Origin of the sequence: Mitsuaria sp. PDC51, assembly GCF_900113225.1 — a bacterium.
Taxonomy (GTDB): Bacteria; Pseudomonadota; Gammaproteobacteria; order Burkholderiales; family Burkholderiaceae_C; genus Roseateles.
In genome coordinates this window covers 1-456,520 of the sequence record NZ_FOZE01000003.1, presented here as the reverse complement: position 1 = coordinate 456,520, position 456,520 = coordinate 1, and the positions used below count along the sequence as shown (strand labels likewise).

The window sequence follows — 456,520 nt, the reverse complement described above, 5'->3', positions numbered from 1 at the left end:
AACGTTGTGCTGTCGCGTCGCGCGGTGGTCGAGGCTTCGATGGGTGAAGAGCGCGCCAAGCTGCTGGAGACGCTGACCGAAGGCGCCATCGTCAACGGCGTGGTCAAGAACATCACCGAATACGGTGCGTTCGTCGACCTGGGCGGCATCGACGGCCTGCTGCACATCACCGACATGGCCTGGCGCCGTGTCCGTCACCCGAGCGAAGTGGTGACGGTCGGCCAGGAACTGACGGCCAAGGTCCTGAAGTTCGACGCCGAGAAGAACCGCGTCTCGCTGGGCCTGAAGCAGCTGGGCGACGACCCGTGGTTCGGCGTGTCGCGCCGCTACCCGGCCAACACCCGCCTGTTCGGCAAGGTCACCAACATCGCCGACTACGGCGCGTTCGTCGAGATCGAGCCGGGCATCGAAGGCCTGGTGCACGTCTCCGAAATGGACTGGACCAACAAGAACGTGGCTCCCTCCAAGGTCGTCTCGCTGGGCGACGAAGTGGAAGTCATGGTCCTGGAGATCGACGAAGACAAGCGTCGCATCTCGCTGGGCATGAAGCAGTGCCGCGCCAACCCGTGGGAAGAGTTCGCCGAGAACGTCAAGCGCGGCGACCGCGTCAAGGGCCCGATCAAGTCGATCACCGACTTCGGCGTGTTCGTGGGCCTGGCCCAGGGCATCGACGGCCTGGTGCACCTGTCCGACCTGTCGTGGAACGAGCCGGGTGAAACCGCCGTCCGCAACTACAAGAAGGGCCAGGAAGTCGAAGCCATCGTGCTGGCCGTGGACGTCGAGCGCGAGCGCATCTCGCTGGGCATCAAGCAGCTGGACGGCGACCCGTTCTCGACCTTCGTGTCGGTGAACGACCGCGGCATGACCGTGACCGGCAAGGTCAAGACCGTCGACGCGCGTGGCGCCGAGATCGATCTGGGCGAGGACGTCACCGGCTACCTGCGCGCTTCGGAAATCGCCCGCGACCGCGTGGAAGATGCCCGCAACGTGCTGAAGGAAGGCGACGAAGTCTCGGCCGTGATCATCAACGTCGACCGCAAGTCGCGCAGCATCCAGCTGTCGATCAAGGCCAAGGACAACGCCGACGAACAGCAAGCCATGCAGCGCCTGTCGCAGTCGAACGAGCGTGAGAACGCCGGCACGACGAGCCTGGGTGCCCTGCTGCGCGCCAAGCTGGACAATCAGAACAACGGCTGATCCCTCGCGGGACCTGGGCGCCACGCGCAGCGTGGTGTCCGGGGCTCAAGAGAATCCCTTGTTCTGGTCGGCGGCGGGCTGAGTTAGCCTGACCGCCGCAGACACGCCCAACCGACGCTCAAGCGCTTCGACAGGCTCGCTCCGCAGCGAGCCTGTTTTTTCTTCAGATGCTGACGACCATGACCCGATCCGACCTGGTGGCCCACTTGTCCGAGCGCTTCGGCCAGCTCACGCAGCGAGACACCGAGTTCGCGGTCAAGACCATCCTGGACGCGATGTCCGACGCGCTGGCCCGCGGCCACCGCATCGAGATCCGCGGTTTCGGCAGCTTCTCGATCAACCGCCGCCCGCCGCGCATGGGCCGCAACCCGCGCAGCGGCGAGCAGGTGCTGATCCCCGAGAAGCTGGTGCCGCACTTCAAGCCGGGCAAGGCCCTGCGCGAAGCCGTCGACGCGCAGCTGCCCGTCACGGACGAGGACCAGCAGGCCGCCTGAGCCCCTCTCCCCAAGGCAGGAGCGCCGCGCATCGCGGCGCTTTTTTTTCGCCCGTTGGAAGGTCCGTTGGAGGGTGTCCCGCCCCTGACGGGGAACTCGCCCTGCCGAACGTCATGCACTGGGCTTGGCGGTCCTCTCACGCGCCTAGAATCGCCCCCCATGCGAATCCTGGTCTGGCTCTTCCGCGCCTTCCTGTTCTTCTGCCTGTTCGCCTTCGCGCTGAACAACAGCCAGGAGATCGTCGTGCACTGGTTCTTCGGCCAGGCATGGCGTGCTCCGCTGGTGATCGTGGTGCTGCTGACCTTCGGGCTGGGCTGCGCCTTCGGTGTGCTGGCGATGATCCCGGCCTGGTGGCGCCACAAGCGCGCCGCCGCGCGCTCGCTCCCTCCGGCGGACGACCTGCCGCCTTCGGCGGCGACCGCCTCCGCCAACGACCCCAAGATCCCCGATGGAATTTGATCTGAGCTGGCTGCTGATCGGCGTCCCCCTGGTCTTCGGCCTGGGCTGGCTCGCCTCCAAGCTGGACTCGCGCCAGTGGAAGCGTGAACAGCGCGACGCCCCGCGCGCCTACTTCAAGGGACTGAACCTCCTGCTCAACGAGCAGCAGGACAAGGCCATCGACGCCTTCATCGAGGCGGTGCAGGCCGATCCCGACACCTCCGAGCTGCACTTCGCGCTGGGCAACCTGTTCCGGCGCCGCGGCGAATACGAACGCGCCGTGCGGGTGCACCAGCACCTGCTCTCGCGCGGCGACCTGCCCAAGTCCGAACGTGACCGCGCGCAGTACGCGCTGGCCCAGGACTTCTTCAAGGCCGGCCTGTTCGACCGCGCCGAGACCGCCTACGAGGCGCTCAAGGGCACCGCCTTCGACCACGAGGCGGCGCTGGCGCTGCTGTCGCTGTACGAGCGCTCGCGCGAATGGGCCAAGGCGGCGGAGGTCTCCGAGCAGCTCGAGGCCGCGGGCACCGGCAGCTTCGCCAGCCGCATCGCCAACTACTGGTGCGAGCTGGCCCTGGAGGCGCAGGCCCGCCAGGACGTGACGGAGGCCCGCCGCTGGCTGGACCAGGCCCGCGCCCGCGCGCCGCAGTCGGCCCGCGCCTACGTGCTGCTGGGCCAGATGCTCGCGCGCCAGGGCGACCAGACCGGCGCGATGGCCCTGTACGCCGAGCTGCTGAGAGCCAATCCCGACGCCTTCAACCTGGTCGCGCGCGACTACGCCCAGGCGGCGCAATCCACCGGCACCGCCGCGCAGGCGCTGGCGCTGATCGAGGCCCAGTACCGCCGCCATCCGAGCATGGCGCTGCTGCAGGCGATCGCGCTGCTCGAACCGGCGCCCGAGGCGCAGCGCCGTCGCCTGGCCGAGCACCTGCGGGTCGAGCCGGCGCTGTCCGCCGCGACGCAATTGCTGCAGCAGAGCCAAGCGCGCCAGCAGCCGCTGGACGACGACGAGGCCCAGCTCGTCGGCACCGCGCTGCAGCGCGCGGTGCGGCCGCTGCAGCGCTACCGCTGCGCCGCGTGCGGCTTCGAGTCGCAGCACTATTTCTGGCAATGCCCCGGCTGCCTCAGCTGGGACAGCTACCCGCCCCGTCACGTCGAAGAGCTCTGAGCCCGATGACCACACCGATGAGCTCCCCCGCGACCACCCCGCCGCCTGCCGCGGCCCCGGGCGGCGACCGCGTCATCCTCTGCATGAAGTGGGGCACCAAGTACGGTCCCGAGTACGTCAACCGCCTGTACGCGATGGTGCGCCGGCACCTGCGCGGCGACTTCCGCTTCGTCTGCCTGACCGATCGCACCGACGGCATCCGGCCCGAGGTCGAATGCCGGCCCATCCCGCCGCTGGACCTGCCGCCCGGCAGCCCGGAACGCGGGTGGACCAAGCTGACCACCTTCAGCGACGACCTGGTCGCCCAGTACGGCCTGAGCGGCACTGCCCTCTTCCTCGACCTGGACGTGGTGATCGTCGACGACATCACACCCTTCTTCGAGGTGCCGGGCGAGTTCCTCATCATTCACGACTGGAAGCGCCCCTGGCGCATCACCGGCAACTCGTCGGTCTACCGCTTCACCCTGGGCGCCCATCCGGATGTGCTGGCGACCTTCCGTCGCGACTTCGATGCGATCCGCGCGAAGTTCCGCAACGAACAGGCCTACCTCTCGGACGAGATGCACAAGAAGGGCCTGCTGAGCTACTGGGACGCGCGATGGTGCGCGAGCTTCAAGTACCACAGCATCCCGCGCTGGCCGATGAACTACTTCCGGGCACCGTTCATCCCGGACGGCGCGCGGATCCTGATCTTCCACGGTGTCATGAATCCGCCCGACGCGCTGGCCGGCCGCAGCAACGGCAACTGGCGTCGCCCGAAACCCGCGGCGTGGATCGCCGATCACTGGCATGAGTGAGGCGCCGATGAGCAGCCCATCCGACCTGTCGTCCCCGGGCGTCGACGAGGACGCCGGCACCAACGCGCCGTGGCTGTCGGTGCTGATTCCCGTCCACAACGTCAAGGACTACCTGCGCGAGTGCCTGGACTCGGTGCTGGCCCAGGCCGACGACGGCGTCGAGGTGCTGATGGTGGACGACTGCTCCACCGACGGCTCTGACGCCCTGGTGCGCGAACTGGTGGCGACGCACGCGTCCGGACCGGTGCGCGTGCGGGGGCTGTTCCACGCGCAGAACCAGGGGCTCTCCGGCGCGCGCAACACGACGCTGCAGGCGGCGCGCGGGGACTACGTCTGGTTCCTGGACTCCGACGACTACCTGATGCCCGGCGCCATCCCGCGCCTGCGCGCGGTGGTCCGGGAGCACGCGCCGGCGCTGGTGCTGTGCGACTTCTTCATGCTGCGCGAGCGCGTCAAGCTCAAGCACAAGCTGCGGGGCGAGATGCACCGGCGCACCTTCTTCGGCCCGGAGCGCCAGCTGCTGCGCGACCCGTCGCGGCTGCTGCGGGGGCTCTTCGAGGCCGGCCAGATGCACAGCTGGTCCAAGATCGCGCGGCGCAGCCTCTGGGGCGAGCAGCTGCGCTTCCCGGTCGGCCGCTACTTCGAGGACATGGCCACCACGCCCTTCCTGGCGCTGCTGGCCGACACCGCGTGGTACGAGCCCGCGGTCTGGGTGGCCTACCGCCAGCGCCAGGGCTCGATCCTGGCCACCCCCAACCTCACCAAGGCCGAGCATCTGGCCCACGCGCTCGCCAACCTGCGCGACGCGGCGGTCGGCAAGGGGCTCGACGACGACGCCCTGTTCGCCTGGGCCCACTTTGCCGCGCGCAACTTCATCGGTGCCTCGCGCATGGCGGACAAGGCGCTGCCCGAGGGCTGCACCGGCGCGGTCGCCATGTTCCGGCAGGCCTTCGAGGAAGCGTCGCCGATCGCGCTGCGCGAGCTCGACCGGGCCTACAAGCGGCGCGGCTGGTTCGTCCGCGCGCTGCGCCTGCGCTACTGGCTGCGCCGCGCCGAAGGGCCGCGCACCGCCGCGGCGACCTGAACCGCCGCAACGGGCGCCGCGTCGCCGGCAGGCCTCGCGGCACGCCTCACAGCGACAGCAGCAGCGCCTCGTAGCGACGCATCATCAGGTCGACCTCGTGTTCCTCGATGGCGCGCGCCCGCGCGGCGGCGCCCAGACGGCCGGCCAGTTCCGGGTCCCGCAGCAGGCGTTCCAGCGCGTCGGCAAGCGCGACCGGGTCCGCCTCGGGCACCAGCAGCCCGGTGCGTCCGTCCTCCAGCACCCCTTCCACGCCGGGCACCAGGGAGGCCACGCACGCGCACCCCGCCGCCATCGCTTCCAGCAGCGCCAGCGGCATGCCCTCCCAGTGGGTCGACAGCACGAAGATCCGCTGGCTCATCAGCAGGCCCGGGACATCGCCGTGATGGCCGAGGAAGCGCACCTGTCCGTCCAGGCCCAGTCGGCGGGTCAGCCGCTCGGTGGCGCGTCGATAGGAGGCCTTGCCGCCGCCGGCGAGCTGCAGCACCGGCTGCAGGCCGCGCTCGCGCAGCACGGCGAGCGCGCGGATCAGCGTCTGCGGATCCTTCTGACGGGCGAAGCGGGCCGACATCACGATGCCGGGTTCGCGACCGCTGGCCGGATGGGCGTCCGCGGCGGCGAAGCGCTCGAGGCGGATGCCGTTCGGGATGGCGACGGTCTTCTCTTCCGGCATGCCCAGTTCAACCAGGCGTCGACGCACGCCTTCCGACACCCCGACCAGGCGCGCGCTCACGGCGCTGAGACGGCGCGCCTGCGCGCGTCGGCAGGGGGTGTAGCGCTCGCGCGAGTTGTGCTCGACCTGCACCAGGGCCGGCACGCCGGCCAGGCGCCCGGCACGGCGGCCGAGCAGGTGTTCGGGGAAACCGTGCGCCACCACGACGTCGGGTCGCAGGCGTTCGCACAGGCGACGCAGGGCCCAGACGGTGACCAGATGGGCCCAGCCCGGCACGAGGTAGACGGGCAGCCCCTGGTCGCGCAGGGCCTGGATGCGGTCGAGCTTGGTGGGGTTCTCGGTGCGCTGCTTGCGACGCAGCACGAGGATGGGTTCGATGCGCTCGCTGTGCAGCTGCGCCAGGCACAGGTCGACGGCCACCTGCGTGGCGCCCGAGAAGCCGCCGGTGACGAAGTGCAGCACGCGGCGGCGAGGAGGTGTTGCCGTCGTGCTCGGGGAGGAAGGGAGCATCGCGGCAGTGTATCGGCGCACGTTCGGTTACCGACCCGCAAGTCCCACAGCCACTCCACCACCGACAACGTGAAGAGCCCCGTGGCAGGTGGTGGTGTGGCGGGAACGGCTTGTGCTGGAGCCCGGCGGCGGAGCCGGTGCCCCTTGGAGCGAATTCCGAGCGTGCGGAGGAGATTGAGCGGAGAGGGGCACCGGCTCCGCTGCCGGGCGGGGCAGTCCTCGGTCCAGCGTTGCCCCGCCACGCCGCCGGGCGGGGCAGTCCTCGGTCCAGAGTGAATTCCGAGCGCTGCGGAGGAGAGCGAGAATCCCGCCCCAAAACTGGGTTGTTCCGAGTTCCCGCACCGTCCGACGCGGCCACAATCCGCGCATATCCAGAAGCAGGAGACGGCCGCCAGGCCGAACCATGAAGACTGATTACCTCATCGTCGGCGCCGGCTTCGCCGGTTCGGTTTGCGCGCGCGTGCTGGCCGATGCCGGCAAGACCGTCCACCTGATCGACAAGCGGCCGCACATTGGCGGCAATGCCTACGACGAGCGCGATGCCCACGGCGTGCTGATCCACCCGTACGGTCCGCACATTTTTCACACGAACGCGAAGAAGGTCTTCGAGTTCCTGTCCCGTTTCACCACCTGGCGCTTCTACGAGCACCGGGTGCTGGCGAAGGTCGGCGAGCAGCTGCTGCCGATCCCGATCAACCGCACGACGATCAACCAGCTCTACGGCCTGTCGCTGACCGAGGACGAGGTGCAGGGCTACCTGGAGACGGTGCGCGAGCCGCGCGATCCGATCCAGACCAGCGAGGACGTGGTGCTGAACAGTGTTGGCCGCGACCTGTGCGACAAGTTCTTCCGTGGCTACACGAAGAAGCAGTGGGGGCTGGACCTCTCGCAGCTCTCGGCCGGCGTGGCGGCGCGCATCCCGACGCGCAGCAACGACGACGACCGCTACTTCGGCGACACCTTCCAGTTCATGCCGGCGGATGGTTACACCGCGATGTTCGAGCGCCTGCTGGATCATCCGGCCATCACGGTCCGCACCGGCGTGGACTTCCAGGATGTTCGCGGCGACTTCCCCGGCGCGCACATCATCTACACCGGCCCGATCGATGCATTTTTCGATCACTGCCACGGCCCGCTGCCCTACCGCAGCCTGCGCTTCGACCATGAGCACCTGCCCACCACCGCGCAGGTGCAGCCGGTGGGCACGGTCAACTATCCCAACGACCACGATTACACCCGGATCACGGAGTTCAAGCATCTGACCGGCGAGACGCATGCCGGCACGTCGATCGTGCGCGAGTACCCGCAGGCCGAGGGCGACCCGTACTACCCGGTGCCGCGGCCCGAGAACGAGGCGCTCTACAAGCGCTACGCCGAGATGGCGGACAAGGCCGAGGGCGTCACCTTCGTTGGCCGCCTGGCGCAGTATCGCTACTACAACATGGACCAGATCGTCGCCGCCTCGCTGAAGACGGCGCAGGACCTGCTGGAACCGCCGCAGGCCTGAAGACGGATGAGCTTGTATTCCGAAGACCGGCCGCGCGACGCGGTCCGGCGTCCCCTCGTGCTGGTGTCCTGGGATGGCGTCAGCCTGCCGCTGGGCCTGATGCACCTGGACGCCACACCCGAGTTCGACTGGGTCCTGTTCGACTACACCGGCCGCCAGGCGCCGGGCCCGCGTGAGTTGCGCGGGCAGGCGGTCACCGTGCTCGCCGCGGCGACCGAGTGCAAGGGGGAGATCTTCAAGCACCTCGCCGACCATCTGGCCGCCACCATCGCCGACGTCGAACCCAATGTCGGGAATGGCCCCTGGCCCGAGTACGTGGGCATCATCGACGATGACATCCTGCTCTCGGTCGCGCAGATCAACACCGCGCTGCACCTGGGCCGGTGCGAGCGGCTGGACGTGTTCTCGCCCTCGCTGAGCCACGACAGCCCCTACTCCCATCACTGGATGCGGCATCAGCCGCACCGCATCTACCGCGAGGTGGATTGGGTCGAGGTGATGATGCCGTTCTACCGCGGCGATCTGTTCATGGCCGCGCGCGCGCATTACCAGGACAACATCTCGTCCTGGGGGCTGGACCGCTTCATGATCCCGACGCTCCAGCAGCTGCGCGGCCAGACGCGCACCGCGTTGCTGGACGCGGTGATGGCCAGCCATCGCCGCCCAGTGACCAGCGGGGGGAAGGTGTACCGCAACGGCCGCACCGCCTGGGAGGAGCGGCAGATCCTGCGCCAGGCCAGCCTGGACCTGATCGCCCGCGAAGCCCCCCAGTTGGTGGACACCGCCTGGTACCACCGCAGCTTCGTGCGCCGGGAGACCCCCAACAGGTGGGTGCGGTGGAAACGCCGCATCGCCCGGGTGGTGGCGGACTGGCTCGACGACTGCCGCTGAGCCCCCTCGCGGGCGCGCCGGCCCCATCGGGGCGGCCCGGGACGACCCGGGACTCCGGCACAATCGCCGCTTCCTCCTTCGATCCCCTTGGCCTGAGCCGGTGCCTCGCACCCGGCGCCGGCCTGCGCCATGACCGATCAAGCCTCCGCCAAAGACACCGAACCGCTCGGCCCCACCGCGAGCCGCCTCTGGCGCTTCATGAAGCCGCACCGCTGGGGCCTGCTGCTGTCGGTCATCGCCTTCGTCCTGGTGGCGTCGACCGAGCCGCTGATCCCCAAGCTGCTGGGTTATGCGCTCGGCGAGGGCTTCAACGCCAAGTCCACGAACGTCGCCGGTTTCTCGATCCCGGGCGGCGCGCCGGCCGCGTCCGCGCCGGCGGTGGCGCCTGCCGCTTCAACCACCGCCGCCGCATCGATCGCATCGTCGGCCGGCGTGGTCGCGCCGTCCGCGTCCGCGGCGTCGTCGCCGTCGCGGCCCTCGCTGGCCGAGGTCAACCGGAACTACAGCTTCCCGATCTGGATGGTGCCCATCGTGCTGATCGGCCTGTTCGCCGTCCGCGGGCTGTTCACCTTCTGCGGCCAGTACATGCTGAACTGGACGATCTCGCGCACGGTGATGGACATCCGCACCGCGCTGCTGCAGGTGCTGCTGCGCGCGGATGCGCGCGTCTACACCAGCCTTCAACCCGCCACCGCGGTCACCAAGGTCGTCAACGATCCGCAGCATGTCGTCACCCTGATCGCCGGCGCGCTGATCACCATCCTGCGCGACGGCCTGCCGGCGCTGGCGCTGATGGGATTCCTGTTCTTCATCAACTGGAAGCTGACGCTGCTCTCGCTTATCACCGTGCCAGGTCTGGCCTTCGTGGTGCGCAAGGTCAACCGGCGCGTGCGGCGCATGGGCAGCTGGGCCTATGACGCGCAGCTGCGGCTGGTCTCGGTGATCGAGGACGTCACCCGCGCCTGGCGCGTGGTGCGCAGCTTCGACGCGGCCGACTACGAGCGCCGCCGCTTCGCCGAGCGCGCCCGCGAGGTGCAGCGCAGCACGCTGAAGACGGCGGCCTCCAACGCCATGGCGCAGCCGCTGTCGCAGCTGATGGCCAGCGTGGGCATCTCGATCATCGTCAGCCTGGCGCTGTACCAGTCGCGGGTGAACGGCACCGGCGTGGGCGAGTTTGCGTCCTTCGTCGCCGCGCTGCTCTTCATGAGCTCGCGGCTGCGCCACCTCAGCGACGTGATGCAGCCCATCACCAACGCGCTGGTCGTGGCACGCGGCTGCATGGGCCTGCTGGACACGCCGCCCGAGCCCGACACCGGCACCCGCGAGCTGCGCGACGTGCGCGGCGACATCGCGCTGCAGCAGGTCACGCTGCGTTATCCCGGCGCCAACCGCGACGCGCTCGCGGCCATGGACCTGCACATCCCGGCCGGCCGCACGACGGCGCTGGTCGGCAGCTCGGGCGCGGGCAAGAGCTCGGTGGTGAACCTGCTGCTGGGCTTCGAGCGTCCGGACAGCGGCCGCATCCTGCTGGACGACGTGCCGATCGACGAGCTGACCAAAGCCAACCTGCGGCGCCAGTTCGCGGTGGTGTCGCAGGACATCGTGCTGTTCGACCTCTCCATCGCGGACAACATCGCCTACGCGCAGGAGCGCGACGACGCCAAGCTCGAGCAGGTGCTGCGCGCGGCGGCGCTGTGGGACTTCGTGCAGTCGCTGCCCGAGGGACTGGACACGACGGTAGGCGCCAACGGCAGCAAGCTGTCGGGCGGCCAGAGACAGCGCCTGGCGATCGCGCGGGCGCTCTACAAGGACGCGCCGGTGTGGATCTTCGACGAGGCGACCTCCGCGCTCGACACCGAGAGCGAGCGCGCCGTGCAGCAGGCGCTGGAGCAGTGGCAGGGTCGCAAGACGCTGATCGTGATCGCGCATCGGCTGTCGACGATCCGCCGCGCCGATTGCATCCAGGTGCTGGCCGACGGCCAGGTGGTCGAGTCCGGCGACCACGACGCGCTGATGGCCCGGGACGGCGTCTACGCCGGCATGGTGAAGGTGCAGCACTGAAGGCTGCGGGGCCCTGCCTGTTTCACTGCTTGTCGGCCTTGACACAAAGACGATAAGCGCCGGACAAGACGCCTCGATCCAATGCGGGTCATCCACTTCCGGAGCCCCGCATGCAGCCTCATCGCCACACTCCCGCCCACGACCACTCGCACTCGCACTCGCACGAATACGAGGGCGGCCACGACCATGACCAGGGCCTGGCGCACGACCTCGCCGTGCTGCAGCAGCGCCGCCGCGCCCTGGGCCTGCTCGCCGGCCTCGCCGGGATCGGCGGCCTGTCGCTGATCGGATGCGGCGGGGGCGGCTCCGACGCCGGCACCAGCACCGTGAGCACCGGCAGCACCGGCAGCACCGGATCCACGGGATCGACGGGTTCCACCGGATCCACGGGCAGCACCGGCACCACCGGCAGCTGCTCGGTCATCCCGGAGGAGACCGCCGGCCCCTACCCCGGCGACGGCTCCAACAGCAACGGCAGCGGCGTGACCAACGCGCTGGCGCTCAGCGGCATCGTGCGCAGCGACATCCGCAGCAGCATCGGCACCGCCAGCGGCACGGCCGGCGGCGTGCCGCTGACGCTGACGATCGACCTGGTCAACACCAACAGCAGCTGCGCCGACCTCTCGGGCTACGCGATCTACCTGTGGCACTGCGACCGCGAGGGCCGCTACTCGCTGTACAGCGCGAGCATCGTCAACGAGAACTACCTGCGCGGCGTGCAAAGCACCGGCAGCGACGGCACGGTCACCTTCACGACCATCTTCCCTGGCTGCTACGACGGCCGCATGCCCCACATGCATTTCGAGGTCTATCCGAGCGCCAGCGCGGCCACCTCCTACGCCAACAAGATCAAGACCTCGCAGATCGCGTTCCCCACCGACGTCTGCACGACGGTCTACAGCACCGCGTCCGGCTACAGCAGCAGCCTGACCAACTTCAACCGGATCAGCTTCTCGACGGACAACGTCTTCAGCGACGGCTACACGACGCAACTGGCCACGCTGAGCGGCGACGTCACCAACGGCTACACCGCGACGCTGACGGTGGGCATCTCGGTCTGACGGCGCGGCCCATGCAGCTCCCCGCCGACGACGGGACGCGCGGTGTATCGTCCATGGCTCAGGCCGGCATGCCGCCGGCCGCGGTCGTGGAGGCGCGCATGACGCGGTGTCTGGTGGTCGACGACGACGCGGAGATCCGCCGGTCGCTCGACGCGTACTTGCAGAAGTTCAGCGTGACGGTGAGCGCCGCGGCCGACGGCCGCGAGATGCGCCGGCTGATGGCGACGCAGGTCTTCGACGTCGTCGTGCTGGACCTGATGCTGCCGGACGAGAACGGCCTGACGCTGTGCCAGTGGATCCAGCAGCACCACCCGTCGGTGCCGGTGATCATGCTGACGGCGCATGGCGACCCGATCAGCCGCGTGCTCGGGCTGGAGATGGGCGCGGACGACTATCTCGCCAAACCCTTCGAGCCCCGCGAGCTGGTGGCCCGCATCCATGCGATCCGGCGCCGCGCGCGTCGCGGCGACCACGAGGCGCAGACGCGCCGCGAGTTCCGCTTCGAGGGCTGGGCCTTCGACCGGCTGCTGCGCCAGCTGGTGTCGCCGCAGCAGGTCGTGGTGCCGCTGTCCAGCGCGGAGTTCCGCATGCTGAGCGCGCTGGTCGAGCGTCCCGGCCGGGTGCTCAGCCGCGAGCAGCTGATCGAGCTGACGCGCGCGCCCGGCGTGGAGGTCAACGACCGCAGCGTGGACCTGACGATCTCCCGGCTGCGCCAGAAGCTGGGCGACTCGCCCAAGGAGCCGCGCCTGATCCGCACGATGCGGGGCGAGGGTTATCTCTTCGACGCCCAGGTGCAGGCTTGAGCGGGCCGACGCGCGGGCAGCGATGGTTCGCCGCATGGCGAGAGCAGCTGGGGCGCGCTTTCGGCGACACCCTGGCGAGGCGGATCTTCCTGCTGCTGTGGGTCACGCTGGTGGCGGCGCAGGCGCTGGCCATCGGCGTGGTGACTTGGTCGCGCGGCGAGTTCGCCGCCGCGCGCGTGCCCGGGGCGCCGTCGCTGCCGCCGCTGCCCGGTCTGATGCGCGAGCCGCCGCACCCGTCCGGACCGCAGGGTCCGCAGGGTCCGCAGGGTCCGCAGGGTCCGCAGGGTCCGCAGGGTCCGCAGGGACTACAGGATCCGCGATCCGAGCCACCGCCGGAGGACCCGGGACACGACGTGCCGCTGCCCGGCGACCTCCCAATGCCGTCACGCGACGAATTCCATGGCTTCCCGCCGCCGCCATCGGCGCAGCCCCAGGCGCAGGCGCCGCCGTGGCGCGGTGCGTTCCGCGCGCTGACCGGCTGGGAGCTGACGCTGGATTACGGCATCCGCCTGCTGGTCACGGGCCTGGCGGCCTGGATCGCGTCGCGCTGGCTGGCGCGGCCGATGCGGGACCTGGTCCGAGCCTCGCAGGCGCTGGGCCAGTCACTGCACAAGCAGGAGCCGCTGCCGCTGCTCGATGAGCGACGCGGCACGCTCGAGGTCCGCGAAAGCGCGCAGGTCTTCAACGCGATGGCGCGGCAGCTGCGGCGCCAGTTCAACGAGCGCGGCCTGATGGTGGCGGCGATCTCGCACGACCTGCGCACGCCGCTGACGCGGCTGCGGATGCGGCTGGAGACGCTGGACATCGAGGAGCTGCAGCGCCAGCGCTCGGTGGAGGACATCCGCGAGATGAATGCGCTGGTGGACGCGGTGATGGAGCTGTTCCGCGGCGACGGTCCCGGCGCGGCCGAGCCGCTGCAGGACGTGGACCTGGGCGCGCTGGCGCAGGCGCTGACGGACGACCTGGTCGAGCAGGCGATGCCGGTGAGTTTCGAGGGCGGTGACGCGCAGGTGCTGGCCAAGGGCCAGCCGATGGCGCTGCGGCGGGTGCTGGGCAACCTGATCGGCAACGCGGTGCGCTACGGCGGCCGCGCCGAGGTCCAGGTGGGTCGCGACGCGCAAGGGCCGTGGCTGCGCGTGACGGATGCGGGGCCGGGCATCCCGGCCGACCAGCTGGAAGCGGTGTTCGAGCCTTTCTACCGGCTGGAGGACTCGCGCAACCGCCACACGGGCGGCGCGGGGCTGGGGCTCTACATCGCGCGTGAATTGACGCTGCGGCAGCGCGGCTCGCTGGTGCTGAGCAACCGGCCCGAGGGTGGGTTGATGGCGGAGTTGCGGTTGACCGCCTGACGCGAACGAGGGACAGCCGCAGTCCCTGGCTCATCCCCAAGGTTGCGGACGGCTCGGAATCAACCCGGATGCCGGCGGGCAAGCGGCGCGGGACATTGGCGGTACGAGCCAATGGGAGGCCGCCATGACCGCAGCAGCACCGCCCCCGCCCGAAGCACCGCCCCCGGTGCCGGACGGGTCCGAACGCCAGACGCCGGCACAGCCATGGCCGCGGCGCGACGACGAGGTCCTGATCGCCGAGGCCATGGCGCTGCTGCCCCCGCTGCGACCGCGTCTGCAGGCCCTGATCCGCCGGATCGAGGTCCCGCCCCCCTGGGACGACGAAGCGCAGCGGCAACGATGGAAGCAGGACCATCCCCGAGTCCCTGTCAGCTCGGACTGGGCGACTTACGAGCGGTGGCGCAAGGCGCTGATCGATGCCCGCCTGAAGTGGCTCCGCGCCTGGATCCATCGCCTGGGCGAGGATGAGGCTCCGGCGGCGCTCTGCCTGTCGGGCGGCGGCATCCGCAGCGCGACCTTCAGCCTGGGCGTGATCCAGGGGCTCGCCGCCAAAGGCGTCATGCGGGACTTCCACTACCTGTCCTCCGTTTCCGGCGGCGGGTACATCACCAGCCTGCTGTCGGCCTGGATCCGCAACGAGGCCCTGCTGCGCCAGGCCGACGCCGCCGGCATGAGCCTGGCCGACTACATGAATGCCGGCATGGGCTCCCGGGCGCCGATCCAGACCGAGGGACCGGCGCTCAGCGATGCGCGGGCGGCGGTGCTCGACACCCTGGGCCGGGTCGGCGACGCCCAGTCGGAAGAGCCCCAGCCGGTGCGGCGCCTGCGCGCCTTCAGCAGCTACCTGAGTCCGATGCGGGGCGTGTCCGCCGACTTCCTCACGCTGCTGGCGATCTACGCGCGCAACCTGACGCTCAACTGGATGGTGTGGATCCCCGCGCTGTTGGGCGTGCTCCTGTTGCCGCGCCTCTACCTCGCCTGGCTTCAGGCGGAGCTGCCGGGCGACGGCTGGCGTCAGGCCATGATGGGGGCCGCCTGGCTGCTGATCGTCTGGACCATCGCGTACATGGCGTCGGACCTGCCGGCGCCACCGCCCAAGCGCAAGCCGCGATCGCCGGTCCAGCACCTGCAGGCCGGCGCGCCGCCGGCCTCCTCCGGCGCAGCAGCCGCGCGCACGGAGGAGCGGCTCAAGGGGCCGCCCCCGGACAGGCCGGACGACACCTGGCAGATGGTGCTGCCGCTGTTCGCCGCCGCGTTGCTGCTGACCTGCCTGATCGGCTGGGAGGTCCGCGACCCCACGGGCCGGCCGGTCTGGTCGATCTGGCTGCCGGGGTGGGCGCGCCAGGCGCTCGCCGCCGTCACGCCCGACCCCGAATGGCAGGTCACGCTGCTCGGCTTCGTGCTGGGCGCCTTCACGCAAGGCGCCGCGTCGCTGCTGGGCGGACTCGTGCTGCGCAAGGCGCGGGCGCGAGAGCCGGGAACGCGTCCGGCGGACGGCTGGGCCTTCATCGCCGTCACCGTCGCGGGCGGCGGCACCGGCGCGGCGCTGTATTGGGTCATCCGCTGGCTGATCACCTTCTCCCCGCCGCCCGAAGCGCTGCCGTGGCAACCCGTCGAGATCGGCCTGCCCCCGCACGACCTGCGTCTGCTGGCGCTCTGGGGCGTGCCGCTGTTGATGACCCTGTTCTGGGTGGGCGTCACCGTCTATGCCGGATGGCGGCGCCCCGTCGGCCTGGAGGATGAACGCGAGTGGTGGGCGCGTGCCGCGGCGCGCTGGATGTTGCCGTCCGCCTGCTGGATCCTCGGCGTCGGACTCGTGTTCTACCTGCCCAGCCAGATGCTCGCGCTGTTCAAGCTGCAGGGCGGACAGGCGGCGGCCTTCGGCGCCGGGACGGGGGTGCTCGGGCTGTTGCTCGCGACCATCGGGTTCATCAGCAAACAAGGGCCCGCCTGGCGCCAGAAGGCCGAGTCGTTCGCCGACAAGACCGGCATGCGCATCGCCGACCTGCTCTCCATCGTCTTCATCGTGCTGTTCCTGACCGGCCTGTCGTACGCGATCACGGCCATGATGCGACTGCATGAGCCCTACCTGAAGGCGCAAGAGGCGCGGCTCGGCGTCGATGTGCAGGCGCCCGCCTTCTCGCGCATGGTCTGCGCGAAGCTCAAGGCGCAGGATCCCGAGACACGTTTCAGCCTGGGCTCAAGCTGCCGGCCGCTCGACTGCGGCCACGCCGGCAAGCGCTGCGCCCCCTGGACGGACGAAGCCGCCCACTTCTACACCGCCTCCCTCCTGACGACGGTCGACCCGCTGCCGCTTGTCGGGGCGCTGCTCGTGGCCGCCCTCCTGGCGCTCGGCACGTCCTACCGCATCGGCGTCAACGCGTTCTCGCTTCACAGCCTCTACGGCAACCGGCTCGTGCGGGCCTACCTGGCGGCCAGCCGTCGCGACGAGGATCGCCGGCCTCACTGGTTCACCGGTTTCGATCCGCAGGACAACCTGCCCATCCACGAAACCTGGCCCGAGAAGCATGCCGAGCGGGACGCCCGCCCGCGGCTGATGCACATCGTCAACGTGGCCCTGAACCTCGTGAAGCCGACGGGCAGTCGCCTGGAGTGGCAGGACCGCAAAGCCGTCGCCTTCACCATCTCCCCGCTCTACTCGGGCAGCAGGACCACCGGCTACATCCCGTCCAAGCACTACCTCCAGACGCCTCACATCGACGGCATCAGCCTGGGATGCGCGATGACCGTCTCGGGCGCGGCGGCGTCGCCGAACATGGGCTATCACAGCTCGGTGCCGCTCGCGCTCGTGATGACGCTGTTCAATGTCCGGCTGGGCATCTGGTCCCCCAACCCGATGCGCGCGAGTTCCCCGAAGTGGCCCCAGGAACGTTCGGAGCCGGCGCTGGGCCTGTCGACGATGATCGATGAGGCCTGGGGCAACACTTCCGCGGAGACGGCCTTCGTCAACCTGTCGGACGGCGGGCATTTCGACAACACCGGCCTGTACGAGATGGTGCGGCGCCGGGTCCGTCACATCGTCGTCGTGGATGCCGGCGCGGACCCCGACTACCAATACGACGACCTGCTCTCGACGGTCCGCCGCATCCGCATCGACCTGGGCATCGGCATCGAGTTCACCACCAACATGCCGGGGCCGCTGGAGCGGCAACGGTCCGGCGCGGCGGTGGCGCGGGCGCGGATCCGATATGGCCAGGCCGATGCGGCCGCGCCGGACGGCACGCTGCTGCTGATCAAGCCCGCGCTGGTGCACGACGATCCGCGCGGTCCATGGTTGCCGCTCGATGTCCGTCGCTATGCCGAGGAGAGCCGGCGCGGCAACCAGCGCTTTCCGCAGCAACCGACCTCGGACCAGTTCTTCGACGAGTCCCAGTTCGAGAGCTATCGCATGCTGGGCTTGCACACCGTGCTGGCGGCGTACGGTCCACCCCCCGGATCGGCCGCACCCGCCACCGCTGGGTCGCCGCTTCCGGGCTTCGGGGGATTGTCGCGGGCCATCGAATCGGTCGCCGTGGCGCCGCCCGCGCCACCGCGCCCGGAAGGAGAAGGCGGAAAACCGGCCCAGGCGGGGGAGTCGGCGCTGAGCAAGTTGCTCGGCAGTCTCAGCGACAACGCGCAGATGGTGGCCGCCGGCACGCTGGTGAGCGTCGTCACGGTCACTGGCGTCTCGTCGGTCGGGTCGTCCGCGCCGCCCGCCGCCCCGCCTCCGGCGCCGCCGCCGGCAACAACGGTCGCGCCTCCGACGCCGCCGGTGGGGAACGGCGACGTCAACCTCTCCCTGGCGGAATTCGCCTCGCAGATCAGGAACGCCTCCAGTTCGGCCCAGACCTTCACGCTCGAGGTGGTCGCTGCCGCTTCCGCGGCCAGCGGCGTCGGTCGACGAGACGGCACGCTGACCGTCAAGCTCGACGCCGCCGACGTCGAGCGGCTGAAGCAGGCCGCCAACGCCAGTGCCGCCGCCGCGACCAGCGCGAACTCGGCCGCCGGTCGCGCCGACAGCGCCGCGACGCAAGCCGCTTCGGCGGCGGACAGCGCGGCCACGGCCAGCAAGACGATGAGCGGCATGGCCGCTGACATCGCCGCCATCAAGCGCAGCGTCACCCAGGTACCACCGCGATCCAACGTGCGCGGCGGCGAAGGAGCCCGGCCATGACGCGGCCGTCCGCGGCGATGAGAGCGCTCGGAGTCTGGATGACGGCGTGCCTGGTCGGCTGCGCGCCGATGCCCAAGCTCAGCGCCAACTGGTACACGGTCGTCGACCCCGAACCGGATCCGGCACGCCAGGCGGAAACCCGGCAGGACGGCTCGACCGAGATCCCGACGCGGGAGGTGACAAGCCTCCTCCTGGCGATCCTGAACCAGGAGCGCACCATCGTGACCTTGAAGAACATCGTGATCAATCCGATCGTCGACGACCAGGGGAACACCGTGGACGGCCTGCGCCTGACGGGCCCGGATCCCATTGCCATCGAACCCGGGCAGATGCTGCTGCTGGAGATTCATCGGAACCCGCCCCGCGAGACCTCGACAGCCCTCAAGCCGGTGGCGCCGCCCTCGTCCGATCTCCGCACCTGGAAATGCGCCATTCCGACCCGCGTGCAGATGACCGCCGCGTTCGTGAAACGTTGGGACTGGGCGCATTACCGGGTGGATGAGCACCGCTCGACCCTGGAGCTGTCCAATCCGATGCCGTCGGCGTTGCCCTACGACTGGCAGCATTGCTGGAATCCGGAACGCGCGAGGCGGAGCTTTCCGCCCGCGAGGCCCTGATCCCGTTCACGCCACCAGGCGCGGCGGCCCCGGCGGATTCGGCGGCATCTGCAGCGCGAAGCCGCCGGCGCGCTTGCGCATCGTCGCCGGATCGACCTGCGGCGCCTGCGCCGGCCAGTCGAAGAACTTCTGGATCTCGCTGCGCCGCGCCAGCGTGTCGGCCATGCCCAGCGTGATCAGCTCGCTGGTGTATTCCGGCTCGAAGAGCAGGTAGCTGACCAGCGCCGAGCCGCTCGCCGAAGCGCCCTCCCCCGACACGCCGATGCCTCTCAGCAACCCGCGGATCGGCGGCGGCAGCGCGCCCTGGTGCTCGGCCGCCAGGCTGTCCAGCGGCCGGCTCGGCGCGATCACCAGGGCCTCGATCGGCTTGAGCGGCGTGTTGCGCAGCGCTTCCTCCGGCAGCAGCGCCAGCGTGCTGTTGATGCGCTTGAGCCGTTCGATGTCCACGGCCAGCGCGTCCAGGAAGATGTTGGACAGCGCATGCCCGGCGATCTGCGCCAGGCTCGGATGCCCGGTCGGCGTCGGGCCGTGCTGGCCCTCGCCACCGGCCTCGTGCATGCGGCCAGCGCCGATCACCAGCACCTTCTCCGCGCCCAGGTGCACGGCCGGCGAGATCGGCGCCGTCTGCCGCATCGAGCCGTCGCCGAACCATTCGACCGCGCCGGCCAGGTCCAGCGGCTCCGCCGGGAAGATGAACGGGATCGCCGACGACGCGACCAGGTGCTCGATCGACAGCCGCGGGATGCGCGTGGCGATGCGCTGCGTGCGCACCCAGGGCTCGCGCTGCTGGTGGGTCTGGTAGAAGGTGACGTGGTGGCCCGAGGTGTAGCTGGATCCGGTCACGGCCAGCGCGTCGATGTAGCCCTTGGCCAGCATGTCGTCCAGCCGGTCCATCTTGATCCACTGGCCGAGCAGGCCACGCAGCGGCGTGTTGTCGAGCAGGCTGCGCGGGCGCGTGCGGCGCCAGCGGTTCAGCGCCCAGCCCAGCGACACCATCGTCAGCCACTTCGCGCCGGAGCGGATGACGCCCAGCGAGTCGGCGGCATAGACCTGGTCGACGTGGATGTTCTGCCAGATGTACATCAGGCCGTCGACGGCGGAGCAGAAGTCGTCCGCCTGGCAGGCGAGCGTGGCGGCGTTGATCGCGCCGGCGGAGGTGCCGGCGATCACCTGGAAGGGGTTGTCGCCGGTGGTGCAGGCGTCGCGCCGGAGCTGCGCGATGGCCGCGAGCACGCCGACCTGATAGGCCGCGCGAGCCCCCCCTCCCGTAAGGATGAGGCCGGTCTTGGGCTTGGCATCCTGCATGAGGCGCAGCTTACGCCGGGCAGGACGGCGGGGTGTCGCCGGTTTACCCGGCAAATGGGGGATGGCGAACGGCCGGGATCGCGAGCGATCCCGGGATCAACGACGCCGGCCGACACGGCGCGGCTTCAGGTCCGGCTTGGACGCAGCGCTCATCGAGGTTTCCTCTTTGCGTGCACCGTCCGCGGAACGGTGTCCGCCATCAGCTCGGCCAATTCCTTGTCGGAGCCCAGGTTGGACAGCGTGTCGAAGGTGCCCTCCAGGCCCAAGGCCCACAGGACCATCAGGACGGAGCCGATCTGCACCGTGGGCGCGCCCCGTTCCACCGCCGACAGGGTGCTGAGGCCGATGCCCGCCTTCGCGGCCAGATCGGGTTGCGTGATCCGACGCGCCCGCCGGGCCAGTGAAATCCGTTCACCGAGATCGACCAGCGAGTCCTCGACGATGAACGGCAGGGTCTTGATACTCTTCATACAGCAAGATTTTTAGCTTAAAAATCTTGCTGTAGCAACTTTTTAACTTTCGACGGCCTCGACGCTGGCAGGGGCGATCAACCGCCTTCCGAGTACACGATCTCCGCCGGCTTGAGCTGCTCCAGCGCCTCGTCGCTGGGCCAGAACTTGCCCGCGCCGCCCAGGCCCAGCTCCGCCGTCGCGCCCGCGCGCTTGATCGGGATGCGCAGCTCCAGGCCCTGGCTCAGCACGCCCTGCTCCGTCTCCACCCGTTTGGCGGGCCAGCTCTTGACCAGCTCCAGCACCGTCGCCGCCGGCAGGTTGGGCGCCGTGCGCAGGTAGCGCCCGAAGCGCGCCCGCGCCGCCGCCAGGCTGAACACCTGTTGCACGTTCATCCGCAGCCCGCCCGAGAAGCGGTCGTTCTGCACCTTGCCCACCGCGATGATCAGTTCATCCTCGGCCAGCAGCTCCTTGTTGGCGTTGAGCAGCTCCTCGTTGGCCACCGCCTCGATCGCATCGGTCTTGTCGTCGATCTTGAAGATCGCCACCCGGCCGCGCGACCCGTTGATCACGCGCATGTCGGACACGATGCCCGCCACCGTCGTCGGCTCGCGGCTGTCCTGCAGGTCTACGATCCGGCGCTTGACCATCTTGCGCAGTTCCGTCTCCGCCTGGTCGAACAGGTGGCCCGACAGGTAGAAGCCGATCGCCGTCTTCTCCAGGCTCAGTCGCTCCTTGATGCCCCACGGCGGCACGTCGACGAACTCGGGCTCCGCCGTCGAGGAACCATGCGTGCCGTCGAAGTCGAACAGCCCGCCCTGGTTGGCGTTCTGCGCCAGGTTGTCCGCGTAGGTGTAGCCCAGCGCCACGCTGGCCAGCAGCCGCGCCCGGTCGGGATGCAGCGCATCGAAGGCGCCGGCCTTGATCAGCGCCTCCACCACCCGCTTGTTGACCGCCTTGCGGTCGACCCGCGCGCAGAAATCGAAGAAGCTGGTGAAGGGCCCGCCCTCGGTGCGGGCGCGCACGATCGCCTCGATCGCGCCGGCGCCGGTGCCCTTGATCGCCCCCAGGCTGTAGTTGATCTTGCGCGCTCGCGGCGTGACGCCCGGCTTCGCGCCCTCCTTCGGCGGAGTTCGCACCGTGCCCTCGTCCGCGCCCATGGGCTCGAAGCGGCCCACGCCCAGGTTGATATTGGGCGGCTCGAACTCGATGCCGAACAGCTTGGCGTCGTTCATGAGCACCTTGAGCTTGTCCGTGTCGTCCGATTCGATCGTCATGTTCGCGGCGAAGAACTCCGCCGTGAAATGGACCTTCAGCCAGCCGGTGTGATACGCCAGCAGCGAGTACGCAGCCGCGTGCGACTTGTTGAAGCCGTAACCCGCGAACTTCTCCATCAGGTCGAAGACCTCGTCGGCCTTGTCCTGATCGATGCCCTTCTCGGCCGCGCCCTTGCGGAACAGCTCGCGGTGCATGGCCATCTCTTCGGCCTTCTTCTTGCCCATCGCGCGGCGCAGCATGTCCGCGCCGCCGAGCGAGTAGCCGCCCAGCACCTGGGCGGTCTGCATCACCTGCTCCTGGTAGACCATGATCCCGTAGGTCTCGGACAGCACCGGCTCCACCAGCGGATGCGGGTACTCGACCACCTCCTTGCCGTGCTTGCGCGCGACGAAGCTGGGGATCAGGTCCATCGGGCCCGGGCGGTACAGCGCGTTCAGCGCGATCAGGTCCTCCAGGCGCGAGGGCTTGGCGTCCTTGAGCATGCGCTGCATGCCGCTCGATTCAAACTGGAACACCGACTCCGTCAGGCCGTCGGAGAACAGCTTGTAGGTCCGCTTGTCGTCCAGCGGGATGGTCTCGAAGGCGAAGTCCTTGTGCTCGGGATAGCGCGCGACGATGAAGTCCTTGGCCAGCTCGAGGATGGTCAGCGTCGCCAGGCCCAGGAAGTCGAACTTCACCAGGCCGATGGCCTCGACGTCATCCTTGTCGTACTGGCTCACCGCCGAGGTCGAGCCCGGCTGCTGGTACTGCGGGCAGAAGTCCGTGATCTTGCCCGGCGCGATCAGCACGCCACCGGCGTGCATGCCGATCGAGCGCACCGTGCCCTCCACGCGCGCCGCCATCTCCAGCAGGCCGGCGACTTCCTCGTCCTGCGCCTCGCGCTCCTCGATCTCGGGCGACTCGTGGCGCGCGTAGACCATCTTGGCCTTGTCCGGGTCGAAGTCCGGCGGCAGCTTGGCCAGCGTCACCGTCTTGCCCGGGGGCGCCGGCACCAGCTTGGCGATCGAGTCCACATGGCCGAAGCCCATGCCCAGCACGCGCCCGATGTCGCGCAGCGCGCCCTTGGCCGCCATCGTGCCGAAGGTCGCGATCTGGCTCACCGCCGGCCGGCCGTACTTGTCCTTGACGTACTCGATGACGCGGTCGCGGTTGCCCTGGCAGAAGTCGATGTCGAAGTCGGGCATCGAGACCCGCTCCGGGTTCAGGAAGCGCTCGAACAGCAGGTTGTACTGCAGCGGGTCCAGGTCGGTGATCAGCAGCACGTAGGCGACCAGCGAGCCGGCGCCGGAACCCCGGCCCGGCCCCACCGGGCAGCCGTTGTTCTTCGCCCAGCGGATGAAGTCGCCCACGATGAGGAAGTAGCCGGGGAAGCCCATCTTGATGATGGTCTCGAGCTCGAACTCCAGCCGGTCGACGTAGCGCTGGCGCACCGCCTCGCGCTTGGCGGGGTCGGGGTAGAGCAGGTTCAGCCGGTCCTCCAGGCCCTCGTAGGAGAGCATGCGGAAGTACTGCTCCATCGGCATCGGCGTGCCGTCGGCCTGGATCGGCGTCGGGAAGTTGGGCAGTTGCGGCTTGCCCAGCACCAGCGTCAGGCTGCAGCGCCGGGCGATCTCCACCGTGTTGGCGATCGCGCTGGGCAGGTCGGCGAAGAGCTTCTCCATCTCCGCCTGCGACTTGAAGTGCTGGCTCGGCAGGAAGCGCTTGACCCGCTTGGGATTGGCCAGCGTCTCGCCGTCGGCGATGCAGATGCGGGCCTCGTGCGCCTCGAAGTCGTCCTCGTTCAGGAACTGGATGGGATGCGTCGCCACCACCGGCAGCTTCGCCTTGGCGGCCAGCGGCACCAGCTGGCGCAGCAGGGCCTCCTGGCCGGGCAGCCCGGCGCGCTGCAGCTCGATGTAGAAGCGGCCCGGATAGATCGCGGCCAGGCGCCGCGCCCAGTCCAGGGCCTTGGCCTCGTCGCCGGCGATGAGCGCCTGGCCGACCGGTCCGAACTGCATGCCGCCCAGGCAGATCAGGCCGTCGTGGAGTTCCTGCATCCATTCCAGCTTCAACAGCGCCTGGTTGCGCTGCACGTTCTGGATCCAGGCGCGCGACAGCAGCTCGCTCAGGTTGAGGTAGCCCTGGAAGTTCTGCACCAGCAGCAGCACGCGGCTGGGCGGCTTGTCGGTGGCGTCCGGCTCCAGCCAGACCTCGGCCCCCAGCACCGGCTTGACGCCCTTCTTGCGGCAGGCGTTGTAGAACTTCACCCCGCCGAACATGTTCGCGAGGTCGGTCAGTCCCAGGGCGACCTGGCCGTCCTTGGCCGCCGCGCTGGCGGCGTCGTCGATGCGCAGGGTGCCGTCGACGACGGAGTACTCGGTATGGGTGCGGAGGTGAACGAAAGCCATCGGCGGATTGTAAGAAGGCTATGCTCGCCCCCCATCGAACACACGCGCCGAGCGCCCGCGGGACCATGAGCATGACGACCAGCATGACGATGAGCCTCTCGACCACGCCCCGTTCCCGGTCCTGCGCGACCGCGCTGGCGTCGCTGGCGCTGTGCGCGCCGCTGATGGCGCTGGCCGCCCCGGCCCAGCCGCCCAAGCCGGCGAAGCCGTCCCGCAGCAGCGCGGACATCCTCGCCACCGCGCCGGCGTCCGTCTGGCGCGACGTCGACCCGGACAACCTGTTGGTGATGACCTTGCCGCAGGGCCAGGTGTTCATCGAACTGGCGCCGCGCTTCGCCCCCGCGCATGTGGACAACATCCGGGCGCTGGCCCGCGGCGGCTACTACGACGGGCTGGCGATCGTGCGCGTCCAGGACAACTTCGTCACCCAATGGGGCGACCCCAACGCCGATGACGAGGACACCGGCATGAAGGGCAAGGGCAAGCCCTTCCCCGCGGGGGCGAAGGCCCACCTGCCGGCCGAGTTCTCGATCCCGCTCAAGGGGGTGCCGATGACGGTGCTGCCGGACGTCGACGGCTGGGCGCCGCGAGTCGGCCAGGTGGACGGCTTCGCCGCGGCGGCGGATCCCAAGGCCGGCAAGGCCTGGCTGGCGCACTGCTACGGCAGCGTCGGCGCCGGCCGCGGCAACGCGGCCGACTCCAGCACCGGCGCGGAGCTCTATGCCGTCATCGGCCAGGCGCCGCGCGGGCTGGATCTGAACATCACGGTCGTGGGCCGCGTGCTCAAGGGCATGGAGTTCCTGTCCTCGCTGCCGCGCGGCGGCGCTGCGATGGGCTTCTACGACAAGCCCGAGCAGCGGCTGGGCATCGAGCGCGTGGCGCTGGCCGCGGCGCTGCCGGCCGAGCAGCGGCCCGCGCTGCAGGTGCTGCGCACCGACACGCCGACCTGGCAGGAGCTGCTCGACGCCCGCCGCCACCGGGGCGGCTGGTTCGTGCACAGCCCGGGCTACACGGACCTTTGCAGCGCCGCCGTCCCGGTGCGGGTCAAGCCGGCCGACGGGCCGGAGGTCAAACTCAACGAGCCCAAGTCGCCCGAGACCCGTCGCTGAGCGCATCCGCGCCCCCTGGGCGCGGTCGCCGGCCGCCCTACAATCGCGCGTTTTGCTGATCCTGCGCGGCCCCGCGCCGCCGCACCGGCATGAACGCTGCTGTCCCGCCTGAACCCCTGCCCGTCCTGAACATCTCCTGCTACCTGTTCGTCGCCATCGAGGCGCCGGATGCGTTGCGGGACACGCTGCACGAGCGCGCACGCACGCTCGACCTGAAGGGCACGGTGCTGATCGCCGAGGAGGGCATCAACCTGTTCCTGGCCGGCCCCGCCGAGGCGGTGCGGACCTGGGTCGGCGCGCTGCGCGCGGACCCGCGCTTCGCCGCGCTGGCGCCCAAGGAAAGCTGGAGCGACACCGTGCCGTTCCGCAAGCTGCTGGTGAAGGTCAAGCCGGAAATCATCCGGATGAACCATCCGACGATCCGCCCGGACCAGGCGCCGCGCGCGCCCGCGCTGCCGGCCGCCACGCTGCGCCGCTGGCTGGACCAGGGCCATGACGACGAGGGCCGCCCGGTGGTGACGCTGGACACGCGCAATGCCTTCGAGGTCGACGTCGGCGCCTTCGACGGCGCGATCGACTGGCGCATCGCCAAATTCAGCGAGTTCCCCGAGGCGGTCCAGGCCCACCGCGCCGAACTGGCCGGCAAGACCGTCGTCAGCTACTGCACCGGCGGCATCCGCTGCGAGAAGGCGGCCCTCTACCTCGAGCAGGACGCGCGCGCGCATGGCGTCGATGCGCGGATCTACCAGCTCGAGGGCGGCATCCTGAAGTACTTCGAGGAAGTGGGCGGCGCGCATTACCACGGCGACTGCTTCGTCTTCGACGAGCGCCGCGCCGTCGATCCCGAGCTGGCGGCCTCGCCCGAATCCGTCATCGAATGAGCGATCGCCCGACCTTCGGCGCCCGGCTGATGAAGCTGCTGGGATTCGCCGTGCTGGCGACGGCGCTGCTCGCGATGGCCTTCCGTGCGCCGGACCGGCCGCTGGAAAGCCTGATCGCGCGCTGGGCGCCGCCGCCGTCGGATTTCCTCGAGCTGAAGCTGCCGGGCGGCCAGGTCCAGCTGGTCCATTTCCGCGACGAGGGTCCCCGCTCCGACACCACCCCCATCGTGCTGCTGCACGGCACCGCCGCGAGCCTGCACACCTGGGAGGGATGGGTGAAGTCGCTGAGCGCGACGCGCCGCGTCATCACGCTCGACCTGCCGGGCTTCGGCCTGACCGGTCCCTCTCCTCTAGGCGACTACAGCGACGACGCCTATGGCTCGTTCCTGTGGTCCTTCCTCCAGCAGTTGCAGATCAGCCGCATGGTGCTCGGAGGCAACTCGATGGGCGGCGGCCTCGCCTGGCAGTACGCGGCGCGGCACCCGGAACAGGTGGCGGCGCTGGTGCTGGTCGACGCCGGCGGGCTCGACCTGCCCAGTGCCGCGGTGCCGGCGGGCTTCAGGCTGCCGGACTCGCGGCTGCTGCACTGGCTGGCCGGCGTGTTCCTGCCCCGGCCGCTGGTGGACCGCAGCGTGCGCGAGGTCTACGGCGATCCTTCCAAGGTGGATGCGGCGCTGGTGGACCGCTACTTCGAGCTGACGCTGCGGGAAGGCAACCGCGAGGCGCTGACGCAACGCCTGGCACAGCGCACGCCCGGCCGCCACGTCGAACTGCTGGCGCGCATCCAGGCGCCGACGCTGATCCTGTGGGGCGGCCGCGACCGCCTGATCCCGCCGGTGGCGGCCACGCGCCTGCATGAGGCCATCGCGCACAGCACCGTGCAGGTCTTCCCCGGACTGGGGCATGTCCCCCAGGAGGAGGACCCGGCGTCCACCGTCCAGGCCGTTCACACGTTTTTGCACTCTCCTTAACCCTGATGGCCGCCACGCCTGCGGCATTGCAACAATCCCCCCCATTCCGGACCCGCCTCCCCCGAAGCGGGAGCGAGCCGCCCGAGAGGCGGAACCGGAAGTCCATTCCACGATTCCTGCTCAATCACAAGGAGCCTTCATGCAACGACGACAACTGATCGCCCGCGCCGCCCTGACCGCCTGCGCCCTGCTGGCCACCGCCGGTGCCGTGCACGCCCAGGCCCCTGACTGGAAGAAGATCCGGATCGGCGTCGAGGGCGCCTACCCCCCGTTCTCCGAAGTCGGCGCCGACGGCAAGCTCAAGGGCTTCGAGATCGACCTGGCCTACGCGCTGTGCGCCGAGATGAAGGCCGAGTGCACGCTGGTGCAGCAGGACTTCGACGGCCTGATCCCGGCGCTGCAGGCCCGCAAGGTCGACGCGATCATCGCCTCGGTGTCCATCACCGACGAACGCAAGAAGGTCATCGCCTTCTCCAACCCCTACTACAACACCCCAGCCCGCTTCACCGCCAAGGCCGACGCCAAGTTCGACTTCTCGCCCGCCGGCCTGAAGGGCAAGAAGATCGGCGTGCAGCGCGCGACCATCCATGAGAAGTTCGCGACCGACACCTTCAAGCAGAGCGAGATCGTCCGCTACGCCACGCAGGACCAGGCCTTCCTGGACCTGAAGTCGGGCCGCGTGGACCTGACGCTGGCCGACCTGGTCGCCGCCGACGTCGGCTTCCTGAAGACGCCCGCCGGCAAGGGCTACGCCTTTGTGGGCCCGAGCTACGACGACGTGAAGTACTTCGGCGTCGGCTCCGGCGTGGGCCTGCGCAAGGCGGACGAGAAGGTGCTGGGCAAGAAGTTCAACGACGCCATCGCCGCGGTGAAGGCCAACGGCACCTTCAAGAAGCTCAACGACAAGTACTTCGAGTACGACATCTCCGGCAAGACGGCCAAGTAAGCGGCCGGTCCGCCCCGGGAGGGCCCGCGCACGCGGCCCCTCCCCCGGGCACCGGGACCCGGCCGCGCCGGGTTCCCGCCCCACGCCTGCCCCCCACTCCCCGCGAACGATAGCGATCCCCACCGATGAACCTGCACGGTTACCTGCCCAGCCTGCTCGAGGGCGCCTTGCTGACCCTGGGCGTGGCCCTGAGCTCGATGGCGCTGGCCATGGTGCTGGGGCTGCTCGGCGCGATGGCCAAGCTGTCGAAGTACCGCGTCGCCAAGGGCGTCGCGACCGTCTACACGACGCTGATCCGCGGCGTGCCCGACCTGGTGCTGATGCTGCTGATCTTCTTCGGAGGCCAGGTCGCGGTGAACGCGATCGCGCTGCAGCTCGGCCACGAGGAGTACATCGACATCAATCCGTTCGTGGCCGGCGTGGCGACGATCGCGTTCATCTTCGGCGCCTACCTGACCGAGGCCTTCCGCGGCGCCTTCCTGGCCGTGCCGCCGGGACAGCGCGAGGCGGGCCTGGCCTTCGGCATGAGCCCGGCCCAGGTCGCCTGGCGCATCACCTTCCCGCAGATGTTCCGGCACGCGCTGCCGGGCCTGTCCAACAACTGGCTGGTGCTGATCAAGAGCACCGCCATCGTGTCGGTCATCGGGCTGCACGACCTCATGATGCGGGGCTCGCAGGCCGCCGCCGGCACGCGCGAACCCTTCGTGTTCTACCTCGCGGTGGCGCTGATCTACCTGCTCTTCACCTCGGTGTCCGAACTGGTCTTCGACCAGCTGCAGAAGCGCCTGTCCACCGGCGTGCGCCGCCACTCGCTGTGAGCGCGACCCGCCTTCCGCGCCGTCCCGCCCCCGCCCGACCCGACCGAACGATTTCCCCATGAACCTGGACGCCATCGTCGAGAACCTCCCGCGCTACCTCGAGGGCGCGGTCGTCACCTTCGAGCTGCTCATCGTCTCGCTGCTGATCGGCCTGGCCCTGGCCATCCCGCTGGCGGTGCTGCGCACCCTGCCGATCAAGTGGCTGTCGCGCACGGTCTGGGCCTACACCTACGTGTTCCGCGGCACGCCGATGCTGGTGCAGCTGTTCCTGATCTATTACGGCCTGGGCCAGTTCGAGTGGATGCAGCGCAGCGCGCTGTGGCCGCTGTTCAGCTCGGCCTGGTTCTGCGCCTGCCTGACCTTCGTGCTGAACACCGGCGCGTACACGACGGAGATCATCGCCGGCTCGATCCGCTCGCTGCCGCACGGCGAGATCGAGGCCGCCAAGTCGCTGGGCATGAGCCGCTGGGTGATGCTGCGCCGCATCGTGCTGCCGCACGCGCTGCGCCGCGCGCTGCCGGCCTACAGCAACGAGGTGATCTTCATGCTGCACGGCACCGCGCTCGCGAGCGTGGTGACCATCATGGACGTCACGGGCATCGCCCGCGACATCAATGCCACCTACTACATTCCGTTCGAGGCCTTCATCACCGCCGCGCTCTTCTACTTCACGATGACGCTGGTGCTGGTGGGGCTGTTCCACCAGGCGGAGAAGCGCTGGCTCAAGCCCCTCATGCCGCGCTGACCCGCGCTGACCCCGCGCTGACGCTTCTCGCCCCGCCCCCGCCCCGCTTCCCCATTTCCAGCGCGCCGCCTCCCCGCGGCCCGCGCCGCCACCCCACTCCGATGCAACTCCGACAACATCCGCTTCCGAGCCCCACCCCGGGCACGCAGCGCGAGCTGGTCTCGCTGCACTACGGCCGCCCCGGCGAGGGCCAGAAGGTCTACATCCAGGCCTCGCTGCACGCCGACGAACTGCCCGGCATGCTGACCGCCTGGCACCTGCGCCGCCACTTCGACGCGCTCGAGGCGGCCGGGCGGCTGCGCGGCGAGATCGTGCTGGTGCCCATGGCCAACCCGATCGGGCTGTCCCAGTGGTGGCTGCAATCGCACCTGGGCCGCTTCGAGGGCCTGTCGGGCGAGAACTTCAACCGCCACTACCCCGAGCACATCGAGGCCGCCGCGCGCCATGCCGAGCCTCGCCTGGGCACCGACGCGGCGCATAACGTGGCGGTGCTGCGCGCCGCGCTGCGGACCGAGATCCAGGCCGGCAGCGCCGACACCGAGCTCAAGGCGCTGCGCAAGACGCTGATGCTGCTGGCCTGCGACGCCGACGTGGTGCTGGACCTGCACTGCGACGCGCAGGCGATGATGCACCTCTACACCGAGACGCCGTGCTGGCCGCAGTGCGAGCCGCTGGCGGCCTACCTGGGCGCGGCGGTGACGCTGCTGGCGACGGACTCCGGGGACAACCCCTTCGACGAAGCCTGCTCGCAGGTCTGGTGGAAGTGGGCCCGGCATTTCGGGGATCGCTTCCCGATTCCGCAGGCGACGCTGTCGGTGACGGTGGAGCTGCGCGGCCAGCAGGACGTCAGCCACGAACTGGCCGCCAAGGACGCGCAGGCGATCGTCGACTTCCTGATCCACCGCGGCGTGATCGCCACGGACGGCGCGGTGCCGCCGGTGCCGGCGCCGGTCGGCGACGCACGGCCGCTGGCCGGCTCGATGCCGATCCCCTCGCCGGTGGGCGGGGTGCTGACCTTCCTGCGGGAGGTCGGCGCGGAGGTCAAGGCCGGCGACGTGATCGCGCAGGTCATCGACCCCATCACCGCCCAGGTCACCGACCTGAAGAGCCCGGTGGACGGGCTGCTGTTTGCACGCGACACGCTGCGCCTGGTCACGGCCGGGGCGCGTGTGGCGAAAGTCGCGGGCCGCGAGGCGACCCGCACCGGAAAACTGTTGGGAGCCCGTTGATGTCCGCGGCCAGTCTTGTTGTCGACAACCTCCATAAGCGCTACGGCGATCGCGAAGTCCTCAAGGGCGTGAGCCTCGCCGCGAAACCGGGCGACGTGATCACGCTGATCGGGTCCAGCGGCTCGGGCAAGAGCACCTTCCTGCGCTGCCTCAACCTGCTGGAGCAACCCTACGAGGGCACGCTCCGCCTGGGCGACGAGCAATTGAAGCTGGTGCGCGACCGCGACGGCAGCTTCAAGGCCGGCGACGCCGCGCAGCTGCAGCGCTGGCGCGCGCGGCTGGCGATGGTGTTCCAGAACTTCAACCTGTGGGGCCACCGCACGGTGCTGGAGAACGTCATCGAGGCGCCGGTGCATGTGCTGAAGCAGTCCCGGGCCGAGGCGATCGAGAAGGCGGAAGCGCTGCTGGCGCGGGTGGGCGTGTCGCACCGCAAGGACGTCTACCCGGCGCAGCTCTCCGGTGGCGAGCAGCAGCGCGTGGCGATCGCCCGCGCGCTGGCGGTGGAGCCGGAGGTGATGCTCTTCGACGAGCCGACCTCGGCCCTGGACCCGGAGCTGGTGGGCGAGGTGCTGAAGGTGATGCGCGACCTCGCGGCGGAGGGCCGCACGATGATCGTCGTCACGCACGAGATGGGCTTCGCGCGCGAGGTGTCCTCGCACACGATGTTCCTGCACCAGGGCCGCGTGGAGGAGCAAGGCGACCCCCGCGAGGTCCTGATCAAGCCGCAGAGCGAGCGCCTGAAGGCGTTCCTGAGCGGTGGTCTGAAGTAAGTCCGCCTGCCGGCGCCCGGCTGCGCCGAGCCACAAACAAGCGAACGGCCCGGGCATGCCCGGGCCGTCGTTCATGGAAACACGGCGGCGAGCCCGCGATCACGCACCATGCGAAGCAGCCGGAGTTCCGCTCCTTGCGGTCCTTTGCCGAGTCCCTGTTCCCACCGCCGGAACTGCCGTGCCGTCGTATTGAGGATGCGGGCCAGCGTGTACACGCTGTAGGTCGACTGCTCGCGGATGGCGCGGAAGTCCTCGGCGCGCAGCGGTTGCGGCGCTGACATGCCGACGCGCTCGATCGTGCGCAGATCCTCGTCGTTGAAGGTCCCGCAATCGTGGAGGTCGCGGCTCAACCGAAGCAGGCGTTCCATCGTTTCAGACTTGCGTTTGCGCATCACAGTTCACTTCCTTCAGCTTGTTGCTCTCGATCGAATCGGACAGCTCGCGGATCGATTTGGACGTCAGCGCCTGCCCGACCGCACGGCATGCATCCCAGGTGGCTGTATCGATCTGATCCTGCTTGCTCTTCGCATAACCCTCGAGGAAGAACCAGGGGCCATCCCCTCGCGTCGCGACGATCACGCGATACCCACCGCGCTTGCCAGCCCCGGATCGTGCGATCCGCTTCTTGAAGAGTCCACTACCGAGATCTGCATCGATCAACCCGCGTTCCATTTCAGCGACGGCGCGGCACAGGTCCTCTTCTGCGCAGCGCCTGCTTCCTCATCCAGCGCTGAAATCCATCGACCAAGAACACGACACTCCTCATTCGACCTCCGGGCAGGATTGCGACACGCGCGCTCAGTGACAGGCCGCGCCAGCAAAGGTCTCACGCTGAAGACGGCCTTCCGATGGGGGACACCTTCGGGCGCGCCGTTCGTCGGTCTCAGCCTGTCGTTCACCGCCCTCTCATCCGCCAAACCGCCGCGCCGAGAACGGCGCCGCATCGATGAACGGCGGCTCTCCGGTCATCAGGTCCGCGAGCAGCCGCGCGCTGGCGGGGCCGAGCGTGAAGCCCTGGTGGCCGTGCGCGAAGTTGAACCACAGTCCCGGATGCCTCGGCGCCGGGCCGATGACGGGCTTCATGTCGGCGCTGCACGGCCGGCTGCCGACCCAGGGCTCGGACTCCACCGCCTCCCCCAGCTCGAGCAGCCCGCGTGCCTGCGCTTCGGCGCCCGTCAGCTGGCGCGGCGTGAGCGGTGCGTCGATGCCGGCGATCTCGGCGCCGGTGGTCAGTCGCAGCCCGCGCCGTTGCGGCGCCAGCACATATCCGCGCTCCGCGTCCAGCGTCGGCATCGTCACGCGTCCGCCGCCGCGGTAGTGGCGGTGGTAGCCGCGCTTGACGAAGAGCGGCAGGCGGTAACCCAGCGCGCGCACGAAGCGGTCGGACCAAGGCCCCAGCGCGACCACGGCCTGCGCGCCTTCCAGACGGCCCTGATCGGTCTCCAGCGTCCAGCCATGGGCGGTCGGCCGCGCCGCCGTCGCATCGGCCTGCATGAAGCGTCCGCCACGTTGCAGGAAGGCCTGCGCGTAGCGCTCGACCAGCCCGCCGGGATCGTCGACGCTCCACGACGGCAGCCAGTGCACGGCGCCAGCCAGGCGCGTCCGGAAATCGGGCTCCGCCGCTGCCAACGCGTCCGCATCCATCGCGACGAAACGGACGCCGTGCTCGCGCTGCACCCGCTCGGCGTCGCGCACCGCCTCGTCGAGCGCGCGCGGCGTGCGGAAGACCAGGCGCAGTCCGTCGCGCCGCACCAGGCCGTCGGCACCGGCCAGCGCGATGTAGCGGGCGTGCTCGGTGGTAGCGTGAGCGATCAAGGCAGCGTAGTCGCGCGCGATGGCTTGGTGTCGCGCAGGGGCGGAGTGGCGCCAGTAGCGCCACAGCTGCGGCAGCGCGGCCAGCAGCGCGCGCGGGTGGTAATGCACCTCCAGGCCCCGCCCCAGGGCCGCGGACAGCAACGATCTCGCGTCTCGCGGGAAGGCATACGGCTCGACCGCCTCGCGCTGGATCACGCCGGCATTGCCGAAGGAGGTCTCCTGCCCGGGCGGACGGCGGTCCACCAGCGTGACCGCGTGGCCGCGCAAGCTCAGCTCCAGCGCGGTGCAGGTGCCGACCATGCCGGCGCCCAGGACCAGGATCTCCCGTGTCATCGCCCGTGCTCCTTCCTTCTTCCTTCTTGCTTCTGCCTCGATGCGCCTCAGGCGTACTTGTCACCGACCAGCGCGCGCACCGGGTGGGTGTCGTACACGATGGTCATGCGCTGGATCCGGCCCTGCTCGTTGAAGTCGAAGACATCCACGCAATCGAAGCGGACCTCGGTGCCGTCCCGCAACTGCCAGTGATACACGAAGTAGGCCATCGCGCGCGATGCGCCCTGGGCGCTGAGCAGGATGTCCAGCACCTCGATTCGGCTCTGCCCCGAGGCGTCACGTACCTTGTCGAAGAAGGGCCGCGGGCTCATGCAGCCGAGGAACGGCGACACGACCTGCGCGTCCTCGGTGAACAAGGCCACGATGCCCTCGACGTCCGAGGCCTCGAGGCGATCGAGGTAGCGCTTGACGACGGCGACGTGCCCGGCGTCCGGCAACGTCGATTCGGAGATGTGCTGATTCATGAGTGACACGCATGCCTGCAGTAGGAAGTTGGCTGGATCGTACGAAGCAGCCGCCTCGTCGACCAGCGAAAGCTTCTCATGCGAGCCATGCACTAGGATCATGGCGATGACGCCCCGATCCACCCTCCCGCCGCTGCAGAACCTGCAGGCTTTCGTCGCTGCCGCGGAGGCAGGGAGCTTCACCCAGGCCGCGAGCGCGATGCACCTCACCCAAGGCGCGGTGAGCCGGCAGGTGTTGGCGCTGGAGGCGCATTTCGGCTGCGCGCTCTTCACGCGGCAGGCCCGAGGCCTCGCACTGACCTCCGAAGGCGCCGTGCTGCTGGCGGCGGTGCGCGAGGCCCTCGCCGGCATCGGCGCGGCGAGCGCGGCGATCCGCCGTCAGGCGGCGGTGATCAACCTCCAGGTGCCGCCCACGCTCGCGGCCCGCTGGTTGCTGCCGCGCCTGCCTCGCCTGCGCCAGGCCCTGCCCGACCTCGAACTGCGCATCTCCACCAACTGGACCGACGCGCCGGACTTCGCGCGCTCCAGCGTCGACGCGATCATTGCGCACGGGCACGGTCGCTGGCCCGACGTCGACCAGGTGCTGCTGATGCGCGAGCGGCTCACGCCGATGTGCTCGCAGGCCATGGCGACGCGGTTGAAGACGCCCGCCGACCTGGCCAAGGTCGAGCTGCTGCATCCCGGCCCCGAGCGGCGCGAATGGCGACGCTGGTTGGACGGCGCCGGTGTCGAGGGCGTCGACGGCGCCAGCGGCCATGTCTTCGACACCCTGGACCTGGCCCTGTCGGCGGCCATGCGCGGACAGGGGGTGGCCATCGCCGACCCGCGGATGCTGCAGGAGCTGGTAGAGGACGGCATGCTGGTGACGCCGTTCGGCACCCAGGTCGCCTCGGGGAACGGCTACTTCCTCACCTGGCCGCCGGCCCACGGATCGAAGCGCGGCCTGAACGAGCTCCGCGCCTGGCTGTCGAAGGAGTTCTCGAGCCGGCGCTGATCCGGCGCCCTCGCGGAGAAGGCGCGAGCCCACGCCAGCGGCGCCCCGCGCCCGGCACGCGGCGAGGCGGCGGGCGGACGCCCTTGCTCAAGCCTCGACGATGACCTCGAAGCCGCCGAAGATCATGCGCTGGCCGTCGAACGGCATGCTCGCCGGATCGTGGTTCATGCGCGGGTCCTCCATCGACTTCTTCATGCCCTCGTCGCGCACCTGGCGCGACGGCCAGACGATCCATGAAAAGACCACCGTCTCGTCGGGCTTGCGCTGCACCGCCATCGGGAACGAGGTCACCTTGCCCTCGGGCACGTCGTCGCCCCAGCACTCCACGACCTGCAGCGCGCCGTGGTCCTTGAACACCGCCGAGGCCTCCTGCGCCAGCTGGCGATAGGCCTCGCGCTTGGCGGTGGGCACGGCGATCACATATCCATCCACGTAGTTCATTGCGGTCACTCCGGTTGATCACGCGGCTCACGGCCACGTCCTGCACGACGAACGGCGGCGCGCGAGATCGACATCCTCGTCGCGCATGGCCGGATCGGGTGCCTCCGCCCCGCCACGGAAGGGGAAATGCCGCCATGCGCCGCGCGGGCGCGCGTCGACACGCCGCAGCGCGGGCAATCGGGACGCCCGGCCCCGTCGTGGTCGACAGGCCGGTCCGTGACGTCGCCGCGCCCGCGCGCGCTCAGCCGTAGACCGACTTCTCCGGCCGCCGCGCCAGCACCGCGATCGGCGGCGCCCAGCGCTCGCCGCGCGGCTTCTTGCTCGTCACCAGCGTGATCTCCGAGGGCTCGAAGACCTCGACGTTGTGCGTGATCGGCGTCGTCAGCAGGTACTGCGCGCGCGTGCTCTTCAGGAAGTGGCCCACCAGCTGGATGTTGCGCACGTCCAGGTGGGCGAAGGGCTCGTCGATGAAGACGAAGCCACCCGGCGCGTCGTCGTCCTTCATCAGCCCCACCAGCAGGATCAGGCTCTTGAGCACCTGCTGCCCGCCCGAGGCCTCGCCGTCGTTCAGGCCCACCTCGCCCTTGCCGTCGAAGTTGAACTTCACGTGCAGCCCGGCCTGCGCCAGCACCGTGTCGTCGTTGTCCAGGTGCGGCAGCTCGGCCTGCGCATGCACGCCGGCGAGCTCGCCCAGCTCCTGCACATTCTTCTTGTAGCGCCGCACCGTCGCGCGCAGCACGTCGATGTAGCGCTCGCGCGCGTTGAACGCGGCGATGCGCGCCATCTCGTTGCTCGCGCGGCGGTCGTCGAGTTGCGTGGTCTGCTCCAGCACCGCGACCTGCATCCGCGCATGGCGCTCCTGCACGCCGGCATCGGTCTCCCACACGCCGGTGTCCAGTTCCTGCTGCACGTGGCGCGAGGCGATCTCCGCCTGCTTGGCGTTCTCGAACTCGTCGCGCAGCGCCTGCAGCCGCATCGGATGCACCCAGGCGGCGGGGAACTTCGTCCGCGCCTCGCGCGAGGCACGGGCGGTGGCGATCAGGTCGTCGCGCTTGCCGGCCCAGTCGCGCTCGGCGCGCAGCACGTTGTCCTCGCTGGCCTTGAGGCTGGCCTGGGCGGACTCGTAGTCGCGCTCGGTGCGGGTGGCCGCGGCCACGGTCCGGTCGTGCTCCTGGTCCAGCGCGGCCATGCGGGTCGCCGCCTCGATGCGCGACTGGCGCAGGCCCGGCAGGCGCGCGCGCGCCTCGGCGAACTCCTCGGCCCGCTCCACCAGCTCCTGCGCCGCCTTGTGGCCCTGCGCCGCGCGCTGCGCGTCCTTGAGCTGGCGCTCGATCTCGAGCTGCTCCTTGGCGAGCTTGGACAGCTCCAGGTCGTAGCGCGTCAGCTCCTTGTCCAGCGAGGCGCGCCGCGCATCGAGCGCGGAGTCGCCGAACTGGTACTCGCGCGGCTCGACCCACAGGCTGCGGCCGCCGCGGCCATCGCGGTAGTAGGCCTCGGTGGTGATCCACTCGCCGCCGGTCTGGGCGCCCTTCTCGGTGTCCGCGACGCAGCGGATCGAGGCCAGTTGCCGCAGCAGCCAGCCCGGCGCCTTGGCGTTGAACTTCAGCACCGACAGCAGGCTGTCCTTCGGGCTCACCGCCGGCGCATGCTCGCCGTCGGCGACCACGTAATGCCGGTAGCGCTCGCGCGAGGCGATGCGGTAGGCCTGGCTTTCGTCGCTGGCGCGGGCCAGCACCACCACCCAGCGCGACGGCCGCAGGAAGCCCTCGGCCGCGGCGCGCCACGCGTCGTCGGCGATGTCGATCGCGTCGGCCAGCACGTGGTGCGCGATGCCGGCCTCGTCCAGCGCCTTGCGAAAACGCGTGACCTCCGCCGGCGGCGGCGGCACGCGATGCCCGGTCAGCTCGTCCATCGCCTGCTGCGCCTTGCGCTGCTGGTCGTTCTGGCGCGTGAAGCTCTCGCGCAGCTGATGCTGGCGCGTGCCGAGTTCCTCGAGCTTGGCCGTCAACGCCGCGCCATCGGTCTCGACCGCGGCCAGCGTCTTCAGGTCGTCCTCGCGCTTGGCGAGCTGCTCCATCGGGCGCTCGCCGTCGCGCGCCGCCTCGAAGGCCTGGCGCGCTTCCTTGCGCTGCTGCTCCAGGTCGGCCAGCTTGTCCTTGGCCGCCTCCTGCGCCTTGAACAGCGCCAGCAGCTGCGCGCGCTTGTCGCTGATGCCGCGCTCGTCGGAGCGCGCGAACAGCCGCTGCCGGTGCAGCTCGCGCAGCTGCTGCGCGGTGCGCTGGCGCTGCTCGCTCCACTGCAGCACCGGCACGACCTCGGTGGCCAGGCGCTCGCGCTCCTTGAGTCGCAGCTGGTACTGCTGGTAGCTGTTGACGCGGTTGGACAGGTCGGACAGCTGCGCCTGCGCATGCGACAGCTCGTGCTGCGCCTGCTCGACTTCCTTGACCAGCTGCTGCTGGTGGTTGCGCGCCAGCTCGTAGCGGTCCAGCACTTCCTGGTCGCCAAAGACCTCGAACACCAGGCGCAGCAGTTCCTTGGGGGAGAGCTCGCACAGGCGGTCCGTCTGGCCCTGCTCCAGCGCCAGCACGCGGCCGATCGCGCGCGTCAGGCCGGCGGCCTCCAGGCGCTTCTTCCAGGCTTCGATGCCCAGCCAGTCCTTGTCGGCCTTGGTGTCGAGCTCCTCGATCTCATGCACGCCGTCGACCAGGATGTAGCGGCGCACCCAGTCGCCGCCCTGGCGCGAGATGCGGCAGGCCAGCGTCACCTGGTCCGCGTACAGCAGCGAGCTCGCGAACGGCCGGCTGCTGTTCTGGCGGCCGCGCGGGCGGTTGTCCACCAGCGCGCGCAGCCAGGCGTGCTCGGCGTTGGCATGGCGGGCGTAGGTCTTGTAGGTGCGGCCGCCAGAGCACTCCAGCCCCAGCAGCGTCCGCATCGCATCCAGCAGCGTGGTCTTGCCCGAGCCGTTGGGCCCGGCGATGGTGATGATGTTGCCGTCCAGCGGCATCGAGACGCGGCGGCAGTAGTCCCAGTGCAGCAGTTCCAGGGATTGCAGGTGAAACATCAGGCGTCGCTCAGGTCGGATTCTTCGTTGTGGCGGGCGGCCAGGATGGCATTCAGCATCGGGCCGGATTCCGCATCGGTGCTGCGCGCCAGCACGTCGGCCAGCGCGCCGTCCAGGATGCGCGGCGCCAGCGTGTCGTAGTCCAGCAGCAGGTCCAGCAGCGGGCCCTCGCAGATGTCCTCGCCCTTGCGGGTGATGAAGCCCTGGCGCTCCAGCAGCTTGAGGTTGGCGTCCAGCCGCATCTTCTTGCCCAGCTGGTTGCCGAAGTCGGCCAGCAGGCTGCGGTAGGACAGCGTCGGCGCGCTGCTCGCGGCGCTGGGCAGCGGCTTGTCCTTGGCGAACATCTCGCCCTGCCCCTCGGCGGCCTCCTCGGCGCGCGCGAGCTGGCGCTGGCGCTTGGGCAGCACGATCAGCGCCCACACCACCACCAGCAGCGCGACGCCGTCGCGCGGCAGGTCCAGGTTGTTGTTGGAGGCCAGGCCGGTCTCGCCGAACACGGCGACCTCGGCCGGGCGCAGCATCGCCAGCGTGATGTGGTCGGCGTAGACGTTGTCCACCACGCGCAGGCCGACGGCGGCCACGCGCTCGTTGACGGCGCGCCAGAGCTCCTGGTCGATCAGCGCGCGGCGCACCAGCGGCTGGTTGCGCGGCAGCCAGCGGCGCGCCAGCAGTTGAGCCGCCAGTTGGGCGGCGTCGTCGAGTTGATTGCTCATGACTGGGAAGGCGGTTCAGCCGCGACGCTGGCGTCGACGGCAGGTTCGGGTACGGTGCCGGCGGCGGTGTCGGCCGCCTCGGCGGCAGCAACGGCCGCAGCGCTCTCGGTGCCGGCGACCGCCGCCTTGCGGCGGCCGCGCTTGGGCGTTTCCTCGGGCGGGCGCCACTTGGGTTCGGGCTCGGGCTCGGCCGGCGGCTCGACCTCCGTCGAGTGCAGCACGCCCTGGCTCATCCAGCGGACGTGCTCGTCATCGATCTCGCCCTGTTCGGCGGACCAGCGCACGCGCCACGGCTGGCGCGCCATGTCGCCGGTCGCGCCGGCCAGATGCTGCGCCTGCGGATCACCCAGCAGCGGCAGCAGCTGCGCGCGGTACGCCGCGCGCGCGTAGCTGCCGCCCAGCACCGCGGGACGCAGGTCGTTCATCGGCACGCCGTCGCCGCTCCAGCGGCCCAGCAGCGCCTGCAACTGGGCCATCTCCGGCGGCAGGCTCATCACGGCCAGCTCGCCCGGCGGCGCGGCCAGGCCGCTGGGCAGCGGCTCGGGCGTGGGCGGCACCGGGCGGTCGCGCTCGAACTCGGCCTCGCAGCCGTCCAGCAGTTCATGCTGCGCGACGAAGACCGGATGCACCGGCCGAGACAGCGCGCCCAGCGCCAGGTTTTCCAGGAACGGGACCTCCTGCAGCCAGCGCCGCACGTCGGTCGTCGTGATGCCGGTGGAGCCCAGCGTCACCCGCTGGCGGTCGGCCTGCTGCAGCGCGCGGTTGAACTGGCTGGCCATCGCCAGCAGCCGCGCCTGCGCCAGGCCGAGCTCGCGCGCCAGGCGCTCCAGGCGCGCATTGCCGTCGTTCTCGGCCTGCCGGATGATCGCGGACAGCGCCTCGCTGGCGCGCTCGACCAGCTTGAGCGCCCGCTCGAAGCGCATGCGCGCGCGGCGCAGGTGGAACTCGGAGCCTGAGGCGATCGCGTCGGCGAATTCGTTGTAGAGCCGCGAGAGCTGCGCCAGCAGATGCTGCAGCTGGGCCGGCTCCAGCGTGCCGAGCTGCTGCGCGCCGGCCACGTTGGCGAGCAGGCCGGCCAGGTCGCCGTCCTCGTCGGCGGCCTGGCCCTGCGTCAGCGGCGAGACCATCGCCATCAGCTGCTGCGCCAGCGGCGTCACGCCGTACTGCTGGTTGGACGCGTCCCAGAGCAGCAGCTGCGCGTCGCGCAGGCGCTTGAGCACCAGCTCCAGCGCCTCGTCGCGCAGCAGGTGGAAATGGCGGTTCAGGTCGTCGCGCGAGAGCCGCGAGTGCGGCAGGCTCATCAGCTCGATGAACACCCAGACGCGCAGCCGCACCAGCGTGGACGGGCCGTGGAACAGCGCGCGCTGCGCGGCCAGCAGGGCCTCGTTGCGTTCCAGCTGCCACCACAGGAGGGAGTCCTGCGGGAGCTGGCCTTCGCGGAAATGGTCTTCGAAAGAGGGTTCGGGGAGATCGTCGCGCAGAGCGTCGTCCGCGCCTCCCGGGGTCAGGGTCATGGGGCGGGATTATCGCGCCCCCTCAGACGGGTCCGAGCGCCCTTCGCATCAGGGTCGCCCCGGGGCCGAAGCTGGCCAGTTTCCGCGCCAGCGCGGAGCCCGAAGGCGCGTCCGCGGCGGCGAAACCCTGGCGCTGCCAGTACTCGCGCGAGCCCTGCACCGCCACCAGCGCGATCTGCGCCAGGCCCATGTCCTGCGCGCGGTTCACCACCTGCCGCAACAGCTTGCGGCCCAATTGCCGCGAGCGCCCCGCCGGCGACACCGCCAGGTCGTGCAGGTACAGCGTGCGCGGCGCACGCGCCGGCGCGACCTCCGGCGCATCCAGGGCCGGCAGTTGCCCATCGTCGACCGGCAGGCTGACGACATACGCCAGCGGCTCGCCGGCCTCGACGGCCAGGTAAGAGCAGTGCAGATGGCGCGCCGCGCGCAGCTTGGCCTCGAAGGCCTCGGCGCTTTCCAGGAACTCGGGCCCATAACACTGGGCCTGCAAGGCGAGCACGGCGGGAAGGTCCGCCGTGCCGATCACTTTCAACTGCAGCATCAAACGAAGTCGCCGGCCGATCGCATGTTCCAGTGGTCGGAGATCCCCGAGAAGAAAGGCGACAGCAGCGGCGTGAAGAGACAAACGAAGGCCAGGATGTTGAGCGCGACGCTCAACCAGAACACCCGCCGGAAGCCCGGCTTGGCGCTCTTGTGGCGTAGCAAGTGCTGGGCCAGCAGCGCGCCGGGCCAGCCGCACAGCAACGCGAGCCCATGCAGCGTGGACTCCTTGACGCGCCACTGGCCCAGCCGGGCGGCGCGCTTGTCCAGCGCGTAGACGATGAAGGTCGCGAAGCTCATCGCGACATAGGTGCCCCACAGCCCGCGCGGCAGCGGCCAGGCCAGGTGCGTGAGCAGCACCAGCGTGGCGAATCCCGGCACCAGCCAGAGCGAGGCACCGGTGTCGGCGGATTGCTTGGGGGATGGGGCCGCGCCGCGCAGCGGCTGCGACCGGTCGCGCGGCCAGGCCGCGCCGCCCGGGCGTGGCGCCGGGCCGGCGGGGGCCGGCTTGGGCTCGAGGCTCTTGACCTCGAGCGCGCGGGGCTTGCCCTGCGCGTCGGCGCCGGGCTGGTAGCTCACGCGCTCGCCGACGAAAGGCCGGCGCGCGCGCAGCGAAAAGGCGCTGATGTGCACGAAGCGCTTCGGGCCGCCGTCGGACGGCGCGATGAAGCCGTAGCCCTTCGCGTCATCCCACTGGACGATCCGACCCTCGACGCGCATCCCTCAGCGTTCCCCTTCAGTCCGAGCCGCGAGGGCTCAGTAGCCCTTGCGCGGGCCTTTCTTGACGAAGCCGCCGCGGTCGTCGCCGCCTTGGCGCGGGCCCTTGAAGGCCGGCTTGGCCGGGCGGCCTTCGAAGCCGTCGTTGCCCTTGAAGGCCGGGCGCTCGGCGCGCGGGCCGTAGCGGTCGTTGTTCTCGGCCGAACGATCGAAGCGCGGATCGAAGCCGCCACGGCGCTGCTCGAAGCCGCCGCCGTTGCCGCCCTGGCCGCCACGCGGGCCGCCGAAGTCACGCTGCGGACGGTCCTGGACCTGGCCGTCGCGACGCTCGAAGCGGTTGCCGCCGCCGAAGCCCTGGCCGTCGCGCTGCGGACGATCGCCGAAACGCGGGCGGTCGCCGAAGGGACGGTCGCCCTGCGGGCGGTCACCGAAACGCGGACGGTCGCCGCCTTGCGGACGCTCGAAACGGTTGCCACCGCCGAAGCCGCCCTGGCCGCCTTCACGACGCTCGCCGAAGGCCGGGCGGCCTTCCGGACGCTCGAAGCGGGCGCTGTTGTCGAAGCGGTTGTCGCCGCCGAAACCACCGCGGTCGTTGCCACGGAAGCCGCCGCCTTGCGGACGGCCGTAGCCGCCGCGACCGCCGCCGAAGCCACCACGGTCGTTGCCGCGGAAGCCGCCACGGTCACCGCGGTCGAAACCGGGACGCGACGGGAAGATGCGCGGCTCTTCGTTGCGCGGCTCCAGACCTTCGATGCGCGAGACCGGGATCTGCTGCGTCGTGAACTGCTGGATGCGCTTGATCATCGAGATGTCGCCGCGCTCGGCCAGCGTCACCGCGATGCCGGAGCGGCCGGCGCGGCCGGTGCGGCCGATGCGGTGGACGTAGTCCTCGGCCTTCATCGGCAGGCCGAAATTGATGACGTGCGAGATGGTCGGGACGTCGATGCCGCGGGCGGCCACGTCGGTGGCGACCAGCACGCGCAGGTCGCGGCGGCGCAGCGCCATCAGCGTGCGGTTGCGCTTGCCCTGCGGCATGCCGCCGTGCAGCGCGGCGACGCGGTGGCCGATGGCCTCCAGCTGCTCGGCCAGCCACTCGGTGTCCTGCTGGGTGCTGGTGAAGACCACGGCCTGGTCCACGTCGCGCTCGCCCAGGATGTGCTCCAGCAGCTTGCGCTTGTGCTGGCCGTTGTCGGCCCAGTGCAGGCGCTGCTCGATGTTCTCGTGGGTCTCGGTGTGGCCCGAGACGTCGATGCGCTGCGGGTCCTTCATCAGCTGGGCGGCCAGGCGGCCGGTGTTGCCGGCGAAGGTCGCGCTGTACATCAGCGTCTGGCGGGTGGCCGGGATCTGCTCGGCGACGAAGTTGATGTCGTCGATGAAGCCCATGTCCAGCATGCGGTCGGCCTCGTCGAGCACGAACATCGTCACGTTCTCGAGCTTGCAGCGGCCGCTGTTGATGTGGTCCAGCAGGCGGCCCGGGGTGGCGATCAGGATGTCCAGGTGGCCGCTGAGCGCGCGCAGCTGGTGGGCGTAGGGCATGCCGCCCAGCACGGTGGCCACGCGCAGGCCCTGGATGTGGCGGCCGTAGGTCATCGCGGACTTGGCGACCTGCATCGCCAGTTCGCGCGTCGGGGCCAGCACCAGCACGCGCGGGCCGATGGTCTTGGTCTTGCTGCCGGCGGCGCGCTCGGCGCGGGCGGTCAGCACCTGCTGCAGCGCGGGCAGGATGAACGAGGCGGTCTTGCCCGAGCCGGTGCGCGAGGACACCATCAGGTCCGCGCCGGTCAGCGCGGGGGGAATCGCCTGGGCCTGCACCTCGGTGGCGTTTTCGTAGCCGGAGTCCTTGACGGCGCGCAGCAGCGCGTCGTGCAGGCCCAGGGCGGAGAACGGCGTGCCGCTCGTTTCCGCGTCGTTGCCGAGTTCGCCGGCTTCGATCTGGGAGTCGAGCTCGTCGTTCTGGTTCTGGGCGTCGGCGTTCATGTCGTGGTCGAAACTCATCTGTCTTGCAATCCAAAGGCACGCGCCGCCACCGACGCCGAAGGACGGCGTCCGCGCTGGCGCGCTGTGGCCTGTCATGCGATCTCGATCGGATCGCGGCAGGACCGTGATGTCGCTGGGAGAAAGCTCGCGTCGATCACCAGGCAAGAGAGACACGCGCAGCGCGGCCGCCGAAGCAGCCCACGAGCGGGTGGAAGGGCCTGGTGAGGCGCCGGGGAACAGTCAAAGCGACGGCATCGCCGCCGACCGAACCCGAGGGCATGCAGGGCGCGCTTCCCGTGGCGGGAAACCGCTCCGGAGGAGATCCGGAGCCTGCGTGGGCATCCGTCGGGATGGCCGGCGCAGCGGTCTGCAAGAGGTCAGAGGAGACGTACGAAGCACCGTCTGAAACGGTGAAGCCCGAGAGTATAGCGACTTTTCGGGTTTTCACCTAGCACCATTTGATCAGCGCCCCACGGCGCTGGTTCCTGCCGCTGTTTCAGAGGCCTTCGAGCAGTGTCGGCAGCACCGCCATCAGCGCGTCGAGCTGGTCGCCCTCCAGCCAGGCCGGCGCGGCGTCCAGCCAGTCGGGGAAGCTCACGCCGTCGCGCTGCGCGCGCAGCACGGCGGCGTCGAGCGAGTCCTCGATCAGCAGCAGCGCCGCCGGCACGCCGCAGGCCTCGTCGCCGCAGACGACCTCCACCCGATGCGCCAGCACGGCCGGCTGCCACGGCAGGTCGGCATGCACGAGGGCGACGCGATCCTCGGCCAGCGCCCCGCCCGGCAGGCTGCCGAGCGCGTCGTCGCTGGCCAGCAGCACGCCGGCCTCGGCGGAGCGCCAGGCCGACAGCGCGGCCGCGCGCGCCGCCGGGGCGTCGCCGGCACGCAGGCGCTGCGGTGGCAGGCGGCGCAGTTGCGGCGACATCGACAAGCTGTCCAGCAGCGTCTCCGAGCGCGCGCAGACCACCAGCCGCGCGGCCGCCGGCACGGCGCCCTGGATCCATTCGCGACGCAGCGCGAGCACCGCCTCGGCCTTCGCGGCCAGCGCCTGGCGGGACGCCGGCGGCAGCAGCGACAGGGCCTCCAGCAACTGCTGCTGCTCGGCACTGGACAGGAAACGCAGCGCGGTCCAGCGCTCGATCAGCTGGCGCAGCTGCTTCAGCGGCGCGGCCGGCAGGCTGGCGCCGTTCGCGCCGGCGCCGTCGAGCCACATCGGCGAGAGCAGCGCGGCGGGCAACTGGTCCGCCAGTTCGCGCTTGCGGCGCGAGAGCAGCACCGACTCGAGCGCCTCGCGCTTGAGCTTCTTGCCGGCGTCCTCGGGCAGTGCGCGCAGGCGCGCCAGCGGGCCGCGGCGCATGTCGTCGAGCCAGTCGATCCAATCGACCAGCCGCGCGTCGGCCAGCGGCTCCTGGTGCGCGATCAGCAGCAGCTGCGCGGCCGGCACGGCGCGCAGCGCCGCCAGGCGTTCCGAGTCGACCGATTCAATGCCGTCGACGATCAGCAGCGCCGCCTGCGGCTTCGCGGGCGGCGTCGTGGCGACGGTCACCGACTTCGCCTCCTCGCCCAGCCAGCGTGTCAGGTCGCGCCGCCAGGCGGCGTGGGCCGCCTCCGGGGCGATGACGACAGCGGGCTTCACGCCGAAGCACTCGCCCCACAGCCGGATCGCGGCGATGGCCGCGCCGCGCTGCCCCAGTCCGAGGTCGTCGGCCACGAGCGCACGGCCGGCGCAGACGGCGAACAGCGCCGCCTCCCAGGCATGGACCGGCAAGTCGTCACGCAGCAGCGCGCGCATCGCCGCGCCGTCGGCCATCGCGGCCTCGATCCGCTGCACCCGCGCCTGGGCGTCGCGACCGCAGGCCAGCTGCGGCCACACCGGCGCGTCCACGCGCAGCACGACGCCCAGCGACCGGGCTTCGCTCAGCAGTTCCTGCAGCCAGGCATGAGCGCCCTCAGCGGAGCGGCGCAGTTGCTCGTCCAGGCCGTCCTGCTCGCGCAAGCGGTCGGGGACCTCGCGACCGCAGACCCACTGCAGCCGCCGCTGCGGCCCGGGCACCAGCCAGACCTCGGCCTCGCGCGCGGGCCAGCCGGCGTCGAGCGCCTCCTGCTGGGCGGCATCGAACAGCGCCAGCAGATGCTCGCCGTGCTCGCAGGTGCCCTGGTCGCGATAGCCGGCGCAATCGCAGCGCCAGGTCTGGCGGCCCAGCAGGCGCAGCCGGCAGGTCGCGCCGGTCAGGCCATCGCGCAGCTCGTAGTCGCCGAACACGCCGTCGTCCTCGCGCGGGCCGAGCGTGAAGCGCGGCGGCTCGGGCGGGACCGCGGGGATCGCCTCGACCGCAGGCTCGGTCTTCGGCTTGCGACGGCCCTTGCGGGGAGCGGCGCTCTCGCCGCTCTCCGTGGCCACGACTTCGATTTCAGTCGAAGCGTCGGCCTCAGTCGAGGCTTCGGATTCAGTCGAGGCTTCGGTTTCGGCCGGGGCTGCGGCCTCGGTCGGGGCTGCGGCCTCGGTCGGGGCTGCGGCCTCGGTCGGGGCTGCGGCTTCGGTCGAAGCTTCGGTGTCGATATGGGCCTCGGCGGCGGTCGCGCGCTTGCGGGCCGGTCGCTTCTTCGGCGCGGGCACAGGGGCGGCCGGCTCGGCCGCCGCTTCCGGTGCGGCCTCGGCAGCTGCCACCGGCTCAGGCGCAGCCTCGGTCGTCACCGGCGCCGCCGGCCCCGCCTTCGCGCGGGAGACGCGCTTGCGCGCCGGCTTCGGCGTCGCCGGCTCGGCGGACGCCGCGGGCGTCACGGGCTCGGCGGCCTCGGTCCGCGGGACCGCTTCGGTCGCCGCTTCGTTGCCCGCATCGGTCACCGCTTCGGCCACCGGCAGGCTCGCTGCCTCGTCACCCACCCGGGTCTTGCGCGCCGCCGGGCGGCGGCGTTGGGTTGTCGTCGTCATGAAGGTCCTCGTGCCGCAGCCGCGCCTCGCGCCAGCCACGGACACCGTTGAAGATGGCGAGCGCATGCGCCCGCCGCAGATCCTGCAAGGTCAGCCGCGCCTCGCGCAGCCGGCCTTGCTCCAGCAGTTCCTCGCGCAGCGTGCCGGGCAGCAGGCCGGCCTCGGCGCGCGGCGTCAGCCACGGCCCGTCCGGCGCCCGTTGCAGCGCGAGGTTGGTCAGGCAGCCCTCGGTGAGCTCGCCCTCCCGGTTGAACAGCAGCACGTCGAAGCAGTCCGCCGGCTTGGCGTCCAGGAAGCCCTGGTACACCTCGCGGCGCGTCGTCTTGTGCTGGATGAATTCGGCGTCGGGCCCGCGCGTGTCGATCGGGCCCCGCGCGAGCGCCACCACGAGCGGCTCCCTCGACGTCGACCCGTCGTCCCCCTCGCCGGGCCCGTCCGGCCCATCCGGCCCATCCGGCCCGCGGGCCACGCGCGCCTCCGGCAAGGCCTGGACCGTCTCGGTGAACACGCCATCGCGCGCCAGCGTGAGCCGCACGCGCCAGGCGCCTTGCGGATGCCGCCGCGCGATCTCGACCAGCCGCGCCTTCGCCGCGTCCGCCGACCAGGCCAGCCCGAAGTGGCGCGCCGTGCGCTGCATGCGCGCCAGATGCCGCGCCGCGCGCGCGAATTCGCCCGCCTCGAGCCGCATCGTCTCCAGCGCCTCGATGGGTGCGCGGGCGCGGGCCAGGAAGCGCGCCTTGGCGCGCCACTCGTCGATCTCGTCACGCGGCCGCGAATCGAGCGTGATGCCGCTGCCCACGCCGCAGCGCAGCGCGCGGCCCGCCTGCTCGACGGTGCGGATCGGCACGTTGAAGGTCACCGCCCCGCCGGGCTGCAGCAGCCCGAGCGCGCCGCAGTACCAGCCGCGCGGGCCGGGCTCGAGCTCGTCGATGACCTCCATCGCGCGCTTCTTGGGCGCGCCGGTGATCGAGCCGCAAGGGAACAGCGCCGTCATCACCTCGTCCAGCGCGAGGCCGGCGCGGGTGACCGCGCTGATCGTCGAGGTCATCTGCCAGACCGTGGGCAGCGCGTGCAGCTCGAACAGCCGCGGCACCCGCACCGAGCCCGGCACCGCCACGCGCGACAGGTCATTGCGCAGCAGGTCCACGATCATGAGGTTCTCGGCGCGCTCCTTGGCGCTGGTGCGCAGGTAGGCCTGCGCGGCCTCGTCGCCGGCGCGGTCGCGGCCGCGCGGCGCCGTGCCCTTCATCGGCTGGGCAGACAGCAGCCAGGTGTGGCTGGCCTGCGGCGCCTCGGGCAGCGGACGCCAGTCGAAGAACAACTCGGGCGAGACGCTCGCGACGCTGTGCCGATCGCCGCCCTCGCCGGTGCGCAGGAACAGCGCGAAGCCGCCCGGCTGCGCGGCGTGCAGCGCGAAGAAGTGCAGGACCGGGTCGAAGTCGCTTTCGTCGGCTTTGTCGGCTCCGTCGGCGCCGACCGTCTCCGCCGCCAACCGCGTCGTCAGGTTGACCTGATAGCAGTCGCCGGCGCGGATGTACTCGCGGATCCGCTCGACCTGCGCCTGCTCGTCGACATCCGCCTGCGCGTCGCGCCACGCCGTCATCGGATGCGCGCGTCTGGCACCCGCCGCGGCGAGCGCCTCCGGCCACGGCGCGGGCGGCTCCTGCCAGACGTGGAATTCCGCCAGCGGCGCGTCCCCGGCCGGCCGCGTGCGCAGCACCGGATCGAGCGCCCCCGCCGCCTCGTAGCGCAGCCCGCCCAGCACCCACGCGCCGGTGCGCGCCGCGGCATGCGCCAGGCGCAGCACGGCGCGTAGCCGCTCGGCGTCGTGCGCGATCAGCCGCTGCGCCGGCGGCACGAGGAAGGCGCCGCGCAGGCGCTCGCCGTCCTCGCGTGCCAGCGGATGGCGCGGAAAGTCGAAAGCCGCCCACAGGTCCTGGGGGCGGAGCGGGATGTCCATCGGAGCCTCAGCCGCGCGCGGGCGCGTTCCTCATCGGGGCGTCGAAGTGCCGGTCGCGGCGCTCAGTCCAGCTTCAGGAACTGCTCACGGTAATGGATCAGTTCGTCGATGGATTCGTGGATGTCGGCCAGCGCGGTGTGCTTCTGGGCCTTCTTGAAGCCTTCCATCGCGGACGGCTTCCAGCGGCGCGCCAGCTCCTTGAGCGTGGACACGTCCAGGTTGCGGTAGTGGAAGAAGTCTTCCAGCTTGGGCATGTAGTTGGCCAGGAAGCGGCGGTCCTGGCAGATCGAGTTGCCGCACATCGGCGACTTGCCGGCCGGCACGTAGGCCTTCAGGAAATCGATGACCTGCTGCTCGGCATCGGCCTCGGCGATCGTCGACGCCTTGACGCGGTCGATCAGGCCGCTCTTGCCGTGCGTGCCCTTGTTCCAGGCATCCATGCCGTCCAGCGTGGCGTCGGACTGGTGGATGGCGAAGACCGGGCCCTCGACGCGCACCGTCAGCTGCGCGTCGGTGACCACCACGGCGATCTCGATGATGCGGTCCTTGTCCGGAAACAGGCCGGTCATCTCCAGGTCGATCCAGATGAGGTTCTGGTCGTTCAGCGGCAGCACGGGGTTCTCGCTCATGGCGATGTCCTTGTCTTGTCGGGTCGGGTCTTGCGGCGACGGGGACCGGCGCCAGGCGCCGGCCGTCGGCCATCGGGAATGGCGCGGATTGTCGCAGCCTTGGCGGCCGGCGCGGCGACTCGCTCGCACCGGCATCGCGATCGGCCGCAACGCCCGTCGCCACGCAGAAAAACGTCGCATCCTTGACGGATCGCGCCCGCCGGGCCCCTGTTCCCGGGGGGTACGGCGTACGCGAGCGATGTCAGACTTGCCTCCAGGCACGCCGCCCACCACGGCAGTGCCCGAGGATCACAACAATGATGCGCGAGTCGTTGGACCCGGCCGGAACGGCCGGGATCGCCGGGCCCTCCGGCGCCCGCGGCATGGGAGGCACCGACACGCCGCCTTCCGCCGCCGCGGCGCCGGCCATTGCCCCGGGTGCGTCCCGGCCGGTCGCGGGACCGTCGGCGGAAATGCGCCGCTTCTCCGCGGGCCTGCGGGTGGTCACGGCGCTGATGTGCAGCATGCTGCTGATCTCCAGCAAGCCGGCGATCGACCTGGACGCGGGCTTCACGATGCTGGTCTACATCGCCTGGGCCGGCGTGCTGATGTGGTCGGACGCCCGCGAGCGTCCACTCGTGCCGGGCCTGGCCGCCTACTGGCTGGACGTGGCCTGGGCCTGCGCCATGATGTGGCACTTCAGCGTGGGCAACATGATGCTGATGCTGGCGCTGGTCCATCCGGTGGTGCTGGCCAGCATCGGCTACGGCGTCGGCCACGGCCTGCTGCTGGCCGCGGTGGCCACGCTGGCGATCGCGATCGATCCCGACGTCGGACGCGCGCCGCTGCCGACCGCCGAGCGCCTGGGCGGCGCCGCGCAATACCTGCTGCTGGTGCTGATCCCGGCCGCCGCGCTGCTGGCCCGCCCGATGCGCGCGCTGCACCGCCGCATCGCGCTGATCGACGAGATCGAAGCGGGCCTCGATCCCCGACGCGGCCTGGAGCCGCTGTGCGCCGAGCTGGTCGAGCGCCTGCGCCACGGCACGCAGGCGGACGTGCTCGCGCTGGTGCTGCCCAGCCGCATCGGCGCGCCGGCGGCGATCGCCAGCCGCGAGGACGGCGGCTTCCGCGCCCGGCCCGAGGTCCACCAGGCGCTGGAGCGCCTGCTCGCGCAGACCGGCACGCAGGCGCTGAGCTTCACCTCCCGGCGCTGGTGGGATCCGCGCGCCCGCGTCCGCGTCCATGCCGGCGCGCGCGCGCCGCGCACCCTGGTCGCGCCGCTGGAGGAACTGGCCCGCCTGCTCGATGTCGCCGGCCTGCACATCGCGCCGCTGACGCGCTACGACCGCCAGCATGGCCACATCGTGATCGGCTACCAGGGCCTGCGCGCCCACCGCCAGGACCTGCGCGCGCTGATCGACGCGATGCCCGAGCTGCTGCGCGTCATCGAGCAGGCCGCGCTGGTGGACCAGCTGCAGGACGAGAGCGCCTCGCACGAGCGCGTGCGCATCGGGCGCGACCTGCACGACAGCGCCATCCAGCCCTACCTGGGCCTCAAGTACGCGGTCGAGTGCGTCGCGATGCGCATCCCGGCCGAGAACCCGGCGCGGGCCGAGGTCGACGCGCTGGCCGAGCTGGTCAATGCCGAAGTGGCCTCGCTGCGCGAGCTGATCTCGGGCCTGCGCACCGGCGCGCGCGGCGGCGACAACGCGCTGGTGCCGGCCGTGCGGCGCCAGGCGCGACGCTTCGCGCTGCTGTTCGGCATCGAGGTCGAGGTCGAGTGCCCCGAGTCGCTGCCCAGCTCGCGCGCCCTGGCCGGCGCGCTGTTCCACCTGCTCAACGAGACCCTGAACAACGTGCGCAAGCACACGCAGGCCCGGCATGTGCGCATCGCGCTGCACGGCGAGGACGGCGCGGTGACGCTGCGCGTCGTCGACGACAGCGGCTCGGTCACCGGCCGCGCCGCGCCGGCCTTCCATCCGCATTCGCTGCATGAGCGCGTTGCCGAACTCGGCGGCTCGCTGACGATCTCGCGCCGGGACGGGCTCGACACCGAGCTGCTGTTCCGGATCCCGACCTGACCCCGCTTTCCGGACGCCGGGGAGGACGGCGTCCGACAGCCTCACAAGGAGAACGCCGATGACCGTGACCGTCCCACTCCCCGGCCTGGCGACCCGCCCCATCCGGGTCTTCGTCGCCGAGGACCACCAGATCACCCTCTGGGGGCTGAACCAGCTCATCGAGGCCTCGCGGCCCCGCATGGAGATGGTCGGCTGCGCCTCGACGCTGGACGAGCTGCTGTGCCACGACGGCCTGCCTGGCGCCGACCTGCTGCTGCTCGACCTGGACCTGGGCGGGCAGGACGCGGCCGCGGCCATGGACGCGCTGCGCCAGCGCGGCAACGCGCAGGTGCTGGTGCTGACCGGCGCCGACGACGCGGCCCTGCACCGCGGCGCGGTGATGCGCGGCGCGCGCGGCGTGGTGCACAAGTCCGCGCCGGCGGCGACCATCCTGCGCGCGATCGAGTGCGTCAGCGAGGGTCAGGTCTGGCTGCATCGCGCGCTGATGGGCGAGGTGCTGGGACTGCTCACCGACGGCGCGCCGCGGGCGGCGGCGCCGCGCGACCCCGAGGCCGAGCGCATCGCCAGCCTGACGCCGCGCGAGCGCGACATCATCGGCGTGCTGCTGCGCCAGGCCGGCGCGAAGCTGCTGTCGGTGGCCGACACGCTGCGCATGAGCGAGCACACCCTGCGCAACCACCTCACCACGATCTACGCCAAGCTGGGCGTGCGCGGGCGGCTGGAGCTGCACGTCTACGGGACCGCGCACGGCCTGGACCGCGAACCCGCCCGGGCGGCGGGGGGAGCATTGTCCTAGGCGGCCGGCTCGGCGCCTCCCTGGCGCGCGCGGGCACGGGAACGGACCATGGTCTCCCCACTCCCGCGCAGCGTCCCGAGGCCGCCATGCCGCACCTTCCCCGCCCGTCTCCGGGCCCCCTCGCCCGCGGCCCGTCCGGCCGGGTCGTGCCCCGCGCCACGCTGCGCCGCCAGGCGGCCAACGATCCGTTCGCCGCCGCGCCCCTGGCCGAGCCGCTGCGCCTGGCCGCGCTGCTCACGGCGCTGACCCTCGCCGCCGACGCGATCGGCATCGTCCTCGGCGACTGGCACCTGGCCGGCCGCGACCTCGCGGTGCTGGCCCTGGCCTTGGCCTCGCTGGGCACGCCGCTGCTGCTGCCGCGCTACCGGCATGACGCGCGCATTGCCGTCACGCTGCGCTGCGCGCTGCTGCTGCTCGTGTTCCAGGCCGCCGCGGCCTGCCTCAGCTACCTGCTGATCGCCCTGGCACCACCGCTCACCGATGCCCGGCTGGTGGCCTGGGACGCGGCGATCGGGCTGGACTGGCGCGTGCTGCGCGCGCGCCAGGCCGCGTTGCCCGCCTGGATGGGCGGCGCGCTGCAGGCGGCCTACGACAGCGGGCTGCCGCAGATCCTGGCGGTCGTGCTGATCCTCGGCCTGGGCGGTCACGGCGACCGGCTGCGCGGCTTCATGGGCCGCTACGTCGCGGTGACGCTGGCGGTGATCCTGCTGTCGGCACCGATCCCGGCGGCGGGCGCGTTCAAGCATTTCGGGCCCGAGCTCGGCCTGGCCGCGTCGGCCGACCAATGGCACTTCGAGGCGCTGCGCGACGGCCGCCTGCGCACGCTGGCGCTGGCGTCGATGCAGGGCCTGATCTCGATGCCCTCGCTGCACGCGGCCATGGCGGTGCTGCTGGCGCATGCGCTGTGGCGCACGCGCTGGGCCGCGCCGGCGATCGCGCTGAACGCGCTGATGCTGGCCGCGACGCCGGTGCTGGGCGGCCATTACCTCGTCGACGTCCTGGCCGGCGTGGCCATCGCGCTGCTGGCCATCGCCGCGATGCCGCATCCGGCCCCGCCGCCGCACCGGGCCCTGCCTCCTCGCCCCGGCCGTCGCGGGGACACGCCGATCCATGACCAGACAGGGAGTCCGCCATGACCCAGCCGTTGAACATCGAGGGCCGCCTCACCGAATGGCTGCTGCGCAGCTTCGCGCTGCTGGCGCTGGCCTTCGTGCTGGCCCGCTGGGGCTACGCCTGGTGGCAGGACCCGTCGCGCGGCACGCTGCTGCTGCTCATCGTCTCCGAGAGCTACACGCTGGCGCTGGTGCTGCTGGCGCGACGCGCCGAGCGCCGCGACCTGTCGCTGCCCGCGATCGCCGCCACGCTCTACGCGACCGGCTTCGTCGCGCTGCTCACGCCCAGCGGCACGCAGGCCCACGCGCCCGAATGGGTGGGCGCCTCGCTCCAGCTCGCCGGCCTGCTGTGGCAGTTCTCGGCCAAGGTCGCGCTGGGGCGCTCCTTCGGCCTGCTGCCGGCGCAGCGCGGCCTGGTCGTGCGCGGCCCCTACCGGGTGGTGCGTCATCCCATCTACCTGGGTTACCTGATCGGCCACGCCGGCTTCCTGCTCGTCAATGCCTCGCCCCGCAACGCCGCGGTGCTGGCCCTGCTGTACGTGGCGCAGGTCGTGCGCATGCGGCGCGAGGAAGCGGTGCTCGACGACGCGCAAACCGGCTACCGCGCCTACCGCCGCCGCGTGCCGTGGCGCCTGATCCCCTTCGTCTACTGAGCCGCGCCGCGCCGCGCGCCAAGGAGGAATCTCCCCCCTCGCCCGCCCGCAAGCTCCCGCGCGCCCGACGCGCCCGCTGCCTAGCATTCTTCCCATGAGCCCCCTGCCCACCGTCCCCGTCGTCCCGGCCCCGCCCAGCCCGTTCGGCGTCCTGCTGGTCGACGACCAACAGGCGGTGCGCGACGGCCTCTCGCGGCTCATCGCCTGCTCGCCGCGCACGCTGCGCTGCCTGGGCGCGGTGGCCACCGGGGAGCAGGCGCTGCTCGCCGCGCGGCAGCTGCATCCCGACGTCGTCGTCGTCGATGTCGACCTCAATGGCGAGGACGGCCTGGCGCTGCTACCGCAGCTGCTGACGCGGTCCCGCGTGCTGGTGCTGACCTGTCACGACGACAACGCCACGCGCGACCGCGCACTGCGCCTGGGCGCGCAGGCCTTCCTCGCCAAGCACCTGCCGGCCGCCGAGCTGCTCGGCACGCTGGTGCGGCTGGGCGGGCTCGGCCGCCCCGGCGCGGCGCCGCTCAGCGCCTTCGGTTCGCCCGCCGACGGTGCGTCCGCCGGTGCCGCGGACCAGGACAAAACTCCCCCCCGCCAAGGGTCAAGCTCCCCCCGCGCGATGGCGCCTTCCTCCGCTGCGCGCCGCGACCGCGATGCCTAGAGTGAACGCCATGGACACGCACCGCCACCCGATCCCCGCCACCGCGATCGCCACCGCGCTGATGCGCGACCAGCGCGCCGCCACGGCGATCGAGTACGGCCTGATCGCCGCGCTGATCGCGGTGGCGATCCTGGGCGCGCTGACGCTGACGGGCTCGTCGCTGGCGGCGCTGTACCAGTACTGGTCGTCGGCCGTGGTGGCCGCGCTCTGACATGAACACGCACAGGAACGAAGACGCGCCTCGCCGGCCGGCGTCCTCCCCCAACAGGCCGGCAGGGTATGGATCCGACCCCGATGGATCTCCTTTCCTCCCCACTTGAAGGAACTTCATCATGCAACTCCTCCCCATCGCCAAGGCCACCCGCGCCCTGAAGCAGTTCGGCCAGGACGACGAGGCCGTCACCGCGATCGAGTACGGCCTGATCGCGGCCTTGATCGCGGTCTTCATCATCGCGTCGGTCACGATCGTCGGCTCCAAGCTCGCGGCCGTGTTCACCGCCATCTCGACCGCGCTGACCACCGCGCTGTGACCGCGACGGCGCGGCCGCGCCGGCCCATGCCGGCCGCGCCCCTCGCGATCGACGCCCACCGCCCCCCGACCTTCCCCTGACCACCACCCCGAGGAGAGCCACCATGAACCTGCTGCACCGCCTGGATGCCCTGGCCCGCGACGACGAGGCCGTCACCGCGATCGAGTACGGCCTGATCGCCGCGCTGATCGCCGTCTTCATCATCGCGTCCGTGACCATCGTCGGGTCCAAGCTCGAGGCCGTGTTCACGGCCATCTCCGCGGCCATCACCGCCGCGCTCTGACCGGACCGCCGCCATGTCGTCCCCGGTGCCCACCCCGCTGCTGTTTGCATCGCTGGCCGCGCTCGCCCTCGTGCTGGGCGGGGCGGCGCGCAGCGACCTGCGCACGCGCCGGGTGGGCAACCGCTGGCTGGCCATGGGCGCCGCGCTGGCGCTGGGCCTGCATGCCGCGGCCACGGCGACCGGTCTCCCTGCATTGGCCGGCGCGCGCTGGTGGTCGCCGCTGGCCGGCGCCCTCACCGGCTTGGCGCTGATGCTGCCGATGTACCTGCTGCGCGCCACCGGCGGCGCGGACGTCAAGCTGGTCGCCGTCGTCGGCGCCTTCCTCGGCGCGAGCGCGGTGACCACCGCGTTCGTCTACACGCTGCTGGCCGGCGGCCTGCTCTCGCTCTTCATGCTGCGCGACGCGAGCGTGCTCACCCGGGTGATGGCCAACCTGCGCGCCCACCTCGCTGAACACCCGCGCGGCACGCCACCCCCCACCCCGCTGGCGCGCACCGCCGCGCGACTGCCCTACGCCGTCGCGATCGCGATGGGCACCGCCGCCGCGCTGGTCGCGCCACCGCTGATCTAGGACGGACGGCCCCCATGCACCTCCTCCAGTTCCCCCACGCGCCGGCGCCCCGTGGCGCGGCCAGCGCCGGCAGCCTGCCCGCCGCGCCGCAGACCCTCGAGGACACCGGCCTGTCCACCGGCTTTCTCACGGACCTGCTGGCCAAGACCCTGCTGCAGGGCGGCACCGGGCGCCTGGTCGAGCTCGGCACGCGCCTGTGCCTGGGCGGCGCGCTCGTGGACACGCTCTGCCAGGCGATGCGCCGCGACGGCCTGCTCGAGGTCACGCGCCGCGGCCAGAACGAAGCGGACGTCGAGTTCGAGCTGACGCTCGCCGGGCGGGCGCGCGCGCTGGATGCGTTCTCGCGCAGCGCCTACCTCGGCCCGGCGCCGGTGCCGGCCGAGGCCTACGCGGCACGCGTGCGGGCCCAGGCCGCCGACCGGCATCCGGTGACGCTGCGCGGCGCGCGCGCGGCCTTCGCCGGCGTGGTGCTGGCCGACGAGCTCGTCGACCGGCTGGGCACCGCGATGAACGCAGCCCGGCCGATGCTGCTGCACGGCCCGGCCGGCTCGGGAAAGACCTACATCGCGCGCGGTCTGGCCCGGCTGCTGCCCGGCCCGGTCGCGGTGCCGCACGCGATCAGCGTGCAGGACGAGGTGATCCGCGTCTTCGACCCGCTGTGCCACCGGCCGGTGAGCGCCGACCCGGGCACGAGCGGGACGCGCGGCGGCCTGGACAGCCGCCAGCGCGCCGACGCCCGCTGGATGCTGTGCGAGCGCCCCGTGGTCGCCTGCGGCGGCGAACTTACGCTGGAGATGCTGGACCTGGGCTTCGACCCGCGCGCCGGCTACTACGAGGCGCCGCCGCACCTGAAGGCCAACAACGGCCTGTTCATCGTCGACGACCTCGGCCGCCAGCGCGTCACGCCGCGCGAGCTGATGAACCGCTGGATCGTGCCGATGGAGCGCCGCCACGACCACCTCACGCTGCGCCAGGGCGCCCGCTTCACCGTGCCCTTCGAGCTGATGCTGGTGTTCTCCTCCAACCTGTCGCCGCGCGACCTGGACGACGCCTTCCTGCGTCGCATCGGCCACAAGATCGAGGTCGGTCCCGTCGACGCCCCGGCCTACGCCCGCATCTTCGAGGACGCCTGCGCCGACGAGGGCGTGCCCTTCGACGCCGCCGGCCTCGCGCACCTGCTCGAGCGGCTGCATCCGCGCCACGGCCGGCCGCTGCTGGCCTGCCATCCGCGCGACCTGCTGCGGCTCGTCGCCAGCCGCGCGCGTTATCTCGAGGTCGAGCCCTCGCTCGACGCCGGCCAGCTCGACTGGGCCTGGCACACCCACTTCGGCGACGCCGCCCCGGCGGCCGGCGCCGCCGCTTCCGCCACCGCCGATCCGTCCAGGAGGCAGCCATGAGATCCCGAGGCCTGTTGATGCTCTTCATCGCCGCGATCGCCGGTCTGGCCGCGGTCGTCATGGCCGCGCGCTGGATGCAGGGCCAGAACGGCAACCAGGGGCGCATCGCGATCGCCAATGCCGACATCGAGCTGGGCGGCCGCATCTCCCGCGAGATGGTGCGCATGGCCGACTGGCCGCAGGGCAGCGTGCCGGCCGGAGCCTTCGAGGATCCGGCCGCGCTCGAGGGCCGGGTCGTGCTGGTGGCGATGCAGCGCGGCGAACCGCTGACCGAGGCGCGGCTGGCGCCGGTCGGCACCAAGGGCGGCCTGTCCGCGGTCGTGCCCACCGGCAAGCGCGCGATGACGGTGCGGGTCAACGACGTCGTCGGCGTCGCCGGCTTCGCGCTGCCCGGCACCTACGTGGACGTGATGGTGAACACGCAGGACGAGGGCGGCGCGCGCAACGACCGCGACCACTCGATCTCCAAGATCGTGCTGGAGCGCATCCTGGTGCTGGCCGTCGCGCAGGAGGCCGACCGCGACACCACCCGGCCCAAGGTCGTCAACGCGGTCACGCTGGAGGTCTCGCCCGACGAGGCCGAGCTGCTGGACCTGGCGCGCAGCGTCGGCAACCTGTCGCTGGTGCTGCGCAACCAGACCGATCCGAAGTCCGCCGGCAACGGCAACGGCGCCACCAAGGCGGCGCTGCTGGGCCTGCAGGCGCGCCTGGAAGCGCCGCCGCCCGCGCCCGTCCCCGCCCCGGCGAAGCCCGCGCCGCGCCGCGTGGCGCCCGCCGCGCCGGCCGCGGCCCCGGTGCTCGCCTCGCACCGCGCCGGCTGCGTCGAATTGATCCGCGGCCTGGACAAGGTCACCGAGTGCTTCTGACCGGCCCGAGCGCACCCCGAGATCTCACAGAGACCGCCCAGAGACCGCCCCGAGGAGGAGACCGACCATGCCCACGCACCCGCACCCCCTCGCCACGATGGCGCCACGCGCCGCCGGCGCGCTGACCCTGGCGGCGCTGGCCGCGCTGCTGCCGGCGGCCCCGGTCCGTGGCGCGCCCGCGCCCGCCGCGGCGCCGGCCACGTCCACGGGCTCCACGCCGGCCCGGGCCGCGGCCGCCGGCGGTGCCGCGCCGTCCGGCGCCCCGATGTGCACCCGCGTGGAGACCGCGCCGATGGTGACGGTGCCGGTGGGCAAGTCCACGGTGCTGCGCCCGGCGCAGCCGGTCGCGCGCATCCTGCTCGGCAACCCGGAGAACGCCCGCGCCGCCCGGCCCGTCGAGACCAACGCGAAGAAGGACGAGGCCGGCGCCAAGGCCGGCGCGGCCGTGCAGGACACGCGCCCCGGCGTCGGCGAGGTCGACGTGCTGCTGCTCGCCCCCACCGAGATCTACCTGCTGGGCAAGGCGATCGGCTCGACCAACGTGGTCATGCTGGACCGCGCCGGCACCTGCACCGCCTTCGACGTGGTCGTGGGCATGGACACCGCCGCGCTGCAGGGCGTGCTGCAGCAGCTGCTGCCGGCGGAGCGCAACCTGCGCGTCAGCGCCGCCTTCGACTCCATCGTGCTGTCGGGCGAGGTGTCGGACAGCGAGGCGGTGACCCGCGCGGTGGACCTGGCCACCGCCTTCGTTCGCGGCGACGGCAAGGGCGGCGGCGCGCGCGTGGTCAACATGCTGCAGGTCGGCGCGCCGCAGCAGGTGATGCTGGAGGTCAAGGTCGCGGAGATCTCCAAGTCGCTGCTGGACGCCTTCGGCATCGACTTCGCGCGCGCCTACGCGCCGGGCGACGGCTCGATGGTGCGCTTCCTGGGCGGCATCTTCGGCGGCTCGGCCGGCCTGCTGGGGCAGATCACCGGCACCGGCCCCAGCGGCGTGCCCTACAGCTCGGTGGACGCGGTGGTCGGCGGACGGGTGCCGCTGCCCTCGATCAGCGGCGGCAACGTCACCGTCACCTACGACGCCTTCGGCCGTCCGACCTACACCACCACCTACGGCACCGTGCCCGGCCGCAGCGCCACCAGCGCGACGCTGAACATGCAGAAGACCGACGGCCTGGTGAAGGTGCTGGCCGAGCCGACGGTGATGGCCATCAGCGGCCAGACTGGCAGCTTCCTGGCCGGCGGCAAGATCCTGATCCCCGTGGTGCAGAACAACGGCGTGGGCGGCAGCACCGTCACGCTGGAGGAAAAGGAATTCGGCGTCTCGGTGAAGTTCACGCCGACGGTGCTGGGCGGCGGCCGCATCCACCTGCGCGTGCGGCCGGAGGTGTCCGAGCTCAACGCCTCCGGCGTGCAGATCAGCGCCGGCGCGCTGAACTCGGTGCTGCCCTCCTTCACCTCGCGTAAAGCCGAGACCACGGTCCAGCTGCTCGACGGCCAGAGCTTCGCCATCGGCGGCCTGATCAAGAACAACACGACGACCAACATCAAGGCCTTCCCCTTCCTGGGCGAGCTGCCGGTGGTGGGCGCGCTGTTCCGCAGCACGCAGTTCCAGACCGACCGCTCGGAGCTGGTCTTCGTCATCACGCCGCGGCTGGTGCAGCCGCTGCCGCCGGACTACAAGCTGCCCACCGACGGCTACACGCCGCCCACGCGCGGCGAGCTGATCCTGCAGGGGCGCCTGGAAGGACAGGCCCCGGCCGACGGCCGGGCCGACAGCCCTGCCGCCACTCCGCCGATGACCCCGGCCTCCCCCGCCAGGCCCGCGCCGGCGCGCGGCGGCTTCGACAAGGAGCAACAGCCATGACCCGCCCCGTCCTCCCCCGTCCGCATCGCGCCATCGCCGCCACCGCCGCGGCCTCGACCGCCGCCGCCCGCCGGCGGGTCCGGCGCGCCCGCGCGCTGGACCGCGCCGCCACCGGCGCCGGGCCTCTCGCGGCGCTGACGCTGTCGGTCGCCTCCGTCGCCTCGCTGGTCTTCCTGGTCGCGGCCGCGCTGCTGAGCGGCTGCGCCGCGACGACGACGCCGGCCTACGACCGGCAATTCGGCGACGCCACCCGCGCGCTGATGGCGCAGCAGGTCCTCGACCCCGGCGCGCCGTCGCGGCACGCCGCCAAGGGCACCCGGGTCGACGGCCGGCTCACCCGCGAAGCGGGCGTGCGCCTGGTCGACAGCTACAAGGCGCCGCCGCCGAGCAACGTCATCAACATCGGCGTCGGCGCGGGCGCGACGGATCGCTGAGGGCCTCCGTCCGCGCCCATCACCGAGCCGCACCGAGCCGCACCGAGCCGCATCGACACCCATCGAGCGCCGCCGAGAGCCACGCGATCCACCGCCCCCGGAGCATCACCATGACCGCGCCCGCCTCCTTCGCCCCACGCCTCCTGCCGGCTCCGGCGGCGCGCCGTGCCGGCGCCGCCGCGCGGCACCGCGGACAGCGCCAGCACGGCCGTCGCGCCCAGCGCGGCGCGGTGGCCATCGTGGTGGCGCTGCTGCTGGCGGTGATGGTGGGTTTCCTGGGCCTGGCGATCGACGGCGGGCGCCTGTACCTGGCCAAGACGGAGCTGCAGAACACCGCCGACGCCTGCGCGCTCGCGGCGAGCTACGAGCTGATCGGCGCGCCCGCCATCCCCGCCGACGCCTTCCCGCGCGCCGAGGCGGCGGGCCGCACGATCGCGCGGCAGAACCGCGTCGGCTTCCAGGGCTCGGGCGTGGTCGACGGCGACGTGGTCGTGGCCTTCGGCAGCTCGCTGGCCGCCGGCAGCCTGTGGAGCGCCGCCGGCGCGGCGGCGCCCGCGTCCAAGTACGTGCGCTGCACGCTCAACCGCGGCGGCTTCGCGCCCTACTTCATGCAGGTGATGGGCTTCGGCGCGCAGTCGGTCGCCGCGATCGCGACCGCGACGCTGACGCCGGCGCAGAGCAACTGCGCCGTGCCGCTGGGCGTGTGCCGCGCGGGCTCGGCCGGCGCCGGCGCGTCGCCGCCCTTCGGCCTGGTGCCCGGCACCTGGGTCAGCGGCCGCTTCAAGGACGGCGGCGGCAACTGGAACTGGATCGACTTCAGCCCGCCCAGCGGCGGCGAGAGCGAACTGGCGGCGCTGCTGACCGGCAACGGCATGTGCTCGCTCAACGTCACCGCGCCGGTGGGCGCGCCGGGCAACATGGGCAACGCCGCGGCCAAGGCCTGGAACACCCGCTTCGGGCTGTACCAGGGGTCCAGCAACGTGACCAACGCGCCGCCGGACTTCACCGGCTACGCCTACACGACGATCAACTGGCCCGCCGGCGCCAACGCGCGCCTGGACTTCCTGAGCCGGCGCGGCGCGCACGCGCCCTACGGCAGCAGCGTCGCCGCGGGCAACGCGGAAACCGGGCTGGCGATCAGCAACGCCTACAACCCGACCACCACCGTGGCACAGCACACGCAGTACGGCGCCGACCGCCGGCTGGTGGTGGCGCCCATCATCGACTGCGCCTCGCTGACCGGCGGCACGCACACGACCACCGTGCTGGGCTGGGGCTGCATGCTGATGCTGCAGCCGATCGACAACCCGAACGACACGCTGAAGATGGAGTACGTCGGCCTGTCGAGCGCCACCGGCAGCCCCTGCGCCTCCTCCGGCGTGGCCGGCGATTCCGCCAGCATCGGACCGATGGTCCCGGCGCTGGTGCAGTGAGGCCGCCATGTCCGCCGCCCGCCCTGCCCGCCTGCTTCCCTCGACGGCCGTGCCGGCGCGGCGCACCGTGTGCAGTGCGCGCGGCGCATGCGGCGTCGCCGCGGTCGAGCTCGCGCTGCTGATGTCGCCCCTGCTGCTGCTGGTCTTCGGCGCCAGCGAGCTGGGCCGCGCGGTGTTCAGCTACAACATGCTGGACAAGTCGGTGCGCGACGCCGCGCGCCACCTGTCGCAGCACGGCCCCGGCGACGCGACCATCGCCACCGAGGCACGCTGCCTGGCCGTCTACGGCACCACCGACTGCAGCGGCAGCGCGCTCGCGCCCGGCCTGACGACCGGCATGGTGACGATCTGCGACGCCACGCTGTGCCCGTCCACGCACGCCAACCAGCTGACCGGCAGCGGCACCGTCAACCTGGTCACGGCCAGCATCCAGAACTATCCCTACCGGTCGGTGGTGCGCTTCGTCGTCCCCGACATGAACTTCAACACCATCGCGGTGACGATGAGGGCCCAGCTATGAACCCCGCTTCCCGCACCCCGTCGACCGCCATGCCGCGCGCCATGGCGGTGGCCTTCGCGCGCCGGCGCCAGCGCGGCGCGGCGGCGGTCGAGTTCGCGCTGGTCTGCGGCCTGCTGAGCACGCTGGTGCTGGGCGTGATCGAGATGGGCCGGCTGCTGTGGACCTGGAACGCCGCCGTCGAGGCCACGCGCTACGGCGCGCGCCTGGCCGTGGTCTGCGACATGAACGACAGCCACATCAAGACCCGCATGATCTCGCGGCTGCCGACGCTGACCACCGCCAACATCCGCGTGACCTACCTGAACCCGCCGGCCGCGGCCAACACCTGCACGCCGGCGGACTGCAAGGCGGTGCAGGTCGCGCTGACCGGCTACTCGCACCGCGCCATGATCCCCTTCGTGCCGATGACCCTGACCTTGCCGGCGTTCGCGACCACGCTGCGCAAGGAGTACATGAACAGCGCCGCCAACGAGGTGTGCCAGTGAAAGTCAAGATCGTCACGCCCGACACGGCCCACGCCTTCGCCTGGACCGAGGCGCTGCGCGCGGAACCGGCCTTCGCAGTGGCCGCGCTGGAGCGGCCGCTGCGCGAGGTCAACGCCATCGTCAACGGCAGCCGGCCCGACCTGCTGCTGGCCGAGAGCGGCAGCGCCGAGGACTTCCTCGCGCTAGAGCGGCTGGCCATGGCGCATCCGGAAGTGGACGTGGTGCTGGTGGCGCCCGAGCTCTCGCCCGACTTCCTGATGCGCGCGATGCGCGCCGGCGTGCGCGAGGTGCTGCCCGCCCCGGCCTCCGGCGACGCGGTGCTGGCCGCGCTGCGGCGGCTGCAGCGCAAGCGTGGCGCCGGCGCCGCCGCGGCCGCCGCGCCGCCCCGCCATGGCGAGCTGCTCGCGCTGGTGTCGTGCAAGGGCGGCAGCGGCGCGACCTTCGTCGCGGCCAACCTGGCGCACCTGCTGGCCGCCGGCGGCCGGCGGCGCGTGGCGCTGATCGACATGAACCTGCAGTTCGGCGACGCCGCGCTGTTCCTGGGCAACCAGACCCCGCCCAGCCACGTCGCCGACGTGGCGCGCAACATCGGCCGCCTGGACGCGGACCTGCTGCAGTCCGCGATGACCGAGGCCGGCCCCGGCCTGTGGGTGCTGGCGGCGCCGGAGGATCCGGCGCACGCCGCCGACGTCACGCCCGCGCAGGTGCAGGCCATCCTGCGCCAGGCGCGCGAAGGCTTCGACTTCGTCGTCGTGGACGTGGGCCGCTCGCTCAGCGCGGCGACGCTGGCGGTGCTGGACGAGGCCGACCGGCTCTTCGCGGTGCTGCAGCTGACGCTGCCCTTCATCCGCGACGGCAAGCGGCTGCGCGAGGTGTTCCGCTCGCTGGACTATCCGGCCGACAAGGTCCGCTGGATCGTCAACCGCTACCAGAAGGACAGCCAGTTCAGCCTCGACGACCTGTGCCGCACGCTGGCGGTCGACGCGCCGATCACGCTGCCCAACCATTACGAGGCCGTCGCCGCGGCGGTCAACCAGGGCGTGCCGGTCGACACCATCGCGCCGGCCAGCAGCATCGCGCGGGCCCTGCGCGAGCTGGCCGCCGGCGTCGCGCCCGAGGCGCCGGTGCCGCAGCGGCGCTGGCTGTCGGGCCTGTTCCGGGGAGCATCCGCATGAAGGACATGACCATGACGCTGCGCGAGCGGCTGGGGGCCGCGGTGCCGGGTTTCGTGCCCGCCGACGGCGCGCCCGAGGACCTCGCCGGCGCGCCCACGCAGGCCTACCAGGCGACCAAGTTCCGCATCCACCAGCTGCTGCTGGGCCGGCTGGACCTGGAGGCGATGGACGGGCTGGGCGCGGACGCGCTGCGCGACGAACTGCGGCAGATGGTGGAGCGGCTGCTGTTCGAGGAGAACCTGGTCCTCAACGCCGCCGAGCGCCGTGCGCTGGTGCGCGACATCCAGTACGAGATGCTGGGCTTCGGCCCGATCGAGCCGCTGCTGGCCGATCCGACGGTGTCGGACATCCTCGTCAACACGCATGCGCAGGTCTACGTCGAGCGACGCGGCCGGCTGGAGCTCACCGACGTGCGCTTCGCCGACGACGACCACCTGCTCAAGATCATCGACAAGATCGTGTCGCGCATCGGCCGGCGCGTGGACGAGGCCAGCCCGATGGTGGACGCTCGGCTGCCCGACGGCTCGCGCGTCAACGCGATCATTCCGCCGCTGGCCATCGACGGGCCCATCCTCTCGATCCGGCGCTTCGCCGCGGTGCCGCTGAAGGCGGAGAACCTGATCGAGTTCAAGTCCATGTCGGCCGAGATGGCGCGTTTCCTGGCGGCGCTGTCGCAGGCGCGGGCCAACATCCTGATCTCGGGCGGCACGGGCTCGGGCAAGACGACGCTGCTCAACATCCTCAGCGGCGCGATCCCGCACAGCGAGCGCATCGTGACCATCGAGGACGCCGCCGAGCTGCAGCTGCAGCAACCGCACGTGGTGCGGCTGGAGACGCGCCCGCCCAACATCGAGGGCCGCGGCGAGGTGGCGCAGCGCGCGCTGGTGCGCAACGCGCTGCGCATGCGCCCGGACCGGATCATCCTGGGCGAGACGCGCGGCGCCGAGGCGCTGGACATGCTGCAGGCGATGAACACCGGCCACGAGGGCTCAATGACGACGGTGCATGCCAACACGCCGCGCGACGCGCTGGCGCGGCTCGAAAGCATGATCGCGATGGCCGGCGTGGACCTGCCGGCCAAGGCGGCGCGGGCGCAGATCGCCTCGGCCATCGGCGTGATCGTGCAGGCCAACCGCCTGTCCGACGGCACCCGCAAGCTGACCAGCATCCAGGAGGTCACCGGCATGGAGGGCGACACCGTCACCCTGCAGGAGATCTTCTCGTTCAAGCAGACCGGCGTGGCATCCAACGGCGCGGTGCAGGGCTACTTCAGCGCCACCGGCGTGCGCCCGCGCTGCTGGGACCGGCTCTGCGCGCGCGGGGTCGACCTGCCGCAGACGCTGTTCACGCCGATGCGGGTCGAGGTCTGAGGACCGAGGGAGCGCCACCATGGACGTCAGCCTGATCCTGTTCGCCGGTGTCGCCTTCCTGGCGGTGCTGCTCGCCCTGGAGGGGATCTACATCCTCTGGGCCTCGCGCCACAGCGCCGAGGCGCGGCGCATCGCCGCGCGGCTGGCGGCGCTCGGCGGCGAGGCTGCAGCGGGCACGACCAGCATCGAGCGCGCGCAGACGCCGGAGCGGCTGCCGCGGCTCAACGCGCTGATCGCCCGCACGCTGCCGGGTCGCCGGCTGCGCCGCCTGGCCGGCGCGGCGGCGGTGACGGCCTCGGTGGCGGAGTTGATGCTGCTGTCCGCGGCGCTGGCGGCCTGCGGGCTGATGGTGCCGCCGCTGCTGGGCAAGCCGATGGCGCTGGGCCTGGGGCTGGCGATCGCGCTGGGCGCCCTGCCCTGGTGGCGCGTGGCCTCGCGCGCGTCCGACCGCGTCGCGCGCATCGAGCGCCAGTTCCCCGAGGCCCTGGACCTGATGGGCCGCGCGATGCGCGCCGGCCATGCGTTCCCGTCGGCGATCCGCATGGTGGCCGACGAGATGCCCGCGCCGCTGGGCCGCGACTTCCGGCTGCTGTTCGACGAGATCAACTACGGCGTGCCGGTCAACGACGCGCTCGCGCGCCTGGCCGAGCGCGTGCCCATCGCCGACGTCAGCTACTTCGTCGTGGCGGTGATGATCCAGCGCGAGTCGGGCGGCAACCTGGCCGAGCTGCTCGACAAGATCGCCGCGCTGGTGCGCGACCGGCTGCGGCTGCTCGGCGAGATCCGCACGCTGTCGGCCGAGGGGCGGCTGTCGGCGCTGATCCTGACGGCGCTGCCCTTCGGCGTCGGGCTGGTCGTCAACCTGGTGAATCCGGAGTTCATGGCCGTGCTGTGGAACGACCCGCTGGGGCTGCGCATGGTGGCGGTGGCGCTGGCGATGATGGCGCTGGGCATCTTCTGGATGCGCCGGATCATCAGGATCCGCGTCTGACGCGGCCACGCACGAGCGAAGCAGGGAGACCGACGATGTCCGCGATGCAATGGATGATGCTGGGGCTGGTCTTCATCGTCGTCGTGACGGCGGTGCTGGGCGTGGGCGCGCTGCTCAGGCCCGATCCGGCGCGGCAGCGGCTGCGCGCGCTGGAGGGCGGGCCGGCCGCGAAAGGGCCTTCGGGCGAGCGCTTCCTGCAGGTGGTCGCCGACCTGACCCGACCGATCGGCAAGCTGTCGATGCCCGAGGAAGGCTTCGAGAAATCCAGCATCCGGCTGCGCTTCGTGCACGCCGGCATCCGCAGCCCGATCGCCGCCTCGGCCTTCTTCGGCCTGAAGACGCTGCTGACGCTGGGCCTGCCGCTGGCGGGCTTCGCGGCCCTGTCCACCGGCGGCGACATGCCGCGCGGCGCGGCGCTGATGCTGGTGCTGCTGGTGCTGGCCTGCGTCGGTTACTACGGCCCGAACCTGGTGCTGGGGCACCTGGTGACGGCCCGCCAGCGCGAGATCTTCGAGGCCTTCCCCGACGCGCTGGACCTGATGACCGTCTGCATGGAGGCGGGCCTGGGCACCGAGGCCGCGATGATGCGCGTGGCCGATGACCTGCAGCTCAAGAGCCCGGCGCTGGCCGACGAGCTGCGGCTGGTCAACCTCGAGTTGCGCGCGGGCGCGGACCGCGAACGGGCGCTGCGCAACCTGGCCATCCGCACCGGCGTCGAGGAGGTGGACGGCTTCGTCACGATGATCAGCCAGGCCGAGCGCTTCGGCACCAGCATCGCCGCCTCGCTGCGCATCCACGCCGAGATGCTGCGCACGCGCCGCCGCCAGCGCGCCGAGGAGGCGGCCGCCAAGATCGCGCTGAAACTGCTGTTCCCGCTGATCTTCTGCATCTTCCCGTCGCTGATGGTCGTGCTGATGGGGCCGGCCATGATCCAGATCTACCGTGTGCTGCTGCCGACGATGGCCGGCGGCTGAGGAGGCGTCATGCGTGTGCAAAGCCGATTTCCGTCGCCCGCGTCCGCCCTGCCCGCCCCGGCGTCCGAGCGCCCTCGCGCCGCGCCCTCCCGCGGCGGCGCCCCAGTCGTCGATGTCGAACTCGACCTGGATCCCTCGCCCAGCCGCGGCGCGGCGCCGACGGCGCTGCCGCCTCGCACGCGGCCAGGGCGCGGGCGCGCTGCCGGCCTGCGCCGGGCGGTCGCGCTCGGCCAGGCGGCGTCGGCACTGACGCTGGCGGGCTGCGCGCTGTGGCCGCCCGCGGCGCCGCCGCGCGCCTACCAGGTCGCGCCGGTCTACCGCGTCGACGACACGCCGCAGGCGGTCCAGGCCTACCTCGCGGCCGGCCGCTACTTCGAAGGCTCGCGCGACTGGCCGCGCGCGGCGCAGTCCTATCGCAAGGCGACGGAACGCGACGCGTCGTCGGAGGCGGCGTGGGACGGGCTGGGCCGCACGCTGGCGTCGGCGGGCCGGCTCGACGAGGCCGAGGCCGCGTTGCGCCAGGCGGTCGCGCTCGCGCCGCAGCGGGCCCGGGCGCACAACAACCTCGCCTACGTGCTGCTCCTGAAGGACCAGCCGGCACCGGCGCTCGCGGCGCTCGACGAGGCGCTCGCCCTCGATCCCACGCACGCGATGGCGCGCGCGAACCGCGACGAGGCGATGACGCGGCTCGCCGCCACGCGGCCGGAGACGGCAACGACGACGGCATCGGCGACGGCATCGGCGACGACGGCAACGGCGGCGGCGACGACGACGGCGACGGCGACGACGATCGTCATGTCGCCGCCCGCGCTCGATACCGCGCCGATTCCCGCGCTCGACACGGCGCCGATACCCGCGACCCGCCTTCCGGCAACCGAGCTCGCCACGATCGCGGCGGCGGCTTCGCTCGGCCAAGCGCTCTCGCCGCCCGGCGGGTGCGCGCCCCCGAAGCGGCTGGAAGTCAGCAACGGCATGGGCGCGACCGGCATGGCGGCCCGGGTGGAAGGCTGGCTGTCGCAGCGCGGGCTGCCGCGCGCGCGCCTGACCAACCAGCCCGCCTACGACGTGGTCCGCACCCGCGTGGATTACGCCGCCGGCCAGGCCGCGGCCGCGCGCTGCCTGGCGCTGGCCCTGCCGGCGGGTGTGACGACGGCGTTGAGCGAACGCGCCGGCCTGCGCGGCGATGTCCGCCTCGTGGTCGGCCGGGACTGGCCGGCGCGGCTGGTGGAAGGCGCGGAGACCCACGCCGGCCTCTGACCTCCGGGGCCCACGCCGGCGGCGGGGGCCCGCTGCCGCACGCCGAATGCGCGCCGGATGTGTCGCCGCAGGGACCTACACTTCGAGCCCATGCAGATCCCTCCCGCGGCCATCGCCGCCGCGCCGGCGCCCTCCGCGCTGGCCACCTCCCCGCTCGCGCTGACCGCGGCCTTCGTCGCCGCGGTGATCGTCTCCTTCCTGGTCAAGCTCTGGCTGTCCTCGCGCCAGATGCGCCACGTCGCGCGCCACCGCGGCGCGGTACCGGCCGCCTTCGTCGGCACCGTGCCGCTGTCCGCGCACCAGAAGGCCGCCGACTACACCGTCGCGCGCGGCCGCTTCGGCACGCTGCACCTGGCCTGGGACACCGCGCTGCTGATCGGCTGGACGCTGCTGGGCGGCCTGGACCTGCTCAACCAGTGGGCCCTGTCCTGGCGCGAGGAACTCGGCCCGATGGGCTACCAGCTCGCGCTGCTGGCGGTCTTCGGGCTGCTGTCCGGGCTGCTCGACCTGCCCTGGTCGCTCTACAACACCTTCCGGCTGGAGGAACGCTTCGGCTTCAACCGCACGACGCTGCGGCTGTTCATCGTCGACGGGCTCAAGGGCCTGGCGGTGGGTGCGCTGCTCGGGCTGCCGATCGCGGCGCTGATCCTGTGGCTGATGGCGCAGGCGGGCAGCCTGTGGTGGCTGTGGGCCTGGGGCGCCTGGATGGGCTTCAACCTGCTGATGCTGGTGATCTATCCCACCGTCATCGCGCCGCTGTTCAACAAGTTCCAGCCGCTGGAGGACGCCGCGCTGCGCGAGCGCGTCCAGACGCTGATGCAGCGCTGCGGCTTCGCGGCCAAGGGACTGTTCGTGATGGACGGCAGCCGGCGCTCGGCGCACGGCAACGCCTACTTCACCGGCCTGGGCGCCGCCAAGCGGGTGGTGTTCTTCGACACCCTGCTCGAGCGGCTCGATCCGCCCGAGGTCGAGGCGGTGCTCGCGCACGAGCTGGGCCACTTCAAGCGCCGCCACGTGCCGCAGCGCATGGCGCTGATGTTCGCGCTCAGCCTGGCCGGCTTCGCGCTGCTGGGCTGGCTCAGCACGCAGGCGGGCTTCTACCTCGGGCTGGGCGTGCGTCCCAGCCTGGACGCGCCCAACGACGCGCTCGCGCTGCTCCTGATCATGCTCGCGCTGCCGCCCTTCACCTTCTTCCTGACGCCACTGATGTCGCTGTGGTCGCGGCGGCACGAGTTCGAGGCCGACGCCTATGCCTGCGCCCAGGCCAGCGGCGCCGACCTGTCGCAGGCGCTGCTCAAGCTGCACGAGGACAACGCCGGCACGCTGACGCCGGACCCGCTGTTCGCGCGCTTCTACTACTCGCATCCGCCGGCCAGCGAGCGGCTGGCGGCGATCGCGTCGCTGTCGGGCGCACCGGCCGCGCCGGCGGGACAGGTCGCATGAGCAAGGCGCCGCAGACCGGGCTGGTGGTGCGCGGGCACGGCCGCCATTACGTCGTCGAGGACCAGGACGGGCAGCGTATCCACTGCCTGACCCGCGGCAAGAAGAGCGATTGCGTGGTGGGCGACCGCGTGCGCTGGATGCGCAGCAGCGAGCACGAGGGCGTGATCGAGAAGGTCGAGCCGCGGCGCAACCTGCTGTTCCGCCAGGACGAGTGGAAGACCAAGAGCTTCGCCGCCAACCTGGACCGGCTGCTGATCCTGGTGGCGGTCGAGCCGCAGTTCTCCGAATCGCAGCTCACCCGCGCGCTGATCGCGGCGCAGAGCGCCGGCATCGCGGCCGACATCGTGCTCAACAAGACCGACCTGCCCGGCGCCCCGGCCGCGCGCGAGCGGCTCGCGCCGTACAAGGCCATGGGCCAGCGGGTGCTGGAGCTCAGCCTGAAGGGCCGCCCGGACGAGTCGCGCGAGGTGCTGCTGCCGTTGCTGCACGGCCAGGCGACGCTGGTGCTGGGGCCCAGCGGCACCGGCAAGAGCACGCTGATCAACCTGCTGGTGCCCGATGCGCAGGCGCAGGTGGGCGAGATCTCGCAGGCGTTGAATTCGGGGCGCCACACGACGACCACGACGCAGTGGTACTGGATGGACGCGGGGCGCGAGGACGCGCTGATCGATTCACCGGGCTTCCAGGAATTCGGCCTGCGCCAGATCGCCGCGCCGGACCTGGCGAGCTACATGCCCGATTTCAAGCCCTATCTGGGCGAGTGCCGCTTCCACAACTGCAGCCATCGGCATGAGCCCGGCTGCGCGGTGCTGACGGCGGTCGAGGCGGGGGCGATCAGCCCCTCGCGTTACCGCATCTACGACGAGCTCTGGGACGAGCTCAGCGCGCCGCCCAAGTATTGAGCGCTGCGGCGATGGTCAGCGCTCCAGGCGCGGATCGCTGTGGGGCACTTCGCGGACCTCGGCGTCGATGACCTCGCCCTGCGGCGCGCGGCCGGTGCCCGCCATGCCCCCGGGCATCCCGCCGGGGAACGGTCCGCGTCCACCGCGGAACGCCTGCGCACGGAACTGCGCCGCGCGCTGGAACGCCGCCGTGCGCAGCGTCGGCCGGCGGCCGCGGATCAGGCTCCACAGCAGCACCCCGCCGAAAATCACCAGCCCGGCAGCCAGCACCACCAGGAAGAGCACCAGGGAGGCCACCGCCAGCACGAGGCGGGCGGCGATCGAGAAGAGCGTGGAGAGAGCGTTCATCGGTCGTTCAGTTCGGGGCGGTCGGGCCCGGATTCAAGCCCGGATTCAAGGCCCGGACGCGGGCGGTCAGCCGCGGCCAATGTAGGGCATCTTGGTGGCCATCACCGTCAGGAAAGGCACGTTGGCCGACAGCGGCAATCCCGCCATGTACAGCACGGCGCTGGCGGCATGGCCGACATCCATCACCGGCTCCACCATCGTGCCGCCATGCGCCTGCGGCACGCCCTGCTTGAAGCGCTCGGTCAGATCGGTCTCGGCATTGCCGATGTCGATCTGGCCGGCCGCGATGTCATGCCGGCGGCCATCCAGCGCCAGCGTCTTGGTCAGGCCGGTGATCGCGTGCTTGGTCGAGGTGTAGGCGATCGACCCCGGCCGCGGCGCATGCGCCGAGATCGACCCGTTGTTGACGATGCGCCCGCCGCGGGGCGACTGCCGCTTCATCAGGCCGAAGGCCGCGCGGGCGCAGAGGAAGCTGCCGGTCAGGTTGACGTCGACGACGGCCCGCCAGGTCTCGAGGCTCAGTTCGTCGATGTCCGACGCCGGCGCGCCGCGCCCGGCGTTGTTGAACAGGAAGTCGAGCCGGCCCCAGCGGCGTTCGATCGCGTCGAAGGCGGCGTTCACCTGGGCCTCGTCGGCGACATCGGCGGGCAGCACCAGCGCGCGTTCCGGCGCGAGCGCCGCGGTCTCGCGCAGCATCGCCTCGCGACGCCCCAGCAGCGCGACCTGCCAGCCGGCCTGCATCAAGGCCTGCGCCGCGGCGCGGCCGATGCCGGAGCCGGCGCCGGTCACCGCGGCGAAGCGGGTCTGGAGGGGCGAGGCCGCCGCGAGCGGAACGACCTCGGGCGAGGGCGTCACGTGGGCAGCGACGGGATCGAGGGCGGCGTGGGCAGAGTCCATCCCCGCATCATAGGGAGCGAGGGGGACACCGGCAGCCGCGCAGGGGATGGGCCCGCGCGATCCACGCCCGACGCGTTCATCGGCGCCGGCCAGGACAGGCGGATGCCGGAGGCCGGATCCAGCTCGACGGCCGCGTCGGCCGCGTCGGCGACACGCCGCGCCAGGAAGCTCGCCAGCCCGCTCATCGCGACGCCACCTGTTCGCCGTCCACGCCGGTGTCGGCGCGGCGGCCGGTCACCACCACCGTGGGCAGCGTCTGGACTTCGCCTGCGGCGCGCAGCGCGGCGAGCGTCGGCGCGGACTTGCCGTTGATGACCACCGTCGGCAGGCGCTCCGGCTGGCCGGCGCGGCTGGGCAGCGCCATCAGCAGGCCGGCGGCGATGCCGGCCCCGATCCCGATCAGCGCGGCAAGGCGCTTGAGCGTCGCGAAACGGTCGTGGCAGCGAATGGTGTTCATCTCTTCCTCCAGGGGCCGCGGGGTTGTTCTTGCGGCATGGGGCGAACTGTCGCAGGGGTTTACCCCTAGCAAAAGTCTGCTGCGACCAACACGTTGTTGCTAGCGACGAACTGCGGCGGAGCGCGATGAACGGCGCCCACGATCCGGGTTTACCCGAAACGACGAGGGCCCCTTCCGGGGCCCTCGACAGGGGGAGTCCAGGCCCGCCTTCAGGCGGGTCCGGCAGGTCAGGCGGGCACCAGTCCCCGCCCCTTGAGCATCGGCTCAACCCGCGCGTCGCGGCCGCGGAAGGCCCGGTAGGTCGCGCCCGGCTCGCGGCTGTTGCCCACCGACAGGATGTTGTCCAGCAGCGACCGGGCGACCGACCGGTCGAACGGATCGCCGGCCTCGACGAAGGCCTCGAAGGCATCGCAGTCCAGTACTTCCGCCCACAGGTAGACGTAATAGCCGGAGGCGTAATAGCTGCCCGAGAACAGGTGCTGGAAATGCGTCAGCCGGTGATTCATCCCGACCGCCGGCGGCAGGCCCAGGCGCTCCAGTGTCTCGCGCTCGAAGGCGACCGGGTCCGGCGCCTCGGCCTCTTCCCGCGCGTGGATGGCCAGGTCCACCAGCGCCGACGCGCAATAGCGCACCGTCTCGTAGCCCTGGTTGAAGGTCGCGGCGGCCTTGAGCCGCGCCAGCAGCGGATCGGGCAGCGGCTCGCCGGTGCGGTGATGGCGCGCATGCTGCTTCAGCACCGCCGGCTCGGCCATCCAGTGCTCCATCAGCTGCGAGGGCAGCTCGACGAAGTCGCGCAGCACCTGCGTGCCGGACAGGCGCTCGAACTCGACGTCCGACAGCAGCCCGTGCAGACCATGGCCGAACTCGTGGAACAGCGTGCGCACGTCGTCGAAGGACAGCAGCGTCGGCTCGCCCGGCGCGCCCTTGGCGAAGTTGTTGTTGTTCAGGATGATCGGCAGCGCGTCGATGCCGTTGCGCGCCTGCCAGCGCAGCGCGTTCATCCAGGCCCCGCTGCGCTTGGTCGGACGCGCGAAGTTGTCCTGGATGAAGACGCCGCGCAGGCGGCCATCCTCGCCCCGGACCTCGTGGACCTTCACGTCCGGGTGATAACCGGCGACCTGCGGCTGCTCGACGAAACGCAGGCCGTAAAGGCGCTCGGCGCAGTCGAACATCGCGCGCACCATCGCGTCCAGCGGGAAGTAGGGCTTGACCTCCGCCTCGTCGAGCTGGAAGCGCTGCTGCCGCACCTTCTCGGCGTACCAGCGCCAGTCCCAGGCCTCGATGCTCAGGTCGTGGCCGAGCTGCTCGCGCACCTCGTCGAGCATCGCCCGCTCGCGCGCGGCGGCCGCCTTGGCCGGCTCCCAGACCTGGTCCAGCAGCGCCTGCACCGCCGACTGGCGGCCGGCCATGGTGTCGGCCAGCGCGTAGTCGGCGAAGCTGCGATGGCCGTGCAGCGTGGCCTGCTCATGTCGCAGCGCGAGCAGCTCCCGCACCAGCGCGCGGTTGTCGGTCTCGCCGGTCGCGTCGCCGCGGCCGACCCAGGCGCGCCAGGCCTGCTCGCGCAGGTCGCGCCGCTCGCTGAAGGTCAGGAAGGGCACGATCAGCGAGCGCGACAGCGTCACCACGTGCACGCCCTCCTCCGCCTGCCCGCGGTCCAGCGCCGCCTGGCGCGCGGCGGCGCGGACGAAGTCCGGCAGGCCGGCCAGGTCGCGTTCGCCGCGCAGCACCAGCTGGTAGCCGCTCTCGTCGGCCAGCACGTTCTGCGCGAAGCGGGTGTTGAGTTCCGCCTGCCGCTCCATGTTGGCGGCGTAGCGCTCGCGGTCCGCGCCCTGCAGCCGGGCGCCGGCGCGGACGAAGTCCAGGTGCACGCGCTCCAGCAGCCGCCGCTGCTCCGGCGTGAGCCCGAGCGCGGCGCGCTGTTCATGCAGCGCCTCGACGCGGGCGAACAGCGCGGCGTTCAGGTAGATCGCGTTGGTGTGCGCGGCCAGCGGCGCGGCCATGCGCCGCTGCACCGCCTGCAGCTCGGGCGAACTCGCCGACGCGCTCAGCGTCGAGAACAGGTGCTCCAGCGCGGTCAACGCGCGCCCGGCACGATCGAGCGCGGCGAGCGTGTTCTCGAAGGTCGGGGCCGCCGGCTGCGACGCGATCGCGTCGAGCTCGGCGCGGTGCGCGGCCAGCGCCGCGTCGAAGGCCGGTTCGAAATGCCCGGCCTCGATCGCCTCGAACGGCGGCAGCCCGTAGGGGCCGGTCCAGGCGGACAGCAGCGGATTGGCAGCGGGGGCGGCGCTCATCGTGTCTCCAGGGGCCATCAACAGGGCGCCGATTGTAGGAACGGCGCCGGACCGCGATCGGTGCCGGCGCCGTTCCCGAGGCGTCGAAAGGGGAACGCCTTACTTCTTGTTCATTTCCTTCTTGATGGCGATCTCGTCGGCCTCGTCGTAGGACCGGTTGCCGCACTTGAGCTTCCACTCGTTGCGCTTGTCGTTCAGGTCCTCGACCGCCTCGTTGAAGTCGTCGGCGATCTTCTGGTGGGCATCGACGCGGGTGTTGAAGGCCTTGTTGACCTCGACGCGGTCATTGCGCGCCTTGTTGAAGGCATCGATCTTGGGCTGCAGGGCGTTGGCGCGGGCCTGGTACTCCTCCTGCTTGGCCTTGAGCTGGTCCTTCTCCATCTTGGAGGCGCCGGCCTCGATCTCGGCGCCGAAGGCCTTGACCGACTCGATCTCGGCCTTCAGCGCGGAGCCCTGGGCCTGCATGTCCGACTCGAACTTGTCGGACTCGGCCTTGGCCGCCTTGAGCTCGTCGCGCTCCTTCAGGACGACGGCCTTCTTCTTGTCCAGCTCGGCCGCGGCGGCCTCGTTCTGCTGGTTGCTGGCCATGCAGGCGCGCAGCTCGTCGCGGGTCATCAGCTTGCCCTTGCCGCCCTTGGCGGCGGCCGGCGCGGCCGGCGTGGCGGGCTTGGTGCCGCTGGTCTGGGCGACGGCCAGACCGCAGGCCAGCAGCGCGGCGACGGCGAGGGAGGTGCGAAGAGTGTTCATGTCGTCTCTCAGGTCATTGCGCCGGGTGGGCGCTGTCTCGTCGGCACGGGCTCGCCGGTGGCACCGGCCGGCCCGCAGTCTCATGGGGCGGCCGGAGCAGGCCGCCATGCGGGTCGGCATGATGCCACGACCGGGATAATGCGCCGCTTCAGATCGTTTCCGCCCCGCGTGCAGCCCGCACGCCGGGGCATCCACCCCGCACCCCGGCCGCTTCGGGCGGCCCTTCGACCATGGCGCTCAAGGCCACCATCCACAAAGCCCAGCTGCAGCTCTCCGACATGGACCGCCATGTCTACGGCGAGCACTCCCTGACCGTCGCCCGCCACCCCTCGGAGACCGACGAGCGCATGATGCTGCGCATCCTGGCCTACGCGCTGCACGTGCCCGCCGACGACCTGCGCGGCCGGCTCGAATTCAGCAAGGGCCTCTCCGATGTCGACGAGCCGCCGCTGTGGCAGCTGGACCTGACCGGCGAGGTGGTCCACTGGATCGAGCTGGGCCAGCCCGACGAGCGCCGGTTGCGCCAGGCCCACGGCCGCGCCGAGCGCGTCACCGTCATCAGCTACGCGTCCAGCACGCCGGTATGGTGGAGCGGCATCCAGAACAAGCTGCAGCGCACTCCCCGGCTGGCCGTGTGGCAGATCCCGGCGGACCAGGCGCAGGCGCTGGCCGCCCTGGCCGAACGCGGCATGCAGTGGCAGGTCAGCATCCAGGACGGAACGGCGTACGTCAGCACCGAGAAGGGCGCTGTGGAGATCACGCCGCAATTGCTGAAGGAAGCCGAGCAGTGACTTGTGGGGTAAGGTGACGAGCCGCCCGCGCCCTTGACCAGGAGACCGTTGTGCCGCATTCCGAGCCGTCCGCATCCGTCGACCCCACCACCGCCGCGGACGATCCGTTCCTGTGGCTCGAGGCGCTGGAAGGCGCCGAGGGCGAGCGTGCGCTGGCCTGGGTGCGCGAGCGCAACGACGCGACGCTGGCCGCGCTGAAGGCCGAGCCCGAGTTCGAGCCGGTCCGGGACGAGCTGCTGCAGATCCTGAACGCGCGCGACCGCATCCCGCATGTGGCCCGGCGCGGCGACTGGTTCTACAACCTCTGGCAGGACGAGGCCCATCCGCGCGGCCTGTGGCGGCGCTGCACGCTGGAGGACTACCAGCTTGCCGAGCCGCCGTGGCGGCTGGTGCTGGACCTGGACGCGCTGGGCCGCGACGAAGGCCGCAGCTGGGTCTTCCACGGCGCGACGGCGCTCGCACCCGATTACCGGCGCTGCCTGGTGTCGCTGTCCGACGGCGGCGCCGACGCCCACGAGCTGCGCGAGTTCGACCTCGAAGCGCTGCGCTTCATCCCGCCGACCGAGGGCGGTTTCTTCGTGCCCGAGGCCAAGAGCGACGTCGAATGGCTGGACGCCGACACCTTGCTGGTCGGCAGCGACTTCGGACCGGACTCTCTGACCGAGTCGGGGTATCCGCGCCAGATCCGGCGCTGGGAGCGCGGCACGCCGCTGGACGCCGCGCCGGTGATCTTCGAGGGCGAGAAGGACGACGTCTCGGTGTCGGTGTCGGTCGACCGCACGCCGGGCTTCGAGCGGGTCGTGTTCAGCCGCGCGCTGGATTTCTACAACGAGTCGCGCTTCCTCTGGAAGCAAGGCGAGTTCGTGCCCATCGACCTGCCCAGCGACATGAGCGTGCACCTGGAAGGCCCGTGGATGCTGCTGCGTCCGCGCACCGACTGGGCCATCCCGCACGGCCCGACCTACCCGGCCGGCTCGCTGCTGCTGATGGAGGAAGCCGCGTTCTGGAAGAACGAGCGCCACGACAGGCACCTTCGCGTGATGTTCTCGCCGACCGCGGGCCGCTCGCTGGAGGATTACACGCTGACGCGCCACCACCTGCTGCTCAACGTCAGCGAGCATGTGGCCAGCCGGCTCGAGGAATGGGACCTGTCGCACCGGCCGCCGGTCCTGCGCCAGGTCAAGGCACCCTTCCCCGGCACGCTCAGCGTGCAGAGCCTGCACGACCCGGAGCTGGCCGAGGACCGGCTCGGCGACCGCTACCTGCTGCACTACTGCGACTTCCTGACGCCCGACATCGTCTGCCTGGCGCAGGCCGGCACCGACGCGCGCGAGACGCTCAAGCAGCGCGGCGCGCAGTTCGACGCGCACGGCATGACGGTGGAGCAGCGCTTCGCCACCAGCGCCGACGGCGAGAGCGTGCCCTACTTCGTCATCGGCAAGGCCGTCCGCGGCGCCGACACGCCGACGCTGCTCTACGGCTACGGCGGCTTCGAGGTCTCGCTGCAGCCGTGGTACTCCGGCGGCAATGGCCGGGCGTGGCTCGCGCGCGGCGGGCGGCTGGTGGTGGCCAACATCCGCGGCGGCGGCGAGTACGGCCCGCGCTGGCACCAGGCCGCGACGCTCACCCACAAGCAGCGCAGCTTCGACGACTTCATCGCCGTGGCCGAGGACCTGGTCGCGCACGGGCTGACGCGGCCGGCGCGGCTCGGGATCATGGGCGGCAGCAATGGCGGACTGCTGGTGGGCGCCTGCATGGTGCAGCGGCCGGAGCTCTTCGGCGCGGTGGTGTGCCAGGTGCCGCTGCTGGACATGAAGCGCTATCACCTGCTGCTGGCCGGCGCGTCGTGGATGGCCGAGTACGGCGATCCCGACGAGCCCGCGGAGTGGGCGCACATCGCCGCCTACAGCCCGTACCAGCAGCTCAAGGCGGGCGTGCAATATCCGCGGGCGCTCTTCGCCACGTCGACGCGCGACGATCGCGTGCATCCGGGCCATGCGAGGAAAATGGCGGCCCGCATGCTTGCGTTGGGGCAAGCCTGCTTCTATTACGAAAACATCGAGGGCGGCCATGGCGGCGCGGCGGACAACCAGCAGCGCGCGCTGTTGCAAGCCCTCGAGTTCGCCTACTTGTGGCGGCAACTCGGCAGGGAGCCCAGCAGTGGAGACGCAGCGTGAATTTCGTCATCCAGCATCATCCCGACGCGAGATGCTTTCTTGCCCAGCCGCAACCCGGACTGCAATGCCGGCTCGACTATGAGCGCCACGGCGAACAGCTGATCATCACCCACACCGGCGTGCCGGCGCAGCTGCGCGGGCAAGGCCTGGCCTCGCAGCTGGTGGAGACCGCGGCACGCTGGCTGGCGGAGTTCCCGTTGCAGCTGGTCCCCGGCTGCAGCTATGTGCGCCACTGGCTGCTGCGCCATCCGCGCTGGCAGCGGCTGCTGACGCCGGCATCGGCCCAGCGGGTGCTCAACGAATGGTTCGGCCCGCCCGGCTCGGCGCAGGACGGGCAGATCCAGATGAAGTGGTTCAAGAAGGACCCCGCCTTCGACGACGCGCTGCGCGAGCGCTTCGGCGCGGTCGTCGCCCAGGCCCTCGACGGCGGCCTGCGCGAGTGGGACTCCACCGCCTGGGGCGCGCTCGCGCGCATCGTCGTGCTGGACCAGTTCACCCGCAACATTCATCGCGATACGCCAGCAGCCTTCGCCGGCGACGCCCTCGCCCTGGACGCCGCAATCGCGCTGCGGGCCCGGGCGCAGGAACTCGGCACGCTCGAACGCTGGTTCGCCACCATGCCGATGGAACACGCCGAAGACCTCGCGATGCAGGAACTCAGCGTCGCCACCTTCGAAGCCCTCACCCTCGAGGACCCGCGCCTCGCCGACGCGCTCGACTACGCGCGCAAACACCGCGATGTCATCGCGCGTTTCGGGCGCTTCCCGCATCGCAATGACATCCTCGGGCGGGACAGCACGCCGGAGGAACTGGACTTCCTGAAGCAGCCAGGGTCACGGTTCTGACCTGCGCTCGGGCAGGACCGGGGCAGGCGACTCCCGTCGTGCCTCAGGCGCTCAACTCCCGCCGCTCGCCTGCGGCTCGCTTTGGTCAGACAGAACGCGCCCAGTCAGTCCTGGACGGCACGACTTCGTCGCCTGCCCCGGCCCTGCCCTCGAAGAGAAGCACTGCAGCGCGTGCACCGCGAGGCGCCAGCAGCTCAACTCGATTCCTGCTCCTGCAGGAGACGCCACATGACCTTGCCGGAACCCGACTTCGGCAAGACGTCCACGAACTGCACGATGCGCGGCGCCTTGTAGGCCGCCATGTGCTCGTGCGCCCAGTCGATGATGTCCCTGTCCGTGGTCTTGCCCTTGGCCTCCGCACGCAGCACCACCACCGCCTTGACCGTCTCGCCACGGTACGCATCCTTGGCCGCGATGATGCAGGCCTCCTGCACCGCCGGGTGCCGGTACAGCAACATCTCGACCTCCGAAGGCCACACCTTGTAGCCGCTCGCGTTGATCATCCGCTTGAGCCGGTCCGTGATGAAGAAGTAGCCCTCCTCGTCCATGCGGCCAAGATCCCCCGTGCGGAAGAAGCGCTTGCCGTCGAGCTCGACAAAGGCCGCCTCCGTCGCCTCCGGCTGGCGCCAGTAGCCCTGGAACACCATCGGGCCATGCGTGATGATCTCGCCCACCTCGCCGACCGGCAGTTCCTCCAGCGTGGTCGGATCGACGATGCGCGCGTCCACACCGAAGATCGGGATGCCCAGGCACTGCAGCTTGGCGCGCTCGGGCGGGTTGCCGTGACTGGGCGCCGCGGTCTCCGTCAGGCCATAGCCCTCGGCGAAGGTCAGGCCGAACTCCTCCTGCAATCGCTCGGCCACCGCCTTGGGCATCGCCGCGCCGCCGCCGCTGAGATAACGCAGGCTGCGCAGGTCGAAGGACTTGTAGTTCGGGCTCGCGAAGAGGTCGATGATCATCGTCGGGATGCAGGTCCAGTGCGTGACCTGGTGGCGCGAGATCAGGCGCCCGCAGAGCTCGCGGTCCCAGCGCGGCATGATGACCAGCGTCATCCCGGTGAAGACCGGACCGAGCACGCCATACAAGGTGCCGGTGATGTGGAACATCGGCACCACCGCCAGGCCGACCGATTCGGCACTCGCGTAACCCCATTGGCAGCCACCGCAGCTGTTGGCCATCAAGGTCGCGTTGGTGTGCATGCAGCCCTTGGGCAGGCCGGTGGTGCCCGAGGTGTAGGGCAGCATCGCCAGGTCGTCGGGTCCGGCGGTATGCGGCCCCGGCACCAGGCCGGCGCCCAGCGCGTCGCGCCAGTCGGTCGCGCCGGGCGGCAGCTCGTGGACGGCGGTGAGCCAGGTCCGCATCGTCTCGGGCGCGTCGCAGGCCGGATCGGGCCCGGCGGGCGGGAGCATCTGCCAGTACTGGGTCACCAGCACGGCGCGCGGGCGCTGCGCCGGCGGCAGCTTCTCGGCGGCCTTGGCGACGATGCCCGACAGCTCGCCGCTGCAGATGACGACGCGTGTCTCCGGATCGGTCAGGTAATGGCCGAACTCGTCCTCGCGGTTCATCGGGTTGACCGGCACCACCACCGCATCGGCGCGGTTGATCGCGTAGAAGGCGACCAGGTACTGCGGGCAGTTCTGCATGAAGAGCGCGACGCGGTCGCCCTTGCCCACGCCCTGCGCCCGCAGCCAGCCGGCGAGCGCCTCGGCCTGCCGTCGCAGCTCGCGGTAGCTCAGCGTCGCGCCGAGGAACTGCGTGGCCGCCTTGTCCGGATACCGCGTCGCGGCGACCTCCAGGTTGAACCACAGCGAGGTCCGTGGAATCGCCAACCGCCGGGGCAGTCGCGCCGGCCAGTGGCTGTGCTGCACGCCGGCGTTCTCGGGACGGGGGGTGACCACGCGCGTCATCGGGGCTGTCTCCTGTCTGTGTTGTGGCGTCGATCTTCAATCCACCGCCTCGCCGACCTTGTCTCGACAGCGACATCGGGCCCGGCGGTCCACTGTGGCGGAAACCCGACTGGCCCCTGTTATCGGGGTGGTCCCGGACATGCTCCTCCCCGTGCCCCCGCGTAGCATGCGGGCTTTCACCAATGCCCGCGCGGCATCCGCCCCTCGGGGCGTCGATGCGCGGCCGGGTCGTGCCTGCTCCCGTTCATGCTGATCGCGCGACGTACCGCCCTTCAGGGCCTGCTGACCTGTGCCCTGGCCGTGGGCGCCGCGGCCGCGCCGTCCGTGCGGGCGGCGCCGGCCGAGCCGCCGCTGGCCGCGCCCACCGGACCGGTGGTGCTCACCGTCGGCGGGGCGCTGCGCAACGCCAATCGCGACGGCCGCGCCGCCTTCGACATGGCGATGCTCGAGAAGCTGCCCCAGGTCAGCTTCAGCACGCAGACGCCCTGGTACCCGCAGCCGCGCCGGTTCACCGGGCCGCTGCTGCGCGACGTGCTCGCCGCCGCCGGCGCGCAGGGACGCACGATCGAGGCCCGCGCGCTCAACGACTACCGCGTCCAGATCCCGCTGACCGACAGCCATCGCTACGATGTGATCGTCGCCCGGCTGCTCGACGACCGGCCGATGGCGGTGCGCGACAAGGGCCCGCTGTTCCTGATCTATCCCTTCGACCAGGCGCCGGAGCTGCGCAACAGCGTCTTCTACGGGCGCTCGGCCTGGCAGCTGACCCACCTGGAGCTGCGCTGACCATGCCGCGCGACGCCTCCCGCACCGTCGCGGCCCGGCAGCGCCGCTGGCGCATCGGCATCGCCGCGATGGGCCTGCTGCTGGTGCTGACGCTCGCCGGCGTGGGCTGGCTGCAGGCGCGGCAGTACGAGGCGCTCAACGGCACGCGGCGCTACCAGGACGATTACCTCGTCTGGAGCCTGTTCCAGTTCGAGACCGAATACCTGAAGCTGCGCCTGGCCCTGGAGCAGGCGGCCGGACCGAGCGTGGGCGTCGACCCCGACCAGGTGGCGCAGCGCTACGAGATCTTCGTCAGCCGGCTCAACCTCGTGGAGAGCGAGCATGCCGCGCTGGTACTGGCGCACCACCCCGACTACCAGCGCACGGTCGCGCGCGCGCAGGACTTCGTGCGCTGGGCCGATGCGCTGCCGCTCAACGGCGCCCTGATCCGCGAGCATCCGCAGCGCATCGCCGAGATCGTCGCCCGCCTGGAACCGCTGGCCGACCCGATCCGGGACCTGTCGCTGACCTCGACCCACCACGTCGCCCAGGACGTGACGCGCCGCAACGAGATCATCCGCAACCAGAGTCGCGTCAGCCTGGGGCTGACGGCGGCGCTGTCGGCGATGACGCTGCTGTTCGCGGCCGTGATCTACCGGCAGTTCCGCGGCCTGGAGCGTTATGGCGACAAGCAGAAGGCGCTGGCCGCGCGGCTCAACGAAGCGCAGCGCGAGGCCGACGCCGCCAACCGCGCCAAGACGGTCTTCCTCGCCAACATGAGCCACGAGCTGCGCACGCCGCTGCAGGGGCTGCTGGGCATGCTGGGCCTGATCAAGGAAGCGCCGCTGACGCCCGCGCAGCAGGACCAGCTCAAGGCCGCCAACGACTGCGCGCGCCACCTGCTGGCGGTGCTGGGCGACATCCTGGACGTGACGCGCATGGAGGCCGGCGGGCTGTCGATCGCGCCGGAGCCGCTGCAGCTCGGTGCGCTGGTCAGGGAACTGGAGGCGCTGAGCCGGCCGCAGGCGGCGGCCAAGCGGCTGGCGCTGCACTTCGGCATCGACGACGACGTGCCCGGCTGGGTGCTGGCCGATCCGACGCGGCTGCGCCAGATCCTGCTGAACCTGCTGAGCAACGCGCTCAAGTTCTGCGACCGCGGCCAGGTGGGCTGCCAGCTGAGACGCGGCGTCGGGCCGCTGGGCGAGGACCTGCTGATGTTCGAGGTCAGCGACACCGGCCCGGGCATCGACGCGCAGACGCAGGCCAGACTCTTCCAGCGCTTCAGCCAGGGCGACGCGAGCACCTCGCGGCGCCACGGCGGCGCGGGCCTGGGGCTGGAGATCTCGCGCCGGCTGGCCCGTGCGATGGGCGGCGACATCCATGTGCAGAGCGCGCCCGGCCAGGGCGCGCGCTTCACGCTGGCGCTGCCGCTGCGCGCCGGCGCCGACCTGCCGCCCGGCCGCATGGTGCCGGCCGAGGCGGCGACCGCCCCCTCGACGCCGCTCAAGGGGCCTTCGGCGACCTCGGCGGCCTTGACGACTTCGGCGGCCTCGGCGGCCTCGGCGGAGGATGCACCGGTCACCGGCCTGCGCGTCCTGGTCAGCGAGGACAACCCGACCAACCGCATCGTCATCGAGGCGATGCTCGAACGGCTGGGCCATCGGCCGACGCTGTGCGAGAACGGCCTGCAGGCGCTGCACGCGCTGCGGCAGCAGGCCTTCGACGTCGTGCTGATGGACTTGCACACGCCGCAGATGGACGGCTTCGAGGCCACGCGGCGGATGCGGGAGCTGCCGCCGCCGCGCGGGCGGCTGCCGATCATCGCGTTCTCGGCCGACGCGTTCGAGGAGTCTCGCCAGAAGGCCGATGACGCCGGCATCAGCGCCTTCCTGGCCAAGCCGGTGGAGCTCGAGACGCTGCGCGCCTGCCTGCAGTCGCTGGCGCCCTCGCCCGCCCGGCCGGAAGCGGCTTGAACCGGGCGGGCCGGCTGAGCCGGTTCGATCCCGCTCACCTCAAAGGCCATTAAAGTCCCTCTCCGCAACGGAGAGCCCCGTCCCATGTACCTGTCCCGCATCGCGCTGACCAATGTGCGCTCGATGGAGTCGCTGGCGATCGACTTCGGCATCAGCCCGGAGGCAGCCCCCGGCACGAACCGGCGCTGGACGCTGTTGCTCGGCGAGAACGGCTGCGGCAAGAGCACGGTGCTGCGCGCGATCGGCCTGCTGCTGGCGGGCAGCGACGCCCTGCCGGAGCTGCTCGGCGACGCCGATGCCTGGATCCGCAACGGCACGCGGCAATGCCGCATCGCCGGCACGCTGGTGACCGCCAAGGGCGAGCCGCGCGAGATCGCGCTGGAACTGCACCGCGGCGACGGCCTGCGCGACATCTTCGAGCGCAACGCGCGGACGCTGGATGCGCTGGATGCGGCGATCCGGCATGCCGACCGCAACTATTTCGTGCTGGGTTATGGCGTGTCGCGCCGGCCGCCCGAAGGCGGCAAGCGCCTGAGCGCGCCGCTGGACGACAGCGCACGCTCGCCGCGCGCGCGGGCGCTGGCCTCGATGTTCTCGCCCGACGCCTCGCTGGTCTCGCTGCAGCGCTGGGCGATGGACCTCGACTACCGGCGCGGCGCCGGCGCGCTGGCGCCGATCCGCGCGGCGCTCAACCAGCTGATGCGGGGCATGAACTTCTCGCGCATCGACAAGGCCTCCGGCCAGCTGATGTTCCACACCGTCGACGGCGAGGTGCCCCTGAGCCAGCTGTCCGACGGCTACCAGAACATGGCCGCCTGGTGCGGCGACCTGCTCTACCGCATCACCGAGGCCTTCCCCGATCGCAAGGACCCGCTCGCCACGCGCGGCGTGCTGCTGATCGACGAACTCGACCTGCATCTGCACCCGGTCTGGCGCCGGCAGCTGGTCGACTTCCTGTCGGCGCTGCTGCCGCATTTCCAGTTCATCGCGACGACGCATTCGGCGCTGACCGCGCAGCAGAGTGGCGAGGGCGAGCTCTTCGTCATCCGCCGCGAAGGGACCAAGCAGCGGCCGACGCTGGTGCCCTTCGTCGGCGAGCCGCGCCTGATGGGCGTGCACCAGCTGCTGATGAGCCCGATGTTCGGCCTGGCGTCGATGGATTCGGTGGTGGTCGAGCAGGCGCGCGACACGGCCCGCAAGCTGCAGGCGAAGTCGACGGCCAAGGGCAAGGCCCTGACCGCGCGCGAACGCACGCAATTGCAGCGCAGCACGGAGGTCCTGCGGGCCGCGCCGGAGTGGGACGCGGTGCCCGGTTACGCGCGCCAGCAGGCGGCGTTGCTGAAGGAACTCAAGGCAACCATCGCGAAGCAGGCGGCCCAGTCCGCGAAGCCCGCGGCGCCGGAGCCGGCCGCGAAGTCGCGGCCATCGACGGCGAAGGCGACAAAGGTCGCCAGGGCGACGCAGACGGCGAAAGCCTCGAAGGCCGCGGCGCCGGCGTCGAAGCCGTCGACCGCAGCGGCAAAGCCCGCGTCCACGCCGACGCTGTCGCCGGGCAAGCTCAAGGCCGCGGTGAAGCGCGTGGAGCGGTCCAAGTGATCCGCCTGCGGCGGCGACGCGATGCCGCGAGCCTGGGCGCCTTCACCGGCGCGAAGCTGCAGCAGCGGCTGCTCCGGCTCGAGGGCTATTTCTACGACGACGGCCGCAGGGTCGACTTCAAGCCCAAGTCACGCCAGATCTGGTCGGCCGCGAAGGCGACGCTGCGGCGCGAGACCGCTGGCAAATGCGCCTACTGCGAGGCCGACACGGCGGTCGTCGCGCACGGCGACGTCGAGCACTTCCGTCCCAAGGACCCGTACTGGTGGCTGGCGTATTGCGTCGACAACTACACCTTCAGCTGCCAGGTCTGCAACCAGGTCCACAAGGGCAACCGCTTCCCGGTCACCGGCGCGCGGCTGAAGCCGCCACGCATGCCGGCCACGCGCCCGGCCGATGCGGCGAAGGCAGCGGCGCTTGCCGAGCGCTTCTGCCCCGATCCCGCGTCCACGACAGACGCCGCGCTGAAGCGCTTCTTCGCCGGCGAGCATGCGCATCTGCCCGATCCTTACCTCGACGATCCGGAGCGGCTGTTCTCCTGGAACGCGATCGAGGCGACGCAAGAGGTATGGCTCATCGCCCGTGGCCGCTCCGCGAGGGCGAAGGCCGCGGTGAAGGCGGCCGAGGAAGTGCTGGGCCTCAATCGCAGCGAGCTGCTGCGCCTGCGCTACCAGCGCTACGAGTTCCTCTACACCGCAGCGCTGGCGTTCCAGGAAATGGATCACGACTCGCCAAGCGCGCCGAAGGTGCTCGCGCAGCTGCGCCGCCAGGCCGACGACAACCAGCCGTTCGCTGCGATGTCGCGGCACTTCCTTCGTAGCTGGGGGCTGCTGGAGACTTGACCGGCGCCCCCTGAAAGGGCGTTGCGCCGTCCCCCTTCGGGAGGCCGGCTTCCGACTCGCGGCTGCTGATCTTGCGGCGCAAACTTTGCAGGTCCCAGCAGATCCGTCGCGAGCCCTCTCATGCGCAGTTCATCATCGAGCAGGAAAAAGGGGCCAGGCCTTGCCCAGCTGCCGCCCATGGCCACCCCGCACAAGCACGCCCCTCATGTCGAGGTCATTGACCGCCATGGCGCCTCGGCCCAGCATTCGAACCTTCCAATCAAGGTGGCTGTACTGGAGACCAACGTGGACCGACTGCAGATCGAGATGAATGAACTCAAGACCGAGTTCAGGGAATTCCGGAAGGAGATGCGCGCCGAGATCATGGCCATCCGCACGCATGACTTTCGCCTTCTGTTCGGCGCCATCATCACGGTGGCCATCGGCGTGGCGGCGTTGATGGCGAAAGGATTCCACTGGATCTGAGCAAGCCCTCGAGACCCTGGGGCGGGCCGGCTCAGACCACCACCGGCTCCGGCTCCAGCCGGATGCCGAAGCGGCCGTAGACACTCTCCTGGATCGCCCGCGCCAGCGTGACGACCTCGGCGCCGCGGGCCTCGCCGCGATTCACCAGCACCAGCGCCTGCTTCTCGTAAACCGCCGCGCCGCCGACGCTCTTGCCCTTCCACCCACAGGCGTCGATCAGCCAGCCGGCGGCCAGCTTGAAGCTGCCGTCGGGCATCGGGTAATGCACGATGTGCGGGTCGCGCGTGATGATGTCGCGGCACTGCTCCGCGCTCACCACCGGGTTCTTGAAAAAACTGCCCGCATTGCCGATGCGCGCCGGATCCGGCAGCTTGGCGCGACGGATCTCGCAGATCCAGTCGAACACCTGCCGGGCATCGGGCGCGGCGATGCCGGTCTCGGCCATCTTGCGCTCGATGTCCAGGTAGCCCAGCTGCGGTTGCCACGGCTTGGGACAGCGCAGCCGCACCTTGGTGATCACGCTCTTGCCGGCCAGGCCACCGTAACCGGTCTGCTTGAACACGCTGTCCCGGTAGCCGAAGCGGCACACCTCGGCCGGCAGCGTGACCCGCCGGCCGGTGGTCAGGTCCACGACGTCCACGTTCTCGAGCCGATCCTTCAGCTCGACGCCATAGGCGCCGATGTTCTGGACCGGCGCGGCGCCGACGGTGCCGGGAATCAGCGCGAGGTTCTCCAGGCCCGGCACGCCCAGCGCCAGCGAGCCCGCGACCGCCTCATGCCAGGCCACGCCGGCGCCGGCCTCGACGATCCAGCAGTCGTCGCGTTCCTCGACGCGCAGGCCCGGGATCTCCATCTTCAGCACCACCGCGTCGACATCCCGCGTCAGCACCAGGTTCGAGCCACCGCCGAGCACGAACTTCGGCGCGCGGCCCAGTTCGGGGTGGTCGACGACGCGGCGCACATCCAGTTCCTCGCGGATGCGCACCAGCCGGCGCGCCGTCGCCGGCAGGCCGAAGGTGTTGTAGGGCTTGAGGTTGACGTCGGTCTCGATGACGACGCCCTCGCGTCGCTCGGTCGAGGGGGGGATGGCGGGAGACTGCATGGCTAGAATTCTCGCCCATATCCCCCGAAGGCCCGATCCGGGCCTTCGCTCCTTTGAAAGAGATGTACGCACATGCCCAGCTTTGACACCGTCCTCGAACCCGACATGGTGAAGGTCCGCAACAGCGTGGACGCCAGCGCCAAGGAGATCGCCACCCGCTTCGACTTCAAGGGCACCAGCGCCGCCATCGAGTGGAAGGACAAGGAGAAAGAAGTCCACGCCACCGGCGACGCCGAGTTCCAGCTCGAGCAGATCGAGGCGGTGCTGTATTCGAAGCTGACCAAGCAGGGCGTGGTGCTCGGTTTCGTCGACAAGCAGGACAAGATCGAGAAGCTCGGCGGCGACCGCGTCAAGCAGGTCTACAAGATCAAGAACGGTCTGGAAGCCGCCGAGGCCAAGAAGGTCGTGGCCGCGATCAAGGAGAGCAAGCTCAAGGTGCAGGCGCAGATCGAAGGCGACATCGTGCGCATCACCGGCAAGTCGCTCGACGACCTGCAGGCCGCGCAGGGCGCGCTGCGCAAGGCGCTGCCCGACCTGCCGCTGAGCTTCGACAACTACCGCAAATGAGCCGGGCCGGGTTCGACCCGGCCTGAGCCTCGCGCCGGAGCGCGACCAGGCACCCTGCCCGCTCCCGCGCACCGACGGCCCCAGGCCGCGGCCGCATGACCACACATCGGGGGGGACGAGATGAGCACTGTTGGCAGGTCTGGCAGGTCCGGCGGGTCCCGCTGGCGCGGCCCCGCGGCGGCGGCCTTGCTGGCGCTGTGCGCGGCATCGGCGCAGGCGGACAGCGTCAAGGCCGCGCGCTTCTACGAGGACGCGCTCAAGCGCTTCGAACGCCAGGACATCGACGGCGCCGTCATCCAGCTGAAGAACGCGCTGCAGCAGGACGCGCGCATGCTCAGCGTCCACGTGCTGCTGGGCAAGGCGCTGCTGATGCGCAGCGAGGCCGCGGCCGCCGAGGTCGAGTTCAGCGAGGCCCTCTCGCTGGGCATCAACCGCGCCGAGGTCGCCGTGCCGCTGGCCCAGGCGCTGGTCGCCCAGGGCAAGCAGCCCGAGGTCTTCAAGCTGCCGGCGCTGGTGCCCGAGGGCCTGCCCGATCCGGTCCGCAAGGCGCTGCTGCTGGTGCGCGCCGCGGCGGCCTCGGACCTCGGCGAGCCCTCGCGCGCGCAGGCGCAGATCGACCTGGCCCGCGCCATCCCACCCGACAACGCCGACACCTGGCTGGCCGAGGTGCCCCTGCGCCTGCGCGCGCGGCAGTTCGACCTGGCCAACGCCGCGGCGGAGCAGGCGCTGCGCCTGGCGCCGGCCAACGGCGAGGCGCTGTACCAGAAGGCCACCGTGCCCCACGTGCAGGGCCGGCTGGACGAGGCGCTCAAGGGGTACGAGCGCGCGATCGCCGCCGACCCCCGCCACCTGGAGGCGCAGCTGGCCCGCGCCGGCCTGCTGATCGACCTGGGCCGCGACGCGGACGCGCTGGCGCAGGCGCAGTCCGCGCTGAAGCTGGCGCCGAGCGAGCCGCGCGCGCTCTACCTGACCGCGGTGCTCGCGGAGCGCCGCGGCGACGCCGCCAGCGCCCGCAGCGCGCTCAAGGCCGTCACCGCGGAACTGGACCCGGTGCCCATCGAATTCATCCGCTACCGCCCGCAGGCGCTGATGCTCAACGGGCTCGCGCATTTCGGCCTGGGCGAGATGGAGAAGGCCAAGCCCTACCTGGAATACGCCCAGCGCCAGACGCCCAACAGCCCGCTGTCCAAGCTGCTGGCGCAGGTCTACGTGGCGGAGCCCAACCTGGACCGCGCCGCGGAGGTGCTGGACGCCTACCTGCGCGCCTATCCCGGCGACGGCCAGGCGCTGGTGATGATGGCCACGCTGCAGATGGCGCAGGGCCGGCATGCCCGTGCCACCGCGCTGATGCAGGAGGCGCTCAAGGCCAAGGACGCGCCGGAGTTCCGCACCGCGCTGGGCCTGTCGCTGCTGCGCGGCGGCCAGTCCGGCGACGCGATCGGGGAGCTCGAGAAAGCCTTCCAGCGCGATCCGCGCCAGACCTACGCCGGCATGGCGCTGGTGTCGCTGTACCTGCGCGCCGGGCAGACGGCCAAGGCCGTCGCGATCGCGGACCGGCTGGTCAAGCAGGAGGCCGCCAACCCGACCACCTGGGTGCAGCTCGGCGTGGCGCGCCGCTCGGCCGGCAACCTGCCGGGCGCGCGCGAGGCCTACCAGAAGGCCCTCCAGCTCGATCCGCAGCTGGCCGAGGCGCAACTGGGCCTGACGCGCATCGACATCGCCGAGCGCAAGTTCGACGCGGCCCAGGTGCGCCTGGCCGCGATGCTGAAGGCCGACGAGAAGAACGCCGACGCGCTCTACGAGATGGCGCTGCTCAGCGAGGCCCGGGGCCAGGCCGCCGAGGTGCAGCGCTGGCTGACCAAGGCGACCGACGTCAGCAGCTCGCGCAACACGCGGGCTGACCAGGCGCTGATCGCCTGGCTGCTCAAGCAGGACCAGGCCGGCGCCGCGCTCGAGGCCGCCAAGCGCCTGCTCGGCAAGGCGCCGGACGATCCGCAGACGCTGATCGCCTACGCGCAGGCGCAGCTCGCCAACCGCGACGCCAACGGCGCCCGCGCGACGCTGACCAGCGCGGCGCGGCGTTCCGGCTTCGGTGCCGATCCGCTGGCGCAGATCGCCGCGCTGCAACTGGATGCGCGCGATCCGGCGGGCGCCGCCTACAGCCTGGACAAGGCGCTGCAGACCGCGCCCCAGCATGTGGGCGCGCTGGCGCTGTCCTCGACGGTGGCCCTGCAGCAGGGCAACCCGACCCTGGCGGAGAAGCAGGCCCGGCAGGTGATCCAGCTGCGTCCGCAACTGGCGCTGGGCTACACGCTGCTGGCCGACGTCGCGCTGGCGCGGCGCCAGCCGGCCCAGGCGCTGGACGCGCTGCGCAAGGCCCACGAGCTGCAGCCCACCAGCGGCAGCCTGCTCGCCCTGATGCGGGCGCTGGGACGGCAGGACGGCAGCGGCAAGGCGGCGCAGGACCTGGCCGAGCGCTGGCTGAAGACCCACCCGTCCGACCTGGCGGCCTGGAAGGCGCTCGGCGACGCGCAGGCGCGCGCCGGGAGCTTCCCCGCCGCGCGCCGCAGCTACGAGACGGCGCTGAAGCTCCGGCCGAACGAGGTCGAGACGCTCAACAACCTGGCCAACGTGATGATCCGGCAAGGCGAGGCGGCCGCGGCCGCGGCGACGGCCGAGAAGGCGCTGGGGCTCGATCCCCGCAACGTGGCGGTCATCGACACCGCCGGCTGGGCCTACCACCTGGCCGGCAACGGCGACCGCGCGCTGCAACTGCTGCGCGACGCGCGCCTGCGCGAACCCGACAGTCCGGAGATCCGCTACCACCTGGCCGCCGCCCTGGCCAAGGCCGGCCGGAAGGCGGAGGCGAAGGAGGAACTCGATGTCGCGCTGCGCAGCACCGCGTTCGAAAGTCACAAGGAAGCGCTGGCCTTGAGCCAGACGCTGCGCTGAGCCGCCGGAGCCCCGCTGGTGAGGGGTGCCGGCGCTTGTCAGAAAAACTTACAGTCCCGCTTCAAGGACCGACATCTTCACGCTCAAGTGCTTGTGTCGTAAGGGAAACATCACCTTGGCCCGGAGCTTGCTCATAGCAGCTCGAACGAATCAGACGCTCCGACCGGGTCGGGGAGACCGAGGGGAAACCATGCGAAAAGTTCAACAACGCCTGATGGGGCTGGCCGCGGCGGCGCTGGCGTCACTGCTGCCGCTCAGCGCGCATGCGCTCTCCACCTGGACGGCCGGCAACTGCACGACCAACTGCAGCGAGACCGGCGATGCGGCGCCCAACGTCAGCTATTCGGCCTACTCGGCGTCGATCAACACCTCCGGCGGTGCGTACTCCAGCACCAACGGCTTCGCGCAGAGCACGCTGGCCTACTACAGCGGTAGCGGCTTCGGCGTCGTGGCCCCGAGCGGCGACAGCCAGTCGCCCAATCACTCGCTGGACAACTACGGCTACCAGGACCTGATCCTGCTGAAGTTCGATGCCGCGGTGAACCTGACCCAGGTGAAGCTGGGCTGGTGGCAGTACGACAGCGACATCACCGTGCTGGCCTACACCGGCCTGACGTCGGGCGTGAACGTCGGCAACACGATTACGGGCAAGACGGCGGCGACGCTGAAGTCGGCCAACGGCTGGTCGCTGGTCAACAGCTACGCGGACGTCGGCAAGGCCGCCAACACGACGGTCAACCTCAACACCAACGTCAGCTCGAGCTGGTGGATCATCACCGCCTACAACTCGCAGTTGGGCGGTGCCCCCACGGGCGCCGACGGCTCCACCAGCGGCCTGACGCGCGGCACCGGCACGAGCTACACCGGCTATGACTTCGTCAAGCTGTTCTCGGTCTCCGGCAACAAGTCCGGCGGCGGTGGCGGCACCGGCGGCAACGTGCCGGAGCCGGCCTCGCTGGCACTGGCCTCGGTCGCCCTGCTCGGCCTGGTCGGCCTGCGCCGCCGCAAGCAATCCCAACGCTGAGCCTCCCTGCTCCGCGAAAGGCGACCCGATGGGTCGCCTTTCTTTTTCCCGCAGAGAAACGAAAAACGCCCGATGCAAGCATCAGGCGTTTCATCTCCCCAGCACACCTCGGTCGCAAAACCGTGGCAGTACGACGGTGGTTGGGGACGGTGATGCGTGGGGTTCCGGCGCTTGCCGCCGGGGCCCCATGCATCGGCGGCCAACGCCCGGACCTCCGCAGCCCAGGCGCCTGCGCCCCGCGCAATCAGCCGCGCGACGCCCGCTTGCGATCGTTCTCCGACAGATGGCGCTTGCGCAGCCGCACCGACTTCGGCGTGATCTCGACCAGCTCGTCGTCCTCGATGAACTCAACGCCGTACTCGAGCGTCAGCTCGATCGGCGGCGTGATCTTGATCGCGTCTTCCTTGCCGCTGACGCGGAAGTTGGTCAGCTGCTTGGTGCGGGTCGCATTGACGACCAGGTCGTTGTCGCGGCTGTGGATGCCGACGATCATGCCTTCGTAGACCGGGTCGTTCGGCTTGACGAACATGCGGCCGCGATCGTCCAGCTTGCCCAGGGCGTAGGTGAAGATCTCGCCCGCGTCCATCGAGATCAGCACGCCGTTCTTGCGACCGGCGATCTCGCCCTTGTGCGGCTCGTAGCCGTCGAAGATGTTGGAGATCAGGCCCGAACCGCGGGTCAGGTTCAGGAACTCGTTCGAGAAACCGATCAGGCCGCGGGCCGGGATGCGGTACTCGAGGCGGACGCGGCCGCGGCCGTCCGGCTCCATGTTGACCAGCTCGCCCTTGCGCTCGCCCAGGGCCTGCATCACGCCGCCCTGGTGGGTTTCCTCGACGTCGGCGGTGACCAGCTCGATCGGCTCGCACTTCTCGCCGTTGATCTCCTGGAAGACCACGCGCGGCTTGGACACGGCCAGCTCGTAGCCTTCGCGACGCATGTTCTCCAGCAGGATGGTCAGGTGCAGTTCACCGCGGCCCGACACCTCGAAGATGCCGTCCTCGTCGGTTTCCTTCACGCGCAGCGCGACGTTGTGCTGCAGTTCCTTCTGCAGGCGGTCCCAGATCTGGCGGCTGGTGACGAACTTGCCTTCACGACCGGCCAGCGGCGAGGTGTTGACGCAGAAGTTCATCGTCAGCGTCGGCTCGTCGACCTTGAGCATCGGCAGCGGCGCCGGATTGGTCGGGCTGGTGACGGTCACGCCGATGCCGATTTCCTCGATGCCGTTGATCAGCACGATGTCGCCGGGGCCGGCTTCGGTGGCCTGCACGCGGTCCAGGCCCTGGAAGGTCAGCACCTGGTTGATGCGGCCCTTGGTGACCTTGCCGTCCGGGCCTTCCATCACGACCACGTCCATCGCCGGCCGGATCGTGCCCTGGCTGATGCGGCCCACGCCGATGCGGCCGACGAAGGTCGAGAAGTCCAGCGCCGAGATCTGCAGCTGCAGCGGCGCGGCCGGGTCGCCGCTCTGCGGCGGCACATGCTTGAGGATGGTGTCGAACAGCGCGGACATGTCCTCGCCCCACTTGCCGCCGGGCTCGCCCTCTTCCAGCGAGGACCAGCCGTTGATGCCCGAGGCGTACACGACTGGGAAGTCCAGCTGCTCGTCGGTGGCGCCGAGCTTGTCGAACAGGTCGAAGGCGGCGTTGATGACGGCGTCCGGCTTGGCGCCCGGCTTGTCGACCTTGTTGACGACGACGATGGGCTTGAGGCCCAGCGCCAGCGCCTTCTTGGTCACGAAGCGGGTCTGCGGCATCGGGCCTTCCTGGGCGTCGATCAGCAGCACCACGCCGTCGACCATCGACAGCGCGCGTTCCACTTCACCGCCGAAGTCCGCGTGCCCCGGGGTGTCCACGATGTTGATGTGAGTGCCCTTCCAGCTCACCGCGCAGTTCTTGGCCAGGATGGTGATGCCGCGCTCGCGTTCGATGGCGTTGTTGTCCATCACCGTGTCGACGACCTTCTCGTGCTCGGCGAAGGTGCCGCTCTGGCGAAGGAGCTGGTCCACCATGGTGGTCTTGCCATGGTCGACGTGGGCGATGATGGCGATGTTGCGGATTTGCTTGCTCATGGGGCGGCTTTCGCTTGGAGGGCTTTCTCGGATTTGGAGGAAGTCGGGAACTCGGGGATGTCTCGGGTCTTGTCGGGCAATGCCGGCTCAGGCGGCCTGCATCAGCATGGAAGCGATCTCGGTGGGGCTCAGCAGCCGGTCGGCGATCAGCTCGCCGCCAGCCACGTGGGCGCTGCCCAGGAAGGCGCGCGGCATCTGGCCGTACACCCGCACCTGCGGCAGGTCGCCGAGCGCCACCCGCCGGCGCATGCCGGACAGGAAGCGGCCGGCTTCGTCGTTGCTGAGCTCGACCTCGGGCCATTCGCCCAGCAGGCTGTCCGGGGCTGTCAACTGCGCGAGACGGCCGGCGTCGTCCATCGCCTCGAGCTGCTCCAGCGTCACCGCCTGGCTGATCGACACCGGACCGCTGGCGGTGCGGCGCAGGCCGGCCAGGTGGGCGCCACAGCCCAGCTTCGCGCCGATGTCCTCGCCCAGCGTGCGGATGTAGGTGCCCTTGGTGCAGCGCACGTCGATCACGAGCAGCAGCTCCTCAGGCTGCCAGTCGACGATGTCCAGCGCGTGAATCGTCACGTTGCGCGGCTGGCGCTCGACGGTCACGCCCTCGCGGGCCAGCTCGTACAGCGCGCGGCCCTGGTGCTTGAGCGCGGAATACATCGGCGGCAGCTGCGAGATCGCGCCCTTGAAGGCCTCGCAGGCGGCGCGGATCGCGTCCAGGTCCAGCGCCTTCGCGACGGCGTCGCGCTGCTCGAGGATCCCGCCCTCGCCATCGCCGGTGGTCGTGGTGATGCCCAGCCGCAGCGTCGCGCGGTAACCCTTGTCGGCCTCCAGCGAGACCTGGCTGAACTTGGTCGCCGCGCCGAAGGTCAGCGGCAGCAGCCCGGTCGCCAGCGGATCCAGCGTGCCGGTGTGGCCGGCCTTCTCGGCGCGCAGCAGGCGCTTGACCTTCTGCAATGCGTCATTGCTGGTCAGGCCGAGGGGCTTGTCCAGCATCAGCACGCCATGCACGGCGCGCTTCACGATCTTGGGGCGGGGGGCTACTGCGCTCATCACGGTGCGGCGCCCCTCGCGGGGCGTCGTCTGTCAGTCTCGGAGGACGCTCAGTCCTCGGTGGTCTCGTCGTCCTTGGCTCGGTCGGAATTCGCCTTGGCGATCAGGGCGCTCATCTCGGCGGCGCGTTCGGTCGTGCGGTCGAAGTGGAAATGCAGGCTCGGCACGGTATGGATCTGCAGGCGCTTGAACAGGCCGTTGCGGAGGAACCCCGCCGCCTCGTTCAAGGCCTCGCCGGTGGCCTTCTGGTCGCCGACCAGCAGCGAATAGAACACCTTGGCATGCGCGTAGTCGGGCGTGACCTCGACCGCGCTGATCGTCACCATGCCGATGCGCGGGTCCTTCAACTCGCGGATCAGCTCGGCCAGGTCGCGCTGGATCTGGTCCGCCACGCGCAGACCGCGGTTGGGGATCGATCGCTTGTGACGCATGGCTCTTTCCTCACTCTCTCAAACAACAAAGCCCGGCGGGGGTGACCCGCCGGGCGTGGAGCGGCGGCAGGCTGGGTTACAGCGTGCGCGCCACTTCCTTGATTTCGAAGACTTCCAGCTGGTCGCCTTCCTTGATGTCGCTGTAGTTCTTCAGCTTGATACCGCACTCGAAGCCCTCGCGGACTTCCTTGACGTCGTCCTTCAGGCGCTTGAGCGACTCGATCTCGCCGGTGTAGACCACCACGTTGTCGCGCAGCAGGCGGAAGCGCGCGTTGCGCGTCACATGGCCGCTGGTGATCATCGAACCGGCAATGGTGCCGATCTTGGTCGCCACGAACACGGTGCGGATCTCGGCGGTGCCGATGATCTCCTCGCGCTGCTCCGGAGCCAGCATGCCGGCCATCGCCGCCTTCACCTCATCCACGGCATCGTAGATGATGTTGTAGTAGCGCAGGTCGACGTCGTTGTGCTCGGCCACCTTGCGCGCGCCGGCATCGGCACGCACGTTGAAGCCGATCACGACGGCCTTGGAGGCGATCGCCAGGTTGATGTCGGACTCGCTGATCGCGCCGACCGCCGCATGGACGATCTGCACCTTGACCTCGTCGGTCGACAGCTTGAGCAGCGAGGACGCCAGCGCTTCCTGCGAACCCTGCACGTCGGCCTTGATGATCAGCGGCAGCGTCTGCACGTCGCCGGCGGTCATGTCGGCGAACATGTTCTCCAGCTTCGCGGCCTGCTGGCGAGCCAGCTTGACGTCGCGGTACTTGCCGGCGCGGAAGGTCGCGATTTCACGGGCGCGGCGTTCGTCGCTCAGCACCATGAACTCGTCGCCCGCCTGCGGGACTTCCGTCAGGCCCTGGATCTCGACCGGGATCGACGGACCGGCTTCGGTCGCCGGCTTGCCGTCCTCGTCCAGCATGGCGCGCACGCGGCCGTAGGTCGAGCCGGCCAGCACCACGTCGCCGCGCTTGAGCGTGCCGGACTGCACCAGCACCGTCGCGACCGGGCCGCGGCCCTTGTCCAGCTTGGCTTCGATGACCAGGCCCTTGGCCAGCGAGTCCTTCGCGGCCTTGAGTTCCAGCACTTCGGCCTGCAGCAGCACCTGCTCCAGCAGGTCGTCGATGCCCTGGCCGGTCTTGGCCGACACCGGGACGAACGGCGACTCGCCGCCGAATTCCTCGGGCACGACCTCTTCCGCCACCAGCTCGCTCTTGACGCGTTCCGGGTTGGCATCGGGCTTGTCGATCTTGTTCATCGCGACCACGATCGGCACGCCAGCGGCCTTCGCGTGGTGGATGGCTTCCTTGGTCTGGGGCATCACGCCGTCATCGGCGGCCACCACCAGGATGACGATGTCCGTCGCCTTGGCGCCGCGGGCACGCATGGCCGTGAAGGCCTCGTGGCCCGGGGTGTCCAGGAAGGTGACCATGCCGCGCGGCGTGTCGACGTGATAGGCGCCGATGTGCTGCGTGATGCCGCCGGCTTCGCCAGCCGCCACGCGGGCGCGGCGGATGCTGTCCAGCAGCGAGGTCTTGCCGTGGTCGACGTGACCCATGACGGTGACCACCGGCGCGCGGGGCAGCAGCTCGTGCTGGCCCTCGGCGGCGGCGCCCTCTTCCTCGAGGAAGGCATCCGGATCGTCCAGCTTGGCGGCGAACGCCTTGTGGCCCATTTCCTCGACCACGATCATGGCCGTTTCCTGGTCCAGCTGCTGGTTGATGGTGACCATCTGGCCCAGCTTCATCAGCTGCTTGATGACCTCGGACGCCTTCACCGACATCTTGTGCGCCAGGTCGGCGACCGAGATGGTCTCGGGGATGTGGACTTCCTGGATGACCGGCTCGTTCGGCGCCTGGAAGTTGGACATCGACGCGCCGCGATCGTCGCGACCGCCACGGCGACCCGCAGGACCGCGGCCCGGCGCGCGCCAGCCGGCGCCGCCCGGACGCGCACCGGCGCCCGCATCGCGGCCGCCCGGCTTGCCCGGCGTGCCGCGCTTCTTGTCATCGGCCCAGCTGGAGGACAGCTTCTCGGACTTGACGGACTTCTTGTCGCCCGGCTTCGCACCGGCGCCCGCGGCAGCGGTCGTGCCGGTGGCGCCCGGGGCACCGCCCGGCTTCTTGTGGATCGTGCCCTTGATGCCGGCCGGCGCGGCCTCGGGCTTGGGCTCTTCCTTCTTCGCGACCAGCACCTTCTTGGGCGCGTTCATCATCGCGCGGATGGCGGCGGCCTCGGCCTCGGCAGCCTTGCGGCGGCGCTCGAGTTCGGCCTGGCGGGCCTTCTCGTCGGCGGCGACATCGGCGGCCTTCACCACGCGCAGCACGGGCTTGGCGGGTTCGACCGGGGCGGGCGCGGCGGCGGCCACCGGGGCCGGCGCGGGAGCGACGGGGGCCGGAGCCGGCGCGGCGGTCTTCGCCGCGGCCTTGTCGGCGGCCTTCTCGGCCTTGGACTTGGCGGCCTCGGCGGCCTTGCGCGCTTCTTCCTCGGCGGCGGCCTTGGCGGCGGCTTCCGCGGCAGCGGCCTCGGCGGCTTCGCGGGCGGCGCGCTCTTCATCGCGGCGCTTTTCCTCGGCTTCACGCGCGGCGCGTTCGGCTTCCTCGCGCTCGCGCATCTTGCGCGCCAGCTCTTCTTCCTGCTGGCGCAGCGCCTCGGCCTGCGCCTGCGCTTCTTCCTCGCGGCGCTTCAGCTCGGCTTCCTCGGCGGCAGCGGCGGCGGCGTCATCGACGCCGTCCTCGCGCTTGACGAAGACGCGCTTCTTGCGCACCTCGACCTGGATGGTGCGCGCCTTGCCCGAGGCATCGGCCTGCTTGATCTCGCTGGTCGACTTGCGGGTCAGGGTGATCTTCTTGCGCTCGGCGCCGCCGGTGCCATGCGCGGTGCGCAGGTGGTCCAGCAGGCGTTCCTTGTCGCTTTCGTTCAGGGTGTCCTCGGCGGACGCCTTCTTGACGCCCGCAGCTTGGAGCTGCTCCAGCAGGGTGCTCGCAGGCCTGTTCAGCTCTGCGGCCAGCTGGGCGACGGTGGTCACGGCCATTGTTGAAATCCTTAAATCTTGTGTGGTGCGGAGCGGTCTGGTTTCGCTTGAAGTCGCTTCAGAGCGTGGCTGCTCGGGCGTTATGCGTTGAACCAGTGCTCGCGCGCCTTCATGATCAAAGCGCGTGCCGCTGCCTCGTCCAGGGACGAAATCTCGACCAACTCGTCGACGGCCAGGTCGGCCAGGTCGTCACGGGTGTGGATGTCGCCGGCCGCCAGCTTGGCGATCAGCTCCGGGGTCATGCCTTCCAGGTCGCGCAGGTCCTGGGAGACCTCCTCGACCTTCTCCTCGCGGGCGATCTCCATCGTCAGCAGCGCATCCTTGGCGCGGGTGCGCAGCTCGTTGACGGTTTCCTCGTCGAAGGCCTCGATCTCGAGCATTTCCTGCATCGGGACGTAGGCGACTTCTTCCAGCGAGGCGAAGCCTTCGGCGATCAGGATGTCGGCGACTTCCTCGTCCACGTCCAGCTTCTCGACGAACAGCTTGCGCACCACGTCGGATTCCTCGGCCTGCTTGGCGGCGGATTCCTCGGCGGTCATGATGTTGATCTTCCAGCCGGTCAGCTCCGAGGCCAGGCGCACGTTCTGGCCGCCACGGCCGATCGCGATCGCCAGGTTCTCCTCGTCGACGACCACGTCCATCGCGTGGCGCTCTTCATCGACGACGATGGACTGCACGTTGGCCGGCGCCAGCGCGCCGATCACGAACTGCGCCGGATCTTCGGACCAGAGCACGATGTCCACGCGCTCGCCGGCCAGTTCGTTGGTCACGCCGTTGACGCGCGAGCCGCGCACGCCGACGCAGGTGCCGATCGGGTCGACGCGCTTGTCGTGCGAGACCACGGCGATCTTGGCGCGGCTGCCGGCGTCGCGGGCGCAGCTCTTGATCTCCAGCAGGCCCTGCTCGATCTCGGGCACTTCCTGCGCGAAGAGTTCCTTCATGAACTCGCCGGAGGAGCGCGACAGCATGATCTGCGGACCACGCTGCGTCGGATCGACGCCCAGGATCACCGCGCGGACGCGGTCGCCGGTGCGCAGGTTCTCCTTGGGGATCATTTCATTGCGCTTGAGGCGGCCTTCGACGCGGCCCGACTCGGCGATGATGTCGCCCTTGTCCAGGCGCTTGACGGTGCCGACGAAGATGCGCTCGCCACGCGACATGAAGTCGTTGAGCAGCTGCTCGCGCTCGGCATCGCGGATCTTCTGCAGGATGACCTGCTTGGCGGCCTGGGCGCCGATGCGACCGATGGGCACCGACTCCACGCCTTCCTCGATGTGGTCGTCGACCTCGATGTCGGCGATCTGCTCCTGCGCCTCGAACAGCAGGATCTCGGAATCCGGGTTCTGCAGGCCGGCCTCGTTGGGCACCACGTGCCAGCGGCGGAAGGTCTCGTATTCGCCGGTGTCGCGGTCGATGGCCACACGGATGTCGACCTCGCCGCCATACAACTTCTTGGTGGCCGAAGCCAGCGCCGCCTCAACGGCGCCGAACACCACATCGCGCTCCACGCTCTTCTCGCGCGAGATGGCGTCCACCAGCATCAACAGTTCGCGGTTCATTGATCGAGACCTCCGTCAACCTTGTCATCCGTCTGCCGGGACTTGGCATTGCTCTTCTTCTTCGACGCCTTGGGCTTCGCAGCCACGCCGTCAGCAGATTCGGATCCCTGGGGCGCCAAGCCCGTGTTTTTCTTCGCCGCGGACTTGCCCGCGGCCGCGCCGCCCGCCTTGCCCGGCGTGCGACCCTTGAAATTGATCTCCGGCACCAGCTTGGCCGAGCGCACTTCATCCAGCGCGAAGTCCAGCGCCTGCTCGGTCTTGCCGTCGGAGAAGATCACCCGCCAGTCGGTGCGCTGCGCCAGCGTGGCCGGGTCTTCCTCCGCGGCGACGCCTTCTGCCGCGACCAGCACGCCGCGGTACTTCTTGCGGCCCTGGAAAGCCTCGCGCAGGGTGATTTCCACTTCGTGACCGAGGAACCGGGCGTAGTCGCCGGCATTGTTCAGCGGTCGATCGAGGCCGGGGGTCGACACTTCCAGGCGCGTGTAGTCGATTTCCTCGACTTCCATCACGTAGCGCAACTGGCGCGTGACGCGCTCGCAGTCCTCGACGTTCACCGGCTGTTCCGGCTCCTGGCCGCCGACGAGCGGCTTGTCGATGAACACGCGTAGCAAGCCCCCGGCGCTGCGTTCGCAGCCCACCACCTCGTAACCCAGACCGGTCACGGTTTTTTCAACAACGGCTTGCCAGCTCAAATTCATCGACGACGGTATCTATCCTGTAGGGACACGTAGGGACAGCCAAAAAAAATGGGCTGGATGAATCCGCCCACCGTTCACTTTTTCAGCGAAGCTCGAAGTGTACTATGCAAACAGCATGCCGACAAGGCGGTGACTTCGTTCACGGCATGGCGTGCGAGAATCCCGGCCTCCCTCGAATCTATGAATACCAGGAGCAGACATGGGATTTCTCGCCGGCAAGCGACTGCTGATCACGGGCGTGCTGTCCAACCGTTCGATTGCCTACGGCATCGCCAAGGCCTGCCACCGCGAAGGGGCTGAACTGGCCTTCAGCTATGTGGGCGAGCGCTTCAAGGACCGCATCACCGAGTTCGCTGCCGAATTCGGCTCCAGCCTGGTGTTCGACTGCGACGTGGGCGATGACGCCCAGATCGAGCGCCTCTTCGAGGACCTGGGCCAGCACTGGCCGGAATTCGACGGTTTTGTCCACTCGATCGGTTTCGCCCCGCGCGAGGCGATCGCCGGTGAATTCCTGGATGGCATGACCCGCGAGAACTTCCGTATCGCGCACGATATTTCCGCCTACAGCTTCCCGGCCATGGCCAAGGCGGCGCAAAGCCGGCTGCGTCCTGGCGCTGCGCTGCTGACACTGTCCTACCTGGGCGCCGAGCGTTTCGTGCCGAACTACAACACGATGGGCCTGGCCAAGGCCTCGCTGGAAGCCAGCGTGCGTTACCTGGCCTACGGTCTGGGCGCCAAGGGGGTCCGGGTGAACGGCATCTCGGCGGGCCCGATCAAGACGCTGGCCGCTTCCGGCATCAAGGATTTCGGCAAGTTGCTGAAGCAATTCGCCGACAGCGCCGCCATCAAGCGCAACGTCACGATCGAGGACGTCGGCAACACGGCCGCCTTCCTTCTGTCGGACCTGGCCGCCGGCGTCAGTTCCGAGATCATCTACGTCGATGGCGGCTTCAGCCACGGCGCGATGGCCGGCACGGAGTAACGCCTCTCACGCACCCTCACGCGCCCTCACGCACACCCCGGTCCCCGCCCGCCGATCACCTCGGTGGATCAGGGACGGTGGTGCTTGGGGTTCTGGCGCTTGCCGCCAGGGCCCCATGCTCCAGCGGCCAAGCGCGCCAAACGTGAAAGTAGAAACGGGACCCGAGGGTCCCGTTCTTCATTTCTCGTCAACCACGCAATCCACGTAATACCGAGTCACGCCGTCGTTGCCCTTCTCCGCGACCAGCCCGTGGACATCGGTCGCGAAGCCCGGGAACTTCGCGTTGAAGTCTCTCGTGAACTTCAAATAGTCCACGATCCGCTTGTTGAAGCGCTCACCCGGGATCAGCAGCGGGATGCCGGGGGGATACGGCGTCAGCAGCGCGGTGGTGACGCGGCCTTCCAGCTTGTCGATCTCGACGCGTTCCGTCTTGCGATGCGCGATGTGCGCATAGGCGTCGGACGGCTTCATCGCCGGCTCCAGGTCGGACAGATAGACCTCGGTGGTCAGGCGCGCGATGTCGCCGGACGCGTAGGCCTCGTGCACGCTCTGGCACAGGTCGCGCAGTCCCATGCGTTCATAGCGCGGGAAGGCGGCCACGAAGTCCGGCAGGATGCGCCAGATCGGCGCGTTCCGGTCGTAGTCGTCCTTGAACTGCTGCAGCGCGGTCAGCAGCGTGTTCCAGCGGCCCTTGGTGATGCCGATGGTGAACATGATGAAGAACGAATAGAGCCCCGTCTTCTCCACCACCACGCCATGCTCGGCCAGGAACTTGGTGACGATGCTGGCCGGGATGCCAGTCTTGGCGAACTTGCCGCTCATGTCCAGTCCCGGCGTGATCACCGTGGACTTGATCGGATCCAGCATGTTGAAGCCGGCCTCGATCGGACCGAAGCCATGCCACTTCTCGTTGGCCTTGAGCATCCAGTCCGCGGCCTTGCCGATGCCGTCGGCGGCGAGCTTGTCCGGCCCCCAGACCTTGAACCACCAGTCCTTGCCGTAGTCCTTCTCGACCTTGCGCATCGCGCGGCGGAAGTCCAGCGCCTCGAGGATGGATTCTTCCACCAGCGCCGTGCCGCCCGGGGGCTCCATCATCGCGGCCGCGACGTCGCAGCTGGCGATGATCGAGTACTGCGGGCTGGTCGAGGTGTGCATCAGATACGCCTCGTTGAACAGATGCTTGTCCAGCTTCACGTTCTGCGAATCTTGCACCAGCACCTGCGACGCCTGCGAGATGCCGGCCAGCAGCTTGTGGGTCGACTGCGTGGCGTAGACCATCGCGGTCTTCGGGCGCGGGCGATGCTTGCCCATCGCGTGATACGAGCCGTAGAAGTTGTGGAAGGCCGCGTGCGGCAGCCAAGCTTCGTCGAAGTGCAGCGTGTCGATCCAGCCGTCCAGTTTGGACTTGATGGTCTCGGTGTTGTAGAGCACACCGTCATAGGTGCTCTGCGTCAGCGTCATGATCCGCGGCTTGACCTTCTTCGGATCCACGCCCTTGAGCAGCGGATTCTTCGCGATCTTCTTGCGGATGGTCTCGGGCGAGAACTCGCTCTCCGGGATGGGGCCGATGATGCCGTAGTGGTTGCGCGTGGGCGTCATGAAGACCGGCACCGCGCCGGTCATGATGATGCTGTGCAGGATGGACTTGTGGCAGTTGCGGTCCACCACGACCACGTCGCCCGGCGCCACGGTGTGGTGCCACACCATCTTGTTGGAGGTCGAGGTGCCGTTGGTGACGAAGAAGCAGTGGTCCGCATTGAAGATGCGGGCGGCGTTCTTCTCGCTCTCGGCGACCGGGCCGGTGTGGTCCAGCAGTTGGCCGAGTTCCTCGACCGCGTTGCAGACGTCAGCACGCAGCATGTTCTCGCCGAAGAACTGGTGGAACATCTGGCCGACCGGGCTCTTCAGGAAAGCCACGCCGCCGGAGTGTCCCGGGCAGTGCCACGAGTAGGAGCCGTCCTGCGCGTAGTCCATCAGCGCCTTGAAGAACGGCGGCGCCAGGCCGTCGAGGTAGCTCTTGGCCTCGCGGATGATGTGACGCGCCACGAACTCGGGCGTGTCCTCGAACATGTGGATGAAGCCGTGCAGCTCGCGCAGCACGTCGTTGGGCAGGTGCTGCGAAGTGCGCGTCTCGCCATACACGTAGATGGGGATGTCCGCATTCTTGAAGCGGATCTCCTGGATGAACTTGCGCAGGTTCAGGACCGCTGGATCGAGCTCGCCGCCGTCGCCATTGCCGGAGAACTCCTCGTCGTCGATCGACAGGATGAAGGCGCTGGCGCGGCTCTGCTGCTGCGCGAACTGGCTGAGGTCACCGTAGCTGGTGGCGCCCAGCACCTCGAAGCCTTCCTTCTGAATGGCTTCCGCCAGGGCGCGGATGCCCAAACCCGAGGTGTTCTCGGAGCGATAGTCCTCGTCGATGATGACGATGGGAAAGCGGAAACGCGGCGTCATGAGGCCTCCGGATCGGGGCAGGTCAAACAAGAAAGGCGCGAAGTGTAGGGCGTCAGCCGTGTCACGCAAGTGTTGATCCCGGGTTGTCGCAGAAACAGAACGGCCAGGTTGTCAATGGCCGCCAACTGCCGGCTTCAGGCCCCCGAAAGGACGTGAAGCGCCAGGAGGACCGAGGCGTACACTGCCCCGGCACACAAGGACCGGGCGAACCATGGATCGCCCGGACAACGAGGAGGATGGGATGGATTGGAGTGTCGCCACCTGGTGGTGGGTGATCTGCGGCGGACTGGTGGCGGCGGAGCTCGCCAGCGGAACGACCTTCTACTTATTGATGCTGGCCTTGGGCGCGGCGGCCGCGGCGCTGATGGCCCACGTCGGCGGGCCGTTCTGGCTGCAGCTGGTGGTGGCCGCCGGTGTGGGCGGCGGCGCGGTGACCTGGTGGCACCTGCGCCTGAGACGCCATCCCCGCGCGCCTGCCGGCGAGAACCCCAATGTGAACCTCGACATCGGCCAGAGCCTGGACGTCGCGCTCTGGCGGGCGGACGGCACCGCCGAGGTCCGCTACCGCGGCGCGGCCTGGCAGGCGCGCTTCGTCGGCGCCGGCGCCCCGCACAGCGGGCGCCATGTGATCCGCGCGGTCGAGGGCAGCTGCCTGCTCGTCGACGCCGCCTGATCGCCCCTTTTCTCTTTCTGTTTCCCGTTCCACATCTCCGGAGGAGGAGTCCCGCTCATGGAAATCGTCGCATTGGTCGTGCTGGTCGTCGCCATCGTCTTCGTCGTGCAGTCGGTGAAGGTCGTCCCGCAACAGAACGCCTGGGTGGTCGAGCGCCTGGGCAAGTACCACGGCACGCTGACGCCCGGCCTGAACATCCTGGTGCCCTTCATCGATCGCCTGGCCTACAAGCATTCGCTCAAGGAGATCCCGCTGGACGTCCCCAGCCAGGTCTGCATCACCAAGGACAACACCCAGCTGACGGTGGACGGCATCCTGTACTTCCAGGTCACCGACCCGATGCGCGCGAGCTACGGCTCCAGCAACTACATCATCGCGATCACGCAGCTGGCGCAGACGACGCTGCGCTCGGTGATCGGCCGCATGGAGCTGGACCGGACCTTCGAGGAGCGCGACGCGATCAACGCCGCCGTCGTGCAGGCGCTGGATGAGGCGGCGCTGAACTGGGGCGTGAAGGTGCTGCGCTACGAGATCAAGGACCTGACGCCGCCGGCGGAGATCCTGCGCTCGATGCAGGCCCAGATCACCGCGGAGCGTGAGAAGCGCGCGCTGATCGCCGCGTCGGAAGGTCGCCGCCAGGAGCAGATCAACATCGCCACCGGCGAGCGCGAGGCGGCGATCGCGCGGTCCGAAGGCGAGAAGCAGGCCGAGATCAACAAGGCGCAGGGCGAGGCCGCGGCCATCACGGCGGTGGCGGAAGCCAGCGCCGACGCGATCCGCAAGATCGCGGCGGCGATCCAGCAGCCGGGCGGCGGCGACGCGGTGCAGCTGAAGGTGGCCGAGAAAGCGGTCGAGGCCTTTTCGCAGCTCGCGCAGAAGAACAACACGATGATCGTGCCGGCCAACATGAGCGAGGTGTCCGGCCTGATCGGCACCGCGATGGCGCTGATCAAGAGCGACAAGGTGATCCAACCGGGCCGCTGAGCGCCCTGCCCGCCTCGCTGTCATCGCGGGGACCGACAACTTTGCTTCGGACCCCAAAATCTGCGCTATGATCGCGGGCTTCGGAGAGATGGATGAGTGGTTTAAGTCGCACGCCTGGAAAGCGTGTGTAGGTTAATCGCCTACCGAGGGTTCGAATCCCTCTCTCTCCGCCAAGAACCACGCAAATACGGGCCCTCGCGGCCCGTTTTTCGTATCCACCCATCAAAGAACCCATCAACCGGTTTGCAACTGGGTGAGGTTCCGTGAGACAGGGATTCCGACCCGCCGTTGTCTCATGCCTCGAACGCCGAGACGGGGAAGATGCTCGCCGACTTCGATCAGCTCGCCGTTGGATTCTTCGTCTCGCCCGCCAACGGCAACCTGGAGCACCGCAACGGTGGTCCGACTGGGATGGACGTGCTGAATGTCCGCTTCGCCACCGCGGAGACGTTCCGGGTATGGGGCGAGGTCCCTGTCGCCGAAGTCTGGCAATGGGTCGCCCTCGCCACATTCCGTGACCCCTCACCGTTCCACCCGAGGCCGCCCTGTCGAGACACGTCCGCAAGCGCTCCGCCGCGCGCCTGTTCCAGGACCGGGTGACAACGCTCGGCAGGTTGGTGAAGCACCTGGGCGCGCTCCAGTGCGTGAGCGTGGCCGCCGACGGGAAGCGCAGCCTGGTCAGGCTCGGCGACTTCCGCGAGTGGTCAAAGGGCGTCGGCCTTTCGCTTCCCCTCGAGTTTCCGAGGCCCTCAGGTGGCAGCAAGGTCAGCGCTCGGCGCGGTGCCGCTGCGGCCGACGGTGCGTTCCTCAGGGTGAACGACATGATTCCGGCACTGCTGCCGTTCTCGCCGGCTACCCTCTGGCGCAAGGTCAAATCGGGCGAGTTCCCTCCCCCAGAGAAGCTGTCGGACGCCGCCAACGCCTGGCGCCGAGAAGAGATCGAGGCCTGGCTGGTCGCGCCCAGCCAACCCGCGCAGCGGCGACACAAGGCGTCCAAGCCTCGCCCGTTGCAATTGGTCACGGATCAAACCACCATCTGCTGCGCGTCCTGGAGACGCGCCCAACTGCAAGCCAGAGGAGCCGCCGCTCATGACCGTGGAAGCACCCCAATTGGTACTGGTTCGCCAACTCGCCAGTGAGGCCGACCGGCAACTCGGGCGCGGCGATGACTTCGGACATGGTCTTGCCGTCTCACTCATGCAGGACGCTGTGGAGCTGCTCATCCGCATCGCCGTCCGGACTCGCGGTATCGAGGTGCCTGCTCGTGCCACCTGGGAACAGATGGCCGATGCAATCAGCAAGGCCGCTGCTGACGAGAACGGCAAGGTTCCCCATCGTGCGCGGCTCGAGGACCTGAACAAGGCGCGCGTCGCCTTCAAGCATTCCGGAACCTCACCGAGCAGGGCAGATGCTCAGCGCCTCGTCCGTTTCGGTCTTGAGTTCTTGGAAGCAGCAGCACCTCGCCTCGTCGGCATCGAGTACGAGCAGATATCTCTTATCGCAGCCGTGCAAAACGACGAGGTGCGTGAGCTGTTGATGGAGGCAGAAGGCCACCTTAAAGCGGCGCGCTGGCAGGACGCGATGGTTGAAGCGGCCGACGCATTTGGCCGCTCGGAGGCTACCCTTCACACGCTTCTGCCAGCCGCCTCGTCGATCTCCGGAATGCGCGATGAATACCGAGGCCTCGCGCCATACCTCGACCGACTCCGACTGCTGGCGGTCGGGGCGCTGGTGAATATCGACCCTGTCGAGTTGCTTGTGTTCCAGGCAATCGTCCCGTCAGTGAGCCGCAGTACGTCCGGGAAACGCTACGTGAGGATTACCCGCATGCATGCATCGGAGGAAGAAGCGAAGGGAGCCGTCGACTTCGCTGTTCAGTTCGCTTTGGCCGTTAATCGACGATTTGGAGACAGGGCGGCAGAGCCGAGCATCTTCGGGGCCCGACTCCGTCGTTAAGACGGCGGAGAGGCTGAGCGCGTCGTCAGCCGCGGCACATTTCAGCGAAGGCATCCATCGCAGCGCACTCAGCGTGCAGCGGGCTGCCGCACTCGCCGCCGGGCACGACCCATCTCACCGTAGGGCCGATCTCTGGCGGCGGCGTCAGCACCAGCACGGCGACAAAGGCTCCGCCTGGCGTGCCTTCGATCTCGACGTCTGCATCCCAACGCTCGTCCATCGGCGCCTCGTCACAGCCGGAAGTGCGAAGGCACGCTGGAGATCACCTCGACCACCAGTTCCTGTACAAGCCCGTAGTCAGCGAGCACCTGGGGGTGCAGGAACACCGGCTTCTCGGCGTCGGGCCCGTTCAAGGTCAGAGCCATCAGCAGGCTGTTCGACCCGAGGTTGTCCCTTTCGGACTGCAGCGCGTGGTGTCGCTCCAGCCGAGCATCTATCTCTTCAGCGGTGCCAGGCTCGCCCATATGACGCACCGCGTTCATCAGCGCGGTGTCGAGTTCAGTCCAGCGAGCACCCTCCTCCTGCGTGTACGCGCGGGACGGGAGGTAGATCGGCAGCCGGTGCGCCGTCGCATCGCGGTAAGCCTTGCCATAGACCTGGTGCCACGTTCTCACGCGGTTTTCGGACAGGAAGGCCGCCAGCGATGGCGGTAAATGAGGCGTGGTCTCAGCCTTGAACGGCCCGATCTTCATCGGATTGAGTTGCACTTTGCTCAACAGCACGCACACCCAGGCGACGTTGTCGAACAGCGCGTAGACGTTGATGGCGAAGGCCTGCAACTGGATCGCGACGTCGTCGCACTCCTCCATGCTCAGATGGCCGGTTCGATCGGGCGGATAGAGCTGGAAGATGTTGGTGACGCTCCTGTCGATGGTCCGCAACCTGCGGCCCACGCCCTCATTCGCATACTGGCGAGCTCGGTCGTCCGGGAACCGGCTGGCCAGCTGCACGAGCTTCATCGCCAGCAGGTCGCGCTCGTGTGAAAGGCGCACCCGTGTCATCTCCATGCGGGCGAGGTCTTCCGCGTCATATCCGTGCTTCGGCATGGCCTCATCGTAGCGTCCGATCCCGGCGCTCTCTGGCGACGGGCTAGCATCTCGGAAAGCACACACCCTGGGGAGGGCAACGATGATTGGGCGAGACGAGCAACTGCGGTTCGTGAGCGACGACGTGTTCGCGGAGGCACGTCCTCCGGCGGATCGGTCCACACCTTTGGAGTGGCGACGCGCCTTCAACACCGTGTACCTCGAGGTCGAGCACCTGACCGCCGAGACGCTGTTCGAGGTGAACGAAATCGATCTGCTCGCAGGCCCACGGCCGTCCGATGCGGATCAGCAGGCGCGCGGGCCGGCAGTGCGGCCAGCTCAGCGCTCGCGGCGGCGGGTGCGCGGCGTGGCCAGCCAGGAGAAGGTCCGCGACCGCATCCTGCGCACGGTCGCTGCCGGCGGAGAGTCCGGCGTTTTCCATCTCCGCAGCTTGCCGTCCGCTATCGAGGTCACCATCGATGGATCTCCACCTTTGACCGAGGCGTCGCGGGGGAGGGCTTCGGACTACAGCGCTGGCAGCTTTCACGGAATCCTCGTGCACGCAGAGGTGCCGGGCGAAGAGGAGCGGTGGGCGCTTCAGGTCTGCATTCCAACGGAGCAGATGGACCAACTCTTCCGCGGCGTGAACGCTCATGAGGTGGGCCTCGTCACCCTCGGCGTGGCCCTCCACAGCTTCTCGGATGAGGTGGACGACGCTCTACGAGAGTGGCACTACCCCCGTGACCTCTTCGTGCATGGCGGCACGGCTCAGGCGCCCTGCGTTCAGCTGATCGCCAAGAAGGCGGCCGCCCCCGTGCCCGCAGTTGAAGTCTCTGAGCTGACCGAAGCCGACGACGTTGCACCTCCTCAACCGCAGCTCCCGGAGCCCCGCCTTGACTACTCGCCGCTGCTCCGATCGATCAGGACGGCGATGTGGTGCCTGTTCGCGGTTGAGTTCCTGCGACTGCTGAAGTAGCGACGCAGGCGCATCCCATCATGGGCGCGACGGGGCCGACTCTCTCCGCCAGACACGGACACGGGCCCTGAGCAATCAGGGCCCGTTTTCATTGGGCCGTCGAAGTTGGGGAGTCGAAGGCTGCGCCTATCATCCGCCCCCATGCTGACCTTCGAACAACTCTTCGGTTTCCTGCTGGCCGCGATGCTGATCACGGCGTCCCCCGGCCCGGACAACCTGATGGTGCTGGGCATGGGCATCTCGAAGGGACGCCGGCACGGCATGGCCTTCGGCCTGGGCTGCGCGCTGGGCTGCCTGAGTCACACCGTGCTCGCGGCGATCGGCGTCAGCGCGCTGATCGCCGCCTCGCCGATGGCGTTCACCGCGCTGAAGGTCTGCGGCGGCCTCTACCTGATCTGGCTGGGCATCAAGGCGCTGCGCAGCCGCGGCGGCGCCAGCGTCGGCGACGCCTCCCAGGTCGAGGACTCGCTCGCCCGCCTGTTCTTCAAGGGCGTCTTCGCCAACGCGATCAACCCCAAGGTCGTGCTCTTCTTCCTCTCCTTCCTGCCGCAGTTCGTCGTGCCGTCGCAGGGCCATGTGGCCGCCCAGACGGCCTTGCTCGGCGTCACCTTCACCCTGCAGGCCGCCCTCCTGTTCGGGCTGCTGGGCTACTTCGCCGGCGCGATCGGCCAATGGCTGCAGCGCAAGCCGCGCGCGGGGCTGTGGCTGGACCGCATCGCCGGCGCGGTCTTCGTCGCGCTGGGCCTGCGCCTGATCGTGTCGCGCTGAGGGTCGTACCTCCCGCCGCCGGCACGTCGCTTGCCCGCGCGCCGGCCGGCTGCGTCGAACGCCGCTGTTGCCGCCCTGGCCGGCCGCGCGGCCGGCCTCATTGAGGCGCCCGCGTCTTCCTGCTCATTGCTTGCCTGCGCAGGCATGGGGCTTGCCAAGCGTGGAAACGTCCGGTTGCAGTCCGGATCAACTACTTGCAGGGAGACCCCGTCATGAACAGCCCCGCTGGCCCGCTCAGCCCGATCGCCCCGCTTCTCCAGGACCCGGCGCTCCAGCGCCACCTCGTCCAGTGCGCGAAGGCGCGCGGCCGATGGTTCGGGCTGGCGCTGCTGGCCGAGCGCGTCCAGGGCGTGGTCCTGCCCCGCTTGGCCACCACCGCGGCCCTGAGCGCCGTCACCCTGGGTCTGTTCGCCCATTGGCTATGAACGCCGGCCGCAGCGCGGACGCCGCCGCCCGATCGACGGACGCCGCGCCGGAGCCCTCCCCCGATGACGACCGGCGCACCTCCCCCGATCCCACGCCGGATCCCCCGGAAATTGCGGAAGAACTTGCGCTGCTGAATCCGGCGCTGGGCCCCATCGAGCCCCCGGTGCGGGCGGTGCTGTTCGGGCAGGCGCGCTTCGAGCAGCACGGCCGCAGCCTCGCGCAGGCGCAGGCGATCCAGGGCACCGCGGGCGCCGGGCAGTTCTTTCCGCGGCTCGACGACAACGTCGCGATGCTGCAGCAGACACGGCGGCTGCTCGAGAAGCGCCATCGCGACTTCCGCCACCTCGGCGCCGCCGGGAAGTGGCTGCTGGACAACGCCGCGCTGATCGACGAGCAGACGCACCAGGTCCGCCGCGGCCTGCCGCGCAACTTCTTCCGCCTGCTGCCGCGGCTGCGCGACGAACCGCTCGCCGGCCTGCCCCGCATCTACGGCGTGGCCTGGGCCTGGGTCGCGCACACCGACGGCGGCTTCGACACCGGGCTGCTGGCCGCCTACCTGCGCGCCTACCAGGAGGAGCGCCCGCTGTCCCTGGCCGAGCTGTGGGCGCTGCCGACGACGCTGCGGGTGGTGCTGGTCGAGAACCTGCGCCGGCTGGCCGAGCGCTTCGCGACGCTGCAGGCGGCCCGTGACGTGGTGCACCACTGGTACGACGGCCACCCGGCGGCGTCCGGCATCGAGGCGATCACGGCCCTGGAGCCGCGCATGGCCGAGCGCGGCGTTGCCGAGGCCTTCTGGCTGCAACTCGACCATCGCCTGGAGGAATTGCCCCAGCCGCTGATGGGCGAGCTGGCCGCCTGGCTGAGCACCCGGCTGCCCGCGCCGGCGCAGGCGCTGGCGCGGCAGCAGGACGAATCGATCAAGGACCTGCAGAGCATCCGCAACGCGATCACCGCGCTGCGGCGCATCGACCAGACCCACTGGCGCCAGCTGATCCAATCGGTCAGCCCGGTGATGCGGACGCTGGGCGAGTCGCCGGTCTTCGCGGCCGAGGCGCCGGACACCCAGGACCTGACCCTGCACGAGATCGAGCGCCTGGCCCGCAAGTCCGGTCGCCCGGAACTCGAGGTCGCGCGCCAGTTGCTGGCGCTGACGCAGGGCGCCGGTCCGCCGCAGGACGGCGAACCCGACCGGCGCAGCGCGCCGATCTACTGGTGGCGCGGGGCCGGACGTCCGACGCTGCTCGCGGCGCTGGGCCTGCACGAGCACGCCTGGCCGCCGCACGACACCGCCCCGGGCCAGCGCTGGGCGGCGGTGGCCTACCTGGCCGGCCTGGCGCTGCTGGGCCTGCTGGGCCTCTCCTGGCTGATGAACCAGGCGCGGCCCGATGCCGCGCCCTGGCTGCTGGTGCTGACCGCGCTGCTGGCCGCCGGGCCGATCGGCGAGGCCGTGGTCGCGCTCACCAACCGCTGGATCAGCGAGCTGGCCCGGCCGGCGCGCCTGCCCCGCCTGGATTTCTCCCAAGGCCTGCCTGATGCGGAACGCACGCTGGTCGTCATGCCGGTGCTGTTGACGCGCGAGGAGGCCGTCGCCCCGCTGGTCGCCCAGCTGGAGCAGCACCACCTGGCCAATCCCGAGCGACTGGTGCAATTCGCGCTGCTCAGCGACCTGGCCGATGCCTACGAGGAACACCATCCCGGCGACACGATGATCGTGGTCACCGCGGCCGACGCCATCGCGGCGCTCAACGAGCGTCACGGCCCGCTGGCCGACGGCCGTCCGCGCTTCCTGTTGCTGCACCGGGCGCGCGAATGGTCCTCGACCGAGCGCCGCTGGATCGGCTGGGAGCGCAAGCGCGGCAAGCTCGAACGCCTGCTGCGGCTGCTGGCCGCGCCGGCGGGCGCGTCGCCGTTCGCCGACTTCGGCGCGATGTCGCAGCCCGCGCCCGGCGTGCGCCACCTGATCACGCTGGACGCCGACACCGACATGCCGCCGGGCCGGCTGCGCGCGCTGGTGGGCACCGCCGCGCATCCGATGAACCGGCCGCGGGTGGACGCGGTCACCCGCCGCGTCGTCGAGGGCTACGCGATCCTCCAGCCGCGGGTGCTCGCGCCCATGCCCGACGACGCCGCCAGCACGCCCTATCACCGGCTCTTCGTCGGCCAGTTCGGCATCGACCCCTACAGCGCGGTCAGCTCGGAGATCTTCCAGGACCTGTTCGGCGAGGGCAGCTTCACCGGCAAGGGCCTGCTGGACGTGCGCGCCTGCCATGCGGTGCTGGACGCGCGCCTGCCCGAGGGCCAGGTGCTGAGCCACGACCTGCTGGAGGGCAGCATCGCGCGCTGCGCCGGCGTGTCCGACATCACGCTGGTCGAGGACTCGCCGATGCATGCCGACGTGGCCCACGCCCGGCTGCATCGCTGGACGCGCGGCGACTGGCAGCTGCTGCCCTTCATCGCCGGGGCGGGGCGCTACGGCATCGCGCCGATCAACCGCTGGAAGCTGATCGACAACCTGCGGCGCTCGCTGGTCGCGCCGATGGCGCTGGGCCTGATGCTGCTGGTGCTAGGCACCGCGGTCCTGCCGCTGGGACTGACGCTGGTGGTCGTGGCCGGCGCCTTCGCCATCGGGCCGCTGGTGGGCGCGCTGGCCGGGCTGGTGCCCAGCCGGGACGGCGTGGCGCGCCGCCACTTCTACCGCGAGACCGGCCACGACCTGCGGCGCGCGCTGGGCCTGGCCGCGTGGCAGGTCGCGCTGCTGCTGCACCTGTCGCTGCTCTACCTGGACGCGATCGGGCGGGCGCTGTGGCGGCAGGCGGTGTCGCGACGCCGACTGCTCGAATGGACGACCGCCGCCGCCGCCCAGGCCGCCGCGCGGCGGGAACTGCCGGCGCTGGTCACGCAGCATCTGCGCGTGCCGGTCGCGGCGGCGGTCCTGGGCGGGCTGCTGGCGGTCGCGGCCTTGTCCGGCGCGCCGGTGAACGGCGCGGCGGCCGTCGTGCTGCTGGCGCTCTGGGCGCTGTCGCCGCTGTGGATCTGGTGGGCAAGCGCACCGCGCGCGCCGCTGCTGCGCCGCGAGGCCGCGCTCGATCCGCAGGGGCGCGATTACCTCTGGGGCCTGGCGCGCGACACCTGGCGCTTCTACGACACCCATGTCGGCGCCGACGACAACCACCTGCCGCCCGACAACGTGCAGCTGACGCCGCACCTGCTGGTGGCGCATCGCACCTCGCCGACCAACATCGGCCTGTACCTGCTGGCCGTGGCCTGCGCGCGCGAACTGGGCTTCATCGGGCTGGTCACGATGACCCAGCGCCTGTCCGCGACGCTGGACACGCTCGAGCGCCTGCCGCGCTGGCAGGGCCATTTCTACAACTGGTACGACACCCAATCGCTGGTCGTGCTGGCGCCGGGCTATGTGTCGGCGGTGGACAGCGGCAACTGCTCGGCCCACCTGCTGACCGTGGCGCGCGCCTGCGAACTGGCCGCGGAGATGACGCCAGACCAGTTGGCCGCCGCGCCGCGGCAGGCGCTGGACCGGACGCTGCATCGCCTGCGGGTCCTGCAGCCGCCGCTGGCCAGCGACCCGGCGCTGCCGGCCGGCGCCGCGCTGGTCGCGGCGCTGCTGGCGGCGGAGAACCTCGCCTCCTCGGCCGAGGAGCAGCAAGCCGTGCTGCAGGGCCAGGTGGCCGCGGCGCAGGCGGAGCTCGATGCCCTGGCCGCCCTGGCCCCGGCCGACGCGTCCGTCGACGACACGCCGCCGGCCCAGCAGCTGCTGCGCGACCTGATCGCCCAGTTGAGGTCCTGGTGGCAGGACCAGGGCGCGCCGCTGGCCGAAGCCCGCCTGGCGCTGCGCGCGCTCGCGGGCCGGGCGCGCCGCCTCGGGCTGGAAGCGGACTACCGCCCGCTCTTCGATCCCGAGCGTCGCCTGCTGCGCATCGGCTGGCGCGGCGACGCGCAGCAGCTCGACGACAACCATTACGACCTGCTCGCCAGCGAGGCCCGCCTCACCAGCCTGGTGGCGATCGCCAAGGGCGACCTGCCGCCGGAACACTGGCAGGCGCTCGGGCGCCCCTTCTTCGCGCGCGATGGCGCCGGCGATTCGCTCGGACTGAAGTCGTGGTCGGGCTCGATGTTCGAGTACCTGATGCCGTCGCTGGTGCTGCGCGAGCCCGCGGCCAGCGCACTCGGCCGGGCCGTGCGCACGGCGGTGAAGGAGCAGCGCCTGGAGGCCCGCGGCAAGGGCACGCCGTGGGGCATCTCGGAATCGGCGATCGCCGGCCAGGACCACACGCTGGCCTACCAGTACGGCCCGCAGGGCGTGCAGACCCTGGCCCTGGCGCGGCTGGCCGTCGACGAACGGGTGCTCGCGCCCTATGCGGCGGTGATGGCGGCGGTGGTGGCGCCGGTGCGGGTGGTGTCCAACCTGCAGGCCTTCGAGCGCCTGGGCGCGCGCGGCGCTTTCGGCTTCATCGAGGCGGTGGACTACACGCCACAGCGGCAGACCGCCGGCGCCGGCTTCACGCTGGTGCGGACCTACATGGCGCATCACCAGGCGATGGGCTTCGTCGCGCTGACCGCCGTTCTGGCCGACGACGCGCCGCGGCGCTGGCTGATGAGCGACCCGCACGTCAAGGCGGTGGCGACGCTGCTGCATGAGCGCGCGCCGCGCGAGGTGGCGCCGCTGCAGGCGCCGCCGGCCGACCTGCTGCCGCGCAAGCGCGCGGTCCGCAAGGCGCGCATGGTGCGCGAGAGCGAGCCGCTGGCCGAGACCCTGCCGCTGACGCACATGCTGACCAACGGTCGCTACTCGGTGGTACTGCGTAGCCACGGCGGCGGCTACAGCAACTGGGACGGCGTGGCGATCACCCGCTGGCGCGACGACCTGCTGCGCGATCAGCACGGCAGCTTCACCATGCTGCGCCGCGCCGGCGAGGCCGACTGGTTCAGCAACACCGCCCGCCCCGCGCCCGATCCCCGCGCGCGCTACGCGGCGCGCATGCAGGCCGAGCGCGCGCTGTTCGAGGCGACCTGGCCGGACCTGCACAGCTGCACCACGGTGTGGGTCAGCCCGGAGGACGATTGCGAATTGCGTCAGGTCGAGCTGACCAACCGCGGCGATCAGCCGCTGGCGCTGGACCTGGTGTCCTGCTTCGAGGCCACGCTGGCGCCGCAGCGCGGCGACGAGGCGCACCCGGCCTTCTCCAACCTCTTCATCCAGGCCCGCTGGGACGAGGCGCAGCATGCGCTGCATTTGCGTCGACGTCCGCGGCTCTTCGACGAAGCCGCGATGCGCGCGGTCTTCTTCCTGGCTGGCGTGGATGCCGGCGCGGGCTGCGCCAAGCCGGCCCGTCCCGCCGGCGGCGCCCCGGGCGCCGAGGACTGCCGGCCGGAGGGCCATGCGGTCCGCGAGGTCCTGCCCATCGCCGATCGCGCGCGCTGGCTGGGCCGCTACGGCAGTTCGACGCGGCCGGTCGGCGACGCGCGCCCGCGCTTCGTCGACGACGAGGCCGACATGAGCGCCGACGGCGAGCCCGGGCGGCTGCTGGACACCGGCCTGGATCCGGTCGCCGGGCTGCGGGTCGGCCTGGACCTGGCCCCCGGCGCGACGGTGCGGCTGACCTTCTGCACCGCGGCCGCGCGCGACGCCGACCTGCTGGCGGCGCTGGTCGACAAGTACCGGCAGCCGGCGCACGTCGAGCGCTCCGCGTCGATGTCGCACACGATGGGCGGCATCCGCCTGCGCGAACTCCAGTTCGACACCACGACCTGGGGCGCCCTGCTGCAGCTCAACACGCTGGTCACCGGCCAGGCGGTGCGCGAGCCCGCCCATGTCCGCGAGCCGCGCGGCCGCTGCGACCGGCGCGCGCTGTGGCGCTTCGGCATCTCGGGCGACCGGCCCATCCTGATGGTCACCGTCAGCGGCGAGGAAGGCATCGACCTGATCCGCGCGCTGAAGAAGGCGCTGCGGATGTGGACCACCCACGCGATCGGCGTGGACCTGGTGGTGCTCAACGAGGAGCCGCCGTCCTACCTCGCCCCGGTGCAGCAGGCGCTGCAGGCGCTGCAATCGCGGCTGCAGGGCCAGGCGCAGGGACGGCCGGCGCACCTGTGCTCGGCGCTGCATGTGCTGCGCGACAGCGACCTGCAACCCGACGAGCGCTTCACGCTGCAGACGCTGACCCGCATCCGGCTGCAGGCCGACGGCCGCGGCCTGGCGCAGCAGGTCGAGCGCTGGATCGAGGACACCGCGCCCAGCAACGAGGCCGCGCGGCTGCCGGTGGCCCATGCGCTGGTCGAGCGCCCGCTGCCGGAAGCCGTGCCGCGGCCACCCGAAGGCCGCTTCGATCCCGACCATGGTGGCTTCGCCTTCGAGGTCTCGCCGGACCGGCATCCGTCGCGACCCTGGGTCAATGTGCTGGCGAACCGCGACTTCGGCTGCCAAGTCACCGAACTGGGCGCCGGCTACACCTGGGCCGGCAACAGCCGCATGCACCAGGTCACGCCCTGGTCCAACGACCCGCTGCTGGATCCGCCCGGCGAGTGGCTGCTGCTGCACGACCTGGACAACGACCGCGTCTGGCCGCTGGGCCGCCAGCTGCGCCACGACGCGCCGCTGGCGATCGAGCATGGCATCGGCTATTCACGCAGCCGCCAGCAGTTGGGCGACCTGAGCGTCGAGCTGTGCTGGTGCGTCGATCCCGAGGCGGCGGTGAAGCAAGTGCAGGTGCGCCTGGGTGTCGTGGGGCGCAGCGGGGGCGGACCGCGGCGACTGCGGCTGGTGGCCCTGGCCGAATGGCAACTGGGCAGCGCGCGCGGCGAACGCCTGTCCGTGGCGACGCGCAGCGACTGGCTGACCGTGGGCGAGCTCGGCGCCGGGCTGCCGCAACCCGAGCGCGCGTTGACGCTGCAGGCAACGCAGCTGGACCACCTGGGCGGCTTCGGCGACGCGACGGCCGCGCTGTGCATCCGGCCCCGCCAGCGGGGCGACGGACGAGGTGAGGATCCACGTGGCGACGAGCTCGACGCGGCGCGCAGGACCGGCGCCTCCGCCGGACCGGCGCGCGTGCGTCTCGACGCGCAGGACTGGACCTGCGACCGACGCGAGTTCTTCGACAGCGCGGGCCGCATGGTCCTGCCCAAGGCGCTGTCCCGGCGCTGCGGCGGCGGGCTCGACGCCTGCGCGGCATTGGCGGCGCGGATCGAGCTCGAGGTCTCGCAGCCGGCCGAGCTCACCGTGCTGCTGGGCCACGGCCCCTCCCCCGAGGCGACGCAGGCGCTGATGGCGGCCGCGTGGGCGCTCGATCCCGCGGAGCGGCTGGCGCGGCAGCGGCGGCAGTGGCCGGCACTGCTGGGCGGCCTGCAGGTGTCGACGCCGGACCCGCGCTTCGACGCGCTGACGAACCACTGGCTCCCGTACCAGACGCTGGTGTGCCGGATGTGGGCCCGCGCCGGCTTCTACCAGGCCGGTGGCGCGTTCGGTTACCGCGACCAGCTGCAGGACGCGATGGCGCTGACCGACGTCGCGCCGCAGCTGCTGGCCGACCAGATCCGGCGCAGCGCCGCGCGGCAGTTCCCGGAGGGCGACGTGCAGCACTGGTGGCACGAGCCCGGCGGCGCCGGCGTGCGCACGCATTTCTCCGACGACCGGCTCTGGCTGCCCTATGCGCTGGCGCATTACCTGGCGCGCACCGGCGACCTGACGCTGCTCGACGACACGGTGCCCTTCCTCGTCGGCCAGCCGGTGCCCGAGGGCGCCGAGGACATCTACGAGAGCCCACGCACCGACGGGCCGATGGCCTCGGTCTACGAGCATGCGGCGCGTGCGATCGACCGCAGCCTGGACAGCGGGCCCCACGGGCTGCCGCTGTTCGGCACCGGCGACTGGAACGACGGGATGAACCGCGTCGGCCATGAGGGCCGCGGCGAATCGGTCTGGATGGCCTGGTTCCTGGCGCAGGTGATCGAGGACTTCGCACCGATCGCGACCGCGCGCGGCGAGCAGGAGCGCGCCGCGCGATGGAAGGCGGCGCGCGACGGCTGGGTGGCGGCGCTCGACGGGCCCGGTTGGGACGGCCGCTGGTACCGGCGCGGCTTCTTCGACGATGGCTCGCCGCTGGGCTCGGCCGAGAACGCCGAGTGCAGGATCGACCTGATCGCGCAGAGCTGGGCGGTGCTGACCGCGGCGGCCGATCCGGCGCATGCGCGGCAGGCGATGGCCAGCGCCTGCGCGCAGCTGCTCGACCCGGTGGCGAAGCTGGCGCGGCTGCTGCATCCGCCGCTGGCGCAGGCGCAGCCGAGCGCCGGCTACATCCAGTCCTACGCGCCGGGCGTGCGCGAGAACGGCGGCCAGTACAACCACGCGGCGGTCTGGGCGCTGATGGCACTGGCGCGGCTGGGACAGCGCGACACGATGTGGCAGGTCTACACCGGGCTCAGCCCCGCGCACCGCTGGGCCGATCCGCGGCTGGGACCGACCTACGCGATCGAGCCCTACGTGATGGCCGGCGACATCTACTCGCAGCCGCCCTGGGTCGGGCGCGGCGGGTGGAGCTGGTACAGCGGCTCGGCGGGCTGGCTGCTGCGGGCCTCGCTGGAGTCGATCTGCGGCGTCGTCATCGAGCAGGGCCGGCTGCGGGTGCGGGCCTGCCTGCCGGTGCACTGGGACCAGGCCGAGGTGCGCATCCGTCACCAGGACCGCTGGCTGCGGGTGATCGTCTGCGCCAACGAGACCGCCTGCCGCGCCGCGCTCACCCGCGAGGCCGGCGCGCGCCGGGAACACGCGGGCGAGTCGATCGACCTGGCGACCCTGTCGCCGGAGCAGGCGCTGGTGGTGGTCAGCGTGCCGGAGACGGTCCCGCTGCCCGAGGCGGCCGGGCAGGACGCGACCGCGCGATGAGGGCGCGATGAGGGCGCGATGTCGGCGCGACGACGGCTCGACAAGCGCCCGATAAGCGCTCGATGAGCACTCGGCCGCGGTCGATGCCGACCGGCACCGGCGGCAATTCCATGTCCGGAAACGGCGCGACCGTTGGAGCGCCCCTGCCTATCGTGGGCGCCTCAACCACTCCGACGGCCCACGCGCCGCGCTCACATGGATTTCCGCATCCTGGGTCTCGACCCTGCCCCTTTCCGCCCGATGTTCACGATGACCGACGAGCGCCTGCGTGAGCTAGGCGCGCTGCGCGTGCGCATCGACAGCCCGCGCTCCGCGCCGGACCGCATCACGCTCGACGATGCCGCACCGGGCGAGACGGTGCTGCTGCTCAACCACGTCCACCTGGAGGTCGAGTCGCCCTATCGCGGCACGCATGCGATCTACGTGCGCGAGAACGGCGGCGAGCGCTTCGACCGCGTCAACGAGGTGCCGAGCGCCTTGCGCGGCCGCATGCTCTCGGTCCGCGCCTTCGACGCCGCCGGGATGATGGTCGACGCCGACCTCGTCGAGGGCGACCGGATCGAGGCGCTCATCGAACGGCTCTTCGCGCCTCCGTCGGTGACCTACCTGCAGGTGCACTTCGCCAGGCGCGGCTGCTACGCGGCGCGCGTGGAGCGCGCCGCCGAGTCGTCGATGACGAGGTCCTGAGCCGGCGCGTCACTCCGGGCGCTTGAGCGCGACGGCCAGCGCTTCGAACCCGGCCTTGCGCACGCGCTCGTCGATCGCCGGCGCGATCCGGCGCGCGGCCTCGAAGTCCTGGCGGGCCTTGTCCGGCTCGTTGAGCCGGGTCAGCGCCACGCCGCGCCCGTAGTGCGCCCAGGCCAGCGGCTTGAGCGCGATCGCACGATCGAAGGCCTTGCGCGCGGCCGCGGCCTCGCCCTGGCGCAGCCGCGCCCAGCCGAGGAAGGAGTGATAGGTCGCCTCCTGGTCATCCAGGTCCACCGCCTCCTTGCAGTCGTCGACCGCCTGCTCGATCTCCAGGTTCATCCGCGTGCGCATCCAGCAGCGCTCGCCATGCATCGAGGCCAGCTGCAGGTCGCGCGGGTGGGTCCGGATCCACAGATCGAACTGCTTGAGCGCCTGCGGCGCCTCGTCGCGCCGGGCATGCATCTGCGCCATCGCCGCCCGCAGGTTCGCGCCCGGCGGCAGCGCCGCGTCCAGCGCCGCCAGGTCCTCGGCGGCGCCGGCGCGGTCGCCAGCGGCCGCGCGCAACTGGGCGCGGTGCAGTCGCGCCTCCGTCATCGCCGGGTCCAGCCGCAGCGCCTCGTCCAGGTCGGCCAGTGCCTCCTTGGGCTGCCGGAGCGCCTGTCTCACCCGCGAGCGCGACTCGTGATGCAGCGCCACCGTCGGCGCCAGGGCGATCGCGCGGTCCAGGTCCTCCAGCGCCCGCGCGGGATCGCCAGCCACGAGCGCAGCGTTGCCGCGGCGCGCAAAACCGTCCGCATCGTCCGCCGCGATCGCCTCCGCCTTAGCCGCGTAACGCTGGTCGTAGTCGCCGGCCTTCGCCGCGTCCTTGGCGAAGACCGGCCCGCCGTTCCAGGTCGCGTAGACCTTGCCCTGCAGCCGCGACACGTAGACGCGGTGGGACAGGAAATAGTCGAGTCCGAGCAGCATGCCGTACTCGTTGTCGCTGACGTCGGTCACCCGCATCAGGTTGTTGCTCACCTTCTCGCCGCCGAGCTCGAAGCGGTCGACGCGCGCCGTCCATTCGCGCGCGAACTCGGCGCCCGCGCCGCCGGTGCGGCCCGCCGGTTTCAAGTCGGCCTCGGCGATGCCGGCCTTGCGCGCCGCGCCGATCATCAGCGCGGTCGTCGGCGCGCCGGTGTCCATCAGCGCCCGCACCTTCTCGCCGTTGATCAGCACCGGCACGCGCACCGCGCGGTCGTTGCGCGCATACGAGATCAAGGGCGCCTCGATCACCGGCGCGTCGCCGGCCCAGTAGGCCAGCGAGGTCTTCTCGCAGTCGCCCTTGGGGAACACCAGCCGCACCACGCCATGGGCCAGGTCGTACTCGGTGTCCGCCACCGACAGGAAGTTGCGGCCCAGCACGCCCATGATCCCGGCGTTGATCTCGTTGCCGCCGACCAGGAACTCCACGCCCTTGAGCTCCGCCTGCTCCAGCACGACGCTCTGGACCGTCGTGATCTTCAGCGCCTGCACCGCGCCGGTGATGCCGTAGACGCGCAGGCCGTCGGGCGCCGGCTTCAGCCTCAGGTTGAGCTGCCGGGCGCTGGCTTCGCTGAGGAAACTGAAGAACGCGCCGCTGTCCACCAGCAACGGCACCGGCACCCCATTGAGCTTGACCGTGGCCACCGGTCGCGATTCAACCAGCCGCACCGGGATGGTCATCATCTCGATCTGGCATTTTTCCGGCGCGGCGGCGGCGGTGCCCAGGACCAGCGCCAGCAACGGCGCCAGCAGCGGCGCGACATGACGAGCGTTCAATCGTTCCTCCCCAGGGAAGTTCCCGCGGGCGGTCGGCCGCCCGTCGAAGGCGCGACGATACGCGCAATCCGGGCACCGCCACGCCCCTCCGAGGGGGGATCGTCGTCGAGGAGAACCGCCGTCGTGAAGCGGGCTTCAGGCCGCCGTCATCGACCCGTCAAGGCGCGGCCCGGGCGGCCGGCGCCAGCACCTCGGCCCACATCGCGGCCGCGCGCGCCGCGCCGTCGGTCGTGAAGTGACAGCCGTTGCGCAGCGACGGGCCCAGCGTGTCCGTGTCCGGGCCTGCGCGGAAACCGCTGCCGGGGATCGCGAGCAGTTCCCGCACCGCCTCGCGCACCTGGCCGCCGTCCTGCGGCGGGCAGTAGGTCGAGCGCGCGATCCACCACGGCGCGTCCACGCCGCGCGCGGCCACGCTGGCGCGCAGCGCCGCGAGCGCGTCACGGTAGTCGGCCATCGCTGTGCGCGCGCGCGCATCGGCCTCGCCCTGCTGCCACAGCACCGCGGCCACCGGCCAGCGCGTGCCCTTGATCCGGTCCATCTGCGTCTGCCAGTAGGCGCGCAGCGCGCTGTCCGGGGCGGTCCACTCGGCGATCGAGCTGCCCTCCACCGCCACCACCGCCCACACGATGGGCCGACCCTGCCAGCGCCCGCCCAGCGCCTGGTGCACCGCCGGCCAAAGGCTGCCGCCGGTGCCGGTGCCGCCGGGAACCGGCGCGGTGGACATGCCACAGCCGCCCAGGTGCAGCACCGGCATCGGCGGCACCGGGGCGGCCGCGGGCGGGATCGGGTCGGCGTGGTTGGCCGCGTTCGACTGGCCCATCACCACGATCACCACCGGCTGCTCGCCCTTGAACACCGCGCCGCAGTCGGGCGCCGTCACCGGCATGTCGTGGATCGCGGCCAGCCGCCGCGCCAGGTCGTCGGCGGGCGTCGCGCCCTTGGACTGCCGCAGCATCGCCACCCCCGCGGCGATCATGCCGGCGCAGGACAGCAGCGCCACCGCGCCGATGGCCAGCGGGATCAGGGAGTTCTTCCGTTCTTCGGTCATCGGGATCCGGCGCGCGCCGCGCTTCGCGTCTTGAGGAAACATCGGCGCGTCCACGCGCCGGCGAGCGCGCATTGTCCTCGTACCGGCGCGGACCCGGCACGCGCGCCGCTCAGCCTTGGGCGGGGGCCGCGCCCGGCCGCGGCGAGCGGGCGCGGTAGCGGTCGCGGATCCAGCGCATCGCGGGCAGCTCGACCAGCCGCGTCAAGCCATGCGCCAGGCCGGCCGAGACCGCCATCGCCAGCGCGATGGCGAGCTGCGTCGGCACGCCCCAGCCCTCCAGCCGGTGCAGCAGCGCCCAGCCGATGTTCTCGTGCAGCAGGTAGAGCGTGTAGGAGATCGTGCCCAGCCACAGCAGCAGCGGATGCTCCAGCCAGGTCCAGCGCCCGCGCGCGGCGCCCTGCAGCACGACCAGGAACACCGCGGCCAGCGCCGCCAGCGCCCAGCCGTCGGCCAGGCCGATCGCCAGCAGCGCCGCCGCCACGAGCGCGCGATCGGCGGACCCGCCGGCGCGGCTCAGCCGGTAGACCGCCACGCCCAGCGCGAACCAGGCGATGTAGGGCAGCAGCAGCCAGCGCTGCCCGATCCACGGCAGGTCCACGCCCCACGCGAGCAGCGCCGCGGCATAGACCAGCCGCAGCGCCAGGCAGGCGAAGAGGAAGTTCCGCAGCCCGACGCCACCACCAAGCCGGAAGCTGGCCAGCGCCCAGCAGTAGAAGAGCAGCTCCACCTCCAGCGTCCAGTACACGTTGTCCACGTGCGGGACGCCGAAGAAGCCCTGCACCATCGTCACGTTGGCCAGCAGCACCTCCCAGCCCACGGTCATGCCGGGCAGGCCCAGCAGGTGCGTCAGCGCGAAGCTCAGCAGCAGCGCGCCCCAGTAGGCGGGATAGAGCCGGCTGAAGCGCGACACGACGAAGTCCATCGGCCGCGCGGTGCGCTCCAGCGTCATGAAGATGACGAAGCCGCTGATCATGAAGAACAGGTTCACGCCCAGGTGCCCGAAAGGGACGGCGATGCGCAGCGGCTGCGCATGGCCGAAGAGCTGGTCGTAGCGGGTCGTGTAGTGGAAAAGCACCACCGCCAGCGCCGCGATGCCACGCAGGGCATCGACTTGCGCCAGGCGGGGCACGGCGTTCACACCAGGACCTCGGCCGCGCCCGGGTGGCTCAGGAAGCCTTGCGGGCTGGCGGTGATGCCGTAGGCGCCGGACTGGAACACGACCACCAGGTCGCCGGGCTCCGCCCGCGCCAGGCTCATGCGCTCGCCCAGCAGGTCCAGCGGCGTGCACAGCGGGCCGACCACGGACACGCCGGCCTCGGGCTCGGCGCCGATCCGGTTACCGATCGCCACCGGATAGTTCTTGCGGATGACCTGGCCGAAGTTGCCCGAGGCCGCCAGGTGGTGGTGCAGGCCGCCGTCGGTGACCAGGAAGACCTGGCCGCGCGACACCTTGCGGTCCACGACCCGGCACACATAGACGCCGGCCTCGCCGACCAGGTAGCGGCCCAGTTCGACCACCAGCTTCGCCTGCGGCAGCTCGACGGCGGCGCGCTCGATCAGGGCCGCGAGGTTGGCGGCGATCGGGCCCAGGTCCAGCCGCTGCTCGCCGGGGAAGTAGGGGATGCCGAAGCCGCCGCCCAGGTTCAGCACCTTCACCGGCGCGGGCGCGTGCCGCGCCAGTCGCAGCGCGAGTTCGAAGCTCTTGAGCTGGGCCTCGACGATGGCCTCGGGCTTCAGGTTCTGGGAGCCGGCGAACAGGTGGAAGCCCTCGAAGCCCAGGCCCGCCTCGCCGATGCGGGCCAGCAGCTCGGGCACCTGCTCGGCGTCGACGCCGAACTGCTTGGGGCCGCCGCCCATCTTCATGCCGGAGGACTTGAGCTCGAAGTCCGGATTGACGCGCACCGCCACCCGCGCGGCGTAGCCGGTCTCCGCGCACAGCGCGCGCAGCAGCTCGACCTCGCGGAAGGATTCGAGGTTGATCAGGATGCCGGCGGCCAGCGCCTGGCGCAGCTCCAGCGCGCTCTTGCCGGGGCCGGCGAAGCTGATCTCGCGCGGGTCGGCGCCGGCGTCCAGCGCGACCTGCAGCTCGCCGGCGGAGGCGACGTCGATGCCGTCGACCAGGCCCGCCAGATGCGCCACCAGCGCCGGCATCGGGTTGGCCTTCATCGCGAAGTGCAGCTCCAGCTTCGGCGGCATCGCGGCGCGCAGGGCCTCGACACGGCGCGTCAGCAGCGCGCGGTCGTAGGCATAGAACGGCGTGCGGCCGATGCGGTCCGCGAGCCGCGTCAGCGGCTGGCCGCCGACCAGCAGCACGCCGTCGCGGGACTCGAACTGGTCCATCGGCGCGTGCCGCGGCGCGGCCTTGGCGGATGCCGCGGGGGCGAGGGATTGGGGCTGGTCGTCGATGCTCACGGTGCGGGGGGCCGGCGCGGGTCGCGCGCCGGTGTCATTGGGCTTCCTGCCGGGCCACCCAGTCGGTGCTCAGCAGCTTGCGGTCGATCTTCCCGTTCGGGTTGCGGGGCAGCGGCCCGGCCTGCGACTCGATGCCGGACGGGATCATGTAGGCCGGCATGCGCGCCTTGCAGGCCGCCAGCAGCGCGGTCGCGTCGAGCGTCTCGCCGCCGGCCGGCGGCGTCGCGATCACCTGGATCGCCTGCCCCAGCGTCGGATGGTCGACGCCGAAGGCGACGCACTCCCCCACCAGCTGGGTCGCGTACAGGATCTCCTCGACCTCGGTCGGGCTGACCCGGTAGCCGGAGGTCTTGATCATCTCGTCGCGCCGGCCGATGAAGTACAGGAAACCCTCGGCGTCCTGGCGCACGTTGTCGCCGGAGAAGACCGCGAACTCGGGCAGCTGCAGGCCGGCCTCGCGGCCGCCGACGCCCGGCGGCAGCAGCTTGTAGCGCTCGGCCGTCTTCTCGGCATCGTTCCAGTAGCCCAGGCCGACCAGCGCGCCGCGATGCACCAGCTCGCCGGGCTCGTCGGGCGCGCAGGGCGTGCCGTCCTCGCGCAGCACCAGGATCTCGGCATTGGGGATGGCCTTGCCGATCGAGTCGGGCCGGCGGTCCACCTCCTCCGGCGGCAGGTAGGTCGAGCGGAAGGCCTCGGTCAGGCCGTACATCAGGAAGGGGCGCGCCGACGGCACCCGCTGGCGCAGCAGGCCCAGCGTCTCGCGCGGCATGCGGCCGCCGGTGTTGGCGAAGTAGCGCAGCTGCTGGTCGATGACCGCCGGCCACTCGAGCTGCGCCAGCTGGATGTACAGCGGCGGCACGGCCGTCAGGCCGGTGATCCGGTCGCGTTCGAGCGCCTTGAGCACGTCGCGCGGCATCAGGTAGTTCAGCAGCGACACCGACGCGCCGGCGTGGAAGGCCGTCGTCAGCTGGCTGAAGCCGGCGTCGAAGGACAGCGGCAGCGCGGCCAGCAGGCGGTCCGACGGGCGGTTCTCCAGGTAGCTGGCGACGCTCTTCGCGCCGGCGACCATGTTGCGATGCGACAGCACCACGCCCTTGGGCCGGCCGGTGGAGCCGGAGGTGTAGAGGATGGCCACCATGTCGGTGTCGATGACGCGGTGTGCGGCGCGGGCCGGGGCGTCCAGCAGCTCGCTGTAGCGGACCCAGCCCTGCGGCTCGGTGCCGGGCGCCGGGTCGACCAGCACGACATGGCGCACCGAGGGGCATTGCGCCAGCACTGGCTGCAGCGCCGCGTAACGGTCGCGCGAAGTGATCAGCACGCGGACCTCGCAGTCGCGCACGATGAAGCCGACCTGCTCGGGCTTGAGGATGGGATTGACCGGGACGAACACGCCGCCGGCCGCCGGCGCCGCGAAGCTGGCGACCACGGTCTCCAGCCGCTTGTCCAGGTAGATGCCGACGCGCTCGGCCCGTTCCAGGCCCAGCGACAGCAGGCCGCTGGCCAGCGCCCGGACCTGCGCCGCGAGCTCGCCGTAGTTCAGCGCGCGGCCGCCGTCGCGCAGCGCCGGCGCCGCCGGATCGCGCTCGGCGCTGTGCCAGATCAGGTGCGGGAGCAGGTGGCTGTCGTTGGCGGAAGCGGTCACGGCGAGGTCACGTGGCGGTGAATGGGCGGTGAATGGGCGGTGGACGGAGCGGTCACCGGACGGAGGGCGGAGGGCGGAGGGCGGAACGGGGATTCCGGGGCCGATCCTCGCCGATCGAGGCCAAACAAGGGACCCATGATCGCGGCGAAAAAAGTATCTCACGCGGTCCCGCGGCAGGACCTCACGAACGGGGGGAGATCCCCTTGGGATGGGGGGGCGCCCCGGGGGTTCCCAGAGGGGGCCACAGTTAAGATCCGCCCCGATCATGAACACCCAACACCACCTGCTCGCCATCCTCGACGACGTCCTGAGCCTGGAAGGCCGCGCCAAGGACTTCACCGTCGACACCGCGCTGCTGGGCGCGATCCCGGAGCTGGACTCCATGGCGGTCGTCAGCCTGATCACCGCGCTCGAGGAACAGTTCGGCATCGTCGTCGACGACGACGAGATCGACGGCGCCACCTTCGCCACGGTGGGCGCCCTGCTGGACTTCGTGAACGGCAAGCTCGCCGCCTGAGCGGCCGTCCGCCGCCGCCCGGATCCCATGGCCGCCGCCGACACGCCGTTCTTCCTGGATGCCGGCGCGCGCGGCCAGCGGCTGTGCGTGCACCATGCCGCCGCTGCGCCCTTCGCCGCCGCGCCGCGTGGCCAGATCCTGCTCCTGCCGCCGTTCGCGGAGGAGATGAACAAGTCCCGCCGCATGACCGCGCTGGCGGCGCGCGCCTTCGCCGCCGCCGGCTTCGAGGTCCTGACGCTGGACCTGCTGGGCTGCGGTGACAGCAGCGGCGACTTCGGCGATGCGAGCTGGGCGCACTGGCAGGACGATGTCCGCCTGGCCGCCGGCTGGCTCGATGCCCGCGCCCTGCCCCGCCCCGATGGTGGCCGTCCGCCGCTGTGGCTGTGGGGCCTGCGCGCCGGCGCGCTGCTGGCGCCGGCCGTGTTCGACGCGGTGACCGACCGGCCGCTGCACCTGCTGCTGTGGCAACCGGTGACCGCGGGCAAGCTCCAGCTCCAGCAGTTCATGCGGCTGCGCGTGGCGGCCGACCTGATCGGCGGCCAGGCCAAGGGCGCCGTGCAGGCGATGCGCGACCAGCTCGCGCGCGGCGAGCCGGTGGAGATCGCCGGCTACCTGCTGGCGCCGGCCCTGGCGGAGGGGCTGGACGCCGCGCAGCTCAAGCCCTCGCCGCGCGTGGCGCGGGTCGCGTGGCTGGAGCTCTCGCCGCGCGAGAACGCCACGCTCACCCCGGCCGCGTCGATGGCCGTGCAAGCCTGGCAGGCCCAGGGCGCCGAAGTGCGCGCGGCGGTCTGCCAGGGACCGTCCTTCTGGGCCGCGACCGAGATCGAGGAAGCCCCCCGCCTGATCGAGGCCAGCCTCGCCGCGCTGCGGGCCGAGGCTGACTTCGCCGCGGCGCCCGCCGAGGCCATCGCCGCATGAGCGCGCTCGCCGCCACCACGCACCGCGACAGCCTGCTGCGCATCGACTGCGAGGGCGCGTCGCTGGTCGGCCTGCTGAGCGAGCCGGCCGAGGCCACCGCGGCGACAGCGCCCTCGGACACCGGCGTGCTGCTGATCGTCGGCGGGCCACAATACCGCGTCGGCAGCCACCGCCAATTCACGCTGCTGGGCCGCGCGCTGGCCGCCGCCGGCGTGCCCTGCCTGCGCCTGGACCACCGCGGCATGGGCGATGCCCAGGGCGACCAGCGCGGCTTCGACCAGCTCGACGCCGACATCGCCGCCGCCCTCGACGCCTGGCAGCGCGAGCGCCCGGCGCTGCGGCGCGTGGTGCTCTGGGGCCTGTGCGACGCCGCCTCGGCCGCGCTGCTCTACGTGCACCGCCGCCGCGACGCGCGCATCGCCGGCCTGTGCCTGGCCAACCCCTGGGTCCGCACCGAGGCCAGCCTGGCCCGCACGCAGGTCAGGCACTACTACCTGGACCGGCTGCGCCAGCCGTCGTTCTGGCGCAAGCTGCTGAGCGGCCGGGTCGGCCTGGGCGCCGTCCGCGAGTTGCTGGGCAAGCTGGCGCAGGGCCGTGCCGCGTCGGCCAAGACGTCGGCGGGAACGTCGACCGGAAGGTCGGCCGGACCGGCGGCCGCGGACCCGCGCCACTACACCGAGCAGATGGCCGACGGCCTGCGCGCCTTCGGCGGTCCGGTGCTGCTGATCCTGTCCGGCGACGACTATGTCGCCAAGGAATTCCTGGACCGCTGCCGCGACGGCGGCCCGGCCTGGCGCGGCCTGCTCGGCCGCCCCGGGCTGCGCCGCGAGGACCTGCCCGACGCGGACCACACCTTCTCCACCGCCGCCTGGCGCGCGCAGGTCGAGCGGCTCACCGCCGCCTTCGTCCGCGACGTGCCGGCCGCCTCCTGACCGGAACCCCGGCCCACCCGGAGCACCGCCATGTCCGCCCTTCCGTTCCCCCGCGCCGGCTGGCGCACCCTCGCGCTGGCGCTGGCCGGCGCCGTCGTCACCCAGGCCGCCGTCGCGCAGGGCGTGGGCTGCGGCGGGCTGGCCAACAACTACGGGCCCTACGACTACCGCCAGTACAAGGACGCGCCGGAGATCGACCCGGTGACCAAGCAGATGTCGCCGCTGCTGATGGTCGAAGGCGCCCACTTCATCGACACCTGCGAGGCGCTGGTCAAGTGCAAGCGCGGCACGATCGGCAGCGACATCGACTACACGCTGCGCGCCTTCCCCAACCACCATCGCGCGCTGGTGGCGATGATGCTCTACGGCGAGCGCACCAAGCGCGACCAGCCGCCCGACGCGCTGTTCACCGTCGACTGCTACTTCAAGCGCGCGCTGGCCTGGAAGGCGGACGACGTCATCGTGCGCCTGATCTACGCCGGCTACCTGAACGGCAAGGGCAAGCCGGGGCCGGCCAAGGAACAGCTGGAGGCCGCGTCCAAGCTGACCGGCGACAACGCGTTCTCGGTCTACAACGTGGGCATGGTCGCGCTGGACCTCAATCAGGTCGACATGGCGGTGGACGCGGCCCGCCGCGCCTACGGCGCCGGCATGACGCACCCGGTGCTGCGTCAGCGCCTGATCGCGATCAACCGCTGGCCGTCGGACATCCAGCTGCCGGGCGAGGCCGCCTCGGCGCCCGCGCCCTCGGCCTCCGAGCCCGCACCGGCCGCTTCCGCGCCGGCGTCATCGCCGGCATCGGCATCGGCATCGGCATCGGCATCGGCATCAGGCCCGGCCCCGGCGTCCGGCGCCGCCACGCCGCCCGCCTCCCGCTGACCGGCAGGCCCTCCGACTTGAGCCCGCCGCCTCCCATGCTCGCGCCCCGGCTGCCCGTCATCGGCTGGCGCACCTTCGCCGGTGCCGCCCGGGTCGACCAGCACAGCCTGCTCGACCACCCGCGCCACCTGCTCACCACCAGCGGGCGCGCGGCCATCCTGCTCGCGCTCGAGTGCCTGGACGTCGGTCCGGGCGACCTGGTGCTGCTGCCGTCCTACCACTGCCCGACCATGGTCTCGCCGGTGAAGACGCTGGGCGCCGACGCGGCCTTCTATCCCATCGACGAGCACGGCGTGCCGCGCCTGGACTGGCTCTCGGCCCACGGGCCGGCGCATCCGAAGGCGCTGCTGGTGCCGCACTACTTCGGCCTGCCGCAGCCGATGGACGCGGTGCGCGCCTGGTGCGACGCGCGCGGCATCGCGCTGATCGAGGACTGCGCGCATGCGATGTTCGGCCGCGCCGGCGCGCGGCCGATCGGCTCCTGGGGCGACGTCGCGATCGCCAGCCTGACCAAGTTCTTCCCGACGCCCGAGGGCGGCATCCTGGCGCTCAACCGCGCCGACCTGGCCCTGCCGCCGCTGACGCCGGCCGGTCGCATCGAGCAGGTCAAGGCGGCGTCCGACATCCTGCACATGGGCGCCACGCACGACCGCCTGACGGGGCTGAACCGGCTGATCCGCGGCGCCTTCGCGCTCAAGAGCGCGCTGCGCCGCGTGGTGAGCGGCGGCGGCGCGCCGGCCGCGCCCAGCCATTACGGCGAGCTCGACGAGAGCGGCGAGATCGACGCCAACATGGCGCTGATCGACCTGCCGCTGTCGCACCGCGCGCTCACGCGGGCCAGCGGCTGGATCTCGCGGCGCGTGCCGCGCCATCGCATCGTCGAGGCCCGCCGCCGCAACTACGCGCTGTTCACCGAGGCCTTCAGCGACCGCGACGGCGTGCACCCGCTGCTGCCGGCCCTGCCGCCGGACTGCGCGCCCTACGTCTTCCCGCTGTGGGTGCGCACGCCCGACCCGGGCTACCTGGAGATGCGCCGCCTGGGCGTGCCGGTGTCGCGCTGGGACCGGCTCTGGCCCGGCGTGCCGGCGCTGCCGGGCGATGCCGGCAAGGCCTGGTCGCACCACGTGCTGCAGCTGGCCTGCCACCAGGACCTCACCGACGCCGACCTGCGCCGCATCGTCGAGCAGGTCGAGCGCCTTTTCATCGCGCCCGCGCGCTGAGGCTCCAGTCATGCGGCGCGTGCTCATGGTGTCCTTCCAGTTCCCGCCGATGGCGGGCAGCAGCGGCGTGCAGCGCGCCTTGCGCTTCGCGCAGCAGCTGCCGGCGCTGGGCTGGTCGCCGAGCGTGCTGACCGCGCATCCGCGCGCGCATGCGCACACCGGCGACGACCTGCTCGAAGAGATCCCGCCGGAGCTGCCGGTGCGCCGGGCCTTCGCGCTGGACGCCGCGCGGCACCTGTCGATCGGCGGCCGCTACCCGGGCTTCCTGGCGCTTCCGGACCGCTGGCACAGCTGGCTGCTGGGCGCCGTGCCGGCCGGCCTGCGGCTGATCCGCCAGACGCGGCCCGACGCGATCTGGAGCACCTATCCGATCCCGACGGCGCACCTGGTCGGCTACTGGCTGTCGCGCCTGAGCGGCCTGCCCTGGGTCGCCGACTTCCGCGACCCGATGGCCCACGACGGCTACCCGGCCGATCCGGTGCTGTGGCGCAGCTTCGCCGCGGTCGAGCGCAAGGTCTTCGCGCGCGCGGCGCGCTGCACCTTCACCACGCCCGGCGCGGCGCGGCTGTATGCGCAGCGCTTCCCGGCCGCCGCCGACCGCCTGCGCGTGATCGAGAACGGCTACAGCGAGGCCGCCTTCCAGCAGGCCGAGCGCGCCGTGCGGATGGAAGGCGCGAACGCCCCGCCCTCGACGGCTGCAGCGCCCGCCGCCGGCCCGCGCGTGTTGCTGCACAGCGGCGTCGTCTATCCCGACTGGCGCAGCCCGGCGCGCCTGTTCGAGGCGCTGGCCGCCGCCAAGGTCGCGGGCCGGGTCGACGCGGCGCGACTGCGGCTGCGGCTGCGCGCGACCGCGCATGACGACTTCGTGCTGGCGCTGGCGCGCCGGCTGGACGTGGCCGACCTGGTCGAGGTCGCGCCGCCGCTGCCCTATGCCGACGCGCTGGCCGAGATGCTGCGCGCCGACGCGCTGCTGCTGCTGCAGTCGAACGACTGCAATGACCAGATTCCCGCCAAGGCCTACGAGTACCTGCGCGCGCGCCGCCCGGTGCTGACGCTGGCTGACCTGGCCGGCGACACCGCGCAACTGATGCGCCGCGCCGGCCTGCCGCGGATCGCGGCGCTGGAGGACGGCCCCGGCGTCGCGGCGGTGCTCGATCGCTTCCTCGATGACCTGTTCCATGGCCGTGCCGCGCTGCCCGCGGCTTCGGCCATCGCCGCCGCCTCGCGCGAGTCGCGCACCGGCGAGCTCGCCCGCGTGCTCGACGAAGCCTGCGCCCCCCAGATGCCCACCGCCGAGGCCCGCCCATGACCCCGACGACACCCCACACGCCGACCACGTCGCCCCTATCCACCAACGCCCGCTGGACGCTCATCCCATTGCCGGACGCGGCCGCCTTCGCGCCGCACGCCGCCGCCTGGGATGCGCTGCAGGCGCGCGTGGCCGGCCTGCCCTTCCTGGAGAGCGCCTTCCTCACGCCGCTGCTGCGCTCCTTCGGCACCGGCCGCGAGCGGCTCGCGCTGTTCGGTGACCCGAAGGCGCCGCGCGCCGCGGCCATCGTGGCGCCGCGAGGCGCCGGGCAGTGGTCGACCTTCCAGCCCTCGCAGCTGCCGCTGGGCGCGTGGCTGAGCGACGCCGGCGCGCCGCTGGAGGCCCTGGCCGACGGGCTGCTGCGCGCGCTGCCGCTGTCGGCGCTGGCGCTGGGCCTGACGCAGCTGGACAGCCTCTTCCATCCGCGCGCCGACGATGGCGCGCGCTGGCGCGGCCAGGACTACATCGACACCGCCTGGGTGGACCTCGCCGGCGACTTCGAGACCTACTGGGAAGCCCGCGGCAAGAACCTGCGCCAGAACCTGCGCAAGCAGCAGAAGAAGCTGGACACGGCCGGCACGGTCACGCGGCTCGAATGCCTGACGCGGCCCGAGGACGTCGCGCCGGCGCTGGTGCGCTACGGCCAGCTCGAGGCCAGCGGCTGGAAGGGCTCCGAGGGCACGGCGATCGCGCCGGGCCATCCGCAGTACGAGTTCTACCGCGCGATGCTGGAGTCCTTCGCGCGGGACGGCCGCGCGCGCCTGTACCAGTACTGGTTCGACGACGCCGTCGTCGCGATGGACCTGTGCATCGAATCGGGCTCGAAGATCGTGATCCTCAAGACCGCCTACGACGAGGCGCACAAGGCGGTGTCGCCGTCGACGCTGATGCGGCAGCTGCAGTTCCAGCAGCTCTTCGAGGCCGCCGCCGCGGGCGGGCCGATCCGCCGCATCGAGTTCTACGGCAAGGTCATGGAGTGGCACACGCGCTGGACCGCCGACGCGCGTCCCATCCACCACGCCACGCTGTACCGCTGGGGCTGGGTGCCGCGGCTCAAGCAGTGGCTGCGCCGCGGCCCGGCCACCGCGACCGCGCAGCCGGCCGAAGCCGGCCCGGCCGCCGCCGAAGCGCTGGCACCGACGGCCTCAGCCACGACGGCGCCCGCCCCGACCGGTGCGCCGGTCAACACGCCCCACGCGGGCGCCGCGACGGGCGCGCCGGGCGCTTCGTCCGCACGGGCGGAGTCCGCGCCATGAAGGGCGACGCATGAGCAAGTCGCCGACCGTGCGCGGCGCGCTGGCCTGGTCCTTCGCCGAGCGCTACCTGAGCCTGCTGATCACCGTCCCGACGACGATGATCCTGGCGCGGCTGCTGACGCCGACCCAGGTCGGCGTCTATTCGCTGTGCGCGGTGGTCACCAACCTGGCGTCCATCCTGCGCGACTTCGGCGTCAGCGAATACCTGATCCAGGAGCGCGAGCTCGACCGCGAAAAGCTGCGCAGCGCCTTCACCATCACGCTGCTGATGGCCTGGGGCATCGCGCTGGCCATCCTGGGCGGCCGCTTCCTGCTGGCCGACTGGTACCACGAGCCGCTGCTGGCCGACCTGCTGCTGGTGCTGAGCCTGAATTTCGTGATGCTGCCGCTGGCCTCGCCGACCTTCGCGCTGCTCAACCGCGAGATGGCCTTCCACCAGGTCTTCATCGTCCAGGTCAGCGCCAATGCCGCCAACGCCGTCACCAGCATCGCCCTGGCCTGGCGCGGCCATGGCGCGATGAGCCTGGCCTGGGGACCGGTGGCCGGGATCGCGGTCCAGGTCGCCGTGCTGGTCTGGCTGCGGCCGCGTGACGCGCTGCTGCTGCCGCGGCTGCGCGGCGTCGGCCGCCAACTGCGCTTCGGCGCGATGTTCACCGGCTCGCGGCTGGTCGAGTCGGGCTCGCGCAACGGCCATGAACTGATCATCGGCAAGGTCTTCGGCTTCACCGCGCTGGGCCTGTTCAGCCGCGCCACCGGCTTGATCGACCTGCTGGCGCAGACCGTCAGTTCCGCGATCCTGCGCGTGGCCACGCCCGCGCTGGCCGCGGACCACCGCGCCGGCCACAGCCTGGTGGCGCCCTACGCCAAGGGCACCGCCATCTTCACCGGCATCGCCTGGCCCTTCATGGGCGGCGTGGCGCTGCTCTCGGGCGACATCATCGCGCTGCTCTTCGGCCCGCAGTGGCACGAGGCCGCGCCGCTGGCGACGCTGCTCGCGCTGGCCGGCCTGCCCTACGCGCTGACGATGCTGGCGCCCAACGCGCTCGCGGCCACCGGCCAGATCCGCCGCCGGCTGTCGGTGGCGCTCTGGTACGGGCCGACGCACCTGGCCTGCGTGGGCCTGGCCGCGCTGTGGAACCTGCATGCGGTGGCCGCCGTCTTCGTGATCGGCAACCTGGTGCAGGTCGCGATGTACACCCGCCACCTGACCGAGGTGCTGCAGGCCCGCCCGCGCGAGCTCTTCGGCCCGAGCACCGTCAGCGCGCAGCTCGCGCTGGGCTGCTGCGCCGGCCTGGGCCTGGCGCAACTGGCCAGCCACGAGCTCGGCCTGCCGCTGGTGCCGCGCCTGGCCCTGTGCGTCGTGGCGGGCGCGCTGGCCTGGCTGGGCTGCGCCACGCTGCTGCGGCATCCGGCGATGACCGAGGTGCGACGCGCCCTGACCCATTTGCGGAGCCGCCATGCCTGAGCTGACCCCGTCCCTGCCCGCGCCGGTGGCGCCGGCCCCGAGCCGGCGCGGCGAAGCGCTGCGCTGGGCGCTGTTCCGCGCGCTGGAGCGCCTGAGCGACCTGCGCGGCAACAACACGCTGGGCGCGTTCGCGCTGACGCCGGCCGACGCGCGCGGCCCGGCGCTGTGGTTCTACGTCACCACCATCGGCGAGCTCAACGCGGTGGCGCCGATGATCGAATGGCTGACCGCGCAGCGCCCCGACCTGCGCCCGGTGCTGATCACCGAGCACGCGCATTACCGCGAGGCCTACCTGGCGCGCCTGCCGCAGGCGGTGGTCTGCATCAGCCGCGGCCACAGCAGCGACGCGCGCCGGCTCGCGCGCGTGCTGCCGCCGGCGATGCTGGCGCTGGCCGAGATCCCCTGCCTGCCCTCGGAGGCGCCCTGCCGCTTCTCCTACGCCTTCCTGCGCGAGGCGCGCCGCCGCGGCGCCGCCACGCTGATGCTCAACGGCTGGCTCTATCACTACGACCCGCCGGCGCGGCTGGACCAGCTCGAGCGCCGCCTGCTGGAGCGCGACTTCCTCGGCGCCTTCGACCTGCTGTGCGTGCAGGACGCCGAGACCGCGCGCGCGCTTGAGGCCCGCGGCGCGCCGCGCGAGCGGCTGCAGGTCACCGGCAACATGAAGTTCGATGCGATGCGGCGGGCCGACTGGCGCGTCGAGCAGGCCACGCACAGCCCGCGCCTGCTGGGCGAGCTGCTGGCCACCGACCGTCCGGTGATCGTGGGCGGCTGCGTCACCGAGCTGGCGGAGCAGCGCCAGGTGCTGGGCGCCTTCGAGCGGCTGCGCCGCACGCATCCGCGCGCGCTGCTGATCCTCGCGCCCCGTCATCCGGAGAACCTCGAGCGCATGAGCGCCCTGCTGGCGCAGCTCGGCGAGGCCGGCTTGGTGGTGGCGCGGCGCTCGCAGCTGGAGGACGGGCCGCTGGCGCCGCAGGTGCAGTGCCTGGTGCTGGACACCGTCGGCGAGCTGCGGGACTTCTATGCCGCGGCGAGCGTCGCGCATGTCGGCGTCGACCACAACGTGCTGGAGCCGCTGGGGCTCAACAAGCCGCTGACGATCCGCGGCGGCTGGGACACGACCTATCCGTCCTACCCCGTCTACCGGCTGCTGCGCGACCGCGGCGTGCTGCACGAGTGCGATGACGAGGCCAGCATGTGCGACTACTGGCTGGCCGCCATCGACCGCGCCCCGCGCATCGCCGAGGACCTGCGGCGCACCGAGGAGGCGCTCGCGTCGATGCGGGGTTCGGTGGCGCGGCATCAGGCCGCCTGCGCGGCCTGGATCGGGCGGCGCTGAGCCGGCAGCGCCAGAACCCGGGCCGCTCGACGAATCGACGAATCGACGAATCGACGATTCGGTGACTCGGTGACTCGTGACTCGATGGCCCGGTGCCCCGACCTCAGGGGCGCCGTCGACGACTCCAGCCCGTGATGCCGCTCAGCGGCCCGGGCGCAGCGCGTCCCGGGTCGCTTCCAGGTAGGCGTGGCCGTTCATCGTGTCGGGCTCGAGGTGGTTGCCCTCGGCCCATTCGTTCCAGGCATTGATGAACACCACCTGGCGCTTGGGCGGCTGGTGCTGGCGGGTCCAGGCGAGCGCCGCCTCGAGCCAGCGCCGGTAACGCGCCGGCGTGTTGTTCATCAGGATGGTCGCGCCGGCCGAGCGCCGCGCGCTGTTGTCGAAGCCGGGGCTGACGCAGCGCAGGAAGGGATAACGCGGCGCGGGCTTGGCCAGCACGCCGTCGACCATGCGCTGGTAGTCGAAGAAGTTGTGCTCGCCGTAGGCCTTGGGCAGCAGGCCCAGCGCCATCAGCAGCCGCGATTTCCAGCCGGTGAAGTGCCGTCCGCCCAGGCGCCGCCAGTCGGGCGCGAACTCGATCGACAGGTCCAGCCCGACCTCGCGCGGATCGGCGCCGGAGCCGCTGCCGCTCCATTCGAACTGGGCCAGCGTCAGCTCGCCGACGCCCTCCTCGCGCGCGATGCGGCGCCAGGTCTCGAGCGTGCGCCGCGGATCGGGCAGGTGGTCGACCTTGTAGACGATGAACAGCGGCTTGCCGTCGATGCGGATGTAGCGCGGATCGCGGAAGTGCGGCAGCAGCGTGCGGATGTGGGCCTCGTCGTCCTCGTCGGAGTAGCGCTGCTGCATCAGCATCTCGCGCTCGCTGCCGTTCCAGGCGCGGCTCCAGTTCTCGTTGGCCCAGGCCAGGCAGTAGGGGAAGTCCGGCTCGCCGCTGGCGCGGATCTCCTCGACCGGGCGCTCCAGCAGGCGGTGGCCGTTGAACCAGTAGTGGTAGTAGCAGAAGCCGCCGATGCCGTACTGCCGCGCCAGCGCCGCCTGCGCGGCGCGCGCCTCGGGCAGGCGCAGGTCGTAGAAGCCGAGCTCGCCCGGCAGGTGCGGCTGGTGATGGCCCTTGTAGAGGGGCCGCGCCTTGGCGACGTTGCGCCACTCGGTGAAGCCCTTGCCCCACCAGGCGTCGTTCTCCGGGATCGGGTGGAACTGCGGCAGCACGATGGCGATCGCCAGCGGCTCGTCGGGCGAGGACGCGGGCAACGATCCGGCCTCCACCGGGGCGCTGGAACCAGCGGTGTCAGCGGCGCCGACGGCATCAGCGGCGGCTGGCACGGCAGCGGCGACGGGCGGCTGCGGCGTGGCGAGGGCATCAGGGGTCATGCGGCTCATCGGACAGCGGGAGCTTGCAGCGCCTCGCGCCATTGGGCGGCGATGGCGCGCGTGGAGTAGTCGCGCTCGATGGCGGGCATCGCGGCGCGGGCTCGGGCGGCCAGCGGGGCCGGGTCGACGAGGTGCTCGGCGAGGCGGTCCCACTCGTCCAGCGCGCAGAACGCGCGCCAGGGCTGGTAGTCGGGCAAGGGATCGGCCATCACCGGCACGCCCTGGGCCAGCGCCAGCAGCATGCGGTTGTTGCTCTTGGCCATCGTGAAGGCGGTCATGCGGGCCGGCAGCAGCACCAGGTCCTGCTCGCCCAGCAGCGACAGGAAGTGCAGCCGGTCCCAGGGCCGGTAGCGGTGCGGGAAGGCGGCGCGGCCCAGCAGCTCGCGGTAGCGCTGCTCGGAGTTGCTGACCACCGTCAGCCGCAGCGGCTGCCGCCGCGACGCGGCTTCCAGCAGCGGCAGCAGGCGCTCGAGCTCAGTCATGCCGCCGGTCGCGTAGGCGCTGCCGTGATTGCCGAACCACATCAGCTGCCGGGCCTGGCGGCGCTGCGCGCGGTGCTCGCGCAGTTCGCGCCAGGCGCGCCAGTGGCCGCTCCAGCGGCCCGGATGCAGGCGATGCGGCAGCGATTCGAAGTCGCGCGCCGCCGCCGGCGTCTCGACCGGATCGCCGACGACCCGCACCGGCGCGGCGGTCCGCAGGTCCGGCGGCAGCTCGGCCTCCAGCAGCGGCTTCAGGCCCGGCGAGGAGACGGTGAACAAGCTGAACAGCGGTAGAGCCTCACGATAGGCGGCCAGCAGTTCGGCGCGGGCCGGGTCGCCGGATTCGTTCAGGAAATAGTTGTCGAAGCTGTCCAGCACCAGCCGGGCGCCGCGCTCGCGGGCCTGGGCCAGTTGCGCGGTCCGCGCGCGCAGCGCGCCGGGCGATCCCGCGTCCAGCAGCCACTTCGCCTGCACCACCAGCACGCCGCCTGACGGCAGCGCCGGCGATGGAGCCGCCGGATCCAGCACGCGCGACGCCAGGCCCGAGCGCCGCAATTCGCGGCTCGGCATCAGGCAGCGCAAGCGCACGCCGGCATAGGCCGGGTTCAGCGCGTGAGGCATCCAGTGAATCTGCAAACCGGCTCCAGCACCCGCCACCGGCGGCGGGCAGGCCGCGATTGTGCGGCATGGCCGGGACGCGGACCCCGCCCGCGCTCCCCGCGAACCCAGGGGTCCGCGCGGGTGGAAGCGCCACGTTTCCACGACAGAATCCCCCAGCCCGCGCGCGCACCCTTTCCGCACCGCGGTCGGACCCCGGACCGCCCAGAACGATGACGAGCACCGCCCTTTTCCTCTCCACCGGACAACCGGCCCTGCCGGGCCTTCCCGCCGACGCCCCGGCCGCGCAACGCGACGCCGCCTGGCAGACGCTGCTGTCGGCGACCGATCCGGTACCGGCGCTGGCGCAGGTCGGCGGCCGCTTCTCGGTGGCCTGGCGCCAGCCCGGCGGCCGCACCGTGCTGGCGACCGACCGCTTCGGCATCGAGCCGCTGTGCTATCGCATCGTCGGCCATGAACTGCAGGTCGCCACCCGCGCGGACGACCTGGCCGGCGACGAGGCCGACCTCGATCCGCAGGCGCTGTTCGACTACCTCTATTTCCATGTCATCCCGTCGCCGCGGACGGTCTTCCGCAACATCTTCCGCCTGCCGCCGGGGCATGTGGGCATCTTCGAGCGCGGCGAGCTGCGCGTGCTGCCCTACTGGACACCGACCTTCCGCGCCGAGCCCGCACCGCGGCTCGAGGACCTGAAGGACGAGTTCCGGCAGATCCTGGAGCGCTCGGTGCAACGGGCGATGCAGGCGCCGGACGCGGCCTGCTTCCTGAGCGGCGGCACCGACAGCTCGACGGTCGCCGGCATGCTGAGCCGCGTCGCGGGCCGGCCGGCGGACACCTACTCGATCGGCTTCGAGGCCGAGGGCTACGACGAGATGGCCTTCGCGCGCATCGCGGCCAAGCACTTCGGCTGCCGGCACCACGAGTACTACGTGACGCCCCGGGACCTGGTCGACGGCATCGCCAAGGTCGCGACCCACTACGACCAGCCCTTCGGCAACAGCTCGGCGCTGCCGGCCTACTACTGCGCCCGGCGCGCGCACGACAACGGCGTGCGGCACCTGCTGGCCGGCGACGGTGGCGACGAGCTCTTCGGCGGCAACACCCGCTACGCCAAGCAGACGGTGTTCTCGTGGTACGGGCGCGTGCCGGGACCGCTGCGCGACTTCGTGCTGCAGCCGGTGTTCGGCTCGCCGGTGGGCAAGCTGCCGCTGCTGAAGAAGGGCGCGAGCTACATCGACCAGGCCCGGGTGCCGATGCCCGACCGCCTGCAGAGCTACAACCTGCTGACGCGGCTGGGCCTGGGCGAGGTGCTGGAAACCGACTTCCTGCGACGCGTCGACCCGCTCGGGCCGCAGAAGCAGCAGCGCCAGGTGTGGAACGCGATCAAGACCGGACGGCTGGTCGACCGCATGCTGGCCTTCGACTGGCGCTACACGCTGGCGGACACCGACCTGCCCAAGGTGGTGGGCACGACCTCGCTGGCGGGCACCTCGGTCGGTTTCCCGATGCTGGACGACGAGCTGCTGGCCTTCTCGGAGCGCCTGCCGGCGGACTACAAGCTCAAGGGGCTGAAGCTGCGCTGGTTCTTCAAGGAGGCGCTGCGCGGCTTCCTGCCCGACGAGATCATCGTCAAGAAGAAGCAGGGGTTCGGCCTGCCCTTCGGCGTCTGGGCGACGCGCGACGCGCAGCTGCGCGCGCTGGCGGAGGATTCGCTGAGCAGCCTGGCCACGCGCGGCATCGTCCGGCCGGCCTTCATCGAGAGCCTGCTCAAGCAGCGACTGCCGGAGCACCCCGGGTACTACGGCGAGATGGTGTGGATCCTGATGATGCTGGAGCAATGGCTGCGAGGGCGGCGGCCGAACTATCGGCTGTGAGTCTCGGCAACTCCAGCTCCCTCAGCCACACCGCGGCTTGTGCGTCCTCCAACACGTAGGGGCCGTCGCCGCTCCACACCAGGTTGGCCTCGCAGAGCCGGGTGAGCGCAGCGCGGATGTCGCCCGGCGAGGTGGGCCGCGCCGGCGTGCCCGGCATCGCTGCCAGCAGCGCCGAGATCCGCTCCCCCGCCGCCGGAAAGAACGGCGCGAAGGACGGCCCTGCCTCCGCCATCGATCGCAGCACCGCCTGGTCCAGCGGATCCAGCTTCATCAGCCGATGCAGGAACTCCTGCCGCTCGGCATCGATGTGCCGGCGTGCCATCCGCAACAGCAACTGCTCCTGGCTCTCCGCGGTGGTCGCCACCCGGGCGCTGGCAGCCTGGCAGGCGATGTGGAACACCTCCGGCCGGCGCAGGCAGATCTCGAAGGCCTGGCCCATGGCGTCGAGCGCGGGGAGAAAGGCCGGCGCGTGGGCGGCCCGCTCCCATTCGAAGTAGTCCTCGCCCCCCAAGGTCGGCATCGCCTTCAATGGGGCGCAGTAGAACGCCTCATGCTTGTAGCGGACCAGCCGCTCGATCTTCGCGTGGTGCGAGCCGGTCATCAGCAGCCGGAACATCAGCAGCTCCCGATTGCTCAACTGGTCGCGTGCCGACTTGAGCATGAACATCACTTCGCGCCCGTAGGCGGTGGTCTGCGTGTGCTGGGCTTCGTCGACGATCAGCACGACGGTGCGCCGCGTCAGGTTCGAAAGGCGCTCCAGCGATTGGCGCAGGGAGGGTTGCAGCGCCGGCGCCGGGGCGGCCTTGTCCATGTCGAGTTCGAGGCCCGGCACCTTCAGTCGGGACAGGCGGAACCGCTCCAGCACCGCTTGCGCCGCGGATTTGCGCGCCTTCAGCGCGCGGGCCACCAGTCCGACGATCACGGCGCCCGGGTCCTCGGCGCGGTGCTCCCAGAGGTCGGCGTAGAGGACGAGCGCGCGATGCTGACGCTCGAGTGCGGGAATCAGGTCATGGCGGATGAAGGTGCTTTTCCCCGTGCGGCGGGGCGCCGTGAGGAACATCCCGGAGGCGTAGGAGCGCGACAACAGGCTCGCGGCCAGATCCTCGGCCAGCGCCGGACGGTGGAAGACCCGCTCATCGATCGCGGGGCCAGCTCGGTGCTCCGGCTCGCGCGCCGCGCGGATGCGATCAAGGATGCGATGAAGGACTTGCAGCATGGATTCACCTCCAGGCCGTCCATTCTTGGGCCGCCAGCGCGCGGTGGATTTCACCCAGGCCGTGTCGGCCGGTCGCTCGTTGCGCGGCGCCGACGATCGCGTGATCCACTACTTTGCGTGATTGCGCCCATCCACTGGCGCCCCCTCGAGGGCGCGCGCTCAGACGACCGCCGCCGGCCCGCCCATCCGCGCGTTGCGCATCATGCGGGCCGCGAACATCGCGGTCGAGCGCCCCCAGGGCGTGTAGCGCGGCAGCTGGAAGCAGTCCGCGCCCGGCAGCGCCACGCCGGCCGCGGTGCTCACCGCGGCCTCGAAACCCAGCTCGCGCAGCATGGCCGCATGGCCGGCGTCGTAGTCGCGCACCGGCCGGCCGTTCGGATACGCGAAGCTGCGCACCGGCCGGCCCAGCAGCGCGGCCAGGTGGTCGCGCCCGGCGCGCACCTGCTCGCGCGCGCCGTCCGGCGTCAGCGTCGTCAGCACCGTGTGGTCCACCGTGTGGCCGCCGATCTCATGGCCCGCGTCGGCCAGTTGCCGCAGCTGCGCGTCGGTGAGCATCAGGTCGTCCGGCATCGGGCCCACCGGCAGCGCCGCCAGCATCCGCCGCAGCTGCGCCTCGCGCTCGTCCGGCGCCAGGTACTTCAGCTGCACCTGCAGCGCCGACACCGCCTTCAGCCGCTCCTCCACCGTCGCCACCGGATGCACGCCCATGCCCACCGCCGACAGGTCCAGCACCGGCCCCGGCACGCGCCGCACGAATTCGATCACCGTGTCGCTGAACATGCGGCCGCCGTTGAGGTAGCCGGTGGCGACGAACACGGTCGCGCGCGCGCCATGGCGCGCCAGGATCGGATGCGCCACGGTCCAGTTGTCGGCGTAGCCGTCGTCGAAGGTGATGCAGGCCGCGCGCCGCGGCAGGCGACGCTCGCGCAGCGCGGCCGCGGCGTCGCTGACCGTCATCAGCGTGAAATGCCGCGCCAGGAAGGCCACCTGCGCCTCGAAGCGCGCCGCGTCGATCTCGCCCGGGCGCAGCGCGTCGGGCGACGGCAGCACGCGGTGGTAGATCAGGATGCTCAGCGCGGACTCGCCGCGCGGCCAGCCCAGCAGGCTCAGCCCCGCCAGCATCAGACGCTCCCCCAGTACGGCGAATGGACGTCGCGCGGCAGCTGGCCCGCGGCGATCGCGGCCTGCTTGCGCTGCGCCATCTCGGCCGCGACGATCCGGTTCACCACCACGACGATCAGCACGAGGTAATACGGCAGGTCGAAATACACCAGGCTCAGGAAAGCCCCGCCGGTGGCGTAGCCGATCAAGCCCACCTGGCACATCGCCGCGAGGTCGCGCGCCCACTGCAGGTCCGGCTCGGCCTTGCTGGCGCGGATCGTCGCGCCGGCCAGTCGCCAGGTCGTCGCGAAGATGCCCACGAACAGCGCCAGCCCCATGAAGCCGTGCTCGCCCATCGCCTGGAAGTAGATGCTGTGGGCCGTCAGCGGGATCGACGGATCGGGCGCGTACTTCGCGAACACCGCCGCCCCCGCCACGGTGAAGCCGCCGCCGAACGGGAACAGGTCGGTCGCCAGCCGCCAGGCCATCTGCCAGGCGTTGATGCGGCCCATCGCCGATGCGTCCTGGTCGTAGGTCCTGATGGTCTCCATCCGGTCGGTCCAGCTGTCCGGCATGAAGACGAAGATCAGCGGCAGCGCCACCAGCACCACCAGTGCCAGCGGCAGCTTGTTGCGGCTCTTGAGCCACATGAAGAAGGACATCATCACGATCGCCAGGAAGGCCCCGCGCGATTGCGAGCCCACCGCCGAGGCCATGCACAGCAGCATCGCCACCGTCGCCAGGTGGCGCTGCCAGCGCTGGGTCGACTGCAACTGCAGGTAGCGGATCAGCGGCACCGTCATGATGGTCGCCAGCGCCAGCGAGTTGTTGTCCTCGATGAAGGAGCCCTCCGGCCCCCACACCCGCGCCGAGCCGCCCGACAGCACGGTGAACACGCCGCCCTTGATGCCGTAGTAGCCGATCGAGACCACCAGCACCAGCACCAGCCAGTCCAGGTCGCGGCGCCGCTGCACCACCAGCAGCGACACCAGCACCATCAGCAGCACCTTGAAGGCGCGCGACCAGAAGTGCATCTCCTTGTCGGGATAGAACGAGAACAGCAGGGGCGACACGCCGATCCACACGATCCAGATCCCCAGCAGGATCGTGACCGCGTTGACCGGGAACTTCACCAGCTTGTCGCGGTGGATCAGCAGGCTCAGGAACAGCGTCAGCGCGATCAGCATCGACCACGGCGCGTCGTGCGCGAAGCCGTAGGCCAGCCGGTGCGGGTTCATCACGCCCATCCACACCCAGCCCAGCACGCCCCAGAGCGGGTCCTTCAAGGTCTTGTAGATCAGGGCCGTGAACAGGCCCAGCATCAGCAGGTCACGCATGGCGCAGCTCCGGCGACCGCCGCGCGGCCAGGATGCGGTGGAAGAGATCAAGCTGCCCCTGCGTCGTCGCCTCCCAGCTGAAGCGCTCGGCATAACGGCGGGTCGCGGACCGGTCGCGCGGCGCGGCGCGCAGCCGGCGCACCGCCTCGGCCACGCCGGCGGCGCTGCGTTCGGGCATCAGTTCGCCGGCCTCGGGCGCGGCCACGACTTCGGGCGTGCCCCAGACCTTCGACGCCGCCACCGGCGTGCCGCAGGCCATCGCCTCCAGCAGCACGTTGGCCCAGCCTTCGCGGCTGGAGGCCAGCACCAGCGCGTCCACGCCGGCATAGACCTCGCGCAGGCGCGCCTGCGGCAGCGCACCCAGGAAGCGCACGCGCGAGTTCACGCCCAGCTGCACCGCGAGGCGGCGCAGCGCGCCCTCCTCGGGGCCGGCGCCGGCGATCAGCAGGTCGACGTCGGGCAGCTCGGCCAGCGCGCCGATCACCAGCTCATGGCCCTTGCGCTCGATGAGGTGGCCCACCGAGGCCAGCGTGAAGCGACCCGGCGCGAGCTGCAACGCGGCGCGCGCGTTCTCGCGTCCACCGGGATGGAAGAGCGCCAGATCCACGCCGTTGCGCAGCGCGGTCACCTTCGCCGCATCGGCGCCCAGCGCGACCAGCTCGTCCTTGAGCGCCTCGCAGACGGTGATCATCGCGTCGGCCTGCTGGGCCGCGCGCAGGATCAGCTTGCGCGGGAACGGGTACTCGGGGATGAGGTTGATGTCGGTGCCGCGGGCGGTGATCACCAGCGGCTTGTTCAGCGCCTTGGCGACGAAGGCCGCGGCCACGCCGTCGGGATAGAAGTAGTGCGCGTCGATCAGGTCGAAGTCATGGCCCCGCGCCTGCAGGCGCCTGGCTGCGCGCAGGAAGGTCCAGGCCAGCGTGTAGGGCGCGCTGCTCATGCCGACCTTGGGCAGGCGGATGAAACGCGGATGCTCGACCTCCAGGCCGTGGCGCGACTCGCGCGCCGGCGTGGCGGCGAACTTGCCGTACTCGCCGAAGCGCTCGCCCTTGAGCGGGAACCAGGGCACCGGCGCGATCACGCGCGACTCGGCCTGGCCCGAGGCCACCAGGTGGCGCAGGCGCGTCTCCACGAAGATGCCGTGGCTGGGCATCACCGCGCTCGGATACAGCGTCGAGAAGGTCAACAGCTTGAGCACGCTCAGACCCTCGCATCCGTGGGCCGGGCCGCGCCGGCCACGCCGCGGCCGGCCCGCAGCGACTGGCCCAGCGCGACCACGCGCTCGGCATTGCCGTGCCAGGTCAGGTGCAGGCGGCCGATGGTGGCGCGGGCGCCCTGCCCCAACTGCTCGCGCAGCGCGGCTTCCGACGCCAGACGCGCCAGGCGCGCTTCCAGCGCACCGGCCTCGGCGGGATCGAAGAGCAGCGCGTTCACGCCGTCGTCCAGCACTTCCTCGATGTTGGGCGTGCTCGGCGCGACGATGGCCTTGCCCAGCGCCAGGTACTCGAAGAGCTTGAGCGGCGAGGCATAGGCCACCACCGCCGGCTGCAGCGCGATGTCGAAGGCGGCCACGTGCGCCGGCACCTCGTCGCGCGAGACCACGCCGGTGAAACGCACGCGCTCGCCCAGCGCGAGCTCGGCGGCCAGCCGCTCCAGGTTGGCGCGCTCCGGGCCGTCGCCGACGATCAGCAGCCGCGCGTTGGCGGGCGCCGCGCCGGTGGCCATCCAGCGGATCACCTTGTCCATGCCGTGCCAGTCCCGCACGAAGCCGGTGAAGCCCAGCACCAGCGCGTCGTCCCAGCCCAGCGCGCGCTTGGCCTCGGCGGGCGAAGGCGCGGCGTCGAAGTGGGCCTCGTTGATGCCGTTGGGGATCACGACCATGCGTTCGACCGGCACGCCGCGCGCGGCGATCATCGATCCCAGCACCCGCGTCACCGGCAGCACCGCGTCGGCACCGCGCCAGACCGTGTCCTCGGCCCAGCGCGCGACGCGCGGCAGCGCCAGCCCGCCGAACTTGGCGCGCTCGTCCACCAGCGGCGCGTTCACCTCCAGCAGCAGCGGCAGGCCGAGCCGCTTCTTCAGCATCAGCCCGCTGAGCAGGTAGAGGTTGTAGCGTTCGTAGATCAGGTCGGGCTGGAACTCGCGCGCCGCGGCGGCCAGACGGCGATAAGCCACCAGCGAGTAGGCCAGCTCCAGCAGCTCGTAGACGAACTTGGGCAGCTTGGCGCGCAGGCGATGCACCCAGCCGGCGTCGTCGCCCATCTTCGATTTCTCTTCCGGCGCGGACTCGCCGCCCGGCGCGACGACGCGCACCTCGTGGCCGAGCGCGCGCAGCGAGCCGATCATTTCCTCGATGTGGACCGCCTGGCCATCCTTGGACGCGGTGCGATGGTGATACAGGATCTTCATGCCGTCTGCTTCGCCGGGCCGATCAAGCGGCCTCGCGCATCGAGGACGCGCCCATGACGTTGCGCAGGAACGCGTCGTACATCAGCAGCGTCCACAGCGGCGTGCTGTGATCGCGCGAGCCGTTCTCGTGCTGCTCGACCATCGCGCCCACGGCCTTGAGGTCGAACATGCCGGAGTCCGCCAGCGGCCCGCCCAGCAGCGCGCCACGCACGCGCTGGCGCAGCGGCCCGCGGAACCAGCGCGCCAGCGGCACGGCGAAGCCCATCTTGGGCCGGTAGAGCACGTCGTTCGGGAGATGCGGCTCGAGCGTCTTCTTGAACAGGTACTTGCCCTCGCCGCCGCGCAGCTTCAGGTGGGACGGCAGCGTGGCCAGCCACTCGACCAGCGGGTGGTCCATCAGCGGCTCGCGCACCTCCAGCGAGTGCGCCATCGACGCGCGGTCCACCTTGGTGTTGATGTCGCCGACCAGGTAGGTCTGCAGGTCGATGTACTGGATCAGCGCCAGCGGGTCGTCGGTACCGGCGCGCTCGGCATGCTGCAGGAACAGCTCGCGCGCGTTGTAGCCGCCCAGCTCCGACTTGAAGCGCGCGCTGTACAGCGGCATGCGCTCGTTGTCGCGGATCACGGACATCGTGTGGAAGTAAGCCTCCACCGAGTTGCGCGCCAGCGCCTGGAAGGTGGTCTTCGCGCGGAACACGCGCGGCGCCCAGTCCGCCTTCGGATAGAGCCGGCCCAGCGTGCCGAACAGCGGCTTGCGCAGCCCCAGCGGCAGGCTGGCGCGCATGCGCTCCTCCATCATGTGCAGCTTGTAGCGGCGGTAGCCGCCGAAGCTCTCGTCGCCGCCATCGCCCGACAGCGCCACCGTCACATGCTTGCGCGCGAGCTGGCAGACGCGGTAGGTCGGGATCGCGGAGCTGTCGGCATAGGGCTCGTCGTAGAGCCGCGCCAGCGTGTCGATCAGGTCGAAGTCGTCGCTCTGGACCATCTCCACGTGGTGGTCGGTCTGGTAGCGGTCCGCGACCATCTGCGCGAACTCGGACTCGTTGTACTGCGGATCGTCGAAGGACATCGAGCAGGTCTTGACCGGGCCGTTGGTCTCGCCGGCCATCATCGCGACCACCGCGCTGGAGTCCACGCCGCCCGACAGGAAGGCGCCCAGCGGCACCTCCGAGATCAACCGCAGCTTGACCGCCTCGCGCAGGCGGCGCGTCAGTTCCTCCTGCGCCTGGACCTCGTCGATCTTGTTGTCCGTGGTGAAGCTGACGTCCCAGTAGCGGCGCGGCTGGCCCAGGCGCTGGTCGCCGCGCTTGATGACCAGCGTGTGCGCCGGCGGCAGCTTCAGGGCCTGGCGGAAGATGGTGCGCGGCTCGGCGACGTAGCCCAGCGCGAAGTACTCCTCGACCGCCTGCGGCACGATGTCGCGCTTCATCGCCGGGTGCGCGAGCAGCGCTTTCAACTCGGAGCCGAAGACCAGCGTGCCGTCGTCCAGCAGCGCGTAGAACATCGGCTTCACGCCGAGCCGGTCGCGCGCCATGAAGAGCTGGTCGCGCGCCTGGTCCCACAGCACGAAGGCGAACATGCCGCGCAGCTTGTGCACGCAGTCCTCGCCCCAGGCCGACCAGGCGTGGACGATGGCCTCGGTGTCGCTCTTGGTCTGGAACACATAGCCCAGCGCGGTCAGCTCCTCGGTGAGCTGTTGGTAGTTGTAGATCTCGCCGTTGAAGACGATGCCCACCGAATGGTCCGCGTTGAACAGCGGCTGCTGGCCGGTGGCGATGTCGATGATCGACAGCCGGCGGTGGCCGAAGGCCAGGCCCGGCTGCAGGTGGATGGAGCCCTCGTCCGGGCCGCGGTGGTGCAGCGAGTCGTTGATGCGATGCATCAGCGCGCCATCGAAGTCGCGCCGCCCCCGGGTGTCGAAGAGTCCGCTGATTCCGCACATGCTCGTTCCCCTGCCTATCCCTCAGTTGTTCTTGTCGGCGCCGGCACGGTGGCCGCGCAGCGAGTCATACAGCCCCTGGTAGCGGGCCACCATGGCGCGCATGCTGAAGTCGCGCTCGACGCGCGCGCGGCCGGCCTCGCCCATCGCCGCCGCCCGCGCCGGATCGCGCGCCAGCGCCAGCAGCGCCGCGGCCATCGCCTCGGGCGCGGCGGCGGGGACCAGCAGGCCGCTCTCGTCGCGCGTGACCAGGTCCGCATTGCCACCGACCTCGGTCGCCACCACCGGCAGCCCGCTGGCCATCGCCTCCAGGATGGTGTTGGAGATGCCCTCGGCCAGCGACGGCAGCGCGAACACATGCAGGCCGCGCATCACGGCCGGCACGTCGGTGCGCTCGCCCGGCAGCCAGGCCAGCGCGCTCAGGCCCGCCTCGTCGAGCAGCGCCTGGCACTGCGCCCGCAGCGGACCGTCGCCGACCAGCACCAGACGCGCGCGCTCGCGCAGCTCCGGGGCCGCGCCGATCATCGCGATGAACGCCCGCGTCAGCATCACCTGATCCTTGACCGGCGCCATGCGGCCCACCGTGCCGATCAGCCAGTGCACGGCCGGATCGAAGGGGCAGCCGGGAATGGGCTCGGCGCGCTGACGCTGGAAGCGCTGCGTGTCGACGCCATTGACGAACTGGCTCACGCGCGCCGGCGGCACGCCGACCGGGCCGGTGAGGTACTCGCCCAGGTCGCGCGACAGCGCGATGTAGTGCGAGACGAAGGGCTTGTAGAAGCGGCGCACGCGCTGGTAGGCGCGGTTGCGGCCGTCCAGGTCGCCGACGTCGCGGCCATGCTCGCCGTGGATGCGCACCGGCACGCGCGCGGCCCAGGCCGGCAGCTGCACCTCCAGCGCGGCCAGGTTGCGGCTGTGCACGATCGCGGGCCGGAGCGTCCGGAACAGCCGGTACAGCTTCGGATAGAGCCAGAAGCCCTGCCCCGGCGGCTTGTTCAGCGCGAAGCACTCGACGTCGTCGCGCTGCAGGCGCTTGCGGAAGTCGGTCACCTCGGTCAGCGCGACGATCGCGTGCCGGTAGTCCTTCGCCGGCATGTGGTTGATCAGGTTCACCACGCCGTTCTCGAGACCGCCGGTGTCGAAGCGGTACATCACGTGCAGCACCAGCGGCCGCTCGTCGGCCACGGCCATCGCGCGCTCGACGCTCATGCCGGCGCTCATCGCGCAGCTCCCGTTGCCGCGCCGCGCTGGCCGGCATCGCGCACCTGGCGCAGCTCGGCGTCGATCGCGGCCCAGTGCTGGCGCAGGAAGGCCTCGAGCCGGCGCGGCGCCTGCTCGTCGGCCTCGGTGTAGACCAGCACCAGCGCGGCGTCGTCGCCTTGCCCGCGCAGCCGCTCCAGCGCGCCCCAGACCCGCGCGCGCCAGGCGCTGGTCATCGGCCGGCCATTGATCCAGTAGACATGCCACATCAGCATCCGCGGCGCGGTCACCGCGTCCAGCGAGGACGCGCGCACCTGCGTGCTCAGCAGCGGGACCGCGGCGGCGGCGCGGCCGTCCGCGCCGGCCGGAACGACGTCCACCGTGCCGCGGCCGGTCACGGCCCACTGCTTGTTCTCCGGCGACACGACCGCGTTGCTGGAGCTCACCAGCTTGCGTTCGTAGTCCTGGTCGCGGAAATACTGCAGGTGCAGGCCCACGCGCGGCGGGTTCGCCGGTCCGGTGAACTGCTGGTGGCGCGCGGCGTTGGCGCCTTCGAAGTCGGGCGTCCACGCGTCCGAGGGCACGACCTGGGCCTGCCAGCCCGGCGCCGCGGCCACCGCGGGCAACGTGTCGACCGGGGCCGAGTGGCCCTGGCGCAGCCAGGCGCCGGCGGCCACGGGCAGCGCGACGGCCAGCAGCACGGCGACGCTCGCGCCCCAGCCCATGGCCAGGGTCGCGGGCGCGGCGGCCTCGCGGGCCGGCGGGACCAGCGGCAACTCCGGCTGCGACCAGCGCGCGCCGATCAGGAACATCGCCAGCATCACGACGCCGAAGAACAGCCAGCCGTAGATCAGGTGGTCCACGCCCACCGCCAGGGTGTTGCCCGACAGGTGGCCGATCATGACGATCAGGTAGGCGCGGGCCCAGTTCGCCACCAGCGGCAGCGCCAGCGCGAAGGCGATGAAGCCCAGGCGACGCCGCGTCGAGTGGTAGCTGAGGTAGGCGTAGAGCGTGCCCACCATCGCCGAGGCGATCAGGTATCGCACGCCGGAGCAGGCCTCGACGACGGACCACTGGCCGCTCGGGATGATGAACTGCAGGCCTTCCTGGTAGACCGGCAGGCCGCTGAGCCGCAGCGCGAGGACGGTGAACTTCGCCGTCCAGTCCATCAGCTGCGGCAGCAGGAACTCGCCCACCGGGACGCAGAAGAAGAGGAAGCCCAGCGGGAAGGCCATCTCGCGCGCGACGCGCCAGCCCAGCACCGCCGGCACCAGCAGCACCAGCATGGCCACCAGCGCGAACTGGGTGGCGGCGTTGATCGCGGCGAAGTCGGCGAACAGCCAGATCGCGCCCAGCAGCGCGATCGGCAGCGCCAGCCCGGGCACCGGCCGCGGCGTCAGCGGCGCGACCATCTCGCGCCGGCGCCAGGCCAGCCACAGCGCGATCGGCGGCACCAGGAAGGCATGGGTGAAGGTGCCGGAGCGCCACCAGATGGTGACCATGCCCAGCGCGGTCTGGCGGTACAGCAGCAGCAGCGCGATGGTCAGCAGGACCAGCACCGCGAGTGGGCGACGCCACGCCGAGGGAATGCCCCGCTCACGCAGCGCCGACGGGGTAGTAGCGCTCATGCCGGCCCCTCGCCCGCGGCCAGCCGCGGTCGGTCCCCCAGGGGGACGCAAGCTTGCTTGGGACGGCCCTGCGCTGCGCTCATGCCGCCTGTCCCTGCGCCGTCTCGCGCGGCAGGTAGCCGTCGAGCTTGGCCAGATGGGCCTGCCAGCTGAACTGGCGCAGCACCCGCTCGCGGGCCTGCTGGCCGATGGCCTGGGCGCGCGCGGGTGCGCTCAGCAGCGCGTGGACCAGCTCGAGGTAATCGGCGGCGCTGTCGGCCGAGAGCAGGTCCTGGCCGGCCAGCACGCCGTCGGCGCCCAGCGCCTCGACGCAGCTGCGCGCCGCCACCACCGGCCGGCCCACCGCCATCGCCTCCAGGATCTTGTTCTGCACGCCCCGCGCCAGCCGCAGCGGCGCCACGACCGCAGCCGCGTGCTGCAGGTAGGGCCGCACGTCCGGCACCGTGCCGGTGACGCGCACCGCGTCGCCGGCCAGCGCCAGCACCGCCGGCGTCGGCGCGCGGCCGACGATGGTGAAGCGCAGCGTCGGCCAGCGCTGGCGCAGCTGCGGCAGCACCTCGGCGGTGAACCACTGCACCGCGTCGACGTTGGGCCAGTAGTCCATCGCGCCGGTGAAGACCAGCGGCAGCTCGTCCGCCTCGAAGGGGTTGGCCTGCTGCGGCAGCGGCGCGAAGTAGCCGCTGTCGACGCCGTTGCTCAGCGCCTCGATCGGCGCGCCGGTGGCGGACAGACGCTGGAACAGCGCCTTCTCGCCCTCGGTGACGAAGAAGGAGCAGCGCGCCTGCTCGGCGACGCGGCGCTCGTAGGCGAGCAGCTCGCGGCCCTCGCGGCGATACAGCCACGACATCGGCCAGCGGTGCGCCTTGGCGTAGTCGGTCCACTTGGCCGAGTCCACGTCGACGAAGTCGATCAGCATCGGCACCGGGCCCGCGATCTCGCGCAGCTGCTCGGCGTACTGCGCCATCGTCGACGAGAACACCACGACCGCGTCGAAGCGCTGGCGCCGCGCGAGCTGCGCGATCCAGTCGCGCATCGCGCGGTGGCGGTAGTAGGGCAGGCTCAGCGCCTCGCCGGTGGCCAGGCCGCGCAGGCTGGCCACGCGCGCCAGCAGCGGGTTCAGGTCGGCGGCGAAGACCTCCTCGCACTGCGCTTGCAGCGCCGGCACATGGGCCCAGTCCTCGGCATCGTCGACGAAGGTGCCCAGCCACACCCGGTGCTGCGCGGTCAGGTGCTTGAGCAGGTGGTACGAGCGCAGCTTGTCGCCCTTGTTGGGCGGATACGGCAGGCGGTGGACCAGGTAGAGGATGTCGGCCACGGCGCCCTCCTCAGCCGAGGCTGCGCACGATGTGCGGCCCGAGCCAGTTGGCCACGCCGATCGGCAGCCGGCGCCAGGCCTTGATCATCAGCTGGTACTTGGCATTGCTGGGGTTGTTCTGCGGCACCGCGTCGCGCTTGTAGAGGCGGTACTCGTAGTTCAGCGGCGTCGGCTCGAAGCCCCAGTTCTTCTTGAACGCGTAGCTGCCGGTGCCCTGCTTGCTGCGGCCGTAGTCGAAGACCTTGAGCCCGCGCGCGCAGGCGCGGCGCATCAGTTCCCAGTACTTGAAGTCGTTGGCGGCCAGGTCGCGCGCCGCGACCGCGTCGCCGGCGTAGTACGGCAGCACCTCGTCACGGAAGTAGAAGCTCAGCACGCCGGACAGCGGCTCGCCCTGCGGGCTGGTGACGATCAGCACCTCGGCCGCGTCGCCGAACTCGTCCAGCAGCGCCTGGAAGTAGCGCCGCGGCATCGCCGGCGTGCCGTGGCGATGGACGTTGTCCGCGTACAGCGCGAAGAAGCGCTTCACGTCGCGGTCGATCTCCGCCTTCAGCGCGTTCTTGATGCCCTTGCGCACCATCGCGCGCTGCTTGCGCGGGATGGCCAGCATGTTGGCCTCCTCGTCCTCGAGGATCTCCTTGCGGAAGGTGACGTACAGGTCCTGGTGCGGCCAGTCCTGGTGACGGCGCTGGATGTTGCGCAGCTCCAGGTGATCGGGCGAGAGCGTCTGGCACAGGCGCTGCGCCATCTGCTCCAGGTGGTCGGCCGCCTCGGGCGTCTCGGCGGCCACGCCGCCATAGACGGCGAAGGGCAGGCTCACCAGCGCATGGCCGAACAGCCGGCTCTTGACCTCGGCCAGCGGCAGCACGCCTTCGATGCGCCCGTCGCGCTCGACGTAGAAGAAGAAGCAGCGGTGCTTGAACTGGCGCTGGATGACGCGCTGCCAGCCCGAGAGATGGAAGAAGGTCGCGGACGGACAGCCGCGCACGAACTCGTCCCAGCGCCGCGCCGTGGCGGCGTCGTCGACGTGCAGCTGCTTGACCTCCAGTGGGGCCGCCGCGCCCGCTCCGGAGGATGCGTGGGCGGAGGCCGGGGCGCCGCGCTGCGTGTCGACGTCCGGGAGGGCCGGTGCTGCCGCGCTCATGCCGCCTGCCGCTCGGCGCCGGCCGGCGCCAGGAAGAGCTCGTCCATCCGCGCCCAGGCGAAGTCGCCGAGCAGCTGCGCGATGCGCGACTCGGTGCGGTCGATGTTGACGTAATGGCGGAAGCGCGTCTTCGCGTCGATGCCGGGGATGCGCGGCTGCGCCGGATCGATCTCCCACGGATGGAAATAGAAGACCGCGCTGCGGCCCTCGATGCGGTTGAAGCGCTCGATCATCCAGCGGGTGACGCCGTAGGGCAGCAGCCGGAACCAGCCGCCGCCGCTGCTCGGATAGTTCTTGCCCCGGAAGCGCAGCGTGGTCACCGGCACCTCGATCAGGCCGGGGCGCACCTCGTGGGCGAAGCGCGGCGCATCGGGCATGCCGTAGTGGTCGTGCTGGATCGGATAGACGCTGGAGCTGTAGCGGTAGCCGCAGTCGCGCAGCACGTCGAAGGCCCAGAGGTTGTCCTTGCCGATCGAGAAGCTCGGCGCGCGGTAGCCCTTGACCTCGACACCGCCCAGGTCCTCGAGCAGCGCCTTCGCGTCGCCGACGTCCTTCTGGAAGGAGACGCGATCCAGGTCGCTGGCGCGCTCATGGCCGAAGCCGTGGCTGGCGAGTTCATGGCCGCGCGCGACGATCTCGCGCACCAGCTGCGGATAACGCTGCGCGATCCAGCCCAGCGTGAAGAAGGTCGCTTTCACGCCCTTCGCGTCGAGCAGGTCCAGGATGCGATGGACGTTGCGCTCGACGCGGCATTCGCGCGCGTCCCAGTCGCCGCGCGCGATGTAGGGCGCGAAGGCCGAGACCTGGAAGTAGTCCTCGACGTCGATGCTCATCGCATTGCGGATCACCGTGCGGTTCGGGCTCATCGCATCGCTCCCACCAGTTTCTGCAGCAGCGCCAGCGTCTGCTGGTTGATCCGTTCCAGTCGCATCAGGCTGTCCTCGATGCGCTGCAGCCGCGCGTCCTGGCCGTCCAGGCCCAGGCCGGCTAGTTCGTCGGCCAGCGCGCCGAGCTCGCCGTTCATGCCGCCCTGCCCCACCCGCGCGCGCAGCCGCGACAGGTCCAGGTCGACCGCCAACTCCGCGCCGGACGCATGGCCGTTGAGCTCCGAGGCATGCAGCGCCGGCGCGGGCGCCGAGGCCGATTCCTTGGACAGGTCCTCGACCACCTCGTCGACATCGGCCGCGGTGAGGTGCGGGTTCTCGTGCATGAAGCCCAGCAGCAGCAGGCGGTCGCACAGCGTGTTGATGCGGCGCGGGATGCCATGGCTGGCGCGGTGCAGCGCGGTGAAGGCGTCGGCGTCGAAGCTGGGCTTGCCGGCCGCGCCGGCGCACTTGAGGCGGTGTTCGATGTAGCGCTGGGTGTCCTCCTCGTCCAGCGGGCCGATGTGGCAGCTGGCCGCGATGCGCTGGCGGAACTGCTCCATCTCGGGCCGCTGCAGGATGGCGCGGAATTCCGGCTGCCCGACCAGGAAGGTCTGCACCAGCGACTGGTTGCCGAACTGGAAGTTGGACAGCATGCGCAGCTCCTCGACCGCGCGGGCGGTGAGGTTCTGCGCCTCGTCGACGATCAGCAGGCAGCGCTTGCCGCGGCTGGCCTCGCTGACGAAGAAGGCCTCCAGCGCCATCAGCAGCTCGCTCTTGGGCAGGTCCTTGACCCGCACGCCGAAGGCCGCGCCCACCAGGCGCAGCGTGTCCTCGGCGTCCAGCTGCGTGGTGACGACATTGCCGATGACGACGTTGCTGCGGTTCAGGCTGTCCAGCAGCCCGCGCACCAGCGTCGTCTTGCCGGCGCCGATCTCGCCAGTGATGACGATGAAGCCGTCGCTGCGCAGCACGCCGTAGTCCAGGTAGGCCTTGGCGCGGCGATGCTGCTTGCTGCCGAAGTAGAAGCTGGGGTCGGGACTGAGCTGGAACGGCTTGCTGGCCAGCCCGTAGAAGGCCTCGTACATGGCGGTGACTGCTTTAGAAGCGCTGGGTCAGCGATGCGTAGATCGCGTGTTCCTGATAGCTGTTGGCGAACAGGCTGGTGTCGTCGAACTTCGTCTGGCGCAGGCCGAAGGCGGCATCGCTGCGCGGCCCCAGCCGGAGCGTGACATTGGCGGTCAGCGACCGCATGTCGTTGCCGCCGACGCCGTCGCCGCGGGAGTTCTGCCGCGAGTAGCTCAGGTTGGCATTGGCCAGCGGGGTGAGGCGGTAGCCGACCGAGACCGTCGCGCCGCGCTGGCGCACCCGGTCGGTCAGGGCCAGGTCGCCGCTGCCCGTCGGGGCGGTGTTGATGCGCCGGCTATTGTTGTCGTTGGCGCTGAAGGTCGTGGTGAGCCGCGGGCCGCTCCAGATCAGCGACACGTCGGTGCGGCGCTGCAGCGTCGCGGTGTTGCTCAGGAAACCGGCGCCGCTGAACGAGTTCGGGCTCAGGCCCAGCGCCGCCAGCAGCGCGCGCACCAGCGCGTCGCGCTTGACCGGGTCCGGCTCGGTGCCGCTGAACTGCAGGTCCAGCAGCTGGTAGTTGGTGGCCTGCGTCGGCGTCTCGCCGGTGTTGACGCTCTGGCTGCTGTTGACCCGCAGCGCGAGCTGCGACATGCGGTGCTCGAAGCTCAGGTTGTGGCTGTTGCCGTAGCTGTGGTGCTGCCAGTCGGCGGCCAGCTTGGTGCGCGGCCCCGGCGACCAGCGCAGGTTGGCGCCGTAGACCGAGGTGGTCTCCGGGCCGAAGTAGTCGCTGCGCTCGCGCCCGCCGGTCACGCCCAGCATCCAGTCGATGTCCGGCACCCAGTTCAGCGAGCCCACCACGCTGGTGGTGCGGTAGTCGATGCCGGTCTGCTCGAAATGCATGCGGCTGGTGGAGGCGTTGAGCCCCCAGTTGAGCTGGCGCCCGGCCGGGCCGGCCAGGTTCAGCATCAGCGAGCCTTCCTTGCTGTTGCCGCTGCCGCTGGCCGCGCCGGCGCCGCCCTCGCTGGAATCGCGCATCTGGCCGGTGGCCCGCAGCTCGAAGGTCGCGGCGCTGCCCAGCCGCCCGCGCCAGTACGGCGAGACCTGCAGCATGCGGGTCTCGGTGCGGTTGGGGCTGTCCAGCGTGCCGTCGGGCGACTGCTGGCCGAAGGCCGAGATCGCCTGCTGGCTGATGTTGCCGGTGACGTCGACGTACAGCGCCGTCTGCACCAGCTCCGCGGTGAAGCGGGTGCTGAGCTGGTTCTGGAGCCGGCTGTCGCGCTCGCTCTTGGCGTAGACGATGCCGTCGAGCGTGTAGTCGAAGCTGCCGCGGATCGCGCCGCTGCTGCTGGCGATCGTCACCCCCGGCGAGACGGTGGTGATGAAGGCGCGGTCGCGCGAGTTGTCGGGCGACAGCGCGAGGTTGTCGGTCCAGGTCTCCGAGACGCTGATCCGCGGGATCACCGCGATGCCCTTGCGCGATCCGCCGGCGGACGCGGCCTCCTCCTGCGCGACGGCGGGCGCCTGCGCCACGGCGGCGACCAGGCCCAGCGCGGCCAGGGCGACCCGGGACAGCGGCCGGCGGCGAAGGTCGAAGGCCCGCGTCATCGTGTCAGGCCCGGTCCGCGCCGGGTTGCGCGTCGCCCTGGCCGTCGGCCTGGCCATAGCCGTAACCGTAGCCATACCCGTAGCCGTAGCCATAGCCGTAGCCGCTGCTGCGCTTGTTGCTGGCCTGGTTGAGCAGCAGCATCTTGAGCGGGCAGTGCTCGATGGCCGCGACGGCCTGCTGCACCGCGCTCTGCGGCGTGCGCTCGGCCTGCACGACGATGACGACCTGGCCCATGTGCGTGGCCAGCACCCGCGACTCGGTGGTCAGCAGCAGCGGCGGGCTGTCGAAGATGATGATCCGGTCCGGATAACGCTTGGCCATGTCGTCCAGCAACGCGCTCATCGCGTCGCTGGCCAGCAGCTCGGTGGCGCGCGAGTGCGGGCGACCGCTGGGCAGCAGCGTCAGCTTGTCGACGTTGGTCTTGAGCAGGACGCTGGCCATGTCGGCCTCCTTCTCCAGCACGTCCAGCAGGCCGGGGCCGGGCGGCAGGCCCAGCATGCGCAGCATCGACGGGCGGGCGACGTCGGCGTCGACCAGCATCACGGTGTTGTCGAACTCGGCCGCGATCGACATGGCCAGGTTCAGGGAGGTGAAGCTCTTGCCCTCGCCGGGCAGCGCGCTGGTCACCATGATCAGGTTGGCGTGATTGAGGGTCGAGGCACCCTTGTTCATCGCGTTGCGGATCAGCGGGCGCTTGATGTTGCGGTACTGGTCCGCCATCACCGTGCGCGGCGCGTTCGGCGTCAGGAAGCCCTGCGCCGCGAGCGCGTCCAGGTCGAGCTCGACCCGCTTGGAACTCACGTCGCCGGGCGATCGGATCACCGCCGGGGCCGGGATCGGCACCACGGTCGCGGGCGCGGCCGATGTCGAGGTTGGTGTCGGCGTCACCGCCGGCGCGGCCGCGGTGGCCAGGCCGACGTCGACGCCGGCCTGCTTGAGTTGCTCGAGCCGCTGCGCGGCTTGTTCGATCAGGCTCGTCATGCGAAAACTCCCCTCACCCGGCCTGGCGGCTGATCCAGATGGCCATGCCGATCAGGCCCATGGCGTACAGGCTGACCAGGCTGCCCGACGCGACGCCGAAGCGCAGCAGGTCCACCTTGACGCGGCGCCGGTCCTCCGGCGTTTCCTGGCGCGAGACGGCGCCCAGGATCGGCAGTTCCAGACGGTGGCGCAGTTCGTTGAGGTCGTGGAACACCGGGCGGATCTGGCTGGCCGCGAAGGCGGTGACCAGGCCGGCGCCGAGCGCCACCACCATGCCGGCGGCCAGCAGCATCAGCCGGTTCGGCGCCACCGGCTTGGGCGAGGCGCGCGGCGGGTCGATGATGCGGAAGTCGGCCACGCCCGAGGTGTTGTCCAGGTCGGTCGACAGCGAGGCCGATTCGCGGCGCTCCACCATCTCCTGGTAGTTCTTCTTGATGATGTCGTAGTCGCGGTTGAGCTGGGCGAACTCGGCCTCGAGCTGCGGCGCCAGCTTGATCGCGCCCTGCGCGGAGGCGTAGCGCGCGCCGAATTCGTCGACGCGGGCGCGGATCTGCGCCACCTCGACCTCCTTGGCGGCCAGGATGCGGGCCAGCTCCTGGTTGGCCAGGCTGTCGTTCGGGCCGCCGGTGGGCACCGGGTTGGCCAGCGCGGCCTTCTGCAGGTCGGCCACTTCCCGCTTGCGCTGCTCTTCCAGGTCGCGGATCTGGCGCTTGATGTTGACGATGTCCGGATGCTGGTCGGTGTAGCGCTGCTGCAGCTGGTCCAGGCTGCGCTTGAGCTCGGCGATGCGGTTGTCCAGCTCGGGCGTCGCGAACTTCTGCGAACTCTCCTGCATCAGGCTCTGCAGGCTGGTGCCGGGCTGGCTGCGCTTGCGCTCCATCTCGATCTGCAGCCGGGCGGCGTCGCGGGCGTTCATCGCCTCGCGCAGCTGCAGCCGGGCGGCCTCGAGCTGGTTGCTGGCCTCGGCCAGGCGCGACGCGGCGTCCTTGCCGTCGGCCTGCGTCAGCTGCAGGTTGCGCAGCCGGAATTCCTTGCGCCGCGCTTCCGCCTCCTCGAGCTTGGTCTCGTAGGTCTTGATCTGCTCGTTCAGGAAGGCCGCGGCGGTGGTGCTGTCCTTGCGGCTGGCGCCCAGGCTGGACTCCATGAAGATCGACAGCAGCGAGGCGACAACCTTCTTGGAGATCTCCGGCGAGGAGTCGCGGTAGGACAGCAGGTACAGGTTGTTGGCCGAGTTGCCGGCGGTCTGGATCGAGAGGTTGCGCGTGACCCGGTCGATCAGCGCCTCCTGGTCGGACTTGCTGGTGGCCTTGAGGTCCAGGTCGGCCATGCGCACCAGTTTCTCGACGTTGGGGCGGCTGATCAGCGTGCGGCTGAGCATGTTGACCTGCTGCTCGGTGTTGGTCAGCACGGCCATGCCGGACATCAGCGGCTTGAGGATGGACTGGGTGTCCACGTAGACGCGGGCGCTGGCCTCGTAGCGGTCGGGCACGACGAACACCACGATGGCGGCGGCGATGCCCACCAGCCAGGCGGCGATCAGCCCCGGCCAGCGGTAGCGCCACATCCGCTTGAAGACGGCCATCAATTGCGCGATGAGGGAATCCATGCGGCGATCTCGGTTGCGCCGGCGTCGGCGCCGGTCGAGGCCCGGTCGGGAACGGGCCGGTACTTCGGGAAACGGGCGGGACTGGCCGGAACCGGACCGGGCCGTCGCGCCGCGGGCGCGCGGACCGGCCGGGCGGCGGTCAGAAGAAGCTCTGCGGAATGATCAGGATGTCGCCCGGGCGCATCTCGACGTTGGCGGAGACATCGCCGCGACGGATCAGATCCTTCAGACGCACCGAGTACTGCTTGTTGCCCTCGGCGGTGCGCAGGATGGTGGCGGAGTTGCCGGCCGCGAAATCGGTCAGGCCGCCGACGGCGATCATCACGTCCAGCAGGGTCATCTTCTGCTTGTAGGGCAGGAACTGCGGCTTGGCGGCCTCGCCCACGACGCGGATCTGCTCGCTGTACGGGCCGATGAAGCTGGTGACGATCACGGTGACGACCGGATCGCGCACGTACTTGCCGAGCTGCTTCTCGATGTCGCGGGCGATCTCGACCGAGTTCTTGCCCTGCACCGGCAACTCGTCGATCAGCGGGGCGGCGATCTTGCCGTCGGGACGCACGGGCACGGTCAGCGACAGTTCCGGATTGCGCCACACGATGATGTTGAGGTTGTCGCCGGCGCCGACCACGTAGCTGTAGTCGGCCTGCGAGGCGGACACCGGCGCGGGCGGCAGGCTGCCGGTGGTCGAGCAGCCGGCCAGCACCGTGGCGACGGCCAGCAGCGCGGTCTGTGCCGCCTTGATGGAAGCGATCTTCAGTCCAGTGTTCTTCAACATGTCCACCCCTGCAGGAAGCTGCCCGGATTGCACCTCAGCGCGCCCGGGTGTGGAACCCCCTGGACTGAGGGCGATCCCTTCCTGACGTGATGGAATTCCGTGCTAGCGGAGCCCCCCGAATCCCCCTGCGGGGGGCCCTCGAATTCCTCCTGGATCGGCCGGGAAAACCCCCGGTTCAGCGCCCGCGGAGCACCGGCTTGATCAGCGCGATCAGCAGGCGCTGCAGCGGATGGGAATTTCCGCCGGGCCGCCAGGTGTGCTTGAGCGTGCCGCGATAGGCATCGAAATGCATGCCCCAGGGCGCCGCGCGCAAGGGACCGCGATTCAGCAGCAGCTTCAGCACATTCGTGCCCATGACGCCGGCGCACAACTCGCAGGCCATGCCGGTCGACGGGCCGCGCCGTTCCTTGAAATTCACCGCCTCGGGGTCCACCAGATACTGCCGGCTGAGCATGGCCGGCGATACCCCGGCGATGAAGCGCGCATATTGCTCCTCGTGCGCCGCGCCCTCGACCTGGAAATAGTCCTCGAAACTCATCCCGGTGGGGCTGAAGTAGAGGAAGGCGGTGCCCATGCCCAGAGGAGCGGCGGTCATCGCGGGAATGCCCAGTTCGCGGCAGCGGCGAAACACCTTGCGGCGCACCTCCAGCACGAAAAAGTCGAGGCTGTCGACATACACATCGACATCCTTCAGGAATTCATCGAGGTTGGCATCGGTGACGCCGTCGCGGAACAGGCGGATATCGCTTTCCGGATTGATGTCGCGGGCCATTTCGGCGACGACCTCGATCTTGGGCCGCCCCATCGACGACATGAAGGCCGCGGCCTGCCGATTCATGTTGTGGACATCGAATTCATCGAAGTCGGCGATATTGAAATTGGCGATCCCCAGACGCGACAAGGTCAGTACATGGGCGCCGCCGACGCCACCCAATCCGGCCACCGCGACGCGGGCGCGCCGCAGCCGCTGCTGTTCATCCCGGGTGACCCAGCCGATATTGCGCGAGAAGGCGCGGTCGTAATCGAAAGTAAAACCGGAGGGGGTGTCGCGGCTCATGGGGTCTCCCTGTATCCGAATCGCGTCCGCCGGCTCGCGGGACCGGTCTGCGGGACGCAGCCGCCGAGTATGCGCCTGCCGCCCTGACGGCCATCGGCCGAAAAACGGGACGGGGCGCGCGCCGATCGCCCTCGACCCACCCTGCCCCGCGCATCGCGACACCCCCTCGACACCCCCCCGAAATGTGGGCCAGGCCGCTGTCGAAAAACTTGACAGCAAGCGCCGAGGATTCCCGCATCCGATTGCCAAGTCCTTGATTCACAAGGATGAAAGATGGCTGGCACGGTCCTCGCTTTGATCCCGGGCAAGAAGCCGGCACGTGCCGCTTCCTAACGTGCATCTGGCAAGACGCATCCTCAAGGAGAGACACATGTTCAAGCAAGCAAAGCTCGCACTGGCCGCCACCGCGCTGGCCGCTGCGACGTTGCCGGCGATGGCGGCCCCGCTGTACATCAACACCGGCCAGGACTTCCGTCCGGAGCCGAACGGCTCGACGAACACCACCGTGTTCGACCAACTGGGTTACAGCGGCACGCTGGCGACCTCGATCTACCTGGGTTCGCCGGCCACGCCTGGCACCACGGTGATCGACACCAACATCCCGTCCGTGATGAACGGCTACGGCTTCAGCGCCGGCACCAAGCCCACGCTGAGCGGCGGCACCGCCTCGTTCAACTATCCGAACGCGCCGGCGCAGACCAACATCGACTCGCTGAACAACCCGCAGAACCCGACCGACCTGAACGGCTTCGTCGGTGGCGTGGGCTTCCCGGCCTACGGCTTCGGCAACGTCGGCGGCCTGGGCGGCGCCTGGGGCCTGACCTACCAGTACGAGATCCAGGGCGTGACCGTGGACGGCAACGGCGACGGCGTCTCCGACTTCGTCCGCTACAACACCGGCGTGTTCAAGGTGTTCTACCAGAGCGCGGCGACCGACCCGAACAACGGCAAGGAAGTCCTGCGTCTGATCGTCACCGGTTCGGACATCCAGCTGACCAACCTGAATGTCAGCGGCTACGTTGACTACAGCTACGCTGGCGGCGACACCTTCATCCAGAACTTCTTCAACTCTGGTGACGGTCTGGGCACGCTGTACAGCAACTGGCTGAACAACAACATCTCGGTGAGCTGGGTGCTGGACACCAACGTCGATCCCCCGATCCCGACCCCGGACCAGCTGTGGAACGCTGGCGGCGGCCTGATCCGTCAGTCGACGCTGGACGGCTCCCTGGTGATCAACGTGCCGGAACCGGGCTCCCTGGCCCTGGTCGGCCTGGCCCTGGCGGGCCTGGGCTTCGCCCAGCGCCGCCGCGCCCTGCGCAAGTAATCGGCTTCGGCTGAATGCGAAAACCGCCCTTCGGGGCGGTTTTTTTCTTTGGGGCGACGCGAGGGGCCGGACGGGCATGCGCTCCACATCGCGGCGAGCCCGCGCTTTGCCGCTCCGCGATCAACGCAACGGCGTCACGACCCCCCGGCCCTGGGACCAGATGATCGCCACCACTTGCTGGGCGTCGTACAGGGCGTTCACGTGGGCGACCCGCATCGAGTAGTAATCGCCTTCCGCGGCCATCACGTCGAACAGGGAGCGCTTGCCGAGCTGCTGCCACTGCTGGAGCGTGAAGCCGCGGACGCGTTCGCTGTTGCGCAGGATGTCGACCAGCCGCCGCGAGCGGTCCAGCGACGAGGACGCCGCCTCGTACATCTCCTGCACGCGATAGCGCTTGGCCTCGATGGTCTCGTCGCGCTGCAGCGAGGCCGCCTGGGCGCGCCGGCGCGCCGAGGTCAGCGCCGAGTCGGCGCCCGGCTGCACGATCGGGATGTTGACCGTCACGCCGCCGATCCAGTCGGTCTGGCGGGCCTGGCCCACCGTCGAGTTGCCCGACACCAGCAGGCTCACGCTGGGCTGCTGCCCGGCGCGCACCGATTCCGCGTAGCTGCGCTGGGCCTGGGCCTGGGCCGAGGCGGCCGCCACGTCGGGCGACACCATCACGTCGGCCAGCATCTCGTTGAGGTCGGGCAGGCGCGCCAGCACCGCGCTCATCGCCGCGCCGCGCGGCAGTTCGTCGCCGACGAAGCGCTTCAGGCGCACCTCGGTCTGGCGCAGCGCGGACGTGGTCTGTTCATAGGACAGGTCGGCCTGCTGCAGGCTCTTCTGCGCCTGCACCAGCTCGCTGGCGCGGCCGTGGTCGGCCTTGGTGATGATGTCCAGCGCCTCGACCAGGCAGGCCATCTTGCGCACGTACTGGCTGTAGACCTGCGCCTGCAGCTGATAGCGGCCACGGTCCAGCGCCAGCGACACCGTCTGCAGCGCGACCTGTTCCTCCGCGCTCGACTGCCCGAAGCGCGCGGCCTCGAGGAGCTGCGACTTCCATTCGGTCAGCTTGGTGATGCGGCCCGAGTCGTAGATCGGCGCGGTCACGCTCAGCGAGCCCCGTCCCTGCAGGCCGCTCGAGTGGTTGCCCGGGCCATCGCCCGGCAGCACGGTGCCGGTGTGGGCAGCCGACAAGCCCAGCGTCACCGTGGGCAGGCGCTGCGCCTTGGCTTCCTGGTAATCGGCCTCCGCGGCCAAGGTCAGCAGCCGTGTCGCGCCCAGCGCCTTGCTGCGATTGAGCGCGCGGTTGACGAGCTCCTGCAGCTGCGAGCGCGGGTCGGCATCGCCGACGTCCAGCAGCGCGGTGTCCTTGGCTGAGAGCTGCGCGGGCGGCAGCGTCCGCTCGTCCGAGCAGCGGCTCGGCGGCGGATCCTGCGCCCAGACGGGTGCGCTGAAGCTGGCGAGCGCCGTCAGCACGACGGCTGCGCCGGCGCTCAGGCGAAAGATGGAGGTACGCCGCGGGCTCCGGCGTGGAGTCGAGATGGTCATGGTCACGCGTACTGCAAGCAATTTCCCATGCCTCTACTGGACCATCCCGGCGCCGATTCGAAGCGGAGATAAGCGGGGCGCAATCGGCCTAATCGGCCTGTTTTCCCCGATCCGAGGCCCGGTGTCTCGGGGCGTAGCGAGCGGGTGCTGGGCTAGGCGCGGGTGCCGACCCACCGGAGCGTAGCGGCGCTACGTGAGGATGGGGAGGCGGGCCCCGCAACGAAGCCCAGCGCCCGCGCAGTAGCCCTTGCTCAGCGCTCTCGCAGCGCTTCCTTCGACTTCAGCATGGGTCTCAGGAGGTAGCTCAGCACCGAGCGCTCGCCGGTGCGGATATCCACCATCGCCGTCATGCCGGGGATGACCGGCAGCGGCTCGCCCTTGGCGCGCAGCGTGTTGTGCTCGGCGGTGATCAGCACCCGGTAGTAGGTGCCTTCGTTGTTCTTCTCGGTCTCGCCCAGGGCGTCGGGGCTGACGTACTCGATCTTGCCGTGCAGGCCGCCGTTGACGTTGAAGTCGTAGCCGTTGAGCTTGACGATCGCCGTCTGCCCGACCTGCACGTAACCGATGTCCTTGGGCTTGATGCGCGCCTCGACCAGGATGCGGGGGCCGATCGGCACGATCTCCATGATCGGCGAGCCGGACGTGATCACCCCGCCGACCGTGTTCATCTTGATGTTCTTGACCAGCCCCTTGACCGGCGACTTCAGCACCGAGCGCGTGACCGCGTCGCGGCGCACGACCAGTTGCTCGTCGAGCTGCGCCAGGTCGGTCTGCGCCTTGGACAGCTCGGTGCTGGCGTCCTGGCGGAAACGACTGATGCGCTCGTTGCGCTGCTGCTGGAGCTCGTTGACCTGGCGCGTGACGCGCATCACCTCGACGTTGGACATCAGGCCCTTGGACGCCATGTCCTGCGCCATCTTCTGCTCGGTGGCGAGCAGGCCGATGCTGCGGTTGATGCTGGACGTCGCCTCGTCGAGCACGCGGCGGCGGGTGTCGAAGACCTCGCTCTCGCTGTCGACCAGGCGCTGCACGCCCTTGACCTCGTCGGGGAACTTCAGCGGCACGCCCAGCGCCTCGGCGCGCAGCCGCGCCACCTGCGCCATCAGGCCCAGGCGCTTGGCCTGGCTCTCGTTCTCGGCGGCCTCGGCGCGGGTGGGATCGAGCTCGGCCAGCGCCTGGCCGGCCTCGACTTCCTCGCCTTCATGCACCAGCAGCTTGCCCAGCGTGCCGGACTCCAGGCTGGCGATCACCTGCTCCTTGCCGTCGGGCACGATGCGGGCGTCGCTGCGGGTGACCTCGTCGACGGTGGCGATCGAGGACCAGACCAGCCCCACCAGCAGCACCGCCGCCATCAGGTACAGGGCCCAGACGGCGCGCGGCAGCGGCTCATCGATCAGCGCCGACTGGACGCTGCTGACGAACAGGCCTTCTTCGCGGCTGAGGGTGGTGGACTTGGACATGGCGCGAAGCTCAGACGGACGCGGCGCGGTTCATGGCCTGCGCGGCCGGATGCACGTGGACGGGAGCGCCCTGCGGCGCCTGGCCCGGCTGCGGTTGCGGCTGGGCGGGCTGCTGGCCCGGCGGGCGGGCGCCGGACAGCGCGGCCAGGACCTGGTCGCGCGGCCCGTCCATGACCAGCCGGCCGCTGTCGACGACGACGATGCGCGAGACCAGCTCCAGCACCGCCGGGCGGTGCGTGACCATGATCAGCGTGCAGCTGCCGGCGGCGTCGCGCAGCTGGCGCAGGAAGGCGATCTCGGACTGCGCGTCCATCGAGCTGGTGGGCTCGTCCATCAGCAGGATCTGCGGCTTGGTGACCAGGCTGCGCGCGAGCGCGACCAGCTGGCGCTGGCCGCCCGAAAGCAGCGAGCCCATCTCGCCGACCGGCAGGTCCCAGCCCATCGGATGGCCGGCGACGACGCGGTCCAGGCCCGTCAGCTTGGCGACCTCGACCAGGCGCTGCGCATCGACGTGGCGGCCCATCAGCACGTTGTCGCGCAGCGTGCCGTGGAAGAGCCGCGGCTCCTGCGACACGAAACCGACCTTGCCGCGGAACTCCGCCGGGTCGACCTGGCGCAGGTCGATGCCGTCGATCTCGACGTTGCCCTCGGTCGGCTGGTACAGGCCCGCCAGCATGCGCAGCACGGTGGACTTGCCGCTGCCGATGCGGCCCAGGATCGCGATGCGCTCGCCCGGCTGCACCCGCATCGTCACGTTGCGCAGCACCTTGGGCGACTGGGCATCGCCCTGCGCCGGATAGGAGAAGCCGATGTCGTTCAGGCCGATGCGGCCGGTGATCTGGTTCAGCGGGACGTAGTTGCGGGTGGAGTCGCGCTCCACCGGCGCGCTCATCACCGAGTTCAGCGACAGCATCGCCGCGCGCGCGCCCTGGTAGCGGGTGGCCAGGCTCACCAGGCTGTTCAGCGGCACCGTGGCGCGGCCGGCGAACATGACGGCGCCGATCAGCGCGCCGGCGCTGATGACGCTCTCGTTGATCAGGTAGACGCCCCAGACCAGCATCACCAGGTTGATCGCCTGCTGCATGGTCATCGAGATGTTCATGCTCCAGCTGGCCATCGTGCGGGCGCGCAGCGCGGACTCGGCGACGATGGCGGTGCTGTGCTCGTAGCGGCGCAGGAAACGGCCCTCCGCGCCGGTGGTCTTGAGGTCCTCCAGGCCTTCGAGCGCCTCGACCAGCGTGCCGTGCAGGTCGGCCGACTCGGTCATGTTGGTGCGCATCGCGCGGCGCAGGTAGCCCTGGATGCCGAAGCTCATCAGCAGCATCAGCGGGATCGCGATCATCAGCACCCAGCCCAGCGGGCCGCCGATGATGAAGGTCATCGCGACGAACAGGATCACGAACGGCAGGTCGGTCAGGACCGACATCGTGGCCGAGGTGAAGAAGTCGCGCACCACCTCGACCTGGGCCAGGTAATGCGCATAGGAGCCGGCCGACGCGGGGCGATGCTCCATCCGCACGCCCAGCGTCTGGCGGAACAGCTTGGCGCCGACGATCAGGTCGGTCTTGCGCCCGGCCAGGTCGATCAGGTGGGCGCGCAGCTGGCGGGCGAACAGGTCGAAGACCAGCGCCAGCCCGGCGCCGACGGCCAGCGTCCACAGCGTGACGAAGGCCTGGTGCGGGATGACCTTGTCGTAGATGACCGAGGTCACCAGGCCCGACACCATCATGAGCACGTTGCTCAGCAGCGCGGCCAGCATGGCCGAGCGGTAGTAGGGAATGAAGCGCTTGAGGGTGCCGAACAGCCAGTGCGAATCGGCCTGCAGCAGCGGGGTCTCGTCCTGGGCGCCGGCGATCGGCTTGGCCTGCGACACCTCCTGCGGCGTCACCGCCAGGATGAAGCCGCTGTATTCCTGGTCCAGTTCCGCGGCCGGGGCCACGCAGCTGGCGGCCTCCGGGCCGGGGAAGACGACCTCGTAGCGCACGCCGCCGGCGGCATCGTCGTCCAGGCGCCGCACCAGCACGCAGGCATCGCCGCCGTTGAGCAGCAGCACCGCGGGCAGCAGCAGCTGGTGGATCTCCTCGATGCCCTTGCGCAGCAGCCCGGCGTTGTAGCCGGCCTCGCGCATCAGGCGGATGGCCTGGTCGGGGCTGATCGCGCCCTCGACCGGCGCGCCGGCGCGCAGCGAATCGGCCGAGCGCGCGCGCCCGTGATGCTGCGTCAGCCAGGCCAGGCACTGCAGCAGCGGATCAATCGCCGGCTGCTGCGCCAGGTCCGCGAGCGGGTCCTGCGGCTCGTCCGGCATGCCGGGCGCGCGCTGGCCGTCCTCGGCCGCCAGGCGCAGGCCGGGGCGGCGGGCGCGCTGGTCACCGTCGAAGAAGGGGTCGTGCGGCCGGTTCATTTATCGAATCTTCGTCACTTCAAGCGCGATGGGCGAGGGCCAATTGCTCGAATTCGCGCTCGATGTCACGCACGATCGCCGGCATGTCGAAAAGTGCGCTCTGGCGGCCTTCCTCGCGCAGGTAGCGCTTGTAGGAGCGGGCGCGGCCGGGATTGAGGCCGATCTGGATGGCGCGCTCGACGTAGTCGTCCAGCGAGAAGGTGATCAGGTCCGGCAGGCCGACGGCCGTCAGCAGGCTGCCGCACATGCGCGAGATGTAGCTGCGGCCCGAGCGCGTCAGGATGGGCGTGCCCATCCAGAGGCAGTCGCTGGCGGTGGTGCCGGCGTTGTACGGGAAGGTGTCCAGCACCAGGTCCGGCAGCTGGAAACGGGCCAGGTAGTCCGGCGGCGCGACGCGCGGCGCGAAGATCAGCCGCGACGCGTCGATGCCGGCGGCCTCGGCCTCGCGGCGCAGGTTGGCCTTGGCCCATTCGTTGTCCGCCAGCAGCCACAGCACCGAGTTCGGCACCCCGTGCAGGATGCGCATCCAGGCGCCGAACATCTCGGCGTTCATCTTGTGGTTGTTGTTGAACGAGCAGAAGACGAAGGCGTCCTCGGGCAGCTCGTACTGGGCCCGGGTCGGATCGGCGCCGACCTCGCGCTGGCGGTCGCTGACCTGGTAGCAGTGCGGCAGGTAGATGGGCTTTTCGGAGCAGTACGGCAGGTATTCGGGCGGCATCACGAAGCGATCCGCGATGATCCAGTCCACACCGGGCAGCAGCGAGGTCGCCGGCAGGCCCAGGTAGCTGACCTGCACCGGCGCCGGCCGGTGGGCCAGGATGTTGGGCCGGGCGCCGCTGGTCAGGCCCTGCAGGTCGACCAGCACGTCGATGCCGGCCTGGGCGATCAGCTTGGCGGCGGTGGCATCGTCCATCGCGTTCAGGCGCCAGACCTTGTCCATCGACATCAGCAGCCGCTTGCGCAGTGCGGTGCCGTCCTCGCGGCTCCAGTCGAAGGCGTGGATCTCGAATTTCTCGCGGTCGTGCAGCGCGTAGAGCTCGGCGGTGAGCAGGCCCACCGCGTGCATGCACAGGTCGCCGGAGAGGTAGCCGATCTTGATCTTCCCCTGCTGGCGGGCGGCGACCGAGACCGGATGCTTCCAGAGCGCTTCCTTCTGCTTCGTCACCTTCTCGTGCACGAAGCGCTGGGCGGCGCCCATCTGCAGCGCGGGATCGTCGGTGGCGCTCAGCGTGGCCAGCAGCGAGGTCGCGATCAGCAGCCTGTTGTGGGTCACCTCGCCGAAGGGCTGGTAGACCGGCCACTTGCACTGCTTCTGGCGGATGTGGACGTAATGCTGCATCACGTCCGTTTGTTCGGGATTGAGGGTGAGGCTGCGGACCATCAGCGCCTCGGACTCCTCGTAGCGTCGCTGCAGCTCGAGCAGCCGGGCGGCGTTGTTGAAGGCGTGAGTGCGCAGGCCGTCGGTGTCCGCGCCCAGGGCCTCCATCGGGCCGGTGGCGTCGTAGACCGCCTGCCAGGCGGCCAGCGCCTCGTCGACGCGGCCCAGGTGCTCCAGCTGATGGCCCAGATTCAGGCGCGCCTGGGCGAAGCCCGGGCTGATCGCCAGCGCCTGGCGGTAGACCTGCTCGGCGCGCTCATGCTGCTGGATGTTGCCCAGCACGGTGCCCCAGTTGTAGAGCGCCACCAGGCGCGCCGCCGGCGGCTGGCCCTCGTGCGCCAGCCAGGTCTCGTACAGGTGGGCGGCGGCGTCGCCGAGCTGCTGGGTCTGGAGGAAGTTGCCGCGATCCATCAGCTCCGGCAGCGGGAGCGAACCCTCGCGGGCGCGGATCAGCAGCTGCTCCCATTCCTGGGCCAGGTGGGCGGGAACGCTCAAGTTCGGCATGCTGGGGCGGGCGATGTCCATGGGATCGGGCTTTCGGGGCACGGTGGGACGGCCTGGCGGACACGGCCGGACGAGCCGGCGCGGGCCCTGAGGCCGCCTGTACGGATTGTGTCCGCGCGTTCCCGGGGGAATCCCGGCAAATGGACGGTGCCGACCGTCCATTTCCCTGCCTGGAAGCTCCCGCCCTGGGCGCGCCGCGGACACCGGCGACCCGCCCATCTGGCCCGTTATCGGCCGCCGGCGCGAGAACTTGAGCACGATTTGCAGGCCCCGTCACCGCCTTATCCAGGCTTCGAGGGACAAGGCGGACTTCCACAATCGCCCCGCGATCCTGGCCTCGAAGCCGGGACGCCGCGCGATGAGCAGGCCCGGAAAGGGACGTCGAGGGACGCGCGTTCGATCCACCACGCCAAGAAGAACGCAGCATGAAGGCGATACGGAGCCAGTCGGGTTGGGATGAAATCGTCGAGGAGGCGCAAGCCGTCGAGCTCGACGACCTGGAGACACGGGCCGCCGACGACCCGAGCGGGCTGGCACCGGCCAGCCGCCTGGGCGGCACCGGCGGCGCGGCGATGAACGACGCGCCGGTCCGGCGGCGCCATGGGGATTCGATCTTCCAGAGCCTGATGCGGCTGTGGCCCGGCGAAGGTCGCCGGCCCCAGGCGAGCGCCCGGGCGATGGCCAAGCTGCGGACGGCGTTCCGGGCCAGCGTCGCGGATCTGGCCGAGGAGGCCGATGCCCCGGCGCTGGAGCGGGTGAACGCCCTGCGCCGCCATATCGTCCATGCGCGCCATCCGCAGGACCTGTGGCACCTGCGGACGGCGATCTATACGGAAGTGGCGCGGGCCTTCGACCAGGCGGAAGCCGAGGCCCGGCTGCTGATGCTCAACCGGCAGCTCGAGCAGGGAAAGAGCCTGCTGCGGAGACTGCTCGGCTGACCCTTACTTCGGCTGTCCCAGGAAATCCATCTTCCCCAGCGGCACGCCGGCATGACGCAGCAGCGCGTACAGCGTCGTCGCGTGGAAGTAGAAGTTGGGCAGGTTGAAGAAGCGCGCGAAGTCCTGGCCCTGGAACTGCAGCGGCTCCTTGTCGCGGCGCGGCACGCTGACCGAGCGCGTCTCCGAGCCGTTGATCTGCTCGGCGCTGACGGTCTTGAGGAAGTCGCGCGTCTTCTGGATGCGCTGCAGCAGTTCCTCCAGCGAGGCCTCGGTGTCGGGCCAGCTCGGCACCTCGATGCCGGCCAGGCGGGCGGCGCCGCTCTTGGCCGCGTCACTGGCGATCTGGACCTGGCGCGGCAGCGGCAGCATGTCCGGCGCCAGCCGCAGGGTCAGGTAGACGGACTCGTCGAAGCCCTTGGCGATGGCGTGATCACGCGCGGTGCGGATCCAAGTCTGCATGTTGGCCAGCATGCGATCGAACACCGGCACGGTCGCGGCGTACATGTCCATGGAGATCTCCTCGTCTTGGAAGGGGTTGGGATGCGAAGCGGGCGCGATGCTAGTGCCTGTTCCGATCTGTTGCACGACGCTCGCCCAATGGCCTTGGGCCGGCCGTTTCAGGCGAGTAGGATCGGTGCCCGCACGCCTATGAACATCATCATCCTCGACGACTACCAGGACGCCGTGCGCAAGCTGCCTTGCGCCGCCAAGCTGGACGCGCTGAACGCCAAGGTCTTCACCAACACCGTCAAGGGGATCGGCCAGCTGTCGATCCGGCTGCGGGATGCGGAAGTGCTGGTAACGATCCGCGAACGCACCCACTTCTCGCGCCAACTGCTGGAAAAGCTGCCCAAGCTGAAGCTGATCTCGCAGACCGGCCGGGTCGGCAAGCACATCGACCTGGACGCCTGCACGCGGCTGGGCATCGCGGTGGCCGAGGGCGGCGGCTCGCCGATCGCCCCCGCGGAACTGACCTGGGCGCTGATCATGGCCGCCATGCGCCGCCTGCCGCAGTACATCGCCACGCTCAAGCACGGCGTGTGGCAGCAGTCGGGGCTGAAGTCGGGCTCGATGCCGCCCAACTTCGGCCTGGGCATGGTGCTGCGCGGCAAGACGCTGGGCATCTGGGGCTACGGCAAGATCGGCCAGTTGGTCGCCGGCTACGGCAAGGCCTTCGGCATGCAGGTGCTGGTCTGGGGCAGCGAGGCCTCCCGGCTGCGCGCCCAGGCCGACGGCCACCAGGCGGCCGACAGCCGCGAGGCCTTCTTCGAGCAGGCCGACGTGCTGTCGATGCACCTGCGGCTGTCGGACGAGACCCACGGCATCGTCACCGGCGAGGACCTGGCGCGGATGAAGCCGACCGCGCTGTTCGTCAACACCTCGCGCGCGGAACTGGTCGCCGATGGCGCGCTGGTGTCCGGCCTGAACCGCGGCCGCCCCGGCATGGCCGCCGTCGACGTGTTCGAGTCCGAACCCATCCTGCAGGGCCACCCGCTGCTGCGGCTGGAGAACGCGGTATGTACGCCGCACATCGGCTACGTCGAGCAGGACAGCTACCAGATGTACTTCGACGCCGCCTTCGACAACGTCCTGAATTACATGGCGGGCAAGCCGACCAACATCGTCAATCCGGATGCGCTGAAGGTGCACCGGTGAGCGGGCCCGACGGCCGCGCCGTCGCGGACCGCGATGGCGGCGACGCACCGCCAGTCGCGCTGGCGCGGCCCCGCTCCCTCTCCCATCTGTTCTGGGCCTTCAGCTGGCTGGCGCTGCAGGGCTTCGGCGGCGTGCTGGCGGTGGCGCAGCGGGAGCTGGTCGAGCGGCTGAACTGGATGTCGCGCGAGGAATTCGTCGAGACGCTGGCGGTGGCGCAGGTGCTGCCCGGGCCGAACATCGTGAACATCTCGCTGATGATCGGCGACCGCTTCTTCGGCCTGCGCGGCGCGCTGGTGGCGCTGGCCGGGATGATGACCTTCCCCGCGGTGATCGTGCTGGTGCTGGCGGCGCTGTCGACGACCTGGCTGGCATCGCCGCGCATGACCGGCGCGCTGCGCGGCATGGGCGCGGTGTCGGCCGGGCTGATCCTGGCCACCGGCTTCAAGCTGCTGCCGTCGCTGAAGAAGAATCCGGTCGGCCTGATGCCGGGACTGGCCCTGGCGGCGCTGGTGTTCGGCGCGACGGTCTGGCTCAAGCTGCCGCTGTTCTGGATCGTGCTGAGCGTCGGCGGCTTGGGCATGACGCTGGCGCTGATCGCGCTCAAGCGCAGCCGCACCGGAGCCCGCGCATGAGTCCGACGCTCTGCCAGATGCTGGTGGGGACGCTGAGCTGGCCCGAGCTGGGCGCGCTGATGCTGCATTTCCTGATGCTGTCGCTGCTGTCGATCGGCGGCGCGATCACGACGGCGCCCGACATGCACCGCTACCTGGTGGACGAGCGCCACTGGCTGACGGACCAGAGCTTCACCAGCTCCATCGCGCTGGCGCAGGCCGCGCCGGGGCCGAACATCCTGTTCGTCGCGGTGCTGGGCTTCAACGTGTCGGGGCTGCTCGGCGCGACGGCGGCGATGGCCGGCATCCTGCTGCCGTCGACGACCCTGGTCGTCGCGGCCACCCGCTGGGCGCGCAACAACCGCGAGCACCTGGGCGTGCGCGCCTTCACCGTCGGCATGGCGCCGCTGACGCTGGGCCTGATGATCGCGACCGGCTGGCTGCTCGCGGCGCCCTACCTGGTCGAGCCCGGCCATCGCTGGGCGACGCTGGCGATGATCGTCGCCACCGTGGTCCTGACGATGCGGACGAAGATCGGCATCGTGTGGCTGGTGCTCGGCGGCGGGGTGCTGGGCGCGCTGGGCGTCGTCTAGGCCGCGGCCATCGATCGCGCGCTCGCGCCCCTCCTCTTCCCCAATTGCTCCTCATGCGCCTCTCTCCCGTTCAAGTCGTCGCCGGCGTCGCCGCCGTGGTCCTCGCCGTCGCCGGGCTGGTCCTCGCGACCCGCTTGCGCGAAGCCGCCGTGGACATGCTGTCGGCCCCGCGCCACCGTGTGCCCGCGATGAGCGTCCAGGCGCCGCCGCAGCCCGATGCCAAGGCCTCGCCCGCCGGCGTGCGGGTGATCCCCATCGGCGTCGCCCCGGCGAATCCGACGAATGCGGCGAATCCGGCCAGTTCGCCGCAGGCGGCCCGACCGGGCGGTCGCTGAGGCAGCCGCCCCGACACCGCCTCGCGTCCTACGCGCACACGCGCCCCAGGCCGACCTCGTCGCCGCACGCGCTGGCCTAGGCTCGCCGCATGGGATTGCACCGACTCCTCGGCCGCCTGGCGATGGCGCCCTTCGCCAAGGCCCTGCCCGCGATGGGCGACACCGAACGCGCCGCGCTCGAGGCCGGCACCGTCGGCTTCGAGGGCCAGCTCTTCGCCGGACAGCCTGATTTCGACGCGCTGATCGCGCGCGGCCCCAACCGCCTCACCGAGGAGGAACGCCGCTTCCTGGACGAGGAGGTCGGCACGCTGGTCGGCATGCTCGACGACCACGCCATCGACGAGGCCGGCGACCTGCCACCGCAGGTGTGGCAGTACCTGCGCGAGCACCGCTTCTTCGGAATGATCATTCCGAAGGAATTCGGCGGGCTGGGCTTCGGCCACTACGCCCACGCGGAAGTCGTGACCCGCATCGCCACCGTCAACACCGCCTGCGCGGTGACGGTGATGGTGCCGAACTCGCTGGGACCGGCCGAGCTGCTGCTGCGCTACGGCACGCCGGCCCAGCAGCAGCACTACCTGCCGCGCCTGGCCGACGGGCGCGAGCTGCCCTGCTTCGGGCTGACCTCGCCGTATGCCGGCTCGGACGCCGCGTCCATCCCCGACCGCGGCGTGCTCACCGAGCGCCTGGTCGACGGCCGGCCGGTGCGCGGCTTCAGCGTGCGATTCGACAAGCGCTACATCACTCTGGCGCCTGTGGCCAGCGTCGTGGGGCTGGCCTTCCAGGCGGTGGATCCGTCGCGTCCCGAGGGGCAGCAGGAACTGGGCATCACCTGCGCGCTGCTGCCGGTGCCCACGCCGGGCATGGAGATCGGCCGCCGCCACCGGCCGATGGATTCGGCCTTCATGAACGGTCCGATCCGCGGCGAGGACGTGTTCGTGCCGATGGACTGGGTGATCGGCGGCGAAGCGCGGGTCGGCCAGGGCTGGCGCATGTTGATGGAATGCCTGGCCGCCGGTCGGGCCATCTCGCTGCCGGCGTTGGGCGCGGCGATGCAGCAGACGGCGCTGTTCGTGGTCAACGGCTACGGCCAGGTGCGCGAGCAGTTCGGCCTGCCCATCGGACGATTCCACGCGATCGCCGGCATCACCGCGCAGATGGCCGCGCGGCTCTACGCCACCGATGCCGCGCGCCGCTACACCGCGGCGGCGCTGGATGACGGCGAGCGGCCCAGCGTCGCCAGCGCCATCCTCAAGGTGCAGCTCACCGAGGCGGGCCGCCGCGCGGTCAACGACGGGATGGACGTGCTCGGCGGCAAGGGCATCATCGCCGGGCCGCGCAACCTGCTGGGCGTGGCCTACCGGCATGCGCCGATCGCCATCACGGTGGAAGGCGCCAACCTGCTGTCGCGGGCGCTGATCATCTTCGGCCAGGGTGCGACGCGCTGCCACCCGTTCGTGCTGGAGGAGATGGCGGCCGTGCAGGCGCAGGAGCCGGAGCGGCTGGGCCGAGCGCTGGTCGGTCATGTCGGCCATGTGATGCGCAATCTCTGGCGCAGCCTGGCACATGCGCCGCTGCGCGGCGAGCCGCCCGCCGACCTGCGCGCCGAGGCGCGCCTCATCACCTCGCTGTCCGCCCGCTACGCGCTCACGGCCGATCTGGCCATGGGGCTGCTGGGCGGCAAGCTCAAGCGCATGGAGCTGCTGTCGGCCCGGCTGGGGGACGTGCTCGCCGGCCTCTACCTCGCGGCCGCCTGCGTGTGGCGCTACGAAGTCGAGAACGACCCGGCGATGCTGCCGGTCGCGCGGGCGGCGATCCGCCTGCAGCTGCACGAGGCCGCGACGCTGCTGCGCGAGCTCTACGCCAACCTGCCCTCCGCGGCGCTGCGTGCGGTGGCGCCGCTGATCCTGCACGGCACCGGCCGCCTGGCGCCGCTGCGCGACCGCGAGGCCATCGCGCTGGCCGATGCGCTACGCACGCAACCCGCGCTGATGCGCCGCCTGTGCCCCGACGTCTCGCGCCCGATGCGCGGCGGCCTGCTCGACCTGATGCGGGCGCTCGAGGCGGCGGGCCAGCTCGGCGACGAAGTGCCCGAACTCAACAAGGCGCTGCGCCGCGCGGGATCGCTGGAAGCGGTGGCGAAGGGGGCGCGCAACCCGGAGGCGGCGCTGGCCTACCTGGAGGCGGCGGAGCAGGTGATTCGCGTGGACGAGGACTAGACGACCCTCCGCCCTCCTGCACCATTCGACGAACGGTCATCCTTGCGCCCCACAGTCTTCGATGACGCATGACGGCACGCGCCCCGCTGACCTGCGACAGATTCCGCATCCTGCCTGCTCGCGCACCCGCGACCTCCGCGGCGTCCTCGGACAATCGCCAACAGGATGTCGGGGAGTGGCTCATGAGGGAATGGATTCGATGGCAGTTCGGACGGCCCACGGCGGCCGATGTCTTGAAGCGCCTCGTCAGGCGTCTCGAGGAGATCGGGGCAACCGGGACCACGGTCAACGAAGACCCGCCGGAGATCCACTTCACGCTCAACGGCGTGCAGATGCACTCGCATCTCACCCACCTCGTGAGGGACCTGCGCCGCGCCAAGGGCGGACGCGCGCGTGACATCGAATTCGATCGCTATCTGGAAGGCACCATGCTGCGCCCGGTCGGCGCCGACGTGCCCGAACTCTCCGAGGACTACGCCAGCGTGAGGGCGCGCCTGGTTCCCTTGCTGCGCACGCGCGCCGACATGGCCAAGAGCACCCTGGACCTGGCCAACGCGCTGACCCAGGACGAGGCGGCCCTGACTCGCGCATCGAACCAGACGCCCTTCCGTCCCCTCGTGGGCGACTACGTGGCGATGCTCGGGCTGGATACGCCGGAGAGCACCGCCCGCGTCGCCCAGGGGATGCTGGACAAGTGGGGCGTGAGCTTCGACACCGCCTTTGACGATGCCCTCGACAACCTGCGCGGCCTGCCCGAAGACCTGGGCTGGCAGCAGATCGCGCCGGGACTGTGGCAAGGAGCCTGGAACGATTCATACGAGCCGTCGCGGCTGCTCCTGCCGGATGTGATCTACCGCTCCGGCGTCGCCCATCCGGTGGCGATGGTGCCGCTGCGTCACGTGCTGCTGGTCGCGGACGCGAACGACATCGCCGGACTCGCGCTGATGGCCGCGATGTGCAAGCAGTTGCGCCAGGAGCATTCGCGCTGGCTGTCCTGCCGCCCGCTGCAGCTCGTCGAGCGCACGTGGCAGCCCTTCGAGGCGCCCGAGTCGCTGCGGCCGATGTTCCAGGAGCTGATCTCGGTCGAGGACTCCGAGGACTACAGCGCGCAGAAGCGGCTGCTGGAGCAGCGGCGTCCGCAGGAGGCTTCGGGGCCGTTCGTGGGCTCGGTGAAGCTGGTGCAGTTCAAGGACAGCGAGCGGGTGATGAGCTATTCGGTGTGGCCGGATGGCGTGGACACGCTGCTGCCGCTCACGGACCTCGTGGCCTTCGCCTCCCACGACAAGCCGGACCAAGCGGTGATCGTGGCCTGGGCGGATGCGGTGCGCATCGCCGGGCATTACATGCAGCCCGTCGACGGGCTGCACCCGCCGCGCATGCGCGTCAACGTCTTCCCGAACGGGGACGAGCAGGCTCAGTTGAGAGCCGTGAAGGCCGTCTGAACGACTTCGTCGCTCCCCCTTTTTCGCGATAGGCAAAGGGTCACGTCGCCGAAGAACATCGCCCGTATGAAATTCGCTCACACCACCCCGATCCTGCGCATCTTCGACGAGGCCAAGGCGCTGGAGTTCTACGTGCAGTTCCTCGGCTTCCAGGTCGATTGGGACCACCGCTTCGAGCCGGGGCTGCCGCTCTACCTGCAGGTGTCCCGGGACGGCTGCGTGCTGCACCTCTCGGAACATCACGGCGACGCCTGCCCCGGTGCGGCACTGCGCATCCAGACGGACGACATCGAGGGCTTCCACGCGGAACTGATCGGCCGGCGTTATGGGTACGCCCGTCCCGGGCTGGAAGAGACGCCCTGGGGATCCAAGGACGTCTCGGTGACCGATCCCTTCGGGAATCGGCTGACCTTCACCAACGCCATCAGCACCTAGGGCGCGCTGCGATCAGATCAGGCGGCTGCCACCGCCTGGGCCGCGGCCGCCCATCGCGCCGGGAAGTCCGCATGCCGCAGCGCTGGCGAGACCGCCAGCACCGTGACATCGACCAGCCCGTACACGACGAACGGGTCGCTGGCCATCAGCGCATCCAGCGCGGCGCGGTCCTCGCCGTGGGCGAGGATCAGGCCGCCCGTTGGGGGATCGAGCGGCCCGGCGAAAAGCACATGACCGGCGCGGGTCTGGTCCGCCAGCCACGCGCGATGCGGCCCCAGGTGCTCGTCGATCTGGGCGGGGGGCGTCCGATAGGTCAAGGTGACGGCAAACAGCATGGCGATGGTTCCTCTCAGGCGGAAATAGGAGTGATCAAGGGGGTGGCCAGGGTGTCTGTCACGGCGCGCGACACCTGCGCGAGGGCGTCCGCCATCGAGGCGTCCCGCGCCCCGGCGCCCTGGGTCAACCGCTCGGCGCGGACGACCTGCACCTCCGCGATGCCGAGGAAACCGAAGAACGCGCGCAGGTAGGACTCCTGGAAGTCCATGCCCGCCCCGGCGCCGACCGAGTACAGGCCGCCACGGGTCGAGGCCACGATGACCCGACGGCCACCGGCCAGGCCGACCGGCCCCTCGGCGGTGTAGCGGAAGGTGCGGCCGGGCTGCGCGATGCGGTCGATCCAGGCCTTGAGCGGGCTCGCCACCGAAAAGTTGTACATCGGCGCCCCGACCACGATGACCTCGCTGGCGAGGAACTCGGCGACCAGTTGCTCCGAGCGCGCGCGCTCCGCGGCGACGCCCGTCGGCGCGGGACCGGCGGCACCGCGGAAGCCGGCGGCGATGTCGCCTGTGAGGTGGGGCACCGCGTCGGCGGCCAGGTCGCGGTGGCGCACCTGGGCGGCGGGCGACGCCCGCAGGAGCGCGTCGACGATCGCGCGGCTGAGCTGGCGCGAAGCCGAAGCCTCGCCCTGGAGGCTGGAATCAAGGTGAAGGATCTGCATGGCAATCAAAAGCGCAGTGGGAATGTCCGTCACGATAGGGAGCCCGGCGTTGTTGCACTAGCCGCTGCCGACAGGACAGATCGTTCTGGAATCAGGACAATCGCCCGTCCCTCTCCTCTCCCCTCCTCTCCTTCGACACCGATGATCGGAAGCGCCCGTGGATGACCTGAATGACCTTGTCCTGTTCGCCGCGGTCGTCTCGCATGGCGGCTTCTCCGGCGCGGCGCGGGCGCTGGGAATCTCCAAGTCGCGCGTGAGCCGGCGCGTGGCGGAACTGGAAGAGCGGCTCGCCGTGCGGCTGCTGCATCGCTCGACCCGGTCGGTCAGCGTGACCGAGGTCGGCGCCGCCTTCTTCGCCCATTGCGAGTCGATGTCGGCCTCGGCGAAGGCGGCCTACGAGGTGGCCGCCCGGGCCAACGCCAAGCCCTCGGGCCGGCTCAGGGTAAGCTGCCCGATCGGCGTCGCCCACCTGTTCCTCGCACCGATCCTGCCCCGCTTCCTGAAGGCCAATCCCGAGGTGCGGCTGGACCTGGACCTGACCAATCGCCGGGTGGACGTGATCGGGGAAGGGTATGACGTGGCGATCCGCATCCGATCAGCGCTCGAGGACTCGGACCTGGTGGTGCGCCATTTCGGCACCAGCGACCAGGTGCTCGTGGCGAGCCCGTCCTTCATCGCGGCGCAGGCTGCCGTCGATTCGGCCCAGGCGCTGCAGGGCGTCCTCGGCGTGGGACCGGCCGGCGTGCGGGGCGAGAGGCCCCGCTGGCGGATGACGGATCCGCATGGCGCGGCGGTGGAGATCGACTACCAGCCGACCTTCGCGACCGACGACGTGTACCTGATGTCGCGCATGGCGGTCGCCGGCATCGGCGCCGCGCAACTGCCCTTCCACCTCTGCGCCGACGACCTGCGCGCGGGCCGCCTGGTGCCGCTGCTGCCCGATCACGGGATGCCGGCGCACCAGCTGCACGCGGTCTATCCCACCCGGCGCGGCATGGTGCCCGCGGTCAAGGCGTTCATCGAGATGCTGGTGACGGCGCTGCCCGACTCGCTGGAGCGCGCGAACGACGAGTTCCGGCAGGCGATGCAGGGCGCCGGCGGATAACGGGCTCCTCAGGGCCGGTCCGGCGCCTTCTGGAATCGCTCGCCCAGGACCTCGACGAACTGCCGCACCTTGGCGGGACGGAAACGCGCCGTCGGGTAGACCACATGGATGCCGCCGCTGGGCAAGGTCCAATGCGGCAGCAGGTGGACCAGCGTGCCCTGCTCCAGTTCCGCGGCCACCGCATAGTCCGGCAGCACCGACAAACCGGCGCCCAGGCACACCGCCGCGCGGACCGCCAGCGTCGCGTCGAGGCGGATCGCGGACGCCACCGTCACCGCCTGGCGCTCGCCCTGGCGGTTGGTGAACTCCCAGTGCTCCGGAGCCTTCAAGGCCGTGTTGGCGACGAAGGGCAAGGCGGCCAGTTGCTCCGGCCCCTGCTTGCGGTTCAGCCGCCGCGCCCACGCCGGCGTCCCCACCAGCAGTTGCCGGAAGCTGCCGATCTGCCGCGCCTGCAGCTGCAGGTCGGTCAGCCAGCCGACGCGGATCGCCAGTTCGGCTTCCCCCGCCAGCAGGTCCAGCGGCAGGTCGCTCAGCGTCACGTCGACCTTGCATTTCGGATGGCGCCGCGAGAACTCGACGATGGCGGGCACCACCGCCGTGAGGCCGTAGTCGAACGGCGCGGTGAGGCGCAGCGTGCCGGTCGGCTCGGTGGACACATCGAGCAGCTCGTCGAAGGCATCGCCCGCCTCGCGCAGGATCACGGCGCAGCGCTGATAGAAGGCGAGCCCGGCATCGGTGGCGATCACCCGCCGCGTACTGCGGGTCAGCAGCTGCGTCCGGTACTCCCGTTCCAGCCGCGCGACCTGCTGGCTCACCACCGCCTTCGTGACCCCCAGCCGCTCCGCCGCGGCGGTGAAGGTGCCGGCCTCCACCACCGCGGCGAAATAGGCCAGGCGCTTCAGGTTGTCGAACGCGACCGGGCCGGCCTCGGGCTGATTGTTTGCTTTTGACATACGGAAAGTCTACTGAAGAGCAGTTTTTCTTTACTCCGGGGCTTCCTACGATGCGCTCATCCGATTCGAGCCATGAAAGGACTCCCATGATGACCCGTCGCGATTTCGTCCAGACCGCCGCCGCCGGTGCGGCCTTCTCCCTGGGCGGTGCCCATGCCCAGGGCGCCGCCCCCCTGCAGTGGCAGGCCCTGCCGGCCGGCGAACGCGGCTTCTTCCGCGCGCCGGTGCTGCTGTCCGGCGCCAAGGAGGCGATCCTGATCGACGGCGGCTTTTCGCTGCCGGACGGCCGCGCGGTCGTGGAGGCGATCAAGGCCTCGGGCAAGACGCTGACCACCATCTACGTGAGCCAGAGCGATCCCGACTACTACTTCAGCCTCGGCCCGGTCAAGGCGGCCTTCCCGTCGGCCAAGGTCATCGCCGCCTCGGCCACGATCGCCGCGATCAAGGGGAACGTCGAGAAGAAGCTGGCGGTCTGGGGCCCGCAGCTGAAGGAGAACGGTCCGCAGACCCTGGCCGACGTCGTCATGCCCGAGGCCTTCGACGGCCCCGCGCTGCAGCTGGAAGGCCACGCGATCGAGATCGTGGCGGCCAGCGAGCTCGAGAACCGCCGCTACCTGTGGGTGCCGTCGCTGAAGGCGGTCTTCGGCGGCGTGCTGGTCTTCTCCGGACTGCACGTCTGGACGGCCGACACGCCGACGCCGCAGGCGCGCACCGCGTGGATCCGCAACCTCGAGGCCATCGCCGCCCGCAAGCCCGCCATCGTGGTGCCGGGCCACCTGGCGACCGGCGCCGCGCTGGACGTCTCGGCCGTGACCTACACCCGCGACTATCTGCTGGCCTTCGAGGAAGAAGCGGCGAAGGCGGCGGACAGCGCCGCCCTGATCGCCGCGATGAAGCGGCGCTACCCGTCCGCCGGCCTGGCTCCCGCGCTGGAGATCGGCGCGAAGGTGGTCAAGGGCGAGATGAAGTGGGGCTGAGCGGAGGCCGGAAAAGAAAAGACCCGGTCGCTTGCGCGGCCGGGTCCCAAAGTCGACCCCAGGTGGTCTGCCTGCGGTCTCCCTGCTCGTGAGAGGAGAACAAGGGCCAGCGCGAGCTAGGACTCGGCGCTGACAGTCGTCATTCTGCGGATCGGCGACGGCGCAGGGAAGCGGCGGATGCCGCAAGTTCGCGTACTTCTTCGCCGGACCCCGTTGCCGGTTACCCGACAAGGGCGGTGCGATTCCCTGACAGATGGGGCCGATGCGACACTACCGCCGCCCCGGCCTCCGGCGCGTCGCGAGAGGCGCTGGAGAGCCGCCTGAGGGGCGCCCGCCTGTCCGTCCGCCTTCCATTCATGCGCACCCGCCGCTTCAACGCCATCCGCCGTGTCGACGAGGTTTACGAGCCCATCGATGCCGCCCTGCTGCCGCTGGGCTTCACCCGGACCGGCAATGTCTACCACCGCCAGTCCGAGCACGATGTGTTTCCCGGCATCGAAGCGGTGACCTTCGGGTTCGACTACGGCTTTCGCACCTGCTGGATGCACACCACCGTCAAGATCCCGGCGCTCATCGAGCTGCTGGCGGAGGTCCGGCCGTTTGCCTATGCCAAGGCGCTCGCCTGGCGGGTGCCCGATCACGCCAGCCATGTGGCCTGCATGCTCAGGCTGTCGGAGATGGCGGGGACAGCGCACGCGCCGTTGCCGCAGGGGCTTCGCTGGCGCGACGACGGCCGCCTGCAACGGGTGCGTCCCCTGCCCGCGGCGACGCTCGGCGACACCCTGGCCGCGCTGGTCCGGCAGTTCGCGTTGCCCGCCTTGCGGGAACGCCTGACGCTGCGCCGCCTGGCCGCCGCGGCCGACGCGCCCGGGTACGGGCAAAGCGGCATCGCGGGCGCCTGGCCGCTCGCGGCGAGGCTGGCGCTCGGCGACCTGGACGGCGCGGCCCGGGCGTTTCGCGCGCATCCGTATGCCCTGGGATCGGACCGCCTGCGCTTCTCGGCAGCCAAGGCCTGGCTGCGGGGCTGCGGCCTGGTCCTGGACGATGTCGAGTGGGACGCCGCCGCGGCCGAGGCTGCGGACCCTTGGGACGCCCGCCCGTGGCTGACCGGCGAGTTGGTGAGCTGACCCGCCGCCTTCAGAAAGGCAGGCTCAAACGTCCTTCGTGCCGAAGATCTTGTCGCCCGCGTCGCCCAGGCCCGGGATGATGTAGCCGTTCTCGTTGAGGTGGGAATCGATCGCCGCCGTCCAGCAGCGCACGTCCGGATGCGCCTTCGTCAGCGCGGCCACGCCCTCCGGCGCCGCCACCAGCACCAGCGCGCGGATGTCCTTGCAGCCGCGCTTCTTCAGCAGGTCGATCGTCGCGATCATCGAGCCCGCCGTCGCCAGCATCGGATCCACGATCAGCGCGGTGCGCTGGTCCAACTGGCCGACGAACTTCTCGAAGTAGTTCACCGGCTGCAGCGTCTCGTGGTCGCGGGCCAGGCCCACCACGCTCACCTTGGCGTTGGGCATCATGTCCAGCACGCCGTCCAGCATGCCCAGCCCCGCGCGCAGGATGGGCACCACCGTCACCTTGCGGCCGGCGATCTGGTCGATCTCCACCTCGCCGCACCAGCCCGCGATCGTCGTCTTCTCCAGCGGGAAATCGGCCGTCGCCTCGTAGGCCAGCAGCCGCGCGACCTCGCCGGTCAGCTCGCGGAACTTCTTGGTGGACATGTCGCCCTCCCGCATCAGGCCGATCTTGTGCTTGACGAGGGGGTGCTTGACTTCGATGACGGCCATGGCGGTAGGAGGTCCGGTAAGGGTGTCGGGCCCCGGTCAGGACCCCTGGAATGTCGGCGCGGCCCCGTGGGGCCGCAAGGGCGCGATTATCTCGCGCCGCGGGTTCAGTCCCGCTTCTGGCGCTGGCGCAGCGCCTCGTACAGGCACACGCCGGCCGCGACGGAGACGTTCAGGCTCTCCACCGCGCCTTGCATCGGGATGCGCACCAGCTCGTCGCAGGTCTTGCCGGTCAGCTGCCGCATGCCGGCGCCCTCGGCGCCCAGCACCAGCGCCACCGGGCCGCTCAGGTCCAGGTCGTACAGGGTCTTCTCCGCCTGGTCCGAGGTGCCGATCACCCAGATGTCGCGCTCCTTGAGCTCACCCAGCGTGCGCGCCAGGTTGGTGACCATCAGGTAGGGCACCGTCTCGGCCGCGCCGCTGGCCACCTTGGCCACCGTGGCATTGAGGCCAACCGCATGGTCCTTGGGCGCGACCACCGCATGCGCGCCCGCCCCATCGGCCACCCGCAGGCAGGCGCCCAGGTTGTGGGGATCGGTCACGCCGTCGAGCACCAGCACCAGCGGCGGGCCCTCGACCTCGTCCAGCAGATCGTCCAGCGAGTGCTGCTGCGCCACCGCCTTCACCCGCGCCACCACGCCCTGGTGACGGGTCGTGCCGCAGAGCTTCTGCAGCCGGTCGTCGTCGCTCTCGACCAGCCGCGCGCCGGCGGCCTCGGCCTTCTCAAGGAAGCCGCGCATGCGCTGGTCCTTGCGGGTGGCGTCGAACAGGATCTCCTGCACCGACGCGGGCGCCGTCTTCAGGCGCACGGTCACGGCATGGAAGCCGAACAGGATCTGGGTCTTGGTGGGAGAGGAGCTCATGGGGCGCGATTGTCGCAGGCCGCGTTCCCCGCCCCGCCTCAGAGCCAGCCGAAGTGCCGCGCCGCCATCAGCGCGCCGATCATCACCGGCTGGTGGACCATGTAGTACGACAGCGACCACTGCCCCATCACTGACAGCGGCCGCCACGCGGGCCGCAGCGGGCGCTGCATCCAGCGGCGCACCGACGCGGTCCGCATCAGCGCGCAGCCCCAGAGCATCGGGCCGAGCCAGGGCAGCAGCGGCACGTAGTCCTCGGTCAGCGGCTTGCGCGTGACCAGGCCGACCCAGTTGGTGGTGCGCGCGTCGAAGAACGGATGCGCCACCAGGAAGGGCAGCGCGATCGCCAGCGCGCCCAGCCCCCACAGCGCCAGCGTGGGCAGCCGCGCGAAGCCGAAGCGCACCAGGATCAGCATCAGCGCCATGCCGTGCAGCACGCCGAAGCTGATGTACGAGCGCGGGAACATCCACCACGAGCCGATCGACACCAGCAGCGCGCAGGCCATCACCTGGCCCCAGCGGCGCCAGAAGCGGTAGGCGGTCTGCCCCTGCGACAGCGCCACCGCCTGGCCCATGCCGGCGCACAGCAGGAAGAGGCTGACGATGCCACTGCGCTGCCAGGTCCAGAACGGATCGCGGTAGAAGTCCTCGACGATGACCTTGAAGTAGCTCAGGTCGAAGCAGAAATGGAAGACCGTCATCCACACCATCGCCAGGCCGCGCAGCGCGTCGAGGCGGTCGAAACGGGGCGTGGGGGTCTCGGGGCCCGGGGGCGGGAAGTCGGCGGAGGCGCCGTGTCCGGGGTCAGGCGTTGCGGTCGGGAGGCGGGCCGGCGGATTCATCGAGGAACGAGTCTACATAAGCCGATCCGCCCCACGATGACGCTGAACCGGCAATCGGTCACGGGCAAGCGGCATACCCCGCGCCGCGCGGCGTCGCTACGCCGGTGGGCCCGACCGCGCCACCGCGGTCGTGCGCCGCAGGCGCATCAAGGCCTGGCGCGCCGACGGCCCGTCGCCGCTGCCGTGCTCGAGCGTGCCCGCCAGCGCCTCGCGCAGCTGCGCGAGGTCTCCCGCGGCCGCGCGACGGAACCAGACGTTGAAGCACAGCGAGGTCAAGGCTGCCTGGCGGCTCGCGTCGAGTTGCTCGAAGGCCTGTTGCCAGCGCGGCGTCGGCGCACGTGGCGGCAAGCGCGCGAGCCAGCCGGTGTCTCCAACCGGCGCCGCGTCGCGCCGCGGTGGCGAGGCCAGCGAGGCGGATGACATGAACGGTGCCGGCATCCCCCGCGACGAGGGCGGCACGAGCGAAGCGCGCGACGCGATCGCTGCGGGCGGCGCCGCGCCCGGCCGCAGCGCCGCCGCGCACAGCATGCCCATCACGAGCGTCGCGTGGTACGAGGTGCGCAGCACCACCTCGTCGCGCGCAAGGCCCGGCACCGGCTCGGCGGCCCATCGCGCATGCTCCGGGCCCGGGAGGAAGCCGAATTCATCCTGCACCGTCGACAGCAGGTCGAAGGCGAACGCGGCGGCCGCGCTCCACGGCCGGTCCAGCATCGGCCAGGTCCACAGCAATTCCGCCGCGAGGTCGAAGTTGTCCGCATCGAGCGCCGCGGCCAGGCCCGCCTCGGCCTCGGCCAGCACCTCGTCCACCGGGCGCGGCAGGCGCACCGGCCGGCGCCCCATGTCGGACGCATACAGGACGACGTGGGTGAACATGTAGAGGTCGAGCGTCGAGCACGCCAGCACGTCCAGCGGCCAACCGATGCAGGTGGCGGCCAGCAGTTCCGCGTCGATGGGCTCGACGCCGACCCGGCCGCGCCGCAGCTGGTCCAGCCACTCGCATTCCAGCTGGTGATTCGGCAGCCGCTCGGCGCCGCCGGCGACCTCGCCCACGAGCAGTTCGTCGAGCAGGCGGTCGAAGGCCTCGTCCGGATACCCCGCGTCACCGAGGAACAGGTGGGCGGACGCATGCTCCAGCGCGCGGCCGGTGTCGTGGCACAGCCGCGCCTTCACCCGCGCACCGCGTGCCGGCGCGACCAGCTGCACCGCGAGCAGCCGCGCCTCCACGTCCAGCGTCTCGTCCTCGCCGCGCAGGTTCGCCGCCATGCGCAGCAGCATCGCCGCCTCGCCGACGACCTTCGCCAGCACCAGCGGCGCCGGGGCACCGCCTCCTCCCGCCGCGCCAGTCGCTGCGCCCTCCTCCTCGGCCAGCGCGCGCTTCAGGCTCCGCCGGGCCATGCGCACCGCCAGGTGCACGCGGCCCAGCAGGTCTTCCCGGCGCCGGGCGGCGGCCGACCGCCTGCCCACCATCGGCCGGACCACCGGCATCGGGACGACCGCGCTCATCGCGTCACTCGCGCAGCTGGCGGACGTCGCGCACGATGTCCAGCTCCGGCCCCGGCCAGCCGCAGTTCCAGATCGCGTTGCGGTTGATGATGGTGACCAGCACCTCGCCTTGCAGCAGGGCCCGTTCGCCGAACTTGGCGAAGGTCGCGCCGACCGCGTCGGCGTTAATGGCCTTGCTCTCCACGAGCGCCTCGATGACTTGCTGCTGGAACGCAGTTCTCGCTTCAGATCTCATGACAGCCTCCTTGAAGGGTTTCGCGTCGGAGCTGAAGCGGACTGCCTCCCCCTCGATCGCCTACCGGTTGTAGGTGGCCCCCTCGGCCCCCACTACCCCTAGCTCGCCCCCCTCCGAAGAGGCCCCTCCAAAGAGGCAACCGCAAACAGGCTCCCCGAAGGGGGGAGCCCCCGCCGGGGCGACCGGCGCGCTGCGCGATTCCAGGTTAGGTGATTACCCGCAGTTGTCAGACATCCTCTTGATGACCGTCGATGGCATCGCTACCATCTGCCCATGCTGGTACCGGTACCAAGTCATTCAGGACGGGGTGCGACGACGGATCCAGCGCTGTTGTAGCCACGGAGACAAGCCGCTCATGACCTCGCCCCAAGACCTCAAGGCCACCATTTCCCACGGCCTGCTGTCCTTCCCGCTGACCGATTTCGACGCCCAGCTGAACTTCGCGCCCAAGCCTTATGCCGAGCGCCTGGAGTGGCTGATGCCCTACGGCGCGACCGCGCTGTTCGCGGCCGGCGGCACTGGCGAGTTCTTCTCGCTCGAGCCCAAGGAGTACAGCGACGTCATCCGCGTCGCGGTCGAGACCTGCAAGGGGAAGATGCCCATCATCGCGGGCGCCGGCGGCCCGACCCGGGTCGCGATCCAGTACGCGCAGGAAGCCGAGCGCCTGGGCGCGCAGGGCATCCTGCTGCTGCCGCACTACCTGACCGAGGCCTCGCAGGAGGGTCTGGTGGCGCATGTGCAGGCCGTCTGCCGCAGCGTCAGGTTCGGCGTGATCGTCTACAACCGCGGCGCCTGCCGCCTGACGCCCGAGTCGCTGCTCAAGCTCGCCGACACCTGCCCCAACCTGATCGGCTTCAAGGACGGCATCGGCGACATCGAGTCCTTCGTCTCGATCCGCCAGCAGCTCGGCGACCGCTTCAGCTACCTGGGCGGCCTGCCCACCGCGGAAGTCTTCGCCGGCGCCTACCGCGCCATGGGCTGCCCGGTGTATTCGTCGGCCGTCTTCAACTTCATCCCGAAGACCGCGATCGACTTCTACAACGCCCATGCGTCGGGTGACACCGCCACCACCGACCGCCTGATCCGCGAGTTCTTCCTGCCCTACATCGCGCTGCGCAACAAGGGCCATGGCTACGCGGTGTCCATCGTGAAGGCCGGCGCCACGCTGGCCGGCCACACGGCCGGCCCGGTGCGTCCGCCGCTGTCGGACCTCAAGCCCGCCGAGGTCGACGAGCTGGGCGCGCTGATCTCCAGACTCGGCCCGCAGTAAGCGCGCCGCGGGACGCGTCGTCCGGCTCGGACCGGCGCGCGTCCCTCGTCCCTCGTCCCTCGTCCCTTCTTCCCCTTCCGCGCCTGCGGCCTTCCCGTCCATCCGCCACGCGCCCTTCGCGACCGGCAACGAGCAGTCCCTCATGTTCAAGAACCTCATCAACGGCGAGTGGGTCGACGGTCCCCGCGCCTCCCGCAACATCAACCCGAGCGACACCCGCGACTTGATCGGCGAGTACGCGCAGGCCGACGTCGCCCAGGCGCGCGCTGCCATCGCCGCCGCGCGCGCGGCCTTCGGCCGATGGAGCCTGTCCACGCCGCAGCAGCGCTTCGACGTGCTGGACGCCGCCGGCACCGAGATCCTGGCGCGCCGGGCCGAGCTCGGCGACCTGCTGGCCCGCGAGGAAGGCAAGACGCTCCCCGAGGCGATCGGCGAGGTCGTGCGCGCCGGCAACATCTTCAAGTTCTTCGCCGGCGAGGCGCTGCGCGTCGGCGGCGAGGTGATCCCCTCGGTGCGTCCGGGCGTCGGCGTCGAGGTGACGCGCGAGCCGATCGGCGTGGTGGGCCTGATCACGCCGTGGAACTTCCCGATCGCGATCCCCGCCTGGAAGATCGCGCCCGCGCTGGCCTTCGGCAACAGCGTCGTGCTCAAGCCGGCGGACCTGGTGCCGGGCTCGGCCTGGCAGCTCGCGGACATCCTGAAGCGCGCCGGCCTGCCCGATGGCGTCTTCAACCTCGTGATGGGCCGTGGCGCCGAGGTCGGCGCCGAGCTGCTCGAGAACCGCCAGGTCGACGCGATCAGCTTCACCGGCAGCGTCGCCACCGGCCAGCGGGTCGCCGCCGCCTGCGTCGCGCGCGGCGCGAAGTTCCAGCTGGAGATGGGCGGCAAGAACCCGTTCGTCGTGCTGGACGACGCCGACCTCGACGTGGCCGTCGCCGCCGCGGTCAACAGCGGCTTCTTCTCGACCGGCCAGCGCTGCACCGCGTCCTCGCGGCTGATCGTCACCGCGGGCATCCATGACCGCTTCGTCGCGGCCGTGGTCGAGCGCATGAAGACGCTCAAGGTCGACGACGCGCGCACGGCCGGCACCGACATCGGTCCGGTCGTCGACGAACGCCAGCTCGCGCAGGACCTCGAGTACATCGCCATCGCCAAGGCCGAGGGCGCGACGCTGGCCGCGGGCGGCGAGGCACTGCCCACCAGCAGCGCGGGCGCGCCCGGTTTCTACCTGACGCCCGCGCTCTTCACCGGCACCGCGCCCGCGATGCGCATCAACCAGGAAGAAGTCTTCGGCCCGGTGGTGAGCGTCATCCAGGCCAAGGACTACGACGAGGCACTGGCCCTGGCCAACGACACGCCCTTCGGCCTGGCCACCGGCATCGCCACCACCTCGCTCAAGCACGCCACCCACTTCAAGCGCCACGCGCAGGCCGGCATGGTGATGGTCAACCTGCCCACCGCGGGCGTCGATTACCACGTGCCCTTCGGCGGCCGCAAGGCCTCCAGCCACGGCCCGCGCGAGCAGGGCAAGTACGCCGCCGAGTTCTACACGACGGTGAAGACCGCATACACGCAAGCGTGATCCACCTGTGATGCAGGCATGAGGGCGGCGCGGGGTCCAGGCCCGCGCGCCCGATGGCATGACGCAAGCCGGCGCAGACCGGCCCTCGATACGATCCGGAGACAACATGCAGTTATCCCTCTCCTCCGCCGCCGCGAGCGGCATCGGCCGCGCGCGCTTCGGCGTGCTGGCGATGATCTTCGTCGTGACGGTCCTGAACTACGCGGACCGCGCCACCGTCGGCGTCGCCGGCCCGGTCCTGTCCAAGGAGCTCGGCATCGACGCGGTGCAGATGGGCTTCATCTTCTCGGCCTTCAGCTGGTCCTACGTGCTGGGCCAGCTGCCCGGCGGCTGGCTGCTGGACAAGTTCGGCGCCAAGCAGGTCTACGCCTGGAGCATCCTGCTCTGGTCGCTGTTCACGATGCTGCAGGGCAGCGTGCACCACATGGGCATGGACCAGATGCTGTTCGGGCTGCCGCTGGCGGTCTCGGCGCTGTTCCTGATGCGGCTCATGGTCGGCCTGTCGGAGTCGCCCTCCTTCCCGGCCAACGGCCGCATGGTCGCGGCCTGGTTCCCGGTGAAGGAACGCGGCACGGCGTCGGCGATCTTCAACTCCGCGCAGTACTTCGCCACCGTGCTGTTCGCGCCGATCATGGCGTGGATCGTGCATGCGATCGGCTGGTCCGAGGTCTTCTACTTCATGGGCGGCCTGGGCATCCTGATGAGCGTCCTGTGGATGCGCACGATGCACAACAGCCCGGCCGAGCATCCGTCCATCAGCGCCGCGGAGCGCGAGTACATCGAGGCCGGCGGCGCGCTGCTGTCGGGCTCGGACAAGACCTCGCGGGCCGCGCGGGTCGCGGGTCCCCGGCTCGGCTACCTGAAGCAGCTGCTGGCCAACCGCATGCTGATGGGCGTCTACCTCGCGCAGTACTGCGTCAACGTGCTGACCTACTTCTTCCTCACCTGGTTCCCGATCTACCTGGTCAAGGAGCGGGGCATGTCGCTGCTCAATGCCGGTTTCGTGGCGGCGCTGCCGGCGATCTGCGGCTTCGCGGGCGGCGTGCTGGGCGGCGTGATCTCGGACTGGCTGCTGCGCCGCGGCCACTCGCTGACCTTCGCCCGCAAGCTGCCGATCGTGGTGGGCATGCTGCTGTCGACCTCGATGATCGCGTGCAACTACGTGGGCATCGAGGCGGTCGTCGTCGGCATCATGGCGCTGGCCTTCTTCGGCAAGGGGCTGGGCGCGCTGGGATGGGCGGTGGTGTCGGACACCTCGCCCAAGGAGATCGCCGGCCTGTCGGGCGCGCTGTTCAACACCTTCGGCAACGTCGCCGGCATCGTCACGCCGATCGTGATCGGCTACATCGTGCAGACGACGCATTCGTTCAACGGCGCGCTGGTCTTCGTCGGCGCGCATGCGCTGGTCGCGGTGCTGAGCTACCTGCTCATCGTCGGCGAGATCAAGCGTGTCGAGCTCAAGCCCGTCTGACCTTCCGACCCACCGGGCGTGCGGCCGCGTGGCCGCCGCGCCCTCGCCCCAGGTTGACCTGACCCAGGAAATCCCATGATCACCTCCCCGCTGACCCTGCAGATGCACGAGGCCGACAACGTCGCCATCGTCGCCAACGACGGCGGACTGCCCGAGGGCACGGTGCTGCCCTCCGGCCTGGTGCTGCGTCACCACGTGCCGCAGGGCCACAAGGTCGCGCTGGTGGACCTGCCGGCCGACACCGCCGTGCTGCGCTACAACGTGCCGATCGGCTACGCGCTGCAGGACATCCCGGCCGGCAGCTGGGTGCACGAGCGGGTGCTGCGCATGCCGCCGGCGCGCGAGCTCGAAGGCCTGCCGATGGCCACGGTGCCGGCGCCGGCGCGGGAGCCGCTGACGGGCTACACCTTCCAGGGCTACCGCAACGCCGACGGCTCGGTGGGCACGCGCAACATCCTGGCGATCACGCAGACGGTGCAATGCGTCGCGGGCGTTGTCGAGTTCGCGGTCGAGCGCATCAAGCGCGAGCTGCTGCCGAAGTACCCCCATGTCGACGACGTCGTCGGGCTAGCGCACACCTACGGCTGCGGCGTCGCGATCGACGCGCCCGACGCGGTCATCCCGATCCGCACCGTGCGCAACATCAGCCTCAATCCCAACTTCGGCGGCGAGGTGATGGTCGTGAGCCTGGGCTGCGAGAAGCTGCAGCCCGAGCGGCTGATGCCGCCCGGCGTGATCCCGATCGCCGACCAGCGCGGCGCTGGCGCGGCCGATGCCCAGGGCGATGCGCTCGACGTGGTCTGCCTGCAGGATGCGAAGCATGTGGGCTTCATGTCGATGATCGACTCGGTCATGGCGCAGGCGAAGGTGCATCTGGAGCGCCTGAACGCGCGCCGCCGCGAGACGGTGCCCGCGTCGGAGCTGGTGGTCGGCGTCCAGTGCGGCGGCAGCGACGCGTTCTCCGGCGTGACGGCCAATCCGGCAGTGGGCTTCTGCGCCGACCTCCTGGTGCGTGCGGGCGCGACGGTGATGTTCAGCGAGAACACCGAGGTGCGGGACGGCATCGCGCAGCTGACCTCGCGCGCGAGCACGCCGGAGGTGGCGGAGGCGATGGTGCGCGAGATGGCGTGGTACGACGCCTACCTGCGGCGCGGCAGCGTGGACCGCAGCGCCAACACGACGCCGGGCAACAAGAAGGGCGGGCTGTCCAACATCGTCGAGAAGGCGATGGGATCGATCGTGAAGAGCGGCAGCTCGGCGATCTCGGGCGTGCTGTCGCCGGGCGACAAGCTGGCGCGCGACCAGCGCGGGCTGATCTACGCGGCGACGCCGGCCAGCGACTTCATCTGCGGCACGCTGCAGCTGGCCGCGGGCATGAACCTGCATGTGTTCACCACCGGCCGCGGCACGCCCTACGGCCTGGCGGAGTGCCCGGTGATCAAGGTCGCCACGCGCAGCGACCTGGCGCGGCGCTGGCATGACCTGATGGACCTCAATGCCGGGCAGATCGCCGATGGCGAGAAGTCCATCGAGGAGATGGGCTGGGAGATGTTCCGGATGATGCTGGACGTCGCCTCGGGCAGGAAGACGTGGGCGGAACAGCACCGGCTGGCCAATGCGCTGGTGCTGTTCAATCCGGCGCCGGTGACTTGAGGTCGACGCGAGCGGCTCACCGACGTCGGACACTCCGCCGCCGCATCCCCCACGCCACCGCGAGCGCCAGCCCGATCACCACGAAGGAAACCACGGTCGTCACCGTGCCGAGCGCATAGATGACCGGCGTGGTCACCGTCGTCGTCAGGCCTTGCAGCTCCATCGGCAGCGTGTTCAGGTCGCCCATCGTCTGCGAGGAGCGCGCGATCTCGTCCCAGCTCAGCGTGAAGCCGAACATGCCGACCCCCACCAGGCTCGGGCCGATCAGCGGCAGCACGACATGGCGAAAGGCCTGCCACCGCGTCGCGCCGAGGTCGCGCGCCGCTTCCTCGTAGGCCCGGTCGAAGCGGTTGAACACCGCGAACATGATCAGCAGCCCGAACGGCAGCGTCCAGGTCAGCTGCGCCCCCAGGCCCGAGGTGAACAGGCCCAGCGCCGTCCCGTAGTCGTCGGCCCAGCTCGAGCCCAGTCCCTCCAGCACCGTCCTGATGCCGCCATCCAGCAGCCGGAAGGCCAGCCCGATGCCCAGCGACACGATGATCGACGGCATGATCAGGCTGGCCACCACCCCATAGAACAGCAGCGTCCCGCCCGGCAGCCGCTTGCGGTAGGCGAGCCCGGCCAGCAGCGACAGCAGCACCGTCAGCGCCATCACGACGCCGCCCAGCGCCAGCGACCGGCGGAACGCGCCGCCGATGTCGACCACGCCGATCCCTTCCCAGAGCTTCGCGAACCAATGCAGCGACCAGCCGCGCAGCGGGAAGGTCAGGCCGCCCTCCGGGCCCTGGAAGCTGAGCGCGACGATCGCGATCATCGGCCCGTAGAGGAACAGCACGAAGAGCCCGAAGAAGGCGGCGAGCGCGAAGAAGGCGCCGGGGCGCCGCGTGGCATCGCTCATCTCAGAGCTCCCGTCTCAGGTCGACCAGCCGCATCAGCGCGGCGATCATCAGTAGGACCACGGCCAGCAGCACCACGGCATTGGCCGCGGCGGCCGGGAACTGCAGGTAGCCCGCCTGCACCTGGATGGTCTTGCCGACCGAGGCGATCTGCTGGCCACCCATCACGCCCACCGTCACGAAGTCGCCCATGACCAGCGCCAGGATGAAGATCGAGCCGATCAGGACGCCGGTCCTGGACAGCGGCATCACGACATGCCGGATCGTCTGCCAGGCGCTCGCGCCCGAGTCGCGCGCGGCCTCGATCAGCGCGCGGTCGATGCGCATCATCGAGTTGAAGATCGGCACGATCATGAACATCGTGTAGAGGTGCACGAACGCCAGCACGACGGAGAAGTCCGAGAACAGCAGCCACTCCACGGGCCGGTCCACCGCACCGGTGGCGAGCAGCGTCTGGTTGACCAGGCCGTTGCGCCCCAGCAGCGGAATCCACGAGATCATCCGGATCACGTTGCTGGTCCAGAACGGCACGGTGCAGACGAGGAACAGCACCGTCTGCATCAGCGTCGTGCGGACATGGAAAGCCAGGAAGTAGGCGATCGTGAAGCCGATCGCCAGCGTCAGGGCCCAGGTCAGGACCGCGAACTTCAGCGTCGAGCCATAGGTCTTCAGCGTGACGCACAGCTCGGAAGTGTCCCCGCAGCCGCGGAACACGTCGGCATAGGCCTGCGTCGTGAAGGCCGGGATCAGTTCGTAGTCGGTCGCCTGCCAGAAGCTCACGACCACCACCAGCACCAGCGGCACGACGAAGAACAGCGCGAACACGGCCGCCAGCGGGCCGGCCTGCAGCCACGCGGAGATCTGCGGTTTCATCGCGCCGTCACGCCGCAACGAACTCGTTCCACTTCTGCACCATGTACGCGTTCTCGTCCATGATCGCGTTCCAGCAGGCGATGCCGCCCATGCGCTGCTCGTAGCTGCCGCCGTCCCGCTTCTCGCCGGCCTTGGCCAGCAGCTCGCCACCGGGGCTCTTGATGTCCTTCTCGGCCGCCTTGCCTTCCATCCAGTACGCCCACTCGTAGGGCGCCATCTGGGCCTTGGCGGTGTCCAGCACCGCGCTGTAGTAACCCTGGCGATTCAGGTAGGCCCCGGCCCAACCGTCGAGGAACCAGTTGATGAACTCGTAGGCGGCATCCAGTTGCCGGCCCTTGAGCGTCCTGGGCACGCCGAAGCCGGCGGCCCAGGCGCGATAACCCTCCTTCAGCGGCTGGAAGTTGCAGGCGATGCCCTTGGTGCGCACGGCGGTGACCGCCGGGCTCCACATCGACTGGATCACCACCTCGCCGGAGGCCATCAGGTTGACGCTCTCGTTGAAGTCCTTCCACAGCGCGCGGAACTGGCCGGCGCGCTTGGCCTCGATCAGCGTCCTGATCGTGAGGTCGATCTCCTTGCGGGTCATGTTGCCCTTGTCCGGATACTTGTAGAGGCCCGCCGCCTCGACCACCATCGCCGCGTCCATGATGCCGATCGACGGGATGTTCAGGATCGCCGCCTTGCCCTTGAACTCGGGGTTCAGCAGCTCCTTCCAGCTCTCGATCGGACGCTTGATCAGGTCGGGCCGGATGCCCAGCGTGTCGGCGTTGTAGACGGTGGGGATCAGCGTCATGTACTGCGTCGGCGCGGCGGCGAAGGTCTTCGCGTCGGGCTTCTCCAGGTACATGACCTTCTTCGGCGCCGTGCCCTGGTCGCCGACCTTCCTGCCTCCGACCTCGCCGCGCGTGAACAGCGGCGTGATCCGGTCGGCGTTCCTGATCCGCCGGGCGTCGATGCCCTGCAGGTTGCCGGTCGGCAGGATCTTCTTGAGGCTGAAGTACTCGGTGTCGATCAGGTCGAAGCTGTTGGGCGCGGTCACCGCGCGCTTGGACACGTCATCGGTCGTCACGGCGATGTACTGGATCTTGATGCCGGTGTCGGCCTCGAACTTCTCGGCGATCGCCTTGTCCTGGTTCACCGCCGTGCCGAGGTAGCGCAGGACGGGCTTGGCCTGGGCATGCACGAACGGGAAGCCCATCGTGCCGGCACCAGCGACGGTGGCGGCGCCGGCGGTCTTCAGCAATTGGCGGCGGGTGGTCATCAGGCGGCTCCTCAAGAAGGTTGCTGGGATCGGTGATCGGGGATCGGGCGGCTCAGGCCTCGAGCACATGGACGTCGGTCTCGAGCCAACGCATCGTGGCGCGGTCGCCGGGGTTCAGCGGACTCGCATGGAACTGGCTGTCGCTCATCGCGGCGGTCCAGTCGGGGCCCGCCGCCGCATCGAGCTCGCGACGGTTGTCGGCGCCCAGGTGGACCAGCACCTGGCTGCCCTGGTATTCGACGTCGAGCACGGTGGCCGGCATGGCCGCTTCTCCGGTCGCGCCGCCGCGGCCGACGAGCACCCGGTCGCAGCGCACCGCGACCTTGCCCGCCGGGGTCTCCATCACGTTGTGGGCGCCGATGAAGCGCGCGACGAATTCGGTGCGGGGCCGCTCGAACACCGCTCGCGGCGGGCCGGCCTGCTCGATGCGACCCTGGTTCATGACGACGACGAGGTCCGCCAGCGCCAGGGCTTCCTCCTGCGAGTGGGTGACGTGCACGAAGCTCATGCCGAGCTCGCGATGCCAGCGCTTGAGCTCGGCGCGCATGCGCACACGCAGGAAGGGATCGAGCGCCGACAGCGGCTCGTCCAGCAGCAGCACGCGCGGCTGCATCATCAGCGCGCGGGCCAGCGCGACGCGCTGCTGCTGACCACCCGAGAGCGCGGCAGGCAGGCGCGCCGCATAGGGCGTCATGTGGACCAGCTCGAGCAACTCGCGCGCACGCGCCTCGCGCTGGGTCTTCGGCTGGCCCTTCATGCGCGCGCTGAAGGCGACGTTGTCCAGCACGCTCAGGTGGGGAAACAGCGCGTAGCTCTGGAACATCATCGCGGTGCCGCGCTCCGCCGGCGACAGCGGGGTGATCTCGCGACCCGACAGCAGGACGTGGCCCTCAGTCGGCACCTCATGGCCCGCGATCATGCGCAAGGTGCTGGTCTTGCCGCAGCCCGACGGCCCGAGCAGGCAGCAGTAGCTGCCCCCTGCAATGCGCAGATCGATGCCGGCCACCGCGGTGGCATCGCCATATCGCTTGGTCAGCGCAATCAGTTCCAGATCGTTGCGTGCAGTCGTCATGGGATTTTTGTATGCATAAGCTGTGCCATATCATCGACTCTGTTGTCGACTTGAAGTCGCACCAACTGCATGCACAAAGCACCTTGCCGGTGCGGGGAGCCCCAATGAAGCTACTGCTGATCAACCCCAACACCTCGCTGCCGATGACCCGCGGCATCGAGGAAGCGGCCCGGGCGGTGGCCGCAGCGGGCACCGAGATCGTGGCCCGTTGCCCCAGCTTCGGGCCGGTGTCGATCGAGGGGCATCTCGACGACGCCTTCGGCGCGGCGGGCGTGGCGGAGCAGGCGCTGCTGGCGGCGCGGGAGGGCTTCGACGCCACCGTGATCGCCTGCTTCGGCGACCCCGGACTGGACGCGGCGCGCGAGGCGCTGCCCGGGCCGGTGCTGGGCATCGCGGAGGCGGCCTTCCAGGCCGCGTCCATCGTGGCGACGGGGTTCTCGGTCGTGACGACGATGACGCGCACCTGCGTGATCGCCGAGCGGCTGGTGCGCCGTTATGGCTGCGAGTCGACCTGCCGCGGCATCCACGGCACCGACATCGAGGTGCTGTCGCTGGAATCGTGCGACGAGGCCACGCTGGCGCGGATCGAGGCGGCCTCGCGCGTGGCCCTGGCGCGCGATCGCAGCGAGGCCATCGTGCTGGGCTGCGCCGGGATGGCCTTGCTGTGCGAGGAACTGCAGAGGCGTCTGGAGGTGCCGGTGATCGACGGACTCGCGGTGGCGGTGAAGCTGGCCGAGGCCCTGTCGGCCTTGCGGCTGCGAACCGCCAAGGGCGGCGACTACGCGCCGCCGCTCGCCAAGCGCTGGACCGGATGGGCGGCCGGTTTCGGCCAGGACCGCACGGCCTAGGCCCGGAGGGCGGCGATCACGCCTTGGCCGCGGACTTGCGGCGGGGCTTGGCGCCGCGGGCCGGCGCCTCGGGCTCGAGCTGGAAGATCTGGCGGAAGTCCATCTCGCCCGCCGTTTCAGCCGGGGGACGGATGCCTTGCTCGACGTGCGCCAGGTGTTCCAGCATCAGGCGCTCGGCACGGCGCGCGTCGCCGCTCTCGATGGCGGCCACGATGTCGTCGTGTTCGTGATCGGGGCAGGCGCTGGACGCCAGCGCGTCGTACTGCGCGATCGCCAGGCCGGTCAGCGCCACCAGGCGGCGCACGGTGTCGATGAACAACCGGTTCTCGGTACATTCCGCCAAGCGGAGGTGGAAGGCGCCGGTCAGTTGCGCCAGCGCCGCGCGATCGCCGGCGGCGCGGGCATCGGCCTCCTGCGCGAGGTGCTGGCGCATCGCCGCCAGCTGCGACTGGCCGGCGGTCCCCGCCAGTTCGGCGCTCAGCTGCGCGGCCACGGCGCGCTCCACGGCGCGGCGCATGGCGAAGACATCGCTCAGGTCGCGCGGCGTCGGGCTGGCGACGAACGCGCCCCGGTTCAGGTGCAGGTCGATCACCAGTTCCTGGCTGAGCCGGTTCAGGACTTCGCGGATGCGCGTGCGGCTGGCCTGGAAGGCGCTGGCCAGGCGTTCCTCATTCAGCTTGGTCCCGGGCAGCAGCCGCCGTTCGCTGATGGCGGTGTAGATGCGCTCGTAGATTTCCTGATTGGTCAGCGGCATGGCGGCGGCAAGGGCGGGAAGACAAGGCTGCGATTATGTGCGCGCGATTGTCGACAAAACGCAGATGCCGCTCATGCGCCGCAGGTCGCCTGCCTGAACGATGCCGCGAGGATCTCCGCCACCTGGTCCAGCAACTGGGCCGCGTCATCGTCGCGCCGCGGGTCATACGGGGCCGCGTCGGTCGCGGGCACGCCCAGCAGTGCGTGGAACGGCGTGCAGCCCAGCGCCGCGGGCGACAGGTGCTCGCCCAGGAAGCGGTCGTCGTAGGGCGTCACCGGACGCTCGGTCAGGTCGACCATCGTGCCCAGCATCCGGAGCACGTTGCCCCGGTGATCCCGCTGGACCACCCTCCCCCGCGACAGCACCGCCCGGTAGCCCGAGCCATTGCTGCGCAGCCGGAAGCGTTGCTCGTAGGTGTCGGTGAAGCCGTCGAAATGCGCGCGCAGCGCCAGCATCATCGGCTCGAGGTCCTCGGGATGGACGCGGCAGCGCCAGAACGCGGTGCTGTCCGGTTGCTCCGGATGCGGAAAGCCCAAGTGTTCCTTCCAGCGCGGCGAGTAATGCACCAGCTCCAGCGGCGGATTCAAGTCCCAGACGCCGAAGGCGCCCCGCTCGATCGCCGTCCGCCAGCGCCTGACTTCATCATGACGGATCCCCATGGCGGGGCATCTTGCGCGCCATGCCGGGCGGGGTCAACGCCGGCTCTCCCTCGGAACGGGGAGCCGTGCCGTCGCGCCACAGCTGCGCCGCCGGCGAGCCGCCTGGGGCTTGACAGCCGGCCGGGTCGACCGCCGGTCGCCGATTGGCGATCCCTTACCGCGGCTCGTACATGTAGCGCCGGGTCAGCGGAACCGGCGCGGGCCCGCCGTCGCGCTTGCTGGCCAGGATCTGGTACAGGCCCAGCTCGCCAGTCTCGAATTCGAGCGCCGACGCGGCCATGTACAGCCGCCAGATCCGGTAGTGCGCCTCGTCGACGTACTGCAGCGCCTGCTCATGCCCCTCCTCGAGCTTGGCCACCCAGGCGCGCAGCGTGCGCGCGTAGTGCATCCGCAGTCCCTCGACGTCATGGAGCTCGAACTGCTGCTGTTCCATCACCCGCATCACATTGCTGGCCCGGTCCAACTCGCCGTCCGGGAAGACATAACGGTTGATGAACTTGGACGACAGCGCCTGCCCCCACCCGTCCTCCTCATGGGTGATGCCATGGTTCAGGAACAGCCCCCCCGGCTTGAGCAGCCGATGCACGCTGCCGAAGTAGGTCGGCAGGTTCTTGAGCCCCACGTGTTCGAACATGCCGACGCTGGACACCTTGTCGAACTGCCCGCTCATGTCCCGGTAGTCGCACAGGCGCACCTCCACCTGTCCCTGCAGGCCGGCGGCTTCGATGCGCTGGCGGGCCAGCGCGAGTTGCCGCTCGGACAAGGTGATGCCGGTGGCCTTCACGCCGTAATGACGCGCCGCATGCATCACCAGCGCGCCCCAGCCGCAGCCGATGTCCAGCAGCTCCTCGCCGGGCTGCAGCCGCAGCTTGCGGCAGATGTGGTCCAGCTTGGCCCACTGGGCCTGGGCCAGGCTGGTGTCCTCGGTCTCGTAATAGGCGCAGGAATAGACCATCGCCGGGTCCAGCCAGAGCGCGTAGAAGTCGTTGGACAGGTCGTAATGGAAGGCGATGGCGGCCTTGTTCTCGGCCCGGGTGTGGCGACGCACGCCATCGGCGCGCAGCGCCTCGTCGGCCGCGCCGGGCGGCGGCGCCAGCAGGCGGACCGCCAGGCGCAGGCGGTCGCTCCAGGACAGGGTCAGCTCCGGCAGGTGGTCCTTGAGCTGCAGCGCGGCGAAGAAGTCGCCCTCCACGTCGATCTGCTGGGTGAAGTAGGCCTCGGCGAAGCGCAGCGGATCGCGGCCCAGCAGCAGCCGGCGCAGCGCCGTCGGCTCGTTCAGGACCAGGGTGAACTCGGGCGGCTGATGGGCCTGCCGGCCCAGCCGCGTGGTCCAGTGGCCCTGCCGCAGCCCCATGCTGCCGGGGTAGGCGCAGAACAGGCGCTGCAGCAGCGTCAGTCCGGCGGGCGGCAGCGGCGGCGTGCCCGACACGCCGGCGATGACCTCGGCCGCGCGGGCGGCGGCGGCCGACGTGGGGGACAACAGTTCCTGATCCATGCGAGTCCTCGTCCGAAGCCACGAAAGCATGCTGGTCGGAAGCGCCGCGGGGTCAGTTCTTGCGCGCCCTCGCGAGCTGGCGGCCTGGAGTCGTCGGGGGATATTAGCCAAACCGACACCCCCCGCCCGGATTGGGGGCATTGCTGCAATCCGCATGCCCGGCACCCCCCTCGCGCGCTCGTTGCGCCCTCGCACACCCTCGCCCAAAGGAGTCATCACAAGCCCGCCGGCCAGGGCCACAATCAGCCCCCATCGCCCGAGAGAAACCCGTCTGGCCCCGGGTCCCGGGACCGCGCCAGGACCACCAGCCAAGAATCGCCAAGGAGTGAGCCATGCCCCATGCATTCGCCAACACCGTCGCCAGCTTCAAGACCGCGTCAGGCAAGAGCGGCAAGTACTACTCGCTGCCCCGGTTGGCCGAGCGCTTTCCCAACGTGAACCAGCTGCCGGTGTCGATCCGGCTGGTGCTCGAGTCGGTGCTGCGCAACTGCGACGGCAAGCGCGTCACCGCCGAGCATGTCGAGCAGCTCGCCAACTGGCAGCCCAATGCGCCGCGCAACGAGGAGATCCCTTTCGTCGTGGCCCGCGTGGTGCTGCAGGACTTCACCGGCGTGCCGCTGCTGGCCGACCTGGCCGCGATGCGCAACGTCGCCCAGGCGCAGGGCAAGAACCCCAAGACGATCGAGCCGCTGGTGCCGGTCGACCTGGTGGTGGACCACTCGGTCATGATCGACCACTTCGGCGACAAGCAGGCGCTGGACCTGAACATGAAGCTGGAGTTCGAGCGCAACCGCGAGCGCTATGAATTCATGAAGTGGGGCATGCAGGCCTTCGACACCTTCGGCGTCGTGCCCCCGGGCTTCGGCATCGTCCACCAGGTCAACCTGGAATACCTCGCCCGCGGCGTCCACAAGACCGACAACAAGACCGGCGGCGGCGCCGGCACCGTCTACTACCCCGACACGCTGGTCGGCACCGACAGCCACACGACGATGATCAACGGCATCGGCGTCGTCGGCTGGGGCGTCGGCGGCATCGAGGCCGAGGCCGGCATGCTCGGCCAGCCGGTCTACTTCCTGACGCCGGACGTGGTCGGTTTCGAGCTCACCGGCCGCCTGCGCGAGGGCGTCACCGCCACGGACCTGGTGCTGACCGTCACCGAGATCCTGCGCAAGGCCAAGGTGGTGGGCAAGTTCGTCGAGTTCTTCGGCGAGGGCACCGCCTCGCTGTCCGTGCCCGACCGCGCCACCATCGGCAACATGGCGCCGGAATACGGCGCGACGATGGGCTTCTTCCCGGTCGACGAGCGCACCATCGACTACTTCAAGGGCACCGGCCGCACGACCGAGGAGATCGAGGCCTTCGAGAGCTACTTCCGCGCGCAGGGCCTGTTCGGCATCCCCAAGGCGGGCGACATCCGCTTCAGCCAGGTCGTCTCGCTGGACCTGGGCAGCGTCGTGCCCTCGCTGGCCGGCCCCAAGCGCCCGCAGGACCGCATCGTCATCACCGACCTGGCCAAGACCTTCACCTCGCTGTACAGCAAGCCGGTGGCCGACAACGGCTTCAACCAGCCGGCCGCCAAGCTGCACCAGCGCTTCCCGCTGGGCGGCGCCCAGAAGGGCCTGTCGATCGCCAACGGCGACGTGCTGATCGCGGCGATCACCTCCTGCACCAACACCTCCAACCCGAGCGTGCTGCTGGCCGCCGGCCTGCTGGCCAAGAAGGCGGTCGAGGCTGGCCTGAAGGTGCAGCCGCACATCAAGACCTCGCTGGCGCCGGGCTCGCGCATCGTCACCGAGTACCTGGAGAAGGCCGGCCTGCTGCCCTACCTGGAACAGTTGGGCTTCACCGTCGCCGCCTACGGCTGCACGACCTGCATCGGCAACGCCGGCGACCTGACGCCCGAGATCAACGAGGCCATCACCGGCAACGACCTGGTCTGCGCCGCGGTGCTGTCGGGCAACCGCAACTTCGAGGCGCGCATCCATCCCAACATCAAGGCCAACTTCCTGGCCAGCCCGCCGCTGGTGGTGGCCTACGCGATCGCCGGCAACGTGACCCGCGACCTGATGACCGAGCCGGTCGGCCATGGAACCGGCGGCCGGGCGGTCTACCTGGGCGACATCTGGCCCACCAGCGACGAGATCTACGCGCTGCTCAAGCTCGCGCTCAATCCCGACGCGTACCGGGCCAACTACGGCAAGGTCAAGGCCGAGCCGGGCGAGCTCTGGAAGAAGATCACCGGCGGCACCGGCCAGGTCTACGGCTGGCCGCGCAGCACCTACATCGCGCAGCCGCCCTTCTTCAGCGGCTTCACGCAGATCCCGCAGGCGCAGGAGATCGGCGTGCGGGACGCGCGCATCATGGCGCTGTTCGGCGACTCGATCACCACCGACCACATCTCGCCCGCCGGCTCGATCAAGGAAGCGTCGCCCGCGGGCAGCTACCTGAAGGAGCAAGGCGTGCTCAAGGCCGACTTCAACAGCTACGGCTCGCGCCGCGGCAACCATGAGGTCATGATGCGCGGCACCTTCGCCAACGTCCGGATCAAGAACCTGATGATCCCGGCCAAGCCGGACGGTGCGCGCGAGGAAGGCGGGCTGACGCTGTTCCAGCCCGGCGGCGAGAAGCTGTTCATCTACGACGCCGCGATGCGCTACATCGCCGCCGGCACCCCGACGGTGATCTTCGCCGGCGAGGAATACGGCACCGGCTCCAGCCGGGACTGGGCGGCCAAGGGCACGCAGCTGCTGGGCATCAAGGCGGTGGTGGCCAAGAGCTTCGAACGCATCCACCGCTCCAACCTGGTCGGCATGGGCGTGCTGCCACTGCAGTTCCGTCCGGGCGATTCCTGGGAATCGCTGGGGCTGAAGGGCGACGAGCTCATCGACATCGAACTGGGCAACGAGATCCGGCCGCAATCGGAAGCGACGCTGATCATCCGTGCCGCCGGCGCCGCCGAGCGCCGCGTGCCGCTGATCCTGCGCATCGACACGCCGATCGAGGTCGAGTACTACCGCCACGGCGGCATCCTGCCCTACGTGCTGCGGCAGCTGCTGGCGGCCTGAAGGGCACGGGGAAATTTCGCGGCGCCTGTCGAAATCCGGCGGCGCCAGACGTCATGAGGGTGAGACGGCCATGGTCGTCCACCCTCATCCACTTTCAGCGTCCCACCGGGGCGCATTCAGGAGCACGTCATGCGATTCATGGTCATCGTCAAGGCCGACAGCCACAGCGAAGCGGGCGAGATGCCCAGCACCGAACTGCTCGCCGCGATGGGCGCGTACAACGAGCAACTCGTGAAGGCCGGCATCATGAAGTCGGGCGAAGGGCTGCATCCGAGCCGCAAGGGCGTGCGGGTGCGCTTCTCCGGGGAGTCCCGCACCGTCACCGACGGTCCGTTCGCCGAGACCAAGGAGCTGATCGCCGGCTTCTGGATCTGGGAATGCGCCTCGCTGCAGGAGGCGATCGAGTGGGTCAAGAAGTGCCCGAATCCGCAGACGGGCGACTCGGACATCGAGATCCGCCAGATCTTCGAGGCCGAGGACTTCGGCGAAGCCTTCACCCCGGAGTTGCGCGAGCAGGAAGAGCGCCTGCGCGCCGAGATCGAGCAGCGCTGAGGCAGGCCGCGTCTCCCGCGCGGTGGCGGGAGTCCCCGGCATGGCCCCCTCTCCCGCGAAGTGGGAGAGGGTTGGGGTGAGGGCGAGTTACTTCCCGGTCGTCCCGGTCGTGCCCGAGGTCGCCGGCTTCTTCGCCGTGGGCTTGGCCGCCGGCTTCGGCGCCGCCTTCGGTGCGGCGGGCTGGTCCAGTTCCTTCGACGCCGCGGTCGAGCCGCCCTGCACGCCGAGTCGGCCGCCGGTGCCCAGGCCACCCTTGACCTGCTGCGCCTTGTAGTTGCGCAGCGCCTTGACCATCTGGTTGTACGAGTCCGCGAAGGCGGTCACGATGACCTTGCCCGCCGGCGTCTTGCCGTAGGCGCCGCCAGCGATGGCGGTGTTGCTGAAGAAGCTGGCGCCGCCGAAGCCGAAGTCGAAGTTCTTGGCCGTGCCCTCCGCCGCCGAGATCTGCACGCCGGAGCGGTTGTCCACCAGCAGCAGCGTCGTGGAGGCCTCGTTCTGGCTGACGTTGGCCGCGACCGCGGTCAGCAGCCCGATCGCGCCGGTGCCGATGCCACCGCCACCACCGCCGGTCTTGCCGGCGAACTGGATCTCGGGGCTCATCGTGTAGTCGGCGGCGACCATCTGGCCCTGGCCGAAGTTGCTGCCGGCACGGACCTCGCCCGACTGCATCAGCGCCCGCTCGCGCTCCATGTTGGCGAAGGCCTTGCCGCGCTCCACGATCACGAAGCAGTTGGACTGCTGGACCATCAGGCGCAGCACCGGCACCGTGGAGCCCAACTGGCGGTCACGCAGCTGCGACCACCAGGGGGCGTTGGTGTCCTCGAAGATCGCCAGCGTGCCCAGCGTCTCGTCGCAATGCTCGAGCTTGCTGTTCTGGTTCTCGGCGGTCGCGCCGCCGGCGGCGCCGGAGACGGTGCCCTTGTTCTCGCCCATCGTCGGCGCGGTGGCCAGGCAGCCCGCGAGCAGCAGCGGGGACAGCAGCAGGGCCGACTTCAGCGCGAAGCCGGACACGGAAGTGGAGCGGGGAGTGGCGAGCATGGGATCCTCCAGTTTTTCTAAGGACGTCTCAGGACGAGCGGAAACAACAACGACGGACACGACCCGGTCGGCCCGACCGGCCGAGTCTGGGGAACGGGGTGATCAGTCGAGCGGGGTGGCGGGCGCGACGCCGTAATGGCCGCCGACCGGCTGGCCATGCGGGTTGCCGATCCAGATGCTGGTGCCGAAGACATCGCTGCAGCCGCCCCAGGCGATCTCGAAGGCGCGCGGCTCCTCGTTGCGGGTCTGCGCGTAGACGGACACGGTGCTGTCGGACGGACCGATCGTGTAGCAGACCCGCGCCCACACCGGACGCGGCGACGACGCCACCACCGAGGCCGAACCCTCGGCATTGCCATCGGAGGCCTTGGCCATCCATTTCGTGCCGCGGGTGGGTCCCGGGTTGTAGCTGAACACGTAAGGCACCTGCGCCACCGCCGCGATCGACGCGGCGAGCAGCCCGGCTGCCATCAGCCCTTTGGCCATCATTCGTCATCCCCTTGCCTGTGGTCCGCATCGCAACGGATGCGACGGAATGTGGCGGATTGTTGAGCCTCGTTTTTGAAAAAGCGAGGCCCCCATCGTGGTGGGGACCACCCGATCCGCAGGGGCGAAGCGGCGACGACACGGATCAGGGACAGCCTCGCTCCACAGGGCGCACGAAAGCGGCGCGGCGGACGGTGCACGGCAAGGCCTGGCCCCGCGATCGCCAGCATCGGCGCGGGTTGGCGAGGATCGGCGCGAAGGCCGATGGCATCGGGGAATGGCTCGCCGGCGCGTCGGCCGGAGCGGTGCGCGGCGCCCGCGTCACGCGAGGCGGCGCGCCGCGGGACGCGTCCGCGTCGCGCGGCGGCGATGACTTAGGTCATCTGGTGTTGTAGGGATGGCGAAACAGCGGCGATGGACTATGCGGGGGAACCCGCACGCCTCATTCCGCGCCGAGGTCCAGGCCCCGTTCCCTGGCGAATGCCTGGAGCGCCGGCATCAGCGCGCCGATCTTTTCCGCCACCGCATCGCGGATCGTGTCCACCATCACCTGGGTCTGGCGCTCGATCTCGATGTGGACCGGCGCGCCCTCGCCCTTGTCGGCGAAGGTCGTCATGCGCAGCGTCTCGGGAATGAGCCAGACCTCGAACCAGCCCGAGCCGTCGGCGTTGCGGCCGGCCTCGGCGACGGTCAGGCTGGCGCCGTTCACCGCGATGTAGCCCTTCGGGAAGATGTAGCGCATCCATGGCGCGGGCACCGCGATGCGGATGACGTGGTTGTTGGCCGGGCGGCGGATCGACGCGACGGTGGCCATGAAGTCGACATGGCCCGACAGCGGATGGCCGCCGATCTCGGCGCCTTCCTTGGCGGCCCGCTCGACGTTGAGCCGGCCGCCGACGCCGAGCCGCCCCAGCGTCGTGAGGTTCAGGCTCTGCAGCATCACGTCGAAGTCGGCGCGGTGGTCGCCGTCCAGCGCGGTGACGGTCAGGCAGACGCCGTCGCAGGCGACGGACGCGCCGATCTCCAGGTCGCGGCAGAAGCCGTCGGGGAAGTCCAGGGTGAAGCTGCGCAGCCCCTCCTTGTCGGTGATGCGGGCGACCTGCGCGATGCCTTGAACGATGCCGGTGAACATGACGGACCTCCGATCAGCGCGGGGCGTGCGACGCGAACAGCTCGGGCGAGAAACCCAGGCTCAGGCGGCCATCGTCCCATTCGACGACCGGGCGCTTGATCACGCTCGGCTGCTCGCTCATCAGCGCAGCCGCCGAGGCCGCGTCGGTGACGCCGGCCTTGGTCGCGTCGTCCAGCTTGCGCCAGGTGGTACCGGCGCGGTTCAGCACCTTGTCCCAGCCCAGTTCCGCCATCCAGCGCGGCAGCCGCTGCGCGGGCACGCCCTGCTTCTTGTAGTCGTGGAACTGGTAGGCCAGGCCCTGCTCGTCGAGCCAGGCGCGGGCGCGCTTCACGGTGTCGCAGTTGGGGATGCCGTAGAGGGTGATCATGGGAACGAGGGGGATGCGGGACGTCGTCGAAAGAAGCCGGCACGCTACCATGAAGCGGATGATCCCCTGGCTCGACGATGACTCCCTGGACTTCCCGCCGACCCGCCGCGCGCTGGGTCCGCGCAGCGACGCGCCGGGGCTGCTCGCGGCCGGCGGCGACCTGCGGCCCGCCCGCCTGAGGGCGGCCTACGCCCGGGGGATCTTCCCCTGGTATGGGGAGGGTCAGCCCATCCTCTGGTGGACCACCGATCCGCGCATGGTGCTCAAGACGGCGGACTTCAAGCTGTCGCGCTCGCTGCGCAAGACGCTGGCCCGCTTCATCCGCACGCCCGGCTGCGAGATCCGCGTCGACAGCGCCGCCGCCACCGTGCTCAAGGCCTGCGCCAGCACGCCGCGCGACGGGCAGGACGGCACCTGGATCGTTCCCGAGATGCAGCAGGCCTACCTGCAGCTCGCCCGCGACGGCACGGTCCACACGGTCGAGACCTGGATGGACGGCGAGCTCGCCGGCGGGCTCTATGGCGTCAACCTCGGCCGCATGTTCTACGGCGAGTCGATGTTCATGCGCAGGACCGACGCCTCGAAGATCGCGCTGGCCGCGCTGGTCTGCCTGTGCCGGGAATTCGGCATCCCCTGGATCGACTGCCAGCAGCAGACGACGCACCTGGCGTCGCTGGGCGCGGCACCCGTCACGCGCGAGGCCTTCGAGGCCCACCTGGACGCCCATGCCCACCTGCCGGCGCCGGGGGATTGGACCTATCATCCGCGCCTGTGGGCCCACCTGGGCCTCGGCGACGCCGACCGCGCGGCCGCCGGCTCCCCGCCGATCCCCTCCTCGACCGACTCGCGCGCAACGTCCGACAGGCCCTGACCGTGACGCATCCCAAGGAACTCCCGCTGGCCGAGCTGCAGTTCTATGCGACCGCGCCCTACCCCTGCAGCTACCTGAGCGACCGCCAGGCCCGCTCGCAAGTCGCCACGCCCAGCCACCTGATCCATGCCGACGCCTACTCCAGTCTGGTGGCGGCCGGCTTCCGGCGCAGCGGCATGTTCACTTACCGGCCCTACTGCGATGGCTGCAAGGCCTGCGTGCCGATGCGCATCCCGGTGGCGGATTTCCATCCCAACCGCAGCCAGCGCCGTGCCTGGGCGCAGCACCAGCACCTGCAGGCGCGGGTGATGCGGCTGGGCTACAGCGACGAGCATTACCAGCTCTACCTGCGCTACCAGGCCGGCCGTCACAGCGGCGGCGGCATGGATCACGACAGCGTCGACCAGTACACCCAGTTCCTGCTGCAGAGCCGCGTCAACTCGCGGCTGGTGGAATTCCGCGAGCCCGGCGGCGCGCTGAAGATGGTGTCCATCCTCGACATCCTGGGCGACGGGCTGTCGGCGGTCTACACCTTCTACGAGCCCGAGCCCGGCGTCAGCTACGGCACCTACAACGTGCTGTGGCAGCTGCGCCAGACCCGCGACCTGAGCCTGCCCCACCTCTACCTGGGCTACTGGATCGCGCAGAGCGACAAGATGGCCTACAAGGCCCGCTTCCTCCCGCACGAGCTGCTGCGCGAGGGGCACTGGCAGCGCGTCGACCGCTGACGCAGGGCCTCCCCGGCGCCTCGCCGGCACCTCCCCGACGCCTTCCCGGCGCCCCCCCCCGGCCGCCCCCCTCCTTCGACCCAAGGGACGCCTCCCGGCGCCTCTCAACAGACACTCCCTCTCCCCGCTTGCGGGGAGAGGGTGGGGGTGAGGGGTCTCCGCACGGCACCAATCTTCTCGCGGGCAAAAATTGGTCCCACACTGGTTTTCCCTCCAATGGCGCCGGTGGCTTCTTGTTTTCCCTTGCCGCCATCACAAATGACGCCTGTACGCGCCTTTGACGACATCATTACGACAAGTTACCCAACCCCCAAGGGTTAACCTCAATGATGTGAACGCGAGTGGTATCTACATTGCATACCACTATGAGATCAGCAGCGGTATCGATCTCCTGGACGCCGCGGACGCCAGTCGCCCGCGGACTGCACGTCGAACGCGAGGAGTGACTTCCATGCCTGCACGCGCCCTCCCAAGTCCCGCTGACCGCGTCGCCCCTGTGGCGGCGCCGATCCCACGCCCCTCTGCCCCCGAGTGGCCGGCATGACGCCCGTCTGAGGCCGGCCGCCGGCGCTCGCGCCCGAGCGACCGCCGCCTTCGCCGGTTGAACGACCGGCGCTTTTTCTCCGAGTCCGACCGATTCCGCCGCGCTGCATCCGCAGTCGCCCGGCGCGGCGGCGCTCATCCCTGCAGTTTCCGAAGACAACGACAACACCCTTCAGGAGCCCCCCGATGAGACTTCATCCCTGTGCCCGCCCCCACCCGCTGCTGCCCTGGCTGATGCCGGTGGCGCTGGCCTTCGCCGGCAGTTCCGCGATGGCCTACGACTGCACCGGCGTCGCCGACTGGAACGCGACCACCGCCTACGGCGGCAACGCGATCGTCAAGCAGAACAACACCGCCTACCAGGCCAAGTGGTGGACGCAGAACAACCCGCCGGCCAGCAACTCCGGCCAGTGGGACGTGTGGAAGGTGCTCGGCGCCTGCGACGGCGGCGGCAATGGCACCAACAAGCCGCCAACGGTGGCACTGACCGCGCCGACCGCCGGCACGTCGCCGACCGCGGGCAACACGGTGACCCTCGCCGCGACCGCCGCCGACAGCGACGGCACCGTGGCCAAGGTCGGCTTCTACGTCAACGGCGCGCTGGTCGCCGAGGACAGCACCGCGCCCTTCAGCATCGGCTGGACCGCGCGCGCCGGCGTGGCCGACATCACCGCCCGCGCCACCGACGACAAGGGCGCCAGCACCGACAGCGCCGCCGTGCGCATCAGCGTGCAGGGCCAGGTCACCGGCGACGAGCGCTGCCGGCCCGAGGGCCTGGTCACCACCGCCGGCACCGCGCCCGCCTACTGCAAGGTCTATGACGACCAGGGCCGCGAGAAGATGGGCGCCGACAAGCCGCGCCGCATCATCGGCTACTTCACCAGCTGGCGCACCGGCAAGACCGGCCAGCCCGCCTTCCTCGCGCACCAGATCCCGTGGGCGCAGGTCACGCACATCAACTACGCGTTCGCGCATGTGGACGCGGCCAACAAGCTGTCCATCGGCAACACCGCCGACGCCGCCAATCCCGCCACCGGCCTGACCTGGCCGGGCATCGCCGGCGCGGAGATGGACCCGGCCTATCCCTACCAGGGCCACTTCAACCTGCTGAACAAATTCAAGAAGCAGTACCCGAACGTCAAGACGCTGATCTCGGTCGGCGGCTGGGCGGAGACGACCGGCTTCTACACGATGACGACCAACGCGGACGGCTCGGCCAACACGGCCGGCATCAACGCGTTCGCGGACTCGGCGGTGGCCTTCCTGCGCCAGTACGGCTTCGACGGCGTCGACATCGACTACGAGTACCCGACCAGCATGAACAACGCCGGCAACCCGGTGGACTTCGCCATCAGCAACGCCCGCCGCGGCGCGCTGATGAAGAACTACGTGGTGCTGATGCGCACGCTGCGCGCGAAGCTGGACGCCGCCAGCCAGGCCGACGCGCGGCACTACCTGCTCACGATCGCGGCGCCCTCCTCCGGCTACCTGCTGCGCGGGATGGAGGCCTTCCAGGTCACCCAGTACCTGGACTACGTGAACATCATGAGCTACGACCTGCACGGCGCCTGGAACCAGTTCGTCGGCCCCAACGCGGCGCTGTACGACGACGGCAAGGACGCTGAGCTGACGGCCTGGAACTACTACTCGAGCAGCCAGTACGCGCGCATCGGCTACCTCAACACCGACTGGGCCTACCACTACTTCCGCGGCGCGATGCCGGCGGGCCGCATCAACATCGGCGTGCCCTACTACACCCGCGGCTGGCAGGGCGTGACCGGCGGCACCAACGGCCTGTGGGGCCAGGCGGCGCTGCCCGACCAGAGCAAGTGCCCGGCCGGCACCGGCGGCGGCACGGTGCAGAAGTGCGGCAACGGCGCCATCGGCATCGACAACCTCTGGCACGACCTGGACGTCTCCAGCAAGGAAGTGCCGGCGGGCTCCAACCCGATGTGGCATGCGATGAACCTCGCCTCCGGCCGCCCGGGCAGCTACCTCGCCGCCTACGGCCTGAACCCGGCGACCAATCCGGCCGACCGGCTCACCGGGAGCTATGTCCGGCACTACGACGCGACGCTGGTGGCGCCCTGGCTGTGGAACGCGCAGAAGCAGGTCTTCATCAGCACCGAGGACGAGCAGTCGCTCGGCACCAAGGCGCAGTACATCGCCGATCGCGGCATCGGCGGCGTGATGTTCTGGGAGTTCGCCGGCGACTACACCTTCGACACCGCCCGCGGCGAATACTTCATCGGCAACACGCTGACCAGCACGCTCTACAACAAGCTCAAGACCGCCGGCGCCTACGGCAACCGGATGAGCGCGGCCAGCCTGCCCACCGACACGCTGGACATCGGCTTCGCGCTGAACGGCTTCGCGCTGGGCGATAGCAACTACCCGATCACGCCTAAGCTGACGCTGACCAACCACAGCGGCACCACCCTGCCCGGCGGCACGGAGTTCCAGTTCGACGTCCCGACCGCGATCCCGTCGACGGTGACCGACCAGAGCGGCTTCGGCCTGACGGTGATCGCCAATGGCTCGAACGCGGCCGGCCACAACGTCGGCGGGCTGAAGAACGACTTCCACCGCGCCAGCTTCAAGCTGCCCGCCTGGCAGAGCCTGGCGCCCGGCGCCAGCGTCACGCTGACCATCAACTACTACCTGCCCATGCCCATGCCCAGCAACTGGACGGTCACGTTCGGCGGCCGCAGCTACGCGCTGGCGCAGGAAGCGCGGCGCGGCGCGGTGCCCGCCGCCACCGCGGCCAGGACCTCCACCGCCGCCCGCAAGTGATTCAAGAACCTCCCCACCCACCCAACCTCGACATCAGGAGCTCGACATGAAGAACCGCATGGTCCGCCTCGGCGGCATCGCGCTGGCCGCGGCGATGGCCGCCGGCACCGCCCAGGCCTATGACTGCACCAACGTGCCCGAATGGTCCGCCTCGGCGATCTACACCGGCACGTCCAACAGCTATGCCAAGCAGAACAACATCGCCTACCAGGCCAAGTGGTGGACGCAGAACAACCCGCCAGCCAGCAACTCGGGCCAGTGGGACGTGTGGAAATCGCTGGGCACCTGCGACACCGGCGGCGCCGACACCACGCCCCCGAGCGTGCCGGGCGGGCTGAGCTCCAGCAACATCACCACCAGCAGCATCACGCTGAGCTGGGCCGCGTCGACCGACGCCGGCAGCGGCGTCAACAACTACGAGCTGCTGCGCGGCGGCTCGCTGGTCGCCTCGCCCACCGGCACCAGCCACACCGACACCGGCCTGAGCGCCGGCACCGCCTACAGCTACCAGGTCCGCGCCAAGGACAAGGCCGGCAATGTCTCGGCGCTGAGCGCGGCGCTGCTCACCAGCACCGCCAGCGGCAACTGCGCCGCGGCGCCGGCCACGCCGGCCGGGCTGAGCTCGCCGTCCAAGAGCGCCACCAGCGTGAACCTGGCCTGGAACGCCGTCGCCGCCGGTCCGAACTGCACGGTGCAGTACCGCGTCAACCAGGGCGCGACCCAGGTCGCGCAGGGCGCGGCCACCAGCGCCAGCGTCGCCAACCTGACACCCGACACCAGCTACACCTTCACCGTCAGCGCCTTCAACCAGGCCGGCAGCTCGCAGCCGTCGGCGCCGATCACGGTCAAGACCGACACCCAGACCGCCGGCGGCAAGGTGCTGCTGGGCTACTTCGCGCAGTGGGGCATCTACGGCCGCAACTACCACGTGAAGAACATCGACACCAGCGGCTCGGCGGCCAACCTCACGCACATCAACTACGCCTTCGGCAACGTGCGCAACAACCGCTGCGAGGTCGGCAAGGTCATCCCGAGCAACGAGAGCACCGGGGAAGGCGGCGACGCCTTCGCCGACTACAGCAAGGCCTACGGCGCCGACCTGAGCGTGGACGGCAAGGCCGACACCTGGGACCAGCCGCTGCGCGGCAGCTGGAACCAGCTCAAGAAGCTCAAGGCCAAGTACCCCAAGCTGAAGGTGCTGATCTCGCTGGGCGGCTGGACCTGGTCGCGCGGCTTCTCGAGCGCGGCGCGTCCGGAGAACCGGGTGGCCTTCGTGCAGAGCTGCGTGGACGCCTACATCAAGGGCAACCTGCCGGTGAGCGACGGCGCGGGCGGCCCGGGCGCGGCGCTGGGCGTGTTCGACGGCATCGACCTCGACTGGGAGTACCCCAACGCCTGCGGCCTGGCCTGCGGCGCGGCCGAGGACCGGGAGAACTTCACCGCGCTGCTGGCGGAGTTCCGCAAGCAGCTCGACGCGGTCAAGCCGGGCCTGCTGCTGACGATCGCCTCCGGCGCCGGCGTGGACAAGGTGCGGGCCTACGACCCGGACAAGGTGCACCCCTACCTGGACTTCATCAACGTGATGACCTACGACTTCCACGGCGGCTGGGACACCATCACCGGCTTCCATTCGCCGCTGTACGCGCCGGCGAACGATCCGTCCACCGGTGACGTGCGCAAGTACAACACCAACGACGCGATGCAGGCCTTCCTGGACAAGGGCGTGCCGGCGAAGAAGCTCAACGTGGGCATCGGCTTCTATGGCCGCGGCTGGACCAACGTCCCGAACGTCAACAACGGCCTGTTCCAGAGCGGCACGCCGGCGCCGGGCACCTACGAGGCCGGCAACGAGGACTACAAGGTCCTGAAGAACCTGCAGGGCTACACCAGCCGGATCGACGAGGTCAGCAAGGCGCAGTGGATCTACAACGGCACGACCTTCTGGAGCTTCGACACCCCGGCGACCATCGCCACCAAGATGGCCTACGTGAAGTCCAAGGGCTTCGGCGGCGCCTTCTTCTGGGAGTTCTCCGGCGACGATCCGACCGCCTCGCTGTCCAAGGCGATGGGCGCCGGCCTGAAGTGATCCGCGGCGGCTGAGGCCGCTCCGTCCCCCCATGACGCCCCCGCGCGGTCCGCCGCCCGGGGCGTTCTTCATCCTGCCAACGGGTGGCAGCACCCCCCAAGACCCTGCCTTGAACACTGTATGTACATCCAGTATTCTCCTTCCTCCCCAATGCACCAGCGCCCGAGTGGAAGGAACCCGTCATGCGACGCTACGAAGTCATCCTGGAGAGAGTCATGGTCCCGTACCACGAGCGTGAGCTCGCGCGGGTGATCGCGTCGCAGGTGCTGGACGCCCGGCTCGGCGGGCCGGCGGGCGTCGTGGACGCCTTCCAGGCCGCGCAGGCGGTGACCGGCGGCGATCCACGCTGGCCGGTGCCGGAGAGCGCGAGCCGGTCCGACGTGGCCGCCGTCAAGCGCTGGCGCCGCGCGACCGAGGCGGCGCTGGACGCGGTCGAGCGCGGCTTCGCCCACGTGTTCCTGGGCATGTCGGAGGAGGAGATCGAGCTGGCCCGCGCCGACGAGTTCCTGAGCATCGTCCCCACGAGCAACGACCTGCCGCTGCCGGCGCGGCTGCTGTCGGAGGCGCGCGTCGGACTGCCCTGGTCGGCCACCGCGGCGGTCGTCGTCAGCGCTGCGGCGCAGGCCGCGCTCGTGGCGCCGGTGGCCCTGGTCGCGCAGGCGCCGGTGATGGCGCATGCGGCCGCCTTCGCGCGCTGAATATGCGGGATCCGTCGGATCTGCGGAATGCCTCGAGACGGGACGACTCGTCGCCTGTTCTCCCCCCGGCTCTGGATCGCCGGGCGTCCACCTGAGCCCGCCGGGCCCGGTGGATGACGATGAGCGCCAGGTTCAGCCCGCGAGCTCCGAAATCTCGATCAAGTTGAGGTCAGGGTCGCGCACGTAGACCGAGCGGATCCGGCCGGTTGCGCCAGTGCGTATCACCGGCCCCTCGACGATCGACACCTGCAGCGCCGCCAGGCGCTCGATGACGCGGTCCAGCGGCACCGCGGCGATGAAGCAGAGATCGAGCGCGCCCGGCACCGGCGTGTGCGCCTTGGGCTCGAACTCGCGCCCCTTCACATGCAGGTTGATCTTCTGCTGGCCGAAAAGGAAGGCCTGCCGAGACACCGGCGGCGTGCCGCCGACGAAGGTCTCCAGCCGCATGCCCAGCACCTCGGTGTAGAACCGGATGCACGCGGCTTCGTCGGCGGTCGTCAGGACCAGGTGGTCGAGGTGATCGATCAAGGCGGCCTCCATCGCGGTCAGTGCGGACCGCGCATTCTGCGCCGACGCTCAGCTGGCGCGGAACACCAGTTCCTTGATCCGTGCGAGCCGCGGCGCCACGATCGGCACCGTCAGCATCGTCGAGCCCACCGCCATCAGCAGCAGCGCGGTGAAGGTGGACGGCGTGATCAGCTGCTTGTCCAGCAGCACGTTGGAAAACACGATCATGATCAGCGCCTTGGTCTGCAGCAGCCAGCCGATGATGCCGGCCTCGCCCGGCTGCCAGCGCAGGATGCGGCCGGCCGCATGCACGCCGATCAGCTTGCCGCTGATCGATGCCGCCAGCAGGATCGCCGCCGCCAGCACGATGACCGCGCCGCCGTCGGTGCCCCACTGGGTGCGCAGCCCGGTGCTGAGGAAGTAGACCGGCATCATGACCAGCAGCACGTTGTGCCGGAGCTGGTCCATCTGCGCCTGGTCGAACCAGTCCGCGTCCATCACGACGCCGGCCAGGAAGGCGCCCACCATGTAATGCAGGCCGCACCAGTCCGCGCCCAGCGCGCACAGCGCCAGCCAGACGATGCCGACGTACCAGCGGTCGTTGCGGGGAATGCGGACCATCAGCCGGCGGAACAGCACCGTCAGCAGCGCGAACGCGCCCAGGAAGACCGCCTGCTTTCCGATCCGGGACCAGTCCATCAGGATGATGGCCAGCACCGACCAGATGGCGATGTCGTCCAGGCTGGCGTAGCGCAGGATGCGCTGCCCGATGGGCTGGCGCAGCACCTCGAGCTTCTCCATCAGCAGGATCAGGATGGGCAGCGCGGTCACCGCGCACGACATGCCCACGCCGACGATGAACTGCCAGGTCTGGGCGCGCTCGCCGATCCACTGCGGCCCCAGCTGCATCAGCGCCACCGCCGCCACCGCGCCGAACGCCATCGGCACGCCCAGGGCCAGGCCGGCGGTGATGCCGCTCTCGACGCGATGGGCCCAGGCCTTCTTGAGGTCGAGCTCGATGCCCGCGATCCACACGAACAGCATGACCGCCCACCAGGCGATGCCGTTCAGCGAGCCCACCACCTGCGGGTTGAACACGAACTGGTAGTACTCGGGAAAGGCCCGGCCCAGGATGCCCGGCCCCAGCACGATGCCCGACAGGATCTGCACGATCACCAGCGGCGCGAAGTAGTCGGTGCCGCCCAGTCGCCACACCAGGTAAGGCAGGGCGAAGGTGATCGCCATCGCGATCAGGAAGATCTCGGTCGTGCTCATGGGCGGCTCCTGGCGTCCTCGCGCGTTGTCCGCCGTCCGGTGCGCTTGCCCGGCCGGTCGATGACAACGTTGTCTCACGCGAATCCGATCCTAGGGCGCGAGCCCCGGGACCGCCGCTCTCGTTTCCCCTATGAAAGCGGTTTCAGAGCATTTCACTCCGGCAGCCGGGCGCCGGCAATCGGGGATCTCCCGCTGGTGGCCGAGATCTGCGCCAGCAGCCGGCCCGGCTCGGCGCCGACCATGTCCCAGGTGAAGCGCCACTCCCAGTTGCCGCCGAGGGTGCCGGGAATGTTCATGCGGTGTTCGCTGCCCAGGCCCAGCACGTCCTGCAGCGGATAGACCGCCACGCTCGCCACCGAGTTCGCGCAGGCGCGGATCATGGCCCAGTGGATGTCCTGGTCGCCGGCCGGCAGGTAGGCGGCGGCGAAGGCGCGCTCATGGGCGCTGGCCTGGTTCCACCAGCCGCGCACCGTGTCGTTGTCGTGGGTCCCGGTGTAGCAGACGGCCGCGCGCGGCCAGTTGTGCGGCAGGAACTCGTGACCGCCGTCGCCGCCGAAGCCGAACTGCAGGATCTTCATGCCCGGGTAGTTCAGCGCGTCGCGCAGCTCGTGCACGTCGGGCGTGATGAAGCCCAGGTCCTCCGCGACGATGGGCAGCTCGCCCAGCGACTTGGCGATCGCATCGAACAGCGCCTTGCCGGGACCGGTCTTCCAGACGCCGCGGGTGGCGTCGGGGCTGTCGCCGGGGATCTCGTAATAGGCGGCGAAGCCGCGGAAGTGGTCGATGCGGAAGACGTCGGCCGAGCTGAGCATGCGCTTGACCCGCGCGGTCCACCAGGCGAAGTGCTCATGGGCCATCTTGTCCCAGCGGTACATCGGATTGCCCCAGCGCTGTCCGGTGACCGACATCGCATCGGGCGGCACACCGGCCACGACGGTGGTCTGGAACTGCTCGTCCAGCTCGTACAGGTCGGGGCGCGCCCAGCAGTCGGCGCTGTCGTGGGCGACGAAGATCGGCAGGTCGCCCATGATGTGGACGCCGCGTTCATTGGCATAGGCCTTGAGCGCGCCGACCTGGGTGTCGAAGCACCATTGCACGAACTGCCAGAAGCCAACCTCGTCCGCGTACTGCTCGCGCGCCGCGGCCAACGCGCGCGGCTCGCGGGCCGCCAGGTCGCGCGGCCACGCCCACCAGGGCTGGCCGCCTCGCGACGAGCGGGTCGCCATGAAGAGCGCGTAGTCGTCCAGCCAGTCGCGCTGGGAGGCGCACCACAACTCGTAGGAGGCGCGGTCGTCGGCCGACGCCCGCGCGAAGAAACCCGCCGCCGCCGCGCGCAGCTGCTGCTCGCGCCAGGGCAGCACGCGGCCGTAGTCGACGCGCCGGTCGTCGAAGCCGCCCTCGGGCGCCGCCGGCTGCGCCAGCCAGCCGCGCGCGACCAGCGGCTCCAGCGCCACCATCCACGGGCTGCCGGCGAAGGCCGAGACGCCCTGGTACGGGCTCTCGCCGGGGCCGATCGGCGTGCTCGGCAGCCACTGCCAGATCGACTGGCCGGCGGACTGCAGCCAGTCGACGAAGCGATAGGCCTCGGGGCCGAAGTCGCCGATGCCGTTGGGGCCGGGCAGCGAGGTGATGTGCAGCAGGACGCCGGACTGGCGCTGGTGAAGGTCGATCGTCATGGTGTCGTGTCGCTCGAGAGGGTGTTCGTGGAATTGGATCGGGTGTCGGTGTCGATGTGCGCCTGGGAGGTCGATGCGGCATTCGTGCGCGGCCGTCCCCACAGCATCAACGCGCGAGCCGGGACCGTCACGGCATCTTCGCCGCGATGGCCCGTCGGCGTCTCGCCGCTGCTGTCCAGCAGCAGGGTCCAGCCGCCAGCGCCGTCACTGTCACCGTCACTGGGACCGTCGATGTCGATGTCGCCCGCCGCCGGCAGCGTGAACGGCGTCGGGCTGGCGTCCGGGTTGACCATCAGCAGCAGGCGATCTTCGCCATCGCCCAGCGCCGCCGCCAGCGCCGTGCGGCCGTCGACTCGCCAATCCTGCTCGCGCATCTCATGGCCCGTGGCGTCGAACCAGCGCAGCGTCGGCTGCCCCGGCGCTTCGACCTCGCCATCATCGCCGCCGCCGCGCGCCTCGCCCTGCGGCGACGGGAACCACCGCGCGTGGCGCAGCAGCGCATGATCGCGGCGCAGCCGCGTCAGCGCGGCGGTGTAGGCGATCAGCGACTCGTCGGCCGCGGGCCAGTCCAGCCAGCCGATCGGGTTGTCCTGGCAGTAGGCGTTGTTGTTGCCGCCCTGCCCGTTGCCGAACTCGTCGCCCGAATACAGCATCGGCGTCCCCTGCGACAGCAGCAGCGTCGCGAGCATCGCGCGGCGCACGCGCTCGCGGGTGTCGCGGATCGCGGGATCGTCAGTCGGGCCTTCGACGCCGAAGTTGCCGCACAGCTCGCCGTCGCGGCCGTCGCGGTTGTCCTCGCCATTGGCCTCGTTGTGCTTGCGCGAGTGGCTGACCAGGTCGGCCAGCGTGTAGCCGTCGTGTACCGCCAGGAAGTTGATCGATGCCAGCGGCGAGCGCGCGCCGCCGCCATTCGTTGGCGGCGTCGGGTCGAAGACATCACGCGAAGCGCTGAAGCGGCGCGCGAATTCGGCGCGGTCGATGCGCCGGCCCTCCGGCCCGTGGCCGAGCCAGAAGCCGCGGGCCGCGTCGCGGAACTTGTCATTCCACTCCATGAAGCGGCCCGGGAAGCGCCCGAGCTGGTAGCCCTGCGGTCCCGCGTCCCAGGGCTCGGCGATCAGGTGCACCTGCGCCAGCAGCGGGTCCTGGCGCAGCGCGGCGTAGAAGGCCGACCGCGGATCGTGGCCCTCGGCGGTGCGGCCCAGCACCGGCGCGAGGTCGAAACGGAAGCCGTCGACGCCCATCTCGCCGACCCAGTGGCGCAGCGAGTCCAGCACCAGCTGCGTCACGCGCGGATGTTCGACCCGGACGGTGTTGCCGCAGGCGGTCAGGTTCTCCATCCGCGACGGATCGTCGGGCTGCAGCCGGTAATAGCTCTTCTGGTCCAGCCCGCGCAGCGACAGCGTCGGCCCCCACTCGTTGCCCTCGGGCGTGTGGTTGTAGACGACGTCGAGCACCACCTCGAGCCCAGCCTCGTGCAGCGCGTGGACCATGGCGCGGAACTCGGCCACGACGGCGCTCGGGTCGTGGCGCACCGCGGCGCTGGCCAGTCGCGGATCGGGCGCGAAGAAGCCCAGCGTGTTGTAGCCCCAATAGTTGCGCAGGCCGGTGCCGGACAGGTGCGGTTCGTCGACGGCGAATTGCACCGGCAGCAGCGACAGCGTGGTCACGCCCAGGCGCTGGAAGTGCGCGATGGCCACCGGATGCGCGAGCGCCGCGTAGCTGCCGCGCAGCGCCTCGGGGATGCCGGGATGGCGCATCGAGAAGCCCTTGACATGCACCTCGTAGAGCACGACGTCGCGCGGTGCGCGGCGCGGCGCATTGGCGCGCGGACTGGGACCTGCCAGCGGCGCGGCCACGCGAGCCTTCAGCGCCGTGGCGCCGTTGTCGCGCTCATCCAGCGCGAAGGGACCGTCCGGATGACCGAAGGGATACCCGTGATCCTCGGGGAGGTTGCGGAACTCGCCGACGATCTCGCGCGCATAAGGATCGAGCAGCAGCTTGGCGGGGTTGAAGCGGTGGCCCTCGCGCGGCGCATGCGGGCCGTGCGCGCGCAAGCCATAGAGGCGGCCCGGCGCGACGCCGGCCAGGAAGCCGGTCCAGAGCCCGTCCACCGGGCCCTCCAGCGCATGGCGCGAGAGCTCCCGCGTGCCGGTGTCGTCGAACAGGCAGAACTCGACGCGCGTCGCATGGGCCGAGAACACGGCGATGTTGACGCCGCCGTCGCGGACGGTGACGCCCAGGGGTTCGTGGCGGCCGGGCTCGACCGCGGCTGGGATCGCGGGCAGGCCGGTAACCGCGGAGAGGGCGGAAGCATCGCTCATTCGATTCATCGGAAAGCAGTGGCGCCGACGGAGGCGCTCGTCATGGAGCGAAGTATCCGTCAGACGCTTAGAGTTTCTGTAGTTTCACTACATCGGGTTATCCCGATATTCGACCTAAGCCATTGATTTAACGCGATTCGACGGCGATTGCACGGGTGTAGCCGCGTTGTGAATCGTCAATCCGCCATGTATATTCTCTACAAACATCGTTCGCTCCTTCGCCGCTGCGCGGTCGCGGCGACGGACGATCGATCGACACCAACGAACGAGACAGGCGGCGCCCTCCCCGGGCGCGCGCGGAGGTATCCAAGTGGCGGACGTGAAGCTGCACAGCGTGGTCAAGGCCTATGGCGAGACCAAGATCCTGCATGGCATCGACCTGGAGATCCGGGACGGCGAGTTCATGGTCTTCGTCGGCCCGTCGGGCTGCGGCAAGTCGACGCTGCTGCGCACGATCGCGGGGCTGGAAGACATCACCGGCGGCGAGATGCGCATCGGCGGGCGCCTGGTCAACGACGTGCCGCCGGCCGAGCGCGGCATCGCGATGGTGTTCCAGAGCTACGCGCTCTACCCCCACATGAACCTGTACGACAACATGGCGTTCGGGTTGAAGCTGGCCAAGGTGCCCAAGGACGAGATCGACCGCGCGGTGCGCTACGCCGCGCGCATCCTGCACATCGAGCACCTGCTCGAGCGCAAGCCCAAGGACCTGTCGGGCGGGCAGCGCCAGCGCGTGGCCATCGGCCGCGCGATCGTGCGCAAGCCCGAGGTCTTCCTCTTCGACGAGCCGCTGTCCAACCTCGACGCCGCGCTGCGCGTGCGCATGCGTTATGAATTCGCCAAGCTGCACGAGGACCTGAAGACGACGATGGTCTACGTCACCCACGACCAGGTCGAGGCGATGACGCTGGCCGACCGCATCGTGGTGCTGAGCGCCGGGAAGATCGAGCAGGTCGGCACGCCGCTGGAGCTGTACGAGCATCCGGACAACCTCTTCGTCGCCGGCTTCATCGGCAGCCCGAGGATGAACTTCATCGAGGCCGAGCTCGTCAGCGCCGCGGCCGATCACGCGGTGCTGCGGCTGAGCGACGGCGCGACCATCCGCGCCCACGTGGACGCCTCGCGCGCCAAGGCCGGCGACAAGGTCACGCTGGGCCTGCGGCCCGAGCACTTCGAGGTCGGCGGCGATGCCAACCTGATCTCGAGCACGGTGACCTTCGTCGAGTCGCTGGGCGGCGTCACGCATGCGTACTGCGCCTATCCCGGCGTCGAGGAGGCGCTGACCTGCGAATTCGACGGCCGCAAGCGCGTGCGCTCCGGCGACACGCTGCAGCTGCATCTGCCGCCCGACCTCTGCTACCTCTTCGACGCGCAGGGCCTGGCGTTCAAGCGGCTCGGGGCCGCGGCATGACCGCGCCGGCATCGCGCATGACGCTGGCCGCGGCCGCGCTCGCGGCGGTCGCGCTGCTCGGCGGCTGCAAGCAGGCCGCCGCGCAGACGCAGCCCAAGCTGCTGGTCTGGATCAACGGCGATAAGGCCTACAACGGGCTGCAGAAGGTCGGCGACGCCTTCGAGCGCGAATCGGGCGTGAAAGTCGTCGTCGAGCATCCGGTCGACGCGCCCGAGAAGTACACCCAGGCGGCCGGCGCCGGCAAGGGACCGGACGTCTTCTGCTGGCCGCATGACCGCGTCGGCGAATGGGCCAAGGCCGGCCTGCTGACGCCGGTGCAGCCGCGCAAGGCGCTGTTCGACGAGGTCGAGAGCACAGCCTGGCAGGCGTTCCGCTATCAGGGCCGCTACTGGGGCTACCCGATCGCGATCGAGACCACCGGCCTGATCTACAACAAGGCGCTGGTCGCGCAAGCGCCGGCGACCTGGGACGCGCTGATCGCGCTGGACAAGACGCTGCGCCAGCGCGGCAAGCACGCGATCCTGTGGGACTACAACAAGAGCTTCTTCACCTGGCCGATGTTCGCCGGCGCCGGCGGCGTGATCTTCGGCCGTGACGCCCAGGGCGATTTCGACGCCGGCCAGGTGGCGGTGAACAACGAGGGCGCGCTGGCTGCCGGCCGCATGCTGGAGCGCCTCATCCAGGAGGGCGTGATGCCGCGCGGCGCGCGCTATTCCGAGATGGAATCGAGCTTCGCGCGCGGCGAGATCGCGATGATGATCTCCGGCCCCTGGGCCTGGGAGAACGCGCGCAAGGCCGGCATCGACATCGGCGTCGCGCCGATCCCCGCGGTGATCCCGGGCAAGCCGTCCAAGCCCTTCGTCGGAGTGCTGGGCTGCATGATCTCGGCGCCGTCGAAGAACAAGGACCTCGCGCGCGAGTTCATCGAGCGCCACCTGATGCGACCCGAGTCGCTGAAGGTGCTCGACGCCGACGTGCCCATCGGCGTGCCGGCCAACAAGGCCTTCTACCAGGCGCTGTCGGTGAATCCGCTGATCCGCGCCAGCATGGAGAACGCCCGCGCTGGCGAGGCCATTCCCAACATCCCCGAGGTGGGCCGCTTCTGGACCGCGATGGACGCGGCGCTGGAAGCCATCACCAACGGCCTGCAAAGCCCCAAGGACGCGCTGGACGGCGCCTCGGGCCGGATGCTGCTCAAGCAATGAACGCCACGACCGCCTCCTCCGCGGCCCTGTCCGCCGCCCTGCCCGGCTCGCCGCTGGCCGAGGCCTACACCCGCCAGCCGCCCGGCGCGCTGGAGCGGCTGGGCCGCGCGTTCTACTGGCCGACGATCGCCGCCATCGCGCTGGCCGCGCTCTACCTCGTGTTCATGCTGTACGCCGCGGGGCTGACCAGCTGGGCGCTCGGCGTGCTGCTGCTGGCCGGCGCGGGCTTCGCCGTCTACCTGTCGAAGGCCGGCTTCGCCTACCGCTATCTCTTCCCCGGCGTGGCCGGGATGCTGCTGTTCATCGCCTTTCCGCTCGCGTTCACGACGCAGATCGGCTTCACCAACTACTCGTCGGCCCACCTGCTGAGCCAGGAGCGCGTGCGCGAGTTCCTGCTGGACCAGCACGACACGGTGCTGGACGAGGTGCGCGACTACAGCGTGCACGGCGCGGGCGGCGACTTCCGGATCGTGCTGCGCGACCCGGCCAGCGGTGCCGCGCAATTCGTCTCGCCGCCGCTGGCGCTGCGGCAGGCGGGCAAGCCGGTGGACGTCGCGATGCAGGCCGTCGGCCCGGCCGACGCGACGCTGGGCACCGCGCTCACGCTGAAGGAGCTCGTCGCGCACCGGCTGGCGCTCGCGCAGCTGCGGCTGCGCCTGCCGGGCCAGGCCGGCGGCACCGCGGCCACCGGCGGCGTGGGCGAGGCGTCGACGCTGCGCTACCTCGGCCTGCGCGAGTTCGGGCCGATCCGCCCCCACTTCGTGGAGCAGCCCGACGGCGCGATCAAGCGCGTAGCCGACGGCGCGCTCTTCCGCCCCGACGCGACCACCGGCTACTACGAAGGCCAGGGCGCGGCCGCGGGCACGCACCTGGCGCCCGGCTATAAGGTGATGGTGGGCGCGCAGAACTACCGGCGCATGGTGTTCGATGCCGAGTTCCGCGGCCCCTTCCTGTCGATCTTCGGCTGGACGGTGGTGTTCTCGCTGCTGACGGTGGTCTTCGCCACCGCGATCGGGATGATGCTGGCGGTGCTGCTGAACTGGGAGGACCTGCGCTACCGCACGACCTACCGCACGCTGCTGTTCCTGCCCTACGCGGTGCCGGGCTTCATCTCGATCCTCGTGTTCAAGGGCCTGTTCAACCAGAACTTCGGCGAGATCAACGCGATCCTGGACGCGCTCTTCGGCGTGCGTCCGGCCTGGTTCGCGGACCCCGCGCTGGCGCGGACGATGCTGCTGATCGTCAACGTGTGGCTGGGCTACCCGTACATCATGATCCTGTGCACCGGGCTGCTGAAGGCGATTCCCTCGGACCTGTACGAGGCCTCGGCGCTCGCGGGCGCGGGGCCGCTGACCAACTTCTTCAAGATCACCGCGCCGCTGATCATCAAGCCGCTGTCGCCGCTGCTGGTGTCGGCCTTCGCGTTCAACTTCAACAACTTCGTGCTGATCGCGCTGCTGACCGATGGGCGGCCCGACTACCTGTCGACCAAGATCCCGGCGGGCCAGACCGACATCCTGGTCAGCTACACCTACCGCATCGCGTTCCGCGACTCGGGCACGGACTTCGGCCTGGCGGCGGCGATCTCGACGCTGATCTTCATCCTCGTCGCGGGGATGTCGTTGCTGAATCTGCGCCTCATGCGCAAGGCCAACTCATAAGGACGCCCGGACCATGGCGATCGTTCGAGGCAAGCAGGCGCGCTGGCGCGTCGTCGCGGCGCATGCGCTGCTGTGGGTTTTCCTGGCGGTGACGCTGTTCCCGCTGCTGGCGGTGGTGTCGATCTCGCTGCGGCCGGGCAACTTCGCCACGGGCAGCCTGATCCCCACGACGATCAGTCTGGAGCACTGGCAGCTGGCGCTGGGCATTCCGTACCAGGCGGCGGATGGCTCGCTGGTGCAGCCCCCGTTCCCGGTGCTGACCTGGCTGTGGAACTCGATCAAGGTGGCGACGATCTCGGCGCTGCTCATCGTGGGCATCTCGACGACGGCGGCCTACGGTTTCGCGCGGCTGCGGTTCCCGTTCAAGGGCGGCATCCTGAACAGCATGCTGCTGCTGCAGATGTTCCCGCCGGTGCTGGCGCTGGTGGCGATCTACGCGATCTTCGAGACCATCGGCAGCTTCGTGCCCTGGCTGGGCATCGAGACGCACGCCGGCGTGATCGTGGCCTACCTGGGCGGCGTGGCGACGCACATCTGGACCATCAAGGGCTACTTCGAGACCATCCCGGTCGAGATCGAGGAGAACGCCAAGGTCGACGGCGCGTCGCACTGGCAGGCCTTCCGGCTGGTGCTGCTGCCGATGGCGGTGCCGATCCTGATGGTGGTGTTCGTGCTGGCCTTCATCGGCTGCATCATCGAATACCCGGTCGCGTCGGTGCTGCTGCGCGAGGAGTCCAACCTGACCCTGGCGGTGGGCTCAAAGTACTACCTGCACGACCAGCGCTTCCTGTGGGGCGACTTCGCCGCCGCGGCGGTGCTGTCGGGCCTGCCGATCACGGCGGTGTTCCTGCTGGCGCAGCGCTGGATCGTGTCGGGGTTGACGGCGGGCGGGGTGAAGGGCTGACGGGCGCGACGCGCCGTCAGCGCGTCTGCCGGCATCGTGTTCACCGTTCTGGACATGCGCAGCGCATTTTGTCCAGAACGGTGAACATCGCGCTCCCGGTGGGGCTGCAAGAGACGCCTTGAGCGCTCGGTCCGGGCGTGATGCGCGGACCCGCGACACGAAGCCTCCACTCGCCGCCAAGGCGTTGCGCTCGCGCCAAGCCGCGTGCGAGCCACGAGCCAATCCGCCCCTTCGCGCCGCTTCACCAAACTTTGCGAAACGCGCTAGGCCCGATGGCGCCTGAGTTCTCACGCGTCCTTGACGCCGGGTGACACGGATCCGTCATGCGTGATTCCTAGAGTGCGCCGCGTTTCGAGCCGGCCCCTGCCCGGACCGCTCGAATCCGCCATCGCCACCACTCCAGGACGCCCCATGCGACCCAGCAAATCCACCGCGCTGAACGCCTCGCTCACCCTGATCGCCGCCGCCATCCTGGCCGCCTGCGGTTCCGACAACGACGGCCCGTCGACGCCCAGCGTCACGATCAGCGGCGTCGTCACCGCCGCCAGCTTCACGCCCGGCAGCGCCACGGATCCCACCCTGGCGCCCGCCTACTACGTCGGCGCCAAGGTCTGCGTCGACGCCGACGGCAACGGCGTCTGCGATGCCGCCGAGCACCCGGTCGTCACCGATGCCCAGGGCCGTTTCTCGCTGACCGTGCCGGCCAATGCCGCGCTGATCGCCGACATCGGCACCGACGCCACCGTCTCCGCCACCGGCGCCAAGGTCGCCAGCCGCGACGTGCTGCGCGCCTCGCTGGACCAGGTCCTCGACCAGGCCGGCCAGGTCGTCATCAGCCCGCTGTCCTCGGAGGTGCAGCGGCTGGTCGAGGCCAACGGCAGCAGCTACGCCGTCGAGAAGCAGACCGTGGCGACCCGCATCGGCGTCTCCCTCGATAAGGTGCTGGCCGACGTCAACACCGTCAGCGGCGCCGACCAGGCCGCCATGCTGGCCGAGTCCAAGGCCCTGGACAACCGCTTCACCTACGCCATCACCAAGCTCGACCGCGGCGACCTCTATCCCGACGCGCTGGCCGTGCCCGGCGGCGATCCGCGCCTGGCCGGGGCCGCCAACGTCAGCGCCTCCACCGCGCCCAGCGGGACCGACACCCGCGCGAAGATCACCTTCGCGCAGGCGCAGCAGGCGGCCTTCAACCTCGAAGGCATCCCGCGCTACGACCATCTCTTCATCGTGATGCTGGAGAACAAGGCGACGCTGTCGATCAAGGGCTCGCCGTGGGCGCCCAAGATCAACGCGCTGCTGGCCAGCGGCAACCAGCTGACCAGCTACTACGCCACCGGCAATCCGTCCGAGCCCAACTACACCGCGCTGGGGGGCGCCGACGACTTCGGCATCACCGACGACAGCCAGTGGAACTGCGACGCCACCGGCCCGAACGCGATCCAGGACCTGCCGCTGCCCGACAAGACCCAGCCGGGCCTGGCCAGCTCGCCCTTCAACGCCAGCTGCACGCAGACCGCGGCGGTCAACCACAACATCGTCGGCAAGCCCAACCTGTTCAACGCGATCGCGGCCGCCGGCATGACCTGGCGCACCTACAGCGAGTCGATGAACCCCGGCCAGGACTTCCGCACCGACAGCGTCGCCGATGCCGCCGTCACCGCCGCGGACAACGTCTACGCGCCCGGCACCCTCAACGGCAACACCGCCGCCGTCGGCAACGCCGCGCTGACGCTGCCGATGCCCGCCGGCCTCTACAAGACCAAGCACCACCCGGGCATGGCCTACCAGAACGTGCGCAGCGCGCCGGAGTTCAAGTACAGCAACCGCACCATGGGCGGCGGCCAGTGGGACGCCAACCTGAAGAACAGCAGCGCGTATGCGATGCCCGCCAACTACGACGTCGACCAGCTCGGCACCGACCTGGCCAGCGGCAAGGTCGGCACGCTGAACTTCCTGGTGCCCGACCAGTGCGACGACATGCACGGCATCAGCGTCGTGGGCAAGCTGGCGGGCGGCGGCACCGCCACCGCCAGCGACTGCGGCAGCGTCGCCAACAACGTGGCGCCGACCGCGGCGGCCAACATCATCACGCGCGGCGACAACTACGTTGACGCGCTGGTGAAGAAGATCCAGGCCTCGCCGCTGTGGAAGAACCCGGCCAAGCGCGTCGCGATCGTGCTGATGTTCGACGAAGGCAACGCCACCTCGGGCTTCAATTCCTGCTGTGGCTGGAACGTCTCCAACAGCGCGGTGTCCAAGCCGCTGGTCGTCGATCCCAAGACCGGCGCGGTCACGGTGGACGCCAGCATCAACAACTACACCAAGGGCAACCGCGGCCACGGCCAGAGCATCTTCGGCATCCTGACCAACCAGGCGGGCGCGCCCAAGGGCGTCTCCGACGGCGATGCCTACAGCCACTTCTCGTTCGTGCGCACGCTGCAGGACATGTTCCAGCTGGCGGACCCGGCGGTGGATGCGTCCTACATGAACCGCTCGAAGTACACCGAGAAGTTCATCGCCGCCAACATCCTCAACCTGCCCGAGTACGCCGGCAGCGCCGACACCCACTTCGACGCGGTGCGCGCCATCAACCACGCCTGGCAGGCACCGGCGAGCTATACGCAGAAGCAGTCGGCCGACGTGAACACGCCGGCGCAGATCGGCGCCGACGCGGTCCAGACCAATGTCTGGGCGCTGACGAAGTAAGCCCGTCGACGCGCGCGATGTCACGGCGAGCTCTCCTCTCCTCCGCCCGCGCGTCGCTGGCGGCCCTCGTGGGCACCGGCGCGTGCGTGGGCCTGGGCGCGTTGCTCGCGGCCTGCGGCCCGTCCGGCGAGGCGACGCCGGCGGGCCCGTCCGCCAGCACCACCGCGGCCGCTTCCGACAGCGTGGGCACGGCGCTGAACCCGGCGACCCCGCTGAGCCTGGCGGCGCAGGTCGGCCAGAGGATGTTCTTCGACACCTCGCTGTCGGCCTCCGGCCGCATGGCCTGCTCGACCTGCCACGACCCGAAGCACGCCTATGCGCCGTCCAACGACCTGTCCGCCCAGCTGGGCGGTCCGGCGATGAACCAGACCGGCACGCGGGCCGTGCCGTCGCTGCGCTACAAGGACGCGACGCCGCCCTACGCGGACCTGCTCGACAACCCCGATGGCGTCAGCGTGCCGGGTCCCGGCGGCGGCTTCGCCTGGGACGGCCGCGCGGCCACGCTCGCCGAGCAGGCCGGCCTGCCGCTGCTCGATCCGCGCGAGATGGCCAATGCCAGCCGCGCCGATGTCGTGAAGCAGTTGCAGGCGGGTCCCTATGCGACGCTGTTCCGCCAGGCCTTCGGCGCGCAGGTCTTCGACGACGTGGACCGCGCCTTCGCCGCCGCGGGCCAGGCGCTGCAGGCCTTCCAGCTCGAGGACGTCAGCTTCCATCCCTACTCCAGCAAGTTCGACCTCTACATCGGCAACAAGATCGGCGGCGTGCTCACGCCGGCCGAGGCCCGCGGGCTGAAGGTCTTCGCCGATCCGAACGGCGGCAACTGCGCGTCGTGCCACTACCAGGGCGCCGGCCTGAACGGCAGCACGGCGCTCTTCACCGACTTCTCCTACGAGGCCATCGGCGTGCCGCGCAACGCGGCGCTGCCCGTGAACGCGGACCCGGGCTACGTCGACCTCGGCCTGTGCGGCCCGGCCCGCACCGATCACCCGCCGACGCCGGGCAACCGCTTCTGCGGCATGTTCAAGTCGCCCACGCTGCGCAACGTCGCTTCGCGGCGCAGCTTCTTCCACAACGGCATCTTCCATTCGCTCGAGCAGACGATCCGCTTCTACAACACGCGCGACACGATGCCGGAGCTCTGGTACCCCACCGTCGGCGGCCAGGCCAAGGCCACGCCCGATCCGGACTTCCCGGGCTACGGCCTGATCACCACGCAGTACGTCGGCGGCCAGGTGCGCAAGTTCGACGACCTGCCCGCGCGCTTCGTCGGCAACATCGACACGCAGATGCCGCTGGACGGCCGTCCCGCCCACAGCAAGCCGCCGATGTCCGAGCAGGACATCGCCGACCTCCTCTGCTTCCTCAACACGCTCAACGACAAGGACGTGCAGCCGGCCGAGCCGCCCAAGCCGGGCGCCTGCATGTCGTGATGCGTCGCTTCCCCATGACCAACGCCTTCCTCTTGCGCCGCACTGCCGTGTCCATCGGTCTGATCGCGAGCGCGCTCGTCCTGAACGCGCTCAGCGGATGCACGCGCTCGGTGGCACCGTCCTCGGACCAGTTCGCCGCGGCGCTGAAGGACTACCTCGCCCAGCGCGGTGACCTGTGCCTGGCCAAGACCGACTGGCCCATCGACCTGACGCAGCACGAGATCGACACCGGCGCGCGCAACGCGCTGCAACTGCCGGTCCTGGAGCGACTGGGGCTGGCGAGCTCGACGGTCGCCGACGTCGATGTCAAGGACGATCAGGAGATGCCGCACCGCATGAAGGTCCGCCGTTATGCGCTGACCGAGGCGGGCCGGCAGTTCTACCTGACGCGGGAGCGAGCCACGCCGGGTGGCGGCCGGCAGACGGTCGGCGACTTCTGCGCGGCCAGGCTGAGCCTGGACCGGGTCGTCCATTGGGAACTGGCCGGCGAAGGCCGGGACCGGCTCGCGACGGTCAGCTACACCTACCAGGTGAAGGCCGCGCCCTGGACCGCGGACGCCGAGGTGCAGCGGGTCTTCCCCGTCGTCGCCCAGGTGATCCGCGGAGCGGGCAGCGCGCAGTTGCAGGAGCGGTTCCGGCCGACGGCGACCGGCTGGGTGGCGGTGGACCTGCCCTGAGCGCCGCCATGACGAGCGTCGTGCGCTTTCCTTCGGCCCTGGGCGATTGGGTCCGTCGACATCTGGACGACGGCGCGTCGCCCGATGAGCTGTGCCACGCGCTGCGTGAGCGCGCCATCGCGCCGGAGGCCGCGCAGGCGATCGTCGACGGCTTCGTCCGCGCGCGCCACGGCCACGCGCCGATGCCGGTGGATCAGGTCGCGCTGCCCACGCCCGCGGCGCCGGGCGGCACGCCGCTGCCGCCATATCGCCATGGCGAGCCGCGCCTGCGTCCAGGCACCTCGATCGCGACGCATGACCGCCTCGTGCGCGTCGCCGCGCGCGCGGCACAGCCGCTGCTGGCGGTGCTGAACGGCGTGATCGATGCCGATGAATGCGAGCAGCTCATCGCGCTGGCGCGCCCGCGACTGCGGCCCTCGACGCTCGTCGATCCGCACACCGGTCGCGACGTGGTGAGCGGCTTGCGCAGCAGCTTCGGCATGTTCTTCCGGCGCGCCGAGACGCCGCTGATCGCGCGCCTGGAGCAGCGCCTGGCCGAGCTGATGAACCTCCCGGTCGCGCACGCCGAAGGCCTGCAGGTCCTGCACTACCCGCCAGGCGCCGGCAGCGCGCCCCACTACGACTTCCTCGTGCCGTCCAACCCGGCCAACCGGGCCTCGATCGATCGCAGCGGCCAGCGCGTCAGCACCTTGGTGACCTACCTGAACGACGTGCCCGCCGGCGGCGAGACGGTCTTCCCGGCGGTCGGCTGGGCGGTGTCGCCGCAGCGCGGCCACGCCGTCTACTTCGAATACACCAATGCCCAAGGGCAACTGGACCACGCCTCGCTGCACGCCAGCGCGGCCGTTGTCCAGGGCGAGAAATGGGTCGCGACGACCTGGATGCGGGAGCGCCCGTTCGTGAGCGCGTAGGCCGGAGGGACGCAAGCCCGAAGAAGGGCTGACCCCGAGGGCTCTCGCCTCGAATCCGAGGTAGCGTTCCCGGCCATGCACGCCTCATTGCCACGCCGACGCGCGCCGCTCGCGTCCCTCCCCGCCGCGCTGCTGACCGGCCTGGCGGCCACGCTGTACGCCACCGGGCCGGCGCTGGCCGCGCGGGCCGACGAGGCCGGCCCACCTCCAGCGATGCCCACGCCGAGCGCTTCGGGCGCCTGCGCCGCGTCGCTGGGCGCCGTCGCGGCAAGCCTGCGCTACGACTCGCGCCTCGCCGCCTTCAAGACGCCCTTCGGCGCGCAGCCGGCCAAGACCTGGATCGAGTTCCAGCTGACCGCGCTGCCCGGCGTCGAGAAGCTCGAGCTGGTCGTCGAGCGCCGCCGCGTCGAGGGCAACGAGGACCTGATCGCCTATGCCGAGGAGGCGCGCGTGCCGCTGCACAAGGCCGGCACCGCCGAGGGCCGCGAGCGCTGGAAGGCCCGCCACCGCTTCGGCGCGCCGGGCGTCTACGGCTACTACTTCATCGCCACGATCGACGGTGCCCGCTACGTCGTCCAGAACAACGCCGACCCGATCCACTGGACCAAGGAGAAGGGCTCGATGGGGCCGGCCAGCATCGCGCGGCTGCCCGAGGGCCCCGATGCCAAGGGGCCGTTCTCGATCCGCCGCTATCGCCAGACCATCCACGCCTCCGACTTCGCCGTCCCCGGCTTCGCGCGCGACCTCATCTACTACTACGTCTTCCCCGAGCGCTTCCGCAACGGCGACACCTCCAACGATCCGAAGGTCGGCCAGGCCCGGTACCAGGACCACGGCATCGAGCGCCATCCGCGCTGGCTGGACCGCCCGTACAAGCCGGGCAGCGGCGACGGCTCGGACGCGGTCTACAACAACGACTTCTTCGGCGGCGACCTGGCCGGCCTCATCGACAAGCTCGATGACCTGCGCGAGCTGGGCGTCAACGCGCTGTACCTGACGCCGGTCTTCCAGGCCGCCAGCAATCACAAGTACGACACCGGCGACTACAAGCGCATCGATCCCGCCTTCGGCAGCAACGACGACTTCCAGCGCCTGACCAGCGAGGCCGGCAAGCGCGGCCTGCGCGTGATCCCGGACACCTCGCTGAACCACGTCGGCGCGGACTCGCCCTACTTCAACCGCTTCGGCAACTTCCCGGCCGGCGGCGCCTTCGACAACGGCAAGGCCAACCCGGCCTCGCCCTATGCGAGCTGGTTCCGCTTCGACCTCTCCCGGCCCAAGCCCGACGACCAGTACGCCGCCTGGATCGGCATCAAGGACCTGCCCGAGCTGGACAAGTCCAGCCGCGCCTTCCGCGACTACGCCTTCGGCCGGGACGGCGTGATGCAGTTCTGGCTGGACCGCGGCGCGGCGGGCTGGCGCATGGACGTCGCGCCCTGGGTGCCGGACGATTTCTGGCGCGCCTGGCGCATCGCGGTCAAGCGTCACCAGCCGGAGGCGCTGACGATCGCGGAGACCTGGTTCGACGCCAGCAAGTTCTTCCTCGGCGACACCTTCGACGCGACGATGAACTACATCTTCCGCAATGCCGTGCTGGACTTCGCGGCCGGCGTCAGCGCGGAGCGCGCCTACCAGAACCTGGAGCTGCTGCGCGAGTCCTATCCGCCGCAGGCGCTGTTCGCGTCCATGACGCTGCTGTCCTCGCACGACCAGCCGCGCGCGCTGCATCACTTCGGCGTGCGCGACGACAGCCCGCCGGAGAAGGTCGCCGACGGCAAGCAGCGCCTGCTGCTGGCGATGTTCTTCCAGATGAGCTACCCGGGCGCGCCGACGATCTATTACGGCGACGAGGTGGGCCTTGGCGGCGGCGAGGACCCGTACAACCGCGCGCCCTACCCCTGGGCCGACGAAGGCGGGCAGCCGGACCTGGCGCTGCGCGCGCAGGTCAAGCGCCTGGTCGGCCTGCGGCAATCGCAGCCGGTGCTGCGGCACGGCAGCCTGTCCGCGCCGCTGTGGCTGGACGAGCACGTGATCGTGCTGCTGCGCCAGGACGGCCGCCGCAGCGCGATCGTGGCGATGAACAACGCCACCGAGCCGATGCGGGTGACCCTCGCGCTGCCGCCGGCGCTGCGCGCCACGCCCTTCATCGACGCGCTGACGCCCGGCGCGCCGATGAAGGCGGCGGGCAACGGCCAGTTGCTGATCGAGATCGGCCCGCTGAGCGGGCGGGTGCTGGTGGGCGATTGAGTCCGGCCGGGGATTGAGTTCAAGCAGCGCGGCGCGCTCCGCCGGGTGATTGGCGCACGGGGCGCACAGGGCGCACAGGGCGCCTCTGATCAGGCAGGCGGGGACTCGGCGATGGTCCGAAAGAGGACACCCAGCGAATCGATCAGCGTGGCTGCGAGCGCGGTCTTCTGGCGCCCCTTCTTGCTGACGACGAAGAAGTCGACGGACACCGACGGCTCGACGAGCGTCTGTATCGCCACCTGGTAGCGCGCGCAGGCCGGTGCCACGAACGCCGGCAAGGTGGCCACGCCGTGTCCCGCTTCCACCATGGCGATCATGGCCTGGATGTTCTGCAGCGCCCCACCACGCGTGGGCGCCAGGCCAAGGCGACGCAACTGCGCATCCGCGAGCTTCTGGATCGGGTTGTCGACAGGCAGCGTGAGCAGGTGGTCGTCCGCCAGCGCGGACCAGCGCAGCGTCCGCCCGTTGCCGGCCTTCCGGCCGCTCCCCTTGAGCGGACGGGCACCCACGCGGACCATCGGAAAAGTCGCCAGCAACTGGCGCTCGATGCCGACCGCCGGCTTGAAGAACGCGCCCAGGCCAAGATCGATCTCGCCCGCCTCGATGCCCAGCAGGATGTCCCGGCGGTCGAGGTCAGCGACCTGCACGCGGACGCCTGGCTGTGCCTGGTGGAAGTCCTGAAGCCAGCGCGGCAGCACGCTGGTGGCGATGAGCGGTGTCGCTGCCAGCGTCACCTGCTGCTCGGCCTCTGCCGAGAGCCGCCCGATGCCGGTGGTGGCGCGCTCCCAGTCCGCCAGCATGCCGCGCACCGTGGGCAGCAGCAGCTCACCGGCCGGGGTCAGGCTGACCGACCGCGTGGTGCGATCGAAGAGACGCCCGCCCACCTGGGCCTCCAGATCCTTGAGCATCAGGCTGAGCCCGGGCTGGGTGACAAAGATCTCCTCGGCAGCGCGCGTGAAGCTGCCCAGTCGCGCGACGGCGAGAAAGGCCTGGAGCTGCCGCGTACTTATATTCATAAGCTTGGACTATTAACCGATTTGATAGTTTAACTTCCCCTATTTATCCCGCTGCGCTGCAATCGCTCCGCGGTCGCCCAGTATTGGCCCGAGTGAAGGAGGCGCGCCGCCGGCGCCCCCATGCCAGAGCACTCCTACCGAGGCCGACCAGGTTCATTCACGAAAGAACGCAAGCCACTCCCGCATGAGCAAGCTCCCCGCACGCCCGCCAAAGGTTCTGATGCTGCTGACGTCGGACTTCGTCACCGCCCGCTACGAGGCGCTGCGCGCCCGCGCGCCGGATCTCGAGATCGTCACCGAGCTCGGCCCGCAGGCCGACCCCGACATCACCGCCCTCTTCGCCTTCAAGCTTCCGGCCGGGATCGCACCGCGGCTGCCCAACCTGCAGCTCGCGGCCTCCGTCGGCGCCGGGGCCGATGGCCTGCTCGCCGCGCCGGACCTTCCCGCGCACGTCAGGGTCACCCGCGCGGTCGAGCCGGGGCTGGGCCTGAGCATGGCCCAATTCGTCGCCCTGCAGGTCCTGCGTCAGTTCCGCTCGTTGCCCATCATGGAACGGCAGCACGCCGCCGGCGAATGGAAGCGCCTGCCGGTGCCCGACGCGCGCCAGGTCACGGTGGGGATCATGGGGCTGGGCTCGATCGGCGGCGTCGTGGCCGATGTGGTCGCCGCGCTCGGCTTCAAGGTCATCGGCTGGACCCGCTCGGATGCACGCGCCGCGCGCGTGCCGGTTTTCGTTGGGGAGGCCGGCATGGCGGCCTTCCTCGGCCGCTCTGATTTCCTGGTGTGCCTGCTTCCTGGCACCCCGCAGACCGCCCGTCTCCTGGACCGGTCACGCCTGGCGATGCTGCCTCCCGGCAGCTTCGTGATCAACGTGGCGCGCGGTGGCATCCTCGTCGAGGACGATCTGCTCGCCCTCGTGAACGAGGGCCACCTGAGCGGCGCCGCGCTGGACGTCTTCGCCACGGAGCCGCTGCCGCCCGACAGCCCGCTGTGGCGCCACCCCCGCCTGCTTGTCACGCCGCACATCGCGGCCCAGCCCTCCGTGGGTCCGGTCGTCGAGCAATTCATCGAGAACCTGCGGCGGCTCGCGAACGGGCAGCCGCTGCTCGACGAGGTGGACCGGCTCGTGGGGTACTGAGCCGCCTGCAGGAGAGCGGCTAAGAGATATTTCGGCGATCAGAACTTGTAGGTCGCCCCCAGCAGGAAGGTGCGGCCCCACTTGATGTACTGGACAGGCCTTTATCCATCGTCATGCGTCCTCTCCCGGCTTCGCCTGGCCGTCGCTGCCGGCGGCGAGTCGCTCATCGATCGTCGTTCGGCGCTTCACCGCCCGCTGACGGGCGACCCGCACAGCCTGCGCCAGCGCGCCGCGATCATGCTCCGGCGCCGCGAGGTCCGGCAGGGCCGCGTCGCGCCCCATCAGCCACAGCGCCGTCGCGTAGACCGCCATCGACACCGTCGGGTCGCCCTTCTCCATGCGCATCAGCGTGGGTTCAGAAACGCCGATCCGCCGGGCCCACGACTTCAGCGGCTCCTGTCTTCGCTTGCGCGCCAAAGACAGGTTTTCGCCCAGTTCGCGCAGGTGCGCGAGCACGGCCATGGGCATCTGCTCGATCGCGGCTGGTCTCTTTGGCATGACATAGATATTAGTACAACGTTGGATTTACCAACATCTATGTTTGTTGAAACCAAAAATCCCCGCCGGCTCTCGCCGTGCGGGGCTGCATCACTCGGCCCACCGGGCTCGGCCCGGTGGCTTCAGCGGGCCATCAGAACTTGTAGGTCGCCCCCAGCAGGAAGGTGCGGCCCCACTTGATGTACTCCAGCGGGCGGTCCTTGGTCTGCGCGTAGGTGCGGTAGGCCTCGTCGGTCAGGTTGTTGACCTGCGCCAGCAGCCCCAGCCCCTTCAGCGGACCTTCGGTGAAGTTGTAGCCGATCTGCGCGTCGACGATGCTCTCGCCCACCACGTAGCGCAGCGTGCGCGAACCGTTGAAGTTGCCGATCTCGCCGATGAAGTCGGACCGCTTGCGCTGGCTGATCCGGAACTCGAAGCCGTTGGCCTCGTAGTACGCGGTCAGGTTGTAGACCCGCTTGGACAGGCCCGGCAGCGAGATCGGCCCGCTGCCCACGCTGCTCGCGCTGTCCGGATCCTTGATCGAGATGTTGCTGTCGTTGAAGGTCGCGCTGGCGACGATGCCGAAGCCGTTCAGCATCGGGCTCACCAGGTTGAGCGGCAGCGACGCCGTCAGTTCCAGGCCCTTGAGCTGACCACCCTTCCCGTTGTACGGGGCGGTGAAATCGCCGGTCAGCTGCGCCGGCGGCTGGCCCGGCTGCGGCACGTAGTCGACGACGAAACGCGAGAAGTCGTAGCCATCCACCGTCTGCTTGTAGATGTAGCTGCGCAGGTCCTTGTAGTAGGCGGCCGCCGCCACGTAGGCCTTGTTGCCGAAGTACTTCTCCCACGACAGGTCGACGGCGTTGGCACGCCACGGATTCAGCGTCGGGTTGCCGCCCGTGGCGCCCGGCCTGCCGGTCGTGCCGTTGACGCCGAACTCCAGGCCCGCGTTCATCTGCTCCACGCGCGGACGCGCCATCTGCTTGGCCAGCGCGAAGCGCACCGTCTGCTCGCCCGGCAGGCTCCACGACAGGTTCATCGAGGGCAGGTAGTCGGTGTAGGTCTTGCCGCCCTCGATCGGCTTCACGCCGCCCGCGTTGTTGTTGAGCGTCGCGTCCCAGTAGTTGGACTGCGAGGACTGGTCGGTGCGCACGACCTGCAGCCCGATGTTGCCGCGCATCGGCACGCCGAAGGTGGTCGCGTCCAGGTTGCCCTTCAGGAAGGCGGTGGTCGTCTTCTCCTTGACCTGCCAGGCCTTGGGGATCAGGTAGCTGGCCGTCTCCGTCGGCGCGAAGGTCATGTAGCGGCCGACCGCGCCCGGCACGTTCCAGGCCGGGATCAGTCCCAGGCCGGCGAAGCTCAGGTCCACCGGGCGGTATTGCAGGTCCGGCGCGATCGCGGTGTCGCCCTGCGCGCCGACGTTGATGTTGCCTTCCGGCTGGCGCTTCTTCTTCGAGCGGTCCGCGTAGTTCAGGCCCGCCTCGAAGTCGGAGAACAGCCCGGAGGCGAAGTCGGGCGCCGGCAGGTTGCCCACCAGCTTGAAGCCGGTCAGCTCGTCCTTGACGCTGGGCACCTTGCCGTAGCCGGAGCCGTAGATCGTGTTCTGCAGCAGCAGCTGGGTCGGGTCCGAATAGTTGCGCAGCCCCGGCACGATCTGCGAGAAGCCGCCGGTGCGGAAGGCCAGGCCCACGTTGTCCAGCGGCCAGTCGGTCGCGGAGGCCCGCGCCAGCTGCGTGTTGTTCTCCAGGCTCAGCTCGTTGCGGGTGGCGCGCGAGTAGTTCACGTCAGCCGTCAGCGACAGGCCGCTCTCGAACTTCAGCTTGTTGTTCCAGCCCGCGGCGACGATCTTGTCGTCGCGCTTGTTGTACATGCCGCGCACCAGCGGATAGGCGTTCAGCAGCGTGCCGCCCGTCTGCGTGCCGTTGTCGTTGACGGTGGGGTTCGACCAGTTCAGGCCGGCCGGCGGGTTGTTGCCGTTCCAGCCCAGGTTCATCTCGAACTGGTTGGCGGTGTCGACCTGCTTGGCCTTGGTCCAGAAGCCGTCGACGACGCTGGTCCAGTTCTGGCTCGGACGGAACTCGATCGTGCCCATCAGCGCGTCGCGTTCGCTCTTGCCGGTGCGGCGCAACGCCTTGATGCCGCCGGAGTTGTAGGTGCCCGCCGGCAGGCCGGTGCGGCCCGTCTGGTCCCAGGGCTCGTAGAAGCCGACCTGCTCTTCCTGGACCGGCGTCTCCTGGTGCGCATAACCCAGCGACACGCCGATGCTGCGGTTGGCGAACTGGTCGATGTAGCTGGCGCTCAGGCGGTTGCCGGTGGCGCTGGCGTCGGCCGCCTTGCCCAGCGAGTTGCGCTGGCCGCGGGCATTCAGCGTCACCACGCGGTTGCTGAAATTCAGCGGGCGGACCGTCTGCATGTCGATCGTGCCCGACAGGCCCTGGCCGACCAGCCCCGCTTCCGGCGTCTTGTAGACCACCACGGCGCTGAGCAGTTCCGACGGGTACTGGTCGAACTCGACGCTGCGGTTGTCGCCGGTGGAGACCAGTTCGCGTCCGTTGAGCAGCGTGGTCGCGAAATCGGGCGACAGGCCGCGCACCGAGATCACCTGCGCGCGCCCCGCGACGCGCTGCGCCGACAGGCCGGGCAGGCGCGCGATGGACTCGGCGATCGACACGTCGGGCAGCTTGCCGATGTCCTCGGCGGAGACGGCCTCGACGATCGCGTCGGCGTTCTTCTTGACCGAGATGGCGGCCTCGATGCCGCGGCGGATGCCGGTGACGGTCACCGTCTCCAGCGTCTTGTCGGCCGCGGCCTTGGCGGCGGCTTCCTTGTCCGTTTCGGTCTGGGCCTGCTGCGCCTGGGCGGCGCCGGCCATCAGGGCCAGCGTCACCAGGCAGCCGGCGGCGACCGGCTGCACACGGAACAGCTCGCGGGGGGCGTGCGATGTCTTCATTGGGTTTGTCTCCTGTAGCTCTGGCTGCGCTCGAGCGTCTTCTGGCGCTCGCTGGCTCGTCCTGCGGGGCACTGCGACCGGGAAGTTCACGTTGCAGGGACCACGGAACCCCTTGTTCGGAAAGAATTCTGTACTAAAACTAGATCACCCACCTAGTTCTCGCAAACCCTGGCGCTATTGAGTTGGCCGATTTATGGTGTGAAAACGACGAATAAGCTGCGGGTTTCCACCGATAAAGCCGCAAAATGAGCAACGGAAATGAAAAACGGCGACCGCGCGGGTCGCCGTTTTGGCTTGGTGATGTAGCTGTACTACAGCACGACGCTTCCTCAGCGCACCGACTGCTCCAGCGCGAAGGCGGCGCCGGCCAGCGCGGTCAGGGTGTCGGTGATCAACACGCAGGGAACGGCCGCCAGGTAGGAGGCGAAGCGTCCCTTGGCCTCGAAGCGCTCGCGGAACGGCGACTCGAAGAAGCGATCCCCCAGGCGCGGCACGATGCCGCCACCGATGTAGACGCCGCCGCGCGCGCCCAGCGCCAGCGCGACGCTGCCGGCGAAGCTGCCCAGGAAGGCGCTGAACTGCGTCATCGTCCGCGCGCAGATCTCGTCGCCCCCCAGTGCCCGCTCCACGATCTGCTCCGCGGTCAGGCGCTGCGCCGGCGGCTGGCCCGCCACGGTCGCGACCGCGGCATGCAGCGTCGGCAGGCCGATGCCCGACAGGAAGCGCTCGGCCGACACATGCGGGAACTCGCGCCGCGCGACGGCGAGCAGTTCGCTTTCATAGTCATTGGTCGGCGCCAGCGTCATGTGACCGCCCTCGCCCGGCAGCGCGATCCAGCCGCCCGAGGTCTCGATCACGCCGCCGACGCCCAGCCCGGTGCCAGGCCCGATCACCGCCAGCGTGCCGCGCGGCGTCGTCAGCGCGGGTCCCGGGACCGCGGCCACCTGGTCCGGCCGCAGGCCAGGCAGCGACAGCGCCAGCGCCTCGAAGTCGTTCAGCAGCCGCAGCTCGTCCAGGCCGAGGTCGGCCTGCAGCTGGCTCCGGGAGAAGGTCCAGTGGCTGTTGGTCAGCTCGATGCGGTCGCTCTTGATCGCGGTCGCCAGCGCCAGCGACGCCCGCCGGGGCCGCGCCTGAATGCCCAGACCGGCGAGTTCCTTCAGATAGGCCTCGGCCGCCGCGCGCAGCGATTCATATTGAGCGACCGGCAGCTTGCGCACATGCTCGACCGACTTGCCGGGGCCGTCGACCCACGCGAAGCGGGCATTGCTGCCGCCGATGTCCGCCACCAGCCACGGATACCCCGCGGCGCCCGTCGTCGCCACACCCTGATCTGCTTGCACTGTGCTTGTCCTGCTTGTTCGGCTTGTTGAGGCGCACCCCAAAGGTGCGCCGGAGGCCGCCTCGGAGGCGGAATCCGCGCAAGGTAGCAAAACTACAGCAATCGCACAAGAGCACTGTCACCCGGTCGCACTTTTCGCGACGGTGGCCATGATGCAATCACTCCGATTTCGTTGGCAAGCGATTGTCACCAATCACTTTTCTCTCACCATCCATGCCACCGACGGCCCTGAAAATCACTGTAGTCTCACTACAGCACCACGCGCCAAGACCAAGGCGCGGCTAGGGGCGAACCCTTCCGGCGCTCCCGGGCGTGGAGGCCATAATCGCCCCTTCCCCGACGCCCCCGCGCCGCCTGGATTCGCCCGGATCCATGCCAGGCCCGAGGCGGCCAGCACCTCTCCTTCATGCGTGAATTCGACAGTCCCCGGCTGATCGCCGACATCGGCGGCACCTTCGCCCGCTTCGCCCTGGAGACCTCCCCGGGAGAGTTCGAGCACATCGCGCTGCTGCGCTGCGCCGAGCACGCCGACTTCCACGCCGCCGTGCGCGCCTTCATGGACCGCCTGCCGCGCCAGCTGCGGGTGGCGCACGCGGCGATCGCGATCGCCAACCCGGTCGAGGGCGACCAGGTCCGGATGACCAACTACCACTGGCAGTTCTCGATCGAGGAAGCGCGCCAGCGCCTCGGCCTGGACACGCTGGTGGTCGTCAACGACTTCACCGCGCTGGCGATGGCGCTGCCGCGGCTGCGGGGCGGCGAGATCCGCCAGATCGGCGGCGGCGAGCCGCGCGCCCACAGCGTGATCGGGCTGCTGGGCTCGGGCTCGGGCCTGGGCGTGTCGGGCCTGATCCCGGCGGGCGAGGGCTGGATCTCGCTGGGCTCCGAAGGCGGCCACACCAACTTCGCGCCGCGCGACGAACGCGAGATCGCGCTGCTGCGCTTCGCCTGGAACGAGTACGAGCACGTCTCCTTCGAGCGGCTGCTGTCCGGCCCGGGCCTGGAGCTGATGCACCGCGCGATGGCGGACTACCTCCAGCGCCCGTCGGAGCCGCTGAGCGCGCCGGAGATCACCGCCCGCGCGCTGGAGGCCACCGACCCGGTCTGCGAGGAGACGCTGGAGCTCTTCTGCACGCTGCTGGGCACGGCCGCGGCCAACCTGGCGGTGACGCTGGGCGCCTTGGGCGGCATCTACATCGGCGGCGGCATCGTGCCGCGGCTGGGCGAGTATTTCGACCGCTCGCGCTTCCGCGCCCGCTTCGAGGACAAGGGCCGCTTCTCCGACTACGTCGCCGCGATTCCCACCTTCGTGATCACCGCGGAGCACGCCACCTTCAAGGGCGCGTCGGCGATCCTGGAGGCGCAGCTGCGCAGCCTGCAGACCAGCGGCGGCGCGTCGGCGATCGTCGGCCAGATCCGGCGCGCGCGCGACGGCCTGTCGCCGGCCGAGCAGCGCGTCGCGGACCATGTGCTGGCGCATTCGCGCAAGGTGCTGAACGATCCGATCGCCGAGATCGCCAAGGCCGCCAACGTCAGCCAGCCGACGGTGATCCGCTTCTGCCGCTCGCTGGGCTGCGAGGGGCTGTCCGACTTCAAGCTGCGGCTGGCGTCGGGCCTGACGGGCACGGTGCCGGTCAGCCACACGCAGGTGACGCAGGACGACTCGATGGTCGAGCTCGGCGAGAAGGTGCTGGGCAACACCGCGTCGGCGATCCTGCAGGTGCGCAGCCAGCTCAACCGCGACATGATCGACCGCAGCATCGAGCTGCTGCTGAAGGCCTCGCGCATCGAGTTCTTCGCGATCGGCCATTACGGCGTGGTCGCGCAGGATGCGCAGTTCAAGTTCCTGCGCCTGGGCGTGGCCTGCAACGCCTACGTGGAGCCGCGGCTGCAGCTGCTGGCGGCGCAGACGCTCAAGCCGGGCGACGTGGCGGTGCTGATCAGCAGCAGCGGCAAGCTGCCGGAGCTGATCGCCGTGGCCGACGCGGCGCGCGAGCGCGGCGCCCATGTGGTGGCGATCACCGCCAGCCAGTCGCCGCTGGCGAAGAAGGCCGACGCGGCGCTGATCGTCGACCACGTCGAGGACGTCGCGACGCACCTGCCGATGATCAGCCGCATCCTGCACCTGCTGGTGATCGACATGCTGGCGGTGGGCGTGGCGATGCGGCGCGATCCGGCGGGACCGGCCGGCGCGGTGCTTGGCGCCGCGCATCCGGACCTGGACGAGACCGACGAGGACGGCCGCGTCAGCGCGCGCCGCGCGGCGCCGGGCGTCAGCCTGGCCTCGCCGCTGGCCAAGCTGACGGCGCACAGCCGCTAAGCGCCGGGCCGCCGGTGCCCCTCACCAGTCCGCGAGCACCTCTTCCGCCAGCCCGAACGCGGTGCTCGCGCCGGTGCCGCCGGTCACCATCACCAGCCGCGTGCGCGGGTCCGGCGCCTCCACGAGGCACGGCACCTCGGCGCTGACCGCGTACACGCCGGTCCAGCGCTCGACGATCTCCAGGGACGGCAGCGTCAGCTGCCGGTGCAGTTCGTCGAGGATCAGCCGGTCCACCGCCTCGCTGGCGAAGGGCGGCAGCACCGGCCCGTAGTGGTGCGAGTCGCCGACGACCAGCGAGCCGTCCGCGCTCTGCACCACGATCAAATGGATGCCATGCGCCAGCGCGTCGTGCCGCTCGGCCGACAGGTGCTCGAGCAGCGGCCGCGCCTGCGGCAGCGCCGCGTAGCCCTCGTAGCGCACCAGGCTCAGGTCGGCCATCAGCGCCGCGTTCAGCCGGAAGCCCGCCGGGGGCTTCACCCGCAACATCTGCAGCTGGCACAGCGACAGCGCATGGGGCGTCCAGCGCTCGGCGAAGAGGCCGTGCAGTTCCGCACCCGAGCACACCACCACGCGCTCCGTGTGGTAGCTCGCCCGCGACGTGCGCACGTGCGGGGCTTCGGCCTCGAGCACCGATTCCCCGAAGCGGAATTCGACGCCATGCCGCTCGGCCAGCCAGGCCGCGATGCGCGGGATCGCCTCGCGCGACTCGACGCGCAACTCGTGCGGGCTGTAGAGGCCGCCGCGCAGACCCTCGGCCCGCAGGCCCGGCTGCCGCGCCAGCGCCGCGGCGGCATCGAGCCGCTCGCAGCCCTCGCCCATCTCGGTGGCGAGGAAGGCCTCCAGGATCGCTTCCGAGGCCTCGTGGCGCGCGGCGACCAGCAGGCCAGCGTGCTCGATGCGCAGGCCGGCCTGCGGCGCGAGCTCGGCCCACAGCTCGCGCGAGCGCCGCGCGCGCCGCCAGTGCGCGCCGCGCTGCTGGCCGGTCACGGTGACGAAACCGAAGTTGCGGATCGAGGCGCCGATGCAGGCGGCATCGCGCTCGACAACGACGACGCGCCAGCCGCGCCTGGCGCCAGCCCAGGCATGAGCCAGGCCGACGATGCCGGCACCGACCACGAGGAGATCACAGTTCATGGGAATGTCAGTCAAGTGAAGCAGTCTCTTCCGCTCGCGGGAGAGAGAGTTGGCGGTGGCGAGATGGGCGCGCAGGCGCAGCAAGGCACGTCATGTCATCCATGCCGCTACCGGGCGCGCCAGCGCTGCGTGCGCTGCACCAGCAGGTGGCCGGCCAGGCCGATGACGCCGCGCCCGATCGCCGCCGTCGCGAACAGCAGCGTCGCCATCGCTGCGGCTGGCGCGGTATCGCCGGCATCGTCCATGGCCAGCACCGCGACCGCCGCCAGCGCCGTGTCGGGCGAATACAGGAACACCACCGCCGACACCGTCGTCAACGCGCTCACGAAGAAGTAGCCCGCCACCTGCACCAGCGTCGGGATCGCGATGGGCAGGTGCACGCGCGCCAGGTGGCTCCAGAACGGCAGCCCCAGCGACTCGGCCACGCGCTCGTACTCGGGGTCGAGCTGGCGCAGCGCGCCCAGCTGCGTCAAGTGCGCCACCGAGTAGTAGTGCGCCACCGTGCACAGCACCAGGATGCCCAGCCCGCCATACCAGCCGCGCAGCGGATTCCACGGCGCGTTGAAGAACAGGATGTAGCCCAGCCCAAGCGCCAGTCCCGGCACCGCCATCGGCAGCGTCGCCATCGCGTTGATCAGCCCGCGTGCGGCGCGATGCCCACGCGGCTTGTCCACCAGCCAGGCCACCGCGAAGCTCATCACCGCGCCCGCCGCCGCGGTCCACAGCGCCATGCGCAGCGAGTTCCCGTAGCTCGCCCAGCCCCCGCCATCGCTCATGTCGAACTGGTAATGCGACAGCGTCGGCGCGAGCTGGTACGGCCAGTACTGCGCGAAGGACGCATACACGGCGATGCCGAACACGCCCACCAGCGCCGCGGCGACGACCGCGCAATACAGCAGCGCAGCCAGGTCCCGCGGCGCATGCGGCGTGGGGACGTGCGGCACCGCGCGCAGGCTCAGCACCGCCCGCTGGCGCGCGCGCAGGCGCTGCTCCAGCGCGAAGGCCCCCAGCGCCGGCAGCAGCAGGAGCAGCGCCACCACGGCGCCGCGGTCCAGGCGCTGCTGGCCGACGACTTCCTTGTAGATGTCGGTGGCCAGCATCGGCGTCTGCCCGCCGACCACCTTGGGCACGCCGAAGTCGGTCAGCACCAGCACGAACACGACCACCAGTGAGATCAGCAGCCCGTAGCGGCTGGCCGGCAGGGTCACGGTGCGGAACACCCGCCAGCCGCCCGCGCCCAGGCAGCGCGCGGCCTCCAGGGTCCGGGCGTCGCTCGCGGACAGCGTCGTGACCAGGATCAGCATCGCGTGCGGGAAGGTCCACAGCACCGACCCCATCACGATGCCGGCCGGCCCGTAGATGCCGTCCACGCCGACCGCGTGCAGCACGCCCTTCAACAGGCCCTGATTGCCGAAGGCATAGACCAGCCCGATGGCCGCCAGCAGCGACGGCGCCAGCAGCGGCAGCAGCGGCAGCAGCGCCAGCGCGCGCCACAGTGCCCGCGCCGGCAGCGCGGTGTGCGTCAGCGCCCACGCGTAGCCGTAGGCCAGCACGACGCAGACCAGCGCCGACACCGCCGACAGCGCCACGCTGTGCCGCAGCGCGCTCCAGCGACCGGTCGAGAAGTACGCGGCGAAGTGCGCGCCGCCGACGAAACGCCCCTGCCCGTCCAGCACGCTCTGCGCCAGCAGCGACACCAGCGGCAGCAGGATGATCAGCGTCAGCACGACCAGCGCCGCGGCCATCAGCCCGCGCAGCGCCCAGGCCTCGACGGGCCAGCGCCGAGCGGGCCGCTCCTGCGCCGCGCGCGGGAGCGCCGTCCCCGACTCGCTCGCCCGCGCGCGCGCCGGTCCGCCGCTCACGCGACCCTCCGCATCGACAGCGGCGCGTCGAAGAGCTGGATCGCCGCGGCCGCCAGGCGCAGTCCGCGGACCTCGCCCTCCCGCAGGTCGGCGGCCTCGGCGCTGGGCAGCTCGACGCTCAAGGCGCCGCCGAGCGCGTCGCTGCGCAGCAGCACCTGCGTCACCGCGCCCTGGAACTGGAGCGCGTCGACGCGCGCGCGCAGCATCGCACCCGCGCCGTCGAGCAGCTGCACCGCCTCGGGCCGGATGCCCAGCCGCACCACGCTGCCGGTCTTGTAGACGCGCGTGTCGCAGTCGACCAGCGTGGTGCCCACGCGCACCCGGCCATCGGCCACCACCTGCCCCTCCATCCAGTTCATGCGCCCGATGAAGCCGGCCACCAACGCGCTGGCCGGCTGCTCGTAAAGTTCGCGCGGCGCGCCCTGCTGCGCGATCTGTCCGCGGGCGAGCAGCACCACGCGGTCGGACATCGCCAGCGCCTCGTCCTGGTCATGGGTGACCATCAGCGTCGTGATGCCCAGCCGCTGCTGCAGCGCGCGGATCTCGGCGCGCAGCTCCTGCCGCACCTGCGCGTCCAGCGCCGACAGCGGCTCATCCAGCAACAGCAGCCGTGGTCGCGGCGCCAGCGCGCGCGCCAGTGCGACCCGCTGCTGCTGGCCGCCGGAGAGCTGCGAGGGAAACTTGCCGGCCTGCTCCGGCAGGCCCACCAGCGCCAGCATCTCCGCGGCGCGCTCGGCCGCCTCGCGGCGCGGCAGGCCGCTCAGTCCATAGCGGACGTTCTCCATCGCCGTCATGTTGGGGAACAGCGCGTAGGACTGGAACACGACACCGAAGCGGCGCTGCGACGCCGGCCAGGCAGTGATGTCCTGCCCCTGCATCAGCACCTGCCCGAGCTCGGGGGTCTCGATGCCGCAGACGATGCGCAGCAGCGTGGTCTTGCCGCAGCCCGACGGGCCGAGCAGCGAGACGAACTCGCCGGCGCGCAGGTCCAGGTCGATGCCTTGCAGCACCGTCTGGGAGCCGAAACGCTTGGTGATCTGGCGCAGGTGCAGCATGGCTCGCCCGTGGTCCGTCATCCGTGGTGCGTGTTGGTCGGTGGCCCGGGCCGGATCACTTCTTCTCGGCCTTGGCCTCGTAGCGGCGCGACCACTCGGCCAGGATGCGATCCCGATTCGCGGCGGCCCAGCCGAAGTCGTTCTTCGCCAGCAGCTTGTCGAGATCGGACGGCACGTACTCCAGCTGCTCCTGCACCGACGGCAGCGCCAGCACGGCGAAGTTCTTCGCGTACAGCTCGTTGGCCTTGCGGGTCACCGCCCAGTCGGCCAGCGCCCGGGCGGCCTCGGGCTTGCGCGTCGACTTCATGATCGCGGTGGCCTCGACATCCCAGCCCAGGCCCTCCTTCGGGAAGACGATGTCGATCGGCGCGCCTTCCTTCTTCGTCTTGTTGGCGCGGTACTCGAAGGACAGGCCCACCGGGAACTCGCCGGCGCCGGCCTGGCGGCAGGGCTTGGAGCCGCTGTGGGTGTAGACGCCGATGTTCTGGTGCAGCGCGTCCATGAAGGCCCAGCCCTTGGCCTCGCCCATCATCTGCAGCCAGGCCGAGACCATCAGGTAGCCGGTGCCGCTGGAAGCGGGATGCGGCATCGTCAGCAGGCCCTTGTAGACGGGCTGGGTCAGGTCGCTCCAGGAACTCGGCCGGGGCAGGTTGCGCCTGGCCGCCTCGGCGGTGTTGAAGCAGACCGCGGACGACCACAGGTCCATGCCGACCCAGGTCGGCTGCGGCCGCGGGTCGCGCATGGTGGGGCGCACCTGCTCGAGGCCCTTGGGCGCGTAGGCCGCCAGCAGCCCTTCCTTGTCCAGCAGCATCAGCGAGGTCGCGGCCAGTCCCCAGACGACGTCGGCCTGCGGATTCGCCTTCTCGGCCAGCAGGCGCGCGGTGACGATGCCGGTGGACTCGCGCACGAACTTCAGCTCGATGGCCGGGTGGTCCTGCTCGAAGGCGGTCTTGTAGGCCTTGATCTGGTCGGCTTCGAGCGCGCTGTAGACCAGCAGTTCAGTCTTGCCCTGGGCGTGGGCCTCGGGGCTGGTCAGCGCGGCGATCACCGCCAGGCTCAGCGCGGCGGCGGTGTGGACGAGGGTCGAGAAGGACTTGAGACGCATGGGCGCTCCATGGGGGGATGCGGCACCCCGGTCGGGGTGATCGATGGGCGACACTGTAGGAATGGCATATGTCATTGACACGTCAAACGGCCCAAGTTCCCGAAAGCCGGTATTGGCGGATTTGGGGTCGCCGTCATGCTGGTGAACCAGCTCAAGGCCTTCTTCGCGGTGGCGCGGCTGGGGTCGATCACGGGCGCGGCGCGGCAGCTGGGGCTGTCGCAGCCGACGGTGACGACGCAGGTCCGGGCGCTGGAGGAGCAGTACGGGGTGGAGCTCTTCCACCGCGGCGGCGGCCGGCTGACGCTGAGCGAGGCCGGCCGACGGCTGATGCCGCAGGTCGACACGCTGCTGCAGCAGGAACTGGACATCGAATTCGCGCTGCGCAACTCGGCCGAGCTGCAGGGCGGGACGCTGCGCCTGGGCGCGACGGCCCCCTACTACACGCTGACGCTGGTGCAGCGCTTCAAGGTCCGCCATCCGCGGGTGGAGCTGAGCGTGTCGGCCGGCAATTCGCGGCAGATGGTGGATGCGCTGCTCGCCTACCAGGTGGACCTGGCGACCTCCAGCCATCTGGAGGACGACCCGCGGCTGCACCGGGTGGCGCTGGGGGCCGATCCGCTGGTGCTGCTGCTGCCGCGCGGGCATGCGCTGGCGCGGGCGACGGCGGTGCCGCTGGCGGCGCTGGGCGCGGAAACGCTGCTGATGCGGGAGCGCGGCTCGATGACGCGCGCGCTGACCGAGCAGGCGCTGGAGGCGGCGGGCGTGCGGCCGCGGGCGCAGATGGAGATCGCCAGCCGCGAGGCGCTGCGGGAGGCGGTGGTGCGCGGGCTGGGGGTCAGCATCTTCGCCGCGCACGAGACCGGGCGCGACCCGGAGCTGGTCGCCCTGCCCTTCGAGGCGCCGATGCCGATGGTGCGGGAGTACCTCTACTGCCTGCGCGAGCGGCAGGGCGCGCGGCTGATCGAGGCGATGCTGGGCTGCGTCGAGCCCGGCGGCTGAGGCCGCCCGGCCTCATTGCCCTGTCGACTGGCCGGCCTGCGCGGTGGGCGGTGCATCCTTCAGGTGCTTGGCGAGGAAGGTCTCGACGCGACGGGCGAAGTCGACCTGGTTGTCGGTGTTGCCAAAACCATGGGCCTCGCCACGGTAGGTCACCCACTCGGGTGGCCGCCCCGCCTTGACCAGCGCCTCGCGCATGCGTTCGCCATGCTCGATCGGGACGCGCACGTCGCGTTCTCCGTACACCAGCATCAACGGCGCGCGGATCCGGTCGGCCAATGTGATCGGCGAGTTCGCGCGAAGCATGTCGGCATCCTTGACCGGATCGCCCACCATGGTGGGCGCCATGAAGCTCCGGTAGGAGCTTCCCAGGTCATCGTCGACCCATCGGTCGCCCTTGACGAGCAGCATCAGGTCGCTGACGCCCAACCAGGCCAGCCCGCAGCGATACAGCGGGCCGTCCTTGGCCAGGCCCATCAGCGTGCTGTACCCGCCATAGCTGGCACCGGCAATGCAGGCGCGGTCGGACGCCAATTTCTGCTGGCGCGCCCAGACGAGCGCATCCGCGACGTCGTCCTGCATCGCCTGCCCCCATTGGCGGAACCCGTCGCGATAGTGCTTGTCACCGTAACCACGGCTGCCTCGGAACTCCGGCTCGATCACCAGATAACCCCGTGAAGCAAGGAACTGCGCCATGCCATTCCACTCCCAACTGCGCCCCTTGACGAAGGGCCCGCCGTGCACCAGCACGACCGCCGGCGCGGGCTTGCCCGGCGCCGTGCCCTGAGGCACGGTCAGCCAGACCGGGAGGTCGATGCCGTCGCGGGCCTTGATGCGATGCAATTCCTGGCTCGCCATCGTGCCCGGATCGACGTCCGGACGCTGTCGCCCCACCGGCTGCCAGCGCTCGGCATCCGGCACCCCACCGCGATACACCCAATAGGAACCCGGCTCACGGTCGGAGAAATTGCGCACCAACGCCACCATGTCCGGCTTGCCGCAACGGGCGCATTGGATCTCATTGACACCCTCGGCGAAGCGCGCATCGACCTGCTTCTGGAACTCGCGCATGGCCGGGTCGAACCAGGCGGTCGCCTGCGCATCGGTTTCATAGCGCAAGCCGACCGTGCGCCCCGCATCGAGGATCACCGTCGCCTGCGCGTCGAAGCCGGGGGTGCTGAGCAGGGCACGGGGTTCCGGCTTGCCGGTCTGGAAGTCAAACCGCGTGAGCACGTCATAACGCTGCGGCCCGTCGAGGCGCCGCACGAACAGACGGCCCGCATCGTCGACCGCCGTGGGCACGAAGGGCAGCCCCAGCAGGTCGCCACGAGTGATCTCGGTCCAGGTCTTCTGGTCGGGACCACGCCAATAGGCCACGCGCACGCCATCCTGCTCGGTCACCACCACACGCGCTTCCCCGTGGCTGTCGAAAAGGAAACTCACCGCGCCACGCGGTTCGTCGAAACTGGCCGGCACGGCTCGGCCGGTATCGATGTTGAGCCAGAACGGCGTGTAAGCCGCCCGGTTGTTGGAGCGGTTGATGCCGAACTTGCCCACCAGCACCCGATTGCCCGGCTCTCCCTCATGGGGAAATGGCACGTCGAGCAGGCGATGGTTCCAGGTCAACGCTCCGCCGAAGGCCTTGCGCTCCGTTTCCGCCTCATGCTCGCGCTGGATCAATTGACGCGCGCCGGTGCCGTCCGCGGCCACCGAATAAAGACCCACGGCTTGGTAGTGCGTGCCTGAGGCGATGCGGCGGTCGGTGGCCGAGAAGACCAGCTTGTCGTCGTTGACCCACTGGAAGGAGCCCACATCCTCGTTGGCGAACTGCACCACTCGTCGGGCCTCGATCCTGGGGCCGAGTTCGAAGACGTACAGCCCCACGCGCAGGCCAGCCGCGCCGGGCGCCGCGACGGCGAGCCGTTTCCCGTTCGGCGACAGGCGGGCCTCATGCAGCGTGGCGTCCTTGAAGAAGACCTCGGGCGGCACAGAGCTCGGCGCGGACGCGGATTGGGCCAGCGCGGCCCCTTGCAGCCCGACCATGGCGAGCGCGAACGACAGCGCGCGGCGGCGCAGGGAAGACATCGGTGTCATCGGCGGGTTCCTCTCCTGATCCACGTGCCGAGCGAGCGGCCGAGGTGGTCTTGTTGTGCTTGTCGGCGCGGGATGCTATCGCCGGCAGCGCTCAGCCGGGCTGCGGGAAGTCCCGCAAGCGCCGATCCCCTTGAAGGGGGATTCCCACCGCGATACTCCTGCTCCCTTCCAGCCGCGCGGAGCGACATTCATTGGCCCGCTGCACGACCTCCCCTCATCCGCAATCACCCATGCAAGACACCTGGTGGCAATCGCTCGTCCAATGGACGCTCTGGGGCGCCGCGATGGCGCTCGTCATGGGCTGGGTCGGTCGCAACCGGCTGAAGCCCCGTCCCGAGGCCGAGGCGCAGCTGCTGCGCCATCCGGTCAGCACGCTGGTGATCGGCGTCGTCGGCGCGGTGTTCTTCTTCGGGCTCGCGATCATCTCCAACACCGTCGGCAAGAACCCCACCGCGACCGTCTGGACCACGCTCTGCTTCATCAGCCTCGGGCTGATGTCGGCGCCGATGATCCTGGACTACATCTACGGCCGCCACCAGGTGTCGGAGGAAGCCATCGCCTATGGCCGCCTGCTCGGCCGGCGCGGCGTCATGCGCTGGGCGGACGTCCGGCGGATCCGCTTCTCGCCGGGCATGAAATGGTTCGTGCTGGAAGACCACCAGCGCACCCGCGTGCGCGTCTCGGCGATGCTGATGGGCCTGCCGGAGTTCGCGCGGCTCGCGCTGGCGCGGGTGCCGCCCGAGGCCCTGGACGATCGCACCCGCACGCTGCTCACCGAGACCAGCCTGGGACGGCCACCGCGGGTCTGGGGCTGAGCCCGGCTTCTGGCGGCCCCAGGCGGACCCTGGCGGCCCCCGCTGGCCACGACACCCACCGCCCCGCTGATCGCGGGGCGTCGCGCTTCAGGCGTCGAACCCCGGGCACTGCCGATGCGCCTGCCGCAGCAGCGTCGGCCAGACGAAGGCCCCGCCCAGGCCGCCGGTCTGCACCCGCATCGACTCGGCGGTGCCGCGGATGACCGCGTCGTCGACCGGCGTGAGCGCCGCGCCGCCGGACTGCGCGGCGATCTGGATCTGGCAGGCGCTCTCGAAGGTGTACATCGACAGGAAGGCGTCGCCGATGGTCCTGCCCACGGTCAGCAGGCCGTGGTTGCGCAGGCAGTAGAAGATCTTGTCGCCGAGGTCGCGCTGCAAGCGCGGCTGCTCGTCCGGACGGATCGCGACGCCCTCGTAGTCGTGGTACGCCAGCGAGGCCAGCACGAAGGTCGACTGCTGCGAGATCGGCAGCACGCCGTCCTTCTGCGCCGACACCGCCACGCCGGCCCGCGTGTGCGTGTGCAGCACGCAACCTACGTCCGGCCGCGCCGCATGGATGGCCGAATGGATGATGAAGCCGGCCTGGTTCACCGGGAACGGCGTCTCCTGCAGCTTGTTGCCGAGCGCGTCGACCTTGATCAGGCTGGAGGCCGTGATCTCGTCGAACATCAGGCCGTAGGGGTTGATCAGGAACTCATGCGCGTCGCCCGGCAGCCGCGCGCTGATGTGCGTGAAGATCAGGTCGCTCCAGCCGTAGCGCGCCACCAGCCGGTAGCAGGCGGCGAGGTCCACGCGCAGCTGCCATTCGGCGTCGCTGACCTGACCCTTGAGCGATGGGATCCGGGCGGTGATGTCGTCCATGAACGCGTCTCCTGGTCGCGCCCGGCCCTTCCTCGGGCCAGGTCCGCGGCGGATCGTCCTCCCGGACCGGCGCCGCGGCTGTCGCGTGCAGGACATCGTCATTGAGCAAGGTACTTCAGCAAGCCAGACCAGAAGTTGATCTTGCTTCCGAACACCAGCACGACAAGGAAGACGGAAATGCCCGCGGCGATCAGGTTGGCAATGACGTTGGACCACACGCCGGACCAGAAGCCGAGCGTGCGCTCGATCCGCCTCAACCGCCTCAGATGATCGGCCTCAGCGTCCGCCAGCGCGTCCGACAGCGACTCCTCGGCCATATCCTCGAGCATGATTTCCGCGCGCGTGCGGTACGTGTCGATCTGCGATGGCAGATTCATGCTCAGCACAAAGCCGTGCACATCCACCTGCGGATGCGCCTTCATGAAGTCCACCTTGTCCGCCTTGTAGAGCGCGTACGCAATCAGGCCTGCAAGGTCCTTGGGGTTCTGAACGAAGGACTGGAATGTCTGGTGCAGCATCAGACGATGACCTTGGCTTTCGCCAACCATCGCTCAAGTGCATTGTTCGCGGCCCTGACGATGTCCTCACGGCTGGGAAGTACGGCGCGCACCGCAGGCGACGGCTCGTGGTCACGCTCACGCGTCATGAGACGCTTGTTCGCGCGCCGGATCGTGTGCACGGTGATGTACTTGCGGGCAGCCGAGGACTTCATGGGAAGCGACCCTACAGCCGTGAGGCCATGGGGCTAATTGGCAATGATCGAACGGCGACGGACCTGCGATGCGGCGCATGAGCCGGCGAACAGGAACGAATGGTCGGCAGCATTGCACTGCCGGAGATCTCGATCAATGACCCGTATCAGTGACGAGCCCCGCTGGAAGAAGGCTCCGGCGGGGCAGGTCGTTCAGAACGCCGCAATCCCCGTCTGCGCCCGTCCCAGGATCAACGCGTGGATGTCGTGCGTGCCCTCGTAGGTGTTGACCACCTCGAGATTGACCAGGTGGCGCGCGATGCCGAACTCGTCGCTGATGCCGTTGCCGCCCAGCATGTCCCGCGCGGTGCGCGCGATCTCCAGCGACTTGCCGCAGCTGTTGCGCTTCATGATCGAGGTGATCTCCACCGCCGCCGTGCCCTCGTCCTTCATGCGCCCCAGCCGCAGGCAGCCCTGCAGGCCCAGCGTGATCTCGGTCTGCATGTCGGCCAGCTTCTTCTGCACCAGCTGGTTGGCGGCCAGCGGCTTGCCGAATTGCTTGCGATCCATCGTGTACTGCCGCGCGGTGTGCCAGCAGGCCTCGGCCGCGCCCAGCGCACCCCAGGCGATGCCATAGCGGGCGCTGTTCAGGCAGGTGAACGGGCCCTTCAGGCCGCGCACCTCGGGGAAAGCGTTCTCCTCGGGGCAGAACACCTCGTCCATCACGATCTCGCCGGTGATGGACGCGCGCAACCCCACCTTGCCGTGGATCGCCGGCGCGCTCAGGCCCTTCCAGCCCTTCTCCAGCACGAAGCCGCGGATCTGGCCGCCGTCGTCCTTGGCCCAGACGACGAACACGTCCGCGATCGGGCTGTTGGTGATCCACATCTTGCTGCCGCTGAGCGAGTAGCCGCCCTCGACCTTGCGCGCCCGCGTGATCATCGACCCCGGGTCCGAGCCGTGGTTCGGCTCGGTCAGCCCGAAGCAGCCGATCCACTCGCCGCTGGCCAGCTTGGGCAGGTACTTGCGCTTGGTCGCCTCGTTGCCGAACTCGTGGATCGGCACCATCACCAGCGAGCTCTGCACGCTCATCATCGAGCGGTAGCCGCTGTCCACGCGCTCGACCTCGCGCGCGATCAGGCCGTAGCAGACATAGTTCAGTCCGGCGCCGCCGTATTCCTCGGGGATGGTCGGGCCCAGCAGGCCGAGCTCGCCCATCTCGCGGAAGATCGCCGCGTCGGTCTTCTCATGCCGGAAGGCCTCCAGCACCCGCGGCGCCAGCCGGTCCTGGCAGTAGGCCCGCGCCGCGTCGCGCACGGCGCGCTCGTCGTCGCTCAGCTGCTGCTCCAGCAGCAGCGGATCGTCCCAGTGGAATGCGGCCTTCGCGGCCTTGGATGCTTGGCTCATGATGTCTCTTCCGTTCCTGTTGATGTGACTGCGTCTCCCGGGACGCGGCGCAGGCTGGGACCGATCCTAGTCCCGCGCCGGCACCACCGCCGTCACCTCGATTTCAACCTTCGCACGATCCTCGATCAGCCCCGCCACCTGCACGGCGGTCATCGCGATGCCGTACTCGCTGCCCAGCACCTCGCGGTAGGCCTGCCCGACCTCGCGGCCGCGCGCGACGTACTCCCGCTTGTCGACCAGGTACCAGGTCATCCGCGCAATGTGCCTGGGCTCGGCCCCGGCCTCGGCCAGCACCGCCTTGATGTTGATCAAGGCCTGCCGCACCTGGTCGACGAAATCGTCGCTCTCGAACTGGCACTGCCCGTTCCAGCCGATCTGGCCGGCGACGAAGACCTGCGTGCCGACCGCGGCGACGCCATTGGCATAACCGCGCGGCGCGGCCCAGGCCGCCGGCTGCAGCAGGCGCTTTGCGGCGGGGGCGTTCTTCTCGTTCTCGTGGCTCATCGTCGTGACTCCTCTACTGCTCGGACGATTGATGGGATTGCTGCGCCTGGACCGCCCGCACCAGCGCGGCGCGGACGTCCTCGGGAAAGGGCTGGGACTGATGCGTCTCCAGCGAGGTGCACACCAGCACCTGGCCGAAGCTCACGCGCGCGCCGTCGGCGCCGTCGAAGCGGACCCGCAGCGACAGCGAGCTGCGCCCCACCCGCTCGATCCACAGCCGCTGCGTGAGCCGGTCGCCCTGGCGGCTGATGCGCTCGAAGTTGGTCTGCAGCTGCACCGTGGGCAGGCCAATGCGACGCGGGCCCAGCAACTCGGCGTACGACACGCCCAGGCCCTCGTTGAACCAGTCTTCGACGAAGGCGTTCAGCAGCTCGTAGTAGCGCGGGAAGAAAACGATGCCGGCCGGGTCGCAATGACCGAAGCGGATCAGCACCTCACGCTCGAAGGCGGCATTCGTCACATCGTCCTCCTCAGACGCCCAGATGGCGGTGCCACACGCCGTGATCGGCCGCCAGCGCCGCGGAGTCGCCCCGCCAGACGACCTGGCCACGCTCCACGATGCTGTGCCGGTCGGCGAGGCGGATCAGCCGCTTCACATACTTGTCGACCACCAGGATGGTCTGGCCCGCCTGGCGCAGCGTGTCCAGGCAGCGCCAGATGTCCTCGCGGATCAGCGGCGCCAGGCCCTCGGTGGCCTCGTCCAGCACCAGCAGCCGCGGATTGGTGACCAGCGCGCGGCCGATGGCGAGCATCTGCTGCTCGCCGCCGGACAGCTGCTGGCCGAGATTGCCCGCGCGCTCCCGCAGCCGCGGGAACAGCGCGAAGACCCGCTCGACGCTCCACGGCTCGGCCGCGCGGCAGCGGTTGGCCTCGAAGGCCCGCAGATGCTCCAGCACGCTGAGGTTGGGGAAGACCTGGCGCCCCTCGGGCACGATGGCCAGGCCCAGCCGCGCGATGCGGTCGGCGCGCCAGCCGGTCACGTCCTCGCCGGCGAAGCGGATGCGCCCGCCGCTCGGCGCCAGCCAGCCGGTCAGGCAACGCAGCGTCGTGCTCTTGCCCATGCCGTTGCGGCCCAGCAGCGTCGCGACCTCGCCCGGCGCGATGCGCAGGTCGACGCCGAACAGCACCTGGCTGCCGCCGTAGCCGGCGCGCAGGCCCTCGATCTCGAGCAGCGCGTCGCTCATGCGCCCTCCTTCGCCGGGTGGCTCCGGGCCGACGGGCCGGCCGGGTCCGCCACATCCATCGCGTCCCCCCGGTCCGCGGCCTCCGCCTCGTCGCCGAGGTAGGCCTGCCGGACCGCCGCGTCGTTGCGGATCTCGTCCGGCGTGCCCGTGGCGATGACGCGCCCGCTCACCAGCACCGACACGCGGTCGGCGAGCCGGAAGACCGCGTCCATGTCGTGCTCGACCAGCAGCAGCGTCAGCCGCTGCGCCTTCAGCGCCGACAGCAGCTCGACCATGCGGGCCGACTCGTCCGGCCCCATGCCCGCCATCGGCTCGTCCAGCAGCAGCAGCCGCGGCCGCGCCGCCAGCGCCAGCGCGAGTTCCAGCTGGCGCTGCTCGCCATGCGCCAGCGCGCCCGCGACGCGATCGGCCATCGCCGTCAGGCCCACCAGCGCCAGCATCGCCTCGGCATCGGCATAAGCGGCCTCGTCCGCGCGCGCCGGTCGCCACCACGAGGGCGCCGCCGGCCGCCGCGCGAGCACCGCCAGCACCACGTTGTCCAGCACGGTGAAGCGCCGGTAGATGCTGGTGATCTGGAACGAGCGCACCAGGCCGCCGCGCACGCGCTGCGGCATCGACAGCGCGGTGACGTCCTCGCCGTCGAAGAACAGGCCGCCGCCATCGGGCGCCAGCGCGCCGGAGATCTGGTGGATCAGCGTCGTCTTGCCGGCCCCGTTCGGGCCGATCAGCGCATGGGTCTCGCCGGCGCGCACCTCGAGGCTGGCCTCGTCGGTCGCGGTCAGCGCGCCGAAGCGCTTCACCAACCGATGCACCTGCAGCAGCGCGAGCTCGGGCAAGCGCGACGACGCCGCCCTCGACAGGTCGTGCAGGACCTCAGGCATGCACGGCCTCCTTGGACCGGCCGCTCCTGCGCCCGACCAGCCCGGTGAGCCCGCGCGGGGCGAAGAGCACGACCACCAGCAGGATCGCGCCGAGTGCGAACTGCCAGTGGATCGTCACGCCGGACAGCAGCTCCTCGAGCAGCAGGAAGGCGGCCGCGCCCAGCGGTCCGCCCCACAGCGCGCCGGCGCCGCCCAAGATCACCATCACCATCAGCTGGCCCGACTGCGACCAGTGCATCAGGTGCGGCGACACCAGGCCGTTCAGGTTGGCCAGCAGCGCGCCGGCCAGGCCCGCGATTGCGCCGGCGACGACGAAGGCGGTCCACTGCACCGCGAAGACCCGGCCGCCGGTCGCGGCGACGCGGGTCTCGTTCTCCCGCGCCGCCTGCAGCAGCCAGCCCAGCGGCGAATTGACCAGCCGGCGCAGGCCCGCGAACACCAGCGCGAAGATGGCCAGCGCGACCCAGTAGAACGAGGCATCGTCGGCGAGGCTGAGCGGCAGGCCGGACAGGGTCGAGCGCGCCGCCAGCGGCAGGCCGTCGTCGCCGCCGTAGGCCTTCAGCGAGACCGCCAGGTAATGGAACATCTGCGCGAAGGCCAGCGTGATCATGATGAAGTACACGCCCCGCGTGCGCAGGCTGATGGCGCCGATCACCGCCGCCGCGACGCCCGACACGACCATCGCGGCCGGCCACGCGATCCAGGCCGAGCCGATGCCCGCGTCCGCGAGCACGCCGACGGTGTAGGCGCCCAGCCCGACGAAGGCCGCGTGGCCGAAGCTCACCAGCCCGCCGAAGCCCAGGATCAGGTTCAGGCTCGCCGCGGCGATCGTGAAGATCAGCACCCGCGTCGCGACCACCGTGTAGAACTCCAGGCCCAGCGCCTGCAGCAGCGGCGGCAAGGCCGCCAGCGCCACCAGCAGCGCCCAGGCCCAGGGGCCCAGGGCGCGATGGTGCAGCAGCGTGTGGCGGGTCGTCACGGCCTCGGTGATCGGCTCGGTGATCGGCTCGGTGATCGGCTCTGTCATGGGCTCAGCCTCTCGCGGGGAACAGGCCGCGCGGTTTCCAGAACAGCACCGCCGCCATCAGCAGGTAGATCAGGATCGACGCCAGCGCCGGCCCGAGGTTGGACGCCACCTCCGGCGACGCCACCTGCCGCAGCACCGCGGGCAGCAGCGTGCGCGAGCCGGTGTCCACCAGCCCCACCAGCAGCGCGCCGACCAGCGCGCCGCGGATCGAGCCGATGCCGCCGATCACGATGACGACGAAGGCCAGGATCAGGATGCTCTCGCCCATGCCCACCTGCACCGCCAGCAAGGGGCCCAGCAGCGAGCCCGCCAGCGCGCACAGCGCCGCGCCGATGCCGAAGACCGCGGTGAACAGCCGGTCCGCGGGCACGCCCATCGCGGTGGTCATCGCGCGGTTGGAGGCGCCGGCCCGCACCCACATGCCCCAGCGCGTGCGCGTGACCAGCAGGTACAGCGCCAGCGCCACCACCAGCCCCACGCCGATGATGAGCAGCCGGTAGGCGGGATACATCAGCCCGGGCAGCAGCTCGACCGGACCGGAAAGCGCGGCCGGCGTGTTCAGCATCAGCGGCTGCTCGCCCCAGATCATGCGCACGCCTTCGTTGAGCATCAGGATCAGCGCGAAGGTCGCCAGCACCTGGCTCAGGTGGTCGCGCTGGTAGAGCCGGCGCAGCAGCGTCACCTCCAGCGCCATGCCCAGGAGCGCGGTGCCCGCGATCGCCGCGAGCACGGCGATGCCGAAGGACGCGCCCGCCGCCATCGCCGCCGCGGCCAGGTAGGCGCCGACCATGTACAGCGAGCCGTGCGCCAGGTTGATCAGGTCCATGATGCCGAAGACCAGCGTCAGGCCGGCCGCCAGCAGGAACAGCATCAGCCCGAACTGCAGGCCGTTGAGGGCCTGCTCGGCGACGAGGATGAGGTCCATCGATGCGCGCCCGCGGCCTTCACTTCATCTTGCACAGCGGCGCGTAGGCGTCGGCGTGCTGCTCGAAGATCTTGCCCAGCGTCCGGTTGGTCACGCGGCCCTGCGGGTCCTTGGTGATCACGCGCAGGTAGTAGTCCTGCACCGGGTACTGGTTGTGGTTGAAGCGGAAGGGGCCGCGCACCGAGTCGAACTTCGCCGCCTTCAGCGCCTTGAGCAGCGCGGGCCGGTCCTCGACCTTGCCCTTCACGTCGCGCACCGCCGCGCCGATCAGCTGCGCCGCGTCGTAGCCCTGGCTCGCGTACAGCGAGGGCAACCGGCCGTAGGCCTTGACGAAGTCGGCGACGAAGCGCTTGTTGGCCGGGTTGTCCAGGTCATGCGCCCAGTGCGAGCTGTTGAACATGCCCAGCATCGGCTCGCCGACCGCCTTGATGACGTCCTCGTCCGCGGAGAAGCCCGGCCCGAACAGCGTGATGTCCTTGGACAGCCCCGCGCCGACGAACTGCTTGATGAAGTTGATGCCCATGCCACCGGGCAGGAAGATGTACATCGCATCGGGCTTGGCGGCGCGCGCCTGCGCGAGTTCCGCGGCGTAGTCCAGCTGGCCCAGCTTGGTATAGATCTCGTCGGCCACCGCGCCCTTGTAGTAGCGCTTGAAGCCGGCCACCGCGTCCTTGCCGGCGGGATAGTTGGGCGCCAGCACCACGACCTTCTTGAAGCTCTTGTCCATCACCGTCTTGCCGACGGCCTCGTGCAGGTTGTCGTTCTGCCAGGCAACGTTGAAGAAGTAGCGGTTGCACTGCTCGCCGGCGTACTGCGAGGGCCCGGCGTTGGCGCTGACATAGGGCACCTGCGCCGCGAAGACGCTGGGGCCGACGGCCAGCATCACGTTGGAGAACACGATGCCGGTCATCACGTCGACCTTGTCGCGCTTGAGCAGCCGTTCGGCCGACTGCTTGGCGACCTCGGGGTTCTGCTGGTCGTCGGCGGTCAGGACCTCGACCGGTAGGCCGCCCAGCTTGCCGCCGCCCTGCTGGACCGCGAGCGCGAAGCCATCGCGGATGTCGACGCCCAGACCGGCGCCGGGCCCCGACAGCGTGCTCAGCATGCCGACCTTGAGCTTGTCGGCGGCCTGCGCCGGCGCCGCCAGGGCGAGCACCGCGCCCATGGCAGCGAGCGCGGCGAACGCGCGCTGGACAACGGTGGGCTCGTACTGCGGCGACGGCTTCGTTTCGTTCGCGTTCATCGGACGCTCCAGAAAGGCCCCGTGAGGGACGGGTCGGATGGTCACGCCGGTACGGCTGGGCGCGGTGGGGATCGCTGCGCGCGGCGTCATGCTTCGCGCAGCCGGAAGCGCTGCAGCTTGCCGGTCTCGGTCCGGGGCAGGCTGGCGCGGAACTCTATCGCACGGGGGTACTTGTACGGGGCGATCGTGGCCTTGACGAAGTCCTGCATCGCCTTGACCAGCGCGGCCTCGTCGTCGGCGCCGGCCGTGCCGGGCTTGAGCACGACGAAGGCCTTCACCAGTTGGCCGCGCTCCTCGTCCGGCACGCCGACCACCGCGCATTCGGCGACGGCCGGATGGGCCAGCAGCGCCGACTCCACCTCCGGCCCGGCGATGTTGTAGCCGCCGGAGATGATCATGTCGTCGGTGCGCGCCTGGTAGACGAAGTAGCCGTCGGCGTCGATGAGGTAGGCGTCGCCGGTCAGGTTCCAGCCGTGCCGCACGTACTGGCCCTGCCGGTCGTCGGCAAGGTAGCGGCAGCCGGTCGGTCCCTGCACCGCGAGCTTGCCAACGGTACCCGCCGGCACGTCGCGCCCCGCGTCGTCGACGACGCGGGCGCGATAGCCCGGCACCGGCCGGCCGGTCGCGCCCGGCCGCGCGGTCTCCTCGGTGTGCGAGATGAAGATGTGCAGCAGCTCGGTCGCGCCGATGCCGTCGATCAGCTCGATGCCGGTGGCGTCCTTCCACAGCTGCCGCGTCGCCGCGGGCAGCGCCTCGCCCGCGCTGACGCACTTGCGCAGCGACGCCAGGTCGTGGGACGCCGCCTGCGCCGCCATCGCGCGGTAGGAGGTCGGCGCGGTGAAGCACACCGTCGCGCGATGCTTCGCGATCGCGGGCAGCAGCACGTCGGGCGAGGCCTTCTCCAGCAGCACCGTCGACGCGCCGACGCTGAGCGGGAACAGCACCAGCCCGCCCAGGCCGAAGGTGAAGGCCAGCGGCGGACTGCCGATGAACACGTCATCGGCGTTCGCGCGCAGGCAATGCACCGGCCAGCAGCGGCAGATCGCGATCACGTCGCGATGGAAGTGCATCGTGCCCTTGGGCTGGCCCGTCGTGCCGGAGGTGAACGCGATCAGCGCGCAGTCGTCGGACGCGGTGTCGACGTTGTCGAAGCGCTCGGATTGGCGTTCGGCCAAGGCCTCCAGGCCATCGGCCGCTTCGCTGCGGAACAGACAGACCCGCGCCAGCACCGGGCACTGCGCCCGCGCCGTCTCCAGTTCCCCGGCCAGCGCCTCGTCGCACAGCGCATGCGAGATGCGTGCCTTCTCGATGACCTGGCCCAGTTCCTTGGCGCGCAGCAGCGGCATCGTCGCCACCGCGATCGCGCCGGCCTTCATCACCGCGAACCAGCAGGCGGCCATCTGCGGCGTGTTGGCGCCGCGCAGCAGCACGCGGTTCCCCGGCACCACACCCATCTCGTTCACCAGCACGTTGGCGATGCGATTGGCCTGCGCCTGCAGCTCGGCATAGGTCCAGCGCAGTTCGCCGCCGCGCCCGTCGCCGCCGATCACGCAGCCGCGATCGCCCTGCCCCTGCGCGACCCAGCGATCCAGCAGCTCATGCGCGCAGTTCATTCGCTCCGGGAATCGCAGCGCCGGCAGGTCGAAGACCAGCTCCGGCCACTGGTCCAGCGGCGGAAGGTTGTCACGGGCGAAGGTGTCCTGGTGGGCGCTGCGGTGCATGAGGAAGTCCTTATCCGTTCTTCAACAGGTCTCGTCCGATGATCAGTTGCTGGACCTCGCTGGCGCCCTCGTAGATGCGCAGCGCGCGGATCTCGCGGTACAGCGACTCGACGATCTCGCCGCGCCGCACGCCGCGCCCGCCATGCAGCTGCACCGCCGCGTCGATGACGCGCTGCGCGCCTTCGGTCGCCATCAGCTTGGCCATCGCGGCCTCGCGGGTGATGGTGCGACCCTGGTCGCGCTCCCAGGCCGCGCGGTAGACCAGCAGCGCGCTGCTGTCGACGGTGCAGGCCATGTCGGCCAGCTTGGCCTGCGTCAGCGGCAGGTCGGCCAGCGTCGCGCCGAACATGGCGCGCTCCTTGGACTGCGACAGCCCTTCCTCCAGCGCGCGGCGGGCGAAGCCCAGTGCCGCCGCGGCCACCGAGGTGCGGAACACATCCAGCGTGCGCATCGCCACCTTGAAGCCTTCGCCCGGCGCGCCGACCATCGCGGACTTCGGCACGCGGCAGCGCGTGAACCGCAGCGTCGCCAGCGGGTGCGGCGCGATCACGTCGATGCGCTCGGCGATCTCGAAGCCGGGAAGGCCCGCGTCGACGATGAAGGCGCTGATGCCGCGCGAGCCGGGCGCTTCGCCGGTGCGCGCGAACACCACGTAGAAATCAGCGATGCCGCCGTTCGAGATCCAGGTCTTCTGGCCGTCGAGCACGTAGTGGTCGCCGTCCTCGCGCGCGGCGCACTGCATCGCCGCGACATCGGACCCCGCCTCCGGCTCGGAGAGCGCGAAGGCCGCCAGCGCTTCACCGCGCGCGACGCGCGGCAGGTAGGCCTCGCGCTGCGCTGGCGTGCCCATCAGCGAGATCGCGCCCGAGCCCAGCCCCTGCATCGCGAAGGCGAAGTCCGCCAGCCCGTCGTGGCGCGCCAGCGTCTCGCGCAGCAGGCAGATGGCGCGGGTGTCGATGGCTTCGCCTTCGCCGGCCACCGCATGCGTCAGCCAGCCGCCGGCGCCGAGCGCCTTCACCAGCGCCTTGCAGCTCGCGTCCACGTCCTCGTGATCGACCGCGCCATGGGCGAGGTGCTTCGCGCACCACGCGTCCAGTTCGCTCGCGAGCGCGCGATGCCGATCCTCGAAGAACGGCCAGTCCAGGTGCTTCAGGTGATTCATGCCGTCCTCAATCGCCCTTGAATTCGGGGCGCTGCTTGGCGACGAACGCGTGGTACGCGCGGTGGAAGTCCTGCGTCATCATGCAGATCGCCTGGGCTTGCGCCTCGGCCTCGATGGCCTCGTCGACGCCCATCGTCCATTCCTGATGCAGCATCCGCTTGGTCATCGCATGCGCGAAGTTGGGGCCGGCGGCGATCTCCGCGGCCCAGGCCACCGCTTGGGCTTCCAGCGCGTCCGGCTCCGCCACGCGGTTGAAGAAGCCCCACTGCAGCGCCTCTTCACCGCCGAGGCTGCGGCCGGTGTAGAGCAGGTCCGACGCGCGGCCCTGGCCGACGATGCGCGGCAGCAGCGCGCAGGCGCCCATGTCGCAGCCGGCCAGGCCGACGCGTGTGAACAGGAAGGCCGTCTTGCTGCGCGCGGTGCCGACGCGCAGGTCCGAGGCCATCGCCATGATCGCGCCGGCGCCGGCGCACACGCCATCGATGGCGGCCACGACCGGCTGCGGGCAGGCCCGCATCGCCTTGACCAGGTCGCCGGTCATGCGCGTGAAGGCGAGCAGGTCCGGCATCGACATCGCCGTCAGCGGGCCGATGATCTCGTGCACGTCGCCGCCGGAGCAGAAGTTGCCGCCCGCGCCCTGAACGACGATCGCGTTCACCTCGTCGACATAGGCCAGCGTGCGGAACAGGTCGCGCAGCTCGGCATAGGACTCGAAGGTCAGCGGGTTCTTGCGCTCGGGACGGTTCAGCGTGATCACGCCGACCTCGCCCTCCTGCCGCCACGCGAAGTGGCGGGGCTCGAAGCCCTTCAGGCTGCGCCGGTTGCCGCTGATGAGGTGTTGATCCATCGATTCGTGCTCCTTGATTCGTTCACTGGCGCCGATGCGCCGCATCGGCCACCGGCCTGTCCATCGCTCCGCGCCGCGTGGCGCCATGGCCTGCATCCGCCGCTCATCGGCGCGCGGCGTCCAGCTGCGCGAGGTGGCCCTTCAGCCCCGCGAGCAGCGCGTACACCTGGGTCTTCTCCTCCGGCGACCAGCCGGCCAGCAGCTCGACGATCCAGCCCTCGTGCGTCGCCGCCATGCGCTTGAACTGGCGCCGCCCGGCCGGCGTCAGCCGCACGGTGACGCTGCGCCGGTCCGACGGATGCGGCTCGCGCACGACCAGCCCCTCGGCCTCGAGCTGGTCGGTGATGCCGGTGACGTTGCCACCGGTGACCATCAGGCGCTGCGACAGCTCGCGCATCGTCAGACCGTCGGGGCTGCGCTCCAGCTGCGCCAGCAGGTCGAAGCGCGGCAGCGTCGTGCCGAAGTCGTTGCGCAGGCGCTGGCGGATCTGGTCCTCGATGCGCGTCGTGCAGGCCAGCAGGCGCAGCCACAGGCGCAGCGCCTGATGGTCGCCATCGTGCAGGCGCGACTCCAGGTCGGGCACGAGCTCGGGGCCCAGGTCCTCGTCGCTGTCGCGCATCACATCACCTCCCCGCCGGCGACCGCGATGGCCTGGCCGGTGATGGATCCGCTGTCGCGCCGCGCCAGCCAGGCGACCGAGGCGGCGACCTCCGCCGGGTCCACCAGCCGCCCCTGCGGATTGACCGCCGCCAGCTCGGCCCGGGCTTGCTCCGGCGTGCGGCCGGTCTTGGCGACGATGGTGTCGATCGCGCCGGCCACGATGTCGGTCTCGGTGTAGCCGGGGCAGACCGCGTTGACGGTCACGCCCTTGCGCGCCGTCTCCAGCGCCAGCGCGCGCGTCAGACCGAGCACGCCATGCTTGGCCGCGCAGTAGGCCGCGACATAGGCGTAGCCCTTCAGCGCGGCGGTGCTGGCGACATTGACGATGCGGCCGAAGCGGCGCTCGGTCATCGCCGGCAGCACCTCGCGGCTGCACAGGAAGCTGCCAGTGAGGTTGACGTCGAGCAGTCGCCGCCAGGTCTCCAGCGAGGTCTTCGCGAACGGCGCGGTCTCGACCTGGCCGGCGTTGTTGACCAGCAGGTCGACCGGCCCGGCGGCCTTCACCGTCGCGGCGAAGGCCTGGCGCACGCTGGCCTCGTCGGCGACGTCGCAGACCTGCAGCTCGACCGACGGACCGCCGTCGACGCTCAGCCGGTCACGCTGCGCCTGCAGTCGGTCCAGCCGGCGCCCCATCAGCGTCACGCGCGCGCCGTCGGCGATCAGCGCCTGCGCGATCGCGGCGCCGATGCCGGAGCCGCCGCCGGTGACGACCGCATGCAGTCCTTCGAGGGGATACGGGTTGCTCATGCCGCCTGCCTGTCCATCGTTGCTCGAATGCCCATCGCCACGCGTGCGCCGCGTCCGGCCGCTCAGACGCCGAGCGCCCGGTTGGCCTGCTCCTGCGCCGCGGCGCCGCCGCCCATCGCGCGCTGGCGTTCGAAGTCGCGTTCCATCTGGCTCTTGCCGGACAGGTACTGCACCGGCCAGTCCAGGCCCGGGCCGGACAGGTAGCCGATGCGCGCGGCCTCGGTCAAGGTCCAGGCCGGATTGGCCAGGTGCGGCCGCGCGACGGCGCACAGGTCGGCGCGCCCGGCCGCGATGATGCTGTTGACGTGGTCCGCCTCGGAGATCGCGCCCACGGCGATCGTCGCGATGCCGGCGCGGTTGCGCACGCTCTCGCTGAACGGCGTCTGCCACATGCGGCCGTAGACCGGCTTCTCGCGCTTGCTGACCTGGCCGGACGAGACATCGATCAGGTCGGCGCCCGCGGCCTTGAAGGCCTCCGCGATCGCGACCGCGTCCTCGGGCGTGGTGCCGCCGGGCACCCAGTCGTGCGCGGAGATGCGCACCGACATCGGCCGATCCGCCGGCCAGACTGCGCGCATCGCGGTGAAGACCTCGAGCGGATAACGCAGCCGGTGCTCCAGCGTGCCGCCGTAGTCGTCGGTCCGCTGATTGGTCAGCGGCGACAGGAAGCTCGACAGCAGGTAGCCGTGCGCGCAGTGCAGCTCCAGCCAGTCGAAGCCGGCCTCGGCGGCACGGCGGGTTGCGGCGACGAAGTCGGCCTTGACGCGGTCCATGTCCTCGCGCGTCATCGCGCGCGACCACTGGCTCACGCCCTCCAGGTACTGCTGCGGCGAGGCCGATATCAGCGGCCAGTTGCCCTCGTCCAGCGGCTGGTCGATGCCGTCCCAGGCCACGCGGGTCGAGCCCTTCGCGCCGGCATGGCCGAGCTGCATCGCGATCTTGGCGGTGGAGCTCGCATGCACATGGTCGACGATGCGCCGCCAGCCATCGCGCTGCGCGTCGTTCCACAGGCCCGGGCATCCGGGCGTGATGCGGGCGTCGGGCGAGACGCAGGTCATCTCCGCGAAGACCAGGCCCGCGCCGCCCATGGCGCGGGCGCCCAGGTGCGCGAGGTGGTAGTCCGCCGGCTGGCCGTCGACGCAGGAGTACTGCGCCATCGGCGAGACGACGACCCGGTTCTTCAGCGTCGTGCCGCGCAGCGTGAACGGCGTGAACATCGGCGGCGCGGCGCGGTCCAGGCCCGAACGGCGTGCCAGCCAGGCCTCGTATTCGCCAACATAACGCGCATCGCGCAGCCGCAGGTTCTCGTGCGAAATCCGCTGCGAACGCGTCAGCAGCGAGTATGCGAACTGCTCCGGCGCCAGGCGCGCGTGGCGGTCGACGTTCTCGAACCATTCGGTCGAATTGCGCGCCGCGTTCTGGATGCGCAGCACCTCGATCGAGCGCGTGGCTTCGTATTCGTCGAGCGCCGAGGACAGGCTCTCCACGCCGCCACCGTGGCGTTCGATGTCGCGGGCCAGCGCGATCGCATCCTCCAGCGCGAGCTTGGTGCCCGAGCCGATCGAGAAATGCGCCGTGTGCGCCGCGTCGCCCATCAGCACCACCGGCGCGCGACCGTTGTGATGCACCCAGCGCTTGCAGACCACGCGCGGGAAGCGAATCCACTGCGCCGATCCGCGCAGGTGCGCCGCGTTGGAGATCAGCGGATGGCCGTCCAGCACCTTGGCGAAGAGCCGCTCGCAGAAGGCGATGCCGTCTTCCTTGCTCATGTCCTCCAGGCCGGCGGCCTTCCACACCGGCTCGGGCGTCTCGACGATGAAGGTCGAGTGCGTCTCGTCGAAGCGGTAGGCGTGCGCCTGGAACCAGCCCCATTCGGTCTTCTGGAAGTCGAAGGTGAAGGCGTCGAAGAGCTTGGTGGTGCCGAGCCAGACGAAGCGGCACTGCCGCAGGTCGATGTCGGGCTGGTAGGTCGCGGCGTACTTCTGGCGCAGGCGGCTGTTGAGGCCGTCGGCCGCGATGATCAGGTCGGCATCGATGTCCGCGTCGTCGACGACCTCGGTCTCGTAGCGGATCGCGACGCCCAGTTGCTCGCAGCGATCGCGCAGGATGTCCAGCAGCTTGCGGCGGCCGATGCCGCAGAAGCCATGCCCGCCCGAGACCATGGTGCGGCCGTCGATGTGGACCGCGATGTCGTCCCAATGGTTGAAGGACTGCAGGATCTGCTCGGCGGTCTGGGGATCGGCCTCGCGCAGCGCAGCCAGCGTCTGGTCGGAGAACACCACGCCCCAGCCGAAGGTGTCGCCGGCGCGGTTGCGCTCCAGCACCGTGACCTCATGGGCGGGATCCTGCCGCTTCATCAGCAAGGCGAAGTACAAGCCGGCGGGGCCGCCGCCGATGCAGGTGATGCGCATGTTTCCGAGGCCCGCTCGCGCCGGCCGATGACTGCTTGACGGGAGCACTTTAGGCATTGATAGTTGAGGTGTCAACGATCTGGATAACCCTGAGCCCATCGGCGTCGTGAGGCCGGGCGGCTTGCGGAAACGATGCCGCCTTGTTGGAATTAACCGACACCACGGCCTCCGACCCGGCGCTAAGGTGCGCGCCGTCGTGCCCAAGGCCGGCAGGAGCAACAGATGAAGTCAACACGCCCGTCCCTGTGGGACATCTCGCCGGTGGTGGCGCCCGACGCGCCGATCTTTCCCGGCGACGAGCCCTACGCGCTGAAGTGGACCGCCCGGCTGTCGCCGGAGTGCCCGGTGAACCTGAGCGCGATCACGATGTCCCCGCATGTCGGCGCGCATGCCGACGCCCCGCTGCATTACGCCGACGGCGTCGCGAGCGCCGCGGAAGTCGCACTCGATCCCTACCTCGGCCCCTGCCGCGTGATCCATGCGATCGGCTGCGGCCCGCTGATCCGCGTCGAGCACCTCGAGCACGCCGCGCACGACCTGCCGCCGCGCGTGCTGGTGCGCTGCAACGAGCGCGCCGACACGGTCTGGAATCCCGAGTTCAGCGCCTATGCGCCGGAGACCGTCGAGTGGCTCGCGGCGCGCGGCGTGAAGCTGATCGGCCTGGACACGCCCTCGGTCGATCCCGCCACCAGCAAGACGCTGGACAGCCACCAGCGCCTGCTGCGCCTGGACCTGCGCGTGCTCGAGAACCTGGTGCTCGACGACGTGCCCGAGGGCGACTATGAATTGATCGCGCTGCCGCTGAAGCTGGCCGGCGCCTGCGCGTCGCCCGTGCGCGCGGTGCTGCGCCCGCTCTGAGCGGGCCGCCGATCCTCGCGCCGCCGCCATCCCCTTCCCTTCCACCTTCCCCTTGCATTGGTCTGGAACCCCCATGACGACAAGACAAGACTGCCTGGCCCTGGACGCCGCCGATCCGCTGGCGACGCTGAAGGACCAGTTCTCGCTGCCTGCGGGCACGCTCTACCTCGACGGCAATTCGCTCGGCGCGATGCCCAAGGCGACCGCGGCCCGCGTGCAGCAGGTCATCGCGGACGAGTGGGGCCGCGACCTGATCAAGAGCTGGAACACCGCCGGCTGGATGGACCTGCCCGGCCGCATCGGCGACAAGATCGGCCGGCTGATCGGCGCCGCGCCGGGCGAGACCATCGTCGCGGACTCGACCTCGCTCAACCTCTACAAGGTGCTGAGCGCGGCGCTGCGCATCGTCCAGGCCGATGACGCGGCCGGTCGCCGCACGGTGATCGTGTCGGAGCGCAGCAACTTCCCGACCGACCTCTACATCGCCGAGAGCCTCGCGCAGCAGCACGGCATGACGCTGCACCTGGTCGATCACGTCGACGAGATCCCCGCGCTGCTGAACGACCGGCTCGCGGTGCTGATGCTGACCGAGGTCAACTACCGCACCGGCCGCAAGCACGACATGAAGGCCGTCACCGCCGCGGCGCACGCCGCCGGCGCGCTGACCGTCTGGGACCTGGCGCACTCCGCCGGCGCGATCCCGGTCGACCTGAATGGCGCCGACGCCGACTTCGCCATCGGCTGCGGCTACAAGTACCTCAACGGCGGCCCCGGCGCGCCGGCCTTCGTCTGGGCGCATCCGCGCCACGCGGACCGCTTCTGGCAACCGCTGTCGGGTTGGCTGGGCCATGCGTCGCCGTTCCAGTTCACCTCGAACTACGCGCCCGCCGCCGGCATCAAGCGCTACATCTGCGGCACGCCGGCGATCCTGTCGACGGCGGCGCTCGAGTGCGGCGTGGACACGCTGCTGGCGGCCGAGCCCTTCGGCGGCATGGGCGCGCTGCGCGAAAAGTCGATCGCGCTGACCGAGCTCTTCGCCCGCCTGGCCGAGGAGCGCTGCGGCGCCCAGGGCGTCCACGTCGTCTCGCCGCGCGAGGCCGCGCAGCGCGGCAGCCAGGTCTGCCTGGCGCTGAAGGCGCCGCTGCACGAGGCCGGTTACGCCGTCGTGCAGGCGCTGATCGAGCGCGGCGTGATCGGCGACTTCCGCGCCGGCGATCCCGCGCGGCTGGACCAGGTGCCGCACATCCTGCGCTTCGGCTTCACGCCGCTGTACATCGGCTTCGCCGACGTGTGGGACGCGGTCGAGCATCTGCATCAGGTGCTGGCCAGTGGCGAATGGCGCGAGGCCCGCTTCAACACCAAGGCGGCGGTGACATGAGCTGCCCGATGGGACACGGCACCGGCGCCGTCACGGGAACCGGCGCGGGCGACACCCCGGCGCCGGGCGGCGAGGCGATCGTGCGCGAGGAAGGCGCGCAGCTCGACTTCTCCAAGGACATGAGCTACGGCGACTACCTGCACCTGGACAAGGTGCTGAGCGCGCAGCATCCGCTCTCGCCCGACCACAACGAGATGCTCTTCATCGTCCAGCACCAGACCTCGGAGCTGTGGATGAAGCTGATGCTGCACGAGCTGCAGGGCGCCGTCGCCCACGTCGCGGCCGACCAGCTGCCCGAGGCCTTCAAGATGCTCGCGCGGGTGTCGCGCATCATGGAGCAGCTGGTGCACGCGTGGGACGTGCTCGGCACGATGACGCCGCCGGAGTATTCGGCCATCCGGCCCTACCTCTCCAACAGCAGCGGCTTCCAGAGCGCGCAGTACCGGCGCATCGAGTTCATGCTCGGCAACAAGAACGCCGCGATGCTCAAGCCGCATGCGCATCGCGCCGACCTGCTGGCCCAGGTGCAGGCCGCCTATGAGGCGCCGTCGCTGTACGACGAGGTGCTGCGCCTGATGCAGCGCCGCGGCATCGCGGTGCCGGCTGCGCGCCTGGACCGCGACTGGACCCAGCCCTATGCCGCCGACGACGGCGTGAAGGCCGCCTGGCTGGAGGTCTACCGCGACCCCAAGGCGCACTGGGACCTGTACCAGATGGGCGAGGAACTGGTCGACCTCGAGGACGCCTTCCGGCTCTGGCGCTTCCGCCACGTCACGACGGTGGAGCGCGTCATCGGCTTCAAGCGCGGCACCGGCGGCACCGGCGGCGTCAGCTACCTGCGCAAGATGCTGGACGTGGTGTTGTTCCCCGAGCTCTGGGCGCTGCGCACGGAACTCTGAGCGCACCGCCGCCGCACCGGCGGAAGGAAGTCATGGGGGCCCCGCTTCTACAATCGGCGGCTTCGGCGCGCGGCTGACCCGGCCGCCGCGCTTCATGCCCGTCAACCCGTCGAGGCCCGCCATGGACACCCGCCTTTCCGAGATCAAGCTGCGCATCGTCAGGCTGCGCGACGCGCTGCGCAACGCCGGCGCCCACGCCATCCTGGTCCCCTCGGCCGACCCCCATCTCTCCGAATACCTGCCGCGCCGCTGGCAGGCGCGCGAGGTGCTCTCCGGCTTCACCGGCTCGATGGGCACGCTGGTCGTCACGCTCGACGACGCGCAGCTCTTCGCCGACAGCCGCTACTGGACGCAGGCCGAGCGCGAACTCGCCGGCAGCGGCATCGCGCTCTTCAAGATTCCCTCCGGCGCGTCGGTGCAGCACATCATCTGGCTGGCGGAACGCCTGCAGCCGGGCCAGACGCTGGTCGTCGACGGCCAGGTGCTGGGACTAGCGCTCGCGCAGCAGCTGCGCGCGGCGATGGGCGCCAAGGGCGTGCGCATCGACACCACGCTCGACCTGATCGACCACGCCTGGGACGAGCGCCCCGGCCTGCCCGACGCCCCGATCTACGAGCACGCCGCGCCGCAGGCCACCATCGGCCGCGCCGACAAGCTGCGGCAGGTCCGCGAGGCGATGACGCGGCACGGCGTCACCCACCACCTGATCTCCAGCGTCGACGACGTCGCCTGGCTGTTCAACCTGCGCGGCTCGGACGTCAGCTACAACCCGGTGTTCCTGGCGCACGCGCTGCTCGACGCCAACGGCGCGACCCTGTTCGTGCAGCCCGGCAAGATCGACGCCGCGCTCGCGCAGCGCCTGGCCGCCGATGGCGTGCGGATCGCCCCCTATGCCGACGCGCGCGCCACGCTCGGCGCCCTGCCCGCTGATGCCCGGGTGCTGATCGATCCGCGGCGCGTGACCCTGGGCCTGCGCGAGTCGCTGCCCACGACCGCCACCATCATGGAGGCGATCAACCCCAGCACGCTGCTCAAGAGCCGCAAGAACGCCGCCGAGGCGCAATTCGTCCGCCAGGCGATGGAGCAGGACGGCGCGGCGATGTGCGCCTTCTACGCCTGGTTCGAGGCGGCGATGGCCCGCGGCGAAGCGATCTCCGAGCTCACCATCGACGAACGCCTGAGCGCCGAGCGCGCCAGACGACCGGGTTTCGTCGGGCTGTCCTTCCCGACCATCGCCGGCTTCAACGCCAACGGCGCGATGCCGCATTACCGCGCCACCGAGGACGCCTTCGCCCGGATCGAAGGCGACGGCCTGCTGCTGATCGACTCCGGCGCGCAGTACCTGGGCGGCACGACCGACATCACGCGGGTATGGCCGATCGGCCGCATCACCGACGACCACCGCCGCGACTACACGCTGGTGCTCAAGGGCACGATCGCGCTGTCGCGCGCCGCATTCCCGCGCGGCACGCTCAGCCCGATGCTGGACGCCCTCGCCCGCGCCCCGCTGTGGGCCCACGGCCTGGACTACGGCCACGGCACCGGGCATGGCGTCGGTTACTTCATGAACGTGCATGAAGGCCCGCAAAGCATCTCCAAGGCCGTGCCCGACGCCAACATGGCGATGGAGCCCGGCATGATCACCTCGATCGAACCCGGTCTCTACCGCCCCGGCCAATGGGGGGTGCGGATCGAGAACCTGGTGCTGAACGTGTCCTTCGACACCCCCGAGAAGGGGCAGTTCGGCGAGATGCTGGCCTTCGAGACGCTGACGCTGTGCCCGATCGACACCCGCTGCATCGCGGTGGCGCTGCTGTCGGACGACGAACTGGCTTGGCTGAACGCCTATCACGCCGAGGTCCGCCGCCGCCTGGCGCCGCTGGTCGAGGGCGAGGCCCTGGCCTGGCTGAACACCCGCACCGAGCCGCTGAGCCGCTGAGCCGCGCTTGCGCTGCTGACGGCGGCGCCGGTCGCCGGGATCCTGCCCCCGGCGACCGGGTTTGCGACGGAGGGGGAAAAAGCGTGGCTGAGCCGCGCTTTTTTACCCGCGGCCTCGCTGGAAGCCCCTGGAGCCGCCACCTAGACTTGTTGCAGGCTGTCGGCTCGCGTGCCGCTCGATGTCTTCATCGCCGGGGCATGTCCGGTGAACCGGGCGGGCGATCCGACGGCCCTCGCAGAGACCAGGACCAGAGGACTTCGAGGAGCAAGCCATGGATACCAGACTCTCCCAGGCGTGGCACGGCTGGCGCCTCCACGCACGCGCCGGTTCACCGACCAACGACGAGCGGTCGATGCATCGCTTTTCCGACGGTGCGATGCACACCGCCCTGATGGCGGCGGTCATCGCGGTGGCCGTGATGGCGGTGGTGCAGATGATCAACGTCGGCGTCCAGATGTGGCAGTTGGAGCCGGTCGTCGTGCAGGGCAAGGCCCAGAACCTGCCGCTGCCGGCGGCGCCCCAGCCGCTTGAACCGGCGCAGCCCTCGCGCTGACCATCAACCCGGCGCCGTGCAGGCGCCGGCCTCGCGTCGACCTCGCGCCGGACCGCCGGCGCGCTACATCTGCCGGAACAGATGCAGGTAACTGCGGCTGACCGGCAGCACCTCGGGGCGGGCCTTCAGGTGGAGGTCCGCCGTTTCGTTGGGGCCACGGGTGACGTGACTGATCGCGTGCAGGTTCACGACCACCGACCGGTGGACCTGCACGAAGCGCTGCGGGTCCAGCCGCTCGATCAGTTCACGGATGGGCGTGCGGATCAGCGCCTCGCCTTCGGCGGTGACCACCAGCGTGTACTTCTCGTCCGAGCGCAGGAACAGGATCTCGTCGACCGGAATCAGCTTCAGTGTCGACCCGACCGAGGCGCGTATCCACTGCAGCGGGCCGGTGTCGGCCGCCAGCGCGCCGCCGGCCGGCACGGAGAGCGCCGGCGCACGCGCCATCCGGCGCGAGAGCTCATCGATCACCGCCTCGAGCGCCGCCGGGTGCGCGGCCCCCAGCCCCGGGCGACCGCCGAGCCGCTCCTTCAAGCGCCCGATCGTGTCGGCCAGCCGCGCCTCGTCGACCGGCTTGACGAGGTAGTCGATCGCGCCGCGTTCGAAGGCCTGCAGCGCGTATTCCTCGAAGGCGGTGACGAACACCACCTGCGCCTGACGCGCGATCTGCCGCGCCGCTTCCATGCCGTTGACGCCCGGCATGTGGACGTCGAGGAAGGCGATGTCGGGCCGGTGAAGCTCGAACATCTCCACCGCCTCGCGGCCGTTGCGCGCCTGCGCGACGACGCGCAGTTCCGGCCACAGCAGCGCGAGGCTGCGTTGCAGGCTGTCGCGCAGCAGCGGTTCGTCGTCGGCGATCAGGGCGGTTGGCGCGGTCGACGCGGTCGACACGGGGGGAGCAGCGGCACTCATCTCGTCGCGGGGGTGAAAGTCAGTTCGGCGCGCAGGCCGTGCGGGCGATTCTCGGTGAGCGCCAGGGCCGCGCCCAGGCCGTAGAACAGCGTCAGGCGCTCACGCAGGTTGCGCAGCCCGGTGCCGCGGCCCATCGCCTGCGTCATGCCGACGCCGGTGTCGCTGACCCACAGCCGCACCTGGTCGTCGACGCGCTCGCCGCCGACCTCGATGCGACCGCCCTCCTCGCTCGGGTCGATGCCGTGGCGCACCGCGTTCTCGACCAGCGTCAGCAGCGCCATCGGCGGGAAGCGCAGGCTGCCGAGCTCGGGCGGCAGGTCCACGAAAAAGTCCAGTCGGTCCGGCATGCGCAGGTGCATCAACTCGAGGTAGGCGCGCACCAGGCCCAGTTCGTCCGACAGCGTGGTGGCGTCGCCCTGCAGGCGCGGCATCGCGGCGCGCAGGTAGGCGATCAGGCTGCGCAACACCGGCGCCGCCTGCGGCGAGCCGGTTTCTACCAGCGCCCGGACATTGGCCAGGGTGTTGAACAGGAAATGCGGCTCGACCTGGGCCTGCAGCAGGCGCAGCCGTGCGTCCAGCGCCTGGCGTTCCAGCTCGCTGCGCTCCAGTTCGAAGCTGAGCGCCTGGCTGCGGGCTTCGGCATCGCGCTGGCGGTACAGCGCGCCCATGGCCAGCAGCGGGCCGACAACCAGGCCGGAGCCGGCGATCCAGAGGAAGCCGAGCATCCGGGATTCGGACTCGACGAAGCTGGAGAAGTCGCCGCCGACGGCGACCATGTAGACCGCCAGGGTGGCCAGCGGCACGGCCGCCGCGACCACGACCACCTGGAACAGCCAGCGCGCCCACCAGCGCGGCAGCCGGCGCGGCCACTGGCCGGCCGCGGAAAAGGCCAGCAGCGCCAGCATGCCGACGAACATCGTCCGTCCCAGCAGCACCGGGAAGGGCGTGATGAAGATCGGTTGCAGCGCCAGCGCGAAGACGGTGGCCAGCGCGAGCGCCAGCAGGACCCGCTGCGGCGTCAGGTAGGAGACGAAGCCGTGCCAGGCCGGATGCGCCGGTTCGGGCGGGTGGGCGGGAAGGACCGGGGTCGACATGCCCGCACGATAGCGGGGGCGCGGCGGTGAACCAAGGGCGCGGCGGGTCTCGCGCGACGAAGCACGGGTTGAGCCGCTTGAGCCACGGGCGCCGGGCCGGCAATCGCCCGCTCGCGCTGGGCCGCTGGCGCGGCCACACGGGGGAGCGTGGCGAGGAAGTCCTCGAACAGCGCGTCGGCCTTCATGCGTACATCCCGATGCGGCACATCACCGCTTCCTTGCCTGCGCTGATCGCGAAGCGCAGCGCCTCGGCCGGCGTCGCCCAGCCGTAGCCGCCGGCCAGGTTCTCGTCGCGGAAGGCCTCGCGCTTGTTCAGCGCCGGCGTACCCTCGACCCGCATCACCACGACCGCGGCCACATAGCCGAACTGGCGCGGGCGCTCGATCGCCCCGGCATAGATGCGGTAGTCCCCGGTCTCGACTTCGGCGAAGTGCATGGCTGACTCCTTGAACGCACAGCGGCCGGTGAGGCCGCGATGGAGTCAACTTTGCGCGCTGGAACGCGCACTGCCTACCCGACTGAGGAGGGCCCTCGGAAGGGGGAGGTCTCGACGAGCCCCCCTTTGGAGCGAAGCTCCCCGTGGATCAGAACTGCTTGTTGGCGATGGCGGTGTACTCGCGCAGCTCGGCGTCGACGACGCGCTTGGGCGGCACGTCCGCCGCGCGCTGGCCCAGGGTCGGATGGACGACGTCGTAGGCCCGGCGCTCGGCCGGCGAGATGACGCCGTTCTGGTCCGAATCGGCCTCGGCGTAGACCAGGTTGGGCACCAGGCTGATCGGCTCGGGGAATTTCTCCGGCTCCTCGGCCGCCAGCGAGACGGTCTGCGTCGCGGCGGGCTGGGCGGGCGGCGCGGCGGTCACGGGCTGCGAGGTCGCGGTCTGCACGGCCGTGGCCGGACCGGTTGTCGCCTGGGCCGGCGCGGCGGCGCCCGACGCCGCCAGGCTCGCCGCCTGCGGCGACAGGCTCACCACGGCGGACGCCTCGGCCTGCGAGGTGGTCGAGGGATCATCGGCTTCGCGCACGCGTGCCGACTGCCCGGTGGTCGCACCGGGACCATTCGATGTCGTTATGTTGTTCAGGGCAGCAATCATGGCGAGCCTCCCAGGAGGTTTCCGCACATTTCGGCCAGCGGACGCCGGGCCCGGAGCGCATTCCGGGTCGAAGCCCCTTCAGGGCATGTTCGGTTTATCGGCGGGCGATCTCCGGACTTTAGGCCTCGATTCCAGGGAATCGCACTTTCTTGATAGGTGAAAACCCTCGGTCTGGCGACGCGCGGGCGCCTGGAGGCTCAAGTCCACTCGTCGGAAACCCCTGCTGCCATCGGTTAAATTTCCACGCATGGGTCTCCGCTCCTTCGCCACCGCTCACATCCCCGGCCTGACGGGCCTGGCCGGTCCCCGGACCGCGCCGGACACGGCCGCCGAGGCGTCGTCCTTCGACGCGCTCGTGGACCGCCTGCATTACCTGCCCAAGGCGGACGTCAAGCGCATCCGGGAGGCCTACAAGTTCGCCGACGAGGCCCACCTGGGCCAGTTCCGCGCCAGCGGCGAGCCCTACATCACCCATCCGATCGCGGTGGCCGGGCTGTGCGCCGACTGGCGCCTGGACGCGCAGGCCATCATGGCCGCGCTGATGCATGACGCGATGGAGGACTGCGGCGTCACCAAGACGGAACTGATCGAGCGCTTCGAGGCGCCGACGGCGGAACTGGTCGACGGCCTGACCAAGCTGGACAAGCTGCAGTTCTCGACGCGCGAGGAATCGCAGGCGGAGAGCTTCCGCAAGATGCTGCTGGCGATGGCGCGCGACGTGCGCGTCATCCTGATCAAGCTGGCCGACCGGCTGCACAACATGCGCACGATGCAGCACATGGCCTTCGACAAGCGCCGCCGCATCGCCCGCGAGACCCTGGACATCTACGCGCCGATCGCCCACCGGCTGGGCCTGAACGAGATCTACCGCGAGCTGCAGGAACTCTCCTTCCAGTACATCCATCCGTGGCGCCACGGGGCGCTGGCCAAGGCCGTGACGAAGGCGCGCGGCCACCGCCGCGACCTGGTCGCGCGCATTGAACGCGACGTCCAGAAGGCCTTCTCCGAGGCCAACCTGCGCGTCGAGATCCAGGGCCGCGAGAAGACGCTGTTCAGCATCTACAAGAAGATGCGCGAGAAACACCTGAGCTTCGCGCAGGTCAGCGACATCTTCGGCTTCCGCGTGATCGTGCAGGACCTGCCCCAGTGCTACTGGTCGCTGGGCGTGCTGCACCAGCTCTACAAGCCGCAGCCGGGCAGATTCAAGGACTACATCGCCATCCCCAAGCCCAACGGCTACCAGTCGCTGCACACGACGCTGGTCAGCCCGCTGGGCACGCCGGTGGAATTCCAGATGCGGACCGAGGCGATGCACATGGTCGCCGAGAAAGGCGTGGCCGCGCACTGGCTCTACAAGAGCAAGGGCGACGCCAAGGGCGCGCAGCAGCTGGGCTCGCGCTGGCTGCAGTCGCTGCTGGACATCCAGGACGAGACCCGCGACGCGACCGAGTTCCTGGAGCACGTCAAGATCGACCTGTTCCCCGACGCGGTCTACGTGTTCACGCCCAAGAGCAAGATCATGGCGCTGCCCAAGGGCGCGACGCCGGTGGACTTCGCCTACGCGATCCACTCGGACGTCGGCGACCACTGCGTCGCCGCCAAGGTCAACGGCGAGCCGGTGCCGCTGCGCACCGAGCTGCGCAGCGGCGACGTGATCGAGATCGTGACCGCCGCGGGCGCGCGTCCCAATCCGGCCTGGCTGAGCTTCGTGCGCACCGGGCGTGCGCGCTCCAAGATCCGCCATTTCCTGAAGAACCTGGAGCAGGAAGAATCGCGCGAGCTCGGCCACAAGATGCTGGCCCAGGCGCTGCGCGCCGAGGGCCTGGCGCTGCCCAGCCTGAAGGAAGAGGACGAGGCCGCCGCCGCGCTGTGGCAGGACCTGGCGCGCTGGGCCGGCAACCGCCATGTCGACGAACTGCTCGTCGAGATCGGCCTGGGTCGCAAGATCGCCACCATCGTGGCCAAGAAGCTGGCGCGCACCCTGTCCGACCAGGGGCAGCGTCCGGACGCGGTGCTGCTGACGATGGGCCGTTTCGCCACCGACGACGCGCCGGCCCAGGGCCAGGTGCTGCTGGACGGCAGCGAAGGCGCGTCGGTGCGGCTGGCCACCTGCTGCCGGCCGATCCCCGGCGACGACATCAAGGGCTACCTGGGCCGCGGCGAGGGCCTGGTGGTGCACACCGCGGAATGCTCGGTGGGCCGCCGGCTGTTCCAGCGCGACAGCGAGCACTGGATCGCGGTCGGCTGGGCGGAGGAACTGACGCGCAGCTTCGAGGCCGAGGTCGGCGTGCTGATGCGCAACGGCAAGGGCGTGCTCGCGCAGATCGCGACGGCGGTCAGCAGCGCCGAGGCCGACATCACCCACATCGCCATGAGCGACGACTCGCAGCAGCGGGAGACGGCGGAAATGACACTGCTGCTCGCGGTGCGTGACCGGCTGCATTTGGCCGACACCCTGCGCACGCTCAAGCGCTCGAGCGCGGTGATGCGGGTCTGGCGCGTCAAGCCGTGATCGCGCCCTGACCAAGCGCGCGGCAATCGGAGCATGCGGGCCTCAAGGCCCGCATGCCTCCGCTTTCGGCCGACGGCCGCGAGTCAGGCGCCGGGCTTTGGATAACGGACTTCGACGACCTCGATCGTCTCGACGCCGACCGGCGTGACGAGCTGCAGTTCGTCGCCCTCGCGCGCCTTGAGCAGCGTGCGCGCGATCGGCGACACCCAGCTCACCTCGCCCGCGAGGCTGTCCGCCTCGTCGATGCCCATGATGGTGATGGTGCGCTCTTCCCCCTTGGCATTGGCATAGGTCACCGTCGCGCCGAAGAAGACCTGGTCGCTGCCGTGGTGCGCGCTGGGATCGACGACCTCCGCGATGTCCAGCCGCTTGGTCAGGAAGCGCAGCCGGCGGTCGATCTCGCGCAAGCGCTTCTTGCCGTAGAGGTAGTCCCCGTTCTCGGAACGATCGCCGTTCTTCGCGGCCCAGGAGACGGTCTCGACGATCTTGGGCCGCTCGACATCGAGCAGCTGCATGAACTCCGCCCGCAAGCGCGCGTAGCCCGCCGGCGTCATGTAGTTGCGAGAGCCCTTGGGCAGCGCCGGCAGCGAGGGGCCGTCGTCCTCGTCGTCGTCCGGGGCGGCGTCGTTTTCCTTGGTGAATGCCTTGCTCATGGGGTTGGATTGTGTCGCCCTTCCACGGTGGCCGCGCGAGGGACGACGGAGCCCCGCGCGCGAACGCGGTATGGTGTCGCGCCCCATCCCCCCGGAGGCACCGAGGCATGAGCGACACGACGGAAACCGGCAGCGGCCCCTTGGCCGGATTGAAGATCGTCGAGTTCGCGGGCATCGGGCCGGCGCCCTTCGCGGGGCTGGTGCTGGCGGACTTCGGTGCGACCGTCACCGTGGTGGAGCGACCCGGCGGCGAGCAGCGTCTTGGCGGCGGCGCCGCGCTGAACCGCGGCAAGCAGGTGGTGCAGGCGGACTTGAAGTCAGCGCACGGGCTGGCCCGGGTGCGGGAGCTGATCGCGCAGGCCGATGCGCTGGTCGAGGGCTTCCGGCCCGGCGTGATGGAGCGGCTGGGGCTGGGTCCCGACACGCTGCTGGCGGCGCATCCGAGGCTGGTCTACGCGCGGCTGACCGGCTGGGGCCAGACCGGCCCGCTGGCGCGCACCGCCGGACATGACATCAACTACGTGGCGCTCAGCGGGCTGATGCCTTTCGCGGGTCGGCCGGGACAGGCGCCTGCGCTGCCGGCCACCTTGCTGGGCGACGTCGGCGGTGGCGCGTTGACGATGCTGTTCGGGCTGATGTGCGCGCTCTGGGAGTCGCGTCGCTCCGGTCGGGGCCAGGTCGTGGACGCCGCGATCATCGACGGCGTCGGCTACATGGGAACGTTGATCCAGGCGCTGCGCGCGGGCGGCCGATGGGACGAGGACCCGGAACGCAACTTCTTCCTGCACCGCTCGCATTTCTACGACAGCTTCGAATGCGCCGATGGGCGCTGGCTGTCGCTGGGCGCCATCGAGGCGCCCTTCCACCGCGAACTGATGGAGCGCCTGGGCCTGACGCCGGTCCCGGCGCAGGACGATCCGAGCCAGTGGCCGGCGCTGCGCGAGCGGGTGGCGGCGCTGATCCGCGAACAGCCGCTGGCGCATTGGGCCGCGGTGTTCGAGGACAGCGATGCCTGCGTCGCGCCCGTGCTGACGGCCTCCGAGGCGCCCCTGCACCCGCAGCATCAGGCGCGGCGCAACTTCTTCATGCAGGATGGGCTGGCGTGGCCGATGCCGGCGCCGAAACTCTCTCGCACGCCGGCAATGCCCGGTCCGGCGGCCGTGGCGACGAATATGCCGCCGGGTTTATCCGAGTCGGACGATATTCGCACCGGATAACCGGTCCCAGATATCCGGTCGGTATTCAGGAACCGTCTTCGGCAAACAAGCGCAGGGCGGAAATGAATCAGGCAAAGAAAAAGGCCAGTGTTTTTCAACACTGGCCTTTCGATTTGGCGCGGCTGGCAGGATTCGAACCCACGACCCCTTGGTTCGTAGCCAAGTACTCTATCCAACTGAGCTACAGCCGCACGACTTTTACTGATCAGGAACCGCCGTCGTGGAAGCGATTCCAGGTTTTTGTTGTTGCTTCTTCTTTGTTGCCGAATCTTCGGTTGCCCTGGGATTCAACAGTTTTTCTGGCGCGGCTGGCAGGATTCGAACCCACGACCCCTTGGTTCGTAGCCAAGTACTCTATCCAACTGAGCTACAGCCGCTGAAAGACTGCGACTATAGCATGCGTTTTTGGAGGTCCGCAAGAATCTCCCCGAAAAATCCTTCGGGCGACCGGTCGCGGTGCTTCAACCCAGACGCGCCGCCGCCTCGAAGCAGCGGGCGCGGCGCTCGCCGTCGTCGTCCTGGTCGGCCATCTCCGCCAGGCGCAGCCAGCTGCGGCGACGCGCGGCGACGGACAGTTCCCGGTCCTCCGCCGCCTGCTCCAGCATCAGGCGCGCCTTGCCCCACAGCTGGCGCTCCGCCAGCGCGTGGCCCAGGGCCAGCGCCATCGTGCCGTCGCGCGGGAAACGCTGCACCGCGCCCTCCAGGCGCTGCAGCCATTCGGGGCCCAGCCCCGGCGTGCACAGCACCAGCGCCTCGGCCAGGGCCTGGCGCTCATCGGCGCCCTGCTCCGTGATCGCTTCCCAGAACGGACGCAGCCAGCCGCGGCCATCCTCCGGCGCGCCCAGGGCCGCCGCGCAGTTCGCCGCGCGCGCGGCGACGAACACGTCGCGCCGGTCCGACGCATCCAGCTGCTGCCAGACCGCGCGCAGCTGATCGATGTCGCGTGCGGTCTCCAGCGCCTCGCAGGCCAGTGAGCGCAACAGCCCCTGCGCCGCCGACTTCGAGAAGCCCTGGTGCTTGGCCAGCAGGCGCGCGGTGCGCAGCGCCTCCAGCGGCTGATGCGCCAGCCGGCTGCCCTGCAGCTTCAGCCGCAGCGCCTGGGTGCGGCGCGCCACGCCGGGCGTCAGTTCGCCCAGCAGGCCGAGCGCGCGCGGCGCGTCCCGGTCGTCGAGCGCCCATTCGGCCGCCAGCAGCCGGGCGCCCTCTTCCTGCACCCGCGCGCCGGCCGAGGTCGCCGCCACCTGCAGCGCCTGGCGCAGGTGCTCGTCGCGGTTGCGCCGGTCCTGCAGCTTGTGCGCGCTCTGCGCGGCCACCAGGTGCGCCAGCGCCATGAACGCGCCGTCCTGCGCCAGGTCCGGCGTCTGCGACTGGATGTTGAGCGCGCGTTGCGCCGCCTTCTCGGCGCGGCTGTAGCGCGCGCCGAAGTACTCGGCCCAGGCCTCGCGCAGCGCGACCTGCGCGCTGCGCTCCCGCTGGGCCATGCGCCAGAGCCGCGCGCGCTTGGGCAGCGTCAGCAGCGCATCCAGCGTCTGCATCAGCGTCATCAGCGCGAAGCAGCCCGCCACCAGCAGCAGCAGGAACAGGTTGAGCGACAGGTCCATCCGCCAGCCGCGCCAGTAGAAACTGGCCAGGCCGTCGTTGTTGCCCAGCGTCAGCGCCGCGACCACGGCCGCGACGAACAGCAGCACCAGCCAGATCACCATCCGCATGGCGATCTCCTCAGCGGGCCACCGCGCTCAGCGCGGCAAGCGTGTCGTCGGGCCGCGGCACGCTGACCTGGCGGGACTGGCCCTGCACCTGGCGCAGCAGCTCCACCGTCTGGGACAGCTTGCGCGAACGCGCGTCGAAGTAGCGGTCCAGCATCGCCTGCGCCTCGCGCAGGTCGACCTGCGCGGTGTCGAACTGCCGGCTCAGCAGTGCCAGGCGGGCGTTGAGCAGTCTGAGCTTGAGGTTCTCGCGCAGGAAGAAGGCCTGCTCCGGCGCGATCAGGGCCGCCTCCGGATGATCGATGCGCGTCACGCGCAGCAGCCCGCGGGCCTCGCGCCAGACTTCGCCCGACAAGTGGGTCCAGCGCTCGCCGGCCTGGTCCCACAGGCGCGACCACCAGCCCGGCTCGCCGTCGGCGGCGGCGAGCGACGCCGAGGACGCCGGCCGGCGCGCCGCGACCGGCTTCACCGCCGCCGCGCTGGCCGAGGCCTGCGGCGGCGCCGCGCCTTCGCGGCCGGGCTGGGCCACGGCCAGCAGCGGCAGGTCGTCGACCTGGCGCACCACCTCGTCGAGCTTGATCGTCAGCGTCGAGACGTCGACGACGCTGACCGCCTTGATCCGTTCCAGATCCCGCGTGACGGCGCGGCGCACGCCCTCCAGGCGCGGCTGCTTGTAGCGCGCCAGCCGCTCGTCGGCCTGGCGCAGCGCGGCCACCAGCGGCTCGGCGCTGCCGGTGATCGTGCCCTGCTGCATCGCGACCCGCAGCGAGGCCTCGATGTCGCCGACGACGTTCTCGTCGCGCGACCGGTTCATCGACTGCATCAGCCCCTCGAGCTGCTCGCGCTGCACCGCCACCTCGGCCAGCCGCGCGTCGAGCAGCGCGACCTTGGCGGCGGTGTCGCGGCTCAGGTCCTGGGCCTGGCGCGCCTGGTCGCGGGCGATGTTGGCCTCGCTCTGGCTGCTGTCCTGGCGCCGGACGAGTTCCTGTTCGACCTGCTTGAGCCGCTGCTGGCTCTGCCAGGCCAGGCCGAGGGCCAGCAGGGCCACGAGGCCGACGCCGGCCACGACGGCCTGGGTCAGCGTGGCGCCGGATTGCCGGACGGGCTTGTGGGGCGACGAAACGTCGGCCGCTGGGGTGTTGGTCTCGCTCACGTCGGCGATTCTAGGGTGGACCCTGACAGCATCCGGAACCCGGCCGCGACGGCCGCCGCGTCGGGTCGCACCAAAACCACATGCCCCACCCCGAGGGCCCGCGCACGGGCGGCGATCCGCTCATGGGTCGCGAGTGCCCTCACCCGCCCCCAGTCGGCGGGCATGGGCAGGGGGTCGGACGGGGGGGCGGCGGGATCGCGCGTCCCCTGTTCGAGGGAATCCAGGTGGCCGATGGCCTCCGAGCTACTGAAGAGCCAGACATGGCGGTCCGGCGCCTCGAGCGCCTCGCGCAGCAGGCGGCGCCCCGGCGCATCGAGGACGGGACAGGCGCGGCGGTAGACGCTCACGGCCGACACCGTCGCGCCCGCTTCGCGGAGGCGATCGCCGAGCCATTCCCGCCCGCCATCGCCGCGCACCAGCAGCGCCCGGCGGCCGGTCCAGTCCGCGCCGGCGACGCGGCACAGCTCCGGCCAGAGATGTTCCGAATCGAGGCTGTCCGCCTCGGCCGGCGGCTGGACGATGCGGGCCTCGGGCACGCCGCGCTCGACCAGCGCGCGCGCGCTGCCGGGGCCCACCGTGGCGGCCCAGGTCCGGTCGGGCCATGCGTCCTGGCCGCCGTCCGCGCGGCACCGGTCGAAGAAATGCTCGACGGCATTGGGGCTGACGAACATCGCCAGATCCGTCGCCGGCAGCGCCGACCACGCCTGCGCCAGGCCGGCAGGATCGGCGGCGGGGGCGATGTCGATCAGCGGCAGCGAGGCGGTGGGCACGTCCAGCGCCGCCATCCGCCGGACCCAGTCGTCGGCCTGGGCCCGGGGACGGGTCAGCAGCAGTCGGACCGGGGCGACCTCGCCCGGCATCAGGCGTCCTTCAGGTACTCGGCGGCGCCCCGCTCGCGCAGCGCGTTCGCGGCGGCGACGCCCAGCCCCTCGGCCTGGCCCAGGTCGGACACGATCGCGGCCGTCTCCGCCCGCAGCAGGGCCCGCTCCGGCTGGGTCGGGTGCCCCAGGGCGGCGGACAGCGTCAGCCGGCCGTCAGCCGCCCAGACCGCGTGCGCGGCCAGCGGCATCGAGCAACTGCCGCCGAGCTCGCGCGACACCGCGCGTTCGGCGGCCGCGGCCAGCCAGGTGGGCGCGTGCGCCAGGGCGGCCAGGTGCTCGGCCAGGGGCGCCTGCCCGGCGCGGATCTCGATGCCCAGCGCGCCCTGTCCGGCGCACGGGATCATCTCGTCGACGCCGAAGTACTGGCGGATCCGGCCCTCGAGTTGCAGGCGCTTGAGGCCGGCGGCGGCCAGGACGATCGCGTCGTACTGGCCCTCGTCGAGCTTGCGCAGCCGCGTGTCGAGGTTGCCGCGCACCGGCTCGATGCGCAGGTCCGGCCGCATGTTCTTCAGCTGCGTCACGCGGCGCAGGCTGGAGGTGCCGACGCAGGCACCCTGCGGCAGCGCGGCGAGGCTGTCGTACTTCGCGGACACCAGCGCGTCGCGCGGATCCTCGCGCTCCAGCACCGCGGCGAGCACGAAACCCGCCGGCAGCTCCATCGGCACGTCCTTGAGCGAATGCACCGCGAGCTGGGCGCGACCGTCCTCCAGCGCCGTTTCCAGCTCCTTGACGAACAGGCCCTTGCCGCCGACCTTGGACAGCGTGCGATCCAGGATCTGGTCGCCTCGGGTGGTCATGCCCAGCAGCCGCACCGCCAACCCCCGTGCGCGCAGCAGGGCCTGCACATGTTCGGCCTGCCACAACGCCAGCCGGCTCTCGCGCGTGGCGATCACGAATTCTTGGTTCATGGGGCGGGATGCTAGCCGAGCAGGCACGGCGTTTCTCCCCGCCCCCGGGGACCACCGCTTGCCGCGAAGCGTCGCTTGCGCGATCCCGGAGCGAGTCGCGGCGTCCGCGCCACGCCGCCGTGCGGGCCGCGCACGGAGAAACTGCTAAAGTGAACCGGAGGTAACTCCGTTACATCACCAGTCTCCGCTCACCCCTCCGGTCTCTGACGAACTCCTGACGCCACCATGCCCGCCAGTACCGCTTCCCGCCCCGCCCGCCCCGCCGCCCGTTCCGCCGCCAAGCCGTCCTCGACCCCGCGGGCCAAGGCCGCCGCCACGCCCGCCTCAAAGAAGGCCGAGAAGGCCGAGAAGGCCGGCAACGCCAAGGCCACCACGCGCTCGATCCAGATCGTCAAGGACAAGAACCAGCCGCTGATGGACGACATCCGCCTGCTGGGCCGCATCCTGGGCGAGGTGATCCGGGAGCAGGAGGGCCGCGAGGCCTACGAACTGGTGGAGCGCGTGCGGCAGCTGTCGGTGGCGTTCCGCCTGAAGCGGGATGCGCAGGCCGGCAAGCAGATGGACAAGCTGCTCAAGAGCCTCTCGGGCGAGCAGACGGTCAGCGTGATCCGCGCTTTCAGCTACTTCTCGCACCTGGCCAACATCGCCGAGGACCGCCACCACGTGCGCCGCCGCGAGGTGCACGACCGCGACGGCTCGCTCCAGCCCGGCTCGCTCGCCTATGCGCTGGAGCGGCTCTTCGACGCTGGCGTGCGGCCGGCCGAGGTCGCGCGCACGCTGGAGAACGGCTTCGTGTCACCGGTGCTGACGGCCCATCCGACCGAGGTGCAGCGCAAGAGCATCCTGGACGCCGAGCGGGCGATCGCCGAGCTGGTCGGCGCCCGCGACCGGCTGCACACCGAGCGCGAGAAGGCCGCCAACGAGCATCTGATCCGCGCCCGCGTCACGCAGCTGTGGCAGACGCGCATGCTGCGCTACTCGAAGCTGACCGTCGCCGACGAGATCGAGAACGCGCTGAGCTACTACCACGCGACCTTCCTGCGCGAGATCCCCAAGCTCTACACCGAGCTCGAGGAGGCGCTGCCCGGCGAGGAGGTGGCACCCTTCCTGCGCATGGGCCAGTGGATCGGCGGCGATCGCGACGGCAATCCCAATGTCACCGCCGACACGATGCGGCTGGCGCTGCGCCGCCAGAGCGAGCTGGCGCTGCGCCACTACCTGACCGAGCTGCACGAGCTGGGCGCGGAACTGTCGATCTCGCTGCGGCTGGCGGGCGTGACGCCGGCGATGCAAGCGCTGGCCGAGCGCAGCCCCGACCAGAACGAACACCGCATGGACGAGCCCTACCGGCGCGCGCTGACCGGCATGTATGCGCGGCTGGCCGCGACGCTGCAGGCCTTGACCGGCACCGAGGCGCTGCGCCACGCGGTCGCGCCGCAGGACCCGTACCTGACGCCCGAGGACCTGCTGGCGGACCTGCGCGTGATCCAGTCCTCGCTGGAAAGCCACCATGCCCATGCGCTGATCGCGCCGCGGCTCAAGCCGCTGATGCGGGCGGTGCAGGTCTTCGGCTTCCACCTGGCCACCCTGGACCTGCGCCAGAGCAGCGACCAGCATGAGCTCACCATCGTCGAGCTGCTCAAGACCGCGCGCGTCTGCGAGGACTATTCGGCGCTGGGCGAGATGGAGCGCCGCGCGCTGCTGGTGGACCTGCTCAACCAGACGCGCCCGCTGCGCGTGCTGGGCGCCGACTACAGCGAGCGCACCCTGGGCGAGCTGGCGATCTTCGAGACGGCGCGCGAGTCGCTCAAGCGTTTCGGCCGCGAGGCCCTGCGCCACTACATCATTTCGCACACCGAGGACGTCAGCGACCTGCTCGAGGTGCAGCTGCTGCTCAAGGAAGTCGGGCTGCTGCGCGGTACGCTCGATGGCGAGGCGGTCAGCGACCTGATCGTCGTGCCGCTGTTCGAGACCATCGCCGACCTGCGCAACGCGCCCGGCATCATGCGCGGCTTCTACGAGCTGCCCGGCATGGCGGCGCTGGTGCGCCGCTCCGGCGGCGAGCAGGACATCATGCTGGGCTACTCCGACTCCAACAAGGATGGCGGCGTCTTCACCAGCAGCTGGGAGCTGTATCGCGCGGAGATCGCGCTGGTGCAGCTGTTCGACGAGCTGCGCGCCCAGGGCCCGCTGACGCTGCGCCTGTTCCATGGTCGCGGCGGCACGGTGGGTCGCGGCGGCGGCCCGAGCTACCAGGCCATCCTGGCCCAGCCGCCCGGCACGGTGAACGGCCAGATCCGCCTGACCGAGCAGGGCGAGGTCATCAACTCCAAGTACGCCAATCCGGAGATCGGCCGACGCAACCTGGAGACGCTGGTCGCCGCCACGCTGGAGGCCACGCTGCTGCATCCGACCAAGCCGGCGCCCAAGGCCTTCATGGACGCGGCGCAGGCGCTGTCCGACAGCAGCTTCGCGGCCTATCGCGGCCTGGTCTACGACACGCCGGGCTTTGCCGACTTCTTCTTCGCGACGACTCCGATCCGCGAGATCGCCGAGCTCAACATCGGCTCGCGGCCGGCGTCGCGCAAGGCGACCCGCGCGATCGAGGACCTGCGCGCCATCCCCTGGGGCTTCAGCTGGGGCCAGTCGCGCATCACGCTGCCGGGCTGGTGCGGCTTCGGCTCGGGCATCCAGGAGTTCCTCGGCAAGGACAAGGCGGGCCGCGACGAGAAGCTCGCACTGCTCAAGCGCATGTACAAGCAGTGGCCCTTCTTCCGCACCCTGCTGTCCAACCTGGACATGGTGCTGGCCAAGGCCGACCTGGACATCGCCCGCCGCTACCTGGAGCTGGTGGAGGACAAGCGCCTGGGCAAGAAGATCTTCGGCGCGATCGAGACCGAGTTCGCCCGCACCGAGGCGGCGCTGGCGCTGATCACCGGCGAGAACGACCGGCTCGCGGCCAACCCGGCGCTGGCGCGCTCCATCGAGCACCGCTTCCCCTACATCGATCCGCTGAACCACCTGCAGGTCGAGCTGATGCGCCGCTACCGCGCCATCCCGGCCGAGAAGCGCGCCGAGGACCCGCGGCTGGAACGCGTGCAGCGCGGCATCCACCTGTCGATCAACGGCATCGCGGCGGGGCTGCGCAACACCGGCTGAGGATCGCCTCAGCGCTGGCCGGCCAGCGCCTCCCGCACCGCGGCGACCTGGCGGCGCGACACGGCCAGCCATTCGTTGACGTGGGCGATGCGGACCGCCCAGCCGAGTTCGCCGCCGTTGTCGCCGTCGCCATCCGCCGGCCCGTCGGTGGGCACGTGGCGCTCGAGCTCGCGCACCGCCGCCTTCGCGACCAGCGCATTGCGGTGCACGCGCAGGAAGCGGTCGCCCAGGCGCTGCTCCAGCTCGCTCAGGGACCCGTCCATCACATGGCTCTGCGTGGCGGTGCGCAGCGTCAGGTACTTGAGCTCGGCCTTGAAGTAGAGGACCTCGGCCAGCGGCACCCGCAGCAGGCGGCCGCGTTCGGTGATGTTGATGACGGGCGCCTCGGCGGCCGGCGCGGCGCCCGGGCCGTGCGGCGCGCCCGCCTCGCGCGCCTTCGCGGCCGCGCGTTCGTCCAGGCGCTGCGCCGCCCGCGCGAGGCTGGCCTGCAGCCGCTCACGCCGCACCGGTTTGGTCAGGTAGTCCAGCGCCTCCAGCTCGAAGGCCTGCAGCGCGTGCTGCGCATGGGCCGTCACGAACACGATCGCCGGCGCGAAGGGCCGGCCGCGCAGCGCCTGCGCCAGGCCCAGGCCGTCCAGGCCCGGCATCTGCACGTCGAGCAGGATCAGGTCGCAGGCATGGTCCTTGAGCCAGGCCAGCGCCTGCTCGCCGCTGCCGGCCTCGGCGGCAACCTCGGCGCGCGGCTCCTCGTTGGCCTCGACCAGGCCCCGCAGCCGCAGCCGCGCCAGCGGCTCGTCATCGACGATCAAGACCCTCAGCGGCGGATGCGTCAGCATGTCTTCCTTCCCTGTCCTCGTTCCCGTTCCGGTTCAGCTCCGGTCGTGTGATCGCGTCATCGCGTCATCGCTTCATCGCGGCGCCAGTCATCGCGGCATCACGATGCGCACGACGAAGCGGCCCTCGCCCGGCCCGGCCTCCAGCCGCGCCGCCACGTCGTGCATCAGGCGCAACCGCTGCCGCACGTTGCGCAGCGCCAGGCCATGCCCCTGGGCGCGCGACGGCAGCCCGACCGTGTTGACGACGCGGATCTCGACCTCGCCACCGCGGGCGCGGGTCACGATGTCGACGTCGCCGCCCTGGTCGTTGGGCTCGATGCCGTGACGCACCGCGTTCTCCACCAGCGGCTGCAGCAGCAGCGGCGGCACGCGCGCGTCGGCCGCATGCGGATCGAGCTGCCAGTGCACGCGCAGGCGGTCGCCGAAACGCAGCTGCTCGATCGCGAGGTAGCGCCGCGCCAGCTCGACCTCCTGGTCCAGGCGCACGCCCTCGGCCGTCGGGCCGGCGTCCGCCAGCGCGACTCGGAACAGCTCGGCCAGGTCCTCCAGCACCTCCTCGGCGCGGTTGGGATCGACGCGCACCAGCGCGATCGCCGTGTTCAGCGTGTTGAAGAGGAAGTGCGGCCGGATCCGCGATTGCAGCTCGACCAGCCGGGCCAGCGCGTCGGCTGGCGCCTGGGCGCGTTCGCGCAGCTTCAGCCAGCCCAGCAGCACACCGGCCGCGAGCCCGCCGGTGAGCGCCGCGGCCACGCGCGGCAAGGCACCCAGATGCCCCAGCTCCACCGCCTCCAGCAGCAGCGCGCCGCCGTGGGCGCAGGCGGCCCCCAGCGCGATCGGCAGCGTCCATTGCGCCCACTCCGGCAGCCGCGCCAGCAGCCGTTTGGCGGCGCACACGATCAGCAGCCAGGCCAGCACCGCGCTCAGGGCGGCGACGGACGCGCCGCCCATGGCCCAGGCCCATTGCGCCAGCGTCTCCGACATCAGCGCCAGTCCGAGCGACAGCACCAGCTGCACGCCCAGCACCGCGCGCAGCACCAGGCCGACATGGCAGACGTCGAAGCGGCGCTGGGCATCGATCAGCCGCGGCGCCTCGACCGTGCGCGCGTCCAGGCGGGTTTCCTCCCAGGCGGGCTGCGTGGGCAGCGGCTGGGTGCTCATGGGCTGGGTGCTCGCCGGCTGCGTCGAGGCCTCGCGCGTGTCGCGCGCGTTGCGAGAGGGGTCGGCCGGGCGTCGCGGCGCGTCGCCCGACGTCCGTCCGCTGCTTGCCTTGCTGGCCATCGGCTCCTCCCGTCCCCGCACTGTCCTTGCCCTCTGCCTGCGCCCGGGCGCCGGGATGGCGCCCCTCCCAGCCCGTGGGCGACCGGATGGCGCCCCCTTTAGAATCGGCGGCTCATTCTCTCCCAGGCGTCCGGCCGCGACCAATGCGAGCCCGCCCGGGGCGCCGCGAAGTCGTAACGCCTTGCAAGCCGATGTCCTCCTCCCCTGCTGACTCCCTGGCCGACGGCCAACACGCCGACAACCAGCTCGCCAACAAGTCGCAAGCCTGGTCCGCCCTCTTCTCCGAGCCGATGAGCGAGCTGGTCAAGCGCTACACCGCCAGCGTCGACTTCGACAAGCGCCTGTGGGCAGCGGACATCCAGGGCTCGCTCGCCCACGCCGACATGCTGGCCGCGCAGTGCATCATCGGCGCCGACGATCTGGCCGCGATCCAGAAGGGCATGGCGCAGATCCGCGAGGAGATCGCGTCGGGCCGCTTCGAATGGAAGCTGGACCTGGAGGACGTGCACCTGAACATCGAGGCGCGCCTGACCGAGCTGGTCGGCCTGGCCGGCAAGCGGCTGCACACAGGCCGCAGCCGCAACGACCAGGTCGCCACCGACGTGCGGCTGTGGCTGCGCGGCGAGATCGACACGCTGGTCGGTCTGCTGGGCGAGCTGCAGCGGGTGCTGGTCGAGCAGGCCGAGCGCCATGCCGACGTGATCCTGCCCGGCTTCACCCACCTGCAGGTGGCGCAGCCGGTGGCCTTCGGGCATCACCTGCTGGCCTACGTCGAGATGTTCGCGCGCGACGCGGAGCGCCTCGTCGACGCGCGCAGGCGCGTGAACCGACTGCCGCTGGGCGCGGCCGCGCTGGCCGGCACCAGCTACCCGCTGGACCGCGAGCGCGTCGCGCGCACGCTGGGCATGGAGGGCGTCGCGCAGAACAGCCTGGACGCGGTCAGCGACCGCGACTTCGCGATCGAATTCAGCGCCGCCGCCGCGCTGATCATGGTGCACATCTCGCGCCTGTCGGAAGAGCTGATCCTGTGGATGAGCCAGGCCTTCGGCTTCATCGCGCTGCCGGACCGCTTCTGCACCGGGTCGAGCATCATGCCGCAGAAGAAGAACCCCGACGTGCCCGAGCTGGCACGCGGCAAGAGCGGCCGCGTGGTGGGCCACCTGATGGGCCTGATCACGCTGATGAAGGGCCAGCCGCTGGCCTACAACAAGGACAACCAGGAAGACAAGGAGCCGCTGTTCGACACCGTCGACACGCTCAACGACACGCTGCGCATCTTCGCGGAGATGATGGCCGGCCTGACGGTCAAGCCCGAGGCGATGGAACGCGCGGCCCTCAAGGGCTACGCGACGGCGACCGACCTGGCGGACTACCTGGTCAAGAAGGGTCTGGCCTTCCGCGACGCCCACGAGGTCGTGGCGCACGCGGTCAAGACGGCGCAGGCGCAGGGCATCGACCTGTCGGCGCTGCCGCTGGACGCGCTGCGCCAGTTCGACGCCCGCATCGGCGAGGACGTCTACGAGGTGCTGTCGCTGCAGGGCTCCCTGAACGCGCGCAACATCCTCGGCGGCACCGCGCCGGCGCAGGTGCGCGCGCAGGTCGCGCGTCATCGCGAGCGCCTGGGCGCGGCCGTCGCCGCGAAGGGCTGACCGATGAGCACGCTGGCCTGGACCGACGAGCTGGTGCTCAACCAGCCGGAACTCGACCACACGCACGAGGAATTCGTCGCGCTGCTGAACCGCTATGGCGAGGCGCTCGATCGCGGCGAGGACGCGCTGCCCGCGTTCAAGGCGCTGCTGGCGCACACCGAGGAGCACTTCGCGATGGAGGAGCGCTGGATGGCGGCCACCGGCTTCGAGCCGGAGAACTGCCACAGCAGCCAGCATGCGATGGTGCTGAACGTGATGCGCGAGGTGGTGCGCTATGCCGAGGACCTCGGCGACCGCGAGCCGCTGGGCATCGTGCGCACCGAGCTCTCGCAGTGGTTCCCCGGTCATGCGGAGATGATGGACGCGGCGCTGGTCTACACGATGCAGCAGCGCGGCTTCGATCCGAAGACCGGCGAATGCCGCGATCCGATCCGCCCCGCGGCCGAAGCGACGGACGCGGTCTCGGCTTGCGGCTCGACGTCCTGCGGCCACTGAGCCGCCCTTCATGCACCGGAGTCCGGAGCGGCTCCGGACCTGCTGACAGCGCGTGTCAGCCGGCGCCGCCACAATCCGCCGCATGGCCGAGCCGACGCCCGCCCTGCCCGATCGCCTGATCGCCCACCTGGACATGGACGCGTTCTACGCGTCCGTGGAGCTGCTGCGTTATCCGGAGCTCAAGGGGCTGCCGGTGGTGGTCGGCGGACGGCGCGCCCACACGCCGCAGGAACGCCCCGACGGCACGCGCGAGTTCTTCAAGCTGGCCGACTACACCGGCCGAGGCGTCGTGACCACCTCGACCTACGCGGCGCGCGCGCTGGGCGTGTTCTCGGCGATGGGACTGATGAAGGCGGCGCTGCGCGCGCCGCAGGCGATCCTGCTGCCGGCCGACTTCGATTCCTACCGGCATTACTCGCGGCTGTTCAAGGCGGCGGTGCGAGAGATCGCGCCGGTCATCGAGGACCGCGGCATCGACGAGATCTACATCGACCTGACCGACGTGCCAGGCGCGCGCGAGCCGGTCGGCCACGATCCGCTGGGCGGCGTGCGGGCGGTGGCGCGGGAGATCAAGAACTCGGTGCAGAGCGCCACCGGGTTGACCTGCTCCATCGGGGTGACGCCCAACAAGCTGCTGTCCAAGATCGCGTCGGAGCTGGACAAGCCCGACGGGCTGACGCTGGTGACGATGGCCGATCTGCCGACGCGGATCTGGCCGCTGCCGGCGCGACGGATCAACGGCATCGGCCCCAAGGCCGGCGAGAAGCTCGAGGCGCTGGGCCTGCACACGATCGGGGAACTCGCGGCCGCGCCGCTGGAGCTGCTGCAACAGCATTTCGGCCCCGGCTACAGCGCCTGGCTGCACCAGGCGGCCTGGGGCCTGGACGACCGGCCGGTGGTCACGCACAGCGAGCCGGTCTCCATCAGCCGCGAGACCACCTTCGAGCGCGACCTGCACGCACGTCGCGACCGGCCGGAGCTGTCGCGCATCTTCACGGCGCTGTGCGAGCAACTGGCCTCGGACCTGCAGCGCAAGGGCTACCTGGGCCGCACCATCGGCATCAAGCTGCGCTTCGAGGGCTTCCGCACGGTGACGCGCGACCTGACGCTGGACCAGCCGGTGCAGGACGCCGCGGCCATCCGGCATGCGGCGGGGCTGTGCCTCAAGCGGGTGGACCTGAGCCAGCGGCTGCGCCTGCTGGGCGTGCGCGTGGGCAAGCTGAGCCGCCCCGGGGAGATCGAGCCGGCCCGGCGCGGTCGCGCCGGCGCCGCCAGCAAGCCGGAGGATCCGCGACCGCGGCCGGAGAACCTCAACCTGTTCGGCTGATCAGGCGGTGGGCAGGCGCCAGAGCCAGATCCCGACCGCGAGGCAGCACAGCGCCGGCAGCCAGGGCAGCACCGGCATCACCGCCCAGGAGATCGCCGAGCTCAGGGCCATCATTCCCCAGGCCAGCTGCTTGGCCCGCAGCGGCACGGCGCGACGCGCGCGCCACTGGACGACCATCGGCCCGAAGCGCGGATGAGCGAGCAGCCAGGCCTCGCAGCGCGCCGAGCCGCGCGCGAAGCAGAACGCGGCCAGCAGCACGAACGGCGTGGTGGGCAGCAGCGGCAGGAAGATGCCGATCACGCCGAGCAGCAGGCTCAGCGCGCCGCCGACCAGCCAGGGCAGGCGCCGCCACAACGCGGCCTCCTTGAGCGCGCTGCTCGTCGCGTCATCGGCGACGACAGCATCCACGGCTGCAGGAACCTCGGTCGGGCGCTCGGGATCGACGGCTTGGGACATCGCGCGACTGTAGCGGCGACGCGTGGCGGCCGGTGCGGCGGCCGCTCAAGTCCGCTGGCAAGGCGAGACCTCCGGCGGCTACAGTCGCCGCCATGAGCGATGCCCCCAGCGACTCCCCGCGCCTGCCCTCCCTCGACGGCCTGTTGGCCTTCGAGGCCGCCGCGCGCCTGGGCAGCCTGGAGCGCGCCGCCGAGACGCTGCATGTCAGCGCCAGCGCCGTCGGCAAGCGCATCGCGACGCTGGAGGAGCGCCTGGGCCTGCCCTTGATGACGCGCCAGCCCTTGCGCCTGACGGCGGCGGGCAAGGAATACCTGGCGCAGGTGCGCACCGCGCTCGCGCTGCTGGCGGCCGTGCCGCTGCACCAGCGCGAGCGGCCACGCGTCACGCGCCTGAGCGTCAGCAGCCCGCCGACCTTCGCGCGGCAGGTGCTGGTGCCGGCGCTGCCCGGCTTCGCGGCCGCGCATCCCGATGTCGAGCTCGAGCTGCTGCTGTCGACGCCCTACCTGGATCAACCCGCGCCGCCCGCGGAGGTCGAGATCTTCGCCGGCACCGTGCCCGCCGGCGGCGAGGTCCTGCTGGACGACATCGTCACGCCGATGGCGGCGCCGGCGCTGCTCGCGCGGCTCGGCGCGATCGAGACGCCGGCGGACCTGGCCTCCGCCCCACTGCTGCGCACGCCGCTGCAGCCGTGGCAGCCCTGGCTGCGCGCCGCGGGGCTCGATTGGCCGGAGCCCGCGCAGGGCACGCGCTTCGTGGACCTGGGATTGACGCTGGAAGCGGCCGCCTGCGGCCAGGGCGTCGTGCTGGGCCGCCCCAGCCTGGCCGCCACCGCGCTGCGCAGCGGCGCGCTCAAGCGGCTGTTCGACCTGGCCGTGCCGGCCGCCATGCCCTATGGCCTGGTGCGCCATGGCGACGGCGAGGCGGCCCGTGTGTTCTCGCGCTGGCTGGTCCGGCATTGCGAGGCGCTGAGCGCCGAGGCCAATCACGCCTGAGGGTGACGCCTAAGGGTGAGGGAAGTCCCTGACCGATCCGGAACGATCTTCCGGCGTGCGCGTCCAAACTTTCCGGCCGGGCCAGCGGTGGCTCGCCTAGCATCCAGCGCATGAGCGTCATCACCTGCATCGAAGACCTGCGCGTGCTCGCGCAGCAGCGCGTCCCGCGGATGTTCTACGACTACGCGGACTCCGGCTCCTGGACCGAGAGCACCTATCGCGCCAATGAATCGGACTTCCAGTCGATCAAGCTGCGCCAGCGTGTCGCGGTCAACATGGAAGGCCGCAGCACCGCCGCGACGATGATCGGCCGCCCGGTCGCGATGCCGGTGGCGATCGCGCCGACCGGGCTGACCGGCATGCAGCATGCGGATGGCGAGATCCTCGCCGCCCAGGCGGCCGAGGCTTTCGGCGTGCCGTTCACGCTGTCGACGATGAGCATCTGCTCGATCGAGGACGTGGCGGCGAACACGACGGCGCCGTTCTGGTTCCAGCTCTACGTGATGCGCGATCGTGGCTTCATCAACAGCCTCATCGACCGCGCCAAGGCCGCGAAGTGCGAGGCGCTGGTGCTGACGCTGGACCTGCAGATCCTGGGCCAGCGGCACAAGGACCTGAAGAACGGCCTGTCCGCCCCGCCCAAGCTGACGCTGCCCAACCTGATCAACATGGCGACCAAGCCGCGCTGGTGCCTGGGCATGCTGGGCACGCCGCGGCGTCAGTTCGGCAACATCGTCGGGCATGTGAAGGGCGTGGGGGACATGGGCTCGCTGTCCGAGTGGACGGCCAAGCAATTCGATCCGCAGCTGAGCTGGGACGACGTGCAGTGGATCCGCGAGCGCTGGGGCGGCAAGCTGATCCTCAAGGGCATCATCGACGAGGAGGACGCGAAGCTCGCCGCCGCCACCGGCGCCGATGCGCTGATCGTCAGCAACCACGGCGGCCGGCAGCTCGATGGCGCGGAGTCCAGCATCCGCGCCCTGCCCCGCATCGTGGACGCCGTCGGCGACCGCATCGAGGTCCACATGGACGGCGGCATCCGCTCGGGGCAGGACGTGCTCAAGGCCTGGGCGCTGGGGGCGCGCGGCACCTACATCGGCCGCGCGTTCCTGTATGGCCTGGGCGCGATGGGCCGTCCCGGCGTGACGAAGGCGCTGGAGATCATCCACCGCGAGCTGGACCTGACGATGGCGTTCTGCGGCCATCGGACGCTGAGCGGCGTGGATCGCCAGGTGCTGCTGCCGCGGCCGGCCTGAGGCTCGGCGACGCTCTCATGGAAGGAGGGCAGCAGTGTCCAGGGCCGTCTTTCCGCGCTCCATGACTTGCAGGAGCCACACCGGCTCCAAGCGCTGCTGCATCACCGCCCTTTCGCTGCCAACGTCCGGCGCCGCACGCTCCACGTACGCCCACTCCCACATCCAGTTCGTACCCGCTCGCAATCCGGCCCGGAAATCAGGCCCGGAAAACAAAACGCCCCGCATCAAGCGGGGCGTTCTCGCGTCTGCACGCGCGCGGCGGCGTCGTCAGGACGCCTCAACCAGGTCGCGCGATCACAGCGCGTTCATTTCCTTCAGCAGACGATCCGCCTTGTCGACGACCTTCATCTGCCACAGCATGTAGCGCGCATCCAGGCAGATGCTGCGGTTCATGTGGTCGTTGTAGTCCCAGTCCGAGATCACCGCGTCCAGCGTGCCGTCGAACAGCAGGCCCACCAGCTCGCCATGGCCGTTGAGCACCGGCGAACCCGAGTTGCCGCCCGTCGTGTCCAGCGTGGCCAGGAAGTTCACCGGCACCGAGTCCAGCGCCTTCACGCCGTACTTGTCGAAGCGCTTGGCCTTGATCGCCGCCAGTTGCTCGGCCGGCGCGTTGAACTCGCCATTGCCGGTGTGCTTGGCGACGATGCCGCGCAGCGTCGTGAACGCCGTCCAGGTCGTGCCGTCCACGCCCGGCGCGCGGCCCTTCACCTGGCCGAAGGCGACCCGCAGCGTGCTGTTGGCATCCGGATAGACCGGCTGGCCGCGGCTGGCCTTGAAGTCGATCTCCGCCTGCATCGTCGCGGCATAGGCCTGCTGCAGCTTGCCGGCCAGTTCCTTGTCGCGGTTCTCGCGCGCCAGCTCATCGGCATGCAGCGCCACCGCGGCCTTGACCAGGGTGTCGTCACTCGCCTCGAAGGCCGACGCGTCACGCGACAGCCAGGCGCCGCGCTCGGCCTTGTCGGTGAGCTTCGTGCCGGCGTACAGCGCGTCCACCCGCGCGGCCACCGCCGCGCCGTCCATGCCGGCGCGCACGCCCAGCGCGTTCAGCAGCGCGCTGTTGAGCTGGTCCGCCGGCAGCGCCAGGTACTGCGTCAGGAAGTGGCTGACGACCTTCTTCTCGGTGATCTCGTCGAAGCGGCGGTCCACCGTCTCCAGCGCCTGCCGGCGGCGCAGCTGGTCGCGGTCCTGGTAGCCGGCCTTGCGCTCGGCATCGGGCTTGCGGCGCTGCAGCGCCTGCTCGTACAGGTCGCCCGCGCTCTTGACCAGCGTCGGCGTCGCATAGCCCAGCAGGAACTCGCGACGGGTGATCTCCTGGCGCTCGGCGATCAGGCGGTCCACCTCGACCAGCGACGCGCCGTAGGTCGCGCGACGCTTGGCGTCGGCATTCACCCAGGCCTTCATCTCGTCGAAGGCGGCCTGCTTGCGCGCGAGGATGTCGCTGCCCGCGTAGCTGGCCATCTGGCCCTGGTAGTTCTTGTAGTAGTTGTTGACCCCGGCCACGGTGTTGGCCAGCTTGATCTCGGCGTCACGGCGGCCGGCGGTCGCCTCCTTGATCAGGTCGAGCTGCTCGCCCATCGCCTTGACGCGATGCGGGAAGTCCCAGGCGAAGGCGAAGTCCACCTCCTTGGGCAGGCGGTGGCGGTTGGTGCGGCCCGGATAACCGGCCACGGCGACGAAGTCGCCCTCGTTCAGCGGCGCGCTCGCCAGCTTCAGGAACTGCGACGGCTGGAAGGGCTTGTTGTCCTTGCTGAAGTCAGCCGGCTTGCCGTCCGGACCGACGTAGGCGCGATAGAAGCTGTAGTCACCGGTGTGGCGCGGCCACATCCAGTTGTCGGTGTCGCCGCCGAAGACGCCCACGCCCTCGGCCGGCGCGTGGACCAGGCGCACGTCGCGGATCTCGAGCTGCTTGGTCAGCTGGTACATCAGGCCGCCGTAGAACGCGCCCACCGAGCAGCGATGGCCGGCATCCTTTTCGCAGGCGGCGACCAGCGCCTTCTCATTGGCCTCGATCGCATCGATGCGGGCCTTGCCCTGCAGCGCGGCGGTCGCCTTGTCGATCACCTTGTCGGTGACGTCGGTCAGCGCGACCGTCACCAGGATGCGGCTGCCCGGCGCGGCCGGCAGTTCCTCGCCCAGCGCGGCGGCCAGGAAGCCGTTCTTCAGCAGGTCCTTCTGCGGCGTGGAGTTGTACTGGATGCTGCCGAAGGCGCAGTGGTGGTTGGTCACCACCAGGCCCTGCGGCGACACGAAGGACGCGGTGCAGCCGCCCAGGCTGACGACCGCCCCCATCGGATAACCCAGCGGCTGCGACAGGCGCGCCGGATCGAATTTCAGGCCCAGGGCCTTCATGTCCTTGGCCACCAGCGGCAGCTGCTGGGGCATCCACATGCCTTCATGCGCCTGGGCGCCGGCCGCGGCGCCCAACGCCAGCGCGGCCCACATCAGTCGTTTCATTCGCGGGACTCCTGTCCACCTTCTTGAGAAGGGGCGAACCATACACGAGCCCGCCGCCCGCCCACCGTGCCGGTCGACACCCGTGCCCATGCCGCATCGCGGAATCCCCCGCGGCGCCACTCGGGCTCCTCGTTCGTGGGATGGGGGAATCCCTGACTCCAAACTTACAATTCCGCCCGTCCCCGCCCATTGCCCGCCCATTCCCGCCCATTCGATCGCCGCCGTCCGATGGCCCTCCGGACGCCGCCGCGCCCCTCTCTCCGGCCGTCCAGGAGCCCGCCATGACCCTCAAGCAGCTCAGCCAGGTGAAGCGCTGGATGGTGATGCACAGCGCGCGTCACCCGGTCGAACTGGCGGTGTGGAACGTCGTGCTGACGATCTGGATGCTGGGCTTCATGGGCGTTCCGGGCGCGTTATTGATCCAGGCATGGATCGCACTGCCGTTGTGCCTGGTGGCCTGGATGCTGCCGATGGCCTACACCGGCGGCCGGCGCCGGCTGCACCGCTCGGGCCGCCTGCGCTGCGACTGGCTGACGGCGCTCTGAGCCCGCCGGCGCCTTGACATCATCGTCACTTCTGACGATGATTCGCCGCATGAAGTATCCAGGCGGCAAGGGCAAGACGTACCAGCACGTCATCAACCTGATGCCTCCGCACCGGGTGTACATCGAGACGCATGTCGGCGGCGGCGCGGTCCTGCGCCACAAGCTGCCGGCGGCGCGCTCGATCGCCATCGACGCCGACGACCGGGTCATCGCGCACTGGCGCGCCATGGCCCTGCCCGGCGTCGAACTCGTCCACGGCCGCGCGGAGGACTTCCTCGCGCGGCACGCGTTCGAGGGCGACGAGCTCGTCTACGTGGACCCGCCCTACCACCCCGAGACGCGGCGCCAGTCACGCATCTACCGGCACGAATACGGCGCCGCCGACCACGAGGCGCTGCTGGCGCTGCTGGCGACGCTGCCGTGCCGGGTGATCGTGTCGGGCTACGCCCATCCGGTGTACGACGCCCTCCTGCGGGGGTGGCGGACGACCGAATTCCGGGCGAAGACCCACACCGACGTGCGCACCGAAACGCTGTGGTTCAACTTCGAGCCGCCCGAGATCCTTCACGACAGCCGGCACCGCGGGACGAACTTCCGCGAGCGCCAGACCAACAAGCGGCGTCTCGAACGCCTCCAAGAGCGTGTCCATGCCATGGATCCGGTCGAGCGCGCCGCGTTCCGCCAATGGCTGGACGCCACCTATCCAGCCGCCCAGAGAGGCGGCGTCTTTGCAGTCCCATGACCCAGATCGTCGCCATCGTTTCCCGCCACGGCTCCCTTCATCGAGAACTTCCCGATCCCGATCACCTCCTCCTCACCGGCGTGCGCTGGGGCGCCGTCGAGGAGTTCCCGACCCCCGCCTACTGGACGCAGCAGGCGCTGCGGCACCGCCTCGACGGCCCGGCGCCCCGCGCCTCGGGCCGCTCGCTGGCCGAGGAGGTCGGCGCCGCCTTGCTGGGCGGCCCCGGCATCCCGGCGGCCGTGGGCCAGGCGGCCTTCGCGCGGGTGCGCGAGCGCGGCGCCTTCGTGCAGCCCGGTGTCTGCGAGGCGACCTTGAACGCCTGGCTCAGCGAGCCCCTGGACGTGCAGGGCCGTGCGCTCAGCTTCCGCTTCGCGGCGCAGAAGGCGAGGCACCTGGCGGCGGTGATGCCGGCGCTGCTCTCGGCGCCCGACTTCGAGGCGGGCCAGGAGGTGCGCAACTGGCTGATGGCCCTGCCCGGCGTCGGGCCGAAGACGGCGTCGGCCATCGTGCGGGGCTGGTCGGCGTCGGAGGAGGTCGCGCTGCTGGACGCCCACCTGCTGCGCGTGGGCCAGGTCATCGGCCTGTTCCCGCGCAAGCACGGCATCGAGCGGCATTACCTCGAGCTCGAGGCCCGCCTGCTCAAGCTGTGCGCGGCGATGGACGTCAGGCCGTCCGAGCTGGAGGCGGTGGTCGCGGCGGAGATGAGCCGCTCGCCGGAGACGGCGCGCTTCCTCGTCGACCACCTGAAGGCGACCGAACCGGCACCGGCCCGCAAAGCCAGCGCGGCCCGCATCCCGGAGCAGATCGCGCTGGTCTTCACGGCCTGAGCGCCGCAGGTGCCCGCGTCAGCCGCCAGCGCGGCGTCACGGTGTCGCGCGCACCCTCGTGCGCGATGAACGACGGCGGCTGAAGTCAAGGCGAGCTTGCTTCGATGGCCGGCTCGGAACCCTCCCCTTCTCCGACTTCCGCGGACGCTGATGACGCGGATGACGCGGCCATCGCGGCGGCCGGTGCGGCCGGTGCCGCGGGCACCGCTGGCGCCGTCAGCCAGTAGCGGCGGCGGCGGGTCCGCTCGCAATCCGCCAACGGCAGCGTCCAACGGTCGCTGCGCCATTGCCAGGCGCCGCAGTCGACGGTATTGAGCACCGTCGCGCCGGCGGCCAGGTAGCGCGCCACCACCTCGGGCCGAGGATGACCGAAGCGGTTCAGATGGCCGGACTGCAGGGCCGCCACGCGCGGCGCCGTCGCCTGCACGAAGGCGGTCGACGACGAGGTCCGGCTGCCATGGTGCGGCACGACCAGCACCTCCACGCGCAAGTCTTCCGCCTTCGTCTCCGTCTCCGTCTCCGTCTCCGTCTCCGTCTCCGTCTCGGTCCCAGTCTCCGTCTGCGTCACTGCCCTGGCCTCGCCGGCCAGGCGCAGCAGCTGCGCCTCCTGCGGCGATTCGATGTCGCCGGTCAGCAGCAGGCGACGCCCCGCCGCGTCGACGCGCAGCACGCACGAAGCGCCGTTGCGCTTCGCGCCGGCCGCGTTCTCCCGCGGCGCCGGCGCCTCGAGCGGCCAGAGCACCTCGAAGCGCACGCCGTCCCACGCCCAGCGCTGCCCTCGGCGGCAGCCCGCCGCTCCCGGCACCGCCCCGAGCCGCCGCTCGACCGGCAGGCCCCGCAGCAGGCTGCCGGTGCCGCCTGCGTGGTCCTGGTCCGCGTGGCTGACCATCAGCAGGTCCAGGCGCCGCTCGCCCAGGCCGCGCAGCAGCGGCAGCAGCACACGCTGCGCCGCGTCGCTGTCGGGGCCCCAGCGCGGTCCGGCGTCGAAGACCATCGTGTGGCCGTGAGTGCGCAGGATCGCGGCGCCGCCCTGCCCGACGTCGGGCAGCCACAGTTCGACCGCCCCGGGCGGCGGTCGGTCGACGACCGGCCACAGCAGCGGCACGCACAGCGCGAGCCCGCCCAGCCGCAGCCGCCACGGCCAGGGCATCGCCAGCAGGACGCCGCCGACCAGCCCCAGCACCTGCGCCCAGGCCGGCGCCCAGGGCAGGTGCCAGACGGCGAGCGGCCAGGCGCGCAGGACCTCGAGCAGCAGGTTCAGCGCGGCGACCAGCCAGGTGCCGAGCGTCCACAGCGGCGGACAGGCCGCGCCGAGCAGCGCCAGCGGCGTGATGACGTAAGACACCAGCGGGATCGCGACTGCGTTCGCGACCAGGCCGACGAGCGACAGCTGCTGGAACAGCAGCAGCGTCAACGGTGCGAGGCCGAGCGTCACCACCCACTGCGTGCGCCAGGCCGCACGCAGCGCGCCGCGCCAGCCGGGTTCCGCGCGCGAGTCGGCCGCCATCAGCAGCGCGACCGCGCAGAACGACAGCCAGAAGCCGGGCTGCGTCAGCGCCCAGGGATCCGCGACGCAGACGACTGCGGCGGCGGTGCCCAGGCTCATCGGCCAGGGCCAGCGCACGCCCGCCTGCCGCAGCAGCGCGAGGATCGCCAGCAGGCCGAAGGTGCGCTGGGCCGGCACGCCCCAGCCGGCGAACAGCGCGTAGCCGCCCGCCGCAGCGACGCCCAGCCACATCGCCGCGCGCGGCGCGGGCAGCCACAGGCACAGGCGCGCGCTGCGCCGCCACGCCCAGCCTCCGGCGGCGCCGGCGAGCCACGCGAACAGGGTCACGTGCAGGCCGCTGACGCTGAGCAGGTGCGCGACACCGGTATCGCGATAGAGCGCCCAGTCGGCCGCGCTGACGGCGCCCTGGTCGCCCAGGCTCAGGGCTGCCAGCACTCCGGCGCCGCGCCGGTCGCGCGCCTGGCCGAGCTCGCGGTCGATCGCGTCGCGCAGCGACTGCCGCAGCGCATCCACGCCCGGCGCCGCGGAGGACAGGCGCTGCTGCCCCTGGCCACGACAGCTCGCGGCGGCGGGCAGGTCCTGTTCGAGCATCCACAGCGCCTGGTCGAAACCCTGCGGATTCAGCAGCCCATGCGGGCGGCGCAGCTTGAGCGCCAGTTGCCAGCGCTCTCCGGCGCGCGGCGTTTCAGGCATCTGGTAGCAGGACAGCAGCAGCCGCGGCGGCGCCCCGGCAGCGATCGAGGCGGCATCGGCGGCGAGGACGAAGCGCCAGCCCTCGGTGCCGCCCAGGCCGGTGGTGCGCTGCGGCAGGCTGGCGACGCGGCCGGCAATCGTCATGACATGGCCCTCGCGCGCCGCCGGCAGCACCTCGGCCAGGCGCCACACGGCGCGGTGGGCGGTCAGGCCCGAACCGGCCAGCGCCGCGAGCAGCGCCCACGCGAGCCAATGGCTCGACCATCGCGGTCGCGGTCGTGACGCCCCTCCTTGCCATGCGGGCCCCCGCAGCCATGGCGCCCATCGTGTCCATCGTGTCCATCGTGTCCATCGCGGCCAGGGCCGGTCCACGTCGCCGTCGGCCGCCGCCGATCGATCCCGCACCAGGGCGACCGGCAACACCATCGTCAACACCAGCGCGACGACGCACGCGAGCCAGGCGCCCCACGCCTGCGGTCCGGGCAGGACCGGCAGGCGATGGACCAGCCCCATGCCGACCAGGGCTGCTGCGGGCACCAGCGTCCAGCGCCATGCCGGGGTGTAGGATTCGCGGCGCTTTTTTTCACTTCCGCGCACATCCTCATGAGCACTTCCGTCTATGACCGCCTGACCCAACTCGGCATCGAGCTGCCGCCGGTGGCGGTGCCCGCCGCCGCCTACGTGCCCTTCGTCCGGACCGGCAACCTGGTGTTCCTGTCGGGTCATATCGCGAAGAAGGACGGCAAGCCCTGGGTGGGCCAGCTCGGCAAGGACACCGACACGGCCACCGGCCGGCAGGCGGCACGCGCGATCGCGATCGACCTGCTCGGCACGCTGCACGCCGCGGTCGGCGACCTGAACAAGGTCAAGCGGGTCGTCAAGCTGATGAGCCTGGTCAACAGCACCGGCGACTTCACCGAGCAGCACCTGGTGACCAACGGCGCCTCCGAGCTGATCGGCGAGGTCTTCGGTCCCGAGAAGGGCGCGCATGCGCGCAGCGCCTTCGGCGTGGCGCAGATCCCGCTCGGCGCCTGCGTCGAGATCGAGCTGATCGCCGAGATCGCGGACTGATGCGCGCGCTGACCGCCTCGCGCGTGCTGGCCTTCAGCGCGCTGGTCTCGCTCGCCGGCGTGGCGGCGGCGCTGGTGGCGCAGTACCAGTTCGGGGTCAAGCCCTGCCCCTGGTGCGTGATGCAGCGCGGCATCTTCCTGCTGATCGCCGCGGTGAGCGCGCTGGGCTGGCTGCTGCAGCGCGTGGGCGCCGCGCGCGTGGTGGCGCTGCTGCTGACCGCGGCGCTCGGCGTGGCGGGTCTGTTCGCTGCGGGCTACCAGCATGAAGTGGCCTCCAAGCTGGCCACCTGCGACATGACCTTCGCCGATCGCGTGCTGACGGCGCTGGACCTGGAAACCAGGCTTCCGAGTGTCTTCATGGTCACGGCCAACTGCAGCGAGGCCTCCGCGTACACGCTGCTCGGTCTGCCTTATGAAATCTGGAGCGGCGCGCTGTTCACCCTGATCGCGCTGCTGTGTCTGCTGACGCTCAAGCGCGGCGCGGTGCATCGTCGGTGAGCCGACGCGCCGATGTCCTTGCGATCGGTCAACCTGACGGGAGTCTCCCCATGAAGCGTGTGACAGGCATCGGCGGCATCTTCTTCAACGCCAAGGACCCGGCGGCCTTGCGCGACTGGTACCGCACGCACCTCGGCGTGGATGTGCTGCCCTGGGGCGGCGCGGCGTTCACGTGGACGGACGACGCGGGCCAGCCCACCGGCGGCACGACGATCTGGTCGATCGGCGCAGCGGACGCGGCCGGCTTCGGCCCGCAAGGCAAGTCCTTCATGATCAATTACCGCGTCGCCGACCTGGCCGCCCTGCTGCAGGCGCTGCGCGCCGAGGGCTGCGAGGTGCTCGACAAGACCGACGACTCCGAATACGGCAAGTTCGGCTGGGTCATCGACCCCGAAGGCAACCAGGTCGAGCTCTGGGAGCCGCCGGCCGGGCAGTGAGCACCGCCCGCGCCGCGGGCGCGGGATCAGAAGTTCAGCTGACCAGGCCGGATGCCCAGGGCCTTGGCGATGCGCTCGCGCGACGAGCGCCGGGGCCGAGGGCTGGCCTCGAGCTGCGCGTAGGCGCCCTGCGTGATCCCGAGCCGATCCGCCACCACCTGCTGCGTCAGCCCGAGGTGCGTGCGCCAGGCCTTGGCGCCGGTCATCTGCTCGTTGAACACCAACTGCGCCACGGCGTCGGGGATCAAATCGCCCACGGCCTCGAAATGCCGCACGAATTCGTCATACGGAAGCACGACGAATGCAGGCAGGCCGTCCGCGCCCACGATGGTCTGGAAATCAATAGGTTTGTTCATCGCGCTTCTTCACTTCCTCGATCGAGACGATCCGGACCTCGACGGCGAAGTCGAAGAACACGCGATAGTCCCCGACTCGCAGTCGATAAGCGTAGGGATGGTTCATCAGTCGCTTCACGTTGCGCGCGGCCCGGAGGTCCGCCAATTCGATGACCACGGCTCCGGCGATCGCCTTCACCGCCTCGCGAGGCAGCTTCAGCATCTGCCGCATCGCCTTCTCGGTCCAGTTGATGCGATTCATGCATGCTATACGGTTTGATTAGCTTTATCGACGCTAATCTGATGCGCATAGGGGCGCTTTGACATCACGCAACATTGGATTTCGCCTCGCCCTCAAGAGGGAGCAAATGGGGGATGGGCCGCGTTGCGAATGAGCGCGCCGTCAGCTTCGTTCAAGCCTGTTCACTGCCGCGTCATACCCCACCGGCAGCATCGCGGGCTTCGCCACTTCGCCGGGAGACCCGCATGGACCGCCGCCGCTTCCTCCACGCCAGCACCTTGCTCGGAGGCGGCACGCTGCTGGCGCCCCACGGCTTGCGCGCGCAGGGCACGCCGCAAGCCCCGGCCCTCATCACCCGCGATGCGATGCGGCCGCAGATGCCCCATGGCATCCAGTCCGGCGATCCGATCGCCGATGGCGCCATCATCTGGACCCGCGCCGACCGCCCCGCCCGGCTCTGGCTCGAGTGGTCCACCACCGCCAGCTTCGCCAACACGCAGCGGGTGCGCGGTCCGCATCTGCTCGAGGACTCCGACTTCACCGGCCGCGTCGATCTGCGCGGCCTGCCCGCCGGCCAGGAGATCTTCTACCGCGTCATCCTGCAGGACCTGCGCAACGAGCGCGTCCTGTCCGAGCCGATGCCCGGCCACCTGCGCCTGCCCGACGCCTTCGGCAGCCGGTCGGTGCGCGACCTGCGCTTCGCCTGGAGCGGCGACACCTGCGGTCAAGGCTGGGGCATCAACGAGGCCTGGGGCGGGATGAAGATCTACGAGCAGATCCGCCGCATCAATCCCGACTTCTTCCTACACAGCGGCGACACCATCTACGCCGACAGCCCCATCCCCGCCGAGATCACGCTGCCCGACGGCTCGCTCTGGCGCAACCTCGTCACCGAGCAGACCAGCAAGGTCGCCGAGACGCTGGACGAGTACCGCGGCCGCTACCGCTACAACCTGATGGACGCCAATGTCCGCCGCCTGTCGGCGCAGGTCCCGCAGATCTGGCAGTGGGACGACCACGAGGTCACCAACAACTACTCGGACAGCAAGGACCTCTCCGGCGACGCCCGCTACACCGAAAAGAATGTCCCGCTGCTGGTGGCCCGCGGCACGAAGGCGTTCCAGGAATACGCGCCGATGCGCCGCTTCGGGGACGCCGAGAGCGAGCGCATCTACCGCCACCTGCCGCAGGGGCCGCTGCTGGACGTCTTCGTCGTCGACATGCGCAGCTATCGCGGCCCCAACAGCGCCAACCTGCAGACCGAGGAGAACGCCGCCAGCGCCTTCCTGGGCCGCCCGCAGATCGGCTGGCTGCTGGACGGGCTCAAGCGCTCGAAGGCGGTGTGGAAGGTGATCGCGGCCGACATGCCGATCGGCCTGCACGTGAACGACGGCAAGGACGCCGAGGGCCGCGACAAGTGGGAGGCCATCGCCAATGGCGACGACGGCGCGCCGCGCGGCCGCGAGCTCGAGATCGCGCGCCTGCTCAGCGAGATCAAGCGCCACCGCCTGCACAACATCGTCTGGCTCACGGCCGACGTGCATTACACGGCCGCGCACTTCTTCGACCCGGCCCAGGCGAAGCACACCGACTTCCTGCCGTTCTGGGAATTCGTCTCCGGTCCGCTGCATGCCGGCGGCTTCGGCCCCAACAAGGCCGATGGCACCTTCGGCATGCAGGTGGTCTACCAGAAGGGACCGGGCGTGGCCAACGCCGCGCCGGCGGTCGACACCCAGTTCTTCGGACAGGTCGACATCGACGCGAAGACCCGCGCGATGACGGTCACGCTGAAGGACCTGGCCGGCACCGCCCTCTTCAGCAAGACGCTGGCGCCGCGGCGCGGCTGATCAGCGCAGCTCGACCACGCGCAGCACGCCCTGCATCGGCGGCAGCTGCGCCACCATCGCGACCAGGTCGCGGATGCTCTCGGTGGCCGTCTTCGCGCGCACGCTCGCGATCTGCGTTCGCACCGTCGAGATCGCCACGCCGTGGCGCAGCGCGATCTCCTGTGGCTGCAGGCCGGCGCACAGCGCCTGCAGCACCTGCTGCTCGGCCGCGGTCAGCTGATGCTCGCGCGCGAAGGCCAGCATCGGCAGCTCGCCGCACAGGTTGCGCTTGCCCAGCACCAGCAGCGCCTGTGCGGTGCGCCCCAGGCCGTCCTGCAGCGGCAGCACCGACAGCGACAGCCGCCCGGCGCCCCGCCCCAGGCAGATCAGGTGGCGCAGGCCGCGCTGCACGTCGGCCAGCGCGCCCTCGAGCCGCAGCTGGTCATTGCGTTGTGGCGCCACCAGCTGGCCGTCGATGAGCTGCAGCGGCGAGGTCGCGTCGAGCTGCCGCCTGGCGGTGCTGTTGGCATACAGCAGCTGGCCGTCCCCGCCGACGAGGCAGACCCCCAGGTCGATCTCCTCCAGCGCGTGACGCCACCACCGGTCCGGCGATCCTCGCCGGCGTTCCGGACCGCGATAGGACAAGAGCCGGCCCGTCTCGGGGCCCCTCCCCAACACCATGCCATCCATCTCAGCCTCCCTGTTCAGGCGCGTGTGGAACGCGGCCCTCGACGTGCACGGTCTGCGCCGCGATGAGGTGTGTGGGGCCTTCAGGGATGTTAGGAGAACCGCCCGACATTGCGTAGCGGAACTTCGCGCGCGCGGCCCCCTAGGGCTGGGGGGCCGGCGATGTCGGGTCCGGCGCCGATATACCGGGAGGCCTGCCGGCCGCGCGGCCCGTCGTCATCGATGATCCACGCTGGTGCACCTCAGCCCAGGAAGCCCAGGTCGGCGGCCGCGAAGTTGCCGATGTTGGGCAGCACCGTCCGCAGCTCGCTGGCCGGCACGCCCATCCACAGCGCCAGCGTCGCGGCGAGCTGGTCCACCGAGGTCGTCGGCAGCAGCCGCCCCTGGCCGACGTCGTCGGGGCCGTTGACGCTCACCGACGGCGCCGTGCCGTAGAAGCGCCCGCCCCGCACCGCGCCGCCCATCACGAAGTGGTGCGCGCCCCAGCCGTGGTCGGTGCCGTCGCCGTTGCTGCTCAGCGTGCGGCCGAAATCGGAAGCGGTGAAGGTGGTGACCTGGTCCGCCATGCCCAGCTCGCGCAGCGCCGCATCGAAGCTGCCCAGCGCGCCGCCGAGCTGCTGCATCAACTGAGGGTGCCGCGAAGTGAGGCCGTCGTGCAGGTCGAAGCCGCCCATCGAGACGAAATAGACCTGCCGCGTCATCCCCAGCGAGGCGCGCGCCGCGATCAGGCTCGCCACCGTCTTGAGTTGGCGCGCGAGCGAGTCGCTCGCGAAGGCCGTCGTGATCGTGGCGCCGCCCGCCAGCGCGGTGCTCAGCGTCGACTGCAGCTCGATCGAGCGCGCCGTCACGCGGTTGAGCTCGACCTCCATGGGATGGCTCCGCTGCTCGGTGATCAGCGCCCGCAGCAGCGTCGCGCAGGAGCTGGACCCGAACATCTGGCTGCCGATGCCGTTGATCGGCTTCTTGCCGCCCGGCCCGGTCAGGTACTGGAAGGCCTGCTCGCCGGCCTGGAACACCGCGTTGCCCGAGACATTGATGCAGGTCAGCCCGGCACGGCCATTGGCCGAGAGCATCAGGTCGGCCATGCGCCCGCCCCAGCCGGTGCGCGCACCCTCGACGCTGGACGACTGCCAGAGGCTGGCCTGGTCGTTGTGGGAGAACAGCTTGGGCGGCGCCGGCACCGCGCCCGAGCGGTACTGCGCCAGCGTCATCGGCGCCATCAGCGTGCCGATGTTCAGCATCACCGCCAGCCGGCCGCCGTCGAAGACCGGCTTGATCGCCGACAGCCCCGGCGCCAGCGCCATCTGCCGACCGTCCGGCAGCGCCACGGTGGGCGCCAGCGCGGTCGCGGCCAGCGCGTCGCGGCCGATCGCCAGCGTCGGCCGGATCGCCGCGTAGGCCTGGTGGTTGACGGTGTCGTAGGGGATCACCGTGTTGCCGTGGTCGTTGCCGCCGTGCAGGAACACGCACACCAGCGCCTTGTAGTCGCCGCCGCCGGTGGCGGCCGCCGCGTCGCCGATCGCGGCGAGCTGCAGCGCCCAGGGCGCGGCCGCGCCGGCCACGGACACGACCGAGGCGCGCTTGAGGAATTCGCGCCGATGCAGCGCGGACAGCTTGGACACATGGGCCACGGGAGGTCTCCGGTGTAGGTCGCGCGGACAGCGCGACGCGGTCATTTCTGGATCTGGTATTCGGGGCAGGCGAGCAGCAGCATCCAGCCGGCGCGGGCCCGGTTGGTCCTGCCGTCGTCGGTGCTGGCGCCGATCGTGGCCGCCGCCGCCGCGATGCGCTGCTGCGTCGCGTCGGAGATGGCGCCGCCGCCCAGCAGCAGCGCCTGACGCGCCACCATCGCGCGCGGGTCGGTCGAGAGCGCCATGTCGGCCGCGAGGTCCGGCTTGGCATCGCCCTGCCCGGTCGTCAGCAGCGTCTGCATGAAGTTCAGGTAGCCGGTGACCGTCACCTCGTTGAGCAGCTGGAACTCCGGCGCGGTGGTGCCGGCGGCGGTCATCGGGGAATTCGGCGGCACGTAGCCCGGCCGGTAGAAGTTGAAGACCGACGGACTGAAGAAGGGGCTCTGGCCGAGCCGCGTCTCCGGATCGCTGGTCTCCGGGATGGTCCACAGGCCGGCCGAGCTCAGCCCGACCGCGCGCGCCACCTGCACGAAGCGCAGCACCGGCTCGCGCAGCTTGCCGGAGTTGCTGGCGCCGGGCTCGATCAGGCGCGCCTCCGGATCGAGCAGCACCGCGCGCAACACCGCCTTCAGGTCGCCGCGCTCGCCGCGACCGTTGTCGTTGAAGGCCTGGGCGACGCGCTGCGCGTAGGCGGCGCTGGGGTGCGAGCAGACGAAGCGCTGGATCAGCTGCCGGCCGAAGAACGGACCGACGTTGGGATGGTTGGCGAGGATGTCCAGCGCCTGGCGCAGCGCCGCGGGGCCATCGGCGCCGGCGGAGATGGTGGTGCCGAGCACCGTCTTCGCGCCCTCCGAAAAATTGGCCGCCTTGTGCACCATCGGCCGTCGCATGAAGCCGGGATCGGCGCCGGCGGGCGCGTTGGTGTCGAGGTCCCAGCCGGTGAAGGCGCGCGCCAGCTGCGTCACCGTGGTCAGGTCGTAGGTCTCGACCGGACGACCGCCGGCCATCTGCACCGAGCCGTCCAGGTTCAGTTGCACCAGGCCGATGGTGAAGAGCTGCATCACCTCGCGGGCGAAGTTCTCGTCGGGCTGACGGCCCTTGCCGTCCTCCTTCTTGCTGCCGCGCATGGCCAGGAAGGCGCCCATCGCCGGCGACAGCGTCACCGCCTCCAGCAGTCCGCGGAAGGTGCCGAAGGCCTGTTCCTCCAGCACGTCCGCGTAGGCGCCCATCATCATCGTGCGCCACGGCAGCGTGTTGCCCACCGCCGAGACGACGAAGATCTCCGACAGCGCCAGCACCATGCGCTGGCGCAGCTGGTCCGGCGAGGTGATGAACTTGCGCCAGACGCTGCCCGGCAGGCCGTCGAAGTAGGCGTACTTGTTGGCCTCGGTGGCGAAGCCGTTGCGGGTCAGCCAGTCCCAGTGAGACTCGGTGCGCGGCGCCAGGAACTGCAGATCCAGCCAGGACGCGTAGCCGATCGACTTGAGCGTGGCGATGTCCGCCTCGCTCGCGCCGAAGCCGGCCTGCGCCAGGAAACGCGCGGCCTGCGCGTCGCCGGGCAAGGGCAGCAGGGTGGCGGCCGCGGGCGCCGGAGCCGGCTGCGGCGCGGGCGCCGGTGTAGGCGCGGGGCTTGGCGCCGCGCTGTCGACCGGTGCGGGCGCCGGCGCCGGTGCTGGCGCAGGTGCGGGGCTGGGCGCCGGGCCGGGGGTGCCGTCGGGCGCGGGAGCGGCGCCGTTGGGCGTGGCCGGCGTGTCGCCACCACCACCCCCGCCGCCGCAGGCGCTCAGGGCAGCGGCGGCAGCCGTGGCGGCTGCGGAAGACCAGGGAAATCGGAACATGGCGGTGGGGCGTCGGTACTGCTGACGCCCGGCACTCTAGAGAGTCCGCCCGCCCGAATCAGCCGCCAAACCGCAACAGCGGAAAGGCTCGGCAACGTCTCGGGTTACCGTGGTTTTCGACCTCGACGGCCGGCCGCGATCCCCGTCACCATCGGCCCTGCCGGCGATCAAGGGGCGATCGCGGGGTCGATCAGGGGCCGCTTCGTGCGGCTTCTCACGGCCCGCCTCCCGGCCGCGCCGGCGCTGTCCCTGCGCGAGGCCTTCAGGTCCTCGCGGCTCGCGGCCCGGCGCTGTAATTGGCCGCGACAAACCCGCCAGTTCCGGCGATCGACGCCCGAATCAGGCCGCGAAGAGACCGAGGTCTTTCTGGTTGAAGTTCACGATCCCCGGAAGGATGCCCGGCAGGTCGGTCGCCGGCACGCCCATCCACATCGCCAGCGTCGCGGCCAGCTGGTCCACCGAGGTCGTCGGCAGCAGGCGGCCCTGGCCGACGTCGTCCGGCCCGTTCACGCTCACCGAGGGCAGCTGGCCGTAGAAGCGGCCGCCCTTGACCGCGCCGCCCATCACGAGGTGGTGGCTGCCCCAGCCGTGGTCGGAACCGTCGCCGTTGGAGCTCAGCGTGCGGCCGAAGTCCGAGGCGGTGAAGGTCGTGACGTTCTGCGCGACGCCCAGCTCGCCCAGTGCCGCGTCGAAGCTGGCCATCGCGTTGGCGACGGTGCCCAGCAGGCCGGGATGCTGGGCCACCAGGTTGTCGTGCAGGTCGAAGCCGCCGATCGACACGAAGTAGACCTGCCGCTGCGCGCCCAGCGCCGAGCGGGCGCCTATCAGCCGGGCCACCGTCTGCAGCTGGGCCGCCAGGCCGCCGGTGTCGAAGGGTGTCTGCAGCGTCGAGTTGGCCAGCGCCGTCGAGATCGTGCCCTGCGCGCTGATCGAGCGCGCGGTGACGCGGTTGAGCTCCTGCTCCATCCAGTGCTGGCGCTCGGCGGTGACCAGGGCGCGCAGCGCTTCCGAGCAGGCCGCGGACCCGAACAGCGACCGCGTCGCGCCATTGATGGCGACGGCGCCGCCGCTGCTCATCTGGTACTGCACCGCCTGCCCGCCCGACATGAACACCGCGTTGCCGGAGACGTTGATGCAGGTGAAGGTCGCGTTGCCGTTGCTGCCCAGGAACTGGTCGGCCACCCGGCCGCCCCAGCCGGAGGTCGCGCCCTCGGGCCGGGACGATTGCCAGAGGCTGGACTGGTCGTTGTGCGAGAACAGCTTGGGCGGCAGCGGCACGTTGCCGGCCTTGTACTGGGCCAGCGTGGTCGGCTGCATCAGCGGACCGATGTTGAGCATCACCGCCAGGCGCCCGGCGTCGAAGACCGGCTTGAGCCGGGTCATCGTCGGCGCCAGCGCCATCTGACGGCCGTCCGGCAGCGCCGTGGCCGGCGTCAGCGCGGTGGCGGCGAGCTGGTCGCGCGGCGTCGTCAGCGCCTGGCGGATGGTGGCGTAGGCCTGGTGGCTCGCGGCGTCGTAGGGCACCACGGTGTTGCCGTGGTCGTTGCCGCCATACATGAACAGGCAGACGATGGCCTTGTAGTCGCCGGGCGCGACGGCGGCGGCGGCCTCGTTGATCGCGGCCAGCTGCAGCGCCCAGGGCGCGGCGGTGCCCGCGACGGACAGCGCCGAGACGCGCTGGAGGAATTCGCGGCGACGCAGCGACGCCAGTTTCGAGATGTGGGGCATGGCTGTCGCTCCGCTCACTTCTGCACTTGGTATTCGGGCGCCGCCAGCACCATCAGCCAGGAGGCCTTGACGCGGTTGAGCTTGCCGGCGTCGGTGTCGGCCTTGATCGTGGCGACGGCGGTGGCGATGGTGGTGATGGTCGTGGCCGACAGGTCGCCGCCCGCCATCACCAGGGCCTGGCGCTGCACCATCGCCGCCGGGTCGGCGGCCAGCGCGAGGTCCGCCGTGTAGTCGGGCTTCATGTCGCCGATGCCGTTGCCGATCAGGCTTTGCATGAAGTTCAGGTAGCCCGCCACGGTGCTCTCGTTGCAGAGCTGGAACTCCGGCGCGGTGACGTTGTTGGTGCCGAGCTGGGAATTGGGCGGCACGTAGCCCGGCCGGAAGAAGTTGAAGACCGAGCCGCTGCGCAGCGGGCTCTGTCCCAGGCGCGTGGCCGGGTTGCTGGTGTCGCCGATCGCCCAGAGGTCGCCGGGCGACGTCAGGTTGACGCTGCGGGCCCACTGGATCAGGCGCAGGATGGGTTCGCGCAGCTTGCCGCCGCCGGGCGCGGTCGAGGGCTGGCGGGCCTCGCTGTCGAGCAGGATCGCGCGGATCACCGCGCGCAGGTCGCCGCGCTCGCCCTTGCCGTTGTTGTCGAAGACCGCGGCGATGCGCTGCACGTAGGCGGGGCTGGGGTTGGACGCCACCAGGCGCTGGATCAGCTGCCGGCCGATGAACGGCCCGACGTTGGGATGCGCGACCAGCGTGTCCAGCGCCTGCTTCATCGCGGCGGGTCCGTCGGCGGTCTCGGGGATGGTGACGTCCAGCACCTTCTTGGCGCCGGTGGAGAAGCGGCTGGCCGTGTGCTTCATCGGCCGGGTCATGTAGCTCGGATCGGCGCCGTTGGCGTCGGTGGTGTCGAAGTCCCAACCGGTGAACACCCGTGCCAGCTCGGTGATCTGCGGCAGCGTGTAGGTGTCGATGGTCTTGCCGTTGCTGGTCTTGGGCGTGCCGTCGGGATTGAGCTGGTTCAGGCCGATGGTGAACAGCTGCATCACCTCGCGGGCGTAGTTCTCGTCGGGCTGGCGGCCGGTGCGGGGATCTTCCTTGCGGTTGCCGCGCATCGCCAGGAACACGCCCATCGCGGGGGACAGGGTCACGCCCTCGATCAGCGCGCGGAAGCTGCCGAAGCAGCGCTGCTCCAGCATGTCGACGTAGCCGGCGGTGGCCATGTTGGCCCAGCTCACCGGCAGGCCGGTCATCGACACGACGAAGATCTCCGACAGCGCCAGCACCACCCGCTGGCGCAGCTGGTCGGGCGAGCCGATCAGCTTGCGCCACAGCGTGGCGTCGACGCCGGAGAGGCTGTTGCGGAAGGACTCGGCGTTGTAGCCCTTGGCGACCAGCCAGTCGTAATGCCCCTGCGTGCGGGGCGCGGCGAACTGCTGGTCCAGCCAGCGGGCGTAGCCGGAAGACTTGACCGCGGCGATGTCGGTGGCGCTGGCCGCGAAGCCGGCCTGGCCGAGGAAACGCGCGGCCTGCGCATCGGTGGGCGGGACGCTGTTCTGCGGGTCGCTGTCGGGGCCGCCGCCGTCGGCGGTCTCGCCGCCACCGCCGCCGCAAGCGGCCAGCAGGGCCGCCGCGGCCGCCGCCGCGAGCGCGGCCGAGGTCCCGGAGGTCGACGTCGCATCGACGACGCGGTCGTCGTCGGTCGGAGCGAAGGGGGTATGAGCGGCGGCAGTCATCTCGGCATCAGCCCGAAGCAGCGGATGCGGGATGGTGGCGAGACGGCGCGCTCAATACACCGTCATTCGTACAACAGGTGAAAGGCGCGGCAACAGGTTGTTGCCGCGTGATTTCTGCACGCGCGGAGTTTGTCGGACTCGGATACGGCGTGGAAACAAGTCGGTGAGGAATGGCGGACGCTTCGCCGGCGCCGCTCCCGCTTCGCGTCCGCGCGCGGGGCTGGGCGGGGTCGCGCTCAGGCTGGCGACGCCATGACAATTTCCCGTACCGCCGGGGGACCGCTCGCGCCGACCGTCGGCGCCGACCACGCGCCCTCGCCCGCCGCGCCGGTCACGCCACCCGCTCGCTCCCCCACGCATCCCTCGGAAGACGGCCTCCTGGACCAGCTCAAGCGCAAGCTCCGACCCGGTCCGTCGAGCGTCGCCGCGGGGCCCTTCTATCTCCGCACCTCGATCGCGCCGCTGCGGATGCCGGCGACGCCCGGCCCCGCGGTCGAGCTCCCCACCGCCACCGAGTTCCGCCCGGCGACCGCGCAATGGATCCAGGAGCGCTCGGCCGCGCTCGTGGACCGGCTGCATCCCGCGGCCCAGGCCAGCACGGGCGCTGCCGGCGCTCTCGGCGCAGCGGGCGCTGGGGCGGCGACGGATGCGACGGATGGGACAGGTGCGCCAGGCTCGATCGTCGGCACGCCAGGGCCGACGCCGGACGCGCCGCAGGCGGCCGTGCCGGTGGTCGCCAGCGCCGCGGATTTCGCGTCGGCCACGGCCGCGCTGTTCACGCGTGGCTCCCAGGAGACGGCGGAGTCGCCAGCGCTCCAACGACTGATCGACACCTTGCTGCCCGGCGCCCAGACGCCCGCGACGCTCACCGCCGCCGGGCCATTCGGTCCATCGCTCCAGGTCGCGCGCGCCCTGTCCACCGCCACGCGCGGTGATGCGGACGCGGCGCTCGCGGCGCTCGAGCACCTGCGCCGGATGCCGATGGTGCCGTCGCTCGTGCGCGGGCTCGTTCCAGCGCACGTCCAAGGGGCCGAGGCGACCACCGCAGACGCGGCTGGCGTGGATGGCACGCCCGGCGCGGAAGGCGCACCCGGCCATCACCACGCCTGGCGCGCGGCGCTGCTGCTGGGCGCCACCCGCAGCGGGCTCGAGGGACTGATCCGCCTGAGCGCGGACGCGAGCCTGCGCGCCCGCGGCGAAGCCGGCGAGATGAAGCGCGAGAGCCTGCGGACCTTCCTGCAGGCCGCCGCGCACATCGAGTCGGCCGGCACCGCTGCTGCGGGGGACCCGACGCGGCGGACGCACGCCACCGACGCGTTGCTGTGCGCGGCCAAGCTGTACGCCGATCCGATGGCCACGGCGGCCCAGATCGACGACCCCGCCCAGGTGTCGGCCTACGTCGCCTGGCGCAGCGGCTACCGCGACCGCGGTCCCGGCACGCCGCTGGCCCGCACGCAAGCGCGCATGGCCAAGTTCACCACCTGGATCCGCCGCGCCGAGCGCCGGGCGACCCAGCCGCGCACGGCCTTCGATCCCCGCCGCCTGGTGGGCATGAAGAAGTCGCCGCTGAACGCCACCGCCTTCGCCGCGGGCGGGACCAACCTGGGGCTGGCGTCCACCGAAGCCCAGCGGCTTCAACAGACGCTCGGCGAGGCGCTCGGTGCCGCTTCGGCCCGTCTCGGCGCCCTGTCGAGCTGGCGCGTGCTGCCGAGCGCGCGGCGCGCGGAACTGCTGCTGCGCCAGCAGTGCCTGGCGCGCTGGCGTCATGTCGCCGGGCAGGCGGGAGCCGCGGTCGAATGGAAGCCCTCGAGCCAGGACCGCGCCACGATCGCGACCGCCGCGGCCGTGCTCGCCCCGGGGCTGGGCCTCGATCCCGCCAGCGTGAAGCACCATCCGGCCCTGGCCGACCTGAAGCGGCTGGACCTGAAGACACTCGCCCGCTGGCTTCAGGAGGCGCCGCCGGTCGGGACGCCCGGAACCGGCGACACGCCCGGCGCCAGCGCCGAAGCGCTCCTGGCCCGGGTGCGGGACCTCGACGCCGGCCGCCCCATCCGCCCGGCGGGCCCCGCTCGCGGCGACATCCAGGCGGCGCTGGCCGAAGTCATCGACACCACGCCGCTGGGCAACAACGTCCGCTACTTCGATGGCGCGACCTACGGCCTGAACGCCAACCAGTCGCTGAACATGCAGGACTTCAAGGCCATGATCGGCCTCTCGGTGGGACCGGGCTTCAAGGCGCTGCGCGGGCGGCACGCGTTCCTCGAGATCGGCTCCTCGTCCTACGGCGGCGAGGTCTTCATGGGCATCGACCAGCGGTCCTCGAAGGGCCTGAGCCTGGGCGTGTTCGGCGGCATCGCGCTGGGCGCCGGCGAATCGACCTTCCACGCCTCGCTGGGCGGCGGTGTCGGCTACGGGTACTCGCACGACACGAGCGGGCCGAGCGGCGTGATCATCCGCACCCGCGTCGAGCGCGACGAGGCCAACAAGCCCACCGACTCGTGGCGCGGCAAGGCCAACGAAGTGCTGGGCTTCCTCTTCGCGCAGAGCGAGCGCGCCGAGGGTGCGCGCGGCGCCGCGCCGGAGCAGCTCTGGCAGGACTTCAGCGAGCGCTTCTTCCGCGAGCGGGACATCTCGGTGAACTGGCGCGACCAGCGGCGCAGCAGCCACACGGTGTCCAAGGTCGCGAACGCGATGGCGCGCCTGTCACTGGCGGGATGGAACTTCGGCCCGTCGCTGAGCGCCAGCCGCGATCACCTGCTGGCCGGCAAGAACGAACGCATCGACGCCAACGGATGGCTCCGCGGCGTGGAGCGCTCGCGGGCGCAGTCGTCGGCGCTCAATGTCAATGCGGCGCTGGTGTCGGCCTCGGCCAGCCCGGGCCACTTCGCCCGGCATCCGGGCCAGCCGGAATCGGTCAGCCTGCCCAGCGTGCCGCTGGTCGGCGTCTCGGCCGCGCTCGTTCCGAAGGGCGCGAGCGTGACGCTGCGCATGGTCGATGAACACGGCGACCTGCATCCGGGCTACATCCGGCGGCTGGTCGAGTTCGTGGATCCCGCCTCCTTCAACGAGTACCTCGGCGCGCGCGCCAACGACATCGCGAAGACGCCGCAGAGCAAGCAGCGGCTGCAGGATTTCGTCTCGGAAGTGAACCAGGCCGCGGTGCGCGGCAATCAGTCGTTCGGGGAAAGCCTCAAGCTGCGGCCCGAGGTGGTGGAGACGATCAACCTCCATCGCGATGAGATCGAGATGATCCGGCGATGCGCGGCGGTGTCGCGCGGCGGGCAAGGCCTGGCCCTGGAGGATGGTGCCGATGCGAGGGTACATGCGGGCGGCGACGCGCCCGTCGACGCGCAGGCCGTGCGGCTGGAAGCGGAGATCGCGCGGCTGCTCAATGAGCCGGCGAGCTGGAAGGTCTCCGGCTACTACACCTACGAGATCAACACCACCGGCTACACCGCCGGGCCGGCCTTCATCGCGCAGGCCACCGCGAGCACCGCCACCAATGGCGAACGCGTGCTGGCCGAACTGGCGGTGAGCGAGCTCGAAGCGCTCGACCAGCAAACCTTGGATCAGCCGCCGCGAGATCAGCAGCCGCGGGGCTGATGAGCGACTTACAGCAGCGTCACGCCGGTCTTGCTCTGCACGAAGTCCCGCGTGACCTCGGGCGCCAGCTCCACCAGCTTCAGGCCCTGGGGCGTGACGTCCATGATCGCCAGGTCCGTGATGATGCGGTTCACCACGCCCACGCCGGTCAGCGGCAGGGTGCACTTCGGGATGATCTTCAGGTCCTCGGTGCCATCCTTCTTGCGGGCCACGTGCTCCATCAGCACGATCACGCGCGGCACGCCCGCCACCAGGTCCATCGCGCCGCCCATCCCCTTGACCATCTTGCCGGGGATCATCCAGTTGGCCAGGTCGCCGTGCTCGCTGACCTGCATCGCGCCCAGGATGCTCAGGTTGATCTTGCCGCCGCGGATCATCGCGAAGCTGTCGTGGCTGCCGAAGATCGACGAGCCGGGAATCGTCGTCACCGTCTGCTTGCCGGCGTTGATCAGGTCGGCGTCGACCTCGTCGTCGGTCGGGAACGGGCCGATGCCGAGCATGCCGTTCTCGCTCTGCAGCCACACCTCCTTGTCGGCCGGCACGAAATTCGCGACCAGCGTCGGAATGCCGATGCCGAGATTCACATAGAAGCCGTCTTCCAGCTCCTGCGCGGCGCGTGCCGCCATCTGGTCTTGGGTCCAGGGCATGTCGGTCTCCTCAGGCGGCGGGTCGGGTGGTGCGCTTCTCGATGCGCTTCTCGGGATTGGGGTTGTGCACGATGCGGTGCACATAGATCCCGGGCAGGTGGATGCTGTCGGGATCGAGCCGGCCGACCTCGACGATCTGCTCCACCTCCACCACCGTGACCTTGCCCGCCATCGCGCAGGCCGGATTGAAGTTGCGCGCGGTGCGGCGGAACACCAGGTTGCCGCTCTTGTCGGCGATGTGCGCCTTGACCAGCGCCACATCCGGATTGAGCGCCCGCTCCATCACGTACTGATGGCCATCGAATTCGCGGATCTCCTTGCCCTCCGCGACCATCGTGCCCACGCCGGTGCGGGTGAAGAAGGCCGGGATGCCGGCACCGCCGGCGCGCAGCTTCTCGGCCAGCGTGCCCTGCGGCGTGAATTCCAGCTGCAGCTCTCCCGCCAGGTACTGGCGCTCGAATTCCTTGTTCTCGCCGACGTAGCTCGAGATCATCTTGCTGATCTGCCGCGTCTGGAGCAGTTGGCCCAGGCCGAAGCCGTCCACGCCCGCGTTGTTGCTGATGACGGTCAAGCCCTTGACGCCGCTGTCGCGCAGCGCGGCGATCAGTGCCTCGGGAATGCCGCACAGGCCGAAGCCGCCGACCGCCAGCAACTGGCCGTCCTTCACGATGCCGTCCAATGCCGCATCGGCACTGGGGAAAAGCTTGTTCATCCGATGTCTCCTGCTTGCCGTGCGATCCACGGGGTTCAGAACCAGCCGACGATTCTGCTACGTAAGACATTAGGTATCGCTACGTAGAATTGATTAAGCATCATCCCCGCCACCGCCCCTCGAAGGAAGCCCGATGACCCTGCCCCTGGACGAACTGCGTGCGCAGATCCCCAAGATCTTCGCCCCCTGGATCGTCGCGCTCGGCCTGGAGCCGGTCCATGCGGAGGACGGTCTGCTGCGCCTGACGATGCCGGTGGCGCCCGATCTGGTGCATGTGGGCGGCGTGATGTGCGGCCAGGCCTCGATGGCCGCGGCCGACACGGCCATGGTGCTGCTGATGATGCGCGAGCTCGGTGAGTTCCGCCCGATGACCACGGTGCAGCTGCAATCGACCTTCATCCGCCCGGTCTCCGGCACGCGCTGCACGATCGAGGCCCGCCTGCTGCGCCGCGGCAGGAACCTGGCGTTCGGGCAGATCGACCTGCTCGACGAGCAGGGCCGGCTCGCGGTGCAGTCCACCACGACCTACGCGCTGCTGTGACGCGCGGACCGACCGTCCCCATGAGCCTCGACTACCGCACCGCCTTCGACCAGGCCCCGATCGGGCTGGTCCTGTCCGAGAACCGCCTGATCAAGGACTGCAACCGTCTGGTGCTGGAGATCTTCGGCGCGCAGCGCGAGCAGCTGATCGAGCACAGCTTCGCGCTGCTGTATCCGAGCCCGGTCGAGTTCGAACGCACCGGCGAGCGCATCGTCGCCAGCCTCGATGCCTCCGGCTACTACGCCGACGAGCGCGTGATGAAGCGCGTCGGCGGGCCGCGCGCGGGCGAGCTGTTCTGGTGCCATGTCTCGGGCCGCGCGCTCGACCCGGCGCGGCCCCATGCCAGCGGCATCTGGAGCTTCGAGGACCTGTCGGCCACGCGCCAGCTCAAGGCCGACCTGACCGCGCGCGAGCGCGAGATCGCCGCGCTGCTCATCGAGGGCCTGACCAGCAAGCTGATCGGCAAGCGGCTGGGCGTGAGCCCGCGCACCGTCGACGTCTACCGCGCGCGGCTGATGAAGAAGTACGGCGCGGCCAGCACGCCCGACCTGGTGCACCGGCTGCTCGTGTCCTGAAGCGTGCTGTGACAAATTCCCGGGCCAGCCCTGGCGCCGGGAAGGCCGATGGACAGGACCATCGCGCAAGACGTGACCCCGGATGTGCGATTTCATCGGTGATTTGCGGGGCAACCCGGGGATGCGGGCCGGATTTCTCGCGCACAATACGCGCCGTCCGGCTCGTGCCGGGCCTTAACTTGCAGAGTCAACGAATGAACAAGACCGAACTGATCGAACACCTGGCTTCCAAGCACGAACTGACCAAGGCCGAAGCCGGCCGCATCCTGGAAACGCTGCTGGACGCCGTGGTCACCACGGTGAAGAAGGGCGGCGCCGTCTCCATCCCCGGCTTCGGCTCCTTCAAGCAACACGCCCGCGCCGCGCGCACCGGCGTGAACCCCAGCACCGGCGACAAGATCAAGATCGCCGCCGCCAAGCTGCCGAAGTTCACCCCGGGCGCCGGCTTCAAGGCCGCCGTGGACCCCAAGGCCGCCGCTCGCAAGGCTGCCGCCAAGCCGGCCGCCAAGCCCGCCAAGAAGGCCGCCAAGAAGTAATCCACTTCTGGCATGCGCCGATCGCCGGAGCCCTCCGGCGATCCCGAACAAACCCGGCCCATGCCGGGTTTGTTTTTTTGCTTCTACAGTGCTGTCCATGTCCGCCGCCGCGCCCGCCCTCCGCGTGCTGTCGCTCATCCCGCCGATGACGCAGCTCAACACGCCCTACCCGTCCACCGCGTACCTGACGGGTTTCCTGCGCTCGCGCGGCATTCCCGCGGCGCAGCGCGACCTGGCGCTGGCGCTGGTGCTCAAGCTCTTCTCGCGCGACGGCCTGAGGCGCGTGCGCGCCGCGGTGCAGGCGATCCCGCTGCCCGACCGCGGCATCGCCTCGCGCCACTTCGACGAAGGCTTCGACCGCTACCTGGCCACGATCACGCCGGTGATCGCCTTCCTGCAGGGCCGCGATCCGACGCTGGCGCACCGTATCAACACGCGCACCTTCCTGCCCGAGGGCAGCCGCTTCCAGACCCTGGACGTCTACGTGTCCGAGGAGGGCGAGGATCCGCTCGCCTGGGCCTTCGGCGCGCTGGGCCTGCAGGACCGCGCGCGGCACCTGGCCACGCTCTACCTGAACGACCTGGCCGACGTGCTGCGCGAATCGGTCGATCCGCGCTTCGAGTTCGTCCGTTACGCCGAGCAGCTGGCGACCAGCCAGCCGACCTTCGACCCGCTGCGCGAGGCGCTGGACGCGCCGCCCAACCTCGTCGACGAGCTGCTGCGCGAGCTGACGCTGGCCGCCATCGATGCCGAGCGGCCCGACGTGGTGCTGCTCTCGGTGCCCTTCCCCGGCGCGGTCTACGCGGCGCTGCGCATCGGGCAGACGATCCGGCGCGAGCGGCCGGGCATCAAGATCCTGCTCGGCGGCGGCTTCGTCAACACCGAGCTGCGCGAGCTCGCCGAGCCCCGACTCTTCGACTACGTCGACTTCGTGACGCTGGACGCCGGCGAGCGCCCGCTGCTGGCGCTGCTCGAGCACATCGCCGGCCGGCGCGGCCAGCAGCGCCTGGTGCGCTGCTTCGTCCGCGAGGACGGCGGCGAGCTGGCGGGCCAGGTCCGCTACATCAACTTCGTCGAGCCCGACGTGCCCTTCGAGGACGTGGGCACGCCGACCTGGGACGGCCTGCCGCTGCACGACTACCTGTCGCTGCTGGACATGCTCAACCCGATGAACCGGCTGTGGAGCGACGGCCGCTGGAACAAGCTGACCATCGCGCATGGCTGCTACTGGAAGAAGTGCAGCTTCTGCGACATCACGCTGGACTACATCTCCCGCTACGAGGCGGCCTCGGCCAAGACGCTGGTGGACCGCATCGAGGCGATCGTGGCGGAGACCGGCCAGACCGGCTTCCACTTCGTCGACGAGGCCGCGCCGCCCAAGGTGCTCAAGGCGCTGGCGCAGGAGCTCATCGCGCGCCAGGTGTCCATCAGCTGGTGGGGCAACGTGCGCTTCGAGAAGACCTTCACCCCCGAGCTCTGCCAGTTGCTCGCCGACAGCGGCTGCATCGCGATCAGCGGCGGGCTGGAGGTGGCCTCGGACCGGCTGCTGCAGCTGATGCAGAAGGGCGTGTCGGTCGAGCAGGTGGCGCGGGTGACGCGCGCCTTCACCGAGTCCGGCATCCTGGTGCACGCCTACCTGATGTACGGCTTCCCGACGCAGACGGTGCAGGACACCGTCGATGCGCTCGAGTACGTGCGCCAGCTCTTCGAGAACGGCTGCATTCAGAGCGGCTTCTTCCACCGCTTCGCCTGCACCGTGCATTCGCCGGTGGGCCAGGACCCGGCCGCATTCGGCGTGCGGCTGCTGCCGCTGCCGCCCTCCCCGTTCGCGAAGAACGACGTCGGCTTCATCGATCCCACCGGCACCGACCACGACGCGATGGGCGACGCGCTGAAGAAGGCGCTCTACAACTTCATGCACGGCCTCGGGCTGGAGCAGGACGTGCGGCGCTGGTTCAGCGTGCGCGTGCCCAAGCCCAAGGTGCCCAAGCACTTCATCGCGCAGGCGCTGGGCACCTGACCGGCCGCCGCGATCGCGGTCGCCGCCGCGCTAGCGCAGGCCCGCGGGCGCGACCAGCGTCGCGCCGGGCAGCGTCGAGGCCGGCGCCGCCGCGTTGGGATCGGGCAGGCGCACCGGGCGGACGTCCAGCCGGACGTCGAGCAGCGTGACGTCGTGCGCGTTGCCGTCGGCATCGATCCAGCCCTGCGTGTCCGCGCCGCGATAGAGCCGGAAGACGAAGCCGGTGCGGTCGCGCGGCTCGGTGGCGCCAGGCCGGATGCGCGCAGCCATCGCGCGCACCTCGTTGGCCGGCGACTGCAGCAGCTCGCTCATCGCCTGCACGATGCGGTTGTCGCCGAGGATGTCCGGCTGGAAGGTATCGACCGGGCCGCGCGACGGCATCGGCTGCCCCAGCGCCAACGCGCGGATCGGCACCGGCGCGCCAGCGGCGGTCTTGCGGGCCGCCGGGCTGGTGACGCCGCTGCGCAGGTCGTGGCGGTCGCCGTTGTCGAGGTAGCTGAGCCGCGCGCCGCGGAGGTTGAACATGCCCAGCGTCGGATCGCTGCGCGCGTCGCGCAGGTCCACCAGCAGCGCGCCGCGTCCCCCGATGACGTCGATGCGGTCGCCGCGCACGACGGCGGCGCTGTTCTCCTCCACGCCCAGCCCGAAGCGGTAGCCCTTGGCCATCATCAGCGGCAGCATGCGACCGATGCGACCGCGCTTGAGGAAGTGCTGGTCGACGAAAAGCTCGTCGCCGACAAAGCCCAGGCCGCGGTCGATCTCCTGGCCCTCGCGCAGCGTGCCGCGCATCACCTCCATGACGTTGAGCGCGTCGCGGAACATCACGCGGCTCATGATCGCCGCGCCGGCGCTGGTGCCAGCCACGACGCCGCCACGGCGGTAGACCTCCCAGATCGCGTCGAGCATCTCGGTGCGGCGGCCGCCGGGCTGCAGCGTGTCGACGATGAAGCCCTGCGCGCCACCGGAGAAGAACACGGCATTGGACGCGCGGATCTTGCCGATCAGGGCCGGGTCGTTGAGGTTGCGCTGCAGGTCGACGCCCTCGAGCCGCGGCGCGACCGGGATGTGCTCGGCCTGCGCGCCGTGGCGCTTGAGCGCGTCGATGATCAGGCGGGCGGAGAGTTCCGGATTGGCCGCGGCGGTGGCGAGCACGGCGAAGCGCGCCTGGCCGGGGCCGCCGGCCTCGTCGACGATGCGCTGCCAGACGGCGTCGTTGTCCATGCGCAGCGCGCCGCCGATGACGATGGCGGTCTGGGCCGAAGAGGCACCGGCGCCGAGCAGCGCCGCCAGGGCGACCAGCGCGCGCAGCCGGATCGAGATCAGGCGGAAGGCATCCATGCCGCCCATCTTCCATATCGCTCGCCGGATGGGAAGCAGGCTGGACCTTCAACCTGGGGGGACGCGGGGATGTTTCACGGACGCGTCAGGTGGCGGCCGCCGCGATTCGCGCGGGACGCCGCGCGTCAGCGGGCGGCGTCGCGCCGGGCCGCGCGTGACCGGCGCGCCTTGCGCAGGCGGTAGATCAGCAGCGGCACGAACACCGCCAGGCCGATGACGAGCAGCGGCATGGCGCCGCCGCCCTGGCCAGGCTGCCGGAGTTCCCGCAGCAGGCCCATCAACTGGCCGAAGCCGCGCGTGATCAGCCAGAGGAAGAAGAGCGTGACCAGCGCCGAGAGCACGAGGCCGAAGAGGGTGCGTTTCATGGAACCCGCGATGCTACGCGCTCCCGGCGGCGCCGGCGGTGGGCGGCGTCGCGTCGGTCGGAGCGCCAAGCTGCACGTCGCGCAGGATCAGCGTGCCGAGCGAGAGCTCGATGGCCAGGCCGTCGTCGCGCACCTGGACGCGCAGCCGCAGCCGCGCACTGCCGCGGCCTGCACGCAGTTCGCGCTCCCCGACCCGGAGCCGCAGGTCCGCCAGGGCGACGTCGTCGAGCGACAGGCTCAGGCCGCGGCCCACGGCGGCGCTGTCCAGCAGCGCGGTGTTGCGGCCTTCGGCGCGGCCGACCAGGCGGACCTGCAACGGCCCCAGGTCGATCACGCCGTCGCCCGGACGCAGCTCGCCGCGCATCGCGGTGCGGGCGAACAGGGTGCGCGCCTGGGCGGTGAAGCCACCGGCGGCGCGCGGACCGCTGCGCGCCATCTGCGCCAGCATCGATTCCAGGAAAGGTCGCAGCGAGACCTGCCCGCGGTCGGTGGTCCAGTGGCCCAGCAGCGCACTGCGCTGCTCGTAGCGGACGCCGGCCTGGGCCGGCGTCGCGAATTGCAGCAGATACGTCCGCCCGCCGGGCGCATCGACGTACAGCCCCATCCGGCTGATGCCCATGCGGGAGTCCGGACCGATGTGCTCGACGCTGGCCTGGTTGAAGTCGACCTCGCCGGCGGAGACCGGCACCGTGACGCGGGCGTCGAACAGCAAGGCGGCATCGGTGATCACCGCATGCACCGCGCCGTCCAGGTGCTCGAGGGGCTCCAGCCGCCAGCGTTCCGCGCGCCCGGCCGACGCCACCGCCTGCTGCACCTCGGCCGGCGCCTCGGGAAGCGGCAGGTGGGCCTGGAGGCTCAGCGTCGACAGCTCGAGCTCCGCGGCGGTGCCGCTGGGCAGGCTGCCGCCGCCGGGCCACGCCAGGGCGGCATCGCGGAGCCGGAGCCGCGCGATGTCGACGCTCCCGCCGGGCCATTCCAGCCGGGCGGGACCGAATTCGGCGGACGGGAGCCGCCAGGGCATCGGCGTGGAGGGACGGTCCTGCATGGGGGCAATGCGTGGGCGTCGATGGGCCGGCGCGCGCTCGCGCCACATCGACCCACGGAGCAAGGCTGGTGCCCGGGCATTCATGGGCCTCCCCGCGTCTCCGTGGGCCTCGATGGACGTCACCCCACCTCGCCGCACGCCGCACGCCGCACGCCGCACGCCGCGCGCAGCGGCCTACGACAGAGCCTCCATCAGGGAGGCGAGGTCATACGGCTTGCGCAGCACGGTGAAGCCTTCCTCGCGCGCCCGCTCGGCGATGTCGCTGTAGCCCGTCACCAGCACGGTGCGGATCGCGGGAAAGCGGACCTTCACGATCCGCACCAGTTCGACGCCGTCCATGGCGCCCGGCATCACGATGTCGGAGACGAGGCAGTCCGCGGCGAAACCGCCGTCCAGCAGCGCCAGCGCCTGAGGCGCGTCCTCCACCACCCGCACCGCCAGCCCTTCGGCCGAGAGCAGCTGGCTGGAGGCATCCCGCACGTCGGCGTTGTCCTCCACGATCAGCACGACCTTGCCCTCCAGCGGCGGCCGCTCGACGGCGGCGGCGTCCAGCCGGCCGTTCGCCGTGGCCGCTGTCGCCGTCGTCGCCGGGAAGACCATGGTCACCGTGGTGCCGCGCCCGACTTCGCTGTCCACCTGCACCGTCCCGCCGCTGCCGGTCACGAATGCGTGGACCTGCGCCAACCCCAGGCCCGTGCCATGGCCGCGGACCTTCGTGGTGAAGAAGGGCTCGAAGACCTTGCCGAGGATCTCCGGCTTGATGCCCTCGCCTTCGTCGGTGACCTCGATCGCGATCGCCTGCGGATGGTCCGGCGTGGACGCATGCCGGGCGTGGATGCGCAGCCGGCCGCCCAGGTTCATGGCGTCGCAGGCGTTCGTCGCCAGGTTGGTCACCGCGATCTCGAGCTCGAGCGGATCCAGCGCGACCCGCGGCAGGCCCTCCTCCGCGCTGAGATGGAGCTGGCAGTGCGCGCCGACCAGCGAGCGCAGCGCGTCCTCCATCTCGGCCAGCACCGGGGCGACCTCCAGCGGACGCGGCTGGTTGCGTCGCCGGCCGGACAGCAGCGTCAGCTGCCGGGTCAGCGCCTCGGCCTTCTTGACGCTGCGGCGCATCACCTGGACGTCGCCCTCGACCGATTCGCCGGCGCGTCGCCGGATGATGGCCAGGCGGCCGGTGAGCACCTGCAGGATGTTGTTGAGGTCATGCGCCAGGCTGGCGCCCAGGCGCCCCACCGCGTCCAGCTTCTGCGCGCGGGCGAGCTGGGCCTCCGCCGTCTCGCGCTTCTGGACCTGCGCCTGCAGCTGCTCGGTGCGATGCTGCAGCGTCAGGTAGGCGTCGGTCAGGCGCTTCTGCACCGCGCGGAAATGCACCGCGACCACGCCCAGCATCACCGAGTTCGCCAGCAGGCCTTCGGCCCGGGCCATGTACCAGGCGATCGTGTAGCGCTGCCCGCTGTGGGTGCTCAGCCAGACGCCGGCGCCTTCCGCGACCAGCACGAAGGCCAGCCACGCGTAGATGGCCCGGCCGAACAGCCCGCGGCGCCAGATCAGCAGCACCGCGACCGCGGCCGCGCCGACGCTGAGGTAGGCGCCGACGCGGCTCACCGGACTTAGGAGCAGGCGCTGGCCGTCCGACCGCAAGGCGCCGAAGTCGGTGAGCTGCGAACTGACCGCCAACGCGCCGGCGGCCAGCAAGGCGACCAGCAGCGGCCAGGCACTCGGCCGGCGCCCGATGGGGCCGACGGCGTCCGTCTCCGCCAGGATCGCCCAGACCACGAACAGGCCGAAGCCCGCGCGCCAGCCGACGAACAGCCAACTGACCGCATGGGGGGAGCCGAACACCGCGCGATCCGCAAAAAGCGCGCCGGGGAAGGTCAGCACATGAAGGACCGCCATCAAGCTCGCGAACAGGTAGGCCGAGGCCACGATGACATGGGAGCGGTGCGGCCGCGGCGTCGAGATCAGCAGCCAGAAGGTGGCCAGGTCGATCATCGCGGTGGCGGCGCCATAGATGCCGCTGATGTGGGCCAGCGGCGGCCAGGGCCGCGCCGCCCAGGGCGCCACCGCCGCCACCGAGATCAGCACCAGCGCGCAAAGCAGGGCCACGGCCCAGCGCTGCGCCGGACTGGCCTGCTCCTGCACGAACCCGCGGTATGGCATCGCCTCTCCCTCGCGTCGACCTGCACCCGTTCATCCGCCAAGCCGGCTCGGCGACACGCCGCGCGCCGCGGGGCGTGCCTCCCGAAGGAGCTCGCAACCCGCGCAGGAGCAGGCGGGGTGCCCGCCTCCATCGGCCCGCGATTCTCGGCCCTGGCGTGCAAATGCACCGCCCCGCACCGTCTTGTTGCGCGCGCGTGAAGTTCCACGCCACACCGTCACGGATTCCTCACGTGGCCCGTTCCTATACTCGCCGCCCACAACACCGCGGAGGCCGTGCCTCGGACTTCCGCCTGCGCATTGCTTTCGAGGGAGGATCCCATGGTCTCGACGAGACACCAGAACGCCGCCATCCTGGCGGCCGTTGCCATCCTGGTCGCCGCTTGCGGCGGTGGCGGCGGCGAGGCCGGCGCCCCGCTGACCGGCACCAACAACCCGCCGACGGCCGGCACGCCCAGTACACCGAGTACGCCCGGCACGCCGACCGGCGGGACCGCCACCGCGCCCACCTTCCAGACGCAGCCGGCCAACGCCAGCGTGCTGACCGACGCCACCGCCAGCTTCACGGTGACCGCGTCCGGCAGCGACCTCGTCTACCAATGGAAGCGCAACGGCGCCGACATCGCCGGCGCGACCTCCACGAGCTACACGACGCCGCCGGCCACCTACGCCAACCACGGCGACCGCTACACGGTGGTGGTGTCCAACAAGGGCGGCAGCGTCACCAGCAACGCCGCGCAGCTGACGCTCAAGCTCAGCGCCAACCAGCAGGCCTTCGAAAGCACCATCCTCAGCCCGCAGCCGGGCAACTTCAACCTGCTGTGGTCGCTGCGGCTCAGCGGCCCGCAGGTGAGTGGCTCCAACTTCCTGATGTCCGATTTCGGCCAGCTCGCGCTGTCGCCGCTGACGAACGGCCCGCAGACCTATCGCCAGAGCGATCCGACCTCGCTCTCCCCCAAGCTCGCGCTGTTCTCGCCAACGGGCACGCGCGTGCTCAAGGACGGCGCCGTGCGGGTGGTGCCGTCCACCGGCGGCGCCCAGCGCGCGAGTTATGTCGGCAGCGACGTGCGCATGGACATCCTGGCCAACGACAACACGACGGTGGCGTACTCGACGATCCGCAGCGAGTACCAGGCCGTGGCGCTGACCGGCACGCTGGGCAGCGCGCCGGACGAGTTCAAGCACTTCTACAACGCGGTGTTCGCCAACTCCGGCGTGCTCGACAGCACCGCCATGTTCGCCGCCGGCGCCGGCTACCTGAAGTACACGCAGAAGACCGCTGGCGACCGCTACGACGTCTTCGACTGCCGCGGCATCACGGCCGGGCCGGCCGTGTCCTCCTGCGTCGACGGCAGCACGCTGACGGACGTGTTGAGCGCGGGCTTCACCTCCAACAGCGATGGCCGCACCTACCACCTGGCCGACGGCGAGATCCGGACCGTCGGCGGCGTGCCGATCTGGGTCGCGTCGTCGCCGCGTCCGCAGTCGAGCACGCTGAGCGCGACGGTCCAGTACCGCATCTACTTCGAACTGGGTGGCAACGTCTACACCGGCTCGATGATCAAGGACGGCACGCTGCTGGGCGCCGGCTCGTGGGTGTCGAACCCCGCGGGCGCCACGCTCGTCGACCAGTTGACCTTCCTCACGTACCAGGTCCGCCTCAACCAGGCCGCGCGCGACAGCCTGAAGGCCGCGGTGAAGATCTGACGAAGGATCCGGCGCGCGGGCCGGACTAGGCCGGCCTCAGCCGAGGCCGAGCTCGGTCTGGATGCGCGCCACCGCCGCCTTGAGCTGCTCGACCTCGGCGCGCAGCGCGGCGAGTTCCTCGTCGCGCGCGCCGCCGGACGACCACGATGACGACGACGCGCCCGACGACGCACCGCCGCCCACCGGGATCTCCGGCGCTCCGCTGAGCAGGTGGGCCCAGCGCGCCTCGCGCGCGCCGGGGGCCTTGGGCAGCTTCAGCGCCAGCGCCGGCTCGCGCGTCGCCAGCTCCTCCAGGAAGCCCTCCACCGACGAGACATCGGCGAAGCGGTGCAGCCGCTCGCAGTTGATCCGCAGCTCCGCCGAGGTCTGCGGCCCGCGCAGCATCAGCACCGCCAGCAGCGCCTCGGCCTGGCCGGGGATGCCGTACACCCGCTTCATGTTGTGCTCGAAGCGCGCCACGCGGCTGCCGCTCACGCTGTTCACCAGGCTCATCGCCTTGAGCTCGTCCAGGGCCGCGGCCACGTCGGACTCGCCCGCGTTCATCACCGGATCGCGCGCCGTCTTCTGGTTCACGCCCAGCGTCAGGCTGTTCAGCGACATCGGATAGCTGTCCGGCACCGTGGACGCCTTCTCCACCAGCACCGCCAGCACGCGCGCCTCGAGCGCGCTCAGTTCTCTCACCGCCATCGGCTCGCTTCTTTCAGTTCTCTCGGTCTTGTCGGTCCGGCCCGTCCGGCTCAGACGCCGAAGCCGTCGTCGGCCTGGATGATCGCGCCATTGATGAAGCGACTCTCCTTGGCGCACAGCATCAGCAGCGTCGTGTCCAGGTCTTGCGGCGTGCCCACGCGCTTGCGGGGCAGCAGCTCCACCAGCTTGCGGCCCTGCTCGGTCTGCCAGTGGTGGTGGTTGATCTCGGTGTCGATGTAGCCGGGGCAGATCGCGTTGACGTTGATGTCGAACTTGCCCCACTCCAGCGCCATCGCGCGCGTCATGTGCACCACCGCCGCCTTGCTCATCGCATACACGCCGATCTGCGACAGCACCCGCAGGCCCGCCATCGACGCGATGTTGACGATGCGGCCGCCGGTGTAGGTGCCCGGCGCGGCGCCGCGCGCGCGGGCCAGCATCCGCTTGCCGACCTCCTGCGCGACGAAGAACGCGCCGCGCACGTTGGTGTCCATCACGAAGTCGTAGTCCTCCGGCGTCACGTCCACCAGCTTCTGGGTCGTGCTCACGCCGGAGTTGTTGATCAGGATGTCGAGCGTGCCGACCTCGGTCTCCGCGCGGGCGACCGCGGCCTTGATGCTGTCGATGTCGGTGACGTCCAGCTGCACCACGTGCGCGTCGCCGCCGCCGGCCTCGATCTCGGCGCGCAGCGCCTTGAGCCGCTCCACGCGCCGCGCCGCCAGCACCACGCAGGCGCCCGACTTGGCCAAGGTTCTCGCGAACTGCGCGCCCAAGCCGCTGGACGCGCCCGTGACGAGGGCCACGCGGCCCTCCAGATCGATGCTGTAGCTCATGGCAAGGTCTCTCGCAAAACTTCTCGTGTGACCGGACAAGGTGCCGGGCACGATAGCACGCGGGCCGCGCCGCGCCGACCTCAGCCCGCCATCACGGTCTGGATCTCGGTCGTCACCTGCGTCATCAGCTTGTGGACCGGGCACTTCTCGGCGACGGCGAGCAGTTGCTGGCGCTGCTCGTCCGTCAGGTCGCCGACGAAGGTGAGCGTGGCCTTGAGCTTGTACAGACCCTGCCGCTCCTGGGAGCCGTCGCGCTCGACCTCCACCAGCACGTCCTCCAGCGGCAGGCCCTTGCGCTGCGCATACCAGAGCACCGTCAGCGCCTTGCAGGTGCCCAGCGCCGAGTCGTAGAGCTCATGCGGATCCGGGCCGGCGTCCTCGCCGCCGCCGGACACCGGCTGGTCGGCAGTGAACTGGTGGTCGCGGATGCGCACCGTCTGCCGCATCGGGCCGGTCCTGTCGCGTTGGATGTGGATGGTCATGAGGTCCTCTGCTCACCATGGAGGCAGGCATGGTACGGCGCCCGCCTCGCGCGCAGGACCCCCATTCGGGTCGGCGCGACCGGACATCGCGCTGTCGACGTCCCTCTCTAGTTCACAAAAAGCACGACCGTTCTTTTTTTTGATCGCGCGGCTAGAATGCGCCGCAACCCGCCCCAGCCAGACCGCGAGCCGGCCCCCGCCCGCCGACCGCGCGGTCGCGGCCAGGCCTCTTACTAGAACGAGCAAGGATGACCATGACCTCCGAAGAACTTGTTGCCCAGTACGGTCCCCGCGACAGCATGGACTACGACGTGGTGGTCGTCGGCGGTGGTCCCGCGGGCCTGGCCACGGCGATCCGGCTCAAGCAGATCGCGGCCGAAAAGGGCCAGGAGATCTCGGTCGTCGTGCTGGAGAAGGGCTCGGAGGCCGGCGCCCACATCCTGTCGGGCGCGGTCATGGACCCCAAGGCCCTCACCGAGCTGTTCCCCAACTGGAAGGAACTGGGCGCCCCGCTGAACCAGCCCGTCACCGGCGACCAGGTGCTGTTCCTGAGCGAGTCCGGCCACACCGACACGCCGCAGTTCCTGATCCCGGGCTGCTTCCACAACGGGGGCAACTACGTCATCTCGCTGGGCAACGTCACCAAGTGGCTGGCGCAGCAGGCCGAGGCGCTGGGCGTGGAGATCTTCGCCGGCTTCGCCGCCGCCGAGGTCGTCTACGACGAGCAGGGGCGCGTCAAGGGCGTGGCCACCGGCAACGTCGGCCTGGGCAAGGACGGCCAGCCGCATGAGGGCTTCCAGCTCGGCATGGAGCTGCATGGCAAGTACACGATCTTCGCGGAGGGCGCGCGCGGCCACCTGGGCAAGCAGCTGATCACGAAGTTCCAGCTCGACGCCGGCAAGGATCCGCAGACCTACGGCATCGGCATCAAGGAGCTGTGGGAAGTGCCGGCCGACAAGGCGCAGCCGGGCCTGGTGGTGCACACCGCCGGCTGGCCGATGGACAGCGAGACCTACGGCGGCGGCTTCCTGTACCACCTCGAGGGCAACAAGGTGACGCTGGGCTTCGTGGTCGGACTCGACTACAAGAATCCGTGGCTGTCGCCCTTCGAGGAAATGCAGCGCTGGAAGACGCACCCGGCGATCCGCAAACACATCGAAGGCGGCAAGCGCCTGGGTTATGGCGCGCGCGCGATCACCGCGGGCGGTCTGCTGAGCCTGCCCAAGCAGGTCTTCCCGGGCGGTGCGCTGGTGGGCGACGACGCCGGCTACCTGAACGCCGCGCGCATCAAGGGCAGCCATGCCGCGATCAAGTCCGGGATGATGTGCGCCGACGCGATCGCCGAGGCGCTCGCCGCGGGGCGCTCGCTGGACGAGCTCAGCGCCTACCCGGCCACCTTCGAGCGCAGCTGGCTGCGCGAGGAACTCGATCAATCGCGCAACTTCAAGACCTGGTTCAAGAAGGGCAACACCGTTGGCACGCTGATGACCGGCATCGAGCAATGGCTGCTGCCCAAGATCGGCATCAAGAGCCCGCCGTGGACGCTGCATCGCGACAAGCCTGATCATGCCTACCTGCGCCCGGCGTCGGAGATGCCGAAGATCGAGTATCCGAAGCCCGACGGCAAGCTGACCTTCGACCGGCTGTCGTCGGTGTTCGTGTCCAACACGAACCATGAGGAGAACCAGCCCGCGCACCTGACGCTGAAGAACGACAGCGTGCCGGTGGACGTCAACCTGGCCAAGTACGCCGGCCCGGAAAGCCGCTACTGCCCGGCCGGCGTGTACGAGTTCGTCGGCGACGCCGGCGCGCAGCGCCTGCAGATCAACGCGCAGAACTGCGTGCACTGCAAGACCTGCGACATCAAGGACCCGACGCAGAACATCGTCTGGGTCACGCCGGAAGGCGGCGGCGGGCCGAACTACGTGAGCATGTGAACCAAGCGATCAGCGCGGCGTGAGTTCGCGCACCCAGCGCGCCAGCATCTGCTCCTCGAGCGAGCCATGGTGCTCCTGGTGCGCGAGGATCCGCGCCCGCTCGTCGGCGGTGCGGTTCTGGCTGAGTTTGGCCTTCATCGTCCAGCGCTCGACCGGGATGCGGAAACCCACGATCGCGCCCAGCAGCTTGCGTTGGAAGTCCGCTGGCAGACCGCGCCACTGCGCGGCGTAATCGGGCTCCTGCGTCGCGATCAGGCGCTTGAGCAGCGCATCCTTGCCGGCCTCGTCGTCGATGACCTGCACGCCGCCATGGACCTGCAGGGTCAGGTAGTTCCAGGTCGGCACCGACAGCGGCGTGTCGTAGTGGCTGGGCGAGATGTACGCGCCAGGCCCGTTGAACTGCACCAGCACCTCGCCGATCTCGCCGGACATCAGCGCCGCCACATGCGGGTTCGCGCGCGCGAGGTGGCCCTCGAGCCACCAGCCCTCGCCGGTCGACGCCTGGCCCGTCGCGCTGCTCGACGCCTCGCTCGGCGCGCCCCAGATCATCGGCACCGGTGTCGCCGACAGGCCGTGCGTGGGATCGATCAGCATCAGCGTGGCCAACGGATGCTCCTGGATCATCAACCGCGCGTGCGAGAGATCCGGCAGGTCGAAATGCTTGGGCATGTACATGCGACCCACTGTAGGCCACATCGGGCCAAGCATGCCGGCCCTGAATGCGAAAACCCCCGCAACTTGCGCTGCGGGGGTTTCACATCTGGTTGGCGGAGACGGAGGGATTCGAACCCTCGATGCAGGTTTTGCCCGCATACTCCCTTAGCAGGGGAGCACCTTCGGCCACTCGGTCACGTCTCCAACCGGAGAAGCAGCGACTATAGCATGGCTTTCCTGGCCCTCAACCGAAACTCCGGTTGAATCGCCGTGCGACCGGCGCTCAGGCCTCGACTTCCTGGTCCAGATCGAACGCGCGATGCAGCGCGCGCACGGCCAGTTCCATGTACTTCTCGTCGATGACGACGGAGGTCTTGATCTCACTGGTCGTGATCATCTGGATGTTGATGCCCTCTTCCGACAGCGAGCGGAACATCTTCGACGCCACGCCCACATGCGAGCGCATGCCGATGCCGACGATGGACACCTTGCAGATGCGCTGGTCGCCGATCACCTTGGCGGCCTGCACCGCCGGGCCCACGGTCTTCTCCAGCAGCTCCATCGCGCGCTGGTAGTCGTTGCGGTGCACGGTGAAGGAGAAGTCGGTCTTCCCGTCCTGCGACACGTTCTGGATGATGACGTCGACATCGATGTTGGCGTCGGCCACCGGGCCCAGGATCTGGAACGCGATGCCGGGCTTGTCCGGCACGCCCAGCAGCGTCACCTTGGCCTCGTCGCGGTTGAATGCAATGCCGGAGACGACGGCTTGTTCCATTTGTTCGTCCTCTTCAAAAGTGATCAGGGTGCCGGACTTGGCTTCCTCGTTGATGTCGATGTCCCACGGCGTGAAGCTGCTCAGCACGCGCATCGGCACGCGGTACTTGCCGGCGAATTCCACCGAGCGGATCTGCAGCACCTTGGAGCCGAGCGACGCCATCTCCAGCATCTCCTCGAAGCTGATGGTGCTCATGCGCCGGGCTTCCGGCACGACGCGCGGATCGGTGGTGTAGACGCCGTCGACGTCGGTGTAGATCAGGCATTCGTCGGCCTTGATCGCCGCCGCGATCGCCACCGCCGACGTGTCCGAGCCGCCGCGACCCAGCGTCGTGATGTTGCGGTCCTCGTCCACGCCCTGGAAGCCGGTGATCACGACGACCTTGCCGGCATCCAGGTCGGCCTTGACCTTCGCGTCGTCGATGCTCTCGATGCGGGCCTTGGTGTACGAGTTGTCGGTCGACACGCCGACCTGCCAGCCGGTGTAGCTGACCGCGTCCATGCCCTCGGCCTGCAGCGCGATGGCCAGCAGGCCCACCGAGACCTGCTCGCCGGTGGAGGCGATCATGTCGAGCTCGCGCATCAGCGACGGCGAAGAACTGCCGGGCGACAGTTCCTTGGCCAGGCCGAGCAGGCGGTTGGTCTCGCCGCTCATCGCCGAGGGGACCACCACCATCTGGTGGCCGGCCCGCGCCCATTTGGCGACGCGCTTGGCGACATTGCGGATACGGTCGGTCGACCCCATCGAGGTGCCGCCGTACTTGTGAACGATCAATGCCATGGGAGTGTCAGAGACTGCTGGTGGGACGCCCTGGCGGCGTCCGCGTTAGCGCGGGAAGGAGGTGCACCGCGACCACAGCGGGCGATTCTAAGACGCGCCCTTGCCCGCAACGTCGCTGCCCATGCGTGATCCGCATGCATCCGGCACCCATCGCAGCGTCATTTGTGCTTCGCCGGCGTCCGAACGCCAGCGCGCATCCAGGCCCAGGCCGGGCACGAAGAGCAGACGTCCGTCGACGTAGACCAGGGGCCCTTCCCTCTGGACAGCGGGGATTCCCGCGCTCTGCCAGCATTTCTTCAGCGCCCGCGCCAGGCCCTTGGGATGCGACTGGAACTGCTCGCCGCCTTCGCGCCGGCGCAACTCGACATTGCTGAGCGCAGAAAGCGCGACGCCCCCCGTGGTCACGGGTTCGACATCGAATGCGCCGCCCCACGACGGGATCGGGTGGCGGCCGGCGCGCGCGAGGTCGAGGCGCTCGCGCGGTGCGCAAGGGCTCATGGCGATGCCCAGTCCGATGAGCGACGCCGGCAACGCCTCCGCGGGCGCGGGAGGCGGCGTCTTCGAGCGGGCCTGCACGAAGAAGCGGCCGCGATAGAGGTGCAGTTCAACACCGCCCACGGCCCCCGCAGCGCTCGGAGCGCCCAGTGGCCATCGCGCCACCGTGGCAACGGGCGCTTCGTCGAGGAGCCGTCGGATCAGCGTGGCCGGTGCCGCCCGTCCGGTGACGCGATGCAGCCAGGCCCGCAGCGCGTTGGCCGCGCGCGCCGGGCTGAGGGACGTCAGCATCGCCTGCGCGAGGCCGCTCGCATCGGCCCATTGCGCGAGATCATCCTCGGCCACCTCGCGCTGGAGTTCAGCCGCTTCCTGCGCCCATCCGGCCGCGCGCGCCAATGCGGTTTCCGCGCCCGCGCCCTGCGCCATCAGCGCCGGCCAGAGGGTCTGGCGCAGCCGGTTGCGCGCGAAGCGTGGATCGCCATTGCTGTTGTCGTCGACGAAGCTCAGCTTGTGCTCGTGGACATAAGCCTCGATCGCTTCCCGCGGATGGTCCAGCCAGGGGCGAGCCCAGCAGACACCGTCGCGCCACTGCGCGCGCGGCATCGAGGACAGGCCCGCGACACCGGCGCCGCGCAGGGCCTGCAACAGGAAGGTTTCGGCTTGATCGCGGCGGTGGTGCGCCAGCAGCAGCAGGTCGGCGCCGGCGGCCAGGGCCTGGCGCTGCAGCGCCTCGTAGCGGCCGGCACGGGCCCATGCCTCGGTGCTGTCGCCAGGCGCCGGCGCATCCGTCAGGCGCTCATGGACGAACTCCACCGGCAGCCCTTGCGCAGCCCACTCGGTCACCTGCTCGCGCAGCTGCGCGAGCCACGCGTCCGCGTGGGCGCTCAGGCCGTGATGGATGTGCAGCGCCACCACGCGGACACCGAATGAACGGGCGGCGCTGGCGGTGGCATGGAGGAGCGCCGTCGAGTCGCGGCCGCCGCTGCAGGCGACCGCGATCACGCGGCGTGGTGCCGGATCGCCGAGGGTGGCGGATCCGGCGGGATCAGCGGCTCTTGGTGTCGCTGAATCGACCATAGGCCTGCAGGCGCTCGTAGCGGCGCTCCAGCAGATCCTTGGTCTTCAGGTCGGAGACCTGGCGCAGCGCATCACCAAGGGCGCGCTTCAGGTTCGAAGCCATCTGCTTCGGATCGCGGTGCGCGCCGCCGACCGGCTCGTTGACGATCTTGTCGATCAGGCCCAGGGCCTTGAGGCGATGCGCGGTGATGCCCAGGGCCTCGGCGGCCTCGGACGCGCGCGCGGCGGTCTTCCAGAGGATGGACGCGCAGCCTTCGGGCGAGATCACCGAGTAGGCGGAGAACTGCAGCATCAGCACCTGGTCGGCCACGCCGATGGCCAGCGCGCCGCCGGAGCCGCCCTCGCCGATCACCGTCGCGACGATGGGCACTTCCAGTTGGGCCATCTCGAAGATGTTGCGACCGATCGCCTCGGACTGCCCGCGTTCCTCGGCACCGATGCCGGGGTATGCGCCCATCGTGTCGATGAAGGTGAAGACCGGCAGGCCGAACTTCTCGGCCAGCTTCATCAGGCGCAGCGCCTTGCGATAGCCCTCCGGGCGCGGCATGCCGAAGTTGCGCAGCGTGCGCTCCTTGGCGTCGGCGCCGCGCTGGTGGCCGATGACCATGCAGGCCTGGCCATTGAAGCGTGCCAGGCCGCCGACGATCGCGGCGTCATCCGCGAAATGGCGGTCGCCGTGCAGCTCCTGGAATTCGGTGAAGACTTCGGCGCAGTAGTCCAGCGTCTGCGGACGTTGCGGATGGCGAGCCACTTGATAGACCTGCCACGGCAGGACATTCGCGTAGATGTCCTTCGTCAGCTGGTGGCTCTTCTTGCCCAGGCGGTCGATCTCCTCGGAGATGTCCACCGCGGACTCGCTCTGCACGTAGCGGAGTTCGTCGATCTTGGTTTCGAGCTCGGCGATGGGCTGCTCGAATTCGAGGAAGTGTTTCTTGCTCATTCTCAGTAATCCACGGGTAGCGGATCGAGGCTCCGCCAAATGTACCATGTGGCCACCGAGCGATACGGGGCCCAACCTTCGCCCAGTTCACGGGCCTCGGCCCGCGACACCGGCTCGTCGCTGAAGTAATGCTGGCTGATGCCTTTCAGCAATCCCAGGTCGTCCAGCGGCAGCACGTTCGGGCGCATCAGGTGGAAGATCAGGAACATCTCGGCCGTCCAGCGGCCGATGCCGCGGATCGCGACCAGTTCCTCGATGATGGCTTCGTCCTCCATCTGCGCCCATTGGCGCACATGGACCTGGCCCGACTCGAAATGCTGCGCCAGGTCGCTGAGGTACTCGACCTTGCGCACCGACAGGCCGACTTCGCGCAGCGCCGCCTTCTCCAGGCCCAGCACCTCGGTCGGCTTGATGCGGTTGGACGGCCCCGAGGTCAGCTCGGCGAACTTGTCCCACACGCTCTGCGCGGCCTTCACCGAAATCTGCTGACCGACGATCGAACGCGCCAGCGTGGTGAACGCGTCGCCGCGGCTCTGCAGCCGCGCTTCGCCGAATTGCGGGATCAACTTCTTCATCACCCGGTCGCGCTTGACCAGGTGTCTGCAGGCCTCGTCCCAGTAGTCCGGGGTCACCCCGGCGGTCGCCACACGCGCCATCAGGCCTGCTCTCCCACCTTCGACGCGCGAACCCAGGTCGTGCCGGTGGCGGAATCCTTCAGCTCGATGCCCTGATCGAGCAGCGCCTTGCGGATGCGGTCGGCCTCGGCGAAGTCACGGCCCGCCTTGGCCGCGGCGCGCGCGGCGATCTGCGCCTCGATCGCGCCTTCGTCCAGGCCGGCGCCGGCCTGCAGGAAGGCCTTGGGCGACTGCTGCAGCACGCCCAGCACGCCGCCGAGCGCCTTGAGCAGCCCGGCATCCTGCGCGGAGCGGTCGCGATTGACCTGGTTGGCCAGTTCGAACAGCACGGCCAGCGCGCCCGGCGTGTTGAAGTCGTCGTCCATCGCGGCCTTGAAGGCCGCCGCCGGCCCCTGCGTCCAGTCGATCGCCACGTCCGCCGGCGCCACCGCGTCCAGCGCGGTGTAGAGCCGGCGCAGCGCGGTGCGCGCGTCGTCCAGGCTGACGTCGCTGAAGTTGAACGGGCTGCGGTACTGCGTGCGCAGCATGAAGAAGCGGATCGACTCGCCGTCGAACTTCTCCAGCACTTCCTGGATGGTGAAGAAGTTGCCCAAACTCTTGGACATCTTCTCGCCGTCGATGTTCAGGAAGCCGTTGTGCATCCAGAGGTTGACGAAGGGATGGCCGAAGGCGCCCTCGCTCTGCGCGATCTCGTTCTCATGGTGCGGGAACTGCAGGTCCATGCCGCCGCCGTGGATGTCGAAGCGCTCGCCCAGCAGCGCGCAGCTCATCGCCGAGCACTCGATGTGCCAGCCGGGACGGCCTTCGCCCCAGGGGCTGGCCCACTTGGCCTCGGCCGGCTCGTCGGGCTTGGCCGACTTCCAGAGCACGAAGTCCAGCGGGTCGCGCTTGCCGTCGTCGACCGCGACGCGCTCGCCGGCGCGCAGCTGGTCCGGCGACTTGCCGCTGAGCTTGCCGTAGCCCTCGAACTTGCGCACCGCGTAGTTCACGTCGCCGCCGTCGGCGTGGTAAGCCAAGCCCTTGGCCTCGAGCTTGCCGATGATGTCCAGCATCTGCGGGACGTAGTCGGTGGCGCGCGGCTCGTGCGTCGGCGTGGCGATGCCCAGCGCCGCGAAGTCGCGGTGCATGGCCGCGATCATCTCGTCGGTCAGCTGGCGGATCGTGATGCCGCGCTCGAGCGCGCGGCGGATGATCTTGTCCTCGATGTCGGTGATGTTGCGCACGAAGGTGACGTCGTAGCCGCTGGCGGACAGCCAGCGATAGACGACGTCGAAGGCGAGGTTCATCCGCGCATGCCCCATGTGGCACAGGTCGTAGACGGTGATGCCGCAGACGTACAGGCGGACCTTGCCCGGCTCGATCGGTTGGAAGGGCTGCAGCTGGCGGGTCAGCGTGTTGTAGATGCGCAAGGAAGACATACGTATGTCGCGCCGGGCCAGCGACGGGTCGCTGGGCGTCGGCGCATTCGACGGTGCGGTGCGGGTGGGGCGGAGGGCCGGCCGGGGGACGAGCGGGAGACGAAAGCTCGCTCTAGAATGCCTGGCAGTATAGCGGCCCGACTTTATGCCAAGACTCCCCGCCCTGTTCCGAGCCTGCTGCGTCGCCCTGGCGATGACCGGCGCGACCCTGACGCACGCCGCCGTGCTCGACGAGGCCCAGGCCCAGTGGGCCGCCGGCAAGCGCGAGCAGGCCATCCAGACCGCCGAAGCCGGCCTCAAGACCACGCCCGACGACCCCCGCCTGCGCTTCGCGCTCGGCACCATGCTGCTGGAGACCCAGCAGCTGGAGCGGGCCCGTGTGATCTTCACCCGGCTGACCGAGGACTTCCCCGATCTCGCCGATCCCTACAACAACCTGGCCGTCATCCATGCGGCGCGCGGCGAGTACGAGGCGGCGCGCCAGGCATTGACCCGCGCGCTGGACCTGCAGCCGGACCATGCGCAGGCGCAGGAAAACATGGGCGACGTGCTCATGCGCCTGGCCCAGCAATCGTATGAACGCGCGCTCAAGCAGGCGCTGGGCGACGACACCGCGCTGAAGGTCAAGCTGCAGCGCGTCACCGCGTTCAACAACGCCAAGGGCGCCCAGCAGCGATGATCGGCGAGGGCGCGCCGACCGCGCGCCACGCCCGCACACCGCCGCCCGTCACCTCCCTCCACCCCCACCGACACGAGGACCATGAGGACATCCCCACTCCTGCTCGCCGCCGGCGCCGCCGTGCTGAGCCTGGCGGCATCGCTCGCCCAGGCGCAGGTCGTCAAGCTGAACACCAGCGTCGGCGACATCAAGATCACGCTGGACGCCGAGAAGGCGCCCAAGACCGTCGCCAATTTCCTCGCCTACGTGAAGGCCGGCCATTACAACGGCGTGATCTTCCATCGCGTCATCGGCGACTTCATGATCCAGACCGGCGGCTACACGCCCGACCTGAAGCAGCGCCCGACCAAGGCGCCGATTCCGCTGGAGGCCGGCAACGGCCTGATGAACATCCGCGGCAGCGTCGCGATGGCGCGGACCAACGATCCGAACTCCGCGACCTCGCAGTTCTTCATCAACGTCGTCGACAACCCGGCCCTGGACCCCGGCTTCGCCGCCGACGGCCGCGGCTATGCGGTCTTCGGCTACGTATCCGAGGGCATGGAGGTCGTCGACAAGATCCGGGCCGTGCCGACCGCGCCGTCGCCCAAGAATCCGGCGTTCCAGAACCTGCCCGGCACGCCCATCCTCATCCACAAGGCCACCGTCGAGAAATAAGGAGTCACCGACATGAGCAAGAAAGTCGAACTGCACACCAACCAGGGTCTGATCACCCTCGAGCTGGATGACGCCAAGGCCCCCAAGACCGTCGAGAACTTCCTGGCCTACGTGGCCAAGGGCCATTACGACGGCACCATCTTCCATCGCGTCATCAAGGGCTTCATGGCCCAGGGCGGCGGCTTCGAGGAAGGCATGAAGCAGAAGCCCACCGACGCCCCGATCCAGAACGAGGCCAACAACGGCCTGAAGAACGACAAGTACACCGTGGCGATGGCGCGCACCAATGCGCCGCACTCGGCCAGCGCGCAGTTCTTCATCAACACCGTCGACAACGACTTCCTGAACTTCAAGAGCGAAAGCCCGTCGGGCTGGGGCTACGCGGTGTTCGGCAAGGTCGTCGGCGGCCAGGACGTCGTGGACAAGATCGAGAAGGTCAAGACCAGCCGTTCAGGCTTCCACGACGACGTGCCGGTCGACGCGGTCATCATCGAGCGCGCCGTCGCGGTCGAGTGAGTCGCGGTTCCGCCGCCCGTCCCGTGTCGCCCGCGCCCCGACTGCCGTCGCGCCTGGCGACGCTGCGGGCCGAGCCCGGCTGGCGGCGGATCGACCTGATCTCCGACCTGCACCTGTCGCCGGACATGCCGGCGACGCTGGCGCGACTGCGCGCCCACCTGTCGGCCACGCCCGCGGATGCGATCTTCCTGCTGGGCGACATCTTCGAGGCCTGGATCGGCGACGACGCGCGCTGGCAGGCCGGTACGTTCGAGCAATTCGCGCTCGAACTGCTGCGCGGGGTCTCCGCGCGCAAACCCCTCTTCTTCATGCACGGCAACCGCGACTTCGCGCTCGGCGAGCCGATGGCCGAGGACGCCGGCATGCGGCTGCTGCCGGACCCGGCGCGGCTGGAAGCCTTCGGACGCGGTTGGCTGCTGAGCCATGGCGATCAGCTCTGCCTGGGCGATGTCGGCTACCTGCGCGCCCGCGCGGCGGTGCGGCGTCCCGGGGTGCTGGCGGCGCTGCGTGCGATGCCGCTCTTCGCGCGACGCGCGCTGGCGCGACATCTGCGGGCGAAGAGCCGCATGCACCAGAGCGATCCCTCGACCTGGGCGGATGTCGACGACGACGCGGCCCGGGCCTGGCTGCGCGATGCCGGCTGCGACACGCTGATCCATGGCCACACGCATCGCCCGGCGCTCCATGACCTCGGCGACGGCCTCGCACGCGCGGTGCTGTCCGATTGGGACTACGACCACGGTCCCGGTCGCGGGGATGTGCTGGTGATGGACGCCCGGGGCCTGCATCGCATCGCGCCGATGCACGCGGCCGCGCCGGACCCGCATGCGGGAGGCGGCTCGCCGTGATCGGCGACCTGCTCCAGCGCTGGCGCGCACGCCGCGAGCGCCAGCTGCTTGACCAGTACGCGATTCCCGACGAGCTCTGGACGCTGACGCTGGCGCAATACCCGTTCATCGCCCGGCGTTCCGAGGCGGACCGGACCGAGCTGCGCCGGCTCTGCTCGCTGTTCCTGGCGTCCAAGGAGTTCCATGGCGCCGGCGGCTTCGAGGTCACCGACGAGGTGGCCGTCGCCGTGGCCGCGCAGGCCTGCCTGCCGGTGCTGAAGCTGGGACTGTCCTGGTACGACGGCTTCGTCGGCATCGTCATGCACGAGGGCGAAGTGGTCGCCGCCCGCGAGACGATGGACGAGGACGGCGTGGTCCACGCGTACGACGAAACCTTGGCCGGCGAGGCGATGGAAGGCGGCCCGCTGATGCTCGCCTGGAGCGAGATCGCCCCCGAGGCGACCGAGCGCGTGGAAGGCCACGACTCGGTCTACAACGTCGTCATCCATGAGTTCGCGCATGTGCTCGACATGCGCGACGGGGAGCCCGACGGCGCGCCGCCCATCGACGACCCCGCCCTGCGGCAGCAATGGGGCGCGACGATGGAGGCCGAATGGCACTGGTTCTGCGACCAGGTCGATGCGGGGCATGCAACGCTCATCGATCCCTACGGCGCCGAGGCGCCCGAGGAATTCTTCGCCGTCGCCGTCGAGGCCTTCTTCGTCGCGCCGCACGAGCTGCTCGCCGAGCAGCCGCGGCTGTATCGGCTCCTCGTTGGCTTCTTCAGGCAGGACCCGGCACGCGATTGAGCACCATCAAGGGAACCCGGGCCCCGTCTCCTCCGTCTCCCTCCTTTGGCGGCCGCCACGGCCGCCAAATTCCCTCCTTAAGCTGCGGAGACGGGGCCCGGGTTCCCTTGATGCGATACACCGAGCAGGCATGAAAAAGCCCGCGTGAGCGGGCTTTCGGTGGAGGGGGCAGGCGTCAGTCGGCCGTCGCCGGCTCCGCCTTGGGCTTGTTGTCCTTCTTGTTGGGCGTGATGTCGAGCTGGACCTCGCCCTTGTCGTCCACGTCCACGCTCAGGCGACCACCGTCGACCAGGCGACCGAACAGCAGCTCGTCCGCCAGCGCGCGCCGGATGGTGTCCTGGATCAGGCGCTGCATCGGACGTGCGCCCATCTGCGGATCGAAGCCCTTGGCCGCCAGGTGCTTGCGCAGCGCGTCGCTGAAGGTGACCTCGACCTTCTTCTCGGCCAGTTGGCTCTCCAGCTGCAGCAGGAACTTGTCCACCACGCGCAGGATGATGTCCTCGTTCAGCGCGCCGAAGTTGACGATGGCGTCCAGGCGGTTGCGGAACTCCGGCGTGAACAGCCGCTTGATGTCGGCCATCTCGTCGCCCTGCTCGCGCTTGGTCGTGAAGCCGATCGTCGACTTGGTCATCGCCTCCGCGCCCGCGTTCGTGGTCATGATGATGATCACGTTGCGGAAGTCGGCCTTGCGCCCGTTGTTGTCGGTCAGCGTGCCATGGTCCATCACCTGCAGCAGCACGTTGAAGACGTCCGGATGCGCCTTCTCGATTTCGTCGAGCAGCAGCACCGCGTGCGGCTTCTTGGTGATCGCCTCGGTCAGCAGGCCGCCCTGGTCGAAGCCGACATAACCCGGAGGCGCGCCGATCAGGCGGCTGACGGCGTGGCGCTCCATGTACTCGGACATGTCGAAGCGGATCAGCTCGATGCCCAGGATGTAGGCGAGCTGCTTGGCCACCTCGGTCTTGCCCACGCCCGTCGGACCGCTGAACAGGAAGGAGCCGATCGGCTTGTCCGGCTTGCCCAGGCCCGAGCGCGCCATCTTGATGGCCGCGGACAGCGCATCGATGGACGGATCCTGGCCGAAGACCACGCTCTTCAGGTCGCGGTCCAGGCTCTTGAGCTTGCCGCGGTCGTCCGACGACACCGAGGCCGGCGGAATGCGCGCGATCTTGGCGACGATGTCCTCGACCTCGGCGCGGGTGATGGTCTTCTTCTGCTTGCTCTTGGGCAGCACGCGCTGCGCGGCGCCAGCCTCGTCGATGACGTCGATCGCCTTGTCGGGCAGGTGACGGTCATTGATGTACTTGGCCGACAGCTCCGCCGCGGCCTGCAGCGCACCCAGCGCGTACTTGACGCTGTGGTGCTCCTCGAAGCGCGACTTCAGGCCCTTGAGGATCTCGACAGTCTGGTCCACGGTCGGCTCGACCACGTCGATCTTCTGGAAGCGCCGTGACAGCGCCGCGTCCTTCTCGAAGATGCCGCGGTACTCGCTGAAGGTGGTCGCGCCGATGCACTTGAGCTGGCCCGAGGACAGCGCCGGCTTGAGCAGGTTGCTCGCGTCCAGCGTGCCGCCCGAGGCCGCGCCGGCGCCGATCAGCGTGTGGATCTCGTCGATGAACAGGATCGCGCCGGGCTGGTCCTTGAGCTGCTTGATCACCGCCTTGAGGCGCTGCTCGAAGTCGCCGCGGTACTTGGTGCCCGCCAGCAGCGCGCCCATGTCCAGCGAATAGACCACCGCCTCGGCCAGCACGTCGGGCACCTGGCCCTCGGTGATGCGCCAGGCCAGGCCCTCGGCGATCGCGGTCTTGCCCACGCCGGCTTCGCCCACCAGCAGCGGGTTGTTCTTGCGGCGGCGGCACAGCACCTGCACCACGCGCTCTACCTCGAGCTCGCGGCCGATCAGCGGATCGATCTTGCCGTCGCGGGCATGCTGGTTGAGGTTCTGGGTGAACTGCTCGAGCGGGCTGCCCTTGCCGCCGCCCTGGCCCTGGCCTTCGCCTTCCTCGCGTTCGGACTCGGCACCGTTGCCTTCCGGGCCCTTCGGGGGCTCGGGCGGCTCGCTCTTCTTGATGCCGTGGGCGATGAAGTTGACGACGTCCAGGCGGGTGACGCCCTGCTGGTGCAGGTAGTAGACCGCGTGGGAGTCCTTCTCGCCGAAGATCGCGACCAGCACGTTGGCACCGGTCACTTCCTTCTTGCCGTTGCCGGTGGACTGGACATGCATGATCGCGCGCTGGATCACGCGCTGGAATCCCAGCGTGGGCTGCGTGTCGACCTCGTCCGTGCCACCGACGGTGGGGGTGTTTTCCTTGATGAACTGCGCAAGCGACTTGCGCAGGTCCTCGATATTCGCTGCGCAGGCGCGCAGCACCTCGGCCGCGGACGGGTTGTCCAGCAGCGCCATCAGCAGGTGTTCCACGGTGATGAACTCGTGGCGCTGCTGGCGTGCCTCGACAAACGCCATGTGCAGGCTGACTTCAAGCTCTTGCGCAATCATGCGGCCTCCATAATGCACTGCAGGGGGTGACCGGCGCGCCGTGCGGCCGCCGACACCATTTCGACCTTGGTGGCCGCCACGTCCTTGGTGAATACACCGCAGACGCCGCGGCCTTCGTGATGGATCTTCAACATGATCTGGGTGGCCGTATCCAGGTCATGGCGGAAATACTCCTGCAAGACCATCACCACAAACTCCATCGGCGTGAAGTCGTCATTGAGCATCAGCACCTGATACAGGCGCGGAGGCTCCGTCTTCTGAGCGACACGCTCCAGCGTGGTGGAATTCCCACCCTCCTCCGTGCCCGGCGGCGGCGCGCCGCCAGGGGGACCCGCCGGGGGGAACTGTTGAGCAAACAAAGGCATGAGCCGATTCTATAAACAGCGGGAGCACCCTACATGGGGACGGGCCAACGCCTGTCAATGCCCCGAGTTTGTCACCTTCGCGGCGCTACACCCCGGGGAGTTCCTCAATTGACACTGGCTTGACACGGATTTGAGAATCCGCCCCGGTGCGAAAAAGACACCGGGATGGAGAAGAACGATGGCAACAGGCACGGTCAAGTGGTTCAACGATGCCAAGGGGTTTGGCTTTATTGAACCCGAACAAGGCGGAGGGGACGTTTTCGCCCATTTCTCGGCCATTCAGATGGACGGCTTCCGGACGCTGAAGCAGGGCTCCAAGGTGAGCTATGAATTGGTCCAGGGCCCCAAGGGCCAGCTGGCCCAGAACATCCGCCCGCTGGACGGCGGCGATGCGATGGAGGCGCCCCTGGGCATCCCGCTGATGGCGGACAACCTGGCCGGGCAACAGCAGGCAGCGGCGTGACCCGCCTGCGCTGATCCACCGCCCACAGCAAGGCCCGCGCGAGCGGGCCTTCTGCATTGGGATAACCGCCGGCCGCCGCCGGGCCGCCGTTCGCCGATTCCCAAAAAAGAAAACCCCGGCGGGTCAGGCCGGGGTCGCGGGTCGGGACCGGCTTACGCCGGCCTGGACTCACATATTGTCGATCATCACCTGGCCGAAACCGGAGCACGACACTTGCGTCGCGCCGTCCAGCAGGCGGGCGAAGTCGTACGTGACCTTCTTCGACAGGATCGACTTCTCGATCGACGAGATGATCAGGTCGGCCGCTTCGGTCCAGCCCATGTGGCGCAGCATCATTTCAGCCGACAGGATCTCGGAACCGGGGTTCACGTAGTCCTTGCCCGCGTACTTCGGCGCGGTGCCGTGGGTCGCTTCGAACATGGCGACGGAGTCGCTCAGGTTCGCGCCCGGGGCGATGCCGATGCCGCCGACCTGGGCAGCCAGCGCGTCGGAGATGTAGTCCCCGTTCAGGTTCAGCGTCGCGACGACCGAGTACTCGGCCGGGCGCAGCAGGATCTGCTGCAGGAACGCGTCGGCGATGCTGTCCTTGACCACGATGTCCTTGCCGGTCTTCGGGTTCTTGAACTTGCACCACGGGCCGCCGTCGATCAGCTCGGCGCCGAATTCCTTCTGGGCCAGGGCGTAGGCCCAGTCACGGAAGCCACCTTCGGTGAACTTCATGATGTTGCCCTTGTGCACGATCGTGACGCTGGGCTTGTCGTTGTCGATCGCGTACTGGATGGCCTTGCGGACCAGGCGCTCCGTGCCTTCCTTCGACACCGGCTTGACGCCGATGCCCGAGGTTTCCGGGAAGCGGATCTTCTTGACGCCAAATTCCTCCTGCAGGAACTTGATCAGCTTCTTGGCCTTGTCGCTCTGGGCTTCGAACTCGATGCCGGCGTAGATGTCTTCCGAGTTCTCGCGGAAGATGACCATGTCGGTCTTCTCGGGTTCCTTGACCGGCGAGGGCACGCCCTTGAACCAGCGCACCGGGCGCAGGCAGACGTACAGGTCCAGTTCCTGACGCAGCGCCACGTTCAGCGAGCGGATGCCGCCGCCCACGGGCGTCGTCAGCGGGCCCTTGATCGAGACGACGTAGTCCTTCAGGACCTGCAGCGTCTCTTCGGGCAGCCACACGTCGGGGCCATAGACCTTCGTCGACTTCTCGCCGGCGTAGATCTCCATCCAGTGGATCTTCTTGGCGCCGCCGTAGGCCTTCGCCACAGCCGCGTCCACCACCTTGATCATCACCGGGGTGATGTCGAAGCCGGTGCCGTCGCCCTCGATGTAAGGAATGATCGGGTTGTTCGGAACGTTGAGCGAGAAGTCGGCATTGACCGTGATCTTCTGGCCGCCCTCGGGCACCTTGATGTGCTGGTACATGGAGTCGTCTCCGCGAATCGCGTGGGTGGGTGGGACAAACGGAAGCGCCGATTCTATGACAGCGAAACTTTCAATCGGCTGATGCCCCGGCCGTGGTCCTGGAGGCTTCACCCGCAGTACGCGCGGATCTGCGCCCACAAGCCGTGACCGAGCGCCCACAGGGCGCCGGCGGCCAGCATGACGCCGGAGAGCCGGGTCGCGATTCGCACACCCGATCCGCCGCTGGCGACACCCCGGTCAGCGCCGCCCAGGCGGGTCAGCAGCCAGGGGCCGGCGACCAAGCCCGGCGAGGAGCCAAGCGCGAAGGCCGCCATCACCGCCGCGCCCTGCCAGGGGCCGTCGGCGAGGGCTGCCACCGTCAGCGCCGATTGCAGGAGTCCGCAGGGCCAGGCCAGCCACGCCACGCCGGCCAGGCCCGCGCTGGCCGTCCGCGCGGGCGTGAGCGCGACGCCGCCCCCGGTCAACGCGCCGGCGGGGACGCTCAAGCGCGCTGGCGTTCGTCCTGTCCAGCGCCACACCGCCCATCCCGGCAACTCCGCCCGCCAGGCGAGGAGCAGGCCGAACATCAGCGCGGCGAGCTGAACCCCGAGCCACAGCGGGCGCAGCGCGCCGGAAGCGATCTCCCAGCGCAGCAGTCCGCCCACGCTGGCCGCGGCGACGGCCCCGCCTGCCGCGTAGCCCAGGAGCCGGCCGCCATGGAAGGCGGCGACACCGGCGCGTCGCCCACCAGAGACCACCGCGCATGGTGCGACGCACATGGCCGCGCAATGGACGCAGCCCACGATTCCCATGAGAAAGGCGGAGCCCGCCAGCGCCAGTGTCAGCATCCCGGCCTCTGGCGGCGCCTCAGAGGATGCGGGAGAAGCGCACCGGCGCCTCGGCCGCGACAACGGATGCTTGCTCGCCAGCCATCGCCATCAGCGGCGTGGCGCGATCCACCGCCTTCAGGTAGCGGTCGAACACCATCGCCACCGCCCGGACGAAGAACCAGCCCATCGGCGTGACCTGCACGCCGCGCGCATCGATCGTCACCAGGCCGTCCGCCGCGAACTGTCGCAGGCGCTCAAGTTCCGGCGCGAAGTAATCCGCGACGACGATCCCGTGCGAGCGCTCGATCGGATCGAACTCGAGCCGGCCCTGGCACATCAGCGCCATGATCGCGTCGCGCCGCACCAGGTCGTCCTGGTCGAGCGTCAGCCCGCGCTCGACCGGCAGGCGCCCCTCGCGAAGGGCGGCGTAGTACTCGGGCAGCGTCTTGACGTTCTGCGCGAACGAGGCGCCGACCTTGGAGATCGCCGACACGCCCAGCGCCACCAGGTCGCAGTCCGGCTGGGTGCTGTAGCCCTGGAAGTTGCGATGCAGGCGCCCTTCCCGCTTGGCGACGGCGAGCGGATCGTCCGCCAGCGCGAAGTGGTCCATGCCGATGTAGCTGTAGCCACGGGCGATGAACCCGGCAATGGCGCCGGCCAGCATCCGCAGCTTGTCCGGGGCCGGCGGCAGCGCGGCGGTGTCGATGCGGCGCTGCGGCTTGAAGCGGTGCGGCAGGTGGGCGTACCCGTAGAGCGCGATGCGGTCGGGCCGCAAGGCGGCGACCTGGTCGATCGTCCGCGCGAAGGAGGTGGGCGTCTGGCGCGGCAGGCCGTGGATCAGGTCGACATTGATCGAGCGGAAGCCCAGGTCGCGCGCGGCGCCCATCAGCGCCGTGACGCTCTCCAGGCTCTGCTCGCGATGCACGGCCCGCTGCACGTCGGGATCGAAGTCCTGCACGCCGAAGCTCAGCCGGTTGAACCCCAGCGTGCGCAGATGGCGCAGCCGCGCGACGTCGATCGTCCGCGGATCGACCTCGATGGAGATCTCGGCATCGGCCGCGAGGCGGAAGTGGCGATGCAGCAAGGCCATCAGCATCGACAGCTCGCGGTCGGTCAGGAAGGTCGGCGTGCCACCGCCGAAATGCAGCTGCGACACGAGCGCGCGCGCCCCGAGCCGCCGGTGCACCAGCGCCATCTCCGCCTCCAGCGCGTCGACATAGACCGCCGCGCGCTCGTGATGCCGGGTGACCACCTTGTTGCAGGCGCAGTAGTAGCAGACCGACTCGCAGAACGGGATGTGGACATAGACCGACAGCGGCTGCGTCGCCGCAGGGCCGAACGCGCGCAGCGCGAGCGTCTCTCCATGACGTTCGGCATCGATGCCTGCATGAAAGCGGTCAGCCGTCGGATAGGAGGTGTAACGCGGTCCGGCGATGTCGAACCGGCGCAGCAGATCGGCATCGGGGATGCTGCGGTCCCACGGGGTCGGATCAGGGTTCATGGGCGGCGATCCTCACCCTTTGCTGCCAAATCGTCATTGATTGATGTCATTGCCGGCGCCGGGGCCCCGACAAAGAATCCGCCGCTTCCTCGCATGCCTGACCGCCTCATGTCGAGCCGCATCCGACTTTCCCTGCCCCCCTCCGCGCCGCACGACCTCTTCAAGATCAGTTGCTCGACTTGCGCGCTGCGCCAGATCTGCCTGCCGACCGGCCTGCCCGCCGCGGAGGTGCTGCAGCTCGAACGCATGGTGAGCGATCGGCGCGCGGTCGCGCGCGGAGCGGTGCTGTTCAAGACCGGCGACGTCTTCGAGGCGATCTACATCGTCCGCACCGGCTTCTTCAAGACCTCGGCGTCGGCGCAGGACGGCCGCGATCAGGTCACCGGCTTCCACATGGCCGGCGAGCTGCTGGGCCTGGACGGCATCTATGACGGCGCGCACGCGAGCCAGGCGGTCGCGCTGGAGGACTCGCAGGTGTGCGTCATTCCCTACGGTCGGCTGGAGGACCTCACCCGCGAGTTCGACCGCCTGCAGCGCCAGTTCCATCGGCTGATGAGCCGGGAACTCGTGCGGGACCAGGCCATGATGGTGCTGCTCGGCTCGATGCGGGCGGAACAGCGTGTCGCCGCGTTCCTGATCAACCTGATGCGTCGGCTGCGCGCACGCGGCTTCTCGTCGTCCAGCGTCGTGCTGCGCATGACGCGCGACGAGATCGGCAGCCATCTGGGGCTCACGCTGGAGACGGTCAGCCGCACTTTCTCACGCATGCAGGAAGACGGCGTGCTAGAGGTGCGGGCGCGCGAGTTGCGCGTCCTCAAGCCGCGCCGGCTGCTGCAACTGGTCCGCCGCGCCGTGTAGGCACGAGCCCGGACGCCAGGATCGATCAGGGGGTCTGCCCGCCCGTCGCCGCGTGGTTGCGCGCCTTCATCGCAGGGGCCATCGCGGCGTCGGCGCCCGCTTCCGCGGCCACACCGCTCCGATCGACGCCGTCCGACGAAGGGACGACAGGGTCGGGATGCGTCAGAGCGAGCACCAGGGTGGCCACGCCCGCCACCACGACCATGCCGGGCCCGCCGACCACCAGCCACATCATCGGATGCCGCCACCAGGGACCGCTGCCCGGCGTGTCCAGGTCGTTGATTCGTGTCGTCGTCATGGAAGCTCCCGCTGAAGGCCGGGGCGCCGACGAGGCGCCGGATCGGATGCCGCGCTCATCGCGGCACCATGAAAGTGGATTTCTCGAACAGTTCGCGTGCATCGCCGGCCCCCGACGGGCCGCCCGCCTCCACCCGGCGGATCGAGAACCGCATCGGATGCACGCCCGGTCCCAACCGCCGCGCCTGCTCCGCGGGCAGACGCAGCGAGACGGTGACCCAGCGCGCCTCGGCGGGCGCCAGCGTCAATCGCCCGGTTGGCGCGGCGACCCGCAGGCCGGGGATGCCCTCGACATCCAGCACGAACCCCTGCGTCGATTCGGCGGCGTTCATCAATTGCAGGCGATAGACGTTCTCCACGACCCCGTCCTCGACCTCCCGCGCCAGCGCGGCGCGATCGCGCACCACATCCACCTTGAAGGGCATCCGCACCGCCAGGCTCCAGACCAGCGCAGCCGACACCGCCAGCAGGATCCCGCCGTAGATCAGCACGCGGGGCCGCAACACACGTCGCCATTGGCGCGCGGCGCCCCAACGATGCTGCATGCCGTTCTGCGTCGCGTATCGGATCAGGCCGCGCGGATAGCCGAACTTGTCCATCACGTCGTTGCAGACGTCGATGCAGGCGGCGCATCCGATGCACTCGTGTTGCAGGCCCTTGCGGATGTCGATGCCGGTGGGACACACGTGGACGCACTGCTGGCAATCGACACAGGCGCCGAGTCCGATCGTCGACAGGTCCGCCTTCTTCGAGCGCGGGCCGCGCGGATCGCCGCGCTCGGCGTCGTAGCTGATGATCAGCGTGTCCCGATCCAGCATCGCGCTCTGGAAGCGGGCATAGGGACACATGTACTTGCAGACCTGTTCCCGCAGGTAGCCCGCATTGCCATAGGTCGCCATTCCATAGAACAGGATCCAGAAGACTTCCCATCCGCCGAGCGCCGCCTGCATGGCGTTCTCGCCCAGCACGCGGATCGGTTCGAAGTAACCGACGAAGGTGAAACCGGTCCAGAGCGACACGGTCAGCCACGCGGCGTGTTTCGCCGTCTTTCGCCCCAGCTTGCCAAACGACCAGACCGCCTTGTCGAGACGGATGCGCGCCGCGCGGTCGCCCTCGGTGTGCCGCTCGATCCACAGGAAGATCTCGGTGTAGACCGTCTGCGGGCAGGCGTAGCCGCACCACAGCCGGCCCGCCACCGCGGTGAAGAAGAACAGCCCGAAGGCCGACACGACCAGCAAGGCGGTCAGGTAGATGAAGTCCTGCGGGTACAGGATCAGGTCGAAGATCAGGAAGCGCCGCGCGTCCAGATCGAACAGGACGGCCTGGCGACCGTTCCAGGTCAGCCAGGGCAGCCCATAGAACAGCAGCTGCGTCGCCCACACCAGCGCCCAGCGCCAGAAGGCAAACCACCCATGCACCGCGCGGGGATAGACCTTCGCCTCGGAGGCATACAGCGAGATCGTCTTGAGCTCAGGGTCGCTCATGAGACAGCCCCCAGACATAGGCCGCCAGCACGCGGATCTGCTCGGGGCTGAGCCGGGAGCCGTGCTCCGGCATGTGGCTGTGTTTGCCGTTGTTGATCATCGCGACGATCGCAGGCTCGCCCCAACCGTGCAGCCAGACCTTGTCGGTGAGGTTGGGAGCGCCCAGCGCCTGATTGCCGCGGCCGTCCATGCCGTGGCAGGCGGCGCAGGCGGTGAATCTGGATTTGCCCAGCGCGGCCGCCACCGAGTTGTGCGGACTGCCTGACAGGCTCAGCACGTAATGCGCCAGGTTGCGCACATCCTCGCCGTTGCCGACCGCCGCCGCCATCGGTGGCATCGTGCCTTCCCGGCCACGCGTGATCGTCTCGATGAGGGTCTCGCCGCTGCCGCCATACAGCCAGTCGTTGTCGGTCAGGTTCGGGAAGCCCTTGGACCCCTTGGCGTCGGAGCCATGGCAGGTGGCGCAGTTGTTGGCGAACAGGCGTTCGCCGATGCCCATCGCCTGCGGATCCCTGGCCACGGTTTCCACCGGCAGCCCGTCGAACCTCGCGTAGATCGCCCGCATGGCCTCGCGGGCCTTGGCCTGCTCGGCGTCGAACTGGCCGGTGCTCGACCAGCCCAGCCGACCGGCGTAGCCGCCCAGACCCGGATACAGCGCCAGATAGAGCACCGAGAAGACCACCGTCAGCACGAACAGCACCATCCACCAGCGAGGCAGCGGGTTGTTGAGCTCCCGGATGTCCTCGTCCCAGACATGGCCGGTGGAGTTGTCGGCGGCCATCACCTTGCGGCGGCTGGCGATGATCAGCAGGGCCAGGCACAGGGCCAGGCCCAGCACGGTGGCAGCGGCCACGAACAGCGACCAGCCGTTCGAAACGAAATCACTCATGACGACCTCCTTGGAGCGCCACGTCCTCGTCCGACAGGACGAGCGCCCCCTGGTCTTCGAATCGTTCCCGGTTGCGGCGGGCATAGGCCCAGCCCACGATGCCGGCGAACACCAGCAGTGACAGCACGGTCACCGCGGAGCGCAGCACATTCACATCGATGTCAGGCATGACGGCGCTCCGATCAGGGCTTCAGCGCGGTGCCCAGCACCTGCAGGTAGGCGACGACGGCATCCATTTCGGTCTTGCCCTGGACTTCGGCGCCGGCCTGGGCGATCTGCTCGTCCGTGTAGGGCACCCCGACAGTCCGCAGCGCGCGCATCTTGGGCGCGAGGTCCTTCGGATCGAGCGCCGCGCCCGACAACCAGGCGTAGGCCGGCATGTTGGACTCGGGCACCAGGTCCCGCGGATTGGTCAGGTGCAGGCGGTGCCACTCGTCGCTGTACTTGCCGCCGACCCGGGCCAGGTCGGGGCCGGTGCGCTTGCTGCCCCACTGGAAGGGGTGGTCGTAGACGAACTCGCCGGCGACCGAGTAGTGCCCGTAGCGCAGTGTCTCGGCGCGCAGTGGGCGGATCATCTGGGAGTGGCAGTTGTAGCAACCCTCGCGGATGTAGACATCGCGACCGGCGAGCTGCAGCGGGGAATACGGCTTCAGATGCTCGACGGCCTGCGTGGTCGAGCGCTGGAAGAACAGCGGGACGATCTCGACGATGCCGCCGACGATCACCGTCAGCAGCACCAGCACGATCATCAGGAAGTTGCTGGTCTCGATGCGCTCGTGACCGGTGGCGGGGGCATGGGCGTTGGCCATGACGTGCTCCTTGGGGTCCGGGCGTTCAGGCGGCGGCCGCGAACGCGGCGCCGGGAATGGGATGGCGGGCCGGGCGGCCGACACGGACCGTCATCACGACGTTCCAGGCCATCAGGCACATCCCGCTCAGGTACAGCAGGCCGCCCAGCAGCCGCACCACGTAGAACGGGTAGGTCGCCTTGACGCTCTCGGCGAAGGTCCAGGTCAGCGTGCCGTCCGGATTCACCGCGCGCCACATCAGGCCCTGCATGACGCCGGCGATCCACATCGCGGCGATGTAGAGCACGATGCCCAGCGTGGCGATCCAGAAGTGCAGCTCGATGGCGCGCTTGGAATACATCTCCACGCGGCCGTACATGCGGGGGATGAGGTGGTACAGCGCCCCCATCGAGATGAAGCCCACCCAGCCCAGCGCGCCGCTGTGCACGTGGCCGACGGTCCAGTCGGTGTAGTGGGACAGCGCGTTGACGGTCTTGATCGACATCATCGGCCCCTCGAAGGTCGACATGCCGTAGAACGACAGCGCCACGATGAGGAACTTCAGGATCGGGTCGTCGCGCAGCTTGTGCCACGCGCCGCTGAGCGTCATGACGCCGTTGATCATCCCGCCCCAGCTCGGCGCCAGCAGCACCAGCGAGAACAGCATGCCGACGCTCTGCGCCCAGTCCGGCAGCGCGGTGTAGTGCAGGTGGTGGGGTCCCGCCCACATGTAGGTGAAGATCAGCGCCCAGAAGTGGACGATCGACAGCCGGTAGCTGTAGACCGGCCGGTTCGCCTGCTTGGGGATGTAGTAGTACATCAGGCCGAGGAAGCCGGCCGTCAGGAAGAAGCCGACCGCGTTGTGGCCGTACCACCACTGCACCATGGCGTCCTGGACGCCGGCATAGGCGGAGTAGCTCTTGGTCAGCGAGACCGGGATCTCGGCGCTGTTGACGATGTGCAGCAGCGCCACCGCGATGATGAAGGCGCCGAAGAACCAGTTGGCCACGTAGATGTGGCGCACGCGACGAACGCCGATCGTGCCGAAGAAGACGATCGCGTAGGCGACCCAGACCACGGCGATCAGGAGGTCGATGGGCCATTCGAGTTCGGCGTATTCCTTGCCGGTGGTCAGGCCCAGCGGCAGGGTGATCGCGGCGAGCACGATGACGAGCTGCCAGCCCCAGAAGGTGAACCACGCCAAGGCGGGGGCGAACAGCTTCACATGGCTGGTGCGCTGGACGACGTGGAAGGCGGTGGCCATCAGCACGCAGCCGCCGAAGGCGAAGATCACCGCGTTGGTGTGCAGCGGCCGGAGCCGGCCGTAGCTGAGCCAGGGAATGCCGAAGTTCAACTCTGGCCAGGCGAGCTGCGCGGCGATGACCACGCCGACCAGCATTCCCACCACGCCCCACAGCACCGCCGCCAGCGCGAAGGCGCGGACCACGCCGTCCTCGTAGCTGGGCGCGCCTGAGCGTGCTCCCGTTGACTCTGATTTGCTTGCCATGCTGGCTCCTCGAGGCGCTCTTCGCGCGATTGGCGGCGATTGTTCGGCGCCTGGTTCGCGAGCGTGTTGATGACGGTCAAGCTCCGGCGTCGTCCTCGAGGATTCGTTGACCTTCCCGGTCCAGCGACTCGAGCTGTCCGTCCTGCACGGCCCAGCCGAACACCATCAGCACCAGCAGGACCAGCACGACCGAGAACGGGATCAGCAGGTAGAGGATGTCCATGTGCGGGTTCCGGAACGATGTCGAGGCGTCGGGGGCGGCCTCACCGACGGAAGGTCGTGTCGCGTCCGAGGCGTGCGGCGTTGGCCACCACCAGCAGCGAACTCGTCGCCATGCCCAGGCCCGCTGCCCACGGCGGCAGCCAGCCCACCAGCGCCATCGGCACGCACGCCGCGTTGTAGAGCGCCGACCAGGCCAGGTTCTGGCGGGCCACCTGGCGCGTTCGCCGGGCCAGGCCGAGCGCGGTGGTGATCGCGCCGAGCCGGTCCGACACCAGCAGCGCGTCGGTGCGCGACTTGGCGAGGTCGGCGCCCTGCCCCATCGCCACCGAGACCTGCGCACGCGCGAGCACCGGCGCGTCGTTGATGCCGTCGCCGATCATCAGCACGCGATGGCCGCAGGCCTGCAAGGCGGCCACATGGGCCAGCTTGTCTTCGGGACTCGCGCCGCCGCGCCATCGCACCGGGCCGACCTGGTCCGCGATCGCGGCCACGCGCTCGGGTGCATCGCCGGACAGCAGGTGCACCTCCAGCCCGCGCTCGCGCCAGGCGCTCACCGCCGTCCGCCCATCGTCGCGCAGCGCCTCGTCGAACAGCCAGGCGGCCCGGACGATGCCGTCACAGGCGAGCACGACCTGCGCATCGGCCACGCCGGTTCGCCGCTCCTGCGGCTCGAAGTGCGTCAGCGCCCAGCGCGGCGCGCCGAGCCGCCATCGCCGTCCATCGTCGGCCAGCGCTTCCAGGCCGCGACCGCTGAACTCTTCGATCACCCACTCCTTCGCCGGCGACGACGGGGGTGGAGCGTCGCGTTCGGACTCCAACGCTCGCGCGAGCGAGCGCGCCAGCGGATGGTGCGACGCGCCGGCCAGCGCGAGCGCCGCCGACCGCGCGTCGGCGTCGAGCGCGTCGGGCCATTGGCGCCGGGGCCGGGGCGATGGATCGGTCAGCGTGCCGGTCTTGTCGAGGACGACGACGTCGATGTCGGCCAGCGTCTCGATCGCCTCGAGCCGCGACAGCAACAGCCCGCGTCGCGCCAAGGTGCCCGCGGCGGCCACCCACGCCGCCGGCGCCGCCAGCGACAACGCGCAGGGACAGGTCACGATCAGCACGGACACCGCCACGGCCACCGCCCGCGAGGGATCGATCAGCTGCCACGCGAGCGCCGCCAAGCCGGCCAGCACGAGCACCGCCGCCAGGAACCATCCCGCCACGCGGTCGGCCATGCGCAGCGTCGCCGGACGGTCCTGGAAGGCCTGCGTCATCAGCTGGCGGATGCCGGCCAGACGGGTCTGCTCGCCCACGTGCCGCACCCGCAGCATCAGTACGCCCTGGAGGTTCAGGCTGCCGGCGAGCACCTCGTCGCCAGACGCCTTCGCGACCGGTCTGGACTCGCCGGTGAGCAGCGACTCATCCACCGCGCCAGCACCGGCGTCCACCGTGGCATCGGCGGGAATGCGCTGCCCGGCTGCCACGCGCACGAGGTCTCCCGGCGCCAGCTGCGCCACGGGCACCGTTTCGACGCTGCCGTCCGGCTTCTGGCGCTCGACCCGCTCCGGCAGTTCGCCGGCGGCGTGCTCGAGCGCCTGCGCGGCGCGGTGTCGCGCGCGCAGTTCGAGGTAGCGCGCGCCCAGCAGGAAGGCCACGAACATGGTGATCGAGTCGAAGTAGACCTCGTGCCCGAAGAGCCCGCCCGGATCGAGCGTCGCGCCGCTGCCGGCGACGAAGGCGACCGCCAATCCCAGGGCCACGGGCACGTCCATGCCGATGCGGCGCTGGCGCAGCTGCGAGGCCGCGGCCTGGAAGAACGGGCCCGCCGCCAGCAGCATGACCGGCAGCGTCAACACCCATTGGCCCCAGCGCAGCAGGGCCGCCTGGTCCGGCGCCATCTCGCCGGGCGCGGCCACGTAGGACGGCCACGCCAGCATCATCACCTGCATCATCAGGAAGCTCGCCACGAACAGCCGCCAGACGGCCTGCCGGTGCTCGCGCCGGCGCAGTTCGCGCGCGGGCCCGGCAAGGTCAGGGGCGAGGTCGTAGCCGGCGGCCCTCAGCGATTGCCGCAGCTCCTCGAACGGGACACCCGCCGGCGACCAGTCCAGCATCAGCGTCTGGGTGGAGGCGTTCACCTGCGCCGCGTGAACCCCACGGCGCGCCTGCAGCGTGGTTTCGATCAGCCCGGCGCAGGCGGCGCAATGCATGCCCGAGAGCCGCAAGCGCGTGCGCGCGATGCGCTCGCCGCCCGTTGCCGCGTGCCATTGCGTGACGGGGCGCAGCGCTTCGTCGAGCCCGTCGAGCCCATCGGGCGCCGAGGACGCCGCAGGCGTCAGCGGCGCGTCGCGGCGGGGGCGATTGGCGGGCCGGATGTCGGCGCCCCGGGCGCCGGCATCGGCCGAGGCGGCGGGGGCGGGCAACATGGCCGCGATAATCCGCCCATCCTCGAGGTCACGTCATGCTCAATATCAAACGCGCCGCATCGTCCGCCGCCCTGTCGACCGCCCTGTTGATCACCGCGCTGTCGGCCGCCGCGCCCGCCATGGCCCAGCAGATCCCGCAGACCGGTCTGCCGGTCGTCGAGCTCGGCGCGGGCATGCACCTGATCCATGCCGAGGTCGCCCGCACCGACGAGCAGCGCGCCATCGGCCTGATGGCCCGCAAGGAGATGGCGCCCAACGCCGGCATGATCTTCGTGTTCGAACAGCCCGCGCAGCAGTGCTTCTGGATGCGCAACACGCTGATCCCGCTGTCGGCCGCCTTCGTCGCCGACGACGGCACGATCGTCAACATCGTCGAGATGCAGCCGTTGTCCGACGCCTCGCATTGCTCCACCAAGCCGGTGCGCTACGTGCTGGAAATGAACAAGGGCTGGTTCGACAAGCGCGGCCTGAAGGCCGGCTCGAAGCTGCGCGGCGGCCCCTGGCCCAAGTGAAGCGAAGCCGCGAGGTCGCGGCGCCGCCTGAAACGACAACGGCCCGGGAGCGATCCCGGGCCGTTGGTCCATCCGGCGCCCGCTCGCGCAGGCGCCGCGGCGTCAGTTGCCGAAATTGGCTTGCGCGAAGTCCCAGTTGACCAGGCTCTTCAGGAAGGTCTCGACGAACTTCGGACGCGCGTTGCGGTAGTCGATGTAGTAGGCGTGTTCCCACACGTCGATGGTCAGCAGCGCGGTGTCGGCGGTGGTCAGCGGGGTGCCGGCGGCGCCCGTGTTGACGATGTCGACGCTGCCGTCGGCCTTCTTCACCAGCCAGGTCCAGCCGGAACCGAAGTTGCCGACGGCGCTCTTCTGGAAGGCTTCCTTGAAGGCGTCGACGCTGCCCCACTTGGCATTGATCGCGTCAAGCAGCTTGCCGGTCGGCGCGCCGCCGCCGTTGGGCTTCATGCAGGACCAGAAGAAGGTGTGGTTCCAGATCTGGGCGGCGTTGTTGTAGATCGGACCGCTCGAGGTCTTGACGATCTCTTCCAGCGTCTTGCTTTCGAACTCGGTGCCCTTCTGCAGGTTGTTCAGGTTGTCCACGTAGGCCTTGTGATGCTTGCCGTGGTGGTACTCGAAGGTCTCGGCGCTGATGTGCGGCTCCAGCGCCTTCTTGTCGTACGGCAGCTCGGGCAGGACGTGTTCCATGAGGGACTCCTAATCGGTTGGTGGTGGGACGGGTGTCGCGGCGGATTGTAGGCAGCGAAATCATGCCCCTGCCGGGAGCACGCGTACCCCGCCGCCCCGGGGCGCAGGCCGCCCCTCAGCGCTCCCGGCGGGCGATGCGCCCGACCCGCAGGTCGGCCTCGCCGTCGGCCAGCACGGCGCGCAAGTCCTGGCCCTCGTGGAGCTGGTCCACCGAACCGAGCGCCCGCCCCTGGCCATCGTCCAGCCAGGCATAACCGCGCGCCAGCACCTGGCGCGGGTCGAGCGCCTGAAGGCGCGCCGCCAGCCCCTCCAGCCGCTGGGCGCCGCGCTGCGCCTGTTGCGGCAGCGCGCGGTCCAGCCGCTGCGCCAGGTGCCGCAGCCGCTGCTGTTCCAGGGCGGCGGCGCGGGGCGCGACCTGGGCCAGGCGCTGCGCGAGATGGCGCAGGCGCTGGGTCTCCATCGACACGGTCCGCGGCGCGACCTGCCCCAGCCGCTGCGACAGCAGATCGAGCCGCCGGCGCTGTCGCGCCAGCGCGTCGCCCGGCCGCGCCAGCCGCAGCGCGAGCCGGTCCAGCCGCTGCGCCGCCGCGTCCAGGCGTTGCTCGACACGGCGCCGCAGCTGCCGCTCCAGCGCGTCGAGGCTGTCCAGGCATTGCTGGCGGGCCACGGTCGCCAGCTCCGCGGCGGCGGTCGGCGTCGGCGCCCGCAGATCGGCCGCCAGGTCGGCGAGGGTGATGTCGGTCTCGTGCCCGACGCCGCAGATCACCGGCAGCGCCGATTCGCCCACCGCCTGCACGACGCGCTCGTCGTTGAAGGCCCAGAGGTCTTCGAGCGAACCGCCACCGCGCACGAGCAGCAGCACCTCGGCGTCGGCACGGGCGTTCGCCGCGGCCAGCGCGCGAACGATCGCCGGCGGGGCCTCGCTGCCCTGCACCAGCGTCGGGTAGATGAACACCCGCGCATGCGGCGCGCGCCGGCGCAGCGCCGTGAGCACGTCATGCAGGGCCGCGCCGCCGGTCGAGGTGATCACGCCGATCCGGCGCGCGTAGGGCGGCGGGCGGCGCTTGCGGTCGGGATCGAACCAGCCCTGCGCCTCCAGCCGCGCCTTCAGGCGCAGGAACTGCTCGTACAGCGCGCCCTCGCCGGAGCGCCGCATCGCCTCGACGATGAATTGCAGTTCGCCGCGCGGCCCGTAGAGGTCGAGCCGGCCTCTCAGCTCGACGGTCATGCCGTCGCGCGGCGCGAAGTCGACCATCGAGGCGGCGCGCCGGAACATCGCACAGCGCAGCATCGCCGGTTGGCCGTCGGCATCCTTCAGGCTGAAGTAGCAGTGGCCGCTGGCCGCGCGGGTGAAACCCGACAGCTCGCCTTGCACCGTCACGACGGGGAATCTGGCCTGCAATGCGTCGGAAAGGGCCGTCAACAGGGCCGCGACCCCCCAGACCATCCGTGGCGATGCGGGTTGTGGGGCGTCAATCATGCGCAAACCCAGCAATGGCGCGGGTCGGGAACTCCACAGCCGCGCCAATGCTGGCTCCGCAGGCCATATTGCCCGTCATGCCCGCGTCACATATCGATAAGCGCTTGTTTTTCAAAAGCTTTTTCCTGCTCATTTTTGAAGCAGGCTAATCCTTGCCGTTTGCTGACGGGCCCTGGCGCGGTTCCGCGACCAGTTGCCCACAAAGTTATCCACAGGTTCGGTGGATGTTTGTAAGGGCTTGTGATGAGGGGCCGCGGTGGTCGAAGCGCGGGCGGCGTGGCGCCATAATGCGCCGCCGGGCCGGAGATGCCCGAACGGAGGGAAAGCCTTGTTTTCGATCATACAAGCCGCCGGTTGGCCGATCTGGCCGCTGCTGCTGTGTTCCGTGGTGGCCCTGGCGCTGATCATCGAGCGCGTCGTGAGCCTGCGCGCCGCCCGGGTGGCGCCGCCCAGCCTGATCGAGGAAGTGCTGGGCGTGACCCAGCTGCAGATCCCGAGCGGCGAGGTCGTGGGCAAGCTGGCCGAGAACTCGCTGCTGGGCCAGGTGCTGGCCGCTGGGCTGCGCGCCTCGCAGGCCGACCCGCGCGCCGGCGAAGCCCGCCTGCGCCAGGTCTTCGAGCTGGCCGGCCGCCACGCGATCCACCAGATGGAGCGCTACCTCAACACGCTGGGCACCATCGCCGCAGCCGCCCCGCTGCTGGGCCTGCTCGGCACGGTGGTGGGCATGATCGAGATCTTCGGCAGCCAGAGCCCCACCGGCAACAACCCCGGCCTGCTGGCGCACGGCATCTCGATCGCGCTCTACAACACCGCGTTCGGCCTGATCGTGGCGATCCCGTCGCTGATGTTCTACCGCTACTTCCGCGGCCGCATCGAGGCCTACGTGGTGGACATGGAACAGGCCAGCGAGCGCCTGCTGACGCACCTGGTGAACCGCGCGATGCCCGCCGGCGCCCATGCGGCCAACACCGGTCCGGTGACCGTGCCGCCGCCGGTCGCCACGCCCGCGCCAGGCAAGGCCAAGGCATGAAGTTCCGCCGTCGCCAGAGCGAGGAACCGGAGATCAACCTGATCCCGTTCATCGACGTGCTGCTGGTCGTGCTGATCTTCCTGATGCTGTCGACCACGTATTCCAAGTTCACCGAGCTGCAGCTGACGCTGCCGACGGCGGACGCCCAGCAGCTGAAGGACCGGCCGGCCGAGATCATCGTGGCCATCTCGGCGGACGGCCGCTACGCGATCGACCGCAACGCGGTCGAAGGTCGCAGCGTCGACCTGCTGACCGCCGCGCTGCTGCAGGCGGCGCAAGGCAAGCAGGAACCGGTGGTCATCGTCTCCGCCGACGCGGCGACGCCGCACCAGGCGGTGGTCAACGCGATGGACGCGGCGCGTCGCGCCAACCTGACGCGACTGACCTTCGCCGCCAACAAGCCGCAATGACCGCCGTGGGCGCCGCGGTCGGCCGGGCCCGCGCATGACCCGGCCGGCACTTGAAGACCGGCTGCAGCGCGCCTGGCGCGACGACGACCGCCTGGCCCACCTGCTCCGCCCGCTGGCCGCGCTGCACGGCGCGGTGATCCGGCTGCGGGTGCTGCTCTACCGGCTGGGCCTCAAGCGCAGCGAGCCGCTGCCGGTGCCGGTCATCGTCGTCGGCAACTGGGTGGTCGGCGGCGCCGGCAAGACCCCCACCACCCTCGCGCTGCTGGACACGCTCCAGCGCCTGAACCTGCGCGCCGGCGTCATCTCGCGCGGCTACGGTCGCGCCGACGAGGCGCAGGTGCGCGTCATCGCCGACGGCGACCGCGCCGAGGACGTCGGCGACGAACCGCTGCTGATCAAGCTGCGCGCCGGCGTGCCGGTGGCCGTCGGCCGCGACCGCATCGCGGCGGCGCGCGCGCTGCTCCAGGCCAACCCCGACATCCAGCTGCTGGTCTCCGACGACGGCCTGCAGCACTGGCGGCTGCCGCGGCAGCTGAGCCTCCTCGTCTTCGACGAGCGCGGCCTGGGCAACGGCCGGCTGCTCCCGGCGGGGCCGCTGCGCCAGTCACGCGCCCTGCCGCCGCCGCCGGGCTCCTGCGCGGACACCCTGGTGCTCTACAGCACCGGCCGCCCCAGCACCGCCCTGCCCGGCTACGTCGGCACCCGGCAACTGGCGGGCGCGGTCGCGCTGGCGGACTGGTGGCGCGGCGAGCCGGCCCGGCTCGAGCGCCTGCACGCGCTGCGCGGCAAGCCGCTGCTGGCGGCCGCGGGCCTGGCGCGGCCGCAGCGCTTCTTCGACATGCTCGGCGAGCAGGGCCTGAACTTCCGCGCGCTGGCCCTGCCCGATCATGCCGCGCTGGACCCGCTGCCCTGGGCGCGCACCGACGAGGTCGTCATCACCGAGAAGGATGCCGTCAAGCTGCGCCCCGAGGCGCTGCAGGGCTGCCGCATCTGGGTGGTGGCGCTAGACTTCCGCCCCGAACCCGCTTTTGAAGAGGCGCTGCAGCGCGAGTTGCGGCGGCTGCTCCCCCATGGACCATCGACTGATTGAGATGCTGGTGTGCCCCGTCTGCAAGGGCCCGCTGGAAGACCGCCGCAACGCCGCGGCGACCGGCCTGCCGGACCGCGAACTGGTCTGCCCCGCCGACCGCCTGGCCTTCCCGATCCGCGACGGCATCCCGGTGATGCTGGCGAACGAGGCCCGCTCCACCGACGCCGAAGGCGACCCGGCGTGAGCACGCCCTTCCACATCGTCATTCCGGCCCGGCTGGCCTCGACGCGGTTGCCGAACAAGCCGCTGGCGGACATCGCCGGCGCGCCGATGATCGTGCAGGTCGCGCGCCGGGCCGCGCTGGCCGGCGCGGCCCAGGTGGTGGTGGCCACCGACGCGGCCGAGGTGCGCCAGGCCTGCGAGGCCCACGGGATCCGCGCGCTGATGACCCGGGCCGACCACGCCAGCGGCAGCGACCGCCTGGCCGAGGCCTGCGAGCTGCTGGCGCTGCCGGACGACGCGCTGGTGGTGAACGTCCAGGGCGACGAGCCGCTGATCGCGGCGGCGATGATCCGCGCCTGCGCCGAGCTGCTGGCCGCGCGGCCGCAGTGCGCGATGGCGACGGTCGCGCACGCGATCGACGACGACGCCGAGTTCGCGAATCCGAACGTGGTGAAGCTGGTGACCGACGCGCAAGGCCTGGCGCTGTATTTCTCCCGCGCGCCCATCCCCTGGTGGCGCGACGCGCCAGGCGGCGGCGCCCGCATCAAGCCGGGGGCGGTCCTGCGCCACGTCGGCCTGTATGCCTATCGCGCCGGTTTCCTGCGCCGCTTCCCGACGCTGACCGTCTCGCCGCTGGAGCAGATCGAGGCACTCGAGCAACTGCGCGTGCTGTGGCACGGCGAGCGCATCGCGGTGCATGTCAGCGACGAGCGGCCCGGTCCCGGCGTGGACACGCCCGAGGACCTGGAACGCGTCAGACAGTTGATGGCCAGCTGAATCGCGGCCCTGGCCCGACCGGGTGACGGCCCCTGTCATTCGACGGTCGCGTCAGCGGGGCGTAGGCAGGCCCGTGCTATCCTCGCCCGCAGTTTTCGAGGGCGCGTCGACCCGTGCGGCGCGCCCTCTCCCCATATCGAGGAGACCCATGCGACTGATTCTTCTGGGCGCCCCTGGCGCCGGTAAAGGCACCCAGGCGGCTTTCATCTGCCAAAAGTTCGGTATCCCGCAGATCTCCACCGGAGACATGCTGCGCGCCGCCGTCAAGGCGGGCACCGAGCTCGGCGTCGCGGCCAAGAAGGTGATGGACGCCGGCGGCCTCGTCAGCGACGACATCATCATCGGCCTGGTCAAGGAACGCATCGCGCAGCCGGACTGCGCCAAGGGTTTCCTGTTCGACGGCTTCCCCCGCACCATCCCGCAGGCCGACGCGATGAAGGCCGCCGGCGTGAAGCTGGATTTCGTGCTCGAGATCGACGTCCCTGACGCCGCCATCATCGAGCGCATGAGCGGCCGCCGCGTGCACGTCGGCTCGGGTCGCACCTATCACACCAAGTTCAACCCGCCCAAGGTCGCCGGCAAGGACGACGTCACCGGCGAGGACCTGATCCAGCGCGACGACGACAAGGAAGAGACCGTCAAGAAGCGGCTCGAGGTGTACCAGGCGCAGACCCGCCCGCTGGTGGACTACTACTCGACCTGGGCCGCCAGCGGTGACGCGCAGGCGCCGCAGTACCGCCGCATCGAAGGCATCGGCACGGTCGACGAGATCACTGGCCGCGCCCTCGCCGCGCTGGGCTGAGACCCGACGATCCGCGACGCGCGCGCGTCGCGACAGCAACGATGGCGGCCCACGAGGTCGCCATTTTTCCGCCGACAATTGACGTTTACGTCAACGGCAACCAGCCACCGCGCGGCCGCCCCGCCGCCGCCCGGTCACAGGAACCCCTGGAAGGAGACATCCCATGGACATCGCGAACAAGGTCTTCATCGTCACCGGCGGCGCGTCGGGACTCGGCGAGGGCACGGCCCGCATGCTGGCGCGCGAAGGCGCGACCGTCGTCATCGCCGACCTGCAGGTCGAGCGCGGCGAAGCCCTGGCCAAGGAGCTGGGCGGCACCTTCATCAAGTGCGACGTCAGCCAGGAGGCCGACGCGGAGGCGGCAGTGGCCGTGGCGGTCTCGCTGGGCAAGCTGATGGGCCTGGTGAACTGCGCAGGCATTGCACCTGCGGCCAAGACCGTCGGCAAGGATGGCGCGCATCCGCTGGCCACCTTCTCGAAGGTGATCACCGTCAACCTCATCGGCAGCTTCAACATGATCCGCGTGGCCGCCGAGGCGATGAGCCGGAACGAACCCGAGCCCACCGGCGAGCGCGGCGTCCTGATCTCGACCGCCTCGGTCGCCGCCTATGACGGCCAGATGGGCCAGGCGGCCTATGCGGCCTCCAAGGGCGGCGTCGTCGGCATGACGCTGCCGATCGCGCGTGACCTGGCCCGCAACGGCATCCGCAACATGACGATCGCCCCCGGCATCTTCGGCACGCCGATGCTGTTCGGCATGCCGCAGGAGGTGCAGGACGCGCTGGCCGCGAGCGTGCCCTTCCCGTCCCGCCTGGGCCGCCCGGAGGACTACGCCAAGCTGGTCCACCAGATCGTCACCAACGACATGCTCAACGGCGAGGTGATCCGCCTGGACGGCGCGATCCGGATGGCGCCGAAGTGAGCATCGAGGGTCGCGCCGGGCGGACGCTGCGGCGCCCGCCGCGCCTCACTTCAGCCGGTCCAGGCTTTCCCTCAAGCGGATGAACGCGGGGGCCGAACGCAGCGCCTCGGCACCGGCCTTCTGCAGCTCCTGCACGTCGCGGCCCTCGATGGTGAAGGCCGTCGGCACGCGCAGCAGGCTGTGGCGGATCTTGTCGTCCGGCACGTCATGCAGGCTCACGCTGACGATGTGGAGCTCGGCGTCCGCCGCGAACGGGCTCCCCGGCGTGCCGCGCGTGCGCATCAGTTCCGCCTGCCAGCGACGGTGGTCGTCGTTGAGCATGGCCAGCGTCACCTGCGTCTCGCGCGCGCCGGCGCCGAAGACCAGGGTCTCGATGACCTGCCCCGTCGACGGCACCTGGTCGCTGGCGTCGATGCGCTCGGCCAGGTCGCGCTCCGAGTTCACGGTGATCAGGACCATCCGGTGGATCGAGCCGGGCGGCGCGTCCGGGAAGGACGAGGCGATCGAGCCGCCGGCCAGCAGCCGGTCCAGCATCAGCCGCGCGCCGGTGTTGTCGGAGACCCCGCCGTCCACGAGGTGGATGTACGGCCGCTCCTTGGCGTCGCGGTAGCTTTGCGCGCTCAGCGCCAGCAGCCGGGTGCGGTAGTCGTCGGACGTCGCCGGGCCGCGCGGTGGCGTCGCCGCGGGGGCGCACTCGCCGGCGTGGTTCTTCAGGGTCATCGGCGACAGCAGGATGGGCACCGCCGACGAGGCGGCGACCGCGAACGACAGCGGCGTGCGGTCCAGGTCCGAGCAGATCAGGCCGAACTGCTCGGGCGTGAAATCGAAGGGGGCGCCGGTGGTGAGGTCGGTGGCGGTCACCATCAGGTCCGGCGCATGGGGGCGTGACTTCAGGTCGCCGAAGGTCAGGCCGCGATAGAGCTCGTCGAGCCGCTGCGCCAGGATGTGGCTGCGGCCGTACCACGGCGAGGTCAGGTGATACAGGCGCGTCGGCGCGAAGGCCTGGCGGATCAGGCCGGCCTCGAAGGGCACCATCAGGAAGTCGGGCTCGAAGCGCGTCAGCGTCTCGTCGCCGAAGGCCGCGAAGTGCGCGGCCAGGATGCTGCCGCCGGACACCCCGCTGACCAGCGCGACCTGGTCCAGCAACGTCGTGGGTTGGCCCTCGAGACTGAACGGCGTGGCCTTCATCTCGCGCAGCACGCCCAGGCCGAACGCGGCCGCCCGCGCGCCCCCACCGGACAGCGTGACGGCGGCCACGACCGCCGGCGGCGTGCGGCGCGGGGCGACCGGCGCCGCGGCGGGTGCGCCATCCGCGCCCGCCGCGAGGCCGCCATTGATCCAGGGCCGATAGGTCGAGCAACCGGCCAGCGTCGCCGCCAGCACCAGCATTCCGAGACGTCTTCCAATTCCCACGCACATCACCTTCAAGGGCTGACTCCCCGCCGAGATGCGGCCGGGGGACAAGCCGCCGACCGCATCGGGCGCGGAGCATCTCATATTCCGTCCAGGCGCGAGCGAGGCAGATCCTGGCGGTGAAAGCGCGACCTCACCGCGAGCAGCCCGCAGCGATCAGCGCGCGACCCAACCGCCAAGGTCGAGCCGCCACAGCGCGCCTTCACGAACCCAGCCAGGAGCGCGGTAGCTGTATCCGCGGCGCGCGGTTTCCCATCGCCCCCCGATCCATTGGTATCGATCTCCCGTCCAGTCCCAGTAACCGCCTATCCACAGGGCGCCTTCGAAGGGCGCGGGCGGGATGCGCTCGACCATCGGAGGCGGTGGCGCCTGGTCGAGCACGATCGCCGACACGGTGACGTGTGGGGGTGGAAGCAGCGGCAATGGCGGCGGCGGTGGCAATGGCGGCGGAGGCGGTGGCGGTGGCAACGGCGGTGGTGGCGGCAGTGGTGGCGGTGGCAGGAGCGGCACCGGAAGCGGGACCGGAGGTGGAGGCTCCTGGCCGTGGCCGACGAGCGGCACCAGGCACATGAGGATGACCAGCGCCTGGATGCAACGCACAAGCTTTGTCATGGGGCTTCCTTGAGAAGGCGGGGGATCGCTGCGACCAGCGAGGGGGCCTGCCACGCCCATCGAGTGCTCATAGGAGCGCGAAGGCCTTGGCGCCCACCGCCACCGTCAGCGTCAGGCTCGAGATCAGCACCCACCGCGCGGAACGCGATGCCCGGTGCTTCTCCACCGCGCGGTGACTCATGTCGAGCAGCACGAACCGGAGTCCGGCGGCCAGGTGGTGCAGGAAGGCCCACAGCAGGACCAGCGACAGCAGCTTCATGAGCCAGCCCGGCAGGCCGCCCCAACCGGTCGAGAACACCGCCGTCAGCCGTTCGTAGGAGCCCGCGGAGGCGAGCGCGGCCTCGAGGGTCGCGATGACCAGCGGCAGCGCCACGACCAGGAGCAGGCCGCTGACGCGATGCAGCAGCGACACCCAGGCGGTGGACGGGAACCTGGCCATGTAGGCCGGCAGTTGCGCAAGCCCGACGTTCCTGTGTGCCGGACGCATTTCTTTTTTCATCGGTGACAAGTCCTCGCGAATCAAGTGGGACGGTTGTGATCGGGCCCCGTCGCGGCGACCCCGGCGACGCCGCCCTCACACCGGCTGGAGCCGCTCCTGCGCCGGCCCGGCGCCGACCAGCCGGCGCAGCGCCTGCGCCAGCGCATGCTCGCCAGCGATGTCCCTGGGCATGAAGGCCATGAACTCGATGAGCGAGCCCATCACCATCGCGTGCGCGAGCTGCACCCGGTGCCGCCGCGCCACGCGACCGAGCACGTCGCGCCGGGCCACGCAATGCCGCGCCAGGAACCAGGTGACCGCGACCCGCACCCGAGCCATCCGCGCCCGCGCCGCAGCCTCCGACGCGTTGAACAGCAGCGTCACGCAGAGCCCGCGCAGGCGCTCCTGGGTCACGCAGGCCATCACCGCCCGTGCCAGCGTCGTGCAAGGATCCTCCCAGGCCTGCTGTCGCAATTGCTCCAGCGGCAGCGTCGTCGCCGCGAGCGACTCCTCCACCAGGCGCTCCTTCGACCGGAAGTGCCAGTACACCGCGCCCCGCGACACCCCCGACGCCGCGCACACCTCCTCCAGCGTCATGTTGCGGATGCCGCGCTCCTGCAGCACGCGGATCGCCGTCGACAGCAGCATCGACCGCCGCGACGGCCGGCCCCGCGGCGCGGGCGCCGGGCCCGCTGGTTTCATGTCGCCTTCCTGGTCCATGGATGCCCTCCTGGTGCTCAACACTGCCCCTCGCGACCGCGACCGCGACCGCGACCGCAACCACGGCCGCGGCCGCGACCGGCGCTCAGCCGTTCCAGCCACCGCCCAGCGCCTTGTAGAGCGTCACCCCGTTGGTCAGCCGCGAGAGCCGCATGCCGATCAGCGTCTGCTGCGCGCCGTACCAGGAGCGCTGCGCATCCAGCACGTCCAGGTAGCTATCGACGCCACGCGCGAAGCGGGCATCGGACAGCTTCAGCGCATCGCCGCTCGCCTCGACCAGCGACTGCTGCGCCTGCAGCTGACCGCTCAGCGCCTCGCGCTGCGCCAGCGCATCCGCCACCTCGCGGAAGGCGGACTGGATCGCCTGCTCGTACTGCGCCACGGCGATGTCGCGCCCGGCGATGGCGCTGTCGAGCGAGGCCCGGTTGCTGCCGCCATCGAAGATCGGCAGGCTGATCTGCGGCAGGAAGGTCCAGGATCCCGAACCGCCCTTGAACAGGCCTGACAGGTCCGCGCTGCCGCTGCCCGCCGAGGCCGTCAGGCTGATGCGCGGATAGAAGGCCGCGCGCGCCGCGCCGATGTTGGCCGTGGCGGCCTTGAGCTTGTGCTCCGACTGCAGCAGATCGGGCCGGCGCAGCATCAGCTCGGACGGCAGTCCGGCCGGCAGCTCGGGGAGCGCATTGAGCGAGTCGCCGAGAGCGCCCGGCGCCAGTTCGGCCGGCACCGGCGCGCCCAGCAGCAGCGCCAGCGCATTGCGGTCCTGCGCGATCTGGCCGGTGTAGCGCGCCACGTCCACGCGCGCGCTGTCGACGCTGGTCTGCACCTGCCGCAGCGTCAGCGCCGAGGCGCTGCCCAGCTCGAAGCTGCGCTTGGTCAGCGTGTAGGTGTCGGACTGGCTGCGCAGCGTCTCGCGCGCCAGCGCCAGGCGCTCCAGGTCCGCGGCCCAGGTCAGGTAGGCCGTGGCCACCTCGGCCACCAGCGAAATCTGGGTGCTGCGCCTCGCCTCCTCGGTGGAGAGGTATTGCTCCAGCGCCTGCGCGCTCAGGTTGCGCACGCGGCCGAACAGGTCCAGCTCATAGGCGCTGACGCCCAGCGTCGCGCTGTACTGGTGGCTGGTCAACGCCTCGCCGGTCGCCGAGAGGCTGGCCGGCGTGCGGGTCGCGGTGCCGCTGCCGCTGGCGCTCAGCGTCGGCAAGGTGGCCGCGTCCTGGATCCGGTACTGCGCGCGGGCCTGCGCGATGTTGAGCACCGCCACGCGCAGGTCGCGGTTGTTGTCGAGCGCCAGCTCGATCAGGCCCCGCAGCTTCGCGTCGGCGAAGAAGGTCCGCCAGCCGACGTCCGCGTTCGCGGCGCCGTTCGATCCAGCGTCCGCCGGGGCGTCCGGGTAGTGCTCGGGCACCGGCGCGGCGGGACGCTCGTAGCGCGGCGCCAGGTTGACGCAGCCGCTCAGCAGCAGGGCCGCCGCCAGCGCCGTCAGGCCGGGCCAGGTCGGCAAAGGGACCAGGGAGATCAATCGGGTCATGTCAGTGGCCCTCGTTCAACAGGGGGGAGGCATCGGCGGCGGGGGCCCCGGCGGACTCGGCCGCCGCAGGCTTGTTACGCCCGAACAGTCCCTGCACGACGACGAAGAACAGCGGCACGAAGAAGATCGCCAGCACCGTGCCGGACACCATGCCGCCGACGACGGCCGTGCCGAGCGCGTTCTGCGCGCCGGCGCCGGCGCCCTTGCTGACCATCAGCGGCAGCACGCCCAGGATGAAGGCCAGCGAGGTCATCAGGATCGGCCGCAGGCGCATGCGCGCCGCGGCGATCGCGGCCTCGAGGGTGGACATGCCTTTCGCATGCAGCTCCTTCGCGAACTCGACGATCAGGATCGCGTTCTTCGAGGCCAGGCCCACCGTGGTCAGCAGGCCCACCTGGAAGTAGACGTCGTTCATCTTCCAGGTCAGCACCGCGCCGACCAGCGTGCCCAGCACGCCCAGCGGCACCACCAGCACCACCGAGAACGGGATGGACCAGCTCTCGTACAGCGCCGCCAGGCACAGGAACACCACCAGGATGGACACCGCGTACAGCAGGCCCGCCTGGCCGCCGGCCTCGCGCTCCTGGCGCGAGACGCCGGTCCACTCGTAGCCGATGCCCGGCGGCAGCGCGGCCGCGTGGCGCTCCACCAGGTCCAGCGCCTGGCCGCTGGACAGCGCGCCCGGCAGCGCCATGCCCAGGATCTCCACCGACGGCACGCCGTTGTAACGCTCCAGGCGCGGGGAGCCCAGGGTCCAGCTGGCGGTGGCGAAGGCGCTGAAGGGCACCATGGTCCCGGCGGCATTGCGGACGAACCAATGGTCGATGTCGCCCGGCAGCATCCGGAACGGCGCATCCGACTGCAGGAAGACCTTCTTCACCCGGCCACGATCGATGAAGTCGTTGACGTAGTTGCTGCCCCAGGCGGTCGAGAAGGTCGCGTTCACGTCGCTCATCGACAGGCCCAGCGCGCCGACCTTGTGCTCGTCGATGTCGAGCCGGAAGTCGGGCGTGTCCTCCATGCCGTTGGGCCGCACGGCGACCAGGCCCGGCTCCTTCATCAGTGCGCCCAGCAGCTGGTTGCGGGCCTGCATCAGCGCGGCATGGCCGAGGTTGGCGCGGTCTTGCAGCATCAGGTCGAAGCCGCTTGCATTGCCCAGCTCCGACACCGCGGGCGGCACGATCGCGAAGACCGTCGCGTTGCGGATCTTCGACAGCGTCTCCATCGCCCGTCCGGCCACCGCCGCGGCCTTCAGCTCCGGCCGGACGCGGTCGCCCCAGGGCTTGAGCTTCACGAAGGCGAAGCCGGCGTTCTGGCCGCTGCCCGCGAAGCTGAAGCCCGCCACGGAGAAGATGGCGTCCACCGCGTCCTTCTGCTCGACCAGGAAGTGATGGTCGACCTGCTGGAGCACCTCCTGCGTCCTGGCCTGCGTGGCGCCGGGCGGCAGTTGCACCAGCGTGAACAGCGTGCCCTGATCCTCTTCCGGCAGGAAGCCGGCGGGGATCTTGCTGAAGACAAATCCGACCACCGCCACCAGCACCGCGTAGCCGGCCATGTAGCGCCAGCCGCGGCCCAGCATGTGCTGCACGATGCCCTGGTAGCGGCGGTTGCCACGGTCGAAGGCGCGGTTGAACGCGCCGAAGAAGCCGGTCGTCGCCAGCGCATGGCCCTTGGCCACCGGCTTGAGCAGCGTCGCGCACAGCGCCGGCGTCAGGATCATCGCCACCAGCACCGACAGTGTCATCGCCGACACGATGGTCACGGTGAACTGGCGGTAGATCACGCCGGTCGAGCCGCCGAAGAAGGCCATCGGCACGAAGACCGCCGCCAGCACCAGCGCCACGCCGACCAGCGCGCCGGTGATCTGCCCCATCGACTTGCGCGTCGCCTCCAGCGGCGACAGGCCTTCCTCGCTCATCACGCGCTCGACGTTCTCGACGACGACGATCGCGTCGTCGACCAGCAGGCCGATGGCCAGCACCATCGCCAGCATCGTCAGCGTGTTGAGCGAGTAGCCGAACACCGCCAGCACGCCGAAGGTGCCCATCAGCACCACCGGCACCGCGATCGTCGGGATCAGCGTGGCGCGGAAGTTCTGCAGGAACAGGTACATCACCAGGAAGACCAGCACCACGGCCTCGATCAGCGTCTTGATCACCTCCTCGATGGAGATGCGCACGAACGGCGTCGTGTCGTAGGGCTTGATCACCTTGACGCCGGGCGGGAAGAACTTGCTGAGCTCCTCGAGCTTCGCATCGATGCCCTTGACCGTGTCGAGCGCGTTCGCGCCGGTCGCCAGCTTGATCGCCAGACCCGCCGCCGGCTTGCCGTTGAAGTGCGCGACCGTGGCGTAGCTCTCGCTGCCCAGCTCGACGCGCGCCACGTCGCGCAGCCGCACCGCCGAGCCGTCCGCCTGCGTGCGCAGCAGGATGGCCTCGAACTCCGCGGCCGTCTTCAGCCGCGTCTGCGCGGTGATGGTGGCGTTGAGCTGCTGGCTCGGCACCGCCGGCAGGCCGCCGAGCTGGCCGGCCGAGACCTGCGCGTTCTGCGCCTGCACCGCGGCCTTCACATCCAGCGGCGTCAGCTTGAAGCTGTTGAGCTTGCCCGGGTCCAGCCAGATGCGCATCGCATATTGCGAGCCGAACAGCGTCGTGTCACCCACGCCTTCCACGCGGCTGATCGGGTCCTGCACGTTGGCCGCGACGTAGTCCGACAGGTCGGACCCGTTGAGCCGGCCGTCCTCCGAGATGAAGGCCAGCACATTCAGGAAGTTGTTGGCCGACTTGGCGACCTGAACGCCCTGCTGCTGGACCTCCTGCGGCAGCAGCGGGGTCGCCAGCGCCAGCTTGTTCTGGACCTGCACCTGCGCGGTGTCGGGATTGGTGCCCGTCTCGAAGGTCAGCGTGATGGTCACGCTGCCGGTCGATTCGCTGGTCGAGGCGATGTAAGAGAGCCGGTCCAGCCCCTTCATCTTCTGCTCGATGACCTGCGTGACGGTGTCCTCCAGGGTTTTGGAGGAGGCGCCGGGATAGTTCGCCGTGATGGCGATGGCGGGCGGGGCGATGGTGGGGTATTGCGCGATCGGCAGGGTCAGCACCGCGACGGTGCCGGCCAGCATCGTGATGATGGCCAGGACCCAGGCGAAGATCGGACGGTCGATGAAGAAGCGAGCCATGAGGGTCTCCGTCCGATGCTCAATGCGCGGTCGCGGCGCTGGCCGCGGCGGTCTTCACGGCGGCGGGCAGGGACGGCGCGGCCGCCGCCTTGACCTCGACCGGCTGTCCCGGCCGCGCCTTCTGCTGGCCCTCGACGACGAGCCGGTCGCCCGCCTTCAGGCCGCTGCCGACCAGCCACTGGTCGCCGATGGCCCGCTCCGTCGTCAGCGCGCGCTGCGCGAGCTTGCCGTCGCCGTCCACGACGAAGGCCACCGGCTTGCCGGTGCTGTCGCGACTGACCGCCGGTTGCGGCACCAGCACGGCCTGGTCGATCACGCCCTCCTCGATCACCGCCTTCGCGTACATGCCGGGCAGCAGGTCGCCGCGCGGATTCGGGAACTCGGCCCGCAGCGTCACGGCGCTGGTGTTCTGGTCCACCGTCACCTCGGAGAACTGCAGCTTGCCGGCCTGCGGATAAACGCTGCCGTCCTCGAGCACCAGCCGCACGGCGGCCGTGCCGCTCTTGAGCCGGCCGTTCTCCAGCGAACGCTTGAGCGCCAGCAGCGTGCCGCTGGATTGCGTCACGTCGACATAGATGGGATCGAGCTGCTGCACCGTCGCCATCGCGGCCGCCTGGTTGGCGGTGACCAGCGCGCCCGGCGTCACCGTGGAGCGGCCGATGCGCCCGCTGATCGGCGCGGTGATGCGGGTGTAGGCCAGGTTGATGCGCTGTGTCTGCAGCGTGGCGCGCGCGGCGCCGACATCGGCCTCGGCCTGCAGCAGGCTGGCGGCGGCATCGTCGGCTTCCTGCTGGCTCACGGCCTTGATCGCGGACAGCTCGTGGTAGCGGCCGGCCTTCAGCCTCGCCGACACCAGCGTCGCCTCGGCCTTGGCGAGCGTGGCCTGCGCGTTGTCGACGTTGGCGCGATAGGTCGCCGGATCGATCTGGTACAGCAGTTCGCCGGCCTTGACCTCGCTGCCCTCCTTGAAGCGGCGTTCCTGCACCAGCCCACCGACCTGCGGTCGCACCTCGGCGACGAGCGCCGCCGTGACCCGGCCCGGCAACTCGGTCGTCAGCGCCAGGCGCTGCGGCTTCACAGTCGTGACAGCGACCTGCGGCGTGCCGTTGCCGCCCATGTTGGGCGGATGCGGCGGCTCGCCGCAGGCAGCGAGGGCCAGTGCCGCAACAGCGGCCAGCAGCGCCGTGGGCAGGAAGGGATCTTGGCGGATGCTCATGGCGGACCTCCGGGTCGAGCAGTCTTGGTCATTTCTAAAACGTACCGAACGGTTCGGTATTGGCGCGGATTATTGGATTGACAGTTCCCGGGTGTCAAGAAAAAATGGACCGATTGGTACGGTTAAGGAGATGTCGTGAAAGTCCGCACTGAAGCGCGCCGCGAGGCCATCCTCGAAGTGGCCTCGCAGGTGTTCCTGGAGTTCGGCTACGAGCGCGCATCGATGGCCGAGATCGTCAAGCGCATCGGCGGATCGAAGTCGACGATCTATGGCTACTTCGCGTCGAAGGAGGAGCTGTTCCTCGCGGTGACCGAGGCGGCCGGCGACCGGCACATGGCCACGGCGCTGGCGGAGATCGCGGAGTACCGCGGCGGCGACCTCGAGGCCAGGCTCACCCGCTTCGCCGAGAAGCTGACGGCGTTCCTGACCAGCGACGAATCGGTGTCGGCGCATCGCATGGTGCTGGGCGCGGCGGGCCATTCGGACATCGGCCGCATGTTCTACGAGGTCGGCCCGCAGCGGGGCATGGCGGTCATGACGGAGATGTTCCGGCAAGCGGTGGAACTGGGCGAGCTGCGCCGCGAGGACCCGGGGCTCCTGGCCCAGTACTTCGGCGCGCTGGTCAACGCGGAGCACTACCACCGGTGGTTCCACCGCGATCTTCCGCCGCCGAGCCGGCTCCAGATCAAGCGGGCCGCGCGACGCGCGGTGGACGTCTTCCTCAGGGCCTACGCCCCCGCCGGCGCGCCCCCCGCCCCGTCCGCCCGGAAGGAAGCGCGATCGTCCTGATCACTCCAGACGGGCGAGCGCCCATGAAAAAAAGCGCCGACGTTGCCGTCGGCGCTTCTTGGCGTTTGACCGGCGCCGCGAGGAGCGCCGGACAGTCTGTCGCGATCAGTGCTTCGCGCTGCGCGCGTACACCGACCACAGGCCGGCCAGGTCGGCCGAGCCGTCGGTGCCCTTGACGGTGCGCCAGGTCGCTTGCGCCTTGGCCTTGTCGCCGGCCAGGAACTGCGCCAGGCCCAGGTAGAGCTTGGCATCGTCCGGACGCTTCAGGTTGCCCTTGGCGATGCCTTCCTCCATCAGCTTGATGCCGGCGGCGGCCTGGCCGCGCTGCACCTGCGCGAAACCGACCTTCACCAGCTCGTCGCCTTCACGGGCGCCGCGGGCGGCCGTCTCGGCGGCAGCCGCACCGGCCTTGGCTTCGGCGATCCGCTTGTCCAGCAGGTCGGCCAGGCGCTTCGGACGGCCGTTGTCGTCGGTCGGCTTCAGGACGCCGGCGGCGAAGCCCTTGTCCAGCACCTTCTTGCCTTCATCCGGATAACCCGCCGCGCCCGCCAGCTGGGCCAGCTCCATGTAGTCGTTGGCGCCCTGCATGTTGTCGGTCACCAGGCGCAGGCGCAGCACGTCGACCTGGTAGCGGCCGGCGGCGAAGCCCTTCTTGCTTTGCAGCGTGCCCAGCGACTGCGCCCACAGCTTCTGCGTCGGGTAGTAGTTCAGCAGCTTCTGGATCAGCGCCGACTCGGTGGCGCCGTCGCCCTTCTTGTTGGCGGCCCACAGCGCGGTGTTGAGCTTGTCCTGCGACGGCGTGCGACCGGCCTTCTCGTCGGCGGCGATCTCGGCCAGCGTGTCCTTCAGCACCGTCGTCACATCACCGGAACGCAGCTGCGCGGCGCTCTGGATCTGCTTCATCGTCGGGCTGTTGCCCCCGGCGGCGTTGTACTTGTTGACCCACTCCAGCGCCTTGGCGCCATTGCCCGCGCGGAGGTAGGTGCCGGCGATGGCTTCCATCGTCAGCAGCTTGTTGGCCGCGGGCATCTTGCCGGCGGCGCTCAGCGCGTCATAGGCCTTGGCCATGCCGTCGGCATCGCCCAGGCGCGAGGCGGCGGACAGGCGCAGGCCTTCCAGCGTCGCGTTCTCGTCGGCGTTGCGGCCGGGAACGGCCTCGGCCTCGCGGATCTTGGCCATCGCTTCCTGCGCCTTGCCCGCCTTGAGCAGGTCGGACGCGGCCTTGAGCGCGCCACCGACTTGCGGGCGCACCTGCGCGGCGGCCTGGGACAGGACGCTCAGGCTGCCTTCGGGCGTCGTGCCCAGCACCAGCGCGGCGGCGCCCACGGCGGCGGTTGCCAGCAGTTTGAGTTTCATTCGCTTGCTCTCCTACGAAGAAAAACGCGCCACCCTCGCGGGCAGCGCGTTCTGGTCAGACACCAATCAGACAGGCATCCGGTCTCAGTTCAGGAACTGCTCGTTCCCGACCATCGCCATCTTCTTGACGCCCAGGCGCTGCGCCGACGCCATCACGTTGGCGACATAACCGTACTCGGCCAGCTTGTTCGGCTTGATGTGCACTTCCGGTTGATCCGGAATCGCCGCGATCTCGGCCATCTTGGCCTCGAGCGCCGCGTGGTTCGGCACGGCCGCGCCGTCCCAGAACACGGTGCCGTCGAAGTCGATCGCCACTTCGTGGACGATCGGCTCGGTCGGCGGCGTCTGGTTGTTGGGCGGCGGCATGTCCAGGTTGACCGAATGCAGCTGGATCGGGATGGTGATGATCAGCATCACCAGCAGCACCAGCATCACGTCGATCAGCGGCGTCGTGTTGACGTCCAGCATGGTTTCGGGATCGTCACCACCACCGGAGCTTCCGACATTCATACCCATTCTTCAGCTCCTTCAGCCACCACGAGCCGGCGGCTCGGTGACGAACTTGATGGACATGATGCCCGCGCGCTGGCACGCGACCATCACCTTGCCCACGTTCTCGTAGCGCGATTTCTCGTCGCCACGGATGTGGACTTCCGGCTGAGGATTCAGAACCGCCACCTTCTTCAGGCGCGCCACCAGCGTTTCCGTATCCGGAATCGGCTGCACGCCCCAGTAGATGTCGCCATCCTTGGTCACCGCGATTTCGATGTTCTCCGGCTTGGTGACGCGGACGACGTTCGTCTCCTTCGGCAGGGTCACCCCCACCGATTGCGTCACCACCGGCACGGTGATCAGGAAGATGATCAGGAGCACCAGCATCACGTCCACCAGGGGCGTGGTGTTGATGGTCGAGACCACCTCGTCGTCGCCACCGGACGAACCTACGTTCATCCCCATATTGCGTCTCCGGGACTGCTGTGGATTAGCGGCCGGCGACCTTGCGGCTGCCCATCAGGACGCCGTGCAGGTCAGCAGCGAAGGCACGGACCTGGCCCATGACCGACTTGTTGCGGTTGACCAGCCAGTTGTAGCCCAGCACGGCCGGAACGGCCACGCCCAGACCGATGGCGGTCATGATCAGCGCGGCGCCCACGGGGCCGGCGACCTTGTCGATCGAAGCCTGACCGGCCACGCCGATCTGGGTCAGCGCCTGCAGGATGCCCCACACGGTACCGAACAGGCCGATGAAGGGGCTGGTCGAGCCGACGGTGGCCAGGAAGCCCAGGCCGCCTTGCAGGCGCGAGTTCACTTCCTGCACGGCGCGGTCGATGTTCATCGTGACCCAGGTGTTGTGGTCGATGTTCTCGGTCAGCGCGCCTTCGTGGTGTTCCGAAGCTTCCACGCCGGTCTGGGCGATGAAGCGGAACGCGCCGGTCTCGCTCAGGCTCTTCAGGCCTTCCTGCAGGGAAGCCTTCTTGAAGAACGAGGCGCGGACTTCCTTGGCTTCACGGGCGATCTTGGAGGTGTCCCAGAGCTTCGTGAACAGGATGTACCAGGAACCCATGGACATGATGGCCAGGATGGCCAGCACGGCCTGGTCGACCACGTTGCCGTGGGCGACGATGTTGCCCAGGCTGTAGGGGTTGTCGACCGGCTTGGCGGCGGCCGGTTCGGCGACGGCGGCGGGAGCGATGTCGGCAGGAGCGGGAGTGGCTTCAGCGGCGGAGGCGGCGGCCGAGGCAGCCTGGTCCTGCGCTTGGGCGGCCAGCGGGGAGACGGCCAGGGTCGCGGCGCAGGCGACGGCCGCAAACAAGGCAGACAGACGAGAGATCATGGAGTTAGCTCCTACGCAAAAAGTCTTGAACTCAGGTTGAGGGGTCCGGAGCGCGTCGGGCGCTCCGTATTCAGTCGATCGCGGGTCGGACGGTCCCGCGGATCATTCCATGTTGAACACGAATTCCTGTTCCAGGACCGCGTCCACGCATTCATAGGTCTCCGACAGCGTCGAGGTGATCGCGTTCTTGAGCGCGCGATCCGCCTTGCGGTCGCTGGCGCCACGCAGGGTCGCCAGGGAGATCTCGACCACCTTGCCACCCCTGACGGTGAACGTGGCCTTGTAGCTGGCAGTGCCGCTCCAGTTGAGCGCCGGCATTTCCGGCTTGCCCATCTTGCTGCAGCTGCCGATCGCCGAACGCACCTTCGGGGCCGGCGGGGCCGGCGGCGCGGGAGCGGCCGGCGGCGGTGCCGGGCGGAACTCCTGGGCCGGAGGCGGCGTCGTCGACTGCACGGCCACCGTCTGGGTCGGCGGCGGCGGGGCCGTCACGACGACTTCGGGCGGCGGCACGAACGGCGGCGGCGGCGCCTTGATGTCCGGGGGCGGCGGCACGACCTTTTCAGGCGGCGGCGGCGGCTTGACCTTTTCCTCGACGACCTTGACGTCGATCGGGCCCTTCACCGCCTCCTTGATCTTCGTCGCCAGGCCGCTGGCCAGGGCGCCGACGATCAGGACGTGGACCAAGACAACGAGGCCGAAGCCCGTCAGGCGCGATGACCCGCCTTTATCCTGCGCAAAGTTCATGCGCGCTCCTTCATCAAACTGCGAATTACTTTCATCGAAGCTACAAGGGGAGTTCGACTCAACACAGCGTCTGGTCGGATCAGGCGTTCGCGCCGCAACCTGGGGTCAGCAGCGCCTGTCTTGCCGGCTGTGCGAGCGACGGAAGCGAACGGTGCCAAGCCGCCGAAGCGCCACGGACCGCCGACCCGCCGAATGCAGGATGGACACACGAAGACTCGAAAACCCAGGGCACGATACGAACCCGACTCAACAAAAATGCCCGTCAGCTTGTGGCCGCGGGCGTCTCAAGGATCAGTCAGAAAACCGTAGGAAAACTACAGATTTCGGCTACCTTTCACGACCTTGATCATAAACGACATGCGCAAGCCGCCAGCCATGGGGTTTGCCCGAGCATGCGGGCATCGCCCATCGCACGGGTCACCTGCGGTTACAGCGGCGCCGTCGCCGGAGGGTCACCCCTCCTACCCTGGTATTCTACTGGTATGCCCTCTGCTCACCTTCCTCGGGGTGCTAGGGCTAACCCGCGAAGAGGTTACGGAACGAACAGCCGCTAGCCCCCAGCAATCCGCGTGCCGCTTACGCCGCGATCAGCCAGCCGGTGATCGCCTGGCGCTCCGCCATGGCGAATGGCGGCACGTAGGAGACGAAATGTCGCTGCGGCACAGTGAACAGCGACAGTGAATTGAAGTGGGGGAAGAAGGTGTCGAGCACCGATCCGTCCTCCGCGGTGAAGTGGAGCATCCCGCCCCAGTCGGGCCGCCAGCGCGGCGTGAGGTTGATCACGTAGGCGATCCGGCGGTCCTCGCGGTCGACATGGTCGTCGTGGGTGGTGAGGAAGTTACCGCGCGAGTACATCGTCGCCTGGGCGAAGACGCCATTGATTTCGGGGTCACCGCTGAGCTCGCGCATCGGCGACAGGAAGGCGTCGTCCGCCATCCAGCGCATGAAGCGGGCCAGCAGGTCGGAGCGGCCGTCCTTGACCGCGCGGACCAGCGAGTCGGAGAAGAACGAAAACTGGAAGCCCTCGCGCGCGATCCCGTGGATGCCCTCGGTCAGCTGCATGCGCTGCTGGGGCGTGAGCGCGCGCAGCTGCTCGCCGGTCAGGCGGCGGTCGCCGGTCGCGTCGCGATAGACCAGCTCCCAGTCGATCGCCTGCAGCGCCCGGTCCAGGGCCTCGGCCACCTCGGGCACGAAAAAGTCGCGAATAAGCACTCGGCCATCGGCGCGCAGCGTCCGGCCGAGCGCGGCGAAATCCAGCGTGGGGTTCAGATAGTTCATGGAAGCCTTGATGATGCCAGCCCCAACGAAAGCAGGCCCCGAAGGGCCTGCGGATCAGGTCAGGTCAAGAGACCCGGATCAGAAGCGGTAGGTGCCGCGCAGGTAGAAGGTGCGGCCCTTCACGTCGGCGTACGTCGGGTCGAAGCCCACCTGGAAGTAGTCTTCCTGGACGGTCGACGGCGGCTTCTTGTCGAACAGGTTGCGGATACCGACCGTGAAGATCATGTTCTTCACGCCCTTGTAGGTCGTCTGGAGGTCGGCCAGGTCGTAATGCTTGACCTTGCTGACCTCGTCGTAGTCCTGGTAACCGTTCTGGCGGAAGTAGCGGGCGCCGACGCCCCAGTTGCCCATGTCCCAGTCGACCGAGAAGGTCTGCTTGAAGCGGATCACCGGGCCGCCCACGGCGTACTTGCCCAGGTTGTCGACGGTGTCGCCGGAGATCACGTTCGTTTCCGTGCTCTTGGTCAGGATGGTGCCTTCCCAGCCCGGCGTGAACGTGCCCCACTCGGTGCGCAGGCGGGTGCGCGCGCTCAGGTCGAAGCCCTTGACGCGAGCCTGGCCGACGTTCTCCAGCGAGGCGTCGACGTGGTCCAGGTAGCCGGTGACCGGGTCGCGAACCAGGCGGCTCGAGAACACCGACGAGCTGGTCGTCGGGCCAGTCTGGTTCTTGAACCAGTCCTTCAGGATGTCGTCGCCGGTCAGCGCACGGATGCCGTTGGTGATCTTGATGTCGAAGTAATCGATTCCGACTGTCGTGTCCTTGATCAGCTCGAACACCAGGCCCGCGGTGAAGGTCTTGGACTTCTCCGGCTTCAGGTTCGGGTTGCTGTTGTTCACCGCGGTCAGCTGCGTGCTGCAGTGATCGGTATTCGGGAAGGCCGTGCAGCCGCGCAGCGCTTCATAGAACGGATCGGTGTAGTTGCTGCCCGTGTTCGTGCCGGCGGACGGCGCGTACAGGTTGTCCAGAGCCGGGGCGCGGAAGCCCTTGCCGGCCGAGGCGCGCAGCAGCACGCCGGTCATCGGGGTGAAGCGGACGGAGAACTTCGGGCTCGTGGACGACAGGCTCGGCGAGCTGAACGAACCGTCACGCGACTCGCCCTTCGTGCCGCTGTAGCGGTCGTGGCGGACGGCCGCGTTGAGTTCCAGCATCTTGTGCACCGGGAAGTTCGCCTCGGCGAAGATGCCGCTGACGTCACGCTGGCCGGTCACCGCGCCGGCGTTGCCGGAGCCGCCGACGATGTCGCCGGAGCCGGCGATGTCGGAGTAGCCGTCGTGGTACTTCTCCTTGCGGAATTCACCGCCGAAGGCGATGCCGGCATTGCCTGCGCCCACATTGAACAGCTCGCGGGACAGGGTGAAGTCGACGCCGGTGTTGCTGGTCTTGGACTTGCGGTTGTTGCCGGACAGCTCGGCCGACTTGAGCGCCGCGAGACCGGCGGCGTCGTTCGGGCCGAACGGGTTGATCAGGCCGGTCGCCAGCGCCTGGACCAGTCGGGTGTCGGAGAAGATGCCGCTGACATAGTCGTCGCGCGCCTTACCCTCGGCGTAGACGAAGGCGGCCTTGTAGTCGAAGCCCGCCAGCGTGCCCTCGGCACCGGCGACGGTGCGCAGCACTTCGTTGGTCACCTTGTCACGGCGCTGGCCGCCGTCGACCATCCGCCAGGAGATCCGCAGCGGACCGCGGTAGCCCGGCTGCACGGCGTCCACGGCTGCGGTCGGGTACCACTTGCCGCCACCGGGATACAGGTAGGCGGGCTTGCCAGTGGTCGTCGACGGGGTCTGCGACGAGCCCAGGATGATCTCGTTGCGGCTGTACGCGACTTCGGCGAAGAGCGTGTGATCAGGCGACGGCGCGATCGTGCCCTTCACCAGGGCGCCGTAGCGTTCCTGCTCAGGCACCAGATCGATGTAGTGGGTGTAGTCGTAGCGGCAGTTGGTGGCGCCCGGGTACGAGAAGCTGTCGGGCGGCGCGCAGTTCGGGAAGTTCGCCGCCAGCGGCACGTACTGGCCGGTCGACGGGATCACCGCGTTGGCGGGGAAGGTGTTGCCCGAATCCTTGATGATGCCCAGGTCCGGCCGGTTGCCGGTGGAGGCGTAACCACGGTCCTTGGCGCGGATCGGGTCGTACTTCTGGTAGTTGAACGTGCCCAGGACGTTGAACTTGTCCTTGTTCAGATCGCCGAAGCCCAGGCCGCCGGACAGCGAGAACACGTCGCCGACCGAGTGCGGGGTCTCCAGGCCGACCGACAGTTCGCCGCCGCGCCAATCCTTGCGGGTGATGAAGTTGATGACGCCGCCGATGGCGTCCGAACCGTAGGTCGCCGAGGCGCCATCACGCAGCACTTCGATGCGTTCGATCGCCGCCAGCGGGATCGAGTTCAAGTCCACGCCCTGACCCGAGAACGGGTAGATCGGCATGCGACGACCGTTCAGCAGCACCAGCGTGCGGGCGCGACCCAGGCCGCGCAGCGAAGCGCCGGTCTGGCCCGTGGCGGAGGAGTCTCCGATCGACTGGCCCATCGCGATGCCGCCGCCGTTGTTGTAGCTGAGGCGATCGACCAGCTCCTGCACGTTGGACGCGCCGCTCTTGTCGATGTTGTCGCGGGTGATGACGCTGACGGGCAGCGCCGTTTCAGCGTCGATCCGCTTGATCGAGGTACCGGTGATCTCCACGCGGTCCAGTTGCTGTTGAGCCATCGCCGGGGCGGCGATCACGCCGAGGGCAAGCAGCGCGGCGGTGTTGACGCTCTTTCGTTTGAACATGAGGACTCCTTATCCAGAAACACTTTTGGCTTGTTCCCGGGAACACGGGCGGCCGGGGTTCGGCCAGCGCCCTCCGAGCGGTGTTCCCGGGTCAGGGCCGCGCCAGTTTGTTGTCCGCTTTGCGAAGGAATCCCCCGTAATCTCCCTATGCAGCTTTTAACTAGCCTGTTTCTGGTAGGAAAACGCGGGTAAACACCGAAGGGCGCTCTGCAACCGACGTTGCAGCCGCGCGACGCGCGGGGAGCGCCCGAAACCCGTCGCCAAGGGGTGCCAAACGGCATGATTTGCACCATAACGGTGCATATCAATCACGATGCCGAGCGCGCTCCGCCCATCCGCCTTGGAAGCGGGCGGATTTCAGCGACTTTCAATGTGGCGTGAAGGTGCTGGCACCTGACGAACCCAAACGAAACCTCGTTCGGCACCGGAACGGTGCAAGGCTCAAGCCACCGATCGGGCGACGACGCGCGGCACCGCCGCGAGCAGCGTCCGGGTGTACCGCTCGCGCGGCTGCCCGAGCACCGTGTCGCAGCTGCCCGATTCCACGATGCGGCCGGCCTGCATCACTGCGACCTCGTCGGCGATGTACTCGACGACGCCGATGTTGTGGGTGATGAACAGGTAGGAGAGTCCGCGGCTGCGCTGGAGTTCGCGCAGCAGGTTCAGGATCTGCGCCTGGACCGACACGTCCAGCGCCGAGGTGGGTTCGTCGCAGACGATCAGGCGCGGCTCCACGGCCAGCGCGCGGGCGATGGCGATGCGTTGGCGCTGGCCGCCGGAGAACTCGTGCGGGAAGCGGGCCAGCGCGTCGCGGCGCAGGCCGACCTGGTCCAGCAACTCGTGCAGCAGCGCCAGGCGTGCCGGTGCATCGAGTTCGGGCCGCAGCGCCAGCAGGCCTTCCTCGAGCACTTCCTGCACGCGCAGCCGCGGATTCAACGACGCGAACGGATCCTGGAAGATGATCTGCACCTGCCGGCGCGCCTCCCGGAGCGCGTCGCCGTCGAGCTGGAACAGATCCTGGGGCGCCCCGCCCTGCCCTGCGGCTTCAACCGGAGGATGCAGCAAGGCCTGCCCCCCGATCACCGCCACGCGCCGAAGCAGCTGGACGATCGCCTTGCCGGAGGTGGTCTTGCCGCAGCCGGACTCGCCGACGAGGGCGAGGGTCTTGCCGGCCTCGATCGAGTAGGACACCCCGCCGACGGCGTCGAACCAGCGCTTCGTCCCCCCAAAGAACCCGCGCCCCATCGGATACCGCACGGTCAAGTCCTTCACCTCGAGCAGCAACCGAGGCGACTGCACGGTCGACTGCTCGGTCGACTGCATGGGGGGCTGCGATGGCGACTGCGCGAAGCCGTCGGCACCGGTGCCCCTCGGAGCGAATGCCGAGCGTGCGGAGGCGTCTGAGCGGAGAGGGGCACCGGTGCCGACGGCGATCTCCCGATCTGCCATGCCCCCTACCTCTCCCGCCACGTCGCCAGATCCTCCCGCCACGCCCCCCGTGGCATCGGCATAAAGCAGACACCTCACTTCATGCCCTACAGCCCCATCGGCCAGTCCGGCGAGCACCGGCTGCGTCGACGCGCAATGGGCCATGGCGCGATCGCAGCGCGGCGCGAAGCGGCAGCCTGAGAAGGTCTGCCACAACGGCGGCACGGTCCCTGGGATGGCGGCCAGCGGCTCCCCGCGGCGCTGCGCGTCCGGCAGCGCCCGCAGCAGCAGGCGCGCATAAGGATGTCTGGGTGCCGCGAAGAACTCCGCGGCCGACGCCACCTCGACGATCTGCCCCGCGTACATCAGCGCCACCTGGTGCGCCATCCCCGACACCACGCCGAGATCGTGGGTGATCAGCAGCAGCCCCAGCCCGCGCTCGCGCTGCAGGTCCTTGAGCAGGTCCAGGATCTGCGCCTGGATGGTGACGTCAAGCGCGGTGGTCGGCTCGTCGGCGATGAGGAAGTCCGGCTCGGCCGCCAGCGTCATCGCGATCATGATCCGCTGCTTCTGGCCGCCGGACAGCCGGAACGGGTACTCGTCGATGCGGCGCTCGGGTTCGGGGATGCCCACGCGGCGCAGCCAGTCCACCGCCTTCTGGCGCGCGGCCGCGCCGCGCAACGGCGTGTGGGCCTCGATCGCCTCGACGATCTGGTCGCCGACCTTCATCACCGGATTCAGGCTGGTCCCCGGCTCCTGGAAGATCATCCCGATGCGTCCGCCGCGCACGTCGCGCATGCGGGCTTCGCTCAGGTCGAACAGGTCCTGGCCGTCGAGCTCGAGCCGGCCGCCGGCGATGCGGCCGTTGTCCGGCAGCAGCCGCATCAGCGCCAGCGCCGTCATGCTCTTGCCGCAGCCGGACTCGCCCACCAGCGCGAAGGTCTGGCCTTGCGCCAGCGTCAGCCGCATGCCATCGATGGCGCGCACCAGGCCGGCGTCGGCGTCCAGGTGGACGTGGAGGTCGTCGATCTTCAGCATCTGGCGCTCCTCAGGCCTGGGCGTTCTTCTTCTTGAGCGACAGCACCTGCGGCCGCAGCTTGCGGGCGCGCGGGTCGAAGGCATCGCGCACGCCGTCGGCGAACAGGTTGGCGGCCAGCACCAGGCTCACCATGAAGCCGAAGGCGGCGACGAAGCTCCACCACACCACCGGGTCGCGGCTCATCTCCGAGCGTGCCAGGTTGATCATGCCGCCGAAGCTGTTCATGCCGGGGTCCACGCCCACGCCGACGTAGGTCAACACCGCCTCGTAGAGGATGAGGTCGGAGAAGTTGAGCACCAGCGAGATCAGCACCAGGTGCATCACGTTGGGCACGATGTGGCGGACCATGATCGTCGTGTCGCGCACGCCGAAGGCGGTCGCGGCCTGCACGAAGTCGGCCTCGCGCAGCTTGAGCGTCTCGCCGCGCACCAGCCGGCACAGCGTCGCCCAGCCGGTCACGCCCAGGATCACGCAGAGCAGGAAGATCTTGAGGTCGGCGCGTTCGGCGCCGGTCTCGAAGGCCTCCGGGTGCTTGTCCAGGAAGACCTGCACCATCAGCACGCAGGCGGCGATCAGCAGCACGTTGGGGACCGAGGTCAGCACCGTGTAGAAGTACTGGATCGCCTCGTCCACCCAGCCCTTCAAGTAGCCGGCGAGGATGCCCAGCACCAGCGCGAAGGGCAGCGTCGCCAGCGTCGACAGCGCGCCGATCACGAAGGCGGTGCGGATGCTCTTGAGCGCCTGGTAGAGCACGTCGTTGCCGGTCTGGTCGGTGCCGAACACGTGATAGTGGCCCATCAGCGCGATCACCGGTCCCGCCAGCAGCGCGATGACCGACAGCGTCCCGAGCGCCGCGCGCCACGGGTAGTGCGTGCGGTCGGCCAGCAGGTCCTTCAGGCCCTGGCGGAAGCCGCCGTGATGCGGCGCCAGGGCCGCCGCCATCGCCAGCGCGATCAGCACTGATGCCAGCGCGCCCAGCGCCAGGCCGGTCAGCGCGCGCCGCGTCACGTCGCCGGACCAGTCGCGCGCCGGATCCTTCAAATGCGCGCCGCCGAAGGCCAGTCGCGGGAACTCGCGCACGATCTCGCTGCCGTGGGCGACGCTGTCCAGCGTGAAGCCCTGGTAGGCCAGCGGCGCCGAGTAGCTGGTCTCGCGCATCTCGATCTGGCGCGCGAGCAGCAGGTCCAGGACCGATTCGGTGCGGGTCTCGTAGAACTGCTGGCCCGCCGGGCTGTCCGCGAGCGCGCGGCGGAAGTGCAGGCTGTCCAGCGCCGTGATGCCCAGGAACAGCGCCAGCACCACGCCAGCGCTCAGCGCGGCCGGATCGCGCAGCACGCGCTGCCAGTTGGCGCGCAGATGCGGGCGCCGGATCAGCCGCGCGATGTAGAACACCAGCGCCGCGAACATCGCCCACAACGCCACATCGGTCCAGAGGATGACGACCTTGAATCCCATGTCGAATCTCTTGTCGGATCGGCGCGAGGCCGCGTCAGGTCAGCCGCACGCGCGGGTCGACCCAGGTGTAGACCACGTCGATCAGCGCGTTGCTCGCGATGTAGAGCACCGCGCCGAGGAACACCATGGTGCGCACGATGGCGAAGTCCTGGCCCGTGATCGCGTCGATGACGAAGGCGCCCAGGCCCGGGATGCCGAAGAAGCTCTCGAACACCAGGCTGCCCAGGAAGACGTAAGGCAGATAGGCGCCGGCGCTGGTGATGATCGGGATCAGCGCATTGCGCAGCACATGGCGCATCAGCACCACAGGCTCGGACAGGCCCTTGGCGCGGGCGGTGCGGACATAGTCCTTGCCGACCTCCTCGAGCAGCATCGCGCGGTACAGACGGGCCTCGCCGCCCAGCCGCGACAGCAGCGACAGCGCGATCGGCAGCGCCAGGAACTTGAGCGCGTCCAGGCCCGGTTCGTAGCCGTTGATCGGCACCAGGCGCAGCACCCGCGAGAAGAAGAACTGCCCGACGATGATGTAGAAGAGGCTGGAGATCGACAGCATCAGCACGCACAGCACGACGCCCCAGAAGTCGATGCGCGAGTTGCGGAAGAAGGTCAGCAGCAGCGCGAAGGCCACGCTCACGATCAGCTGCAGCACGAAGATCGGCACCGCCAGCTGCAGGCTCACGCCCATGCGGGTCTTGATCTCATGGCCGATGTCGACGGCCTGGCGCGCATCGGAGCGGCCGAACTCCAGCAGCATCAGCGAGACCGAGCGCTCCCAGAACACCGTGTGGGTCAGCTGCGCGGTGCCGCTGCGCGAGGCGTCCCAGTACAGCGGCTTGTCGTAGCCGCGCTCGGCCTTCCACTTGTCGATCTGTTCCTGCGAGACGCGCTTGCCGCCGATGTTCAGCCGCGCCATGTCGTCCGGCGTGTTGACGGTGAAGAACAGGAAGAAGGTCAGCAGGTTGACGCCGACCAGGATGGCCAGCCCGTAGGCCAGGCGACGAGTCAGGTACTTGAACATCAGTCGGCTCCCCGGGGGGCGCTCAGGGCGTCGTTGGCGGCCAGCGGCGCGGCGGTGCCGCGCGCGGTCGCGGTTTCGCGCTTGCGGAAGCTGCGGCGCGTCATCCAGACGATGGCGGCGAAGCCCACCACCAGCACCAGCAGCGGCCACCAGACCGGCCGGTTCCATTCACTCTGGCGCTGGGCGCGCTGTTGCGGATCGATGCGGTAGTAGCGCACCGGATCGCGGATCACGATGCTGGGTTTGCCGTTGTGGACCCAGCTCTGATACGCCTGCCCGGTCCAGGCCCAGTAGCCGAAGGCCCAGGCCGCGTCCTGCTGGGCGATCTGCACCATGCGGTCGATCACCTGCTGCTTCTGCGGGCCGTCGTCGAGCACCTGCACCTGCTTGAAGAGACGGTCGAACTCGGCGTTCTCGTAGTTGCCGGAGTTCTCGCCCTCATGCAGCGACTTGCTGTTGGGGCCGTAGAGCAGGAACAGGAAGTTCTCCGCGTCCGGGTAGTCGGCGAACCAGCCCCACCAGAAGACCTGGTGCTTGCCCTGGCGGACCTTCTCCTGGAACTGGTTGTAGTCGGTGGCGCGCACGTCGAGCTGGATGCCCAGCTTGGCGAACTGCTTCACCAGCCAGTCGTTCTCGGCCTTCACCTCGGGCGTGACGGTGCGCATGAAGTCGTAGTTGAGCACCAGCGGCTGGCCGGTCTTCGCGTCGCGGCCATCGGGGTAGCCGGCCTCGGCCAGCAGCTGCTTCGCGTCCTCGAGCGGACGGCGCTCGACCTTGCCATTGACCAGCCGGTGCGTGACCGGATTGAAGAAGCCCGACTGCGCCTCGCGCGAACCGAACACGCCCGGCGGCACCGGTCCGTAGGCCGTCACGCCGCCGCGGTTCTTGAAGATGCGGCCGTAGCCCTCCTCCCAGTCGATCGCGATGGACAAGGCCTGGCGCAGCTTGCGGTGCCGCTCCTCTTCCTCCGGCGTCCTGCCCTTGCCGATCACCGGATCGAGCATGTTGAAGCCCAGGTACCAGTTGTTGGGATCGGTCGAGCGCGGGAAGGCGAAGCCGCGCTGGCGGAAGAAGGCGTCGGTCTCGGCGGAGTCGCTGGCATCAGCGTAGAACTCGACGCCCCAGTCGCCGCGTTCCAGGTCGGGGAGGTCCAGGTAGCCCTGCTTGAACATCTCCTTGCGCGGCACCCGCTCCTTGATCAGCGTGGCGACGATCTTGTCGATGAAGGGCATGGGCTTGCCGCAATCGGCCAGGCGCCCCGCGGGACCGTCGTCGGGCATGCCCTCGCAGGGGTAGAGATCGTCCTTGCGGTAGTTCGGATTGCGCGACATCACATGACGGCGATCCTGCTCGTAGGTCGTCATCATGTAAGGCCCGGTGCCCACCGGCCACTGGTTCCAGGACAGGCCGTGCTCGGCCATGCCGGGCTGGGCGTAGAACAGGTCCGCCTCCCACGGGATCGGCGCCATGAAGGTCGTCGACATCCAGTAGGACCACTGCGGGTACTTGCCCTTGATGCGCACGCGCAGCAGGTGCTTGTCCACCGCCTCGGCGCCTTCCAGCGGCCACTTGCGGAAGTCCAGGAAGGGCTTGTCGGGCGTGCTCTCCGGCAGGCCCTTGAGCAGCTTCGCGTTCTCCTCGCGGATCAGCGCGCCGTAGGCCTTCAGGCCGAGCACGTGCTCGGAGAACAGGCCGAAGATCGGCGCCTCGATGCGGGTGGTCGCGTGGCGCTTGAGCGCGTAGACGAAGTCCGCGGCCTCGAGCTCCCGCGTGCCCTGGTGCTCGAACTGCCAGGGCGAGCGCTTGTCGCCGAGCTCTTTCGCCGTGAGGTGGTGGTAGCGGTAGTGGCCCTGCTCGTCCTTGGCGAATGCGGGGCTGGGCGCGTACAGGACACCGGGCCGGATGGGCACGTCGTAGACGCTCTGCGCGATCTGGTCGGCGGGCGCGTCCTCGGGCAGGCGCCGGCCCTGTGCATCCAGGTAGTACGGCTTGACCACCGCCGCCGCGACGCGCGGGATCAGCGTGTAGGGCCGCTTCAGGTAGTGGTAGCCGTAGAGCGGCTCGGTGATCTGGTAGGTGTAGACCGACTCGGGCGCGGTGTAGGACGCGGTCGGATCCAGGTAGCGCGGCGAGCGCTCGTCGAAGGACAGGTAGAGCGTGTTGTCCTTGGCCGCGCCGGCCGGATAGGGGCTGTTGTTGCAGGCGGCCAGCAGCGACGCGGCACACACCGCCGCCGCCATCGCCCCCGCGCCGCCCAGGCGGCGGATCGCCACGAACCGGGCCCACGCCGCACGCCAGCCCTCAGCCGCGTGCAGCGACGCGTTCCACAGCCCCGACGACATCGTCATCCTTCCCAAAAGCAAACGCCGCATCCTGGGGATGCGGCATTGCCAGATTGTTGCCAAGGCCGCGCCCCTCGTGGAGGCCGGCCGCTGCCGGGGCGGATCATAGCGGCCCCGCTCGCGCGGCGCCCGTGACGTCGGTCAGTGGTCGTGACCGGGGTGGTCGTGATCGTGGCCGGGGTGATCGTGCGGCTCGTGATGATCGTGTCCGTGGCCGACATGGCCCCAGGCCACGATCACGTCGCGGCCCTCGACCATCATCTCGGCCTTCGCGCCCACGGGCAGGCACACCTTGGTCGGCACATGGCCGAAGGGCAGCCCGGTGAGGACAGGCACCCTGACGCGCTCGCGCAGCGCCTGCACGCAGCTCTTCATCGAGTAGCCGCGATCCAGCGGCGACTTCTTCCAGCCGCTGAAACTGCCCAGGATCACCGCCTTCTGCGCGTCCAGCACGCCCGCCTGCCAGAGTTGCAGCAGCATGCGCTCGACGCGGTAGGGATGCTCGTTGACGTCCTCCAGGAAGAGGATGCCGCCCTTGATTTTCGGGAAGTGCGGCGTGCCCAGCAGCGAGCACAGCACCGCCAGGTTCCCCCCCCACAGCGTGCCGCGCGCCTCGACGCCGTCCAGGCCCGCCTCGGTGCGGAAGCCGATGGCCTCGAGCGAACCGTCCATCGCCTCGAGGAAGCAGTCGCGGGTGATCTCGTCGACGCCGCCGTCGCTTTCGGCGCGGCCGAAGTCGTCGCAGGCGATCGGACCGGCCCAGCTCGTCTGCTTGGTGTGGGCCAGCAGCGCCAGCTGCAGCGCGGTGACGTCGCTGAGGCCGACCCAGCGGGTGCCACGCTCCACGCTGCGCGCCATCAGCGCCCAGTCGATGCGGTCGAGCAGCCGCGTCAGGCCGTAGCCGCCGCGGGTGGCCAGCGCCACCGACGGCGCCGCCTCGGCGACGCGGTGCAGCGCGGCCAGCCGCGTGTCGTCGTCGCCGGCGAAGCGCTGGTGCTTCGCCAGCGCGGCCTCGTCGAGGCTCACGTCGAAGCCGAGCGCCGCCAGCCGCTTGGCCGCGCGCTTGAGCGACTGCGCCTGCGCCAGGACGCCGGAGGGGGTGTAGAGGATCAGGGAGCTCATCGCTGCGGGTCGTCCTGCGGAGGATCGGAATTCGGGGAAAGGTACTGCGCGTCGCCGACCGGGATCACCGGGAACTCCTGCACCTCGGGCAGCGCGGTCAAGGCGGGCAGGCCGTCGGCATCCACGGCGGCGCCGGCCTCGATGGCCCGCTCGGCGGCCGCCTGGCGACGCGTCTCGCGCAGCTGGCGCGCGGCTTCGCGGCGCTCGGCGAAGAACTCGCGCAGCAGCTTGGCGGAGGCCTCGGCCAGCACACCGCCCTGCAGCGCGGTGTGGTGGTTGAGCTGCTTCTGCCCGAACAGGTCCAGCACCGAGCCGGCCACGCCGGTCTTGGGATCCGGCGCGGCGAAGACCACGCGCTTGAGCCGCGCATGCATCATTGCCATCGCGCACATCGCGCAGGGCTCGAGCGTCACGTAGAGCTCGCACTCGGGCAGCCGGTAGTTGCCCAGCAGCTGCGCGGCGTGGCGCAGCGCGACGATCTCGGCGTGCGCGGTCGGGTCGTGGGTGGTGATCGGGCGGTTGTAGCCGGTCGCGATCACCTGGCCGGCGCGCATGATGACGGCGCCCACGGGCACCTCGCCCACCAGCCAGGCGTTCTGCGCCTGGTCGAGGGCGAGCCGCATCGCGTACTCGTCGGCGGGGAGGAGGGAGGAAGGCTCGATGGACATGGCGAAGCTCGCGCGGCAGTGTAGCCGTGCCCGCTATGCTGCCGGCCCATGCAACAGGAGTTCCCCGGCCATCAGGACGATCTCTTCGGCGAGCTGCTGGCGCCAGCGCCCGCCCCCGACGCGCGGCCCGCGACGACCGGGCGGCAGGCGCGCGGCGCCGACCGCACCGACCGCACCGACCGCGACGACGCGGGCGATCCCGGCGATGCGGACGATCCGGACGACACCAGCGGCGCGACCACCGCAGGCACGCCCTCGCCCGCCACCGACGGCGCGCCGAAACGCCGCCGCGCCGGCGTCCAGCCGCAGCCGGTGGACGAATCGCAGGCTGCCCTCGCCGCCGCGCTGTCGCCGCGGATCCGGCTGGGCACCTCGTCGTGGAGCTATCCGGGCTGGCAGGGCATCGTCTGGGCCGGCCGGCATGGCGAATCCACCCTGTCGCGCAACGGCCTGAGCGCCTATGCGCAGCAGCCGCTGCACCGCGCGGTCAGCATCGACCGCGGGTTCTACCAATCGCTGACGGCCAGCCAGTACGAGCGCTACGCGCAGCAGGTGCCCGAGGACTTCCGCTTCACGGTCAAGGCGCCGAGCGTGGTGACCGACGCGCAGGTGCGGACCGAGGACGGCCGCGGCCGCCAGGCCAACACAGCCTTCCTCGATCCGCGGCTGGCGGTCCAGGAATTCCTCGAACCCGCGCTGCAAGGGCTGGGCGCGCGCATCGGCGCGCTGGTGTTCCAGCTCAGCCCGCTGCCCCTGGCCATGCTGGGCCGCATGCCGGAACAGCTCGACCGGCTGCACGCGATGCTGGCCGCCCTGCCCTCGCTGCGCGACGTGGCGCCGGAGGCGGTGGTGGCGGTGGAGGTCCGCGATCCGGAATGGCTCACGCCGGACTTCGTCGCCGTGCTCAAGGACACCGGCGCGCGCTACTGCCTCGGGCTGCATCCGAAGCTGCCCCCGATCCAGGACCAGTTGCCGCTGCTGCGCGCGATGTGGCCCGGGCCGCTGGTCTGCCGGTGGAACCTGCACCGCGTCCATGGCCCGTTCGGCTACGAGGACGCCGAGAAGAAATACGGCGAGTACGCCGAGGTCATGGATCCCGATCCGGAGACCCGAGCCGTGCTGGCGAAAGTCGTGCGCGCCACCGCCGAGGCCGGCCAGCCCTGCTACGTGACGATCTCCAATCATGCGGAAGGTTCTGCCCCGCTGAGCCTGCGCGCGCTGGCGCGGGAGATCGTCGACCCGGCCTGAGCGGGGCGAGCTCCACGGGCGGGTTGAGCCGTCGATCGACGAGGCCCGCTGACGCCCGGTTCGGGCTCAGTCCAGCGGCCAGCGGGCCAGGTCCACGTGCGTGGACTGTCCCTGCAGGCTGTCCAGCAGCAGGAACTCGGAGGCGGTCCAGCCGGGCACGATGAAGGGCTGCGGCTGGACGGCGACATCGTCGTAGAAGAGCGTGAGATGCGGCGTGAAGCGCGGATCGGTCCGCAGGCCCACCGCATGGAGCCGGTCGCCGAGCGCGGCCCGCATCGCGCGCGCGCCGTCCAGGCAAACGCCGCCGCTGAGCACCAGCGGCAGGTTGCGCGGTTTGCGGGTGAAGCTCAGCAACTGGTCGAAGTCGACCCGGACCGGCCCGTGCCGCAGCGCCGCGGCGGCGTCCTCAGCGAGTTGCCGGACTTCGGCCATCGTTTCGGCCTGGTCGGTCGTGTCGTCATACCAGCCGAGGTGATGGAGCGTCAAATGCAGGCGCTCGGTGCGGGGCGGTCGAACGCGCAGCCCGAAGCGTCGAGCGATGTCGCCCGACACGGCGCTCAGCCTCACCGCGGTGGCCGGATCGGGCCGCAGGCAGAAGAAGAGCGCATGCACGGTCATCGCGCGTCAGCCTCCGAGGCGCGCTGCTCGCCCTGCTTCATCAGGTCCTGCACCTGGCGGCCGACGGCCTCGGGCTGAGGCAGGTCCGACGGCGCGGCCGCGCCCGAGGAGGCGGCGGACGCCGCGGGCGGGCGGGTCTTCATGGTTTCCATCTGCTTCTTCGCGGTGAGCATGATGATGCTGAGCACGATCACGACGGCCAGGATGGACAGGGCGCTGCGCATGGGGAGATCCGGAAATCGAGGCAATGGCGGGCAGCATAGCCAAGCGGGCGCGCCGCGGCGCGTCGACCCGGCTCAGCGCAGGGCCGAGCCGACGCTCGGTCGCAGGCGTAGGATCTGCGGTGCCCGTTCCTGCGCGTCCAGCCAGCGCGGTGCGAGCGCGCGCCAGGCCGGCGCATGCCGGCACGCGCTCCAGCGCAGGGCCCAGTCGTCGGCATCGGCGGCACGCGTCATCCAGACGAAGACCTTCTCGCCCTCGCGCACCGGCAGTCGCGGGAAGTTGTTGGGCGAGCGCTCCGGGATGAAGCTGCCGATCACCGGCAGTCCCGCGGCCTCGATCACCGGCGCGACCTCGTGCTCGAAGAAGCGGGCGAAACCGTCCTCCGGATCGGCGGGATCCTTCCAGAGGTAGCACAGGTGGAGCAGCACGAGTCCGGTGCCGCCGTCGCGGCCCGCGCCGAGCGCGCCGCCCGCCCTGCCCGCCCTGCCCGCTCGGCCCGCGTCACGTGCCACATCGATGCGCGCCGGCACCGCCCCGCCTGGCGTCGGCCGCAGCAGCAGGACGTTGTCGTTGTCGTCGAGCAGCGGGTTGGCCTCGTCGCGGCGAGCCTGCCAGACCGGGCCGGAATAGAACGCGTGGAGCGCCCGCTCGCGCGCCGCCATGTCGTCGAAGCCGCGGATCCAGACGAAGCGGCCGGGGTCGTCGAGGTCGGCGAACTGGCCGTACAGCCGCATCCCGACCGCTTCCTGCGAGTCGACGAACGCCTCGTCGAACAGCCGCATGAAGCGGTCGCGCTCGCCCTTGACGATCTTGTACTGGCGCAACTCGAAGACGGGATGGGCGTCGGACATGGTGGACCTCCTGGGTCGTGGGCGTCGAAGTGATCGTGCGATTCTGGGGAGACGCCCTGTCACCGCGTGTCAGCAACGGCCGGCGCTCCATGGGTTCATGGCGATGGCGAACGTCAACTGCTCATCAACGTCGACAGCACCTCGACCTTCGGTAGTCACGGCGTGGCCACCACTCGTCAAGGTCGTAGTCCTCAGAGGCCCGGGAGCGAAGAATCGGCGGCTTCCCGCTTCACTGATCGCCATGGAGGACACATGCCCGCACCCACCGGAGAACTTTCTCCTCGCCACCGCATCGAGCTGCCCAAAGAGCTTCGAGACTCCTTGAAATGGAAGTCGGGGCAGAAGCTGATGTTCATCCGCCGAGGCAACGGCATCTTCATTTGCCCACACGTCACGCCGCAGGAACTCTTCGGGATTGCAAAGGGCGCCAACACGGAGGGATACCGTGATCGCAATGACCGCTACTAGCGCCCATCCCGAGGGCACATGCAGTCCGATCGTGGTCGATACATCGGTCTGGATCGAGTGCTTCTCCCAGACCGCCCTGGGGCAGCGAATTGCCGCTGTGCTCCCGGCCAAGGCTCACTGCATCGTTCCAACAATCGTGCAGCTGGAGCTCTCCAAATGGGCCCTGCGCGAACTGACCGAAGCAGAACGGGAGCGGCTGGAACAGTCGCTGGAGGACTGCCAAGTCGAGCTGCTCGATTCCGAAACCGCAGCGCTCGCGGCGCAGGCCAATGTGCAACACAAGCTCGCCACTGCGGATGCGGTCATCTACGCCACTGCGCTGCGGCTTGGCGCGGAAGTTCTCACCTGCGATGCGCACTTCAGGGGCCTTCCGCTGGTCAGGCTGTTCGCCAAGGGAAGTGCGGCAGGCAGTGCCGCTTCAGGGTCCGAGCCGACCGGACGATGGGATCGCTGGCCAACGGCGAAGCAGCTGGCGCCAACGGCGCAATAGCACGGCAACGACGCGGCAATAGCGAACAAGGGCCCCGAAGGGCCCTTGTGCATCAGCGTCGAGCGCTCATTCCCACTCGATCGTCGCCGGCGGCTTGCTCGACACGTCGTAGGTCACGCGGTTGATGCCGCGCACCTCGTTGATGATCCGGCCCGAGCAGCGCTTGAGCAGGCTGTAGGGAAGCTCCGCCCAGTCCGCCGTCATGAAGTCGCTGGTCTGCACCGCACGCAGCGCGACGACGTAGTCGTAGGTCCGGCCGTCACCCATCACGCCCACGCTCTTCACCGGCAGGAACACCGTGAAGGCCTGGCTGGTCAACTCGTACCAGGTCTTGCCCGTCGCCTCGTCACGGGTGTTGCGCAACTCCTCGATGAAGATCGCGTCGGCGCGGCGCAGCAGGTCTGCGTATTCCTTCTTCACCTCGCCCAGGATCCGCACGCCCAGGCCCGGGCCTGGGAACGGATGGCGATAGACCATCTCCGGCGGCAGGCCCAGCGCGACACCCAGCTCGCGGACCTCGTCCTTGAACAGCTCCCGCAGCGGCTCCAGCAGCTTCAGGCCCAGTTGCTCCGGCAGGCCGCCCACGTTGTGGTGGCTCTTGATCGTCGTGGCCTTCTTGGTCTTGGTGCCGCCGCTCTCCACCACGTCCGGATAGATCGTGCCCTGCGCCAGAAAGGTCGCGCCCTTGTGGCCGCCACCGCTGGCCTTGAGCTTCTCCGCCTCGGCCTTGAACACGTCGACGAACAGGCCGCCGATGATCTTGCGCTTGCGCTCCGGGTCGGTCACGCCGGCCAGTTGGCCGAGGAACAGCTCGCTCGCGTCGACACGGATCACCTTCGCATGCAGCTTGCCCGCGAACATGTCCATGACCATGTCGCCTTCGTTCAGGCGCAGCAGGCCGTGATCGACGAACACGCAGGTCAGCTGGTCGCCGATCGCGCGGTGGATCAGCGCCGCCGCCACCGACGAGTCCACGCCGCCAGACAGACCCAGGATGACTTCCTCGTCACCGACCTGCTCGCGGATCTTCTGGACGGCTTCCTCGATGTAGTCGCCCATGATCCAGTCGCCGCGGCAGCCGCCGATGTCGCGCACGAAGCGCGTGATCATCGCGGCGCCCTGCACCGTGTGCGTCACTTCCGGGTGGAACTGGAACGCGTAGTAGCCCTTCTCCTCGTTCGCCATGCCGGCGATCGGGCAGCTCGGCGTCGAGGCCATCAGCACGAAGCCCGGCGGCAGCGCGGTGACCTTGTCGCCGTGGCTCATCCAGACCTTCAGCATCCCGTGACCCTCGGGCGTCGAGAAGTCCTGGACGCCAGCCAGCAGCTTGGTGTGGCCATGCGCGCGGACCTCGGCGTAGCCGAACTCGCGGTGGTCGCTCCACTCGACCTTGCCGCCGAGCTGCACCGCCATCGTCTGCATGCCGTAACAGATGCCCAGCACCGGCACGCCCAGGTCCCACACGGCCTGCGGCGCGCGCAGTTCGTGGTCCTCGTAGGTCGACGCGTGGCTGCCCGAGAGGATGATCGCCTTGGGCGCGAACGAGCGGATGAAATCGTCGCTGACGTCGTTGGGATGGATCTCGCAGTAGACGTGGGCTTCGCGCACGCGGCGCGCGATCAGCTGGGTCACCTGGGAGCCGAAGTCGAGGATGAGGACTTTGTCGTGCATGGTCAGCTTCTAGCGATGCTTGGGAATTCGATTGCGGACGGAGCGGCGGCGCTCATGCCTTGGCCGCGGCGGCCTGCGCCGGTGGCTCCGCGGTGAAGTGGCGCCAGGCGAAGGCCAGCGAGGCCAGCTGCAGCAGCGCGCACAGGTAGAACGGGGCGCCGATGCGCCAGTCGGTCTTGGGCAGCTCGGCCACCAGCGCCATCAGACCCAGGCCGGCGATCGGCGAGACCACCGCCATCAGGCTGTTGATCGCGGCCACCGCGCCCATGGTCTCGCCCTGCGTGCGCGCGTCGGCGGCATTGGAGATCACCCCCTGCATCGCCGGGCCGGCGGCCACGCCGCAGACGTTCAGGAAGATCGCGGCGACCATCATCCAGGCCTCGGTCGAGAGGCCCCAGATCAGGTTGGTCGCGATCGAGGTCATCAGGCCGATCAACACCAGCCGGCGCGGCCCCAGCCATCTCATCAGCGGCTGCAGCAGCACGCCCTGCACCAGCACCGCGACCAGGCCGACGACGAACAGCGACAGGCCGTTCTCCTTCGGGCCCCAGCCGAATTTGTGCTGGTTGTAGAGCACCCAGCTGGTCTGGATCACCAGCTGCGCCAAGCCCGAGCAGGCGATGACGTAGATCAGCGGCCCGACCCCGTGCAGCTTGCGCAGCCGGCCGAGCGCGGCGAACGGATTGGCCTTGCGCCAGTCGAAGGGCCGGCGGTGCTCCGGCGCCAGCGATTCCGGCAGCACGAAGAAGCCATACAGCCAGTTCATCAGCGCCAGCGTGCCCGCGACGTAGAACGGCAGGTGCAGGTCGATCGCGCCGAGCAGCCCGCCCATCACCGGCCCCAGGATGAAACCCATGCCGAAGGCCGCGCCCAGCATCCCGAAGCGCTTGGCGCGATCGGCGGGCGGGGTGATGTCGGCGACATAGGCGTTGGCGACGGCCGCGTTGGCCTGCATCGCGCCGGAGAACAGCCGCACCACGACCAGCATCCACAGCGCCTGCGCCATGGCCGTGACGAAGAAGCTCAGCGCCAGCCCGCTGAAGCCGACCAGCATCACCTTGCGGCGGCCGAAGCGGTCAGAGAGCCCGCCCAGGATGGGCGACCCGAAGAAATTCGCGAGACCGAAGGCGAAGGCCACCGCCAGTTGGGCGAGCGCGTGCTGGGTCTCGTTCTGGGTGAAGGTTCCGACCAGCGGCGGCAGCACCGGGATGATCAGGCCGATCGAGACCATGTCGATCAGCACCGCGATCAGGATGAACGACATGGCGGCCTTGCGGCCGCCATGCGTGGTCGAGGCCGCGACGGCGTCGGGGCCGTCGCGCTGCGCCGGGTCGGACAAGGGCGTCACTCCAGACGGTAGTTGGGCGCTTCCTTGGTGATCTGCACGTCGTGGACGTGGCTCTCACGGATGCCCGCCGAGGTGATCTCGACGAACTCGGCCTTCTCGTGCATGTCGGCGATGCTGGCGCAGCCGCAGTAGCCCATCGAGGCCCGCAGCCCGCCGCCCATCTGATGCACGATCGCGACCATCGAGCCCTTGTACGGGACGCGGCCTTCGATGCCTTCCGGCACCAGCTTGTCCGCGTTCGGGTTGGTCGTCTCGTCGTTTTCCTGGAAGTAGCGGTCGGCCGAGCCGGCCTTCATCGCGCCGATCGAGCCCATGCCGCGGTAGCTCTTGTAGCTGCGGCCCTGGTACAGGATCACTTCGCCCGGGGCCTCCTCGGTGCCGGCGAACATGCCGCCCATCATCACCGTGCTCGCGCCGGCGGCGATGGCCTTGGCAATGTCGCCCGAGTAGCGGATGCCGCCGTCCGCGATCAGCGGCACGCCGGTGCCCTTGAGCGCAGTGGCGACGAAGTCGATCGCCGCGATCTGCGGCACGCCGACGCCCGCCACGATGCGGGTGGTGCAGATCGAGCCCGGGCCGATGCCGACCTTGACCGCGTCCGCGCCGGCCTCAACCAGCGCCAGCGCCGCGGCGCCGGTGGCGATGTTGCCGCCGATGACCTGCACCTGCGGGTAGTTCTTCTTGACCCAGCGCACGCGCTCGATCACGCCGCTGCTGTGGCCGTGCGCGGTGTCGACGACGATCGCGTCGACGCCGGCCTTCACCAGCAGCTCGACGCGCTCCTCGGTGCCCTCGCCCACGCCGACGGCGGCGCCGACGCGCAGCTTGCCGTGGTCGTCACGGGCGGCATTGGGGAAGTTGGTCTGCTTGGTGATGTCCTTGACGGTCATCAGGCCGCGCAGCTCGAAGCTGTCGTTGATGACCAGCACCCGCTCCAGCTTGTGCTTGTGCATCAGCGCCTTGCCGTCGTTGAGCGAGGCGCCCTCCCGGACGGTGATCAAGCGTTCGGCCGGGGTCATGATCTCGCTGACCGGCGCGTCCATGCGGGTCTCGAAACGCAGGTCGCGGCCGGTGACGATGCCGACGACCTTCTTGCCCTCCAGCACCGGGAAGCCGGAGATGCCGTGCTGCTCGCTGAGCTGCTTGACCTGGCGGACGGTGGTCTGGGGGGTGATCGTGATCGGGTCGCGGAGCACGCCGGACTCGTAGCGCTTGACGCGGGCCACTTCGGCCGCCTGCTGCTGCGGGGTCAGGTTCTTGTGGACGATGCCGATGCCGCCTTCCTGGGCGATGGCGATCGCCAGTCGCGCTTCGGTCACGGTGTCCATCGCGGCGGACACGAGGGGAAGATTCAGGCGGATGCCACGCGTGAACTGCGTGGCCAGACTGGTGTCGCGCGGCAACACCTGGGAGAACGCCGGCACCAGCAACACATCGTCGAAGGTGAGCGCTTTTCCGAGTAGGCGCATGAGGGAAGCTCCAGACGCAAAGGCGCATTATAGAGAAGCCCGGCAGTACACTCCACGCCCATGATGAATCCCCGACTCCCGCGACGCCCGCTGGGCGTGATGTGCGCGCTGGCGCTGATGGCGCTGACCTCGATCGCGCACGCCCAATGGAAGTGGCGCGATGCCGATGGCCGCACGCAATACAGCGACCGTCCGCCGCCGCCGAGCGTGGCCGAGAAGGACATCCTGCAGCGCCCCACCAATGCCGTGCGCGTGGCCCCGGCGCCGGGCGTGCCGGCTTCGGCGGCGGCCTCCGGAGCCTCCGCGCCGGGCCGGGCCGCCAGCGAGCCGTCTTCACGCGAGAAGGTCGAGCGTGAGCGCAAGGCGCAGGAGGACAAGGCCCGCACCGAGGCGATGGCCGAGAACTGCCGCCAGGCGCAGAACCGCCAGCGCATGCTCGAGTCCGGCGTGCGCCTGCGCTCCGGCACGGCCGGTGGCGAATCGCAGCCGATGACCGAGCAGATGCGTCAGGACGAGATCCGCCAGATGCAGACGGTGATCACCGCGAACTGCAAGTGAGGCCCGGAACGCGTCCGGGAAACAACACCGGGCGGCAAGCCGGACGTAAGTCCGGTGACCGCCGGTAAGACGAAAGGCCGCTCACGCGGCCTTTTTGCTGCGCGCCTCTCGGCGCTCCTTGGCGCTCCTTGGTGCTTCCCCGCGTGTCGTCAGGCCTTGCGGCCCAGCGGTCGATGCCGCGTCACGATGCGGCTGCCCGCCGCCTGGTAACGCTGCCGGCGCGCCTCCTTCGGGTCGACGGTCAGCGGGCGGTAGACCTCGATGCGGTCGCGCTCGCGCAGCGGCGTGTCCAGCGGCACGGTCCGGCCCCAGATGCCGGCTGTCAACGCCTCGATCCGGTTCGGCTCGAACCACCGGCTGCCCAGCAAGGCATCCCGTAGCGTGCTGCCCGCGGGCAGGCGAAGCTGCTGTTCGCGGAGCTCCCCGCGAACGGGACTCCAGAAGAGGTCGACCGACAGTTCAGCGGGGTCCATGGACCTGCTCGGCGCGCTTCACGAAGCTGTCGACGAAGGTGTTGGCGATGCGATCGAACACCGGGCTGACGACCGCCTCGAGCGCGAAGCTCGAGAACGCGTAGCGCAGTTCGAACTCGACCTTGCAGGCCTTGGGCTCGCTGCCCGGCGGCGTGCCGGGGCGGTTCAGCGGCAGGAAGCGCCAGTCGCCGTCGAGCTTGGAGAACGGCCCGTCGACCAGTTCCATGCGCACGCGCTGGTCGGTCTCGTGCGTGTTGCGGGTGGTGAAGGCGTGGCGCAGGCCGGCATAGTGCAGCGACAGCCGGGCGGTCATGCCGTGGTCGTCACGCTCGAGGATGTCGGCCGCTGAGCACCACGGCAGGAACTCCGGATAGCGCTCGACCTGGGTCACCAGCTCGTACATCTCGCGCGGCGAGTACCAAAGGAGGACTGTCTTCCGGACGTGCTTCATGGCGGTTCTTAGAATGGCGGGATTGTAGGCGGCCCGATCGCCCCCATCTGGCCGCCATCCGGCTGTCACGCCCGCCGTGCGCCGCACGAGAAGAACACCCCCGCCTATGTCCATCGCAGAAAACCGCCGCGCCCGATTCGAGTACCACATCGAGGAGCAGTACGAGGCCGGCATCGTCCTGGAAGGCTGGGAAGTCAAGGCGATCCGCGCCGGCCAGGTCCAATTGCCGGACGGCTACGTCCTCATCCGCGAGGGCGAGCTTTTCCTGATCGGCTGCCGCATCAATCCGCTGCGCACCGCCTCCACCCATGTGCATCCGCAGGCCGACCGGACCAAGAAGCTGCTGATGAGCCGGGCCGACATCCGCCGGCTGATCGGCAAGGTCGAGCAGCGCGGCTTCACGCTGATTCCGCTGGACCTGCACTACAAGAACGGCCGCGTGAAGGCGCAGATCGCGCTGGCCAAGGGCAAGGCCCAGCACGACAAGCGCGAGACCGAGAAGAAGCGCGACTGGGAGCGCGAGAAGGGCCGCCTGATGCGCCACAAGGTGTCGGGCCCGGCCAAGGACTGAGCGGCCGCTGCCGCTCCGCCGTCTCGGGTCCGTCGCTGCCTCGGCCGTTCGGCCGCCCTGCCCTTCAGCCCTTCAGCACCTCGAACGCCTGCGCCAGGTCGGCGCGCAGGTCCTCCACGTCCTCCAGCCCGATGGCGAAGCGCACCAGCGTGCCGCCCTCCTGCGCCGTCCACGGCAGCCCGAGCGAGCGGCTCCGGCTCAGGTTGTAGGGCACCGCCAGGCTCATCGGGCCGGCCCAGGAATAACCGATGCCGAAGCAGCGCAGCGCATCGACGAAGGCGTCGACGCGCCGTGCGTCGTAGTCCGGCCGGAACACCGCCGAGAACAGGCAGCCCGCCGCATCGGGGCTCACCTGGCGCCAGTGCGCATGACCCGGCGAATCAGGCAGCGCCGGATGCAGCACGCGCGCGATCTCCGGGCGCGCGGCCATCCACCGGGCCAGGTCGCGGGTCGCGGCGTCCTGCGCGCGGTAACGCAGCACGATGCTCGGCAGGCCGCGCAGCACCGCCTCGACATCGTTCTGCCCGACGCCATGGCCGAGGTACTCGTGCATCGCCACCAGTTGCCGATGCAGCGCCGCGTCCCGCGTGCAGACGGCGCCCATCAGCAGGTCCGCGCCGCCGGACGGGAACTTGGTCAGCGCCTGCATGCTGAGGTCGGCGCCGAGGCCCGGCGCCAGGTCGGGCGCCACCTCGAACGCATTGAAGGCAAGCCCCGCGCCCCAGGTGTTGTCGAGCGCGGTCAGCACGCCGCGGGCACGGCTGGCGCTCAACAGGCCGATGAGATCGGGGAACTCCAGCGTGATCGACCCGGCGGCCTCCAGCCACACCAGCTTCGTGCGAGGCGACAGCATCGCCTCGAACGCTGGCACGTCCAGCGGATCGTAGAAGCGGTGCGTGATGCCGAGCCGCGTCAGCAAGCCGGTGGTGATGTGCCGGTTCTGGCCATAGACGTTGTCCGGCACCAGGACCTCGTCGCCGGGCTGGAGGAAGGCCAGGCTGGTCAGCGTGATCGCGGCCAGGCCGCTGGGCGTCAGCACGCAATGCTGCGCGTGCTCCAGCGTCGCGATGCGCGCGGCCAGCGTGTAGGTGGTGGGCGTGCCCGGCAGTCCGTAGCGGTAGCTGATGCCGTCCTGCGCGCGCGGCCGATGCAGTTCGGCGGTGTCCTTGAAGAGCACCGTCGAGGCCTTGGCCACGGGCACCGCGACGGCGTCCCAGCCGTCTGGCGCGCGGAACGGGTGGTGGATCTGCTCGGTGGACGGGCCGCGTTTGCTCACGAAGTCTCCTGGCGCTGGGAACGGGACGACCATTCTGCGGCAGCCGCGACGGCCGTGCGCCAGCAATGACAACGCCAGCACGAGCCGGCAATGAAAACGCCGGCACGAGGCCGGCGTGGCGGGTGAGCGGCGGAGGCGCCCGCGATGCGCGGGCCCGGCAGGCGCGTCGCCGATCAGATCGGCAGCGCGATCAGGTCGTGCCCCTCGGCGCCGACGATGCGGGCGCGGGTGAACTCGCCCACGCGGAGCTGCTTGCTGGCCTTCTCCGGCGGCAGCAGGCGGACGGTGCCGTCGATCTCGGGCGCATCGGCATACGAGCGGCCGACGCCGCCCTTGCGGCCCAGCGCCGGCGCCGAGTCGACCAGCACCTGCATCGTCGCGCCGATGCGGCGCTGCAGCTTGGCGATGGACACCTCCTCGGCCACCGCCATGAAGCGGGCGCGGCGCTCCTCGCGGACTTCGTCGGGCAGCGCGCCTTCCAGCGCGTTGGCCGGCGCGCCCTCGATCGGCGAGTAGGCGAAGCAGCCGGCGCGGTCGATCTGCGCTTCGCGCATGAAGTCCAGCAGGTACTGGAACTCGGCTTCGGTCTCGCCGGGGAAGCCGGCGATGAAGGTGGAACGGATCACCAGTTCGGGGCAGATCTCGCGCCAGCGCTGGATGCGCTCGAGGTTCTTCTCGCCGTTGGCCGGGCGCTTCATGCGCTTGAGCACATCCGGATGCGCGTGCTGGAACGGGACGTCGAGATACGGGAGGATGAGGCCCTCGGCCATCATCGGCAGCACCTCGTCGACATGCGGATACGGATAGACGTAGTGCAGGCGCACCCAGGCGCCGTAGGGCTTGGCGATCTCGCCGAGCTGGGCGACGAGGTCGAACATGCGGGTCCTGACCGGCTTGCCGTCCCAGAAGCCGGTGCGGTACTTGATGTCGACGCCGTAGGCGCTGGTGTCCTGGCTGATGACCAGCAGTTCCTTGACGCCGGATTCGAACAGCGCCTTGGCCTCGGCGAGCACGTCGCCGATGGGGCGCGAGACCAGGTCGCCGCGCATGCTCGGGATGATGCAGAAGCTGCAGCGGTGGTTGCAGCCCTCGGAGATCTTCAGGTAGGCGTAATGCTTGGGCGTGAGCTTGATGCCGGCCACGCCGCGGGCCTCGGGGACGAGGTCGATGAAGGGGTCGTGCGGCTTGGGGACGTGGGTATGGACGGCGTCCATCACTTCCTGCGTCGCATGCGGGCCGGTGACGGCGAGGACGCTGGGATGCACCTCGCGGACCATGTTGTCGGAGCTCGCGCCGGCCTTGGCGCCGAGGCAGCCGGTGACGATGACCTTGCCGTTCTCGGCCAGCGCCTCGCCGATCGTGTCCAGCGACTCCTTCACGGCGTCGTCGATGAAGCCGCAGGTATTGACGATGACGAGGTCAGCGCCGGCGAAGGTCTTGGAGGTCTCGTAACCCTCGGCGCGCAGCTGCGTGAGGATCAGTTCGGAATCGGTGAGCGCCTTGGGGCAGCCCAGGGAGACGAAGCCGATCTTCGGAGCGGCAGCCTTCTTGTCGGCGGGGATGTCGTAAGTCGTTGATTCCATTTGAATTCCGCCGGAGGGCCTGGCTGGGAGCTGGGGCGGCATTGTAGAGGAAGCGCCCGCCTCCGGCCTTCCGACCGGCATCTCCCAGCCGCTGCGCCTCGAATTGGTCACGCGCCGCGAGGGCGCATCCCGGAGTCGGTCCGTTCAGAAGCGTGGCCACCGCGAAGTCGCGCTGCCCTTCAGCCCTTTGCTTGCACCCTGGGCACTGCGGAAGTCGCCAGAGACCGATTGGCCGCCGGCCGCGCGGCGCGCCGACCAAGAACCTTCGCCCTGATCGCGGGGCCATCGCCATCCGGGCGCACCTGGCCGCGAGCCGTCGCCAGATCCGAAATCAACACCTTGTACATGCCGGTCAGCGGGGCGAAGAAATCGATGGCGGATTCTTTGGCGATCCGGCTGAAGTTCAGCTTCAACGTCATCAGTGGCCTTTCAACTTTTCCCACATCGAACGGGACACGTAGACACCCAACAGGATCAGGTCGACCGCGAACAACGCCTCGGAGGCCCAGATGAAGCCAGTGCCGACGAAAGATGTTACGCCGATCCACGGCAGCACTTGGTGACCGATCAGGTCGAACGCCACGGCCACGAGCGCGATCACGCTGAAGTAGCCGGTGACATAGAGCAGATGCACGACGGAGTCCTTGAACGACTCCCAATGTGTCCCCGATGTCTGCACTCCGACTGCTCCCACCGTGCGAAGCCAAGGATGTTAGGTTGGGTTCCGAGACTCGCGTCCCACCTCCACTTGCACGCCACGGTCCGCGAGTCTCAGGATTCGGTACTCCCGTGCCGCCCCTAGGTCAGCACAGCGCCGCGACGCAAGGATGCATCCCTCACATTCCAACGGGGCATGCCGCTTGCTGCCAACATCGATCGGAATGGAGGCCACCCATGCTCCTCGAAGGCTCCTGCCACTGCGGCCGCGTCCGCTTCTCGGTCGAATCGACCGAGCCCTGCCCCTACCTGCGCTGCTATTGCTCGATCTGCCGCAAGACTGCCGGCACCGGCGGCTACGCGATCAACATCGGCGCCGACCACCGGACCTTCAAGCTCATCAAGGGCAAGCGCGAGCTGCGGGTCTACCGCGCGGTGATCGACGGCAAGGAAAGCTCCGGCCAGCGCCACTTCTGCGGCCGCTGCGGCACCGCGCTCTGGATGTACGACGACAACTGGCCCGACCTGATCCACCCGCATGCCAGCGCCATCGACACGCCGCTGCCCACGCCGCCGGAGAACGTGCATGGCCTGCTCGACTCGAAGGCCGCCTGGGTGGAGGTCGAAGGCCGGCCGGGCGACCAACGCTTCGACCATTTCCCCGACGAATCGCTGGCCGACTGGCATCGCCGGCACGGGCTGTAGCGCCGCCGCGACCGCCGCGACCGCCGCCGGTCGTGCCCTACTTCTTGGGGGGCTGCGGGGGGAAGCCCGGCATGCCGGGGAAGATGTTGCCGGCGCTCTGGAACTGCTCCTGCATCTGCAGGAACAGGTTCTTGGACTGTTCCAGGTAGTTGCCCATCAGGCCCTGCATCATCGGCGCCTGGCCGCTCATGAACTGCGACCACAGCTGCGGGTCGAAGCCCGCGCCCTTGCTCTGCTCGGCAAAGCGCGCCTGCATCTCGCCGAAGGCCTGCAGGTTCTTCTCGAGGTAGGCGCCCATCAGCCCCTGCATCGCATGGCCGTAGAAGCGGATGATCTGCGCCAGCAGCGGCGTCGAGAACATCGGCATCCCGCCCATCTCCTCCTCCAGGATGATCTGCAGCAGGATGGAGCGCGTCAGCTCCTCGCCCGACTTGGCGTCGCGGACCTCGAAGACCTCGCCCTCGAGCACCATCTTCTTGACGTCCGCCAAGGTGATGTAGCTGCTGGTCTGGGTGTCGTAGAGCCGCCGGTTGGGGTACTTCTTCAGCACCCGCGGCCCCTTGGGTTGCGTGGGGTCCTCGCCGCCGGTTGCCGTCTTGCCGCGTCGGGCCGTCACCATGCTGTCTCCTCTGAGGGTCTGCGGCCCATTCTAGGAGGGGCCCGGCAAGCACCCCGCCGGGTGCTTTCCCTTGCTGTGCGGGGGACGCATCGGCCCGACGAGGGGCGCTTGACGATCAGTCGGGCTTGACGTTGCCGTCCTTGATCACCTTGGCCCACCGGGCCTGCTCGGCCTTCTGGAACTCGGTGAACTGGGCCGGGCTGTTGGGCGCGTACTCCAGGCCGAGCGATTCCATCTTGGCCTTCACCTCGGGCTGAGCGACGATCTTCTGCACCTCGGCATTGAGCTTGGCGACGATCGCCGGCGGCGTGCCCGCCGGCAGGTACAGCGCCTGCCAGCTGGACACGTCGAAGCCGGGCACGCCGGACTCGGCCAGCGTCGGCACGTCGGGCAGCTGCGCGCTGCGCTTGGCCGAGGTCACCGCCACCGCCTTGACCTTGCCCGCCTTGATCTGCGGCAGCGCCACGGTCACGGTCTCGAAGCTCATCGGCACCTGGCCGCCCATGACGTCCTGGATCGCCGGCGCACTCCCCTTGTAGGGGACATGCGTCAGGTCGGCGCCCGTCATCAGGCGGAACACCTCGCCCGACAAGTGCTGCGAGGTGCCCTGCCCCGCCGAGGCGAAGGTGATGTCGCCCGGCTTGGCCTTGGCCGCGGCGACGATGTCCTTGACCGTCCGGGCCTGCGCGCCCGGTCCGATGAGCAGCACGTTGGAGATCTTGCCCAGCAGGATCACCGGCGCGAAATCGCGGTCGGCCTTGTAGGGCATCTTGGGCATCAGCGCCGGGTTGATCGCATGCGTGGCGATCGTGCCCAGCAGCACGGTGTAGCCGTCCGGCGCCGCCTTGGCCACGCTGTCCGCGCCCAGCACGCCGCCCGCGCCGGCCTTGTTGTCCACGACGACAGTCTGCTTGAGCGCCACCTGCAGCCGCGAGGCAATCTCCCGCGCCAGCACGTCGGAGGTGCCGCCCGGAGCGAACGGCACGATCAGCTTGACCGGCTGCGTCGGCCAGTTCGTGGCATCGGCGGCGAGCGCCGGGGTCATCGTGATCGTCGCGCCGAGCGCCATCGCCGCCGCGGCGCCCAGCAGCCGCACGCGGCTGCGCTTCACCAGAGTCATCTCGCTTGTCTCCATCCATGACGGCACGGGCCTCGCCGACCTCGGATTGGTACCGATACCATCTTCTTGATGGCGACGATGGTATCGGTACCGTCACGAACGTCAAGGTCGCGTTCATGAGGGATTTCACCGGGTCGGACGCCTGCGGGAGCGGCCGCGGATCAGGCGCTGGCGCGCTGGACCAGCTCGAAGCCGATGTCGATCGCGCGGCGCTCGACCGGGCCATCGGCGCGATCGAGGATGAATCGCGCCGCCTGCCGCCCGATGGCGAAACCATCGATGCGCACCGTGGTCAGCGCGGGTTCGAGGTCCCGGGCCAGCGCGAGGTCGCCGAAGCCGACGATGGCCAGGTCCTGCGGCACGCGCAGCCCGCGGGCCTGCGCCTCGATGAGCACGCCCAGCGCCAGCGAATCGGAGCTGCAGAACACCGCGTCGATGCCGTCGGGATGCGCCAGCAGTTCCGCCAGGCCGCGGCGACCGCTGCCCAGCGTGGTCGGCGTGGCGACGGTGGCGACCGGCACGTCGGCGACGCCCAGCGCCCTCGCCTGCTCCTGGAAGGCGCGGAAACGGCGCATCGCGCGTTCGTCGCTGCCGGCCACGCCGGCCAGCCGGCGGTAGCCGCGCTCGTGCAGGTAGGTGGCCACCTTGCGGCCGACCTCCACATGGGAGAAGCCCACCAGCATGTCGATCGGATCGTCGCTCTGGTCCCAGGTCTCGACCACTGGCACGCCGGCGGCGCGCAGCCGCGTGCGCGCCTGCTCCGAATGGCTGGTGCCGGTGAGCACCAGGCCATCGGGCCGGCGGCCGATCATCGCGTCCAGCCAGGCGTCCTCGCGGGCGTTGTCGTAGCCGGTCTGGCCGAGCAGCACCTGGTAGCCGGCCTCGAACAGCGCCTCGGTCAGGCTCTGCACGGTGTCGAGGAAAACCGGGCCGGCGATCGTGGGGACCGCGACGCCGACCATGCGGCTCTTCATCGACGACAGCGCGCCCGCGAGCAGGTTGGGCACGTAGCCGGTCTGGCGGACCGCCTCGGTGACGCGTCCCAGCACCTCGGGCGAGACCTGGGACGGCGTGTTGAGCGCGCGGGACGCGGTGATCGGGGCCACGCCCGCCAGTTGCGCGACGTCGCGCAGCGTGACGGCACCACTGCCCTTGCGACGACGGGGACGGGGGAAGCGCTCGGTCTCTGCCATATGGGCGCCGATCATAGGGGCGCGCCGGCGCCTCAGAAGTACTTCACCCAGGCCCGGCGGGTGCGTCGCTTGTAGGCCGCGAAGGCCTTCACCGGCGGGTACAGCAGCGGGATCAGCGCCAGCCAGATCAGCCAGATCAGCGCGAACCCGCCCTCGTCGACGCCCAGCCGCGTGCCCTGGTTGGGACCGAGCAGCGCCAGCGCCACGCGGTACCCGATCAGCAGCAGGTACAGGTGGAGCAGGTAATAGAACATCGGCGCGCCGCCGAAGACCGCGCACACCCGCGTGAAGGCGCCGCGCGCGCGTTCGAGCACGGCCAGCAGCGCCAGTCCGATCCCCAGAGTCAGCAGCAGGAAGTCCAGCGACGGCGGGTACTTCGTGAAGTTGAGCCACGACATCGCCGTCTCCAGCGCCGAAGCGCCGCGGACCCACGGGGCGTTCTCGCCGTAGAGGTTGAAACCGCGCAGCACGGCCAGCAGCGACAGGCAGGCCGCCGAGATCGCCAGCAGCGCGCAGCGTCTCCGGCCTCCGTCCACCGCCCGCGCGAACAGCGGCCCCATCGCGTAGCCGAGCAGGATCACGCCCACCCACGGCAGCGCCGGGTAGCTCACCCGCACCCGTACGAGCCCTTCCGGGACCAGCCAGTCGCGATGCAGCATCAGCGTCCACAGCGGGTGCCACGGACTGTCGGGCGGCACCACGACGCCGGCCAGCGCGTTGTGTCCGCCGACGATGACCAGGCCGATCGCCACCAGCAGCCAGCGCGGCAGCGGCGACAGCAGGGCCAGCGCCAGCATGCTGAAGCCGATCGCCCAGATCACCTGGAGATAGATCACCCGGAAATGCCCGCTCCAGGCGAAGGTCACCAGCGTGAGTTCCAGGCCGACCAGCAGCAGCCCGCGCTTGAGCAGGAAGGCGCGCACGTCGCGGCGCGGTGCGCCATCGGGGTTCGCGTAGAGCCAGGCCGACAGCCCGGTCAGGAACACGAACACCGGCGCGCACAGGTGCGCCGCCAGGCGCGAGAAGAAGAGCTCCGGGGGGGTGCCCGGCACCGCCATGGGGTCGCTCACCTGCAGGTGCAGGTAGAAGGTCTCGCGGACGTGATCCAGCAGCATCACGATCATCACCAGGCCGCGCAGCGCGTCGATCGAGGCGATGCGCACCAGGCGCGGCGCGGATGCGGGAGTCATCGAGGTCGGGGCCACCGCGGCCATCGGGGTCAACGTGGTCATCAACGCCCGCCTCAGAAGCCGTAGCGGACCGTGGCGACCACCCGCCGCCCCTGCCCCGGCGCGACCCAGACCTGGCTGTATGAACTGGCATACCAGGTCCGGTCGAACAGATTGTCGACGTCCACGGACAGCAGCCAGTGCCGGTCGACGCGGTAGCTGCCCAGCAGCTTCACCGTCGCGTAGCCCGGCAGGTCGAAGTCGTCGGCGGCGGCCAGCGGCGCGACCGCGCCCTCGCGCCGGCCGGCGACGTTCAGGCCGATGCCGGCCGTCGCGCGCTGCCCGCCGATCGCGAAGCCCTGCACCAATAGCAGGCTCGCGCTGTGCCGGGGCACGTTCGCGAGCTGGCGGCCGACGAGGAAGGCGTTGTTGTCCTCGGTCACCCGGGCGTCGGTGAACGCATAGGCGAAGGACAGGCGCAGGTCGCGCGCCAGCTCGCCGCCGACGTCGAGTTCGACGCCCTGGCTGCGCACCTCGCCGGCGGCGATCGAGAACTCGTTGGGCGCGAGCGGGTCCGGCGTCAGCACATTGTTCTTCTCGATGCGGTACAGCGCCAGCGTGGCGGACAGGCCGCCGGCGGCGTCGTACTTCGCGCCGACCTCCCGCGAGCGGCCCTGCTCCGCCGGGAAGGACGTGTAGTCGCGGCTCACGCCGCTGTTGGGACGGAAGCTCCGCGACGCGGTCGCATACAGCGAGATCGTCCCGCTGGGCTGGTAGACCACGCCGGCGCGCGGCGAGGTCGCGCCCAGCGACTGCTCGGTCGCGATGCCGCTGCGGCGGTTGAGCACCGTCTGGTCGTAGCGGTCATGGCGCAGGCCGAGCAGCAGCTTCCAGCGCTCGCCGAGGTCGATCTGGTCCTGCGCGTAGACGGCATGCGCCTTCTGCGCCTCGCGGGTCCAGGCGCTGAGCGCCATCGGCGGCGGCGTGGCGCCGTACACGGGCTCGAAGAGGTCGATCGGCGTGGAGGTGGCCACGCGCTGCTGCTGGCGCCGGTCGACGAAGCGGTACGCGTCGACGCCGGCCAGCAGGTGGTGCCGCAGGCCCGCGGCCCGCACCGTGCCGAGCACCTCGAAGCGGCCCGACAGATCGTTCGCGGAGAAGTCCCGCGCGCGGCGCTGGCGCACCAGCGTGCGCTGGTCCGGCTGGACGAAGCGGGCTTCGGTCGCGATGCCCGACAGCGAGCTCTCGCGATAGCTCAGGCCGGTCTGCAGCGACCAGTCGTCGTTGAACTGGTGCTGGACGAAGAGCTGGTGGCCGACGCTCTCGGTCGCGATCGGGCCGTCGTCCGGCTCGCCGTAGAACGCATGGCGCGGAACCCGGCCCAACTGGCCGCCGATCGCGACAACACCGCGATCGAAGGTCGCCTTCTGCCGCGCGACCTCGAGCTCGTAGCTGACCGTCGTGTCGTTGCCGACCATCCACAGGAAGGACGGCGAGATCGCGGTCCGCCGCGCCTCGACGTGGTCGCGGTCGCTGGCGCCGCCCTCCCGCGCGACGCCGAGCCGGTAGGCCACGCGCTCGCCGAGCGGGCCGGTCGCCTCGGCGCTGGCGCGCCACAGGTCGTGGCTGCCGGCGGAGAACTGCAGCGCATAGGCGGGCGTGAATGAGGGTTTCTTCGTCGTGATGTTGACCGTGCCACCCGGCTCGCCCCGGCCGTACAGCGCCGAGGCCGGCCCCTTGAGGACCTCCACCGACGCGGTGTTCACCGTGTCGCGCAGGCCGTTGTAGCCGCGGCTGGAGGTGAAGCCATTGACCATGTAGTCCGAGCCGAAATTCGGATCGCCGGTGAAGCCGCGCATCGCGTAGCTGTCCCACAGGCCGCCGAGGTTGCTCTGGCGGGCGATGCCGCTGGCCAGGTCCAGCGCCTGGTCCAGGCGGGTGACGCCGGCGTCGGCCAGCAGGGCGCCGGACAGCACGCGCACGCTCTGCGGCAGGTCGCGCGCCGGCGTGTCGGTCTTCATCGCGCCGGTGACGACGAGCGTGCGATACGGCTGGCGCGCGCCGTCCACGGTGACCGCGTCGAGGGCGGCATCGGCCGTCGGCATGGTGGGCGGTGTGGGGAGTGCGGGCGTTGTGAGCGCGCCCTGCGCCCGGAGGCTGGACGCGGCCAGTGCCAGTTCCAGGATGAGGAGGGATTGCAGCGGGACGGACGAAGACAGGCGCGCGCCGTCGGCGCGCAGGACGGAAGAAAAGGACATGACAAAGCGAGGAATGGCCGCCGGGCGGGCGTGACGACGCGTCGACGCCGCTCGTGCGTGGTGAACCGGATGAGCGAAAGCGCGCCTGGCGCGCGCGGGCGGTTCAGGCGGCCGGCGGGCCTCTCGGCTTCGCGACGGTCCAGTCGCGGGAGCAGACCCGTCCGCAAGGCAAGGCGGCCGGCGGTGGGCTCGCCTCGGCGTGGGTCAGCAGTGCCTGTGGCGTGCCGCCGGGCGCGGCGGCTTGCGCGTGGAACAGGCACCACGCGCAGCTGTCCGATTTCGCGCCCGGGGAGTCCTCCTGACCGGGCACCGGGTCATCCGATGTCGCGGCAGCAGCGGCCGTCGCAGCTGCGGCACCGTCGACGACGGGCGACGCATCGATGCGCCCGGCCGCCGCGATGCCGGCGGTCTCGCCGAACGGATGCGCGACGTGCCAGGCCTCGTGCAGCGGCCGACCCAGCAGGCTGCATGCCAGCACGAGCAGCAGCAGCCAGGGGGAACGGAAACGGCGCAACGGGAACTTCATCGTCGGACAGGCAGCGCCGGGACGGCGGCGGTCGAGCAGAGCGCGCATTCTGCACGAGCGCAGGCGCGCGACCGTGGAAGGCCTGCGAAGAATGTCGCTGCGCATTGGTCGCGCGGTACCAAAACAAAAACCCCGGAGAGTCTTCCGACTCACCGGGGTGTGCTTTGGTAGGCGCGATTGGATTCGAACCAACGACCCCCACCATGTCAAGGTGGTGCTCTAACCAACTGAGCTACGCGCCTGAAATACTCGGCCAGCGGTGGTCAATCCACTGGTCCGCAAAACAAATCGCCCGCTTTCCATTTTTTTAGCGGGCGATCTTCTGAGGTGTCCCGAAGGACTTGCCTACCAATTCTGGTAGGCGCGATTGGATTCGAACCAACGACCCCCACCATGTCAAGGTGGTGCTCTAACCAACTGAGCTACGCGCCTGAAGAGCCTCGCAGTATATGCCGGATTTTTGCGTCCGTCCAGGAAGCCGCAAGAAAAATGGAACAGCGCCCGCCTGGACCCACGCAGCGCTCGCCGGTCGCGACACCCACCGATCGCCCACAACCCCGATGAACACGGGCTGAACGGCCGCATCCCCTCGCCGGACCGCGGCCACTCCAGGCTTCAGCGCCGCCGCGCGCTGCGCACGCCGCTCACCTGCGACAGGGCGACCAGCGTCTGCTGCAGCCGCTGCGCGTCGCTGACCTCAACGGTGAAATTCATCCGCGACAGGTCGCTGCGCGCCGGCTTGCCCTTGCCGCTCTGCTGGTTCACCGAGATCACGTTCAGCTTGTCCTTGGCGAACAGCTCCAGCACGTCCCGCAGCAGCCCCGGCCGGTCCGCCGCCTCGACGACCAGGTCCACCGGATAGAGCGCGCCCTTGCCCGCACGGTCCGGCGCGGGCTCGCCCCAGGCCACCGCGATGACGCGCTCCGGCGCGGACTGCGCCATCTGCCGCAGGTTCGCGCAGTCGGCGCGGTGGATCGCCACGCCTTTGCCGCGCGTCACATACCCGGTGATCGGATCCGGCGGCGCCGGCCGGCAGCATCGCGCCAGGCTGGTCAGCAGCGAGTCGACGCCCACCACCAGCACCCCGCCCTTGGGCGTGCGCCCTTCGCCGACGGCGCCCTTGGTGTGCTTCTGGACGAGCAGTTCCTCCTCGTCCGCCTCCGGCACCGGCGGACGTAGCAGGGTCTCGATGTTGCGCAGCGAGTACTCGTCCTTGCCGACGACCTCGAACAGCGCGTCCGCGCTCTTGAAGCCCAGGCGCCCGGCCAGGTCGTCCAGCTTGATCGCCGTCTTGCCCTCGCGCTGGAGCAGTTTCTCGACCAGCTCGCGGCCCTTGGCGATCGTCTGCGACTGCACCTGCGCGTTGAACCAGGCACGGACCTTGGCCTTGCTGCGCTGGCTCTGCAGATAACCCAGCTCCGCATTGAGCCAGTCCAGCGACGGACCGCCCTCCTTCAGCGCGACGATCTCCACCGTCTGCCCGCTCTGCAGCGGCGTGTTCAACGGCACCATCTGGCCATCGACCTTGGCGCCGCGACAGCGGTGGCCGAGGTCGGTATGCACCGCGTAGGCGAAATCCACCGCGGTCGCGCCCGCGCACAGCTCGACCACGTTGGCCTGCGGCGTGAACACATAGATGCGGTCATCGAAGCTGGGGCCGCTTTCCGCGACGTAATCGCGCTCCCAGGCCAGCAGCTGCCGCAGCACGGCCTTGCGCGCCTGCGCGACCTGCTCCTCGAATTCGCCGGCGGCGCTGACGCCGGCATACCCCTTGGTGCCGGCTTCCTTGTAGGCCCAGTGCGCGGCGACACCATGCTCGGCATGCTCATGCATCGCCCGGGTGCGGATCTGCACTTCCATCGGCCGACCATCCGCCGCGATCACCACCGTGTGCAGCGACTGGTAGCCATTGGGCTTGGGCCGGGCGATGTAGTCGTCGAACTCGCCATCGACCGGTTTGTAGCGTTCATGCAGCCTGGCCAGCACCGCGTAGCAATCCGCCACCTCCGGCACCACCACGCGCAGCGCGCGCAGGTCGAAGACGCGCTCGAGCGTCAGGCCCTTGCCGCGCATCTTCTTCCAGATGCTGTACAGATGCTTGGGCCGCCCCTGCACCTGCGCCTCGATGCCATGGGCCTGCAGCTCGCGCTCCAGCGCGGCGCGCACCGACTCCACCGACTGCTCGCGCTCGACCCGCTTCTCGTGCAGGCCCTTGGCGAGCTGGTGGTAGTGCTCGGGCTCCAGGAAGCGGAAGGCCAGGTCCTCCAGTTCCCACTTGATCTGCCAGATGCCCAGCCGGTTGGCCAGCGGCGCGAACACCTGCAGCGATTCGGCCGCCAGTTCGCGCGGACACGGCGTCTTCGTCGCCGCGTACCAGCGCAGCGACTGCAGCCGCGACGCCAGCCGCAGCAGCACCACGCGCAGGTCACGCGAGAACGCCAGCAGCATCTTGCGCACCAGCTCGGTCTGCTCCTGGCGGCGCTGCTCCTCGACGCGCGCCTCGCGCGCCGCGCGCTGGATCTGCACCAGGCGACGCGTGTGCGCCACCAGGCTGGCGTCGCTCTCGCCGAAGGCCTTGGCGACGATCTCCTCGGGCTTGTTCAGGTAGTCGCCGGCGTAGACCAGGTAGGAGGCGGCCTGCATCGAGGGCGCCGCGCCGACGCCGGCCAGGATCGCCGCCACGCCGTCGGCATGGTCGAGCGCCGGTTCGCCAGTACCCAGGCGATGGTCCGCCAGCAGCGGCTCCGCGAACGCGCGGGCCCGGCGCACCGGGTCCGCGGTTTCCTCGGCGCGCGGCGGCGCGGCCGGCAAGCGATGAGGCAGGTCCCCGTCCAGCAGGGCCACGATGGGCGCCGCCTGGTCCTGCCGCAGCCCCAATTCCGTCTTCATTCGTCGTTCATCCGTGTCCGCGCGGCGCGATCCGCCGCCGGGACGTCATCCGCGGTCGAGGAATCGCTCCACCACCTGGATCTGTTGTTCTTGCACCAGCGTCGGCGCATGGCCGACGCCCGGGAACTCGTGCAGCTCGGCGCGCGGGCCGCGCTGCGTCATCAGCTCGGCCGTCGCCCGCGTGAGCAGGTCGGACTCGGCCCCGCGCAGCAGCAGCGTCGGACAGCGGACCGCGTCGTAGGCGGCCCAGAGCTGGGCCTCGCCGGCCTTGGCCAGCTCCGGCGTCAGGCCGGCCAGGCCCTGGCCGATGCGCGGGTCGTAATGCAGCCGGCAGCGGTCGCCGTCCGGCTTGAACATCGCGCGCGACAGCGCCAGCCATTGCTCGTCGGTATGCGGGCCGAAGCCCTCCGAAATGCCGCGCAGGTAGTCGGCGCCCTGCTGGCAGTTCTCGAACTGCGGCGCCCGGCCCAGGTAGCTGGCGATGCGCTGCAGCGCGACAAACTCGATGGTCGGGCCCACGTCGTTGAGGATCAGGCGCTTGATCGGGCTGGACGGCATCGCCGCCAGCGCCAGGCCGATCAGCCCGCCCATCGAGGTTCCCAGCCAGTCCACCTGCGGCGCGCCGATGCGCGCCATCAGCGTCACCATGTCGGACACGTACTGCGGCAGCTGATAGTTGCGCGGATCGCCCAGCCATTCCGACTCCCCGCGGCCCACCACGTCCGGGCAGATCACGCGGAAGCGATTGCTCAGGCGTCTGGCGATCACGTCGAAGTCGCGCCCCTGGCGCGACAGCCCGTGCACGCAGACCAGCACCCGCGGGTTGTCGGCCTGCCCCCACTCCCAATACGCGACCTGGTGCAGGCCGCAAGGGCTCAGCGCCTGGACTTTTTTCAACAAGGGTTCAGACATCGCTCGTATCCTTTGCACCCATCCTAACAACCCTGAAGAGGACGCGGCATGCTGAAAGGAAAGACGGCCCTGGTCACCGGCTCGACGAGCGGCATCGGATTGGGGATTGCCCTGACCCTGGCCCGCCAGGGCGCGGACATCGTGCTCAACGGCTTCGGCGACCACGCGGGCCCGAAGGCGGAGGTCGAGGCGCTGGGCGTGAAGGTCGGTTATCACGGCGCCGACATGAGCAAGCCGGCCGAGATCGAAGCCATGATGGCCTATATCGATGAGCAGTTCGGCGGCTGCGACATCCTCGTGAACAACGCCGGCATCCAGCACGTGGCCAACGTGGACGAGTTCCCGCCCGAGAAGTGGGATGCGATCCTGGCGATCAATCTCAGCTCCGCTTTCCACACGATGCGGCTGGCCCTGCCCGGCATGAAGAAGAAGCAATGGGGCCGCGTCATCAACATCGCCTCGACGCATGGGCTGGTGGCCTCGGCCGGCAAGTCGGCCTACGTGGCGGCCAAGCACGGCCTGGTCGGACTGACCAAGGCCGCGGCGCTGGAGACCGCGACGCTGCCCGTCACCGTCAACGCGATCTGCCCGGGCTGGGTGCTGACGCCGCTGGTGCAGAAGCAGATCGACGCGCGCAGCGAGAAGGAGAAGCTCGACCCCGCCGAGGCCAAGCGCCAGTTGCTGGCCGAGAAGCAGCCCTCGCTGCAGTTCACGACGCCGGAAGAGCTCGGCGCGCTGGCGGTGTTCCTGTGCTCGGACGCCGCGGTCAATGTGCGCGGCCAAGCCTGGGCGATGGACGGCGGCTGGACCGCCCAGTAAGCCGGGCAGCCCCGCTGCAAGGAAAAACGCCCGGTCGAGCCGGGCGTCTTTCGTTCAGGGGGAGCGCCCCCAGCAGGTCATCAGCGGATCACCACCGCACCATCACCGCGTCATCACGACATTGCCGCTGACGTTGACCGTGACGGTGGCCTTGCCGGACTCGACCGGCAGCGCCTCGTCGGCGGCCGCGGCCATCGCCTTGAAGCGGGGCGCCGCAGCCATCATCACCGGCATCGGCTGGTCGGCGTTCACGCTGACCTCGCCGATCCGGTAGCCGGCGTAGCCGAACTGCTGCGCGTACACCGAGGCCTTGGCCTTGTAGCTGGCGATGGCCTGGGACACCACCTCGTTCTCGGCCTTCTCGCGCGCCTCGCGCGACAGCCCGTAGCTCACGTTGGCGATGGCCAGCGACTGGATGCGGCCGCTCAGCTTGGAGATGGCTTCCATGTCACGGCCCTGCACCAGCAGTTCCACGCTGCCTTGCCAGCCGGTGATCTGCGGCGAGCCGCTCGTGCCCGGCTTCACCTGGCCGTAGCGCGGATAGACGGACAGGTTGCCGGCCTGCAGGTCGACCTGGCCCGGTTTGGCGATCTTGCGGGCCTCGGCCAGCGCGGCGTCCAGCGCCTGCTTGAGCTCGTTCTGGACCGCGGCGGCTTCCTTGCCCTCGCGCGTCGTGGAGAAGCGCAACTGGAGCAGGTCGCGAGCCACCTCGGTGGTGGCGGAGGCGCTCAGCGCCAGGACGTCGGTCTTCGCAGGTTCGGCGTTCGAAACTGCTGGCACCAGGGCGATCGCGCCGGCGGCGATCAGGGCACGGGTCAGCGTCTTGGAGGTTCGGATCATTCGGGTTCCTACGGAGAGTCCTCGGGGAGGCCAGCATAACGGGTGAGGAAACCGTCACGGTTGACCGGCGCTGCACCCCTCTTTTGGGCCATTCAACCCACCTCTTGTGAGGTCTCCACGGCGCTGTTACAAAAGATGTAACCATCCAGTAAGGACTGCTGCATCCCGCAAACAGGCGGGAAAACTGCCCTTACAGTGCCGCTGTTACAAATTCCGGAGTGGCCGCCATGCAAAGCACAACCCGCCCTAACCGCATCCTGGTCGTGGACGACGATGCCCGCATCCGCGACCTGCTGCGCCGTTATCTCGCCCAGGAAGGCTTCGAGGTCCTGCTGGCCGAGGACAGCAAGGCGCTGAACAAGCAGCTCACCCGCGAGACGGTGGACCTGATCGTCCTGGACCTGATGCTCCCGGGCGAGGACGGCCTGTCGATCTGCCGCCGGCTGCGCGCCGCGGGCGACAACACGCCGATCATCATGCTGACGGCCAAGGTCGAGGAAGTGGACCGCATCGTCGGCCTGGAGGTTGGCGCCGACGACTACCTGGCCAAGCCCTTCAACCCCCGCGAACTGCTGGCCCGCATCAATGCGGTGCTGCGCCGTCGCCCGCCGCCGGAAGCCCCGGGCGCGCCGTCCAAGGAACCGATGACGGTCCAGTTCGGCCCGTTCGAGTTCGACCTGGCGCTGCGCCGCCTGGCCAAGAACGGCGAGCCGGTGCCGCTGACCACCGGCGAGTTCTCGATGCTGAAGGCGCTGGTCCGGCATCCGCGCCAACCGCTGTCGCGCGACAAGCTGGCGATGCTGGCCCGCGGCCGGGAGTTCGAGCCCTTCGACCGCAGCCTGGACGTGCAGGTCTCGCGCCTGCGCAAGCTGCTGGAAGAGGACCCGGCGCAACCGCGCTTCATCCAGACGGTCTGGGGCGTGGGCTACGTCTTCGTGCCCGACGAGGCGGCCTGATCGGCCGCCCGCCCGCCGCGCCGCGTGCGCAAGTCCGGAGGCCGGCGACGGCCGACGGCCGAGCCCTTGAATGCCGTCGATTCCCGTGACTCCTCCCCGTCTGGCGCTCAACCTGTTCTGGCGCACCTTCGCGCTGCTGGCGCTGCTGCTGGCCGCGGGCGTGCTGGCCTGGCAGCAGACCTTCAAGGCCCTGGAGGCCGAACCGAAGGCGCTCGAGGCCGCGCAGCAACTGGCCGGCCTGGTGAACCTGTCGCGGGTGGCGCTGTCCAGCACCGACGCGATCAACCGGGTCGCGGTGGTCAAGTCGATCGCACGCAGCGAGGCGGTGTCGGTCGAGGTGGCCGAGGCCACCGACCGCTGGCTCCCTTATGAGAACTCTCCCTTCGCGCAGCGCCTGCGCAAGGAACTGGTCTCGCGGCTGGGGCCGCAGACCGTGCTGGCCAGCGGCCTGAATGGCGTGCCGGGGCTGTGGGTGCGCTTCGACGTTGGCCCCGACCAGTTCTGGCTGCAGACCAATCCCGCGCCGCTGCAGGCCAACATCTCCAGCAACTGGTGGTGGATCGCCATCGCGCTGGGCGCCTCGCTGCTGGGCGCGGCCGCGATCGCGCGGCTGATCAACCAGCCGCTGCGCGAGCTGTCCATCGCCGCCAGCCGCATCCGCGAGGGCGAGTACGACTCGCGCCTGGACGAGAGTACGCTGACCAGCGAGATCCGCGAGGTCAACATGGGCTTCAACCGGATGGCACGCGAGCTGGCCAAGATGGAAGAGGACCGCAGCGTGATGCTGGCGGGCATCTCGCACGACCTGCGCACGCCGCTGGCGCGCCTGCGGCTCGAGGCCGAGATGAGTGTCAACGACGAGCAGGCGCGGACCTACATCGCGCAGGACATCGACCAGCTCGACGCGATCATCAACAAGTTCATGGACTACGCGCGGCCCAGCGAGCTGCAGCTGCAGGCTCTCAACCTGCGCGAGCTGGTCGAGCGCGAGGCGCAGGGCTTCCGCGACCCGCAGCAGATCGTGATCAGCGTGCGGCTGTCCGCGGCGCTGCGCATCTGGACCGACCCGACCGAGCTGGGCCGCATCCTGCTCAACCTCTTCGAGAACGCGCGCCGCTACGGCCATCACGGCGACGAGCCCGCGCGCGTGGACGTCACCGCCGAAGCCGACAGCGCCTGGGTGCTGCTGACGGTGCGCGATCATGGTCCGGGCGTGCCGCCGGACAAGCTGTCCAAGCTGACGACCCCGTTCTATCGCGGCGACACCGCCCGCACCGCCGCGACCGGCGCGGGGCTGGGGCTGGCGATCGTCGAGAAGTCGGTGCAGCGCCTGGGCGCGCACCTGCGCCTGTCCAACGCCGACGACAGCGGCTTCGTCGCGCAACTGCGGCTCAAGCGCGCCAGCGTCTGAGACAAGCGACGGCGGTCCCCGCCGTCTCAGCGGCGCGAGAGCGCCATACCGATCGAGGCGGGTGCTGTCGGCTTGAAGCCGAATTTCGCGTAGAGGTGCTGGGCATCGCCGTCCGCGATCAGGCTCACATAGCCGCCTTGGGGCACATGGGCATCAAGCCAGCGGCGGATCTCGGTCATGATCCGCTTGCCCAGCCCGCGCCCCTGATGCGCGGGCAGGACCGCGATGTCGCAGACCTGATAGAAGCAGCCGCCGTCGCCGATGACGCGGCCCATCGCGACTGGTTGCCCGTCCGCGTCGAGCAACTGGACCGCGAAGAGCGTGTTGGGCAGGCCCTGCGCGGCCGCTTCAGCGGACTTGTCGCTGAGGCCGCTGGCCACGCGCAGATGGCGATAAGTCGCGGCGTCGGGCGTCGCCAGGAGGACGGTGATGGCGGTGTCGTTCATGACCCGATTCTGGGCCAGCCGCTGTCGGACCATGTCAGGACGCCGTGACATGCCGCCCACCGCCGGCTCCTTCGCGCGCTGGCGGGAAAGAACGGGGGAGAAGGTCTTCAGGCGTCGCGGACCAGCAGGCAGACCGCGCGCGCCTCGATGGCCTTGAGCTCGCCGACGGGGCCCATCTTCTCGGCCGTCTTGGCCTTCACGTTGACCTGCCCGGCATCGATGCCCAGCACCTGTGCCAGCCGCTCGCGCATCGCCGGGATGTGCGGCGCCATCTTGGGCTGCTGCGCCACGATGGTCGTGTCGACGTTGCCGATGACCCAGCCCTGCGCCTTCACGCGGCGGTAGGCCTCGGCCAGCAGCACCATCGAGTCCGCCCCCTTGAACTCCGCCGCGGTGTCGGGGAAGAGCTTGCCGATATCGCCCAGCGCGGCGGCGCCGAGCAATGCATCGGTGATCGCGTGCGCGAGCGCGTCGGCGTCCGAATGGCCCAGCAGGCCATGCGTGTGCGGGATGGTGATGCCGCCGAGGATCAGCGGGCGGCCGGCGACGAGCTGGTGGGTGTCCCAGCCCTCGCCGATGCGGAAGTTCAAAGCCATGGCGTGGATGCGAAGCTGCGGGGTCTGCGGGGTCTGCGGGGTCTGCGGAGTCAGCGGGGTTTGCGGTTCTGCGGGAGGCGCGTGGCGCCCGATCAGTGCGGCAGTGCGTTCGTGACGACCAGCGGCCCGTTGCGGGTCACGATCATCGTGTGCTCGAACTGCGCGGAGAGGTTGCCCTTGACGCCGGACAGCGTCCAGCCGTCGGCCTCCTCGTCGACCCAGCGGCTCTTGGTCGAGAGGAAGGGCTCGATGGTGATGACCATGCCTTCCTCGAGGATGCGCGTGTCGTTCGGGTCGTAGTAGCCGGGGATGGTCTTGGGCTCCTCGTGCAGCGAGCGGCCGACACCGTGGCTGCACAGGTTCTCGATGATCTTGAACTTGTGCGCCTTGGCCACCCGCTCGATCGCATGGCCGATGCGGTTGAGCCGCGCGCCCGGCTTCACTTCCTTCATCGCCTGCTCCAGCGCGTACTGCGCCGCGAAGACCAGCTGGGTCTTGGTCGGCGTCGTCGGCGGGACGATGCGCGTGCCGCCGGTGTCGCCGAAGTAGCCGTTCATCTCGGCCGACACGTCCACGTTGACGACGTCGCCCTTCTGGATGATGCGATCACCGGGAATGCCGTGCGCGGCCTGCTCGTTGATGCTGATGCAGGTGGCGCCGGGGAAGTCGTACATGACGCGCGGCGCGGACCGGGCGCCGAAGTCCTCCAGCCAGCAGGCACCCATCTCGTCGAGCTCGCGGGTGGTCATGCCGGGCCGGATCGCGTCCAGCATGCGGCGCAGCACGGTGGCGACGGCTTCGCCGACGGCCTTCAGGCCCTGGATGTCGTCATCGGATTCGACCGTCATGCGCGGCTCCTCAGCAGGCGTTCGGCCAACGCGAAGTCGGCGGGATAGGTGACCTTGAAGTTCTCCATCGAGGCCTCGACCAGGCGCGGCGCGTGGCCTAGGGCCTCGACCGCGCTGGCCTCGTCGGTGACGCCGTCCAGCGGCCCCGCCAGCGCCGGCGCGAGCAGGCCCAGCCGGAACATCTGCGGCGTCTGCGCGGACCACTTGCCGCGGCGATCGACGGTGGCGGCGACGCGGGCCGCACCGTCCGCGGCGGCGGCGTCCTTGAGCGTGTCGGCGACCGGCAGCGCGAGCAGGCCGCCGACCTCGTCGTCGGCGCAGGCATCGATCAGCGCGTCGACCCATTCGGGCCGCAGCAGGCAGCGGGCGGCGTCATGCACCAGCACCCAGTCGTGCGGCTGGGCACCGCGCTCGCGCAGCGCCGACAGGCCGGCGGCGACGGTCTCGGCGCGCGTGGCGCCGCCGGTGCGGGCGACCCAGCCGCGCTCGCCCGCGAAGCCGGGCACGGCGGCCTCGAACTGGTCGTCCTCGGGCGACAGCACGACCAGGGTGGCGTCGATCCGGGCCACCGCGCCCAGCGCCTGCAGCGTGTGGGCGATCAGCGCCTGGCCGGCGAGCGGGACGTACTGCTTGGGACGGTCGGCGCCGGAGCGGCTGCCGACGCCCGCGGCGGGCACCAGCGCGAAGCAGCGCGGCTGCATCCCCGCGTGGCCGATCGGGAAGGAACTCATGGGGCGCGATTGTAGGGAGCGGCGCCTGCCCGGACCGATCGGCGAAAATCCGGCCCTTCGCCCTTCCCGGATCCGATTCCCGTGCTCGCCATCGCCGACCTCCGACGCCGCCTCGCCGCGCTGGGCGCCAACGACGCCCATGTGGGCCGCGTGCTGCGCCACTGGGTCCAGGCCCGGCCGCTGACCGAGGGTCGGCGCAAGCTGGAGCACTACCTGCCGCAAGCGGTGCGCGAGGCGCTGCCGGCGCTGATGGACGAGCTCCACGGCCTGGCGACGCTGCTCGAGCGCCATCCCGGCGAGGACGGCTCCGCGCGCTTGCTGGTCGGACTGCGCGACGGCCAGACCGTCGAGAGCGTGCTGCTGCCGCGCGACGGCCTGTGCGTCTCCAGCCAGGTCGGCTGCGCGGTGGGCTGCCGCTTCTGCATGACCGGCAAGGACGGGTTGCTGCGCCAGGTCACCAGCGCCGAGATCGTCGCCCAGGTGGCGCTGGCGCGGCGCGAGCGCGTGGTGAAGAAGGTCGTGTTCATGGGCATGGGCGAGCCGTCGCACAACCTGGACGCGGTGCTCGAGGCGATCGAGCTGCTCGGCACGGAAGGGAACATCGGCCACAAGCAGCTGGTGTTCTCGACGGTCGGCGATCCGCGCGCGTTCGAGCGCTTGGGCGCCGGGCCGGTGAAGCCGGCGCTGGCCCTGTCGCTGCACACGACCAAGGCGGCGCTGCGGCAGGAACTGCTGCCGCGCGCGCCGCGGCTGACGCCGCGCGAGCTCGTCGAGGCCGGCGAGCGCTACGCCCGGGCGACCGGCTACCCCATCCAGTACCAGTGGACGCTGCTCGAAGGCGTCAACGACGGCGAGGACGAGCTCGACGGCATCGTCGAGCTGCTGCGGGGTCGCTACGGCGTGCTCAACATGATTCCCTACAACAGCGTGCCCGAGCTGCCCTTCCAGCGCCCGGACTGGGACAAGGCGCGCGACATCGCCCGTCGCCTGCACCAGCGCGGCGTGCTGACCAAGCTGCGCGATTCCGCCGGGCAGGACGTCGACGGCGGCTGCGGCCAGCTGCGCGCGCGCAGCCTGGACACGCCGGCGACGATGCGCGACATGCGCCGGGCGATCCCGATCACGCCGGCCGGCTGAGCGTTTGCCGGCATGGTCGCCGGCGCGGTCGCCGACGGGGTCGCGGCGCTGGCGACGGTCTTCGCCGCGATGCCGGGCATGCCGACTGCTCGGCATGCAGCGCGGCCGGCGGACCACCTCGCGCTCCTGACACCGCGTGTCGCCGCGCCCTCCCTACAATTCCGGCGAGCCCCTTCCGGGGCTGTCCTCATTTGTGCGCCATGCAGCTGTCCACGATCTCCCCCGGCAAACGCTTCACCCTGCCCCGCCCCACCGGCTCCGCCGACGCGCTGCTGCTCGCCCGCTTCGCGCGGCAGCAGCTGGCCGCCGGGCGCCTGACGGTGATCGTCACCGCCGAGCCCGGCGACACCCAGCGCCTGGAGGACGAGCTCAAGTTCTTCGCGCCCGAGCTGCGCGTGGCCGTGTTCCCGGACTGGGAAACCCTGCCCTATGACAGCTTCAGCCCGCACCAGGACCTGATCTCCGAGCGACTGGCCACGCTGTGGCGGCTGCTGCAGGCCGGCGGCAAACCGGTGGCCGAGCGCGACCTCGACGTCGTGCTGCTGCCCGCGACCACCGCCCTCACCCGGCTCGCGCCGCCGTCCTTCCTGGCGGCGACGACCTTCAACTTCCGCCAGAAACAGCGGCTGGACGAGGCCGGCCTGAAGCAGCAGCTGACGCTGGGCGGCTACCAGCATGTCAGCCAGGTCGTCTCGCCCGGCGAGTACGCCGTGCGCGGCGGCCTGATCGACCTCTATCCGATGGGCTCGCCGGTGCCCTACCGCGTCGACCTGTTCGGCGACGAGGTGGATTCGATCCGCGTGTTCGATCCGGACTCGCAGCGCTCGCTCTATCCGGTCCCCGAAGTGCGCCTGCTGCCCGGGCGCGAGTTCCCGATGGACGAGAGCTCGCGCAAGGCCTTCCGCGCGCGCTGGCGCGAGAAGATGGACGGCGATCCGACCAAGTCGCGCATCTACAAGGACATCGACACGGGCCTCGCCACCGCCGGCATCGAGTACTACCTGCCGCTGTTCTTCGACGAGGTCGCCAGCGTCTTCGACTACCTGCCCGCCGAGGCCGGCCTGGCGCTGCACGGCGAGGTCGACGAGGCGCTGCAGCGCTTCTGGACCGACACCCGCGAGCGCCACCGCTTCCTGCAGCACGACCCGGACCGGCCCATCCTGCCCCCCGAGGAAATCTTCCTGCGCCCCGAGGACTTCTTCATCGCCACGCACCGCCATGCGGTGCTGTCGGTGCGCGGCCAGGACGCGGTCGACTACGCGCGGCCGCTGCCCGACGTCAGCGTCGAGCGCGGCGCGCAGGAGCCGCTGGCGCGCCTGGCGGCCCATCTGAAGGACACGAAGTTCCGCGTGCTGCTGCTGGCGGAAAGCGAAGGTCGCCGCGAGAGCCTGCTCGAGCTGCTGCGCGACAACAGGATCGATCCGCCGTCGGTCAAGGACCTCGCCGAATTCGAAGCCAACGTCGACGAGCGCTTCGCGATCACCGCGGCCCCGCTGGCCGCGGGCTTCTTCTGGAACGAGCCCGACGCGGGCCGCCAGATCCAGCTCTTCACCGAGACCGAGCTGTTCGCAACGACGCCCACCACGCGCCGGCGCCGCAAGCAGGAGCAGGTCAGCGACGTCAACGCGCTGATCAAGGACCTGTCGGAGCTGAAGGTCGGCGACCCGGTGGTGCACACCAACCACGGCATCGGCCGCTATCTGGGCCTGATCAACATCGATCTTGGCGATGGTCCCAGCGAGTTCCTGCACCTGGAGTACGCCGACAAGGCCACGCTCTACGTGCCGGTCGCGCAACTGCACCTGATCAGCCGCTACACCGGCGTCAGCGCGGAAGAGGCGCCGCTGCACAAGCTGGGCTCCGGCCAGTGGGACAAGGCCAAGCGCAAGGCCGCGGAGCAGGTGCGCGACACCGCCGCCGAGCTGCTCAACCTCTACGCCCGCCGCGCCGCGCGCGAGGGCCATGCGTTCCGCTACTCGCCGCACGACTACGAGGCCTTCGCCGCGAGCTTCGGCTTCGAGGAGACGCCCGACCAGCGCGCCGCGATCCACGCCGTCATCCAGGACATGATCAGCCCCAAGCCGATGGACCGGCTGGTGTGCGGCGATGTCGGCTTCGGCAAGACCGAGGTCGCGCTGCGGGCGGCCTTCGTCGCGGTGATGGGCGGCAAGCAGGTGGCGCTGCTCGCGCCCACCACGCTGCTGGCCGAGCAGCACTACCAGAACATCGCCGACCGCTTCGGCAAGTGGCCGGTCAAGGTCGCCGAGATGAGCCGCTTCCGCTCCGCCAAGGAGATCAAGGCGGCGATGGAGGGCCTGGCCGACGGCTCGATCGACATCGTCATCGGCACGCACAAGCTGCTCTCGGCCGACGTGAAGTTCAAGCGCCTGGGCCTGCTCGTCATCGACGAGGAGCACCGCTTCGGCGTGCGCCACAAGGAGGCGATGAAGGCCATGCGCGCCGAGGTCGACGTGCTGACGCTGACCGCCACGCCGATCCCGCGCACGCTGGGCATGGCGCTGGAGGGCCTGCGCGACCTGAGCGTCATCGCCACCGCGCCGCAGCGGCGCCTGGCGATCAAGACCTTCGTGCGCAGCGAGACCAGCGGCACCATCCGCGAGGCGGTGCTGCGCGAGCTCAAGCGCGGCGGCCAGGTCTACTTCCTGCACAACGAGGTCGAGACCATCGAGAACCGCCGCATGAAGCTGCAGGAGCTGCTGCCCGAGGCGCGCATCGTCGTCGCCCACGGCCAGATGCCCGAGCGTGAGCTGGAACGCGTGATGCGCGAGTTCGTCGGCGGCAAGCACAACCTGCTGCTGTGCTCGACCATCATCGAGACCGGCATCGACGTGCCCTCGGCCAACACCATCGTCATCAGCCGCGCCGACAAGTTCGGCCTGGCGCAGCTGCACCAGCTGCGCGGCCGCGTCGGGCGCTCGCACCACCAGGCCTATGCCTACCTGATGGTCCCCGACATCGAGGGACTGACCAAGCAGGCGGCGCAGCGGCTCGAAGCGATCCAGGCGATGGAGGAACTGGGCTCGGGCTTCTACCTGGCGATGCACGACCTGGAGATCCGCGGCGCTGGCGAGGTGCTGGGCGAGCACCAGAGCGGCAACATGATGGAGGTCGGCTTCCAGCTCTACAACGAGATGCTGTCCGAGGCGGTGCGCTCGCTCAAGGCCGGCCGCGAGCCGGACCTGCTCAGCCCGCTGTCGGCGACGACGGAGATCAACCTGCACGCGCCCGCACTGCTGCCCGATGCCTACTGCGGCGACGTGCACCAGCGGCTGTCGCTGTACAAGCGGCTGGCCACGGCCGACCGCGCCGAGCAGATCGACGCGATGCTGGAGGAGATCACCGACCGCTTCGGCAAGCTGCCGGCGCAGGGGCAGACGCTGTTCGACACGCACCGGCTGCGCGTGCTGGCCAAGCCCTACGGCGTGATGAAGATCGACGCGGCGCCCAGCGTCATCAACATCAACTTCCGGCCCAATCCGCCGATCGACCCGATGCGCGTGATCGAGCTGGTGCAGAAGAACCGCAACATCAAGCTGGTGGGCAACGAGAAGCTGCGCATCGACAAGGCGCTGACCGATCCCAAGGACCGCGCGCAGGCGGTGCGCGAGGTGCTGCGGCTGCTGGGCGCGCCGGTCGCGCAGGCGTGATCGGGACCTGCTCGAACTGCTGGCAGGCGTCGGGCAGGTCCACGAGTCCGGGTCAGTGACCCCGGCGGAACCGCTTCCTAGACTGAGGGCTTCTCAACTTCTGGAGATGCCGATGCATCAGCACATGCCCCTGTCACCCGGGATCGATGTGGGCGAATCGATCGAGGCCGCGGCGGCCCGCCAGGCGCGGGAGCGCGCGGAGGAAGACGCGGAGGAAGACGCGGAGGAAGACGCGGAGGAGGACGCCTGGCAAGCCGAGCGCGACGCCGAGATCGCCGCCAAGGAGCGGGGCTGCGCCTACGCGATGACCTGCCTCGACTGCCGCCACCTGCCGCCGGACGACCGCCTGAGCGATCCGGATTCATTCATCCGCACGATCTTCAAGAGCAAACGCATCGCGCGACTCATCGTGCATGCGCGCGAGGGCTGCGAGACCTGCCCCTATCTGCCGGAGAACTACGGCAAACCGGTGCGGGCCCGCGTGGGTGGACTCGACGATTGGGAAGACGGTCCTGAAGTCGAGCGCATTCGACGCGCGCGGTTCGAAGCCTGGGAGGTGCAACATGGATCGCGTTGAACCGCTCTACATGCTCGACACCAACATCCTGAGCTACATGATGGATCCGCAAGCGCGGGTGCAGCGCGTCTATTGCGAAGAGCGATTCGCGGCGCTGCGGGGACGGATCGCCATCAGCGTGATCGTCCAGGCGGAGGTCTTTGCCGGGCTCGAGAAGAATCCCTCGCCCGGCAAGGAACTGCGCCTGCGGGAGTTGATGCGCCGCATCCGCGTCGAGTACCTCGGCCCGGACCTGTGGTTCTCCGATCTCTTCGCCTGCATCAAGGCCTCGCTGGAGCGGCGAGGCCTGCCCAAGGAGCAGTTCGACATGGCGATCGCCGCGCATGCGATGGCGCTCGGTGCGACCTTGGTGAGCGACGACAAGGCGCTGTCGCACATCGAGGGCTTGAAGCTGGAGACCTGGGGCGTCGCCGAGTTCGCGAACCGGCGGCGTGGCGTCGCGGAGCCGGCAGCCGCGTATCTCCCGCTACGAGGTCTTGCGGGTCCTGGCCTGGACCTGCCGCCGGCGGCCTGGATGACCGGCGCACGCGCAGCCCCCTACGCCACGGCCCATGCGCATTGAGGCCCGCCCCGGCGAGTGCGCTAAGCTCCCGCCCGTCCCCGCCGGCCGGTCGTCCTGATCGCCGACGGGGACCTTCCGCAGCGCCGCCTGCCCCATTTGTCCCTCGACCCGCTCGCCCCACTCGCCGCCCTGCCCGCATGACCTCCTCGTCGACCTCCACCGCCCCGCTGTCCCCGCTCGTCCTGCAGGGCTTCACCGCGCCGCTGGCGCTGCGCGACTTCAAGCTCGCCGCCTTCGACATGGACTCGACGCTGATCACGATCGAATGCATCGACGAGATCGCCGCGGCCGCGGGCCGCAAGGCCGAGGTCGCCGCGATCACCGAGGCCGCGATGCGGGGCGAGATCACCGACTTCAAGGACAGCCTGCGCCGCCGCCTGGCGCTGCTCAAGGGCGTCGGCGAGGACGCCCTGGCGCAGGTGCTGCGCGACCGGCTGAGATTCAATCCCGGCGCGCGCGAACTCTGCGCCGCGCTGAAGGCGGCGGGCCTGAAGCTGGTGCTGGTGTCGGGCGGCTTCACTTACTTCACCCGCTTCGTCGCGGGCGAGCTGGGCATGGACTTCGTCCGCAGCAATGAGCTGGAGATCGTCGACGGCGCGCTGACCGGCGGCCTGGTGATGCAGGACTGGGGCGACATCTGCGACGGCGAGGAGAAGCGCCGCATGATGCTGGCCTGCGCCGAGCGCATCGGCGCCACGTCCGCGCAGTGCATCGCCGTGGGCGACGGCGCCAACGACCTGCCGATGATGGGCGCCGCCGGCCTGTCGGTCGCGTACCACGCCAAACCCAAGGTGCGCGAGCAGGCGATGGTCGCCATCAACGACGGTGGCCTGGACCGGCTGCTGGACGTGCTGCGCTGACCCGGCCACGGCGGCCCGCCCGCGCATTCATTCACGACCATCCCCCCGGGCGCCGCCGCCCCGCCCGCCGGCGCTCTTGAAGCGGCGCCGCTTCCCTGCCATGCTCGCCGGGGCTACAGGGAGCAGCGATGCGGGAACAGCACGCGACAAGAACCGATGAGCAGGCCTCCATCGACCACCTCCAGCGCGACGTGCTGGAAGCGGTGGCCCTGGGCCGTCCGCTGGCCGCGGTGATGGACCTGCTGTGCCGCGGCGTCGAGACCTTGGCGCCGGAGGTGATCTGCTCGGTGCTCTCGGTCGACGAGGACGGTCGGGTCCATCCGCTGGCGGCGCCCAGCCTGCCCACCTCCTTCAGCGGCGCCCTGGAGGGCTTCTCGATCGGCCCGCGGGCGGGCTCCTGCGGCACCGCCGCCTGGCGCCGGCAGCCGGTCGAGGTCACCGACATCGCCAGCGACCCGCTCTGGGCCGATTTCCGCGAGCTGGCATTGCCGCACGGCCTGGCCGCCTGCTGGTCGACGCCCATCCTGCTGGGGACGGACCAGGTCGTCGCCACCTTCGCCCTGTACTACCGCGAACCGCGCGCCGCCGCGCCCTTCCATCGCCGCATGGTGCAGGCCTGCGCCCAGCTGTGCCAGATCGCCTTCATGCATGACCGGCACCAGCGCGAGATCGAACGCCTGGCCTACTTCGACGGCGTCACCGGCCTGCCCAACCGCACGCTGCTGGCCGACCGCGCGCGCCAGGCGCTGCTGCTGGCGCTGCGCAGCGAGTCGCCCGCCGCGCTGCTGCTGCTGGACATCGACCGCTTCAAGACGGTCAACGACTCGCTCGGGCACGCGGTCGGCGACCAGGTGCTGAAGCACATTTCCAAGCGCCTGTCGGGGGCGCTGCGCGACAGCGACACGCTGGCGCGGCTGGGCGGCGACGAGTTCGTCGCGCTGCTGCCGGGCTGCACCGTCGAGGATGCGATGCATGTCGCCGACAAGCTGCGCGCGGTGCTGGAGGCGCCGATCCCGCTCGACGGCAGCCATGCCCGGGTGCAGATGACGGCCAGCATCGGCGTCTGCGGTTTTCCCAAGGACGGCCAGGACCTCGACCAGCTGCTCAAGAACGCCGACATCGCGATGTACGAGGCCAAGCGCGCCGGCCGCGATTGCGCGCGCTTCTTCCTGCGTGCGATGAACCAGGCGCTGGACGAGCGGCTGGACATCGAGGCGGCGCTGCGCCACGCGTTGTCCCAGGGGCTGCTGCAGCTGCACTTCCAGCCCAAGATCCGGCTGAGCGATCGCCGGCTGGTCGGCGTCGAGGCCCTGCTGCGCTGGCACGATGCCGAGCGCGGCTGGGTGCCGCCGGACCGCTTCATCCCGGTCGCCGAGGAGAGCGGCCTGATCAACGCGCTGGACGCCTGGGTGCTGGAGCAGTCCTGCGCCCAGCTGGCGCGCTGGCGGGCCCAGGGCGTCGACGTCCCCGGCCTGTCGGTCAACGTGTCGCCGCAGCGCTTCCACCAGGATGACGTCGCGGCGCATGCGCGGGCGCTGCTGGCGCGGCACGGCCTGGCGGCGAGCGACCTGACGCTGGAGGTCACCGAGCGGCTGATGCTCGACGACACCAGCCGCCCGCGCGCGCAGCTGCAGCAGCTCCATGAGATGGGCGTGGGCGTGTCGGTGGACGACTTCGGCACCGGTTACTCCAGCCTGAGCTACCTCAAGCGCTTGCCGGTGACGGAGCTCAAGCTGGACAAGAGCTTCGTGCGCGACCTGGAGCAGGATGCCGACGACCGCGCGCTGTCCAGCGCCGTGATCGGCATCGGTCGTTCGCTCGGGCTGACGGTGGTCGCGGAAGGCGTGGAGACCGCCGGCCAGCGCGACCTGCTGCTGACGATGGGCTGCGACGCGGCGCAGGGCTGGCTGTTCGGCCGGCCGATGGCGCCCGAGGCCCTGCCGGGTTGGATGGCGGTGCACGACGCCGCCGCGTGAGCCGGCGGCAGGTGCACCAGTCGCCGGGGTTGCCCCGATCACAGCAGCCGTAACGGCCGTAGCAGTCGTTGCAGTCGCTGAGGACGCCGCGGTCGCGGGTCGCTCAGCCGGCCGGATGCACCGCGCTGGGCGTGATGACGACGCCGTCCTCGTCGGCGTAGAGCCAGTCGCCTGGACGGATCCACATGCCCTCGATTTGCACCGGCAGGTCGGCGAGCCCCGGCTCGCGGCGCTCGGTGGGCATCGGAACATGGCCGAGCGCGAAGATGCCCACGGCCGCTGCGCGCAGTTCCTCGAGGTCACGTACCGCGCCATGCACCAGCACGCCGGCCCAGCCGTTCTTCGCGGCGCTGGCGGCCAGGTTCCCGCCCAGCAGCGCGCGCCGCAGCGACGCGCCGCCATCGACCACCAGCACGCGGCCGGCCCCGAAGCTCTCGACGGCCGCCTTCACCGGCGTGTTGTCGTCCAGGCAGCGCACCGTCGCCACCGGCCCGGCGAAACGCGCCTGTCCGCCGTAGCTGCGGTACAGGCTGCCGGGCAGCCAACGGGTGGCGCCACTGCTGTCCGACTTCAGCGAGTCGCAGAGGTCGCAGGTGGAGAAACGGATTGCGGCACGGCTGGAAGCGCTGGGGCTGGTCATCGGGTCACTCCTGGAAGGGTTCGATCATCGATGCGGTCATTGGGGCGATCATCGGCGCGGTCTTCAACGCCGGCTCGTCGCGGTCGTCATCAGGCGGGCGCGCGGTCTCGCTCCGGCTCAGGCTCAGGCGGGCGGCAACACCTCGACGCGCTGGCCGTTGAACTCGACCACCTGGCCGGCACGGATCTTGGCGGTCTTGCGCAGCTCGACCTGGCCGTCGACGCGGACCTGGCCCTCGGCGATGAAGTGCCGGGCCTCGCCGCCGCTGCCGGTCAGCGCGGTGGCCTTGAGCAGCTTGTCGAGTTCGATGAAGTCGCCGCGCAGGGCGAAGGGGATGGCGGATGCGGACATCCGTGCATTCTCCGTCAGTGGCCCAGGCGCTTGATCGCCGCCTCCCGGATGCTGCTGAGCGTGGCGCGGCTGGTGGAGATCTCCACCGACAGCTTCAGGTGGAGCAGCGTCGGCACCTGCGCGGCGATGGCCGCTCTCAGCGCGGGTTCCACCTCCTCGGTGCGCGAGGCGCTGTGGGCCTGCCAGCCGTAGGCGCGGGCCAGGGCGGCGAAGTCGGGGTTGTGCAGGTCGCTGCCGCTGACGCGGCCGGGGTATTCGCGCTCCTGGTGCATGCGGATCGTGCCGTAGCTGCCGTTGTCGACGACGACGCAGATCAGCCGGCGCGCCCCTTGGGCCATGGCGGTCGACATCTCCTGGCCGGTCATCAGGAAATCGCCGTCGCCGGCGATGTTGACGACCCAGCGCTCGCGCTGCAGCAGCGCCGCGGCGACCGCCGCCGGGAAGCCGTAGCCCATCGCGCCGCTGGTCGGCGCGAGTTGCGTGCGGCCCCCTTGATGCAGCGCGGTGTAGCGATGGAAGCGATGCAGCCAGCCGCTGTAGTTGCCGGCGCCGTTGGTGAAGATGGTCTCGGCGGGCAGCAGGCGATCCAGCAGGTGCATCACCTCCGCCAGGTCCATCGGCCCCACCGGCAGCGCCTGCTGGTTGCGCTGGTAGTCGGCGCGGGCCTCGCGGGTCCACTCCAGCCAGGGCAGCTCCGCATGGCCGCCCGGCGGCCGCAGCTGCTGCAGGGCCAGCGCGGCGCCGCTCATGCTGGCCTGGATCATCTGGTCGGCCGCGTAGACACGGCCCAGTTCCTCGGGGCCCGCATGGATGTGGACCAGCTGCTGCGCCGGGCGCGGCGCCTTCAGCAGCGTGTAGCCGCCGGTGGTCATCTCACCCAGCCGCGGGCCGATCGCGAGGATCAGGTCGGACTCGGCGATGCGCCGGGCCAGCGCCGGATTGATGCCGATGCCGACATCGCCCGCATACAGCGGGTCGCGGTTGTCGTAGAGGTCCTGGAAGCGGAAGGCGCAGCCGACGGGCAGTTGCCAGGCCTGAGCGAAGTCCTGCAGCGCGGCGCAGGCCTGCGGCGTCCAGCCGCCGCCGCCGGCGATGACGAAGGGCCGCTGCGCCGCCTCGAGCCGCGCCTGCAGCTCGACCAGGTCGGCCGGCGCGGGCCAGGCCACCGCCGGCCTGGCGCGCGGCAGCACCGGCGCATCGGTGGGCTGCGTGAGCATGTCCTCGGGCAGCACCAGCACGACCGGTCCGGGGCGGCCCTGCATCGCGGTGTGGAAGGCGCGGGCGACGTATTCGGGCAGGCGAGCCGGGTCCTGCACCTCGCCAACCCATTTCGCCATGCCCAGCGTGCCGGGGCCCAACATCTGGCGGTAATCGACTTCCTGGAAGGCCTCGCGATCGCGCTGGTCGGAGGCGACCTGCCCGATGAACAGGATCATCGGCGTCGAATCCTGGAAGGCCGTGTGCAGGCCGATGCTGGCATTGGTCGCGCCGGGGCCGCGCGTCACGAAGCAGATGCCGGGCCGGCCGGTCAGCTTGCCCTGCGCCTCGGCCATGAAGGCGGCGCCGCCCTCCTGCCGGCAGGCCACGAAGCGGATGCGCTCGCGATGCTCATGGAAGCCGTCGAGGACCGCGAGATAACTCTCGCCAGGAACGCCGAAGACATCCGTGATGCCTTGCTCGATCAGGGCCTCGACGAGGACGTGACCGGCGGGACGGGTGACGGTGCGATGCTGATCCATGGCGGACCACTGTAGCGAGCAGCCCCGCCATTGCAAGCCGGCGTTCGTCCCCTGTTGCGGCGCGGCCCCGGTCAAGCCCTCGGGAGCGGCAACTATGGGTAGAACACCGCCGGGCAAGCCCCTGTTCGGGGCCAGGTCTTGCCTAGCCTGCGCTGATCCGTGGGCGATCAGCCGCGGCCCTTGCGGACCAGGCTGGCCGCGCCGACGCCCAGCAGCAGCGCCAGCGAGGCGCCGAAGAAGACCGCGTTGTTCCAGTGGCGGTCCATCAGCGCGCCGAAGATCGGCGCGGCCACCGCGAAGCCGGTATCCAGGCCCGAATAGACGGTGCCGTACACGCGTCCCGTCGCGCCCGGGGGCGCGGCGCGCTTGATCAGCATGTCGCGCGACGGGCCCGCCAGGCCGGTGCCGAAACCGGCCGTCGCCGCCGCGATCAGCGCCGCCGTCGCGGGCAGCCAGCCGGTGGCGGTCAGCGCCAGCAGCGCGGCGGCGGCGAACATCGCGCCGGCGATGTTGCGCTCCAGGTTCTGCGACTTCGCCACCAGGAAGCCGCCGACGATCATCCCCGCCGCGCCCGCCAGCATGTAGCCGGTCACCACGAAGGCGGTGCTGGCCAGGCTCACGCCGTACATCGCCGACAGCGCCGGCGAGGCGAAGCTCTGGATCGCGCTCAGCGCCGAGGTCGTGAAGAAGAAGAACGAGAAGCACAGCCACACCGACGGCAGCTTCAGGAAGGCCATCGGATGCTCGTCGACCGGCGCCTTGGCCGCGCCGGCCTTCTCATGGCCCCAGGCGCCCTGGCTGTCGTCGATCGCGTCGCGCTTGAACGCCAGCAGGGCGATCACGAACAGCGCCCAGGCCGCCGTCGCGGCGTAGCCGAGCCGCCATTGGCCGGTCGCCTCGTGCATCGAGATCAGCAGCACCGGCGCGACCGCCCAGCCGAGGTTGCCGGTGATGCCGTGCACCGAGAACGCATGGCCCAGCCGCTGCTGCGACACCCGCTTGTTGAGGATGGTGAAGTCCACCGGGTGGAAGGGCGAATTGCCCAGGCCGGCGAGCGCGGCGGCCAGCGCCAGCCCGGCGAAGCCCTGCGCCGTCCCCGCCGCCAGCGAGGCCAGCACGAAGCAGCCCAGCGCGACGAACAGCACCGGCCGGGCGCCGGTCTTGTCCACCAGGAAGCCCGACAGCGCCTGCCCCACGCCGGAGATCACGAAGAAGATCGTCACCAGCAGCCCCAGCTCGGAGTAGCTCAGGCCGAATTCCCGCATGAACACCGGGAACAGCGGCGGCAGCAGCATGTGGAAGAAGTGGGAGGTGCCGTGCGCCAAGCCGATCAGGCTGATGGTCTGGATGTCTCGCTTTGCGCTCTGCGCGGGGCTCAGCGACGGGAGCGTGGCCGCGGTGGCGGTGGTGGTGGCGGAATTCATGGGCGAAATGGTGACAGGGCCTTCACGACGGAATTACGATAGCCGGCCAAGTTCTGTCGAGTTTCCGCCATGAACCCCTCCCGCCCCGCCGTCGCCCCCCCTGCCCCCTCGGCGCGATCCCGTCCGTCCCTTGGGGGCAGCCCTTCGGGCGTCGTCGGAGCGGCCCGCGCGCCCCACGCGTCCCGGGCCTCCCGGGCGCCGCTGCCCGAGGCCCCGGGCCGCACCAGCCTGCCGCCGCTCGATCCCCGCCGCTACGCGCCCAGCGCCGAGCGCCCGGTGCGCGCCAAGTCGCGCAGCCTGGACGGGCACATGGACATCCAGGCGCACTTCCACACCTGGGGCCAGTTCGTCTTCTCGGTGACCGGCGTCGTGCGCGTCAGCACCGACCGCGCCACCTTCCTGGTGCCGCCGTCGCGCGGGGTCTGGATCCCGGCCGGCGTGGTCCATGCGGTGACGGCGGTCGAGCGCTGCGAGCTGCGCACGCTCTACCTGCTGAACCCGCCGGCGGACGCCGCGGCCTGGGCCTCGAACCGCGTGCTGGAGGTCTCGCCGCTGCTGCGGGAACTGGCGGTGCAGATGGCCCGGGACGAGGTCGAGCCGGGCGACGCCGTCGCCGATCGCGAGGCCTGGATCGGCCAGTTGATCCTGGACGAACTGCGCCGCGCGCCGACGCTGCAGCTGGGGGTCGCGCTGCCGACCGACAAGCGCCTGCGCCGGCTGTGCGAGGCGGTGCTGGCCGAGCCCATGCGCCATGCCAGCCTGGACGACTGGGCGGCCGAGGTCGGCGCGAGCGCGCGCACCGTGTCGCGGCTGTTCCGGCAGGAGCTGGGCAGCAGCTACGCCCAGTGGAGGCAGCAGGCGCTGCTGGCCGAGGCCTTGCGCTTGGCCGCGCGTCGCAAGCCGATGCAGGTGATCGCCGCGGAGCTGGGTTATGCCAGCGCCAGCGCCTTCACCGCGATGGTCACCCGCACGGTCGGCATGCCGCCGAGCCGGTTTTTCGGTCACACCTAGAATTCCGGCCCTATGGAACAGGTTCTTTACGACTTCGCCCGCCAGGACGCACAAGGCGCCACCTGCACCGCCCATGCCTGGGCCAAGGTGCCGGCGCCGCTGACGCCCAGCCAGCGCCAGCAACTGAAGGCCCGCGCCGCCGAGCTGCTCAAGGCCAAGGGCGCCGTGCTGGTGGCGCACTACTACGTGGACGGCGACCTGCAGGACCTCGCCCGGGAGACCGGCGGCATCGTGTCCGATTCGCTGGAAATGGCCCGCTTCGGCCGCGATCACGCGGCGCGGACGCTGGTCGTCGCCGGCGTGAAGTTCATGGGCGAGAGCGCCAAGATCCTCAGCCCCGAGAAGCGCGTGCTGATGCCCGACCTGGACGCCACCTGCTCGCTGGACCTGGGCTGCCCGGCCGAGGACTTCGCGGCGTTCTGCGACGCCCATCCCGACCGCACCGTGGTCGTCTACGCCAACACCAGCGCCGCGGTGAAGGCGCGCGCGGACTGGATGGTCACCAGCTCCTGCGCGCTGGAGATCGTCAGCGAGCTCAAGGCCCGCGGGGAGAAGATCCTGTGGGCGCCGGACCGCCACCTGGGCCGCTACATCCAGGATCAGACCGGCGCCGACATGCTGATGTGGAACGGCGCCTGCATCGTGCATGACGAGTTCAAGGGCCTGGAGCTGGAGCTGCTGCGCGAGCAGCATCCGGACGCGATGATCCTGGTCCATCCGGAGTCGCCGGCCTCGGTGGTGGCGCAGGCGGACGTGGTGGGCTCGACCTCGGCGCTGATCAAGGCGGTGGTCGAGGGCAGCGCGCGCGAGTATGTCGTCGCGACCGACAACGGCATCCTGCATGCGATGCGCCAGCTGGCACCGGGCAAGGTGTTGATCGAGGCGCCGACGGCGGGCAACAGCGCGACCTGCAAGAGTTGCGCGCACTGTCCGTGGATGGCGATGAATGGGCTGCAGGGCCTGGTCGATTGCCTGGAGCACGGCAGCGGGGAGATCTTCGTCGAGGAGCCGATCCGCTCGCAGGCGCTGGGGTGCATCGACCGCATGCTGGACTTCACCGCTCAGCTCAAGGCCCGCCAGGCGGCCGGTGCGCTGGTGCCGGGCATCGGCGCCGCCTGAGGGCGGCGCAAGACCCCTCACCCCCACCCTCTCCCCGCACGCGGGGCGAGGGAGTCATACCGCCCGGTCATCCCCTCGCCCCCGAAGGGGGAGAGGGCGAGGGTGAGGGTGAGGGGGTTCGCCGCAGGACCGCGATGCCAACCTCACGCCCCACACGAACGAGGGTCGCCGGGGGGCTTTTCATTTGCGCCGGAGCGCGCGATGCTGCGCTCCATCCCCGGTCATCCCGGCCAACCCGGCCACTCCGCAGGACGCGCCCATGGACTTCACCTCGCTCTACAACCACCACGAACGCGAAGTGTTCGCCGCGGTGATGGAATCCGCGCCGCAGTATCCCGAGATCCACCGCGAGCCCGAGCTGCTGGCCGATGTCGCCTGCGTCGCGCTCAACCGCCTGCCGCCGCGCTACATCCGCCATGCGGTCGACTACTCGTTCTACCTGACCGAGCAGGAACGCCACGACGTCGACGCCGCGATCAAGGAAGCGGTCGCCCACGCCTTCGAATTCGTGCAGTCGCGCAGCGCGCTGCGGGCGAGACAGCGCTAGGCCAGGCGCCCGCCCCGCTCAGCGCGTGTTGCCGTTGCGCACCAGCACGGTGGGCAGGCTGGCGGGCAGCGTGCGCGGATAGTCGCGGCTGTAGTGCAGCCCGCGGCTTTCATGCCGCAGCAGGGCCGAGCGCACGATCAGCTCCGCGCAATCGACCAGGTTGCGCAGCTCCAGCAGGTCGCGGCTGACGCGGAAGTTGGCGTAGTAGTCGTCGATCTCCGCGCGCAGCAGGTCGATGCGGTGCAGCGCCCGCTGCAGCCGCTTGGTCGTGCGCACGATGCCGACGTAGTTCCACATCAGCAGCCGCAGCTCGTCCCAGTTGTGGGCGATGACCACCTGCTCGTCCGCATCCTCGACCTGGCTCTCGTCCCAGGCGGGCAGCGGCGCGGGGTCGAGCTCTGGCTGCGACAGGATGTCGGCGGCGCACCCGCGGCCGAGCACGACGCACTCCAGCAGCGAGTTGCTCGCCAGCCGGTTGGCGCCGTGCAGGCCGGTGTGGGCGGTCTCGCCGACGGCATACAGGCCGGGCAGGTCGGCGCGGCCCTGCAGGTCGGACACGACGCCACCGCAGGTGAAGTGCACGGCCGGCACGACCGGGATGGGCTGGCGCGCGATGTCGATGCCCAGCGCCAGGCAGCGCGCGTGGATGGTCGGGAAATGTTCCTTGAGGAAGGCCTCGCCCAGGTGGGTGGCGTCCAGCCAGACGTGGTCCAGGCCGTGCTTCTTCATCTCGAAGTCGATCGCCCGGGCGACGACGTCGCGCGGCGCGAGCTCCAGGCGTTCGTCATGCGCCGCCATGAAGCGGGTGCCGTCCGGCAGCTTGAGATGACCACCCTCGCCGCGCAGCGCCTCGGTGATCAGGAAGCTGCGTTCCTGCGGGTGGTAGAGGCAGGTCGGGTGGAACTGGATGAACTCCATGTTGGCGATGCGGCAGCCCGCTCGCCAGGCCATGGCGATGCCGTCGCCGGTGGAGGTGTCCGGATTGGTCGTGTAGCGATAGACCTTGCCGGCGCCGCCGGTGGCCATCACCACGGCGCGGGCGGCGATCGCGTCCACGCGCTGCGCGTCCATGTCGAGCGCGTAGATGCCGTAGCAGCGTGACGGCTCCTCGCGCTGCACATGGCGCGAGGTGATCAGGTCCAGCGCCATCCAGCGCTGGCGCAGCTCGATGTTGGGATGGGCCGCGGCCTTGGCCAGCAGCGCGTCGTGGATGGCCTTGCCGGTCGCGTCGGCGGCGTGGGCGATGCGGCGCACGGCGTGGCCGCCCTCGCGGGTCAGGTGCAGGCCCAGCGGGCCCTGCTCGTCGGGGGTGAACGGGACGCCCTGCTCGACCAGCCAGCCGACGGCGTCGGCGCTGCGTTCGGCGATGAAGCGGGCGGTGGCCTCGTCGACCAGGCCGGCGCCCGCGTCCTGCGTGTCGCGGACGTGGCTCTCGATGCTGTCGTCGGACCCGAGCACGCCGACGATGCCGCCCTGGGCCCAGGCCGTGGCGGCCTCGTTGAGCTCCCGCTTCGCCAGGACGATCACCGGCACCCGATCGGCCAGGTGCAGCGCCACGGTCAGTCCGGCCAGGCCGGCACCCACGATCACCACCGGCGTCTGCGCGGCACCGGTCGGAACAGCTGCTGTCATCGTCATCGCCCCGTCACCAGGGCGTCATCGCTTGGGAGTCGGCGATTCTACGAGCGGTCAAATCGGCCCGCGGCAACCGGAGCCGCGAAGCCCCGCGCTCAAGCCAGCATCGACTGCTGCGCAAAGATGCCCGCCATCGCGCCCTGCGACGAAGCCTGGGTGACCGAAGGCAGGAAGGGCGTGGCCAGGTCGCCGGCGGCGTAGATGCCGGGCACGCTGGTCTGGCGGCGGTCGTCGACCTGGAGAACGATGCCGGTGGGCGTGTCGATCGTGGCCAGGCCCAGCGATTCATGCAGGCTGGCGGACGGCTTGTTGCGCGGGTGGGCAAACAGCACGTCCACCGCGACGTGGCGGCCGGCATCGAGATGGACGGCGGCGATGCGGCCCTCTTGATGGGCGATCTCGACGATCCGGCCTTCGACGACAGGGATGCCGCGGTTGGCAAGATCGGCCTGGACCTCGGGCGGCATGTCGTGCCCGTTGGCGAAGACGGTCAGTTGGTCGGTCCAGTGCTGGAAGAGCCGCGCCGACTGGTGGGACTGCGGGCTGGACCAGAGCAGGCCCCAGTGCTGACCGGCGACCTCGAAACCATCGCAGTAGGGACAGGGCACGATCGACGTGCCCCAGCAGTCCGCGAAGCCGGGAACGCTCGGCATCTGATCGGCCACGCCATAACTCAGGATCACGCGGCGTGCCCGACGGCGTTCGCCATCCCCGGTGAGGACCGAGAAATCGTCGATGGCGCCGGTGACGCTGTCCGCCCGCGCATTGACCAGCTTGACCGTCGGGTAACGCGCCAGTTGCCGCCGCGCCTCGGCCAGGATGTCCAGCGGCGACTTGTGATCGTGGCCGAGCAGGCCATGCGAATGGCCGGCGAAGCGATTACGCGGCAGACCGGTGTCCAGGACAGTGACCTGGCGGCGGGCGCGGCCGAGCTGCAGGGCGGCGGCGAGGCCGGCAAAGCTGCCGCCGATGATGATGACGTCATCCATGGTGAGGGCTCCGTGTTGCAAGGGGAGTACGCAAGCTTGCGTCAATTATTGGACTTTCAAGTCCAGTAATGTGCGGCCGCTATAGTGAACTGTCAAGTCCACTAATTGCGCCCATGTCTTCGACCCCGACTCCCGCTCCCAAGCCCCAACGCGGGCGGCCACGCGATCCGGAGCGCAGCCGACGCATCCTGGAGGCGGCGCAGAAGCACTTCAACGAGCACGGCCTGGAGCGTGCCAGCGTGGACGCGATCGCCGCGGACGCGGGGGTCTCCAAGATGACCGTCTACAACAACTTCGGCTCGAAGGAAGGGCTGTTCCAGGCGGTCGTGCGCGACCGGTCGGCACCGGTGGTGGCGGGCGTCCCGGGCGCCGGGGCGCTGGATCCGGAGCAGCCCGAGAAGGCGCTGCTCGCGATCGGCACCCGCTTCCTGGCACTCGCGCGCGGCGATGACGCCCTGGGGGCGTTGCGCGCCATCTACGGCGTCGCGGGGGTGCAGCCGGAAGCCTGCCAGGCGTTCTACCGGGAAGGCCCGGAGCGCGTGATGGGCGAGCTGGCCGCCTACCTGCGCCGAGCCCACGCGGCCGGCACGCTGAAAGTGCGGCACCCGCCTCAGGCCGCGGACCTGTTCCTGTCGATGTTCTTCGGCTCCGCGCACATGCGCGGGCTGCTGAAGCTGGAGGCGCCGGATCCCCGCGAGAACCGCGCGCTTCTGCGCGAGGCCGTGCGGGTCTTCATGGCGGCATACGGCGCATGAGCGCCTTCATCGGCTTGGACGCCAGGACGGGGTCTGAAGACGTTCCTAGAACACCGGCTTCTCGCCGGCCAGCACCCGCAGGTCGTCGAGCAGCTGGAGCTGATCGTGGGCCTTGTCGTAGAAGCCGTCGGCGCCGTGCTTCTCGCACAGCGAGCGGTAGAAGTCCGGGTCGCGGCTGCTGAGCACCCACAGCTTGCCGGTGTAGCCGCCGCGGCGCGCGCGGCTCAGCACATGCATGCCAGAACCCACCTGCAGGTTGAGGTCGACCAGCACCACGTCCGGCTTGAGCGCCGGGATCGCCTGGACCGCGTCCTCTTCGCTGTCCGCGTAGCCCACCACCTCGACGAAGGCCAGGCCTTCGAAGAGCCGCAGGAACTGCGTGCGAATGAACTCGGAATCCTCGACGAGCAAAACACGCATGCCCTTTTCCCTTCCCCGGTCTGAATGCAGCGATGCATTCTGGCGCGAGGCCGAATCACGCAGCGGCGTCAGGGGCGTCGAGTTCGCAACGGGTCGTATCCGGCGCGCGAGCTGCGCACCGGAGACGACGCCGCCGAAGCGGGTTCCGCAAGCGCGTGAGGACGGCCGGTTCAGACCACGACGGCGATCGCCGTGCACACGCCGCCGAAGCCGGCCGCGGAAGCGAGGAAGGTGACGTCGCGCCGCTCGCTGCCGCCCCGCCAGGCCATCAGGGCGACAAGGGCCAGGGTCCCGGTGAAGAGCAGTCCGGCGATGACAGGCGTGGTGAGGAGGTCCAAGGTCGTGAGCGGCGAGGTGGAAGGATGGCCGCAGTGTGGGCGGCCCGCCGGGGCCGCTCAAGGCCGGACTTCCTGGGCGCCGCTGCGGCTTTGCCGAAGCGACGGCCCTCCCCGCCTGGGATCAGCCGACCGTGATGGTCCTGGGTTCGAGGAAGGCTTCCAGGCCCATCACCCCGAACTCCCGTCCCTGCCCCGACAGCTTCACGCCGCCGAACGGCGCGAGCAGGTCGGGCGCGACGCGGTTGACCAGCACCGTGCCGGTCTCGATCCGCCCGGCCACGCGGCGGGCCCGCGCTTCATCGGCCGAGAACACATAGCCCTGGAGGCCGTAGGGCGAGTCGTTGGCGATTGCGATCGCCTGTTCCTCCGAGTCCACCGGCAGGATGGACAGCACCGGCCCGAAGATCTCCTCGCGCGCGATGTCCATGTCGTTGCGCACGTCGGTGAAGACGGTGGGTCGCACGAACCAGCCGCGCGTCAGTCCCTCGGGGCGACCTTCGCCGCCGACCACCAGGGTCGCGCCCTGTTCCTGGCCGCGCCGGATGTAGCGCTGGATGCGCTCGAACTGGGTACGGCTGACCATCGGGCCGATCGCCGTCGCCGGATCGCGCGGATCGCCGACGCGCATCGTCGCGACCGCGGTCCGCACCTGCTCGACGACCTCGGCCAGCCGCGCGCGCGGCACCAGCAGCCGCGTGCCGGCGACGCAGGCCTGCCCGCTGTTCATGAAGGCCGCGCCCAGGGCCAGCGGCACGGCGACGCGCAGGTCGGCATCGTCGAGCAGCAGCGAGGCCGACTTGCCGGTGAGCGCCAGGCTCACCCGCTTCATCGAGTCCACCGCGGCGCGCGCGATCAACTGGCCGGTCGGCGTCGAGCCGGTGAAGGACAGCTTGGCCACGCCGGGATGGGTGCCGATTTCGGCGCCCACGTCGGCGCCGCGGCCGGTCACGACGTTGACGACGCCCGGTGGCAGGTCCGCGTCATGGATCGCGCGGGTGATCACCAGCGCCTGCCAGGGGCTCAGCTCGCTGGGCTTGATCACCGTCGCGCAGCCCGCGGCGATGGCCGCGGCGAGCTTGCTGGCGATGGTCCCCGCGGCGGCATTCCACGGCGCGAAGAGCCCGGACACGCCGACCGGCCGCATCTGCAGGATCGACACGCCGTCCACGCCCACGGGCCGCTCGAAGACATAACTCGACAGCGTGCGGGCGGCGTCGCCGAAGCACTGCGACGCGTAGCTGGCCACCCATTGGGAGCGCGCCACCGGGCCGCCGTACTCGAGGATGGAGGACTCGCGCAGCGCATCGGCATTCGCGAGCATCGCGACCTGCAGCCGCTCCAGCATGGCCACGCGGTCCGCCACCGCGGTGCGGCCGAAGTCGGGCTGCGCGCGGACGGCGGCCTCGATCGCGCGGCGCGCGTCTTCGCGACTGGCCATGCGCGCGCGGCCGATCACCGTCTCGTCCGCGGGGTTGACGATGTCGACCTCTTCCTCGCCGGTGGCGGGGAGGAAGCGGCCGTCGATGTAGGTCTGGTCGACGTGGATCATGGCGGACGGGGCCCTGCGGCCTCAAGCTGCGATGCGCTCAATGTAGGAAGCGATCGGCCGCTTGATAAGCCATACGAAGGTTGCGACCGCGCCGCCGGATCCGGCGGCCGGGGTCAGGCCTTCTTGGCGACCAGCGTGAGGATGGTCGGCCCCGACGCCGACCGGTACTGCTCGCAGTCCGGCGCCTGCGGGTCCTTCCATCCCCCCGCCCTTCCCAGGGAAGCGCTCGAGTTGCCCTCTGCCGTCAACGGTGCATGCCACTTCGTCCGCATGCACGCCCTCGGGGAGCGTCGAGCGGTAAGCCACCGCATCAAGGCCGGGCCCTTCGGGTAGCTGGGCGGCCAGCCTTGGACGCGGTGACTTACGCGGAAGCCAAGTCAGCGGTCAGCTCGCAGCTCAAATTGAACGTCGGCGCCGGGTCCATGCCAGCGGCCTCCTCGAAGTAACTCACGCTGCCCTCGTACTCGATGGAGAAGAGGAAGCCTTTCACGCACCACACTTTGGCGGTTAGCTCGCCCATGTCGGGCAACTCCGCTCGCACCTCCGCAATGAGCAGCTCCGTCGTCTTGTTTGGGAACGACAGCGTCTCATCGAAGCTCGGACGGCCGCCCTTCATCCTGTAGAAGTTGACTTCAACGCCTTCGGGAAGCCGCTGGACCTTGTTGATTGCCTGCACTTGCCTGTCCCACAGCTCCGCGATGGAGCTATCCAAGCGTTCGCGCACGCACCCAAGCACCAAGCCTTCCAACTCGGACAGGTGGGAGCCTCTACCCAGCAGTTTTGCAAGCAGGTTCTTCATTTTGGGCACGTGCGGTCGTTGCTCATCTCGGCACCGGCACCTTGTAGGCGTTCGGGGAAACGAGTCCATTGCTAAGAGCGTGCCCGACATCGGGTTTTCGGCTCTCCATGCGCTACTTGCCGAACCGTTCGGTGAGCAGTCGGAGCGACACCGTGTATACGGCAACCACGGCAAAGAGGACCGGCGGCTACAGTATGGTTTTCAGCAACTGGTATGCATGCCATTGCACGCTCCCATGTACGCTCATGAGATATAGGACTCCACCCGTGAGATTGCATTGCGCAGTAGCGTCCTAAGCACAGTCCTCTCGCGATCATTTAGCAAGGGATGGCATTTGGAGCCTTCAGGCGTGACTGCCGGCAAGTTGTTGCCGTAGAACAACTTGGCATATGCCGACTTGGCTTCTCTTTGCTGAGACATCTCGCTCGTCATGAAGGAGTTTCCAAGCGAGCGTGCCAAGTCCTCCAGGGCATTCCATGCTTCCAGTAGCACTCGCGCCGAGCGCTCTGATAGCGGACGGCTGGGTCGTAATGAGTGGAGAACCGATCTCACAGTTTGGAGATCGATGACCTGAGCCTCTGCCCCATGGACGGCCAAACCATTGAGACGTGCTGCTTGAGCGAGCTCTTGCGCAGAGCGAGCAACCAGGATATTGGACGAACCCCGCGCCAATGCATATTCGTCAGGCCCAGAACCGCCATCGCGCCACAGCAGATACCGCGCGCCACCAGCGAGTACCCAGCGCACGACATAAAACGCCTCGACAGTCATTTTCGGCCTCTCTCGCGGTGCTTCTTGATCCGCTGTACTCCGAGCCGGGCCTAGGTCTTTCGCTCGTGGATCATCGCAACCTGCACAGTTCTCTTCTGGCTTGCTCGGGTGCTACTCCGCCAGTTAGACCAACGGCAGCGGCAGCGGCAGCGAGAGGAAAAACGCCTAATCATTCGCAGAGTCCTCCCTCCAATATGCCAAGTCTCACGCGGCCGCCACACGGCAAATGAGCGCCGCCGATATTCGTCACGTCTCAACCGACTTCATGCCTTGAATTGCCGGATTAAAGTCTGTCGGGAATATTGTGCCAACATCATATTTGGCGCCTTGAAATTTCGCCCCTTCCCAAAGCACTCCACTTAAATCTGCGTGGCGAAAGTCAGTGGCGCAGTCCTCAATGGAGCTTGAAAAATCCGCCCCCCTAATATCTGCCCCGTGCAAATCTGCCAATTGAAAATCAGCCTCATTAAATACCCCTCCTTTTAGCGAGGCCCGATGCAATCGGGCACGGTAGAACGACGCTCTATAACAGTCCACGCCATTCAGATTAGCGTCATCTAGCAACGCATCTGCAAAGTTGGCCCCCTCCAAGTTCCAACCTTTTAAATCCGCCCGCGTCAAATTGGCACCATCGAAATCTTTCGATGCAAGGTCGCGTGCGCCCACCGCTATAGGAACGCCATCAACGGAAACGATTTGCGGTTGAGTAGATGCCATTGTTATTTAGTTGCGAGTCCACCAAGGAGCAAGCCAGGAATACAAATTTCCGGAAATGCAAGACACGCAGCGGCACAAACAACTAGCCCGCCACCAATGGCCACTTTGCTGGCCGTCGATGGTGAACTCGAAGAGGGCGACGGCGTCGATTGAGGGACGCTTTGATTCGCACCCTGACCGCCGTTCTTACAGTCATCGTCGGGACAGCCGCATTTCTCGTTGTATTTTTCGATGTCCCTTTTCTGGAATTCCCTCTCACTTTCCATTCGCTCAGCATGACCAAGTTGACTATAACGAATGGGCAACCCGGGTATAGATGGATTTACCGGCAATTTCTGATTATTCTCGTAAAGTTCGCGTGCGTATTTCGCAATGAAATCGCTGCGACGCTTTATTTTATCCTGCAGTTGGCGGCACTCCATACTATCCGGACTCAATTTTCGCGGAGCCAGTCCCAGTGGATCGCTATAACTTAGTGGATTGGCCCCTACATAACCATAGGTCGACATGCCGCCTCCCGCTAGGCCGATGGGATCAGATTGGATATACCTCCCCGTCGTCCCGTCATAGTCCCGGAAGTAGTTGTAGTTCAACCCGGACTCGCTGTCATAGTACTGCCCGGGGAAACGCAGATTGAACGTGATCGGTGAGAGCCCCGCCGGCGCCTGCTCTGGCTGCGTCGTGCCGAAGGGCTCGCTGATCCAGCGCCAGCGCGCGGCATCGCTCTTGTCGATGAGCACGCGCGGTGCGTTCAGGTGATCCGCGTACGCGAGCAGCGGCAGCGGTGACGCCACCGATCCAACGATCACCGCCACGGGCGTGTCGCCCAGCCAGACGAACTCCTGCACCACGCCCGAGGCGTTGTACTCGCCCAGCAGATGCCCTTGCTGGTCGTACACGAAGTCCCTCAGCCCCGCGCTGTGCTCCTTGTGCACCCGCTGCCCGCCCGCGTCGTATTGGTAGGTCGTCGTCAGGCCATTTTTGGTGAGCGTGCCCAGCCGGTTGTCCAGTCGGATCGTCGTGGTGTACGCCAGGCCCGTGTCGCTGAGCGTGTTGCCCGCCGCGTCGTAGCC

The 456,520-nt window shown here is 70.2% G+C and carries 397 protein-coding genes, 6 tRNA genes and 1 pseudogene (1 of these 404 cut by a window edge); 178 read left to right on the top strand and 226 right to left on the bottom strand.

The annotated features are described in order from the left end of the window. The 6 genes from rpsA to BM393_RS22465 all read left to right on the top strand — a co-directional run. On the top strand, positions 1-1,197 hold the 3' portion of the coding sequence (gene rpsA, locus BM393_RS22490) for a 30S ribosomal protein S1 (protein ID WP_067063579.1). It extends 489 nt beyond the left edge of the window; the window shows 1,197 of its 1,686 coding nt (coding positions 490-1,686); its start codon lies off the left edge, out of view; the stop codon is at positions 1,195-1,197. A gap of 179 nt (positions 1,198-1,376) precedes the next feature. Beyond that, a complete protein-coding gene (locus BM393_RS22485; RefSeq protein WP_088403971.1) occupies positions 1,377-1,691 on the top strand; it encodes an integration host factor subunit beta in 315 nt (104 codons plus the stop codon). 159 nt (positions 1,692-1,850) lie between these two features. Further along, a complete protein-coding gene (locus tag BM393_RS22480; RefSeq protein ID WP_091733220.1) occupies positions 1,851-2,150 on the top strand; it encodes a lipopolysaccharide assembly LapA domain-containing protein in 300 nt (99 codons plus the stop codon). After that, positions 2,140-3,297 carry a lipopolysaccharide assembly protein LapB gene (gene lapB / locus BM393_RS22475; RefSeq protein ID WP_091733217.1) on the top strand — a complete coding sequence of 386 codons (1,158 nt, stop codon included), beginning with the start codon at positions 2,140-2,142 and terminating at the stop codon, positions 3,295-3,297. The genes BM393_RS22480 and lapB overlap by 11 nt, the downstream gene beginning before the upstream one ends. A gap of 17 nt (positions 3,298-3,314) precedes the next feature. Continuing rightward, entirely contained in the window at positions 3,315-4,094 is a 780-nt protein-coding gene (locus tag BM393_RS22470; protein ID WP_091733214.1) for a glycosyltransferase, read from the top strand. Positions 4,095-4,101: 7 nt separating this feature from the next. Then, positions 4,102-5,178, top strand: a complete 1,077-nt coding sequence (locus BM393_RS22465; protein WP_091733211.1) for a glycosyltransferase family 2 protein — start codon at positions 4,102-4,104, stop codon at positions 5,176-5,178. Positions 5,179-5,224: 46 nt separating this feature from the next. Here the strand turns inward: BM393_RS22465 and BM393_RS22460 are convergent, their stop codons facing one another. Continuing rightward, positions 5,225-6,358, bottom strand: coding sequence for a glycosyltransferase (locus BM393_RS22460; protein WP_091733208.1), 1,134 nt, complete (start codon positions 6,356-6,358; stop codon positions 5,225-5,227). Positions 6,359-6,761: 403 nt separating this feature from the next. Here BM393_RS22460 and glf point away from each other — a divergent pair, with 403 nt between their 5' ends. The 8 genes from glf to BM393_RS22420 all read left to right on the top strand — a co-directional run bounded on the left by glf (position 6,762) and on the right by BM393_RS22420 (position 18,821). Continuing rightward, positions 6,762-7,865: a UDP-galactopyranose mutase gene (gene glf, locus BM393_RS22455; RefSeq protein WP_091733205.1), complete on the top strand. Its 1,104-nt coding sequence runs from the start codon at positions 6,762-6,764 to the stop codon at positions 7,863-7,865. Between the two features lie 6 nt (positions 7,866-7,871). Further along, positions 7,872-8,756, top strand: coding sequence for a hypothetical protein (locus tag BM393_RS22450; RefSeq protein ID WP_091733202.1), 885 nt, complete (start codon positions 7,872-7,874; stop codon positions 8,754-8,756). A 129-nt stretch (positions 8,757-8,885) separates the two neighbouring features. Beyond that, positions 8,886-10,817, top strand: a complete 1,932-nt coding sequence (msbA, locus tag BM393_RS22445; RefSeq protein WP_091733199.1) for a lipid A export permease/ATP-binding protein MsbA — start codon at positions 8,886-8,888, stop codon at positions 10,815-10,817. 110 nt (positions 10,818-10,927) lie between these two features. Further along, positions 10,928-11,878: an intradiol ring-cleavage dioxygenase gene (locus tag BM393_RS22440; RefSeq protein ID WP_254783569.1), complete on the top strand. Its 951-nt coding sequence runs from the start codon at positions 10,928-10,930 to the stop codon at positions 11,876-11,878. Positions 11,879-11,889: 11 nt separating this feature from the next. Beyond that, positions 11,890-12,681 carry a response regulator gene (locus BM393_RS22435; protein ID WP_254783568.1) on the top strand — a complete coding sequence of 264 codons (792 nt, stop codon included), beginning with the start codon at positions 11,890-11,892 and terminating at the stop codon, positions 12,679-12,681. Next, positions 12,678-14,030, top strand: a complete 1,353-nt coding sequence (locus BM393_RS22430) for an ATP-binding protein (RefSeq protein ID WP_091733196.1) — start codon at positions 12,678-12,680, stop codon at positions 14,028-14,030. The genes BM393_RS22435 and BM393_RS22430 overlap by 4 nt, the downstream gene beginning before the upstream one ends. A 124-nt stretch (positions 14,031-14,154) precedes the next feature. Then, complete coding sequence (locus BM393_RS22425) at positions 14,155-18,204, top strand: patatin-like phospholipase family protein (RefSeq protein ID WP_141225444.1); 4,050 nt, start codon at positions 14,155-14,157, stop codon at positions 18,202-18,204. Beyond that, positions 18,201-18,821 (top strand): hypothetical protein, encoded by a 621-nt coding sequence (locus BM393_RS22420; RefSeq protein ID WP_141225443.1) that lies wholly within the window; start codon positions 18,201-18,203, stop codon positions 18,819-18,821. The genes BM393_RS22425 and BM393_RS22420 overlap by 4 nt, the downstream gene beginning before the upstream one ends. A gap of 6 nt (positions 18,822-18,827) precedes the next feature. Here BM393_RS22420 and BM393_RS22415 read toward each other — a convergent pair whose 3' ends face one another. The 3 genes from BM393_RS22415 to dnaE all read right to left on the bottom strand — a co-directional run bounded on the left by BM393_RS22415 (position 18,828) and on the right by dnaE (position 24,240). After that, positions 18,828-20,126: a patatin-like phospholipase family protein gene (locus tag BM393_RS22415; RefSeq protein WP_091733187.1), complete on the bottom strand. Its 1,299-nt coding sequence runs from the start codon at positions 20,124-20,126 to the stop codon at positions 18,828-18,830. A gap of 149 nt (positions 20,127-20,275) precedes the next feature. Then, positions 20,276-20,596: a helix-turn-helix domain-containing protein gene (locus BM393_RS22410; RefSeq protein WP_091733184.1), complete on the bottom strand. Its 321-nt coding sequence runs from the start codon at positions 20,594-20,596 to the stop codon at positions 20,276-20,278. Positions 20,597-20,673: 77 nt separating this feature from the next. Further along, the gene (gene dnaE, locus BM393_RS22405) at positions 20,674-24,240 is read right to left on the bottom strand and encodes a DNA polymerase III subunit alpha (RefSeq protein WP_091733181.1); all 3,567 of its coding nucleotides are present in this window, start codon (positions 24,238-24,240) and stop codon (positions 20,674-20,676) included. Positions 24,241-24,305: 65 nt separating this feature from the next. Here dnaE and BM393_RS22400 point away from each other — a divergent pair, with 65 nt between their 5' ends. The 8 genes from BM393_RS22400 to BM393_RS22365 all read left to right on the top strand — a co-directional run bounded on the left by BM393_RS22400 (position 24,306) and on the right by BM393_RS22365 (position 31,709). Continuing rightward, positions 24,306-25,349: a peptidylprolyl isomerase gene (locus BM393_RS22400; protein WP_254783567.1), complete on the top strand. Its 1,044-nt coding sequence runs from the start codon at positions 24,306-24,308 to the stop codon at positions 25,347-25,349. An 89-nt stretch (positions 25,350-25,438) separates the two neighbouring features. Beyond that, a complete protein-coding gene (locus BM393_RS22395; RefSeq protein ID WP_175538466.1) occupies positions 25,439-26,230 on the top strand; it encodes a sulfurtransferase in 792 nt (263 codons plus the stop codon). Beyond that, a complete protein-coding gene (locus BM393_RS22390; RefSeq protein WP_091733178.1) occupies positions 26,227-27,201 on the top strand; it encodes an alpha/beta fold hydrolase in 975 nt (324 codons plus the stop codon). Before BM393_RS22395 ends, BM393_RS22390 begins: the two co-directional genes overlap by 4 nt. Positions 27,202-27,340: 139 nt before the next feature. Then, the gene (locus BM393_RS22385) at positions 27,341-28,147 is read left to right on the top strand and encodes an ABC transporter substrate-binding protein (RefSeq protein WP_091733175.1); all 807 of its coding nucleotides are present in this window, start codon (positions 27,341-27,343) and stop codon (positions 28,145-28,147) included. Between the two features lie 125 nt (positions 28,148-28,272). Next, a complete protein-coding gene (locus tag BM393_RS22380; protein WP_091733171.1) occupies positions 28,273-28,965 on the top strand; it encodes an ABC transporter permease in 693 nt (230 codons plus the stop codon). A gap of 58 nt (positions 28,966-29,023) precedes the next feature. Continuing rightward, a complete protein-coding gene (locus BM393_RS22375) occupies positions 29,024-29,710 on the top strand; it encodes an ABC transporter permease (RefSeq protein WP_091733164.1) in 687 nt (228 codons plus the stop codon). Between the two features lie 101 nt (positions 29,711-29,811). Further along, positions 29,812-30,939: a M14 family metallopeptidase gene (locus BM393_RS22370; RefSeq protein WP_091733159.1), complete on the top strand. Its 1,128-nt coding sequence runs from the start codon at positions 29,812-29,814 to the stop codon at positions 30,937-30,939. After that, on the top strand, positions 30,939-31,709 hold the full coding sequence (locus BM393_RS22365) for an ABC transporter ATP-binding protein (protein WP_091733154.1): 771 nt from the start codon (positions 30,939-30,941) through the stop codon (positions 31,707-31,709). Before BM393_RS22370 ends, BM393_RS22365 begins: the two co-directional genes overlap by 1 nt. A 71-nt stretch (positions 31,710-31,780) precedes the next feature. Here the strand turns inward: BM393_RS22365 and BM393_RS22360 are convergent, their stop codons facing one another. From BM393_RS22360 to BM393_RS22345, 4 genes are all read right to left on the bottom strand, one after another. After that, positions 31,781-32,101 carry a DNA-binding transcriptional regulator gene (locus BM393_RS22360; RefSeq protein WP_141225441.1) on the bottom strand — a complete coding sequence of 107 codons (321 nt, stop codon included), beginning with the start codon at positions 32,099-32,101 and terminating at the stop codon, positions 31,781-31,783. Further along, positions 32,082-32,369 carry a type II toxin-antitoxin system RelE/ParE family toxin gene (locus tag BM393_RS22355; protein WP_254783566.1) on the bottom strand — a complete coding sequence of 96 codons (288 nt, stop codon included), beginning with the start codon at positions 32,367-32,369 and terminating at the stop codon, positions 32,082-32,084. Before BM393_RS22355 ends, BM393_RS22360 begins: the two co-directional genes overlap by 20 nt. A gap of 246 nt (positions 32,370-32,615) precedes the next feature. Next, a complete protein-coding gene (locus tag BM393_RS22350) occupies positions 32,616-33,857 on the bottom strand; it encodes an FAD-binding oxidoreductase (RefSeq protein WP_091733140.1) in 1,242 nt (413 codons plus the stop codon). Positions 33,858-33,904: 47 nt separating this feature from the next. Next, positions 33,905-34,321 (bottom strand): nuclear transport factor 2 family protein, encoded by a 417-nt coding sequence (locus BM393_RS22345; protein WP_091733137.1) that lies wholly within the window; start codon positions 34,319-34,321, stop codon positions 33,905-33,907. A 106-nt stretch (positions 34,322-34,427) separates the two neighbouring features. On the opposite strand from BM393_RS22345, the gene BM393_RS22340 reads away from it, so the two are divergent. After that, entirely contained in the window at positions 34,428-35,315 is an 888-nt protein-coding gene (locus BM393_RS22340) for a LysR substrate-binding domain-containing protein (protein WP_175538465.1), read from the top strand. A gap of 87 nt (positions 35,316-35,402) precedes the next feature. Here BM393_RS22340 and BM393_RS22335 read toward each other — a convergent pair whose 3' ends face one another. The 10 genes from BM393_RS22335 to orn all read right to left on the bottom strand — a co-directional run bounded on the left by BM393_RS22335 (position 35,403) and on the right by orn (position 49,796). Further along, positions 35,403-35,756 (bottom strand): DUF1428 domain-containing protein, encoded by a 354-nt coding sequence (locus BM393_RS22335; RefSeq protein ID WP_091733130.1) that lies wholly within the window; start codon positions 35,754-35,756, stop codon positions 35,403-35,405. 241 nt (positions 35,757-35,997) lie between these two features. Further along, a complete protein-coding gene (locus BM393_RS22330) occupies positions 35,998-38,817 on the bottom strand; it encodes an ATP-binding protein (RefSeq protein WP_091733127.1) in 2,820 nt (939 codons plus the stop codon). Beyond that, positions 38,817-39,530 (bottom strand): hypothetical protein, encoded by a 714-nt coding sequence (locus BM393_RS22325; protein ID WP_254783565.1) that lies wholly within the window; start codon positions 39,528-39,530, stop codon positions 38,817-38,819. Before BM393_RS22325 ends, BM393_RS22330 begins: the two co-directional genes overlap by 1 nt. Further along, positions 39,527-41,044 carry a hypothetical protein gene (locus BM393_RS22320; protein WP_091733120.1) on the bottom strand — a complete coding sequence of 506 codons (1,518 nt, stop codon included), beginning with the start codon at positions 41,042-41,044 and terminating at the stop codon, positions 39,527-39,529. The genes BM393_RS22325 and BM393_RS22320 overlap by 4 nt, the downstream gene beginning before the upstream one ends. A gap of 22 nt (positions 41,045-41,066) precedes the next feature. After that, positions 41,067-41,585, bottom strand: a complete 519-nt coding sequence (locus BM393_RS22315) for a GNAT family N-acetyltransferase (RefSeq protein WP_091733117.1) — start codon at positions 41,583-41,585, stop codon at positions 41,067-41,069. Beyond that, the gene (locus tag BM393_RS22310) at positions 41,585-42,304 is read right to left on the bottom strand and encodes a cold shock and DUF1294 domain-containing protein (protein WP_091733114.1); all 720 of its coding nucleotides are present in this window, start codon (positions 42,302-42,304) and stop codon (positions 41,585-41,587) included. The genes BM393_RS22315 and BM393_RS22310 overlap by 1 nt, the downstream gene beginning before the upstream one ends. Before the next feature lie 36 nt (positions 42,305-42,340). After that, on the bottom strand, positions 42,341-44,296 hold the full coding sequence (locus BM393_RS22305) for a DEAD/DEAH box helicase (protein ID WP_254783564.1): 1,956 nt from the start codon (positions 44,294-44,296) through the stop codon (positions 42,341-42,343). A 478-nt stretch (positions 44,297-44,774) separates the two neighbouring features. After that, positions 44,775-47,207 (bottom strand): hypothetical protein, encoded by a 2,433-nt coding sequence (locus BM393_RS22300; RefSeq protein ID WP_141225440.1) that lies wholly within the window; start codon positions 47,205-47,207, stop codon positions 44,775-44,777. Beyond that, positions 47,152-49,167, bottom strand: a complete 2,016-nt coding sequence (locus BM393_RS22290; RefSeq protein ID WP_091733108.1) for a chorismate-binding protein — start codon at positions 49,165-49,167, stop codon at positions 47,152-47,154. The genes BM393_RS22300 and BM393_RS22290 overlap by 56 nt, the downstream gene beginning before the upstream one ends. A gap of 62 nt (positions 49,168-49,229) precedes the next feature. Next, on the bottom strand, positions 49,230-49,796 hold the full coding sequence (orn, locus tag BM393_RS22285) for an oligoribonuclease (RefSeq protein WP_091733105.1): 567 nt from the start codon (positions 49,794-49,796) through the stop codon (positions 49,230-49,232). Positions 49,797-50,248: 452 nt separating this feature from the next. On the opposite strand from orn, the gene BM393_RS22280 reads away from it, so the two are divergent. The 23 genes from BM393_RS22280 to rsgA all read left to right on the top strand — a co-directional run bounded on the left by BM393_RS22280 (position 50,249) and on the right by rsgA (position 71,567). Beyond that, positions 50,249-51,856, top strand: coding sequence for a sensor histidine kinase (locus BM393_RS22280; protein WP_091733102.1), 1,608 nt, complete (start codon positions 50,249-50,251; stop codon positions 51,854-51,856). Positions 51,857-51,914: 58 nt separating this feature from the next. Next, a complete protein-coding gene (locus BM393_RS22275) occupies positions 51,915-52,652 on the top strand; it encodes a response regulator transcription factor (protein ID WP_091733099.1) in 738 nt (245 codons plus the stop codon). Positions 52,653-52,738: 86 nt separating this feature from the next. Beyond that, positions 52,739-53,788 (top strand): phosphatase PAP2 family protein, encoded by a 1,050-nt coding sequence (locus tag BM393_RS22270; RefSeq protein ID WP_091733096.1) that lies wholly within the window; start codon positions 52,739-52,741, stop codon positions 53,786-53,788. Beyond that, complete coding sequence (locus BM393_RS22265; RefSeq protein WP_091733091.1) at positions 53,785-54,417, top strand: isoprenylcysteine carboxylmethyltransferase family protein; 633 nt, start codon at positions 53,785-53,787, stop codon at positions 54,415-54,417. The genes BM393_RS22270 and BM393_RS22265 overlap by 4 nt, the downstream gene beginning before the upstream one ends. A 94-nt stretch (positions 54,418-54,511) precedes the next feature. Then, positions 54,512-55,072, top strand: coding sequence for a response regulator transcription factor (locus BM393_RS22260; RefSeq protein ID WP_091733087.1), 561 nt, complete (start codon positions 54,512-54,514; stop codon positions 55,070-55,072). 10 nt (positions 55,073-55,082) lie between these two features. Further along, positions 55,083-55,283: a Flp family type IVb pilin gene (locus BM393_RS22255; protein WP_141225439.1), complete on the top strand. Its 201-nt coding sequence runs from the start codon at positions 55,083-55,085 to the stop codon at positions 55,281-55,283. 121 nt (positions 55,284-55,404) lie between these two features. Continuing rightward, entirely contained in the window at positions 55,405-55,602 is a 198-nt protein-coding gene (locus tag BM393_RS22250; RefSeq protein WP_091733084.1) for a Flp family type IVb pilin, read from the top strand. Between the two features lie 103 nt (positions 55,603-55,705). Continuing rightward, complete coding sequence (locus BM393_RS22245) at positions 55,706-55,885, top strand: Flp family type IVb pilin (RefSeq protein WP_091733081.1); 180 nt, start codon at positions 55,706-55,708, stop codon at positions 55,883-55,885. 13 nt (positions 55,886-55,898) lie between these two features. Beyond that, positions 55,899-56,456, top strand: coding sequence for a prepilin peptidase (locus BM393_RS22240; protein ID WP_091733078.1), 558 nt, complete (start codon positions 55,899-55,901; stop codon positions 56,454-56,456). A 14-nt stretch (positions 56,457-56,470) separates the two neighbouring features. Continuing rightward, positions 56,471-57,853 (top strand): ATPase, encoded by a 1,383-nt coding sequence (locus tag BM393_RS22235; protein ID WP_091733075.1) that lies wholly within the window; start codon positions 56,471-56,473, stop codon positions 57,851-57,853. Further along, the gene (cpaB, locus tag BM393_RS22230) at positions 57,850-58,719 is read left to right on the top strand and encodes a Flp pilus assembly protein CpaB (protein WP_091733070.1); all 870 of its coding nucleotides are present in this window, start codon (positions 57,850-57,852) and stop codon (positions 58,717-58,719) included. Before BM393_RS22235 ends, cpaB begins: the two co-directional genes overlap by 4 nt. 67 nt (positions 58,720-58,786) lie before the next feature. Beyond that, positions 58,787-60,583 carry a type II and III secretion system protein family protein gene (locus tag BM393_RS22225; RefSeq protein ID WP_254783563.1) on the top strand — a complete coding sequence of 599 codons (1,797 nt, stop codon included), beginning with the start codon at positions 58,787-58,789 and terminating at the stop codon, positions 60,581-60,583. Continuing rightward, the gene (locus tag BM393_RS22220) at positions 60,580-61,017 is read left to right on the top strand and encodes a hypothetical protein (RefSeq protein ID WP_254783562.1); all 438 of its coding nucleotides are present in this window, start codon (positions 60,580-60,582) and stop codon (positions 61,015-61,017) included. Before BM393_RS22225 ends, BM393_RS22220 begins: the two co-directional genes overlap by 4 nt. Positions 61,018-61,127: 110 nt before the next feature. Then, a complete protein-coding gene (locus tag BM393_RS22215; RefSeq protein ID WP_091733061.1) occupies positions 61,128-62,450 on the top strand; it encodes a pilus assembly protein TadG-related protein in 1,323 nt (440 codons plus the stop codon). A gap of 7 nt (positions 62,451-62,457) precedes the next feature. After that, positions 62,458-62,970: a TadE/TadG family type IV pilus assembly protein gene (locus BM393_RS22210; RefSeq protein ID WP_091733058.1), complete on the top strand. Its 513-nt coding sequence runs from the start codon at positions 62,458-62,460 to the stop codon at positions 62,968-62,970. Next, a complete protein-coding gene (locus tag BM393_RS22205; protein ID WP_254783561.1) occupies positions 62,967-63,455 on the top strand; it encodes a TadE family protein in 489 nt (162 codons plus the stop codon). The genes BM393_RS22210 and BM393_RS22205 overlap by 4 nt, the downstream gene beginning before the upstream one ends. Then, entirely contained in the window at positions 63,452-64,630 is a 1,179-nt protein-coding gene (locus BM393_RS22200) for an AAA family ATPase (RefSeq protein WP_091733055.1), read from the top strand. The genes BM393_RS22205 and BM393_RS22200 overlap by 4 nt, the downstream gene beginning before the upstream one ends. Beyond that, complete coding sequence (locus BM393_RS22195; protein WP_254783560.1) at positions 64,627-66,000, top strand: CpaF family protein; 1,374 nt, start codon at positions 64,627-64,629, stop codon at positions 65,998-66,000. The genes BM393_RS22200 and BM393_RS22195 overlap by 4 nt, the downstream gene beginning before the upstream one ends. 19 nt (positions 66,001-66,019) lie before the next feature. Next, the gene (locus BM393_RS22190; RefSeq protein ID WP_091733052.1) at positions 66,020-66,991 is read left to right on the top strand and encodes a type II secretion system F family protein; all 972 of its coding nucleotides are present in this window, start codon (positions 66,020-66,022) and stop codon (positions 66,989-66,991) included. A 35-nt stretch (positions 66,992-67,026) separates the two neighbouring features. After that, complete coding sequence (locus tag BM393_RS22185; protein WP_091733049.1) at positions 67,027-67,965, top strand: type II secretion system F family protein; 939 nt, start codon at positions 67,027-67,029, stop codon at positions 67,963-67,965. 9 nt (positions 67,966-67,974) lie between these two features. Further along, on the top strand, positions 67,975-69,222 hold the full coding sequence (locus tag BM393_RS22180; RefSeq protein ID WP_091733044.1) for a LytR C-terminal domain-containing protein: 1,248 nt from the start codon (positions 67,975-67,977) through the stop codon (positions 69,220-69,222). A 90-nt stretch (positions 69,223-69,312) separates the two neighbouring features. Then, on the top strand, positions 69,313-70,665 hold the full coding sequence (locus tag BM393_RS22175; RefSeq protein ID WP_091733040.1) for a M48 family metallopeptidase: 1,353 nt from the start codon (positions 69,313-69,315) through the stop codon (positions 70,663-70,665). Further along, a complete protein-coding gene (gene rsgA / locus BM393_RS22170; protein ID WP_091733036.1) occupies positions 70,662-71,567 on the top strand; it encodes a ribosome small subunit-dependent GTPase A in 906 nt (301 codons plus the stop codon). Before BM393_RS22175 ends, rsgA begins: the two co-directional genes overlap by 4 nt. Before the next feature lie 15 nt (positions 71,568-71,582). Here the strand turns inward: rsgA and BM393_RS22165 are convergent, their stop codons facing one another. The 5 genes from BM393_RS22165 to BM393_RS22145 all read right to left on the bottom strand — a co-directional run bounded on the left by BM393_RS22165 (position 71,583) and on the right by BM393_RS22145 (position 76,307). Beyond that, positions 71,583-71,915, bottom strand: coding sequence for a hypothetical protein (locus BM393_RS22165; protein ID WP_091733033.1), 333 nt, complete (start codon positions 71,913-71,915; stop codon positions 71,583-71,585). 66 nt (positions 71,916-71,981) lie between these two features. Beyond that, complete coding sequence (locus BM393_RS22160) at positions 71,982-72,812, bottom strand: SDR family oxidoreductase (RefSeq protein ID WP_091733029.1); 831 nt, start codon at positions 72,810-72,812, stop codon at positions 71,982-71,984. Positions 72,813-72,993: 181 nt separating this feature from the next. After that, positions 72,994-73,269 (bottom strand): hypothetical protein, encoded by a 276-nt coding sequence (locus BM393_RS22155; RefSeq protein ID WP_091733024.1) that lies wholly within the window; start codon positions 73,267-73,269, stop codon positions 72,994-72,996. Positions 73,270-73,496: 227 nt separating this feature from the next. After that, on the bottom strand, positions 73,497-75,560 hold the full coding sequence (locus BM393_RS22150; RefSeq protein ID WP_091733021.1) for a M3 family metallopeptidase: 2,064 nt from the start codon (positions 75,558-75,560) through the stop codon (positions 73,497-73,499). 99 nt (positions 75,561-75,659) lie between these two features. Then, positions 75,660-76,307, bottom strand: coding sequence for a hypothetical protein (locus tag BM393_RS22145; RefSeq protein ID WP_091733016.1), 648 nt, complete (start codon positions 76,305-76,307; stop codon positions 75,660-75,662). A gap of 230 nt (positions 76,308-76,537) precedes the next feature. On the opposite strand from BM393_RS22145, the gene BM393_RS22140 reads away from it, so the two are divergent. Genes BM393_RS22140 through BM393_RS22130 form a run of 3 tightly spaced genes read left to right on the top strand, consistent with a single transcriptional unit; the run spans position 76,538 to position 80,120 of the window. Beyond that, a complete protein-coding gene (locus BM393_RS22140; RefSeq protein WP_091733012.1) occupies positions 76,538-77,098 on the top strand; it encodes a YaeQ family protein in 561 nt (186 codons plus the stop codon). A 50-nt stretch (positions 77,099-77,148) separates the two neighbouring features. After that, positions 77,149-79,275, top strand: coding sequence for a prolyl oligopeptidase family protein (locus tag BM393_RS22135; protein WP_091733008.1), 2,127 nt, complete (start codon positions 77,149-77,151; stop codon positions 79,273-79,275). Continuing rightward, positions 79,272-80,120, top strand: coding sequence for a DUF924 family protein (locus BM393_RS22130; RefSeq protein ID WP_175538464.1), 849 nt, complete (start codon positions 79,272-79,274; stop codon positions 80,118-80,120). The genes BM393_RS22135 and BM393_RS22130 overlap by 4 nt, the downstream gene beginning before the upstream one ends. Before the next feature lie 194 nt (positions 80,121-80,314). Here BM393_RS22130 and BM393_RS22125 read toward each other — a convergent pair whose 3' ends face one another. Beyond that, positions 80,315-82,027 carry a long-chain fatty acid--CoA ligase gene (locus BM393_RS22125; RefSeq protein ID WP_091733001.1) on the bottom strand — a complete coding sequence of 571 codons (1,713 nt, stop codon included), beginning with the start codon at positions 82,025-82,027 and terminating at the stop codon, positions 80,315-80,317. A gap of 246 nt (positions 82,028-82,273) precedes the next feature. On the opposite strand from BM393_RS22125, the gene BM393_RS22120 reads away from it, so the two are divergent. From BM393_RS22120 to BM393_RS22100, 5 genes are all read left to right on the top strand, one after another. Further along, positions 82,274-82,813: a hypothetical protein gene (locus BM393_RS22120; protein ID WP_254783559.1), complete on the top strand. Its 540-nt coding sequence runs from the start codon at positions 82,274-82,276 to the stop codon at positions 82,811-82,813. 2 nt (positions 82,814-82,815) lie between these two features. Next, positions 82,816-84,765, top strand: coding sequence for an ATP-binding protein (locus BM393_RS22115; RefSeq protein WP_091732996.1), 1,950 nt, complete (start codon positions 82,816-82,818; stop codon positions 84,763-84,765). An 84-nt stretch (positions 84,766-84,849) separates the two neighbouring features. Next, positions 84,850-86,361 (top strand): AAA family ATPase, encoded by a 1,512-nt coding sequence (locus BM393_RS22110; RefSeq protein ID WP_091732993.1) that lies wholly within the window; start codon positions 84,850-84,852, stop codon positions 86,359-86,361. Next, the gene (locus tag BM393_RS22105; RefSeq protein WP_091732990.1) at positions 86,358-87,200 is read left to right on the top strand and encodes a hypothetical protein; all 843 of its coding nucleotides are present in this window, start codon (positions 86,358-86,360) and stop codon (positions 87,198-87,200) included. Before BM393_RS22110 ends, BM393_RS22105 begins: the two co-directional genes overlap by 4 nt. 177 nt (positions 87,201-87,377) lie before the next feature. After that, positions 87,378-87,665 (top strand): hypothetical protein, encoded by a 288-nt coding sequence (locus BM393_RS22100; protein WP_091732986.1) that lies wholly within the window; start codon positions 87,378-87,380, stop codon positions 87,663-87,665. A 31-nt stretch (positions 87,666-87,696) separates the two neighbouring features. On the opposite strand, the gene murB is transcribed toward BM393_RS22100, so the two are convergent. Continuing rightward, positions 87,697-88,767, bottom strand: a complete 1,071-nt coding sequence (gene murB, locus BM393_RS22095; RefSeq protein WP_091732981.1) for a UDP-N-acetylmuramate dehydrogenase — start codon at positions 88,765-88,767, stop codon at positions 87,697-87,699. Between the two features lie 72 nt (positions 88,768-88,839). Between murB and BM393_RS22090 the strand changes: the two genes are divergently transcribed. The 3 genes from BM393_RS22090 to xdp1 all read left to right on the top strand — a co-directional run bounded on the left by BM393_RS22090 (position 88,840) and on the right by xdp1 (position 93,310). Further along, positions 88,840-89,334, top strand: coding sequence for a YajQ family cyclic di-GMP-binding protein (locus BM393_RS22090; RefSeq protein ID WP_091732977.1), 495 nt, complete (start codon positions 88,840-88,842; stop codon positions 89,332-89,334). 120 nt (positions 89,335-89,454) lie between these two features. Then, entirely contained in the window at positions 89,455-92,286 is a 2,832-nt protein-coding gene (gene prsT, locus BM393_RS22085) for an XrtA/PEP-CTERM system TPR-repeat protein PrsT (protein WP_091732973.1), read from the top strand. Between the two features lie 190 nt (positions 92,287-92,476). Further along, entirely contained in the window at positions 92,477-93,310 is an 834-nt protein-coding gene (gene xdp1 / locus BM393_RS22080) for an exosortase-dependent surface protein XDP1 (protein ID WP_091732970.1), read from the top strand. Between the two features lie 244 nt (positions 93,311-93,554). Here xdp1 and typA read toward each other — a convergent pair whose 3' ends face one another. The 6 genes and pseudogenes from typA to rimP all read right to left on the bottom strand — a co-directional run. Continuing rightward, positions 93,555-95,378 carry a translational GTPase TypA gene (gene typA / locus BM393_RS22075; protein ID WP_091732966.1) on the bottom strand — a complete coding sequence of 608 codons (1,824 nt, stop codon included), beginning with the start codon at positions 95,376-95,378 and terminating at the stop codon, positions 93,555-93,557. Positions 95,379-95,465: 87 nt separating this feature from the next. Beyond that, positions 95,466-96,425, bottom strand: a complete 960-nt coding sequence (gene truB, locus BM393_RS22070) for a tRNA pseudouridine(55) synthase TruB (protein ID WP_091732963.1) — start codon at positions 96,423-96,425, stop codon at positions 95,466-95,468. Between the two features lie 50 nt (positions 96,426-96,475). After that, positions 96,476-96,856 carry a 30S ribosome-binding factor RbfA gene (gene rbfA, locus BM393_RS22065; RefSeq protein WP_091732959.1) on the bottom strand — a complete coding sequence of 127 codons (381 nt, stop codon included), beginning with the start codon at positions 96,854-96,856 and terminating at the stop codon, positions 96,476-96,478. A 76-nt stretch (positions 96,857-96,932) separates the two neighbouring features. Beyond that, complete coding sequence (gene infB / locus BM393_RS22060; protein ID WP_091732955.1) at positions 96,933-99,890, bottom strand: translation initiation factor IF-2; 2,958 nt, start codon at positions 99,888-99,890, stop codon at positions 96,933-96,935. An 80-nt stretch (positions 99,891-99,970) separates the two neighbouring features. Beyond that, complete coding sequence (nusA, locus tag BM393_RS22055) at positions 99,971-101,449, bottom strand: transcription termination factor NusA (RefSeq protein WP_091732952.1); 1,479 nt, start codon at positions 101,447-101,449, stop codon at positions 99,971-99,973. 176 nt (positions 101,450-101,625) lie between these two features. Continuing rightward, positions 101,626-102,141: pseudogene (gene rimP / locus BM393_RS22050) on the bottom strand (ribosome maturation factor RimP); the annotation flags it as partial. 205 nt (positions 102,142-102,346) lie between these two features. Here rimP and fabI point away from each other — a divergent pair. After that, positions 102,347-103,129 (top strand): enoyl-ACP reductase FabI, encoded by a 783-nt coding sequence (fabI, locus tag BM393_RS22045; RefSeq protein ID WP_091732949.1) that lies wholly within the window; start codon positions 102,347-102,349, stop codon positions 103,127-103,129. Between the two features lie 177 nt (positions 103,130-103,306). On the opposite strand, the gene BM393_RS22040 is transcribed toward fabI, so the two are convergent. Then, positions 103,307-105,583 (bottom strand): arginine/lysine/ornithine decarboxylase, encoded by a 2,277-nt coding sequence (locus BM393_RS22040; RefSeq protein WP_091732944.1) that lies wholly within the window; start codon positions 105,581-105,583, stop codon positions 103,307-103,309. Positions 105,584-105,824: 241 nt separating this feature from the next. On the opposite strand from BM393_RS22040, the gene BM393_RS22035 reads away from it, so the two are divergent. The 6 genes from BM393_RS22035 (at position 105,825) to BM393_RS22015 (ending at position 109,196) form a co-directional block, all read left to right on the top strand. Continuing rightward, complete coding sequence (locus BM393_RS22035) at positions 105,825-106,256, top strand: NfeD family protein (RefSeq protein ID WP_091733833.1); 432 nt, start codon at positions 105,825-105,827, stop codon at positions 106,254-106,256. 57 nt (positions 106,257-106,313) lie between these two features. Beyond that, the gene (locus BM393_RS22030) at positions 106,314-107,240 is read left to right on the top strand and encodes an SPFH domain-containing protein (RefSeq protein ID WP_091732941.1); all 927 of its coding nucleotides are present in this window, start codon (positions 106,314-106,316) and stop codon (positions 107,238-107,240) included. Positions 107,241-107,322: 82 nt separating this feature from the next. Then, positions 107,323-107,413, top strand: a tRNA-Ser gene (locus BM393_RS22025). Positions 107,414-107,561: 148 nt separating this feature from the next. Next, on the top strand, positions 107,562-107,840 hold the full coding sequence (locus tag BM393_RS25425) for a hypothetical protein (protein ID WP_141225438.1): 279 nt from the start codon (positions 107,562-107,564) through the stop codon (positions 107,838-107,840). 17 nt (positions 107,841-107,857) lie between these two features. After that, positions 107,858-108,379, top strand: coding sequence for an AlpA family transcriptional regulator (locus tag BM393_RS26235; RefSeq protein ID WP_256382291.1), 522 nt, complete (start codon positions 107,858-107,860; stop codon positions 108,377-108,379). Beyond that, positions 108,330-109,196: a hypothetical protein gene (locus BM393_RS22015; RefSeq protein WP_141225437.1), complete on the top strand. Its 867-nt coding sequence runs from the start codon at positions 108,330-108,332 to the stop codon at positions 109,194-109,196. The genes BM393_RS26235 and BM393_RS22015 overlap by 50 nt, the downstream gene beginning before the upstream one ends. 25 nt (positions 109,197-109,221) lie before the next feature. Here BM393_RS22015 and BM393_RS22010 read toward each other — a convergent pair whose 3' ends face one another. Further along, positions 109,222-109,416, bottom strand: a complete 195-nt coding sequence (locus BM393_RS22010; protein ID WP_091732932.1) for a hypothetical protein — start codon at positions 109,414-109,416, stop codon at positions 109,222-109,224. A gap of 10 nt (positions 109,417-109,426) precedes the next feature. Beyond that, positions 109,427-110,242, bottom strand: coding sequence for a hypothetical protein (locus BM393_RS22005; protein ID WP_091732929.1), 816 nt, complete (start codon positions 110,240-110,242; stop codon positions 109,427-109,429). 112 nt (positions 110,243-110,354) lie between these two features. On the opposite strand from BM393_RS22005, the gene BM393_RS22000 reads away from it, so the two are divergent. From BM393_RS22000 to BM393_RS21980, 5 genes are all read left to right on the top strand, one after another. Continuing rightward, a complete protein-coding gene (locus tag BM393_RS22000; RefSeq protein WP_141225436.1) occupies positions 110,355-111,197 on the top strand; it encodes a hypothetical protein in 843 nt (280 codons plus the stop codon). 141 nt (positions 111,198-111,338) lie between these two features. Beyond that, positions 111,339-111,965 (top strand): LysE family translocator, encoded by a 627-nt coding sequence (locus BM393_RS21995; RefSeq protein WP_091732924.1) that lies wholly within the window; start codon positions 111,339-111,341, stop codon positions 111,963-111,965. Positions 111,966-112,177: 212 nt separating this feature from the next. Further along, a complete protein-coding gene (locus BM393_RS21990) occupies positions 112,178-112,390 on the top strand; it encodes a hypothetical protein (protein ID WP_141225435.1) in 213 nt (70 codons plus the stop codon). Beyond that, positions 112,387-121,287 carry a GH36-type glycosyl hydrolase domain-containing protein gene (locus BM393_RS21985; protein WP_091732919.1) on the top strand — a complete coding sequence of 2,967 codons (8,901 nt, stop codon included), beginning with the start codon at positions 112,387-112,389 and terminating at the stop codon, positions 121,285-121,287. The genes BM393_RS21990 and BM393_RS21985 overlap by 4 nt, the downstream gene beginning before the upstream one ends. 240 nt (positions 121,288-121,527) lie before the next feature. Beyond that, the gene (locus BM393_RS21980; RefSeq protein WP_217648500.1) at positions 121,528-121,974 is read left to right on the top strand and encodes a DUF1203 domain-containing protein; all 447 of its coding nucleotides are present in this window, start codon (positions 121,528-121,530) and stop codon (positions 121,972-121,974) included. A 9-nt stretch (positions 121,975-121,983) separates the two neighbouring features. Here the strand turns inward: BM393_RS21980 and BM393_RS21975 are convergent, their stop codons facing one another. The 5 genes from BM393_RS21975 to BM393_RS21955 all read right to left on the bottom strand — a co-directional run bounded on the left by BM393_RS21975 (position 121,984) and on the right by BM393_RS21955 (position 128,873). After that, the gene (locus tag BM393_RS21975) at positions 121,984-123,771 is read right to left on the bottom strand and encodes a retroviral-like aspartic protease family protein (RefSeq protein WP_091732914.1); all 1,788 of its coding nucleotides are present in this window, start codon (positions 123,769-123,771) and stop codon (positions 121,984-121,986) included. 157 nt (positions 123,772-123,928) lie between these two features. Beyond that, positions 123,929-124,819: a sialate O-acetylesterase gene (locus BM393_RS21970; protein WP_175538463.1), complete on the bottom strand. Its 891-nt coding sequence runs from the start codon at positions 124,817-124,819 to the stop codon at positions 123,929-123,931. A 109-nt stretch (positions 124,820-124,928) separates the two neighbouring features. Continuing rightward, positions 124,929-125,957: an acyltransferase gene (locus BM393_RS21965; RefSeq protein ID WP_091732907.1), complete on the bottom strand. Its 1,029-nt coding sequence runs from the start codon at positions 125,955-125,957 to the stop codon at positions 124,929-124,931. Next, positions 125,954-127,159 (bottom strand): pyridoxal-dependent decarboxylase, exosortase A system-associated, encoded by a 1,206-nt coding sequence (locus tag BM393_RS21960; RefSeq protein ID WP_091733829.1) that lies wholly within the window; start codon positions 127,157-127,159, stop codon positions 125,954-125,956. Before BM393_RS21960 ends, BM393_RS21965 begins: the two co-directional genes overlap by 4 nt. A gap of 106 nt (positions 127,160-127,265) precedes the next feature. Continuing rightward, on the bottom strand, positions 127,266-128,873 hold the full coding sequence (locus BM393_RS21955; protein WP_254783557.1) for an acyl-CoA ligase (AMP-forming), exosortase A system-associated: 1,608 nt from the start codon (positions 128,871-128,873) through the stop codon (positions 127,266-127,268). 265 nt (positions 128,874-129,138) lie between these two features. Between BM393_RS21955 and BM393_RS21950 the strand changes: the two genes are divergently transcribed. The 9 genes from BM393_RS21950 to BM393_RS21910 are packed head-to-tail and all read left to right on the top strand — an operon-like array spanning position 129,139 to position 138,708. Continuing rightward, complete coding sequence (locus BM393_RS21950; RefSeq protein WP_091732902.1) at positions 129,139-129,390, top strand: acyl carrier protein; 252 nt, start codon at positions 129,139-129,141, stop codon at positions 129,388-129,390. 27 nt (positions 129,391-129,417) lie between these two features. Beyond that, positions 129,418-130,308 carry a hydrolase 2, exosortase A system-associated gene (locus tag BM393_RS21945; RefSeq protein WP_091732899.1) on the top strand — a complete coding sequence of 297 codons (891 nt, stop codon included), beginning with the start codon at positions 129,418-129,420 and terminating at the stop codon, positions 130,306-130,308. Next, positions 130,305-131,240, top strand: coding sequence for a hydrolase 1, exosortase A system-associated (locus BM393_RS21940; RefSeq protein ID WP_091732896.1), 936 nt, complete (start codon positions 130,305-130,307; stop codon positions 131,238-131,240). The genes BM393_RS21945 and BM393_RS21940 overlap by 4 nt, the downstream gene beginning before the upstream one ends. 30 nt (positions 131,241-131,270) lie before the next feature. Continuing rightward, positions 131,271-132,119: a hypothetical protein gene (locus BM393_RS21935; protein ID WP_091732893.1), complete on the top strand. Its 849-nt coding sequence runs from the start codon at positions 131,271-131,273 to the stop codon at positions 132,117-132,119. A gap of 35 nt (positions 132,120-132,154) precedes the next feature. Continuing rightward, positions 132,155-133,339, top strand: coding sequence for a DegT/DnrJ/EryC1/StrS family aminotransferase (locus BM393_RS21930; protein WP_091732891.1), 1,185 nt, complete (start codon positions 132,155-132,157; stop codon positions 133,337-133,339). 10 nt (positions 133,340-133,349) lie between these two features. Continuing rightward, positions 133,350-134,648, top strand: a complete 1,299-nt coding sequence (locus BM393_RS21925) for a glycosyltransferase (protein ID WP_091732886.1) — start codon at positions 133,350-133,352, stop codon at positions 134,646-134,648. After that, positions 134,645-135,904, top strand: a complete 1,260-nt coding sequence (locus BM393_RS21920; RefSeq protein WP_091732882.1) for a GNAT family N-acetyltransferase — start codon at positions 134,645-134,647, stop codon at positions 135,902-135,904. Before BM393_RS21925 ends, BM393_RS21920 begins: the two co-directional genes overlap by 4 nt. Before the next feature lie 10 nt (positions 135,905-135,914). Beyond that, positions 135,915-137,369 (top strand): lipopolysaccharide biosynthesis protein, encoded by a 1,455-nt coding sequence (locus BM393_RS21915; protein WP_091732879.1) that lies wholly within the window; start codon positions 135,915-135,917, stop codon positions 137,367-137,369. Further along, entirely contained in the window at positions 137,362-138,708 is a 1,347-nt protein-coding gene (locus tag BM393_RS21910) for a 3-deoxy-D-manno-octulosonic acid transferase (RefSeq protein WP_091732877.1), read from the top strand. The genes BM393_RS21915 and BM393_RS21910 overlap by 8 nt, the downstream gene beginning before the upstream one ends. 141 nt (positions 138,709-138,849) lie before the next feature. Here BM393_RS21910 and BM393_RS21905 read toward each other — a convergent pair whose 3' ends face one another. Together BM393_RS21905 and BM393_RS21900 are read right to left on the bottom strand one after the other, a co-directional pair. Beyond that, positions 138,850-140,079: a glycoside hydrolase family 99-like domain-containing protein gene (locus BM393_RS21905; protein ID WP_091733827.1), complete on the bottom strand. Its 1,230-nt coding sequence runs from the start codon at positions 140,077-140,079 to the stop codon at positions 138,850-138,852. A 5-nt stretch (positions 140,080-140,084) separates the two neighbouring features. Then, positions 140,085-141,179 carry a hypothetical protein gene (locus BM393_RS21900; protein WP_141225434.1) on the bottom strand — a complete coding sequence of 365 codons (1,095 nt, stop codon included), beginning with the start codon at positions 141,177-141,179 and terminating at the stop codon, positions 140,085-140,087. Between the two features lie 209 nt (positions 141,180-141,388). Between BM393_RS21900 and BM393_RS21895 the strand changes: the two genes are divergently transcribed. Beyond that, a complete protein-coding gene (locus BM393_RS21895; RefSeq protein ID WP_091732872.1) occupies positions 141,389-143,050 on the top strand; it encodes an asparagine synthetase B in 1,662 nt (553 codons plus the stop codon). Here BM393_RS21895 and BM393_RS21890 read toward each other — a convergent pair. The 17 genes from BM393_RS21890 to BM393_RS21810 all read right to left on the bottom strand — a co-directional run bounded on the left by BM393_RS21890 (position 142,944) and on the right by BM393_RS21810 (position 164,295). Then, a complete protein-coding gene (locus BM393_RS21890; RefSeq protein WP_091732869.1) occupies positions 142,944-144,266 on the bottom strand; it encodes an AAA family ATPase in 1,323 nt (440 codons plus the stop codon). The genes BM393_RS21895 and BM393_RS21890 overlap by 107 nt on opposite strands. A 159-nt stretch (positions 144,267-144,425) precedes the next feature. Beyond that, positions 144,426-145,388: a polysaccharide deacetylase family protein gene (locus BM393_RS21885; protein WP_091732866.1), complete on the bottom strand. Its 963-nt coding sequence runs from the start codon at positions 145,386-145,388 to the stop codon at positions 144,426-144,428. Beyond that, positions 145,388-146,704, bottom strand: coding sequence for a putative O-glycosylation ligase, exosortase A system-associated (locus BM393_RS21880; protein ID WP_175538462.1), 1,317 nt, complete (start codon positions 146,702-146,704; stop codon positions 145,388-145,390). The genes BM393_RS21885 and BM393_RS21880 overlap by 1 nt, the downstream gene beginning before the upstream one ends. Next, the gene (locus BM393_RS21875; protein WP_091733825.1) at positions 146,697-147,857 is read right to left on the bottom strand and encodes a glycosyltransferase family 4 protein; all 1,161 of its coding nucleotides are present in this window, start codon (positions 147,855-147,857) and stop codon (positions 146,697-146,699) included. The genes BM393_RS21880 and BM393_RS21875 overlap by 8 nt, the downstream gene beginning before the upstream one ends. A 47-nt stretch (positions 147,858-147,904) precedes the next feature. Continuing rightward, complete coding sequence (locus BM393_RS21870) at positions 147,905-149,113, bottom strand: glycosyltransferase family 4 protein (RefSeq protein ID WP_091732862.1); 1,209 nt, start codon at positions 149,111-149,113, stop codon at positions 147,905-147,907. Between the two features lie 22 nt (positions 149,114-149,135). After that, complete coding sequence (locus BM393_RS21865) at positions 149,136-151,055, bottom strand: XrtA/PEP-CTERM system amidotransferase (RefSeq protein ID WP_091732859.1); 1,920 nt, start codon at positions 151,053-151,055, stop codon at positions 149,136-149,138. A gap of 21 nt (positions 151,056-151,076) precedes the next feature. Beyond that, positions 151,077-152,273, bottom strand: a complete 1,197-nt coding sequence (locus tag BM393_RS21860) for a TIGR03088 family PEP-CTERM/XrtA system glycosyltransferase (RefSeq protein WP_254783556.1) — start codon at positions 152,271-152,273, stop codon at positions 151,077-151,079. Then, positions 152,270-153,880 (bottom strand): exosortase A, encoded by a 1,611-nt coding sequence (gene xrtA / locus BM393_RS21855; protein ID WP_091732856.1) that lies wholly within the window; start codon positions 153,878-153,880, stop codon positions 152,270-152,272. Before xrtA ends, BM393_RS21860 begins: the two co-directional genes overlap by 4 nt. Before the next feature lie 79 nt (positions 153,881-153,959). Further along, positions 153,960-155,195, bottom strand: a complete 1,236-nt coding sequence (locus BM393_RS21850) for a TIGR03087 family PEP-CTERM/XrtA system glycosyltransferase (protein ID WP_091732851.1) — start codon at positions 155,193-155,195, stop codon at positions 153,960-153,962. A gap of 10 nt (positions 155,196-155,205) precedes the next feature. Further along, a complete protein-coding gene (locus tag BM393_RS21845) occupies positions 155,206-156,336 on the bottom strand; it encodes a FemAB family XrtA/PEP-CTERM system-associated protein (RefSeq protein ID WP_091732847.1) in 1,131 nt (376 codons plus the stop codon). After that, positions 156,333-157,202 carry an XrtA system polysaccharide deacetylase gene (locus BM393_RS21840; RefSeq protein WP_091732844.1) on the bottom strand — a complete coding sequence of 290 codons (870 nt, stop codon included), beginning with the start codon at positions 157,200-157,202 and terminating at the stop codon, positions 156,333-156,335. The genes BM393_RS21845 and BM393_RS21840 overlap by 4 nt, the downstream gene beginning before the upstream one ends. Beyond that, a complete protein-coding gene (locus tag BM393_RS21835) occupies positions 157,199-158,287 on the bottom strand; it encodes an XrtA/PEP-CTERM system-associated ATPase (RefSeq protein WP_091732840.1) in 1,089 nt (362 codons plus the stop codon). Before BM393_RS21835 ends, BM393_RS21840 begins: the two co-directional genes overlap by 4 nt. A 13-nt stretch (positions 158,288-158,300) precedes the next feature. Next, positions 158,301-159,872 carry a TIGR03016 family PEP-CTERM system-associated outer membrane protein gene (locus BM393_RS21830; protein ID WP_175538461.1) on the bottom strand — a complete coding sequence of 524 codons (1,572 nt, stop codon included), beginning with the start codon at positions 159,870-159,872 and terminating at the stop codon, positions 158,301-158,303. Between the two features lie 4 nt (positions 159,873-159,876). Beyond that, positions 159,877-160,854, bottom strand: coding sequence for an XrtA-associated tyrosine autokinase (locus BM393_RS21825; RefSeq protein ID WP_091732832.1), 978 nt, complete (start codon positions 160,852-160,854; stop codon positions 159,877-159,879). Positions 160,855-160,867: 13 nt separating this feature from the next. After that, positions 160,868-162,460 carry an XrtA system polysaccharide chain length determinant gene (locus BM393_RS21820; RefSeq protein WP_091732827.1) on the bottom strand — a complete coding sequence of 531 codons (1,593 nt, stop codon included), beginning with the start codon at positions 162,458-162,460 and terminating at the stop codon, positions 160,868-160,870. Between the two features lie 139 nt (positions 162,461-162,599). Next, a complete protein-coding gene (locus tag BM393_RS21815) occupies positions 162,600-163,238 on the bottom strand; it encodes an XrtA/PEP-CTERM system exopolysaccharide export protein (protein ID WP_091732823.1) in 639 nt (212 codons plus the stop codon). Between the two features lie 175 nt (positions 163,239-163,413). Beyond that, positions 163,414-164,295: a ThiF family adenylyltransferase gene (locus BM393_RS21810; RefSeq protein WP_091732819.1), complete on the bottom strand. Its 882-nt coding sequence runs from the start codon at positions 164,293-164,295 to the stop codon at positions 163,414-163,416. A gap of 370 nt (positions 164,296-164,665) precedes the next feature. Here BM393_RS21810 and BM393_RS21805 point away from each other — a divergent pair, with 370 nt between their 5' ends. Next, the gene (locus BM393_RS21805) at positions 164,666-165,622 is read left to right on the top strand and encodes a PEP-CTERM sorting domain-containing protein (RefSeq protein WP_091732814.1); all 957 of its coding nucleotides are present in this window, start codon (positions 164,666-164,668) and stop codon (positions 165,620-165,622) included. 120 nt (positions 165,623-165,742) lie between these two features. On the opposite strand, the gene BM393_RS21800 is transcribed toward BM393_RS21805, so the two are convergent. The 4 genes from BM393_RS21800 to BM393_RS21785 form a co-directional block, all read right to left on the bottom strand. Beyond that, a complete protein-coding gene (locus BM393_RS21800) occupies positions 165,743-167,155 on the bottom strand; it encodes a TolC family protein (RefSeq protein WP_091732810.1) in 1,413 nt (470 codons plus the stop codon). Between the two features lie 251 nt (positions 167,156-167,406). Continuing rightward, positions 167,407-168,615, bottom strand: coding sequence for an HlyD family type I secretion periplasmic adaptor subunit (locus BM393_RS21795; RefSeq protein ID WP_091732806.1), 1,209 nt, complete (start codon positions 168,613-168,615; stop codon positions 167,407-167,409). Between the two features lie 10 nt (positions 168,616-168,625). Further along, positions 168,626-171,016, bottom strand: coding sequence for a type I secretion system permease/ATPase (locus BM393_RS21790; RefSeq protein WP_091732802.1), 2,391 nt, complete (start codon positions 171,014-171,016; stop codon positions 168,626-168,628). Between the two features lie 19 nt (positions 171,017-171,035). Continuing rightward, complete coding sequence (locus tag BM393_RS21785; protein ID WP_254783555.1) at positions 171,036-172,919, bottom strand: tetratricopeptide repeat protein; 1,884 nt, start codon at positions 172,917-172,919, stop codon at positions 171,036-171,038. 404 nt (positions 172,920-173,323) lie between these two features. Here BM393_RS21785 and BM393_RS21780 point away from each other — a divergent pair, with 404 nt between their 5' ends. Further along, the gene (locus BM393_RS21780; protein ID WP_091732797.1) at positions 173,324-173,836 is read left to right on the top strand and encodes a hypothetical protein; all 513 of its coding nucleotides are present in this window, start codon (positions 173,324-173,326) and stop codon (positions 173,834-173,836) included. 3 nt (positions 173,837-173,839) lie between these two features. On the opposite strand, the gene BM393_RS21775 is transcribed toward BM393_RS21780, so the two are convergent. Beyond that, the gene (locus BM393_RS21775) at positions 173,840-174,352 is read right to left on the bottom strand and encodes a DUF1993 family protein (RefSeq protein ID WP_091733819.1); all 513 of its coding nucleotides are present in this window, start codon (positions 174,350-174,352) and stop codon (positions 173,840-173,842) included. Between the two features lie 132 nt (positions 174,353-174,484). Here BM393_RS21775 and BM393_RS21770 point away from each other — a divergent pair, with 132 nt between their 5' ends. From BM393_RS21770 to BM393_RS21740, 7 genes are all read left to right on the top strand, one after another. After that, positions 174,485-175,492 carry a D-2-hydroxyacid dehydrogenase family protein gene (locus BM393_RS21770; protein WP_091732794.1) on the top strand — a complete coding sequence of 336 codons (1,008 nt, stop codon included), beginning with the start codon at positions 174,485-174,487 and terminating at the stop codon, positions 175,490-175,492. Then, a complete protein-coding gene (locus BM393_RS21765) occupies positions 175,489-176,124 on the top strand; it encodes a chromate transporter (protein ID WP_404932672.1) in 636 nt (211 codons plus the stop codon). Before BM393_RS21770 ends, BM393_RS21765 begins: the two co-directional genes overlap by 4 nt. Beyond that, positions 176,121-176,696: a chromate transporter gene (locus tag BM393_RS21760; protein ID WP_091732789.1), complete on the top strand. Its 576-nt coding sequence runs from the start codon at positions 176,121-176,123 to the stop codon at positions 176,694-176,696. The genes BM393_RS21765 and BM393_RS21760 overlap by 4 nt, the downstream gene beginning before the upstream one ends. A gap of 53 nt (positions 176,697-176,749) precedes the next feature. After that, the gene (locus tag BM393_RS21755) at positions 176,750-177,031 is read left to right on the top strand and encodes a hypothetical protein (protein WP_091732784.1); all 282 of its coding nucleotides are present in this window, start codon (positions 176,750-176,752) and stop codon (positions 177,029-177,031) included. 89 nt (positions 177,032-177,120) lie between these two features. Continuing rightward, on the top strand, positions 177,121-179,250 hold the full coding sequence (locus tag BM393_RS21750; RefSeq protein WP_091732780.1) for an acyl-CoA dehydrogenase: 2,130 nt from the start codon (positions 177,121-177,123) through the stop codon (positions 179,248-179,250). Between the two features lie 233 nt (positions 179,251-179,483). Then, a complete protein-coding gene (locus BM393_RS21745) occupies positions 179,484-180,692 on the top strand; it encodes a hypothetical protein (RefSeq protein ID WP_091732776.1) in 1,209 nt (402 codons plus the stop codon). A gap of 66 nt (positions 180,693-180,758) precedes the next feature. Beyond that, positions 180,759-181,127 (top strand): glyoxalase superfamily protein, encoded by a 369-nt coding sequence (locus BM393_RS21740; protein WP_091732772.1) that lies wholly within the window; start codon positions 180,759-180,761, stop codon positions 181,125-181,127. Between the two features lie 17 nt (positions 181,128-181,144). On the opposite strand, the gene BM393_RS21735 is transcribed toward BM393_RS21740, so the two are convergent. Continuing rightward, entirely contained in the window at positions 181,145-181,462 is a 318-nt protein-coding gene (locus BM393_RS21735) for a YciI family protein (protein ID WP_091732769.1), read from the bottom strand. A gap of 14 nt (positions 181,463-181,476) precedes the next feature. After that, positions 181,477-182,124, bottom strand: coding sequence for an FMN-dependent NADH-azoreductase (locus BM393_RS21730; protein ID WP_091732765.1), 648 nt, complete (start codon positions 182,122-182,124; stop codon positions 181,477-181,479). A gap of 157 nt (positions 182,125-182,281) precedes the next feature. Between BM393_RS21730 and BM393_RS21725 the strand changes: the two genes are divergently transcribed. Next, entirely contained in the window at positions 182,282-183,229 is a 948-nt protein-coding gene (locus tag BM393_RS21725) for a LysR family transcriptional regulator (RefSeq protein ID WP_091732762.1), read from the top strand. An 8-nt stretch (positions 183,230-183,237) separates the two neighbouring features. On the opposite strand, the gene BM393_RS21720 is transcribed toward BM393_RS21725, so the two are convergent. Further along, a complete protein-coding gene (locus tag BM393_RS21720; protein ID WP_091732758.1) occupies positions 183,238-184,182 on the bottom strand; it encodes a LysR family transcriptional regulator in 945 nt (314 codons plus the stop codon). Positions 184,183-184,268: 86 nt separating this feature from the next. On the opposite strand from BM393_RS21720, the gene BM393_RS21715 reads away from it, so the two are divergent. After that, positions 184,269-185,159 (top strand): MBL fold metallo-hydrolase, encoded by an 891-nt coding sequence (locus BM393_RS21715; protein ID WP_091732753.1) that lies wholly within the window; start codon positions 184,269-184,271, stop codon positions 185,157-185,159. Between the two features lie 356 nt (positions 185,160-185,515). Further along, on the top strand, positions 185,516-186,286 hold the full coding sequence (locus tag BM393_RS21710) for a hypothetical protein (RefSeq protein ID WP_091732748.1): 771 nt from the start codon (positions 185,516-185,518) through the stop codon (positions 186,284-186,286). A 24-nt stretch (positions 186,287-186,310) separates the two neighbouring features. Here the strand turns inward: BM393_RS21710 and upp are convergent, their stop codons facing one another. From upp to BM393_RS21685, 5 genes are all read right to left on the bottom strand, one after another. Further along, positions 186,311-186,943, bottom strand: a complete 633-nt coding sequence (gene upp, locus BM393_RS21705; RefSeq protein WP_091732743.1) for a uracil phosphoribosyltransferase — start codon at positions 186,941-186,943, stop codon at positions 186,311-186,313. 104 nt (positions 186,944-187,047) lie between these two features. After that, positions 187,048-187,803: a 23S rRNA (guanosine(2251)-2'-O)-methyltransferase RlmB gene (rlmB, locus tag BM393_RS21700; RefSeq protein WP_091732739.1), complete on the bottom strand. Its 756-nt coding sequence runs from the start codon at positions 187,801-187,803 to the stop codon at positions 187,048-187,050. A 38-nt stretch (positions 187,804-187,841) separates the two neighbouring features. After that, positions 187,842-188,642: a DUF1624 domain-containing protein gene (locus BM393_RS21695; RefSeq protein WP_091732735.1), complete on the bottom strand. Its 801-nt coding sequence runs from the start codon at positions 188,640-188,642 to the stop codon at positions 187,842-187,844. Between the two features lie 96 nt (positions 188,643-188,738). Then, the gene (locus tag BM393_RS21690) at positions 188,739-190,145 is read right to left on the bottom strand and encodes a DUF6895 family protein (RefSeq protein WP_091732731.1); all 1,407 of its coding nucleotides are present in this window, start codon (positions 190,143-190,145) and stop codon (positions 188,739-188,741) included. A 4-nt stretch (positions 190,146-190,149) separates the two neighbouring features. After that, positions 190,150-190,380 carry a hypothetical protein gene (locus BM393_RS21685; protein ID WP_141225433.1) on the bottom strand — a complete coding sequence of 77 codons (231 nt, stop codon included), beginning with the start codon at positions 190,378-190,380 and terminating at the stop codon, positions 190,150-190,152. A gap of 355 nt (positions 190,381-190,735) precedes the next feature. On the opposite strand from BM393_RS21685, the gene kdgD reads away from it, so the two are divergent. The 4 genes from kdgD to garD all read left to right on the top strand — a co-directional run bounded on the left by kdgD (position 190,736) and on the right by garD (position 196,356). Beyond that, complete coding sequence (kdgD, locus tag BM393_RS21680) at positions 190,736-191,650, top strand: 5-dehydro-4-deoxyglucarate dehydratase (protein WP_091732726.1); 915 nt, start codon at positions 190,736-190,738, stop codon at positions 191,648-191,650. Positions 191,651-191,792: 142 nt separating this feature from the next. Then, positions 191,793-193,232, top strand: a complete 1,440-nt coding sequence (locus BM393_RS21675; protein ID WP_091732723.1) for an aldehyde dehydrogenase family protein — start codon at positions 191,793-191,795, stop codon at positions 193,230-193,232. Between the two features lie 106 nt (positions 193,233-193,338). Then, positions 193,339-194,703, top strand: a complete 1,365-nt coding sequence (locus tag BM393_RS21670) for an MFS transporter (RefSeq protein WP_091732718.1) — start codon at positions 193,339-193,341, stop codon at positions 194,701-194,703. Between the two features lie 75 nt (positions 194,704-194,778). Next, a complete protein-coding gene (gene garD / locus BM393_RS21665; RefSeq protein ID WP_175538460.1) occupies positions 194,779-196,356 on the top strand; it encodes a galactarate dehydratase in 1,578 nt (525 codons plus the stop codon). 16 nt (positions 196,357-196,372) lie between these two features. Here garD and BM393_RS21660 read toward each other — a convergent pair whose 3' ends face one another. From BM393_RS21660 to BM393_RS21645, 4 genes are read right to left on the bottom strand one after another with little or no spacing between them, the layout of a single operon-like run. After that, positions 196,373-197,254, bottom strand: coding sequence for an ABC transporter permease (locus tag BM393_RS21660; protein ID WP_091732714.1), 882 nt, complete (start codon positions 197,252-197,254; stop codon positions 196,373-196,375). A gap of 1 nt (position 197,255) precedes the next feature. Continuing rightward, positions 197,256-198,125: an ABC transporter permease gene (locus BM393_RS21655; RefSeq protein ID WP_091732711.1), complete on the bottom strand. Its 870-nt coding sequence runs from the start codon at positions 198,123-198,125 to the stop codon at positions 197,256-197,258. 7 nt (positions 198,126-198,132) lie between these two features. Next, complete coding sequence (locus BM393_RS21650; RefSeq protein WP_091732708.1) at positions 198,133-199,386, bottom strand: PotD/PotF family extracellular solute-binding protein; 1,254 nt, start codon at positions 199,384-199,386, stop codon at positions 198,133-198,135. Between the two features lie 52 nt (positions 199,387-199,438). Continuing rightward, a complete protein-coding gene (locus BM393_RS21645; RefSeq protein WP_091732704.1) occupies positions 199,439-200,458 on the bottom strand; it encodes an ABC transporter ATP-binding protein in 1,020 nt (339 codons plus the stop codon). 104 nt (positions 200,459-200,562) lie between these two features. Between BM393_RS21645 and BM393_RS21640 the strand changes: the two genes are divergently transcribed. Next, positions 200,563-201,306, top strand: a complete 744-nt coding sequence (locus BM393_RS21640; RefSeq protein ID WP_091732701.1) for an aspartate/glutamate racemase family protein — start codon at positions 200,563-200,565, stop codon at positions 201,304-201,306. A 16-nt stretch (positions 201,307-201,322) separates the two neighbouring features. Here BM393_RS21640 and BM393_RS21635 read toward each other — a convergent pair whose 3' ends face one another. The 3 genes from BM393_RS21635 to BM393_RS21625 all read right to left on the bottom strand — a co-directional run bounded on the left by BM393_RS21635 (position 201,323) and on the right by BM393_RS21625 (position 204,214). Next, the gene (locus BM393_RS21635) at positions 201,323-202,060 is read right to left on the bottom strand and encodes a GntR family transcriptional regulator (protein WP_091732697.1); all 738 of its coding nucleotides are present in this window, start codon (positions 202,058-202,060) and stop codon (positions 201,323-201,325) included. 71 nt (positions 202,061-202,131) lie between these two features. After that, positions 202,132-202,719 (bottom strand): PAS domain-containing protein, encoded by a 588-nt coding sequence (locus BM393_RS21630; RefSeq protein WP_091732693.1) that lies wholly within the window; start codon positions 202,717-202,719, stop codon positions 202,132-202,134. Between the two features lie 154 nt (positions 202,720-202,873). Continuing rightward, positions 202,874-204,214, bottom strand: a complete 1,341-nt coding sequence (locus BM393_RS21625; RefSeq protein WP_091732688.1) for a class I SAM-dependent methyltransferase — start codon at positions 204,212-204,214, stop codon at positions 202,874-202,876. Between the two features lie 332 nt (positions 204,215-204,546). Here BM393_RS21625 and acnA point away from each other — a divergent pair, with 332 nt between their 5' ends. Then, complete coding sequence (acnA, locus tag BM393_RS21620) at positions 204,547-207,282, top strand: aconitate hydratase AcnA (RefSeq protein ID WP_091732685.1); 2,736 nt, start codon at positions 204,547-204,549, stop codon at positions 207,280-207,282. 129 nt (positions 207,283-207,411) lie between these two features. Further along, the gene (locus tag BM393_RS21615) at positions 207,412-207,834 is read left to right on the top strand and encodes a YciI family protein (RefSeq protein ID WP_091732680.1); all 423 of its coding nucleotides are present in this window, start codon (positions 207,412-207,414) and stop codon (positions 207,832-207,834) included. Positions 207,835-207,921: 87 nt separating this feature from the next. On the opposite strand, the gene BM393_RS21610 is transcribed toward BM393_RS21615, so the two are convergent. The 4 genes from BM393_RS21610 to BM393_RS21595 form a co-directional block, all read right to left on the bottom strand. Then, positions 207,922-208,872, bottom strand: coding sequence for a CsgG/HfaB family protein (locus BM393_RS21610; protein WP_221213771.1), 951 nt, complete (start codon positions 208,870-208,872; stop codon positions 207,922-207,924). Positions 208,873-208,974: 102 nt separating this feature from the next. Continuing rightward, positions 208,975-209,361 carry a hypothetical protein gene (locus tag BM393_RS21605; RefSeq protein WP_091732677.1) on the bottom strand — a complete coding sequence of 129 codons (387 nt, stop codon included), beginning with the start codon at positions 209,359-209,361 and terminating at the stop codon, positions 208,975-208,977. A gap of 439 nt (positions 209,362-209,800) precedes the next feature. Further along, positions 209,801-210,490: a riboflavin synthase subunit alpha gene (locus BM393_RS21600; RefSeq protein ID WP_091732672.1), complete on the bottom strand. Its 690-nt coding sequence runs from the start codon at positions 210,488-210,490 to the stop codon at positions 209,801-209,803. A 13-nt stretch (positions 210,491-210,503) separates the two neighbouring features. After that, positions 210,504-210,857, bottom strand: a complete 354-nt coding sequence (locus tag BM393_RS21595) for an ArsC family reductase (protein ID WP_091732668.1) — start codon at positions 210,855-210,857, stop codon at positions 210,504-210,506. Positions 210,858-210,915: 58 nt separating this feature from the next. Here BM393_RS21595 and aat point away from each other — a divergent pair, with 58 nt between their 5' ends. From aat to BM393_RS21570, 5 genes are all read left to right on the top strand, one after another. Beyond that, entirely contained in the window at positions 210,916-211,728 is an 813-nt protein-coding gene (gene aat, locus BM393_RS21590; protein ID WP_091733813.1) for a leucyl/phenylalanyl-tRNA--protein transferase, read from the top strand. Between the two features lie 2 nt (positions 211,729-211,730). Next, complete coding sequence (locus BM393_RS21585) at positions 211,731-212,456, top strand: arginyltransferase (protein WP_091732664.1); 726 nt, start codon at positions 211,731-211,733, stop codon at positions 212,454-212,456. A 729-nt stretch (positions 212,457-213,185) separates the two neighbouring features. Beyond that, positions 213,186-215,792 (top strand): chitinase C-terminal domain-containing protein, encoded by a 2,607-nt coding sequence (locus tag BM393_RS21580; RefSeq protein ID WP_091732661.1) that lies wholly within the window; start codon positions 213,186-213,188, stop codon positions 215,790-215,792. A gap of 46 nt (positions 215,793-215,838) precedes the next feature. Then, the gene (locus tag BM393_RS21575) at positions 215,839-217,878 is read left to right on the top strand and encodes a glycosyl hydrolase family 18 protein (protein ID WP_217648499.1); all 2,040 of its coding nucleotides are present in this window, start codon (positions 215,839-215,841) and stop codon (positions 217,876-217,878) included. A gap of 182 nt (positions 217,879-218,060) precedes the next feature. Then, on the top strand, positions 218,061-218,576 hold the full coding sequence (locus BM393_RS21570; protein ID WP_091732658.1) for a hypothetical protein: 516 nt from the start codon (positions 218,061-218,063) through the stop codon (positions 218,574-218,576). Positions 218,577-218,708: 132 nt separating this feature from the next. Here the strand turns inward: BM393_RS21570 and BM393_RS21565 are convergent, their stop codons facing one another. The 4 genes from BM393_RS21565 to glgX form a co-directional block, all read right to left on the bottom strand. Continuing rightward, positions 218,709-219,104, bottom strand: a complete 396-nt coding sequence (locus BM393_RS21565) for a VOC family protein (protein ID WP_091733810.1) — start codon at positions 219,102-219,104, stop codon at positions 218,709-218,711. A 48-nt stretch (positions 219,105-219,152) separates the two neighbouring features. Further along, entirely contained in the window at positions 219,153-220,358 is a 1,206-nt protein-coding gene (locus BM393_RS21560) for a cation:proton antiporter (protein ID WP_091732654.1), read from the bottom strand. Positions 220,359-220,510: 152 nt separating this feature from the next. Beyond that, on the bottom strand, positions 220,511-222,034 hold the full coding sequence (gene malQ, locus BM393_RS21555; RefSeq protein WP_091732651.1) for a 4-alpha-glucanotransferase: 1,524 nt from the start codon (positions 222,032-222,034) through the stop codon (positions 220,511-220,513). Then, positions 222,031-224,355 carry a glycogen debranching protein GlgX gene (gene glgX / locus BM393_RS21550; protein ID WP_091732647.1) on the bottom strand — a complete coding sequence of 775 codons (2,325 nt, stop codon included), beginning with the start codon at positions 224,353-224,355 and terminating at the stop codon, positions 222,031-222,033. The genes malQ and glgX overlap by 4 nt, the downstream gene beginning before the upstream one ends. Positions 224,356-224,665: 310 nt before the next feature. On the opposite strand from glgX, the gene BM393_RS21545 reads away from it, so the two are divergent. The 9 genes from BM393_RS21545 (at position 224,666) to BM393_RS21505 (ending at position 237,510) form a co-directional block, all read left to right on the top strand. Further along, a complete protein-coding gene (locus BM393_RS21545) occupies positions 224,666-225,766 on the top strand; it encodes an ABC transporter ATP-binding protein (protein ID WP_091732643.1) in 1,101 nt (366 codons plus the stop codon). Beyond that, positions 225,763-226,971, top strand: a complete 1,209-nt coding sequence (malE, locus tag BM393_RS21540; protein WP_091732638.1) for a maltose/maltodextrin ABC transporter substrate-binding protein MalE — start codon at positions 225,763-225,765, stop codon at positions 226,969-226,971. The genes BM393_RS21545 and malE overlap by 4 nt, the downstream gene beginning before the upstream one ends. Further along, complete coding sequence (gene malF, locus BM393_RS21535) at positions 226,968-228,632, top strand: maltose ABC transporter permease MalF (protein ID WP_091732635.1); 1,665 nt, start codon at positions 226,968-226,970, stop codon at positions 228,630-228,632. The genes malE and malF overlap by 4 nt, the downstream gene beginning before the upstream one ends. A gap of 13 nt (positions 228,633-228,645) precedes the next feature. Next, on the top strand, positions 228,646-229,536 hold the full coding sequence (gene malG / locus BM393_RS21530) for a maltose ABC transporter permease MalG (RefSeq protein WP_091732632.1): 891 nt from the start codon (positions 228,646-228,648) through the stop codon (positions 229,534-229,536). A 411-nt stretch (positions 229,537-229,947) separates the two neighbouring features. Next, on the top strand, positions 229,948-232,245 hold the full coding sequence (locus BM393_RS21525; RefSeq protein WP_091732628.1) for a phosphoesterase: 2,298 nt from the start codon (positions 229,948-229,950) through the stop codon (positions 232,243-232,245). A gap of 17 nt (positions 232,246-232,262) precedes the next feature. Then, on the top strand, positions 232,263-233,675 hold the full coding sequence (locus tag BM393_RS21520) for a cytochrome-c peroxidase (protein ID WP_091732624.1): 1,413 nt from the start codon (positions 232,263-232,265) through the stop codon (positions 233,673-233,675). A 14-nt stretch (positions 233,676-233,689) separates the two neighbouring features. Then, positions 233,690-234,352, top strand: a complete 663-nt coding sequence (locus tag BM393_RS21515) for a hypothetical protein (protein ID WP_217648498.1) — start codon at positions 233,690-233,692, stop codon at positions 234,350-234,352. Positions 234,353-234,360: 8 nt separating this feature from the next. Then, entirely contained in the window at positions 234,361-235,263 is a 903-nt protein-coding gene (locus BM393_RS21510) for a 2OG-Fe(II) oxygenase (RefSeq protein ID WP_091732617.1), read from the top strand. Positions 235,264-235,350: 87 nt separating this feature from the next. After that, positions 235,351-237,510 carry a glycoside hydrolase family 13 protein gene (locus BM393_RS21505; protein WP_217648497.1) on the top strand — a complete coding sequence of 720 codons (2,160 nt, stop codon included), beginning with the start codon at positions 235,351-235,353 and terminating at the stop codon, positions 237,508-237,510. Positions 237,511-237,599: 89 nt separating this feature from the next. Here BM393_RS21505 and BM393_RS21500 read toward each other — a convergent pair whose 3' ends face one another. Further along, positions 237,600-238,526 carry a LysR family transcriptional regulator gene (locus BM393_RS21500; RefSeq protein ID WP_091732611.1) on the bottom strand — a complete coding sequence of 309 codons (927 nt, stop codon included), beginning with the start codon at positions 238,524-238,526 and terminating at the stop codon, positions 237,600-237,602. A 184-nt stretch (positions 238,527-238,710) separates the two neighbouring features. Between BM393_RS21500 and BM393_RS21495 the strand changes: the two genes are divergently transcribed. Further along, the gene (locus BM393_RS21495) at positions 238,711-239,664 is read left to right on the top strand and encodes a glyoxylate/hydroxypyruvate reductase A (protein ID WP_217648496.1); all 954 of its coding nucleotides are present in this window, start codon (positions 238,711-238,713) and stop codon (positions 239,662-239,664) included. Between the two features lie 111 nt (positions 239,665-239,775). Here the strand turns inward: BM393_RS21495 and BM393_RS21490 are convergent, their stop codons facing one another. From BM393_RS21490 to glk, 3 genes are all read right to left on the bottom strand, one after another. Further along, positions 239,776-240,126 carry an XRE family transcriptional regulator gene (locus BM393_RS21490; RefSeq protein WP_175538459.1) on the bottom strand — a complete coding sequence of 117 codons (351 nt, stop codon included), beginning with the start codon at positions 240,124-240,126 and terminating at the stop codon, positions 239,776-239,778. 169 nt (positions 240,127-240,295) lie between these two features. After that, complete coding sequence (locus BM393_RS21485; protein ID WP_217648495.1) at positions 240,296-243,091, bottom strand: TonB-dependent receptor; 2,796 nt, start codon at positions 243,089-243,091, stop codon at positions 240,296-240,298. 329 nt (positions 243,092-243,420) lie between these two features. Next, positions 243,421-244,431, bottom strand: a complete 1,011-nt coding sequence (gene glk, locus BM393_RS21480; RefSeq protein ID WP_254783554.1) for a glucokinase — start codon at positions 244,429-244,431, stop codon at positions 243,421-243,423. A gap of 405 nt (positions 244,432-244,836) precedes the next feature. Here glk and BM393_RS21475 point away from each other — a divergent pair, with 405 nt between their 5' ends. Further along, the gene (locus tag BM393_RS21475) at positions 244,837-246,750 is read left to right on the top strand and encodes a glucokinase (protein ID WP_091732595.1); all 1,914 of its coding nucleotides are present in this window, start codon (positions 244,837-244,839) and stop codon (positions 246,748-246,750) included. 21 nt (positions 246,751-246,771) lie between these two features. On the opposite strand, the gene BM393_RS21470 is transcribed toward BM393_RS21475, so the two are convergent. The 4 genes from BM393_RS21470 to BM393_RS21455 all read right to left on the bottom strand — a co-directional run bounded on the left by BM393_RS21470 (position 246,772) and on the right by BM393_RS21455 (position 251,906). Continuing rightward, positions 246,772-247,884: a TIGR03364 family FAD-dependent oxidoreductase gene (locus BM393_RS21470; protein WP_091732592.1), complete on the bottom strand. Its 1,113-nt coding sequence runs from the start codon at positions 247,882-247,884 to the stop codon at positions 246,772-246,774. Positions 247,885-247,991: 107 nt separating this feature from the next. Beyond that, positions 247,992-249,746 (bottom strand): putative 2-aminoethylphosphonate ABC transporter permease subunit, encoded by a 1,755-nt coding sequence (locus tag BM393_RS21465; RefSeq protein ID WP_254783553.1) that lies wholly within the window; start codon positions 249,744-249,746, stop codon positions 247,992-247,994. Continuing rightward, positions 249,743-250,801 (bottom strand): ABC transporter ATP-binding protein, encoded by a 1,059-nt coding sequence (locus BM393_RS21460; protein ID WP_091732587.1) that lies wholly within the window; start codon positions 250,799-250,801, stop codon positions 249,743-249,745. Before BM393_RS21460 ends, BM393_RS21465 begins: the two co-directional genes overlap by 4 nt. Positions 250,802-250,856: 55 nt before the next feature. Continuing rightward, positions 250,857-251,906, bottom strand: a complete 1,050-nt coding sequence (locus BM393_RS21455) for a putative 2-aminoethylphosphonate ABC transporter substrate-binding protein (protein ID WP_091732583.1) — start codon at positions 251,904-251,906, stop codon at positions 250,857-250,859. Between the two features lie 135 nt (positions 251,907-252,041). Here BM393_RS21455 and BM393_RS21450 point away from each other — a divergent pair, with 135 nt between their 5' ends. Further along, a complete protein-coding gene (locus tag BM393_RS21450) occupies positions 252,042-252,905 on the top strand; it encodes a LysR substrate-binding domain-containing protein (protein WP_091732580.1) in 864 nt (287 codons plus the stop codon). 12 nt (positions 252,906-252,917) lie between these two features. Here BM393_RS21450 and BM393_RS21445 read toward each other — a convergent pair whose 3' ends face one another. Continuing rightward, positions 252,918-254,987 (bottom strand): S9 family peptidase, encoded by a 2,070-nt coding sequence (locus BM393_RS21445; RefSeq protein WP_175538458.1) that lies wholly within the window; start codon positions 254,985-254,987, stop codon positions 252,918-252,920. A 239-nt stretch (positions 254,988-255,226) separates the two neighbouring features. Here BM393_RS21445 and BM393_RS21440 point away from each other — a divergent pair, with 239 nt between their 5' ends. Continuing rightward, positions 255,227-255,811, top strand: coding sequence for a PH domain-containing protein (locus tag BM393_RS21440; protein ID WP_091732571.1), 585 nt, complete (start codon positions 255,227-255,229; stop codon positions 255,809-255,811). An 87-nt stretch (positions 255,812-255,898) separates the two neighbouring features. On the opposite strand, the gene BM393_RS21435 is transcribed toward BM393_RS21440, so the two are convergent. The 17 genes from BM393_RS21435 to BM393_RS21360 form a co-directional block, all read right to left on the bottom strand. Continuing rightward, the gene (locus tag BM393_RS21435; RefSeq protein WP_091732569.1) at positions 255,899-256,672 is read right to left on the bottom strand and encodes a class II aldolase/adducin family protein; all 774 of its coding nucleotides are present in this window, start codon (positions 256,670-256,672) and stop codon (positions 255,899-255,901) included. Between the two features lie 98 nt (positions 256,673-256,770). Further along, on the bottom strand, positions 256,771-257,190 hold the full coding sequence (locus BM393_RS21430) for a hypothetical protein (protein ID WP_141225432.1): 420 nt from the start codon (positions 257,188-257,190) through the stop codon (positions 256,771-256,773). Continuing rightward, positions 257,190-257,384, bottom strand: a complete 195-nt coding sequence (locus tag BM393_RS25420) for a hypothetical protein (RefSeq protein ID WP_141225431.1) — start codon at positions 257,382-257,384, stop codon at positions 257,190-257,192. Before BM393_RS25420 ends, BM393_RS21430 begins: the two co-directional genes overlap by 1 nt. A gap of 192 nt (positions 257,385-257,576) precedes the next feature. Then, positions 257,577-258,770 carry an acyl-CoA dehydrogenase gene (locus BM393_RS21425; protein ID WP_091732560.1) on the bottom strand — a complete coding sequence of 398 codons (1,194 nt, stop codon included), beginning with the start codon at positions 258,768-258,770 and terminating at the stop codon, positions 257,577-257,579. Positions 258,771-258,836: 66 nt separating this feature from the next. Next, positions 258,837-259,274, bottom strand: coding sequence for a RidA family protein (locus BM393_RS21420; protein WP_091732557.1), 438 nt, complete (start codon positions 259,272-259,274; stop codon positions 258,837-258,839). A gap of 13 nt (positions 259,275-259,287) precedes the next feature. Beyond that, on the bottom strand, positions 259,288-259,734 hold the full coding sequence (locus tag BM393_RS21415; protein ID WP_091732553.1) for a thioesterase family protein: 447 nt from the start codon (positions 259,732-259,734) through the stop codon (positions 259,288-259,290). Positions 259,735-259,744: 10 nt separating this feature from the next. Continuing rightward, positions 259,745-260,458, bottom strand: a complete 714-nt coding sequence (locus tag BM393_RS21410; RefSeq protein WP_404932671.1) for an ABC transporter ATP-binding protein — start codon at positions 260,456-260,458, stop codon at positions 259,745-259,747. Beyond that, a complete protein-coding gene (locus BM393_RS21405) occupies positions 260,455-261,339 on the bottom strand; it encodes an ABC transporter ATP-binding protein (protein ID WP_091732550.1) in 885 nt (294 codons plus the stop codon). Before BM393_RS21405 ends, BM393_RS21410 begins: the two co-directional genes overlap by 4 nt. Continuing rightward, positions 261,332-262,297, bottom strand: coding sequence for a branched-chain amino acid ABC transporter permease (locus BM393_RS21400; RefSeq protein WP_404932681.1), 966 nt, complete (start codon positions 262,295-262,297; stop codon positions 261,332-261,334). The genes BM393_RS21405 and BM393_RS21400 overlap by 8 nt, the downstream gene beginning before the upstream one ends. Positions 262,298-262,370: 73 nt before the next feature. After that, a complete protein-coding gene (locus tag BM393_RS21395; RefSeq protein WP_091732543.1) occupies positions 262,371-263,291 on the bottom strand; it encodes a branched-chain amino acid ABC transporter permease in 921 nt (306 codons plus the stop codon). A 19-nt stretch (positions 263,292-263,310) separates the two neighbouring features. Continuing rightward, the gene (locus BM393_RS21390) at positions 263,311-264,456 is read right to left on the bottom strand and encodes an ABC transporter substrate-binding protein (RefSeq protein WP_217648515.1); all 1,146 of its coding nucleotides are present in this window, start codon (positions 264,454-264,456) and stop codon (positions 263,311-263,313) included. 164 nt (positions 264,457-264,620) lie between these two features. After that, a complete protein-coding gene (locus BM393_RS21385) occupies positions 264,621-266,255 on the bottom strand; it encodes a benzoate-CoA ligase family protein (protein ID WP_091732535.1) in 1,635 nt (544 codons plus the stop codon). Between the two features lie 10 nt (positions 266,256-266,265). After that, complete coding sequence (locus tag BM393_RS21380; RefSeq protein ID WP_091732532.1) at positions 266,266-267,417, bottom strand: acyl-CoA dehydrogenase family protein; 1,152 nt, start codon at positions 267,415-267,417, stop codon at positions 266,266-266,268. A gap of 7 nt (positions 267,418-267,424) precedes the next feature. Then, complete coding sequence (locus BM393_RS21375) at positions 267,425-268,264, bottom strand: enoyl-CoA hydratase family protein (RefSeq protein WP_091733802.1); 840 nt, start codon at positions 268,262-268,264, stop codon at positions 267,425-267,427. Positions 268,265-268,367: 103 nt separating this feature from the next. Continuing rightward, the gene (locus BM393_RS21370) at positions 268,368-268,883 is read right to left on the bottom strand and encodes a MarR family winged helix-turn-helix transcriptional regulator (RefSeq protein WP_091732528.1); all 516 of its coding nucleotides are present in this window, start codon (positions 268,881-268,883) and stop codon (positions 268,368-268,370) included. Beyond that, on the bottom strand, positions 268,883-269,671 hold the full coding sequence (locus BM393_RS21365; RefSeq protein ID WP_091732525.1) for an SDR family NAD(P)-dependent oxidoreductase: 789 nt from the start codon (positions 269,669-269,671) through the stop codon (positions 268,883-268,885). Before BM393_RS21365 ends, BM393_RS21370 begins: the two co-directional genes overlap by 1 nt. 62 nt (positions 269,672-269,733) lie before the next feature. Beyond that, the gene (locus tag BM393_RS21360; protein ID WP_091732522.1) at positions 269,734-272,082 is read right to left on the bottom strand and encodes a bifunctional salicylyl-CoA 5-hydroxylase/oxidoreductase; all 2,349 of its coding nucleotides are present in this window, start codon (positions 272,080-272,082) and stop codon (positions 269,734-269,736) included. A 222-nt stretch (positions 272,083-272,304) separates the two neighbouring features. On the opposite strand from BM393_RS21360, the gene kynB reads away from it, so the two are divergent. From kynB to BM393_RS21335, 5 genes are all read left to right on the top strand, one after another. Then, positions 272,305-272,940: an arylformamidase gene (gene kynB, locus BM393_RS21355; RefSeq protein WP_091732517.1), complete on the top strand. Its 636-nt coding sequence runs from the start codon at positions 272,305-272,307 to the stop codon at positions 272,938-272,940. Between the two features lie 73 nt (positions 272,941-273,013). Further along, positions 273,014-274,318, top strand: coding sequence for a kynureninase (gene kynU, locus BM393_RS21350; protein ID WP_091732513.1), 1,305 nt, complete (start codon positions 273,014-273,016; stop codon positions 274,316-274,318). After that, a complete protein-coding gene (gene kynA / locus BM393_RS21345; protein ID WP_175538457.1) occupies positions 274,315-275,217 on the top strand; it encodes a tryptophan 2,3-dioxygenase in 903 nt (300 codons plus the stop codon). Before kynU ends, kynA begins: the two co-directional genes overlap by 4 nt. A 121-nt stretch (positions 275,218-275,338) precedes the next feature. Next, a complete protein-coding gene (locus tag BM393_RS21340) occupies positions 275,339-277,156 on the top strand; it encodes an aminopeptidase P family protein (RefSeq protein WP_091732510.1) in 1,818 nt (605 codons plus the stop codon). A gap of 271 nt (positions 277,157-277,427) precedes the next feature. Continuing rightward, positions 277,428-277,709 carry a hypothetical protein gene (locus BM393_RS21335; RefSeq protein WP_141225430.1) on the top strand — a complete coding sequence of 94 codons (282 nt, stop codon included), beginning with the start codon at positions 277,428-277,430 and terminating at the stop codon, positions 277,707-277,709. 63 nt (positions 277,710-277,772) lie between these two features. Here the strand turns inward: BM393_RS21335 and BM393_RS21330 are convergent, their stop codons facing one another. The 4 genes from BM393_RS21330 to BM393_RS21315 all read right to left on the bottom strand — a co-directional run bounded on the left by BM393_RS21330 (position 277,773) and on the right by BM393_RS21315 (position 280,806). Then, positions 277,773-278,600 (bottom strand): LytTR family DNA-binding domain-containing protein, encoded by an 828-nt coding sequence (locus tag BM393_RS21330; RefSeq protein WP_254783552.1) that lies wholly within the window; start codon positions 278,598-278,600, stop codon positions 277,773-277,775. A gap of 17 nt (positions 278,601-278,617) precedes the next feature. Then, positions 278,618-279,715: a sensor histidine kinase gene (locus tag BM393_RS21325; protein WP_091732499.1), complete on the bottom strand. Its 1,098-nt coding sequence runs from the start codon at positions 279,713-279,715 to the stop codon at positions 278,618-278,620. A 181-nt stretch (positions 279,716-279,896) separates the two neighbouring features. Further along, positions 279,897-280,151 carry a hypothetical protein gene (locus BM393_RS21320; RefSeq protein WP_091732496.1) on the bottom strand — a complete coding sequence of 85 codons (255 nt, stop codon included), beginning with the start codon at positions 280,149-280,151 and terminating at the stop codon, positions 279,897-279,899. A gap of 148 nt (positions 280,152-280,299) precedes the next feature. After that, on the bottom strand, positions 280,300-280,806 hold the full coding sequence (locus BM393_RS21315; protein ID WP_141225429.1) for a hypothetical protein: 507 nt from the start codon (positions 280,804-280,806) through the stop codon (positions 280,300-280,302). Between the two features lie 247 nt (positions 280,807-281,053). Between BM393_RS21315 and BM393_RS21310 the strand changes: the two genes are divergently transcribed. Further along, the gene (locus BM393_RS21310) at positions 281,054-283,318 is read left to right on the top strand and encodes a bifunctional (p)ppGpp synthetase/guanosine-3',5'-bis(diphosphate) 3'-pyrophosphohydrolase (protein ID WP_091732489.1); all 2,265 of its coding nucleotides are present in this window, start codon (positions 281,054-281,056) and stop codon (positions 283,316-283,318) included. A gap of 83 nt (positions 283,319-283,401) precedes the next feature. Here BM393_RS21310 and greB read toward each other — a convergent pair whose 3' ends face one another. Next, positions 283,402-283,971 (bottom strand): transcription elongation factor GreB, encoded by a 570-nt coding sequence (greB, locus tag BM393_RS21305; protein WP_091732486.1) that lies wholly within the window; start codon positions 283,969-283,971, stop codon positions 283,402-283,404. Positions 283,972-284,078: 107 nt separating this feature from the next. On the opposite strand from greB, the gene BM393_RS21300 reads away from it, so the two are divergent. Beyond that, entirely contained in the window at positions 284,079-285,188 is a 1,110-nt protein-coding gene (locus BM393_RS21300; protein ID WP_091732483.1) for a CaiB/BaiF CoA-transferase family protein, read from the top strand. A 114-nt stretch (positions 285,189-285,302) separates the two neighbouring features. Here the strand turns inward: BM393_RS21300 and BM393_RS21295 are convergent. From BM393_RS21295 to hemC, 6 genes are all read right to left on the bottom strand, one after another. Beyond that, a tRNA-Arg gene (locus tag BM393_RS21295) sits at positions 285,303-285,379 on the bottom strand. 109 nt (positions 285,380-285,488) lie between these two features. Further along, a tRNA-Arg gene (locus tag BM393_RS21290) sits at positions 285,489-285,565 on the bottom strand. Positions 285,566-285,649: 84 nt separating this feature from the next. Next, entirely contained in the window at positions 285,650-286,897 is a 1,248-nt protein-coding gene (locus tag BM393_RS21285; RefSeq protein ID WP_091732480.1) for a heme biosynthesis HemY N-terminal domain-containing protein, read from the bottom strand. A gap of 10 nt (positions 286,898-286,907) precedes the next feature. After that, entirely contained in the window at positions 286,908-288,047 is a 1,140-nt protein-coding gene (locus BM393_RS21280) for a uroporphyrinogen-III C-methyltransferase (RefSeq protein ID WP_254783551.1), read from the bottom strand. Next, the gene (locus BM393_RS21275; protein WP_091732477.1) at positions 288,044-288,907 is read right to left on the bottom strand and encodes a uroporphyrinogen-III synthase; all 864 of its coding nucleotides are present in this window, start codon (positions 288,905-288,907) and stop codon (positions 288,044-288,046) included. The genes BM393_RS21280 and BM393_RS21275 overlap by 4 nt, the downstream gene beginning before the upstream one ends. Further along, the gene (gene hemC / locus BM393_RS21270; protein ID WP_091732475.1) at positions 288,907-289,836 is read right to left on the bottom strand and encodes a hydroxymethylbilane synthase; all 930 of its coding nucleotides are present in this window, start codon (positions 289,834-289,836) and stop codon (positions 288,907-288,909) included. The genes BM393_RS21275 and hemC overlap by 1 nt, the downstream gene beginning before the upstream one ends. Before the next feature lie 414 nt (positions 289,837-290,250). Here hemC and ppc point away from each other — a divergent pair, with 414 nt between their 5' ends. After that, the gene (ppc, locus tag BM393_RS21265; protein ID WP_254783587.1) at positions 290,251-292,995 is read left to right on the top strand and encodes a phosphoenolpyruvate carboxylase; all 2,745 of its coding nucleotides are present in this window, start codon (positions 290,251-290,253) and stop codon (positions 292,993-292,995) included. A gap of 8 nt (positions 292,996-293,003) precedes the next feature. Here ppc and BM393_RS21260 read toward each other — a convergent pair whose 3' ends face one another. Beyond that, a complete protein-coding gene (locus BM393_RS21260; protein ID WP_091732467.1) occupies positions 293,004-293,831 on the bottom strand; it encodes a LytTR family DNA-binding domain-containing protein in 828 nt (275 codons plus the stop codon). Positions 293,832-293,918: 87 nt separating this feature from the next. Continuing rightward, entirely contained in the window at positions 293,919-295,109 is a 1,191-nt protein-coding gene (locus BM393_RS21255) for a sensor histidine kinase (protein WP_254783550.1), read from the bottom strand. Positions 295,110-295,300: 191 nt separating this feature from the next. Here BM393_RS21255 and argH point away from each other — a divergent pair, with 191 nt between their 5' ends. From argH to dinB, 3 genes are all read left to right on the top strand, one after another. Continuing rightward, the gene (gene argH / locus BM393_RS21250) at positions 295,301-296,758 is read left to right on the top strand and encodes an argininosuccinate lyase (protein WP_091732461.1); all 1,458 of its coding nucleotides are present in this window, start codon (positions 295,301-295,303) and stop codon (positions 296,756-296,758) included. A 3-nt stretch (positions 296,759-296,761) separates the two neighbouring features. Beyond that, entirely contained in the window at positions 296,762-297,253 is a 492-nt protein-coding gene (locus BM393_RS21245) for a hemerythrin domain-containing protein (protein ID WP_091732458.1), read from the top strand. Between the two features lie 82 nt (positions 297,254-297,335). Continuing rightward, the gene (gene dinB, locus BM393_RS21240) at positions 297,336-298,580 is read left to right on the top strand and encodes a DNA polymerase IV (protein WP_091732456.1); all 1,245 of its coding nucleotides are present in this window, start codon (positions 297,336-297,338) and stop codon (positions 298,578-298,580) included. On the opposite strand, the gene BM393_RS21235 is transcribed toward dinB, so the two are convergent. Beyond that, positions 298,581-299,036 carry a YbaN family protein gene (locus BM393_RS21235; protein WP_091732453.1) on the bottom strand — a complete coding sequence of 152 codons (456 nt, stop codon included), beginning with the start codon at positions 299,034-299,036 and terminating at the stop codon, positions 298,581-298,583. 92 nt (positions 299,037-299,128) lie between these two features. On the opposite strand from BM393_RS21235, the gene BM393_RS21230 reads away from it, so the two are divergent. Beyond that, on the top strand, positions 299,129-300,028 hold the full coding sequence (locus BM393_RS21230; RefSeq protein WP_091732450.1) for a LysR family transcriptional regulator: 900 nt from the start codon (positions 299,129-299,131) through the stop codon (positions 300,026-300,028). Between the two features lie 110 nt (positions 300,029-300,138). Further along, on the top strand, positions 300,139-301,284 hold the full coding sequence (locus BM393_RS21225; RefSeq protein WP_091732446.1) for an alpha-hydroxy acid oxidase: 1,146 nt from the start codon (positions 300,139-300,141) through the stop codon (positions 301,282-301,284). 294 nt (positions 301,285-301,578) lie between these two features. Here BM393_RS21225 and BM393_RS21220 read toward each other — a convergent pair whose 3' ends face one another. Next, the gene (locus tag BM393_RS21220) at positions 301,579-303,738 is read right to left on the bottom strand and encodes a S46 family peptidase (RefSeq protein ID WP_091732442.1); all 2,160 of its coding nucleotides are present in this window, start codon (positions 303,736-303,738) and stop codon (positions 301,579-301,581) included. Positions 303,739-304,019: 281 nt separating this feature from the next. On the opposite strand from BM393_RS21220, the gene BM393_RS21215 reads away from it, so the two are divergent. The 3 genes from BM393_RS21215 to BM393_RS21205 are packed head-to-tail and all read left to right on the top strand — an operon-like array spanning position 304,020 to position 305,852. Continuing rightward, positions 304,020-304,283, top strand: coding sequence for a hypothetical protein (locus BM393_RS21215; protein ID WP_091732438.1), 264 nt, complete (start codon positions 304,020-304,022; stop codon positions 304,281-304,283). Between the two features lie 49 nt (positions 304,284-304,332). Continuing rightward, complete coding sequence (locus BM393_RS21210) at positions 304,333-305,025, top strand: DNA methylase (RefSeq protein ID WP_091732433.1); 693 nt, start codon at positions 304,333-304,335, stop codon at positions 305,023-305,025. Continuing rightward, positions 305,022-305,852, top strand: a complete 831-nt coding sequence (locus BM393_RS21205; protein WP_175538456.1) for an 8-oxoguanine DNA glycosylase — start codon at positions 305,022-305,024, stop codon at positions 305,850-305,852. Before BM393_RS21210 ends, BM393_RS21205 begins: the two co-directional genes overlap by 4 nt. Before the next feature lie 85 nt (positions 305,853-305,937). On the opposite strand, the gene BM393_RS21200 is transcribed toward BM393_RS21205, so the two are convergent. Then, entirely contained in the window at positions 305,938-308,589 is a 2,652-nt protein-coding gene (locus BM393_RS21200) for a DNA internalization-related competence protein ComEC/Rec2 (RefSeq protein ID WP_141225427.1), read from the bottom strand. A 66-nt stretch (positions 308,590-308,655) separates the two neighbouring features. On the opposite strand from BM393_RS21200, the gene BM393_RS21195 reads away from it, so the two are divergent. The 3 genes from BM393_RS21195 to BM393_RS21185 are packed head-to-tail and all read left to right on the top strand — an operon-like array spanning position 308,656 to position 310,057. Continuing rightward, positions 308,656-309,123, top strand: coding sequence for a RidA family protein (locus tag BM393_RS21195; RefSeq protein WP_091732422.1), 468 nt, complete (start codon positions 308,656-308,658; stop codon positions 309,121-309,123). Beyond that, the gene (locus BM393_RS21190; protein ID WP_091732419.1) at positions 309,123-309,620 is read left to right on the top strand and encodes a disulfide bond formation protein B; all 498 of its coding nucleotides are present in this window, start codon (positions 309,123-309,125) and stop codon (positions 309,618-309,620) included. The genes BM393_RS21195 and BM393_RS21190 overlap by 1 nt, the downstream gene beginning before the upstream one ends. Before the next feature lie 50 nt (positions 309,621-309,670). After that, positions 309,671-310,057, top strand: a complete 387-nt coding sequence (locus BM393_RS21185) for a VOC family protein (RefSeq protein WP_091732416.1) — start codon at positions 309,671-309,673, stop codon at positions 310,055-310,057. Positions 310,058-310,083: 26 nt separating this feature from the next. Here the strand turns inward: BM393_RS21185 and BM393_RS21180 are convergent, their stop codons facing one another. Next, on the bottom strand, positions 310,084-310,413 hold the full coding sequence (locus tag BM393_RS21180) for a helix-turn-helix domain-containing protein (protein WP_091732413.1): 330 nt from the start codon (positions 310,411-310,413) through the stop codon (positions 310,084-310,086). After that, positions 310,397-310,654: a type II toxin-antitoxin system RelE/ParE family toxin gene (locus BM393_RS21175; RefSeq protein ID WP_091732409.1), complete on the bottom strand. Its 258-nt coding sequence runs from the start codon at positions 310,652-310,654 to the stop codon at positions 310,397-310,399. Before BM393_RS21175 ends, BM393_RS21180 begins: the two co-directional genes overlap by 17 nt. A gap of 224 nt (positions 310,655-310,878) precedes the next feature. Here BM393_RS21175 and BM393_RS21170 point away from each other — a divergent pair, with 224 nt between their 5' ends. Then, positions 310,879-312,480 (top strand): alkaline phosphatase, encoded by a 1,602-nt coding sequence (locus BM393_RS21170; protein WP_091732405.1) that lies wholly within the window; start codon positions 310,879-310,881, stop codon positions 312,478-312,480. Here the strand turns inward: BM393_RS21170 and BM393_RS21165 are convergent, their stop codons facing one another. From BM393_RS21165 to BM393_RS21145, 5 genes are all read right to left on the bottom strand, one after another. Then, positions 312,481-313,104: a helix-turn-helix transcriptional regulator gene (locus BM393_RS21165; protein WP_175538455.1), complete on the bottom strand. Its 624-nt coding sequence runs from the start codon at positions 313,102-313,104 to the stop codon at positions 312,481-312,483. It lies immediately after the preceding gene. Positions 313,105-313,388: 284 nt separating this feature from the next. Continuing rightward, on the bottom strand, positions 313,389-314,777 hold the full coding sequence (locus BM393_RS21160; protein ID WP_254783549.1) for a DUF1501 domain-containing protein: 1,389 nt from the start codon (positions 314,775-314,777) through the stop codon (positions 313,389-313,391). A 41-nt stretch (positions 314,778-314,818) separates the two neighbouring features. Then, positions 314,819-316,615, bottom strand: coding sequence for a DUF1800 family protein (locus BM393_RS21155; RefSeq protein WP_254783548.1), 1,797 nt, complete (start codon positions 316,613-316,615; stop codon positions 314,819-314,821). Positions 316,616-316,954: 339 nt separating this feature from the next. Continuing rightward, complete coding sequence (locus BM393_RS21150; RefSeq protein ID WP_091732392.1) at positions 316,955-318,343, bottom strand: DUF1501 domain-containing protein; 1,389 nt, start codon at positions 318,341-318,343, stop codon at positions 316,955-316,957. Positions 318,344-318,357: 14 nt separating this feature from the next. Beyond that, the gene (locus BM393_RS21145) at positions 318,358-320,067 is read right to left on the bottom strand and encodes a DUF1800 family protein (protein ID WP_091732387.1); all 1,710 of its coding nucleotides are present in this window, start codon (positions 320,065-320,067) and stop codon (positions 318,358-318,360) included. A gap of 252 nt (positions 320,068-320,319) precedes the next feature. On the opposite strand from BM393_RS21145, the gene BM393_RS21140 reads away from it, so the two are divergent. Beyond that, the gene (locus BM393_RS21140) at positions 320,320-323,670 is read left to right on the top strand and encodes a hypothetical protein (RefSeq protein WP_141225426.1); all 3,351 of its coding nucleotides are present in this window, start codon (positions 320,320-320,322) and stop codon (positions 323,668-323,670) included. 8 nt (positions 323,671-323,678) lie between these two features. Here BM393_RS21140 and BM393_RS21135 read toward each other — a convergent pair whose 3' ends face one another. Both BM393_RS21135 and BM393_RS21130 read right to left on the bottom strand, forming a co-directional pair. Further along, on the bottom strand, positions 323,679-324,317 hold the full coding sequence (locus BM393_RS21135) for a 3-oxoacid CoA-transferase subunit B (RefSeq protein ID WP_091732379.1): 639 nt from the start codon (positions 324,315-324,317) through the stop codon (positions 323,679-323,681). Between the two features lie 10 nt (positions 324,318-324,327). Beyond that, positions 324,328-325,029 carry a CoA transferase subunit A gene (locus BM393_RS21130; RefSeq protein ID WP_091732374.1) on the bottom strand — a complete coding sequence of 234 codons (702 nt, stop codon included), beginning with the start codon at positions 325,027-325,029 and terminating at the stop codon, positions 324,328-324,330. 133 nt (positions 325,030-325,162) lie between these two features. On the opposite strand from BM393_RS21130, the gene BM393_RS21125 reads away from it, so the two are divergent. From BM393_RS21125 to BM393_RS21110, 4 genes are all read left to right on the top strand, one after another. Then, positions 325,163-325,570, top strand: coding sequence for a PaaI family thioesterase (locus BM393_RS21125; RefSeq protein ID WP_254783547.1), 408 nt, complete (start codon positions 325,163-325,165; stop codon positions 325,568-325,570). A 20-nt stretch (positions 325,571-325,590) separates the two neighbouring features. After that, complete coding sequence (locus BM393_RS21120; RefSeq protein ID WP_091732371.1) at positions 325,591-326,145, top strand: LuxR C-terminal-related transcriptional regulator; 555 nt, start codon at positions 325,591-325,593, stop codon at positions 326,143-326,145. Positions 326,146-326,339: 194 nt separating this feature from the next. Continuing rightward, positions 326,340-326,681 (top strand): HU family DNA-binding protein, encoded by a 342-nt coding sequence (locus tag BM393_RS21115; protein WP_091732368.1) that lies wholly within the window; start codon positions 326,340-326,342, stop codon positions 326,679-326,681. Between the two features lie 97 nt (positions 326,682-326,778). After that, positions 326,779-328,701, top strand: coding sequence for a radical SAM protein (locus BM393_RS21110; RefSeq protein WP_091733790.1), 1,923 nt, complete (start codon positions 326,779-326,781; stop codon positions 328,699-328,701). Between the two features lie 30 nt (positions 328,702-328,731). Here the strand turns inward: BM393_RS21110 and BM393_RS21105 are convergent, their stop codons facing one another. The 4 genes from BM393_RS21105 to BM393_RS21090 form a co-directional block, all read right to left on the bottom strand. Then, positions 328,732-330,039 carry a cyanophycinase gene (locus BM393_RS21105; protein WP_175538454.1) on the bottom strand — a complete coding sequence of 436 codons (1,308 nt, stop codon included), beginning with the start codon at positions 330,037-330,039 and terminating at the stop codon, positions 328,732-328,734. Between the two features lie 125 nt (positions 330,040-330,164). Then, entirely contained in the window at positions 330,165-330,404 is a 240-nt protein-coding gene (locus tag BM393_RS21100) for a hypothetical protein (protein ID WP_091732360.1), read from the bottom strand. Positions 330,405-330,417: 13 nt separating this feature from the next. Beyond that, a complete protein-coding gene (locus tag BM393_RS21095; protein ID WP_091732357.1) occupies positions 330,418-331,449 on the bottom strand; it encodes a hypothetical protein in 1,032 nt (343 codons plus the stop codon). 174 nt (positions 331,450-331,623) lie between these two features. Next, positions 331,624-333,609, bottom strand: coding sequence for an ATP-binding protein (locus BM393_RS21090; protein WP_091732353.1), 1,986 nt, complete (start codon positions 333,607-333,609; stop codon positions 331,624-331,626). A gap of 318 nt (positions 333,610-333,927) precedes the next feature. Here BM393_RS21090 and BM393_RS21085 point away from each other — a divergent pair, with 318 nt between their 5' ends. After that, a complete protein-coding gene (locus BM393_RS21085) occupies positions 333,928-335,313 on the top strand; it encodes a hypothetical protein (RefSeq protein ID WP_091732350.1) in 1,386 nt (461 codons plus the stop codon). A gap of 36 nt (positions 335,314-335,349) precedes the next feature. Here the strand turns inward: BM393_RS21085 and BM393_RS21080 are convergent, their stop codons facing one another. From BM393_RS21080 to BM393_RS21070, 3 genes are all read right to left on the bottom strand, one after another. Further along, positions 335,350-336,000: a YceH family protein gene (locus BM393_RS21080; protein WP_091732346.1), complete on the bottom strand. Its 651-nt coding sequence runs from the start codon at positions 335,998-336,000 to the stop codon at positions 335,350-335,352. Positions 336,001-336,050: 50 nt separating this feature from the next. Further along, positions 336,051-336,833, bottom strand: coding sequence for an SDR family oxidoreductase (locus BM393_RS21075; protein WP_091732344.1), 783 nt, complete (start codon positions 336,831-336,833; stop codon positions 336,051-336,053). Positions 336,834-336,913: 80 nt separating this feature from the next. Then, on the bottom strand, positions 336,914-337,315 hold the full coding sequence (locus tag BM393_RS21070) for an OsmC family protein (RefSeq protein WP_091732340.1): 402 nt from the start codon (positions 337,313-337,315) through the stop codon (positions 336,914-336,916). 254 nt (positions 337,316-337,569) lie between these two features. Between BM393_RS21070 and BM393_RS21065 the strand changes: the two genes are divergently transcribed. Continuing rightward, positions 337,570-339,252 (top strand): electron transfer flavoprotein-ubiquinone oxidoreductase, encoded by a 1,683-nt coding sequence (locus BM393_RS21065; RefSeq protein WP_091733789.1) that lies wholly within the window; start codon positions 337,570-337,572, stop codon positions 339,250-339,252. A 9-nt stretch (positions 339,253-339,261) separates the two neighbouring features. Here BM393_RS21065 and BM393_RS21060 read toward each other — a convergent pair whose 3' ends face one another. The 7 genes from BM393_RS21060 to cysS form a co-directional block, all read right to left on the bottom strand. Beyond that, the gene (locus tag BM393_RS21060; RefSeq protein ID WP_175538453.1) at positions 339,262-339,927 is read right to left on the bottom strand and encodes an FMN-binding negative transcriptional regulator; all 666 of its coding nucleotides are present in this window, start codon (positions 339,925-339,927) and stop codon (positions 339,262-339,264) included. A 90-nt stretch (positions 339,928-340,017) separates the two neighbouring features. Next, a tRNA-Ser gene (locus BM393_RS21055) sits at positions 340,018-340,110 on the bottom strand. Positions 340,111-340,189: 79 nt separating this feature from the next. Next, the gene (locus BM393_RS21050) at positions 340,190-341,461 is read right to left on the bottom strand and encodes an aspartate kinase (protein ID WP_091732334.1); all 1,272 of its coding nucleotides are present in this window, start codon (positions 341,459-341,461) and stop codon (positions 340,190-340,192) included. Positions 341,462-341,548: 87 nt separating this feature from the next. Next, positions 341,549-342,958 carry a tRNA lysidine(34) synthetase TilS gene (gene tilS / locus BM393_RS21045; RefSeq protein WP_254783546.1) on the bottom strand — a complete coding sequence of 470 codons (1,410 nt, stop codon included), beginning with the start codon at positions 342,956-342,958 and terminating at the stop codon, positions 341,549-341,551. A 43-nt stretch (positions 342,959-343,001) separates the two neighbouring features. Next, positions 343,002-343,973 (bottom strand): acetyl-CoA carboxylase carboxyltransferase subunit alpha, encoded by a 972-nt coding sequence (locus BM393_RS21040; RefSeq protein ID WP_091732330.1) that lies wholly within the window; start codon positions 343,971-343,973, stop codon positions 343,002-343,004. Positions 343,974-343,975: 2 nt separating this feature from the next. Next, positions 343,976-344,629: a DNA-3-methyladenine glycosylase gene (locus BM393_RS21035; protein ID WP_091732327.1), complete on the bottom strand. Its 654-nt coding sequence runs from the start codon at positions 344,627-344,629 to the stop codon at positions 343,976-343,978. Beyond that, positions 344,629-346,026, bottom strand: coding sequence for a cysteine--tRNA ligase (gene cysS / locus BM393_RS21030; RefSeq protein ID WP_091732324.1), 1,398 nt, complete (start codon positions 346,024-346,026; stop codon positions 344,629-344,631). The genes BM393_RS21035 and cysS overlap by 1 nt, the downstream gene beginning before the upstream one ends. A 193-nt stretch (positions 346,027-346,219) precedes the next feature. Here cysS and BM393_RS21025 point away from each other — a divergent pair, with 193 nt between their 5' ends. From BM393_RS21025 to BM393_RS21005, 5 genes are all read left to right on the top strand, one after another. After that, the gene (locus tag BM393_RS21025) at positions 346,220-346,705 is read left to right on the top strand and encodes a tetratricopeptide repeat protein (RefSeq protein WP_175538452.1); all 486 of its coding nucleotides are present in this window, start codon (positions 346,220-346,222) and stop codon (positions 346,703-346,705) included. Between the two features lie 81 nt (positions 346,706-346,786). Next, entirely contained in the window at positions 346,787-347,362 is a 576-nt protein-coding gene (locus BM393_RS21020; RefSeq protein WP_091732320.1) for a peptidylprolyl isomerase, read from the top strand. A 12-nt stretch (positions 347,363-347,374) separates the two neighbouring features. Continuing rightward, positions 347,375-347,878, top strand: coding sequence for a peptidylprolyl isomerase (locus BM393_RS21015; RefSeq protein WP_091732316.1), 504 nt, complete (start codon positions 347,375-347,377; stop codon positions 347,876-347,878). Positions 347,879-347,901: 23 nt separating this feature from the next. Then, entirely contained in the window at positions 347,902-348,726 is an 825-nt protein-coding gene (locus BM393_RS21010; RefSeq protein WP_254783545.1) for a UDP-2,3-diacylglucosamine diphosphatase, read from the top strand. Next, a complete protein-coding gene (locus BM393_RS21005; RefSeq protein WP_091732314.1) occupies positions 348,723-349,514 on the top strand; it encodes a zinc-dependent peptidase in 792 nt (263 codons plus the stop codon). Before BM393_RS21010 ends, BM393_RS21005 begins: the two co-directional genes overlap by 4 nt. Before the next feature lie 175 nt (positions 349,515-349,689). Here the strand turns inward: BM393_RS21005 and clpA are convergent, their stop codons facing one another. Continuing rightward, on the bottom strand, positions 349,690-352,011 hold the full coding sequence (gene clpA, locus BM393_RS21000; RefSeq protein WP_091732310.1) for an ATP-dependent Clp protease ATP-binding subunit ClpA: 2,322 nt from the start codon (positions 352,009-352,011) through the stop codon (positions 349,690-349,692). After that, entirely contained in the window at positions 352,008-352,376 is a 369-nt protein-coding gene (clpS, locus tag BM393_RS20995) for an ATP-dependent Clp protease adapter ClpS (protein WP_091732307.1), read from the bottom strand. The genes clpA and clpS overlap by 4 nt, the downstream gene beginning before the upstream one ends. 178 nt (positions 352,377-352,554) lie before the next feature. Between clpS and BM393_RS20990 the strand changes: the two genes are divergently transcribed. Next, positions 352,555-352,839, top strand: coding sequence for a cold-shock protein (locus BM393_RS20990; protein WP_091732303.1), 285 nt, complete (start codon positions 352,555-352,557; stop codon positions 352,837-352,839). Positions 352,840-353,007: 168 nt separating this feature from the next. Here the strand turns inward: BM393_RS20990 and icd are convergent, their stop codons facing one another. The 3 genes from icd to hemN form a co-directional block, all read right to left on the bottom strand. Further along, positions 353,008-354,261, bottom strand: a complete 1,254-nt coding sequence (gene icd, locus BM393_RS20985; RefSeq protein WP_091732300.1) for an NADP-dependent isocitrate dehydrogenase — start codon at positions 354,259-354,261, stop codon at positions 353,008-353,010. A gap of 107 nt (positions 354,262-354,368) precedes the next feature. Beyond that, a complete protein-coding gene (locus tag BM393_RS20980; RefSeq protein WP_254783544.1) occupies positions 354,369-355,088 on the bottom strand; it encodes a sulfite exporter TauE/SafE family protein in 720 nt (239 codons plus the stop codon). A 19-nt stretch (positions 355,089-355,107) separates the two neighbouring features. After that, on the bottom strand, positions 355,108-356,571 hold the full coding sequence (gene hemN, locus BM393_RS20975) for an oxygen-independent coproporphyrinogen III oxidase (protein ID WP_091732297.1): 1,464 nt from the start codon (positions 356,569-356,571) through the stop codon (positions 355,108-355,110). A 108-nt stretch (positions 356,572-356,679) separates the two neighbouring features. Here hemN and BM393_RS20970 point away from each other — a divergent pair, with 108 nt between their 5' ends. Then, on the top strand, positions 356,680-357,429 hold the full coding sequence (locus BM393_RS20970) for a cyclic nucleotide-binding domain-containing protein (protein WP_091732294.1): 750 nt from the start codon (positions 356,680-356,682) through the stop codon (positions 357,427-357,429). A 25-nt stretch (positions 357,430-357,454) separates the two neighbouring features. Here the strand turns inward: BM393_RS20970 and BM393_RS20965 are convergent, their stop codons facing one another. From BM393_RS20965 to BM393_RS20930, 8 genes are all read right to left on the bottom strand, one after another. Beyond that, positions 357,455-357,727 (bottom strand): hypothetical protein, encoded by a 273-nt coding sequence (locus BM393_RS20965; RefSeq protein WP_091732289.1) that lies wholly within the window; start codon positions 357,725-357,727, stop codon positions 357,455-357,457. A 55-nt stretch (positions 357,728-357,782) separates the two neighbouring features. Then, positions 357,783-359,210, bottom strand: coding sequence for a cytochrome c oxidase accessory protein CcoG (gene ccoG, locus BM393_RS20960; protein WP_254783543.1), 1,428 nt, complete (start codon positions 359,208-359,210; stop codon positions 357,783-357,785). Next, positions 359,197-360,099, bottom strand: coding sequence for a cytochrome-c oxidase, cbb3-type subunit III (gene ccoP, locus BM393_RS20955; protein WP_091733783.1), 903 nt, complete (start codon positions 360,097-360,099; stop codon positions 359,197-359,199). The genes ccoG and ccoP overlap by 14 nt, the downstream gene beginning before the upstream one ends. Next, positions 360,092-360,268: a cbb3-type cytochrome c oxidase subunit 3 gene (locus tag BM393_RS20950; protein ID WP_091732277.1), complete on the bottom strand. Its 177-nt coding sequence runs from the start codon at positions 360,266-360,268 to the stop codon at positions 360,092-360,094. Before BM393_RS20950 ends, ccoP begins: the two co-directional genes overlap by 8 nt. Positions 360,269-360,281: 13 nt before the next feature. Continuing rightward, the gene (gene ccoO, locus BM393_RS20945) at positions 360,282-360,908 is read right to left on the bottom strand and encodes a cytochrome-c oxidase, cbb3-type subunit II (RefSeq protein WP_091732274.1); all 627 of its coding nucleotides are present in this window, start codon (positions 360,906-360,908) and stop codon (positions 360,282-360,284) included. 25 nt (positions 360,909-360,933) lie between these two features. Next, positions 360,934-362,394: a cytochrome-c oxidase, cbb3-type subunit I gene (gene ccoN / locus BM393_RS20940; RefSeq protein ID WP_091732269.1), complete on the bottom strand. Its 1,461-nt coding sequence runs from the start codon at positions 362,392-362,394 to the stop codon at positions 360,934-360,936. Between the two features lie 76 nt (positions 362,395-362,470). Beyond that, complete coding sequence (gene ccoS, locus BM393_RS20935) at positions 362,471-362,617, bottom strand: cbb3-type cytochrome oxidase assembly protein CcoS (RefSeq protein ID WP_091732264.1); 147 nt, start codon at positions 362,615-362,617, stop codon at positions 362,471-362,473. 40 nt (positions 362,618-362,657) lie between these two features. After that, positions 362,658-365,027: a cation-translocating P-type ATPase gene (locus BM393_RS20930; RefSeq protein WP_091732260.1), complete on the bottom strand. Its 2,370-nt coding sequence runs from the start codon at positions 365,025-365,027 to the stop codon at positions 362,658-362,660. Between the two features lie 35 nt (positions 365,028-365,062). On the opposite strand from BM393_RS20930, the gene BM393_RS20925 reads away from it, so the two are divergent. Further along, complete coding sequence (locus tag BM393_RS20925) at positions 365,063-365,539, top strand: DUF192 domain-containing protein (RefSeq protein ID WP_091732257.1); 477 nt, start codon at positions 365,063-365,065, stop codon at positions 365,537-365,539. A 102-nt stretch (positions 365,540-365,641) separates the two neighbouring features. On the opposite strand, the gene BM393_RS20920 is transcribed toward BM393_RS20925, so the two are convergent. Together BM393_RS20920 and xseA are read right to left on the bottom strand one after the other, a co-directional pair. Beyond that, a complete protein-coding gene (locus BM393_RS20920) occupies positions 365,642-366,226 on the bottom strand; it encodes a superoxide dismutase (protein ID WP_091732254.1) in 585 nt (194 codons plus the stop codon). A 115-nt stretch (positions 366,227-366,341) separates the two neighbouring features. Beyond that, entirely contained in the window at positions 366,342-367,706 is a 1,365-nt protein-coding gene (gene xseA, locus BM393_RS20915; protein ID WP_091732250.1) for an exodeoxyribonuclease VII large subunit, read from the bottom strand. A 328-nt stretch (positions 367,707-368,034) separates the two neighbouring features. On the opposite strand from xseA, the gene BM393_RS20910 reads away from it, so the two are divergent. The 7 genes from BM393_RS20910 to BM393_RS20880 all read left to right on the top strand — a co-directional run bounded on the left by BM393_RS20910 (position 368,035) and on the right by BM393_RS20880 (position 372,899). Beyond that, positions 368,035-368,736 (top strand): MotA/TolQ/ExbB proton channel family protein, encoded by a 702-nt coding sequence (locus BM393_RS20910; protein ID WP_091732246.1) that lies wholly within the window; start codon positions 368,035-368,037, stop codon positions 368,734-368,736. Then, positions 368,733-369,146, top strand: coding sequence for a biopolymer transporter ExbD (locus BM393_RS20905; protein WP_091732241.1), 414 nt, complete (start codon positions 368,733-368,735; stop codon positions 369,144-369,146). Before BM393_RS20910 ends, BM393_RS20905 begins: the two co-directional genes overlap by 4 nt. 34 nt (positions 369,147-369,180) lie before the next feature. Next, positions 369,181-370,236, top strand: coding sequence for a tetraacyldisaccharide 4'-kinase (gene lpxK, locus BM393_RS20900; protein WP_091732237.1), 1,056 nt, complete (start codon positions 369,181-369,183; stop codon positions 370,234-370,236). After that, entirely contained in the window at positions 370,217-370,420 is a 204-nt protein-coding gene (locus BM393_RS20895) for a Trm112 family protein (RefSeq protein WP_091732234.1), read from the top strand. Before lpxK ends, BM393_RS20895 begins: the two co-directional genes overlap by 20 nt. Beyond that, complete coding sequence (kdsB, locus tag BM393_RS20890; protein ID WP_091732231.1) at positions 370,417-371,175, top strand: 3-deoxy-manno-octulosonate cytidylyltransferase; 759 nt, start codon at positions 370,417-370,419, stop codon at positions 371,173-371,175. Before BM393_RS20895 ends, kdsB begins: the two co-directional genes overlap by 4 nt. A gap of 148 nt (positions 371,176-371,323) precedes the next feature. Further along, on the top strand, positions 371,324-371,977 hold the full coding sequence (adk, locus tag BM393_RS20885) for an adenylate kinase (RefSeq protein WP_091732226.1): 654 nt from the start codon (positions 371,324-371,326) through the stop codon (positions 371,975-371,977). A gap of 163 nt (positions 371,978-372,140) precedes the next feature. Beyond that, on the top strand, positions 372,141-372,899 hold the full coding sequence (locus BM393_RS20880; RefSeq protein ID WP_091732222.1) for a 3-hydroxyacyl-CoA dehydrogenase: 759 nt from the start codon (positions 372,141-372,143) through the stop codon (positions 372,897-372,899). 45 nt (positions 372,900-372,944) lie between these two features. Here BM393_RS20880 and BM393_RS20875 read toward each other — a convergent pair whose 3' ends face one another. From BM393_RS20875 to BM393_RS20845, 7 genes are all read right to left on the bottom strand, one after another. After that, on the bottom strand, positions 372,945-374,288 hold the full coding sequence (locus tag BM393_RS20875) for a patatin-like phospholipase family protein (protein ID WP_254783542.1): 1,344 nt from the start codon (positions 374,286-374,288) through the stop codon (positions 372,945-372,947). A gap of 180 nt (positions 374,289-374,468) precedes the next feature. After that, the gene (locus BM393_RS26225; protein WP_254783586.1) at positions 374,469-374,666 is read right to left on the bottom strand and encodes a hypothetical protein; all 198 of its coding nucleotides are present in this window, start codon (positions 374,664-374,666) and stop codon (positions 374,469-374,471) included. Between the two features lie 325 nt (positions 374,667-374,991). Next, positions 374,992-375,423, bottom strand: coding sequence for a succinate dehydrogenase, cytochrome b556 subunit (sdhC, locus tag BM393_RS20865; RefSeq protein ID WP_091732218.1), 432 nt, complete (start codon positions 375,421-375,423; stop codon positions 374,992-374,994). A gap of 75 nt (positions 375,424-375,498) precedes the next feature. Continuing rightward, a complete protein-coding gene (locus tag BM393_RS20860) occupies positions 375,499-376,122 on the bottom strand; it encodes a TetR/AcrR family transcriptional regulator (protein ID WP_091732215.1) in 624 nt (207 codons plus the stop codon). Positions 376,123-376,207: 85 nt separating this feature from the next. Further along, entirely contained in the window at positions 376,208-377,644 is a 1,437-nt protein-coding gene (adeC, locus tag BM393_RS20855) for an AdeC/AdeK/OprM family multidrug efflux complex outer membrane factor (protein ID WP_091732212.1), read from the bottom strand. 1 nt (position 377,645) lies between these two features. Continuing rightward, positions 377,646-380,819, bottom strand: coding sequence for an efflux RND transporter permease subunit (locus tag BM393_RS20850; RefSeq protein WP_091732208.1), 3,174 nt, complete (start codon positions 380,817-380,819; stop codon positions 377,646-377,648). Between the two features lie 19 nt (positions 380,820-380,838). Beyond that, positions 380,839-382,029 carry an efflux RND transporter periplasmic adaptor subunit gene (locus BM393_RS20845; protein WP_404932680.1) on the bottom strand — a complete coding sequence of 397 codons (1,191 nt, stop codon included), beginning with the start codon at positions 382,027-382,029 and terminating at the stop codon, positions 380,839-380,841. Between the two features lie 141 nt (positions 382,030-382,170). On the opposite strand from BM393_RS20845, the gene BM393_RS20840 reads away from it, so the two are divergent. Continuing rightward, positions 382,171-382,824: a TetR/AcrR family transcriptional regulator gene (locus tag BM393_RS20840; RefSeq protein WP_091732200.1), complete on the top strand. Its 654-nt coding sequence runs from the start codon at positions 382,171-382,173 to the stop codon at positions 382,822-382,824. Positions 382,825-382,929: 105 nt separating this feature from the next. Here the strand turns inward: BM393_RS20840 and BM393_RS20835 are convergent, their stop codons facing one another. The 13 genes from BM393_RS20835 to tadA all read right to left on the bottom strand — a co-directional run bounded on the left by BM393_RS20835 (position 382,930) and on the right by tadA (position 399,871). Further along, a complete protein-coding gene (locus BM393_RS20835) occupies positions 382,930-384,180 on the bottom strand; it encodes a hypothetical protein (protein WP_091732195.1) in 1,251 nt (416 codons plus the stop codon). An 84-nt stretch (positions 384,181-384,264) separates the two neighbouring features. Beyond that, complete coding sequence (locus tag BM393_RS20830) at positions 384,265-384,696, bottom strand: biopolymer transporter ExbD (protein WP_175538449.1); 432 nt, start codon at positions 384,694-384,696, stop codon at positions 384,265-384,267. Between the two features lie 12 nt (positions 384,697-384,708). Then, the gene (locus tag BM393_RS20825) at positions 384,709-385,137 is read right to left on the bottom strand and encodes a biopolymer transporter ExbD (protein WP_091732187.1); all 429 of its coding nucleotides are present in this window, start codon (positions 385,135-385,137) and stop codon (positions 384,709-384,711) included. Positions 385,138-385,162: 25 nt separating this feature from the next. Further along, entirely contained in the window at positions 385,163-386,014 is an 852-nt protein-coding gene (locus BM393_RS20820; RefSeq protein WP_091732184.1) for a MotA/TolQ/ExbB proton channel family protein, read from the bottom strand. Positions 386,015-386,116: 102 nt separating this feature from the next. Next, on the bottom strand, positions 386,117-386,758 hold the full coding sequence (locus BM393_RS26390) for a hypothetical protein (RefSeq protein WP_091732181.1): 642 nt from the start codon (positions 386,756-386,758) through the stop codon (positions 386,117-386,119). Positions 386,759-387,334: 576 nt separating this feature from the next. Then, positions 387,335-388,036 carry a 2OG-Fe(II) oxygenase family protein gene (locus BM393_RS20810; RefSeq protein WP_091732176.1) on the bottom strand — a complete coding sequence of 234 codons (702 nt, stop codon included), beginning with the start codon at positions 388,034-388,036 and terminating at the stop codon, positions 387,335-387,337. A gap of 78 nt (positions 388,037-388,114) precedes the next feature. After that, positions 388,115-390,799: a TonB-dependent receptor gene (locus BM393_RS20805; RefSeq protein WP_091732172.1), complete on the bottom strand. Its 2,685-nt coding sequence runs from the start codon at positions 390,797-390,799 to the stop codon at positions 388,115-388,117. 441 nt (positions 390,800-391,240) lie between these two features. Further along, the gene (locus tag BM393_RS20800) at positions 391,241-393,265 is read right to left on the bottom strand and encodes a dipeptide ABC transporter ATP-binding protein (protein WP_091732167.1); all 2,025 of its coding nucleotides are present in this window, start codon (positions 393,263-393,265) and stop codon (positions 391,241-391,243) included. A gap of 10 nt (positions 393,266-393,275) precedes the next feature. Beyond that, positions 393,276-394,721 (bottom strand): ABC transporter permease, encoded by a 1,446-nt coding sequence (locus BM393_RS20795; protein ID WP_091732163.1) that lies wholly within the window; start codon positions 394,719-394,721, stop codon positions 393,276-393,278. 34 nt (positions 394,722-394,755) lie between these two features. Further along, a complete protein-coding gene (locus BM393_RS20790; RefSeq protein WP_091732158.1) occupies positions 394,756-395,739 on the bottom strand; it encodes an ABC transporter permease in 984 nt (327 codons plus the stop codon). Continuing rightward, entirely contained in the window at positions 395,739-397,979 is a 2,241-nt protein-coding gene (locus tag BM393_RS20785) for an ABC transporter substrate-binding protein (RefSeq protein ID WP_091733779.1), read from the bottom strand. Before BM393_RS20785 ends, BM393_RS20790 begins: the two co-directional genes overlap by 1 nt. 243 nt (positions 397,980-398,222) lie before the next feature. Continuing rightward, positions 398,223-399,203 carry an LD-carboxypeptidase gene (locus BM393_RS20780; protein WP_091732155.1) on the bottom strand — a complete coding sequence of 327 codons (981 nt, stop codon included), beginning with the start codon at positions 399,201-399,203 and terminating at the stop codon, positions 398,223-398,225. Further along, the gene (gene tadA, locus BM393_RS20775) at positions 399,200-399,871 is read right to left on the bottom strand and encodes a tRNA adenosine(34) deaminase TadA (protein WP_091732151.1); all 672 of its coding nucleotides are present in this window, start codon (positions 399,869-399,871) and stop codon (positions 399,200-399,202) included. The genes BM393_RS20780 and tadA overlap by 4 nt, the downstream gene beginning before the upstream one ends. Before the next feature lie 48 nt (positions 399,872-399,919). On the opposite strand from tadA, the gene BM393_RS20770 reads away from it, so the two are divergent. Further along, positions 399,920-401,119 carry a DUF72 domain-containing protein gene (locus BM393_RS20770; protein ID WP_091732146.1) on the top strand — a complete coding sequence of 400 codons (1,200 nt, stop codon included), beginning with the start codon at positions 399,920-399,922 and terminating at the stop codon, positions 401,117-401,119. Positions 401,120-401,185: 66 nt separating this feature from the next. Here the strand turns inward: BM393_RS20770 and BM393_RS20765 are convergent, their stop codons facing one another. The 3 genes from BM393_RS20765 to BM393_RS20755 all read right to left on the bottom strand — a co-directional run bounded on the left by BM393_RS20765 (position 401,186) and on the right by BM393_RS20755 (position 402,810). After that, positions 401,186-401,737, bottom strand: coding sequence for a 2'-5' RNA ligase family protein (locus tag BM393_RS20765; RefSeq protein ID WP_091732144.1), 552 nt, complete (start codon positions 401,735-401,737; stop codon positions 401,186-401,188). After that, positions 401,734-401,961, bottom strand: coding sequence for a hypothetical protein (locus tag BM393_RS20760; protein ID WP_091732140.1), 228 nt, complete (start codon positions 401,959-401,961; stop codon positions 401,734-401,736). Before BM393_RS20760 ends, BM393_RS20765 begins: the two co-directional genes overlap by 4 nt. Before the next feature lie 72 nt (positions 401,962-402,033). Continuing rightward, positions 402,034-402,810: an NIPSNAP family protein gene (locus BM393_RS20755; protein WP_091732136.1), complete on the bottom strand. Its 777-nt coding sequence runs from the start codon at positions 402,808-402,810 to the stop codon at positions 402,034-402,036. A 252-nt stretch (positions 402,811-403,062) separates the two neighbouring features. Between BM393_RS20755 and BM393_RS25405 the strand changes: the two genes are divergently transcribed. Together BM393_RS25405 and BM393_RS20750 are read left to right on the top strand one after the other, a co-directional pair. Beyond that, entirely contained in the window at positions 403,063-403,278 is a 216-nt protein-coding gene (locus BM393_RS25405) for an AbrB/MazE/SpoVT family DNA-binding domain-containing protein (RefSeq protein ID WP_141225424.1), read from the top strand. Further along, the gene (locus BM393_RS20750) at positions 403,265-403,768 is read left to right on the top strand and encodes a type II toxin-antitoxin system VapC family toxin (protein WP_091732133.1); all 504 of its coding nucleotides are present in this window, start codon (positions 403,265-403,267) and stop codon (positions 403,766-403,768) included. Before BM393_RS25405 ends, BM393_RS20750 begins: the two co-directional genes overlap by 14 nt. Before the next feature lie 66 nt (positions 403,769-403,834). On the opposite strand, the gene guaA is transcribed toward BM393_RS20750, so the two are convergent. The 3 genes from guaA to guaB are packed head-to-tail and all read right to left on the bottom strand — an operon-like array spanning position 403,835 to position 408,256. Next, entirely contained in the window at positions 403,835-405,439 is a 1,605-nt protein-coding gene (gene guaA / locus BM393_RS20745) for a glutamine-hydrolyzing GMP synthase (RefSeq protein ID WP_091732129.1), read from the bottom strand. 52 nt (positions 405,440-405,491) lie between these two features. Further along, a complete protein-coding gene (locus BM393_RS20740) occupies positions 405,492-406,787 on the bottom strand; it encodes an MFS transporter (protein ID WP_404932669.1) in 1,296 nt (431 codons plus the stop codon). Then, positions 406,784-408,256 (bottom strand): IMP dehydrogenase, encoded by a 1,473-nt coding sequence (gene guaB, locus BM393_RS20735; protein WP_091732127.1) that lies wholly within the window; start codon positions 408,254-408,256, stop codon positions 406,784-406,786. Before guaB ends, BM393_RS20740 begins: the two co-directional genes overlap by 4 nt. A gap of 60 nt (positions 408,257-408,316) precedes the next feature. Here guaB and BM393_RS20730 point away from each other — a divergent pair, with 60 nt between their 5' ends. Continuing rightward, positions 408,317-408,814: a DUF4124 domain-containing protein gene (locus tag BM393_RS20730; protein WP_091732123.1), complete on the top strand. Its 498-nt coding sequence runs from the start codon at positions 408,317-408,319 to the stop codon at positions 408,812-408,814. A gap of 149 nt (positions 408,815-408,963) precedes the next feature. On the opposite strand, the gene BM393_RS20725 is transcribed toward BM393_RS20730, so the two are convergent. Next, the gene (locus tag BM393_RS20725; protein ID WP_091732119.1) at positions 408,964-409,287 is read right to left on the bottom strand and encodes an RnfH family protein; all 324 of its coding nucleotides are present in this window, start codon (positions 409,285-409,287) and stop codon (positions 408,964-408,966) included. After that, a complete protein-coding gene (locus BM393_RS20720) occupies positions 409,274-409,738 on the bottom strand; it encodes a type II toxin-antitoxin system RatA family toxin (RefSeq protein ID WP_091732114.1) in 465 nt (154 codons plus the stop codon). The genes BM393_RS20725 and BM393_RS20720 overlap by 14 nt, the downstream gene beginning before the upstream one ends. A 106-nt stretch (positions 409,739-409,844) precedes the next feature. On the opposite strand from BM393_RS20720, the gene smpB reads away from it, so the two are divergent. Further along, complete coding sequence (gene smpB, locus BM393_RS20715) at positions 409,845-410,309, top strand: SsrA-binding protein SmpB (protein ID WP_091732110.1); 465 nt, start codon at positions 409,845-409,847, stop codon at positions 410,307-410,309. 64 nt (positions 410,310-410,373) lie between these two features. Here smpB and BM393_RS20710 read toward each other — a convergent pair whose 3' ends face one another. The 4 genes from BM393_RS20710 to BM393_RS20695 all read right to left on the bottom strand — a co-directional run bounded on the left by BM393_RS20710 (position 410,374) and on the right by BM393_RS20695 (position 413,802). After that, a complete protein-coding gene (locus tag BM393_RS20710) occupies positions 410,374-411,585 on the bottom strand; it encodes a PLP-dependent transferase (RefSeq protein WP_091732105.1) in 1,212 nt (403 codons plus the stop codon). Positions 411,586-411,758: 173 nt separating this feature from the next. Continuing rightward, positions 411,759-413,168, bottom strand: coding sequence for a 30S ribosomal protein S12 methylthiotransferase RimO (gene rimO / locus BM393_RS20705; RefSeq protein ID WP_091732102.1), 1,410 nt, complete (start codon positions 413,166-413,168; stop codon positions 411,759-411,761). A 179-nt stretch (positions 413,169-413,347) separates the two neighbouring features. After that, on the bottom strand, positions 413,348-413,587 hold the full coding sequence (locus BM393_RS20700; protein ID WP_091732098.1) for a hypothetical protein: 240 nt from the start codon (positions 413,585-413,587) through the stop codon (positions 413,348-413,350). Then, a complete protein-coding gene (locus tag BM393_RS20695) occupies positions 413,587-413,802 on the bottom strand; it encodes a hypothetical protein (RefSeq protein ID WP_091732093.1) in 216 nt (71 codons plus the stop codon). Before BM393_RS20695 ends, BM393_RS20700 begins: the two co-directional genes overlap by 1 nt. Positions 413,803-414,062: 260 nt before the next feature. On the opposite strand from BM393_RS20695, the gene BM393_RS20690 reads away from it, so the two are divergent. Next, positions 414,063-414,530: a GFA family protein gene (locus BM393_RS20690; protein ID WP_091732088.1), complete on the top strand. Its 468-nt coding sequence runs from the start codon at positions 414,063-414,065 to the stop codon at positions 414,528-414,530. A 37-nt stretch (positions 414,531-414,567) separates the two neighbouring features. Here the strand turns inward: BM393_RS20690 and phaR are convergent, their stop codons facing one another. From phaR to BM393_RS20640, 10 genes are all read right to left on the bottom strand, one after another. Continuing rightward, a complete protein-coding gene (gene phaR, locus BM393_RS20685; RefSeq protein ID WP_091732084.1) occupies positions 414,568-415,149 on the bottom strand; it encodes a polyhydroxyalkanoate synthesis repressor PhaR in 582 nt (193 codons plus the stop codon). Positions 415,150-415,264: 115 nt separating this feature from the next. Further along, complete coding sequence (locus BM393_RS20680) at positions 415,265-416,269, bottom strand: tripartite tricarboxylate transporter substrate binding protein (RefSeq protein WP_254783539.1); 1,005 nt, start codon at positions 416,267-416,269, stop codon at positions 415,265-415,267. 161 nt (positions 416,270-416,430) lie between these two features. Continuing rightward, complete coding sequence (locus BM393_RS20675; RefSeq protein WP_175538446.1) at positions 416,431-417,462, bottom strand: LacI family DNA-binding transcriptional regulator; 1,032 nt, start codon at positions 417,460-417,462, stop codon at positions 416,431-416,433. 32 nt (positions 417,463-417,494) lie between these two features. Beyond that, entirely contained in the window at positions 417,495-418,676 is a 1,182-nt protein-coding gene (locus BM393_RS20670; RefSeq protein ID WP_404932679.1) for a DUF1624 domain-containing protein, read from the bottom strand. Positions 418,677-418,705: 29 nt separating this feature from the next. Then, positions 418,706-420,889: a TonB-dependent siderophore receptor gene (locus tag BM393_RS20665; RefSeq protein ID WP_254783538.1), complete on the bottom strand. Its 2,184-nt coding sequence runs from the start codon at positions 420,887-420,889 to the stop codon at positions 418,706-418,708. 103 nt (positions 420,890-420,992) lie between these two features. Beyond that, a complete protein-coding gene (locus tag BM393_RS20660; RefSeq protein WP_217648494.1) occupies positions 420,993-421,415 on the bottom strand; it encodes a hypothetical protein in 423 nt (140 codons plus the stop codon). A gap of 165 nt (positions 421,416-421,580) precedes the next feature. Then, positions 421,581-421,657: transfer RNA gene (locus BM393_RS20655), tRNA-Val, on the bottom strand. Positions 421,658-421,770: 113 nt separating this feature from the next. After that, positions 421,771-421,847: transfer RNA gene (locus BM393_RS20650), tRNA-Val, on the bottom strand. Positions 421,848-422,030: 183 nt separating this feature from the next. Next, the gene (locus BM393_RS20645; RefSeq protein ID WP_091732065.1) at positions 422,031-424,304 is read right to left on the bottom strand and encodes a bifunctional (p)ppGpp synthetase/guanosine-3',5'-bis(diphosphate) 3'-pyrophosphohydrolase; all 2,274 of its coding nucleotides are present in this window, start codon (positions 424,302-424,304) and stop codon (positions 422,031-422,033) included. A gap of 45 nt (positions 424,305-424,349) precedes the next feature. Then, entirely contained in the window at positions 424,350-425,216 is an 867-nt protein-coding gene (locus tag BM393_RS20640; protein ID WP_091732061.1) for an alpha/beta fold hydrolase, read from the bottom strand. Between the two features lie 48 nt (positions 425,217-425,264). Between BM393_RS20640 and BM393_RS20635 the strand changes: the two genes are divergently transcribed. After that, positions 425,265-426,035, top strand: a complete 771-nt coding sequence (locus tag BM393_RS20635) for a 3-hydroxybutyrate dehydrogenase (RefSeq protein ID WP_091732057.1) — start codon at positions 425,265-425,267, stop codon at positions 426,033-426,035. 102 nt (positions 426,036-426,137) lie between these two features. Here the strand turns inward: BM393_RS20635 and BM393_RS20630 are convergent, their stop codons facing one another. Continuing rightward, entirely contained in the window at positions 426,138-426,875 is a 738-nt protein-coding gene (locus BM393_RS20630; RefSeq protein WP_091732054.1) for an SIMPL domain-containing protein, read from the bottom strand. A gap of 227 nt (positions 426,876-427,102) precedes the next feature. Between BM393_RS20630 and ompR the strand changes: the two genes are divergently transcribed. Beyond that, positions 427,103-427,831: a two-component system response regulator OmpR gene (ompR, locus tag BM393_RS20625; RefSeq protein ID WP_091732051.1), complete on the top strand. Its 729-nt coding sequence runs from the start codon at positions 427,103-427,105 to the stop codon at positions 427,829-427,831. Positions 427,832-427,901: 70 nt separating this feature from the next. Further along, a complete protein-coding gene (locus tag BM393_RS20620) occupies positions 427,902-429,242 on the top strand; it encodes an ATP-binding protein (RefSeq protein ID WP_091732048.1) in 1,341 nt (446 codons plus the stop codon). 26 nt (positions 429,243-429,268) lie between these two features. On the opposite strand, the gene BM393_RS20615 is transcribed toward BM393_RS20620, so the two are convergent. From BM393_RS20615 to ispD, 4 genes are all read right to left on the bottom strand, one after another. After that, positions 429,269-429,688, bottom strand: a complete 420-nt coding sequence (locus BM393_RS20615) for a GNAT family N-acetyltransferase (RefSeq protein ID WP_091733773.1) — start codon at positions 429,686-429,688, stop codon at positions 429,269-429,271. Positions 429,689-429,795: 107 nt separating this feature from the next. Further along, the gene (gene ispF, locus BM393_RS20610; protein ID WP_091732045.1) at positions 429,796-430,284 is read right to left on the bottom strand and encodes a 2-C-methyl-D-erythritol 2,4-cyclodiphosphate synthase; all 489 of its coding nucleotides are present in this window, start codon (positions 430,282-430,284) and stop codon (positions 429,796-429,798) included. Between the two features lie 92 nt (positions 430,285-430,376). Then, entirely contained in the window at positions 430,377-431,132 is a 756-nt protein-coding gene (gene map, locus BM393_RS20605; protein WP_091732042.1) for a type I methionyl aminopeptidase, read from the bottom strand. Beyond that, entirely contained in the window at positions 431,129-431,863 is a 735-nt protein-coding gene (ispD, locus tag BM393_RS20600; RefSeq protein WP_254783537.1) for a 2-C-methyl-D-erythritol 4-phosphate cytidylyltransferase, read from the bottom strand. Before ispD ends, map begins: the two co-directional genes overlap by 4 nt. Positions 431,864-431,944: 81 nt before the next feature. Between ispD and BM393_RS20595 the strand changes: the two genes are divergently transcribed. From BM393_RS20595 to BM393_RS20570, 6 genes are all read left to right on the top strand, one after another. After that, complete coding sequence (locus tag BM393_RS20595) at positions 431,945-433,000, top strand: RNA methyltransferase (RefSeq protein ID WP_091732039.1); 1,056 nt, start codon at positions 431,945-431,947, stop codon at positions 432,998-433,000. A 200-nt stretch (positions 433,001-433,200) separates the two neighbouring features. Continuing rightward, positions 433,201-436,668 (top strand): transcription-repair coupling factor, encoded by a 3,468-nt coding sequence (gene mfd / locus BM393_RS20590; protein WP_091733769.1) that lies wholly within the window; start codon positions 433,201-433,203, stop codon positions 436,666-436,668. A 112-nt stretch (positions 436,669-436,780) separates the two neighbouring features. Further along, the gene (locus BM393_RS25855; RefSeq protein ID WP_175538444.1) at positions 436,781-437,245 is read left to right on the top strand and encodes a hypothetical protein; all 465 of its coding nucleotides are present in this window, start codon (positions 436,781-436,783) and stop codon (positions 437,243-437,245) included. Continuing rightward, positions 437,232-437,807, top strand: coding sequence for a PIN domain-containing protein (locus BM393_RS20580; protein ID WP_175538443.1), 576 nt, complete (start codon positions 437,232-437,234; stop codon positions 437,805-437,807). The genes BM393_RS25855 and BM393_RS20580 overlap by 14 nt, the downstream gene beginning before the upstream one ends. Positions 437,808-437,944: 137 nt before the next feature. Beyond that, positions 437,945-438,667 carry a phosphoserine phosphatase SerB gene (gene serB, locus BM393_RS20575; RefSeq protein WP_091732029.1) on the top strand — a complete coding sequence of 241 codons (723 nt, stop codon included), beginning with the start codon at positions 437,945-437,947 and terminating at the stop codon, positions 438,665-438,667. A 128-nt stretch (positions 438,668-438,795) separates the two neighbouring features. Beyond that, positions 438,796-440,643, top strand: coding sequence for a bifunctional diguanylate cyclase/phosphodiesterase (locus BM393_RS20570; protein ID WP_091732025.1), 1,848 nt, complete (start codon positions 438,796-438,798; stop codon positions 440,641-440,643). Positions 440,644-440,746: 103 nt separating this feature from the next. Here BM393_RS20570 and rraA read toward each other — a convergent pair whose 3' ends face one another. The 4 genes from rraA to BM393_RS20550 all read right to left on the bottom strand — a co-directional run bounded on the left by rraA (position 440,747) and on the right by BM393_RS20550 (position 444,797). Further along, the gene (gene rraA, locus BM393_RS20565) at positions 440,747-441,283 is read right to left on the bottom strand and encodes a ribonuclease E activity regulator RraA (RefSeq protein WP_091732022.1); all 537 of its coding nucleotides are present in this window, start codon (positions 441,281-441,283) and stop codon (positions 440,747-440,749) included. Between the two features lie 123 nt (positions 441,284-441,406). After that, positions 441,407-441,634 carry an RNA-binding S4 domain-containing protein gene (locus tag BM393_RS20560; RefSeq protein WP_091732018.1) on the bottom strand — a complete coding sequence of 76 codons (228 nt, stop codon included), beginning with the start codon at positions 441,632-441,634 and terminating at the stop codon, positions 441,407-441,409. 14 nt (positions 441,635-441,648) lie between these two features. After that, positions 441,649-443,373 carry a thiamine pyrophosphate-binding protein gene (locus tag BM393_RS20555; protein ID WP_091732014.1) on the bottom strand — a complete coding sequence of 575 codons (1,725 nt, stop codon included), beginning with the start codon at positions 443,371-443,373 and terminating at the stop codon, positions 441,649-441,651. Positions 443,374-443,540: 167 nt separating this feature from the next. Next, positions 443,541-444,797: an MFS transporter gene (locus tag BM393_RS20550; protein ID WP_091732010.1), complete on the bottom strand. Its 1,257-nt coding sequence runs from the start codon at positions 444,795-444,797 to the stop codon at positions 443,541-443,543. A 69-nt stretch (positions 444,798-444,866) separates the two neighbouring features. On the opposite strand from BM393_RS20550, the gene BM393_RS20545 reads away from it, so the two are divergent. From BM393_RS20545 to BM393_RS20535, 3 genes are all read left to right on the top strand, one after another. Next, on the top strand, positions 444,867-445,808 hold the full coding sequence (locus BM393_RS20545) for a helix-turn-helix domain-containing protein (protein ID WP_091732007.1): 942 nt from the start codon (positions 444,867-444,869) through the stop codon (positions 445,806-445,808). Positions 445,809-445,820: 12 nt separating this feature from the next. Then, on the top strand, positions 445,821-446,927 hold the full coding sequence (nadA, locus tag BM393_RS20540) for a quinolinate synthase NadA (protein WP_091732003.1): 1,107 nt from the start codon (positions 445,821-445,823) through the stop codon (positions 446,925-446,927). 259 nt (positions 446,928-447,186) lie between these two features. Next, positions 447,187-447,474, top strand: a complete 288-nt coding sequence (locus BM393_RS20535) for a late competence development ComFB family protein (RefSeq protein ID WP_091731999.1) — start codon at positions 447,187-447,189, stop codon at positions 447,472-447,474. Between the two features lie 18 nt (positions 447,475-447,492). Here the strand turns inward: BM393_RS20535 and nadB are convergent, their stop codons facing one another. Continuing rightward, positions 447,493-449,106: an L-aspartate oxidase gene (nadB, locus tag BM393_RS20530; RefSeq protein ID WP_091733767.1), complete on the bottom strand. Its 1,614-nt coding sequence runs from the start codon at positions 449,104-449,106 to the stop codon at positions 447,493-447,495. 98 nt (positions 449,107-449,204) lie between these two features. Further along, the gene (locus BM393_RS20525) at positions 449,205-450,098 is read right to left on the bottom strand and encodes an NAD(P)/FAD-dependent oxidoreductase (protein ID WP_091731996.1); all 894 of its coding nucleotides are present in this window, start codon (positions 450,096-450,098) and stop codon (positions 449,205-449,207) included. 113 nt (positions 450,099-450,211) lie between these two features. On the opposite strand from BM393_RS20525, the gene BM393_RS20520 reads away from it, so the two are divergent. Beyond that, complete coding sequence (locus BM393_RS20520; RefSeq protein ID WP_091731992.1) at positions 450,212-450,853, top strand: TetR/AcrR family transcriptional regulator; 642 nt, start codon at positions 450,212-450,214, stop codon at positions 450,851-450,853. A 45-nt stretch (positions 450,854-450,898) separates the two neighbouring features. On the opposite strand, the gene BM393_RS20515 is transcribed toward BM393_RS20520, so the two are convergent. The 7 genes from BM393_RS20515 to BM393_RS20490 all read right to left on the bottom strand — a co-directional run. Further along, complete coding sequence (locus tag BM393_RS20515) at positions 450,899-451,273, bottom strand: response regulator transcription factor (protein WP_091731985.1); 375 nt, start codon at positions 451,271-451,273, stop codon at positions 450,899-450,901. Positions 451,274-451,443: 170 nt separating this feature from the next. Then, the gene (locus BM393_RS25850) at positions 451,444-451,611 is read right to left on the bottom strand and encodes a hypothetical protein (protein WP_175538442.1); all 168 of its coding nucleotides are present in this window, start codon (positions 451,609-451,611) and stop codon (positions 451,444-451,446) included. A gap of 121 nt (positions 451,612-451,732) precedes the next feature. Then, entirely contained in the window at positions 451,733-453,160 is a 1,428-nt protein-coding gene (locus BM393_RS20510; protein WP_091731980.1) for an aldehyde dehydrogenase family protein, read from the bottom strand. 361 nt (positions 453,161-453,521) lie between these two features. Next, positions 453,522-453,959 (bottom strand): hypothetical protein, encoded by a 438-nt coding sequence (locus BM393_RS25845; protein ID WP_175538441.1) that lies wholly within the window; start codon positions 453,957-453,959, stop codon positions 453,522-453,524. 243 nt (positions 453,960-454,202) lie between these two features. After that, positions 454,203-454,730 (bottom strand): hypothetical protein, encoded by a 528-nt coding sequence (locus tag BM393_RS25400; RefSeq protein ID WP_141225422.1) that lies wholly within the window; start codon positions 454,728-454,730, stop codon positions 454,203-454,205. Between the two features lie 246 nt (positions 454,731-454,976). After that, a complete protein-coding gene (locus tag BM393_RS20495) occupies positions 454,977-455,447 on the bottom strand; it encodes a pentapeptide repeat-containing protein (protein WP_091731973.1) in 471 nt (156 codons plus the stop codon). Positions 455,448-455,449: 2 nt separating this feature from the next. After that, on the bottom strand, positions 455,450-456,520 hold a 1,071-nt coding region (locus BM393_RS20490), incomplete at its 5' end, for an RHS repeat domain-containing protein (RefSeq protein ID WP_141225421.1).

Bases quoted from the DNA above. Each gene is read 5' to 3' on its own strand.
- BM393_RS22485 (WP_088403971.1), top strand. From the start codon at position 1,377: ATGACCCGATCCGACCTGGTGGCCCACTTGTCCGAGCGCTTCGGCCAG.
- BM393_RS22480 (WP_091733220.1), top strand. From the start codon at position 1,851: ATGCGAATCCTGGTCTGGCTCTTCCGCGCCTTCCTGTTCTTCTGCCTG.
- lapB (WP_091733217.1), top strand. From the start codon at position 2,140: ATGGAATTTGATCTGAGCTGGCTGCTGATCGGCGTCCCCCTGGTCTTC.
- BM393_RS22470 (WP_091733214.1), top strand. From the start codon at position 3,315: ATGAGCTCCCCCGCGACCACCCCGCCGCCTGCCGCGGCCCCGGGCGGC.
- BM393_RS22465 (WP_091733211.1), top strand. From the start codon at position 4,102: ATGAGCAGCCCATCCGACCTGTCGTCCCCGGGCGTCGACGAGGACGCC.
- BM393_RS22460 (WP_091733208.1), bottom strand. From the start codon at position 6,358: ATGCTCCCTTCCTCCCCGAGCACGACGGCAACACCTCCTCGCCGCCGC.
- glf (WP_091733205.1), top strand. From the start codon at position 6,762: ATGAAGACTGATTACCTCATCGTCGGCGCCGGCTTCGCCGGTTCGGTT.
- BM393_RS22450 (WP_091733202.1), top strand. From the start codon at position 7,872: ATGAGCTTGTATTCCGAAGACCGGCCGCGCGACGCGGTCCGGCGTCCC.
- msbA (WP_091733199.1), top strand. From the start codon at position 8,886: ATGACCGATCAAGCCTCCGCCAAAGACACCGAACCGCTCGGCCCCACC.
- BM393_RS22440 (WP_254783569.1), top strand. From the start codon at position 10,928: ATGCAGCCTCATCGCCACACTCCCGCCCACGACCACTCGCACTCGCAC.
- BM393_RS22435 (WP_254783568.1), top strand. From the start codon at position 11,890: ATGCAGCTCCCCGCCGACGACGGGACGCGCGGTGTATCGTCCATGGCT.
- BM393_RS22425 (WP_141225444.1), top strand. From the start codon at position 14,155: ATGACCGCAGCAGCACCGCCCCCGCCCGAAGCACCGCCCCCGGTGCCG.
- BM393_RS22420 (WP_141225443.1), top strand. From the start codon at position 18,201: ATGACGCGGCCGTCCGCGGCGATGAGAGCGCTCGGAGTCTGGATGACG.
- BM393_RS22415 (WP_091733187.1), bottom strand. From the start codon at position 20,126: ATGCAGGATGCCAAGCCCAAGACCGGCCTCATCCTTACGGGAGGGGGG.
- BM393_RS22410 (WP_091733184.1), bottom strand. From the start codon at position 20,596: ATGAAGAGTATCAAGACCCTGCCGTTCATCGTCGAGGACTCGCTGGTC.
- dnaE (WP_091733181.1), bottom strand. From the start codon at position 24,240: ATGGCTTTCGTTCACCTCCGCACCCATACCGAGTACTCCGTCGTCGAC.
- BM393_RS22400 (WP_254783567.1), top strand. From the start codon at position 24,306: ATGAGCATGACGACCAGCATGACGATGAGCCTCTCGACCACGCCCCGT.
- BM393_RS22395 (WP_175538466.1), top strand. From the start codon at position 25,439: ATGAACGCTGCTGTCCCGCCTGAACCCCTGCCCGTCCTGAACATCTCC.
- BM393_RS22390 (WP_091733178.1), top strand. From the start codon at position 26,227: ATGAGCGATCGCCCGACCTTCGGCGCCCGGCTGATGAAGCTGCTGGGA.
- BM393_RS22385 (WP_091733175.1), top strand. From the start codon at position 27,341: ATGCAACGACGACAACTGATCGCCCGCGCCGCCCTGACCGCCTGCGCC.
- BM393_RS22380 (WP_091733171.1), top strand. From the start codon at position 28,273: ATGAACCTGCACGGTTACCTGCCCAGCCTGCTCGAGGGCGCCTTGCTG.
- BM393_RS22375 (WP_091733164.1), top strand. From the start codon at position 29,024: ATGAACCTGGACGCCATCGTCGAGAACCTCCCGCGCTACCTCGAGGGC.
- BM393_RS22370 (WP_091733159.1), top strand. From the start codon at position 29,812: ATGCAACTCCGACAACATCCGCTTCCGAGCCCCACCCCGGGCACGCAG.
- BM393_RS22365 (WP_091733154.1), top strand. From the start codon at position 30,939: ATGTCCGCGGCCAGTCTTGTTGTCGACAACCTCCATAAGCGCTACGGC.
- BM393_RS22360 (WP_141225441.1), bottom strand. From the start codon at position 32,101: ATGCGCAAACGCAAGTCTGAAACGATGGAACGCCTGCTTCGGTTGAGC.
- BM393_RS22350 (WP_091733140.1), bottom strand. From the start codon at position 33,857: ATGACACGGGAGATCCTGGTCCTGGGCGCCGGCATGGTCGGCACCTGC.
- BM393_RS22345 (WP_091733137.1), bottom strand. From the start codon at position 34,321: ATGAATCAGCACATCTCCGAATCGACGTTGCCGGACGCCGGGCACGTC.
- BM393_RS22340 (WP_175538465.1), top strand. From the start codon at position 34,428: ATGACGCCCCGATCCACCCTCCCGCCGCTGCAGAACCTGCAGGCTTTC.
- BM393_RS22335 (WP_091733130.1), bottom strand. From the start codon at position 35,756: ATGAACTACGTGGATGGATATGTGATCGCCGTGCCCACCGCCAAGCGC.
- BM393_RS22330 (WP_091733127.1), bottom strand. From the start codon at position 38,817: ATGTTTCACCTGCAATCCCTGGAACTGCTGCACTGGGACTACTGCCGC.
- BM393_RS22325 (WP_254783565.1), bottom strand. From the start codon at position 39,530: ATGAGCAATCAACTCGACGACGCCGCCCAACTGGCGGCTCAACTGCTG.
- BM393_RS22320 (WP_091733120.1), bottom strand. From the start codon at position 41,044: ATGACCCTGACCCCGGGAGGCGCGGACGACGCTCTGCGCGACGATCTC.
- BM393_RS22315 (WP_091733117.1), bottom strand. From the start codon at position 41,585: ATGCTGCAGTTGAAAGTGATCGGCACGGCGGACCTTCCCGCCGTGCTC.
- BM393_RS22310 (WP_091733114.1), bottom strand. From the start codon at position 42,304: ATGCGCGTCGAGGGTCGGATCGTCCAGTGGGATGACGCGAAGGGCTAC.
- BM393_RS22305 (WP_254783564.1), bottom strand. From the start codon at position 44,296: ATGAGTTTCGACCACGACATGAACGCCGACGCCCAGAACCAGAACGAC.
- BM393_RS22300 (WP_141225440.1), bottom strand. From the start codon at position 47,207: ATGACGACGACAACCCAACGCCGCCGCCCGGCGGCGCGCAAGACCCGG.
- BM393_RS22290 (WP_091733108.1), bottom strand. From the start codon at position 49,167: ATGGACATCCCGCTCCGCCCCCAGGACCTGTGGGCGGCTTTCGACTTT.
- orn (WP_091733105.1), bottom strand. From the start codon at position 49,796: ATGAGCGAGAACCCCGTGCTGCCGCTGAACGACCAGAACCTCATCTGG.
- BM393_RS22280 (WP_091733102.1), top strand. From the start codon at position 50,249: ATGCGCCGCTTCTCCGCGGGCCTGCGGGTGGTCACGGCGCTGATGTGC.
- BM393_RS22275 (WP_091733099.1), top strand. From the start codon at position 51,915: ATGACCGTGACCGTCCCACTCCCCGGCCTGGCGACCCGCCCCATCCGG.
- BM393_RS22270 (WP_091733096.1), top strand. From the start codon at position 52,739: ATGCCGCACCTTCCCCGCCCGTCTCCGGGCCCCCTCGCCCGCGGCCCG.
- BM393_RS22265 (WP_091733091.1), top strand. From the start codon at position 53,785: ATGACCCAGCCGTTGAACATCGAGGGCCGCCTCACCGAATGGCTGCTG.
- BM393_RS22260 (WP_091733087.1), top strand. From the start codon at position 54,512: ATGAGCCCCCTGCCCACCGTCCCCGTCGTCCCGGCCCCGCCCAGCCCG.
- BM393_RS22255 (WP_141225439.1), top strand. From the start codon at position 55,083: ATGGACACGCACCGCCACCCGATCCCCGCCACCGCGATCGCCACCGCG.
- BM393_RS22250 (WP_091733084.1), top strand. From the start codon at position 55,405: ATGCAACTCCTCCCCATCGCCAAGGCCACCCGCGCCCTGAAGCAGTTC.
- BM393_RS22245 (WP_091733081.1), top strand. From the start codon at position 55,706: ATGAACCTGCTGCACCGCCTGGATGCCCTGGCCCGCGACGACGAGGCC.
- BM393_RS22240 (WP_091733078.1), top strand. From the start codon at position 55,899: ATGTCGTCCCCGGTGCCCACCCCGCTGCTGTTTGCATCGCTGGCCGCG.
- BM393_RS22235 (WP_091733075.1), top strand. From the start codon at position 56,471: ATGCACCTCCTCCAGTTCCCCCACGCGCCGGCGCCCCGTGGCGCGGCC.
- cpaB (WP_091733070.1), top strand. From the start codon at position 57,850: ATGAGATCCCGAGGCCTGTTGATGCTCTTCATCGCCGCGATCGCCGGT.
- BM393_RS22225 (WP_254783563.1), top strand. From the start codon at position 58,787: ATGCCCACGCACCCGCACCCCCTCGCCACGATGGCGCCACGCGCCGCC.
- BM393_RS22220 (WP_254783562.1), top strand. From the start codon at position 60,580: ATGACCCGCCCCGTCCTCCCCCGTCCGCATCGCGCCATCGCCGCCACC.
- BM393_RS22215 (WP_091733061.1), top strand. From the start codon at position 61,128: ATGACCGCGCCCGCCTCCTTCGCCCCACGCCTCCTGCCGGCTCCGGCG.
- BM393_RS22210 (WP_091733058.1), top strand. From the start codon at position 62,458: ATGTCCGCCGCCCGCCCTGCCCGCCTGCTTCCCTCGACGGCCGTGCCG.
- BM393_RS22205 (WP_254783561.1), top strand. From the start codon at position 62,967: ATGAACCCCGCTTCCCGCACCCCGTCGACCGCCATGCCGCGCGCCATG.
- BM393_RS22195 (WP_254783560.1), top strand. From the start codon at position 64,627: ATGAAGGACATGACCATGACGCTGCGCGAGCGGCTGGGGGCCGCGGTG.
- BM393_RS22190 (WP_091733052.1), top strand. From the start codon at position 66,020: ATGGACGTCAGCCTGATCCTGTTCGCCGGTGTCGCCTTCCTGGCGGTG.
- BM393_RS22185 (WP_091733049.1), top strand. From the start codon at position 67,027: ATGTCCGCGATGCAATGGATGATGCTGGGGCTGGTCTTCATCGTCGTC.
- BM393_RS22180 (WP_091733044.1), top strand. From the start codon at position 67,975: ATGCGTGTGCAAAGCCGATTTCCGTCGCCCGCGTCCGCCCTGCCCGCC.
- BM393_RS22175 (WP_091733040.1), top strand. From the start codon at position 69,313: ATGCAGATCCCTCCCGCGGCCATCGCCGCCGCGCCGGCGCCCTCCGCG.
- rsgA (WP_091733036.1), top strand. From the start codon at position 70,662: ATGAGCAAGGCGCCGCAGACCGGGCTGGTGGTGCGCGGGCACGGCCGC.
- BM393_RS22165 (WP_091733033.1), bottom strand. From the start codon at position 71,915: ATGAACGCTCTCTCCACGCTCTTCTCGATCGCCGCCCGCCTCGTGCTG.
- BM393_RS22160 (WP_091733029.1), bottom strand. From the start codon at position 72,812: ATGGACTCTGCCCACGCCGCCCTCGATCCCGTCGCTGCCCACGTGACG.
- BM393_RS22155 (WP_091733024.1), bottom strand. From the start codon at position 73,269: ATGAACACCATTCGCTGCCACGACCGTTTCGCGACGCTCAAGCGCCTT.
- BM393_RS22150 (WP_091733021.1), bottom strand. From the start codon at position 75,560: ATGAGCGCCGCCCCCGCTGCCAATCCGCTGCTGTCCGCCTGGACCGGC.
- BM393_RS22145 (WP_091733016.1), bottom strand. From the start codon at position 76,307: ATGAACACTCTTCGCACCTCCCTCGCCGTCGCCGCGCTGCTGGCCTGC.
- BM393_RS22140 (WP_091733012.1), top strand. From the start codon at position 76,538: ATGGCGCTCAAGGCCACCATCCACAAAGCCCAGCTGCAGCTCTCCGAC.
- BM393_RS22125 (WP_091733001.1), bottom strand. From the start codon at position 82,027: ATGACGCGCGTGGTCACCCCCCGTCCCGAGAACGCCGGCGTGCAGCAC.
- BM393_RS22120 (WP_254783559.1), top strand. From the start codon at position 82,274: ATGCTGATCGCGCGACGTACCGCCCTTCAGGGCCTGCTGACCTGTGCC.
- BM393_RS22115 (WP_091732996.1), top strand. From the start codon at position 82,816: ATGCCGCGCGACGCCTCCCGCACCGTCGCGGCCCGGCAGCGCCGCTGG.
- BM393_RS22110 (WP_091732993.1), top strand. From the start codon at position 84,850: ATGTACCTGTCCCGCATCGCGCTGACCAATGTGCGCTCGATGGAGTCG.
- BM393_RS22100 (WP_091732986.1), top strand. From the start codon at position 87,378: ATGGCCACCCCGCACAAGCACGCCCCTCATGTCGAGGTCATTGACCGC.
- murB (WP_091732981.1), bottom strand. From the start codon at position 88,767: ATGCAGTCTCCCGCCATCCCCCCCTCGACCGAGCGACGCGAGGGCGTC.
- BM393_RS22090 (WP_091732977.1), top strand. From the start codon at position 88,840: ATGCCCAGCTTTGACACCGTCCTCGAACCCGACATGGTGAAGGTCCGC.
- prsT (WP_091732973.1), top strand. From the start codon at position 89,455: ATGAGCACTGTTGGCAGGTCTGGCAGGTCCGGCGGGTCCCGCTGGCGC.
- xdp1 (WP_091732970.1), top strand. From the start codon at position 92,477: ATGCGAAAAGTTCAACAACGCCTGATGGGGCTGGCCGCGGCGGCGCTG.
- typA (WP_091732966.1), bottom strand. From the start codon at position 95,378: ATGAGCAAGCAAATCCGCAACATCGCCATCATCGCCCACGTCGACCAT.
- truB (WP_091732963.1), bottom strand. From the start codon at position 96,425: ATGAGCGCAGTAGCCCCCCGCCCCAAGATCGTGAAGCGCGCCGTGCAT.
- rbfA (WP_091732959.1), bottom strand. From the start codon at position 96,856: ATGCGTCACAAGCGATCGATCCCCAACCGCGGTCTGCGCGTGGCGGAC.
- infB (WP_091732955.1), bottom strand. From the start codon at position 99,890: ATGGCCGTGACCACCGTCGCCCAGCTGGCCGCAGAGCTGAACAGGCCT.
- nusA (WP_091732952.1), bottom strand. From the start codon at position 101,449: ATGAACCGCGAACTGTTGATGCTGGTGGACGCCATCTCGCGCGAGAAG.
- fabI (WP_091732949.1), top strand. From the start codon at position 102,347: ATGGGATTTCTCGCCGGCAAGCGACTGCTGATCACGGGCGTGCTGTCC.
- BM393_RS22040 (WP_091732944.1), bottom strand. From the start codon at position 105,583: ATGACGCCGCGTTTCCGCTTTCCCATCGTCATCATCGACGAGGACTAT.
- BM393_RS22035 (WP_091733833.1), top strand. From the start codon at position 105,825: ATGGATTGGAGTGTCGCCACCTGGTGGTGGGTGATCTGCGGCGGACTG.
- BM393_RS22030 (WP_091732941.1), top strand. From the start codon at position 106,314: ATGGAAATCGTCGCATTGGTCGTGCTGGTCGTCGCCATCGTCTTCGTC.
- BM393_RS25425 (WP_141225438.1), top strand. From the start codon at position 107,562: ATGCTCGCCGACTTCGATCAGCTCGCCGTTGGATTCTTCGTCTCGCCC.
- BM393_RS22015 (WP_141225437.1), top strand. From the start codon at position 108,330: ATGACCGTGGAAGCACCCCAATTGGTACTGGTTCGCCAACTCGCCAGT.
- BM393_RS22010 (WP_091732932.1), bottom strand. From the start codon at position 109,416: ATGGACGAGCGTTGGGATGCAGACGTCGAGATCGAAGGCACGCCAGGC.
- BM393_RS22005 (WP_091732929.1), bottom strand. From the start codon at position 110,242: ATGCCGAAGCACGGATATGACGCGGAAGACCTCGCCCGCATGGAGATG.
- BM393_RS21995 (WP_091732924.1), top strand. From the start codon at position 111,339: ATGCTGACCTTCGAACAACTCTTCGGTTTCCTGCTGGCCGCGATGCTG.
- BM393_RS21990 (WP_141225435.1), top strand. From the start codon at position 112,178: ATGAACAGCCCCGCTGGCCCGCTCAGCCCGATCGCCCCGCTTCTCCAG.
- BM393_RS21985 (WP_091732919.1), top strand. From the start codon at position 112,387: ATGAACGCCGGCCGCAGCGCGGACGCCGCCGCCCGATCGACGGACGCC.
- BM393_RS21980 (WP_217648500.1), top strand. From the start codon at position 121,528: ATGTTCACGATGACCGACGAGCGCCTGCGTGAGCTAGGCGCGCTGCGC.
- BM393_RS21970 (WP_175538463.1), bottom strand. From the start codon at position 124,819: ATGACCGAAGAACGGAAGAACTCCCTGATCCCGCTGGCCATCGGCGCG.
- BM393_RS21960 (WP_091733829.1), bottom strand. From the start codon at position 127,159: ATGGACCAGTTCGAGTCCCGCGACGGCGTGCTGCTGGTCGGCGGCCAG.
- BM393_RS21950 (WP_091732902.1), top strand. From the start codon at position 129,139: ATGAACACCCAACACCACCTGCTCGCCATCCTCGACGACGTCCTGAGC.
- BM393_RS21945 (WP_091732899.1), top strand. From the start codon at position 129,418: ATGGCCGCCGCCGACACGCCGTTCTTCCTGGATGCCGGCGCGCGCGGC.
- BM393_RS21940 (WP_091732896.1), top strand. From the start codon at position 130,305: ATGAGCGCGCTCGCCGCCACCACGCACCGCGACAGCCTGCTGCGCATC.
- BM393_RS21935 (WP_091732893.1), top strand. From the start codon at position 131,271: ATGTCCGCCCTTCCGTTCCCCCGCGCCGGCTGGCGCACCCTCGCGCTG.
- BM393_RS21930 (WP_091732891.1), top strand. From the start codon at position 132,155: ATGCTCGCGCCCCGGCTGCCCGTCATCGGCTGGCGCACCTTCGCCGGT.
- BM393_RS21925 (WP_091732886.1), top strand. From the start codon at position 133,350: ATGCGGCGCGTGCTCATGGTGTCCTTCCAGTTCCCGCCGATGGCGGGC.
- BM393_RS21920 (WP_091732882.1), top strand. From the start codon at position 134,645: ATGACCCCGACGACACCCCACACGCCGACCACGTCGCCCCTATCCACC.
- BM393_RS21915 (WP_091732879.1), top strand. From the start codon at position 135,915: ATGAGCAAGTCGCCGACCGTGCGCGGCGCGCTGGCCTGGTCCTTCGCC.
- BM393_RS21910 (WP_091732877.1), top strand. From the start codon at position 137,362: ATGCCTGAGCTGACCCCGTCCCTGCCCGCGCCGGTGGCGCCGGCCCCG.
- BM393_RS21905 (WP_091733827.1), bottom strand. From the start codon at position 140,079: ATGACCCCTGATGCCCTCGCCACGCCGCAGCCGCCCGTCGCCGCTGCC.
- BM393_RS21900 (WP_141225434.1), bottom strand. From the start codon at position 141,179: ATGCCTCACGCGCTGAACCCGGCCTATGCCGGCGTGCGCTTGCGCTGC.
- BM393_RS21895 (WP_091732872.1), top strand. From the start codon at position 141,389: ATGACGAGCACCGCCCTTTTCCTCTCCACCGGACAACCGGCCCTGCCG.
- BM393_RS21890 (WP_091732869.1), bottom strand. From the start codon at position 144,266: ATGCTGCAAGTCCTTCATCGCATCCTTGATCGCATCCGCGCGGCGCGC.
- BM393_RS21885 (WP_091732866.1), bottom strand. From the start codon at position 145,388: ATGCTGGCGGGGCTGAGCCTGCTGGGCTGGCCGCGCGGCGAGTCCGCG.
- BM393_RS21880 (WP_175538462.1), bottom strand. From the start codon at position 146,704: ATGCGTGACCTGCTGATGCTGGGCCTGTTCACGGCCCTGATCTACAAG.
- BM393_RS21875 (WP_091733825.1), bottom strand. From the start codon at position 147,857: ATGCCCAGCCACGGCATCTTCGTGGAGACGCGCCTGCGCCACCTGGTG.
- BM393_RS21870 (WP_091732862.1), bottom strand. From the start codon at position 149,113: ATGAAGATCCTGTATCACCATCGCACCGCGTCCAAGGATGGCCAGGCG.
- BM393_RS21865 (WP_091732859.1), bottom strand. From the start codon at position 151,055: ATGTGCGGAATCAGCGGACTCTTCGACACCCGGGGGCGGCGCGACTTC.
- BM393_RS21860 (WP_254783556.1), bottom strand. From the start codon at position 152,273: ATGAGCGCCGGCATGAGCGTCGAGCGCGCGATGGCCGTGGCCGACGAG.
- xrtA (WP_091732856.1), bottom strand. From the start codon at position 153,880: ATGAGCGCTACTACCCCGTCGGCGCTGCGTGAGCGGGGCATTCCCTCG.
- BM393_RS21845 (WP_091732847.1), bottom strand. From the start codon at position 156,336: ATGAGCGCGGCAGCACCGGCCCTCCCGGACGTCGACACGCAGCGCGGC.
- BM393_RS21840 (WP_091732844.1), bottom strand. From the start codon at position 157,202: ATGAGCCCGAACCGCACGGTGATCCGCAATGCGATGAGCATCGACGTC.
- BM393_RS21835 (WP_091732840.1), bottom strand. From the start codon at position 158,287: ATGTACGAGGCCTTCTACGGGCTGGCCAGCAAGCCGTTCCAGCTCAGT.
- BM393_RS21830 (WP_175538461.1), bottom strand. From the start codon at position 159,872: ATGACGCGGGCCTTCGACCTTCGCCGCCGGCCGCTGTCCCGGGTCGCC.
- BM393_RS21825 (WP_091732832.1), bottom strand. From the start codon at position 160,854: ATGACGAGCCTGATCGAACAAGCCGCGCAGCGGCTCGAGCAACTCAAG.
- BM393_RS21820 (WP_091732827.1), bottom strand. From the start codon at position 162,460: ATGGATTCCCTCATCGCGCAATTGATGGCCGTCTTCAAGCGGATGTGG.
- BM393_RS21815 (WP_091732823.1), bottom strand. From the start codon at position 163,238: ATGTTGAAGAACACTGGACTGAAGATCGCTTCCATCAAGGCGGCACAG.
- BM393_RS21810 (WP_091732819.1), bottom strand. From the start codon at position 164,295: ATGAGCCGCGACACCCCCTCCGGTTTTACTTTCGATTACGACCGCGCC.
- BM393_RS21805 (WP_091732814.1), top strand. From the start codon at position 164,666: ATGTTCAAGCAAGCAAAGCTCGCACTGGCCGCCACCGCGCTGGCCGCT.
- BM393_RS21800 (WP_091732810.1), bottom strand. From the start codon at position 167,155: ATGACCATCTCGACTCCACGCCGGAGCCCGCGGCGTACCTCCATCTTT.
- BM393_RS21795 (WP_091732806.1), bottom strand. From the start codon at position 168,615: ATGTCCAAGTCCACCACCCTCAGCCGCGAAGAAGGCCTGTTCGTCAGC.
- BM393_RS21790 (WP_091732802.1), bottom strand. From the start codon at position 171,016: ATGAACCGGCCGCACGACCCCTTCTTCGACGGTGACCAGCGCGCCCGC.
- BM393_RS21785 (WP_254783555.1), bottom strand. From the start codon at position 172,919: ATGGACATCGCCCGCCCCAGCATGCCGAACTTGAGCGTTCCCGCCCAC.
- BM393_RS21780 (WP_091732797.1), top strand. From the start codon at position 173,324: ATGAAGGCGATACGGAGCCAGTCGGGTTGGGATGAAATCGTCGAGGAG.
- BM393_RS21770 (WP_091732794.1), top strand. From the start codon at position 174,485: ATGAACATCATCATCCTCGACGACTACCAGGACGCCGTGCGCAAGCTG.
- BM393_RS21760 (WP_091732789.1), top strand. From the start codon at position 176,121: ATGAGTCCGACGCTCTGCCAGATGCTGGTGGGGACGCTGAGCTGGCCC.
- BM393_RS21755 (WP_091732784.1), top strand. From the start codon at position 176,750: ATGCGCCTCTCTCCCGTTCAAGTCGTCGCCGGCGTCGCCGCCGTGGTC.
- BM393_RS21750 (WP_091732780.1), top strand. From the start codon at position 177,121: ATGGGATTGCACCGACTCCTCGGCCGCCTGGCGATGGCGCCCTTCGCC.
- BM393_RS21740 (WP_091732772.1), top strand. From the start codon at position 180,759: ATGAAATTCGCTCACACCACCCCGATCCTGCGCATCTTCGACGAGGCC.
- BM393_RS21735 (WP_091732769.1), bottom strand. From the start codon at position 181,462: ATGCTGTTTGCCGTCACCTTGACCTATCGGACGCCCCCCGCCCAGATC.
- BM393_RS21730 (WP_091732765.1), bottom strand. From the start codon at position 182,124: ATGCAGATCCTTCACCTTGATTCCAGCCTCCAGGGCGAGGCTTCGGCT.
- BM393_RS21720 (WP_091732758.1), bottom strand. From the start codon at position 184,182: ATGTCAAAAGCAAACAATCAGCCCGAGGCCGGCCCGGTCGCGTTCGAC.
- BM393_RS21715 (WP_091732753.1), top strand. From the start codon at position 184,269: ATGATGACCCGTCGCGATTTCGTCCAGACCGCCGCCGCCGGTGCGGCC.
- BM393_RS21710 (WP_091732748.1), top strand. From the start codon at position 185,516: ATGCGCACCCGCCGCTTCAACGCCATCCGCCGTGTCGACGAGGTTTAC.
- upp (WP_091732743.1), bottom strand. From the start codon at position 186,943: ATGGCCGTCATCGAAGTCAAGCACCCCCTCGTCAAGCACAAGATCGGC.
- rlmB (WP_091732739.1), bottom strand. From the start codon at position 187,803: ATGAGCTCCTCTCCCACCAAGACCCAGATCCTGTTCGGCTTCCATGCC.
- BM393_RS21695 (WP_091732735.1), bottom strand. From the start codon at position 188,642: ATGAATCCGCCGGCCCGCCTCCCGACCGCAACGCCTGACCCCGGACAC.
- BM393_RS21690 (WP_091732731.1), bottom strand. From the start codon at position 190,145: ATGAGCGCGGTCGTCCCGATGCCGGTGGTCCGGCCGATGGTGGGCAGG.
- BM393_RS21685 (WP_141225433.1), bottom strand. From the start codon at position 190,380: ATGAGATCTGAAGCGAGAACTGCGTTCCAGCAGCAAGTCATCGAGGCG.
- kdgD (WP_091732726.1), top strand. From the start codon at position 190,736: ATGACCTCGCCCCAAGACCTCAAGGCCACCATTTCCCACGGCCTGCTG.
- BM393_RS21675 (WP_091732723.1), top strand. From the start codon at position 191,793: ATGTTCAAGAACCTCATCAACGGCGAGTGGGTCGACGGTCCCCGCGCC.
- BM393_RS21670 (WP_091732718.1), top strand. From the start codon at position 193,339: ATGCAGTTATCCCTCTCCTCCGCCGCCGCGAGCGGCATCGGCCGCGCG.
- garD (WP_175538460.1), top strand. From the start codon at position 194,779: ATGATCACCTCCCCGCTGACCCTGCAGATGCACGAGGCCGACAACGTC.
- BM393_RS21660 (WP_091732714.1), bottom strand. From the start codon at position 197,254: ATGAGCGATGCCACGCGGCGCCCCGGCGCCTTCTTCGCGCTCGCCGCC.
- BM393_RS21655 (WP_091732711.1), bottom strand. From the start codon at position 198,125: ATGAAACCGCAGATCTCCGCGTGGCTGCAGGCCGGCCCGCTGGCGGCC.
- BM393_RS21650 (WP_091732708.1), bottom strand. From the start codon at position 199,386: ATGACCACCCGCCGCCAATTGCTGAAGACCGCCGGCGCCGCCACCGTC.
- BM393_RS21645 (WP_091732704.1), bottom strand. From the start codon at position 200,458: ATGACGACTGCACGCAACGATCTGGAACTGATTGCGCTGACCAAGCGA.
- BM393_RS21640 (WP_091732701.1), top strand. From the start codon at position 200,563: ATGAAGCTACTGCTGATCAACCCCAACACCTCGCTGCCGATGACCCGC.
- BM393_RS21635 (WP_091732697.1), bottom strand. From the start codon at position 202,060: ATGCCGCTGACCAATCAGGAAATCTACGAGCGCATCTACACCGCCATC.
- BM393_RS21630 (WP_091732693.1), bottom strand. From the start codon at position 202,719: ATGGGGATCCGTCATGATGAAGTCAGGCGCTGGCGGACGGCGATCGAG.
- BM393_RS21625 (WP_091732688.1), bottom strand. From the start codon at position 204,214: ATGGATCAGGAACTGTTGTCCCCCACGTCGGCCGCCGCCGCCCGCGCG.
- acnA (WP_091732685.1), top strand. From the start codon at position 204,547: ATGCCCCATGCATTCGCCAACACCGTCGCCAGCTTCAAGACCGCGTCA.
- BM393_RS21615 (WP_091732680.1), top strand. From the start codon at position 207,412: ATGCGATTCATGGTCATCGTCAAGGCCGACAGCCACAGCGAAGCGGGC.
- BM393_RS21610 (WP_221213771.1), bottom strand. From the start codon at position 208,872: ATGCTCGCCACTCCCCGCTCCACTTCCGTGTCCGGCTTCGCGCTGAAG.
- BM393_RS21605 (WP_091732677.1), bottom strand. From the start codon at position 209,361: ATGATGGCCAAAGGGCTGATGGCAGCCGGGCTGCTCGCCGCGTCGATC.
- BM393_RS21600 (WP_091732672.1), bottom strand. From the start codon at position 210,490: ATGTTCACCGGCATCGTTCAAGGCATCGCGCAGGTCGCCCGCATCACC.
- BM393_RS21595 (WP_091732668.1), bottom strand. From the start codon at position 210,857: ATGATCACCCTCTACGGCATCCCCAACTGCGACACCGTGAAGCGCGCC.
- aat (WP_091733813.1), top strand. From the start codon at position 210,916: ATGATCCCCTGGCTCGACGATGACTCCCTGGACTTCCCGCCGACCCGC.
- BM393_RS21580 (WP_091732661.1), top strand. From the start codon at position 213,186: ATGAGACTTCATCCCTGTGCCCGCCCCCACCCGCTGCTGCCCTGGCTG.
- BM393_RS21575 (WP_217648499.1), top strand. From the start codon at position 215,839: ATGAAGAACCGCATGGTCCGCCTCGGCGGCATCGCGCTGGCCGCGGCG.
- BM393_RS21570 (WP_091732658.1), top strand. From the start codon at position 218,061: ATGCGACGCTACGAAGTCATCCTGGAGAGAGTCATGGTCCCGTACCAC.
- BM393_RS21560 (WP_091732654.1), bottom strand. From the start codon at position 220,358: ATGAGCACGACCGAGATCTTCCTGATCGCGATGGCGATCACCTTCGCC.
- malQ (WP_091732651.1), bottom strand. From the start codon at position 222,034: ATGACGATCGACCTTCACCAGCGCCAGTCCGGCGTCCTGCTGCACATC.
- glgX (WP_091732647.1), bottom strand. From the start codon at position 224,355: ATGAGCGATGCTTCCGCCCTCTCCGCGGTTACCGGCCTGCCCGCGATC.
- malE (WP_091732638.1), top strand. From the start codon at position 225,763: ATGACCGCGCCGGCATCGCGCATGACGCTGGCCGCGGCCGCGCTCGCG.
- malF (WP_091732635.1), top strand. From the start codon at position 226,968: ATGAACGCCACGACCGCCTCCTCCGCGGCCCTGTCCGCCGCCCTGCCC.
- malG (WP_091732632.1), top strand. From the start codon at position 228,646: ATGGCGATCGTTCGAGGCAAGCAGGCGCGCTGGCGCGTCGTCGCGGCG.
- BM393_RS21525 (WP_091732628.1), top strand. From the start codon at position 229,948: ATGCGACCCAGCAAATCCACCGCGCTGAACGCCTCGCTCACCCTGATC.
- BM393_RS21520 (WP_091732624.1), top strand. From the start codon at position 232,263: ATGTCACGGCGAGCTCTCCTCTCCTCCGCCCGCGCGTCGCTGGCGGCC.
- BM393_RS21515 (WP_217648498.1), top strand. From the start codon at position 233,690: ATGACCAACGCCTTCCTCTTGCGCCGCACTGCCGTGTCCATCGGTCTG.
- BM393_RS21510 (WP_091732617.1), top strand. From the start codon at position 234,361: ATGACGAGCGTCGTGCGCTTTCCTTCGGCCCTGGGCGATTGGGTCCGT.
- BM393_RS21500 (WP_091732611.1), bottom strand. From the start codon at position 238,526: ATGAATATAAGTACGCGGCAGCTCCAGGCCTTTCTCGCCGTCGCGCGA.
- BM393_RS21495 (WP_217648496.1), top strand. From the start codon at position 238,711: ATGAGCAAGCTCCCCGCACGCCCGCCAAAGGTTCTGATGCTGCTGACG.
- BM393_RS21490 (WP_175538459.1), bottom strand. From the start codon at position 240,126: ATGGCCGTGCTCGCGCACCTGCGCGAACTGGGCGAAAACCTGTCTTTG.
- BM393_RS21485 (WP_217648495.1), bottom strand. From the start codon at position 243,091: ATGAAGACATCGCACGCCCCCCGCGAGCTGTTCCGTGTGCAGCCGGTC.
- BM393_RS21475 (WP_091732595.1), top strand. From the start codon at position 244,837: ATGCGTGAATTCGACAGTCCCCGGCTGATCGCCGACATCGGCGGCACC.
- BM393_RS21470 (WP_091732592.1), bottom strand. From the start codon at position 247,884: ATGAACTGTGATCTCCTCGTGGTCGGTGCCGGCATCGTCGGCCTGGCT.
- BM393_RS21460 (WP_091732587.1), bottom strand. From the start codon at position 250,801: ATGCTGCACCTGCGCCAGATCACCAAGCGTTTCGGCTCCCAGACGGTG.
- BM393_RS21455 (WP_091732583.1), bottom strand. From the start codon at position 251,906: ATGCGTCTCAAGTCCTTCTCGACCCTCGTCCACACCGCCGCCGCGCTG.
- BM393_RS21450 (WP_091732580.1), top strand. From the start codon at position 252,042: ATGCTGGTGAACCAGCTCAAGGCCTTCTTCGCGGTGGCGCGGCTGGGG.
- BM393_RS21445 (WP_175538458.1), bottom strand. From the start codon at position 254,987: ATGTCTTCCCTGCGCCGCCGCGCGCTGTCGTTCGCGCTCGCCATGGTC.
- BM393_RS21440 (WP_091732571.1), top strand. From the start codon at position 255,227: ATGCAAGACACCTGGTGGCAATCGCTCGTCCAATGGACGCTCTGGGGC.
- BM393_RS21435 (WP_091732569.1), bottom strand. From the start codon at position 256,672: ATGGACGACATCACCGCCCGGATCCCATCGCTCAAGGGTCAGGTCAGC.
- BM393_RS21430 (WP_141225432.1), bottom strand. From the start codon at position 257,190: ATGCTGCACCAGACATTCCAGTCCTTCGTTCAGAACCCCAAGGACCTT.
- BM393_RS25420 (WP_141225431.1), bottom strand. From the start codon at position 257,384: ATGAAGTCCTCGGCTGCCCGCAAGTACATCACCGTGCACACGATCCGG.
- BM393_RS21425 (WP_091732560.1), bottom strand. From the start codon at position 258,770: ATGAGCCAAGCATCCAAGGCCGCGAAGGCCGCATTCCACTGGGACGAT.
- BM393_RS21420 (WP_091732557.1), bottom strand. From the start codon at position 259,274: ATGAGCCACGAGAACGAGAAGAACGCCCCCGCCGCAAAGCGCCTGCTG.
- BM393_RS21410 (WP_404932671.1), bottom strand. From the start codon at position 260,458: ATGAGCGACGCGCTGCTCGAGATCGAGGGCCTGCGCGCCGGCTACGGC.
- BM393_RS21405 (WP_091732550.1), bottom strand. From the start codon at position 261,339: ATGCCTGAGGTCCTGCACGACCTGTCGAGGGCGGCGTCGTCGCGCTTG.
- BM393_RS21395 (WP_091732543.1), bottom strand. From the start codon at position 263,291: ATGGACCTCATCCTCGTCGCCGAGCAGGCCCTCAACGGCCTGCAGTTC.
- BM393_RS21390 (WP_217648515.1), bottom strand. From the start codon at position 264,456: ATGGGCGCGGTGCTCGCCCTGGCGGCGCCGGCGCAGGCCGCCGACAAG.
- BM393_RS21385 (WP_091732535.1), bottom strand. From the start codon at position 266,255: ATGCACCGCAGCGCCCACCAGGACACCTTCGCCCGTGACAACCTTCCG.
- BM393_RS21380 (WP_091732532.1), bottom strand. From the start codon at position 267,417: ATGAATCACCTGAAGCACCTGGACTGGCCGTTCTTCGAGGATCGGCAT.
- BM393_RS21375 (WP_091733802.1), bottom strand. From the start codon at position 268,264: ATGGATCAACACCTCATCAGCGGCAACCGGCGCAGCCTGAAGGGCTTC.
- BM393_RS21370 (WP_091732528.1), bottom strand. From the start codon at position 268,883: ATGCGCGACAGCGACGAGGACCTGGGCCCCGAGCTCGTGCCCGACCTG.
- BM393_RS21365 (WP_091732525.1), bottom strand. From the start codon at position 269,671: ATGAGCAACCCGTATCCCCTCGAAGGACTGCATGCGGTCGTCACCGGC.
- BM393_RS21360 (WP_091732522.1), bottom strand. From the start codon at position 272,082: ATGCGCATCACCTGCATCGGCGGCGGCCCCGCCGGCTTGTACTTCGCC.
- kynB (WP_091732517.1), top strand. From the start codon at position 272,305: ATGAAGTCAACACGCCCGTCCCTGTGGGACATCTCGCCGGTGGTGGCG.
- kynU (WP_091732513.1), top strand. From the start codon at position 273,014: ATGACGACAAGACAAGACTGCCTGGCCCTGGACGCCGCCGATCCGCTG.
- kynA (WP_175538457.1), top strand. From the start codon at position 274,315: ATGAGCTGCCCGATGGGACACGGCACCGGCGCCGTCACGGGAACCGGC.
- BM393_RS21340 (WP_091732510.1), top strand. From the start codon at position 275,339: ATGGACACCCGCCTTTCCGAGATCAAGCTGCGCATCGTCAGGCTGCGC.
- BM393_RS21335 (WP_141225430.1), top strand. From the start codon at position 277,428: ATGGATACCAGACTCTCCCAGGCGTGGCACGGCTGGCGCCTCCACGCA.
- BM393_RS21325 (WP_091732499.1), bottom strand. From the start codon at position 279,715: ATGTCGACCCCGGTCCTTCCCGCCCACCCGCCCGAACCGGCGCATCCG.
- BM393_RS21320 (WP_091732496.1), bottom strand. From the start codon at position 280,151: ATGCACTTCGCCGAAGTCGAGACCGGGGACTACCGCATCTATGCCGGG.
- BM393_RS21315 (WP_141225429.1), bottom strand. From the start codon at position 280,806: ATGATTGCTGCCCTGAACAACATAACGACATCGAATGGTCCCGGTGCG.
- BM393_RS21310 (WP_091732489.1), top strand. From the start codon at position 281,054: ATGGGTCTCCGCTCCTTCGCCACCGCTCACATCCCCGGCCTGACGGGC.
- greB (WP_091732486.1), bottom strand. From the start codon at position 283,971: ATGAGCAAGGCATTCACCAAGGAAAACGACGCCGCCCCGGACGACGAC.
- BM393_RS21300 (WP_091732483.1), top strand. From the start codon at position 284,079: ATGAGCGACACGACGGAAACCGGCAGCGGCCCCTTGGCCGGATTGAAG.
- BM393_RS21285 (WP_091732480.1), bottom strand. From the start codon at position 286,897: ATGCGGATGGTGATCTGGCTGGTGCTGCTGTTCGTCGCGGCCGTGGTC.
- BM393_RS21275 (WP_091732477.1), bottom strand. From the start codon at position 288,907: ATGCCGGGCGAGGTCGCCCCGGTCCGACTGCTGCTGACCCGTCCCCGG.
- hemC (WP_091732475.1), bottom strand. From the start codon at position 289,836: ATGAACCAAGAATTCGTGATCGCCACGCGCGAGAGCCGGCTGGCGTTG.
- ppc (WP_254783587.1), top strand. From the start codon at position 290,251: ATGGACGACATCCGCCTGCTGGGCCGCATCCTGGGCGAGGTGATCCGG.
- BM393_RS21260 (WP_091732467.1), bottom strand. From the start codon at position 293,831: ATGCTGACGCATCCGCCGCTGAGGGTCTTGATCGTCGATGACGAGCCG.
- BM393_RS21255 (WP_254783550.1), bottom strand. From the start codon at position 295,109: ATGGCCAGCAAGGCAAGCAGCGGACGGACGTCGGGCGACGCGCCGCGA.
- argH (WP_091732461.1), top strand. From the start codon at position 295,301: ATGTCCTCCTCCCCTGCTGACTCCCTGGCCGACGGCCAACACGCCGAC.
- BM393_RS21245 (WP_091732458.1), top strand. From the start codon at position 296,762: ATGAGCACGCTGGCCTGGACCGACGAGCTGGTGCTCAACCAGCCGGAA.
- dinB (WP_091732456.1), top strand. From the start codon at position 297,336: ATGGCCGAGCCGACGCCCGCCCTGCCCGATCGCCTGATCGCCCACCTG.
- BM393_RS21235 (WP_091732453.1), bottom strand. From the start codon at position 299,036: ATGTCCCAAGCCGTCGATCCCGAGCGCCCGACCGAGGTTCCTGCAGCC.
- BM393_RS21230 (WP_091732450.1), top strand. From the start codon at position 299,129: ATGAGCGATGCCCCCAGCGACTCCCCGCGCCTGCCCTCCCTCGACGGC.
- BM393_RS21225 (WP_091732446.1), top strand. From the start codon at position 300,139: ATGAGCGTCATCACCTGCATCGAAGACCTGCGCGTGCTCGCGCAGCAG.
- BM393_RS21220 (WP_091732442.1), bottom strand. From the start codon at position 303,738: ATGAAACGACTGATGTGGGCCGCGCTGGCGTTGGGCGCCGCGGCCGGC.
- BM393_RS21215 (WP_091732438.1), top strand. From the start codon at position 304,020: ATGACCCTCAAGCAGCTCAGCCAGGTGAAGCGCTGGATGGTGATGCAC.
- BM393_RS21210 (WP_091732433.1), top strand. From the start codon at position 304,333: ATGAAGTATCCAGGCGGCAAGGGCAAGACGTACCAGCACGTCATCAAC.
- BM393_RS21205 (WP_175538456.1), top strand. From the start codon at position 305,022: ATGACCCAGATCGTCGCCATCGTTTCCCGCCACGGCTCCCTTCATCGA.
- BM393_RS21195 (WP_091732422.1), top strand. From the start codon at position 308,656: ATGAGCACTTCCGTCTATGACCGCCTGACCCAACTCGGCATCGAGCTG.
- BM393_RS21190 (WP_091732419.1), top strand. From the start codon at position 309,123: ATGCGCGCGCTGACCGCCTCGCGCGTGCTGGCCTTCAGCGCGCTGGTC.
- BM393_RS21185 (WP_091732416.1), top strand. From the start codon at position 309,671: ATGAAGCGTGTGACAGGCATCGGCGGCATCTTCTTCAACGCCAAGGAC.
- BM393_RS21180 (WP_091732413.1), bottom strand. From the start codon at position 310,413: ATGAACAAACCTATTGATTTCCAGACCATCGTGGGCGCGGACGGCCTG.
- BM393_RS21175 (WP_091732409.1), bottom strand. From the start codon at position 310,654: ATGAATCGCATCAACTGGACCGAGAAGGCGATGCGGCAGATGCTGAAG.
- BM393_RS21170 (WP_091732405.1), top strand. From the start codon at position 310,879: ATGGACCGCCGCCGCTTCCTCCACGCCAGCACCTTGCTCGGAGGCGGC.
- BM393_RS21155 (WP_254783548.1), bottom strand. From the start codon at position 316,615: ATGTTCCGATTTCCCTGGTCTTCCGCAGCCGCCACGGCTGCCGCCGCT.
- BM393_RS21150 (WP_091732392.1), bottom strand. From the start codon at position 318,343: ATGCCCCACATCTCGAAACTGGCGTCGCTGCGTCGCCGCGAATTCCTC.
- BM393_RS21145 (WP_091732387.1), bottom strand. From the start codon at position 320,067: ATGACTGCCGCCGCTCATACCCCCTTCGCTCCGACCGACGACGACCGC.
- BM393_RS21140 (WP_141225426.1), top strand. From the start codon at position 320,320: ATGACAATTTCCCGTACCGCCGGGGGACCGCTCGCGCCGACCGTCGGC.
- BM393_RS21135 (WP_091732379.1), bottom strand. From the start codon at position 324,317: ATGCCCTGGACCCAAGACCAGATGGCGGCACGCGCCGCGCAGGAGCTG.
- BM393_RS21130 (WP_091732374.1), bottom strand. From the start codon at position 325,029: ATGAACAAGCTTTTCCCCAGTGCCGATGCGGCATTGGACGGCATCGTG.
- BM393_RS21125 (WP_254783547.1), top strand. From the start codon at position 325,163: ATGACCCTGCCCCTGGACGAACTGCGTGCGCAGATCCCCAAGATCTTC.
- BM393_RS21120 (WP_091732371.1), top strand. From the start codon at position 325,591: ATGAGCCTCGACTACCGCACCGCCTTCGACCAGGCCCCGATCGGGCTG.
- BM393_RS21115 (WP_091732368.1), top strand. From the start codon at position 326,340: ATGAACAAGACCGAACTGATCGAACACCTGGCTTCCAAGCACGAACTG.
- BM393_RS21110 (WP_091733790.1), top strand. From the start codon at position 326,779: ATGTCCGCCGCCGCGCCCGCCCTCCGCGTGCTGTCGCTCATCCCGCCG.
- BM393_RS21105 (WP_175538454.1), bottom strand. From the start codon at position 330,039: ATGGATGCCTTCCGCCTGATCTCGATCCGGCTGCGCGCGCTGGTCGCC.
- BM393_RS21100 (WP_091732360.1), bottom strand. From the start codon at position 330,404: ATGAAACGCACCCTCTTCGGCCTCGTGCTCTCGGCGCTGGTCACGCTC.
- BM393_RS21095 (WP_091732357.1), bottom strand. From the start codon at position 331,449: ATGCAGGACCGTCCCTCCACGCCGATGCCCTGGCGGCTCCCGTCCGCC.
- BM393_RS21090 (WP_091732353.1), bottom strand. From the start codon at position 333,609: ATGCCATACCGCGGGTTCGTGCAGGAGCAGGCCAGTCCGGCGCAGCGC.
- BM393_RS21085 (WP_091732350.1), top strand. From the start codon at position 333,928: ATGGTCTCGACGAGACACCAGAACGCCGCCATCCTGGCGGCCGTTGCC.
- BM393_RS21080 (WP_091732346.1), bottom strand. From the start codon at position 336,000: ATGGCGGTGAGAGAACTGAGCGCGCTCGAGGCGCGCGTGCTGGCGGTG.
- BM393_RS21075 (WP_091732344.1), bottom strand. From the start codon at position 336,833: ATGAGCTACAGCATCGATCTGGAGGGCCGCGTGGCCCTCGTCACGGGC.
- BM393_RS21070 (WP_091732340.1), bottom strand. From the start codon at position 337,315: ATGACCATCCACATCCAACGCGACAGGACCGGCCCGATGCGGCAGACG.
- BM393_RS21065 (WP_091733789.1), top strand. From the start codon at position 337,570: ATGACCTCCGAAGAACTTGTTGCCCAGTACGGTCCCCGCGACAGCATG.
- BM393_RS21060 (WP_175538453.1), bottom strand. From the start codon at position 339,927: ATGTACATGCCCAAGCATTTCGACCTGCCGGATCTCTCGCACGCGCGG.
- BM393_RS21050 (WP_091732334.1), bottom strand. From the start codon at position 341,461: ATGGCATTGATCGTTCACAAGTACGGCGGCACCTCGATGGGGTCGACC.
- BM393_RS21040 (WP_091732330.1), bottom strand. From the start codon at position 343,973: ATGAGCAAGAAACACTTCCTCGAATTCGAGCAGCCCATCGCCGAGCTC.
- BM393_RS21035 (WP_091732327.1), bottom strand. From the start codon at position 344,629: ATGGCGCGTGTGGCGACCGCCGGGGTGACCCCGGACTACTGGGACGAG.
- cysS (WP_091732324.1), bottom strand. From the start codon at position 346,026: ATGTCTTCCTTGCGCATCTACAACACGCTGACCCGCCAGCTGCAGCCC.
- BM393_RS21025 (WP_175538452.1), top strand. From the start codon at position 346,220: ATGACCGGCGCGACCCTGACGCACGCCGCCGTGCTCGACGAGGCCCAG.
- BM393_RS21020 (WP_091732320.1), top strand. From the start codon at position 346,787: ATGAGGACATCCCCACTCCTGCTCGCCGCCGGCGCCGCCGTGCTGAGC.
- BM393_RS21015 (WP_091732316.1), top strand. From the start codon at position 347,375: ATGAGCAAGAAAGTCGAACTGCACACCAACCAGGGTCTGATCACCCTC.
- clpA (WP_091732310.1), bottom strand. From the start codon at position 352,011: ATGATTGCGCAAGAGCTTGAAGTCAGCCTGCACATGGCGTTTGTCGAG.
- clpS (WP_091732307.1), bottom strand. From the start codon at position 352,376: ATGCCTTTGTTTGCTCAACAGTTCCCCCCGGCGGGTCCCCCTGGCGGC.
- BM393_RS20990 (WP_091732303.1), top strand. From the start codon at position 352,555: ATGGCAACAGGCACGGTCAAGTGGTTCAACGATGCCAAGGGGTTTGGC.
- icd (WP_091732300.1), bottom strand. From the start codon at position 354,261: ATGTACCAGCACATCAAGGTGCCCGAGGGCGGCCAGAAGATCACGGTC.
- BM393_RS20980 (WP_254783544.1), bottom strand. From the start codon at position 355,088: ATGCTGACACTGGCGCTGGCGGGCTCCGCCTTTCTCATGGGAATCGTG.
- hemN (WP_091732297.1), bottom strand. From the start codon at position 356,571: ATGAACCCTGATCCGACCCCGTGGGACCGCAGCATCCCCGATGCCGAT.
- BM393_RS20970 (WP_091732294.1), top strand. From the start codon at position 356,680: ATGTCGAGCCGCATCCGACTTTCCCTGCCCCCCTCCGCGCCGCACGAC.
- BM393_RS20965 (WP_091732289.1), bottom strand. From the start codon at position 357,727: ATGACGACGACACGAATCAACGACCTGGACACGCCGGGCAGCGGTCCC.
- ccoG (WP_254783543.1), bottom strand. From the start codon at position 359,210: ATGAGCGACCCTGAGCTCAAGACGATCTCGCTGTATGCCTCCGAGGCG.
- ccoP (WP_091733783.1), bottom strand. From the start codon at position 360,099: ATGAGTGATTTCGTTTCGAACGGCTGGTCGCTGTTCGTGGCCGCTGCC.
- BM393_RS20950 (WP_091732277.1), bottom strand. From the start codon at position 360,268: ATGCCTGACATCGATGTGAATGTGCTGCGCTCCGCGGTGACCGTGCTG.
- ccoO (WP_091732274.1), bottom strand. From the start codon at position 360,908: ATGGCCAACGCCCATGCCCCCGCCACCGGTCACGAGCGCATCGAGACC.
- ccoN (WP_091732269.1), bottom strand. From the start codon at position 362,394: ATGGCAAGCAAATCAGAGTCAACGGGAGCACGCTCAGGCGCGCCCAGC.
- ccoS (WP_091732264.1), bottom strand. From the start codon at position 362,617: ATGGACATCCTCTACCTGCTGATCCCGTTCTCGGTCGTGCTGGTCCTG.
- BM393_RS20930 (WP_091732260.1), bottom strand. From the start codon at position 365,027: ATGTTGCCCGCCCCCGCCGCCTCGGCCGATGCCGGCGCCCGGGGCGCC.
- BM393_RS20925 (WP_091732257.1), top strand. From the start codon at position 365,063: ATGCTCAATATCAAACGCGCCGCATCGTCCGCCGCCCTGTCGACCGCC.
- BM393_RS20920 (WP_091732254.1), bottom strand. From the start codon at position 366,226: ATGGAACACGTCCTGCCCGAGCTGCCGTACGACAAGAAGGCGCTGGAG.
- xseA (WP_091732250.1), bottom strand. From the start codon at position 367,706: ATGATTGACGCCCCACAACCCGCATCGCCACGGATGGTCTGGGGGGTC.
- BM393_RS20905 (WP_091732241.1), top strand. From the start codon at position 368,733: ATGAAGTTCCGCCGTCGCCAGAGCGAGGAACCGGAGATCAACCTGATC.
- lpxK (WP_091732237.1), top strand. From the start codon at position 369,181: ATGACCCGGCCGGCACTTGAAGACCGGCTGCAGCGCGCCTGGCGCGAC.
- BM393_RS20895 (WP_091732234.1), top strand. From the start codon at position 370,217: ATGGACCATCGACTGATTGAGATGCTGGTGTGCCCCGTCTGCAAGGGC.
- adk (WP_091732226.1), top strand. From the start codon at position 371,324: ATGCGACTGATTCTTCTGGGCGCCCCTGGCGCCGGTAAAGGCACCCAG.
- BM393_RS20880 (WP_091732222.1), top strand. From the start codon at position 372,141: ATGGACATCGCGAACAAGGTCTTCATCGTCACCGGCGGCGCGTCGGGA.
- BM393_RS20875 (WP_254783542.1), bottom strand. From the start codon at position 374,288: ATGCTGGTGCTGGCGGCGACGCTGGCCGGTTGCTCGACCTATCGGCCC.
- BM393_RS26225 (WP_254783586.1), bottom strand. From the start codon at position 374,666: ATGGTCGAGCGCATCCCGCCCGCGCCCTTCGAAGGCGCCCTGTGGATA.
- sdhC (WP_091732218.1), bottom strand. From the start codon at position 375,423: ATGAAAAAAGAAATGCGTCCGGCACACAGGAACGTCGGGCTTGCGCAA.
- BM393_RS20860 (WP_091732215.1), bottom strand. From the start codon at position 376,122: ATGGACCAGGAAGGCGACATGAAACCAGCGGGCCCGGCGCCCGCGCCG.
- adeC (WP_091732212.1), bottom strand. From the start codon at position 377,644: ATGACCCGATTGATCTCCCTGGTCCCTTTGCCGACCTGGCCCGGCCTG.
- BM393_RS20850 (WP_091732208.1), bottom strand. From the start codon at position 380,819: ATGGCTCGCTTCTTCATCGACCGTCCGATCTTCGCCTGGGTCCTGGCC.
- BM393_RS20835 (WP_091732195.1), bottom strand. From the start codon at position 384,180: ATGAAACTCAAACTGCTGGCAACCGCCGCCGTGGGCGCCGCCGCGCTG.
- BM393_RS20830 (WP_175538449.1), bottom strand. From the start codon at position 384,696: ATGGGTATGAATGTCGGAAGCTCCGGTGGTGGTGACGATCCCGAAACC.
- BM393_RS20825 (WP_091732187.1), bottom strand. From the start codon at position 385,137: ATGGGGATGAACGTAGGTTCGTCCGGTGGCGACGACGAGGTGGTCTCG.
- BM393_RS20820 (WP_091732184.1), bottom strand. From the start codon at position 386,014: ATGATCTCTCGTCTGTCTGCCTTGTTTGCGGCCGTCGCCTGCGCCGCG.
- BM393_RS26390 (WP_091732181.1), bottom strand. From the start codon at position 386,758: ATGAACTTTGCGCAGGATAAAGGCGGGTCATCGCGCCTGACGGGCTTC.
- BM393_RS20810 (WP_091732176.1), bottom strand. From the start codon at position 388,036: ATGAACTATCTGAACCCCACGCTGGATTTCGCCGCGCTCGGCCGGACG.
- BM393_RS20805 (WP_091732172.1), bottom strand. From the start codon at position 390,799: ATGTTCAAACGAAAGAGCGTCAACACCGCCGCGCTGCTTGCCCTCGGC.
- BM393_RS20800 (WP_091732167.1), bottom strand. From the start codon at position 393,265: ATGCTGAAGATCGACGACCTCCACGTCCACCTGGACGCCGACGCCGGC.
- BM393_RS20795 (WP_091732163.1), bottom strand. From the start codon at position 394,721: ATGGGATTCAAGGTCGTCATCCTCTGGACCGATGTGGCGTTGTGGGCG.
- BM393_RS20790 (WP_091732158.1), bottom strand. From the start codon at position 395,739: ATGTTCAAGTACCTGACTCGTCGCCTGGCCTACGGGCTGGCCATCCTG.
- BM393_RS20785 (WP_091733779.1), bottom strand. From the start codon at position 397,979: ATGGCGGCGGCGGTGTGTGCCGCGTCGCTGCTGGCCGCCTGCAACAAC.
- BM393_RS20780 (WP_091732155.1), bottom strand. From the start codon at position 399,203: ATGAGCTCCCTGATCCTCTACACCCCCTCCGGCGTCCTGGCGCAGGCG.
- tadA (WP_091732151.1), bottom strand. From the start codon at position 399,871: ATGTCCATCGAGCCTTCCTCCCTCCTCCCCGCCGACGAGTACGCGATG.
- BM393_RS20770 (WP_091732146.1), top strand. From the start codon at position 399,920: ATGCAACAGGAGTTCCCCGGCCATCAGGACGATCTCTTCGGCGAGCTG.
- BM393_RS20765 (WP_091732144.1), bottom strand. From the start codon at position 401,737: ATGACCGTGCATGCGCTCTTCTTCTGCCTGCGGCCCGATCCGGCCACC.
- BM393_RS20760 (WP_091732140.1), bottom strand. From the start codon at position 401,961: ATGCGCAGCGCCCTGTCCATCCTGGCCGTCGTGATCGTGCTCAGCATC.
- BM393_RS20755 (WP_091732136.1), bottom strand. From the start codon at position 402,810: ATGTCCGACGCCCATCCCGTCTTCGAGTTGCGCCAGTACAAGATCGTC.
- BM393_RS25405 (WP_141225424.1), top strand. From the start codon at position 403,063: ATGCCCGCACCCACCGGAGAACTTTCTCCTCGCCACCGCATCGAGCTG.
- BM393_RS20750 (WP_091732133.1), top strand. From the start codon at position 403,265: ATGACCGCTACTAGCGCCCATCCCGAGGGCACATGCAGTCCGATCGTG.
- guaA (WP_091732129.1), bottom strand. From the start codon at position 405,439: ATGCACGACAAAGTCCTCATCCTCGACTTCGGCTCCCAGGTGACCCAG.
- guaB (WP_091732127.1), bottom strand. From the start codon at position 408,256: ATGCGCCTACTCGGAAAAGCGCTCACCTTCGACGATGTGTTGCTGGTG.
- BM393_RS20730 (WP_091732123.1), top strand. From the start codon at position 408,317: ATGATGAATCCCCGACTCCCGCGACGCCCGCTGGGCGTGATGTGCGCG.
- BM393_RS20725 (WP_091732119.1), bottom strand. From the start codon at position 409,287: ATGGACCCCGCTGAACTGTCGGTCGACCTCTTCTGGAGTCCCGTTCGC.
- BM393_RS20720 (WP_091732114.1), bottom strand. From the start codon at position 409,738: ATGAAGCACGTCCGGAAGACAGTCCTCCTTTGGTACTCGCCGCGCGAG.
- smpB (WP_091732110.1), top strand. From the start codon at position 409,845: ATGTCCATCGCAGAAAACCGCCGCGCCCGATTCGAGTACCACATCGAG.
- rimO (WP_091732102.1), bottom strand. From the start codon at position 413,168: ATGGAATCAACGACTTACGACATCCCCGCCGACAAGAAGGCTGCCGCT.
- BM393_RS20700 (WP_091732098.1), bottom strand. From the start codon at position 413,587: ATGACGTTGAAGCTGAACTTCAGCCGGATCGCCAAAGAATCCGCCATC.
- BM393_RS20690 (WP_091732088.1), top strand. From the start codon at position 414,063: ATGCTCCTCGAAGGCTCCTGCCACTGCGGCCGCGTCCGCTTCTCGGTC.
- phaR (WP_091732084.1), bottom strand. From the start codon at position 415,149: ATGGTGACGGCCCGACGCGGCAAGACGGCAACCGGCGGCGAGGACCCC.
- BM393_RS20680 (WP_254783539.1), bottom strand. From the start codon at position 416,269: ATGACTCTGGTGAAGCGCAGCCGCGTGCGGCTGCTGGGCGCCGCGGCG.
- BM393_RS20675 (WP_175538446.1), bottom strand. From the start codon at position 417,462: ATGGCAGAGACCGAGCGCTTCCCCCGTCCCCGTCGTCGCAAGGGCAGT.
- BM393_RS20670 (WP_404932679.1), bottom strand. From the start codon at position 418,676: ATGGCCGCGGTGGCCCCGACCTCGATGACTCCCGCATCCGCGCCGCGC.
- BM393_RS20665 (WP_254783538.1), bottom strand. From the start codon at position 420,889: ATGTCCTTTTCTTCCGTCCTGCGCGCCGACGGCGCGCGCCTGTCTTCG.
- BM393_RS20660 (WP_217648494.1), bottom strand. From the start codon at position 421,415: ATGAAGTTCCCGTTGCGCCGTTTCCGTTCCCCCTGGCTGCTGCTGCTC.
- BM393_RS20645 (WP_091732065.1), bottom strand. From the start codon at position 424,304: ATGAAGACGGAATTGGGGCTGCGGCAGGACCAGGCGGCGCCCATCGTG.
- BM393_RS20640 (WP_091732061.1), bottom strand. From the start codon at position 425,216: ATGTCTGAACCCTTGTTGAAAAAAGTCCAGGCGCTGAGCCCTTGCGGC.
- BM393_RS20635 (WP_091732057.1), top strand. From the start codon at position 425,265: ATGCTGAAAGGAAAGACGGCCCTGGTCACCGGCTCGACGAGCGGCATC.
- BM393_RS20630 (WP_091732054.1), bottom strand. From the start codon at position 426,875: ATGATCCGAACCTCCAAGACGCTGACCCGTGCCCTGATCGCCGCCGGC.
- ompR (WP_091732051.1), top strand. From the start codon at position 427,103: ATGCAAAGCACAACCCGCCCTAACCGCATCCTGGTCGTGGACGACGAT.
- BM393_RS20620 (WP_091732048.1), top strand. From the start codon at position 427,902: ATGCCGTCGATTCCCGTGACTCCTCCCCGTCTGGCGCTCAACCTGTTC.
- BM393_RS20615 (WP_091733773.1), bottom strand. From the start codon at position 429,688: ATGAACGACACCGCCATCACCGTCCTCCTGGCGACGCCCGACGCCGCG.
- ispF (WP_091732045.1), bottom strand. From the start codon at position 430,284: ATGGCTTTGAACTTCCGCATCGGCGAGGGCTGGGACACCCACCAGCTC.
- map (WP_091732042.1), bottom strand. From the start codon at position 431,132: ATGACGGTCGAATCCGATGACGACATCCAGGGCCTGAAGGCCGTCGGC.
- ispD (WP_254783537.1), bottom strand. From the start codon at position 431,863: ATGAGTTCCTTCCCGATCGGCCACGCGGGGATGCAGCCGCGCTGCTTC.
- mfd (WP_091733769.1), top strand. From the start codon at position 433,201: ATGCAGCTGTCCACGATCTCCCCCGGCAAACGCTTCACCCTGCCCCGC.
- BM393_RS25855 (WP_175538444.1), top strand. From the start codon at position 436,781: ATGCATCAGCACATGCCCCTGTCACCCGGGATCGATGTGGGCGAATCG.
- BM393_RS20580 (WP_175538443.1), top strand. From the start codon at position 437,232: ATGGATCGCGTTGAACCGCTCTACATGCTCGACACCAACATCCTGAGC.
- serB (WP_091732029.1), top strand. From the start codon at position 437,945: ATGACCTCCTCGTCGACCTCCACCGCCCCGCTGTCCCCGCTCGTCCTG.
- BM393_RS20570 (WP_091732025.1), top strand. From the start codon at position 438,796: ATGCGGGAACAGCACGCGACAAGAACCGATGAGCAGGCCTCCATCGAC.
- rraA (WP_091732022.1), bottom strand. From the start codon at position 441,283: ATGACCAGCCCCAGCGCTTCCAGCCGTGCCGCAATCCGTTTCTCCACC.
- BM393_RS20560 (WP_091732018.1), bottom strand. From the start codon at position 441,634: ATGTCCGCATCCGCCATCCCCTTCGCCCTGCGCGGCGACTTCATCGAA.
- BM393_RS20555 (WP_091732014.1), bottom strand. From the start codon at position 443,373: ATGGATCAGCATCGCACCGTCACCCGTCCCGCCGGTCACGTCCTCGTC.
- BM393_RS20550 (WP_091732010.1), bottom strand. From the start codon at position 444,797: ATGAATTCCGCCACCACCACCGCCACCGCGGCCACGCTCCCGTCGCTG.
- BM393_RS20545 (WP_091732007.1), top strand. From the start codon at position 444,867: ATGAACCCCTCCCGCCCCGCCGTCGCCCCCCCTGCCCCCTCGGCGCGA.
- nadA (WP_091732003.1), top strand. From the start codon at position 445,821: ATGGAACAGGTTCTTTACGACTTCGCCCGCCAGGACGCACAAGGCGCC.
- BM393_RS20535 (WP_091731999.1), top strand. From the start codon at position 447,187: ATGGACTTCACCTCGCTCTACAACCACCACGAACGCGAAGTGTTCGCC.
- nadB (WP_091733767.1), bottom strand. From the start codon at position 449,106: ATGACAGCAGCTGTTCCGACCGGTGCCGCGCAGACGCCGGTGGTGATC.
- BM393_RS20525 (WP_091731996.1), bottom strand. From the start codon at position 450,098: ATGGATGACGTCATCATCATCGGCGGCAGCTTTGCCGGCCTCGCCGCC.
- BM393_RS20520 (WP_091731992.1), top strand. From the start codon at position 450,212: ATGTCTTCGACCCCGACTCCCGCTCCCAAGCCCCAACGCGGGCGGCCA.
- BM393_RS20515 (WP_091731985.1), bottom strand. From the start codon at position 451,273: ATGCGTGTTTTGCTCGTCGAGGATTCCGAGTTCATTCGCACGCAGTTC.
- BM393_RS20510 (WP_091731980.1), bottom strand. From the start codon at position 453,160: ATGATCCACGTCGACCAGACCTACATCGACGGCCGCTTCCTCCCCGCC.
- BM393_RS25845 (WP_175538441.1), bottom strand. From the start codon at position 453,959: ATGAAGAACCTGCTTGCAAAACTGCTGGGTAGAGGCTCCCACCTGTCC.
- BM393_RS25400 (WP_141225422.1), bottom strand. From the start codon at position 454,730: ATGACTGTCGAGGCGTTTTATGTCGTGCGCTGGGTACTCGCTGGTGGC.
- BM393_RS20495 (WP_091731973.1), bottom strand. From the start codon at position 455,447: ATGGCATCTACTCAACCGCAAATCGTTTCCGTTGATGGCGTTCCTATA.